Origin of the sequence: Sphingobacterium sp. Lzh-3 (genome assembly GCF_046764375.1) — a bacterium.
Lineage (GTDB): Bacteria > Bacteroidota > Bacteroidia > Sphingobacteriales > Sphingobacteriaceae > Sphingobacterium.
Genome location: NZ_CP177226.1, coordinates 4,380,227 through 4,841,599 on the forward strand (window position 1 = coordinate 4,380,227; position 461,373 = coordinate 4,841,599).

A 461,373-nucleotide genomic window follows, 5' to 3' on the forward strand; every position below is an offset into this window, starting at 1 on the left:
TTATTCCGGGATACAACGGTAATATTTGGGGTATGGGTGGTTATTTGGTATTAGTGGACGGATTTCCGCGTGATGCCAATAACGTTATGCCAACAGAAATCGATCAGGTCAGTGTATTGAAAGGCGCCAATGCCATCGCTCTTTATGGTAGCCGAGCAGCCAAAGGCGTAATTAGCATCACGACAAAACGCGGAAAATCCGGAGGTCAACAGATAAAAATTAGAGCCAATAGCGGTATCAATGCGGCTATGAGCTATCCGCAATATCTTGGCTCCGCAGAATATATGACATTGTATAATGAAGCTCGACAAAATGATGGATTATCACCACTCTATAGTGCCGAAACAATCTACCAACATGCAGCCGGAACAAATCCTTATCGTTATCCCAACGTGGATTACTATTCATCGGACTATATCAAAGATCACTATAATCGCTACGATGCCACCGCTGAAATCTCAGGAGGCAATCAACGTGCACAATATTATACCAACTTTGGATTTTGGTCTGAAGGATCCCTCCTCAATTTTGGACAGGCGAAAAAAAATGGTGGCGCCAATAGATTCAATATGCGCGGTAACATCGATGTGAAAGTCAATGATCTGATCTCCCTGAACGTCGATGCAGCAGCCAGTTTTTATATTTCCAAAGGGGTAAATGCGGACTACTGGGGTGCAGCAGCAACCGTGCGGCCACATCGCTTCTCTCCACTCATTCCTATTGATATGATCGAAGAAGGTGACGTCAACTCGATGGTGTATGTCAACAACAGCAATTTTCTCATCGATGGCAAATATCTCCTTGGGGGAAGTCAGCTGGATCAAACCAATGCCTTTGCAAACGTTTATGCCGGCGGCACAAACCGCTATCTAAATCGGCAGTTTCAATTTAATACGGGTTTAAATTTTGATCTAAAAAACGTCTTGGAAGGTCTGGTTTTCAAAACCAATCTGGCTGTGGATTATCAGTCAAATTACAACCAATCCTATAACAACAATTATGCTGTTTATCAGGCATCGTGGAACAACTATGATGGAAAAGACCTTATCAGTAGCCTCACAAAATATGGTGACGACCGTATTTCAGGCATCCAAAATATCAGTGGCAGTACCTATAGACAGACCATCGGTCTCAATGGGTCCCTAAACTTTAACCGTACCTACGGTAACGACCACCATGTATCGGCAATCCTATTGGCCAATGCGTTCCAGATCGCTGCCTCCGGCAGCTACCACAAAACCAGCAATGCCAACTTAGGGCTGCAGTTGGGCTACAATTATTCAAGCAAATATTATGTTGACTTTAGCAGTGCTTACAGTCATTCCGCCAAATTACCACAAGGGAATAGAAGAGCCCTATCTCCTACTTTAGCGCTCGCCTGGCGTCTATCTAAAGAAAACTTTTTGGTCGACAGCAAAGTCGTCAATGAGTTAAGATTATCCGCCTCGGCCGGTATATTAAACACGGATCTGGATATTAGCGACTATTACCTCTATCAGGGGTATTATACCTATAACGACGCAGCATGGTATAGCTGGCGCGACGGTGACCTCGTCCATACCTTTGACAGACGCAGGGGTGACAACCCCAACATGAAATTCCCGAAACGCAAGGAATTTAATATCAACCTCGAAGGTGGGCTCTACAACAACCTGATCACCTTTAATACGTCCTACTTTGTTAATCGGATGAGCGGGGGGTTGGTACAGGCGGCAACACAGTACCCAATGTATTTTATGACTTACTGGCCCGTTTATTCTGACCTTCCCTATGTCAATTTTAACGACGACGAACGCAGGGGTGTCGACTTTGGCATCAATCTGAACAAACAGATCAACAAAACCTTCGTATCACTGGGTTTCAACGGGATGTACTATACGACCAAGGCGGTAAAAAGGGACGAACTCTATGAATTTGCTTACCAAAACAGAGCCGGAAAACCACTGGATGCCATCTGGGGTTTACAGCATGATGGTTTTTATAACAGTCAAAGTGAAATTGACCAAGCTGCCTTTTCAACATTTGGAGAAGTCAAGCCTGGGGATATCAAGTATAAAGATCAGAATGGTGATGGTACCATCGATACCCGCGACGAAGTATACTTAGGCAAAGGCGGATGGGCCGGTGCCCCACTGACATTAGGTTGCAACCTGACCGTCAAATGGAATAATTTCACATTATTTGCCGCGGCAACGGGACAGTTCGGAGCCAAAGCTATGAAAAACAGTTCTTACTTTTGGGTAGATGCGGAAGATAAATATTCAGTGGTCGTACGTGACCGCTGGACAGAGTCGACCAAGGAGACCGCAACTTATCCGCGCCTTACCACCTTTAACAGTGACAACAACTTTCGAAGCTCAGACTTTTGGCTATACAAGACCGATCGCATCAACCTATCCAAAGTGCAGCTGTCTTACGATTTCCCAAAGCGTATATTCAATGCTAAGTTTATACACGAACTGGGGATTTATGCCACGGGATCCAACCTACTGACCATCGCCAAAGAAAAGGAAACGATGCAATTGAATATTGGACAAGCACCACAAATGCGTTTTTTCAACATCGGACTGAAGGCACTATTTTAATCTTTACTATCTAAGACGAGAATGATGAAAAGAATACTAACCATAGCCATCCTAAGCAGCTTACTATTTTCTTCCTGTGAAGATATGTTTGAGCCGGCTCTTGAAAATAATCTTGAAATTGAAACAGCCAATAGTCGCCCCCTTTATGCACAAGGGCTACTTTTAAATGGATACAACCGGGTTCCGGCTAATAGCTATAGCTTTGATGATGTCGCCACAGACAATGCTGTGAGCAACGATAAAAGCAATACTTACCTTAAAACAGCAACCGGACAATGGACAAGCATCAACAATCCTTTCGACCAATGGCGCAATAGCTATGCAGCCATACAGTACCTCAACAATTTTTTATCCCTAAGTGATAAAGTAGAATGGGCCTTGGATCCCAAGGTCAGTACGATGTTTAACGATCGCATGAAAGGTGAAGCTTATGGTCTCCGGGCACTATTTATGTTTCACCTGTTGCAATCCCATGCCGGAAAGTCGAGTACCGGTGAGATACTTGGTGTGCCTATCCTGCTGACTCCCGAAGATGTCAATTCGGATTTTAACCACAGTCGTGCACCCTTCGAAGCCTGCATGCAGCAACTTTACGATGACATCAAAAAAGCAGAAGACCTGTTGCCTATGGATTATGAAGACATCGGTGCAGACAGTCAAGTTCCGGTCAAATACGCAGGCACAATCAATAAAGACGATTACAACCGTGTATTTGGAGCCTATTTCAAACTCCGCATGACCAAGCGCATCGCGCAGGCAATTCGTGCCCGAGCAGCGTTAATGGCGGCAAGTCCGGCATACAGTGAGGGCAGCAAAACAACCTGGGAGCAAGCCGCCACCTATGCGGGGCAGGTCATCCAGGCCAAAGGTGGACCAAGTGGTATCGATCCGAAAGGATTCACCTGGTACAATAAAGATGTGGTCGATGGCTTAACCTCCGGATCCAATCCGGCCGAAATACTTTGGCGCACCGACAAAGGAAATAGCAACAGCATGGAACAGGACCATTTTCCGCCAACATTATTTGGCAGAGGACGTCTCAATCCAACACAAAATCTGGTCGATGCCTTTCCCATGGAAAATGGCTATCCCATTGACGATGCCAATTCGGCTTACAATAAAACCAATCCTTACGACAAGCGGGATCCCCGATTGAAGACTTACATTATTGTCAATGGTGCCACGGCAGGCGTAAGCAACACAGCTATCAATACCGCTGCCAATAGTCCAACAAACGATGGGTTAAATAAGGTCGAAACATCTACTCGGACGGGCTATTACCTGAAAAAGCTGCTGCGCCAAGATGTAAACCTCAACCCTTCATCTTCTACACAACAAATGCATTTCAATACACGTATACGGATGACAGAAATGTATCTGGCCTATGCCGAAGCCGCAAATGAGGCCTGGGGGCCTACTGGCATGGGTACTTTTACCTTCTCGGCCTACGACATCATCAAGGCTATTCGCAGACGGGCGGGTGTAGGAGCCAACAATGGCGATCCTTACCTAGAACAGGTAAAAAACAACAAAGAGCAAATGCGGCAGCTGATCCGCAATGAGCGGAGACTAGAACTTTGTTTTGAAGGGTTTCGGTTTTGGGACCTGCGTCGCTGGAAGTTGGATATCAACGTTGCTGCAAAAGGAATCAGTATAAGCAACAACAGCTATACCGAGATTCCGGTAGAGAATAGACTTTATGAAAACTTTATGTACTACGGTCCGATCCCGTACAGTGAAGTACTCAAATACAGCAATCTTGTACAGAATACGGGATGGAATTAACATTAATACACGCATAATGAAAAAGATCAATCTTCTTTACGCCATGGCTTTGGTAAGCCTAGCGTCTTGCAAAAATAACGACTGGGAGTTCCCAGATTTCGAATTTCAATCGGTATACTTCGCCTATCAGACACCCGTCAGAACGGTAACCCTAGGCGAAGACATTTTTGACAACAGCCTCGACAACCAGCATAAGGTGAAAGTCATGGCAACCACTGGAGGAGTATACAACAATGGAAAAGACATCCGTATCGATTTTGTTGTCGACAACAGCCTTACGAATGGCCTTAGCTATCCAAACGGGCAGGCAGTTACCGCATTACCCAACAATTACTATCAGCTTGCTAGCAATCAGATCAATATCCCAAGTGGTAGTCTCACAGGCGGTGTTGAAGTACAGCTGACTGACGCATTTTTTGCCGACCCAAAATCCTTGGAAACCTATTACGTACTTCCTCTAAGGATGACAAAAGTGGTTAACGCCGATTCCATCCTCTCCGGTAAAACTTCGCTACAGGCTGCCAATAGGGCTATTGTATCCGATTGGGATGTCGCACCAAAAGATTTTACCTTTTATGCACTCAAATATATCAATCCCTGGCACGGCAATTACCTGCGTCGGGGTACCGACCAAATTGTCGGCAAAGGTGCCAATAACAGCTTGACAAAAAATATCGTCAGACATCAGGCTTATGTAGAAAAAGACGAAGTCAAAAGCGTCACGACAGCAGCGCTAAAGAAATCGATCTTACCCCTTTCTTTTAAAGGAGCTGATGATGTCAATATCAATGTCAATCTGAACTTAACTTTTGATGACGACAACAATTGTAGCATTAGCTCGGCAAGTGCTGGCATCTCCGCTACAGGAACCGGTAAGTTTGTCAAACGGGGCGAAAAAAACAGCTGGGGCAATGCAGACAGAGATGCACTTTATCTTTCCTACACGATCGATATGACACAAATGAGTGTCACCAGCAAGGATACCCTCGTGATGCGGGACAGATCTGTAAAAATGGAAACATTTACACCCATCAAAAAGTAGTATCAATTCTATAACGAACAACGATGAAAAAAATCAATAAAACTATCGTCATCCTACTTTCGCTCGGCACCGCCTGGAGTTCCTGTTCCAAATATCAACCACTGGATTACGCCGTCGATAAATCGGAGAAAGTACTGACGCAGGAAGATATCAACGCTTACAACCCATTAAAAAGTTATCTGGATAAGCAAGGCAACCCCGGATTTAAGCTCGGTGTTGCGCTCAATATGAACGATTATTTTAACAAAGGAGTCCTTTACCGCTTAGCTAACCGAAATTTTGAAGAAATGGTCATGGGCTATGAAATGAAACATGGCTCCATTGTGCAGGCCGACGGAAGTCTCAATCTATCACGGGTCGAACAGCTTATCACAGCCGCACAGGAAAACAACATGGCGCTATATGGCCATACCCTTTGCTGGCACTCGGGACAGAATGCGGCCTATCTCAATAAGTTAATCGCCCCTGTGGTGATACCAGGTTCGGGAGGTCCAGCCCTGGCGGGGCACGCTTTAAAAATGAGTAACCCCTCTGTTGTCAACGCCTGGGAAGCACAGACCGCCTATGATATCAACCCGACGGAAGTGGGTAAAGAATATGTATTGAAAATTGTCGCACGAGGCAATAAAGCGGGCAACATTGGCATCGATCTGCAGACCACCGCCAATTACACCGGCGACAACATGGGCTCATTAGCATTAACGACAAGCTACAAAGAATACGAACTTAAAGTGACTGCAACTGCCGCGCGTAACCGTTTTATTATCAATTTTGGCCAATACGATGGTACCATCTTCATCGACAAGGTTGTGCTTACAAAAACTGGCAGTTCAACAAGCCTCATTGCCAACAGTGATTTTGAAAACAATATTGACGGTTGGTTCGGTTGGGGAAATAATTCATCCAGAGCGCAGTCCGCCAATGGTGAAGGATATGGCAGCCCGGGAGGTAGCACGATTGAGAAAACACCTGCCGAGAAAGAAACCATACTCACCAAAGCGCTGGAGACATTTATTGCTGGTATGCTCGAAAAAACCAAAGGTTATATCAAAGCCTGGGATGTGGTCAACGAGCCCATGTCCGACTGGCCCGACCAATATGCCTTGAAGACCGGAATCGGAAAGACCGATTTGGCGGATGACGAATTCTACTGGCAAGATTATTTAGGGAAAGATTATGCCGTAAAAGCCTTCCAGCTTGCCCGCAAATATGGCAATGCCAATGACCTCCTTTTCATCAATGACTATGGTTTGGAAGGCAGTGGCAACAAATGCAAAGGACTCATCGCCTATGTCAGCTACATCGAAAGCAAAGGCGCCAAGGTGGATGGGATCGGTACCCAGATGCACATCGACATCAACACAAGCAAAGACAATATCGTCAGTATGTTTAACCTATTGGCCGCCACCGGCAAGCTGATCAAAGTGTCTGAGCTCGATATTGGTTTGGGAAATGGCATAAAGACTAGCAATGCAACGACTGAAATGTATCAGCAGCAGGCCGACATGTACAAGTTTGTCGTTGAGAAATACCTCGAGATCATTCCCAAGGATAAACAGTACGGTATCACCCTATGGAGCCCATTGGATAGTCCAGACCAGGAAGGTTCATTCTGGCGACGTGGAGAGCCCATCGGCTTATGGACCGAAGGATTTGTTCGAAAGCCAGCCTATCAGGCGGTTGCTGAGGCATTGTCAGCTAAAAAATAAGATCATTAATCACCCTTTAAATATGTAAATTATGAGAACAAACAACATGTGGTTATTGCTGATCTTTTTATTAGCTATTTTTTCCAGCTGCTCGCGGCTGGAAGAAAAAACCTTGACCAGCGAATCCGAAAGAAGTCTTAAATCCAATGTTTCCGCACAAGCCGTTACAGGTTGGCCACGAACGACACCAACCTTACATGTAGGCGGGAAGTACCTCAAAGATCCCTGCGACAACAATATTGTCCTGCATGGAGTGGCCATTACACCCAGCCCTTGGTTCAATGGCTGCCAGTATGGTGCCAACTCCGGTTACTGCACCTGGGATAATTACAATGTTCAGGGTGCACTCAATTACAATAAAGCAGTCATTGACAAACTCAGCAGCGCAGCCGACGGTTGGTATCTCAATTATATCCGTCTGCACATCGATCCGTATTGGACCAATGATCCGGGCGCTCCTATTCCTGAAGACGACATCTCAAGATTTAACTATAATCGCTTGGTTACCTATACTGATCAGGTCATTATTCCACTAATCAACCATGCCCGCAGCCGGGGCATGTATGTGATCTTGCGTCCTCCTGGCGTATGTCCACACCGTATCGCAGTCAATGATGCCTATCATACCTATCTTAAGACCGTATGGACTTTCCTATCGCAGCACCCATCACTAAAGAATGCAGACAATGTGATGTTTGAATTGGCTAACGAACCCGTTGAGATTCTGGGAACAAATGGCAACTGGGGGACGACCGGCAACGAGCATTTTGCTGCGTTGAAAAATTTCTTTCAGCCCTTGGTCAATATCATTCGTAATAACGGTGCCAACAATGTATGCTGGATACCAGGAACTGGCTGGCAGTCCCATTATCAAGGCTATGTCAATAATCCGATTACGGGTGGCAACATTGGCTATGCAGTACATATCTACCCCGGGTATTGGGGTGGTGTCAATACCTATCAAGCTTTTCAAAATGCCTGGAATACCAATGTTAAACCTATTGCAGACATTGCTCCCATTGCCATTACAGAGACAGACTGGGCTCCACAGGGATATGGCACATTTGGTACGGGATCAACCGGTACCGCTGGCGGAAACGGTTTTGGTGCAAATTTAAAATACATTGTGGATCAATCCGGCAATGTAAGCTGGAACCTTCTCGCCCCCGACGATCTGCTCCACAAAGGGGATCCCAACGCCGGGACAGCTTTTAACAATGATTGGGAAGCCTGTGCTGCTCCCGCTAAACAGTGGTTTCAGCAGTATGCTGCCTCCAATTACCCCATGTCTAACTGTACGGTCACTAGTCTGGTCAATAATGGCATTTACGAAATCGAATTCCAGACCGATGCCAACAAGGTACTTGATTTAAAATCAGGTGAAGATGCCAACGGTGCAGTGCTCAGACCGTGGACCAGAAATGGCGCAAATGCACAGCGCTGGGTCGCTATAGATGCCGGTAACGGATACTGGCGCTTTGTTTCAAAAGCAAGTGCAAGCAATCGCTGCATTGATCTGACGAGTAATAGCAATGCGCTTGGAACTGCCATCCGGCTTTGGCAGAACTATAGCAATGATGCTCAGGCCTGGAAGGTAACTGCTGTAGCCAATGGCTATTACAAAATTACGTCAAAGGTAGATGCCACACGCGGTTGGGATGTACCCAACTGTACCATGGACGGCAATTCCAATCTTCAGCTTTGGGATTACTATGGTACCTCCTGTCAATTATTTAAGTTCAAATTTATTGCCATGAACTAAACACTATCTTTTCGCGGTAAGCCATACTTACCGCGAAATAGGTTAATTTTAAAAACATAAAATGCTTCACGATGCGACAAACACAATTTAAAATGCTGCTACTGATCTTCTTGGTATGTTGTTTTACCGGAACAACAGCTTTTGCCCAAGACAAGAACTTCCATATCTACCTTTGTTTAGGACAATCCAATATGGAGGGACATGGACAATTCGAACCTCAGGATACCATCACCAACAGCCGGTTTCATGTGCTGGCGGCAGTAGATTGCCCCGAATTGGGACGGCAGTACGGTAAGTGGTATCCTGCCCGGGCACCACTCACGCGTTGCCACACAGGCCTTACACCTGCAGATTATTTTGGCAGAACGCTTGTAGAAAAGCTTCCCAAAAATATCGAGATCGGAGTCATCAACGTTTCGGTAGGTGGTTGCCATATTCAATTATTTGATCAAGATAGCACGGCAGGCTATGTCGCAAAGGCCCCCGAATGGATGAAATCCATGCTTGCAGCTTATGACAATAATCCTTATGAAAGGCTTGTCGTCCTGGCCAAGATGGCACAGCATAAAGGTATTATCAAAGGTATTATACTTCACCAGGGGGAATCCAATACCGGCGATCGCGAATGGCCCAATAAAGTAAAAAAAGTCTATGAAAACCTCTTGCACGATTTGCACCTGAACGCCGACGATGTACCCCTACTTGCTGGTGAACTCCTATCGGCCGAAGCAGGGGGTAAATGCGCAAGCATGAACAGTATCATCCAAACATTGCCCGCTACTATCCCGACTGCCCATATCATTTCTTCTGCGGGTTGCCAGGGTATCGGCGATGGACTACACTTCAGTCCTGCCGGATACCGGCAGCTGGGTAAAAATTATGCGGCAAGCATGCTTAAATTGCTGACGAAAATAAAAAAATAAAAAAAGCTAGGGAGTCAATCCCTAGCTTTGAATGACAAGCAGCTAGCCGCCCGAATCACTAAACCGTTCTTTTCTTATAATTTCCTTCGTTATCTTTAAAAGAGATAACAAAACGCTCGATCATTAATTTCCAAAAATTTTGGCCAACTCTTGGTGTAACAGTTCACCTTTTATATTGATAGCGACAATGTTTCCCTTAGGATCCACTAAATAATTTTGTGGTACAGCACGTACGCCATACAATACCGCAGCCTCATTGCTCCAGCCTTTTAGATCTGCGACATGGATCCATGGCAAACCATCATCTTTGATGGCTTTTAACCAGGCATTTTTTCCTTTGGTATCATCTAGCGACACTGCAAGGACCTCCAATCCTTTACTTTTGTATTTGTTATAGGCCTTTAATAAGTTGGGGTTTTCAGCGCGGCAGGGACTACACCAGCTTGCCCAAAAGTCGATAAGCACATACTGGCCTTTAAAATCGGATACTTTGATCATTTTCCCTTCCGTATCCGGCTGGGAAAAATCGGGTGCCTTATTGCCGATTTTTACACTTCTCTCCGCTAGAAAACGCGCTTCCAACTGTCGCGCATTGGTCATTTGACGCACTTCTTTGGACAGCTTCAAAAACAAAGGTTCAATCTCACTGAGCTTTCGTTTGTTGGCCGCATCAATAAGGGCGTCCACCGCGAATATTGAATTGGGATTTTTGGCAGCAAAGGCAAGCTCTTTTACCCGGCGGGCTTCAAAACGCGCCTCAAACTTTTCATGAATAGCCTTATACTGCTCGCTGGCATCGGGAGCATCTTGCTTTACGGCCGCAAAGGCCTTATTCCCCGCATCAATGATATCCATGAAACCACCACCAATTTCATTTAAATAAGCGACATAGGCGTTATGCAATGGCGACCCTTTTATGGCAGCAGTACGCAATGAATCCTTGATGGTCATATTGTAAGTTTCATTGCCTAAATAGAAGTATAAACGGTCGCCAATATTCTGTGCGACTAATTTCCCCTTACTGTCTTGATCAAAAACCATCCTGGAGTAAGACGGCTCCTCTACTGTTCCTTTGAAACTAAATCTGCCGTCCACGATAGCCGATGAATCCGATGCCGGAAATCCATCTCTTATATAATCCAGATACACTTTCTTGCCATTGAAAGCTTTTGGTGCACTTCCCTTGATCTGGAAGCTAGCTTGCTGCGCAAAGGATGTCATAGGCAAAAATGCCAGTGCTAAGGCAACTATTTTTAAATTTTTCATATTTTTTTGTTTGGTTCAATTTTTATATTATTCCTTTCAGTTACGCCAGGTCATATCCACAGGATTTCCGGGAAGACCCTCAATTGTTTTGAGCAACTCGCCATTTTTCCCAACACGGATATCCATATAATACAGCGCTCCTTCTGCCCCAGCAATCAGGGTATTCTCATCGTCCTCTAATTTGAGCATGCTTATATCCGATTTGATGGTTGTTTTCAATAGATCCACTTGCTGATTGAGCGGGTTGTAGCGAAATACCTGATTTTTGTAGGCCACATAAATATATCCATTTCGGGTCGCCACCAACTTTGTTTCCGCATTGATCCATTCTTGTTTTATAAAGATCTTCTTATGTATTGCGGTGATCATAAATGGTCCATTAAAATTTGCATTGAACTTCAATTCATAAATATGACCACTCCCGTCCTTCGTATAAGCATAGGTATCCGTATTATTGATCTGCACCATTTTGATCAGATCCATGCCTACCTGTGTTGGATCAAAAATTTCAGTATTGACGGGACTATACTGGGTACCAAAATACATAGGGCTACCGTAAATATTGATTCGGACAAACTGCTTTTTATTTTTTTCGAAAGCGATTACGCTATAATTATTGTCTACTGTTGTCAATACTACTTCTGGTGCTAACGCGTAGTCCCCATCCGCATAAGTTCCAAACATGCCGTAGGTGTTCGATTGATCCCAGGTGTTTGTAGTTCCCCCATAAAATTTGTCATTGATCACCCCCATCATTACCCCTTGAGGATGGGCGAACAAACTTCCCACAGCAATCGTTGACGGTGCCAAAAAAAAGTTATCGTGCAGGGTACCGGGTTTTACCGCCTCCTTAACAAGATTGTTTACATCTAGCCGCACGCCGGCCTGTTTTGATATAATCCAGTAACCCAAGGGGGTATTTCCCGTAAACTGGTTTTTTAAGTAATGGATATGCATAGGATCCATCGGTAATGGTTCGCCGTTGATCGCCTCATAAATATTGGGCTGTACAGTATTATCGGGCTTTATAAACGAGAGTTTACTAACCCCGTTTTCGACAGATAACACAAGTGACCCACGCGAAAAAGCTGTCGTTCCCTGGATCTTAAAATTATAGAAATATTTCATCCCGTTACCCGTATTGGTCACCGTAAGGCGCGCCGTATATCTTTTGGCCTGAAGCCCAAAAACGATACGCAGCGCGGGACCTTCGTAGTGGTTAGCTTCGGGCACGAGTGCCTCTGGCACATCGATTCGCCAGTTACATTTCACTGAAGCCGCATCGATGCCGGTAATTTTTGGGGTTATAATAAGGCTGTCCCCCACCGATGCTTCATACAAAGTATCTAACCCTGAGATCTGCGGCCCATCAGGCATATCGATGGCATAATTTCCCTTGTCCTTATAACAGCTTTCGAAAGCCATTAGGGTTAAAGACACAATAGCAAAAAATAGTATTGCTCTCAATCTGTTTAAATTTCTTTTCATCTATCTGACTTCCTTTCCTGATTCATCTATAAAATAATACTTACCCGAAGCGCTATTTTTCCTTAATAAGATGCTTCGGTTTGGATTGTCCACATGATAGAATTGGTAGGTCTGTCCATTATCGTTGCTGCTCAGCACGTAATTTTTTTCTGGATGATCCTTGACCCATTTAAATGGATCGTTGAGCATCATGAGCAAGAGATTTGCAAAGTAGAGATTTTTGGGTGCATCGAGCCCGACCGTCGAAAGCGAACGTTGTTCGGTGACAATTAGGAAGAGCTGATGTTTTACCCGCGAATAATTATCAAGCCACATGGTCCACCAGGCAGGCTGTTCCAATTGGGCCGAAATAATAATTCGCGCCCGTATCAGTGTTGGGTTTTCAACCCCAAAGTCATCACTAGCCTTAAGTTTTACGAGCAGTGATACAGATTGACTTTCAAGCGCGCTTATATTATGCACAACGATAGGCATAAAGGCCCGACCGGCATTACTTTCCAATGGATATTCTGATTTCAACGGATCATAGTGCAGGTCTGCACGCGCCGTTGATGAATCTTTTTCCACGAAAGCCTCAAAATGCCGAGTGTGCTGGTCACGGTATCCCATTACTTTGACAGGAACAAAAATGGTATCCTGCGCCTTGGTCATATCGTAGGCAAAAGTATATACAATGCTATCCCGATCAGCGTCGCTCAAATCAAAATAAACATTTGCCGACCTGTCGTAGGTCGCTAAAACTGCCTTTTTGCAAGAACACAACATCAGCAGTGGTAGTAGCAATAGCAGAAGTAATAAAGTATCTTTTTTCATTTTGGTTACGATTTACCGTTGTCCATAGATAATTTCATCATCCGGCAACGGCCATACATAAATTTGTTGACTGGCCGGAATTGTAGTGCCTTGCTGTCCGACAATTGGTTCATTGAGCCGTTTATATGCAAAAAACAATTGTCCTTCGGCAAACATTTCTTTCCGATATTCTTTCAGTAGTTCGGTTCGGAGTTTGGCGTTTGTCGAAATATCCACTTTCTGACCAATGCCTCGATGTTCACGGACCTCGTCAAGCCATGCTGCAGCCTGAGCGGGTGCTGTTTCGTAGCTACATTCGGCGGCGATATAGTAGATTTCACTCAAGCGGATCGCCGGAGCTACCAAATAATGAAGATTGGCGGCAAAACTGTCACCCAACGTATTCCGGCGATATTTGTGAATAGATGATATAAAGGAATTTCCAACGCTTACTGTTCCAAACCATTGTGTATAGCGCATGTCACCGCCACCGGCTCCTGCAACCTCGTAGATGGTTTTTGCCTCATCCTGATCCAAATAGATCGCGCTGTTGTTGTCCTGAAACCAGTCATTGTTATAGGTGTTGTTCATAGCCGGGATATACCAGGCAAACAACAGTTCTTTATAGAAAATCCGATCCTTTTTATCCGCATCGACAGCAAGGAAATCAGTGGCATTGGTCCATGGAAATTTTTTGGCATCAATCACTTCTCGTGCGTTCAGCAACGCCTTTACTTTGTCTCCGCTGTAGAGGTAAGTGCGTGCCAGCAGTCCACACACGGCATAATAGTTAAGCCGGTGCCTTCTATTCTGTAAAAAGAGGCTCTTGTCCTGTAGCTCCGAATTTTTCAACGTGTCACCGACAGTGGGATAACCAACCACATAGGATTTCAGGCGGATGGGGTCAACTTTCAGCAATTCTTTGGCTTCTTCCAGATCTCGGATTACCGAATCCAATAGTTGGGACACTGTGGACAATTTGGTAGACTTATTGGAATAGGTCGTTACATATGGAATGGCTTCGATTTTGTTATTTACAACCGGAGCCGGACCAAATAGGCGCAACGCATCAAAATGAAGGTATGCTCTCAAAGCCAGCGACTCACCTTTGATCAATTGATAATTGCTTCCCGTAAACAATTGTTTTTTACGGTCAATTTCCTCCAGTATCAGATTAGTATTAACAATACCATTGTATAGACCTTTCCAGATATTGTCCTTTCGGCCAATAAAATTACCGTCATTAAATTTAAACAACTTTGTCTGCTGATAACGCAACGGATCATTGCTTGATAATGCATAGTTCTGGACCAATACCTCCGGTGTTCCAATGGTTAGCTCCTTACCATAGAGATCGTCTTTTGCACAACGCGTATATACCCCAATCAGGGCTTCCTTGAAACCATCTTCGGTGGAGAAGAGAACTGATTTGTCAATTTCGCTTTCTGGTTGTATATCGAGCCACTTGGAGCAAGAAAGCGTACTCAAGGCTGTGAACAGTATTAAAACTATAGTTAAATTCTTCATCTGTACATATTTTTTCCATCCTTCGGATGGGATTTACCATCTTTTATAATCCTGCCTGTAGGGTAAAAGTCACACTTCGGGCAAATGGATACGTAATTCCACGTTCCACTTTCACCGAAGACCAACGAAAGATATCATTTGCAACAAGGCCAACACGCAGGCTTGACAGCGCCAATTTTTTCGACAGCGCTTTCCCTGCATCATAAGAAAGATTAAGAGACTGTAGGGCAAATAAGTTGTCCGGCATAATAAAACGCGAGGACACTCTTGTCTGTCCCAGATCCTGAATACTTTTGTAAAAGGTAACATCGCCAGGATTTTTCCATTTTTCCTCCAGAACCCTGCTATCCACATTGTAGCGTGGATCGGCATTTTCGACACGGTCTACCAAGGTTTGGTTATAGGTTTTACCTCCTATCCGCGTTTGGAAATAAGCGACCATCATAAATTGCTTATAACGAAGTGTCCCTCCGAAAAATCCTTCCATTGTTGGTGTAGCTACCCCAACGACATCAATATCCCTTGCATCCCAGTCATACGACAACGTCCCGTCTTTTTTAATAAAAACTTCCTTTCCATTCTCGGGATCGATACCCAAAGAAGGAACAGCATAGATAGCGTCGAGGGATTGCCCTTCTTTATAACGAAGCAAAGGAACAGCCATTAAATCAGTTCCCTGCTGAGCTTCGTCGACACGTTCGTTGTAGCTCTTCAATGCGTTTGAAATACGGACGATTTTATTTCTGTTCCGCACCAAATTCGCCAATAGACTCAGAGTCCAGTTTTCGTTTTTAAGGGCAATCCAATTGGCATTGAGTTCAAATCCTTTATTTTCAAGGTCCCCCAGGTTTTCTTTATAAGCGCTAAATCCGGTAGAAGGTGCCAGGTTAATATCAGCCAAGATATCACGGGTTATCTTATGGTAGTAGCGTGGCGAAAGGGTCAGACGATCGTGCCAAAGGCCTAGATCAAGACCGACATCGGTACTTTGGGTCTTTTGCCAGGTCAGGTTTTCATTGCCATAGTTACGCACGATACTTCCCAGCCCCGATGAGTACCAATTGCTTTTATCGTAACTATAGGTTGTCCGCGACATGTAGGGATCGAACTGCACAGATCCCGTCAGTCCAAGTGTTGCACGCAGCCGAAGCTGGCTGACAACATCGTTGGCGAACCATTTCTCCTTGTGCATATTCCAGCCGATACCAGTCGACCAAAATGGTGCGGTGCGCTTATTTGCCCCAAATTTTGAGGATCCATCGATTCGGACCGTTGCATCCATCAGATAGCGGTTATCATAGGAATAGTTAGCACTTAAAAAAGCTCCAAACAACCTGGAGGCACCCAAACTGCTCGACGGACTTGCATTCTCAGCATATCCCTTGGCAAATCCTACACTTGTAAACCGATCATTCGGAAATCCGATCGCTTGAAATGAACGCTCGTCATAGCTTTCTGTCCGTATATTGGTTCCCCCCACGACATTGAAGCTATGTTTATCAATCGTACGCATCCAATTGAGACGTATGTTTGCATCCCAGTACAATTCATTGTTTGTATAACTGGTATAACTACCCTTTTCGTCTGTTTGTGCCGTAGGATAGAAATAAAAGTCATTGGCTAAGGGCGAGCGGAAATTATCATCGGTATTCAAACGTTTCAACAAACTTACCTGTCCCCGGAGACGCAGCCCATTACTCAGGTCAAAATCCCCCGAAAAATTGTTCAGCAGTTCGGTATAGCCCAATTTATTGAAGCTATTCAATGTCGCATTATAGAGTGGATTCAAGACGTATTCCCGTTGTGCACTACCTGAGTTTGCAACCCTTGTCCATACATCCGCCTCCTGTATAATATTGCCCTGATCATCTGTCATGCGGTAGTAAGGATTCATTCTTACATAATCCGCAAAATTTCCATAGGGCGATTCACGCCCGTCTACCACGGTTACGGCAAGCTCATTCTGAAATCTAAATTTATCCTTTAGGTTATAACTAAAGTTTAGCCCGCCCGAATATTGATTTCTTCCCGATCCCTTCATCACACCGGGTCTGGTCTGATAACGCATGTCTACGCCATAGCGGAAACTTTCCGACCCACCTTCTAGATAGAGACCATGCTTTTGTCCGACCGCGGTCCGTACTGGCTGTGACAGCCAATAGGTGTCAACACCGCCAAGCACATTTGCTAGTTTCTGATAATACAGCTCATCCAATGCATCCTGTGGTTGGCGCTGAATTGTTGCATCATACAGCCCAGCCAGTTTTTCATAGGCCAATTTATCAGCAGCATGCAATACATCGTATCCTGTCAAATCCGGCATATTTATATTGCTCTCATGCGTATAAGTCAATTGCAATTTCCCGTCCCTGGGCATCTTAGTCGTTATTACCATCACACCATTGGCCGCTCTCGAGCCATATATGGCTGTAGCAGCAGCGTCTTTCAAGATCGTGACACTTTCAATACGGGTCATATCCAGATCGAGAACCTTCTGTACACTCACTTCGAAACCGTTTAATATAAAAGCCGGCATATTGATAGTTGTAGTGATATTATCCCTTCGCAGCACTTCGTTCCCGCCAGTAGGCAAAGATGAAGATCCGCGCACATTGATATTCGGCAAGGCATTGGGATTGGATCCAGCAAGATTATTGTCGAGCAATTTAAACGATGGATCGAATACCTGCATGGCTTGGAGGACGTTTTGCGGATTTACCTGTCGCAGCTCGTCGCCACTTTTCGTAATCGCCGTTCCTGTGTAGGAATCTTTTTTTAGCACTTGGTACCCCGTTACAACGACCTGCTCAAGAGCATTCGCTTCCTCTTCCATCACTACACTGTACTCATCCTTGTTTTCGGCCAAAGCGAGCGTGAAGTTTTTATAGCCAACCCTACTGAATGTAAGCGGTTGCATAGTACCGACAAAAGAAAAATGCCCATCTTTATCGACCACTGCGATGGTATTGCCCACCTGTGAAATATTCACATCGGAAAGCGGCTTTCGGTCTTTCCCAAGGACTTGTCCACGAATCTGCTTCTGGGATGGTTTTTCTACCTGGGGGAGGCTTTTGGGCTCGGATTTCCGTGAACTGGCTTTCCTTTCGAGAAAAATTGTCTTTGATTCAATCGTGTAGCCGATTTCCTGCTGACTTAAAATTTTATCAAGAAATAATTTAAGGGGCATTTTGTCCGCTTTAATTGAAATTGACTTTGCCGATTCCAATATCTTTTTGGCTCCGAGCACCTCATAGTTCGTCTGAAGTTTGACCGCCTGCAGCACATCCATCAGTGGAACATTGTGCCCGGAATAGGTAACGGTTTGCGCATTTGCCTTATGGCCCAGCTGGAGTAAGACAGCAAAAACGAGCCATAAAAGGGGTTTGGTCGCTTGTGAAAAACAACTTAATTTCATTAATTCTAGTTAGTTTAGTTAGGTTAGATTGTAGGATCCACTGATTAGATGAAAGGATCCACTGTCCAATTTGTTAATTCATATCGTTTGGTGAAGTATAATTTTTCGTTCTTTATTGCCCTCCTTTCTGTGCTTTAGGATCATTTTTTTCAATAATGAGTTTCCCATTTTCCGTCAAATGATACGACAGATCCTGGTCTTTTAATATTTTAAGGATAGTTGATAACTTGCTCGTTCTGAATGTTCCACCGAAAAAGGAAACATCAGGCACATCGCCCTTATACACGACATCTATGGCATACCATTGGGACAGTTCATCCATCACTTGTCGAAGTGATTTTCCGTCAAAATTAAATTTGCCATATACCCAAGCCATTTCTTGTTGTACGTTTACCGGATGTTTGGTCAACTCTGTACCTGTGTTGACAGACTGATCGCCGGGCAATAAGGTTACTTTTTGACTTCCGAGCAGCGTCGTAACCATTACTTTACCTTCTAACAAAGTGGTCTTTGTAGGTACCGATGTCTGATAGGCATTGATATTGAAGTGCGTTCCAAGTACTTGTACTTGCTGGTTTTTGGTATGAACTATAAAAGGCTGATCCTTCTTTTTTGCAACTTCAAAATAAGCCTCTCCACGGAGCGTTACCTCGCGTTTATCTTTAGCGAATACTGTCGGATAAGAAAGTGTCGTCCCGGCATTTAGTTTAACCAGGGTTCCATCGGGCAGAGTGACTTCGTAGATACCACCCCGTGGGGTTTCGATTCTGGCAGACACCGCAGCATTGACCGGTGCAACTTCATGTCCGTCTTCATAGCGTATGCCGCCGCCATCGATAACAACTTGTTTTTCGCCTTTATTCAAAGCATATTGCCTACCGTCCGAGAGTGTGATAACAGCCTGATGGGAAGCTGGAAGCCGATCATTTACAACCTCCCGCTGCGTTTCAACCAGCCGGTTGCTATCCTTATTCCAGTACCAAACCACAGAAAGAGCCAGCAGCACACTGGCGGCAGCAACGTAAGGCAATAGACGTTTCAGGAGCCCATGTCCTTTCTTTGAAGTATGGAAGGAAATTTTAGCTTTTAATGACTCAAAATTACGTCGCGTTTCAAAATCCTGTAGACGCGTATAAGCATCACGCTGCAGCTTCTCATCAAGACAACGTTGATAGATCTGTTTGTTCCTTTCGGATTCCTGTAGCCAACTCTCCAAAAAAAATCGATCTTCGCCTGTTAGCGTTCCCTGCATTTTTTGGAGAATGAGTGCACTGATACGGATGAGTTTTTCTTCTTCTTTAGGATCCATTTTGAGCTATTTCATCTATAGATACCACACCGATTGAAAAAAGTACCAAAAACAATTAAAAAAAAATTAAATTTTCCCAAAAAGAACGATTAATGACAATAGGTAATTAAAGGAATCTCGTCTCAAATGCTGCCGCAGCAGACCCAGGGCACGTAATTTTTGGTTTTTTACCGTCTGAATATTAATCTGCAGTAGATCAGCAATCTCCTGATTGCTGTTACCTTCTAGGTAGCTCAGCTGTATTATTTCCCGTGCTTTGGGTGGAAGTTGTTGAATGGCATCGTAGAGTTCGGCCATTGTTTCGGCATAGACAAGCTCATGCAAATGGGATTTTTGATCCTGTTCCTGCTGCTCCACATAGCTATCGACCCGATTTATCCTTCGCTGTCGGGCAGTTTGCTTATTGAGTCCTACATGGCGGGTGGCCTGATAGAGTGCCGCTTTCAGATGGGATAAACTTTCAAAACTTCGTTTGCTCTGCCATAACCGTATAAATCCCTCCTCGGCAATGTCTTCCGCTTCTTTGCTTTCCTCTACAAAGCTCGATGCATATAAACAAATACGACTGAAATAACGGTTATATACATAAGCGCAAGCGCGCTCCTCCCCATTTAGGAAATCCTCAAGCAGCTCTTTCTCGCTCGTATACTTCATGGGTAGATTCGTTTCGCTAGCGGTTAATCTTTTCGTGGATAAAGATAACTAAAAAGAATGGATACTTCCTATGATTGGCCTATCCCTAAATTCTTCCTACTATTTTTTCACAATTTTCGCTCCTATACCATAAATTTTTCGGCAAAGCGTCGTAAAAATAAAGAAAAATCAATAATATATTCAGAACTAATCACTTACCCTTGTTTCTTTACTCACAATTAAACTACCTTTGAACCGTGATCTTGAAAAACCAAACCTAATCCAATAAATCAACCTATTCGCAATATGATACCTCTTTCCAAAGAATTCGCTATAAGCACATTTCTCCAATATCTTATTAAGACAATATTATACGTAATTACCTGCTCCACCTACTGCTTTGCGCAGACAGGGCGGTCAGCAGTTCATGAGATACCGAGATCTGTCATTGAACGGGTTCAGACGGCTTCCATAAAGATGTTTGGCATTGACAGTTTGAGCGGACAGCAAAACAGTGCTCCCTTTAGTGGGGTAATTGTCCATTCGGACGGAACAATTCTTACTGTGGCACATGCTACAAGGCCCGGCAATTTCTATCGTGTTATCTTTGCCGATGGCAAGCAAGGAGTTGCCAAGGCTCTCGGAAGGCTGGTCGTTGATCAACAAAGTAACTTGCCCGATATTGCCATGATGAAAATGCAAGGCCAGGGCCCCTGGCCTTATGCTGAAATGGGCTGGTCATCATCCATTACTGAAAACCAGCTTTGCTTTGGGCTATCGTATCCAGAAACATTACCTTTCAACATTCCTTTTCTACGGACGGGACGCATTCTAAAGAAATTGGATAACTTTGGGTTTATTCAAAGCAGCAGCATAATGGAACCCGGTGATTCCGGAGGTCCATTATTTGATGCCCTGGGCCGTGTAATCGGTCTTCACAGCCGTATAGATGGTGCTGAAGGCATCAATTTTGAGGTTCCTATAAACAGTTACCGGAGTTATTGGCAGTCGCTGACCAATCCAGTTGCTATCAGCAGTTATCCTGTCTCAACCGATTCAATCGGTAAAGATCCTCAGCGAAAAAAACTATTTCAATTGGGGATCAAAAAACCTGCGAAACATCCGAAAACAAATTTTCAGCCCATCCAGATCAGCAGTACATTAGATGGCGACAGCATACTGCTATTAGGTACAGTATTTAATTTGGGAAACAATAAACAGGTCATCTTATCCAAAAGTAGTCTTATTGGCGAAGCACCAATCGTCAAAATAGGTAACAGGATTCATGTATTAAGAATTCTGCTCAGAGACGAAAAAAGCGACTTGGTAGCACTCATTAGTGATCATCAATTTCCGTCAGTCGATGTATCGAAGGTAGCCCGGCAAAGTATTTCTGATTCTTTTGTTGGTTTAAACCTGTGGTCGCTTCTTGGAGCCGATCAGCGTAAATTCGGTGTACTGGGCATGTCATCCCAAACCTTCCCACGTTTACCTGTTCCCGGAACTTTCGATGCACAAATGCAGGAAATAGAAGGCCTTCCGACCTTAACCAAAGTAGATAGCACGGGTGCCGCAGCCCGCGCTGGACTTCGTGTCGGCGACCGTATGCTTACACTAAATAATCGCGACGTATCAAGCGCCATCAAAATAAATGCGGCCATGCAGCAATTTTCTGCCGGCGATACGCTGCAGGTTCAATACCGACGTGGAGCCGCAGATCTATACACAAATGTAATTCTTTCTAATTGGTCCGTCAGGGAAAATCCTCACCCTGCAAACAATATTCCAAAAGGAAAATCAGTTCGCAGGGATAATTTTTTGCGTGTATTTCTTCATGACTCACGCATTCATGCCGACGAATGTGGAAGTCCGGTAGTCGATAGCAAAGGTAACTTTATCGGGCTCAATATAGCCCGATTTAGTCATACAGCTTGCCTGGCGATCCCAAGAGATACCATCCTAGCCTTTTTATCCACAGTCGAACACATGCTCTAGCACAAGAAAAGATAAAGTCATTAGGAAATTTTTAGTACCGTTGCGATACTGTTTTGAACAAAACTATCGGGTATGGTGACCACTAGATCATTATCGAGTTGTTGAAACGCTATACGATCGTTAGTTCCGAGTAACTGTACCTGACCAACTTTTCTCGAATTGGGGGCTAAACGCCCCAATGACTTTATTCGGAGCTGCTTTTTGGTCAACGTTCCCATTATAAAAGCGTACATGACATTTCCTTTTGTCGTGAAGCGCACATCATCGCCGGTAAAAGCTTTTCCCTTCCCTTCATTAAAGCCCTGCACATGCAGTGAAGGAGCTTCCTCCTGTGCAGGCCCCTCACCAAAAATATGCCATGGTCTTGTTCCTATGATTGCTTCACTGTGAACTGCCATCCAGCCTCCTATTCCCGTTACGACCTCCCTTGCACGGTCGTCGATGGAACCGTCACCGCGTAATGGTACACTTAACAATAAGTTGCCGTTTTTACTGACGACATCAATCAGCATATGAATTACGGTTTTAGCCGATTTATAGTGATTATTTTCATAAATCCGGCGATCATAGTGCCAAGAACCGATACAGGTACAGGTCTGCCAGGGCTGCGGTTCAATGGTGTTGCTCTGTCCACGTTCAATATCCCATACCAGGCATTTTCGCTGTTGTTCATTCAGGATTTTCCCATTGATGACCACATCAACCTTGCCTTTATTTGCCTGCACGCTTTTATTATAAAAATCGGCTGCGATCTCCAGGCCAACATTGCTTATTGGATAAAGTGGCAGCACCGTATCGTCAAAATAAACGATATCGGGTTTGTAATTGTTGATCAATTCCAGGGTCCGGGCCTTAAAGTTTTCGCAATAGGCCTTTGTTGGCACACTTACCCCTGAATTTACATCCCAATGCCATTGCCGATGAACGGTGTTATCATCCTTACTATCCAAACTAAGCGCATGATCCTGTGCATAAAGCTCCTGCGGATCGTATGCTGCCCACCATTTTCCTGCGCCATCTTTTTTCGTTAGTTTCCCATCATAGGGTATACCGGCAAACTTACCTTCTTTATCACTCCGTTGTGCCGTTTCATACCAGGTCCAGGCATGTGCCGCGTGTACGCTGACACCAAATTTCAGCCCTCTTTTTTTTGCAGCGCTTTCCCAACCCCTTATAATATCTTTCCTGGGGCCAACATTTACACTATTCCATTTATGGTGGCTGCTGCGATAAAGGTCCAGATTATCATGATGATTGGCCAAAGCCATAAAATACTGGGCTCCGGCATTTTGATACAGTTCCATTAACTCTTCCGGATTCCAATTTTCGGCTTTCCACTGATGGATAACATCTTTAAAACCAAACACCGAAGGGTGTCCATATTTTTCGACGTGATAATTATACTGATCGGATCCCTCCTGATACATACCCCGCGCATACCAATCGCCGCGCTCGGGCTGACACTGCGGGCCCCAGTGCGCCCAGATACCAAATTTGGCATCCCTGAACCACTCAGGCACCTGATAATTTTCTAATGAACGCCAGTCGGGGTGAAAAGGAGCTTTCCCCAAATGAGCTTGGGAAAGACTAAATTTACTCAGGAAAAGGGTCGGAATAGTGGCACCGAGACATTTAATTGCTGTTCTTCTATCCATTGTAATCTGAAATTCGATCGGAATGCTTTGAGCCCAAAGTACTGGACAAAATCATTCGGTTTATAATTTGTTATTTTCGCTACTATCAAAAGTAACTGTATAGCCCTAGGAAAGAAACTACATAATCGATCAATACTAGTACAATATCGACACAGGATTCTTTTTGTTCAGTGGAACAAAAAAAAGGTGCCCTAAAAAGGGCACCCCACCTAAAACTAACTATGAATAAATAAAAACATCTATTTTCCCAGATCAATTGTTCATGTCGTTCCCTTTCAAATTTTTGTTATTGTCCAGTTCGGCCTGTGGGAAGGGGTAATACATGGCTTTTGCCGACCAGCCCGCTTTCTTTAAAGGCTCAAGCCAGGTAGGGTCAGCCATGCCCCAGCGCAACAGGTCAAAATACCGCTGATATTCTCCCAAAAATTCGACAAATCGTTCATGCACGATAATACTTTTTATAGTATTCAACGCAACACCGTTTTTTACCAAACCTTTTGCAATCAGTCCATCTACGTCGGGAATTGTCCCGTTGGATTTTTGATACCAGAGATGCGGCTGCTCATCGGGGACGATATTATTGGCGCGCTTACGCACCAGGTTGATGTATTGTTTCGCTCCGGCGATATCGCCACGTTCATTGAGACATTCCGCATAAAGCAGCAGCACATCGCTATAGCGAAAAATACGATCATTGTTGCCATTATCAAAGTCAGCGATCTGAACATCCGGACAATATTTCCGGGTACCAAAGAAATCTTTATTGGTCGCCAGGTTTTTCATCCAGTCCGTATAGGTCGTGACCTTACCGTCCAGCTGCGTAAACTTTGCACCATTCTCGCACCAAAGCGTCATATATTTCCGGGGATCTCCTTCTTCAAATTCATCATGTGCCATTTTATTGGGCGCCAAGTTCCACCAGGCACCACCGGTACCATCGAACATGCCGATCTCCTGCCATCGCCACGAACTCGATATATCGTCCCCAAGCCAGCCAGGCCCATTATACAGCTGTATTTCAAAAACAGATTCCTGGTTATTCTCCTTCGACTCCAAAAAATTGTCCCTATAGGAAGACATCAATTGATACTCCTTGCTATCAATAACGCTTTTCAACTGGATCTCGGCATTTGCAAAATCTGCAGCCTGTCCCTTCGCCAGGATAGGTTTATACAGGTATGTTTTTGCCAAATAGGCCTGCGCGGCACCCTTGGTTGCCCGACCGATCATTTTACTGTCGGCATAAAGTGCGCCCCGTGTAGGCAACAGCTCAGCAGCCTTTTTAAAATCATCCACGATTAGCGCATATACCGCTCCGGCCTGTGAGTTGCCGGGATAATAATCTTCATTTGTTTCAACAGGTTTATTGATCAGCGGAATTGTTTCTCCAAAAAGCATACCGAGGTGCAGATAATTCAAACCTCGCAGAAAAAACGCTTCTCCCAATAACCGATTCCTTCTATTTTGGTCTATTTCGCCCTCAAACTTCTGAATCCGATCGATGGCTAAATTCGCCGCAAAGACCCCATTCCAAAAGTCTTTCCAGGTGAGTGCTGCCATCCCATCACTTGCAGGTGTATTGTACGTGTCCTGATACATGGGTTCCCATTTAAAAGTATGGTTGTAATCGTCCCCGGGTGCCAAGAGCTCGAAATACAAACTACGGGCATATCCGCCCTGTGTACGGCCGATCAGTGCCTGATAGGCAGGTATGACCGAATTTTCCAATTGATCTGCTGTTTTATAATAGGTGTCTGTCGACAATTCCTGCGGATTGGAGAGATCCAGATTTGGCTTACAGCCCGAGAACTGTATCAACAAAGCAGCAGCAGCCAGTTTTATATAGTGTCTGTTCATGGTATCGAAATGAAAATTAAAATGTGAATTGAATACCCATAAAATACTCCCTAGAATTCGGGAAGCTTAGCCCCCATGGTGTCTGTCCGTCAATTCCACGGCTTAGATTGGAGCGTGTATCGCCCGAGCCCACTTCCGGATCATAACCTGAATACTTGGTAAAGGTCAGTAGGTTTTTTGCGCCTACGTAAAACCGCAGTCGGTCGATCTTCCAACGTTCAAGTCTAGGACTTGAAAAACTGTAACCAATGTTGACGACTTTGAGCCGCAAATAAGAACCATCCTCCACAAACCTGTTGGATGCCCTTAAATTTTGATTCGGGTCGCCGAGTACTGCACGTGGAATATTGGTATCTGTATTTTTGGGATAGATGGTCGTTTCACCGGATATGGGATTTTTGAAGACAAGCTCCTCCGCACGATAACGATCCAGCGTCGATGCAAAATTATTGTAGTAATGGTACATTCCCTCGCCCCAATAGCGGCTATTGTTGTAGATGTCGTTTCCTTTACTTCCCTGCCACATCATCGACAGATCAAATGTGCCAATCGAACTGTTGTAGTTTACATCAGCATTGAAGCCGTAACTAAAATCAGGTATTGGGCTTCCCAAAAAATCCTTATCCTGATCATTTAAGACCTTGTCGCCATTTCGGTCATTGAAGCGTATATCGCCCAATGCTGCGTGGGGTGCAAAAGCTTTATCGGCATCCAATTGTGCCTGACTGGTATATAAACCGTTGGTGGTGTAGCCCCAAAATTCCCCTACCGAACGACCAACTGCTGTTCTTGTCACATTTTCACCCCCAGGAGAGATACTTCCCCATAAAATTTCATTATTATTCCCCAGGCTCAGGACGCGGTTATTCACAAAAGAAATATTGGCGCCGATACGATAGCCAAAATTACCGACCTGATCTTTGTAGGAAGCCAGGATATCCCAGCCCCGATTCCGTATGCTACCGGCATTCAGCACGGGAAAGTTGTTACCATAGCCTGCGGTAAACGAAATGGGTACATTGATCAGCATGTCCTCGGTCTTTTTATTATAGTAATCAACTGTCAAAGCCAATTTATGATCAAAAAGCTCCAGATCGAGACCAAGATCAGTTGAATACTGACTTTCCCATTTTACATTCGGATTCGAGGGAGTCTGTGGCAGGGCCCCCGTGACCATCACATTGTTCAGGTAATACCAGACATGGTCGAAACTAACTGTCCGTTGATACTGATATTGTGCAATATCCGAATTACCCAGAAGCCCGTAACTAGCTCGGAGCTTCAATTCGCTGATTGCAGGAAATGCTTTCATGAAAGATTCCTGACTGATCCGCCATCCCGCTGATACCGAAGGGAAATTTCCATAGCGGTATTGATTACTAAAGTTGGCCGATCCATCCCGCCGCATGTTAAAGGTCAACAGGTAACGGTTATCATAATTATAGTTGACACGGCCCAGCATGGAATACATGGCCGACTGTCCCACACCTGACCCCACAAGACGGGAACTCGCCAAGGATGCCGAATTAAGGATCAAAACATCCGGACTCGGCAAACCACGGGCCCCAGCATTGACAGCATTATAACGGGATTCTTCCGAAGTAATCCCCGCCAAAGCCGAAATCGCATGTTTGCCAAAGTTATTTTCATAAGTCAGCGTGTTTTCAAATAACCAGCGGTTATTCTGACTGCTGGAAATATTGAGTTCATCCGGATTATGGTTCTGATATTGTCCGACAGCGTAGTTACCTATATACCCCTCATTCCTCACCCGGCTAAGGTCGATCCCCATATTAAATTTGTAAACCAGGCCTTTTATAATCTCATAAGTAGCCCAGGCATTGCCGTTTACCGAAAAGTTGTCATTGACGTTTTTATTGAGGTATGCATTTGCCAATGCACTCTGAACATCCGTTCCATTGCCAGCTCCGGCAAAACCAGTGCTGCTGTTGGCATCGTAGAGCGGTAATGTCGAGGACCACTTTTGCGCATCGATGATATTTTTGTCGCTCCAGTTGCGGCGGGTGTAACCTAAGGAAAGGGTTTCGCCTATCTTGAGTTTTCCTTTGGTAAAATCAGAGATAAATTGGGCGCCATAATACTTATTTTTATCTTGAATAATAATGGATTTGTCTGTCGCATAGATACCGCTAAGCCGAAAATTGGCGTTTTGAGATCCGCCGGAAACCGAGAGATTATGCCGTTGATAATTGCCCGTCTGCAGCAATTCGTCCATCATATTATACCCCTGCCCGATGTCGGAGGGTTTAGACAGCGCGGCCAGATAATCTTTGCGCGAGGGATCTTTATTGTACATTTCCTCATTAATCAATTCGGCCAGTTGCTGCCCGTTGAGCAGCGGCACATTGTGGGAAATATTTTTGATGCCGGCGAAGGCATTATAATCGAGCTTCACCTCTCCGGCTTTACCCCGTTTTGTGGTGACCAAAATAACGCCATTAGCCCCACGGGAACCATAGATGGCACTTGATGCGGCATCTTTTAAAACCTGAATGCTGGCAATATTATTTTCATCCGGCATAGCTCCGCCGATCATCCCATCCACGACATAGAGCGGGTCGGTTCCGTTAATGGATCCAACGCCACGGATACGGATAGCGCCATTGGTTACCTGCACTCCAGGCACGGCGCTCTGAAGCGTAGCAATTGTACCTCCCGGTACCTTTACAAGGTCTTTGGTGTCAACAACAGCGATGGAAGAGGTCAGATCGACCTTCTTCTGTTTACCATAGCCCACCACCACAACTTCATCCACGGCAATTTCTGCGGCAACAAGTGGAATACTGATTTCCGAAGAATTACCGATTACATATTCTGCCTGATTATAGCCCACATTGGATACAATAAGGACTTCTCCCGGATTGAGTTTGAGTACAAATTCGCCTTTCTCGTTTGTTGAAGTACTGAGGGTTTTATCCTTTACTTTGATCGATGCACCAATAATTGGTTTTCCTTGATCACTGATGATCTTCCCATGAATCATTTTTTCCTGAGCAGACAGTCGTCCAATGCCCATTAACATGGAAGCCATCAACAACCATTTCACTTTCCTATTCCTTTCTTTGGGAAAACAAAAGAAAGAAGACACATAATTTCTGTTCATAATCTTTTTTTGAGATAAATGTCTTTTTGCCCCTTGAGGCGAGTACTTGGTTATTTATTTATACAAATTGGTTATTTATTACTTATATGCTAACTGTAGTATGTGCTCACCGCTATGTGCTATCAGATCACATAATAAGCTCGTTTCAACAGGCGGCATCCCTTAAAAATTCACTATTGCATTTACTCGATCATTTATTTAAAATGAACTGGCTTTTCGCCAATTGGTTACAAAGCAAAGCTATTGCTTTCACCAAAATCGCTTTGCAACGAATATTTAAAAGAAGGGTAAAAATGTTTAAAAGCTGACCAAAACAGAAAACCTATTGGGAGATCATTTTGAGAGATCTATAGAAATGCAGTGATCAGGTCGCCAAGCGAAAACAGTTTAACGCAAAAAAAACAATATTAATTTATAATCTTTTGAAGAAATATTAAAAATATTTCACATCTTTGAATTGATTTATGCAATCGATTGAATTAGCCATTTAACGCATATTTTGGATAGTTTATCCGACCTATTTTTTAAAGAAAAACCAAACTTAATGGAATATTTTTCGCTCTTGAAACACCATTCCGATGACATCATCAAATTCATCGCTAATTGCGGTATATTTTCCTTACTTCTCAAAAATGGTAAGGTGATCCATTTTATACCGGACGACCCAGATCATTTTACCGAATGGCTCCATATGAAAGGCATCAAAAATATTAAAAAACCACAATCTGTCGCTATTGAGGAGGAGATAGCCACTTAATCTCAATCCATTGAATGAATGGCCAGTATTAAACTTCGCATATCCTGCTGAATAGAACGTATGGTCGCCTGCAATTCATTGTGCATATTGGCTAGATCATGTAGTTCCTCGGCTGCAAAAGTTCCACCATTCTTAAAATAAAGCTGCTGCAAGGGACTATCCGGTTCATCGTCCAAACCATATTGCAGCCAGCGCTGCCGCATTGTTTCTATCAATGACGAGTTTTCAGCGTTGCTAAATTTTTTCTCGGATAAAATCCCCCAAACTGAGCTTGGGTAGATCTGCGCCTTATTATTTTGATACCAAATACTTTCAAGCATATTACGTTGCAGCTGCATCTTGACCTTTTTGCCTTTTGGGTTCAGGGTCATAAATCCCAATACCGCCGTACCGACCCCGCCAGCGATGCTCATTCCATTGTTGAGTCCATCATTTTTGACCGTGGTCGCCGTCACCGCTGTCACGGCTCCCAGAAGTATAGAAGCCACCGTCAAACGCGTCTGCGTTTTCGCATTCAGTTCGTCTATATATCCTGCGAGCTTATCGATACGCTCACCGTTACAGTCCAACTCTGCTGCAATGGCATTCAGTTCTGTCTCAAACAGCATGTACCTTTCGGTCATCTTTTGCCTTGCCGCCAATTTCAGTGTAGCATTATTCGCTGTCCCCAAATACTGGATAATGGGTTCTGCCAGATTGAGGTATTTGATCAGCACAAAATCATGGTAAGAAAAAATTTTCCTTATCTGAATACTGTCCGAGGCAGCGATTTCCTGTATTGGAATTGATGTATAGGCCACATTTGGTGCACAGTAGTTTGTTGTTAACGTATGTACCTGAACATTGTTTATCAAGGTCGAACAAGCTGTCAACAGCAATACGGACAAAAAGAGTAAGGATCTTAGCGCTAAAAGAAGTATTTTCATTACCTGAGGTTATGCCTTACTTTTACAACAATAACTATTTCAGAATGTTTTTGCTTCCCCTTATTTTACTTTTTTGTTTTCCAAAAAAGCAGGCTTTTTATTTTTTTGAAAATCGGCACAACAAATAGATCACTTCAATTTTTTTAATATATTTAAAATGAAAACAGGAACCCATTGTAGACAGATACAATGAGGGTGCAAAATATACGAGCCTAGCAACATCAAAAGACCATTTATGAACAAAACCCTTTTTCGAAACCTATTTATTGTATTATCCTTCGTTGTGATACTCTTGCCTATTTACCCATCTATTCGATCGTATTTCAGCAAAACATGTATTATTGAAAAATATGGAGTCAATTACAACGGGCAACGCAAAAAGCTGGGGCTATATCCCCTTCCAGCTAGCTGGGGCAGAAGGAACCTTGATTCCTGCATCATCTGGTATAATCCGAGCGGCAATATAGGGCGTCGCTGGAAAAACATCTATTTTAAAGGCTGCAGCATCAAAAAAGAACTCGATCTTTTTGCTTTCGGATATGATGCCGAAAAAAGACAATATACCAAAGTATTGGAAGTAACGACAGATTATGATTTACAGGAGAAAGTGTTGGATATCCGTTATAAAGTGCTGACCGCATCATACAGTAAACAAATCGAAAAAGCAGAAGCGGACTCATTGATCAGCACTTTAGCGCTAAATGACTCCAAGTAATCCTTCATCAGTAAACTTTCGATAAAAAACGGCATTGAACGTTGTTCAATGCCGTTTTTTATGGACATATCATTTTTACTTCCAGATACGAAGTCTTTCAAATTCGCCATAACCTAACTGGTTGTTACCGGCAATCTGATAAAGTCCGACGCGCAGTCTTTTGCCGTTCAGATCGGCGCGTAGAAACGGTGTTCCAGGAAGATCCTTCCAGTACATGCCATCTCCCGAGCAACGCAAAAAGAAATAATTACCGATCTTCTGAACCTGAAGATAGGGCGAAAAATTTAGGCCCGTTCCTGTATTCTCTTCCTGAAAAATCTGTGGACCGATGCTCCGCGAAAGATTGCCCAGGTTCCATCCCGTCAAAATACAATTGGTGATGTAGGCATCCTTACTATCCGTGCGTTGAATCATGATACCGGCTTCATTTGATGTACGTGCTTTACGGGCCAAGCCTGCCACATCGCTTACCTTAACCTCTAGCGTGAAATCGCCCTCCAGATCTTTATAAACAAAGGGGCCCAGAAGGTCTGCATCACCCCATTTTGTATTTTTGGACTGGATTTTCCAGGTTCCACTCAAGTAGGAAAGCGCTGTCTGTGTACTGTCGGTTCTTTCACTATATTGATAACCATCCCAGAAAGGAATTTTCTGATCCTTGGCCGAATAGCTTTCATTGTGTGCTGGCTGTACCAATTGCGGCCTTTTCGCCGAAACCCTTTCCACTACCGGCTTACTGACATTGCCAAAGGCATCCTTCGCCAGAACTTCGATGGATTTTCCAGGTTCGAACGATTTAAAGAGATGGTAAGGCTGTTGCTTCCAGCCTGAACTTTCGCCCTCAGAACGGAATAGATACCACATTCCCAGCTTTTTTTCGACCTGTACAAATACCTGATCGGCATTGATCAGGCGCGGTGGAGAAAGCACCTGCGGAACATACCCGTCCAGCCCATTGGCCAAGCCTGCTTTCCACTGACTGAACTTTGCGTTTATCTCATCCGACGTTAAGGTGCCAGCATAGGCGCGAAAGAAATGAAATGGATAAGCCAGTTCGATGCTAGTCTTATTTACCCGCAGCAGTTTGTTAGAAAACACCCGCTTTTCAGCCTTCCCATTGCGATAAAAACTCTTTTTTCCTTTATCATACACAAACACAGCATACTGCCAGGTAGCGCCGTCGTACCGGTCAAAACCCAGCGTATACTGCTGCTGCCGGAGAATGTCTGTTAGCGCCGCACTTTCAAAAGCCTTACCTTTCAATGCCAACCTATTTCCAGCTACCATGACCTCAGCATCGTCAAGCGCCACTAAGGTATCCTTTGCTGTTCCCTGGTTCCGCAAGGTGCTGAGCTTTCCTAGGTTTAAATCGTCAGTTTGCAGGGCAAAGAAATCCGATTTCGGGACTTCATTGGCCAAACTGGCCACTTCCTCCTCATCCAAGCTCGTATTATATACCTGCAAACTGGATACATAGCCCGAAAAATGCTGATCCAGCACATCCGAAGCTCCCAGGACAAAAACATCCCCGGGCCTGACAAACAGCATCCTATTTTCACTGCGCTGCAGCTTTCCGTCCACATAAATAGACTCCTGATAACCGTCAAAAGAAAATACAATATGATGCCATACATTTGCGCCCGGAACCGATGTATATCCCAAATCAGGCCAGGAGCCATGCGTGATGGCCCCACGTCCGGAATCTGTACCATAACCAAAAATCGCTTTACTGAGATCCTGCTGACCCGACGACCAGGCAACCAATGGTTCAAACCGGGCGATGTCCGGATTATTGACCCATAGTGCAATACTATAAGAACTATTTGCAGCCAACGACTGGGGCACAGCGAAAGTCGATCGCAATGCGGTAGCTCCATCAAAGAAGAATGCCTTTTTACCCTGATAATTTTTAACGGCCAAGGCATGTTCTGTACTGAACATCCCCCCGAGTAGCCCTTTATTCTGAATACCTTTTACCTGTTGCCCTTCCTGGTAATTGGCCGCATCGATATGGATTAAATTACCCAATGTTATTTCCTTGACGGGCATCGTTTGTGCTGCAGACCACAGCGTCTGTTGCGCAAGCTTTTGTGCATACACTTTCATGTTCCAAACGCCACGAGGAAGTCCATTCACTTGCGTGTTCAATACATGTAATCTAACATATCTTGCCATAGCTTTGCCATGTTCAACAATAGGACTTGCCCAACGGTCATTATTCGAGCGATCTACAAAGCTTTTCCAGGCAAGACCATCCACAGAAGTTTCGAGTCGGTATTGATAGGCATAAGTCGGGTATTCAAACTGAATGGATATGGTCTGTATATCCAGCTTCTTACCCAGGTCAATAGCTACCCAGGCCGGTCCTTGATTATTTTTGGCCCGCCATAGTGTTCCATTGTTGTTGTCGACTAAGAATGCAGGCCTAAAATCTGCATTGTAGTAAGAAGAGGCCTGCACCGTTTTCCCAAAAGCCAAATCGACTGGCCCTGTAACTGTTGGAAGCAAATCTGGCACACCAGCATGTGTGGGCCGCACCGGCTCAATATCGCCGTCAGGCCTAAAGAATAGCTCGTCCATGGCAACCTGACGGTGGAAGCCGCCCCCAGCATGTGGATTATTATGCCTGTGATAGACGATGAAATAACGATTATCCTGTTCAAGAATACTATGATGTCCCGGACCGTGAATACTGCCATCCTCGTTTGTAATCAATATCGGATTGGCCGATGGATATTCAAAAGGTCCCATAGGACCGATTTTACTTTTAACATATTGCACACGATAAGTACCATCTTCACAATGCCCCGAGGAGTACATCAGGTAATAGATGCCCTTACGCTTAAACATATAGGGCGCCTCAAAAAAGTCCTTTGCAACCGTATTTGGAATCAATGCTGTTTTTTCGAACGTTTTCATATCCCTGTTGAGTATCCCCACCCCACATCCATGATCGGGGTAGATTCCCCAGGTTCCCCAAAATAGATAGATGCGGCCATCATCATCCCGAAAGGTTTGCCCGTCCAGGGTAATCACACCTGGAACCATATAGTTCGGGATCATCGATTTGCCACCGGCTACCAAAGGTTCCCAGGGGCCTGTAGGGCTGTCGGCCACTGCCCCAAAAATTTCTACAGGCTGACTATAATAGAGGTAATATCGTCCGTCATATCCCTGCGTCATATCAGGAGCCCAGTACCAGTGTGTATTGGGCCAGTTCATGGGTTGAATGGTCCAGTTCTTAAAATCCCTGGATGTCCATACCTGTGATGGCCCTGCTCCCCAACCATTACCATCGGTGGTCGCATAGATATAATACGTATCTGCAATTTTCTTGATGCTCGGGTCCGCAAAATACCCAGGCAACAGTGGATTCAATACATTGGGCTTTTGGTAGGGTTTCAACGGCTGTGCCACCAGCCCTGTAAGTGACATAACCAGTGTAACCAAAATAACGAAAGAAAAATGATGTTTCATGATAACACAAAGTTTACAGGTACATAAAAAACGATATCGCCATTCAACTGACTTTATAACAACTAAAATCTACGATAAATGTCTATTTAACATTAAATTTATAACTTCGATCATCGCATTACAAATTTTGAGGGCTAATAGGTTAAAAATGGGCTATTGAAGGTTAAAATCTACCCATAAATCGAGGGTACAATCCTTCATCTTTGTAAGAACAATGATCTTCGGCGTATTAAATGAGCAATAACATGTCAAAAATGAATCTTAAAAAAAGCTATTGGATCCTATTTGCGCTCGTATGCACACAGTTGCCAAGCAGCGTATATAGTCAACAGGACGAACACCCCGTATGGAAAGCAGTCAAAGCACAGCAAGCCACTTTAGGTGTAGAAGAGGGTGCCAAAAACTTTACCCTCAAAAACCTCCATGTAGCTATCCTCAATGCATCGCAGACGCTATCTTCTTTTCGCCCCAACAGCGGCGAAAAAGATTTTGACTATACACCTGTTGAGCTCCTGAGCAAAAGAGACCGCAATAAGTTTTTTCATATCGGCGATATCAATATCAGTTTGCGCCGTCAGGGTGATAGCCCCTGGACTTCCTACTCATCGGCAGCAGACCGTAAGCATGTCATCCCAATAAATCCGGCAAAAAACGATCTTGCAAGCGCAGATATCAGCCCTACGCTCAACAATATTCCGTTGAAGGTTGTACGCAGCTGGCGAGATGACGGAGGCGATCTGATCCTGAGTTTTGAGGTTTCAAATCCCAACGATTATCCCATCGAAATCGGCGCGCTGGGTATCCCACTTCCCTTCAACAACAACATGGATTGGAAAAATCTCGATCAGGCGCATGCACAGAATGTCTTTTTCGATCCCTATATCGGCCAAGATGCGGGTTATCTACAGGTCAACCGCCTACATGGCAATGGGCCGAGTCTGTTGGTATTGCCCTATAAAAATGCAGGCTTTGAAGCCTACAATCCGCTCAATACAGACCCTACCCCCCGAAGTATTACCTTTGAGGGATTTCATGAATGGATGATCCACAGTAAGGCCTATGCCGAGACTGATTGGAAAGGCGTAGAACAATGGAATACACCGACTTCTACCCTCTTGAAACCACATGAGTCAAAGACCTTTGCCTTAAAATTTGTCCTCGCGCCAAGTATCCGGCAAATTGAATCGGAGTTATTGAAAAACAATAGGCCTGTCGCTGTTGGACTTCCCGGATATGTTGTCCCCATGGACAATCCCGCCAAACTCTTTGTTAAGCACATCAAAGCGGTCAAAAGTGTCAGTGTCTATCCCGAAGGTGCGTTGACCCTGACAAAAAAAGGAAGCACAGCCCAGCAATGGACCGAATACGAAGTGAAGGGAAACCGTTGGGGACGCGCGCGGCTTACCATCAACTACAGGGATGGCATTACACAGACGATCCACTATAAAGTAATCAAATCCGAAAAAGAAGTTGTACAGGATCTGGGCCATTTCCTCACCACCAAGCAGTGGTATGAAAATGACAAGGATCTCTTTGGCCGTTCGCCATCTGTCATATCCTATGACTATGAAGAACAGCAGCCCATCACCCAAAATAGGAGCGCCTGGTTTGCAGGCCTCAGCGATGAAGCCGGAGCAGCAAGCTGGCTTGCCGCCCTGATGAAACAAGTACTGCAGCCCGATCAACAGGAAATAGCCAAATTGAAACGTTTTGTCAATGAGACACTATACGGTCATATCCAGCATAAAGAAGGCGACAAGAAATATGGTGTTGTCAAAAGCCTTTTTTATTATGAACCAGATTCAATGCCCGCCGGTACCTACCGTTCGGATATCAACTGGAAAACCTGGTCTGCCTGGCCGAAAAAGGAAGCCGATGACATTGGACGATCCTACAATTATCCACATGTTGCGGCAGCACACTGGGTGATGTACAGGCTCGCCCGCAACTACAACAATCTGGTCAATGAGCAAACCTGGGACAAGTACCTCGAACGGGCTTACCAGACCAGTATCGCCATGGTCGAAAAAGCACCTTACTACGCGCAATTCGGTCAAATGGAAGGCAGTATCTTCCTTATCGTCCTCAATGATCTCCGCAAGGAAGGATTAACAACGATGGCCGACAAGCTTGAAGCCGCCATGCGCAAGCGAGCAGAGCATTGGAAAACCCTCAATTATCCATTCGGGAGTGAGATGCCATGGGATTCTACAGGTCAGGAAGAGGTATACCTCTGGTCGCGCTTTTTCGGCTTCGACGAAAAAGCTCAAGTGACGCTCAATGCCATCATTGCTTACATGCCTACCGTGCCGCACTGGGGTTACAATGGCAGTGCACGCCGTTATTGGGATTTTGTCTACGGCGGCAAGCTCTCCCGTATCGAGCGGCAGCTGCATCATTATGGTTCGGCCCTCAATGCCATTCCCGTCCTTACAGCCTACCGCGACCATCCAGACGACTTCTACCTGCTCCGTATCGGACATGCAGGTATGATGGGTGCATTGGCCAATGTCACAGCCGATGGCTTTGGCCCCGGAGCATTCCACTCCTACCCATCCACACTGGCCAATGACGGCATCTCGGGCGATTATGGAACCGGATTTTATGGTTATGCCGTCAATTCGGGGACCTATATTGTCGAACATCCCGAATTTGGCTGGCTGGCTTTCAGCGGTAATCTAAAAACCGAAAAACAACAGGTCAAGGTTGCCCTGACTACAGCTTCCAAAGGACGCGTCTTCCTGGCAAAAGAAAATCTTTGGTTGACCACAGATGCCGGAGAAATTGCCGAATTACATTACGATCAAAAAGACCATAGCGTCACCCTGATCTTCAATAATGAAGCAAAACAAAACAGCACAAATATTCTGCTCAATGTAAATCCCGAAAGCCATTATGAGGTGGAAGGAATAAACCAAGATCCATTGAATCGCTATGTAATACCCCTATCAACAAAAACGGTAAAATTGAAAAAGCTGAAGTAAAAAAGAATCCAGACAATGGCCTACTAAAACATGGCCTATATCTACGCCAGCCTCCATGCTAGAAACACAAGCGATCATAAGACTTCAAAAAGCGGGCTTTCATTTATATGGAAGCCCGCTTTGGTTTCGTAGCAGCAGCGCAGTTCAATTTATTTAAAAAAAATAATCTACTAAATTTATAGACTTTATTTTTTATTCACTATATTTGCTTATCGTATTCAATCAACTAAACTTTTTTAACATTTAAGATCCCTTATGAAAAATCAACTATTCCACATTGCATCCATGCGAATGTGTTGCTAACACAAAACTGCAGTGTTCTGCTGTAGAAACATTCCCCTAGAAATCCTGCAAGTAATCAATTGGCGTTGGCACTTGTTTAATTTTTAACTATTAATCCAAATTTTATGAAAAACATTGGAGTACGGCTGTATTCTATCTATTTTCTATTGTTCTTTTTTTGGGTACAACCCACTTATTCACAGAACAAGCCCAAACCTATCGTAAACGCTACCCTTGAGGGCCATATCATTGACGCTTTTACAAAACAGCCTATAGAAGATGTCACTGTGCAATTGGATGCTGTTACCCACTCTGTGAAAACTGACAGGGAGGGTAGATTTCAATTTGTTACTGGACAGAAGCTACCCTTTAAGGTCAAGCTAACACATCTCAACTACAAGTCACTATCCCTTGTGATCGACAAAAGCCCCATTGTTATTGCGCTCAGCCCAGCGAGCAAAGACCTGGAAGAAGTTGTGGTAACAGGTGTTGCACAAGGTACAAGCCGCAAAAAGCTATCCTTTGCATTGACCAAAGTAGACCAGGAGCTGATCGGCACCGTTCCTGCGCTCGATGCTTCCACGAGTTTACGCGGAAAAGTCGCCGGCCTCCGCATCGACCAGTCGGGTGGCAATGCCGGGGCATCGGTATATCTCCGTGGATCAAAGTCGGTAACCGGAGAAATCGAACCGTTGATCGTTGTGGATGGCTTCGTCACAGCCCTCCGTCTTTCAGATCTTAATCCCAACGATATTGAGAGCATCGAAGTAGTCAAAGGAGCTGCAGCCTCGGCCTTATATGGAACCCGCGGCGAGGGCGGGGTCATTCAGGTGTTGACAAAAAACGGTAAAAAGGAAGGAAAACTGAATATCAGTATAGATAACGAACTTGGCTACTCAAGTCTGTTATTACTTCCACCCCTATCCTATCTGCATCATTTCAAGGTCAATCCAGACGGATCTTTCCTGTTGGTCAATGGAGCCCGGGTGATCGACTACAAGGAAAATGGTTTTTCGGTCAATCTGCATCCCTATAAAGACTATGTGGACAATACCAAAAATCTATTGGGCCGGACCAGCTATTTTACCAATTCCATCTCGGCCGCAGCAAGTGGTGAAAAATACAACATCTATTTATCCGCACAAAACCAACATAAAGGCGGTGTTTCACCAGTGGTCGATGCAGACAAAAGACAGAACATTCTGTTCAATCTTGGTTACCGCGTTTCACCCAAAATTACAGCCGATCTAACCACGCAGTATAGCTTCTTCAATACACCTTCGAGTGCTGTATCCAGCCGTTCGGATGGACTGCTTTATTCGACTTTACTTGTCGAGCCTTTTATCGATCTCAGCGAAAAGAATGAATCGGGAAAATATGTCTACCTACCCAAAGGGAGCAATCTTTCCGGTCAGCAATGGGCCAATCCTTTCTATCGACTGAGCAATGAGGAATACGCCTATCAGACCGAGAATCTGCTGCTGGGTGGAAAACTAAAATATGTAATTACCGAACACCTGAGTGCCGAAGGAGCCCTTTCCTTACAGACCAAACAATATAATACCGAAGAATACTACCCTAAAGGATATCAGACCATTGTTCCGGATGTCAGTCTGAATAATGGGAACTATGCTTTAAGAACCTCCAAAAGCACCAGCAAAAATGGTCAGCTACAATTAAATTACAACCGCAGGACTGGTAATCTGGATTGGGGTCTTACTGCCAAATATGTGTATGAATTTGCATCGCAGACAGGTTTCAATGCTTCCGGTCGAAATCTAACGGCCCCAGTCAAAAGCCTGGATGTGACAGAACCGAGCACGAGGATTATTTCATCCAATTGGGAGAAAACAGTTAACCATGGCTATTTCCTCAACGCCAAGTTTGCCTGGGCAGATAAACTATTTGTCGACGCCCTCGGCCGGCTCGATCAGAGTTCACGGTTTGGCCGCGATGTCGGTACAGCCTTTTTCCCCCGCATTTCTGCCGCATACCGTTTGACGCAGGATATCAAGCTCGATCCATTGACAGAGTTTAAGCTGCGGGTGGCATATGGAAAAGCGGGAAGCCTTCCTCCTTTTGGAGCCAAAGACAGCCGCGTCAGCATCACCAATACAGGGGGTGTCAGCTATACACAAAATGACAATACCGACCTAAAGCGGGCAGTTACCGCTGAAACGGAACTTGGTTTTGATGCCGTTTTATTTAAGCGACTGAATGTACAGTTCAACTATGCTTTTTCAAATAGTACCAACGATTTTATTTCTGTCCCAGCCTTTACACCGATTTCGGGCTCAGCAAGCATCTACGATAACCTAGGCGCTGTAAAATCAAATTCTCTCGAACTGGAGGTCAATGGAAAAGTGCTCGAGCATAAAAAGTTTAATTGGTCATCAGGCCTTACTTTCAGCCGCGTCCGTAGCCGGATTACCTCACTGGGCGATGTTCCCGAGTTTACATACAACGGTTATCGAAAAGCTGTCGGTGCCAGTACCACCGCAATTTATGGGTACAGTATCCACTCGGATCTCGCGCAGTTGCAAACCAATGCCGACGGTTTTGTCATCAATGCCGGTAACGGTACCAAACGGGTTGAAGACTATGTGGTAAATGACTTTGGTGTTGTGGTCGAAAAAGCAGCTTTAGGTACGGCAAATGAAGCGCCCGTATTTTATGTCAATGCTGCAACCGGTAATGCTAAAATTATCGGCGATGCCAATCCAGATTTTTTACTGGGCTTTACAAACACCTTTAATTACGGGCGTTTCTCACTTTACAGCGTGCTGGATTGGCAACAAGGGGGACAGAAATTCAATGAAACCGCGCAATATCTGACCTATGTCTACCGCTCGGAATTTTCAGACCGGAGTGCCGCCGCAGGCAAACCGCTAAACTTTACCACCCAGGTATTCAACGCCTCACAAGTAACAGATTATTGGATCGAAAAAACCACCTATTTGGCCCTTCGCGAACTTTCGTTATCCTATAAACTCCCAACAGAAAAACTAGGTCTTTCCAAGGTTCTGAAAAATGCCAATCTATCCCTTATCGGCAGAAACCTCTTTATCTGGACAAACTATAAGGGAGTCAATGTGGATGGAATCGGACAGGATGGATTTAATTACCCTACCTACCGTATTATTTCAGGAAAACTAACCTTCAATTTTTAACCTAATCAGACAAAGTAAAACATGAAGAAGATATTTTTTGGTTTAGCCGTGCTTTTCTCACTAGGCTCATGCGAATCAATCGGATTCGATGACCCCTCGACATTGACGAATGCCGAAGCCATAGAAAAGATAAAAAGTTTGGGTTATGTACTCACAACAAGCAGTGTGCAAACCGCCTTTAATACCACGACCAATAACGCTGGTGGCTCCCATTTTAGTCTTTGGGCAGACCAGTCAACCAATACCAACGGCAGCCAGTCCTGGTGGGATTTTGCGAACGAACCGCGGTTACGTTTGAACAACAATTCCGCTTACCGCGGTAATGCAGCCGTTCGTGAAGTGTATTCCAATTTCTATCAGTCCAATCTGGATGCCACCAAAGTGATCGACCTGATCGAGAATCAAAAGTTGACAATCTATGATGACAAGGGTGCCGACCGGACCAAAGACTGTCTTATTGGTGCCTACTATGCAAAAGGTGTCTCCCAAGGTTACCTGGGCGCAATATTCGACCGCGGACTGATTGTCGATGATGTCAACCTTAAACTCAAGGAGTTTCCCAATTCCTATAAAGAGCTGATCGAGAATGGCATCAAACATCTTGATAAGACCTTGCAGCTTATTGCCGAAACACCCAACCTGAATTTCGATTTTTTAAAGGGTGTCACCATTTCCAAAGGCGATCTCGTATTGCTGATCAATTCGCTTTCTGCACGGATCCTTTCCTCCGTAGCACGGGATAAGGCCGAAGCCGAAAATCTGGGTTCTCCTTATTGGAACAGAGTTCTTGCCTATGCCAACAAGGGTTTTACCACCGATTACACCATCACCACTACCGTGGGCGGCTATTACAATGCCCTGGTCGATGTACTCGAACGGCCTTACGGAACGGCCTCCTATGTTCCTGCAGATATCAAAATCGCTTATTTGGCGGATAAAACAAAAAAAACGCCCACAGCCTACCCGACAAACAACAGCATTATCTTGGGTCCTATTGAATCTGACGACAAACGTTTCTTCCAATATTTTACTTACACGAGTAACTTCGGTATTTTGCTGGAAGCCAGAGGAAGGGGGCTTTTCAGCAATTACATGCGTTCACGGTGGATGTATCCCAAGTTGTCTACCCTCAATGTTGCGGGCGCTGTCAATCCTTACTTTTTGGCCGAAGAAACACGCTTATTGCGGGCAGAAGCAAAATACTGGTTGAAAGATTACGATGGTGCTGCCGCTGAGCTGAATGCTTCGACAGCCTCCCGCAAACAAAAAGGAGGTCTTCCTGATGTGATAGCCAACGCCAGTGCCCTACGCGATGCCATTCATTATGAATATGCCATAGAAATAGATGGGGCGGGTGGTACTTTTGTACCTTTCACCTTTATGCGGAGAAATGATCTGCTACAGGGTGGCACGCCTACCCAGTTTCCGATACCACAGATCCAACTGGAACTCATCGGAGAACCTGTCTACACCTTTGGTGGGAATGAGTCTGCCGGTGAAAAAGGCAAATTTGGTGAGCTTGGTACAGCCCGCGACAATGGCTGGAAGCCAGCTTCAAAATAATCAAACAGCACACCATTCTGTCGAACTAACCCCGTTTATATATACGCCTTCTGTTTTCCGCGCTGCACACAGCAGCGCGAAAACAAAGGCTATTTTTTACGGTTCTATTTAGCTCAGCAGCTTTTGCTGAAATGCAAAACGGATCAGATCGGCCGTATTTTTGCTTTTGGTTTTGTCCATCAGGTTCTGACGGTGCCCTTCGACAGTCCGTTTGCTCAAAAAGATCTTATCCGCAATTTCCACAGCGGTGAAACCCTGCGCAATGAGTTCCAGTACGGCAAATTCCCTTTCTGTGATTTCATACTGCGACAGCCGTGAAGTAACATCAATATTCGCGCTATTCTCAACATCAAAATTTTCCATAAACCGTAGACCGAAATTGGTCATCAGATATTTATGCCCATGAGATAAACGTAACAATCCAAATAAGATTTCATCATAATCCCCCCCTTTAGATAGATACCCGTCTGCGCCACTCCGAAAAGCTTCGGCTACATCAACCGGATCTTCAATCATGGAAAGCACAGCAAACCTAAGATCAGGATATATTTTTTTGGCCATTCGGATGAAACTTACACCATCCATGCCCTGCATATTCAGATCCGTTAAAACCAGATCCGGCAATGCATTTTGTTCAAGATAGATTAATGCATCCTCTGCACTGTCTACTTCTCCTACCACCGAAAGCTTGTCGTGGGTATCAATGATCAAGCGTATCCCATTTCGCACAAGTCGATGGTCATCAACTAAAAGAATTTTAGTCATTTTTCCTCCAATCCTACCAAGATAATCTATTTTTTTAATTAAGTTATTTTTTTAAATAAGTTCACGTAAAAATCCCCTACAAGTCTACTTTACCTTTCGCCATATCTTTTCATTGCCCACCTGATTATAGCAGTGTGCCAGCGCAGAAAAGCGCAGTGTCTCCTGACTGCCTAAGGCAAGGTAGCCGAATGTTTCGAGGCTTTCATCAAAAAGGGACAATACCCTGGCCTGCAGCTCTGTGTCAAAATAGATCAGCACATTGCGACATAGAATCAGCTGAAAAGCATTAAAAGAAGCATCACTCACCAAGTTGTGAGATGCAAAAACAATACGTTCCCGCAACGTGGAATTGAGTTTTACCCAGTTATAGTTCGCGGTATAGTACGATGAAAAATCAGCTTTACCGCCCGAAAGCTGATAATTTTCAACATAAGATTTTAGATTTGCCATCGGGATGACAGCCTTCTTTGCCTGCTCAAGCACCGAGGGGTTGATATCGGTGCCATAGATCAATGATTTGTGCAATAGATTTTCTTCTTGCAATAAAATTGCCAGCGAGTACGCTTCCTCACCTGTTGCACAGCCCGCTATCCAGATGCGGATAAAGGGCGAAGTACGCAATTTTGGAAGGATTTCATGGCGAAGATTTGCGAAAAAGCTTGGATCACGAAACATTTCGGTTACGTTCACTGTCATCTTTTCGACAAATCGCTGCATGTATTCTGGATCGTGGACAACACGATAACGTAGCTCGGCGAAACTCGCAAAATTATCCAGCAGGCAAAGCTGGTTGATCCGCCGCGATAAGGATGCTTTCGTATAGTGGGTAAAGTCGTAACCATAGAGACGCTCCACATCCTCCATCAGGATCATGACCTGCTCTTGGCTGACAATTTTTTTCCCTGTGGTCATCCTGCTATTTCTCTTATCATCTGCACAAGCAGTTCAATGTCGATCGGTTTCGAGATATAGCCATTTGCCCCTGCAGACAGACATTTTTCACGATCGCCAGTCATAGCCTGTGCCGTCACGGCGATAATAGGCAATTCACTTGCATTCCATGAATCACGGATCAGCCTGGTGGCTTCATAGCCGTCTATCTCGGGCATCATCATATCCATGAGCACAACACCTACACTGGCATGATCCCGTAACTGAGCAAGTCCCTCTTCTGCAGACAGACTGCCTATCGCCTGAAAACCTCTTGACTTCAAGGCCAATTTCAACGCAAATATATTGTTCTGATCATCGTCGATGATCAATATGGTTTTATTTTTATCCATGCTCCTTATTTATTGCGTTATTATTCATACAGCCATACGCGCAAGAGAGACAATAGCTGATCGATATCCACCGGTTTGGATATATAATCAGACGCTCCTGCGGCAATACATTTTTCCCTATCCCCCATCATTGATTTGGCTGTAACAGCAATAATGGGCATGTTTTCGTATCGCTGATCTTTTCGGATCGAAGCAATCGTTTCGTAACCATCCATTTCGGGCATCATCATGTCCATCAGGATCACCGCCACATCCGGATTATCTTCTAGCTGTTTCAGCGCATCTTTTCCGTCCGTTGCCGGCACCACGGTCATCTGATATTTTTCGAGCGCTTTGGTTAGCGAGAAAATATTTCGAATGTCGTCGTCCGCTACAAGTACTTTTTTTCCCTGCAGAACATCCTGCAAAAATCCAAGTCTACCTGGCGATTTGGTAGAAGGACCATTATTTTCCTCTACAAGATGTAGAAATAGACCGACTTCGTCCAAAATACGCTGATAGGAATTAGCCGTTTTTACAATGATAGAATCCGCATACCGTTTTAATTTCATTTCCTCTACCTGCGAAAGGTTCTTACCGGTAAATACAATAATCGGCAAATTTTCAAGGCCTTGGTTTCGTTTTACGGCTTCCAATGTCTCGTAGCCAACACGGTCTGGAACCCCCATATCAAGGATCACACAGTCGGCAGTGTCTGAACTCAGCGCCACAATGCTATCTTCTACATTGCTCTTGATCTCCGAGGCAATGTCAAAACTTTCAAGAAAGAGCGACAGCGCCGCAGCATGTTTGGGATTTTCTTCAACGATCAATACTTTTTTGGGATGCCGCGTGAGGGCATCTTCTATTTTACGGAACATATCGCCCATCTGCTCCAATGCCATCGGTTTATTGATAAAGTCTATGGCGCCCTGAAGCAGGCTTTCTCTTTTAACCTGTAAAGAAGACATAATATGCACAGGTATATGTCGAGTCTTGGGGTTTTCCTTGATCTCTGCCATGACCTGCCAGCCATCTTTAAGTGGAAGCTGAATATCCAATAGGACCGCCAGCGGCATATAACGGGCCACCATCTCCGCAGCGATATCACCACGGACGACGACGATACCTTTGTAGTTTTGCTGACGCGTATATTTGAGTAGGATCTTTGCGAACTCAATATCATCTTCAACAATCAGGATAAAGCGGTCGCCTGCGACGATGCTATCGCGATCATCCGGAATATCGGCTGGAATAGGAATCTCAGGCATCCTGTGCACGGCTTGCACTGCCACTTGTAAATCTTGTTCCACTACAGCGGGCTCCACCGTTTCAACGTCTGTTTCTCCAATCATTGGCCGCTGCAATTCCGCAGCAAATACGGCTGGCATGTTGCCCGAAATCTGCTCCGGAAGGATAAGGCGGAATACACTGCCTTTGTTTTCTTCACTATCCAACAAGATTTCGCCTCCGAGCAGACGCGCCAGTTCCCGACTGATGGAGAGGCCCAGTCCAGTACCGCCAAATTTGCGGCGCGTCGAACCATCAGCCTGTTGAAAAGCTTCAAAAATCAGATGCTGCTTGTCTTTTGGTATTCCTATTCCCGTATCGCGTACTTCAAATACGATACGGTGTCTCTGCGACTGTTCGCGGTCAATATGCAAGGTAACCTTACCCGAAGCTGTAAATTTGATGGCATTCGACAATAGATTACGTAAAATCTGATCCAGGCGCTGCTTGTCTGTTTCGAGCTGCATCGGCAAACCCTTCGCGGCGCTCATTTCCAATCCGAGCTGCTTATCCGCGGCGATTGGTCCGAACATAGCCGTCAGTCCATTCAGTATATCGGCAAAATATACAGGCTGTACATCCAGATCCATTTTTCCGGATTCTATTTTGGAAAGATCCAGAATCTCGTCTATCAAGGTCAGCAGGCTCTTTCCAGAACTTTGGATCACCGCTGCCGATTCCATCTGCTCTTCATTGAGGTTACCATCCGAATTTTCGGCCATCAAGCGGGAAAGTAACAGAATTGAATTGAGCGGTGTGCGCAGTTCATGCGACATATTGGCCAAAAACTCAGACTTATAGCGTGTACTTTGCTCAAGCTCTGCCGCTTTTCTCTGAATTTCCTGATTGCGTTCGGCGATTTCAACATTTTTATCTTCCAACAGTTTTGAGCGCTCCTCCAATTCACGGTTAGATTGCACCAGTTCTTCCTGCTGCACGCGGAGTTCCTCTTCTGACGCCTGCAATTTATGGGTATGCATCTCGAGGCTCGAATTAAGGGATTCCAATTCGGTATGCTGTGCCTGCAGCTCTTCAGTCTGCGCCTGAGTTTCTTCCAATAGATTCTGCACCACAAGTCTGGCCTGTGCCGCCGCAAGTGTAGTACCTACTTTTTGCACTGCATCTCTAAAAAATGCCAGCTGTATGGAAGAAAAAGGCTGTAGTGCCCCTAGCTCCATCACACCGATACATTGGTTACCATCAAAAACAGGCAAGATAAAAAGGTTGTTCACCTGCACCTTTCCGCTGGCAAAACTGATAACATAGCTGGTATTTTCGAGGTTTTCAAATAACTTTTCTTTCCCGTCTTTAAAGACCTGACCGACCATGCCTTCTCCTGGGGCGAAGCGCTTATGGTCGGGATTTTCGAGTCCATAGGATCCCCTTAAGACAAGTTCATCCTGTTCCATCAGGTAAATGGCACCATTGACACAATTGCCATATTTTGTCAGATGGCCGAGCGTAACGGCTGTGAGCTCTTCCTGCTGTTTATTACCCATCAAGAGGTTGCCCAGCTGGGTTAGTCCGGCCTGATGCCAATTGTTATTACTGAGTTCATCAAATGATGTTTTGAGCGACCTGGCCATTTCGTTGAGGGATCCCGTCAAGCTGCCCAGATCATCCTGTTCGGCATCCTGAATCTGCATTTCATAATTGCCGGCAGCAATCTCGCGTGCTATACGCTGGGTAATGCTCAGTCGGCGCTGGATCTCCTCATCTTTTCGTTTCAAGTCATTCTGCAACTCCTCACGCTTAAAGAAATCTGCCCTGAGGCGGAAGTAAAAAAACAGTGTAATCAGCAACGAAACTGCCGCAGCCAATAAAACAAATATGGAGGTGTATCCCGAAGAGCGTGTAAGTTCATCTGAACGTCGATTGAGCAACGATTCTTCTTTATCTATGATTTTGCTGATCAACAAACGGCAACTGTCCATATAGGTTTTGCCTTCTTCGAGCTGGGCAACAGAGACCATACCACCTCGTTTTTTGATGTTCACCAAATTCTCTAATCGATCCAGTCGAGACTGGACAAGTGTTGACAGGGTATCAATCACCTGCTGCTGCGCTGGATTATCAGCCGTGAGATCGTGCGCGCGACTCAGCGATTGAGGCAGGGACTGAAGACCATTTTTGTAGGGATCGAGAAACTTGTCCATCCCCGTCAGCAAGTAGCCACGCTGGCCCGTCTCTGCATTCTGCAAATCCTGCAAAATTTTATTGACACGGCTCATGACACGGCGGCTGTGGTCAACCATCGCACTATTATGGATCTGCTTACGGATACTCACATAAGAAGCCGTTGAGCTCGCTAACAGGATCAAAAGTGAAATTCCAAAACCTACCTGTAGGTTTCTTAAAATAGTTTTAGGCATGCTTTTCAACAATTGAGTTAAGACAATGCCAACTGATGATCTAGATGGCCGCCAAATATAGCAATAGGGAGCTTAAATTAAATCCCGTATCGTACGGCCCCAACCATCTTACCGTATTTTAACAAAAACTTACGTATTTATCCCCCTTCAGCGATCTTGCCGGCAATGATAGCGGAGGTAGCGGCGCAAAAATCTAGACCCGAATAATCCGGATTATAGCCGCCCATATACGGTACAGCCATCATGAAAAGACGTTGACTGGCGTTGCCGCTGTGGTCTACCAGCCGGAAGCTGTCGTCTATCTTTACCCCGGGTACCTGCAAAAAAATGGTGCCATCCGGAGCCACAAACATATGGTCGTTGCCTGCCAGCATTTGTTCTTTGGCCCGTTCCACTGAACGAAATCGCAGGTAAGCTGGACTGACATTACCATTGTCGACTAAACTCCTGAAAGGAAATTCTTCAAAGTCCAAGGGTCGCTGTCCTACACAATCCACAAATGTCTTATAATGGGTTTTTACTTCTATCCCAGATTCATCGGTATAAAAATAGTTAGCGCCGCGGTCGCTCGCAGGTTCAACACGACTGTCCGTACCCACATTGACCACTTCCAGCCGGCCAGCATCGTGCAGTGCGAGGAGCTCACGACTGGAACTCTGCGGCACAAATGCGATAACAATGGAAATCAACGGCATCAGTACTTTTTTTAAACGCAGCATATCTTCGGCAGACATATATTTGGCCGGGTAATTCAGGGTAAAGCTCAAGGCAGAAAGCACTTCTTTCCAATAGATAGACTGGCGCCTTCTGATAGATTTCAGCGCTTGTTCGTGCTCCTGGCGAAATCCCTCGAAGGCATCTTTCTGTTCCCTTAAACTGAGTACTGCTTCTACAAAATCTTCCAGGCTGAGTTTTTCCACAATTGCATAAAAGTCGGGATCCTTTTCCTTAAACTGCGCTTTAAAATTACGATCGAACAAAAAATCCAACGACACGAAACCTTCATTTTCAAGTCTGTTAAGCATAAGTTCCTCTTCGGAGATCAAGAGCTTGTTGGCTAAGAAAGGTTCTTCCTGATGGAATCGGATCGCAGGCAGAAGACCACTGCGCGTATGCATCAATAACTTAAAATTTTCACTTCCCGGGTCGATCTGATACCTTAACTCACCTGTCTCCAGCGCCTCAAAAGACCCATTATGACGTGCTATTGTACGGATAGCATCGATTGCCGTGAGCGAAGCGCCACGTAAGCCTACTGCATGGTCTGTTTTTAAGGCGAGCTTTGACGGCGGATAGGGTGATTCAAAATAATGCTCTACATTGCCCTCATACCTGGTTGGCCATTTATGTCCGGTACAGATGATAACCTTGTCTACGATATAGGTATCGGTGCTGCCGACCATGATTTTAACCTGCGTCTGGTTTTCCAGATCAATGATATCGCTGACCTGGCAGCCGAGATGAATCTGTGTTTCTATCCCCTTTTCATCCGCCATCCGTTTCAATAGCATAAACTGCTCCGATAGGTAGCGGCCAAGGAGCAACCGTGGCACCACCTTGTGGCGATTAAAATCGTCAACATCGATTCCATAGCTTCGAAGCGCGGTTTCCGATAAGGATTGAACATAATCCTCAATCGTGGAGACCAGTGCGGGAATTTCATGATCCGAGACATTAGTTAGATGCTCAGGTGTAGCACCTTCGTAGCTATAAGGCATCCCTGCCCCCAATTGCTTGCGGGACTCGAAAATAGATACTTTGAGACCGGCTATATTCTTTTCGACCAATCTCTTGTACATAAACAGGCCACTGGGTCCACCCCCGATAATGGCTACATGAATGTTTTGTTGCATAGTTTTCGTTGCGCTGCCTAAAGGACAGTATTCGGTTCTAAGAACAAGGGTAAATTGCAGAAAGTTTTAGGCCCATTTATTCCCGGACAATAAAAAACGGGATAAATACGGGCCACGATTTAAATACCTGAATCTCGGATTCTGCAAACGATCATCAGGTACCTGCTGTTTTTCGAATAAACAAAATGATAACAAATAACAATATTATGGAAAACAACATCAACAATCCGGAGATCATCAATGACATTATTAAGATCAACAACGACCGCATCGAGGGTTATAAAAAAGCTATTGATCTGGCGACAAGTCATGGTTTAGATAAACTTATACCAACATTTCAAAAATTTATCGGACAGTCGGAAGAATTTATTGCCGAGTTGACACCTTATGTTGAGCTTGAAGGCAAAGAGGCGACGGATAGCACCATGCTGAGCGGCAAGCTTTTCCGTGCCTGGATGGGGATAAAAGTAAATATTACGGGAGATGACGAAAGAAGTCTGCTCGAAACCTGTGAGCAGGGAGAAGATGCCTTCAAATCAACTTATCAAACAGCTTTGGCTGAAGGATCGGAAGAACTTTCACAAAATGTTCACAGCTTGATCAATACACAACTCAGCAAGCAGCTTGAAGCGCATAATATTATTAAAATGCTGCGCGATAGCAAAACCATCTAAGATTGAAATAGTAATTTTTCTTTTTCACAAAAAATACCGAAGTGCAATCCCTTCGGTATTTTTTTGTGTTTCGACTTCATCATTAACTCATCCTAGCCAGGAATGTAGCACTGCTTTTGCTAATCGCTTCCATTTCTCCCGAACAGAGATTGTTGTCGTAACAATAAGCATGATCAAAAATATCATTTCACTTAAATACATCATCCTAAGATCGCCATGCTTCCATACGGTAACCATAAGCGGAAAAAGGAAATCTGAAAAATCATATGGTATAGCAGCATTGACACCACCGAAAGTTACATATAAGAGTATAAAGACATAAAAAATAATTGCCATACACTGTATGAAAAATCGTTTCACCAGCTGAAAAAATATTAATAGCAGCTGAACCATTAGGATACCCCTCGGAATGTATGTATTGTTAAAATAAGCCCACATCGTAAACAATACACATACAATGAGCCCCATCAAGATCATATTATTAAGAAATTTTGACATCGTCCAATGCTGAATTCGGTAAACGGTTAAAAAAAGTAATATTTTACATGATTTTAAGCCTTTAATACATGGCTTTTTTGGTTAATAATGCGTCTTTTGAGATACAATTTCAAATCAATTATAAAGATAGGTACACGCTGCCATTATTTCATTAAAATATTTTCAGCATTTATGAGACCGGTTTATACGAAAGCACTTTCAAATTTAGGGAACAGGATTTTTGAAATTCGACGAGAAAATTGCGACAAATACCTCTCCGAATATCATTTTCACAGTGAATGCCAGCTTACCTACATCATCAAGGGTAATGGGCAACGCTGCATTGGAGATCATCTGGAAGACTTTGAAAGCGACGAGCTGACATTTACCGGCCCGGGCTTGCCACATGTATGGTATAATGCGCAGGGTGATACCAGCCACGAACCTAGCGCACAGTCTATCACCTTACATTTCGATCCAGAAGCCCTACTGTCTTTTTGCCCCTTATTAGTTGAAACGGCCCCGCTGCATGACTTCCTGGAAAGATCGCGACAGGGGATGTTATTTTATGGACAAACAAAGGATGCACTCAAAAAAATACTACGAAAAATGGTCGGCGCCTCCGATATGCAAAAAACAGCCTATCTATTTGAGTGCTTGGCTACCCTTCTTCACACAGAAGAATATGCTGTACTATCGGATAAGTCTTATAGCAATGGATCACCGCGCAAGGATGGAGAACTTATTTTTAACATCTACAATTATGTTTTTGAAAATTTCAACAATGAAATTTCCTTAGAGGAGGCAGCTAAATTGGCGAACTTGACCAAGCCATCCTTCTGTCGCTTTTTTAAAGCACATACACGAAAAACATTTTCAAAATTCGTCAATGAAGTAAGGATCAATGAAGCTTGCAGGCTGTTGGTTCAGGATGAGAACCCGATCACCAATATTGCCTATGCCTGTGGATTCAACTCCCTGCCCAACTTCAACAAGTTCTTTAAATCGATTAAAGGAATTACGCCTTCCGATTATAAAAGTAAGCTTTTATCAAATAAAGATTAGCGAGCAGTGCCGCCCTTGTAAAAAAGAGCTGTTAACATTGTTCTTTTTTTTAGCCCTTAGGTTCCAATGGGTTAACGGATGTTCCAGCCTGCTCACGCATCTAGTTATTGAAATCCACATCTGATGGTATGTCGAACTTTTTGCGCAGTCTATTTTTACGGACCTGCACCGCCCTGATCGTCACAAAGGTGTATTCCGAAATATTTTTTGTCGAGAAGTTGAGAAAGGCCATGGCACAAAACTCTAATTCTGTACTTCGCAAATTAGCGTCAAATGATTTAAGCGCCTGGATAAACTGTGGATACAATTCGGTAAATAAAATCAAAAATTCAGGGTTGTTGCTTTTGGCCAGGTCTATGAGTGTATTGAATTTATTTTCCCCGATCTGTTCGGTCAGTTCCCTATTGATTGTTTCGGTTTCCTGCAATGCCTCTACTTTCTGTACCAATATCTTCCTGTTGTGCTTCGACCGCCAAACAAAAAACGAAACAGCAACAAGCAGCAACAATAGGGCGTTAAGTGCAATTGTTCCTGCCCTTGACACTTTGGTATTCGATTCCTCATCTTTGAGTTTCAAAATCTGGTTGAGCACCTGATCAACGACCTGTCTATTTTCGCTCTCAAGCGAATCAGTGAGCCGGCTAAAAGCCATTTCATATTGATCGGCTTTAGCTTTATCTAAGTTGGTTGAGCGGTAAAAATCGGCTAGCTCGCGGTAAGAATTTTGCATGCCTATTCTGCTACCAGCTGCCCGCTTTCTTGCTAACCCCTCCTCATAGAACACCGCAGCCTTTTTTAAGTTTCCTCGCTTTTCCTCTAAAATAGCTAAAGCATCATACGTATTCAGCACAACAGGAATGTTATATTTCTTTATTAGTTCAAGTGATTTGTCGAGATATAGTTGCGCTTTGGGCAAATCGCCTTTTTCAGCAAACAATTTTCCGAGGTTTTCATAAACAATCTGATAACGCATAGCGGCATCCTTTTCAGCAAATACCTTTAGGTTATCCAACTGTAGCTCGGTATATTTTTGCATCGAATCCAGTTGCCCCAGACGTTGGAAAACAGTACTTAAGTTTTCATAGTTAAACTGACGGGATTTTACCTGCTTTTCACCAGTCAGCTTTTTAATAAGCTCTTGTTGCAAGTGAAATTCCCGAAGAGCCTGCTGATTTAGCAGGAGACCACCATAAGCCCGTCCCCGTAAGCGACGGACTTCAGATTGCAGGAAAATTTCATTCTTATAATAATCCGTGGTTTCAATACGGTCTAGTTGTTTTAGCCCTTCCTTAAATAAACCTGCTGTCACAAGTCCTTCCGCTACATAAGAGCCGGATTTTGCTTTTCCTTCGTCGTAGTCAGCGGCATTGGCGATATTAAGTGCTTTTATTGCCGTTTCGATATAGGTTACCAAATTCCCTTTCTGTGCAAATTCCATCGATTTTGCTAAAAGTGAATCAACTTCTTGCTTAACGCGATCAGCTGCAATTGCCTGAAACGTGAGTAAACATAAAATGAAAAATAAAAATTGCTTCTTCATGGTAACAATAGGTCATTTTCAGGCATCTCTCCCTTGCCTCTCTTGCTAGATTTTTTTGTATCTTCGAATAGCGTGTGCAAATCTAGCTATTTCGAGAAATTAAACCAACATTAAATTGGTACAAAATAAATTCAAATTCCAATACTGTCACCTTCATATTCTTAAAAGAAAGATAGTTAAGAGTACGGCACGATCACGATACGCATCATATTTGATTAATATGGCGCATTAATAGCAAGCGCATCGGCTAGAGAAATGCGATAAAGATCGTATTGAATTACAATAATTTATTGAAAGCAAAGATAAACAATCGTTAAACACGCCGATTAAACTCAGCTATCACAAAAGTATCACACATAGAATAAATATCCGAACCTAGAAATTACGACTGGATCCCCTCGAATTGCGATAAATGGAAATAAAAATATATGGTTTGCAATTCATTTTAGATCGTTTCAACAGAATGCTCTTGTTTATTAAAAGGGTTTCGGTGAATCTGATCGCGCATCCAATTGTTAAAATCTATATCGGAGGCAATGTTAAGTTTTTTGCGCAATCTATTTTTGCGTATCTGGACAGCCCGCACCGTTACAAAGGTATATTGAGCAATGTTTTTGGTCGAAAAATTCAGAAAGGTCATGGCACAGAATTCCAGTTCGCTGCTGCGGATTTTTGGATTTATTGTTTTTAATGAGGCGATAAACTCGGGATAGATTTCATTGAATAAAGCCAAAAACTCGGCATCATTATTTTTCGCTAGAGCAATTAGATCAGTAAATTTATTCCTTTCCATTGTACGTTTTATTTCTGTAAGTTTTATCCTTGTTTATTCTTGAGATCCTTACCATGAACTCCATAACTTCCAAAAAACAGACTTTTATTTTTCCCTTTAAGGAGAGTAGAGCTATTAAACTCGACGGGGCTCCATCTTCCCCATCGAGTAAATCCAAATATATTATCACGAACCTTCACGCAAATTGGTCCGGGCGATAATTCATTATTGTAATCATCAGGGAACTTTTAACAGCGCATTTTCAGCTATACATTTATCCGCCAATCTCCTTTTCGAAATACCCTCCCTGATTATCTTCACAAATATTTAGATTAAAAGAAAGAAACAAAAAAAACAGCCTTTCACATTGCTATCACACTTAATAAATAACTGATAAACAAAAAGTTAAAACCAATACATCTATATAACCAGTTAACTTCCCGTTCAATCCAGTACGCGCCCAACCGCCGAATTTTCCACCGATGTAAGCCGAGTGTTGGTTTCTCGCTTCATTGGATAAAGTTCCCTTCCAAAAAAAACTCGGCTGAGATCTTTTAAATCCCTGCCGAGTAGTATGTCAAAATAGTTGTTCTGAATCTTTATGCCGAAAATTGCAATTCAACAGCTATTTATCTCAACCTAAAATCTGTCATCTTAGACAGCCCTACCTTACCAATTAATGGTTCGATTATCGTCACCCGCATTGTCCCATGACTCTTGCGGATCGGTACTATGGATCGTATCAGGAGCTGCCGACCCCGCTGCGATACCTTGCTCCAACTCTACTGTCGTTGATTCAACACGTGGACTTATATAAACCTTCTTTTCTGAATTTTTCATGATTTGATCTTTTATTATCGGTACTCCAAAGAATAAATTAAATTTTTAGATTAAGGACAGGCAACTTTTTTTCTGCCGCTACCTGCACCAAGCATAGTTGTTTTACCTTGCACTATCTGAGTAATTTTCACCGTATTTGAAGTCGAACTCCAAGGCACAATATTAAATGTACCAGCTGTTAAAACCAATGGATACAATTCGCCACCATTACTTTTACTACCATACATCCTTACCTGACCATCACGAGCAATGACAACACGAATAATTGGATGAGTTGCTGTACCAACCATGTTATAAATCTGAGGAATATTAGCCCCACCTTCGGCGTTCGCTCCATTATAAATACTTCCGTCCGCAAATTGTACATTTCGGGGTGCAATGGCGATGCCTGCTTCAAACTGAATCTCTTGAGTCGCTAATTTGACTCCATTTACTTCCATATTGAACGAATTATCCAATTGCTGAATATCGAATACAAAACCATAATCTGCCCCTGGTGCCGTCAATGTTCGGGTAACCACTCCCCCATTAGGTACAACGACTCCATCTACGTTCGCACCGTTGTTACCATTATTATTGGCAGCGGGGTAATCCCAATTCAAATTAGCACCACCAGTTACTTCCTGCGTACAGGTTTTGAAGTTCAGGTTCAGGTTATAACGTTGTCCTGGAACAATATTTAAGCCTGCTACCGATACATTATTCTTCGTTTCACCATCGATTGTGATGGATCCGAAATTAAAGACACCATTTGTTGCACTAGGATGGATCAATACTGTCGGCGTACTAGACACAGTACGTAATCCAGCAGCACCCAATGTCGGAAATACAACATTGGCTGTAGCTGTTGATCCATTGTAGGTAATTGTACCATCCGCCAATTTTAAATTGGCACTTGGATGCGTCGGATCAATAGTTGTTGATGTCAGGTTTGTAATGGCACCCGTCATTTCTGTCGCCATGCTCAGTTTGGTCGTTACTTCACTGTATTGATGCTTTAAGACGACATCGAGATTATTATCGCCAGCTTGAACAGTAAGATCCTTCTTAAAGTACATCAGGTCAGCACTGATATTATCCAGACTGGCTGTTGCCAAATCTGTTTGTGCCGTGACCGCAGGTACCGTAGCGGTACTGTTCACCGAATAGGCTACGAAAGTGTAGGCTTGTCCGGCATCCAGCGTGATGTCGCTCGTGTTGTTTACTGTGTTTGTATAGGTCTTTTCAGTCACATAATCACCGCTGCTATTGTAGACAACGATTTTGTATTTGACATTATCGCCAAGTGGAGTACGCTCCTCGGTTACCGCAGCGCGATTTCCGGACGAGGCCCGCAATAGGTTGCCACTTGTTGCGGACGACTCGTTCGTCAACGTTGCTTCAAAAGAACTTGTCTTCGTAAGCGGTACTACAATGGTCTGATTGGATGCTGTCGAGCTACTTCCGTTGCTCGCTTTCTTTGTTGTAACGACAGGATTTTCTACCCCGAGTAAATGAATGCTTACATTCGCTTTGCCACTCTGGGCTACACTGTCTTTACTTTCCTTACATGCGTATAAAGAACCGCAGATAAGTGCCGAAAAGGCTAACGTTTTCCAACCGCTTGTTGTTCGAAATTGTGAAATCATTTTGGAAATGGTTAATTAAATATTAATGTATTTTTTATGATTTTAGAATGAAATACTTCGATTCGATTACATGTCAACAACACCAGGTTCTTCCATGCTTCAAAACGTTGCCACAAAGATTAACATTCGAGCAAAAAAATAAAGAAAAAGCACCTATCACATCGCTATCACACTTTGCTTAACAAACCATAACAAACTAATTATCAATAATATAAATAAAAACAAAACAGATTAACTTAAGGTTATATTCAATACAAAAGAAAAGTTATATTATTAATAAAGGGATAAATATTATCCCTTTATTAATAATATAACTTTTCTTTTCTGGAAGTGTAAGATCAATTGGATATAAAAACAAAAAGGCCATTCCTTTTGGAATGACCTTTTTGTTTTTATTCAATTTATCGTCTTTTGAAGTTTTTCGTTTAGGTTGGTTCGGTTTAGCTATTGGTCGCTACCTATTGTCTGCCTTCAATATAAAATTGATAATGGGACTTGGATCCACCAGGCAATGCGGGTGGTGCCCGACGTCGGGTTTATGGATGATCTCAATACGACCACCTGCGCGACGGATCTCCTCCGCAAATGGCAAGGTATTTTCAGCGATAGGCACGACATCGTCCTTATCGCCGACAACATGGAGCAATGGTATTTTGAAACCTGCAATGATTTTGGCTTTATCAATGGGTGCATCCGCAAATGCCCAAGCCTGTGTTTCGGTCAATCCGTAGTCTTTCTTAAAAGTCTCCCAATCCGGTTTACTTCCTTTTCCTGTAGTTTTGCCACCGGGCCAGCTTTTAAAATCCAATACAGGCGCATCGGCATAGATCGCATTTACCCGATCAGGATAACGTAGGCACCAATTGTAGATATAGACACCACCCCTGCTCATTCCCTCCATAGCCGATTTTTTACTGAGCCCACCTTCCTGTAACTTTCGGTAAAATCCATCCCAGATTGTTAGCGCTTCCTCATTGCCAAAAAGCTCGGCGACATCACAGTATACCACATGGTAGCCGTGCTCGAGCAGACCAATATCGACCTGCGGTTCGTGCCCCCAAAAGCGGGCGCGCCATACCCAGGGATGCCCTACCGCCGTCACTTTTGGCCGAATGATCTTCGCCTCGCGTCCTTGAAACAAAAAACTATAGCCCTCGAATCCGTGGAAATCTAAGTTTGAGGCACCTAATTTCATATTTTCGGCCAGATTAAAATCGTCCACTCCATTTTCCCCTGAAGTGATCCGATCTGAACTCGATTTGCGCTGTCCGATACTTGGCCCAGCAATAGTCAATAATAAAACAAATAAGCCGTAATGTAGGGTACGGTTTAAGTAGCAAATTTTATATTTCACTGCTTTTTTCATGCTTGTTTTAGGTTCCTAAAAAGTTCAATACCATTGATTTCCTAAATTTATAAAAATAAAAGAATCTTCCATTCCCTTATTTATTCAGCGCCTTTTCTATCCAGGATTTGGCAGCCTCAGCCTTGTTCTCGGGGGAGACAGCACGATCGGATAAGTTTCCTGCTTTATCAAAAACCAGATAGCTCGGAATAGCATAGTCAAACTGCTTGATAATTGCTTCAAATTGTTTTTTATAGAGGTAATAATGATCGCCTTCCAACAGATTTGTAAACTCCTGGAATTTTTTGCGATCGGAGCTTTCATCCGTCACATACACAAATACCACATCATCGCGATCGCTATACTGTTTCTTTACCTTTTCCATTTCAGGAAAAGATGCAATGCAGGGACCACACCAGGTCGCCCACAAATCGACCAGTACCACTTTTCCCCGATAGGGTTTGATCAACTCTTCAATAACCTCCTCTTTGTCGACTGCGAAAGGAAACATCGTGACCTTTGAATTGGATTGCTGTTTTAGGAGCACATTTTGTTCATCCTGATAAAGAAGATATTCGCCCAGGTCTTTAATTGTAAAACTATTCGTTATATCGTATTTATCTTGTGGACTTAACAGATAACCCTTGTTCATCTTTTGAACAAAGGCACTTGCTGTTGTCATCTCATAAAACAGGTTGCCCTGCCCTTTAAATATCGGATCAAAACGCTGCTGCAACTGTTTTCTGAAGGCTCTAGGCCCAACCGCTGTAATATCTGGAAGATGTAATAGCGTATCTTGTAGGATAGCAGCCTGAACACTCGAATACACAGAATAATAGAGACTCATCGTATCCTGGTACCTGGGGTTAAGGATATCGCTGTAAAACGAGATATCCCGTGTTGGTACCATTGGAAACTTGGTAGAGTCCAGTCCAGCCTTTTTATTGTGCTCATACACAATAGCTGCATAATTTAAAAGAAAGCTTGGTACCTGAAAACCTTCAACGAGTCGGGTATAGTATTCCCTGAGGAATCCCGAAGTTGTATCTGCGATCAGATTCTTTGTCATCTCTTCCGTCTGGCCCAAAAGATATCTTTTAAAATCATTGGCTGATTTAAATGGTGTTTTTATATTTTTTTTATCGCTTGGATAAGTAAACAAGCCCATCAGCAATTTTTCCTGCTTTGCCGAATTGTCAAAAATCTTCTTAAACGGCCCCTGATAATGCAAACCGCCGTTTTCACCATTCTGAATATCAACGGTTAACGTACCTACCTGTTTTGGTACTAGTATAAAAGCTAGGTATTGCCCATTTAGCCGCATATAGACCGCAGAAGGTCCAAAGGAATAGGCTGATGCCATTAATGTAGAATCATTTACTTGTTTAAAGGGCAATGGTTTATCCTGTTGGAAGGAATTGCTCATGAACGGAATAGGCAGATCGAGATCTTTCACATTCTTATCGCCTCTAACCTTAACGACCAAGGTTACAAAACCACTTGAAAGCGAAGGGCTTTGTGCAAAAGTACAACTCAGTAAAAGGATGCACAAGAAAAAGGCACAGCTCATTTTTTTTAGCATAGCTCAGAATTTATATAGTGTACAGGGTTATTTACCCTCTAATTTAATTAATATTTTAAATTAAAAGCAATCCACCCCAGCTTTATTTTAAACAATTTTACCCCAATCCCGCTCTTAAAATCTGATGTCCAAAATAACAATATGGGTACTCTTAATTCGCTATCCCCTCAAAACAGAAAAGGCCAGATCTTCCCGACCCGGCCCTTAAAAAAATTGTATTATTGCCGCTATGCCTGTTGCCGTAAGGTTTTGATCACTGCCGCAAACTCTTCCTGTCCATAACCTGCAAGCTCGGCCCTTTTCAGCCAGTTTGCTGCAAACTGTGGGAACTCCGTATTGATACCGCTTAAATTTGCTGTCGCCAGAATCCGCTCGGTCGCTTCCACTGAAATGGACAGTGGACTCTGCGAGATGCTAAAATCACCGCTAGCGATCACCTTCCCTTCATGTTTGAGAAATTCGCCCATTCCCGGAGCGATCTCCGCAATGATATTACCGTATTCCTTTACATCAAAATTCTCCGATTCGGCAATAAGTGCGCCGTGCAGAAAACCCGCCGCCGCACCATAGATGTACGAGAGCGTAGCGGTGTCCATGGCCGCTGCAGCCCCGATATGCTCGCCAAGGTATTTGAGATTGCCACCCAAAATCGTCAATCGATGCAACAGTTCCTGATATTTATCGGTATTGCCCGCGAACAAGATGGTGGTATCGGGCTGCGCCATCTGTTCGGGAGCCACCTGTATGGCCCAATCGATATAGGCAGCATTGTTTTCCCGGAACCACGTTTCACTCAAACGCGCTTCCTGCGCTGCGCCCGTGGTCCACTGCACAATGGTTTTGCCCGATAGTACCGCATCATTATCGACCGACGAATTTACCCCGGGCTTCCACTTAAGGTCGAATACAACCTGACCGAATTGGGCAACAGCCTATTGCCTGTCATCGCCGTTATCGACCAATGGGGCATTGAGAACAATCATCTGATCGAAAATTTAGGCGAAGTAACTGTTGGCTGATACCTCAAACAAACGCCATACTATTCGATCAGGTTTCTATATAAATTATTCGTAAACTTTATTTAGAAGGCCTCTCCGATGATAAGTATTATTTAGATTATTCTATTTTATGTACGTGGCATTTTATGGACGTCCAAAATTAACTCATTCGGTTTTACCCATCGTAAAACAGTATATATTTCCTGCAAAATCGGCCACATAAACCTTATTTCCCTGAATTGTAACTTCGGCCAATATCGGCGTGCCCAGGTTTATTTTTTGGACGAGCGTTCCTTCCAAATTCAATACATATAGATAACCATCCGATCCACCAAAAAACAGTTTTCCGGCCGCATAGCGAATACCAGATTCAACAGTACCCACTTTTTTGTGTAGATCCGGTGTTGAGTAGGCAGAAGTATAGATCAGTGCTTCACCCGTCTGGAAATTCCATTTTTCCGTTAAGCTGCTGCGATCAAAAGCCTTTACGCCGTTGGTCGCAGTAGGCATAATCAGCAACTGCTCGGCCAGCAGTGGCGAAGCCATCACTTTAAAATCGTCTTCACTCTGCGTCTTCTTGATTACTGTTCCTGTCTTCTGATCTAACTGAAAAACATTGTTCAGTCCAGCGACATAAAAAGAACTGCTATCGGCACTGGCTCCACCCGTTCTAAAACGCAAACCATCTTCATTTCTTTTCCATATTAGTTTTCCGCTTCTGCGATCATGTACAAATAAGCTATTCCAGTTTGCGCCAGTAATTAAATAATCGTTTGTACTGAGCAGCTCTCCGGGCATGCCCTCACCTCCATTCCAATCCCGGTTTTGCCAGATGATCGTACCGTCATCAGCTTTTAATGCCGACAGATAATTTCCTGCACCGGTATAATAAATGCCATCATCAACAACGCCAGCACTTACATATCCCGGGAGCCTTCCGCCACTCAAATCTTTTTTCCAGACAAGTTTACCGTCCTTTTCGCTAATCGCATAGACTGTGCCACCCATGTCTGTCGCCAGTATCAAGCCATTGCTATAGGCCAACTTCTGCTTAACGGAGTTCTGGGTATGGAAAGTCCAGATGGTTTCACCGGATTGGTCTTTTAAGGCCTGAATTTTACTTTTACCACCAATGGCATCATCGATACTGGCCACATATACCCGCTGTCCCTGTACCAGAGGTGAGCTCTTCCATACATTAGACCCCAAGTTTTTTGACCAGGTCAACTGGAGCAAATTTGGTGAAGCAGGTTCGTTATTCCATCCAAATTTCTTCAAGGCTTGCGTGCCATCCCCATAATTCACTTCCAGCAGGATCGTCTGCTTTTGATTCATCGACGCAGTGCCCATAAGCGTTCCACGCCAGTTCCAGTCACTCGCTTTATTCAACTTGGCCGTTTTTAGGACACAGCCCTGTTCATTTAATAACTTGGCATATACAGAAAGAACAGATTTTTCGGTATGGTATACGCTGGCGCCAATCTCCAGCTTTTGTCCGTTTGAAATCTGCATCAGCCTGCTCTGCGGATAAATCAAAGCGATATGGTCCGACAGATAGGGATATTTGGGGGTGATGTTCCTTACCCCATTTTTATCCATATCAATAACCATAAATTGCGCAACAGAATTGTCTATTCCACCTTTGTTGGGTGCATTTGTCGATATCACCGCTACCCCATCCCTACTGCCAAAACTATAATTGTTGTGCCAATGCCCATACAGGAAAGCTTTCAGGTTATGCTGCTTTAAATCGATAGAATCTGTTTTTCCTTTCATCACGAAATCCTTTCCTACAATCAGGTCATGGTTGATAAAAACCAGCGGTTTATCTTTCGCTTTCAGTGCCAGATCCTTTTTAAGCCAGACGATGACCTGATCCTGATTATAACTCGGTGCATAGTCGCCTCCAGGCATCGGGGTTACGACAAAGTATGCCGGTCCGGCCTCAAAGGAATAATAAACTGGCCCAAACAGATCTTCAAATAACTTCTCGCCATACTCCCCTTTGACCAGGTCGTGGTTACCTACCGTGTAGTAAGTAGGAACGCCCATGAGTGCTGTATTGACCTGTCGGGCATGGAACTGCATACCCGGTTCGTAGCAGATATCGCCTGTATGCAAAATGAGTGCGGCCTCTTGTTGCTGAGAAAACTTACGGATGTTGTCTATCCATTCGCCATACAAAGGTGTTTCGGTATCCGTAATCTGGATAAATCGAAGCTTATCCCCTGTCTGCTTTTCATCTGGAGTTAAACCAAAGTCATAACGTTCTAATTTAGGGTCAATCTTGATGTAATGCGTACCGCTCGCTTTATATCCAGCGGGGATACGTACAAAAAGAAATTTTGCCTTTTCATTCTTGTTCAGGCTAAAGCTACCATCGGCAGCTGTTGGGAAAACTTCATACCCATCCGATATGACAATGCCCTGCATTCCTTTTTCATTGCCATCCATCTTTTTGTTCTTATTGCCGTCCAAAAAGACATGCCCCTGATATTGTGCATACATCGCGTTACTGCATAGCAGTAAGAGCAGAAGTAGCATTTTTTGTACTGGTCGTCTCATGTTAAAAAATTAGCTATTCAAAACTTATTCGCACTATATAAGGAAAGATAGGCTCCTTCCCACCAATCGGAAGGTACCTATCTTTACCTAAACGCTCTAAAAAATAATACATTCAACTACCAGAAATTTGTCTGTACCAATTTGCTGCCATCCAGCACCATTTGGCTATTGGCTACCGGATAATAGTAATATTTGGGTTTTTCAAATGTTTTCTTTTTATCCCGTGCTACCGTAAACATAATATGTCCACTGTTGCCATTTTCAAGATAGATAGACGTATTATTGCCATTGGCATCCTTTAAATAGTAAAGGGAAATACTCTTTTTTTCATCTTCCGTCAGATCTTTGATCGGACCGGTATCTTTTGCAGATTCGAGTATCGCAATATCCACTTTTCCGTCGCCGGTTACGTCCATTGCTCCCAAACCCTTTACATACATACCCTGTTGCTGATCGGCCAGTCTTTCGCCCACTTCCCAGCGAAAGACATCTCTGTAGCGTTGGCCTTCACAAGCCAATTCAATACGTCTTTCTCTACGGATTTCCAGAATAAGCCCGACATTCCCGCCTTTCACATTTGAGTAATAAGCTTGTAATATGGGATCTACATTGGCATTTGCTTCCTCCAGCTGCATGGCCGGCATACCCACACGTGCACGCAGCAGGTTGACAGATTTGTCAAGATCAGCCTGGCTCGTGAGTATACCCAGTTCGGCCTTCGCTTCTGCAAAGATTAAAAGAATTTCAGCGTACCGAAACACAAAAGCATCTGTATAAGCAGCTTCCCAGCTAATCATATCAGCTATTTCAGGGTAAAACTTGATCTGATTATAGCCCCCTAGGGTTGGCTTGAGACGCTGTGGTGTTGATGCATTGACAGCCTGGAAACCCGGTTTCATAAATGTTTGCTCAAAACGCGGATCACGGTTAACGAATACCTGATCAATATTCTTCGTTTTATAGTCGGCCTGTTGCGTAAAACGTTTGCCGTCTTTCATCAGATAACTCTCCATCAGCGTTTGGCTCAATGCCCATTCGTAGTCCAATACGGTATGTGCATTACGTCTTCTTCCCAGATCCTTATCATAATCGATAAATAAGATGGTTTCGGGATTTGCCTGTAGATTTAGGCTGATAAATAGATCCCGATAAGCCCGGTTGACACCCCCTGCATTGCTGATCGAAAATTTAGCCGATTTCATAATCTCTTCTGCCGCGGAAACAGCCCGCTGCAGAAAGGTATTGGCCGATCCACTCAGATTCAAATAGCTGTGGTATTTGCGGAAAGTCCCTTCCTGTAAGGCAAACTGTGCCAATTGTGCCAAGGCTCCCCACTTGGTGACTGTAGATTTGTGCCCGTCCGGTTTAATATTGGCAGCCGCAAATTCCAGATCCGCCATGATCGAATCTACGACAAGAGACCGGCTATCCTGCTTCTTGTTCAAGAGTTCAAGATCTGAGGTTCCCATGGTCTTACCATACCAGGGCACATCACTATACTGATTGACCTTATCGATGTAAAAACGTGCACGAAAGAACCTTGCGATACCGATATAATGGTTTACATCGGTGGCGCTAGCTCCCTTTACACGACCTGCATTTTCCAGGAAGAAATTGATATTTCGCAGGGCAGACCAGCTCCATACCGCCGCATTCTGAGCACTTACCCCACCGCGCATGATTTCATCAATGGTACTTCCAGAATTGTGATGCGCCAGGTTATCTGTCCCAAGGTCCGCTATCGGCGAACTCAAACTGCCATAAAAACCATCGGTATATGTTTTCAGATCGTTTACATTGCTAAAAAACACCTCCGGAGTAACCGATGTGGTGGGATACCGATCCATAAAATCATCGTTACAGCTCATGATGAGGAACAAAACCCCCAGCAGCGCTCCAATCTTGATTAGTTGTCTTTTTATATTTTGCATGATAATAGTCATTTTAGAAATTAAAGTTTAAGCCAAACGAGTAAGTCCTTTGGAAAGGATATGCCGTCCGATCACCAACAATTTCAGGATCGAGATAATCCATTAGTTTTGTAAACTCAAAGAGGTTTTCACCACTGACGAATAGACGTAAACGGTCTATGCCCCATCTATCTGTGATAAGCTTAGGAAGCGTATACCCGAAGGTCACGTTCTTCACCCTTAAATAGCCTGCATTCTGCAAATATTTGGTCTGTGTGGCAGCGAGTTCAATACCGCTTTGCTCGGCCACATAAGATTTTGGTCTTGGTAAGTATGCATTTGGATTTTCAGGTGTCCAATGGTCCAAATTAAATTTGGTCAAACTCGCCCAAGGTTGCGCATAAATACCCCAAAAGTAATGGTCACCACCCGGAGGGTAATAATTTCTTCTTCCAACTCCCTGTAAGAAGACACGCAGATCAATACCGTTCCAGCTTGAATTCAGATCTATTCCATAACTATAACGTTGTCTCGAATTTCCGATAACCTTATAATCGCCATGATTGTCCAAAGTCCAGTCGCCCCGGTTTATTTTACCGTCACCGTTGATATCGGCAAACTTAAGATCGCCCGGTTCTAAGCTTCTGGTACCGGGATACGATGTGACATCATTTTGGTTGGCATGGGCCTTGATCTCTTCTTGTGACTGAAAGAAGCCCAATGTCGTCAGTCCCCACATTTCACCCAATTCCTGTCCGACGTAATAATCGTTTAAGTTATTTTTAGGATTGTTATATTTTGTAATATAAGCCCTGCTATCTGCAAGGTTAAGTCTTGCCGAGAATGAAAATGGTTTACTGGCCACCATAAATTCTTTATTGTAGCCAAGTGTCAGCTCCCATCCGTTTGTTTTTAGGTTGGCTGCATTTTCAAGCGGCACGCCAGTACCCAACACGATCGGCAAGGTACGGCCAGCTGTCAACATATCTTTTGTATCGCGACGATAGATATCAAATGAACCAAAAAACTGATTCTTAAACAGGCCGACATCTACCCCAAAATTGGACTGCGTAATGGTTTCCCAAGTTAAGGTCGACGACACTAAACCCGGACTACCGACGATAGGTACAATCTTGCCATCCAGAATGGCTCCACTTCCTTTGGACATATTCGCAATATAAGGGTAGTAGTTATCCCTTAAATCCTGATTTGCCAATGAGCCATACGACCCCCGCAGTTTAAAATTAGATACGGTCCCTTTAATTGGCTGAAAGAAATTTTCTTGCGAAACTACCCACGCAGCCGATACGGAAGGGTTGAATGCGAATCGGTCCTTTTTAGGAAATCTAGAAGAACCATCGTAGCGTAAATTAGACTCGAGGATATACTTGTCTTTGTAGGTATAGTTCAATCTGGCAAAAGCCCCGCGAACTGACCAAGCATAATCTGAAGCACCAACAGAAGGCGTTTGACCGGTAGCAAGTCCGATCGTTGGCAGCGAATTGGAAATCAACTGATCCCGGGATGCGGAAAATGACTCATAGATCCGTTCCTCCTGGTTGAAACCCAACATCACCGAAAAATAGTGATCTTGGAGTGTGCGTTGGTATTGCGAATAAATGTTGTATACATTATAACGTGTTTCAGAGCTTCCATTGGATGCATAACTGTTAAAGTTTTGCTTATTCATTACATTAGGCCCAGTACTGTAAGTCAGCGGCAACTGAAAGAAATGCGATTTTCCTGAAATCCGTCTAAAGGTTGCGTCCCCATTTAAGGTCCATACATTTTTAATGAAGTCGATTTTTGCACCAAAGCTGGTCTGAAAGTCATTATTTCGACTAATGCTTCGGCCACCTTCAGCCACAGCACCGATCATATTCACTCCAGCTTCGGTATAGGTACCATCCGGATTGTAAACTGTATTTAATGATGGTTGGCGGTTGACATTATGCCAATAAAGATAGCCCTGATCAATGGCCGAAGGCTGATCATATTTGTCGTTTGTAAAAGTGGTATTATTGGACAAGGTAAACCAATCCGTAATTTTATAATCGCCTTTTGCCCTGAAATTATAGCGGTCATAGGTATCCGGGCTAATGCGGAGCATACCATTTTGTCTATAATATTCACCTGAGAGATAAAACGAAGAACGTTCATTCTTTTGCGCAATGCTGATGTTGTTGGTATAAGAAGGCTGGATATCTTTATAAACTTCCTTAAACCAATCTGTAGAACCCAAGTAGATATAAGCATTTGGATTTTGCGGATCTACAATTACACGCGGTAAAGATGGGTTTTCGCTTAACTGTTTTCCATATTCGAGCATTTTCTCATCGTAAAGATTATACCAGGGCGCAGACATAATATTTCGATATTTCATTACCTGGTAAGGATCGTCCTCAATCTTTACCGTACGTGTAATCGCTTTGGCACCAAAAATCGAGTTGGCAGTCACCTTGATATCTTTCGTTGTACCCGATTTGGTGGTCACCAGTACCACACCAAACGCCGCTCGGCTACCATAGATTGCTGCCGATGCAGCATCTTTTAACACCGTGACGCTTGCAATATCCATGGGGTTCATGCGGTTGAGCTCATCGTTGGTTGCCGGCACCCCATCAATCACAATCAGCGGTCCACCACCCGACAGCGATGTATAGCCACGCACATTGATGCCCGGCGAGCTATTTGCACGCCCCGATGTTGGTGTAATGTTCAGATTGGCCATGGCCCCCTGTAAGGCAGAACCGACATTGGTAATCGGCCTGCTTTCCAGAAACTTTTCGCCAATCTGATCCACAGCGCCAGACAGATTGATCTTTTTCTGTGTACCGTAGCCGACCACAATAACCTCGTCGAGGTGAGACTCTGCTGTTTCCATCAATACATCAGCGCTGTTCTTGTCAGAGACATTTACTTCGGCATCTTTATAGCCCATAAAACGAAATAAAAGGATTGCCTTTTCGGGAACGCGTATGCTATAGCGTCCATCTCTATCGGTCCGTGCAGATAATCCCGTTACCCCCAATACAGTGACATTTACGCCAGCCATTGGTCCGGAAGCATCCCTTACAACACCTGAGATCTCACGGTCCGTCTGCTTTTTTTCTTTGATGACAATGGTACTGCCCATGATATCAAAGATCAGATTACGTCCACGCAATGCCTTCGCCAGGGCAGCCCTCACGTCAGATCCGGCCACGGAAATATCCACGCGCGAGGCATTTTCAAATAGCCGTTCATCATAAAAAAGACGTAACCTGGTCTGCGTGGAAATCTCTTTCAGAACAGTTTCAATCGTAGCATTTTTCAAGGATAGATTTACTTCTTGCGCATATCCTGATGCTCTAGCACCAAACGTAAATGCCAGCAGCAGTACACAAATCAACTTCATAGTCAATATGACTTTAATGCTTAGGGTATAAGAATGACTTCTCCGGTCCCCCCATGCTATTAATGGAGAAAAAAATTTCATAACTTTGAATTGTTAAGGGTTTAATAATCTATAGAATTCGTACTTCAATAAATTTGGCTCTTTACAACAGGGGATGCGTCAACATCCCCTTTTCTATTGTATTGGACCTTTGGTTAATTCGTCTGGTTATATCATATTTTATAAATTTTAATTGTTAAAAACTGAATTGTATTAACGAATGAATATCTGCCGTCCATCGATCTCAAACTTTCGATTTGTGGTGTAAGCCAGAATTTTCAATACTTCTGAAAGTCTAGCGTCACGACTAAGTGTTCCACTGAAACGATTATCCAGTGCAATAATCTCTTCTGCATTTACGAAATCCACATTGTACCAACGCGAAACCTGGCTTATAATCTCCTCCAAGCTACTGCCATCAAGCAGAAATTCACCACGCTGCCATGCCGTGTTCTTCTGTATGTCTGCCGGTTGTATACGTATATTATTGGTACTGACGATCGCTTCATTGCCCGGAGAAAGATAAGCTTCGTGCCCTTGGCTTATAATTTTGACTTTCCCTTCGACCAGCGAGGTACTAATTTCTTTGTGGTAGGCATTTACGTTAAAGCTGGTGCCGAGTACTTCAATGACGGAGTTTTCGACTTCGATACGGAAGGGTTTGCTGGCATCTTTGGCAACCTTAAAAAAGGCTTCACCGACCAATTTCACCCTGCGTTCATTGCCAGCGAATTGATCTGGATACTCTAATTTAGAAGCCGCATTTAACCAGACTGTTGTTCCGTCGCTCAATACAAGGCTATAGGTACCCGCCATCGGCACTTCCAACGTAAGGTTTCCTTTAAACTCAGCCGGACTGCTATTTTCATCCTGATTTTCATTTCCCAATAGCTGGGTCTGTCCACTTGCATTGGAAAGCTTCGCAAACCGTCCACCCGGAAGAATATCATTTTTGAACATGCCCGAGGTATCCGCAGTGATTGCGGCAAGCTGTTTCACAGTGGTTGTCGGTTTCTGTTTTAGCAATATTACAGTTGTCGTTAATGCAAAGAGAATTGAAGCCGCGATAGCCATCCGTTTCCAGGTAAATAGCTTCCGGGTAGATTTTGCCGTATTAACTTCGCTTTCAAATTTGTGCAGCAGTGCCTTTTTGGAGCGTCCCAATACGGCCTCTTTTTCTTCCATTGGCAGTATCGGTTCCTCCTCAAATGAAAAGAACCATTCGATCACCATCAGTTCTTCTTCCGGATTGCATTCTCCTTTGAGATATTTCTTTAGCAATTTTTGAGCCTGCTCTCTCTGATTATCTTCTGTCATATATTAATATAACCTCAGATAACTTGGCGTGGTACCGAAAAAAAATGACTTTTATTTTGCCTTAAGCTTTAATCGACTCAGAGCCAGCGAGATATTATTCTTTACCGTCTGTTCAGATATGGATAATCGGAAAGCGATTTCTTTGATGCTCAGACCTTCCACACGACTGAGATTAAATGCCGACTGCATGGTTGTAGGCATTTTGGAAATTTCATTATCCAGCATAAAGGATAGTTCTTTCACCATCAATTTCTCATCGCTGTTACTTGTACCGACAGGTTCATTTTCTAATGGAAGCACAAGACGTTCAAAATACATAATCCGCTTTTGATCGCGCGTCATCCAGTCAATTACCTCATATTTGGCCGCTTTGAAGAGATAGGGATAGATCGAATCCTCAATTTGAATTTTATGTCGCCGGTTCCAGAGAGATGCAAAAACATCCTGAAGGATATCTTCGGCATCTGTAATCGAACCGATACGCTTCAAGATAAAGCTTAATAAAGTATGGCCATAGCGATCAAACAACACGGAAAATGCCTGTGTATTGTTTTCTTTCACAAGATCAAACAGTTCCTTATCAGACAGTTCTTTCATGACGCATTGATTATATTTACGCTTTATGGGATTTCTAGAAGATTTATACAAAGGTATAATTGTGATGTTAATATAACATTAAATTGCGCATCGTGCAAGATCTTGTACAAATTTGACAGACTATCTATCAAAATTGTAACCACTACATCCCCCAAGGAACTTATGGGTAAATGGTTACTCATCAAGCACAAAAAACGAAAAGAAAAACCGATGGCGGAGCTGCTTAAAATCCAAACAAGATTAACTGCGGGCATAATGAAGTCCCACATTAAATACGTGTCCGTATAATGAATACATGTTGGATCACGAGACCGTTAAAGGCATATCAATTACATTGAGTTCATAAATAGAGGGCAGCCCTTTTGCTTTTAATACTTTTAACCGCAGCTTTGCGGACTGATAATGTCGAGGAAACCTGATTACCTTGCAATCTTCCATCGAAGTCGTGCCTAGGTAGATGGTTTTCCACCGGCCCCCTTCCCAAATTTGAATACAATATTCCTCAATCCGGTTGTTACGGATATTAGAAAAGCCATCGTTTAACTCTTTGGTATCTTGATATTCAAAAATCGATATTTTATTAAAACGTTTCGTCGGGTCAAGACTTATTTCGAGAGTCGCTAGGGTGTCTGCAGCAGACCAGCGACTATTTAATTTACCGTCAGTAACAGCCGAAGCTTCATAGCGTCCCCCCGTCTCTTCCAGCGTTGAGCTCGCAGATGCAGGTCTGAGCGCCGAAATAAATTCTCCATTTTGGGGGAGAGATTTATTCTTTTGGATACCTAATCTTTTGCCTAATTCGATCACTGTATTGGCCTCATATTCTCTAATCTGTCCAGTCTGGTCCGGTGGCACATTGATCACCAAACTATTATCATTGTATGTCGACCAATAGAACAGCTCCTCCAATTCGTCGATGTTTCTGACGGGAAGTTCTTTTGATTTTTGAAACCAGTTCCATCTGCTGCTTAAGCAGATTGTATGCTCAAAAGGCAGGTAATAAGACTTATCATTATGCAGGTATTGCTTTTTGTCGTATCTCGTAATCAGTTGAGGATCCCACAACCTGAAGTCCGAGGGAAAATAGTGAAAATAATATTTATTGTCTTCCGTCATTGCAGATGGCAGCGTGAATTTCCTTTTCCCCTCTTCATTAACAATGGTATGATTAACACTGAAAGCGCAATTCGGATTATAACTTTTTACAAGTTTATAGAGCTGGTCAATCCCCCAGTCTTTTGGTTCCCGATCCCATCCACCATCCAACCACAATTCACAGATCTGACCATAATTTGTAAAAAGCTCAGTGAGCTGATTCTTCATATAGTCTATATATTTCTGAGGATCCTTGTCTTTGTACACTGGTGCATGTCGGTCCCACAAGGAATAATAGATTGCAAATTCGAGTCCGTACTTTTTGCAGGCATCAGCAACAGCTTTGACAACATCGGTTTTTACTGCAGTGGAAGCTACATCGTAATCGGTATATTTACTATCCCAGAGACAGAAGCCATCATGATGTTTGGTGATAAGCAGCACATACCTAAAACCTGCATCACGAGCCACCCGCACCCATTGGTCGGGATCAAGATTTGTGGGATTGTATTTTTCTACGGGAATACTTCCATCTGACCATTCCATATCCGTAAATGTATTGACACCAAAATGCACAAACATACCATAGCCACGTTTGATCATCAATTGTTGGGCTTTTGAAGGTTTGGTGGCCGGTAACAGTTCTTGGGCTGTACTTGAGAAACAGCCCATAACAAATAAAAGTGCCCATAGGGTATATGCTTTCATGATGCTAGATTAATTTTATAATGAATGATCAATTCGCTAAAAATAAAAGCTTCCACACACTTTCAATACCTCATTTACCGCATTTATTGAATGTATATTTGCATTTACCAAACAGACGTTGACTAATACCTCAAACAAACGCCATACTATTCAATCAGGTTTCTATATAAATTATTCGGGAACTTGACATAGAACGTGTCGCCATTGTTGAGTATTATTCTTGTCATTCCATTTTTATAATCTTTGATATCTTCAATATCGGTTTTAACAAATTCTTCACCTGTACTCGGCCTATAAAATCTTGTATTGTTATAGATAAGATCTTGGGCACAGAACTTCATCCACGATTTTTTTATTAAAAAAATCACGATAAACTGATTGACTATAAAAATAGCGACACATAGATTTACGGGATACCCTACATTGAAAAATACGATGGGGCACACAATAAATGAAAAAGTCAATTCTGGAACAAAACGATTGCTTAAGATCAGCTTTTTCTTATCCATGTTGAGCTTGAGATCCGTCTGTTGGACAAAATCAACTTCATCCCAATCTTTATCGAATAAAGAACGGTAGTCGCTATGCATTAACTTTACATAATAGGTACGTCCATCCAACAGATTAATTTTGGTAATTTTACCTCTCAGATCATCAATCAACGCAATATCCGTAACTGTAAACCAGGCTGAACTTCCTTCCACATGAAATTGTCCATTTTCGTAACTGAGATCTTCTAGCTTAAATAAGAGAGCCATATTGTTTCTAAAGAAAAGCAAATAGCCAAAACATAAAGCCCATACCAGCGCTATTAAGTTGATCGGATAATCGGCGGCAAAGCCCGCGATTAAAAAGCCGCTCAGTACAACAGCTGCAAAGAGTGGCATACACCGATGTAAAGCTGTAAAATCCGAAGTCAGTTTCATAGGAATGTGATGAATTTAGCAGATCAATATTGCCTACCAATAGATTTATCGTTACAAAAATCGCTGCAAGATATAAAAAGAACAGTAAAATAGGGGTATTAGCGTTAGTTTCGGGCCTAGATTTGGTCTGCTTTATCCACCAGCTCACGCATCCAATTATTGAAATCCACATCCGAAGGGATATCGAATTTCTTTCGCAGCCTATTTTTACGGACCTGTACCGCCCGTATTGTCACAAAGGTATATTCCGAAATATTTTTTGTCGAAAAGTTGAGAAAGGCCATTGCGCAAAACTCCAATTCGGTGCTTCTAAAAATAGTAACCTATGACGCTGCCGGTAATTACAAAGGTGCGTCAGGCCAGCTCAGCTATTCGGCTGGCGCCAGCTGGAATATCAATTTGCCTGCAGGAGCCTATACCTTTGTTGCTGTAGCCGTTGCACAGGGCAAAACTTTCCCTAAGGTGCAATAGGAGGATATTGGGCTACTACGGCCGGTGGTGGAGCCGCAACAACCGCAGTGATCATTACCAATAGTGACATTACGATGCAACCTTATCACCAAAATGGTCAATTGGCCATCCGTTGTGTGAGAGACAAATAAGATCCTACCAGACTATTTACATAAAGATGGAGCAGCGACTAAGTTGCTCCATCTTTATTCTTTTTACGGCTATCAATACTTCGATGTAATTATCCAAGCACGGACCAAGAATAATCCTATTTTGGCCAAGATTAATACGATTATCGGGAGCTCATATAAGTATATATTATTACGGTCAAAACGTTTTAGAATTTACGGTCTGTACAGTTAATACCCCCTCTTTTAAACCTCTGCATTTCGCCTTGATCTGAATCTTTCCCGATTTTTCGCCTGCCTGAACAATCAAGGTAAGCTGTCCATTGAATAAATGCATCTGCGGTTTATGAAAAGCCTCCAGATTGGTTGGATCACCGTTAGCCAAGGCTTTAAATGTACCATCGCCAACTACGTCAAATTGGATCAGTTCTGCGGCCCGTGGGCAGAGGTTCCCCGCTTTGTCCACTGCTTTGACACGGATGTAGGCTAATGCACGGCCATCAGCAGAAATGGAATCATGAACTGCATCCATTTCAATCCTGAAGGGTTTTCCCGCCATACGGATTATTTTTTCGGCCGCTGGTTTTCCAGATTCATCGTAAGCTACGACTTTGACTTCTCCGGGTTCGTATACCGTATTCATCCACATGAGGCGGTAACGCTCCTGTGAAGAAGCCTTACTCTTGCGCTGTATTCCCTGACTTTTCCCATTGATAAAAAGTTCGGCACTTGGATAATCTGTGTACACGAAGACAGGGGTTTCTTTTCCCACACGCTCAGGCCATGTCCAATGTGGAAGTATATGCAGGGTATGCTCATTTCTATTCCATAAACTTCGGTACAGATAATAACGGTCTTTGGGAATGCTCGCCAGATCAATAATACCGAACATGGAACTATGGTTGGGCCAGGCATCTGTATCGTAAGGGGAAGGTTCGCCAAGATAATCAAAGCCTGTCCAGACAAATTGCCCCATGGTCCAATGATGATCTTCCGCCAAGGCAAAATCCTCATCCGGAAGGTTGGACCAAGAGCAATATTCCATATCGTAAGAAGACGACTGATGATCGGAATACAACATATCACCTTTTTTTAGCACCGGAAATTTATAAACGCCCCTTGAGCTCACTGTTGATGCCGTTTCCGAACCCAACACTAGATTTTGGGGTAATCGGGCATACGCCTCTTCGTAACGGTGCGCGCGATAGTTTAATCCCGGAACATCCAACAGACTAGCAAAACCATTTTCCAGCACACAGCTTACCTGATCCATACCGCAGGTCACTGGTCGGGACGGATCCTCACGATGGCATATATCCTGTAAAAACGAAGCTACTTTATAGCCTTCAGCACTGCATTGTGTGGGCACTTCATTTCCAATGCTCCACATCACGACAGCAGGGTTATTTCTAAAATGACGAATCATGTTGACCATATCCCGTTCGGCCCAATCCGCAAAAAATCGATGATATCCATTTTTACATTTCGCAATATCCCATTCGTCAAAAGGTTCAATCATCAGCATAAAGCCCAATTCGTCACATAAGGCAACTAATTCCGGAGCCGGCATATTATGTGCCGTACGAATGGCATCGCAGCCCATATCTTTGAGTAATTCCAATTGATAACGAAGAGCCGAAACATTGATTGCAGCCCCCAATGGTCCAAGATCGTGATGATTACATACACCCTGAAACTTTCGGATTTTTCCATTTAACATAAATCCCCGGTCGGCAATAATACGAACCTCCCGAATCCCAAAACGGGTTTCAAAACTGTCTGTCAATTTGCCGTCTACAAATACTTGCGTGGAGGCCCGATACAGATTTGGATGTTCGGGGCTCCAGAGGGCAGGGTTTAGCACTTCAAGATTTTGCACGAAAGGCTTGCCATAATTTAGTTTTTGTTGGTTTTCCTTCTGCGCAACCACCTGCCCCGCCGCATCCAAAATCGCAGTTACCATTCGTACCAACTTGCCATCGGCATTCTTTAAACTGGTTTCAAGCTTAACTGAGGCTAGACTGTCCGATACAAAAGGCGTCGTGATATACGTGCCCCAAACAGGTACATGGATCTTCTCCGTCACGATTACATGCACATTGCGATAAAGTCCAGCACCGGGATACCAGCGTGATGACTGCGCTTTATTTTCCAACCGCACAGCAACTGTATTATTCATCCCGTCCGGATGTAGCAATTCGGTCACATCACAATAAAAAGCATTGTAACCATAGGGCCAAAAGCAGGCTTCCTTTCCATTGACATAGACCCGGGCTTCACTCATTGCACCATCAAATTTCAGGACCACGCGTTTATTGAAGGGATTGAATTGTGGAATATCAAATTTGGTACGATACCAACCCACCCCCACATAAGGCAAACCGCCAGTACGGCCCGTTTTTACTGTTGCCTTTTTCTCTCCATTCTGTGTCACCGCAACATCCTGCAGATCGTGTGACCGGTCAAAGGGCCCGAAAATAGCCCAATCATGCGGTACAGTGACCTTTTTCCAGGCCTTATCATCCAATGTTACTGATTCTCCATGAACAACCTCACCCTGAAAAAAACGCCAGTTTTTCTCCAACAGGAAGGATTGGCGTGTAGACTGTCCGCACGAATTGCCCGGAACAAGTAGGAATAAAAGAAACAAAAAATAAGTTGTACGCAGTAATAATCTCATCATCAATTCATGTGTTTATAGTCTACAGTTCATTTTTTTCATTGTCATTCAGCGGCTTAAATATACTTTATTTAAAAGCATTCAATGCTTTTGTTGGGCGCCCATTATTGTCAAATGCGCCTAGGGTATAGCCATTCCACCCACCATACGCCAAAGGCTCCCAATAGAATATACCCAGTACTTTCTGATCGGGCACACTATTGACCGCGTTGAAAAGATCCTTTAACCATATTTCAGCACTATCTGCTTCATCCCAGCTCATCCCCACCTCGCAGATCATCACTTCTGAATTGTATCGGGCAACCATATCGTTGATGTTGCTGATGCAGGCCGCATTGCGCTCTTCCCAGTTTTCCGGGGTCGGATAAAGTGACATGCCAATTACATCCCATTTCCCACCGTTGTTTTTCAGACCGTCGAACATCCAACGAAACAAGTTATTGTCAAATCCATTATGCAGATGTACGATCACTTTTGCCGCCGGAAACACCGCTTTTACCGCATCATAGCCGGCATTATTCAATGTGGCATAATTAGCCATACTGACAGAGGCTTTTCCATCTTCCCAAAGCATCCCATTGCCCGTTTCATTACCTACCTGCACCCATTCAGGCGAGATACCACTATCTTTTAGCAATTGAAGAACCTCCGTTGTATGATCACTAACAGCCTTCTTTAACCCATCAAACGATAAGCCCTTCCATGCGGCAGGCTTTATCTGCTGTCCCGGATCCGCCCAGGTGTCACTGTAATGAAAATCCACCATAATACGCATGCCAAGATGATGCGCCCGACGAGCTTTGACCAGTACGTCATTCTTGTTGCACCAGCCTTGTTGGGGATCTACCCAAACACGCAGACGTACCGCATCCATGCCCAGCCCACGCAAGATTTTCAGCCCATCCACTGCGCTGCCTCCTGCATTAAAAAATTGCACACCTGAGGCTTCCATTTCAGTAATCCAGCTCACGTCCGCACCTTTTGCCAAATGTGTTTTAGGTACATCCACCTTAAGATTATCTTTGTCGTTGCAGCCAGACAAGCCCAAACACAAGCCTATCAGGGCCAACATTATTTTTACTTTTTTCATCCGATTATTTCATTTAAGAACCCGTCCCTATCTATTTTATTCCACATGATATTTGAATTGTTTTGGATCGCTTAGATCAAGAATCAATGTATGTGTACCGATCTTATCATAAGCGAAGCCAGTTCCATCGGCCGTATACAAGGCACAGTTTCCATCGCCCTCTGCTGCGCCAAAAAACCAAGTCCAGCTGCCATTGATCAATACCTTAATTCCCCATTGTTCGGCTGCCGTTGTCGTGATGCTTGCTTTCCAAACCTTCGCCGTCTGGTCATATACCATTGGTGTTGCTGTTGCACTCCAACCATTAAAATCGCCCGTTACCGTCATGGATTCTACGGAAGTCTCTTTCCAGGCCAATTTGTTGACATCGGCTGTCAAGTATAAGTATCCACCTTTACTCGTCCAGCAATTCCAGCGATCAGCTCCGCTATACAAGATATATTGGCTACCATCCAGGGGATAAGAACCATAGATGAGCGATGCACTCGCGCTTTCCTCATTGGTTAAATAGAAGTTGTACCATTGGTCGAGACGCACAAAACCATCGTAAAAACCATCTTCCTTTCTCGAACACAATTTCCATGGAAATTGCGTAAACTCTTTATTTGACAGATAGAGATAGGCAGCATCCTCAACGGGCTGGTAAGCGGTAACATTAAGGGCAATCACATTGCTGTAGAGCCAATCTGTATTGGTTCCCAATCGTGAAGCAATACGGACATAAAACACATTCTTTTCATCAGGCAAAAATCCCATTCCCGTGACAAGGTTATTCAATTGTTCATGCGTATAGCTGAGCGAGCTTGCTACCTGTTCGATACTTTTGGAGACAGCAGAAAAAGATGGATCAGCAGCAATTTCTATTTTATTTTTTAAAGCCGACTGAGCCACTGGTTCATCGCTAGCCAAAATCGCCTCATCCCAGACAAGCTGCAGGGCCACCGCCTTGCGGTCAGTAGATTTTAAGACCAGTTCTGTTGTACTGCTGTACAATACCGCAGGTTTTATCCCACTGACAGCCGGTGTCCCACCCTCCTTTTTACAGGCAACGAAAAGCAACACCAGGATATAGAGTGTCAATTGTTTCATATGTATCATTATCTTTAAAAGTCCATATGGGAATACCCGGATACTCTCCGCAGCATATGTGCTCAAATAGCAGGATATCCCCATAGATTTAGTTATTAATGCCAGTCGTCGCTAGTAGCCAGGATTTTGGATCAAATTCGGGTTAGCGCTCATATCAGTGGTTGGAATCGGATACAGATTGAATTTTGCATCCACAGAGCGGCCGTTCATGTCACCGCCTTTCCATTGCCAGAGGTAATTGCTACCGGTAAATTTCCCAAATCGAATCAGGTCTGTGCGACGCGTACACTCCCAAAACAGTTCACGCCCGCGTTCTGCAAGGATAAAATCCAGTGTTAGCTGCGCCTGGTCAATGGCTCCGGCCGAACTGCCATATCCCCGCTGACGGATACTGTTTACCAACCTGATCGCTTCCTGTACACTTCCTCCGCCCCCGCGCAGTACAGCCTCAGCATACATTAGATACACGTCGGCCAGGCGGATCATCGGGAAATCAGTACTCACCAAACCTTCATCTGTGGTATAGGTACCATCATCTTTCAAATTTGTAAACTTAACAAGCCCATATCCCTGACTCGAGGCAGCGGGATCTTCGACATCCAGGGACTGGCCGTTTTTCCAAAAATCACCTCTTTTGTCTTCCGCCTGAAAGAGTGCCACAAATTCGCGAAGTGTACGAAAACTATTCCAGCCGGAAAGCACACCGTAATCCGATGATTTCATGCTTCCAACAATAGGGCCGTTGACAAGATACGTTGTCGCACCCCATGTCGTTGTATGCGCTACATCGGCCTCTATCGGGAAAATAATTTCATTGGTCCGTTTATCATTATCAGCATTAAATACCTGCTTATAGTTCGCATTTAAGGAATATCCAGCATCAATCACTTTTTTCGCATAGTTCAGGCATTCGGCATTACGTGCTGTGCCCGTATAAACTTGAGCATTCAGATAATTTTTGGCCAATAGGGACCAGGCAGCGGCACGGCTTACCCGGCCATACTCATTTTGACGTGCTTCCGGTAAGATCGTTTCGATTTCTGTCAATTCTTTTTCAATAAATGCAAAGAGATCAGCCCGTGTCATCCGTGGTGGAAAAAATGCAGCTACCGGATCCTTTTCAGTCACAAAAGGAACGTTCCCATAAAGGTCCATTGCATGACTATAGGCCAATGCACGCAGAAAACGCGCTTCGGCTGCAAACTCCAAAATTTGTGCCTGCCCGGCCGAATTAAAAGTCGCCAGCTTTTCTGTTGTTGCATTCCGTAGAAATTCATTACAGATAGCTACCGTATAATAGATCCGATAATACATGGCATTGACCCAGGTATCGGAAGCTCCCCAGGTCATATACTGGATATCGGTCATATTGTCGCCTCCTGCCCATGTATAGATCACCTCATCAGTCGGTACCTCCTGTAAGTTAAAATACACCCGAAGGTACCCCCAAGAAGCCGTGCTGCCCGCCATATCCGGATCGGCATCACCACGTCCATTGCCCGCAACGGCAAATGAGGCATACAATTTAGCAAGCACAGCCCTGTAACCATCCACAGAGGTGTATACCGACTCCGAAGTCGTTTCTACAGTAGGATACTGGTTTAAGTCCTTTGTACAGGATTGCAGCAATGCGATTATACCCAACAATCCAAAACAATATCTTTTTATATTTTTCATCGCTATATAAGTTTTCTTTTTTGAGGTAGCCATTAAAAATCCATATTGAGACTCAGGGAGAAAGTTCTTGAGCGTGGGTAGAACGAGCTGTCGAAGCCACTCGGAACCTCAGGGTCCATACCGCTATATTTGCTCACAATAAAAACGTTCTGAGCTACTGCACCCACACGTAGATTGGAAATCTTACCCACCGGACCAAAATTATAGTTCACCGACAGGTTTTCCATCCGAAGGAAGGACGCATTTTCGACATAATAATCCGAATAATATTGTCTGGTCTGGAATTGGGTATTCAAGTAATCCCGATGTAAGTTATTGATCGACGCATCGACATATTGAACTGTCTCCCAAGCACTGAGGTTCATTTTGGTATTATTGAATACGTAGTTACCCAGATTTGCACGTAGTGTCGTTGCTGCTGTCCATTTTTTGTAGGTTAACTGCGTATTGAAACCAAAGAGCCATTTTGCTGCCGGCGATTGATAGCGGTACAAGTCTTTTTCGTTGATCGCTCCATCACCATTCAGATCCGCATATACACCTTCGAGCGGCTTGCCAGCCTCATTGTACAACTGTTTGTAGACATAAAACATGTAAGGCTGATACCCCGTTGTCAGAATCTGGATACCACGACCACTGACATTCGGTCCCACATAAGTTCCCACGGCATTCGCATCCTGCACCAGAGCTATATTGGTCACTTTTGTATGTTGATTAGTCGCATTGAAATTGACTTCCCAGCGCAAATCATCCTTTTGTATAGGTACGGTATTCAGTTGAAATTCGAAGCCACTGCTTTCGACATTACCTACGTTAATAGTCGCATTCTGGTCAAAATTGGTTCCTGCGGCTACAGGCACATTGGCCAATAGATCATGCGTTTTTCTTGTGTAATAGTCAATTGCACCAGACACCCTGTTTTTCCACAAAGCGAAATCCAGGCCGTAGTTAAATGCTTTGGTCGTTTCCCAGCGTAAGTCCCGATTGTAAACCGATGGTCTATACACCAGATGGTACTGATCGCCGAAACGATACTGTGCATAGGCTGTTCCCAAATTGTATACCGGCAAATATTCGTAATTTCCGATTCCCTCCTGCTGCCCTGTAACACCGTAACTCGCACGGAGCTTTAGATCGTCCAGGAAAGAGATTCCTTTCATGAAAGACTCCTGCGAAAGACGCCAGGCCAAGGCGACTGAGGGAAATGTCCCCCAGCGGTTTTCGGGACTGAACCGGGAAGTTCCATCCTTACGGACCGTAGCGGTCAATAAATAACGGCTATCGTAATTGTAATTGATCCGTCCGTACCAGGAAATCAGGGTATGTCTTTCGTCAGATGCAATAGCAGTCGAGCGTATATCACCAGCTTCGTTGTAGTATACTATAGGTGGCCGTCGGGCACTCCAATATTGATAATCGTGACCTGCTGTCACATCAATTGTACTTTTAATTTCCGGGAAGAACTTGTTATAGTTTAGATAGCCTGTAAACAATTTATTTTTAAGCGTCTGTTCATAACGGTCAAAAGCGCCTCCAATCGTAAAATTATTGGCCGCACTTGCCGGAATAAGATTCGATCCATTCCCTTTGGCATAGTCATATCCGAGTGTTACGTGCGCTTTCAATTCAGGCAGCGGATGGAATTTATAATCGAGGTCAAGGTTACCCACGGCTCTATTGACTGTGCTACGGTGTTTTTCCTGCTTGAGCAATCCCAGTGGATTGAGGTTTGCACCTGTTGCCGGAAGGCCCGCATTATCCAAACTCTCGTAATAGCCGCCATACGCATCTGCCCCAGAATAAATCGGTTGCGTTGGATTAAACGCTACAGCAGACCATATCGCATCGGTATTGGCAAAACCGTTGTTGTTATGGGCACCTTTAACATTTAAATTTACGGTCAGGTGTTTATTAAAAAAAGTGGGATTTAACACCAAAGCGCCCGTCACGCGCTCCGTTTTGTCGGTCCGCAAAGTCCCTTGCTGATTATAATAGCCCACCGATGTACGAAAAGGCAAGGTTTTACCGATCTTTCCCTGTAGACTTAAATTATTATCCGTTCCGATGGCATCCTGAAAAACCTCAGACAGCCAATCTGTTGAGGCATTGCCCAGTAAAGCCTTTTGGGCAGTGCTTCCTTTGGTGTTGATCAGCGAGGCAAACTCGTCGCGCGACATCATATCAGCCACTCCCATAGCCTGCTGCATGGACACGATTGAAGAAAAAGAAAGTCGCAAGGCATCTCCTTTACCCTTCTTTGTTGTAATCAATAATACCCCGTTTGACGCTCGGGATCCATATATTGCGGTCGATGATGCATCTTTGAGCACCGTCATGCTTTCGATATCATTCGGATTGATCAGACTGAGAAAATTGCCACTATTGCCGCTAATACCACCAGTCTCTAGCGGTACCCCATCCAATACGATCAATGGATCGTTGCTGGCACTCAAGGAGGCTCCTCCACGGATCCGTATCGTACTCCCGGAAGAAGGTGAACCGCTGTTGGACATCACCTGCACACCAGCTGTTTTTCCATTGATCAGCTGTTCGGGAGAGCCGACAAGTCCACTGTTGAAATCCTTGCTTCCGACCGTATTTACGGCACCGGTTAGATCCTTTTTTGTTGTACTACCATAACCTACGATGACGAGCTCTTCCAGCACATTTCCCGCAGGCACCATGCTGACATCCACGGATGTTCCCCCTACAACCGTCAAGGTTTGGCTACTGTAGCCTACAACAGAGAATAGAAGCTGGGATTTACCCTTGGGCAATGAGATACGGTACGAGCCATCACTCGCTGTTGAAGTGCCCACCGTAGTTCCGGCCACCAATACTGTTACACCTGCCATCACCTGCCCTTGCTCGTTGCGGACCACCCCACGGACATCCTGTTGTTGCATCGACCCGATCCACTTGCTTTCCCCCTTCGTTGCAGCATAAAGCTGCGTTTCCCCAAGACAGGATAGCAAGGACAAGCCCAATAAACTTGTTTTAAATGCAAAACCCTTCATTGTTTAAAATTTAGATGTGTTTATAATTGTTTTCTTTCCCTTTATTATATTGTTTGTACTCCTTATCACTTTGTTAAGCCTTCCCCTAAAAAAACGACGGCGTTTTTTTAGGGGATCACCCTGCTACAAACCTTGATCCTTACAGCCTGACGGATTATTATCCATGCCCTACTAATCGGTGGCATTGAGCAGCTGATCGCTATTCGAGCCATATCGCAGCTATGGATAGTGCCACCCCTTCCATCTTTTCGCCTGAAACGATTAGTTTTTCGATCTCCCTTTTGTCAAATTGAACCGGAATCGTGGGCTTAAAAAAACGTTCAAGAAAAACAGGATAAGGAGCAGGTAGCAAAGCCGTAGGCACAAGCTTTAAGTCGGCTAGATCCATACGGATCAAAGATTCGCCCGATGTCTCAATAGCTATATTATCCACATAGGTATACCCTTTTTTTGTCACAAACCCAGCATTCAGTAGCGGATTCCCGCCCTCATGTTTCAAGAGTATACAGAGCTTTGTGGCAGCAGCGATACCCGCAGGCCGTTCAGCAATTGTCGATTTGATATCTTTTACCCAAAAATACTGTACCCCCGAATCCTTGGCATGAAAGGTATACGTCCAAAAAGGAACTTTACTGAGATCATGATGCTCCCGTTGCGCAGTCATGTAAGCCGTTTCCGGAATAGCGAAAGTTTCCAAAGAAGAGACTTTGGAGAAGGATTCAAAAAGCCCTATAGGCGCACGCTGCTCATATAAGCCCACGGTCCAATAACTATTGACGCGATAATTCCATTCCAGTGGGGCTCCAGTCTGATTGTCTGGGTAAGTAATTTTTTCACCACCCACAAACACAGTAGCTGTATATTTCAATTCATTGCCGACTAATAAGGATGCCGGGATGTCCGCTTCATAGGTACAGTTATCTGTGGAGATCAGCTTGATGTAGGGATTATGATCTTTCCAAAACGAAACCTGATCCGTTTGTAGAATAATGGAATCGGGCTGTTTTTCAAAAACATAACGGAACTGCAATTTGGTAGAGCGCCCTTTTTCCAATACTTCGGGCTGCTGGTGTATCAATAAAGGCTGCTTCAGCGCTTCCGTTTTTGGCGCGTAATATTCGCCCAAATGGCCATTTTTCCAGGGCGAGGAAGCTAGCCAGCTATTTTTCAGCTGGAGATTCTTACGCTTTAACAGATATACGCCAGGCTTAACACTAAAACTTGTTTTAGTGACTGAAATAGCTTCATCGCTGTTGTTTTTCCCTAACAGTGACCGGACGGTAAACAGATCGCCTAGATCAGGAATCCGAATATCGATCATCTGTGATCGATACAGGATATGTACCACCTCCCGATCGAGCGATGGCTTGGCAAAAGGATCAGCGATTTTTTCTGCATCCGGCATAACCTCCAAACGCCATACACCATCTTCCAGTCGATCTAAAAAATAAGCACCAGATCCACCGTACTCCACCACAGGTGATGAGCCATGACCGGCAATATGTTGCAATTTCACTGGATTTAAAGGCCTTACCGTCGTATTATCGGTGTAAAAATACTTATCCTGCGCATTCATGAGGGAGAGATCCTGCTCATAACTAACGCTAAAATCGCCAAATAGGGTGTCTTGAGGGTACTGTTCAAACTTTTTATTTCTCGGTATCGTATAAGCCACCTCTGCAGCAATCATGGTACTCAGTGCTTTTGCCGGTGTATAAGCCAAATTGAGATAATGTGTCTGATATTCGGTATTGTAGGCTGCAATATCCATCGGATCGTAAGCAAACTGAGTGATCCACTGAAATCCCGCCGAACGAAATGTGCGGCTCATCGCGGGATGCATATAGCTGTAGAGATTATCAGCAGGATCATATTCGTAAACTGCTTTCGCTTTGTTGGCGAAGCCTTTCAAGTTTGAAAAAGGGATGTCGTACTGATCAATGTAAGGAAGAAAATTCCCCTGACGTTCCCGTCCAGCAACCAGTCCCACAGGATACCATTGATAAGTTGTGCCTTGTATATCAGCATCAAAATAAGCCTTAACATGTTCCATATTATGACTTACATTGTAGAAAATCGGTTTTTTATTCCCGCTTTTCTTCATGGCATTCACCATTCGACCGATATAGTCCGACGTCGTCTGAATGGCACCTGTATGGCAAGGTTCATTATTTATTTCAAAGCCTATGATGTAAGGGTCCGTCTGATAAGCATTTCCGGTATACGGGTTGACATGATGAAGTAACTGGGTAATGTATTTTTCTTGAGCAGCTATCGCCTGTGGATTAGCATGAACCGCACACTTATCATAATGATACGTAAATGCATCTGTATTTATATTTCTTTCAGGATAACCATTACCAAAATTGGTCATTCCCGTAATCAGGATCCTAATTCCCCTTTCCTGAAGTTTAAAAAGTAGATAATCCAGTAGATCAAGGTGTTCATTGCTGATCAGGTTACCATTTTTATCGGAGATTTCTACATCCCAAATATGGATACGATAAGCGTTATATCCCAAACGGGCGAAGTGATAAACGTCCCGATCAATAGCCCGCTTTCGATCAATGCCTTTATCGTGTAAAGCCCGAAAGGCATGGGCAAAAGGAACGGTATAATTGACGCCATAAAATGAAGCTTCAGCTTTGGAGTCGGACCAGCGCATGACACCTTCACGGTCGACAAAAACTGTAGGAACCTTTTTAATCGCCTTCGATTGAGCGTAAGAATTGACATAGCCCAAGAGAGCAAAGCAGCATAAAATAATTACACGCATGGATTGTATCGATTTATAATTTTTTGGTTATTACTCTTACAAACCTATCAAACGTGATTATTTTTTAAAGCCACATATCGGACAAAGAACAACACAAATTGGACATTCCCAACCACCCAAAACAACAAACAGCACTAACAATCAATTATTTACAAATAACCCTCCATATATACCTTTGGTGACATCCCAAATTCCGATTGAAAACATTTTGAGAAATAAGAAGCATTGGAGAATCCGACCATATACATCACCTCGGAAACGGTAAACTTTTTTTGCTGTAATAACAATGCTGCTTTCTTGATACGAATGCTGCGTATATACTCCACCGGTGTATAGCCTGTTAGTTGCTTAATTTTACGATGGAGTTGTCTGGCGGCGACATCCGTGAGCTCACTGAGCCGCTGCACCGAAAATTCCGAATCGTCTAAATTTTCTTCGATCAGCTGTGTCACATTGGTCAGAAATTTTTCATCCGGTGAATGTACAGCTATTGCTTCTGTGGGTTTACTGATTTCGTCGATACGCAATTGAGCGACAATCTTATCTTTCCTATCCAAGAGCTGCAATAGCTGTATCTGGAGCAAGTCCAGATCAAAAGGTTTCGCCATATAAGCATCTATGCCGACGGCAACCCACTCGCGTCTGATCAGCTCATCGTTTTGTGCTGTCAGCAAAATGATCGGAATGGTTGCCGTCACGATATTTTGTCGTAGTTTTTTCACCATTTCAATCCCCCCCATATTGGGCATCATGGCATCAGTGAGAATAATGTCGGGCACAAAAGTATGTCCGTCGATCAAGCGTAAGCCCTCGCTACCATCACTCACAATGCGGCAATCGTAATGTGGCTGCATGGCATTTCGTAAAAAATCAGCGAGTTCGGCATTATCTTCGACGATCAGTAGTTTTCGTTTAGCCCCTACCGGTATGCTATCGGTCTCATCCTTATCGTTTACATGGTCATGTTTCCAACTAAGCGTTACCGCTGTGCCCTTTTGATCGCTCGCTATATCAACGCTCCAGCCCAACTGCTCACAATAACTTTTGACCAGGTACAGACCAACGCCCGTCCCCTGTACAGCACTCACTTCTTTCAGGGAAGAACGATAGAATTTGCTGAAGACATAAGGCAGGTCTTCGGGTGCTATACCAATTCCTGTATCCCGAACGATAAGCTTGACATCCGGACCAATTACTTTCAGCTGCAGTTCCACGCTACCCTCCGGACGATTATACTTACAGGCATTAGCGATGAGATTGTTGAGAATCGATCCCAGTTTGGCTACATCGGTCTGTATAAAAAAGCTCTCTACATCGGTAACAAAGTCAATATGGACGGTACTGTACTCAGGCACCTGCTGCCAGTCAGCTATAATTTGTCTGCTATAGGCGACCAGATCCATCTGAGAGGTAAGCAGGCCCTGCAAGGGCGTCTGTTGCTGCTCGACCTGATCAAAAGTCATCAATTCCTGGATGAGATGACTGATTTTTAAGGCATTTCGATGAACACCATCCAGCTGCTTCTTTTTGTCACTGTTCTTTGTCTGCCGCATCATTTGGCTGACAGGGGCCAGAATTAGGCTTAACGGGGTTTTCAGCTCATGCGACACAGCTGTCAGGAAGTCCATTTTCATCTTTGTGAGCTCAAGTACCTTTCTCCGTTCGCGTCTTTCCCATTTTAGTGTACTGCGAACCCTGAAAAAATTGACGACCCAAAATAGCAGGAAAATAACAATGAGGACGTAAGCAGCTTTAGCCCAATAGCTTGCATACCATGGATAACGGATCTGAATATGGTAGGTATAAATCTCCGACACAACATGACCGGCGACATCCACTTTAGCCAACTGAAGGTTGTAGTTACCCGAACTTAAGTTGGACAGGAGCACTTTGTTATCACCCCGTTCCATCGGAATCCAGGTTTCATTTTTCCCTTTAAAAGCATAAGCTAGGCGATAGCCCAAATGATTTCCATAATCCAAATCGGAAAATTCAAGCCGGAGGTTATTCTGATCATGCGCCAAAGTGATCTCGTTTTTATACCGTAAGCCATAGTCGTAATTACCGAAACGTTCATTATTGACATACATTGCGGTGAGCACAATCTTTTTGGAACCATCCAGATCCGCTAGCTCATTTTGCGCGGGCAACAGGACCACCTCATCAATTCCTCCCAGCACCACTTGTTCCCGCTCGGCATCGTAGTACATTGAGGATATCCTTTGTCCGTATCTTAACAATTCAGTTTTTAAACTCTGCTTATTAACCTGCCATACCCCAGTACTTGTTGCCAGCCAGATGCTTTCTTTGACCTCGGCCATGGCAGTTACTTCTCCTTTACCAACAGGATCAAAACGAACCAATGTATTTTTCCCGTCTGGAGCAATACGCCTCAATTCGCCATGTTCCCCTACCCACACCGTATGCTGCCCATCCTTCAGCATAAAGGTCGCCTGATCCAATGCATGCCCAGCGCTGTCTTTAAGTTCCGTTATTTTCCCTGTGGCCACATCAATGCTACTGATCCCCTTATTATAGAACAGCGCCAAGATCTTCCCCCTACCATTGTCAACGATCTGATTGGAAAAATCTTCCAGAAGACCGTCAGCTTTACTGAAATTACGGCTTGCTATGACCGGGCCCGTCGCCTCCAATAAACGGCTTCGGCTGACGACAAATATTCCCCCCATATAGGAGGCCACCCAGAGATTATCCTGTCCATCTTGTAAGATGTCGTACGACCATTTCGCATTTCGTCTTCCACTGGCATCGACAATTGTAAAGGTTTTAAACTGTTTCGTATGCGCATCAAACACATTGACGCCGCCGTCTGAGGCTATCCACACCAATCCCGCATGATCCTCAAATATATCCCGGATACGGTTGTGTGCCAGACGATAGGTCTTGGCATCCATACGGTACCAGCTGCTTTCCGTATTTTTGTCGTCCAGCCCACGTACACGGATCAAACCATTATCGCCGCCCAGCCAATACCAGCCATTGCGATCCCTGTTAATTTTATAAAAACGGTTGCCGTCGCTGCTCGCAGTCAATTGATAGATCGGCAGTATTTTTTCCACCTTACGGTTGGACCATAAGGAAAATCCCAGGTCTGTACCCAGCCAGATATTTTCCGACCGATCCTTAAAGATACTCCACACGATGTTATTGGCCAGCGAGTTTCTATTCCGGGAATCATGTTTGATCCGTTTGACCAACTGCTGATCCAGCTGATACGTAAAAAGACCATCATCCGTACCGACAAGCAAGGTGTTGGAATCTTTGGAAGCCATCGCTTTGATGGGATGATTTTGTAATACCGGAGTTTTCTGAAGTGTATGGTTCTTCGTATTATAGCGATACAAGCCATATTCAGTTCCCACATAGGTACTTGCAGATTCCGGAATAGAAAATATAGAATTCACAAATTGATTACTCCCCGGCCTATAATCTGGGAGCGGTAGAGGAACAATATCTTTTTTTGATGGATTTAATTCAAAAAGTCCATTATACGTACCGATTAAGATTCTATCGCCCACCTTTTCCAGTGCATACACGGCCGTTTTCGATTTGTTCTTTGGAAAAGAATTCTGATAATCGATAAGTTTACGTGTCTTGGTATTATAGCAATACAAACCACTTATTGAACCTATCCACAAGGTGTCGCCAACAAGGAGCAAAGACCTGACATCTCCAGGTCCCCCTGTCGGAAAAGATTCAAATCGGTCGTACTGATAGTTATAGAGCAGCACTCCCTGCCCTGTCCCCAATGCGAAATGTTTATTATCGATCAGCGCAATACAGTAAACGAACGTCTGAAAAGGAGATTTGGTCCCCGTGAGCGGCTGTAGTGCATAGCCATCATAATTAAATAACCCATTGTTACTTCCGAGCCAAAGCATCCCCAAGCTATCCTGTGCAAAAGAGTGGACTGTATTTGCATTCGTTCCCAAGGAAATATTGCGAAAAGAGGGATAATCCAGCGATTGCCCGAAAACAGCCGTACCCACGAAGGAACAGACAAGTAACCAATAGAAATAAAGAGATTGCATTTTTTATAAGCGCTATACCACAAACTTAATTATTTCAAATGGAATACCACTTATTCAATCAATCGCCCCAAGCGGAAATAGCATCCTGTAACAGGAGTTGAATAACCGCGCGATGGAAGCAATCGAATTTGGTCGCGCCTCTCCTATCGTCGTCAGCAAATTAATACATGAATTAATATCCCAGTTTTGCCAAACGTGCATACATCTCCACAAAAGCGCATTGATCTAACAGCCACTTGGACTTTTGCTTTTTCTCCAAAGTCCAGTCGACATCAAACAGTCCGTCCTGATCCCTCATCTTATACCATGCACGGTCTAGGTTTTTCGCAAAAATATCAATATAGGTTCTATTTCCGTCCTGTTCCAATAAACTGATATATCCCCTCATCATTACAGCATGGAACCATAAATTACTATTCTTTAACATTGGAAAAGTATCTTGGTCCGTGGTCTGAAAAAAATACGCTAAACAAGCTTTTGCTAGCTCTTGGGCATCGATCAGATATTTTTTTTCCTTGGTAAGCTTGTAAAGCAACGCTGCTGCTTGCAACATCTGTCCGGAATTATAGGAATACTTGGCCTTACCAATATTTCCATTGAGCTGAATATTATCCCAATAGAGTTTATCCGTTGGGTCTTGCAGACCTGCCTTTGTCCAGTCATAGAGTTGTCGTGCTTCATTCAGATAGTCCCCCTCTTTAGTAGCTTCAAAGAGCTTTAGTGCAAATACTGCCGCAGGAGCATTGGAACAGGTATTTTTAGATTCCTTTTTCTGTTCACACCAATAGATTCCACCACCGAGCTTGTCATCCGCGCCGCTTTTTACAAAAGCCCAGATCTCTTTCGCATACTTAAGATAATCGACCTTTTTTGTCTGCAGATAACTATCGGTAAAGTCAATACCCAACCAGACGTTATCATCATAAAACCGGTCTGATGCCGGAGCAGAATTGATATAGGACGCATAACCAACGGGCTCTCTGGAATGATCCCTATATTCCATTAATCCCGGCAGCACGCGTTGGTCTAAGATCTTTTGGTAAAGCGCTTTGTTCTTTGGGAGTTCCATCAATGTGTTTACAGCGGAAAAGCTCCCCGAGAAGGGCCATAGGTAAGCATATTTCTTTTGCCCGGCTGCCTGTTCGGGATTATCAAGATAGTCCGCTTTAAAGGTTTCGTCGAAGGGATATTTCTCAGTCAACAGTTGATTTTTGGTATTTCCATACTTAGCGTAAATAATAGCTAACGTTCTTTGGGCACGTTCGGCAGACTGTCCTTTATTGAATTGCCCATAGCCTGTTAAATAGCATAAACCCGACAGCAGCACAGTCGTCGTTATCTTAGTGATTTGTCTCATCAGCATATGTATTTTAAGAAGCCGTCGAAACCTTTTGGGTCACGAAGGCTTCTTTGTGTTCATTCCATTATTTTAATTTATTTTCATAGCTTGCTAATCCTTCAAAAAGCATCGCAGCACTTGCATAGGCAGTGATTTCACTGTTGCCAATAGGTGGTTGGGCCCAGGACGGACCAAAGAACAGCGTCGGTAGACTTGTTCCCTTGGTCCAGGCAATTTTACCATTATTGACCAAAAATTTCTCAAACTTACTGCGGTAGGCTGCATCAATTCCTTCCTGATTTAAATAGTCTACAAAATATCGTATAAATATCCCTTTAAACAATGCGCCGTCGCCGCTTCCCTCGTCGCGCAAAATATTATTCCCGCCATCGATACAACGTGTGATTGTGTAATAACTAATTTTTTGCGCATCAACCAGATAAAGCTGATCTTTAGTAATCTTAAAAAGCTCCACTGCGGTACCAAGGAACGTCCCTTGATTATAAGTCAGTGTTGTCATATCCACATTACCTGTCTGACCATTAATATTGTCATAAACAGCGCCCGTTGACGGATTGTACAGTGTTGCTTTTTGCCATTCGTAGATCTTCTTGGCCCAGGTCAGATAGTTTTCATCTTTTGTCAAACGATATAGTCTAGCTGCCAGAATACTAGCTGGCCCATTCGAGCAAGCATTTTTGCTATAGCGCATATCTTTCTTCCAAGCCAATCCACCGCCTGCATATTGCTCATCCCATGCGCCAGCAATATCTGTCCATAAAAGCAATACCGTGTCGAGGTATTTTTGATCCTTGGTAATTTCATATAAGCGCAATATGGTCAGTGCATTCCATTCCATGTCATCATAGAATACGTTATAATAGGTATTGCCATTTTTGATCTTCACACCTTCAAACCATTTGCTGAAATAGGTGCTATATCTGCTGTCCTTCGTTCGTAGATAGGCATCGATAACAACATCCATCGCATGTGCATTGGGCCAATATTGAAATCCCAGATCGGATTGATTGATCGCATTGTTAAAATACCCGGACTCATTCCAGAATCCGGCAATCATCTTATCGGAAACCTGCGTTGCAATAGTTGTCCAGCTTTCCTGTACAGTGTCGTCATAGGGGTAGCTGTCCTCAATCTTGGTGCATCCTAAGAGTAGAAACAATAGGGATGACAGTATAATCATTTTATTCATGGGGTCTCCTCCTTTAATTTGGTACGACAGTATGCGTATAGTCTTTGTCGCCTTGTAAAATCATCGATATTTTTGTTGGATGGCCGTCTACTGCATCCGCAAATTTCCATTTATCGTCCCACTGTGAAAGATTGGGCAATATTCGGACGAAATAATAAGAAGGAGCTGATGAACTATTGGGAGGACTGTCCGTCCCGTTTTGAGTTCCCAGCTGTAAGGTCTCAGCCTTTCCGGCCTTGACGGTTTCCATTTGGAACTTATACCGTTGGTCACGGCCCCAACTTTCCTGTTTAAAATTGATGATACCAGTTGCAGACCAAATTCCCTTACCTTGATAAGGTAGATCCAACACCACAGCTCCGGACGGAGAAAAATAAACGCCCATGTTTTTGATCTCTGTGTAAGTAACTGCTGCCACATTGAAATCAATTCGAATACGATATACTGCCGTCTTGGCAATGCTGTTACTTCCGGTTTCACCTTCTTTTATTTTGGTTTGATCTTCCGAATAGAAAACACGCCCCTCAGCAGACTTGCGATCCGTAAAGGTGTATTTTTTTCCGGCTTCCAATTTTGTAAAGATCTCATATTCACCATTACCTACCAATTTAAAAGGTAAAGATGCGGCAACATCTGTTCCACCCTCAGTCGCCTCTCCAGTGATAAATAATTCATCGGGGATCTCCGCAAAGCCTTCCAGTGTTTTGATATTCAACACTTTCTTTGCTTTGCTCAATACCCGTTTCATTCCACGGATAGCATATACGGACCAGATCACATCGCCGCTCTCACCAGGGTTAATCCCAGCTTTCGTTGCTACCTGATTCAATATTTTGTGACTAATATTGGCGCCGTTTGAGTTTCCATTATTATCCGACGTGACTGTATAAAGAGGTTTGCTGAAATCGCCATCAAGCTTATCAAAAACAACTTCATATTGCGCTGCCCCACCGTCGGCCACCAATGCCGACTCCCATTCAAAATAGAGCGCGGCGGAACTGGAGCTTAATAATTTGACAGCTTTTCCATCTGCAGGGGCATATAGGTTCTCAACAGCCGACACCTCTGCGTCGGCGTATTTCATATCGTCTTTTTTACAGGAAACGATGCTCGCAGCCAATGCGACCATTGCTATAACTTTAAAATACCATTTCATGTCTATATCATTAATTTATGGTTCGAAACGTACATTTTTTTAATGCGCCGTTTGCGCTAGTTTTTTAATTAAATTTAGTTTGAGTAGCCCTGATTGTTAGGCAATAAATTTTTATTTAGATCGATCTGGGTTCGTGGTATCGACCAGAGATAATCTCTACTTTCATCAAACCGGCGGATATCCAGTTTGATATTACTATTGTTACCACCATATTTAGCACCCAATACCTGGCCGTCCAAATAGGTTTTACCAGCTTTCCAGCGCATGATATCATAGTAACGCAATCCCTCAAGAGCGAGCTCACTTCGCCGCTCATTTCGGACAATTGTTTTCAGATCCCCGGTAGTCGGAAAGTCCAATGCTTTTGATGCTTCAAAACCAGCCCGCTGACGAATAGGTCTGATCGTCATATCCCATACTGCTGCATTGAGTTGTCCCAGTGCTTCTTTTGCTTCTGCATACATCAATAAGATATCGGCGTACCGAAACATGATGATGTTCAATCCGGCATCGTATTTTACCGTTGCTGTTACATCGTAGTATTTCTTTACGTAATACCCTGTGGCGGAAGCGTTGGCACTTGCGCCCTGATATTCGTCGAGGCGTTCCTTATCTGTTGTACCAGAGCCGGGTTTGATAAAGATCTTGCGTGTTGTACCGTCAAAATCAGTCCATTGTCCACCATGAAAAACGATGGTTGCGGCCATACGTGGATCGCGGTTGACATAGGGATTATTGTCGTTATATTGCGGATCCGTAGCAATGGTATTTCCGCCCAGTGTCAAATAGTTATCGACCAGACTTTGTAATGGTGCATAACCGTTTAAACGTGCTTGTGCAGAGATCGGTGCTGCATCATATAACTTATTCCACGTTTTTAATAAAGGTACATAGGCATAATCCAGAATAACCTCTGAATTATATTCATTGGCTGCAGTAAACAACTCCGGATAACTGCGGAATAAAGCGTAAGTACCAAATTCCGTTTGTTTTTTCATCAGATTTTCACAGTACTCCAATACTTTATTCCAGTTGCTTTCATAGAGGTATGCCCGGGCTTGAAAGGCTGAAGCGGCCCCCTTGGTAATCCGGCCACGGTCGTCTACCGGTAAAGCATCTCTGTTCGGTAGATCGGCCATACATTGATCCAACTCTTGATGAATAAAGGCCATAATAGTCGCTTTTTCTGTCCGAGGAAGAGTTTTAGACTCTTCCAGTGAGATATCTTTCGTGAAGAAAGGCACAGCGCCATAGAAATTAACAAGTCTAAAATAGAGAAATGCACGGATAAAGCGTACCTCGGCGATACGGCGTTTTTTGAGTGCCGCATCCATTCCGGGTACACGCTCTACATTCTCCAGATAGACATGGCAGGTCTTAATACCGCCATAGAGATCGGACCACTCTGCCCCAAAACGGCCCAGTGTTGGATCGGCGGTTCCATTACGAATTGCGCGCTGGTCTGTGTTTGAGCGCCCCTCAAAAATATTATCACTCAGGGCTTCATCATTCCACATACGATCTGCTGAATACAGCTGATTATAGGCCATATTGACCATTTTTTCGGAGTTTTCTGGATAGTCCCAAAAATTTTCATCGGTAAAACGGTCTGTTGGCAGCGTATCCAACTTATTACAGGATGTTAATTGGAGAATTGCTATTAAACTCAAGCCTCCTATAAGTATCTTATATAGTTTCATTACATAAAAGGTTAGAATTGAATATTTAATCCACCGCCATAGTATTTCAACGTCGGATAATTGCGGGCACTATTGGCCGAACCACCCATGTTAGAATCAAATTCGGAGGATTCGGGATCTATCCAGGAGTTTTTGCTCAAAGTCAGCAGGTTTTGGGCATTGATGAAAAAGCGAACACGCTGCAATCCCAATTTCGACACTACTTCTTTGGGTAACGAATAACCTACCTGTATATTTTTCAATCGAGCGTATTTCCCGTTGAAAAGATAGAGATCAGAATCTTTCCCAAAATTGTTGGTCGATGCTGTTGATCCATTTGCAGTCAGTCGGGGCCAGCGTCCATCAATATTGGTCGGCGTCCAGTAATCGAGTTGATGCTGATAAATGGTATAGGAATAATTCTGATGAAACGGTTCGATCAATTCTCCCCGGATCATCATATCGCGCTTGCCTACCCCTTGCCAGAACATACTAAAATCAAAATCTTTATAATTCAGGTTATAGGTAAGACCAAATGTAAACCGGGGGAAACCATTGCCCAACACAAAGCGGTCGCGTGCATCAATAATTCCATCGTTATTGCGGTCGACATACTTTACATCGCCGGGGCGCAGATCTGCTGCCGTAATACCGCTCGGCAAGGCCGAAGTTTCAATATCCGTTATATTTTGAAAGAATCCGGCCATCTTGTACCCATAATAGGAATTATAGGGTAGCCCAACACGCGTCAACTTAGTAATGTTATCGACTGTCGAAATACGGTCATCGCCGGGCATCGCAATAATCTTATTGTGACTATCGCCCATATTCGCATTGATCGTATGGTGGAAATCGCCTGTTGTAGCACGGTAGCTAAGGTTGATTTCCCATCCCTCATTGTTCATTTCACCTAAATTCTGGTTCTTTAGGGAGGTTCCGAAGGTGGAAGGTATTTGTGGCGACATCAAGATATCAACTGTACGCTTTTTAAAATAATCGAAACTGGCCGTTAATTTATCATGAAAGAAGGTGGCGTCCAACCCAACATTGAAATTATAGGTTTTCTCCCAGCGTAGATCCAGGCTGGCATAATTAAATCCCGCAGCAGAAACAGGTTTGTTGTTAAATCCATAGCTGTTCTGATAGGATTCATAGGTAAAATAATACGCATAGTCGTCTACGGCCTGATTGCCAAGAACACCATAGGTAGATCTGATTTTTAGGCTACCGACATGTTGTTTATACCAATTCATAAATACTTCGTCGGATGCCCGCCATCCGAGGGATCCCGAAGGAAAGAAGCCCCAGCGATTAGCTTTCGAGAACTTAGAAGACCCATCGTAGCGAAAGCTAAATTCGGCAAAATACTTACTTGCAAAGTCGTATCCGGCACGACCGAAGATCGAATTGATACTATTTTGCAGTGTCCCATTTGGTGTCACACGGGCACTCACGGGATCAATAACTGTCCCTGTCGTAGGTGTGCCGAGAACAGGATCAGTAAATTTCATTTTCAGTTCGTTTTGTCGGCGTGTATAGGATTCGTTGGATGCTCCAAACAGACCTGATACATGATGACTGCCAAAATTTCGGTCATAATCCAGGAGCAGTTGAAAGTTTAACAACGAAGCTTTTTCGTTAAAATCTTCGGTATTGCGGTCTGAATTGACGTAGACCTGTGCTTGCGTGGCATCTGGACTGGAATATAATGGCACCTGGATTCTACGGATAAAACGGTGATCTGCATAGATGTCCGCTCCGAAGATACCACGCAGTTTTAAACCTTCAAACAGTTTTGCTTCGAGATTCAGGTTGATATTGAAATAGTCGTTATCGTTTTTAATATAGCCGCCCTCATTCAGTTCGGCCAAAGGATTTTGATCTGTCAGTGCATTGTTGACAAGATATTTTCCATTATCAGCCTGCATGCGATAGTAGTAATAAGGCGGAAGTCTGGAAGCATTGATAATGGCACTTCCGGCCGTGTTGCTCATGTTGTTGTTGCGGGTATAGGCTAAGATTGAGGTCAATTTAAAACGTCCGATCTCTGTACTGAGGTTACTCCGCAGATTGTACCGCTTAATACCAAAGTCCTGTCCGACAAAGTTGCTGGGCTGATTGTAAAAGCCGCCGGAAAATAAGTAGGAACTTTTATCTCCACCGCCGGCCACACTGATATTATATTTTTGCTGGAAAGAGTTTTTCATGATTTCCGGCAAGTTCCACCGCTCGATATCCTGATGGGCATATAAGTCTGCAATAGCCTCAGGTGAAAACTGTGGGTCCATTCCTGAGTTGGTCAGTGCAAGATTACGAAGGGTCGCATTTTCATACCCTGCAACAGGTGAAAATAAAATCTTAGGTTCTTGCACACCCCACTGGGTGCCGACAGTCACCGCTGGCCGCTGGTTTTGGCGTCCTCTTTTGGTGGTTACCAAAATAACGCCATTTGCGGACCTCGAACCGTATATAGCCGTAGAACCTGCGTCTTTCAATACCGACACTGTTTCGATGTCATCCGGATTGATCTTATTGAGTGTTCCGCCTTCTGTAATAATTCCATCGATCACCACCAGCGGCGCATTACTGTTTATGGTAGATATCCCACGAATATTGATATTCATCGAATTATCATTGGGGTCCATGCTTTTCTGTTGGATGGTCAAACTGGGGGAGGCTCCTTGAAGGGCTTGCGTTACATTGCCTACAGGTCGGTTTTCGAAAGTCTTCGCACTGATCTGGTCAACAGCCCCGACAACACGCTGACGTGTCGTGGTACCATAGCCGATTACGATAACTTCTTCGAGCTGACTGTTGCTATTTTTCATGATCACATTGAGCTGCCCCGATCCATCGGTCCGCAGGGAAGACAGTTCTCCGCTCAACGCATCATAACCAACAGAGGAAAATACCAAGGTTGCTTTGGGTGAGAGATTTGTGAGGGTAAACATACCATCACTATTGGTGGTAGTACCTATAGATTCATTTCCTTTGACCCGTACAGAGACATTTGCGAGCGGTTCGCCACGTTCATTGGTCACACGTCCCTTTACAGGGACTTGATTTGGGATCATCGTAAACTCCATCGGTACGGACTTTATGGAAGCTTTTGGCTTATCATAAATGACCACAGTCTTATTATCCAACTGGTAAGACAAGGGCTGATCTTTAAAGATCTGGTCCAATACATCCGACAATTGACGATCCCTAACTTTTATGTCAACAGGCTTCGCGTTTACCATCTGCCGTTCCGTGTACAGAAAATTGTATCCCGTCTGAGATTTGAGTTCCCTAAATATTTTCTTAAGGCTCATGTTGGAGTATTCTAATGTTACCTTTTGTGCAAAGGTGGTAGCGCTAACCTGCATAAAAGTAACCAAGATAATTATGGTTGTCAATCGCATAATAAGCCATAGTTTACGGAATAGCAGATACGCTATCTCCTTTTTTCTGATATAATTTTGATACATTTGTAAGGTTTATTTGCAGTGTATTCGCGTCGTCCAAAACAGAAACATACTGCAGATTGGATAGTTAAAATTTAATTGTCCCAAACGGCAACCGAGCTCCTTCAGGATCTTGGTTGCTTTTTTATACCCCACCATCGTGGCTATTCGTTTTGTCGTTTTTTATTCATCGGTTTGTTTATTTAGGTTATTGTGTCATTAATTATTTTTAGGTTATTACGGAAGTACATGTATTTTTTTTCCGTCTATTCTGAAATGAACGGCACCCGTTTTTTCGAGCAGGCTTAAGACCTTTTGAACATCATCAAAACGCGATATTCCGCCACCAAATTTCTCGGTCGTTTTTTTACCCTGATAGATGACCTCCACATTATACCAGCGTGCCACCTTGCGCATGACGCTTTCGATATCATCTCCATCGAACATAAATTCGTTGTTTGTCCAGGCAATAACCGGCGCTGTATCTATTGGGCGGGATTTTAGCACCCCATGAGCTGTAAGGCTCGACTGCTCACCCGGTGCTAATAGCAATTTTTGACTGTGGGAACTGACCTGTACACGACCTTCCAGTAGGGTGGTCTGTACCGCCGTTTCGTCGGCATAACTGTTTACATTGAAATGGGTACCGATCACTTCGACCTGCTGAGCTGCTGCCTGCACAATAAAGGGGTGTTTGGAATCCTTCGCTACTTCAAAATAAGCTTCACCGGTCAGTGTGACAGTTCTGTTTTTTTGATTTGCAAAACGAACCGGATAGCTGAGCGAAGAAGCTGCATTGAGCCATACTTGTGTACCGTCAGGTAGCTTAATCCGATAGGTTTCTCCTTTGGTTGTCGATAAGGTATTTTGCTCGATTTCGCCCTGCGACTTATCGCTGACTTCGTAAATCAATTGGCCATCCGTTGTTTTAGAGATTCTTATACCCGATTCTTCCGCAATCCGACCGTTTTGTGTTTCATGTAGATGAATCTGCTTGCCGTTGGCCAGCGTTAAGGTCGCCGATTGTTTTCCGGGTGATATCACATGTTGTGCAGCTTGCGGAGATACGTTTTTAGTTTCAATGGTAAGAAACCAGCGACCAATAAATAATAGTCCGATAACAGCAGCTGCGCTTGCGCCAATACGTTTCCAAGTCCATAGCGATTTTGTTTTTGGTTTATTGATCTGGAGATGCAATTGGTCCCAGGTATTATCCAGTACGGCCAATAAAGTTGGATCGTCCAACAGATGTTGATCGACAGGATCGTCCAAAACCTCCTGGATGAGTTCTTGAAGTAATATTTTATCCCTGCCTGATTTTACATAGGACAAAAACGCACGGGAATTTTCTTCGCTAAGTTTTCCCTGTATATATCGCCTTAACGTATATCGAAGTGTTTTCTTTTCCACAATTGGTTATCCTCTTTTCAGCTAATACACTTCAGCGGTAAACGTCATCTGCTCTACCTGCAAATTTATTTTACTTTTTTTCTGTGCAATGAAAATTAGATGCGTTAATGCTGTTGGAGAAGTATAAAAGAAATAATGAGCAATGTGGATTTATCCAGGATCCCATGCTTCTCTTTGATATATTTTGTAGCTTTTACGATGTGGTCGTTGATGGTGGATGTCGATATACTCAATAAGTCGCTTACTTCGGCGTAGGTTTTGCCCTCAATTTTACAAAGTTTGTAGATCAATTTGCGTTGTGGCGGCAGCTGGTCAATGGTCTGAGACAACCATTCTTCATATTGCTTTTCATAGAGTTCTTCTTCGACGTGACTGTATAAGGCGGTATTGTGAAGGCTAAGATATGCCTGAACTTGTTTTTCGAGGTTATTTCGCCGGATAAAATTATAGACAGTATATTTGGCGATCTGGAACAGATAAGATCGAAAAGACTGCTCGGGATCAATCAACTCCCGTTTATCCCATACTTTAATAAATACTTCCTGTAATAGTTCGACTGCGTCTTCTTCGGACTTGACCATCTTACGGATGTTGAGATAAATACGCCCGCTATACCTACTGTAGACCTGCCGAAAAGCACGCTGGCAGCCAGAACGCAGGGAGATCAAGACAGACTTCTCTTCAGTATCGTCGTATTTTTGTGCGTACATTGTCACGTTTTACCCTTTCATTACTAGCAAAGATTGCTATTTGTTTATAATATCCGGTTATTGATCTCCAATCTTAACATTTGCTTACAAGCTAATAAGCGTCACAAAAAACAATTACATGATGCAGGAATATTTCATAAGTTGGTCTTTCACGCACTGTGTCTAGTAATTTGTGGATTACTCCCTTAATCTGGTTACGAACAAATATAATAAAACTAAAACGGTTTTGCTTTTTTTAATAAAAATTTAAAACGATTAACAAATTTTGATTTTTCTCTAACATGCATCGCAGGAATTCATCCGGCACATAAAAAGGAGACTACGATTTTACTTCGTGTCTCCTTCATAGCCCAACAGTACCTGTCGAAGCTTTTCCTCAGACCTCCTTCCCACGCTTACCAGGGCAATAGGTGAGATCGGCCCCATCGCCAAAGAAGAAACAGGAGCAAGACGAAGCCCATGATCCAAACCTGCTGGGCAGAGCGCATTTGGCTGCCGCTTTTTTCATGGCTGACCTGCTTTTGTTTTTCCTGTTGCCTTTTTTCAGCCAGCTCCAGTACCTGTTTACTGACCCTTTTGGCCGACTCATGCAATAATAAACCTCCCGACCGGGCAGACAGACCACTATCGGGATAGAAACGAAAAGCACTGTCCGTCCAAAAGTACCAAAGGCGGGAAAGCGTATCCTGATGGTCAGAATATAACGTTCGGAGCTGCTCGGTATACTGCCGGTGCGCATCCGTTTCTTGTTGTTTCTGATATTTTTTACTTTCGTAGACCTTGCAGGAGCCCAGCAAGAATAAGAGTCCCCCATAAAATATCATCTGGCATAGCCTTGTGTTCATCCTTCCTCCTTTCAGTCCAGCCAATTTGAAAAAGCATAAATGGTAGCCAAAGGACGTCGTTTAGACAAAACCCTATTGGCACTGTTCCCTTCCACAGTCACAATCCAGTTGCCTTTCTGTTGGCGTACAAGCCCCACATGGTTTATGCGCCGCAGACTGCTGCTGTAAATCGCAAACAGATCGGCCTGTCGGATGCTCCCCTGCCCGATCTGTGCAGCCGTATACCGACGGGCCATCGGAAAGAGTGCCGGGCACCAGGCATTGCGCGGCAATGGGCGTCCAGCCCGACCATAACACCAGGATACGAAAGCTGCACACCAGGCGTATCCTTTTCCAAGCCCCACGTAGCGCAGATAGGCTTCTACCCGCGGACCATCGTTATTGCCTGTAGCTTCCTGCACGCCAATCTCCCGCACAGCGCTATCGATAATACGTTTACGCAGGTCCGATCCTATGTAGTCATTTATCGCTACAGCGTCACCATGCTCGACCAAAGGATCGGCGCTTCGAAGCTCGGTATAGCCGCTTGGTACATCCTGTTCTCTTATAGCAGCAGTGCCAGCACGGCCAAGAAAGAGAACAGCGACAGAAAGAATACCGAAAAATAGATAATGCATTGTTGCCATGATGTCAATTGATTAAAGTGAGCACTAAATTCCTGACGGAAAAACTTAAAAGGCTGCCAGAGCATTTCCTGAAGCCAAAAGCAGCAATAAACAGCCGCTAGGCCAGCCAGGATGGCAAATAGCAGCACCGAGAGCATACCGATGTCCAATACGCCCGCTGTTGGATCGATGGCCTGCAGCAAGAGGCCTGATGAAATAAAAAATATCAGCAGGCAGGCCAGTATAATGCTAAGCAGCTGCCGCCCCGTTAAAGGCCAATAGGTATCCTCGATATCCTGGGCCAGTTGTTTTTGTATAAATTCCATATTGCATATTTAAATTTTTAAAAGAAAACTGTTTTCTGATCAATGGAAGCTGCTCTTGTTGGAGCAGCTTCCATAATCTGACCAGAACTAGGTCAACACAAATTCACCCAGATACTGACTACTCGATGTAATGTTACCATCCCGATGTATGGTAAATGCCCAGCCAACCACGGTCTTGCCCGAATAACTTGCCGGCAATGCAATTTCCAGGGTACTATCGTTTCTGGTTGCACCTTCATAGGCATAAAAGAGATTCTCAACCGGTTCATGTAGGATTGCGAGTACCTGATCGTCGGAAAAGGCATTGAACTTATTGATCGTAGGATCCCAGCCCAATGTGAGTACACCCGGTGCCGACTCCACAGCCTCTAGGCCCATTAGGATAGCCAAACTACCACTGGCGATTTTTACGGAAGCATAATCAATACTAAAATTAGGATAGTTACCGACAATTGCCTGATCGATAAAATGCTGAAAAGCGACGTTGTAGCCTGTCTTTCCGCGCTGTTTGCTGTCGGAATAGCCCAGCATCAGCACATCTTTGATGGATTTGAGAAAGCTGGTTGTTATTCCAAACTTCGTGCGCTGTGCCAGCTGCTTATCAGAAGCCGGTTTTGAACTTTTCTTGGGCAGGGAGCGGACATAGTCAATTCCGCGCCATGACGAGCCCACAATGTTGCCCACTTTACCTGTGTAGGCACCATGTATACCTTTATTAAATCTTGCCATGTTATTAATTTTTTTAAATGTTTAAAACGATGTGGCGCTGCAGGCAGCCACGGATATCGATATCATGGCACTAAGGTAAATCGGTAACGGGACGAAGGCTGCCAAATGGCGTTATCTGACGTCACTTGTCCGAAAATGCCCGTTTCTACGACATGTATTAAGGAAATAGCAAGGCTTGTGATTGGGCTTAGCAAACTTATGGAAGGCAGCAAAGAGGCTTCTAAAAGACAACTCGTCCGCTTGTAGCAGGCTAATTCGATGTTTTTCTGTGGTCACACGACCAACAAAACAGCAATAAAATAGCAGAGAAACAGCAACGGAATACCAACGAACAGGCAAACAAAGGGTTATGAAAGCCCAAGGCAGTCCCGAAGAAAGAGCAAAGAACAGGCAAACAAAGGGCAACGAATAAGCAGAGAAACAGCAACGGATAAGCAGATAAAGGACAAAGAAAGACCAAAGAACAAGCAGCGAAACAACAGGGACGGCAGCAAAAAGGCAAGCCAATGTATCTGCAGTCCCAAGCGCATACGCCTGAAATCCAGCTTAAACAAAATTTTTTCAAACGAAGCCCCTTAGCAGTTGTTCTTTTTTTAAAAAAGTATATATGGCACATTTAGAAGTAAAACCGAGAAACGGAGCGCCATGGTGGCTATGGCTGCTGCTTTCACTTATCGCGCTGGGATTGGTCCTGTATTTTATAAACCGTACTAACAGTGACGCCAGGTTAGATAAACCTATTCCCGACACAAGCATTAACACAACAGCGCCACAAACAGATACGCTTTAGAACTCCGTTGCATATACGAATTGATCACCCAAAAAATTAAAGACATGGCATTAGAAGAAAAAAAATATAATCATCTGATTGAACTCGGTGGAAGCGATTACGAAATCGTCGATGGCGAACCTGATATCCGGGGCTGGAAAGTAAAGAATGAGGCCGGCCAACTGCTCGGCAAGGTAGATGATCTGCTCTTTGATCCTGAAAGCCAGCAGGTCCGTTATATTATTATCGATCTCCATGACGCCGAATTTGTTATTGACGAAGATAAGAAAGTATTGGCCCCCATTGGACTGGCGTCGCTTTACGATGGTACGCAGATTCAGCCCAGCAATGAAGAAGCTTACCCGACTCCAGCTGTCGAACCGATCGATCATAGCGTGATCCTAACAGTAGACGAAATTCCAACGGAAGAACCTGCAACGGATTATCTGTATAATCCCGCCGATGATGGTGAAGTTGTTGTGATATCCGTCAACGAAGATCAGTTAATCCGCCTGCCTGCTTACCAACAGGATCAGCTCGATCCCGAAACAGAACTAAGTATCCGTCATGTATTTGAAGGCACCGGCGATGTGGGTTTTATCGTGAGCGAGAACAGCTATCATCCGACTGAATTCTATGATCATTATCACTTTAGTGAATATACGTTTTATAGCGATGGGAAAAAGACCGAAAGCCTTCCAGCGGATCAGACTCAGCGGACCCGAAGGGTAGCTGCCCGACATGAGCAAACCACAGGACATGAGCCGGGTACGCTCGACAATAACAGTGAATTATAGCACTATCAGGAATAACGATTACATCAGGCTTGGATAACAGTATTTATCTAAGCCTGTTGTCTATTTATAACTGTTTTATCGGGCCGTATTTCCCGAATTGACTCGTTAAAATACCCAAAACACCAGTATTTTATAACCTATCGCACAAAATAACTACTCAAATCCCTTTAACGTCATATAAACTGCATAAAAATTGCAGGATTTGTAGCAAATCAATACAAATCGGTTATGAAAACAACATATAAAAACATCCACGCAAAGAATAGACAAACCATCAGGAGGTATTATGAAAAATATAGCTGGTATAAACTTGACCGGGAGGAGCTAGCACAAGAATTACTTATCCGTGGGGGCTTTCTGGCAATTCTTACCTGGCTGCTGTGGTAAACTAACCCTACATCGACGGAGATATCAATTCACAATATCCAAACCATTTGCATTTCTGTGTTGTCCTATCTGTAAACTTAAATCAACAACACATTGAACAGATTTGCCCGGATTGCTTTAAAAACAATATTGTGGATTATTGGAGGAATAATTACGCTTTTTATTCTTATCGTTTTCCTGCTTCGCCTACCTTCCATACAGAATTATATTGCTGGTAAAGTGACACATTATGTCGAAGGAAAGATCGGCACCCCCGTCAAAATTGGTTACATCAATATCGATTTTCCTAAAAAATTGATTTTGGAAGATATCTATCTCGAAGATCAAAGTAAAGACACCTTAGTTGCTGGTAAAAGCATTGCGGTTGATATCAATATGCTGAAACTATTAAAGAATACTGTTGAAATCCAAAGCCTGGAGGCCGATGGTATTACCGCCAAAATACGTCGTTCCTTGCCCGACAGCAGCTTTAACTTTGACTATATCGTCAAAGCTTTTGCTTCTGAAAAGGAAAGTGAACCAACCGCCGACACAGCATCAGCCCTTCTTTTTAACCTCGATAAGGTCAAGTTTTCAAAAATACATGTTGTCTATGCCGATGCTGTGATCGGTACCAGTGCCGACGTCTATCTTGGTCGTTTAAATACTAACATAAAGAAATTTGACCTGACCAAAAACATGGCCTTTGAGCTGCCGAAAATCAATATCGACGGACTAAATGCCACGGTCAAACAGTGGAAGCCCGCCGTAGAAGGCGCAGGCCCATCGGTTGAAGATTTTGGTATCACCGATAAAACTGCACAGACCACATCCCTCCTTCCTGATGTAGGCATCCAGGTGGCCGAACTCAGTAATGTGCTGGTTCGTTATGAAGATGAATCGAGTGCACTTAAATCTCAATTTATCCTGAAAAATTTCTATGCCGCTATCAATAAGATCGATCTCAACAATGAATTTGTCGATATCCAAAAGCTCCAACTCGATGGTTCGGATCATAATGTCCTGCTGGGAAAAATTCAAAAATCTTCGGCCGCAGCAGCAAAAACCAGCAAAACTGAAGCCGACAGCAGCGCCGCAAAGATGAACTGGATCGTTTCGGCAAAAGACATCAACATCAATAATACCAGTATCCGTTTTAAGGACGACAACCAGCCCCGCATCAAAGGATTTGACTATTTTAACATCCATATGCCGGGACTCAAAACCCAGCTGACAGATTTATATTATAGCGCCGATTCCATCAGCGGATCACTGAAAGAGCTTGTTGCCGCTGACCACTCCGGCTTTGCGATCAAGCAACTGAAAGCCGATTTTAACTATACCAGTACAGGTGCCGAAATTAAAAATCTATATGCGGAAACTCCCCGTACCCTAATTCGCGATTATATTAAGCTAAGTTACCCTTCCTTGGATATCATTACCAAAAAGCCAGAACTGATACGGGTCAATGCCAGCCTCATAAAGTGTTATATTGATATGCGCGATATTCGTTTTTTTGCCCCTTTTCTGGACACTATGGAAGTGATGAAGCCCCTGCTGGACAAGAAGTTTTATATTGATACCCGTGTGGCTGGCCGTGTAGATGACCTGAATATTCCGAATATCGATTTCCGCACACTTTCCAATACCAGGCTGATTGCAAGTTTACATTTAAAAGGATTACCCGATATGAATAAATTGTCGGTAGACCTCAACCTTAAAAAATTAACCACAGGCCGTTCGGATATCGAAAAGCTGGTTTCCAGGTCGATGCTACCTCAAAATATTGAGCTGCCCAATACCATCGGACTGAGCGGTACTTTTAAAGGTGGAATAGCATCTTTTAACACAAAACTGGCTTTGGTTACCGAAAAAGGGATTGCTAAATTAGATGGAAAGGTTGCTATGGCCAAGCGCGATACCAGCTATGAGGCATCGGTGAGTGTACGCGATCTGGACATCGGCAAAATCATGAAGATGGACAGTACGTTGGGGATTCTTTCTTTTGAAGGAAAAATAAAAGGCAAAGGCACAGATCCCAAAAAAATGATGGCCAGTTTTGATGGCAAAGTGAACCGCATGGACGCCATGGGCTACCGCTATCATGATATCGATATGGATCTCTCGGCAGACAAAGGCGCCATTAAAGCATCCGTCATCAGTCCCGACCCCAATATCAAGCTGCAATTGGATGCCACTGCGCAGATGGATGCGATCTATCCCAAAATAGCCTTTGAAATGAACGTCGACAGCATCAACCTACAAAAGTTAAACCTGGTGAAAGATGCCATCAGCTACCGTGGTAAGCTCAGCGGTAATTTCAGTACTGCTGATCCAAACTTCCTCAACGGTGAAGCGCATATCACCAATTCGTTAATCCGATACAACAGCGATCGATATGCACTGGACACGGTATCCCTCTTGGCAAAAGCTGACAGCAGCCGTAATCAGCTGCAGCTGCGTTCCGATTTTCTGAATGCCCACCTGGTTGGCAAGTACAAAATTTTAGAACTGCAAAGTGCCGTACAGGATCTCCTGCAGCTATATTATACACCCGAAAAGCCTATCAAGATTCCGCCCTACTCGCCGCAGCTCATCGAATTTTCGGCACAGCTGACCCGAAATCGGCTTATTCAGGATTTTCTCCCTGAGCTGACAGAAATGAAAGCCATTACCTTGGATGGTCGCTTCGACAGTGGATCCAAGAATCTCTCAGCCAAACTAGATGCACCCCGGGTTGTATATGGCGGCACAGAAATCAATAATGTTACCCTGGACATCAACAGCCTGGATAGTTCCCTTTACTATTCGGCCCTGATCAATAAAGTTAAAGTCAGCAGTATTGAAATTACCAACACCATTCTGAGCGGAAAGGTCGCACAAAACATCGTTAATCTGGGCCTATGGATCAAGGATAAACAAGATAAAGAACAATATCATCTCGGTGCCGACATGCAGGCCAAGGATGGTCTATTTGTATTCAGTTTGCTTCAGGACGGCTTAATGCTCAACTACGATAAATGGGATGTAGCGCCTAATAATACCCTAAAATTTGGCAGCGCGGGCATACTGGCCGATAATTTCGTGCTGAGCAACAAGGGGCAGGAGCTGCGCATTGCATCGCAAGACAGCATCCTTAACTCACCGGTTGATGTGGATTTTAAAAATTTCCGCATAGAGACCCTGAGCAAGATGGTTATGAACGACAGTCTGGATCTGGGCGGCGGTATCAATGGGCAGACTACACTTTCCCGACTGGAAAGCAGTCCAGTGTTTGTGGCAGATCTGATCGTAGATAAGTTTTACTTCGGAAAAGATACCGTGGGCAATGTCAATATCAAGGTCAACAACGAGCGTGAAAATACCTATAGCGCAAACGTGAGCGTTACTGAAAATGGAAATAATCTGGTTCTCAGCGGCGATTTTATCAACCCGCCACAAGGCGATGCAGCGCTAGACTTCACACTGGATATTGCGCCACTGACGATGAAGACCGTACAGGCTTTCAGCATGGGAAACCTCAAAGATTCCAAGGGCAACCTCGAAGGGCAGTTAAAAATAGTGGGCTCCCCTTCGAAACCACAGATCAGGGGTGATCTCTATTTTAGAGAGGCTGAATTCAATGTGGCGATGCTCAATGCCCTATTCAAAGCAAAGGATGAACAGATCCGCTTTGATCAGAATGGCCTATCGTTCCCCAAATTTGAACTCGAAGACAGCAAAGGCAATATTGCCCAGGTCAGCGGTTCTGTCAATACACAGACCTACACCGATTTTGACTTTGACATCGGCATCGCTATGGAAAATTTTGAAGTCCTGAATTCCACACAGGCAGACAACGACCTCTTTTATGGAAAAATGTTTCTTGGCACCGATCTGCAGATCAGCGGAAATCTAAACAAACCGGTGGTGGACGGTACCATCAAGGTCCTTGACAGCACCGATTTTACCATGGTGATGCCCAACAATGATCCTGGCATGGCCGATCGGAAGGGCGTGGTCGAATTTGTGGATAAACGGGATACAGCTACCACAAATGCGCTTGCCAGATTAGATTCGATGACTGTAACAAAGCTTACAGGAATAGACGTCGATCTGAATCTGCAGACTGATAAAGACGCCAAGTTTAAGATTCTTCTTGACGCCGGTTCGCAGGATGCCCTAAACATTCAGGGCGAGGCGGAATTGAATGCAGGCATGGATGCCAGTGGCAAAATAACGATGTCGGGAACATTTACCGTGGAGCAGGGAAGCTATTCTTTCAGTTTTGGACCTGTGAAAAAAGATTTTACCTTTCAGAAAGGAAGTACGATCACCTGGAATGGAGATCCGTTGGATGCACAGCTCAATATTACCGCAGCCTATACCTTAAAAGCCCCTACCCTGGAACTTGTTGCACCACAGCTCGGCACGCAGAATGCCAACTTATACAAACAGAAGATCCCATTCGATGTGCTGTTAAAAATCACAGATAAGCTATTCCAGCCACAGCTCAATTTTGACATCGACCTGAATGCCAACAATGCCATCGTATCGCAGGATGTTATCAGCAAGGTAGACAATGCGCTCAGCACACTTCGGGATAATCCTTCCGATCTCAACAAACAAGTCTTTTCACTGATTGTACTAGGGCGTTTTATGTCTGCAAATCCATTTGAGAGCCTTTCCGGAGGTGGCGGTACAGAAGCGCTTGTGCGGAATAGCGTCAGTTCGTTTTTAAGCTCGCAGCTGAACAGGCTGGCCTCAGATTTAATTACCGGCGTTGAGCTTGATTTCAACCTGACATCAGAAGATGATTACAGCACCGGAACGGCCCAGACACGTACCGACCTGAATATCGGCGTTTCCAAAATGCTGCTCAACGACCGACTGAAAGTCAATATCGGATCTAACTTTGAAGTAGAAGGGAATTCACGTCCGGGTGAAGCTGCCAATAATATCGCCGGCGACATACAGCTGGATTATCAGCTTTCGCAGGACGGGCGCTACTTTGCACGCTTCTACCGCAAAAACCAATATCAGGTGACTTTACAGGGGCAATTTGTCGAAACCGGAATCGGTTTTATCATCACGATGGATTACAACCGATTTAAGGAAATCTTTATGCGTTCCAAAAAGCTCAAAGAATATTATAATACCGGTAGCAAGAAATTCAGGAAGCGTTTTGACGTAGACCGAATGGAACAAGATTCGGCCTATCGGGACAGTGTGCGTACGGTGATCCGTGATAGCCTGATGCTCCATAGTCCGGAATACAGAAAACAGCTAGAAGATCAGCAAAAAGAACAGCAGCGCCGCCAGCAGGTAGACAGCGCTGCAAACAACGGCCGGAAAAAAAGTATGCCAACACATTCAGATACCATCAGAACCACAGCGATTAAAAATGAAGACGAGGAAAGGAGTTACCATGCAAATTAAATTAAAATCGATTATTGGCCTGCTTGCCCTTGGTGGGCTGATTGCTTCCTGTTCGTCGACTAAAAACCTGCCCGAAGGAGACAGCCTTTATGTAAAGGGAAACGTTAAGATCGCTTCCGATACTATTCCAAAGAAAGACAAGGAAAAGCTGGCTACCTATCTGGCCGAATCGCTTCGGCCCCAGCCCAACAAGCGTGTTTTAGGCATGCCTTACAAGCTTTATTTTAACAATATGGCCGGCGATACGTCAAATAGCAATTTTATCAAGCGTTTTTTCAAAAAGATAGGTGAAGAACCCGTTTTGCTGAGCGATGTAAACCGGGAGTACAATGAGAATCTGCTGCGCAACCGGCTTGAAAATATCGGTTTTTTCAATGCGGAAGTTACTTCGGATACAATCGTCGAAAATAAAAAAGCTACGGTAGACTATACCGCCAAGCCCAATCTGATCTACCGGATCAAATCCGTCACTTTTGACGTAGACAGCAGCACGCAACTGGGACGCGATATCCGCGCAACTTCTGACCGCAGCCTGTTGCAGGTGGGCAAAAATTATAGTCTTGATGTTGTGCTCAATGAACGAGACCGCATCGACAACGTCCTTAAAAATAAGGGCTATTATTATTTCAGCCCAGACTACATCCTGGTACAGGTCGACAGCACTATCGGGAATCATAAAGTCAACCTCTATGTGACCGTAAAAAAGGAAACGCCCGAACAGGCAAGAGCCGCATCCAAAATCAATAAGATTTATATTTTCCCAAACTATACCGAGACCGGAGCTGGCTACCAGCAGTCACCGCGGAATGCCGAACTATTTGATAGCAGTTATTATTTTATTGACCCAAATCATACCTTCCGCAAACCTGTAATCGCCAATCATATTTTTTTCAAGGCGGGCGATCTGTATAACCGCGACGCCCACAACAGGACCATTAGCCACCTGGTGAATCTCAACAGCTGGAAATTTGTCAAAAATAACTTTGTGGACAGCAAGGAAGTACCCAATGCGCTGGATGTATACTATTACCTTACTCCGCTGCCAAAGAAATCTGTCCGTGTAGAACTGCTAGGAAAAATGGCTTCGGTCTATAATGGGACCGAAGTAAATATCAACTGGACCCTTCGGAATGCCTTTAAAGGCGCCGAGAAGCTCAATATCAACGTATTTGGCGGGTATGAAATACAAACGGGTGGCAATGCAGATCTGAACTCCAGCTATTTCCGCTACGGCACCGAGGCAACCTTGACATTTCCGAGGATACTGACACCATTTGGCACCATCAATCCTTCCCGTCAATATATTCCGAATACCTATATCAAGGCACGGTACGAATTCCTTAACCGCCGCAAAGCCTATACGCTCAATTCGATGGCGCTGAGCTACGGTTATACCTGGCAAGAGAACGAAGAGAAGCAGCATGATCTGGCGCTGATGGAAATCACCTATGTACAGCCGAGAGGTATTTCGGAAAGCTACAAGATGCAGATGGATACCATTCCGGCGCTGCGGCATGTAATCGATCCCCAATTCACAATTGGGCCCAATTATAACTTCACCTTTCAGAACACCATGAAAAAGCACCTGCGCAATACGTTTTATTTCAAGGGAAACCTGGATCTGTCGGGAAATATCCTGGGGCTTATCAAAGGTGCAGACTTTAATAAGGGCAAGACTTTTAAACTTTTTGATGCGTACTTCTCGCAGTATGTCAAAGCCAGTGTGGATGGCAGGCATTATTTCAAGCTCAGCGAAAATTCACAGATCGCATCACGGGTGAGTATAGGGATGAGCTACTCCTATGGCAATTCGCGTTCCCTGCCCTATCTTAAGCAATATTATGTGGGCGGACCAAATAGTATCCGTGCCTTTGGCGCCCGTGCGATCGGACCTGGCACGGTAGCGCCAGAAAGACTGGGCAATGGACTTTTCTATGCCGATCAGACAGGCGATATCAAGCTGGAGCTGAACACCGAATACAGGGCAAAAATTGCTGGCCCTGTCCATTGGGCGGCCTTTATCGATGCTGGAAATGTATGGCTGCAGCGGGATGATGAGACCAAACCGGGCGGAAAATTCAGCAAGGATTTCCTGCAGGAACTAGCCGTCGGCGGCGGCTTGGGATTACGGTTTGACTTTACTTTTCTGATCCTGCGTACTGACTTTTCCATCCCGTTCCGTATCCCCTATTTACCGAAGGGCGAGCGCTGGGTATTTAAGGATATCGACTTTGGAAGTTCAAGATGGCGAAAAGATAATCTGATGTTTAATCTCGCGATAGGTTATCCATTTTAGTCTGGACATATCAACATAGTGATCACCTAAAACCGAAGTCCTTATGATTAATGAAAATATTCTGGGTATTATTGCGGGTGTCCTTACATCAATTGCTATGTTGCCGCAGCTGATCAAGGTATTGAAAGAAAAAAATGTGGATGACCTTTCTCCTGTTATGCTGTTAACGTTAATCATAGGGCTTTCCCTATGGGTTTGGTACGGGGTAATTAAAAGTGAGGCGCCCATTATCTATTCAAACAGCTTTGCTGTTCTGGTCAACCTGTGTCTGTTAGGCAGCTATCTAACTTATAGAAAAAAGACCTAAAAAAAGGCGGATAACATTGCTGTTATCCGCCTTTAACATGAAAACACTATTCTACAAACCGTTCAACCAACTATTCACCTCGTCTTGTGTTTTACCTGTTTTCTTTTGAAGTTTACCAACCAACTCATCTTCTTTGCCCTCCGCATATAGTAAATCATCATCTGTAAGATCAGCATATTGCTGTTTTACCTTACCTTTAATTTCGTTCCAACGACCTTTCCATGTTAATTCACTCATACTATTTTTTCCTTTCGTTTTTTTATAAATAGAACAGCCTGCAGCAGGAATCGTTTAAAAAAAAATGTTATCAAATGTTAAAAAACTAGCTAATGGATTCTATGCTGTTTTATCAATAGTCGTTTCCTCTTCATCGAGCGGCGCCGGAGGAATTTCATCGACGTTGCGTTCGATTTCCTGTGTCTCTACATGGACCGCAAATTCAGAAGGCTCGATTGGGATAGCCATTTCTGTTGCATACTCCCGCGTGAAAATAGCTCCAAAATAAAGAATTGCCGCGGTGTAATACACCCAGAGCAAAATAAGCACAAATGAGCCGGCCGCACCGTAAGTATCTTGCGTCGCCGAGCGTTCAAGATATATGCCGATCAGGTAACGGCCGATTACAAATAATATAGCCGTGAATAGCGCGCCCGCCCGAACAGTCTTCCATTGAATATTGACATCGGGTAAGGTTTTAAAGATCACGCTAAAGAGTAGGACGATAACCACAAAGGAGATGACAAAATTGATTAAGTTCATCAGCACGACCGTGATTTCCGGGAAATAGCGCTGCAGCTGCCCGGTAAGTGCAAGAATGATTCCGTTGATAATCAATGTCACCACCAGAAGAAACCCCAATCCAATGACCAGTGATGAAGAGAGCAAGCGGTCCTGGATCATCTTGAGCCAACCTTTTTTGGGCTTTGGGCGCACATGCCAGATCTTATTGATGGAATTCTGCATATCCCCAAAAACCGTCGTTGCACCGATGATCAGGGTTCCCACACTGATTACCAACGCCATATTTGATTTGCCCGATAACTGCAGATTTTGAATAACCTCTTCAATCTGTTTGGCGGCGCTATTGCCTACCAGGCCGTTAAGTTCTGCAAAAACCTTTCCCTGAATGGCATCGGCACCATAAAATATACCGGCCAGCGCGATCATCAAAACCAATATTGGGCCGATCGAAAAAACGGTGTAGTACGATAATGAAGCACTATATTTCATGGAGTCTTCATTCATAAAGCCTGATACGGTATTTTTCAGTATCGTCCAATACGTTTGCAGCTTGCTTTTATTTTCCTTTTTTACATGCATTGTCGTTATTGTTTTTAAGAAAGAAACTCCTTAAAATGACATAAAGTTTGTTTTTTAAGAAAATTGGGCATCTAAGAAACGTATTACCCATGTCCTCAAAATACACCTTCAGTCCAAATAATCAACTCTAAGTATCCTAAAAATCAAGAAGTAAGCTACAGATAATTACCATAAAAGAAACAAAGACAAACTAATGATTAATCTTTCTTGTTCTACCTTAAAAACAGCATTAGAAAATATGAAAAGAAATCAGAACGACCCTAATATTTTAAATGACCTTATTAAAATCAACAATGACCGTATTGAAGGTTATGAGCTAGCGATCGACCTTGCCAATGAACAGGGCGAAGGTGCGCGTGAAGCAGTTTTCAGACAGTTTATAGGGCAGTCGGAAAAATTTATTGCAGAACTCAGTCCCCTTGTTGAGTTTGCCGGCCAGTACGCCACTGACCGGACCAAATTAAGCGGCGAGCTTTTTCGGCTGTGGATGGTCATCAAATCAAAATTATCGGGCGGTAATATGCAAGATTTATTGGAGCATTGTGATCGGGGCGAGACGGCTTTCCGAGAGGTTTACAACAAAGCGCTAGCAGAGGAAAATAAGCTCTCCATAGGGGCCAAAAATCTAATCCAGATTCAGCTGAGCCAGCAGCGTGAAGCCCATGAAAATATTAAAATCCTGCGCGAAATCTAGATTTGCACTTTCTATTAGACTATATATTCGTTTTACAGGGGCACGATATACTCTATTTCTTCGAAGCAAAAAGGCTAATTCCTTTGCGAATCAGCCTTTAAAACAACCTATTAGATCAATCCTTTATTGATGCTGCGCTTGATCGCCTCCTGCAGATCCTGCTCGCGGTAATAATGCTTGTTACCCAGGCAAATCGGTATAAGAATACCCGCTTTTACCCAGCGGTTGTAGGTGCGTTCAGAGATTCCCAGGCGCGACACCACAGCCATGCGGGTCATCAGCTCATCTACCTTCCATCCCCTATCCTTATTTTCTGTTGGCAGCAGGTGATGGCCAGTGCAGGACAGTCTTTCGTTGATCTGCCGAAGCAATTGTACGATTTCATCCAATTTTGTCATATAAAATTTCAATGGTCGACACCATGAAATGCGGGCAGCCATACCCTTTTATCTGTTGTTCTGTCTGTACACTTCAAAGCGATGGTTAAAATTTGCCCGATATGCCCGCGTAATCGAAATAGCCATTCCATTTCGCGGTTTTATGAGATAGAGCTCGTTTGGACGCACCAAGTACACTTTGGCCAAATTGACCAGTGTATTGAGGCGCGGTCGGGCAAAGTTTTGTACAGACAGCTTTGACTGCAGTTGGTGCAGTTTCGTATTAAATCGATGGCTCTCCGCTTCCAAAACGATCTGTAGCTCGCCCAGTTCCACACTGGCGTAATAGATGTCCCCGACCTCGATCAGGACGATTTCATTTTGCAGGGTTTTCATCGTAAGGCTCTGTATATCCCGGCTCTGCTGTTCTGCTTTGCGGTCGACAATGCCCACAACTTCCTCCATGATGGTCTTTAAAATTTTAAAACTTGTTATCTTGCTCAGATAAGCACATATGCCTGCCTCATTGGCCTCAAATACGTAGCTGGGATAGGCCGAGCAGGCCACCATCACCGGCGGGTTGGCAATCATCCCGGCTAGCTGGATCCCGTTTACGCCAGCCTGACCAAGGTCCATGTCGAGCATCAGAATATCCACTTCGTTCTCTTTCAGATAGGTCATTGCCTGCTCGGGACTGCTGACAATGCCGATATCTTCGTGGATAAAGGGCAGGTCGTGTAACTGCATCAGGATGTATAACAGCGAATCCGGATCGTCGTCGACAATCAATAAGCGGTAATTGAGTTTGTTCATTTTCGGTTGGTAAAATCAAGGTTAATATGTACAGTAAAAATATCGTCACGCAGCAGTTTTTTCACCGTGGACTTATAATCTACCTGCTTCAGTTTGGCATCGAGCAGGGCAAAACCAGTTTCTGAATTGATATCACTTTTCTTAGGCGACCAGTGATTTTGGCAGCGGAGACTGATGCCCGATTCAACCGCTGTAAGCTGCATCTCGACCGGGTTCTTTGCATCAATTTTTGCATGTTTGAGGCAATTTTCGAGCGGAAAGAACAGCATACCGGCAGGGATATCCGGATAGTGACAATCTTGCATCCGTTCCCTGTACCGAATGGAACGTTCCTTATAGTGGTAGCGCAGCAATCGGATAAAACAATGAAGTTCATCCAGTTCGGCAGCGAAAGGCTGCGCCTTCCCTAAATTTTCAATCCGCAACAGGTAAGCCAAAAACTGCATTATATCACGTTTGGTGTGACGGTCTTGGGGTACCTCGCTGAGCATCATCTTACCAAAGCTTGTCACAAATACCGATTGCAAAAAGTGCGAAGTGTATTTCATATCTTGCGCTCTTTCCCTAAAAGTAGCCAGTTCACTGTTCAGTACAATGTTTTCTTTCTCCGTTCGGTAAGCATGCTGCCGCCAGAAGGTAAACCCGCCTATCAGGTTGGTCACAAAATAACGAACGCCCATATGGAAGTTAAACAGGTGCAGCTGCAGCGGCTGGGTGCGCCGCGAAAAATGGATCCCCATGAGTGGTAGCAGCACATAGATCAATTTGCGCATAAAAAAGAATACCGTCAGCGTGATAAAGAGATAGATGCCTATAGCCAGTAGTTTCTGAACAACGGTGCCATACCAATAGAAGAGGATCAGCCTAAAGATCACATAACTGTACAGCGTATACAGACATGCCGCTGTAACGATCTGCACTGGAGCAATGGGCACGCTGTTCCATAACAGGTTGGCAGACCAGATGACAAGCAACATAAAGATATATACAAAAAGATGCCAGTAGGTTAAATCCAAGATCCGTTTCATTATAAATTAATTGGTATTACTTTATATTTAAATTTAAAAATATTCTCACACAAACAGACAACAAAAATATTCCCTATTAAACACTCCTTTTCTACCCTCCAGCACAATGCTGATATTGCCTTCCGACGCTAGGTCGAATTCGGCCTGCTGAAATGCTTCAATCTGATAGCAGTTGAGTTTATGCAGATAGCCCCAACATTCCCAACGCCATGGCTCATTGCGGATCTGGTCAGCCAGAAAATCGTACAGCAACTGCATGCTGCGCTGGATATAGATTTCTCGCTTTTCATTGGGCAGCTGCTCAATTGCCGTGCCCAGCAACAGCTGCTGTTTCCCTGCTACGGTGCGGTGCGATATCGGCAGGATGGACGTGCCGAGCAGGGCACTTAGCAATGCTATTCCCTTACGGACAAAGAGATCGTTTGCCAGAAAGCTGATCTTAACTTTTTTGTCGATCTGGTCGGAAGTACCGCTGTTGCCATCGGCAAATATGAGCAGGTGGCGGCCCGCCTTTATGGCCGAGCGTGCTTTGAGCAGCACCTGCGGATCGTCGCTCATCAAAAAACGGAAGCAGGCTCCCTGCTCCTGCCGCTCTTGCTGCAACGCCGCAAAAAGCGTCTGATGCCGGGCAAAAACCTTCCGGTCGAGCAGAAGGTCGAACTGAATACCCGCTTCGGCCAGCACCTGCGGCAAAAAGGCATGCATGCCGAGGTGAAACAGAACCAAAATCCGGGGTGGCCCCGATTGTAAGCTCCCAAGCAAGGAAGTATCCCAGTGCAGTGTCGCATGAAAAGGTTGCGGCTGGTGATACGCTTTCCAGCGTTGATAAAGTGTTGAATGTTCTGCCCAAGGCAATGCCGGGAGGTAACGGTGTATATGCGCAGAAAATAGCGCATACGTCCAGCTGTGTTTATTGTCGGTATACATCATATCGATTCGGTTTTAAAAGAGGGAGGGCAAGGACCTGCTTGGTCCTTCCCTACCTCAAGGGTATTTGGCTGCAAAAATTAGAAAGCTAAGATGGGGCAGCTGTCTGCATCATCTTCGTCATCTGAGATAAATGGCAGCAGCGCTGTCCATTGGAGCATCGTTTGCTCCGCCAGCACCTGATCCAAGCCATTGAATTCCTGTTCTTTCAAGATTTTCATTTCATAGCATCTAAAATTAATAATCGGCCCTCGCGCAGGCTGTACCTTCCCGCGGTCGAGCACATGAATACTCCAATTGGTTCCAATAAAAACAAATATGTTTGAACAGCTAAATAATTCCAAAAAAAAATTGCAGATAACAGGCACGTTGTCGATTGGCTTACAGTCAGGACGATCAGCTGTCGGTTAGTCGACAGAAAATACTGATTTCGACCAAAAGCTGTCGGTTGGCCCCAAAAACAGGTTGATTAGCATTTTATTTGGTGTTCTTCCCTTAAACTTCATAAAATCATCTTTTAGCTAATTATAAATTATAGATGATAAAACCCTATACTTTCAACCTGGGGAGCGACTATAAGATAGTTTCTTGCCCCACACAAGCAATCACTTTCCCTATACGTCATGCCCAGCAGCAGCATTGGGAATCCCCTCGCAACCGGGTGAGCGAACAGACTTTTGACGGCCGTTTTGCCTATCTCTATTCCTATGAATACTGGATCGAAGAGGCCATGGACATCGCTATCGAGATCAGACTGGAAGACTTGCATCTGATCTATCCCCTATTCAGCCAGCAGACCATCTTTGCCAAACAGGCCGCCGCGGATTTTGTGGTTGAAATTTTGCCCAGCTATGGCAGCTATTTTTACCTACCGCCGGGACAATACAACCTTCATCTGCCTGTGGGGCATCATATTTTGATAGGCTTTGTTATCGATGCGGGCATGTTCAGGCCACCGGCACTGCAGCATTTCAGATTCCTCGTTCCCCTTCTCCGGGCCCGAAAGGAACGTTCGCCTTTTCCTGTCCAAAGCATCCGATTTCGCGTGGGCAGCATTACGATCAAATACCTGCAGCTTATCTTCAGCCGTCTCAATCCCTATATCCTCGACAATGAGTGCATCCTGCTCAAACATCTTATTTTTTTGGTCAACCTGAGCCGCTTCAAACTGCTGGAGCAGAACTCCGACATCCCGCTTCCGGAGCAGGCAAGGCAGCTGCTCGAGCTGTTCATTGTGCAGGAAGGAGCACATGCCCGACTAAAGGATATTGCGAAAGCACTGCGCATAGCGCATGCTACCCTGAGCCGAAAATACCATGTCTACCATGGCGTTAGCATGCGCGCAGACCGCAACAGACTGCTGCTGCAGCTTATCGGCCAATTGCTCATCGAAAATGAGAGACAGGCGGCCACCGCAGAACTGGCCGGATTCGGTGGGGTCAGCGAGATGAACCGCTTTATTTGCCGAATGAGCGGCATGACCACCGCCGAGTATAAAAAGCACATCGAAACACAACAGCACAAATAGCTTATCCTCTAATCCGATAAAAAAGAACATGAAATTTTACAACAACCCAAAGCTTGATCGCGACTGCCTCTACAATATCCTGCAGGACTGCTACGACATCTTGCCCCGACTGATGAACCTCATTACGCCCGAGGGCTGGGAAAACGGATATACACACCAGGAACTAATGGTCCATCGGCAGGAACTCTATGATACCTTTCTCGACGATATTGAACCCGAAGATTATCTCAGTTTTGACGACTATTTCAGCTTTAGCTTTCCGCCGGAGCACAACAGCCAGCTTGAGCTTTTTTACCTCCTGGCCGTTATCCTGACCGAGATCACCTGTGCTTCGACCATCTATCGGCCGGGCGAACCGGAGGCCTATTATTTTGACCCTCAGGATATGCAAGATATGATGCTGAAAACAGCCGCCCAGCGCCGGCAACTCGATGGGAACTGTCATCGCGACTGTTATAATCTACTTCCGCCCTGCCCCGAGCCATTGCTTGAGGAAATGGATCTACATCACTGCATCGAAGCTCTGTTTACCATCCTGAGGAGCTATGGCTTTAAACTCGATTATTGGGATGTGGAGCTGCTCGAGATCGCCGAACTGCAGGATGCGCACAACGAGGTCTTTTACAGCTGTCTCGATCCCGAAGAAAAAGAAAAAAAGCAGATAGAGCTCAAACAGGAGATTATAGAGATAATGGATAGCTATACTACTGCTGTAGAAGATCCCTTTGATATGCCCGCCATTGTGAGGCTGTTCAATCAGCGCAAAGTATGCCCCATTGTGCTGGCCTATCTGCACAGCTATGATGAGTTCCCGAAGGGCTACCCCTATCGGCTGGAAGATTACTGTGAGTAGAGGGATGTTTGCCCTGACTAGCCGGATATTGCGATAGCAAAAGCTGCCTATCACTAGGTCATCTTCGGCCTAACGCTGGGGCTGTCGGAGATTGTAATTTAGCCTTACAAAAGTTAGTAAACGGTTAACAAAAAAGACTATGGAACGAAGCGAAAAATATATACAGTATGATGGGGCTGCAGCAGCGGATACAGTTCAAGGTGTGAGGTCACGTAGCTGGTTAGGGCGCAAATTCACTGGGGTGGTTTCGTACATCAGGAAGCATCCCCAGGAATTTTTCCTGCAAGTATTGACTTTTGTCTTTATCTGCCTGTGGATCTTTGTCGGATCGAAAAAAGTATTCACCTTCGCCGAATTTCGCGCATCCATGATCAGGCAACCTTTTGCCGATCAATATGGCATTGTACTGTCGTATATCCTGCCAGCCGTGGAATTGGCCACAGGCATCCTCTTTATTTTTGAAGGGACAAAAAGATTGGGATTTTGGGCAACGCTTATACTGATGCTTGTTTTTTCAAGCTATGTAATTCTTGCCCTACGCGATACATGGGGTAGTATACCATGTGATTGTATTCTTGAATTTCCGATCAGCTGGAAAGCGCATCTTTGGGTCAATGGCCTGATCTCGATAGCATGTATTATAGGCTTACTACTTGATTGGAAAATAAGAAAATCTATTAAAACAACACGAAAACCCATATTAGGTTTATAAAGAAATTAGCAATAGCTGTTACAGCGGAAGCTGAACCCTAGGCTGGTTCGGCAGAAGGGCGCGTCTGCCAAAAGACTAAGGGCTTCTCGTCCTAGATCGGTCTTAACTACCTGTCAGAAAGAGAAAAAACACAATTATAAATTATAGAAATACGCTAAACGTATGAAAAAAATGAAATTTAATGCAAAAGCCGCAGTAGCTGTGGCCGTTGCAATGGCATCCTTTATCGGATTGAATAGTTTTAAAAACGCTGAGAAAAAAACATCATCGTCTTGGTATCAGATTACAACAAATGCATCCAATCCAAGCGATGATGTATTAGGAAGTGCTATTACAGATCCAACCTTATCGGGCCAATGTAACACAACTCCCGATGACATGCGCTGTGCACGGTTTATTGAAAACCCCGATAATCACGACCTATCAGGGTTAACAGTAGATGAAGCATCACAATTGTCGAACGTTCAGATTACAAGTGATCTGACCTACAAACCAGAACAATAGATACATCATAATTTTGTTTATCATGGTTTGATTATTGGCTCCATCAAATTTATGATGGAGCCTATTTTTTACCTTTCAAATTGCAGCACATCAGATTTTATAACGACTTCATCAGGAGCAGGAAAGGTGTATCTGCGATCCCTTGCTTGAAGATAATACTCTGTTCCATTCACCGTCCGCTTTAGATCCGCCTTAAGATGATCTTCCCGATTGAGCCTTCTTAGATCGTACCAGCGATGTCCTCTTAAATACAATTCTTTCCGCCGTTCCAACAGCACGAGTTTCAATGCCATCTCCTGCGTCATATCTTTATATTCGGGTGCTGTACCTGGTTTATATCGGTATTTAAGCAACTCGCCAAGGGCCTTTAATCCATCATTGTTTTTACCCAAACGCACTAAGCACTCTGCCTTGATCAGATAAGCTTCGTCAAGCGCTATCCCCGTAAAGAGTGCAGCCGAACCGAGGTAGGATCCCTTGTACTGATACAGGTTTCCAACCTTAGTAAAGAAATAGCTTTTGCGCAGATCATTACCATCGAACAAATCCACAAACGAGGTCGGAACGGTCAATTTGGTTTTGAAAAAATATTCAACTAAGTTCGCAGTTTCAAAAAACAGAAACTCCCTGTTGCCTATTCCATTTGCGGGGAAAGTATAACTAGCTCCGGGTGTAATACTATTATAGTCCATTAATGAATACCCCTCGTTTAACGCCATGTTGGCGTAGGTCAAGGCTTTCTCAAAATCACTTTTGACCAGATATAGGCGAGCAAGCATGATCATGGCACATGCCCGACTGGGCAGATACAATACGGGCACCTGTTTGGGCAATTGATCCAGCGCTTGCAACAAATCACGTTCAATCTGTGCATAAGTCTGCGTTACGGTCGCCCTTTTAGAAATTAAAGTCGGATCATAATCCAATCGCAAAGGAATTCCAAATGTTTCATTGTCGATATCGCCCCAAGGAACAGCAAAATGCATTGCCAAAGTGAAAAATGATTTCGCTCTAAAAAACAGGGCGTAGCCTTCGAGTTTAAGTCGTGTGCTTTCATCCTGCTCTTTGCCTTTCAATTTTTGCAATCCATCGAGTACGAGATTAGCATATAAAACCGTCTGATATGGATTGTTCCAATCGGGCACATCCTCACCTTCAAAAAGATCCTTGCTCCAGACATAGGCATTTTTATCCTGTAGCTTTTTCAGTGCCAGCCAAATATTATCATCCACAGCGATTTCATCACCACTGGCAATACCGAGACCATTTCCCGTGGATGTATTCATAACCGTGTACTTATTGAGCAGCATTTCGAAATCGGTCAAAGTCGATGGTACTAGCTGCGATTTGTTGTTCTTTACATCCAAAAAACTGGGGTTACATCCCCATAAAAATAATAGACAAAGTAAACTCAAAAGTCTTTTCATGATTTAATAATTTAAGTGAATACCTATCGAATATGCATTGGGAATCGGATAACTTGAATTGACCGCATCGGGGTCAATGCCAAATTTATTGGAACGGTATAGGATCAACCCACCATTGTACTGCGCAAATACCCCCATATTGGCACCCCTCACGCTTTTGAATGCGAAGTTATAGTCCAGACGAATATCAGAGAGCTTGATAAAGTCGCCCTTGACTACCAATGGACTTACATTTGCATAATAGCTATCCCGGTTGGCGTTTACATCGATCGGTAAAGCCGGTACTATCGTTGTGTTTTCATCCCCCGGTTTTTGCCAACGTTCAAGGTAGTCGATATTGCCAATGCTATTTTGAAAAAGCTTCGCATAGTCAATGGATTTCCTTCTAAAATAGAAGCCATTTTTCCATTGGACCAAAAAGCTCAGACCAAAGCTTTTATATGCAAATGTATTGCGTATACTTCCCTGATATGGCGGAAAACTACGCCCAATTAAAATAAGGTCGTCTATCGAGATGCTATTAAAATACCCCGTATAATCCTTGTCTCCACGCGGTGTAAGTAACATTCCAGTAGCCGGGTCCAGTCCGCCAAAAGGGTACGCATATATTTCATCCAACGAATGTCTCTCCCGCGGTCTCGGAGAAGATACAAAGCTGCTCGTTTTGACGGCACTGTTTGCCATGTAGCTGGTCACCTTGTTGTTCGTATAGCTCCACAATAGGTTAGCATCCCATCTAAAATTGCCCTGCAGGATGTTTGCGCTCAGATTCAGATCTAGTCCATTGGTAATCATATTGGCATAGTTGATCCGGTTGTCAACATTTGACACTCCATTTAAAGTAAAGATGCCCGTCGTTGGATCCAAAAAAGATTCGCCGATCAGATCATTTCCATCTTTGGAATAAAAATCAATCGTTCCACGAATTCTTCCGTTCAGCACAGCAAAGTCGAGTCCCAGATTAAGGATATTGATTCGCTCCCACTTTAAACTGGGATTTCCAGCACTGGATAAAGTAGCACTCGGCAATGAATTCGGGAATACGAAAGTCGCCACATAAGCTGTAGGCAAAGCACTGATTTTGTTAACCACATTTCCTGTCACCCCATAACTAGCCCGCAGGTTGAGCCTAGAGATCCAGTTTGGCGTTAACTTTAGGGAATTTTTGAGGTCTTCATTGACGCCGATAGACCACAGCGGTACACCTTTTTGGTTTGTTTTAACTCCAAATAAATTGGAAGCATCCCATCGGGTACTAAGGCTAAGGGTGTGCATCTTATCAAATACATAATTCAGATTGCCGTAGTAAGAGATATATCGGTTTGTTAATTCCAGTGTTGTAGCTGTATTGGTTGGAATCAAGCCGCTGCCCTCTGGGCGGACAGGATAGTATTTTGTATAATCGAAGCTTGTCTGATAGCTCAGGTTGTCGCTGTTATAACCATAGAGACGGCTTCCAGCTTCGGCAATGGTCTTATTCTCAGACAGCTCTGCTCCTGCCAATGCGTTGATCTGATGTCTTTTCAGAAAATTACGGCTATAATTTAGCTGGCCACGCCAGTTGTACGACTGGTCGCTCCCATTGTTCTGATCCAATATGGCACCCAGAGGAATGACATAAGTACCATCCGCTTGTGTGAATCTATTTACCAGATCGCGTACCAAGTAACTATCCTTGTTGTAGAGGTTACGAGTTGTGTTGATTCCTTGCTGAAATTGATATTTGAGCGATAAGTTCAATCCCGAGATAATCTCATAAGAAAGGCCTGTCCCTAACAATAGATTCCGGTTTGTCGAATTCAGATCCTGTTGGTTTCGATCTTTTATAGGACTAAAAGACCAGTCGAGCAAGCCATTCTTCTCGGCACTTTCAACATAGGAAGATAGGTAGCGGTAATTAATAGGAATCGCTGCGCCATCGCCATCCACAAAGGCCGTATAACTGTCTAGATTGCGGGTATAGTTTAAGTCGCTCAGCGAGTAACCATTATGAACAGACTCGTTCATATTCAACCGGATATTGGTATTGAGCACCAGTTTTTTGAGCAGGTTATATTCCGTATTCAATGATAAGGTATAGCGTCTGTCCCGATCCCCTACGATATTAAGATTGTTTTGATCGAAGCCCGCAGAAAGCAGATAATTGAAATTTGATCCACCAGCCTTGAGTTGGAGGTTATAGCGCTGCAGCCAGGACATCCGGTAAAGGTGTTCTTGAGCTTGCTCGCGTACATCCCTATTTCGCAGGATCTCTTTCTGTTGTTCCAATGTGGTCAGATCAATCAGACCATCCTTATATTTAAAATTGAGGGCGGCTACACCAGGCAGTAAAGTCGGATTAGCCCGGTTGTAAAAACCCCGATCAAAGAGCGTTTGTTCAAGATCAACACGATCCGCGGAGGGGATATAGTTTCTATTGTAAAATAAATCAGGCCTATCCTTTAAGATACTGCTTGCCGAAAAGGTTAGCTTCAAAGGTGTATTATTAATACCCTTTTTGGATCTCAGTATGATCACCCCATTACCAGCTTTAGCTCCCCAGATTGCTGCCGCAGAAGCATCTTTGAGTACCGTTATACTTTCGATATCATCGGGGTTGATCTGGTTTAGATCCCCTGTATAGGGAAAATTATCCAAAATAATCAAGGGCTCCGAACTAGATTCAATTGAGACTACACCCCGCAGTCGCAGTGACGGCTTATTGGTGTTCTCATTAAAATTTGTCCTTCGGTCAAATTGAAGCCCACTGGTAATACCCTCCAGCCGCTCTATAATGTTTGGAGAGGGATTGCGCTGCAGCAACTTTTGATCGATCTGTACAAAGGAGCCCGGCAAATTTCTTTTATCCGTACGATAATATCCTGTGTTGACGATGGCTTCATCTAGCTGCACCGACGTGGCTTTCAGGCGAATCACAGTAATTGCGGGATCTGACAGCAGGGAGACCATTTGCCTACTATATCCAATTGCAGAGGCTTCAATCTGCTTTTGCCCGTCCTGTACAAAAGAAAAATAACCCAGGTCATCAGTTTTTAACATCTTATTTTGTGGAATTAACCGAATATTGACATTTGGGATAGGCCTATCGTTGCTGTCGATTACCCTAATCTTTCGCGTTTGCTGTGCACTAGCTAGCAATGGAAGCAATAGCAGTATAAAAAAATAGAAAATAGCTTTCATTAGTTTTAAAGGTTAATTGGTTTATTTTTCAACTTCTTTGAGCAGAAGCACCGGAACTTTCTCATAACCGACTTTAAGAGTTAGGTTGTACCGTTTCAGTTCCCTTTGTACATAATCCATCGATCCTTTACCGATAAGGTCCATCGGGAATTGCATATGGACAAGCAGCCCTTTCGGCAAATTAGTTTGATCGACTATGCGATTATCATCAAACAGTTCATTGGGAAGTTTTGGCAATCCCGTTCTTACAAAGTCTAACCATTTAAGCTCTCTATATCGGCCACTGAAATAACGATAACCAGGTTCAGAAGACTTCGCTTTCTTTGTTAGCAGTCCTATTGTCTCCTTCGGCTTACCGATACATTTTAACACTGGGACTTTATATTGTTTTGATTGATCAATACTGATCTCGAGCTGATGTTCAGCTAGCACATAATCAGCTAGGTACTGCCGGAACAGATTTAAACCTTCTTTCTCTCCTATCCCCTGTGGCGCGCGAAATTCAACAGTTCTACTGTTTTTTCTCAGCCAGTCACCATAGATCGAATCTTTAGCAAAGTCATTATTATACATTTTGGGGCGTCCGATTTTAAGCTTACTTTTCAGATCAGGTCCAACCTCATATTTTATTGCTTTTAATAGATCCATTCTGTCAGTCAGCAGATCCTGATAGACAAATACAAGCAATTGATCGATGGGAATATTGATACCATAGTAGAGCCAACCATTAGGCGTTTTTACTCTTTTAAAAGTTACCTGCGCATAGCCCTCGGCGTAGCCACCGACTTTAAAGCTATCCTTTTGATAGCGCACAACCGCTGGAGCGTTATGCTCCTGAAAGAAAGGCTGATTAGGATCTATTACCTTGATATCAGACTCGTTATAGACGGAAGGCATTTTTCCAGCAAGCAACATATTGATATTTTCCAACGTGGCGTAATTTGCTCGCGGCATTGCTATTACCTTTCCCTTATAGATCCAGATCATATGTGGGATAGCTTGGTGTGGAAAGTAACGGGACAAGATCGAATCGTTGATCACAGACTGATGTTTCCAAGCAAAACGGTTAAGGACAGCTTGAATTTCGGCAGTTCCCTCATAGGTGACGGGTATGATGGCAACCTTCGCAGTATCTATCTTGCCGAGCAGCTGCTCATTCATATTTTTTAAGGAACCAAGGCATGGCACACACCAGTGTGCCCAAAAATCCAGTATAATAAGTTTGTTTCTATCCTTATCTAAGGATCTGTTATAGGTATTTCCGGTAGACCAATCGATCATCTGGTGTACCTCACTGTAAAAGGCTTCTGGAACCTTGTCATTGATATAAAGTCCATCGGCCCCGCTGTCTTTGCGAGGCGTCTGAGCTGATAAATTAAACATAGAAACTAGAAGGTATAAGATCACAAGTACCGTAATCTTTAGTATTTGAATACATAGCAACGCACTGCTATTGGATTGTAGTTTTAATTTTTTCATCATTTTAGGAATTGGTATTGGATGGGGATACGCGATTAAAGAAATCGGAGATCGCTTTAGAAGTATCTATAATTTCCTTGTTTACCTCTACTGAAATAGATACCTTACCAAGATCCAATTGAGTCATGTGGATCATAAAATAAGCTATCAGGACGCGGAGAAGTTCTACGGAAAATTCAGACAATTGCGGATTATCTCTCATTTTTCCGTTATCAACCTTGTCAGGATGTAAAACAACGATATAGTCTTTAATTGTACTTAGAGGATACTTATCCCAAAAGTCTTGAACATTTTTCACAGGATCATATCCTGATCTATGAGTTTCATAAATTACCAAATCCAGTAGAATTAGGTGAGCGTAATTAGATCTCATTCATTAGATTTTTGATGGCGAGTTTAGAGCATACCTATTCCAGTCCGACTGAATCGGTTACTTTTTAGGCCGTAAACCGCCCGTAATAAAATTGATTAATTGGGGGAGCTAGAATTCTTCTGAATGAGTATCACTAGGTAAATAATTGGGCGTCTCGAATTCCGTAGCTGATGTGGCCAGATCATTGCTGGCTGAATCGCACCGAGCTACTCGGGTGATTTGAAAATGTTTTTTGTGGATTGTTTTTTTTTCATAATTCTATTGTTTATTTCTTTGAGGAGAAACTGGCAGAAACAACAGAGTTATACTAGATCACCCTATTGCTTGCTCTGCCGAGAAGGCGTAGGACAGCCACCGTCTTTCGACGGCCGAACACAGAGCAAGCAGGGTGACCAAGTCTTATGACTATGCAAAGATAGCATAAGACAAAGGTCTTTCCTACTCCTTGTGTTCGAATGTCCTACTTTTCTCCACAAGATCTTCGGATAAAACATCCTTATCTTTTCACATCGTTTCCAAAAGGGAAACTAATTATTACAAATTTATACATTATGTATCAATAATAAAACAAAATGTATAAAAAATAATTGTAGAAATATTTTTGAGATAAACCAATATCTCTCAAAATGCAAAAAAACATTAAACAGAAAAAGCAATTAACACCATTCGGAGAATATCTTGCAAAACGCTCTGTAAATAAATCTGAAGTATGTAGAAAGGTTGGAATAAGTATCACTAGACTAAATCGACTCTGTTATAACAGTAATAATTTCTTAAGATGTTATGAATTACAGCTCATTTCGTTAGCTATCAATGAAGATGCCTGCAAAATGCAACAAGAACTATATGGCCAGCTTCAATTACAGGAGAAGTTTACCTATTCTGAACAGCTAATCAGCAATATATCAAAGCTACTAAGCGAAAACAACCTGATAAATAAAAATAAGATTACAGATAAGGATATTGAACGAATAGCATTGATTCTTCCTTTTTGCATCGATGAAAAAAATGAATCTGAAATCCTAGAACTATTAGGCCTTAAACGTAGAAGTTCTAGGTTAATTACCTCTTTAAAAGTATGCATTGAACTTGGTTTATTGACATTACACAAGAAAAATTTTGAAGGAAACATTGCTTCTGAATATGTTTTAACAGAATTAGGGAAACACGTGATTGAGGTTGGGCAGAATTAAAACAAGTTTTATTTACTTATGAACCTTACTCCATTCCATAAAATTGTTTAATTTCATAATGAAAAACTTTAATAATAAAGCACTTCTAATCATCGGTATGATTATCAGCTTTTTTTCGGGAATTGATTTCGTAAATAATTAGCTCATTCTAAATAAAGGGTACCCAAATATCGGACTTTTTAAAATCCCTTTCGAGGCTTCAATATGGGGTACTGTAAGCGACTGGGCGATACTTTTTGTTACTGCATTTACTGCAATATATCTGGTTAAAACTTTTAGAGAGCAAAGGGTAATTACACAATTAGAACAAAGGAGATTTCTAGACAGTTATCTCCCGATATTGGAGGTAAGCAATATTATTTATACTAATTCAAAATTACATAGCGAAACAAAGTTCGATATAATCATTAAATCTAATGCCCTACAAAATTTAGAGATTAATCATAATTTTCCAGATTATATTGACATTGAAATTCCTTACATCGTAAAAAATGTAATGCTTGCAAAGGGAAAAAAACTATCATTTTGTATTGTTATGGAGCTAAGCTCGGTATTTATGGAAATAACAGAGTATTCTGGAAACACTATAATTTTTCAATATGAGGATTATCTAGGTCACAAGTATAAACAGTACTTATTTTTTCTTGGCTCAGACAATGTATACATGCAACCTGCATTCAGAATTGATAATTAACAGTTGAATTTAGTTTATATTCATATTTGAGGGTACGATTATCAATTTTGATAACAATCTCCATTTCATCCCTTGTTCAATTATCCGATAGAACCAAAATATCGTAATCACTTATTTAAGAATAAGCCGTTCCTTCATTGACATACCCATCTTCCACCGACTTGCCCTTAGCGAGATTTCTAGGCAAAATCACCTTAGACGGAATTGTTATCTCACAGATGATTCTGACAATTTCGATTAATTCGTCATGTATGTGTCGTGGTAAATGAGACAGTTGGTTCATAGGGTAAATTTACGAAAATTATGACAAAATTGCTCCCGATGGAATAAGGAACATTCCTATAAGCGTAATAATCAAACAGATCACTAGTAGTATGTTTAAAAACACGTATTGAATCCCACCATTCTTATAAGAAAGTGCCAAAGTCTGAAGAGCTGCAATAGCTAAACTTAAGAGCATGAACCAATTCCATAATGTTATAATAGCGGATGCTAAACCAGCATTATCAACGGCAGCATAGATTATATTTGTTCTAACCGTAATTGTTAAAAGAAACGAAGATATCCCAAAAATTAGGTTACACTTGTAAAATGTGTTCGGTTTTCCAGTCATGTTTGGCATTGCCTTAAGTACTGACTTATTTTTATACATCAGGGTATGATTGTAAATAATTAATCGTAAAAAAAGGTAAGTCTACCTGTGTTGTTTATAATTGTTAAATTTTAATTCTATTCCTCTGCTACTTTTTTATAACAATTTTGATTTGGGATATCAGCAGAAAAATGACCAATACAAAATTCTATCCTACCGCTATTTCCACCTATATATCCAATTCCATTGCTTATAGTATCGTTTAAATGTTCAGGAAATTTTACTAAATCTCTATCCAAATTCCAAAAATAAGGCGGTTCAAACACTATTAAATCGTGATCTACTTTCCACTTTCCTTTAGTTTTCAACACTAATTTTTTATTCCTATCATACATCCGGAGATAATATATATTATCAGTCGCTAGCTGAATTGTATCATAGGTGTTTGTATAGTCAGCAGGGCTATAAGTTCCTATCATTTCACCAGTATAGTAATTACAAGAGACCGGTACGATAGTAAAAAAAGAAAAATTGCCGCTTTCATGTTTAATGATTTACCAATGAGGTCATAAATAAAAACCTGATAAATGAATTTAGTAAAATGCATTATGGAAAAGAAAACATTTTGACATCTTCTTTTAAATCAGTTTTTTTATTTTATGAAAGTATACTTCCTAGCTCCATTTCTATTTCTTCTAGTAGCTTGTCGAAACACTGCCAAAGAAAAACCTAAAGCAAAAACGCCAGAAAAAACTTTTAATTATTCTGCTTTTGAAAAAGACTATGCGGAAATACTGGAAGCAATACTCACCCATGACACTTATATCAATCGATTGATCATAACTGAAAAGCCTGAGACTTACATTGAAAACAAATTTACCAAAGATCTGATACATACGTCTTACAAGGGGGATTATCCTCCGGGAGATGCTATTGGAATCAGGGAATTGTTTAGCCACCTTGGTTATAACGTGCAGGATTCCATCGGTTTTCTCAATCAGACAAGAGCCAGGGATACGGTTCATATTCCCCAAGCAATCGTTCATAAGTATATGGTTAAAGACGGCAATAGATTGACTATGGAAGAACGTTTTTTAACAAAGTTGATCTTCCACTTACCTATTCTGACACATGATGGTCAAAAAGCCTTTGTATCCGTGGATCATATCTGCGGTGGATTGTGTGGCCAGGGCTGGTATTTTATTCTTGAAAAAATAAAAGGCAAATGGAAGGTTGTTAAATATGAGGATACTTGGATAGCTTAAGACCAATAGCAACATTGGATGATCGCTAACACGGCTTGAATAGATTATCGGATTATTAAATGAAAACAGTACAATTGCGTATTAAAAAAAATACTAAATGTTATTCTTACAGCAAATTTGTATTTTGTAACCAATTGGTAAGAGCAATATGATGGCAGATGACGAACTAGAAAATGTAGATCCAGACGATATTAGCGATTTACTTGTTAAAGTTGAAAAGTCATTTAACATGAAGTTTGAGAGCACCGAACTCATGCACATTTTCACTTTTGGTGAACTATGTGATCATATCTCCAATAAAATTCAACTGGCACAATCGAACGACTGCACAAGCCAACAGGCTTTTTATAAACTGCGTGATGCAATGGCATCGATACTTCAAATAGACTACAAAACAATCACGACCAGCTCTGCTCTCCTCGACCTTCTGCCAAAACAAAGCAGACGTTCTCTGGTAAAAAAATTGGAAGTGCACTTGGGATTTAAACTTCATATCCTACGACCACCCTACTGGATATCCGTTACACTTGCAGTTTTACTAGTAACATCTTGCGCTGCACTACTCTTTAATTGGCAGATCGGACTTGCAGGACTTGCATTTTCTAATGCCGGACTTTGGTTTGCAAAAAAATTCGGCAACATACTTAACCTGCAAACAGTTGGGCAATTAGCAAAAAAAATGACACGTGAAAGTTATTTCAAATCTAGACGCAACCCGAGCACTTTTAATAAAAGCGAAATTGAAAAAATACTAGTTGATTTATTCAGTAATGATTTAGGGATAGACAAAAGTAAACTAACAAGAGAGGCAAAACTCAGCTAAATTCCTATAGAGGGTACAATATTTCCAACGCAATTACTGAATAACAGACAAATTTAAAATAAGGCTATTCTCCTTGTATGGCCTCTAGGTGCACAAAATTTTCTTTAAATTAGCTTTGTGGCCAGAACAACAATTAAAAAAAACCTAAATTCAACCTTTGGAAATCTCTTAGTTTAAAAAGATGAGCCTGACGATAACTATCTTTCATCTAAAGTCTTACAATAATTATAACAGAACTGCTGCCGTAGGAAAATCTCCGTTTAATCATTAATAATAAATAATAGATGATGTATATTAGCCAAATCCAACGACTAAAAAGGGAGATATCAATGGTTACTATGAGCTTAAGGGTACCCAGGCAAGCGCTCCATTTAACGTCACCGCCGGTGGATCTGTTTCAGGTCTGCATAAAATTACTATTAAACAGTTAAGTACAATAATTTATAGCCCAATATTAATTCACCTGCGGGAGTACAATTCAGTACTCCCCTAAATATCACTCGATATGAAATTAAAATCATCCGTACTATTTTTAGCATTGCTCGTAGCGGGCAGTGCATTTGCGCAAGGCAGGAAAGAAAGTTCTGCACCGAAATATAAGATCGCATCCAATCAAAAAATCAATGCAAGCTTATACCAATTAGCTTTCAATACAGCTAATGACCAAATTTACGTCCTAGGTCCTAAGGGAGGATTTAAGGCTGAAAGTGACCAATATGTGTATGTATTATCAGGTCAGAATCTCGCTGTTGTCGATTCGATCAACAGCGGTAAAAATACACCCTTTGGACTTGCCATCAACAATACGACACATACCCTGTATGTAGGTCATAGCCTTCAGCAAAGTATCGGTGCCATTGATCTAAAAACAAAGAAACAAACGCTAATTCCAAGCGGCCGCGAGAAATCTAAGATCAGAGAGATCCCTGTTGATGAGAAAAACAATATGGTGTATGTTTTAGATCATGGCGTTCCATCAATTTGGGTTGTCGATGGTGCGACCAACACCTATAAAAAAACCATTACAGCACCAGGCACCTCTCTTCTGGGCCTAAATGTAGATCAACAACGTGGCAGGCTTTACAGTAGTGACAGCCAAACAATGGAAGGCAATATATTGGTATATGATACAAAAGATCATAAACTTGTTGGTAAATGGAAAACCTGGTCTTACTGTCCCTTGAATATCGCCGTGGACAAATCCAATAATCGTCTCTTTGTAAGCCAGTCTAATGACAACAACATTACCGTACTAGATGGCAAGACAGGCAATATTATCAATAAGATCTATCTTGGCTATGATGCCTCCCCTATCGGTTTAGTCTACAACAGCAAAAATGACCTGGTTTATGTTGCTAATAGGAATAAAAAAGAAGTAGCTATTGTCAACATGAAAGATTATCAAGTAATTGAGCGCGTTGCAACAAAAGGCTTACCGAATACACTCGTTATAAATGAAAAGGATGGCAGTGTCTATGTGACCAATAAAAGCTCTCGCAAAGCCGAAGAAGGTCTAGAAAATGGCGACACGGTTCAAAAAATCACAAAAATCTAATTTGTACGCCTAGTTATGCTTTCGCAAAAATTACTATTTTGAGAAAGCATATGCTATTATGCAAGCCTCTACCTAAATATAAGAACCTATAAAAATACAATCAATAAGATCAATAAACAATCCGTCAAATTTCACCGTTTTCGCTTTTTACCCCATTTACGATTATACCAAATAACACATCCAGTAATGGGTAATGAAGCTCCCACTAAAGAGGCAAAAGAAGCCAAAACTTTCGTCGGCATTCCACCGATAGTACCTACATGGATATCAAAATTGGCCCGATAAATTTTTTGCCCCAATGACATTTTTGCATATTTAGATTCTCCCACAATTGCCAGACTGTTTTGATCCATTTCATACCATGTCGTCAAATCATTATGCCCTGTTGTCGGGTTAATATAAACAGTATATACATCTTTTGCTTCTTTGGGGTATTTAATTCTCACATTTTGGTGCTGTATGAATCTTCGCCAAATTTCATCGTCAGGATAGCGAAAGGATGTACTGAGCAATGTGGTGTCGGAAATTCCTTTCTCAGGGTGGTGCAATCTAGTCTCTCCACCTGTAATCAACCAATGATAACCGTCGTCAAACCATCGAAAAGTAAATACAACTCCAGTTACGGTTAGAATAACAGTTATAATTAGGGTGTAAAATCCCAATACATTATGAAGATCAATATTAACACGTTTCCAATTGGCTTTCCATTTGATTTTAAAACTCTTATCTCTGGTAGACTTAGTCCATTTAGTAGGATACCACCAAATAAAACCAGTAATCAAAGTAATAAGAAATAGCAGGCAGTTGGTCCCTACGAAATAGCTTCCAAAGGGTCTTGGCAGCCAAAAGAAGCGATGTCCGGCACGAAGGAAATCATTAAATTTGGTTATTTTATCCTCATTTAGCCGATGATAAAGAAGTTGACCGTTGTAAGGATTAAGGTATAGATCGTGGTAATTGCCATCTGGGTCGGGTCCGTAAGTCAGTAAACAACTTTTATCCTTATCCCTGTAATCCAGAGAATAGAGTTTTCCCAGACCTTTTGGAGCAATCTCTTTCTCAAATTTCCCCACGGCTCGTTTTAATTCAGATGGCTGCAAAAACACATTGTCCATCTTTTCAACTTTTTGTCCCGGCGTAAAAACAAGTACAATTTCATCCCTAAAGGTCCATATTGCTGCAGTAAGACAAACCACAAAAACGACGATTCCCGAAATAAGCCCTAGCCAAAGATGAAGCCAATTGCTGATCCTTCTGAATAGAGACTTCTTAGATTGTGCCATAATTTTCATAAAATAGTCGCTATACCACCATTTGGTTTCATAGCGACTATATGCTATTTATTTTGTTCTAAAAAGACCATTTACACCATCAACGTCATTCACTTTGATTCCTCTTTCCAGCTTTCCTGTTGCGCTATCGTAGCTATAGATATAAAAATTCCCATCGATATCTTTTGTATTTACAGGAAAATAAACCTTACCATCATCCGCTAAAATATTGGGAGCTGTAGGCTGGCTTTTTGCCAAAGGTAAATCCAATTTGCTTAGTGTTCCCGTAGCCATATCTAGCACATGAAATTCCTGTACATTACCAAATCCATAGGAACCCCAAGTCAGCGCCTTATCCATACGTATTCTACGGATCAAGAGTTTTCCATTTCCGGCATAGGCTCCACCTAATACTGGATCACCATTTAATTTTTCAGATAGATTAAAGAAATAATTCGGATCTACCACAGCTGTTGCCTTTTTTATCCGATAGATACCATGAGGCTTGTCCCAATTTTGGGCAACCATTTCAAAAGGAGATGTAAGAATATACAAATCATCATTGTATCGAAATGTCTTCAATACGCCATTTCGATCATTTCCTGGACTCGTCGATCGATTATCTTCGCTATATACAGGATTATTCATCGCAGGGTAGTCAAATACTGCAAAATAGGCTGTGCCTGTCGCATAATTGGTTTTGCCTGGCTTCACAGCAACCGGATATTTCTCGTCACCATACCAGTACCCCACATGCATTTTGCCATCTTTAACTTCAGCAAATCCAACGATAGGACCAGTTAATCCAGCTTTTGTTGGAAGATCGAACTTACCTTCTTTGGTCACTGTCATACTTTCGACATTAAGAATTTTATAAGCCCCCTGATAACCATATACCAACAACTTTGTATTGTCAATCCATTGATGGTTATAGCGGTATCCTTCCGCTAAAACAAAAGGAATTACTTTCACGGTCTCCAATTTCTGATTGGTATACTTGTATTTACTCAACGTATTTTCGGCAGATTTATAGGAATAATAGTAACCGTCTTTTGCCATGAAGGCCAAGAATCCGGGCTCCTGACTAGTTACATTTGCACCCTTTCCCAAAAAAGAGATTTCCCCCGTAGAAAGTGTACTATTTTGAAAAAGATAAGTTCCGTCCGGATCCATCACAAGCCCACCTACAGCAAATGTTTTTTCGGTTTCGGGTTCAGGATCAGGATTGTCTGTGGTGTTACTTTTTTTACAAGATTGGACTGAAGTACCTATAAAAAGCGCAGCTAGCGCCAGTATAGTAAATTTGGTCATGTTCATATGTGATAATTAATTATGTTAAATGTGAATATTATTGGATAAAATAGCGTAGCTTGAGATTGAAAGAGCGCCCCGGTTTTTGCAGGCGAAAATTATCATAGGCGAGTTCATTCCCGAGATTTCTGCATTCGCCAGAAATATTATAACGGCCATCTCTTAAAGAATAAGTAATACCAGCATGATGCAGCAGCTGTGTTGGAATTACATTTAAGGATTGCGTACTGCCCCAAGCTTCCCATGTCAAATAGAAACTATGGTAATATTGGCTTGACCAGTCAAACTGTAACCTTGTACCTTTTCCCAACCAATCACTTTTGCCTACAGACAAATAGAGATTACCATATAGCCAAGGCTGGTTGGGGATCATATTACCATAGTTGGCTCTAGGCGTTTGTGTTCCATAGACATACCTTTGATTCTGCTTAGACTTTTGATAACTGGCGTTTAATGTAAATTCTAAAATCCGCGCATATTTATATTGTAGCTCCGCCTCTCCTCCAAACACAACCACCTTACCTTCATTTAGAAATTGGGAGGTGTTATTACCGGCCGGAATTGTATAAATAAAATCTTTGGCATTACGGAAAAAACCACCGATATCGACACTGTAGAAATGCGCCCCTTTTGTGAAGATATAGTCAGTACTAAGATTTAGATTATGGCTACTTTCGGGCTTAATATCTGGATTAGCAATAATATTTACACCGTCCCCCAGTACTTCGACGAGCTCAGGCAGTCGGTAGGCATGCTCATAAGAAAACTTTAATCCTGTATTTTTATCAATACGGTAGCGACTTGCCAAACCATACCCAAAATTATCATAGCCCCGTTTCTGTGCCTCCCTTGGATTTTTTCCCCCGGTCACCTCGCCCAATTCTACTCTAAAATGAAAAAGTTTTGCAAAAACAGTAGTATGTAGTGCATTTCCAAGAGCTTTATTCTGCCACGATAGCCCCGATACCGATTTGGATTGGCCAGAGGGGCTAAACACCTTTTGGCTCAGCTCTTCATCGGATTTCTGTCTGGCGTCGTTGTAATTTTGATTGAATACAAGCTGATTATTGTCATCGAAACGATAATTCAGATTTAGGCGGGTCAATAAAAATGAATTTTGATAATTTGTATACGATCTGTTAATGGAGGCTCCAAACTCGCCATAATTATTTTGGCTGCTACGTACCGAACCGTCCCACCAATAGGTTGTTCTAGAGGTATCCACGACAGTATATTTATCTACGGCATAGCTTGCAAAAGCAGATACATTTAAGCCCTTTAAAAACAAATTATCTTTTTTATAACGTAGGGTAGGCATAAAATAGTCACCATGACGATTGACTTTACCATAAACAATATTTTGGCTCTGACCGGTCTGAAACTCCTTGTAATGGTTATTATATAACATACCGAGAACAAATGCATCAGCCCATTTGCGGTTTACATAGCCAACCTCTCCCTGTAACATAGCCGACTTATACTGATCATGAAAACGTCTAACGCTCTTTTCAACAAAACTATCGGGTCCATCGGGTACCAAGATTGCTGCATCATACTTTGAATTGCTGTGCATCCAATAGTTATTGTCCGAATAATTGTAGAATCCGGTCAACTTAAGCAATAACCCGGTTGTATCGTTGACGGACTGTGCATTCAACGAAAGACGATGTGTATTGAAAGATCCCAGGCTATAACTCGCATCTAGATAACTCTTCGCGCCCTTATTGGTGACCATATTAATACCACCTCCCAGCGCATCGGAACCTAATTCAATAGGTACTACACCTTTGTACACTTCGAGTCTATCAGCCAGATTAACGGGAATATTGTTAAAATTCATTCCGATACCAAAGTTTTCCATAGGAATTCCATCGATAAAAAAACGTATTGCCTTACCGGAGAGACCATTCAGTGAAAAGTTAAAATCGGATCCTAGTCCTCCATACTCCCTAATTCGGACCCCGGTCGTGGTATTAAGAATCTGATTGACATCACGCGTGCTGTTATTGAATTTACTAACTTCAATCGCATTGACATTAAATCCTGTTTCTTTGACCGCCTGACTAGCAGTCTTTGCAGCAACATCGACCTGTTCCAGTATTTGTTGATCGGGCTGCAATTCTAGATTAATAAGCATCGGAGACGATTCTTTCAAAAAAAATGAGCGGTAAATCGCCTTATAGCCTACATTACTGACACGCAGAACATAGTCCTGATCTACCAAAACAGAGAGACTATACTGTCCATGATGATCTGTGGTAGTATTCATTGTTCCTAGCGAAACCGATACACCTGCAAGTGGCCCCTCAGCTGAAATTATTCGTCCATAAACTCGTTGTTTCTTTTCACTTGACAAACCAATAAAGACTTGATTACCGTTCTGTTTTAACTTGAGTTTCTTACCTGAAAATAAATCTGTAAGTAGGCGATCCAACTTTTCATGTCTATACTTTTTTGAGATCCTGCGATCAGTATTCAAAAGCTGAGGGCTGTATACAAATGTGCATTGTATATGTTCCTCAATCTGCTGAAGTGCCTGGGATATTTTTACATCATCAAAATCAATAGTCACTTTTTTCTCTAGAAGCGAACTTTGTTGGCCTAATGTAAAGGTTGGTAAACATAATGTATACAGTAGTGCACAGGAAATTATGCGCAACAAAAAAGCATAAGGTTGCTGCGCTAAAAATATTTTCATATTTTGCAAAAATTATGGATAAATACTGTTAGGATTTTTCATAGTCCGGTATGTAGTTTTGGTCGACAGCATACCGGTTTTTTTTATTTATTTTTTACTTCCTCATCTATTTTCTAATTGTGATTGTTTTATTTTTCATCGAATAATTTATTCCGGTACTAAAGGCCAGACTATGCAAGATTTCTTCAAGCTCAGCATTTTTGAATGTCCCTGTCACCGTTAGCGAACGTAAGGATTGAGATTCAATATTGACCTTTACAGCATAACGTCTTTCTAAACGTTTAGCGACGTTGGCCAATGGCTCATTCTTTATCACAAATGAGTCTTCTGTCCAGTCTATGGCGTCCTCAGGCAGTACCTGATTACTTCGTACTGCCTTGTGAAAGTCCATAATTCCTTGCATACCTTTTGTAAGTACGACCTGATCTCTTTGATCATATCGACCAAAACGTACCTTCCCTCTTTCTACCGTCATCACAACTTGCTCGTCATCGGCATAAGCCTTTAAATTAAATCGCGTTCCAAGTACCTGGGTGAAAGAGGAATCCGTGTTAACAATAAATGGTTTACTTTCGTCATGTGCAATATTAAAATATCCTTCTCCTCGCAATTTCACCAATCGTTGCCGACCATCAAATTTTTCTGGATACTCAAGTTCACTCACCCCGTTCAGTACAATAATCGAACCGTCAGATAGTGTTACTGTCAAACGTTGTCCCGCCTCTGTATGTACCTTTTTTAACACCGCATTTTTCAAGCTCGGAACCGGAGTTACATATTGGTAGGCCAGCCAGCCTAAACCAATAAGCATAACAAGACTTGCTGCAATCGCTCCAATAGAAGACAATAATTTGGAGTTAACTCTTCTAATAGGAGTATCGACAAGTTTTACCTCCTGTATTATGTTAGTTGAAAGCCTATTCCAAGCTGACTGCAGTTGCTCCGCTTCTCCGGGTGCTGGCTCAGCCATTTGGTCATTCTCTTTTAACCAAGTATCAACGCGTCTTCTTTCCTCCAAAGAGGAATGACCGCTTGCATACCTTTTTATTTCTTCTTCCGTAATTTTCATTATGATTACCTAAGAGCAACCTTATACCAATTTATTCAGTCTAAATAAGGTACTCTATAATAACAGTTCCTTAACGCAGATAAAAGTACAGGTGCTTTCTATAAAAAAAACACAACAAACTGTATATCAATAAAAAAAAGATTATTCAGAATCTATATCATTCAAATTGGCGCGAAGGAAAGAGAGGGCATTACCAATATGCTGCTTAACGGCACTGAGGGAGATACCTAGTTGAAAAGCGATTTGCGAATTATCCAGTCCCTGCTGATCCCGCATCATATAAACCCGGCGGCATTGTGGTGGCAGCTTATTGATAAGCGTTTTTATTCGATCGGAGAGATCGTTGTAGTATATTTCATGTTGTGTGCTATAATCGGCCTCGTTATAGCCAAGTAAAGAACTTTGAAGATGCTGCTTTTGGTTGGCGGCATCTCTAAAGTTCTTAATAATTTGGAGTTTCGTTGCGTGGGTAAGAAAATGCTCGGGCTTTTCTATAATCAATGTGTCACGCCTCTCCCAAATAGAAAGAAAAACATTATGAACTATATTTCCAGCAATATCTTGATCATTTACCTGGCTGTAAGCTATGCGATACATTTTGGGAGCATATGTTTTATACAGTTCTTCAAAACTGGATTCATCCAGTCTAAGAATTGATATGTTTTTTTTGCTCACCATCGTCTCTTTGTTTTCAGTCTTCAAAGATAACGCTATTTAGAATGAATTCAAATAATTGAAAAAATATGTATGAATAACTTGTACATTGGATTTTTGGGCTTAGATTAAAATCCGACACTTTAGATATATCTGGGTAAGGTGGCACCAAGATAAAAAATGGAGATGAAAATTATAATTAACGAGCTATCTATTTTGTCTTTTTATATCCTGTTTTGTAAATTCAAAAACCAGTAAAGCCATATCATGAAGCTAGTTGTGAAAATATTTCAGATCTGTATTGTTATTTTGTTGGGATATCAAAACGGGGCATTCGCAAAAGCTATTGCAACACCATTGGCAACAGATTCATTAATCGTATTGCATTTTCAGACAAATGACTCGCTGGTATACATTCGGGAGGATTTTGACACGATCTTAAGTAATCATCCCGAATTTCTATTTGAAGAGACATTTGCCCCCACATTGTGCTATCACCTCCAACGCGATATGGAGTTTAGTAGTGAGGCTGGACAGGATAATTATTGTATGCTCTATTCCTACTTCTTAATGAAGGTAAATGGTGAGCAAAAATATGCCGCACAGCGTAAAAGGTTATTTCAGCTATTTTCAAAAATAAATGAATTATTTGCATTAATTGAACAAGGAGGTACGTACTTTGGACATCAGCATAAAAGGCTCCTGGCGGAAGTAGAATATGCGATTTACCTAATGCCAAAAGATAAGAGCGAGCTTCGAAAAACATATGCTATCGATAAACAAAAACAACTGTATATTCAGGGGCTAAGACAGCTTGTAGCTGATGAGACAGCAAATAATAACGGTATTGAACCTCAGTGGAAATTAAGTCAAATCAAACGGCTTAACAAAGTAATAGACAGCATACATCAGCTCATTACGGATAATTTCTCTCTCAGGAGGGCGCAATATTTTCAAAGCAATTATTATGAATATTACTAAACGACAGATAACTGTCGCCTGTTAACTATCGGATAGATTTTGTCAATGGAAAATAAACTAATTAAAATAGCACTGATTAAATATGGATCATTTAGAACCTATGCCATTATGGACATTGGTAGCTAACATCAAACAAGAAATTAGCTATGGTCAAGGAAAACTGCAAACCCGCTATGGCACGAAACAGTTTAGCCCGGGCACCAAAGTGTATATTATCGATTGGTATGCTGGGATGTGCCAAGCTATTACCGTAATCGGCTTGTCTAGAGATACGAAAAGATTAATTACCATTGTTATACGGCCCGAATGGGTCGAAAACTTCCGGCTCAAATTATGCTACAATCCTAAAGTCTGTTCAAAAATAAAGACCTACTTTGATAAGGAGGAAACTGGAATGCAGCGATATACAGAAAAATTTGTGAATGATATGTTTATCGGTATACCCCAATGGATTGAACCTCTCGGTTAGTTGACGGCAGATTAGAAATGTAGCGTGCACTCTCTCGACGAAACAATAACGCTATAAAAAGCTTGAATAATCAGGTTTTATAAATCTCTAGTAACAATACTTAGCTATAGAATTTAATTAGCTTGCCCATGTTCTGAATTAAGTCAGTTTGATGAAGGTAAGCTGTTCCTTTATCAAAAAGTTCAAAATTAAAATCAGCAGATAATTCTTCTAATCTTTTTCTGCTGGCTTTAACTTCTCCTTCAAAACAGTTGTCCCAGGCCAGTAGGATTATTTCGCCATCTTTACTAAATTGATAAAGATCAAAATCTATTCCTTTATCAAACATCTTTTCATCATATTCAAAATCTAATCTCCACTTATTTTGTTGTAGAAATTTCACAATTGAATAAAATATACTGGTATCAATTCCTGTTGCTATATAATCCATAACTGAAGGGTTGTTGTCTTCTCTATTTGTTAGACGTGTTATCTTATTTTGATATAAATTATAAAATTACATCACACGTTTCGACTTTAATCCCCCCTTCTGTCGGTGTCATCTCTGACCATAGCCAGTTAAAATACTGAATCACTTGCCGAGCTGGGATCATGGGACGATCGGCGGTGGTGTGTCCATCAGCAACCACGGTAATAGAATAGTCTCTCGTCAAGGCTGATTTTATAGTGGCATCCACACAGAAATCTGTAGCACATCCGGTCACGATCAGTTCCTTCACTCCCCTACTCCTCAATATCGTCTGCAGATCAGTTTTATAAAATGAATCATTCGCTGTCTTAGAGACAAACATCTCTGCGGGCCCTCTGATCAGCTCTGGTAATAACGACCAATCTTCTGTCCCCGGCAGAAAACAGTTTTCCTTTGTCCCATCATGCTGTATAAAAATGACCGGCTCTTCGTTCTTTCTAAACACCTCGGAAAGTATGTTTATCCGATCAATTACAGCAAAGGTATCATGCCTCAGCTCATAGGGTCTAAAACTCCCCAGTTGCATATCTATGATTAGTAAGGCTCTCATTTGTGAACTAGCTTCTGTATTTGATAAATATAACGAATGTTCATTATTCAACACCAATTATTCGATATCAGGTAACCAATAAACAAACATGTGCCGTTTTGATGTATTCAACATCCTGTAATAAACAGCCGAAAAGTCAGAGATTTTAAGGTTTTCTTAAAGTTTTTATTCTAAATCTTTATATACGCCGGTTTATAAAATGCTATTTTTTTTAGTATATTTACCCACGTAAAATAAAAACTGTAATAGCCAGTTATTCCGTCTAGTTTTCTCAAACTGACAAAGAATAATTTATCAAATCTAAATGTATGGCAAAGAATAAAAAAATTAATGTACAGGGAAAGGAAATAACAATCATCCTCGACAATGGTAACGAGTTTATTTCACTTACTGATATGCTAAAAGCTAAAGATGGAGACTTTTTCATTTCTGATTGGCTTCGAAATAGAAACACAGTTGAATATCTGGGTATTTGGGAAAGCATTTATAACCCTCTTTTTAATTATGGCGAATTCGCCATAATTAAAAGTCAGGCCGGACTTAACAGTTATAAAATCAGTGTTAAAGATTGGGTTGAGAAGACAAATGCTATCGGCTTAAAAGCAACCGCAGGAAGATATGGGGGGACATATGCGCATCCTGATATAGCTTTTGAATTCGGTATGTGGATTAGCCCCCATTTTAAAATTTACTTAATCAAAGAATTTCAGCGTCTAAAAGATGAAGAAAATGATCGTTTGAAATTGAACTGGGACTTACAAAGGACACTAGCCAAAGTAAATTATCACATTCACACTGATGCTATAAAGGAAAACCTCATTCCTTCAGAAATTACCAAGCAGCAAGCGAATTCCGTTTATGCAAGCGAAGCTGATATACTGAATGTCGCACTATTTGGAATGACAGCCAAACAATGGAGAGATACTAATCCCGACAAAAAGGGCAATATTCGAGACTACGCGATTATAGAACAGTTGGTCGTGCTAAGCAACATGGAAAGTATAAATGCGTTGCTGATCCAACAAGGCCTACCACAAAATGAAAGACTTATACAACTGAACAAAGTAGCGGTAACCCAAATGAAGTCACTCGTAGAAAATAAGGCTGTTAATAAATTGAAATAGAAAGGTTTCTTATTTATCCATCCCTCTAACTGGAAATATGACGAGTTTTAAATAAATCTTATCATCAATGCGTTAGATAAGCAATTCTATTTCTTATCCTATGCAAAGTCGATCGAAGAACAAATCTGTTAGATTTGTAAGACTGCAAATGATCAAAATCCAGTTAGAATAGATAAATGTTCCTAATATGAAATCAATATTTGAGAAAAACATAAGAGAAGCGGTCATCGAAAGAATTAATTTATTACACGAGGACAGCAATGCTCTTTGGGGAAAAATGACAGTAACGCAAATGGTCAGGCATTGTATATTATGTGAACAATATTACCAAGGATCCATAAAGGTTAAGCGTTCATTTTTAGGGCGAATGTTTGGTCAAAATGCGATAAAGGGGATATTGAAAGATGAAACAACAAGTTTTGGCAAAAACGCACCCACATCCGCTGTATTTATCGTAAATGAAGACATACATGATTTAGAAATGGAGAAACGAAATTGGAAATTATTGATCGAGCAGTATGAAACATTTGAAAAAGATGCATTTGTACATTGGTTCTTTGGTAGAATGTCCAGAGCCCAATTAGGTCAGTTCATATACAAACATTGCAACCACCATTTAAAGCAGTTTGGAGCGTAACCCAAAAAGCCACGAAACCGCTACATGGGTCAGACGTTATAACGGGTTCGTTCTATAGCAGGTATCTGAAAGTGAAATAAAGCTTCTGCCATCCTCTTCTATGAAAATTCAATAAAATCCGACACTTTAGATATATCTGGGTAAGGTGGCACCAAGATAAAAAATGGAGATGAAAATTATAATTAACGAGCTATCTATTTTGTCTTTTTATATCCTGTTTTGTAAATTCAAAAACCAGTAAAGCCATATCATGAAGCTAGTTGTGAAAATATTTCAGGTCTGTATTAATTATTATGAATATTACTAAACGACAGATAATTGTCGCCTGTTAGCTATCGGATAGACTTTGTCAAAGGAAATAAACTAATTAAATGGAATGAACAGCTCAGTTAGTTGAAGGCGGGTCATTGAATAATCCCCCCTTCTGTTGGCGTCATCTCTGACCATAGCCAGTTAAAATACTGAATCACTTGCCGAGCTGGGATCATGGGCCTATCGGCGGTGCTGTGTCCATCAGCAACCACACTACCTCTAATTTTAAACCCGTCGAATTCGAAGGGTTTAATCAAACACGGTTTAAACTGTGCCTATTTTTGAGCAGGCATTTTCAAAATATCCGTCATCCAATGCCTCTTGAATAGCTTTACGGATAGTCGAATGAGATAAATCCGGCACGATAATCATATCGGAAGCCCAGGAATAGGAAGCATCCTCACATCACATCAACATGTCAATGTTTTTAACGTAAACAAAGTAGCAACATATACGTCGTCATTACTCAGTATAATATTAATATCTATATAGAACTTGGATAAATATAGAAAGTAGAGATATAACCAAAATTTTACATTTTAAACTATAGCTTAGCGAATATTTTTTTCGTCTATTTATATGAATTTTATAAACTACACCAGTAATATTAATAATGAGGAGAAAACTAACTATTTTACTTTTTAGCGTCTTGTTTTTAATAGTTGCATCTTGCAGCCGTAATGAACCATTTGATCCAAAACCTCAACCAGAACCGGAACCCCTTATAGAATACGCTTGTCCAAAGGCAGACGATATTTATAAAATCTATCCGGACACTTTATTTGTGAATCCAACAGGCTTATACATCATATACGAGAAAAGGCCAATAAAGTTGACATACACGGATGAATTTAGCACTACATTTGCATTATTTACCTGTGAAGGAAAGCTTGATAGCCGCAATAAGACTGTGAATAACTCACTATCGTGGAAGATTAAAACAGATGATAAAGAAAACCGGGATGTAGTTTATGCCAATCAAGGGGTTATCCAAATCAAGCAGGTACTCTTACCGAAAGACATCGATCGGATCTTGACGTTTAAGGAAGGAGAAAAAATGGAATATAGTGTTTCTCTATTAAATTTCAAGGAGGATACGATCCAAACAAGTAAAATTACTTTTATATATAAAAAGGATTTATAGCTACACTAATTAATGTAGTTTTTATTATTGATGTAAGTGTAACGACGGCAGTCCTACCTATCAAAATCTACGGCTTTATTTCTTTGTATATCGGCTGGAATTCGCGATGCCATTTCTCCAGTTTATTATTTTTAAACCTAAATAAATAGAATTCATCATCAAAAGGAAAATTCCTGTAGGAGATAACTTCGATGGTATCCGTAGCGTTTGCTTCCTTTTGCGCAATTGAATAGGATGATCCGAGAATATCAACAACTTGCAATTTGGACATCCCCAGTTCAAGCTGCTCCATTTTCGATTTTCTCATTGTGGCAATCCGTGTACCGGAACAAGAAGATAACACCACAGTTAAAAGACTTAAAATAGCTATTAAGTTATTCTTCATATATCTAATTTAAGAAATAATTTCATTAAATTAGATCAAGGGACTGCTTAAAATCTAATTATTATGATGAAGAATATAGTTTTATTAATGGTATTCCAGCTATTTGCCACGACCTTCTGCAGTGCGCAGATTGACTCTACTCTTTCAAACAAATTAATTACAATGGCGAGGTTAGATCAAGAAATCATGCAATCTCCGCCAAAGAACGTCAAACCTGCGAGTGAACAGCATATGGCTCTTATCGACAGTATGGCAACGGTAAATTACAACGAAGCAAAAATAATTTTTGAAAAATATGGATTTCCTGGTTTTGATATGGTTGGAGAGGAAGGAAGCAAGAGTTTTTGGCTCATCGTACAACATTGTGATAAATGGCCAAAATTTCAAGAGAAAGTTTTGAAAAAAATGGAAGCTCAGGTAAAAAAGAAAAATGCCCATTCGACCTATTATGCCTATCTCGTGGACAGGATAAAAATCCGTGCGGGTAAAAAACAAATCTACGGTACACAAGTGTCCTATCATACAGATACTTGTCAAGCCTATGTTGCAGATGTAGAAGATATGAACAACATCAATAAAAGAAGAAGCGCTGTTGGTCTAAATACTATTGAAGAATATCTCAATACAGTTAGTAAAAACCATTTTTTAAGAAATGAAGAAAGCTTTAGAAAAAAAGGTATTACCGGCCCTACATTATATCCTATTGAGCAAAAAATATAGGTCTTCTAACTAGTTGGATCTGCCAGGCCTGGTCCATTTAACAGCTATAGATTAGATGGAAGCCCGTATCCTTTGCTTGGAATAGAAACATTTGAAAAAGATACATTTATACATTGGTTCTTTGGTAGAATGTCCAGAGCCCAATTAGGTCAGTTCATATACAAACATTGCAACCGCCATTTAAAGCAGTTTGGAGCGTAACCCAAAAAGCCACGAAACTGCTACATGGGTGAGACTTTATAACGGTTTAGTTCTATGGGAGGTATTTTGAAATTCGAAGGTGGAGGTCAGTTAATTAGAAAAGTCCAATCTCAGTTGTCGGAAAAATGGATACTTACATAACCTTACTTAGTTGAAAAGAATCTAAACGCCCTGCTCCTTGAAACTTGGCTCTTATACCGACAATATTCCCAATCCCTTTAAAATCTACCCCCTCATAAGCTAGCTTTCCATTTAATTTAATTTTAATTTTCCCAGAACGTGCATCACATTCAACTTTAACAGGTGTTGCGTAATCAACTCCGAATGCAGACAGATCGTGGAACCTTCCATCCAAAAGTTGTTCACCTATTCTTAGCTTATTTTCCCCAACACAGCCAGCTTTAGAAAGAGGAATAATTATCGCCCCTTCTGTACCAAGAAGTGTGAGATCAGTATGCTTGCATGGAGCAGCCGGATGAGCAAATGTATTTTGTACATTAACTGATAAAGAAAAGGAGCGGCTGTCTACAGTAATATCTCGATTGACATAAGTTAATAAGAATGAAGGGATCAAGCCGTCTGTTGGTAGATATTGATTTTTTTCTTCGGATGAGATACCATACCAGCTGTTATGACGATAACTGTCTTTCTGTAAGTAAAAAGGTATAGAATCTTTATATAATACACCTATCCAATCCTCTGTTTCTATAAATATGTCGTGTTCTTTAACTATGGAATCATTCAGTATTAACTTGGCACGGTAATACCCGGGTAAGTAATAGACGCTGGTATGTTGATGGTGAGACTTGTCGACTCTGACCCTTCTCTTTTCGTCCCAATTCTGCTGGATAAATACACTGTCGGCATTGGATTGCATCGCATCGTATTCAAATACAACTGTATTGGGAACGCCAACAGAAACTGCTCTGCTATTAAATTTAACGTTATCGATCTGTAGTGTATTAATAGCTTTCTTCTGCAGCAAGAAGCCAACTAAAGAAAATGAAGAAGGGAGAACCAATATTGCTACCAAATATATAAATATCTTTTTTTTCACCATAGGCTCTAAAGATGACACAACGCCTTGTGGCTTCGTTGTATCTACACAATATTTGACAAAATCCCTCCAATTTTGGAAATCGATAAACTTTGATAATGTATCCAGGGTTGATAGATTGGGTTTGCTTTGATATTTCACTTTTCCCCAAATTCTCTTCAAGGTGCTCGCGCTAATCAACGTTTTTGTTTCAATCAAAATCTGTTCACTGAGATTTTCAAAATCTTGGGCCTGCCAATTAGCACTATTTCCCCAGCCAAGTTTTTCTTCAATTAAGGCTTTGCAGTGATCGATATAGTATTGGTTTTCAGACATGATTATTCCAAATATGAACTTGAACTTTTTTGAACAGCGAATGAATTTATAAAAAGTTAGCGATATACTAGATTTAAATCAGCAAATGAAAACGAAAAAATATAAATCAATCTTAATACTATGTTCAAGATCAAAATTACAATTAGTTTGTTAGTTCTGCTTTTTTCATCTATTAAACTGCTAGGACAACAAGTTCACATGCCGGCACTAAATGAGGAAGCACTGGAAGCTATGAACAGAAAATTCTCAATTTCTTCAACGAATACTGATTCGCAATTTTTACATGTCGAAGGAAAGCCCAACGCTGGTATAGTGTGGATTAAAAATTTTTTGTTCGAAAGTGGCACAATTGAATTCAATGTCAAAGGTAAGGATGTGCTTCAGGAAAGTTTTGTCGGTTTAGCTTTTCATGGAACTGATGATAGTACATATCAAGCAATTTACTTTCGGCCGTTCAATTTCCGGTCAAACGACCCGATCAGGAGAAAACATGCGTTGCAATATATAGCACTTCCGGAAAATGACTGGCCGTACCTTAGAAAAGAATTTCCAGATAAGTACGAAGCCCCTCTGCTCCATGATGTAGATCCGAACGATTGGTTCCATGTCAAAATTGATGTTTCGGCCGAAAATATTAAAACTTACATCAATAAGGACAAAAATCCGGTGCTAATCGTTAAGCCACTGCTCCAGGCCTCTCCGGGAAAAATCGGTTTTTGGACAGGCCATGATTCGGATGGTGATTTCTCAGGTTTAAGAATCATTCGCAAAAAATAGGAATAAACTATGACGAACTCATATCTCGATTTGCCTAATTTACGATTAGTTCTATCAAAGCTTTTCGCGTGGAAAGTGAAGATATGTTAGACACCTTTCATATTTGAGGTTACAAGACTCATAAAACCTGGATGCAATCCGATTTTCTGGATATCGCCTAGCCACTACTTTACAGGTTTACCCGGTTTCAGCCTTGTTCTGATTTGATCGTCTTTTCAATCCTGTATCATAAATAAAAACTTGATGCATGAATTCAATAAATTCTATTATGGAAAAGAAAACACTCTTGCATCATCTTTTAAACCGCTTGTATTATGAAAGTATATCTCTTAGTCTCAAATGGCTTCAAACCTAAATCCGTAACCATACGATCGGCTACTTATATGACCGAAGCATCCATTGCTGACAGTATAAATCAACCAAATGATCTATCTTAATAGTATTGTAATTCTTTCGTTTTATTTTATTATTTTCGCATTGAAAAGTATTAGCCTCAATTTCATGAAAAGTTATATTCAATTCTCTTGCTTATTCCTATTTATATTTTTCTTTAGTTGTAAAAAAGAGAAGCAAGAAATTCAACCTCCAAGTATTCCACAGATTGCACAAATCGAACTCCTGGAACCGAATTATCCGACCGATGGAGGACTCAATCTGGGGTTAAAGATTAATAGTGTTCCCGAACCGTTGTCGAACATAGGAATTCTGATCGCCCGTGACTCAACATTTAAAGATATCGTCTTAAATAAAAATTTTGAATTACCCCTTGAAGTTAAGACTTATAACCTAAATATAAAATCGGGATTAGAGTTAAACAGTTCTTACTATTATACTTATTTCATCAACAATAAAATAAGCTTAGCTAAATCTGATCTATTAAAATTTACCTTCGGAAAAGAATCCAAACTGAAAATTGACTCCATATCAATGGCCACACGATCTATAGGTGACACCTTAAGACTTTATGGAGACTTTGAGGGATTTCAGTTAAAAGAGGCTGGTATCGGAAATGTAAAATTGCAAGCTTACAAAAAGTCAGACAAAGTCATTTACATGCCTTTAACTGATCAAACTCCAGTTGGCGAACAGGAAATATATTTACATTCTACTTATCAGAAGACTGTCTTTAAGGATAAATTCAGCCTGTCAACAGCACAGATCATCGATTTCCCAAAAGAAGTTAAGATCGGAGAAGAAGTAAAAATAACTGGAAACAATTTTTCAAAATACAGAAATGCCAATAAACTATTCATAAATGACGAGGAAGTTGCGATCAAATCATTCGGCATAAATTTTATTCAATTTGTAATTCCAAACACCCTAAAAAGTGCAACGCTCCATGTTAATTTGAAATGCAATAATCAAAACATTGTTCCAAAAGACAATGCACCGATGCGTATCAAAAGGCCTGAAGTAGTGGAACTACCAGGTGAGATCGCCATCGGTGATTTCTTATCAGTCACATTAAAGGATCTTCCCAAAACAGCAGTGCAGTTTTTCATTGATGGCTATGAAACAGAGTTTATCCATAGATCGGATGATGACCGCGAAAATACGTCTCAAATTTCATGGAGCACTTTTATCAATAACTACACAAATAAATCCGTTCAGCTCGAAGTGAGATACTTAGATGAGAAAATAAAACTCTCTCCTTCAATTAAAATAAAAGACCCGTGGTTTATAGGGAGTAACGAAATCCCTTTTAACTCAATTGACATGACCAATCCAGCAGTCGTGGTCAATAACACGGCATATATACTCGCAAATAACGGAAGTGCAAACGGCGGACTCAGTTTTTGGAAGTTCAACAAAACTTCGGGAAACTTCACAGAAACAAAAGTGCCTTTTGCGTGCGAAAACCCAAAGATGACTGCTTCCAAAAATAAAATATATCTATATACAGGGAATCAAAATGGCCAATTCTACGAACTAGACCCTTCAAACAACACATTTAAGGAGTTGGAAAAATATCCTGGAATAGTACGTACTCATGGAACTATAAACTGGGTCAATAACAAGCTCTATATGGTCACAGGACATAACCCAAGCCCCTATCCGTTCGGAAGAACCGAAGGGGATAGGACAATGTATTCCTATGATATTGCAAATAACAAATGGGAAAAAAGTGTAGATTTTCCCGAAAACGAAATAATCGGTGTTTACGATAGAATGAGAACATCCTCATTCGTTATAGGAAGCCGACTATTTGTGATCGGGGGCTCAATGCATACGGGACAGGTGCAAACTTATGCCTTTGACACCGATACCAAAAGATGGGAAACAAAAACCGATCTACCCTATTCTTTTAGTGATAAAAGCTCGCTGGGAATAGCAGATTATGGCTTTGCCTTTCTAGGCCCGCTATACCGTTACACCGCCACCAGAAATATTTGGGAACAAATACCACACATCATTCCCTATGGTCACGACGCGTCTAATTCAATTGCTTTTGTAGTGGACGATCAACTTTATTACAGTATCAACAGATACAACAAGTTACTCCGAGTTTCCGTAAATGAATTAAAAAAATAACCATGCAAAAATTATATTTTCTCTTTCTTGTGTTGGCCATGTTCATGTCTTGTAAAAAAGAAGAAGTCGTCCAAACTAACGACAAATATGCGACGCTAAAATTACAAGTGTGGGATGAATTCAAGACTAACGCGCTGGATTCAGTCAAAGTAGTGTTTCCGGAACTGAACAAAAGTTATACGTTGACAAAAGGCAAACCCTATATCAGCGATCTTCCAAAACAGGACCTTAAGGCTGAGATAAGTAAATCAGGATACATAGATGTAAGCAAACGGTTCGATTTTAGCAAAAGGGATACCATTAATGATAATATCATTATGCCCTACGACGATATGATCCTTACTGTTCCAACAGACAGTTTATATGCTTCCCATCAGAGTAAATCGTTTTCATTTACAGCGCGGAGAAATAAGGGTTTTAACATCATCGCTCCTGATTGGATACGGGTGGATACTCTATCGGAAAAAGCATTTGAAATTAAGATTAATATTCGCTTTTTACAGAATAAAACCAATGAAAACCGAACTGCAAATATTATTCTAAAAAATGGGGAAAGTAAACGGACTATTCCGCTATTCCAATTTCGCAAAAATAGAATTGAATCGGTTTATGTAGAACTTGGTGATATTTCCAAATGGGAAGCTAACATGATTGACCCTTTAGACAATATAGGCTATATAAGATCGACCTCCGACTACTGCCTCTCCGAAATTACCGGAAAATCACTTAAAAATAAAACTGTAAGTTTTGCCTCTGGATGTGCACGCATAGGATTGGGCATGACGTACGAATTTGTAACCCAAAATAGAGGTGGATTGGATACGGTCCGTTTCAAATTTAATGGTTACGACAAAAAAATAGATATGCATAAATACCATAGTGGGATATGGAACTTATATCCTCTTGGATCAAACGACTATATTTTCTTTACCAACGATGCTGGAAAACGGATCGGGACAATTGATCTGGAACGTTTTGAAATTATCAACGACCCGAGAGTTAGTTTCGACACCCGAAATTTGCTATTTAACAATTACAACGGTAGTTTTTATCTCACTTCCACAGATGATAAATTGCGCCGAATAGATGTGAGGAATGGTCAGGTATTAGAGGAGATTCAATTCAGCCCGCAGCCAAATGATCATCCGCAATCCCCTTATGTTATTCCGGAAGAGGTTGTCTTCAACAAAAATGGAATGGCTTTTCTGACACTTTTGGGTAATAATATTACCGGTAGGAACGTCGCAACACTTGATATTGCAAATAAAAATAAATTTGAGCTTATAACAGGTTATTTGTACGCTTATTATTATTCGGGGTTAACAGTAATGCCGAACGGCGTAGATTTTGGAATGAAAGAAAACTATCGTGGCCTCTTTACCTGGGATCCTATAAAGAAGGTTTCCGAATTTGTGTATGATGAAATTACCATCCTACCTTTTCAAGATCTAGCATTCCATGAAAAACAGTTAATCAACTATAAAACAAAAGCGGCAATAGGTCAACCCATCCAAGGTAACTATTGGCAATCTGATACGAAAAACAAGTTGATATATGCGTTTATATGGGACCAACAATATACGACTTGGATCGTTTGTTATGACCTCAATGCAAAAGAACTGTATCGAAGACCTTTCTTCTATGACACAGGTGGTTCAAGCTATGTGAAGTTAGCTGGAAATGGAAAATATATCGTTTATTACAATGGATATTCGGAAGAACTATTTCGGTTTTCAATAGACTTTTTCAAAGGCAAAACGAAGTTGGAGAACTGGGAATTATAAGTCAGCAAAACGAAAAAATAACTGAAAATGATATCAAGCGAAGAAATACTTAGTCAAACTTAACCAAGAGGCTAAGATCTATTGTTTAAGTTTCCTAAATAGCTGTGTTGCGGTTACCAAATCGAGTGCCTCCATGTCCACAAGTTTTAATGCTTTGACCATATAGAGCGTACCTGTCTTGTACTTTTGAAAGTGTTCGGTTTTCAAATGGGACTGATAGGCTTTTTGATCTTTGTACATTTCCAGTATTCTAACCTGTGTTGGGTTATCCTTTTGGAACATGGGGAAGATGGCAATTACGCCCGGTTCAAGCCTTACGGATGCTTCCGCTTCTTCTTTCAGTATAGTCTTGTAGTGTTCTACATGCTGGGGATGTATCTCGATTTCTGAAATGCGTACCATTATGTCCTGCTGTTGAGCCTGGGCAATATGGATCATGCAAAATAACATTGCTGTTGCCAGTATAACCTGTAACGAACGTCTTACCCAAACACCGTACTCAAACATATTTTTATCCATATCATTTAAATGTTTAATAGTGCTTACTTTTCTATTATAGAAATAACGGTTCTTGCAGCTTTTGCATCTACATTTGGATGTAGAGGCAAAGCTGCTACACAGAACGGTAATCGACCCTAGCATTGTCAAAAAGCATATTCTCATATCTTTTAATTTAAATATTCCCTAAAGAATGTTTCCAACTTGCCGAAAGGAATTACGTCAGTCCTGTCGTATAGATCTACGTGGACTGCATTCGGAATAATAAGGAGTTCCTTTGGTTCTGATGCCGCTTTAAAAGCATCTTCACTAAAATAACGGGAGTGTGCTTTTTCCCCTGCAATGATCAAAAGCGGCCTTGGCGATATCTCTTTGATGTAGGTTAATATAGGCATATTCATAAACGATAATGCATTCGTTGCATTCCATGCTCCGGTTGAATTAAGTGAACGTTCATGAAACCCTCTTGCTGTGCGATAGTAATCGTAATAATCTTTCACAAACTGTGGCTCATCGCCTTTCAATTTTTCGGGATTTAATAGTGGCCCGGAGTGAAATCTTCCTGCTTCCGCATCTTTCCAGCGTTGCTCGCCCAATCGTTCTAATATTTTTGTCCGATCTTCTAATGTAACAGCATCATTATAACCTTTCGATATAACTCTTGTCATATCGTACATACTGGTCGTCGCGACGGCTTTTACCCTTTTGTCGATTGCAGTCGCATTTAACGCGAAGCCGCCAAAGCCACAGATACCAATGACCCCGATTTTGCTTCGGTCAATATTTTTCTGTATCCCAAGAAAATCTACTGCAGCACTGAAATCTTCCGTGTTGATATCGGGCGAAGCAACGGCGCGGGGCTCCCCGCCACTCTCTCCCGTATAAGAGGGGTCAAATGCCAAGGCTGCAAAACCACGTTCTGCCATTTGGTTGGCATAAAATCCTGAAGACTGCTCTTTTACCGCTCCGAATGGGCCACTAATGGCAAGTGCGGCCAATGGCTCAATGCCCTGTTTTTTGGGAAGGTAAAGATCTCCGCTCAATACAATCCCGTAACGGTTTTTAAAACTCACTTTCTTACGGACCGCTTTATTACTTAACTCAAAGGTATAGTGTTCTGTTGCTTTGTTCATTTTGCTCAATTTATTAACTGATTTGGTCTGGCTAAATGCCTGCGTAAAAATGACCAGGATCAAGAGTATGGATAGGGCTCTCTGTTTCATTTATTTTAGATAGATTTAATAATTTTTGCTGGTACTCCACCCACAATTGTATCATCAGGAACATCTTTTGTTACGACCGCTCCTGCTGCCACTATCGAATTTGCGCCAATAGTGACGCCCGGCAGAATACTGGCATTTGCACCGATCCATGCATTCTTTTTGATATGGACACGCCCAGGGACAAGAGACTGCCGATCCGCTACGGCTATGGGGTGCCCTTCTGATAATATACTGACTTTCGGGGCAATGAGTACATTATCTTCAATTGTAATGCCTCCTAAATCCAATAAGGTGCAGTCAAAATTGATAAACACGTTTTTTCCTATACGGGTATTTTTACCATAATTGATGTAAAGCGGAGTAAAAACAGTAACGCTCTCATCGATCTTGCTACCTGTTATCTGGCTTAGAAAGCTTCTAACTTCTGTAGGATCAACACTGTTGTTCATCTGAACGAGGAGTTCTTTTGTCGCGTGTGCGGCCTCAAGCATCTTATATGCTTGCGGATCATTGGACGATATAATCTCTCCATTTCGTAACCGCTGAAAAATGTCTGTCTCCGGCCGCCCTAATCTTTTATTTGGCAATTCATTGATCAGTTTATTCATCGCATCGGGTTCCCTTTCGAACATTTCCTTAACCATTGGCGTGCATCCGCCAAAATTACCTGCGCACCTGCTTCCGCAAATGATTTGGCAGAGGCCAGACCTATGCCTTGTGCAGCACCGGTAATCAATACAACTTTGTCTTTCATTGAACGCATATTTTCCATTTTAAAAATCACTAAAAAATACCATCATATTAAAGTGGAGCTTATCTCCTAGATAGTTACACAAATTTCTTATTTTAATTAGGTTGATCTTTTATACAGGATACAGATTTATTTACCAGTTTTACAGATTATGTCCGATCATTGGAAAAACAGATTCAGGTTTAGTAGATTTGAATTCAAATTTGTTATGTAATGGAGCAGGTCGAAAGATACGATACGGTCAAGCAGTACAATGACAGCATGGGGGTAGACACCTTACATCCCTTAGTCAGCGTAGTCAATTTCAATGAAATACCAACTGTTCAAAATTTCCGGCGTTATATGGGCATTTATGCTATATTTCTGAAAAATATTAAATGTGGCGATATGCGCTACGGATCTCAGCCTTATGACTATGAGGATGGAACATTGGTATTCGTATCGCCCGGACAGATTTATGGAATTGACAGTAATGGTATGGCCATAAAACCCTCCGGGTATGGACTTGTCTTTCATCCCGACTTTATAAAAGGAACCAATCTGGGAAAGCATATAAAAGACTATACCTTTCTTTCCTATGAGGTGAACGAAGCACTGCATTTATCCAAAAAGGAGCGCAAAACCATTGTGCATTGCTTTGAAAAAATAGCAGAAGAAATCGATCAGAATATTGACAAGCATAGCAAAACATTGATCGTTTCCAATATTGAGCTTTTGTTAAATTATTGCCAGCGTTTTTATGACCGGCAGTTTATAACAAGAAGCAATGTCAATAGTGATATTCTGGTACGGTTTGAGAAGCTGTTGAATGACTATTTCAAATCAGACAAAACACTTTTACTGGGACTTCCATCGGTGAGTTATTGCGCAGATCAACTACATCTTTCTCCGAATTACTTCGGAGACCTTATAAAAAAGGAAACAGGAAGCACAGCATTGGATTACATACAAGGTAAATTGATAGATGAAGCAAAAGAAAGAATCTTTGACCATTCCAAAAGCATCAACGAAATCGCCAGTGAACTGGGCTTTAAATATCAGCAGCATTTTACCCGCATTTTTAAACAAAAAACGGGTGTTACACCGAATGAGTATAGGAATTTAAATTAAAATTGATTAATCTTACAGTACACGCGCAGCATAGGGAAACGATTGTGACTATATTCCCCTATTTATCAACGAGCGTAACTGTAATAAAAGTAATTTCTTTTCCATTTGCTTTCAATTGTTTCCGATCAACATCTAATCGTATAGTTTATAGCTTCCCCGCAGTCTTTACATTGCTCTTGCAGCTATTTCCCCTAAAGAATCATAGGCAACTATCGTAACCGTATGTATGCGATTCCTGGTTCCAATGGCTACGATAAAGATAATATCGATCTTTAGGAATACCGGCAAGATCTACAATACCGAACACTGAAATCCTGATGTACTATTCAAATATTCCTCTTTCATTGAAATAGAGTCCCAGCTGTTCTATTTGCGGGTTTAGACGAGATTGTAAAATGTTGATTCTTATCTTCTGGGCATTAACTGTAGGAAAGGTCAATAACCGTTTGTTACCGATAGTAGTACCTTTCGACACTTCTTTCCAGACTCCATCTTGCCATACTTCCAAATTAAATCGCTCCACACGCTGGCCTAAAGCAATGCTTTCCTGTAGGGAGAGAACGTTGAACGCGGTTGCCTTAGGCAGGATATATTCAAAAGTTGCTGTGCTGGTTTTTTGATCTTTCGTCGTCCAGAATGGCATTTTTTTCCATTTTTTTAGAACGAGGTCGGTAGTCTGGAGTTTGGCTTTGCTTAAAATGTTATTCGAAAACAATGCTGTGCGCCAGTCGTTCCACTTTTTTAAATTTGCAGCATCTACCGAATGAATCAATCCGGCTGCTGTTGGTGGAATATTAAGCAACAAGACACCATTTTTTCCCACCGAATTAAAATAAATATCCATCAACTTCCCCGGGCTTTTAACTTTGTTATTCTCTTCCTCGTGATAGAACCATCCCGGGCGTATAGAAACATCGGTTTCCGCTGGGTACCAGACCAGCCCTTTTGCTTCTTTGATCCTTTCCCGGCTCCCAAGATCTTTGTTACGCATATCTCCCGCCGGTTTAATATTCATCTGCTGTTGCGATCCAGCAGCTATATGATTTTGCGCTAGGTTACTAGCAGGTACAACTGACCATTCTGTGTCCCGACCATAGCCCGTTTCTGTACCGACCCATCTTACATCGGGTCCCATTACTGCGATAACGGCCTCAGGTTGTTTTTCACGTATAACCTGATAATAACGATTCCAATCGTATTCCTGCTTTTTACCATTCGGTCCCTCTCCGTTAGCACCATCAAACCAAACTTCATCAATCTGACCATATCGGGTCAGTAATTCGCTCAATTGGGCAACAAAAAAATCATTATAAGCTTCTGACCCATAAGAAGCCTCATGTCGATCCCAAGGGGAAAGATATACCCCTAACTTCATATCATATTTTTTACAGGCCGCAGCTAGTTCGCCAAAAACATCTCCTTTCCCCTTTTTGTAAGGAGAATTTTTAACCGAATAGTCTGTTGTATTCGTTTGCCAGAGACAGAAGCCATCGTGATGCTTCGCGGTAAGAATCAAAAGTTTAATTCCACCTTCTTTTGCTGTCCAAACCCATTGTTCTGCATCTAATTGTGTCGGGTTAAATAATTTTGGATCGTCTTTCCCTTCACCCCATTCCTTATTTGTGAAGGTATTGATCCCGAAATGGAGAAATCCGGTCACTTCCAGCTTTTGCCAATCAAGCTGTCTTTGGGTCGGTATCACGTTGGCTGCCTTGGTTACAATAGCAGATTCTGATTCTCCGGGTTGTAAGGCAATCATATTTTGAGCCGCAGCATCAAATACCGCTGCCAATAATAGTAAAGTAATGATATTAATTTTCTTCATTTTATATCTATAGGACAAAAATAAGATAGCCGGAAAAATCTCCGAACTATCTTATCTTCAAAATTTTCGTAAAGGTTCCGACCAATTATTGATTGGCCCCCTGATTGGCAACTAAAGGCCAATTCGGGTTTTGATAGATAATTGAACCAGCTGGACTACCATCTGTCGAAGTTATGCTCAAATGACTTATGGCTATGGGAGACAAATAATGCGCACTGGTCCAACTATAGCCATTTAGAACAAGATTGTTAGCCGAAAGATTAATCCGATAGGGTCTTAAATATTGACTTTCCTGGGGTGAAGACACATTTGCTGTTTTTCCTGCTGTGCCCGGTACGATTAAAGTAGAGACGCCCTTATCTTTGTACCAGTCCTGCATAGGCCCCCACAGCCTCATCCCTTCAATAATGTATGGATTGTTTGCTAGCTGATCAAGCGCCCGCCAACGCCTAAGATCATTAAATCTAAATCCCTCGGCAATAAGTTCCAAACGGCGTTCTCTTCTAATATTATAAAGAATTTTATCGGAAAGTAACTGTCCGGCTGAATATGCAGCGAAGTCACCTTGAGCTTCCTTTTGCATTTCGGTCGCGTTTACGGTTGCCATAAAATCTGTATTTACGCCTGCTCTTTCTCTTATTTTCGTCCAGTAACTGTTGGCTTTTGCATCGATTACTCCCTTTGCAAGATAACTTGCTTCAATATAGTTTAAATAAGCCTCAACAGCACGAAATATAATTGAGCCTGTAGTACCAGTCTGCCCCTCAGCTTGGGCAAAAAGGTAACTCATTCCTTTTTTCAAAGCGTAACCTGTCACGTACCGTGTCTCTGCCAAACCAATAATATCGGGTCTAGGCTCTGTCTGTACAGCACCGGTTGAAGAAGTCTGGTTGGTATAACTCAATTCCCCAGGTGCCTTCATGAATAGCTGTAATCGGTTATCCCGATTTTTTTTGACAAGGCTGATGGAATCGTCGCCTGCATAACCCGAGTTTGAAGCATAAATAGGTAGTCCGTTTTTCATGGTAAAATTTTCCACAAGACCTCTTGAATATCCGGAATTTCCGCCATTTCGATTCATGTAATGATTTACGGCATGGGTAATTCCCAAGGGTGTGGAATAACTCCGCCATAAAAGCACTTCACTGTAGCCATTTAAATTCTCGTCGCCAAACATTTTGAAATAGGGGTTCGAAGATGAATTATAACCATCGTCCTTTGTATTTCCGACAAGTTCGACTGCATCGGCTACCTGAGCGGCGGCTGTCATAGACTGTTCTAAGAAATAATTGATCTCATTATCGATATTGATCGAAAAATTTGGGTGCGATTTTGCACCGGGCCAGCCAGTTCCACCAGGGACGAAAGCAGTTCCTTTATGGTATTTTAGCCAAGAGCCTTCAAATAACCCTACACGAGATTTAAAAAGTAAAGCGGCCTTTTTTGAAATACGGTTCTTCCCGTCAGGAGCTACATCGTTCAATAATGTAATTGCCGAATCCAAATCAGAAAGAATAAATCGAACCACCATATTTCTAGGTTGTCGAATGGAAGCAGCCGTCAGCTCTTCCATATTATCTTTAAGTGTATTTCGAACAATCGGAAAATCACCAAGCGCCTGCACTTTATTAAAATATTCATACGCTCTCAAAAAATAGGCTTCACCCACATAATGAGTTATATTTGCTGAATTGCCCGTTAACTTACCGTTCTTCCATTTTGGGAGTACCTGTTCAAGAAAATAGTTCAACTGCCTAATCTGAGTAAAATCCCAATCACCGCCCGAACTCGGCACACGCCATTCTCCAGGTACCCAACGTGTCGAATAACTTGAAGTCACCTGGTTGTCTGTACCGTTATCGTTAGCAAATGTACCAAGGCCCCAGCCAGAATGGGATGGAAAGGCATAACGGCCAACCGTGTATGCGGCCAAATCTGCTTCGGTATTTAAATATTCCTGCGGTGTTACATTGGATAAGGGTTCTCTATCCAAATACTTATTGCAGGAATGCAATGTGAACAACACGGTCATCGATAACAACCAAGAAATTGTGGAAAAATAATATGTCGTTTTCATATATATCGGTTTAAAAATTCAAGTTAAGGCCAAAAGAATAAGTCGTCGAAAATGGATATGTTTTTCCATCATTCCACCCTCCAAGTCCAACGGTTTCCGGATCAAAAACCTTAGCCATTTTGGTAAAAGTCAACAAATTCTCACCTGATGCATAAATACGAATTTTGGAAAATCCTATCTTGCCCAATAGTTGTGGAGAAAACGTATATCCAAATTGAGCATTCTTTAAACGTAAATAAGCAGCATTCTGTAAATATTTAGTTTGTGTTTGCTGATTTTTTGAAGTGTTAAAATAAGGTCTCGGTAAATAGGAATCTTTATTAACACCTAAAACACCGTTCTGTACCATCGTGGAATTCTCATCGCGGTAGAAGTCCATATTCTCAACAAAACCAGCGGATTGCCACATCCCGCCATTCGCCCCCCAAAAATATGGCCCATTGGGCATATAATCGCGTTTTCCAACACCTTGCAAGAAAATCCCTAAATCGAATCCGCTATAATTGAAATTTAAATCAAAACTATAACGATAGCGTGGGGCCGAATTCCCTATAATGGTCAGATCACCTGGGTTCGCCAAGGTATTGGCTCCATTATTAACCTGACCGTCTCCGTTGAGATCAGCATACATAATGTCCCCAGCTTGCCAGTTTGTCCCGAAAGACTGTTTGGTTTTAGCGAGGTGGGCAGCCATTTCTTCTCCGCTCTGTGCTATTCCTAAAGTTTGATATCCCCAGATCTCTCCATTCTTGCGACCATCGTACCAGGTACTCAGCGTACCTGTAGGATTAGGATATTTGGTGACTGTCTGACGATCATCGGAAAGGACAGCTCTAGCGCTGTAATTCAATTTACCAATATGATCTTTCCAATTTACCTCAATTTCGAAGCCTTTGGAATTCATCTCGGCATTGTTTAAACGCGGCACAGCTGTGCCCAAAATAACAGGAAGCTCTGGTGCTGGTCCTATCATATCGAATGTATTCCGACGATAGACTTCAAGAGATAAACCTAAACGATTGGAAAGTGCCCGCAGATCTAATCCCACATTCCAGCTTGAGACACGTTCCCAGGTCAAGGTAGAGGCAATAAGCCCAGGGGCACTGGCCGTATTTGTTTTTTGTCCATTCAAAAGCCAGGTACCATTAGCTATACTAACGGGCATTGTTGCATAAAAAGGATACCAATTGTCCGTATATTGGTTTCCCAGCTCGCCGTAGGAACCACGCAATTTAAACATGGAAACATGCTCCTTAATAGGCCAAAATGACTCATTCGCTATATTCCATCCAGCGGAAACTGAGGGGAAGAGATTCCAGCGCAAGTCTCTTGGAAAACGTGACGAACCGTCGTATCGTCCGTTAGCCTCAAAAAGATACCTATCTTTGTAGCTATAGTTTAATCGTCCAAAAAAACCAGCAGTAGCCCAATGTTGATAGCCCCCAGAAGCCCTGGGATTGGTGGTGGCAGTATTCAATGTCGGAACATTATCTGTGATCAGATCGCTCATGCTTCCATTAAGATCTCTATACTTATTGAGCTCTGAATTGAAACCAGCCAAAATTTTGAAATGATGATCAGCGTTGATGTCAAAGGAATAATCTGAAAAGAAATTTGTACTGAAATATTCGTCTTTGCGATTGTATTCCGAAACATTGGTATATCCAGCAGCATTGTACCCTACCGCAACAGGAAATGGATTTCCTTTTGCATCATTTGAATAAGCTCTCAAAATTTCGGCATGGTCATTTTGACTTGTAATACGATAATTGACATTTCCTGTTATATTCCAATTTTTGATTGGCTGATAATGCAATTGTAGCTGCTGATAAAGAAAATCTTTCTGAAATTTAGAACGTCCTCCTTGCTGGAGCTGCAATATTTCACTTGGTTCGGAATAATTTCCATTTGGGTCGTACAAAGGTATCGTAGGCCATCTTCTCGCTATATTATGATAATATAAATCATTCATATGGCTTGCTTTTTCGTAGTCTTCACGTACAAAACGCGTATTGTACATGAGGTCTACCTTATCGCTAATCTTTGCATTGATTTTTGTAGCTATCGAATATCGTTGAAAATTGTCATTAGCAAACCTGTTCAAGCCATTTTGATCCATGTAATTTGCTGAACTATAAAAATTTAGCTTTTCAGTACCGCCATTCAAACTGAGCGTGTGTTCATGGGAAGTTGTAAAATCCCTGTAAAACTCTTTAAACCAGTTTGTATTCCCATTAGACCCTGTATAGTATTGAAATCTGTCACTCGTATTTGGGGTAGTCGTCGTTTCTATTTCTCCTCTTTGATAAGCTTCAATTCGTTCCAATACTTCCTGAGAAAATTTTGCACCTTCACCATCGTTTGCTGCCACTTCGTTGAAATAATACGCAAATGTTTTGGAATCTAACATCGTGGGTAGCCCCCTTGGCTTACCCAATCTTATATTATTGTTATAATTTGCTGTTATCTTACCCGATTTTCCAGATTTTGTTGTAATGAGGATAACTCCAAAAGGTGCCCTTGACCCGTAAATAGCAGAAGCTGCTGCATCTTTAAGTACGGTGATATTTTCAATATCCTGAGGATTTAGCGCATTCATATTGCCTTCCATCCCATCAATTAAAACCAAAACTGATGAACTCGACCCTACGCCTATCGTCCCCGCACCACGGATATTGACGCTTAGATTTTGATTTAGTTCACCCCCCAGTCCGGTTGTCTGCAAATTCAGCCCAGGGATCATGCCTTGCAGGGCCTGTCCAACATTCTGCACAGGTCTTGACTCTAACTCTTTACCGTCAAGAGACGAAACCGCACCAGTCAAATTTGCCTTCTTTTGTGTTCCGTACCCTACTACAACGACTTCTTCCAACGCCCTATCCTGACTGGACATTGTCAACATCATTGGGTTGCGACTCGCATTTTCGCTTAAAGAAGCATACCCCACATAGGAAAAATCCAAAATGGATTTTTCATTTGCTACTTTTAAAGTAAATGTTCCGTCTTCTGCTGTCAATACAGTATTTGACGTACCTCTTTCTGTCACGGTCACACCCGCAATTGGTTTTCCCGATGCATTTAAAACTGTACCTTTAATCTCTATCTTTTCTGATTTCCGATCTGGGATATTTTTAAAACTAGCCCTTTCCTGCGGTTTAACAATAATAGTCTTGCCTTCAATCACAAAATCTAGATCCTGCTCCGTGAGCGCTTTTTTCAACACTAACCTCAAATCCAATTTGGAACCAGAATAAGAGATTAATTTTTTGTTTTGCAAAATATCAGAATCATAAATAATCTGATATCCCGTTTGTTTACGTATCTCTTTTAGTACTTCTGTTAAGGTGGCATTTTTTAGATTAAGGTTTAATTCTTGTGCCTTGGCTAAGGAAAGGCTTTGGAGAGCTATCAAACCGAGGATAGTTCCTATTTTTGACGATCGCTTTAAAAAAGTTAAAGCAGATTTGTCCCGAACAAACCCAAATTTGTTTTTTCTCAGGTGAAATTTTTTATTCATATTTTTAGGCTTTATTGTAAAAGGGGCATTATTCCCATTCTTACAATAAAGAGTCTCCCAAACGCGATTACCCTAAAAACTTTTTTTAAAAAATTAATTCATGACCTTTTAACGTGATGTTCAATTTGCCTGATTTTTTTATGAGATCCAAAATCTCAGAAAACGAGCGATCTCTTTTAAGAAAAAGTGTAAAATTCCGATTGGGAACTTTATTGGGATCAAAATGAATTGGATAGATATTAGCAAGATCTGAGAGAATATAGCGCAAGCTTTTATTTTCATAATACAAATTACCATCTTTCCACGACGTATAATCTTCGGTTATAGCAGTTGTTTTATCAATAGATCCATGATCATCCAGCATGGCCATCTCTCCAGGAACAAGCAACTTGTTTTTTCCTGATTTAATACTTTTTAAAGCTATACTTCCTTCTGTTAATACAGTCTGCTCGGCTCCTTCACGAGACAAAACATTAAACTTTGTACCTAATACAGCTATCCGCTGTTTATCTGTCAGAACAATAAACTCCTGTTTAATATCAGCCTGCTGTTTCTTAGCAACCTCAAAAAAGGCTTCCCCTTTTAAAGTTAAAATCCGATTTTTTAAAAAATCGCCTTTGTAACTCAGCTCAGAATTAGAATTGAGAAATACTATAGTTCCATCTTTTAACAAAACCTTATACAATCCACCGACCCCAACGCGCAGAACAACATCATCAAATTCGGAGGTTGATGATTCGGTCGGTTCAATAATCAACATATCTTTCTTTTTACTGACTTTGAAAGGTTTGTTTTTATTATTCTCCCATTCAGCAAGGGACATGGGCCTTGATCCTGAAATTGTGATATCTCCAGCTGAAATATCCGCATAAATATGCTCGGCTTTTTTGGAGGACAGATCAAAGGAACGAGAATAAAAAATATATAAGCTAACAGAACAAATAGATAAAACAAAAAATAGGATAGCACCATTCAACAAACGCTTTTTACGTTTCTTTCTACTAATCGTTGTTAGAATACGATCAAAAGTATGTTTTTTTATATCTTCTCTATCGTTTATGGGCATATGCTTATAATACGGTTGAACTTGAAAGATTTTAATTTGTTAATATGACAAAATAACGAAAAGGTAAATATTATTATAAGGCTTTTCGTAATTTATTCAAGACCTTAGATATATGATATTCGACAGATTTGATACTAAGGTTCATTTTTTTTGCAATTTGTCTGTAGGATAAATCATCTTCGCGACTCATGATAAAAATTGCCCTTGTTTTGACAGGAAGTCTCTCTAGTAAGCCATCAAGCTGATCAGAAAGTTCTTTATACGAAAGCTCATCATGCTCAATCGCTATATCTAACAACAGGTGTTCCTCTACTTCATTTAACCGACGTAATTTCCCCAGCAGCTTAAAACATCTATTTTTTGTACAAATGAATAAATAGTCTTTTAACGATGACTCGATGTTTAATCTTTTATGACGGGCCCACAACTCAGTAAAGACATCATGTAAAACATCTTGTGCTAGTGATTCTTCCTTCATCAATCGTAAAGCAAAGGTATAGAGGCCATCCCAGTAAAAATTATATACTAAGGAAAATGCTTGCATATCTCCGTCTTTTAGACAGCGCAAAATTTTGTGCTCTATTTGACTTTCCACTTGATTCGATTCCATATCGGTAATTAAATTGTTCTTCAATGGTTAGCAGATGTTTAAGACTAATTGGTTAGATTATGAAAAATGCCAACAATATTATGTATTACATAAGTACAATATTAACATTTTTTTATAAATGTATAAAATGATCTATAAAATTTTTAAATAAAAACCAATCCGAATTTTGCTTTAGCATCATAGTGATATGCCATTTACAAGGAATCGCAGAACAAGACCTGTTCTTAGGGTGCTATTGGATGCAGGGATTTTAAGCGTTGAACATCTCTGCAATTAAAATAAATTACTGGCTGAGAATTTAGGGATTGTTTTATCTTCCCTAATCTTCCAAAACTAATTCAAATAGACCGGGATAGCTCTTTACAATGCCTTTCTGGTCGACTGTGATCGACGAGGAAAATACGGTATCAAGATTATCGTACAGATATTCATCCTTCTTTTTTCTGCTATAAAGCTGTTTGACTGGCTTTATTTCATTTTCAAGAATGTTGATGTATATGACATCAATAGACTTTGATTGCCCTATATCCAGTAACAGATTATTGATTGGCAATGTATTTGTAAAAGGAGTAACTGAGATATCGATAAAGAGAAATTCATTGAACTCCGGTCTAGGAATTCCATTGATCGACCATAAACCTGCAGCGTTTGTCCCGATAATTAAATTTTTGTGCCCTCCAATTTCTGTTTTTATTTCAAATTCCTGTATGCACCAATTTCTGTCTATTTTTAAAACATAATCTACATTATAAATACGGTTCAAATAGTTGCCAATGATAGACGATTTTACATAATAGGCATCATTTTTCAGTTCTATCGTGCAATCTTCCCAGGATTTATAAACCAAGCCTCTCCAGATAATCTTTCTCATTTCGATCTATGAATTACAGTTTGCGGTCTTATTTCTGAACATTTCTTTGAATGATTTTTTTTAAGATTGATTCCCTTTCCCAATACCGTTGCGAACCGGTTCTAAAAGTCATTTATGTAATTAAGCAGTTATTGTACCAGTTATTTCCCAAATCTAAATAAAAGGTGAATGTTATATAAATACCGGCCTTCATCGGTATCCCATCAATCGTCATCCAACTCCTTTAGCGAATCATCGTTTAAAGTTAAGTTCGATTAATCTTCAAGAGAGGGACCTAGCAACCTATTTATATTAATGCAATTTAGCCTATAATGACATGATTTATATACGAATAACAAATTTTGTTCTTCACTGCAATCCAACTTTTCGATTTCATCGTAAGTGATCATATAAAGCTTTTAAATAACAGATAAAAAATAAAGATCATGAAAATTAAATCAATCTTATGGGCGGCTGCCACTGCAGCAACATTATTGGGAAGCACCTACATGGGTCAGGCTCAAACAAAGGAAAAAACTGTTATGGTAGGTGGTGCACCGATGTATCCTTCCAAAAACATTATTGAGAATGCAGTCAATTCCAAGGATCACACTACGTTGGTTGCTGCAGTAAAAGCTGCTGGCCTTGTAGAAACCTTACAGGGGCCTGGTCCCTTTACTGTTTTAGCCCCTACAAATAACGCCTTTTCTAAAGTACCCAAAGAGGCCCTAAATAACTTAATGCTTCCAGAAAACAAGGCCCAATTAACATCAATATTGACCTACCACGTGATTCCTGGAAAATGGAGTGCCGCACAGATCACCAAAGCGATTAAGGATGGTAAAGGAACCTATGTAACCAAATCAGTCCAAGGTGGAAACCTTACTTTTTGGATGAAAGGGAACGATGTATATGTAAAAGACGCAAAAGGTAATAGCGCAAAAGTAACAGTTGCGGACGTCAATCAATCCAATGGGGTTATTCATGTGATAGATGCTGTATTGATGCCCTAAATATTGTTGCCATAAAATCAACTATCTATTGGCAGCATACATTCAATGATGTTTTCTTATTACATCAAAGTGGTGTCGATAATGATAAAACGGGCAATATTAACATTGCTCGTTTTATTTTTTCCATCCATCCAATCCGTTTACAATAAGTAATTTGTTCATTAAACTTAGTATACTTTATTTTTCTCCAGCCAAAATAACGCTTTTTAATTTTGATTGGAATACCAATATATGTTTTGAAGGCTGTTTTTAGATGTTTTCGAAAAGTGAAATTCTGTTTGTGCCGTTTTCAGAAATTTCTTCAGATTACTGCCCTTAATGTCATCATATTTGTTTTTATATTCGACATCGTTTAAATAAATATCTTTCCCAACTGTCAAACAGAACCTGAAATATATCTTTGAGGTTTTTAAGGTAGCTGATTCGGTTTCATAATTGTAAGCATAAAATCCATAAATATTATTTTTTAAGAACCTCTTCTGAGCTCCATTTCCTTTTTGTACATACATAAAATCTCCATCAAACCAAATTGTCATACGCACGGAGAGCGCTTTTAAAATAATATAACATGTACCAAAGTAGATGAGCATGAAAAACATCATGAGCGAAAGATGGAATATTGCCTTAAAAAAAATATAGTATAAAATACTATAGCATATCAAGCAGGGAATAATAATGAAAAGGCTCCAACTTGTGGGATAAGGTATAACCCGGTTGAACGTAAATAAATTATTTTTAGCCATCATTAAAGATACAATATATTTTTTTCCATTTATCTGCATCTAGAAGCAACCTATTTTTCAGGAAAAATAAACATCATAATAATCACTAGCTTTTAATAACTGACTTACTGGAATTCTCCAGCGATCTTGCAATGGTATCATAATTAAATTTAAATCCCTTATTTCTAATTTTTTCGGCACTTATACGAGAACCATTTAATAGCATAGCAGCCATATCACCATACAATAGTTTAATAACGAAACCAGGTATATTTGGCAAAACGCTACTCCTACCAAATGACCTAAGCAATACATACGCAAAATCGTTCATTGTGATATGTTGAGGAGCAACGGCATTATACACACCCCGAATATCCGTCCGATCAAGAATAAATTCGTACATGCGCACGACATCATGTATGTCTATCCATGGGATATATTGCTTTCCATCACCTAAAGAAACATTGATACCAAGTTTTGCCAAAGGAGCAAGCTTGGCGTACATCCCGCCATTTCTACCTAAAATAATACCTTTTCGTAAAATAACGGTTTTGACACCCAAGCTTTCAAACTGCCATGCGGCCTTTTCCCATACCTCACAAGTATGAGCCAAAAAGTCATTTCCACTAATAGAATCTTCAGAAAGGATGGTATCTGAAGTATATGCTCCATAATAACCTACTGCAGATGATGAAATGATTTTATCAATATTAAGCTCGTGGCGTTTGACGTATTCAAATAGTAAATTCAATGATAATACACGACTTTCGATAAGCTCAAGGCGACGTGAGGAAGTCCATCGACCTGCACTTATATTTTCACCAGTGAGGTTAATAATGGTATCGACTCCATCGAAGGCATTGATATCTATGAAGCTTTTTTTCAGATCCCACTCAAAATATTTTACGCCACTTGCAGATTGGTCTTTAAGTGTCCGCGTAAGGAGGTGTAACTCATAACCAATTTTCTTAAGGTGTACAGCAAGATACCCACCTACAAAACCAGTCCCCCCGGCAATTAAAATCTTTTTCATATATAAGCTTTCTTAATCTTTTCTACAACATCGTGAAGCGGAATGCTGCGCTGTTTTATAAATAAGCAATTTTGTAACGCAAATAGCTCTTTAGGGCAACAAGCGCTTTATGGGTGTTCGGTATGCGAATCCTATGTTCTAAAATTTCTTTTGAAGATTTTTTACGGATCTTCGCGAAAAGTGAAAGGTAATATTTGTAGGCAAGATAAACCCCAAACTTTGCTGAAGCTGGGAGTTTTTTGATTCCCAAAAGCGCCTCCTTAAATTCTGTATGAATTTCATTTTCGATCTGACTTTTGACCGTATTATCAAAGACTGTCATATCCAGATTGGGGAAGTAGGTTCTTCCAAGCGTATGGTAATCCTGTTTGAGATCCCGTAAAAAATTTATTTTCTGAAACGCTGATCCCAATTTCATTGCAAAAGGCTTGAGCTCCTCGTACAGCTTTCGATCTCCCTCTGTAAATACTTGTAAGCACATAAGTCCTACCACCTCTGCTGAACCATAAATATATTCCTTATAACTTTCGGAATTGTAGTCAACCTTATTCAGATCCATCTCCATGCTATGAAGAAACTGGCTGATCAGCTCGACGTCGATCTTATACCTGTGCACAGTTTCTTGGAAGGACTGCAAAATTGGATTTAAAGAAATCCTTTCTTCTAAAGCACAGTTGGTATCTAGATACAATTGTCCCAAAAGACGCTTTCTATCATATCCATGGAAGCTATCAACAATTTCATCAGCAAGTCGCACATAGCCATAAATTGCATAGATACTATTACGAATACAGGGTTTTAGCGCCAAAATACCGAGCGAAAAACTTGTGCTATATTTTTCGGTCGTTCTTTTGCTTACTTCATATGCTAGTTCATCAAATAGTCTCTTCATAGGCCTATAGATTATCTTCCGATTCTACGTTTATTTCATTTTACTTAGCTCCCTCTGTATGTTGCATATCCGAATGGGCTAACAGTGATCGGAACATGATAATGCTTATCGTCTTTGATTTCAAAAACGACTTCGATAAATGGGTAAAATGTTTCGATTTTTTGATTAAGAAAATAGCTTTCCGTATAAAACTTGAGTTTATATACTCCTTTATTGTCTACTTTACCAGTTTCCAGGAAAGTACCGATGCGACCACTGTTATCCGTTTTTTCACTTGCCACAGTAACCCATTGCTTGTTTGGCATCAATTTCTCCAAATCAACTTTAACATCCGGAGCAGGATATCCCTTTGAAATATCCAGAATGTGACTTGATAATTGATATTTACTTTTCTGGCTATATGCCGTCAATCCAAACAGCATACATAACAACATGATCATGTACTTTTTTTTACTCATCATCGCTATATTCATCTTTGTTTCGTTATATAATTCATTTAATTATGATCAGCTTTTTTCAATTTTTTCTGCTTTATTCATTAGCTTGATCACTGGCAACACTATAATTTTCTCCTCAAATTAGTTTTTCAAATGCACACTTATGATGGTCTAAAAGATAAAAAAGTATATATTTATACCATTAATATCCTAAATTTGTTTTTAATACACCTGATTTTTAGTATAAAATTAAACCAAATAATATATATATCCAAGTCCGTCTCATTCTAATTTCTCCATATATTCCTGCGTTTTAAACAAATATGTCCCTGAAGATGCTACTGAAAAATAGCCTAAGGCCCCATTAGATATATTTGAGCTTGGATTTCCGGGCGCTGCCCCACCGGGATTTGCTGCCTGAAACTCATTCCAGAATTTATAAACGCTGGCATCAACGCAATACCGAATTACCTTAACTTCGTCATTCAACTCCAAATCTATTGTACGGTCAGAGATTTTATGGGTAACATATTTTCCATCGTTGAACTTATCGTTATATGTTGAAGAAAACCGCGTAGGAGAATTGTTGATAGCGATTTCGTACAGATAATAATTGTCTGTTTGAGCCGGATCATAAAATTTAAAGGTTGGATAGTATCGTTCTTTTGTGAAGATCTTTTCTTTTGTGACACCCAAAGAATCAATAGCTACATAGGGAGGCATAGTAACCGAAGACCGATAATATTCTCCTTCTAATTCTATTTCAAGGCTATATTTTATTCCTGGACGCACGTGGAAGTTTTGGGCACGATAATAACCATCACGCTCATAAACAAAAGTTATTTCCTCATTCACAGAAGACCGCACCAGCACCGATGCACCGGAAATGGGGTCGCCCTTTCTATCTGTACCGAAAGCGACTGTTTTAGTAACCCTAATAAGCTGATCTACATTTAAATCATTTAAATTGGCTTCAATCACAATGCGCGCTTCGCTATTTTCCAGGTCTAGATCGATCACCTTTTCACAGGCGGAAAATAAAACAGTCAGAAGCGCCAATATTGTAAGTAGGTTTCTTTTCATAATATTAAAACTTAAAATTCCAGGTAACGGATGGTATAATACCAAATAATGCAATCTGATAGGCTTCTGTTATATTGGGATTATTTTCATTCTCCCTAAAATCCACAATATAGGCATTGCGTCGGTTGTAGGCATTATTTAGTCCAAATGTCCAGCTGGAGGTAAAACGTTTGTTTGATTTTTGAGGTTCATACGTTGCAGACAGATCCAAACGATGGTAAATTGGGGACCTATGGCTATTTCGCTGGGTATAATAAAATAATGTGGTATTGTTTAAGTCATATTTCCCTGCTGGATAAGTAACTGCATGACCACTGTTGAAAATAAAATTTGTACCCAAAGACCATTTATCCGATAACTTATACATGGTCACCAAGGAAAGATCATGGGTACGATCCTGCCGGGCATTAAACCAGGCTCCTTGGTTAATTCCATTAAACTTTCGCTCACTCTTGGACAAAGTGTAACCTATCCATCCACTTAGTTTACCGCTATTTTTCCGTAGCAATAATTCAAGACCATATGCACGGCCCTTACCAAAAAGAAGTTCACCTTCAAGGAATTCGTTAGCCTGGAGATCAGCACCGGTCCGAAAGTCGATCTGATTGGCCATGGCCTTATAATAGGACTCCACTGAAAATTCATAAGCGCTACCGTTGAAATTTCGAAAGTATCCGAAAGCAATCTGATCAGCGAGCTGCGGTTTGATATTCAAGCTGCTCAGCACATACTGATCTGTAGGAAGTGCCGAAGTGGAATTGGTTAATTGATGCAGATTCTGCGCCATCCGATTATAGGAAAGTTTGATACTGCTCAGGGAGTTTAAAAGTAGGCTTGCAGATAGCCTAGGTTCCAGATTGATGTAATGCTTCGCCACCGTTCCTTTTCCAAAATACTGTTCGCCAGTAACATCTCTATCGTCATCAAAACGATAGAAAGTACCTGGCCCCATCACCATAAAATCTGACAATCGGAAACCATACAGTAAGGAAAGGCGATCGTTGGCTTTCCATTCATGAGAAAAATAAGCGCTTAAATCCCAGCCTTTACGCTTTTCAATACGAATCGAATTGACATTGGCATCTTCGTTAGCATCTAAACTGGCAGGTCGGATATTTTGGTTCAGCGCATTTGCGCCAAAGCGGATTGTGGACCTATTGGATGGGTAAAAAGAAAAATCCTGTTTGAGATTCCAATTCCCAATTTTGGAAGCGATATCAAAGTCACCGCTATTACCATTGACGCCAACATTGTAATTAAAATCACTGTAAATTAAGGAGGTATTACTAAACAAGCGATCATTGAAAATATGATTCCACCGCACAGTAGCTGTTGTATTTCCCCAGTTAAAACCAAATTTATCTGAAAAACCCAGTTCATCCTTTCCAAAGTAACCCGAAAGGAAGACTTTATTTCGTTCGTCAATCTTATAGTTTAGTTTAGCATTTAAATCATAAAAATATAATTTACTCTGCTTCACATCCTGATCATTTGAAAGTTTGAGAAAAAGGTCCGCATATGTACGCCGGCCACTGAGCATGAATGAACCGCGATCATCAGGCAAAGGTGCCGATACCTTTAGGCGCGATGCAATAAGACCAACACCGCCTTCAGCAGAAAACTCTTTCTGATTTCCATCCACCATCGTAATATCCAAAACGGAAGATATTCGTCCGCCATATTGGCTTGGTATCCCACCTTTGTACAGCTGCACGTCTTTAACCGCATCAGAATTGAAGGTGGAAAAAAAACCTAAAAGATGAGCGGCATTATAAACAATTGCTTCATCCAACAAAATCAGATTCTGATCTCCCCCTCCACCACGAACAAAAAAATTTGTGCTTCCCTCGCCTCCACTCTGAACACCGGGCAGCAGCTGTATCGTCTTGAGCAGATCTTTCTCGCCAAATAGTACAGGTACGTTTTTTATCTCTTCCACACTAAATTTGAATGATCCCATCTGTGGACTACGCACATTTTTATTGCGTTGAACGCCCGATACAACAACCTCTTGCAATGCATTCTGGTTAGGTATGAGTTCGATATCATTCTTCATTGATTCATTTAAGGAGATTGTTTTTGTCTGAGTTTCGTACCCCACATAACTGAAAGTCACAATCCGCTCTCCTGCTTCGAGTACTAGGGAATAGAACCCATAATTGTTTGTTGACGTTGCTCGCTCTGTATCCTTTTCTGAAACAACTGCGCCGATTAGAGTCTCACCTGTATTTGCATCTTTCACAATGCCGGAGAGTACTTTCTTTTGGGCTAAACCAGAAAAAGCACTTAGCATAATGAGTGTCGTTAAAATGAAATTTTTGTCAAACATACGGCTACCTTTAAGAATTCAAAATCAAATATAGTTTATTTAAACTCTAATTTAGTATTAAATAACACTACTTTTTTAAAAAATAATAAAGACATGACCGAATTGTAGTACAAAAACGACGAAATATTTTCTATGCACGCTATTTCATATCAAAATCATACAATTGATATTCAGCATTATAGATAAATGAATAAAGAATAATTTTTAAAATAGAGATAGGTTAAACTTATCTCAATCCTTTTTGAGATATTGTTCAAGATGGGTCACATCTTTCATATCAATCAGGGTATGGTGATGGTGATCGAGCTTAGCAAGTAATATTATTAATAAATCGCGTTCTTCGTTTGAAAGGTTGCCGATCAGGATATTACCTACCGTTTTCATGTTAGGCAGCACCTTAAACAGTTCAGCACGGCCAGCATTGGAAATACAGATTGGTTTGGCTCTTTTATCGGAGACTTTGGGTGCTTCTTCGATTAAACCAAGTCGCATTAATCGACGGATGACTTCTGTACCAGAAGCTTTTTCGACAGCATTTTTCCTAATCAGTTCTGTCTGAAGTAGCTTATCATAAGAGAACAACACCATTAGAAAGGTAAAATCTTCCGGAGTCTGCAGATGGGTTCCTTCGAATGCTAACTTTATGTAATGTTTCGCATAACGATTCATCATCAAAAGAAGTTTACCCAAATCTTCTGCCGGGACATCTCTTTCTGTGACAATAGCATGCTCTCCCCCAACTTTACGTGTCTGGGTCATCCCAATTGAATTTTTGAGATACATGTATTTTAAAAAATCAGTGAGCGTACCATTCACCGATTCATTGGTACAGTAATCCTCTAGCTCTTCAGCTATTTCGATCAAAAGATCTTTTCTTATCATCACAACTTTCTCTGCTATACAAATGAAAGATTTTTATTGCGAAAAAAAAAGTAAAAGGTTTTTGTATCAGTTTCTATTTGAACGACTGATTATTAAAATTGATCACTTTGATCTTATAAACAGCCTAAAATTTTGAAGGCGTTTCTATATATATCATTATTGTTACTTATCATCCACTTTCTTTTCGCCAATCACTACATCACCGAGAATGGATCTTAAATACCCTTCAAAAGCTATACTCAATCCTTCAATAATAATTTTATCGTGTGAATTGATATCGCCAATTATTTTCTTATCATCATAAGCATCACCAACAATTGCCAAAACACAACGCCCGCTGTGTTTTGAAAAAAGCCCAACTCCTATTATTTCTTCACCAAATTTCACAAACCAGGTTTCTTCCTTATGGTCTTCCGTCGTATTTGGTATGTGTATAGCCTGCTGCAGGTCTTCACACTTTATGATATCAAAATTCATTTGCTTTTTTTATGTTCCATTTATTGGACAGCGTCCAATAGCATATTGTTTTTAGAAATAATGCCTGAAAAAAGAAAGGTTATATAAGCGGTATTCGGGAGTTACCGAAAAATCGGTGATCAGTTTACAATCCAAAAGATTTGTGTATCTGCGCAAAGATACATTTTGTCTTTGTACCATAAAATGATGCCCATGATGTCGTTGAAACAAAAACTTGGTTGACTGTAAAAATATTATCTTCCATTTTTTCCTGTACATAAAAAACAACTTCATCTGGATAGAAATAGTTAGTATTCCCGCTCTTGCAATCCTCTTTTTATTCCTTTTCTAATATGGAAATTTACAAGATATTTAATAACTGTTTTCTATTCCTTTTTATACGGAGCGATGGCCTACTATATTGGGATGTAGCTCCAAGATGACGGCATTTCAGCACTGGTTATAAACTATGCGGAAATAGAATATGCTATTTACCTAATGCCAAAAGACGAGAACGAGCTACGAAAAACATATGCTATCGATAAACAAAAGCAGCTGTATATTCAGGGGCTAAGACAACTTGTAGCTGATGATACAGCGAATAATAACGGGATTGAACCTCAGTGGAAATTAAGTCAAATCAAACGGCCTAACAAAGTAATAGATAGCATACATCAGCTCATTACGGATAATTTCTCTCTCAGGAGGGCGCAATATTTTCAAAGCAATTATTATGAATATTACTAAACGACAGATAACTGTCGCCTCTTAACTATCGGATAGATTTTGTCAATGGAAATAAACTAATTAAAATAGAACTGAATCGAGATGGATCATTTAGAACCTATACCATTATGAACATTGGTAGCTAACATCAAACAGGAAATTAGCTATGGTCAAGGGAAACTGCAAACCCGTTATGGCACGAAACAGTTTAGCCCGGGCACCAAAGTGTATATTATCGATTGGTATGCTGGGATGTGCCAAGCTATCACCGTAATCGGCTTGTCCAGAGATACAAAAAGATTAATAACCACTGTTATACGGGCCGAATGGATCGAAAACTTCCGTGTCAGTTTATGCTACAATCCTAAAGTATGCTCAAAAATAAAAACCTACTTTGATAAAGAGGAAACTGGAATGCAGCGGTATACAGAAAAATTTGTAAATGATATGTTTATCGGTATACCTCAATGGAATGAACAGCTCAGTTAGTTGACGATGGAGCAAAAAGGTAGACAATGACGAAATAGATATTTCGGACATTGAGACCATACGGTTTCGAAGCAGATTTAGATATTTTTGATGAAATGTTAAATGATAGTGAAAACTACGCAAATGAATAGCTCCCAAATATGAATAATATCCATATTATTACTAAAGTCGTTTTGTTTATCATTTAAATAAATTCAACCAAGCGCCCTAGTTTAATTAGGGCGCTTTATTGTTTTAGAAAAGCTATTCTATAACTCAACTTCTAATGCCTTTGCAAATACTTTTAATTCTAACCCGCTATAAAAACTGATATAGTACAACGATCTCCCTGAACCATCAAACTCAGCCAGCTTATCACCATTTTCAAACCGACCTCGATACAACAAGTCTATAGTCCTAAATTTATCAGAAACATCTTCGTCAAAAACAAATAGGCAAGTATCTATAACAGCATCGATAAACACTACATCAACTTGATTATAGTTAACATCAGTTTCTAGAGTGACACGTTTAAAAGTAAGGCGAAATTCGTTATATGTTCGGTTGTATACCAATCTAATGCACTCATAGTCGTTATGTAGATCAAGATGAGCATCATCCAAATCTAGCGTTATATTATTTTTAAATAATTCAGCTTGTGTTAAACTAATCTTTCCCTTTATTATTTTGCTAGCCATTTACTTAATTAAAAAGGATAATGAAACCTATCTTAACTCCAATCCCAAAGATACAAATTAGGTTTTCCATCATAGTGATCTCTGATACGTTTCGCTACATACATCGCATTCCAAGTCGCCAATCTTTCAAGCCCAAAACAGTCAATTTTAGAAACTTGAATTCTTTTACCATCATAATTGATCCAACATAAATCATCTTTGCCTATTTCCTGCACGAAAAAAGGAGTTGCAATTTTGAATCTCACAATTTTTTCAAGACTTTATTTAATTCAATTACGTTTTCTCGATATCTTGGATATTTTCGAATATTTCGAACACTATGATTTTGATTATTTACGGTACCCACTTCATCGATTTCAAAAAAGAGCTCGTCAATTAAAAGTCCGTTTAATATACAACTAGAAATATATTCTGCATTTTGTTCAAACTTTGGTATTGTTTTTAAATGGTCATGTATAATCTGCTTCGCATTGTCTCTTTGATGTTGTTCAATTGCTGTCATTGGTAACATAAGCAGAAATAAATGTTCAAACTGCTGAAATGATAAAAGTTCATCCCAAGTTAGAAACCATGCTTCAAAATGTCCTCCCAAATTTCCAAAGTAAATGTCGTTAAGAAAAAATACAATTTCATGATCTTGAAATTCAATTAAGAAAGTTATATCTTCCACTAAATTTCCTCCGATAAATTTTAAAGATTCTCCACTTTTATCTATCGAAAAAAATTGTTCTTCCCATTCAGCTAATTTTTCTTTGTCAATTCCGATAACTTCTAGTGCTTCGTCAATATTGATCTCGTTGATGTCATCGTACCCATTGAACCATTTAATATACGTATACCAAAAGAACGCATTGTCTTCTAAGTTGTTTAGTGTAATTTGTCTATTCATATTTAGCTACTGCTATTTAAAATTGGTCCGACAAGCCAATTTATTATACTACCTCCCCTTCAGCTAATATAGTGGAAATATCTTTTGGTTAAACCACCATAAATTTTATTATTTTATCCATCAAACTTGAGGTACTTCTCGCAGTTGGATCCCGGGCGAAAAATCCGCTTTCAAAATATCTTGTTCGAAAAATTATCCTGCCTATCAGACTATCAACGCGATGCAATGCGTTAGGTATGCAGTTCTATTTCTTACCCTATGCCAAGTCGATCGAAGAACAAATCTGTTAGATTTGTAAGACTGCAAATGATCAAAATCCAGATATAATGGAATAGCGGATTATCAAATGTAGTCTATACTGATAAAGAAAAAAATAATTAAAAATATAAAGCTATGCAAAAGATTATTCCAAACCTTTGGTTTGACAGTAATGCACAGGAAGCCGCGGAATACTACCTTTCGGTTTTCAAAAATGGAAAAATAATCAATATTACGTATTACCCCAATTCGGAAGCCGAAGGCCTAGCTGATTTCCAGAAAGATTTCGCTGGGAAAGTGCTTACCGTTGAGTTTGAGATTCTGGGAATGCGTTTCATCGGGATCAATGCCGGACCGATATTCAAATTTAACGAGGCTATTTCGCTGATGATCCCCTGCAAAGATCAGACTGAAATAGACTACTATTGGGAAGCACTTACATCGGATGGAGGACAGGAGAGCGTTTGCGGGTGGCTGAAAGACAAATTCGGATTAAGCTGGCAGGTTTGCCCTGAAAATTGGGCGGAACTCAACAAAAGACCGGGCGCATTCAAAAAAATGATGGGCATGAAAAAGATCATTATTGCCGATTTCTAAAACTAGGTAACGACAAAGTCCATATTCAAACACTGGTGTAAACTCGAAAAAATAAATGTGCCGGCAACGCAGCAATGGCCGCTAGGTTTCAATCATAGACCGAGGCCTTCTTAAAAATTTGAAAATGCGTCTCTGATTATTGCGCAAGCCGTTATCTTTCAAAGGGAGATTGGTCTAGGTGATTTTCAAATATCGAAAATCCGATAGCGGTGACATCCAATGCAGCATTGGACAGAATAACAATTGCTTTTTGAGATTTATCATCAAATGCCACAAAAGACCTAAATCCACCTGTACCTCCAGAATGATGAAATATCGCCTTACTCCCAGCTTTTTTAACACGCCACCCTAATGCCATCACCTGATCTTTATCCGCAAAAGTCAGCTGATGAGTTAAATGAATAGCCTTTGTCAGTTTATTTTTGAAGCCTAACTGTGCCTTCATAAAAATAATCATGTCGTCCAATGTAGATCTTATGGCACCAGATCCCGCCAAAGATTCCAAGTGCCAATACGACGTTGGCCTTCCTTTTTCATCGTATCCTTGTACCACGTCGGTATCCCCTAGCGATGTATTTTTCATTCCCAAGGGCAAACAAATATTATCAATGACCAATTGTCCAAAACTTTTGTTACTATGACGTTCTAATGCTACACCTAAAACCCCAGCGCCTAAATTTGAATAAGAAAATCTGGCTCCGGTCTGAGACGAAACATGATAATTTTTAAGGAAATGAAAGAGTGAATCAACCTTATAATGACTATAAGGATCTGCCGGAACGGCATTAGTCGTAAAAATATTATCTGGGAGCCGAGGAAATCCAGCGGTATGATTTGATAATTGCACAAGTGTGATGGGATGACCATGCCATGCTAAACGAGGAATGGAATCGGGCAGGTATTTACTGATCGGATCCTCTAATTGCATATTGCCATCAACGACTTCTTTTGCCAATAAAAGTGAGGTGAAAATTTTTGTAACTGACCCAATCTCAAAAATACTTTTGGAAGCATCTGGAAGTTGTTTACTTGTCCTAGCAATAGCTCCATAACTATATTTTCTTTGTCGCTTTCCATCAATTACCGCTAACATAATACCTGTGGCAGCACCCTTTTGAATATAAGGCCTGACGATTTTTTCCACCAGCAAATCTATGGAGTCTTTTAACGGATTATTACTTTCTGCTTTGAAATTCTTATCTTCTATGAAAAATGGCAGTTCCTTAAAATTCATCCTTAGAACCTGTTTCTCATTATCAAGCAGCACAGAAAATAATTGTTCGGAGTTTTCAAATTGAATGGTATAATTATACCCGTTTTTAGTAGAATCAATAAGAGAAAAATATTGCATCATGCCCACATTTGCCACAAACTTCCGCATTCCCAACGAAAACTTTTCTTTTGAAATTTTAGATTGATAAGTGGCGGACGATTGCCCGTAAATCACGTCTGATTTTTTTTCATTAAAAAGTCTTTGAAACTCCTCCATAAAATAATTGTAATCGGCACGAGTAGTCTGGGCAGGTAAGTACCGTACCGAGAACAGCAATAAAACCAGGAGACTGTAAAATCTATAATTTGGTTTAATTTTCATTTTTGTGTATTTCGGGTATGTTTAACAAATTTAATATATCCAATTGAAGAATCTTTACTATTTTCATTAATAAGATTTTATCTACATTGTCAAGAATATGCACCAATTATTGAATTTTTAAAATATAAAATTTGGAAGATAATCGATTACATCATTTAATTAAAATTATTAGGCAGTTGTTCCCTTTGAATGATAAGGAGGTTCTACTCTTGACGGATAGTATCAGCATTTTTTCCGCAGAAAAGGAAAATAACCTGATCAGACCGCTGCATGTTGCCGATCGGCTTTTTTTCCTAGAAAAGGGAACTGTTAGAAGTTTTTATCAGAAAGATTATAAAGAAATCAATACCGAATTCTTTTTTGAAAATGATTTTTTTACTGCGTTTACAAGTTTTCTTACCCAGGAAAAAACGAACTTGCATTTTCAATGCATTGAACATTGTGATTTAATAAGCATACCAAAGGATCTCATAGATAAATTGCTCCGGAAGGATACCAAATGGAATATTTTATTGAATAATATTTTAGCCAATGAATATATCAAAAAATGCCGCAGGGAAAGTTCCTTTCTGCTTTTGGATGCCAATGAACGATATCACTATTTTCTAAAACAATTCCCTGATGCAGATAATCGGATACCGCTTTTCCATATTGCTTCATACCTTGGGATGAGTCCTGAAACACTCAGTAGGATCAGGAGTAAAAAAATCAACCAAATTGATCTAAATCAAGTAAACAATATTTAGATTTCCACACTTTTGTCATAGTAAAATTGAAATCATTTATGGAAAAAAGAGTAAAATTTGACTTCGAGATATTCTTTACGAACGGCGGTAGTATCAAAGGGGAAGATTTCAGATTAGATATATCTGGAGACGATATCATTGACAGTGCCCTGGCGGACTACATCGTTGAAGATATGCAGTTGCTCATGGTAGGAAAAGTTAATATCCTTAACAAAGAAATCCTCATTGAGCCCCATAAACGTAAACCAATTGATGAAAGTGTGGCGGAAGATTTCTTAATAGATTTAAGTCATACAATAGAGGATGGCCTGATTACTTACAAGGGGCTACCCGCACCGATTATTTGCGACTATCTCTCCAGGGAACAATCAAAACAGAACTATGATAGCGATACATCTTTTCAGATTGGAAAAATAGAGATGGTCACTAACACCGGAACTTATATCGATTGTCCATTTCATAGATTTGCGGATGGCAAAGACACAGCTCAAACAGTATTAAAAGATTTTGCGCAGCTGGATGCTGTGATGATCCATATACCATTTACAGAAACCCTGAAAATTACAGAAGATCATCTTAAAAATAGAGAAATCAGGAATAAGGCTGTATTAATACAGACCGGCTGGGATAAACATTGGAATACGGAGCTATATTATCAAAACCATCCGTTTCTTACCGAACAGGCGGCAATGTATCTCCGGGACTGTAAAGTTAAACTTGTAGGTATTGATTCCCATAATATAGATGACACGGATGGCAGAACAAGACCTGTCCATACGGTGCTATTGGGTGCCGGGATTTTAATCGTTGAACATCTCTGCAATTTGAATAAATTACCTGCTGAGAATTTTACGTTTACAGCCGCTCCACCAAAATTTAAAGGTGTGGGGACTTTTCCGGTCAGGGCATTTGCTTCTATTGAAAAGAAATAATTAAATTCAAATACGAAATCACCTTTAACAAGAAACACAATTACATGAAAAATAACGTAGGATTAACAAAAGATGCAGGTTGGCAGTTCGGAATCAGAAAAACTTTGCCAGCAAACCTGGAAACACTGTGGAATGTCTTTTTTTCAGACAGGGGATTAAGTTATTGGTCTGAAGGTGTAGACCAGGGTTTTTCAACTTTTAATAAATATTCCCATATCCGGACAAAGTGGAGGCACAAAGATTTCACAGAAGAAGCCAATTTACAGATCAGATTTATTCCTTCGAAAAATCAAGATAAAACAACAATTTCATTTCATGTTGATAAATTAAAGAATGAAAGCCAACGTGAAGTGACGAGAGCATATTGGTCAAAAGTGATTGAAGATCTGAAGCTATTACTTGACTCTTAAATCCCATATGAATAGGGATTGTTTTATCTTCCCTAATCTTCCAAAACTAATTCAAATAGACCGGGATAGCTCTTTACAATGCCTTTCTGATCGACTGTGATCGACGAGGAAAATACGGTATCAAGATTATCGTACAGATATTCATCCTTCTTTTTTCTGCAATAAAGCTGTTTGACTGGCTTTATTTCATTTTCAAGAATGTTGATGTATATGACATCAATAGACTTTGATTGCCCTATATCCAGTAACAGATTATTGATTGGCAATGTATTTGTAAAAGGTGTAACCGAAATATCGATAAAGAGAAATTCATTGAACTCCGGTCTAGGAATTCCATTGATCGACCATAAACCTGCAGCGTTTGTCCCGATAATTAAATTTTTGTGCCCTTCAATTTCTGTTTTTATTTCAAATTCCTGTATGCACCAATTTCTGTCTATTTTTAAAACATAATCTACATTATAAATACGGTTCAAATAGTTGCCAATGATAGACGATTTTACATAATAGGCATCATTTTTCAGTTCTATCGTGCAATCTTCCCAGGATTTATAAACCAAGCCTCTCCAGATAATCTTTCTCATTTCGATCTATGAATTACAGTTTGCGGTCTTATTTCTGAACATTTCTTTGAATGATTTTTTGAGATTGATTCCCTTTCCCAATACCGTTGCGAACCGGTTCTAAAAGTCATTTATGTAATTAAGCAGTTATTGTACCAGTTATTTCTCAAATCTAAATAAAAGGTGAATGTTATATAAATACCGGCCTTTAAGATAAAATTTACTTTTATTTAATTATATATCCATTCGTATTGTCATGATTGCGACTGAAGATCCGATGCCCATATTTGCCATTATCTTCTTGATTCCTGCCCCGCATTCATCTGAAAAGTTAATGAAATCTATTGATCGTTAGATCGAACTAACCTCTTATTCTCGTTACCGTCATTTGGGGAAGCGTTCTCCCATTTCATTTCCTTCGTATTCAATTTTTTTATCAGATACTGTTCTGTATATATCTTGCGTTCATCGTAGAGCGTCACCAAAGTCTTATCATTACTTAATACATAGGTTCTGTAAATAGTGGTATCTCGATTTGAAAGCGCATCGTAGATATTCTTAATACAGGTCATATCTGAGTTGAATTTGTATGTAACGGAACCATCTACGGCAATTTTAGAATCATCATTTGCCACGGTCCATTTACCGATAAGGTTATCAATGGCTATCTTTTCATCTTTTTTGCAAGAGCTAAGAACGACAATAATGATGGCTGGAAATAAGATTCTGTAATTTCTTTTCATAACTTCTTGGTTATTTATTATTGATACATCAACAATACGAGTGAATTTGATAATCTGCTACAGTAGTACTTAAAATCTTGATCTTGTCCATGTAAATACATTTTACAAGACAACTTGATCCTAATCAATACATATCCCATCATCAAAAGCAGGTCTATAATTTCATTTGGTCATTTTTTTTAGTGATAACGAATAGTAGGTTTGTCTTCTGCGACATTGTTGTAGAGACAGGCGTTTAAAAAAAGCGTCTCGACTCGGCCTTAGCACTAGTTTATTTTTTCACCTGAGATACCCATTTCGGAGCACGATCAATAGTCTGTCTAAGGTATAAATTCAATTGTGCAACATGATGCTGAATATGCCGCATATTATACAATAGAATCTCAAGGAGAGAAAAGTTTTTAGATTCGTTGATCCAACGGGCATTCATTCTGCTCGGTGTGAGTTCTTCTATATGCTTTCTAGCTTTCTGTCTACAGTGCTCCAAATACGCAAGAATTTCCGACCTGGTATATGTCCGGTCCGGTTTTTTGCCCGTCGGATCAAATTCTGAAAAAGTAAACGGTTTTGGTGGCTCAAATTTATTGGGTTCTACCGATAAATAATAATCTGTCCAAAAGAGACTGTGGAAAGACAGGTACCAAAAATCTAATGCGGTGTCCCAATGTTCATCGGGACACATATGGATTGCGTTTTCGAGCATGTCTAAACTAGCTCCAAACTGGCTCCAAAGCGCGTCTTTTATCATCATTGAATCTTGCATATTTGACTTTTTACTCGGTGCCGCGATTGTTTCTTGGAGAATTATTGTAATTCTCTATATCAGTATAGGCCTTACCTAAATGCTGTCCTAAGCGTTTTTTTAAATCAGGATTTTCGGAAAAATCCAATTTACGCAAAAAACTTAGATAAATGGCATTTTGAACCCGTTTATCAACTAAAGGCAAATTCTTGGTTAAAAAATCCACCATAACATCAAACTTATCCCCGTCATTTTTAGCTATCGCTTGCTGTATAAATCGTTTAAATCGGCCCATTTGAAAGGTAATAGAAGCCCTGCAATCTTCGTCTAAAAACTCTTCTTTCAAACTCGGAAACAATTGAATCAACTCTTTAATAAACAAATCTTGGTCTTTCATCATTATTAAAATGGCATATTTATAATCTTTATTCTAAGCCTGCTCCCCACTAGCGCGATAAGACATTCGGCAAGTTAAAGATAATTGGTAAAATGTGAGTTAAATGTGTATATTTAATTATGAAGACATATAGGATGGTTACAATATTACGCCATTTAGCAAAACTATTATGAAAAATGTCCTTTTCGCTTCCACACTGGCTCTGTCTATCCTTTCCTGCCAAGAAAATAAGCAACAAAATTTACCTCTTGTAGAAAATGCGGTGGACAATGCTGAATCTGCTGTTTCAGGTTCTTTTAAAAGTTATCGTGGAAATAACATAACTGTAAACAATATCTATTCCGAATTAATTAAAGATGATAAAAATCTTACAGCACTCAATTCCAGGATTGTGAAGACATTGGAGGAAACAGAAGAAGTTTTAGCGGTATATAACAATGTACTGAACACCACTAAATCTTATTACCAGGATGCCGATGATCAAACGAAGGCCATTACAGATTCACTTGTAAAACAACAGGTACAAAAAGAAATTAGCGCCAGTGCTGATCGATACGATCTTAAAGTAAAAAATATAACAGATCATATCAGTCAAATAACTAAAAATACTGAAAAGCTGGTTAGCATGTACACTGCTTTTAAGATCAGAAAAACGCTACCTGAAATTGAAAAGTATCAAAATGCACATCCCCTAAAAATGGATAGCCTGAATACTTTCATTACCAGGCAGAATAAATTGCTGGAAGAATTAAGGAAATTTAAATAAATGAAATCAAGAGAACAAATTCTTAGTCTATTTGATCGTTTAATGAGAAGCTTCAAGCATGAATATTCGGATCATATTTGGCCAACTAGTACCGAAATCTCACTTAGCATCACATCAGATTTACCGACATTCTTAGAACTGGATGAATGATGTCATCCTGATTTAGCTGACAACCAACTACCCAGATGGGATATTTCTAGCTATTCACATTATACAGTCCTCATAAGAGGTGTTATCCTGAAAATATCCGTTTGATTACGCAGTGACCAATAATTTATCAACCCCACAAAGTGTATTCTATCCTTTGCTAACATCGCCTTAATGATAACCCATCTGTAATCTATCTCTACATTATTCTCATTTAGAAAATCATCATAAGATGCAATGATCAGAGACATTAATGCCACTTTTTCCTCAAAAGGTAATTCATATTGATGATACCACTCGATAAATTCATTGATGCGATTGGAGTCTGCCATCTCAATATCCCAGTCCTGCTCCGTACCTGTATAAGGCAACGATAACTTCTTACTGAGTGTTGCGATTGTTTCTTTTTTTGGTATCATTTATATATTTCAAGTGCATACTTCAATTATTGAGTTGTAGCGAGAGCATCAAAATTTATTCACGAAGTTCTTTATCTTTTTTAATTCAATAATTAACGAAAGATATTTCATATGACGGCAATCGAAAGTCTGAATTTTCTTTCTTACTACGAACAAATTAACATAATGGCAATTATACCTCCCATAAAGCTAACAAGCAATAAGGCAAGCAGGCAATAAAGGATGCAAGAAAAGCAATACTTAAAAAAACTGGACTTACCCATTAACACTTGTAGGATTCCTCTTTTCATAAAATCTCATAGAAGCTAACTTAACAAAAAAAACAGTCATTTTCACTTCATATATCTGCTATATGTATGCTTCTGCACAGTATGGGACCTTATTGTTATGTTGTAAAAAAAACCTAGTCTTCTATAACAAAATCGATCGATTTATTAAATTCTTCCTTTTCTGATCCTGACAGTTGATCACGCATGGCACGGATCGTATAACCTCCTCGTAATACTCCCTTCTCTAAATACATCCAATCTGATATTTTTTGGTTATCAATCACTACGGTATCGCCAAGAGCGACCTCTTTCGTAGAGACCGGACTGTTAGAGACAATGCCAGTGAATTGACCATTTTGATAGGTGATATCGCCGACCCAAATATGCTCGAAACTTTTATCAGGAGTATCATATGCAATTTTAAGTGCAAATGCTTCATACCCTTCTTGCGGTTTTTCAACAGCCTGTAAAAACAGATTGAGTGAGTTTTTCGCCTTTACTATGGCTGCGTTCATTGCCTCATCATCAGAGCGGAAACCAATAACATCATCATTTTCAATTTTATCTTTTATGGACGGTGACTGGCATGCCAGCAACAGCGTACTACTGACAACAACAAATAAAATAGGTCTAAAAATTTTTGATCTCATCTTTTAATATTTTGCATACACAATTTTTACTCGGCCATTTAAATAAGGAAATATAAACAAATCGATCCATTCTAAAAAATACGGTACAGGAAACATTATTTTAATTTGCATTTTTACTAATTAGATCATTCATACCAATAGTCTAATTGAAAAAACTAATCAAATTGATGTGTTTTAAATGGATTAAATTCATTGGGTATGTCTTCAGAAATGATAGAATATAATTTCCAAAAATTCGAACTATATACCTTAGTATCATAACACAAAGAGTCACCGAGAAATATTTGGGTTCGACTGTAACCATTCCCGCCTTCAACTACAGGATTATTAATTTTTCTCAACCTACTTATAAATTCACCACCAGCTTTAACAGTAAACTTTGTGCTATCTAAAATACGATCTATGACAATGCTATTATCACCCTTTTCAATTAACCGTCCGGATTGAGCGGTAGCGTGGCCTGAATGATCAATATAAAGTCGAATAAAACTATTTCCTATTCTATAGTCAATTCGTGATTTGTCAAGGGCAGGCTTTTGAAAGCAACCGCTAAGAAAAAATATCAGTATGATAAACAAAAGAATCTTTTTCATCGTCCTGTTTGATAATATAGGTTGTCTAAAAATTCGGAAAATGAATGTCCGCGAAAATCAATCTAATCACTTCTATTATCTTGCTTCAAAATCGAGATATAATACTTCTATTAAAATCTATTCTATAATTCAACTACTAATGCTTTCGCAAATACCTCTAATTCTAGCCCGCTATAAAAACTTATATAGTACAAAGATCGTCCAGAACCATCAAACTCAGCTAGCTCATTGCCATTTTCAAACCGACCTCGATACAACAGATCAATTGTGCTAAATTCCCCAGAAACATCTTCGTCAAAAACAAATATGCAAGTATCCATAAGAGCATCAATAAACACTACATCGACTAGAGTAGATGAATAATTTCGCGCTGACGAGCGGTCATCTGTTGCAGCTCTTGATCGAGTCTATCCCGAATCTTCATAGCACGTTCCCGACGGATTATAGTAAGATCATGTGGAAGCTCAATGGTAAATGGCAAATAATCAACGGAAGAATTGGTCACTTCTGTCCGCCGAAGTGATTGCTCGATTTTCTTTACCAACGTACGACGGAAAGCCTTATATAGGTAGTTTTTGACCGCAACATCTGTACTTAAGTTCTCTCTGTTGCACCATAATTTAACAAATAACTCTTGAATACTATCCTCGATAATCACCTCATCTTGTGTAAACTTAAACCCATAATTGAACAACAGTTGGTTGTATCGTTCAAAAAGTATTTTGAACGACGGTTCATGCCCAACTTGAAACATTTGCCAAATCTGTTGATCGGAGTTCATCGATTAATGCGCGACTTTTTGCTTTTCAGTTTAAGTAGATAAAATTTACATTCAAATCTACCATTTTTTTTCTATGAACAGAAGATCGAATAATTCTACTGCCGAAAAGCGAATATTCCTGGCCCCAATGCGATTCTAAGCATGAAAATAAAGCCTTTTCCAGCTGCTTTAAAGTAATAATTACAGCTGCAATTCCATCCCTGGCAAGGCGTAAAAGAAAAAAATCAACTAAAAATCAGCCTGGAATTTGATTCGCTAACAAGATATAGCTTTCCTTATTCAGGAAGTTGTGGCATAGCAATCCGACGTTGTGTCGGTGTACTTATAGCCTGTAAAAAAGCTATGACCGCATCGACTTCCTGTCTCGATAAATTCAATCTCTTTAACAGCGGTGAATGTATAGGTCTTGTCTTTTCATCAATTTTTACATGCTTTTGTATTGGTGCTGGATTACCAAGATTATAGAGTTCGACCACATCACGCAAGGTTGGAAAGTTGCCGTGATGCATCCAGGGACCTGTCAGACCTGTATTTCGAAGCGATGGTGTACGGAATGCGCCAATATCTTTCTGATCTCCGGTGAGCTGGTAGTGGCCAAAATCCTGCTGTTTGGTTCCGTACAGTGTCTGTCCATCATTATGAAATAGATTGTCAGAGAACAAAGGTGTATTGTGGCAATTTATACAACGTGCTTTGGTGCGAAACAAATGTAGCCCGGTGAGTTCCTCATCGTTCAATGCATCGGCCTGCCCCTGTACAAATCGATCAAATTTTGTTGGATAGCTCACAATACCACGTTCAAAGGTAGCGAGCGCCTGTTGTATTCGAAGCAAGGTAATCTGTTTATCCCCAAAAGCTTGTTCGAAGTATTTCGCATAGCCGCGCACAGCTTTTACATGTGCTATTAAAGTATCCAACGGTGTATTCATTTCCAAATGGTCTTGTGTCGGTAGCAAGACCTGATCTTCCAGGCTCTTAGCACGGCCGTCCCACATTAAAGACTTATAAAATGCGACATTGTACAACGTCATCGCATTTCTTTTTCCCTCACGCCTTCCATGTCCGTGCGCGAGGCTTTTTCCATCTCCAAATCCCAATTGCGGATCATGACAGCTTGCGCAAGAGATTTGCTTTGATGCTGAAAGTCTGGGGTCAAAAAACAACAACTTTCCGAGCAGCGATTTTTCCTTGCTATATGGATTATCCACCGGATAGCTTACCTGGGGCAATACACCGATATCCATAAAACCAGGTCTCACAGCTGAGTCAATATGTGGCTGTGGCCATAGTTCCTGACGTCCACTACTGTAGCGTTCGCGCAGTTCCTGTAGATCTACCTGCTCGTCGGCACGATTTGCAAATGCCGAAATCAACAAAGGTGCAATAAAGATTGCGATAACAATCAGTGTATTCTTCTTCATCAAAGTCCACTTCCTAAAATCCATATGCTATCATTAAATTCACTTGTTTCCGGGTGGTCCCTATAGGGGCAAGATTCTCGCGATTCAGATCAGATAAACATGCCGCTTTTTGATAATTATAGTCTGCAATCAAATGAATGAAATTTCCCTTTTTTAAGCGCTGTTTGAAACCCAATTTTACTTTACCCCCATATAAATTTGCACGATTATAAAGGACATCATGATAAAAGACATATTGATGGAATACGTTTTCATTGATTAGCGGTAGCGACCAGGATGTTCCTATATTTTGGCGAAGAGAACCTGTGAGACCAAATTCTATTTCTTGATTCGCAGCGGTGATATAGGTCCACGCTCCATTGAGTTGATAGTTTAAATGCTCATAGTCCAGACTTGTGCCAGTGCCGCCATCCCTTCTGATTTCATTCAATAAACCAATTTTACCCCCGTAATAGTGTCGCCACTTTTTCTTCGCTAGCATATAAGCTAAATTCAATGCTCCATTATCATTCTGATAAACATAATTCTGTGCATTTCCACTTTCTGTTACCTGGTCCTTTCCACGTGTACTGGACCAATCAAGTGATGCCATATAAGTCTGATTTCCTGATGACAGCTGCCACACCAAATTGTAATCTAGTCGGTTTAAATTATACTGACTGAGTTCATTGATGCGAGACTCGTTACGCAGCGTTTGTCGATATTTCTGTTCCTCACGTAGATAAGCTACATTGCCATAAAAATCCCCTATTGAAGAATTCAATGAGGAGTAAAATTTACCACCAAAGCGCTTCATGTCGTTCTGATAGAACATCTTCTGCTCCAGTAGCCAGTCACTCACCTTCCATCCGTATCCTCTGATAATATAGTTCATGTAGGGCGATTCCACAGCGCTTGTGGCCGAATTTCCATTTTTATAAGCGATTTCAAAGTCCTCCTGCCCATAACCATACTTCCCTTCGAGACCAATATCGACGTTTTTGACGATACGCATACTACCGCCGAGCGTACCGTTAAGTTGCGCTACGCGTATGCTACCTCTCGGATCATTATTGCTAAAATGATTTGCTACCTGGTAATCGAATCCACCAAAGACAGCATATTTTCTATCTGCAAAATAACGCTGTCCCCGTGTCTGGATACGATAGGTCGTTCGTTCATAATGATTGTAGCCATAGGAGCCAAAATACCAGGGGGAAGAGGTGTTTTCTCTGGTCTGATGGGCAAACCTCGTACTATCTTCGACAGATCTCGTATAATTGAAACGCCCCCACAAGCGTACATCTTTAATAGTAACAGCTCCCTCCGAACTAAAATTCAGCATATTTACCCGCTGTGCGTCCTGGGCACGGTGATAATCGCCCGAGGTGGAATTGTATCCCATACTAATCAAACTGTAACGCTGCGGCACCTTCTTTTCCAGCCACATCGGGTTATCGATAGCAAACTGCCGTAAGCGCAATTGCATGCTATCTTGATCAATATATTGAATATAGGATATGGTATCTTGTCGTGCTATCGCTTTGGCCGGAAGCTGGGACAACACCCCAACAAATAGGCATAAGGTAACTTGAATATAATTTTTCATTTCTCTTCGCTTAATCAATAAATCCCTTTGGATTTGCCTTCATTGACACAAAATCATCACTTGAGTTATTAGAATCTTCCAATATTCTTCTTCCATTGATGATCTCTTTTGTTTTCCGAATAACTGAATTTGAGGAACGCGCACCTCCGTCTACAGCGATAGATCCAGCATCGATTTTTGCCGTAAATCGTTTCGGATATTGTGTTGAGGTTGAGGACTGAATTTCCACGCCATCCAAAATATTAGCTACTGGAATCTGAAGGTAATCTGTTCCCAAATTTTCCCTTCCATCGGCATATGGCGGCATATAGCCCTTCCAATTGATTACTGGCCCCATGTTCTGATCACGGAAAATGATCCAGCTGCGTTGACCCGCTTGGTTCATAATCATGTCAGCACCATTCCCCCGGTTGATCAGGCGTATATTGGGGACATTTGGATTATCGATGTCAGATGCCAGAGGTTTAGTACTTCCAAGATAGGGCACATAGTAAGCTTCAAAGTCTGCCTTGCTGAGATCAATCGTGAGGCCCGGATTCTTTACAGAGATTGCTACCCCGTCGGCTCCTACATAGGGCGACTGATGATTGGCTGCTGTTGAGGCAACAACAATACTCTCGCCCGGCAGAATCGGATAGTCTTTTCCTCTGCCCGGAAGCTGGATAATCAGATGAGCGTAGACATAATCACTGTTGGCATCAATATCCTGTGGCATACGATAAGACTTACTCCAATCATACTGTCCACTATTGGGTTGGTATACATAGGTCGTACTCGCATTTGTCGCACCAAAAGCTTCAGCTATATAGAGACTGTCTGCATAGCGAATCTCATCGGAATTATTATAGATTTCGATAAATTGATCCCTAAAACTAGCGCCTTGATTGGCGTCTGAACCTGCGTAATAAATCTGCTTGATAACCAAGCCTTCCTGATTACTATTACCTGTCAGGAGAGAGAGATCCCAATGTGTTGCCGCCGCCCCTTTTACGACCTCGATCTGGCGTATCACAGAACTAAAAGTAACCTCATTGTCTTCACGCTGCCCCGTTAGCTGATTAAATTCTGCCGCACTGAATTTTTTCACGACCTGAACATTATACCTATTTGGAGCCAGATCTAGAAACTTAACGACACCATTTTCATCAGATTTCACCGTCATCAGCAGTTTGCCTTTCAGGGTATAGAGATTTAGCGTAATATCATTCAAAGGCAATTTGCTGGCATAGGTTTCACTTTCGTAAAACGTACTCAATGAGATATCTACGGAACCGTTATCGGCAAAGATATCTTTTTGACACCCGCTAATAAGATAGCTAAAACCAAAGATCAGAAGTATAAGTTTAATGATGATTTTCATGGCGTTATAGTTTAAGTCTGAGTTGCGCACCATAGGTAGGTTTACCATTTGGAATGATCATGGAATTATCAGAGCGTTTATACTGTGGACGATAGTTAAATACATTATAGACATGGAAAGCCAAGCTTAGCCGTTTGCTGATTTCCTTCGATACATTTAAGTGAAAATTTGTATAGACAGCCGGCTGATTCTGATTGTTGATTTCCTCTATAGGCCTTAGGGTATGGGCATAATCGACGTTATCGCGATCAAAATTGGCTAGGGCATGATAAGTTCCATCCTGCGTATAATAGCCAATAGGTATACCGTCCGACGCATCGGTATTGGTTTTATTCATGAGATTAAGTTCGGTTGTGAAATTGATCAACAGTTTAGCTTTGGGTATATGTGTACTTGAAGTAATTGCAGCGTTGCTCACCGTAGTCGTCCTTCGCTGTGTTGGATATATTGCAGATTCTGCACGATTGGGATTGCCCGTGTTGTTGGTAAATGTCGCCATGTTTTGCAAGGGTCTATAGGTTGATTTGGTCAATCCCGCCCTTATATTAAATGAGGTAGCGATCGCCGTCCATTTTGGGGTAGATAGCATGAATTCGATCCCCTGAGTTCTTTTGTCGCCAGCATTCATAAATTCAAAGCGCGATAGCCTATATTGTTTTGTCCCCTCAATAATATAAGGAACTTCCGCATTGGGATCTGGATTATCGTCGTATTTGTCCAGCAGGATTTTCTCAAAACTGTTAACGGTAACGACATCTCTATAATTCTTTTTATGATAAACGTTCACCCCCCATTTAAAATCTTTATATTCATAGGTGGCTGAAAATTCAAGCTGCTCGGACAACGAAGGCTTAAGCTTGCTATTATCCGGTGTAAATTTATCTACATACATCAGGTAAAGGCTATTTGCCTCATCGACACTTCCTCCATTAAAGGCAGTATGCTGATATAAGGGAATCTCATAAAATACCGGTCCTGGATACAATTGCGCCAATGCGGGCGCCTTACTTGCCCAGCCATACGCAATCCCCACGGTCAGCGCTGGAGAAACTGCATAGTTAATATTCGTCCGCGGTGAAAATGTAACATACTTTTCAAATTTGTCCAACCGCGTCCCAATACGGACGTTCAGGTCTCGATGCGCTATTTTCGCCGTAAATATATCCTCCGCATAAAACCCCAGCTGACGTTGTCCATGAATACGAGAGACGTCATAATAGCGTTCTTTCCGAATATCAGCATTTGTCGCGATGGTATTATTACGGGGTCTGGATGGATCGACAATCTGTCCTTTTCCAATATTTTTTGAGTAATTTAAAAATGAGCCAAAATTCACTTGATGCAGCAGTTCGCCCGTCTGAAATGTGCCCGTGAGATCCAGACGTGCTGTTAAATCGATGGGTTTCCCTTCAATATTGGTTACGGCCTGATAGATTCCGCTTGCATATTGGCCTTGATGAACTCCCGTTTCTGTGGCATCTGAGTAGTTAATATAAGTACCGTTGACGTCCTGTTCTTTGTACGTATTCTGATAAGTTTCGCTATAACGGATGTTCAACCCGATATTAGAAAGAAAACCTCGATCAATCCGGTAATTGGCGCGGCTTCCGATAGCGAAATTATATGATTTGAAACGCATGACCGCAGCCGTTGGATCATCGCTATCACGCCGGACTTTATCCATGTTGCGACCATAATCTATGGATAACGTATTGGTAAAAGCTTTTTCTTTTCCTGCGAAGGTACTCCACATGATATTTCCGCCTAGACGGTCGTAGGATTTCAACTTATCTCTGTTGTCTTCAAAGGAGCGCGTGAAATTTCCACCAACAGTGAAGGCCCCAAACTTTCGGGTATCAAAACCTTTACTAATTCCGTAAACGGTTGCATTGTCGCGGAGTTGAACATTAAAATTGAGTGGTGTTTTGCCTGCAATACGGTTGATGATAATAGCACCATTTGTCATATCCCCATACTTTACAGAAGGTACACCAGCAGCAATTTCTATGCTTTCGATATTGTCTGTGGCAATCTGTCGGAGATCGGTACCGCCAAACGTATAATCACCTGTATAGTTATCTATACTGGCGTCACTCCCACTCAGTCCGGATATTTTGCCATTGACATAAGAATTTCCCATACCATAGATTCCCACATTTAAGGTTTGCATATTGGCGTTGTTAGACAATGCGATACCATCCATGATCAGTGCTACACCAAAAGAATTATTGAGTGCAAATGGATCTTTGTTGGAAAAAGAGTTTGTGCCCAATGTTGCGCTTCTTAAATTGGCTTGCTGGACCTGTTGTAAGGAGGGTGCCGCGATCTTTTGTCCAGGAATAAGGCTTAATAAATCATTAATACTTAATGCGCCCGACTGTTCGATCACTTCGCGGTTGATATAAAGTGAACTATTGCTTTCCAGCCGCCTGTTTGTTCGGGGAGTGACAGCTATTTCTTCTAGCCCTACACTCAACGTCGGTAATGTAATGTCGGCAATGGCATTATTTGTCCCATTTAAAATAGTTGTAATGGAAGTCCCTTGCCTTCCAATCATGGAAAACTGCAAGTTTGCTGACTTTAGCCGATGGGCCGGAAACTGGAATCTAAACGTCCCTTTATTATCCGTGAAATAATACTGGTTAAGTTCTTTAAGATGCACGGTTACCAATGGTATTCCTTTTCCTGCTTCATCGACAACCTTACCTGATAAAACACCCAGAGAAGCTTTACTGATCAAAATATTCTTACCCGAGATCTGTAATTTAAGATAAGTCAACTGTTCCAGTTGATTTAAAACCTGTGGAAGCGCTCCATTTACCTCGATATTGATGCGGCGATCCATATTGATCTGAGACTCGTCGTAGAGAAAACTGTAACCCGATTTTTCTTCGATCTGCTTCAAAATAGACTTTAGTGGTTGATTTTTACTTTCAATCTTCAGTTGTTGTGCATCGACAGCTAACACCTGGAAAGAAAGAATTACACCAAGAAGCAGGGCGCTTCTATTGATGGATTTAGAAAACATAGATATATGATGTTATTTTTTACGAACGATAAGTGTATTGGATTCGATACTGAACTGATAGCCTGTTGTCAAGGAAAGCTTTTCAAGCACCATTTCCAACGGCTCATGCCCTATGGTCCCCGAATACATCAATTCGATATCCGGTCGGTCCTGCACAATGATTCCATATTTTCGGTTCAGCTGTTTGGCTATTTCGCTGAAAGTGGCCTTCTCAAAATGCAAAACACCCGTCATATTTTCCTTCTCTTTGGCTATATCAAAGGATTCTACTGCAAAGGTTGCTTTGTCCTTATGATAAACAATAGCCTGCCCCGGACTTAGCAGTAGCCTCTTTGTTCCTTTTGATACCTCTACTTTTCCAGTGAACAATGCTATTTTTGACAGCTCATCATTTTCAAAAGCGTGTACATTAAAAGAAGTTCCCAAAACTTTGATTTCAAGATCAGGGGTTTGGATGATAAAAGGTTTATGGATGTTATGAGTGACTTCAAAATAGCCTTCACCATTGAGGCTAACGATTCGCTTATCTCCATTGAAATGCTTTGGATATCGCAGTGTAGACCTTGGGCCGAGCTTCACTTTGGTACTATCGCTTAAAATTACATTCATATACTTACCGGTCGGTACAAGTTGGCTAACAAGTTCAGTTTGAGTGGCATTTTCCGCTATCGGCAACTGTCTTTTTAAGAATAGAAAACCCATAGATACCAACAAGAGGCTAGCTGCTGTATAGCCAATCCATCTGTAGTTTCGTAAACGATGCACTGGAGTAACATTTTTATTGATAAAGGCCTGAAGTCTGACACGCTCTTCTGCTACCTGGGCCTGACTTGGAACCATCTGCATCAGTTGGACTAATCCTTTCGCATCTTCCACAAGCTGCCGATGCTGCGGATTTGCCTCAACCCATTGTTTCCAATATTCCATATCCTCAAGCCTCGCTTGCAGACAATAATTGATAAAGGATTCATTACAGATCAGTTTTTCCAAAGTAGGTTGTTCCATTCCTCGATATTGTGTTTACACAGTAGTGCACAAAAACTCATTTTTTTACCTGTTTTTATTTGGAAAAATTTAAAATAAGGAACACAACCACTGATAATGAACTCTTTAATTTTTTTATTGCCTCATAAACAACGTTATAAACTGTTCTCAGTGCTGCATTTTCCATTTCTGCGATTTCCTCATAACTCTTATTATGGAAAAATTTTAGCTCAATATAACGCTGCTGTTTTTTTGTCAGGTTAGCCATCGCTTTGCGTAGAGCCTGATCTCGTTCCAATGTTTCTTCAATTGCTATTTTTTGCGATTCGATCGAATCTTCTATCGGTGTGTGCAACAGTTCTTCCAGTGGTATATTTTGGTTAGCCCCTTGTTTATAGATCAGACGTTTTAGCCATACAAAGAGATAATATTTTGGATCCGTAGTTAGTATGGGTAAATTTCCCCGCTTTTCCCATAGGTCACAAAACAAGATATGGATTGATTCTTTTACAACTTCACGGTCGGCATTAATTTTCAATCCGTAACGGAACAGCGCTGTATACAACGAGTCGTATAAAGCCAAGAAACTGTCGCTATCGCCAGTTTTAATCTCGTTCCATGTTTGTAGTGCATCCAAGTGCGCAAAATAAATAATTATTTAGATTTATTCCAAATAATATTAAGCAATTAACAGCACTACACATTCTCAATGAAAATGTGTAGTGCTGTTAAACTAATATTTGAAACGTCTTGTTTTAGTGAAAAGCCCGACAGCATTTTTACTAGTGTTGAAAATTAATTAGCGTCCCATCCCATTTGGATAAGTAACAAGAAATACGAACTGTTCAGTAAGGCAATAATTGACTTCCAAAAAATTAAATTGTATTTCAGAAACAATTTATCTAAGTTTGGCCAAATGAAAAAAATGCTCCTATACTTCTTGACAATTTCCTTGCTCGTCCAAGCTAGCTGGGGGTATGTTGTCATAGGTGCATTTTATGTCAACAAAGATTACATTGCGAAGTATCTTTGTGAAAACCGCGATAAACCACAATTGCACTGTAACGGAAATTGTGTGTTAATGAAAAAAATCAGGAAGGCACAGGAGAAAGAAAAGCAGAATCCAACAGCGAAGCTTAAGGCTGAAGTGTATGATTTCATTAATTCGTATTCACTATTTTCCTTCACTCCAGCTTCGGTTGAAATAAAATCGATTCAACTGGGACCGGTTTTTACAAAATATCACAGTATAGACTCAAATCGTTTATTTCGCCCCCCTATTGCTGCCTAATTACTTTTCCTACAATGGCACTATCGGCCATTGCATTATTCTTAGAAAAAAATCATCAAAGGCAACATAAATTCATGAAATACTCATTTTCCGTATTGCTTGCATTGTCAGGCAGTATCGTATATGCACAACATTCTTCACCCGATACATCAGCTAGGCTACGCGATAGCATCAGACTTAACGAAGCTCTTGTCACTTCCAAATATTACAGAAAATACAAATTGGATGCTGCATCCAACACTTTAAAGCTACAGATTCCCCTACTCCAGCTTCCACAAAATATTCAAGAAATAGACCATAGTATCATCACCGACCAGCAGGCAATTAATATCAATGAAGCCGTGAGCAGGAATGTCAGTGGTGTCATGCGCAACAACACCGCCGATTTTTATGGTCCCTTTCTATTTATGCGCGGGGCTGGGATCAATACCTTACGCAATGGTATTGACATGTCCATGATCTATTATGGGCCTATGCCTGAAGATGCCAATATGATCGATCGATTGGAATTTATCAAGGGCCCTTCGGGCTTTATGAATGCAATCGGTGATCCTGCCGGATCTTTTAACCTTGTCACCAAGAAACCAACAGGTATCACATCCAACCAAGTTTTCTTTCAGACAGGAAGCTGGGATCTCTACCGTCTGGGCACTGACCTGGACGGCAGTTTTGATAAGGATAAAAGATGGCGCTATAGATTAAATGCGTTAGGGCAAAAATCGCGTTCTTTTCAACGCTTTGCATTTAATGACAAAGTCGTGGTCAATCCGAGCCTGACATACAGCATAGACTCCACATCCGCCCTAACGGCGGAGTATAGTTTTCAAAAACAATCTTTCCTTCAATATCTACTCACGGTATTCTCTCCCTATGGATTCGCATCGCTCCCACGTGATTTCAGTATTGCTGACCCAACGAAGGATCCTGTACAGGCCGCCGAACACAGCGCATTTTTAACGTATACAAAAAAACTAAGCAGCAACTGGAACCTGACAGCAAAAACTGCTTACGCCAATAGCCATATGGATGGCAACTATTTTTTTGTATCTGCCTATGATAAAAACCGGCCATCCGAAATCAAAAGACGTGTTACTTACGAAAGATTTACGACCGATGTTGCCTCCATTCAGGTCTTTGTGAACGGTCTGTTCAAAACAGGTGAGCTCGATCATCACATTTTGGCCAGCTTGGACGGAAATCGAAAGTCGTTACTTGGCTACTCAGGATATAATGACAAAAGTGCCAACCAAACGCTATACCCGCTAGATGTTAATAACCCCGTGTATGGTACACCATTCGATGACAACAAAAAGTCAGGTTCACTCGAAAGCATTGCAACAAATAAACAGCAGATAAAATATTTAGCTTTCTACCTACAGGATGAACTTGGTTTCTTACAGAATCAACTACATCTAACCTTGGCGGCGCGCTTAACACGATCGAAAAGCGATATTGATATCCCTGCAAAATCCAGTGTTTCGGATCTCGTCCTCACACCTCGTCTCGGTGTAAACTATGCACTCAGCACAAACGCCTCGATTTATGCATTATATGACCATACCTTTACGCCACAAAGTGGCTTAAGTGCGGAAGGGAAAACATTCGATCCGCTACGCGGGAAAAATTATGAAATTGGTATAAAAAAAGACTGGTGGAATGGCAAATGGAACAGTACCCTATCCCTTTATCATATTACCCGCGACAATATTTTGGTGACCGACCCTTCGACAAACCTGCAATCACAAATTGGGCAGACCAAGTCCAAAGGAATTGAGTTTGACCTCAAAGGTGAAATTGTCAAGGGATTGAATGCCGTCATTAATTATGCGTATACCGATAGTTATATTTCCGCCGATGCCAATCCAGCACTGGTAGGTAAGGCTACCCCCTATCGCGTAAGGCATATACAAAACACTTGGCTAAATTATCGGCTTCCTTTTGAGAAACTGACGGGACTGAGTATTTCCACAGGCTACCAATATCAAGCTGGTAGAGCTGGCCGATATCCGCAGGATGAAATTCCATCCATTGCAGCGCTCTTTCGCCTGGATGCTGGTCTAGGTTGGACAAATGGCAAAATAACAATCAATAGTCTTATCAATAACCTGACAAACCGATTCAATTATGGGAGTGCCTGGACAAGGCCAATAGGTCTCTACGCCTATGTGCCCTATGCCCCGCGTGAGTTCCGGTTGAATGTATCTTATAATTTCTAGCCATGAAGACGATAACCAAGTGGGCATTCCGCTGGCATGGATGGCTGGGACTAAGTTCGGGGCTATGCTTTCTAATTTTGGGGATTACAGGGTCATTGTTGCTATTCCGACACAATCTTGACAGAGCATTCAACCCAGACATCTATCATAGGCCCGACAGCGGGCTTATGATCTCTGCTGACAGCGCCTATAGGGTTGTCGCAGAAGTTTTTCCGGATTTGGAAAAAATTGTCCTACACGACTTTCCGCTATCATCGGAAGAACCCTACGAATTTATGCTTTATCGAAAGACCAAAAGCCCTTACGATAATCATTTGAGTTTTGCTTTTGTAGACTCACATCGGGGTATAATTCTGCGCCAAGGCAACTACGAGGACCTTAGTGGTTCATTTTTTAGATGGATATATGCCATGCATTACAGCTTTTTACTCGGTCGCATCGGACAAGGTATCTGCGCCATTGTCGGCATACTTCTCTTAATGACGATTATTTCGGGCCTGGTTGTCTATAGGAAATACATCAAGAAAGTTATTTTATTTCAGGTACCGCTATACAAGGGAGGGCGGCGACTATACTCCTCCTTGCATCGGGTGGTAGGAGTTTGGTCAGCCTTGATCAATATCGTCCTGCTGGTCACAGGTGTATGGATGAATATTCCCGTTTTTCAGAACCTTTTTTCTGACCACAAAACCATCGCGCAGCAACAGGGTGCCTTCGCGGAAAAACCAAATTTAGATAAACTACTGGACTACTGCGAAGTAGCTGCTCCGGGATTTGAACCCATTGCGATAAATATTCCAAAAGATAATAAATCCCCTATTTTGGTCCGCGGTCACCTGCCAGGTACCACATTCTTTTTGTTTGGTGGAAAGGCGAGCAATTTTGCTTTCGATCCTGTTCATGCAACCTTTATGGGGCAACTGGATATTGAAAAAGCAGATTTTTCGAAAAGAATTTCATGGGCAATTTATCAATTGCATATTGGCGGATTTGGCGGTTACATCGTAAAGTTTATCTATGCTTTAATCGGGTTGACACCAGCATTACTTGCTTTGACTGGTACCTATCTATGGTATAAGCGTAATTGGTAAATTAAGCTTTATTAATAAAGTAATAAGATTTACTGGCCAAATTCCCCCTCTTGGATTCGAAGGGGGGGAAGCAAGCCTTTACAGGTATTGACCTAAGATTATAAGGTCGACGAAAAGTCGAAGGATTCTGACTCCTTGATATAATTGATACGCACTCATCTAACGAACTGGTGGGAGAAATTACCTCGTAGAAATTTGGAAGAAACATCTTCATTCAGAAATCTTAGTGTCTTCACAGCCTAAAAATTAATCAAAAGTATCATAAACAAATCTGCGGATATAGTTTTCCAAATCGATAAGATCAAAAGGTTTCGCTAAAAAACCGTCTGCTCCGCATTCCTTTGAAATAGTCCGTCCATCGGTATGACCTGAAATCATTATCACAGGTAGCCTATTATGTTTAGGTAAACTCCGTAAATCCTGTAGTATCAACTCTCCGTTTCGTGCGTACATATGAATGTCCAGAAAGAGTATATCGGCATCTATACAATTCAGTACATCTATCAGAATTAAACTGTTCGAAACAGTTATAACCATTGTATCTTGATCCTCCAATACAACGGAAAATGCATTCAGTATTCCCTTGTCGTCATCACATACCACTATTTTCTTTTTCATCTTGAGTCTTTTTTTGTTATTATTGATCAGAGACATGCAACGCTTAATTGCATAAAAACATGAAATCTATTTAAAACCACTCTAAACATCTGTACATCATGAAGATGCAGCTTATTGTAGTCAAATTCAGTTTTATTAAAAAAAGCGAGCAAAAGCCTGGTCTAATAATCCAGCCTTTGTACCCGCTCCTAATTAATCTGCCTTTGTGCAAGAGCAAACAATAAGCTATCTTTTCAATTGCCTATTTCTTTTTTTTACGGAAAACATTATCTGTTAAGTCTTTAGAGACAGAATCTTTTTCTTTTTGATAAGAAGATTGCGTTTTCTCTTTTGTGCTTTTTTCCTTTTTAGTGTCTTTACTCATGATATATGGATTTTATAGTGCGTATTATCCTTTTCCCTTTTCAATGTTTATACTTGATCGGGAAGAATAAATGTAAACTAAAACGTCTTCTCTCTTTGAGGTACGCTAGCAGCTATTTGTTAAACTAAAAATTTCCGGAAAATATATTGTGGAGAATTTAAAGATAAAACAAGTTTGTTTATCATATTGGATCTACAAAATGGGGTTATGTGAAATAGTAGATCATAGTATTAAATATACAAATAATAATTGACAATGAAGCACCTATTTTTCTATTGCCATAGGTCATGTAAGATTTATACCATTACAAATCTGTAGAGCTCATGTTCAAACATGGCTACCAAACGATCTGCCAAGACTTCTATGATATTCTACTAATTTCCAACAAAATATTCATATATTTATTATTGAAGGCTATGGTTTTTTATTAGAAATTCCCCTTACTCAACTTACGATGAAAAGCTATCAATTTCGTTTTAATAACCGCAGTAAAACCTCAGCCATTCTTGTTTGGTTTTTTACGGTTTTATTGGCCATTACACTAACAACTACCCTTTTTCTTGTACGCCCTGCACATGATCTCTCGAGCTGGCTGTTACTGATATTATTTCCGTTCCTCTTAATAGCTATTTATAGATTATTTAAGACGGCCTCCGAACGACAATCGACAGAAATACTAACGCTGAATAGGGACGGAATTGCAAAAGAAAAGTTTTTAGATTCGTTGATCCAATGGGCATTCATTCTGCTCGGAGTGAACTCTCCTATATGTTTTTTAGCTTTCTGTCTACAGTGCTCCAAATACGTAAGAATTTCTGACCTGGTATATGTCCGGTCCTATTCCAATCGGAATAACGATGTTTGGAAGTGTTAATGAAGGGCTTTTAAGAAATTACAACATCAAATCGTATGGATAAAGCAAAGGAACCTATGTTTATAGTATCCTTAAGGAAGAGTGGAAAAGCAAATAAACCAAAATAATAGCCATAACTGATCGATTTAAAACGAATTGCATTGGACAGAACAACACATATAATCACTATTAAGTCAATTGACCAAATTCCGACATTAGATGAAATTAAATCCATTCCAAGAGAGATGGCCTTAAAGCTTATTTTTAAAGGAAAGATGAATAAACAACGAGAACGAGTCGGAGAATATCTCGAACATGCACTTTCAGGTTTCCAAGTTTTGACCCATACGGTCGAACCTGAACTAAACATTGTAAAGCTTATTACGGATCAAGAGATTGAAGACCATCAGGACTTTTTTGAACAATGTGCGAAAGATTACAGGAAACTTGGTGAGCAATTAGTATTTATATTGATCGACAAACTTGATCTAAACTTAAACAAGGATTTTCCACTAGATACGTTCAACGAATTAAAACGAGACGATCGACAGTTAGGAATAGTTGATGAATGGAAGTATTTCGTCCATGGTTTTCACTGTGGTTTTCACCATTTGACAACGGGACAATGTATTGAGGTTCCTCTAGCATTCGGACTCGAATTTGGAGATTTAGATCCATATTTTTTCATGAAGTTTATTCTGTCCTCACCAGACTATAGGACTCTGCCAATTCCCTTATTTGGCGAATATGCCGACGGGTTAAGAATAATAAAAAAAATGACCGCATTAGGGAAATTTGAAGAAATCCCTTCGAATGTCCCTGGCCACACTGGTGTTGTTGTCACAGATAGAGAAAAAATTGAGATTAAATCCGACATGGATTTAGAGAAAATATTCGGAAAGCATATTGAGGAAATTAAGAAGAAAGCCAAGTTCAACCTTTGGGAATTTCTTGGAATAAAAAGATGAGCCTGGCAACAAGACTATTGAGAAGATTCTCCATAAAGAATGTGTAAAGGCTATCCCTAGAAGTATTCCGCTTTAGGTTTACCTGATGCCGCCAAAATGCTAGGAGTGTCTCCACATTGCCAAAGTCACAGCCCGATCACCGCATTAGCATTATTTTCTAGATTATCTTTCTAAGCGGTATAAGGGAGATATTGAAAAGTCGGGAATTTTAACCTCCTCGAATTCGAGGGGGGTAGAAAACAAGCCGGTCTCGAGGTTATACTAAGCAACATAGAAATTATAAACGCGTTATTTAACTTACGGCTCACGAATGTTCAATATTTTCTAGTAATACCGAACGGAGTAGATGCCGAAATTCAAGAAGACTATCGAGGCCTGTTTACTTTGGATCCTTATATTTTCTTGAACTCAAGAACCAAGTCTCCATCTTTCAACAACAGGAGCTGTTCACCGGGTATAAATTCCAAGATGCTACCTTCATCATCATACACAAATGTATGTTCTGACTTATAGAGATAAGGGACATACATCTGTCCATTATCTGATAACTGACCAATCAAATTTGTGCCATCTGAAGAAATCGTCATTGTTTGACTTCCATCCTTATACCGGTAGGTCCCTGCTATTTGGCGAAACTGTTCCTCAGTCAGGTCTTTTGTTTTATTGAAATCGGGTAAGATGGGATCTCTACCATAAACATATTGGATGAGTGTATTTTGAACCTGGCTTAAGTCGATATTAACGGCATTACACAAAGTTACGATCCCTAGCTTTTCCGCTGGAAAATACCAATAATCCGAGAAATAGTTTTCAATTCTACCACCATGAATATATCCTGTTGGATTCTTAAATCGTGCTTTTTCAATTCCCATTCCATATTCCCCCTTATTCTCGGGTAACATTAACACGAGGCTCTCCTTTGAAATTAACTTACCCTCAAACAGGCCTGAAAGAAATCGATTAAGTTCCACAGCCGTGGTTGCTATACCACCGCTACCAGGGTGATTCGAAAAATTTACCTTTGAATTTTCAATATACCTATTTTGAATATTATACGATATCGCTTCATGTTTATTTGGATCTGTCTCCGGAGAGAAATATGTATTGCTCAATTTAAGTGGTTTGCATATCTTTTCCTGTAATAGCACAGCATAAGACTTGTGATATACTTTCTCCAATATAAATCCCAATAACGCATAATTCGTATTACTGTATTCGTAGGCAGTATTTGGTTCAAAATTGCTTTTTTCATTTTTAATATGGTTGATAAATTCCGCTTCTGTATGAAATTCCTGATCCCATATTTCCTGCCCCTCGACCTCAGTAAAGTTAAATATACCACTACGATGTTTCAACAATTGTTCTATGGTAATCTTTTCGGCATTTTTTACTTGGGGATAAAATATCGAAAGATGAGTATCCAAACTTAGCTTTTGTTCTTCCACAGCTTTAAGAATTAAAACGGCTGTATACGTTTTTGTATTAGAGGCAATGCGAAATTTTGTATTGCTATCATTTTTTCTTTTGGAACCAACATCAGCATAGCCTATTGAAGTTGTATAAAATAGGCTATCGTTGTGCAATACCGCTACAGTTCCCATCATTTTATTATTTTGGAAAAGATGGGCAAAATAGGCATCTAACTTTTCTTGCGCCACTAATGTACTATTGCCGAGAAAAGCAAATAATACAATAAGGGCAGAGATATTCTTACTATTTTTTAGAAAACACATATAAGGGATTTATATAACAATCGATTTCTCTGTTTTCAATTTTCCAACAGCCACCATTTGATTTCTCTAATTTAGACAACTATTTGATTTATTTTAACAAAAGTGTATAATAACAAATTTAAACTTAAAAACAATTTGGAAATGCGATTTGAGTTTAAACTCAGATCCCTTAACATATCTTACAATATTAGCTTGATATTATTTGAAGCTTCGTTATAGCAAGCCTAGGGCTCGGCGTCTATTGTCGCTGGTATATATGTTAATTTAGAACTTATATTCCTCTTGAATGTGCTTTATCAGCTTTTTTGCATCATCATCGGAAATTGATTTTTCGGGAATATTCTCGATATTTTCATTGGTATTTTCTTCCATAAAAAGTAGGATCTTTTTATAAATATTGGCTATTAAGTTACAATATACAATTTTTTATTCTCATTTTTCGCTAAGACCAATAAGTGTGTCAACTACTACACCTTTGTTAATATGGGTATTAGAATAGATTTAAATTTCAATACATTGCGCAATGCTTCAAAGGAATATGTAGCTTTGATTACGCTATATGAAGCAATTCATGACTACCTCAATACGAAAGTTTTTTTAACCAATACATACAACAACTGTCGCACAGCATGACATTATATGGTCAAGCAAAGTGTAAAAAGTATTACTGTCAAAATTTAGAAAAATGAAGTTTTTAAAATACAATATCCTTTTGGGCACATGGTTACTGTTGTCTTGTACCACATTGAAAGTCGCGGATAACAGTGGAAAATACCAAAGAAGTGAGGTAGAGGATAGTAGAATTGCTAAAGATAAAGTTGGTATAAATATTCAGCTTTTTGACATCGAAAATGGCAAAGAAGTTTCAATAGATAATGTTAAAAACATGCCAGGTAATGTAATCGATAGCAGCAGCAATGCCAAGCTCCTCATATTTGATAAAAATCATGTACCCAAAGGTATATTTGTTATTAAACCAACAAAAACACCATTTTTACTACGCCCTGGGAGGTATAAAAAGAATCTTATAAACTTTAAATATACCTAACTCCTGACACTAGAGGTGAAATTTAATTACTTAGAGACGATCAACTCGTTTTCTAAAACTAATTTTTAAATAATTGATTAAGTATATTAAAAAATGTATGAAACGATTGGATAAAAACAGCACATATCTTGTATCGAAAACAGAAAGCTTCAATAATCAGAAGATCCTAAGGTCTGACTTTGAAAAGCTCTCTCACACCATTACTTTCACAAGCCAAAATCTGCACTCAACATCTACATGATACTCAAATCGAGATTTAAAAATGCTTTTAGTCTTTTAGAATTACAAATTGCTCTTTCGAAATTGACAAATAAAAGAACAGAACCAGAATTTGCTCTGCAAGCGGAGGTAGACAATATGAGAACTACTTACAGTAAGATATTGAATGAAACCGAAAAGTTTCTGGAACATTGTCAAGACTATAGGATCTGGATTTCGAGCTACATACCATTAGACTGCCCCACGACTAAATATTTCATTTGGTATGAAGATACAGATGAAAACGATAAGCTGCTAATCTCTAATGATGGAAAAGTGTTTCTTTCCCCTTCAATAGATAACTTGATTCATTTACTGATTAGTAATAACGATACCTTCAAGGCACCTGCTAATTTAGAAGCATGGTTGTCTGGTATGGAAAACTTACCTCCTACTAAATCGATCACTTATTCTCCCCGGGAAATTATCGATGGTTTTCGATCAGATGCTGTTTCGGTTGATACTCTTGCTGATTTTGTATATTTTTACAATTTGGTCGGTGACCTAAGCTACCAAGATGAAAGATTTGGAGACCTGCTCAAATCTCGCGAAGCGGGAGAACTTACGAAAGTCTGGGACTACTTTTGTAATAACCATCTTTTCAAGGCTAAAAGACATAAGGAGGTGTCTTTTGATAAGACCAAGTTTATTGCTGATTTTAAGGAGTTAGTGGGGAGGTTTGAAATATATATATATTAACATCCCCCTTAAACATATCCTATTGTTAGAGCATTCTTCAAAAATAAAGAAAACTTACTGCGCTAGTGACTGAATAATAATAGCTGAATACCAATTTCCATTGCAATTCCTAAAATCTTCAACTTCGTAATACTTAGAAAGATCCTGTTCCCTTATATTTTCAAGAAATCCCAAATAGTAAACATGCGTATTTAAGTAACCTTCATTTTGCCCAACCTTAAATAGCATATTATCTGAGTTAAAAAAAAGAATTTCTTCTATAGATAATTGATTAAAGTGATTTTTCAAACTGTTGAAATCGCTTTCACTTAATCTCTTTTTAAAATCATCATCTTTAGTTGCATACTGATCCTTGTATATATTTGTAAAATAGGACTTTGGCATATCCGAATTATTAAAGAATTGTTTCGGATTATTAACTATAATTCTTTGAACAGATTCAATTGACTTACTATTTTGATAAAAACCACACTGTTGTTTTGTGCAGCTCGTTATCATAATAACTAACATAATATAAATAATATTTAATTTCATCTTTTCTTCACTTTTTGGCTTTTTCATCGATATGTGGTGCCAAGATAAAAAATGGAGATGGAAATTATAATTAATGAGCTATTTATTTTGATCTGAAATTATATAAATTTTCTAAAAATTCGGAAAATGAATTTCCGCAAAAATCAATGTAATCAGTTTTAAAATTCGACATTAAACCAAATGAGTGAAATGTCATTTTTACTTTGTGGAATGCATAACTGGTATCTGTGGCATTCATCCCGAATAAAAAATAGTCTAGAATTTGCCCCATTAGTAAGATATAGCTTTCATCTATTTCTTGAAGCTCCTCTAAAGGAAACAGTCTTAATCAGCTATTGTATCCTACCTCACCCTCACTCACATTGAATTCTTTCAACATAGAAATATAATCATCTGGAAGATTAAAACCGAGATCCTTCTGTACCCGATTGATCAAATCGGCAGATACTGCTAATCCTTTGATGAAATCACCAAAATACAAAGCTATTAGACTATCCATAACGATTTATTTCCCACAAATTTAAACATTTACACATCAAATTAGAGGTTATGTCGCATTAGAATATGTATATCGATGACATTATGGTTAGCACAGCGAATTTTTGCTTAGTTTCGAAATAAATATATTGCGCAAATACCCTGCGCACCTTTGGAATATATTTGTTTAGTTTTTACTGTTTTATAGCCAACAGCGAAAACGTGTAACAATTGTAAAAGTATTAGCAATTATCATATATGACACTTGAAGAATTAACACTTGAAATTTATGCGGAAAGGGCATTGACGTATTTTGAGAGTAAACACCTGGTTACCTGGGCCATCAATGTGTTAACCCTGGGGTATGAGAGTGAAAACCTCTATATATTAGGTGGTTTGGATAACGCATCTACGGAAGAACGCGAAATCTATTTTTGGAAATCAATTGCTGATCTAAAATTAAATATAGAGAAAAGTGAAGCGGATTTAATGGAAAACTATGCCCTAACAATGGCAAAAAAAGCAATCAGCGAAGAGATCAGTATAGAATATGCCTTCAGTCAAATGCGAAAAATTGTGTCTGCAAGCGGATACAATTACAGGTATATCGCCTTTTATGAAATTGACGAGGATATGGACTATTTGAACTATAACAACTCGCCCCTTTACAATCCAGGGCTTACGCTTAAAATTCAAAGGAATTTATCTTGGAGGAAATGAAAATCTTCGTCGAAATGGAAGGCTTAAATATCTCCCGCGAACAACGTCATAAATACTATTGCGAGACTTGTAAAAACCTTACTGGCCCAATAACGAAAAATAAATTTCAACTTAAAAAACCATTTAGATATACAGTTATGGCTTGTGGGATATGTGGTTCAGAAAAGCTTAAATACAACAGTAATCATGATGTTAAGCGGAAAATAATAGAACAGTCAAAAAACAATAACTAAAATTGATCATTGGATGTGGAAATTTCTTTTGGCAAATGATTTCCCGATTGGTTTTAGATAACCTTCGAAAATAAAAATTTTCAGGTCAAGTTGATCGACTGTTTTACAGAAAAATTAGCCCAATCCTTTTATAAAAGATTGGGCTAATTTAATATGAAAAGATTTTGATTTATTGAACCTTTTTAATCAAAGGGAAAATAGTGCTTTCAACATGTGCTTTTTCGATCAGACGACGTAATTCCATGACCTTTTTTGGATTATCGGCAGCAATATTATTTTGCTCTTTTGGATCTTGCTTAAGATTAAACAATTCCGTTGTTGGAGCACCGCTCATCACTTTCTGTAAAATAAGTTTCCAATTCCCTTTACGGACAGCCTGACGTCCTCCGTCCTCATGGAATTCCCAATAAAGATAACCATGCTGCTTTTGCTTTTTACTTTCACCCAACAATGTCGGAACAATAGAAATTCCATCGGTATATCTTGGCTTATCGGCTTTGGCTAATTCGACCATCGTTGGCATAATATCCCAAAAAGCGCCTAAATAATTTGATGTTTTTCCAGCTGCAATTTTACCTCGCCAGTAAGCAATAAACGGCGTCTTTATGCCGCCCTCATACAGATCGCGTTTTGTACCTCGTAATCCGCCTGAACTATTGAAAAAAATAGGATCTGCTCCCCCTTCTTTATGTGCCCCATTATCACTGGTGAATATAATAATTGTATTATCAAGCAGATTATTTTGACGTAATCTTTCAACAATTTGTCCTACATACGCATCCATCCGACTTACCATACTGGCGTACATTGCATGCGGCTTTTCGACACTGTTGTACCCCGGAACTGTTGCTTTAGGACCATAATCGTTGCCTCGGTAAGGCTTCTCATCAAACTTATCGGCATATTGCTTATAATACTCGTCTGCTGGTCCTGCAAGTTCAGCGTGGGGTAGCACCGTGGGGACAAAAAGAAAGAAGGGTTTATCTTTGTTGGCATCGATAAAAGCAAGGGTTCTTTCCTGAATCAATGCCGGTGCATACTGGCCCTCTGCCATCAACCCATTGCCATCAAGTTCAATACGCTGCTTATTATGCCAAAGATGGGTAGGATAATAACGATGTGATTGACGCTGACAATTGTACCCATAAAACTCGTCAAATCCCTTCTGGTCAGGTGCACCCGTTGTACCTACCATGCCTAACCCCCACTTACCAAAGGCACCGGTGGTATAACCGGCCTTTTGCAGCAACATCGCGATGGTCTGCACTGAATCGGCCAATGGCTCTTGCCCCTCTGGTTCAATTTCCTTATTACCTCTGACGTAAGTGTGTCCTGTATGCTGTCCTGTCATCAAGGATGAACGCGATGGTGCACATACGGAAGTGCCTGCATAAAAGTTATCAAACTTCATTCCCAATTGGGCCAATAAGTCGATATGTTTGGTTTCAATCTTAACTTGACCATAAGCCCCCAAATCGCCGTAACCAAGATCATCGGCCATAATAAATACAATATTCGGTCTTTTGCTTCCACTTTGCGCGAAAAGACTGCTTGTAAACGTCGCGATTAAGACAACTAGGAACGTTTTCTTTAGCGTTATCAATGTTAATATTTTCATGTGTTATAAATTATTTTACCAGCCTTCATTCTGTTTTAAGTTTTTATTCTGTACCAGTTCTGCAGCAGGTATCGGATATAAATAATAGTATTCAGGAAAAGGAGATGGTGCTTTACCTTCGTAGGCAATATAACCTTTTGTCTGTCCATTTTCAACTGGAATAGGCGTATTAGAAGGTATATCTACTCCCTTGGTTATATATCGTCCTAATTTTTGGGTAATGGCATAATCCATTTTTTTCCATCGTCTGAGATCGTCAAAACGAAACCCTTCACCCATTAGTTCAACAGCACGCTCGCGACGTATTTCCCACAGCACGGGGCTTATTGTCTCATCGCGCTTGGGATCGGGTGGAATTGTCGTCAACTCCAGAGAAGCCACGCCAGCGCGTGACCTTAATTTATTTATCGTTTGATCGATAATCTGCTGGTTGATCTCTCCCAATTCATATTTTGCTTCAGCATATCCAACCAACAATTCCCCAAGCCTAAATATAGGAGCATCGTTGATATCAACATTCTGGATCCTATTGATCTTGTTACTGAATTTGTAAAACCGATACCCGGTGTAGCTTACACTATAAGGCTGTCCATTGGTGAAATCTACATAATGTGGTTCCTCTTTCAATATGAGACCTTCCCAGTTCATCCAGGGTAAAGTTTTATGTTTGTCGTCTGATAGTGTGGCCATCAAATCGATATACTCCCGGTCCTTCGGATCATCCGAATACTCCCAAAGCATATTTGTCTTCCCCATTTTAACTTTATAGGGAGGTGGAATAGTAAAGTATAGACGGGTATCACGGTTTCGGAATTCAGTATATGCACTTTCATCACCAGCAAATGTTGGACTCACCCAACGAGTTTTCCCATCTTTCATCAGATACATATCCACAGCTTTCTTGGTGAGATCCCATCTACCTGAGGAATTACGCGCCAGCGATGCTAGACCATGTGTAATCTGATTTAACTCATACTGCTTATAAAGAAAAACCTCAGCGACATTTGCCAATGATTCACTGTTAAACAGCAGGTCATAATTGCTCAATAGAGGTATCGTACTGGATAGGATTTTTTCTGCTGCTGCAGTTGACAATTTCAGGTATTTTTCAGCGTCTTTAAGTTGATGATATTTCCTCCATGTCCCCTCCCTCAGGCCAAAACGGGCTGTCAGTGCCAAGACAACCTTACGATTGATGGTATTTGGCCCATCCCCATTTTCTTTGATATTTTCTCCGGCATAGCTGAGCATTTCTACGATATGTGCCGCAATTTCATCTCGAGTTCCGGGGGTACCGTAGAGAACATCGGTATCGCCATCGTCAATCGTACGCTCTACCCAGATTGCCTGACCAAATTTGTTGAGGAGATCCATATATTGGTAAGCCTTGAAAAAGTAACCGATGCTACGGATATGCTTCTTCTCCGGTTCAGATAGCTGGCTTGCCTGCTCAATATTATCCAAAAGAACGTTGATGGATCGTATCTGCACAAATGGATTACTGTAATCGCTACTTGTTGATGGGACGACCATTCGCTGCCAAATCCAATCAGAAGTGGCGTTTGCCTGCGCTTTGGCAAATAGATCGCCGTTGACCTCAGCGTCAGGGACAGTATTGCTGTAGCCAGGAAACGTGCCATAGAATTGCCAAGCATAGGAAATAAAATTGTTATAGTTTGTGAAAGTACTTTGCTCTGTCAATGTACCTTCTGGATCGAGATCAAGTAAATTGCTGCAGCTTGTTAACGATGTGGCTAGCCCCAAGCAAAGGATATAGTGGATAAATTTCTTTTTCATGATATTCTGCGGTTTTTGAAGATTTAAAACGTGACATTAACGCCAAAACTATACTTTTTCAGGAATGGATAAATACCTCCCGACCCGATGTTTTCACCATCGGCCTCCATCCCTTTGGGCATACGATCAGCTTTAAATAAATTTTCACCCGAAACAAATACCTTGATATTGTCGATCACTTTGCTCCGTAAAGTCTTTCTGTCGATGGTATAACCAAGTGTAATATTTCGCACCCGAAGATAGGAGCCATCCGAAAGGTATTTGGTCTGTGTTCTTCGATTCGCTGATGTATTTAAACCTGCATTTGCATAGACACGCGCATAGGTGGCATCAGTATTGTTCGGCGTCCAATAATCTAGATTACCCTTATAGAGGGTACCGAATTCGTTATTATAAGGCCACATCAAGAAATTGCTCAACCAAAGATCCCGCTTTCCTACACCCTGTATAAACACGCTCAAATCAATATTCTTGTAAGAGAAATTACTATTCAGACCGAATTGAAACCGTCTATTATTATTGCCAATAACCTTCATGTCACCAGGATCGGATACAGTACCTGTACCACTGAAGATGATACCATCACCATTTAAATCAGCATATTTAACATCTCCGGGATTCTGAGCAACACCTTTGAAATACGGGATTCCATCTTTTAACTTTCCATTTACCAAACTGGCATTTAAACTATTTTCCTGAAAATCATCTACCGTATAATAACGCTCTGTAACATACCCCCATATTTCACCGAGTTCTTTTCCTTTGTAGAAGCCATCGATCAAGCCAGCACTGTTGTTGATTTTGGTAATAAAACCTCGATTATCTGAAAGATTGAATGTAAATGAATATTTAAAATCTTTAATCTTGTCTTTCCAGGAAAGTTCCAGCTCCCATCCCTTTGATTCTAGATCCGTAATATTCTGGAATGGAGGTTGTGCGCCCAAAACTGCCGGTAGGTCGGCCCCCTGATAAAGCATGCCTATTGTCTGCCGTCTAAACCAGTCAAAACTTCCGTTCAATTTGCTATTGAACAAAGCAATGTCGACACCGAAATTTAAAGTACGCGCCTTCTCCCAGGAAAAAGTTGAACTGATTAAATTTGGTGGATTTATCGTCAGGTAGCGAATGCCAGTATTTGGATCAATCCAATTTGCATTGCCTGTCCCCATCTGAGGTATTGCAGGAAAATAAACTTGATTTTTATTGGTATCAAATACGACCTGGTTACCGATTTCCCCATAAGAAGCCCTGAACTTCAACATTGGGATACTATTTTTTAATCCCGTCATAAATTGTTCCTCAGCAACATTCCAACCGGCAGAAACGGATGGAAAAAATCCAAACCTGCTACCTTTGAGGAAACGGGAGGAACCGTCTAGTCGACCGTTCAGTTCCAATAGATAACGATTCTTATAATCATAATTAATTCTGCCAAAATAACCGAGGATAGCATACTGACTAAAACTGTCGGATGTATTTTGTGTCCCTGTGCTTGTCCCCAATGAAGGTGAATCAGGACTTAAAATCCCATATCTGGTTGCTGAAAATGATTCGGTATAACTTTTCTCATAATTTGTTCCCACCAAAACTTTCACATTATGGTCATCCAATGCACGACTGTAGCTCGTATAGAGATTTAAAGCATTATAGTCCGTCAGGGAATTAGAACGGGTATAAAAATCTTGATTGAACAGGTATTCCGTATTAAAATTATTCGGATTCATATACCTATTTCTGTTCTGCGCATTTTTATTGTTCAGATTGTTTTTACTAAAGGTGTATTCAGCAGTAATATTCCATCCTGGTAAAGGGTTATACTCCAGTTTACCAAACAATCTAAGATTTTCTTCATATCTGCGCGAAGGATCTTCATATTTTAGATAATTGTTGGGCGTACCGTAAGGTATGGCTTTCCCATCACTGTCTATCGTCTCGCCAGGATTAAGATATGACCCGAATGTCAGAGCCCGATAAAACATCTCACCCATATTGGCTGGGGTAAGGCGATTATCCTTTTTATAAAACACATTGACACTCGCATTAAAATTTTTGAACAATTCGGCGTTTACATAAGCATTGAAATTATATCTACTATAGCTATCTTTTTTGGTAATCATAATACCATCTTCGTTGCTATACATACCAGAAAGCCTATACGCAATCTTTTCCGAACCACCTCTGATAGAAAGATTATGCAGGTGTTCAAATCCGGTCTGGAATACCTCATCGTATAAATCGTATTCTTTTAGGGGATATTTTGTGTTATTTACCTCGGCTATTCCATCAGGAAATTTTGTTGGATCTGTTTGATAATTTTTTAATAAATCAAGCCAGGTATCGACATTTTGTCCTGCCCAATTCGAAGTATTTCCAAAGTCTTTTAACGCCTGCACAAATTCAAGTGGAGTCGCTTTCTCAGGGAGCGTTGAAGGGCGGCTCCAAGTCAGATTACTCGAGTAATTGATGCTGGTCGGCTGATTTCTGGATCCTTTCTTTGTGGTGATTAGAATGACCCCAAAGGCTGCTCTAGCACCATAAATAGAAGAAGCGGCAGCATCTTTCAAGACGGTGACATTTAAGATATCTTTGGGATTTATATCGTCCATATTCATAGGGACGTTGTCGACCAATACTAAGGGGCTACCACCGTTTATGGAAGTAACGCCCCGAATATTTAGTTCTGTCGATGTTCCGGGACGTCCTCCACCAAAAGTAACCTGTAAACCAGGTAAAGCCCCCTGTAATGCTTGAGAGCTACTGCTTACAGGTCTATCTCCCAACACTTTTTCCATATCAACTGAGGCTACAGCCCCTGTAAGATTTGCTTTCCGTTGTGTACCGTAACCAACAACAACAACTTCTTCCAAGGAGGTCAGATCTTCTTGGAGGACAACATTCATAAATGACTGGCTAACCGGAATCTCCTGACTGATAAAGCCTACATTACTGACAAGTAAAATGGCATTTGGCCCACTTACTTTTAGATTAAATTCGCCTTTATCGTTTGTACTTGTACCGCGATCCTTATCCTTTTCGACTACGGTGACGCCCGATAAAGGTAAGCCCTGCCGATCCAAAACCTTTCCTTTGATATCAAGCCCTTGGGCTTCTTTATTGTTGACAGTGATCACATAGGTGTTTCCATTCATATTTTCCATCCGGAGCTGAAATTTATTCAGCAATGGCGCTAAAGCGTTGGTCCAATTTTGGTTCTCGACAGAAATAAGGGGAAGGCTTTTATTGGCGATCACGTTGTCAAAATATATAAATTTGACTTTAGTCTGCTTTTCAATGGTTTTTAAAACAGTCTTAAGATCGGTATTTTTTATTTTTAGGGATACCTTTTCCTGTGCTTTGGTACCTATTCCGAAGACCTTTACGGTAAATGCAAAAGTGAGCGCTAATGTTAATTTTGTCATTAATGCATATTTAATGGTGCTAGATTTTCGTGCAAAAAATACCTGACCATGTAAATTTTTTTTCATAGTTTTAAATTGATTATGGAACCATAGAGTGCTTTATCTTTCTCAGGGACTACGCACTCTTATTTCATGAACATGAAGGATACATCATTGGGTGTATCCTTTTTTTGAAACTTTATGTATAATCTCTCATTATCGTTTATTTAGGGTTAATATAAAATAATTGATTCGTTTTCTTCTTTGATATGTAGCTTCGGATTGGCCAATAAAATAGTCTTTAAAACCATCTCTAGGCTATAATTCTCCATCGTCCCGGTAAAGGTGGTTTTCTCCAGTTCGGTATTGTCGATTACGATATTCCTGTTATACCATTTGCCTATTTTGGACGCAACAATATCCATCGGGTCAGCATCAAAGGAAAGTTTATTCTCAAGCCACAATGCTTCGGAGGGCATTTTTTCTCCATCCTGAACAATAAGCGCTGTCCGTTTTACCCCATTTGTGCTGCTCTCATCACTAGGTTTGGATCCTATCGATATGTGGGCTATGGTTAACTTTTCTCCGGGTACCATCTTATAGGTTTTGTCACTATTTTGACTTTTCAATTCGATAGCACCCTCCACAAGTGAAGTCTGTGTTTTATTCTCGTCCTGATACGCCCTGATATTGAATTTTGTTCCCAATACTTTTACCTCGGAATCCTTACATGAGACAATAAATGGGTGTTTTTTATCTTTGGCAACAGCAAAAAAGCCCTCCCCCACCAATTTTACCCGACGTTCCTTTTTATTGAAATCTGTAGCCAGATAGAGTTTGCTGTCGCCATTTAACCAAACGGTACTCCCATCAGGCAGGCTAATTATCCGTTTCTCGCCCTTACTGCTGCTATAACTCATTCTATACTCAACAACTTCTTGTTGAGATAAATACCGCCACATACCAACAAAAAAGAAGATTGCAATACTAGCCGCTACTAGATAAAAGAGGTTGCGTTTTTTTACCCGACTCCTTACTGGAATGCTTTCGGGGGTACTGTCTTCCAATTTCTTCCATAGCTGATCAAATGCCATTTCAGTTTTTTCGATGGTTGATGACGGCGTTCGTTGCTGATTTTTAATAAAATGATAAAGGACTTGGTGATCTGGATTGTCAATAAGCAACTTTTCAAACAGTAACTTCTCCTCAGGTGTTAGTTTCCCCTGAATTTCTTTGTTCAATAATGCTAGAAGTTGATCCTGATCCATCTTACGCTTGAGTCTTTAATATAAGAGCCAATTACAGACGAATCTCACCAATAGAAATTTAAAATAATTTTAAAACACTAATTTCTAGCTATTTATTTTTCTACAAGTAATAGAATCTCTTAAACGACGGAGCGCCAGTTGGATGTGTCGGTCAACGGTATTCGTAGAAATTTCCATAATGGCAGCCGTTTCATGATAGGTAAAGCCAAGTTCCTTGACTAAAGTAAAAGCCATTTTACACTTGGAAGGCAATTCGTCTATGATCTGCTGTATAATTTTCAGGTTTTCGCTTGAAATATATTCTTGCTCCACACTTGGATATTGATAGTTAAAGTCAATAATTTCTGAAATATCCACATGGGTATGCTGTCTTTCAAGGTATTTTATGGCATTATTTCTTACAGACCTAAAAAGATAAGTTTTGATGTTTTCAATTTCCATTAACTTATCTTCCAATAGCCACAATTTCATAAAAATTTCTGAAATAATATCTTCAACCGGAACTGGTGACTTAATAATTGCATGACCAAAGTCATATAAATCGGGGTAAAATTTTTTAAATAACGTTTTAAATGCAAACTGGTCTCGATCGAATACAATTGCATACCGCAATTCAGTCCATAAAAAGGGATCTTGATTCAACTTTTGCATTTAAATAAAAATATGAAATGGTCTATGGGAAATAAAGATATCAATTTTTGCAAGAATATAAGAATTTTAAAAGAAGCATTATCGGCTCAACATTTACTAATCACGATATTATTCACTGATCGACCAACTGCTGTACTAATTGGATTATAAGCGGGATAGAAACTGCGCCAATACGTAATCGGACCAGAATCCCACCTTTAGATTATTATTGGAATCCTATCTATATAATCTTTATGCTAATATCTATCTGGCTCAAGGTGATATTGAGAAGGCTCCAGTAGCGGGACAGCAAGCGCTCCAGCTATTGCCCCAATTTGATCCTGTCCATCACACTGGCTTATAGCGTTGTATTATTAACGTCAGTCGTTACAGGACTGCGACACAACAGGATGCTCGGCAGGGACTGAAACAATCTTGGGCTTACATTTCACACTTTTTTGGCAATAGTAAATTAATCTATCTACTTCCTGATGGACTTGAAGACTATTAGAATAAATATGGAAAGGAGTCATGGGCAGCCTGCTGCATTTTTCTATATTTGAAGTAAATGGAACTCATATCTTATCTACTTAGGCACATAAAATTGAACAACGCCGAATGCGAAGCTATCGACAAAGCCTTTAGTAAACAAACTTTTGCGAAAGGTATTATTCTGGCACATCCAGATAATCACCACCAAAATGTTTATTTTATTGAAAAAGGATTATTACGCGCTTTTTATAACTTAGATGGAAAAGATATCACCCATTATTTTTTCGACGAGAATAATTTCCTGGTATCTTTTGAAAGTATTTTTTTTAACCGTCCTCACCCCTATGGCAAACAAGTATTGGAAGAAGCAAGTCTGCGTATTATCCCGTATAGCAAACTTGATGAACTCTGTAACAGCATACCCGCTTTTAAAGACTTCCGGCTGCAAGTATCGTTACAAGTGATTAGTATGTTATCCGATAAAACTCTTGCATTACAATTTCAGACTGCCGAGCAGCGCTATAAAAATATGGTCGACAAATTTCCTGGCATATTGCTACGAACCTCCCTGGGACATATTGCTTCCTATCTGGGTATTACCCAACAAACACTAAGCGTGATACGTGCGAGCAGGTAACTGATTTCATTTTTTAAGATATCTTAAAAACACTGTAGATTTTTATAATTTGCTTTGCAGTATGAAATCATTAAATATGAAAAAAATACTATCATCCCTTACTATCGTTTCCATGGCAATAATGAGTGTTGCACAATCCTCTAACGATAATTTTGCAGGTAAATGGAAAACTGAAGAGGGCTTCATTATCACCATCTCTTATAGCCACGGAAAATTTTCTGGTCTCGATCCCAAAGGCCGTCCAACACTCTATAATGTGCGTTTTGAAAAAAATGAGTGGAAAGGGACTGTGGAAAACCACGACACTGGACAAAAGGGCAATTGCGAAATGTACCTGCAGGGAAAAAAGTTAAAAATAGTAGCTCATAAAGGCATTTTTTCAAAGACTTTTTATTGGGTAAAGCAATAGACAACGCTGGTTATCGTTCAAACGCTGTTTAGGATGCACCAATACTGGTATTCATAGCTGGAGCTATTTTAAATGAAATATAATATCGTGTTTTATTTAAGCTGAAAATACCGATAATATATAAATTTAAGCCTAAATATCATTCGGGGAGCCGATAAAGACATCCATAATATCGCTCCCCAATCATTGGCCTATAGCGCGATTAAGTAGCTATCCTTACCCAAAGATCCATTTTGACGCCCGCGGGATTATTTTATAAAAAGTAGCCACAAAGCCCCAGGAAATTAGGAAAACAAGGGCTGCAGTCATAGGTATTTTTAGTGATATTGGAATTGAAAGAACATTGGCCAACCAATAGCCAAGCCCTACAACAAAATAATGTACTAAATAGATGCCAAAGCCACATTTTGTAATATTTGAAAAAATGCTTCTCATCTTTACCGACGTCAACTTTACAGTACGTACTAACAAGAAAATGGCTAAAGTCATCATGAATACTTGAGGAGAACAATATAAAAAGAACAGCTCGATCTGTTCTTCACTGGCAGCCGGATTGGAAGCCATCCATTTAAAGCCGGTATGTGTAATTGTATAGCCGATTATAAATAAAGGTACACTCACTAAAAATGTCTTGGGAAAAGACCAGGTTTTTAGGTGATGAGTCAATACATACCCAAGTAATAAATACCCATTAAAACCCGCAAAATAATAAAATGTACCAAAAGTATTCCAGGCACTAAGGCCAAATAGCTCTTTTGAGAAAAATGAATAGGCATAAGGCAAAACCAGTGTACATAACCAAATTCCCAAAAATACCTTCTGCTGCCCCGAGGTCGACTTTTCAACCCATGCGGAAAAGAAAGGCATGTAAAGATATAAACCGATCAACATATAAATATACCACATGGGTACGGTATAAACATTGAATTTAATTGGAATTAAAGAAATTTGAACAAGTGCGCTTGCTAACGACTGTGATGAATCTTTGGCAGCATAGGCAAATACATTTGAAATGATCGTTGGCGGAAGTCCCAATAGTCCTGTTATCCAAGGGAAAAGGTTGTAAAGTACCGACCACAATAAAAACGGAACAGTAATACGCAACAGACGCTTTTTATAAAACTCACCCATACTCATTTTCACAGGTAGCAACAGTAATCCGGTAATCATCACAAAAATAGGTACACAGGCCCTTAGCACCGACCCGTAGATGGAGCCCCAATAGTTAAAATCCGTATTAGACCTTGCTTCGGCCGATACATTGAATGGATCTGAACAATGAATGGCGATTACCATGAATATTGCGATAAAACGCAATACATCTACCCAGGCAATTCGTTGCTGATCAACATGTGCATTAGAAATTTGCATACTCAATATAGTTGGTTAAGATGCAAAAATAAACAATCCACCCTGGAGTAATTTTTAAGTAGTTAAAGAAATAGCGCTATTTTCGAAGTGCACATAACGTCACATGTGATATGCCAAGAAAAGACGCTATGTATCCCAAATTTACCCGCTGAGCCAATTTTGCATGGTTAACCATAAAATCTTCATATCTTTTCTCGGCCGAAAGATATAAGCGGTTGATTAACCGACGTTCCATCTCGACAAAAGCTTTCTGATGGACGTATCGCATCCAGTTAGCAATATCGATATAATCACGGGAAAGCATTTCCAGTTGATCTATTGTCATATAATATAAAAGTGAATCTTCGAGAACCTGTACTGTTTCAGTCTCATACCCTGACACAAATCCGTGAAAACTATTTGTTGAATAAAGTAAATCTCCCTCCTTGCTAAACCAGGAGGTTACCTCTTTTCCATCGCGTATGGTGTAGGCGCGGGCAATACCTTTTTCGACAAAATAAATGTTCTTATCGCTTCTATCTGGCTGTATTAGTTTTGTCTTTTTAGGAACGCTTAGCATGGTTAAATTGCTTAACAATATTTCCAAAGGCTCTTTTTTTATATCGAAATGAGCTCGTATAGCTGCGATGATGTGATCCATTAAATGTTATTCTCAATTGTTGGATGAGTGACAAAACTAATGAAATCAAATGTATAAAAGAATAAAAATTGCCTAACGAAATGATAACGCTCAAAAAAGTGGAGTAAATTATCTAAGCTTTATTTCAACAGGCAATTCGCAATGTCGTAAGAAAAAACGGCTTCTGAACTAGTATTTTCTGAAGCTATTTTTGACTAAGTTTCCATTTTTTTAGACAGTACAGTGAATCTGAATTCCTTCTTTATATATTGGGTTTCTTAGGCCTGCTTTGAAATTTTTTAAAAAAGTAAAGAACCCACAAAAACTGGATGTATCCGTACACCGCATCTTCAACCGGAATCGTAAGCACCCTGATCCCCATAAATTCCATGGGATTGTAGTTTACTATCGGAGAATCCAACCCTGTTCCGGTGAGTATACCATTGACAGGTAAAAAACCCAACATTAGCAAGGTGAAGACTACAGAGGCCTGCGTAATCCATTGTATCCGAAATGCAAAGTGAAAAAGCAGTAATGTCACGATAGTCACCGTAGCGGTAACAACTGTGTAGATTCTGTCGGCATATCGAAGTGCCACCACAGCACATATAATGACACTCACAAAGACTACGATATTATTAAAGGCAGATAGCGATTGTAATCTAAAAAATTTATCGATACAGAAATAAGTAAATATACAGGAAAAAGGGATAAATATAAAGAATAACCATTCTTCCAATGGTAAACCTGCTATAACCAGGCCTAGGGTGTACCTTGTGTCAAACCACCATACTCCCTTACTGGTAAACCAGACATCCCAAGCGATAAAAAATACAGCAACAAGTGCCGCTGACTTTAAAAATGGGACAAACTCACGATCGAATCGAAGCCGCTTGTCGAAGGATGCGACAAAACAGATTACGACCGTAAAAAATAAGATAAGCGAGTAAGTATATGGCATCATATTTTTTCATTGTTAGTATACATTTTAAAGTATTTCATCGGAACATATAAAAAGCCAAAACATTCGCCCTCCTCTTTACCCAAATGTTTATGATGTTGTTTATGGGCACGACGAAGCGCCAAAAAGTAACGGTTATTTGTTTTACTCAACCATTTGAAACGTTGATGGATAAATATATCATGTACAAAGAAATATGCCATACCATAAAGCATAATCCCTAATCCAATATAAAACAGATAATTGTATCCCCTTAACGAACCAAAATACATCAACGCGATTGTAGGAAGAGCAAAAATGATAAAAAAGTAATCATTCTTTTCCAAAAAGCCCGAATTGCTATGATCATGATGATCGCGATGTAATACCCAGAGAAAGCCGTGCATAATATACTTATGGATAAGCCAGGTTGCGCCCTCCATAGCAATAAAAGTGACCAATACAGTAATAAAATTCATAGCTTTATTTTATAAGTAAGCAGCTTTGTAACGCAGATAACTTTTTAAAGCAACATAGGCTTTTTGTACATTTGGTATCCTCACCCTGCTTTCCAAAATCTCCTTTGAGGATTTTTTTCGAATCTTCGAAAACAGGGAAAGATAATATTTGTAAGCCAGATAAACGCCAAATTTTGCCGATGCAGGCAATTTTTTAATTCCCAAAAGCGCTTCCTTAAATTCGCTGTGTATCTCATCCTCAATCTGGCTTTTGAGTGCATTATCAAAGACAGCCATATCCAAATTCGGAAAATAAGTACGCCCAAGAACATGGTAATCGTCTTTAAGATCCCGCAAGAAGTTTATTTTCTGAAATGCGGAGCCTAGTTTCATAGCGTAAGGTTTTAACTCCTCATAGCGCTGTCTATTACCTTCTGTAAAAACCTGTAAACACATCAATCCCACCACTTCAGCCGAGCCATAAATATATTCTTTATAGCGTTCAGAATTATAGTCCACTTTATTCAGGTCCATTTCCATGCTGTGTAGAAATTGGCGGATTAGCTCGACGTCGATAGCATACTTATGTACCGTCTCCTGAAAAGATTGTAATATCGGATTTAATGAGATACCTTCCTCTAAAGCACAGTTTGTCTCGAGATATAACCGCGCCAACAGCCGCTTCTTATCATATCCATGAAAACTGTCCACGATTTCATCAGCCAATCGTACATAGCCATAAATCGCATATATACTAGCCCTAATGGAGGGCTTGAGCGCCAAAATACCGAGCGAGAAACTTGTACTATATTTTTCAGTTGTTTTTTTGCTTACTTCATAAGCGAGTTCATCAAATAGCTTTTTCATGGTCTTATGTTTTACGATATAATTCAATGGCTTCTTTGGCAACAATTTTCCCTGATAAAATGGAGGGAGGCACACCGGGACCAGGAACCGTTAGCTGACCTGAATAAAAAAGATTATGGACTTTCTTATTTCTGATCTTGGGTTTCCATACTGCTGTCTGTTTCAATGTATTTGCTAGTCCATAAGCATTTCCCCCGTAAGCATTATAATCGCTGATAAAGTCGCTCACACAGTAACTCCTCTTGTATGCAATCTGTTCATATAGGTTTTTTGTACCGGTATGCTTTTCCAAACGCTTCAACATCTTAATTAGATATTTTTCACGTGTTTCATCATCATCCGAGATAGCAGTTGCCAAGGGCATTAATAAGAAGAGATTCTCACTGTCTGCAGGAGCAACATGCGGATCCGTTTTGGATGGACAACATACATAGAACAGCGGATTTTGAGGCCATTTTTTTTCACCATAAATACAGTCGATATGATCATCCAACGGGTGCTCAAAGAACAGTGTGTGATGCGTTAGATTTGGAATGGACGATTTCATCCCTAGGTAATAGATCAAACTTGAGGGGGCAAAGGTCCTGCTCTTCCAATAATCATCATCGTAGTTTCTCAACTCCTTGGCAAGTAGTGTTTCGATATGGTGATAATCGGCCGATGCAACCACGAGATCAAATGGATGATTCACACCATTAACAACTAATGATGTGATCTTATTCTTTTCAATATTTAACGTATCAACATTATGATCAAAATGGAAAGTGACACCTTGTCTCTCCGCTACTTGCTGCATCGCCAGTACTAACTGAAAAAAGCCCCCTTTGGGATAATGGGTTCCAAGCGCATAACCGCCGTAGTTCATCAGGCTATATAATGCCGGAATATCCTTGGGTGAAGCGCCCAAAAATATAACGGGGAATTCCATCAATGTCCGCAATCTTTGGTCCTTAAAATATTTGGCAACATAGGATCTAAAATTAGAAAGCAAATCTAGCTTAAAAGCACTAAGTGCAATTTTTGGAGAGAGAAATTCGCCCCAATTGTGACAGGGTTTATTCACAAAATCCCGCATGCCCACTTCATACTTAAATTTTGCAGCTTCCATAAATCTATCCAACTGCGTACCAGCCCCAGGTTCGATCTGTTCAAATAATTGTTTTAACTCCTGATAGGATTCAGGTACACGAATCTGTCCAGAGTTAAATATCATTTCAAATTGTGGATTGAGTGATACAAGTTCAAAAAAATCAGCAGTACAACACCCAAAATCTAAAAAAAATGATTCAATGATGTCAGGCATCCAGTACCAGCTCGGTCCCATATCAAATCTAAATCCTTCTGTCGTACTAAACTGTCTCGCCCTTCCACCGGGCTGCGTATGTTTCTCAAAAACATGCACATCGTATCCTGCCTGCGCAAGATAGGCCGCCGCTGAAAGACCCGAAAAACCTGCACCAATAACTGCTACTTTCTTTTTCATTTTTGTTTATTTTAACTCCCTATGCGAGGGTAACATCCAGATGGACCTTCCATTACCGCAATGGACAATGTGTGCATTAAAGTATCTTATTATATCCATAATTTGATCTGCCTATTAATCATCAGATTTCGGAGGCGACTTTTTCAAAAAGTGTAAAAGACAACAAAAAGCCAGCTATTCCTATTACACTTCGGACTGAATTATAACTTCACTTGTTCCAGCAATTTATCAGGTGCAATATTTCTATCATAGATTAATTGATGAAATTTGCTCAATTTATCCAATAGACTTATCAGTGTTATTTTTTCACTGTAGGTCAAATCACCTGAAACAATCTGGGTAGCATGACGTATTTTTCCCATTTGTCGATCCAACGCCGATAAGCCATTTTCTGTGATATAAAGCACCTTACTTCGTCGGTCTTGCTCTGAATCTTGCTGACCGATCCATCCTTGTTTGATCAAACGATTTATAATCGCCATGCCGGCGGGCTTTTCATGAATATTCCGCCTGATCAATTCCATTTTTGTCATCTCGCCAAACGACCTTAAGGTTATAAGGTATATAAACTCCTCTTGTGTAGAAAAATCAGATTCCCAAATAGCTGCCTTTGAATAACTTTTTGCAAACCTATTCATATGCACTATTAATGTGCTGATCACACTCTCTGGACTACGACCATTTTCCTTACCGTCCCATTCAGGTTCGACCAGAACATCGGTTTCTTTTGCCACTACCCAACGTTTAAATCCATCCGCGTCGGTACTGTAGATTCCATCTACGTTCTCCTGTTCAAATTCCTCTACTAATACAATGATTTCTTTTAAAAGCTGATATTTCATACACTTTATTTAGAACATAAATATACTATATTTGTTTTGTTTTTTTTAATAAAGATTTTTTTTAGAATAAATATAAACCATAAATCTTATCTACTCTTAATTTTGACCAACTGCAACTCATATCGGGTAGAGACTTGCTTTTACTTATAAAAAGACTTTTGTGCCAATTGGTAATCGCTTTTATTATTAATCGTGCAACATTTTTTTCCTGAGCTCGACTAACCTATAGTCACTAACTGCAAACAATGGTCATCAAACTTTGCACAAGAACCTTAATTAAATGAAAGTCTTAAAAAAAATTGCCCTAGTCTTCCCATGCCTGCTTCTTTTCGCCATAGCTCATGGTTCATCTAATAGAATTATCCTTTCGCGCATCGATTCAACCTTTACTGTTACGGGCAAAGTAGTCGATTCGCTTACAAAAGAACCCGTTCATTTAGTTTCAATATACCTGATGGATCATCAAAGTAGCAGCACCCCTATCAAAACAGTGGTGACAAATGAAAGCGGAGACTTCCAATTAAGCTATAGTCAGCGCTCATTTTACCTAAAAATCAACCACCTTGGCTTTCAGCCTCAAATAAAAAGAATCGAAACGCCGAACGGTAGCGATATAGATATCGGTACTATAGAACTTCATAAGATTGACAATAAACTTGAGGAGGTTACAGTTTCCTCCAAGAGACCTACCTTGGAGCTAATTACCGGTGGGTATAGATTTAATGCGGAAAACAATATATTAGGCAATAGTACAAATATAGCAGAACTGCTCAAGCAGGTACCGGGATTGACCGTTGATGAAATAGAAGGTAAATTACAGTTGCTTGGAAAGGGAGCTACTGTATTGATAAATGGGCGGAAAGTCAATTTGGGTGGTCAGGATCTATTGAACTACCTGAAATCTCTACCGAGCAACGAGGTCTTGTCTGTTAATGTACTTACCAGTCCGGGTGCGGCCTATGACTCCGCCGGAGATGGAGGTATCCTCGATATCAGACTTAAGAAAAATTCCAATTTGGGCTTCTTTGGGTCGGCAAGTACAGCTGTTTCTACCCTTTGGGGAACGGACCAATCGCTCAATTTAAATCTTAAAAAAAGTAAGTTTGAAATTTCATTAGGTTATAATTTTTCATACGGTGAAAACCTGCATAAACGAAACGATCTAATAAAAAACTATTACTTACCTGATTCCAGTTATAGCTATAGACAAGAACAGGTTAGCGAAAGGTCCCAAAGGACACATTCCATGAAAACCAATACCCTCTATAATATTGATTCGACGAGTACGCTCTCTTTTAATTATTGGTACGCCAGCTTTAATGGTAAATTTCCAAATGAACGAGACGCCACGATCTATAATCGGAAGGATGAATTCCAAAGGCAGCTTAAACAGCTGGACCTCATGTTTTTGGATAATAATTTCCATATCGTCGATTTGATTTATGATAAAGATTTCAAAAAGAAAAGCAAGCTTTCAATCGGCCTGAATTACGCGAAATACTCGAATGAAAATAACACTTCATTCTGGAGAAAGGCATATGATTTTTCTAACATAGCAATAAATTCTTCAGAAAATGGTAGCAGAAATTTTATTATTACCAGACCATATGAAATCTGGACCTTCAATACAGACTACAAAACTAACATCGGAAAGGGTACTGATCTAAAATTCGGCGCAAAATATGCCCGTGCAAATACAGAAAGTTTCTTTGAGAATCTAGCCACAGATGGAAATACCGTCGGAGGAGAAGTAAATAGCGAAAATAAGGTTCAATATAACGAAAATATACTTGCTGCTTATTCTTCTCTTAATGGTAAATATAAACATTTCTCCTTTGATGTAGGCTTGCGACTAGAATCATTCGATTATAAATTACTATCCGTTTTAACTGACGAACAGATTAAAAACAACTATCTTAATTTATTTCCCAACTTTAATATACGTTATGATTTCGAGGACCTTAAAAACAGCATTGCTTTATCGGGGAACAGAAGAATCGAACGCCCAGGTTATAACATGCTCAATCCATTTGCGGTGACCAATAATCCTATCTATTTTACCAACGGTAACACACATTTGAAGCCATATTTTGCAAATAGGCTAGATCTGCAATATTCGCACAAGTGGAATAGCAACCACTCACTGATATTTTCTTTATATGGAAACTCCTCGAAGAATATGTTTACCTATATCTCAAGATATAATGCGGAGGTTGGAAGTCCAGAGTTTAACTACTATAATGATTATAATCTAAACCAGATTGGAGCTTATGTCATGTCGCAAAACAAATTTGGAAGCAGCGTGAATGTCAGTACATATTTATCGGCCCAACGACCGACTTTCAGATCGAATAATACAGCAGATATTTTGTTACCTGGGATTGTCAACTTTAGTGGGTCGATCAACACCTTTATTAATATTCTGCCAAAGACTACTGTTCAAATACTCGGCTTTTATGCTTCGAAAAGAAATAGTTTTCAAATGCAATATGGGGCAACAGGATATATTACGACGGGTTTACAACAAAAAGTGCTTCGGGACAAGTTAAATATATCCCTGACGATTGAGGATATTTTCAACTTACAAAAAGCACCTATTTCCAGTTTAGGCAATGTGATTAGCATTGAAACAGTGAATAAATTGAAGTCTCGCTATGCAAAATTGAGTTTCAGTTACAATTTCGGAAAAACCTTCTCCGCAAAACAGACCAAAAAGCTGGAAAAAGATTCGAGGATAGATTAACCCATCAATACGTTAATCGTCAAAGATGATTCGTGAAGCATAGTGCTGGATTTACTTGAGTTTAGAAAATAGCTTAAATACAGATAGACGTCAAGATACTGCGAATTTAAAACGATTCCACACGAATTGAAATTCGCATGAAAATTTAAAAAGCGTTGTTTTTAACTTAGTCAGATAAAGATGTGAAAGAGAACATTAATTATGAACGAGACTATCATAGAATTCGATAACAAAAAACGTCTGAAATTGGCGCTATTTGGCTTACTGTTGACGATAGCGGCTTTGGCATTTGCTTACTATATTTTCTTTGTCGCTGAAAAAATAAGAATTTTCCCTGGAGCATTGATGTTGACCTTAGGGGGCTTAGGATGTTATTGTCTAATTGGCGGAGTAAAAAGCCTATTTGTTAAAGATCGGACTGGCCTAATATTGAACGCAAATGGCGTTCGATATCATGGTACGCCAGTAGGAATAAAGGCTGGGACTGTAAAATGGACTGCTATTCAATCTGTCTCGACAGGAATGGCCCATGGTGTCCATTTTGTTTTTTTGAAGCTACACCATCCCGAAAATTATATGCAGCAGTTCTCTCCACAAGTACAACAACATGTACTCGAAAATGGAATAGCCGTTTCGGCAGATCAATTGTCGCTTGATTTTAATACACTCAAAAAATTGATAGATGAGTATTATGAGCGGTATACGCGATAATAAGTAAGAGGGAAAAGACTCGCCATAAACATGCCCCTATAAAAATCTTACAGAGATTTGTTTCTATTAATCGTATCAAATTGTTGTATTACAAATCCAGTTGGATACCTAAATTCGCTATTGTTCCGCTTCCTTTTACATAATAACGGCCTTCATTTGTAGCTCCCCTCACCTCCGCGTGCAGTGGAAAGTAATCATTATTAAGGATATTATTAACTGAAAAAATGAACGCCAGATTCTTTAATTTGTAGCGTGTTTGGACATCCATCAGACCATAGCCCGAAATCGGATATTTGCCATAATTATATTCAGAAGGTTGAAACACATCGCGTTTCCCTAAATGTAAATACTGCAGATAGACATTCCACCGATCTGTCAATTTGAAATCTGCATTGATATTTATTTTAAAAGGTGAAATAATGGAATTATCCAATTTATCCTTATATTTTCCCTCATTTTTCAAATCTTGTCTACCATCCATATACCCGAGTATAGTACCAAACTTCAACCAGTCAACAGGGGTTACATCGACAACCAATTCCAAACCATAAATACGTTGAGGCACTTGAATCAACTCATAATTACCTGGCGTTGAAGTCTCTGCGAAAGCACTCCCCTTTTTGGAAGAGCTATAGTATCCTGTCAATTGGTAACTTAACATAGCATAGGTTCCATTTAGCCCCAACTCAAAATTATTGACCACTACAGGCTTCGGATCAATTTGACTCAAAGGTACTCCATTCCGTAATACAAGTCCCACATCGCCGATAGAATACCCTTGTGAAAATGATACAAAGGGCTGCAGGTATTTTAATTTATTATACCTTCCTGCCAAGTTGAATACAAATGCGTTTGAGTTGCTCTTATCTCCAGGAGTGACTTTCCCTGCTTTTGTTAGATCTCCAACCTTGAAATCCAAGTTTTCGTATCGCACCCCACCTTTCACTATCCAGTAATCGGCGAGATTAAATTTACTTTGAAGGTATAAGGCACCACTTTTCATGTTCATATCGGGTGTCACTAATCCATCGCTCAACGTTTTTTGAACCGTGTGATCCTTTAAAAGATCTACTCCATAAATTAAAGTTACCTTATTGCTGTTGGATAGATCAAAGGGCGTACTAAAATTTAGTCTGGCTCCCTTATGATCAGAATATGTTTGGTTGTAGCTTTCAAATACCGTGTTCATATCTTCATAATACAGACTCATATTTGCTGAGGTTCTACCAAAGTTACCATCATACTTTACATGAAAAGCTTTATTGTAAGGTGTCCCACCGTTAATCACTGTATCTGAAGGTATCCCTATAGCAGGTTTACTGCCAAACTCCCCCTTAGTGCCAACATATTTACTATCCTGAACACTTCTATAATAGTTCCCCATAAGTTCAATACGATGATTATCGTTAATCTGATAACCAATCTTCGCTAAGGCATTATAACTTTTTGTCTCGCCCAGGCCATAAAATGGACTTACAATGGTACCATCGGAGCTACGTACCACACCTGTTCGCGCAATCTTTCCTTGCACAACATAATCAAACTTGTCTTTCGATCCCGAAAATACTTGTGCCAAATTATACCCGTATGTTTCATCTGGTCTGACCAAGCTTAGGGAATTATTTAAAGAGGTTGAAGAATGAAAACTCCTGTCTGTCTTCGGCTTCTTAGTAATGTAATTAATTATACCACCTGCGGCGCCATTTCCATACATGGATGAAGCCCCATTAATAACTTCAATATGGTCTATTGCACTAGCATCAATCGTCTTCATATCTCTTCCACCATTTCTTAATGGAGTCGATTGAGGAATTCCATCAATAAGTACCAAAAAATTCCGACCACGTATTTTAGCAATAAAATTGTTTTGGCTTTCCTCACTGGGAGAGATACTGGGTACTTTCTGCATTAAAATATTGGGTAGGTTGTCATTTATCAGACGTTGATCTTCTAAGGTCTTACCGCCGATATAGGTAATTGATGATGGCACTTCGTCAATACTTTCAGCCAGTCGGCTCGCCGTTACGACAACTTCATTCAAATGATTACTTGTTTGCTCCATGACAAAGTCTGGGAGCTCGAGGGTTTCCCGTTCCAGTGCGATCTGCGATTTGATTTCTTGAAAACCAATATGCTTTACGGTCATGGAGTGAATGCCTTTAGGAATCTTTGAAAAAATAAAATTCCCTTCATGATCAGTCTTGGCGCTATTTATCCCATCAATATTGATATACACATTGGACAAACCTTTCCCTTCTGAATTTTTCACCTTGCCCTTAATTGTCCCCGATTCTTGATCATTACCATTTTTCTTGACAGCAATCGGTCTTTCCCTTGAAAAACTTATTGCTGGAATTATGGAAAAACTTAAAACCAAAAGACTGCTCGCCAATGTTGTTTTTTGGGTAATAAACCAAGATCTTGTTGTTGTTTTCACGTGTTGAAGGTATTTAAAAAATCACTCGTCCTGTCCGCATATTGATATCTGTCTATTTCCAAACCTTTCTATCTGGGAAAGCCTGATCTGAAAAAGATATAATTACTATTTAGACTAATTATTATTAATGGCAAATATAGTAAAGTTAGGAAATACTTAAAGCTAAAAATTTAGAATATGAATCCATTATCGATACAAGTAACAATTTCTCGATTACAGTTGGCAGGCGTTATCCCCATTACGACAACAGCCGTAAATAGCGAAATATTAAAAAGTTGGAAACATACTGACGCTGCGAAATATGCACATGCGAATGCACTTTCCTTGGTGATGCCTAATTATCAAGCTTTAATAGAAAGCTATTATAAAGCATAGGAAGTCGCAGTAGAAAGCAAATAAGTAAAAATAACGCCCCTTTTCTTAATGATTATTATTTCGTTGAAAAACAAAATATATCATAATTCCACTCATGCAAATTAAAATGGATCCCAGAAAAAATGGCACTCCCGAAAATTGAAATAGCGCTTTATCCTGTGTAAAATAATAAAATGAGTTTGTCATTACTGGAGGTCCAATAATAGATGTTGCACTTACCAAACTTGCCAACGCTCCCTGAAGTTCACCTTGTTCATTTGAAGGAATACTCTTGCTAATAATAGATTGCAGTGCGGGTCCACAAATTCCGCCTAAGGAATATGGGATAAGGAAAACAAACATCATCCATCCTTCACTAGCGAATGCGAATAGCATAAGACCGACCGCATAAAAGAATAATCCAAAATATACGCTTTTCTCGTCGCCTAATTTAGGCGTTACCCATCTTATTAGAAACCCCTGTACTAATCCAAGCAATAATCCGAGCAACCCAAGTGATAAGCCAACCGTCCGTTCTGTCCAACTAAACTTATACATGGTAAAGAAATGCCAATTACTCTGCACGGCGTGAAGAGCGATATAGACCAAAATCAAGGCAACAACAAGGCGCGCTATTTTCGATTGTTTTTTCAGAAAATTAAATGTTCCAATAGGATTCGCACGTTTCCAATCAAATGGTCGTCGTTTATCCTTATCTAAACTTTCCGGCAGGAAAAACCACCCATAGAGAAAATTTACTAGGCATAATAAAGCGGCTGCATAAAAGGGTACTCGAGCGCCGTAATATCCAAGTAAACCACCGATTACCGGGCCCAAGATAAACCCCATACCAAAAGCTGCGCCTATTAAACCAAAATTTTTGGTTCTATCTTCATCCGTGGATATATCAGCGATGTATGCACTAGCAGTTGAAATACTAGCCCCAGTCAGCCCAGCAATGATTCTTCCCAAAAAGAGCCAACTGATAGATGGCGCCAATGCTAATAATATATAGTCGATGGCAAATCCAAAAAGAGAAATTAAGATAATTGGGCGTCTACCATATTTATCACTGAGATTGCCCACTATAGGCGCACATATAAATTGTGTAATAGCATAAGCAAAGCCGAGCCATCCTCCATATTTTGCTGCTTCACTAAGGTCTCCACGAATAAGTTCTGCAATGAGTTTAGGAACAACTGGAAGTATAATGCCCCAACCTGTAATATCAATCAACAGGGTAATAAATATAAACCCGATAGCTGCTTTTTTTCCTGTATTTTTCATGCCGTAAAATTAAACAGACGGGAAAAGGAGCTATTGACAATTTAATGGTGTTTACGTACCATTTGAAAGCTAATTCTACTTGAAAATCTGTAAATGCCTTCGATAGTTAAACGAATACCATCTATCACACATTTCGATAAGTTGTTGGTGACAAACCAACAATTCGTTTGAAGTATCTGCAAAAGACGCTTGTTTCTTCAAAATGAAGTTCATTACTGATTTCTTTGATTGATAAATTAGAAGATTTTAATAATGTTTTAGCATGTAGAATTGTGATATGATCAATCCATTGTAATGCAGATCTTCCAGTTTTCTGTTTGAGGAAAGTTGAAAGATATTGAGGTGTTAAATGTAGTTTTTCAGCGTAAAATACAACACTTCTTTGTTGCCCGGCATACGTTGAAACAAGCAGATAAAATTCATCGATAATCTCATGCGTACGGCTTTTCACCAAATTTTTGTTATTTGGTAATTTAGAATAGACTTCAGAAATCATACTAACTAGCACCATGACGAGATGCCGTAGCATTTGTGTCTTATTGGGACTTGCTTTTTTATGGTAGAAGTTTTGTATAAGGGTCAATAATTCATTTTGGAGTTTAATTTCTTCCGATTGAAGTCTAATAATTGGCTGCCATCTTATTTGATTGTTCATTACAAACTCCCGTAGAACAGGAAATTCTGTAATGAAATCCAATGAAAGACCGATTGTTATAATTTCAGCATCTTCACTCAATGATTTTGTGTCGATCATCACTTGTGGCTGCAAAATAGCAATGTCCCCTTTATTTACGTCATATTCTAAGAAATGAATTTGAGATTTCATAGATCCCTGTACCATAAAACCTAATAATAAACCATCAAATATGCGGCTATGACTTGTATACTTCTTCCCAGGGCCATGTCGTTGACTAAGTATAACTATTCCTTCCGTCTTTTTTGAAAGGTCAAGATTATACAATTGATAGACATTATCCAAAGTTATTAATAGAGCCATGTTCAAATGTCGTTAAAAAAAAACAGCATAACATGTGTTTTTCATTACTTTTACCATTTTCCTAAGGGAATCAACGTCCTAAGTCGCAGAAATTGAATAAAAAGCCGTTATACTAATGTAAAACGGCTTTTTTTATAAGTTTTCTTATCAAGTTACAAAATTACGAAACGATTCTATTTAGATATTGTTCTTCAATAAAGAATAATATTATATGGAAGACCTATTATATTCGGTAGCTATTAGCGTAATGATTGTTTGGGCGGTTACTTTTGTGGGCGGATTCATAACAGAAGATTTTATTCATATTCTATTAATTATTGCAGCTATAGCATTTATATTTCGCGCAATAAAGGGTATTAGTACTTCTAAGGTGCACCAACCTCAACAGTAAGTCAAAGCTATTCGTAAACAAATAGACCGGCAATAAAAATGACAATCCCAAACCAATTAAATCAAAATCAATGGTACGATAGGTATACGAAGAAGAGCGACTTCGACTCCTGTCAAAGAATTTTGGAGGCTTTATGTGGCCACACGAAAATGAGGTATGGCATGATACGTAGGAAAATTGGCCGTAAATGGGGGAATTGGTGCGTTTATGACTATCACTCTCAGAAGATCGTCAATAAAAACAGTGAAAACTACGTTAAAATATATCAGGAAATAAGGAAAGGTTTCTCACCTATTTACATTGACGATAGCGAGCAATGTTCTGTCGACGAATGGACACAAGTTCTTCATGAATTCGGTTTAAAAAGCTATATCTCTTATCCAATTATTAACAAAAATAATTCTATTGTTGGACACTTGAGTTTCATGAATGCGGAACCCGTACACTTCGACCCAATTAAATTGGAGACGTTGCTCCCTGTTTGCAGTGATTTGATTGCAATAGATTTTAAAACTGTCATTGAACGTAGAAATACGAGAAGAAAATTAGAACAGGAACTTAGGTATTCCAAAAACAGAGAACTGGTCTTATCGTCCTTGGCCCATGACTTAAATAATCCTGTCAGCATCTTAAAAGTGATTTCGCAATATCTTGGCGCAAACATTAAAGATGAAAGTCAAAAAAAATTAATAAAGAAAATAGAAGAGGCTTCATTACGGGTGAAAGGAGTGATAGATGATATTTTAGATTTCAGTACGATCCGTCTTCAAGGCAGACTAATTAGAATTAATGATCATTACCGTATGGATTCATTGATTAAGCAAATCTTATCGGAATTTGAAGTATTACATAATAGAACGTTAATCGTCAACATCGACCTTCCGGTTGATGTGCCTTGTGATCATCAGAAAATGGGGCGGGCTTTCGCTAATTTAATTGGAAATGCTATAAAACATGGTAATCCTCATCAAAATATCGAAATAAATGCATGCATTAAAAAAGAAAATTTTGTTTTTAGTGTTACAAATGAGGTCACCTATCCGCAATATTCAGATCTTAAAGATCTATTTAAGCCTTTCGTAAAAGGAGTCAATAGTAATGGACTCGGATTAGGATTATTTATTGTGAGTGAAATAGTTAAAATTCATAAAGGAAAGATAGTCGTAAGTTTAAAAGACAATAAAATTACGTTTAACCTGAGGATCCCCATAGATTTAACTAACGTTGTTCAATTATAGAGAATAAACAAATATTTCAGCGAGCATTAGTTGTCGCTGAGATGCTTTATTCAACAGAAAAGGGTGCGCTATTCACACCCTTAGTCTTATCAGGTATGTTGGATATTGGGTACCGGTGCGTGTTCTTCAATAAGTTTATCATGTTTCAACTCTTTCCAAAAGTCGGCGGGAATCTTTGCCTCAAAGGAATGTGCATTTTGCACGGCCTGTTCAGCGGTATGTGCTCCGGGTATAACACCAGACACTGCGTCGGGAGCGGCTGCAAATTGCAATGCTGCTGTACGAAGATCTACAGCGTGATTTTTCGCGACCTGTTGCAAAGCATTTAGCTTTTCTTTAACACCGGCAGGAAACTTCCCATCATAGAGATAACGATCTTTACCCGATAAAAATCCAGCACATAATGGCGCTCCTACAATAATGGAAATATCTCTTTCAGCAACTTTCGGGAAAATCTGATTCAGTTCATCGTCATGTTTAATCAATGAATACTGGCAGGCTGAGAGAAAAATATCTGGATCAGCAACTTCCAATGTCTGTAAGATAGGCGCAATGGTATTAACTCCCAGTCCCCAACCTTTAATAACACCTTCTTCTCTCATCTTAGTCAATTCGGGCATTGCTCCGTGAATAGCTTGCTCAAAATAATGTGTATAGCTGTCTTTCATATCTCCATTGTCAGGTGAAAGATCATGAATAAATACCACATCAATGGAAGATAATCCCAAGCGCTGTAGACTATCTTCGATACTTCTTCTCACTCCTGAAGCGCTATAATCATATTGGTAAGCAAAATTTAATTTTCCTTTCCATAACGATTGCTCCATTTTAAAATCCTCCCGTGGCAACATTAATCGGCCTACTTTTGTTGATAGCGTAAAACTTTCTCGAGGCTGATCTTTTAAAAATAAGCCCATCCTACGTTCGCTGATACCCAAACCATACCATGGCGAGGTGTCAAACAATCGTATCCCTGCATTCCAGGCGGCTTCGACTGCCTTTAAGCATTCGACATCTGAGTTGTGCTGAAATCCATTTCCCAATGCCACTCCGCCAAATCCAGCTTTGTTGGCGGGACGGAATCTTTTCTTTTGTATTAAATTTTCGGTTGTTACCATCTTATAGTATTTTATTACTCGCTATTATTTATGTTCGCTTGTCTGCCTGGCCGCAAGTTCATCATGTGCAGTTAGGTCAAGACGTAAGGGGGTAATAGAAACCAAATTGTGTTCTACTGCCCAGCGATCAGTACCCTTTTCAGCAGGTTCTAATGGCACTACTGTGATCCAATAGTTTTTCCTTCCCATAGGATCCTCTCCAGGCACCACACGGCCATCATATAAACGTACTGATTGTCTTGTCCAGGAAAGCCCTTGAGGTTTAGGCGGAAAATTCACATTATAAAGAGCAGGGCCCTTATTTTTCAGTAATATCTTGAGCACGTCGATTGTCCACCGAGATAGCCCTTCAAAATCAGGTTCTGTCTTTCCAACAGGTGTACTCAATGCAATACCCGTAATCCCGAGCAATGTTGCCTGCTTTGCCGCAGCCAATGTTCCTGAGTGCCACATTGAATTGCCTAGGTTTGGTCCCATATTAATACCTGAAAGCACAACCTGCGTATCTGGAAACATATGTAAACCCAAGGCCACACAATCTGCCGGCGTTCCATTGACCCTAAAGGCATCAATATCTGCAAAAGTAACAGGCGCACGCCGATAGCTTAAGGGCCGGGAATGCGTTATAGCGTGACCCATTGACGACTGCTCAACATCGGGTGCCACAATCTTTACCGTTCCAAACTCTCTCGCCGTCTGTGCCAGTGCCGCAATCCCCGGTGAATAGATACCATCGTCATTGGTGATAAGTATATTCATAACTGTCCTTTTCTATGAAAACCAATCTCAAGCATGCTTTGTTCTGCTGTTATGAAAGAACAGGGCAAAAATATCAGGTTAGTACACAATCCTGCTGCTGGAGATGACTCGAATGGAGACAAAGACCAACTATGTCAATTGATTGAAGATCTTGGCCACAATTGCACCGTAGTAACAAAAAAAGATGCTGTCAAAAAGATCGACCCACAGACGGATATCATCGCCTTGGCCGGCGGTGATGGCACCATAAGAATGACCATTATGGGGCTATTGGAAAAAAAACTAAGATTTAAGAGGCCGATCGCCATATTACCACAAGGCACTGCAAACAATATTGCTATTTCTCTCGGTATTCCTCTCGACTGTGAAAAAGCTATTGGTCTTTGGAGAAACGCTCTACTTAAAAAATTCGATGTAGGGATGGTCATAGGATTAGAAAAAAAACCTCTATATTTTATTGAATCTATCGGTTTTGGGGTATTTCCTACACTAATAAAAAAAATGGATAAAAAAAAAACGGAAGATCTTAGTGCAGAAGATGAAATCAAAACTGCACTAAGACAGCTCCGCAAACTGGTGGAAACATTTCCCGCTACCACACTGAGACTTACAGTAGCTGGAAATAACTATGAAAAAGAGTGCATACTGGTTGAGATCATGAATATACCAAGCATCGGACCAAGGCTAGTGCTTGCTGCTGATGCTGATCCTGGTGATGGACAGTTTGATATCATCATTGTCACTGTCGATCAACGTCAGGAACTTATAAACTATATCGATGGACTATTGAATGGAACAAACGTCGAATTTAAAATAATACCTATCCGGACGAGTCGATTAGCAATGGAATGGGAAGGCAAAGAAATACACATCGATGATGAGCGCAAGAGTTACTTTGGCCAACAATTGAAGCTTACCTTGCTGCATGGTATAGTTGAAATTATCACAGGCAATAAATAAGATACGATTTCAGCCAACGATAATGGTTCGAAAAATGTTCTCTTTTAAAAAACGCGTTAAAATGAACAGATCAAAAAACATAAATAATAAACTAGGTATGGTGGTTCTTCCCATGACTGCTATCCCAAATCCGGATCCACGTGAGCCAAGCCCAGACTTGTCCGAGTCAGAGGAAGAGGAGGCCTCTAAAGAGGAAGAAGAGGCCCCTAACACCGACCTATCTGGCCTCAAAGACGATCGCACCCATAACAAGGAGGAAGCACAGGCCGAACAGAAAGAAAAAGATGACAAAGATAAACCCGACCTTTCTGGTGACATCAACGTTTAGATCATAGCAAAATGACCCTATATTTTTACGTGGGGCGTTTCCGTGGGGGCATATACCTCTCGGCATCAAAACATCGTAGTCAAGATAATATTTATCCCTTAACCTTTTCGAGGTGGGAAGAAAAACAGTTTTGGATTTATTTTAAAATAGATCCAAACAGCCTTTCCCATTTTAATCAATTCTTTCGACGATAAATTTCGCGACCGGAAGGCTAACATCAAGGATAGCGAAAAGCTGACCATAAAATTAAAGAACCCTATAATTCCAATTCCTAGAATGCCCCAAACCCATATGTCGGTAGAGAGCTCCATCCCATGACCAAATAAGCCCAGGGCCAAATTTCCACTGGCAAATGTAATATGCCTAATGTCAAGATTTAAACCTAAAAAAAGTCCGATGGAAGCTGTTGAACCCATAAAGATCCCGAACCACACGTTAGACACGATTCCTGCCCATTTTTTTTCATAAAACGAAGCTATCTTGTTTGTTTTTGCTTGTCCAAATATTTTTTTCAACATGGGGTGTTCCTGAATACGATAATATACCGAGTTATGCTTGTCCCGATTTGAAATACTGCCGGCAATAATTCCAGAAAGAAATAAAAAAACACCTGCAATAGAGGCATGCAAGACCAAGGGCGTCTTTATCGGATTGAGGTCATTGACCAGATGCAACCACTTGGCACTCGCAATATTGACCTGAAACAATTGTTGAATTGCCCAAATAAGAAAAAGACTCATCGGAAAAGCCATCAAAACGTTACCAACAAAAGCAATAAACTGAGACCGAAATAATCGTGCAAATAATTCGGCAAATATCCAATACCGATGCTTGCTGGTCCCCTGTTCGGCAATCCCCTGCTCAATTGCGTTGACCAATGCTGAAGCTGTCATTGCAGGTTGTTTGGTGGCTAAGGTAGCACCAAAGAGATAAATTAACGTAAAGCCAACAGCATAATTCAGGCTATATAAAAATGCATGACCAAACTCACTGCTGTGTACCTTACCTAATAATAATTTAACGATGCACATTACGCCCACAATGAGGCCGCCACCGCAGGCAGAACGGAACATTTTCCAATATTCCTGCCGACCTGAAGTAATATAATGTTCTCCAGTCTGTGCAGTATGATGAGTAATCTCGTAGGCTAAAAGCTGTGTACTCTGCCCAACCAATTTGCGAATATTACTTTTTCGGGAATTGTATCCAATAAGGGTCATTGCCAGTGCAATCGTCTTTTCCTTTTTTTCTTCCGGATGATCAATCACTAAAAAAAGCAAGATTTCTCGGATCCTTTCAAGTTGTTGCCGCATGCGCAAAAGTGATTGATTAACCTTTATGGAAATTCCGAAACGATGTGAATTATCGAAGGCAGTTTCAATATACGATTCGCATTGCTTATGAAGTACCAAAATTTGTTTATAAGTCAGATCATCCGAAGAGATAAACTTATTGTCCGACTGCAAAATACGATCATTCAATTCGGTGAATTCCCGCATAATGGCTATAAATGGACTATCAAAATTTTGAAACTCAGGTACCATCTTATTTACATCCGTTTCCATTGCACGCCCCGTAATGCGTTGAACCAACAGTTCCAACCCATACAATATTTCGATCATTCCAAAACCAGTTTCATCATCATAAATTGTTTCGAATCCACATAAACGAAAGAGTTCATCGACCTGCTCTTGCGAAACCGTAGCAATCCAATCGGCATCACCAGGTTTATAAAAAACCTGATTTAATATATATTGCAAAGTAGACTTAGGTGGCTGAAAAGGTAAGTATCGCTCGGTGATCCTTTTTTTAAGCTCGTAAAAAAAATCCGCATAGCTGATAATTCCTGTATCTGAAATCAATTGATCAAAATCTTTACTAGCCAGAATTCTTTTTAAATAAAGCTGAAAGCTTTCCAGCTCTTCAGGTGCGGCATGGAGATAGTCCAGCAAAAATTGAATATCGATCTTATAGAGCAGATTGGTATGCTTGGGACGAATGATATCCACGAGTAGAACCAAAAAATCGACGCTTACATAAGACGAGTCTTCCAATTGAGTTTTATATCGTATAAACAAACTGCTTACCTGCTGCTCTTTATCCTGTTCTTTTTTCATAAATCATAAAATCCCTGATTTAGATACCAAATTTAGGTACATTTTGTTTTTTTAAACTGAAAGAATAACACGCTACATTGTGTCAAATAGCCACTTGATTAGATGATTTTGATCATTTTGCTGCCCTTTTCATTTTCATAATTTTATAGCTAAGAAATTATAAATCAAAAGTTAAGCCCAACGTAAAAAAAACAAAAATGAAAAACTACGATAAAGTAAAGTCCGCAAAATTATGTTACGAACATATCGGCGGAAAACTCGGCCAGCTCTTATTGGAGGCGTTAATAGCAAAAGGCTGGCTAGCAAAAAAAGATCCCATCGATAAAGACCTCTATATTACCGAACTCGGAGAATCCCAATTGACAGCATTTGGTGTTGACTTATCACAAATTAAAGCGTAACCATCATGAACTTACTCTTAGATTACGACAATTTCTTTCTACCAGCACAGGACCTGGATAGCGCCAAGGAATTTTATGGAAATCAACTTGGTCTTGAAACTAAATTCGATTTTTCGGATAAGGGAATGATTGCGTTCAAAATAGGCAAAAATGAACCTGCAATCATTCTTAGTACAGTACAACATACCAAACCGACTATTTGGTTTACTGTTGACAATGTGAAAACTACATGTGAATATTTAAAGGAAAAGGGAGTCGTATTTTTAAGCGAGCCATTTGAGATCATGACGGGTTTAGCGGTTGAATTTAATGATCCATTCGGAAACAAACTTGGAATAACAGATTATTCCAAATCAAATAAAGTTTGATGAGTACCGTTTAAATTGTCTTATTATGATCTAGCCAGCGCTTAAGGGCAATGAGCTACGGCTGTCCACGATATTTCTTAGACTGTAAAGTTTAATGGAATATATCGTATCTTGCTATCCAATTTTAAACCAAATATCACTTCAATGCGAAGAATTATCTATTCAATAGTAGCTACCGGTCTTATTTTTACAGGATGCGCAGGAATGAAAGGTCAGGGCGATAATAATGGCTGGAAATCCTTATTTGACGGAAAGGACATCAATGATTGGTTTGTCAAAATTCATCATCATGATGTTGGTGTGAACTACGGAAATACGTTTAGAGTTGAAGATGGAATGATTAAGGTCAGATATGATCAGTATGATGATTTTAATGATCAATTTGGCCATTTATATTATAAAACACCCTTTTCATATTATCATTTAAAATTTGAATATCGATTTGTAGGCGAGCTTCATAAAGGTGCCCCCTCCTATACACTTCGTAATAGCGGCGTTATGTTTCATTCGCAGGATCCCAGAACAATGTTGAAAGAACAGGATTGGCCCATTTCTGTCGAAATGCAACTTTTGGGAGGACTGAGCGATGGCCAGCCCCGCCCTACAGGCAATATGTGTTCTCCTGGAACCAATGTGGTCTATCAGGGCAAAATAGCTTCCTCTCATTGTTTAAATTCTACTTCGAAGACCTATGATGGTGATCAATGGGTTAAAGGGGAATTGATTGTATTAGGAGATTCGTTAATCAAACATATCATTAACGGAGATACCGTATTAGAATATTCAAGACCTCAGATTGGAGGTGGAACAGCCAATGGGTATGACCCCAAAATTAAGATCGATGGTAAGTTGCTCAGCAGTGGATTTATTGCATTACAGAGTGAAGGTCAACCTGTAGATTTTAAGAATATATGGATTAAGGAACTACCTAAACCAAAGAAGTAATTAATTTTTCCAACAGAGGCAACATATTGATTTTAAACTTAGCCGTTTAACAAGGTCAACTCCATTTTTATAGTTATACAAAATTCTTGATTTAGATAAACCTTAAATAGTTGCACACTGTCTTATAGTCAGCCAACTAATATCTAGATTTATACATAAAAAATCACAATATGGATAAAATCACGATAAAAGAAATTGCAGAAGTAGAGAACCAACTTTTCTTGGCGCAGCTAGCCAGTAATGTAGACGGTCTTAATCTCCTCCTATATGACGACCTAGTTGCTGTAGCACCTGATGGTCAAATGTTAACCAAAGAAATGGATCTAAATGCACACCGATCAAAGGCTATGATTATTGAAAATGCTTCAACAGAAATTGATGAGATCAGAATAATTGGGGATACCGCGCTTTCCGTTACTACGATGACGGCAAAAGGCAAGGTAATGGGAGCACCATTAGAAGGAAAATTTAGATATTTTAGGGTATGGAAACGCATTGACAACACACTAAAAGTCATTGGTGCCAGTTTTATGCAATTGCCTTAATAAGGGAACGGAAAACTGAAAATTCGGTTTTCTAATTTTGTCGTTGTAAATTTATACAGATGGGTATAATAAATAATAAATCTAGGATTATATGCAATGCAAAAATGAAAAAATACACTTTTTTTCTGGCTTGTATTTTACTTTGCTTTTTTATTTCTTGTCGAAATATTGGCAAACCTGTTGATAAACAAAAATCCGGTTCTTACTTCATCGATTCAAAAGGGCAGATAGCTTATTGTCAGAATGGAAATTGGTTTAGCTTGGGCATTTCACAAATGCAGGCTGATGCAAAATCATTTGAGGTTTTGTCAGAAGATATAGCTAAAGACAAAAATGCGGTATATTTTCGTGGCACGACTCAAAAACTCGTGGACAAGAATTCCTTTTATGTCGACAATCAGATTCCAAAAGATCGTTTTCATGTCTATTATATCGATCAGGCCTTAGGCTTTAATATCATCCAGGGAGCAGATCCAAAAACATATGAGCTCGTAAAGGATCATATAAACTGGGCACGCGACAAGGACCACTACTTCTACAGTAATGACATGATAAAGGCAGATCGGAAAACCTTTTCGTTCGTCAATGACTATTTTTTAATGGATAAAGATTCAGTTTATGTCTCTCCGAATATAGGTACCTTTAAAGCAGTTGCTGCTAACGCTGGAAACATTGAAGCCATAAACAAATATTACATAAGAATTGGCAATACAATTTATTACCCACCATTTCAGCAGGGATCAGATGTCATAACAAGGTCCTTTAAGACCATTGATAAAATTCGTGTACTTGATCAGGATCATATTAGTGTTGACAACAAAACGATCCTATTCAGGGGGAAAAGCTTCAGGTATGAACAGGTAGATGCTCCTTCCTTTGCGTTATTCCCGATTGATGAAAAGAATGATGTGTATGGAAGCAACTCCTATTCAAAAGACAAGAATAATGTGTATTATAATCAGGAAATAATTCCGGGTGCCGATATGAAAACGTTTATACCTTTAGGTCACGATTTCGGAAAAGATGCAAAAAATGTCTTTTATCAAAAACAGCTACTTGAAGGAGTAGATGCAAATAGTTTTAAGAAGGACGGTGATTTTTATAAAGACAATCGGGGCAATAAATTCAGCGCCCTTACAGGAAATAAAATCTAATGCCCCTCTTTTGAATACTAAAACTTACTTTTTGTATTCAAAAAAAGCTTGTCAAGGGGAACTTATCGATTGAAATTTCCACCTCGCAAACTATTTTAATACAGCTAGTCAGATTTTAGGCGCAATACATCAAACATGCGTTGATATTCAGGTGTCTCGAGATTATACTTTTTAGACTCACGAATAACGTAAGCTGTCAAAGATGCCAACTCTGTTTTCGGTCGTTTATTAAGATAATCCGTATGCATGGATGAAGTCGCATCGTAAGGCATTTGCTCCATTTTGTCCAAGGTCATATGTACAATATGATCAGCAATAACGACTCCTTTTTCCTGAGCTAATGTTGCAACCTCCTGAATAAGTTTAATAACCGCATCTTTCTTCTTTGGATCTTCCATTATCTGACCAATAGAACAATCAAAATAAGAAGTAGCTGTGGCCATAGCGGAAATAAAAATAAATTTATCCCATATTATTTTCTCAATTTCATCGGAATAATTCACATGGATATCAGCCTGTTGCACAAGATGATATAACCTATCCAGTCTCTCATCATGTTCTCCATTCAATCCGAAACTCATTGTACCCCATTTTCCTGTCACTTCAATTACTCCGGCAGCCTTTAACCGGGACACAATATAGGCGCAACCATCCACCACCAAATTATTCGGATAATATCTGTTGATACGTTCTTTACTGTCCACTCCATTCTGTAAGGGTATGAATACTGTATCTGCGCTCACACACGGTCCTAATAAGGCCATCGTATCTTCAAGATCATAAGATTTAGTACAGAGAAAAATGTAATCCATTTTTGTAAAATTTTCAGCCTCACTGGAAGCCTTATAAGGCTTCGCTATAAAGGTTCCTTTTTCCAATAACAGCTTTAAACCATGTTGGTTAATCTCCTCAAGATGATTACCTCGCGCCAAAAAATTGATATGAATATCTGTGTTTTCATACTTACGCGCTAACATACCACCAAAATATCCGCCCACTCCCCCCAGGCCCACAATTAATATATGCTGTTCCATTAATTTATTTAATTCGTATTCCTTATCTGTATTCAACCTTAAAATAAATCTAAAGTGAATATAAAGGAACTTTTGACAACACACAACTTATCAATGTCAGGCGGAGATCAATTATTCAGGAACAACTTTTCTTTTACCATTACTTACAAATTTGTTAGTAACACACAAATAGCTGCTTTACAACCAGAAGCAAGTATTTGCCTTTACATTTGCTCGTATAATTAATCACGTACAGCAAGTTTTTATTTATGAAAAAATACGCATACATCGGAGCTTTGGGTTTTCTCGCAGTAATCACAACCGAGTTTGGCATTATTGGCATCTTGCCCCAAATAGCCGATCATTATCATATCAGTATCGACAAAGCAGGTTATTTATTAAGTGCTTTTGCCTTGGTCATTGCCATAACTGGGCCATTTATGACATTGTTGGCTTCGGGATTCGACCGCAAGAAAGTCATGTTAACTGCCATCGCTATTTTCTTAGTCACGGCGATTGTCTCTTCATTATCTCCTCCTTTTTGGTTATTACTTACTGTAAGAATTCTTCCCGCCTTTCTCCAACCTGTCTATATTGCGACAGCATTATCTGTCGCCATTTTAAAAGGGGGGAAGCAAAATGAAAATGAACTTATGAGCATTGTTTTTAGCGGTGTTGCAATTGCTATGGTGACAACAGTGCCCTTCGCCACCTACATTGCCAGTCTCTACTCCTGGACATATTCTTTCACGATACAGGCTATTGTCAGTATTATAGCACTGCTGGCAATCTATTTCGCTATTCCTCCTTTGCCTGTAAAAGAAAAAAAATCCTACGGCAGCCAGATGAAAATATTAACCAAACCCATTTTTATGGTCAGTACCGCAATGAATTTCTTTATGGTATCAGCTTGGTTTTCTACTTATAGTTACTTCGCCGAATATTTAAACAAAGCAAAGAATATGGATAGTACCATGGTTAGTTATATGCTATTTGTATTTGGTATTATCGGAGTCATTGCTAACTGGGTGGCAGGGAAAATGCTCAACCGAAATATTACGGTTACCACCGCATTTTTCTTATCGGGTACACTGATTGTTCCACTATTGCTACATTTTTCTGATGGCAACACTTTAGCTACAGTCTGTACGATTGCCTTATGGGGATTTCTGTATTCTCCCAGCTTCTTAAACGCATCTACTTATATGATTTCTTCCGCCCCCGAGGCGCTAGAATTTGCCAATAGTCTAGCGACTTCATTTGGCAATCTCGGGGTGACTGTGGGAACTACCGTAAGTGGCTGGATTATCGTTTCAAGAGGTGTGGAGTTTTCGCCCTGGCTAACGATGGGCTTTGGTTTTCTAGCCTTTTTGATGATCGCCTTACGGCAGCTTTTAGAAAGACGCAACGCCATAAATCAAATCACCGTGGTACAGTGTACACAGCAATAATATATTTTGCCGGTATTATAAATAGCCAATGCACGACAATTTAGATCTAGTTAGCTTGGATAATCATTCCAGCGCGAACTAGATCTAACGCTTTCTCCTTAAAGACCATCAATAAGATACCAACTCAGAATAATACCTATGACAAAAATTAATACGGCCACAATTGTGATGCTATTTGAAGTTTGAGTAAAGTTTTCTTCTTCGATTTGTTTGTTCGTTTTACGATATTTAAAGAAAGCGACAATAACCGTCAATGCACCAATGACCACAATGGAAACGCCAACAGCACCAGAATGTTCATGCTGGGAGCCTGCAACTACATCTTTTTTTAGAATGAGCTCAATCTGACGAATAAATAGTGAAAACTTAACAACCACAAAACCGAATCCCATAATCCCTAGGCTTGTCCGTATCCAAGCAAGGAAAGTTCGTTCATTAGCAAGATGGTCATTTATCTTCTGTGGCACAGTATTATTAGACATTTGAAATAAATTTTGATCAACAAAAAGTTAAAAGAATTTAAAAACGTATTTCATAGCCTTAAACAATATTTTATCCCCGTGAATATGCTTCAGCGCATTTATTCCACGCTTCAGTGAAAGTATTAAGATTAAGAAATACTGTTGTTTGTTCACCTATAAACGTCGCAAAACTTTGAAAAGTTTGAAAAATAATTCAAATCTTCTTTATTTCAAATATTTTTTAGCAATGGGATACCGAAACCCGCAGACGAGGAAGGAATAAGTTTCCCATCTTTGACCAGATATCCCGACAAATCCACATCATCAGATGTACTTGTAACCCCTTCAATGGTTACGGTATTTCCGAGCCCTCCGGCTAAATGCGCTGTATAGTAGCTCTTGAGAAGCGATCCCCAGGCATGTGGAGATGATTGGGCTCCGAGTTGTATTAACTTTGGCATTAAGTTTCTCCAATTCGTAAATCCAAGGCCTTCAATATCCGTAAGGTGAACATCCAGCAGTTTCTTTTCAAATAAGGTTCTCAGCAAGTTCTGATCAGGATCTGCTTCACCATCCGCCAGCAAGGTATTTATGCCTTCCGATTTTAAAAAGTCCCTTAGCTTTTGATAATCCATCACCGTTTCATGAAAAGGTTCTTCAATCCAAAAGAGATTTACCATTGGGATACCTTTTAAATATTGAATAAATTGGTCTGATGTAAAACCGTTATTTCCATCAACTAAAATTCTGCAGTCAGGAAATGCGTCTGCCACTGCTTTTGTAACCTCTATATCCCGTTGAAGTCCTTTGGAAAAAGGCATCCATTTATGCCCCCTTCCAATCTTTAACTTGAATTGCCTGTAACCCACTCCATAATCATATTGGCATTCCTCAAGAATACGGTCAATGCCTGAAGGCTTATCCGCTGGTTCTAAGTCATCGAAATAGATCATACCACTATAATAATCCGTTATGATCGGATCTTTTCGACCAAGTATTTCATAAACAGGTTTATTTAAAATGACTCCGGCAAGGTCATGAAAGGCCATATCAAAGGGAATATGTGTCTGCAGCAGCGTACCGACTTTGGGAGAAAAAAGAGCTGACATTTTCTTGCCTATCAATTCTCCCGAAATTTGTTCAGCTTCACGTCTTGAGCCACGGAGTGAGGCCCAGCCCATTGCTCCCTGGTCTGTCCTTATAACACAAATTTCCACATCGGGTCCATAACCATGTAGGTCGAGACGGGCATTTTTGCCCACAAGCCTCGGATAATTCATCTTTACGGTAGAAAATCTGATATCTTTTATCTTGTGATAGGACAGTACCTTGTTTCCTGGTTCAGCATCAGAGGAAAATAAAATTTCATTTGCGTAACCTTTATACAACGTAGCTGAGGCAATGCCAAAATTCAGCGCCTGAATAAATGTTCTTCTTTTCATAGTTGATTTATTTCAATTATCCGAAACCGTCAGGATAGACTTGTTTCTAGTTTTTTTCTTTACACCTGCATAGGCATAACCAGCGACCTAACCAAAGCTTTATAATTAGTTTATAAATATCCATATGAAAGATACTACATACGCATTTGTATTTATTGACAAGGCGTATCAATTGCTGTACAATTTGTATCACTTTTTCTCTACATGTCCCTGTCGTGTACAATTACTGTGTGATCGTCTTTACTGGTTCGGCTGACCTATTACCTTATGTCAATACCATATAAAAAAATCTGCATATAAATACCTATATCTTAAATTTTCCTTTATTTTGTATACATGCGCATATTGGTAACAGGATCTTCGGGAAAATTGGGAAGTGTAACAGTTCAGAATCTACGTCGGGCTGGACATGATGTTACGGGAGTTGATTTATTGGAAAGCGATACCACTGACCAATTATTAGATATAAAACGAGCCGAGTCAGTTACTGAATTCACAAGTGGTTATGAAGCCATTATCCATGCTGCAGCGCTGCATGGTAGACATATGGATTTGAATTATAGCCGGCAAAGTTTTATAGATACCAATATAACAGGCACATTAAATCTGTTAAATGCCTGTGTAAAGAACGGAATAAAGCGTTTTCTTTTTACCTCTACAACCTCCATATACGGCAATGCACTTGTTGATGCGGAAAAGGCGGTGTGGGTTACAGAGGAACTTATAGTCCAACCCCGTGATATTTATGATATTACAAAACAGGCTTGTGAAGAATTATGCAGAGACTTTTTCGAAAAAGAACAGCTAATGACCAGCGTCTATCGCGTTGGCCGATTTCTTCCAGAGCCCGATAACCTGATGCTAAATCATCGTTTGTATCGGGGATTGGACGAAAGAGATGGAGCGGAGGCTCTTAGATTGGGCGTCGAATCCAACGTCACGTCGTTTCAGATTTTTAATATTTCTAGCGGTTCGCCTTTTGAAATGGAGGATTTAATTGAACTAAAATCTAACCCTTCCCATATCATCGCTAAGCGTATCCCAAATGCCATTGAAATATACCGACTGAAAGGCTGGAGTTTTCCAACATCGATAGATAGAGTCTACCGAAGTGATAAAGCAAAGCAATTACTTGGTTACACTCCGCAGTATACTTTCGAATTTCTTCTCAATCAACTTCCATAAAACAGCAAGACGGCACTTTAGTTATTGATCTACACCGATAAAAACGCCTTCATTTTATTTATTGCTTGCAAGGAAATAGCTAAATCTTTGTTGAGCACGATTTGTCCACTTGATTTTTCCCGAATAATTAAATTAGCATATTGTGTTCTAAATAATGAAAAAAGTGGCCTTTCCTTTAGCGGTAGATACTCTTCAACAATAGAAACTGCGTAACTATCGAAAACATATTCTTTTTTTCCAATGCTTATCCGGTCACTGAATAGCGTACAACGGTTTTGCCGATAGGTGGAAACAAGTAAGGCGGGTAAAAAAACAATCCAAAGAGAGCAAAGGCCCCAAAAGAAATAACCGTACTTGTACCTGAGATAATTCCCAAAAGATTATAGAGTGATCCGAAAATAATAAAGGGCGCCAAGACACCATAAAAAATGAGTGTACGCTGTGATAGATTGATTTTCATACTAATCATAAAAAATTGATTTAATACACCAAAATAGTTAAAAGCAAAAGGAATCTCCCACATAATATAATTATCGCTTTGATCTCCTTAATATTCGTCCACTATCAATAAATAAGGGTAATACTTTTGCCATATTTAGTCGGCTGTTTTTCTATCGCCAGATTCTTGTCTGAGCTTACAAAGCATATGAAACAAGTCTCAAAAAACAACAAAATCTATATAAGTTTTCCAAATTTCCCAGTATAGATTAGGATAAGGGTAATCATATCGAATAGCGCATGTGAAATGATTGAAACCCAAAGATTATTATTCCTTTTTTTATATAAAATACCCCAGTACAATCCTCCCAAACAAGCAGCTATAACAGCAAATATATCTTGCTGCAGATGATAGAGACCGAAAAGAATACTGGTTATCACGATAGGCATCCAACGTCCCATTCCTCTAAACAATCTTTTTTCGAGTATATTCTGGATATAGCCCCGAAACACAACTTCTTCATAAAATCCACCAATAATCCAAGCTGCAACAATTGTCATGATCAATCTTGCCATACTACTCCGGATAAAATTATACTCCGTATAATCGGGAACATTAAATAAATGTTTGATAACTGGAATATATATTATCTGCATAAATATTACCCAGGCTAATGCAGAGAGAATTCCTAAAAGAATAGCACGCGAAGAAAGGTTTTTCATATCTATTCCCAAATCCCTCAATGTCTTGCCTTTTCTTCTTAAAACAAGAAAAATTGCTGGAAAACAAATCACGGCATAGGAATAAAAAGGTAATGGCACAGCATGTGGAAATACGACAAGAAATAGGATGAACCCGATATCCTGAATTATTGAAAATGCTTTCCTTTTCATAGGTTCAGTTATGAAGTGTGTTTTATTTTCTGAAATTTAAGCAACCGTAACGCCGAAAATATGTCCTATTAACGCGGTCACCCCCATTGCTATTGTTCCCCAGAAACATATTCTGCCTACTGCAACTCCGATACTCGAGCCACCAGTCTTGGCCGCAATCGCTCCAAGAACCATTAAAAAAATAATCGTAAAACCATACTGCAGATAGACCATCTGCTTAATTGGAGCAAGCAAAGAAACGCCAAATGGCAGTAGCGCTCCAAGCGCAAATGAGCCTAGAGATGCCATTGCCGCTTGTAGGGGTCTAGCTTGGGTAATCTCATTTATACCCAATTCATCATGTGCATGGGCGCCCAATGCATCATGTGCCGTTAGTTCACGTGCAACCTGTAAGGCGGTTTCTTGACTGACGCCTCTTCTTTCATAAACTTTGGCTAATTCCTGTAGCTCGATTTCAGGCATTTCTTCAAGTTCCTTTTTCTCACGTAGGAGATCGGCCTTTTCGGTATCTTCCTGTGAGCTTACGGAAACATATTCTCCTGCTGCCATAGACATTGCTCCCGCAATCATGCCCGCTAATGCTGCCAAGACAATGGTATTGCGTTCAGGGCTTGCCGCTGCAACTCCAATTACAATACTCGTCGTCGATAACAAGCCATCGTTGGCACCTAACACAGCAGCGCGAAGCCACCCAACCCGGTTGACATAGTGTTTTTCTAATGGATGGTGCATATCAGTATGTATTTGTGAAAGATGCTTAAATTTAGCAATTATATTTATTTAAAGCTACTCTGATCTCACTGTAAGTCAACAACCTATCAAATTATCTACAGTGCCATCCTGATTTTTTCCCGATTGTGGGTATCCCTTTTAACCATTACCTTTCAACATTTCGCAAACTTTATTCCACTCAAGCACTTAAAGAGAAGGTGTAAAGAATCTTGCTTAATTAATAGCTATTATATTCGGAGATTGTTCGGTGCTTCTTCGGTGCTTGTTCGGAACTTCTTCGGTACTTCTTCGGTTGGGAGCGAATAAATAGCGACTAAGCTCCGAGGAAAAAGCGTCGATTGTATGAGTGAATATCGAAGACTATATGAGATTAAACTTACCGCGTATGGGAGTTGGTTTCCTTAATGTATATTTCCAAATAGCCTGATGCATCTTAAGGATATGTTAAACTTTTTGTATTAACACTTTTTAACGATGTTAAATGGTAGCTTTAGCAAATATTATAATTTACATCAACCACAAATGCCCTTTTTAGACCATGTTCTGCAAGTTCCTACCTACGGATGGAAAGACAACGATGGAAACCTCGTAAAGCCAAGCAAAAAAGAAATTTTCAAAGAATTCTTCAGACGCCTCAATATTTTTAAAGATAAACGAAATTGGTTACCCTTTTTTAGCTGGCTAAAAGTAGCTTGCCTCATCCCCTTTTTTATCATCTTTTTGGTGTACCACTTCAGTTGGTGGACTGTCTTGGCAGCATTTATCTACAGTATGATTGTTATGGGGACCCATGGTACGATATGGCACCATCGATTTGCAACACACGGCGCATTTAAATTCCGGAACGGATTCTGGCGTTTTTTCACACAGAATCTAACGATTAATGTAATTCCAGAAGAAATATATGTGATTTCACATCATGTTCATCACGCAAAATCTGACACCCCCGGTGATCCTTATAATGCACAGGCTGGTTTTCTATACTGTTTTTTAGCCGATGTAAATCATCAGCCTATTGCCAAGGACCTAACTGAAAATTCATATAACCGTGTCAAATTACTGATGCGACATACAGGTGTAACCGCCAATAGTTATGCACAATATCGAAAATGGGGGTCGTACGTAAATCCTTCTCATGCTATTGGATCCTGGATACTAAACTGGGCTTTTTGGTATGCCATTTTCTATTTGATCGGTGGCCACGCACTTGCCTGTACACTCTTTGGCGCGGCCGGTTTCTGGGCAATCGGTGTACGGACATTCAACTATGAAGGCCATGCAAAAGGTGAAGACAAGCAACGTGAAGGTATTGATTTCAATGAAAAAGACAAATCAATAAATCAGTTATGGCCCGGCATTGTAGCCGGTGAATGGCACAACAACCATCATTTATATCCTAAGAGTGCGCGGAGTGGTTTTAAACCTTATCAGATTGACCTCGCTTGGTGTTATATCAAAATGATGCATAAACTCGGCGCAGTCAGCAGTTATCGGGATGATAAGAAAAGATTTGACGAACAATATCGTATCCCCTACCTAAAATCTAAGGAATAGTAATCAATGTCATCAATCATATACTCCAGGGTTCTTTTGACGCACTATTTTATATTTTAATTCTTTTGACAATTTTCTAGCGTTACTATTTCTACGGAGAAAGCGAAGATTGTTAAATATCTATGGTAAATAGTGATTTTTCTTTGAACTTAAGCAAAGTGTTCGGCGTTTCTTATCACCATAAAGAACGCCGAACAATACATAGACCTTTATTTTTCCGCATAATAGAGATCAGCAAATATTTTTGACAGATTCGCAGGTTCCTCTCGCCATGCGGCATACATACCTTGTCCCATTTCATCCGGGACGATATCAAGTTTTCCGGCAGCTACACTTTCTAAAATCTTTATAGCTATACTATCTGGGTCTGGCATGTCCCAGTCACTTCCCTTATTCATATCGGTAGCAATCGCCCCGGGGTTGACAGCGAAAACCTTCACATCATTTTTAGCCAGTTCGATCCGAACAGATTGCGTAGCGGAATAAAGAGCTGCTTTGGAAGCGGCATACCCAGCAATCGAAGGTAATGGAGAATAGGCTGCTATCGAAACAATGTTAATCATCATAGATGGTCTATTCTGTATAAGAATTGGCGCAAATGCACGCATCATCTTTATTGTTCCAAAATAATTTACCTCCAGATCTTTTTCCATCCCTGATGGCTCTCCTTGTAAAATATTCCCTGGGCTTAAGGTTCCTGCGTTATTGATCAGAATTTCAGTATCTGATGCAGCGACTGCAATCCTTGCTACTTGTTTAATATCTGTGATGTCTAGCTGTAAAGGTACTATCCGATCATCAGCAAATACTGGCATCTTTTTTAAATCCCTACAGCTTGCATATATCTTCCCTGCTCCGTTGTTGAGCAATGCAGTTACCAGTGATTTGCCTATCCCTCTATTGGCTCCTGTAACCAAAATGACTTTGTCTTTAAAAATTTGCATCGTGTTTTTTCATTATTTAACACAAAGCTATACTGAAAGATAATCTTATAAAATCCGAAACTTGCGATAATGTTAACATGCCTTCTTGAATTCAAAATGATTGAAACATTGCGCTATCTAGAAATAATATAGCAGGTTTATATAGGGATAACTTTAGACCAGGACAATAAATTCGGAAATATCGATCCATAAACCAATTGATTAGCTCAAACTAAGAAGTAGTCACCTTTATCAAGGCAGTGTACAGGTCTTCCGGTTTAACAGGTTTGATTAACCAATAACTTATAGCTAGAGAATGACAAAGCGGTTCTATATCTTGCTCGTCAGCACTAAAAATGGGAATGATGTTGTGCTCAATATTGTTATTAAATTTTTTTTCGCGAATATTCTTTATTGTTTCGATACCACTGATAATAGGCAATTGATTGTCGATCAAGATAGCATCAAAACAGCGTCCTCCTTTTAACATCTGCAATACTTCAAATCCAGTTTTTGCCTGTACGCTATCAATATTCTTTAAGGATAACATCCGAGACAAAGCATTTCGTTCAGATTCTTCTTCTGCAACAACGAGTACATTCTTTATTTTTTTTAATTCCTCCCACTCATTTATTTCCCAGATAGAACGCACCTGAATATTGAAAAAGAAGCGGCTGCCAACACCTAAAGTGCTTTCCAATTTCAATTCACTATCCATCATTTTAAGCAGTTTATTGGATATCGTCAATCCTAATCCAGTTCCGCCATAACGTTTAGTCATCGAGTTATCTTCTTGCGTAAACGCATCAAATATCCGCTCCAATTTATCCGCTTTGATACCTATGCCTGTATCTTTGACACTAAAGCACAGAACAGCCTGGTCAGCATCATGTGATTCTACTGTAATGCTTAGTTCAATGGTTCCTTTCTCGGTAAATTTTGTGGCATTACTTAATAAATTCATCAATACTTGCTTGATGCGAAGAGCGTCAACCCAGATGTAATGTGGTACATCGGCCGCGATATTCAGATAAAACGCTAGATTTTTGGTTTTGATCTGCAGATTAAGAAAGTTCGTCAACTGAATAACCAGGTCGTGGAGATCGGTCTGTTCAATTTCCAGTTCTAACTTTCCGGCTTCAATTTTAGAGAAGTCTAGAATGTCGTTTACGATCCCAAGCAATAAATTAGCGGATTGATCAACGATCGTAAGGTATTCCCGTTGCGTATCCTCCAATGCTGTTCCAAGCAATAGATCGGTAAAGCCAACAATGCCATTCAGCGGTGTACGAAGTTCGTGGCTCATATTTGCCAAAAATTGTGATTTTGCTGCATTTGCCTGCTCGGCTATTAATTTTGCCTTTTCCAGCTCCTCGCGTTGATGAATAATCCGACTAATATCTGTCGCAATCGCAAGATAACCAATGATATTGTCGTTAATATCCCTAATATGAGTAACTGCTAAGGAAACATATAATTGAGATCCATCTTTTCGACAATAGGTCCACTCGCGCTGCTCAGCACCGTGCAGCTCTGCCATATCTACAAAGAGCCGAAGTTTATCTACTGAATGTCCCAATTCGACCTCCAGTTCTTTCGCCCTCAAAACAAGTTCCTCTTCTAGGTGAAAGTGTGCAATACCAAATTTACCAATCACTTCTTCACTACGGTATCCCAAGAGGTTTTCGGCCCCTGTGTTAAACAATGTAATTACACCAGCATTGTCGGTCGCAATAATACCGACAGCAGAGGTTGCTTCCAACACTTCTGCAAGTAATTTTTTTGAATTGGAAGACTCTGCTTCGATACGTTTACGCTTATCAATATCCTGAAAAGTACCATATAAACGGACACAATGACCATTTTCAAAATCGGCATTTCCCAAGGCACGTATCCATAGTTCATGACCAGCGAAGGTGACAATCTCAAGTTCTAAATCCCAAGCTTCTCCCGTAGCGAGTGCGTGTTCAATTGCAGTCTGTATTTTTTTTCTACTTGACCCCTCTTTATAGAACTGTAATGCAGTTGTCAGATCTGGTTCATAGTCTTCAGGTGCTTCATGAATCTCTCTCGTAATTTCGGACCATACTATCTTCCCATCAGCAGGTGTATATTCCCAGCCGCCAATTCTAGCTACCCTGCCGGTCCGTATCAATGTGGCCTGTGCATGCTTAAGTTTCTTTTCTAGAAAATGTTCTTCTGTAATATCGACTGCATTACCAATCACATAAGGTATTTTTTTTTCACTGGCCTGGAGAATATTGTTAAACATCCAGATACGCATGTCACCCGAACGAGTCATGGTACGCATTTCTCCTTTGATTGTTCCATGCCGAACAATCGCATCCAGGTAGTTTTGTAAATTTTTGTGCCCCTCCGATGGAACAATATCAAAAAGTGATAATACCTGAATCTCATCTCTCGTATAGCCTAAGATCCTGGCTCCAGCATCATTGACGGTGATGAAATTTCCTTTCAGATCGTGGGTACACATAAGCCCTTGAGAATTATCGAAAAATGCTTTCAGCTTTTGTTCACTTTCCTTGTATTTTTCTTTCTCCTTTCTGTTGACAATAAGCGCAACAACTTCATCCCGGAGAAGAGTTAGAATTTCTTTCTGATGCTGGTCGAGTTGCCTTGGAACACGATCGATAACACATAGCGCACCTAAGGCATAGCCATTGGGATCGATTAATGGTAAACCAGCATAATAACGGATATTTGGTTCTCGGGTAACAAGCTCATTGGATTTAAAACGTTCGTCTTTTTCAGCATCTTCAACTTCCATCAGTTGATCTTCTTCCAGGGTATACTGGCAGAAAGATACATCCCGTCTGGTTTCTTCAGTCTCCAAACCAACGCGCGACTTAAACCACTGCCTGTCTTTATCCACCAAAGAAATCAATGAAATAGGTGTACCACATACAAGCGATGCGATTTTCGTAATTCGGTCAAACTCTTCCTCGGTTGCGGTATTTAAAATTTCGTATTCGTGCAATATGCGAATCCGATCTGATTCATTCTTTGGGGATAATTTAGCAGTCATTCAAAAGCTTCTATTGTTATTAATGTTATCTTCGAATTCCTTATTGGTCCTCATGTATAGCTTGCTCTAGCGTACAAATGATTTTACACTATTTTTAAACATTGATTTGAATCATTCCCACGCCCATCTAAAATAGATTTTGTATTAACTCTTCTGGTTCTATGGTAAAACATCGAAAACCAGCGCTAATAGCATGATAAATATAATCATGAACACCGCTACGTTAAAATAGTTTTAAATAAAAAAACAAACTATTAGGTTAAAAGTCTACCAACAATAAGTACTTCACTCCCACCTACCATTTGCGCTTAAAATTATCCAAAGCCAACTGTTATCCTTTCCTAATAACACGCGACCTGAAACGAACATGCAATAAATGTAACGAATAATATATACCTGTGTCGATTGAAAATAGAAATCATCAAAATCTTTTAGAACTGTTCTGTCTTTGGCGCCCATAAAGGAGAAGATTATATCAGTTTTTCAATGCGAAAAAAATATTTTAAAAAAAATTGAACTTGTGAAATCCAAGCTTTCCAAAAAGTCGTAAATGGGTATAAGTACAGAGAAAAAATTATAAACTAAAAGACTTTTGTTATGGAAAAGATAACCTCCCACAACGAAACACTATTGAACTCCAATAGTGACATGGACAAAAGAGATCTCAGACGAAGAGACTTTTTAAAATATGCAGGAGCCAGCGCAGCGACATTAGCCATACTCGGTATGTCGAGCTGTAAAAAAGACCACGACGATGGTATGGATAACGGCGGCAAGGGCATGTATTTTGGCAGCGGCGACATTGCTATCCTAAATTATGCCTATGCACTTGAACAACTTGAAGCCGCATTCTACATCCAGTTAGTCAATAATCCCTATAGCGGTATGACGGATATGGAAAAAACTTTTTTTACCGATATCCGTGATCATGAAATCGCTCACCGTGAGTTCTTCAAAGTGGCCTTGGGTGCCAAAGCCATTTCAAGTCTCGAATTTAATCTAGCTGGCGTCAATTTCAATAGCCGTGAAACAGTACTGGCAACAGCAAAAACATTTGAAGACCTTGGTGTTTCGGCTTACAATGGTGCTGGTTGGCTAATCAAAGATGTCAATTATTTACTATTGGCAGGTAAGATTGTTTCTGTTGAAGCACGACATGCCGCTTGGGTCAGAGATATGATCGACAACGGCAGTTTTGCCAATCAAGAAGTAGTGGATTCAAATGGTCTTGATCTCGCAAAGAGTCCAAGCGTGGTGCTTAGTGCCGCTGCACCATTTATTAAGTCCAAGATTGATGTTAGTGATCTACCAACCTATTAATTCATCCAAAATCTGATTATCATGAATCTCTTAAACGTTTTTGAACAAATAAATGCTGTAGATCCTGAATTCAGCGATCGCATCAGCCCTCGCCGTGAAGCAATCAAAAGTTTGGCTTCCATGAGTAAAAAAGTAACCTTGGCTGCCCTGCCCTTTATGATAGGTGAACTCTTTAAAAAAGCCTACGGTGCCACTGCGCCCACAGATGTAAATGGTGTACTCAACTATGCCTTGACATTGGAATATCTCGAAGCAGAATATTACACAATGGGTGTTGCCAAGGCAGGTCTTATCCCCACAGGTAAACCACTAGGTGCGATAACCACCATTCGTGACCATGAAGTTGCACATGTGAATTTTCTGAAACAGGTATTGGGCAGTAAAGCTGTTTCAAAACCAACCTTTGATTTTACTGCTGGTGGCACTTTTGGCAATGTTTTCAGTGACTATGATACATTTTTAGCTGTCGCACAAGCATTTGAAGATACTGGTGTAAGAGCTTATAAAGGCCAGGCGGGAATTTTACTTGGCAATCGCGTTGTACTGACCGCCGCACTGCAGATCCATTCGGTTGAGGCAAGACATGCCTCCCATATCCGTCAAATGCGCCGTGCCCGCGGAGGTGGAGCCGCCAATCAAAAGCCTTGGATTACCGGAAACAATGACAGTGGTATAGGAGCAGTTGTCGATCCGGTTTATGCAGGCGAAAATAATGTGACACAAGCGGGAGTGGATATTACGACTTTGTCAGGCGCCTCGGGGAAAATTTCGACCAATGCAGCCACTCAGTCATTCGACGAACCTCTAACTGCAGAAGCTGTACTTAATATTGCAGGTTTATTTATAAAATCCTAACAAAAGACGTAGTTTACCTGTTTTAGCGTGTCCTGATCGGTTTATCCCATCAGGGCATTTTTTTATATATTATATACTCCCCATTACACATAATGCGCTGAGCGTTGGAGCATCTTTCCCGCCTTCATCTTCCAGCGTAATGGCAAAAGCCTGTGCTTTGGGAATATCGAGCATCTTACTTGCCGTGTCTTCTTTAGAGTCCAATGGAAAAACGCCTGCATTAACAGGTTTACCGTCAACCATTGCCCACAGCTGATATTGCTTTCCTTTAGGTGCAACTGGCATGTGCTCAATACTCAGATAAACTGCCTTTGATTCCTGATCCCAAAATACCAAGGCACGGTAATCGGGTTTACTTTCTACGCCCTTAAGAGGGATCGTTTTGATCGCTGGGTTTTGAACGAGTGCCCATTTGTTCTGTAATGTCGCTACTTTTTCTTGTTCAGCATCAAGTAAGGACGTCGTCTGATTTAACTTATTTACTGTATCCTGTTTGCGTTGATATAAGAAAATATTGGCACCAATACTAACAGCTAACAATAGACTCGCTGCAACCGTCCACGTATAAGACCGAGCACCGAGCGTTTTCTTGTCGGCACCGATAGCAATTACTTCGCTATGGCCTGTCGATGTCGGTTGGAGTACTTCGTTGACTTCCTGATCTTCGCTCGGCACAAGATTTTCCGCTATAAGTTTATTCCATATCTCTTGTTTGAGCTGCATAGGCATCTCCATCGCTTGGCTATCAGCCAACTCTTCGAGTGCAGTTTCCGCTTCGATGATGGCCTGTTCCACTTCGACATTATTTTTTCGAATACAATTCAAGATGCTCACTTCCTCTTCAGAAGCCAGCCCCAAAACGTACGATTCAATAATCCCCGACGATATGTATGCTCTAATATCCAAAATTAACGATACTCCTTTAGTAATTGTTGTAACTGTATAAATGCCGCTCTGGTACGAGTTTTTACCGTTCCCAGCGGGACATCAAGTTGTTCAGCTATTTCTTGTTGTGTATATCCTTCATAGTAGGCCATCTCAATCAAGATACGCCATTCAGGCTTCAATTTATCTAAAATATTTCTGAATCCAATAAAATCTGCTTTCGTATGTAGTTCGTCCTGACTTTGATCTTGTTCTTCCTCCCTATTTACGATATTTGAAAGCGGTTGGTTTTTCTGTTCGTTTACGATCGCTTTTGATTTTCGATGATCGAGGGCTGTATTACGGGCAATGTTGATCATCCAGGTATAAAGACGGCCTTTTTCGGCATCGAAAACATCGATGTGTCGCCAAATTTTGACAAATACGTCTTGTATGACTTCTTCCGCATGCTCAGTTGAAGCCACTATACGACAAACCACCCCAAAGAGCGCATTGGCATAGTGATCGTAAAGATAACTAAAAGCCTGCTGATTCTTCTTTTTCAACAAAAGAATCAATGTTTCTTCAGAAAGGTTGTGTAATGGACTCAAATTTCACGTTTATAATGATCTAAAGATGGAGATTAAAAATCAGAAAAAAAAGCAACTAAAATAAAATAAGTTAAAGTACCTATAAAACAGGTTAAAATACCTAATACCTTAGCCAGCATTTCTTTTATCAGCAATCAATAACATATCACATGTTGCTAGATAAAATTCATCAATTAATTGGATAATAAAATCATTTCTTTCGTTATTTACAGCGAGTCCCACCCAATTTTTGGAGGGAAGATATTTACTTCGGGTCCATTGAACAGGCTGTTCCATCTGTTTTTCTGAGCGTAACCACTCTAATCCACTATCGTTGAAATATATCTTTTCATTTGACAAATCCATCACGATGAAAGGTCTTTTCTTAAAATAAAAAATACTCATATCAAGATCAGCAATTATATTCATTCGAATATGTTTTTTGACCTGCATATATGCATTTATACGGGTTAGTGTTGACATTTATTTATCTTTATTGGCTATTAAATCTTCATAAATTTCCATGAACATTCAAAACGGGTTAACTGTTCATTAGACAAGATCAAAGCTATTCGAATTAGCGGGACAAGTGGGGGTATAATTTGTTCTAATAGGTGGAAAAAATGTAAATTTAAATAGAAAACGTAACGTATAGGGCCGCTAATTTAGCCAAATAAACCGATGGCTCGCCTTTTTGCACCCTTACTAGATTTCGGCGAATCGTAAAATGCCTGCACGGATTGTAAATACCACCATTGAACCAATGTTGGAATGGTTTAAATTTGATAAACAACAAAAGATATGCGAAAAGACAGTAAAAGCAGGTCATTTATTAAAAAAATTCTAGGCTTAATTAGTCTTATCCTTATGGTGACAAATGGTAAAGCACAGCAAATCACGCACTACTTTCCAAGCGGAAAAGATAAGGCAAAGACAATCAGTGGACAGTATGGTGATAATAGCGGAATTTGTCTTTTTGAAGATGGCAAATTTCTGTTATATGGTTATGCTACATCTGTTTTTGGGTCCTATATTTTTGAAAAAGATTACCTGCTTTTCTATCCGGATGAAGCCCCTTTATTTCAACTGTATGGGCGTTACAATGCCAACTTCAAAGACAGTACTCGTTTCAATTTGGCAGGTTTTGAAGGCGGGAAAACTTATGTACAATTTGATAATGACAGCACACATCGGGTTTTCAATGACAAGGCAAACTGTTTCAGCCCCCCTTTTGTTCATCAGGAATCCAAACCGGTTCAATCGCTTAAGTTTATTGTACAAAGTCAGTATATGGAAGATGATAGCACTTATCAAGTCTTTCAGTATACCAATGCAGGAAAATTCAATGATTTTATAGCTGCTTATAACAAACCCCAACGTGCGCGTCAAAATTTTAGTGCTTATCTATATTTAGCTGAAGGTAATAAATTAGCGATCAGGCTTTCCAATTATGGTGGAGAAAAAGGTTTTTTAAGAGAAAATCAAGACGGTTCAAATCAAGAGCATTGGAACGAAATATTAGCCATGAAGAAGGATTATGATCAGTCAAACTATACCGACCCCACAGAAATATTTAGCAATGCACATTACACAATATTTTACCCTGACCTCGAACAGTACATTTTAGATCCTGTCACCAAAAGATATATCAGCAAGTTTGCATCAGACAATGAAGCATTTTTTGCGGGAAATCCTGAGCAAGACGATCGGTATTTAAATAAGTACATCCGGCAGGGTCTGTCCTTTCTTCAAGATGAAAGATTCGATAAATCAAAACTAGCTGAGACCAGCTTATTCTTTACGAGCTGTGACGAACCTGAAAAATCATATCATCATGAAAATGGATCACAGCAATAATCGCTCAAAAGCCACAGCAATGATTCAAATAGGATTTTAGCACCAATAAGAGTTACAAACAGTGGCATAAACGGCGATTATTACGAGCGGGACCTCTTAAATATGGCTTAATTTTGGTAGTAATAACTGGATAACATATACACTAGTTTTATTTCGGCAAAGATGATGAATTATAAAACGATTATTATTGGACTGGGAATTTGCTCACTGGCAAGTTGTGCAACTCAAAAGGAAAGTATTGCAAATAGAAAAGAGACAGAAAGTGTATCCTTAGCTGAGGGACAAAGTATATCATTGCGAGAATATCCGATCAAGATCAAATTTAAAGGTATTTCAGAAGATAGCCGTTGCCCTGAAGGCGTCAACTGTATTTGGTCTGGAGTTGCGGTAGCAGAAATTGAGATCGCAGAAAAAGCAACCGAACCCACGATTATAAAGCTCGCTACAATAGATTTACAGGATAGAGGCTATCAAAGAACTGCCAATACCAACGGATATATCATTTCATTACAAGATATCGCCCCTTATCCGAACAAGGAACAAGGGACACAAACGCTACGGGGTAACTACAAAATCTCTGTTATCGTACAAAAAACTGTAAAATAAGCCCTTAGCAGTTTGCTAGCAATCGTCCTATGGCAATAGTCATTGAAGAATGACCCAATTCTATTGAAGAATGACTCAATTCTTAAAAATACCAATACATATATTTTAATTATACGCATGGATACTTATTGGTTCATTCCTTGAAAAATAATACCTTTGCCAAAACCTCATTTATGAAAAAGTTTTTTAAATTTATTAAGATCACATTTTTTGCTATACTGGCCATTATTGGGCTATTATTCCTCTATTTTTTCATTTCCAATCGGATATTTATAGGAAATACCAATGCGGAAAATATAGCGTATCTCAAACTCCATAAAACGGAAATGAAGGATAGTATTGTAGATTCTCTATTCGACAATAGCTTTTATGATTCGGATATTTTTTTACTTGGGGAAATTCATGGCTACGCAGACAATCAAAAGTTGGACAAAGAGCTGCTATTCTTTTTGAACAAAAAACTCGGTGTTAAATATTACATTGCTGAGATGGATAGTACAAATGCCAATAAACTAAACAGCTTTTTATCCAAGCCCCTAAAAGATAACGCCCTACTGAAAGATGTGGTTAGCTCTATTCGCAAACGTATTCCGCAACAGTCTAGTTTAGAGTTATATCAAAAATGGGGTGAAATTTATGATTATAACCGCAACCTTGCTGATACGGCAAAAATCACTGTTATTGGCCTAGATAAAAGCTTTACAGCAGATAAGTCTGACGTATCCAGGGATTCAGCTATGCTATTAAATTTGGAAAATTATATGAAAGAACACCATATTAAAGGTAAAAAACTATATGGGCTATTTGGTTTCTTTCATGTTTTACAAAAAGGAAAGGATGCAACCAACGATCCTTTTGCTGCACGCCTGAAAAATAAAGGATATAAGGTATCTAGCTTTGTTAGTTATACCATTGCTAGTGAAATGTATCTCCCAAAGAATCCTCAATTTCCAACCCCTGCAGATGAAAAAGTAGATTGGGTAAATGCAGATGGCCCACTTATGCTCGTGAAAGGCATTCAGGATCTAAAAGAATTAAGTCGACCAAATAGTATATCATTGTTTAAACTCAATGCTGCACATTCACCCTATGCTACTTCCCAAAATTTAATAACTGTAAAATCACGGCTTTTTGGCGAGAATATCATACCCGCTGAGAAGACTCATACAACTGATTTTTTTCAATATGTATTTTTGTTGCGAAATTCAAAGGCCTTAACAAAACTTGATTAGGACAGCAAGCATTTCATCGAAAAATCGGGTAAACAGGCCGTCTGTAGATCATGTGATCAAAGAGACAAGTATCCTAATGAAAAATATTCCATTCATAAACAGGATGATCCGTATTTAAAAGAAGGAATCTAGCTTATCGACTTGCAAGATATCACTTTGGTTTATATATTTGCGACATCATAAGAAATCCTAATGCGGAAGTGGCGTAATTGGTAGCCGCACCAGACTTAGGATCTGGCGCCGCAAGGCGTGGGGGTTCGAGTCCCTTCTTCCGCACAAAAAAACTCCCGAGCTCATAAGTTCGGGAGTTTCTTTTAGAAATTAGTTCTTAACTACACGATTTAAACCGACCAGTCAAATGGTTTTGTACAAGGATCACATTCAAATTTTAAAACCTTGCCTAGACTTTTGGCTTTTTTCCCTTTTTTCACAAATACATACGCTAAATCTACATATTCTTCCACTTCCACTCCGCTTTCGTCTCTACCTTTTACGATAACAGAATAATATTTCCCGTCAGGATATTGCTTGTAAAATACTTCGTTTACAGTAATCTTTTTTGGCGTTTGATTGTCGCAGCAGCTACACCACAAAATAACAATGGGCTCTTTCTTAAGATATGCTACTGCGGTTTCCGCTTGTTTTTGTGTTAGGGCCTGTAGTTGGTCGGCTTTTGAGAATAAGGCTGTGCATAGCAACAAAAGAAGAAAAACGGTCTTTTTCATACAAATAGTTTTAAGTTTAAAAGAATTCATCAGCAAAGACTATGCCTTTAGATACACGAAAAATAACAACAGCTTTCCTTAGGTATGAAATAGTCGGTTATTTCTTTGCCAATTCTGGGCAGCGTATTGGATTTACCCTAACAGAAAGACCTTACAAATTTATAAATTAACAACTTAAAAAAAACTGTTCTCAAGATACAAACGGTATCCCTAATAAATTGTGTTAGCATCTTGAGAACAAATTAATAGTTTATTTTTCCCAAACCAATGCACTTGCGCCAAGAATAGCAGCATCAGCTTCTTCCAATTCACTAAAGACAAGTTTCACTTTATTCCTAAACAAAGGAAAAAGATTTCTTTCCATATGCAGCTTCGCAGGTTTTAAGATAAAATCACCTGCTTTAATTACCCCACCAAATAGGAGAATTGCTTCAGGAGATGAAAACATCACAAAATTGGCCAAGGCTTCACCCAGCTTCTGCCCCGTATATCTAAATACTTCGATGGCAATTGCATCCCCTTTCAAGGCACATTCATGAACAGTCTTCGAATTTATAGCATCTTCTGGATACTGATTTAGCATCGACTCAGGAAACTCAGCTCTCATTTTCTTTGCCGTGATCGTTATTCCTGTCGCTGACGCATAGGCTTCTAAACTTCCTTCAGAACCTGTGCTCCAATGCTTCCTCCCTCCAGGTTTAACAATGGTATGACCTAATTCTCCAGCAAATCCGTCATGACCATAGATAAGCTTTCCGCCGGCGACGATACCGCTGCCGACACCTGTCCCTAGGGTAATCATAATAAAATCTTTCATTCCCCGCGCTGCACCAAAAAGCATTTCACCATAGGCTGCAGCATTAGCATCGTTGGTTATGGTACAGGGGATATTAAACTTTGCGGTCATTAAGTCACTGAATCGAATGACACCCTTCCAAGGAAGATTGGGCGCATGGTCTATGGTTCCAGTATAATAATTCGCATCCGGAGCACCAACGCCAATTCCATCAAAGCTATCTTTACCGCCAAAATTTTCAATTAAAGGAGATGCTTTTTCATACAACGCATCGATAAACTCCTCTACTGTCTCATAATCATCTGTTTTTATGCTTCCCTTTTCAAGTACTTCACCGCGATGATTGACCACCCCAAATTTCGTATTGGTCCCTCCGATATCTATTCCCAACGCTACGCGTCTTGATAAATCTATTAACGACATTTCTATTTCTTGTTTCTTAGTTCTAAAATTACTAAAAGATAATATTTTATGAGCAGTCGACAAAATCTTCTTGCCATTTTATATCTGTAGGGAACGCTATTTATGATCACAAGCAATCCGAACAAAGTTGGATCCATCCGGCATCGCTACTTTATTTTATCGCCTAGGCAAACCAAATTACCAAAGGCGGCATAGTTTTAGCACGTTAAGAATAGTTTAGGCCCTATATTTATATTTTTTAGCACAACAATAAATTTATGAATAAAATATTACGATTTTTTGATCTACACCAAGGTGAAGAAAAAAAGGAAGCTGTTCTGGAAAATGTTGTCAGTAATATTTCTTTTCGCGGAGCTAATGCCTGGATTCTTGCCTGCGCGATTGTAGTGGCGTCTGTTGGATTGAACGTAAATTCTACTGCCGTCATTATAGGAGCCATGCTGATATCTCCGTTAATGGGGCCAATAGTAGGAGCTGGATTTGCCTTAGGGACTTTTGACTTTCCGTTATTAAAAAAATCGCTAAAAAATCTACTGATCGCCACATTGATCAGCTTAGTCGTGTCGTTTATCTATTTTCTTTTAAGCCCCTTCAAAGAGGCACAATCTGAGTTACTAGCACGCACATCACCCAATATTTACGATGTCATGATTGCAATCTTCGGTGGTCTGGTCGGAGTCATTGCCATTACAAGAGTGGATAAGGGCAATCCAATTCCTGGAGTAGCAATTGCAACAGCCCTGATGCCTCCGCTCTGTACCGCGGGCTATGGACTCGCAATAGGCAATTTCAGCTTTTTCGCCGGCGCATTATTCCTCTATATAATAAACTGTGTTTTTATCTGCATTTCTACCTTTGTGATTGTCAAATATTTACGGTACCCCAAAACACATTATGTCGATCAACAACGGGAAAAAAGAATTACGCAAAGTATTACCATCATCACAATTATACTTGTATTGCCGAGCGTATATTTTGCCTACAATCTACTGCAAGAAAAAAAATACACAAACAAAGTAAATCAGTTCGTTCAACAGGAATTGAGCAATAAAGGTTATACGGTTATTTATGAAAAACTGGAGATGAATGGCAATCCAAAGAAATTAGAACTGGCTTTCTTATCAAAAAAATTCAGCAAAAAAGAAGTTGAGTCTCTACAACAAAGCATGGAAACATTTGGGATTACCAATACCTCGCTGGTTATTCATCAGGACAGTTTAGACCTAAAATCGAGTATTCTTAGCGAAATCGATAAGCGTACCGCTGCTGTAAGTGAAAAAGACCTTACCATAAGAGCGCTCAATAATGAACTTACCAAATACCAATTGGCCAATCCACAGCTCGATCGGGATATCTTGGTATTGTTTCCCGAGCTAAGCTCCTATAGCATTGGTATACAACAACATTACAGCAAAAAGGATAGCTTAGCCAACCTTGTCGCATTTATTTATTCTACCAAAACTCCGCTACCTCAAACACAACAGGAAAAGCTACAACAATGGCTACAAAATCATTTCCCGAAAGATAGTGTGGAAATTATATGTAAATAGACTTGAGTCAGCTCGTTCTATGCCGACGATCCGTCGGTTTAAACAAGCGTAAGCGCTATGTTCCATCAGCAAAGAACGAATAGCGAAATACTCACATCCAAATAGAGAGCTTGATCAGCAAACCATAGGATGCGAGCCGATAGTCAGGACAAATTATCTGCAGCTTTTAGTTGTTTAAGAAAAATGCAGCACAACAGCGGAAAACCGATATAATAACTAACGAGAACGAGCAAAGGCAAAATCCCCTCGGGTTTGACAGGATCTACTGCATACGTTTTTATCAGGAGCTGCAGACCGATATTTTTTTCTTTCGAAAAAAGAATCATCGTTGCAAAATTATAACCAAAATGCAAAACGATCGGATACACTATTTTACTGGTTTTAATATAAATCCGCGCGAATAAATACCCCACTATACCGGTCGATACAAGGACTTCCAGCATCTTAAAAACCTGCCCCACGATACCGTACGAAAACCAGTGATAAATGCCAAAAGCCAGCGCCGTGATCAATGCAGCTTTCCCATGACCATAGCGTCTCATTAGAATATATAATACGGCTCCCCTAAAGATCAATTCCTCAAATACTACGGCTTTTGATACATAATAAAGACTGCCAAAAAAATCAGATACCGTATAATTCGGATTTAGTTGATACGGATTTCCAACTAAATAAGCAATACTCAAATAGAGCGCAGTAACGTATATTATGGGACCAAACAGACAAAAGAGGAAAGATCCGACCTTTGAGGAAAACCCCAGAACCTGGAGGTTCCGCTTGCAAAAATAACCCAGCAAAAACTGGGAGACGACCAATTCAAGAGCAATAGCGATCATGATTTTTTTACACAAAGCTATAGCCTTAAATCATTTAATTTCACGACATTTGAATACGCCGCAAAATGTCATAAAATGACCAATAAATCCAGCAAAGAGAAAATAGCGCTTTTGATCAAAAATGCCCGTATCAGTAAAGGATATTCCCAACAGCAACTTGCTGATCTTGTCAAACTGAATCTTCGGTCTGTGCAACGCATCGAAAAAGCTGAAGTTCTACCAAGGGCTTATACCCTCAATTTAATGGCAGTGCAGCTTGATCTCGATATTGCACTATTGAAGGAAACCGAACCTGTACATGAGATCCTCGAGAAGAAAGTAGCACACCAAACAAACCCCGCGTTAAACAAAGCTCAGAAATTCATTGTGAGCATAACCGCTGGCCTACTGGGCATTTTATTAGTATCTGCTTTTCTTTCGCAATCGACGAATTTTCCGGAGACAAGTTTCGAGCTATTTTTATTGCTCGCGGCCGCTGTGTTTATCTATGGAATCATTCTTTGGTGGACCTGGCGTAGTCGTTAGCTTTTGATAATCCCTACTGTTTTAGAAGAGCTGCATCTCTTATAAAGATTTCAACCCTGCTCCGATCTTTCTCATTTAATTTGACATAGCCTTTTACAATAACAGGATTCTCTTTTAACCACACTTTATTGTTGTCGCTCAGCGTAACCTCCACCATCGGTGGAATACCATTTTGGCCACAAAACATACATTGCTGCACTGGCAAGACTGACAAAAGGAACCTATTATGGCGAAGGCCGGCCCTTAACGGTACCATATAGCCTTGCAACTCGACCCTTGTTCCATCCAGTTTCGCAAGCTTACTCGGAAAATAAGGGGTGTAAACCGTCTTGCCATTAACCTTGCTCACTTTATAGAGCATGGTGTCAAAAGTTTTCCAAACCTCATTCATCATAGGCTTATGATCGACCAAATGTTGTGATTCCGTTACCCCTTGAGAAAAGACCGGACTAGTTTTACTCCCTACGACAACGCACAAAAAGACTAGAATAAATTGCTTAAACATAACGCATTAAATATTAATCTATCAAATATAGTCAAACAACACAAAAGCAACTGTATTGCATTTACCACTTTTTTTAACTATATTTATAACACAAATAGCGCTATGAAATGGCAACTCCATTTGACACTAAACAAGAGGTAAATTCAGTACGATTTGATAAAAATTAGTTTATGAACACATCATTAAAAAAAGATGCAGCATCCAATCCGGAAGATTTAGGAGACCACCACATGATGACTTCAATGGATACTCCCCTGCGACCTGATGCATTTGATCGAACAGACGAAGAAAAAATCAGCAAGATATCTCAACTTTTTAAGGACATTATGTATGAGCTTGGCCTCGACCTTCAAGATGACAGTCTGAGCGGAACGCCCCATCGTGTAGCAAAAATGTATATCAACGAATTGTTCTATGGCCTTAACCCAGTTAACAAGCCCAAGCTGTCCACCTTCGAAAATCGCTATGGCTACAATAAGCTATTGATAGAAAAATACATACGGGTAAATTCAGCCTGTGAACATCATTTTTTACCAATTGTGGGACGGGCACATATAGGCTATATCCCCAAAGACCGCGTAATAGGGCTGTCAAAAATAAACCGTATTGTAGACTATTATGCGCATCGACCACAGGTGCAAGAACGCCTTACTTTACAGATTTACAATGAACTCAGATCTACCTTAGCAACAGATGATATCATTGTTGTGATTGATGCAGATCATCTGTGTGTTTCCGCAAGGGGTGTCAAAGATACCAGCAGCAGTACAACAACACTGGAATACAGCGGTATATTCTTATCAGAAAGTAAACGAAACGAATTTTTCAATTTATTGAAATAAGGTCTGCCTTTCCCCGACTTTCGTTCGGGAGATACCAAAAGCAGATTAAATGTATAATCATCGCAAATGAATACAGCCCATGCTCGCCCAGTAACCATTTTAACTGGCTTTTTAGGTGCAGGAAAGACGACTTTTCTAAATGCGCTAATGAAATCCTATCCGAAAAAACGCTTTGCTATCATTGAAAATGAGATAGGACAACTAAATATAGATAGCTCCTTGCTCAATGAAAATTATGAACAACTCGTAGCACTCCAAGAGGGATGTCTCTGTTGTACGCTGAACGATGAACTTTACACCGCACTCGAATCGCTCTATCAAAAAAAGGACAGCTTTGATGAGCTCGTTATTGAATGTACAGGTCTTGCTATACCCGATGCTATAACAGAACCTTTTACAAGGCATCCAATGTTTAAGAATTACTTCCCATTGAAAAAAATTATATGCTTGGTTGATGCTGCACTTATTGAAGATCAGATCAAGGAAAGGGATGAAGTATTACGGCAAATCACGGCCGCCGACGTCATTATCATCAACAAAACCGAAGCGGTACATTCAGCATATTTGAGCTATTTAAGCAACTACTTAGCACATGTAAACCCACTTGCGAAAACTCTCCAATCAACAGTAACGGAGGGGTTTCCTTTTGAAATAATCGCGGAAATAAAGTACACAAAAAAAACAGAAGCTTTTTCTTTTCTGAAGAACGTTAATCTAAGCAGTTCACTGATACTTGGCAAATCAAGTCTGGCAAAACAACATCTGAGCGATATTGCAACGCGCGTCTATACTTTTGCTGAAGAATTTAATTTCGTAAACCTATTTCTCGGTTTGAGCAAACTCGTCGGCAAGTATCCAAACAAAATTTACCGAATGAAGGGAATTGGTTATAAAAAAGATGAAAACAAAAAAATCATTATACAGACCGTCGGTTCACGTGTCGATATGGACTACGGTAACCATTGGAAAAAGGATGAAAGAAAAATGAATACACTGGTATTTATTGGAAAAGAGCTTGATAGTCTCTTCATACAAGATCTCCTGATACGTATGTTGACCATCAAAGAGAAGTAATAAACGATTTATAGAAACGATTGTCTACGTAAAAAGAGCTCTCGGATTTGTGTCCGAGAGCTCTTTCCATGACTAATTACGCTTACTTTGTATTTTATTTAATAAGCCAAATAATGTCATTTTGGGTATCTGATCCATTAAACTGACGTTGCAAAGCTTCTTTCAAGTAAGTTTCGTTGGTACTGTATTCGGTCTTAGGGTATGCCCACCGTTTCGGTATCTGGTTATTATTGGCATTCGAAGGTCCTATATCAAAAACTGGTACTCCTGTCCGGCGCTGCTCAAAAAATGCCTGTTTTCCTGAGTTTTCAAAAAATGCCACATACTTTTGTGTTAAGATCTGCTTTAACCCTTCCGCATTGTTCCCTTTGTAAGGATTTGCCTGTAAGAACAAATTGATCTTGTCTTGAGAAACTCCATAGAACAGCATCGACTGACTTATCCCCAACTGAAATCTTACCGCAGCATCTCCGCTAGCCCAACCGCGATTGATACCTTCTGCCAGAGCAAATTGGACCTCGAAGGCACCAAGTTGAATAGATGGAACCCCAGACGGCGAAGCGAGCCAATAATCGAAATTGATCATAGATAGCTGTCCATCCGCCGCTTGTTTTAGCAAGGTACTCTGTAGGTCGCCTGTTTTCCCGCCATTGTATGCGTCGAAAGGGCGCGTAGGATCAGAAGACATCGCCGAAGCCGGCAGTGCCTGAATCAACAATCTTGGATCCTGTAAAGTCTTTAAAATATTCAGGTAGGTTGCTCCCAATGTGTTTCGCACATCCTTTTTTATAATCACACCGTCTGTTGGCCACAGCGGATAGGTGTTAATATTATTGTAAAGGAGTTGAAAATTATCCCGATTTTCAAGAATCAGCGGGTATTTGGTTGGATTCGCTAAAACTTCAGCAAAGCGTTCCTTCACCCGCAATGCGGGACTATCATCGGCACGTTTGCTGAGGCTAATTAAAACACGTAGCTTAAATGAATTGACCAGTTTCTGCCACTGCTCAGGCTTGCCATTGTAAAAGAAATCGCCATCTAATATATTGCCTTTTTCTTTGAGATTTGCCAGTTCATTATTCGCCTCCTCAAGCCAGCTAAGCACTTGCTGGTATACCTCCAACTGGGTATTGTATTTGGGGGCAAAATTGCCAGCCGATTCACCCTGCAGAGCCTCTGCCAATGGAATATCACCAAACATTTCAGTCGTTCGGGCAAAGAAATAAGCCTTGAAAAATTTGGCCATGGTCATATAAGCAGCACTCAATTCAGGAGTTTTTGCAGCTTCGATTTCCATACGGTACACATCACGCAATATACCATAGGGCGTTTCAAAAGAGCCTGTAGTCCATCCATAAGGCTGCCCCGCATAATAGGCTTCATTTTGTGTCATATACTGATTATGTCGATGATCTTCACTCCATGGCGCATCATAAGAACGCATGAGTATTCCCGTAAACAAAAGTTTTGGAGCAGGATTATATACAGCCGCAGGGTCTTTTTGTAGATCCGTTATCTTTTTACAGGAACTGAAAGAGCACCCGAACAGGAGAAGAATGAGAGTGGATTTAAAGTACTTCATTTTTAAAAATTTTGACTAAGTTTTTAGAAGGTTGCGTTAAGATTTAGACCAAAGCTCTTTACTGATGGTGTCTGGTAGTCTGAGCTAGCACTGGTGAATTGGTCCAAATCCATATTTTGGGTACCTTTTCCAGTGAAATACAGCAAATTCCTACCAACGACTGAAACACTTGCACTGCGGAAGAATCTGGAATTTTTCAACAAGTTGGCAGGTACATTATAACTGAAGACGATCTCCCGTAATTTGACAAAGGTTCGGCTTTTGGCCGTAATTGGTCCCGACTGATAGTAATTAGTGGCCCAATTTTGCCACAACACAGCAATGTCATTTGGGGCAAATTCTCTTGTATCGGAGATTACCTTACCATCCTGATCTGTATTGAGCTGCCCCTTGACTATTTTTAACCCATTGGTCATGACAGTTCCTTTATAATCTTTGACATCCCTATTTTCCCAGTCCTTTAGACGATATTCATTTGCTGATTCGGGATGTGTTCCCGATCCCCACTGTTTGGCATCCTGCACATTTTTTATTAAACCGCCAAAGCGGCCATCGACAAGAAAACTAAAACTGAAATCACGGTATCGGAAACTATTGCTGATACTGGCCGTAAATTTATTATCGCTATAACCTATTCTGCTCACATAAGGATTGTAAGCTGGTAAACCGTTTGTACCCACAATTGGCATTCCTTTTTCATCACGCTGAAAATCATTCACGTAATATCCGTCCCATCGTTCACCAACACGAACATTCCCCGAACGCGTTTGATGCCCATCGATGTCATGTAGCCAGGCATGATTTGTTGATGCATTGACCATTACATTCCAGCTAAAATCTTTCTGTTGAATCAAAGTCCCATCAATACTCAGCTCGATACCTTTACGCAATAAAGTCAACCCATTGGTTTGTCTCGCTCTTACACCTGAAGTAACCGACGTAGCCAATTCGATAATCCTGGGACCTTCCAGGTTTCTAAAAAAAGCAAAATCGAAACCCAGACGGTTGTTAAATAAACGAGTTTCCAAACCTATTTCCGCCGTTTTCACACGCTCTGCCACAAGATCCGGGTTAGGTAATACATCAGTATATGTTACGCCGGTCATTGCATTGGCCCAACGTCCATAGTTACTGTATGCCGGCAAAAGTTTATAAATATCGTACTGGGCCGATTCATTGACGAAATCACTCGCAACGTTAGCATATGCCCCACGGATTTTTAATGCGGAAATAACCTTGGGCAAAGTGACCATCTGTGAAATCACAGCGCTTAGTGAAGCCGATGGGTAGAAGTAGGTGTTATTCTTTACCGGCATAGTCGAAGATTTATCAAATCGCCCCGTTAGATTTAAGAATAACATACTTTTATAGTCTACATCCATGAATCCATAAACGCTTCCAACCTGACGCAGGGCGCGATCGTTAGTAGACACCGTGGGCATGATCGAATTACTTAAGTCATAAACACCGGGCACAGTTAATCCACGATCTGTACGTGCAAACAGCGATTTGACACTGACGGTTCTTAAATTACCAAATACTGAGCCTGAGAAGCCTAGGTCCTCGGCGATACGATTTTGGTATTTTAAGGAAACTTCTGTATTATTTTCCCAAAAAGTATCATAGGTTTCCTGATAACCTCCAACACGGCTTCCACCGATATTATAATTATATAGGTTAGCAGAAATTGGAATTTTAATCGTTCTATTCCTATTCCAGGTACTAGCACTGGTACGTGCATTTAATGACAATTTATCATTAAACTTGTAATTAGCCGACACGTAACCGTAGATATCATCCTTATCATAAGTCCTCAAATTTTCATAAGCCGTCATCCAAGGATTGTCATAAATGGTGTATTCACGATTGTACTGCTGTACATTTTCTTTCCCAGGCTGCCAATAGTTGCGAAGATCATCAATATCATAATCTGCCGCTCCCCATAATGTAAGAATGTAAATAGGACTATTTGGTCCGTAAGCAATATTTGGATAATTTGGTGAATACTGCTTATTGTAGTTTATACTCGCATCGAAACGGAGCTTACTCCCAGCGTTGATGCCTCCGGTAAGATTTATATTGGTGCTTCCCAATTTCGTGTTAGGCGTAGTTCCCCGTTGAAACATCTGAGAAGCAGATAAGCGTAGATCACCATGATCATTTTTGGTCGATATAGCAATATTGTTTGTACTCAAAAGACCATTCTGAAGAAATTTCTTCAAATTATCTTTTCCTCTGGCCTCCCAAGGTAAGGGAATAAGCTGTCCTGTTTTTGGATCTATCGGGCTGTTATATTGCGGAATAAGCTGTCCTTCAAATCGGGGTCCCCAAATGTTGTAATCGTTGTCATTGATTCCACCACCACGACCATCTTTAAAAGCATATTGATAATTTGAACCAGGGCCATATTCGGTTTGAATTTTTGGTATCGCATTATACCCCGTCTGCAATTGTGTACTTGAGTTAAATTCAACCTGGAAACCCTTATCCTGTGATTTTGCTCGTTTTGTCGTTATCACAATCGCTCCATTTTGACCTCTGTTCCCATATAATGCCGCAGCATTTGCCCCTTTTAAAACAGAATAGGATTCGATATCATCCGGGCTAAGATTCCATGAGTCGGTATTAATCGGCATGCCATCGACCACAATAAGAATATTGCTCCGACCACGTAACGTGATACCCGGGTCTCCAAATAAGTTTGTACTCGGTGTAATTGTTAAGCCAGACACGCGTCCAGCTAAACCAGAAATAGCATTTGGCTCCCGAGCTTTAACTATGTCTTTGCCTTTTATTTCCTGCACTGAATAGCCAATAGCCTGCTTTTCTTTTTTTATACCAAGCGCAGTTACAACCACCTCATTGAGGGATTGTTGGTTCGGTATAAGCGAAATAACGGATGAAGGTTGATTACCAACAATGAAAACCTTGGGAAGATACCCTATGTAGCCAATTCTTAGCGTATCACCGATATGTGCGTCGATCACAAACTTACCGGAATGATCCGATGAAACAAGCTTAGCTAAATGAGAATTACGAATTGTTGCGCCATGAATAGCGCCTTGACTCAATGAATCGACCAGTCTCCCCTGGAACGATCGGGTCTGGCTAAACCCCTGTACAGCCAGCATGGCCAATGACAACGTTAGGCCAGTAACTTTAGGTGAAATTGAATAGGATAGTTTGAACATAATCGCTTACTTATAGATGAAAATGTAAGCAATATTAAACATCGTTTATTAATACTAAACTAAATTCATATTAAGTTTAGTATTTCCAATTAAGTTTAGTATTTCTTCTTGTCCTATAACATCTAGCTAAGTCAGATAGCGGAGCGTTCACCGACACATCAAAGGATGTACTTTAAAAAGTATATCCATGTTATTCGTTAGCAAACGAATAACATGCTACTTTACCCGGTTAGTTTAATAAAATGACAGATAATGATCAAATTTACTTGTTGCTGAATTAGAATTTTCCGTCATTTGTGTTAATGATTTTTTTAGCTTAAAAAAAATCACAGCTAATTATTATTGACATGGCTGATACAAATCGAATTACCCGGAGCAAATAACATAAACTATTTTATCCGTAATTTGTGCGTACTCCCAGATTGAATTATTGAAAATCATACAACATTAAAACAACAATGAAAAAATTAACACTTGCCCTAATTTTCTTGGCTGGAGTCTACACACAGCATGCGGAAGCACAGACAGCAGGTACAGGACCCGACAAAGGACTTGATCTGAGCTTAATGGACAAATCTGTACGTCCACAGGATGACTTTTACAACTACGTAAGCGGAACCTGGATGAAAACGGCTAAAATTCCTTCCGACAAACCCACTTGGGGAAGCTTCAATAAATTGGCAGAAGATACGGACAACAATTCGATGAAAATTCTTAACTCACTTTTAAAAGATAAATTTCCTGAAGGAAGCGAGGGCAAAAAAATACAGGACCTGTATGCTTCTTACATGAACTTACAGAAAAGAAATGCAGACGGTATTAAACCGATCCAGGGAAATTTAAACAGAATCGACGCGATTAAAAACCTAAAAGATCTTCAGAATTATTTAACTTCCGTAACGAAAGAAGGTGAGAATAATTTCTATGGCTGGGGGGTCTACGCTGATTTAAAAGATTCAAAAATGAACGCGGTCTACTTAGGAGATGCCTCATTAGGACTAGGAAGAGATTATTATCAAAAAGAAAATGAAAAAAATACCGAAGCCATTGCCGAATATCAAAAATATGTAGCTTCCATGTTAACAGAATTAGGCTATAAAAATGCCGATGCTGCCGCAAAAGGAATCGTTGACTACGAAAAAAGCATTGCGAAGACCTACTTGACCAATGAACAAAGCCGTGATAATACGTTACAGTACAATCCACAGACCATGGCAGAGTTAACCGCCTTGGTTAAAAATGTAAATCTACCTGAGTACCTTAAAAAAGTAGGTGTCAATACAGAAAAAGTAATCATTGGGGAATTAGGTTATTACAAGAACTTCGATAAATTGGTCAGTGCACAAAACCTTCCTGTTATTAAAGATTACTTAAAATTCCATATGATCAACGGTAGTGCCTCTTATTTAAGCGAAAAATTAGGAGACATGCGATTTGCTTTTTATGGTAAGTATTTAAGAGGTCAACAAGAACAAAGAGCGTTAAATAAAAGAGGTTTTGAACTGATCAATTCTACATTAGGCGAAGCTTTCGGAAAATTATATGTCGAAAAATATTTTCCAGCTGAGGCTAAAGCACAAATGGTCGAATTGATCGACTATTTAAAGAAAAGTTTTGCAGTCCATATCAACGATTTGAGCTGGATGTCTTCGGCTACAAAAGGAAAAGCGCTTGAAAAATTAAACAAATTCACTGTAAAAGTTGCCTATCCGGACAAATGGAAAGATTATTCCAAATTGAATATTCTATCTGAAAATAAAGGCGGGAATCTGTATGCTAACCTCCAAAATATCACCACATGGCGATATGAAAAGGATCTAGCTAAAATTGGCAAGGCTGTAGACAAATCAGAATGGGGAATGACTCCACAAACAGTAAATGCCTATTACAATCCCGTAAACAATGAGATCGTGTTTCCGGCGGCTATTCTTCAACCGCCATTTTTCAACCCGCAAGCCGACGCAGCTGTCAATTTCGGTGGTATAGGTGCCGTAATTGGCCACGAAATGAGCCACGGATTTGACGATTCAGGTGCACAATTTGATGCGGACGGAAACTTGGTAGACTGGTGGACACCAGAAGATAAGGCCAATTTTGAAAAAGCAACAAAAACACTCGCAGCTCAATACGATAAATATGAACCTGTAAAGGGCACTTTCGTTAACGGCACATTTACAAACGGCGAAAATATCGCGGATTTAGGCGGTGTAAACATTGCATACGACGCACTTCAAATGTATCTGAAAGATAAGGGAAACCCAGGTGAAATAAGTGGATACACACAAGACCAACGTTTTTTCCTAAGCTGGGCAACTGTGTGGAGAACCCTATCCAGTGAAAAATATATGGTCAACCAAGTTAAAACGGATCCACACTCTCCAGGATATTTTAGAAGTTTTGGTCCATTGATCAATGTTGATGCTTTTTACAAAGCTTTTGATGTTAAACAAGGAGACAAACTGTACAAGTCACCGGAAGAAAGAATCAAAATTTGGTAATAAGCAAAACTACAGGAGCTGTCTCAACAAAGCAGCTCCTGTAGTTTTGTTTAACCCAGTCTCTATTTCTTTTGTGAACCAACCAACCAACCAACCAACCAACCAACCAACCAACCAACCAACCAACCAACCAACCAACCAACCAACCAACCAACCAACCAACCAACCAACCAACCAACCAACCAACCAACCAACCAACCAACCAACCAACCAACCAACCAACCAACCAACCAACCAACCAACCAACCAACCAACCAACCAACCAACCAACCAACCAACCAACCAACCAACGAAGCCAAATATCGAAGCCAAATATCGAAAGCCGCACTAGTAACATTTCGTTTATAATTCACTAAATCATTTTAGTATACTTATATTCATATTCTGAAAAACCAAGAAGTATACCATGATAAAAACCAAAACCTCAATTTTTGTACTGGCACTATCGTTCTTCTGTTGGCTTAATGCTTTGGCACAACAGCCACAGCTTTCAACCCCATGGACAGCAATAGCCAAGCAAACAGAAATTCCACTCTCCGAATATCCACGTCCCCAAATGGAAAGGAATGAATGGCTATGTCTCAACGGCAAATGGGATTATATAGGTGGAAAGGATGCTCCCAATGCACTGAACCCTGCTGTCCCCATTTCCTTTGACCACAGTCGAGAAAGCATTCTTGTCCCCTATTGTCCAGAGTCCTATTTATCCGGAATCCAACGCAAACAAGAAATTAATCTGTGGTATCGTAAAAATTTCGAGCTACCTAATCATTGGAAAGGGAAAGATATTATACTCCATTTTGGTGCAGTGGATCACGATGCGACCATATTTGTAAATGGAAGAAAAGCTGGTACTCATTCAGGTGGCTACGACTCCTTCTGGATCAAAATCACTGAGTTTTTAAAGGCCGGTCCAAATAACATTGTCGTTGCAGCGCATGACAAGAACGACGGTAAGTATCCTTCGGGCAAAAATGGACCTCGAGGCGACTATACATTTTCTTCTGGCATATGGCAAACTGTGTGGATGGAACCAGTAAGCAAAAACCATATACAGGGAATCAAATTGTTGCCTCAAGTAGCAGAAAAACAACTAAAAATACAGGTCACTAGCACAGCGAAGGCAAAAGTTACGGCCATCGTTTCTTCGGAGGGAAAAGAAATTTCAAAAACGGTAATTCAGTCGGGTATGGAATTTAATATCCCGGTAGAAAATCCAAAACTTTGGTCTCCTGACTCCCCTTTTTTATACGATTTAAAATTAAGTATACATGGGAAAAAAGGAGAAATCATCGACGAGGTGAAGAGCTATTTTGGTATGCGTGATGTTAAACTTGGTAAGGTAAACGGAATTGTAAGGCCGCTATTGAATGACAAATTTGTGATGCAGCTGGGTCTCCTGGATCAGGGGTACTGGCCCGATGGTATTCTAACAGCACCTACGGAAGAAGCGCTCAAATATGATATCGAGTTTACCAAAAAAGCTGGTTATAACCTTATTCGTAAGCATATGAAAACCGAACCCCAACGGTTCTATTATTGGGCAGATAAAATGGGACTGCTCGTGTGGCAAGATATGCCCTGCCTTTGGTATCCCGATGAAGATACTACGATTTATCGAAAAGCATTTCGTGATGAATACAAGGCCATCATTGACGACCACTACAACTCGCCATCCATTATCGCCTGGGTTCCTTTTAACGAAAATTGGGGCGCTTTCGATGTACGCAATATTACGGACTGGACCAAACAATATGACCCTTCACGTTTAGTGAACGGTAATTCGGGATTTAACAACAATCCATCTTACCAAAAAGCTTATGGTGATCCCGGAAATGGAGATTTTGTCGACACCCATATCTATGTTGGCCCCACAGGTGCCTCAGAACCTGATTCGAAACGGGCAGCTTCCCTTGGAGAGTTTGGTGGCGTAGGCTTATTTGTCCGCGGTCACATGTGGCCTGTCGAAAACAATGCCTATGCCTACGAACCCACTATAGAGGCACTCACAGACCGTTATATATTCCTAATGGATAATGTCGAACAATTGCTCAGATACAAAGGACTGAGTGTTGCTATTTATACGCAAACTACCGACGTGGAACACGAAGTCAATGGACTATTGACGTACGACCGTAAAATACAAAAAATGGTTCTTGAAAGAATAAAAACCGTCAACCAAGCCGTTATTAAAGCTGGCAGCGAATTGAATTAGCAGATAAAAATGCGCCTTATTTCGCGCTGAAAAAATTTTCAAACGATTCAACTGAAACAGCTGTTCTTTTTGCAGAAGTGTTTAATAACAGATCAAGATGTAACACTATTATGGCAAAATATTCAGAAAAAGCATCTGAGAAAGTTGAAAAGACGATGCACGAAATGAAAGCGGGAAAATTAAAATCTGGTAGCGGAAAAAAGGTAACATCACGAAAACAGGCAATTGCCATTGGCCTCTCCGAAGCCAAAAAAGAAGGTGCCAAAGTACCAAAAAAGAAATCCTAGCAAGTAAACTTGCTAGGATTTTCTCTTTAGCCCAAATTATGCTTTTTCATGCGGCAATCTACAGTAGGGATTTTTTCTTTTCTGTACTATCATAAGGATCTGACAAAACATTTTGACTGTCCTCTACATCTATAAAATTTTGATTTACATCTACCGGTGTATAAATATGAACACTGCTTCCATTTCTTTTTTTGAGATAATATTGAATCTTTGTTGTATCAATATTGGTCACATCTGAAGCTGTCCATATCATTTTATGGCCTGCACCATCAATTGTTATTACTGTATCATTGCCACGAGCGATGATGCGCTGTAGTCCCAATTCCCCTTTTCGATCACCTTCTCTCGTCAACAAATGTGTGTTCCCATCTTTATCAATCATCCTGATCTGTTGATTATTGTTGCATCCAACTAAAAGGATGAAACTAAACAGAAGAAATGGAAGAGTCTTTCGTATTATTTTCATATCGTTCGTGGTATAACTCAATATAGTTTAACGACGAGACACAAAGATGCTGCCAAAATACAGATAATACTAATTTTTCAAACAGGATATGGGAATAGTTCATGTTATTAAGCTAAAATATGAATTTAACCGAACCTATTCATCCGCCCTTAAGCTTCGCTTCAAATGATAAAACTTAAGTAGAATATGGTCATACCATAAGGCAAACAAAAGCATAGTAGCGGGTAACAATAATGTTTTCAATTTAAAATATTGAAACATAAAACCACCTATAATTCCCCCGATAAAAAAGCCTCCAATAATCATCAACTTAAGAAAAATACTTTTGTGTAATTTCACTTTCTCAGCAATTTCTCTATAAAAAAGTAACTGCGAGATTTCAATACCAAGATCAGTAAACAATCCGGTCAAATGCGTCGTTCTGACAACTGATTGTGACACCTTCGTTACCAGGGCATTTTGAAGTCCCATAGCAAAAAGCAGGGCAAATGAAATTATTGTTGGCAACGTTGGCCCTGCTTTAACGAAAGCTGGGAGCAGTACTACATTAATTAAGATAATAGACTCGATACAAATTGGAATGATATAGGCGTTATGTGATTTATTTTTTGAGGCTAATTCTACGATAAAACCTGAAACGGATGCTCCCATTAAAAAGAAAGCAATGTATAACAAATAAATCAAAGCCATCTTGTAATTCATTAAAATCAACTGTTCTGAAAAAAATGCGAAGTGACCTGTGACATTTGTTGTTAAAGTGTTAACGGCAAGAACACCTGTAATATTGACCAAACCCGCAACACAAGATAAAATAGAGGCTAACTTTAAATTATGAATATAATTCCTTCCTCTCCCTTGATGCCTAAACATTTGAATTAATCTTTATAAATTAGAGAAAATAAGATTCATTTAAGGTTTCAGTAAATCATATACCCTGACATAATCCACTTCCATCTCTGTAGGAAATGCGCTGGCATCGACGCCTTGCACACCACCCCAATCTCCACCAACAGCTAGATTCAATAGTAAATGAAATCTTTTATCAAATGGCCAAACGCCATTCCCTTTTCCTTCATTCGGAAAACTATAGATCTGAACATCATCCACAAAACCCCGGATATACTCGGGGGTCCAGTCAATCCGATAATCATGAAACTCCGATGTTGCCTGATCAATTCGCTTCATCACTCCTTTTTGAGTTCCAATGGAATGATTATAGTCCTTTGTATGAACGGTAATATGTATTGCATTCTCGTCATAACCGACATGCTCCATGATATCTATTTCTCCCGAATGTGGCCATCCTCCATAAACCCAGTCTGTCGGTAACATCCAAGCGGCTGCCCACGTACCTTTCCCTTTCGGTACCTTGGCTCGGACCACAAATCGACCATACAGAAAATCGCCCTTGTTCTTACTGACCAGCCTAGCAGAAGTATAATCCAACCCCTCATACTGTTCTTTTATTGCAGTAATACGTAAAACACCATTTGCCACACTTGCATTTTTCCTATTTGCATCTGTATAGTATTGAAGTTCATGATTTCCCCAGCCATTATGCAAGGAGCCTACATCATACCCCCATTTTTTTGCGTCCGGCAGACCATTGTAATCAAACTCATCACTCCAACTGGGCGTTTCGGCAAACTTATATTCTCCTGCATGCGTACTATCGGGACTTGCGGAAAGTATTGTGATCAAAGGAAGTATCCAAAGGCTCATTATGTTTATATTTTATACAACTATGTATAAAGCTAATGAAAAATACGAATACATTACTTCATATCGGAGAGGCGATTTAAATTTCAGTTAGCAATCATAAAATCACGGCTATTAACTTTAGTGCAATCATTTTCTACTTACTAAACCGTGTACACTTAACCAATGGATAGTAATAACAAGGAGGAGATTACCGACAATTAATATAAATTACGCTTAAAAAAAGTAGGAACCGTCAGATTACGATAAATTGCTTTCGTAAGATTTCTGGAAAATATACTTTTGAAAAAACTTTTAGGACTGTACGACACAAGTAAAAGATCAATAGCTTCGATTTCTACCATATAGTCGATGCAACGCGGTATAGGCATATTGTAATCTAAGCGATTGACCGCGTTTTTTTCCACATAATCAATTTTATTAAACGAAAATTGGGTGGATAGCTTTTGTTTCCAGTCTTCAATATCTTCTCGTTTTGGAGAGATATACTTTTGCGTTACGTGCAAGAGACTGAGATTGAATTTCTCCGGTACACGTAAGATGAAACTGTCGAGTAGATCATATTCGGACGCTTTAAAATTGCTCAGTAATCCGATATTTTGTAACCTAAATTTTTGGAACGTGATGGGTACTGCCAAGACACCGATCGGACTCTTTTTTATCAGGGCAAAGGTATTACTTCCCAATACCGCTTTTTGTATCATACCTTTACCCTTAGCTCCCATAACGATAAAGCGGTATTCCTTTTCTTGTAGTAAGTTTAGTACCGTTTTTTCCAGGTTGCCGAGCAAACTTACGGTTTTACAGCTGAGATCAGGAAATTCATCGTCGATACGTGTCTGCCAGTCCTTGAGCATGCCTTCAGCCTCTTCCTTCTGAGGCGTCAAAAATATATTCTCCATTTTAGCATGGACACTGTCTTTTATTGGGATAGTATAAGTATGCAGAAGCTCTACTGTCCAGTTAAATCTTTTAGCCAGATTCGCCGCATAGCGGATAGCGGTCCATGAATTTTCAGAAAAATCGGTGAGTACGAGAATTGTTTTGTCCATAAATATTTTGCAGATAAATCAGCGCGGATTATTAGTATTACAACAGTAAAGAAGGCAGAAGGTTTTTAATAATCAATCAAAAGAGAGAGTTTAAAAAAAAGGTTTTCAAACGGGGAGAATGAAAACCTTAAATAACCAATTATAAACCTAAATTATGATACAACAAAGATAAGCATCAAAAAGATAAAAACCAAAATAAACTACTAAAAAGATAGACTTTTTTTTCCTAAGGAATCAGTACAGCCCTTCCTTTGATCTTACCGTTGCGCATTCGATCATAAACTTCGTTGGCCTGATCAAGCTTAAACTGCTCAATTTCAATATGAATCTTCCTTTGCCTAGCCAAGCCGACAACTTCCATGAGTTCAACCCGCGAGCCCCAATATGGGTTTGTCATACACACGCCAAAAGGAAGCCCCGACATACTGTACTGGTAGTTTCCTCCGCCCAATCCAACAATTGTCAGGTCACCATCCAAACCCACAACCTTTGTTCCTAGATCTATAGTCGATGTTGCGCCTACAAAATCAATCACTACTTTAGCTTTTTTAATGCCCGTAATCTTATTGATTTGTTCGGCTGCATTTGCATCCTTCGAATTGACCACATAGGCTGCGCCCAGTTCTTTAGCAAAGGCTAGTTTTTCTTCGGTGACATCACAGGCGATAATTGAACTCGCGCTTACTTCATTTAGTATTTGCAAGGCAACATGGCCCAAACCTCCAACTCCGATCACAACCACATACTCATCTGCTGTCAATTTACCGATCGAACGTTTTATTGCCGAATAAGGAGTGAGTGCTGCATCCGTTAAGGGCGCTGCAATAACTGGATCTAAGTCATAAATTGGGACCAGTAAACGCGAAGAAGGAACAAGCATATATTCCGCCATCCCGCCATCTAGGCCTAGCCCACCACCATAAGCCATTTCAGACTGGTGATCACAATAATTTTCTTTTGATTGCTGACAGGGTTTACAGTGCCCACAGCCCCAAGGACCATAGACCAATACCTCATCACCTTTTTTATAGTCTTTTACATCAGATCCAACTTCTTCAATCCAGCCCGCATTTTCGTGTCCCAAGGTAAACACCGTACCTACAACGGTCCCCTCATCTATAATGTGGAGATCAGAATGACAAACACCTGCACCACCAATTTTTAGTAATACTTCGTCACCCTTAGGAACGGGCTTCACCATATCATTTACAACGCGGACATCTTTATGCCCAAAAAAACGTATTGCTTTCATATTGAAAATTTTTATTGACTAATAGAAAAACAAATAAGAACAATATATGTTTCAACGCATAGGAAGACAGCGGCAACTTGTAAGTCTTATTTCAAGCAAAAGTACTGCAATCCACTGATCGTATTACCTTACGGGCAAGTCAAAAGTATTCATACAATAAAGGCCGGCAACTCGAGGATATTTATGTATTTTTATAGGGAATCAAATGATAAAATACTTGCTAAAAAAAGGTGAACATATTGAAGGCGTCCCTATGGAACTCCAACAATTGTTGGATATGGACGAAAAAGCCAATGCTTTTTTTGAAACACTTTCCAAATCATACAAACAAGGCTATTGTGATTGGGTTGGATCAGCAAAACAGGAACAAACCCGAAAGACAAGGGCTGAAAAAGCAATACAAATGCTACGAAATAATCAGAAAACCCTTAAAACGGTCTAGAACAAGCCAATTGGGCATTACGGTTGCTACCTACTTATCAAAAAGTACCGTAAGCCATTTTGCCCAATTGTAAGAATATGTATTAGGGCCGCCTCAATAAACTAGATCAAGCGACAGCAAAGTACCCTATAAAAGAACAAGTCACTTTTCAATCAAGCAAACTTTTTAAAAAACTCATTCACAACAGCATAAAAGCAGGACAAACGATTTCACCTATTAGAGAATGAAAAAAGTCAAATTTGCCCTTCCCCAACTCATTCAAAAGAACATCAAACTAAAAAAAAAAAAACGAAAATCAACCCGAAAAACACCTAAAAACATAACCCTTTAAAGAAAACCAAAGCTATTTAGGTCATATTTTTTAAAAATATCACCTAAACGCAATTTCAAAAACGGAATTTGAGCAATTTTTACACAAATAATCACTAAAACACCATCAGTTTAAATACTTTGTAACAATATTACATAAACTTTAAAATTTCCATACCGAAATCACTTGTATCATTTTTAAAGTTTAATTACATTTGCTTTCAAGGATGCAAGGAAAATTCCATCAATATCTGTTCGGCGTAGTTTGCGCAATGCTTATCAGTTTTGGCTGGTATCATGTGCCAACACCAAATAATATCCCCTCCCGCAATCTTCATGCTGTCAATCACTTCAACAAGGAAGTAAAAAGCGAAGGTTATGAGACCAAAGTTATTCGCAAAACTAAACGTCATCGGCATGAAAAACTAAGGGCTTATTTTTCAGAAAATGATAACGAAAATGACGACACGGGAAGTGACTCCAATAGCCCTAACTTATTCGCACTTAGCGGAAATGATTTTGGAAATCTAGCCGCCTATATCCATCCTCAATTTCACAATACTCGCACAGCAGTTTCGCTTGCAAATTCCAACCAGCTTACTTCACGAAAAAACGCCCTATACATCCATTACAGTGTATTCAGGCTGTGATTTTTTAATAATTTCTTAAAAAAACATCAAAATAGCTTTCAAAATCATCTGGAAGCATGTCACACTATTGTTCAATTTTTCGAAAAAAATTAAAAAACTATTATCATGGTCATGAGAAGCTTTATGTATATAAGCCTGTGCCTTATTATTCTATCTACAAGCTGTCAGTCAGAAAAAAAAGACAAAAAAGAAGCTGCAGTTTTCAACGTCACTACTCCTTTGGTCAAAGATACAATTGTCAATAAAGACTATGTCGCCCAAATCCGTTCGATCAACCATATTGAATTGCGCGCGCAGGAAAAAGGCTACATTCAATCGATATTTGTCGATGAAGGTCAATTTGTACAAAAAGGACAACCCCTCTTTAAAATCATGCCCAACCTCTATGAGTCCGATGTTAATCGTGCCAAAGCTGAGGTAAAATATGCTGAAATCGAATATCAGAATACCAAAAATCTTTCCGAAAAAGATATTGTAGCTCCGCAGGAAACTGAAATGGCAAAAGCAAAATATGAAAAAGCCAAAGCTGAGTTAGCCGCTATGAATACGCATCTCAAATTTACCGACATCGTAGCACCGTTTTCAGGAATCGTTGGTAAGCTTCATGTCCGTAAAGGAAGTCTTGTCGATGAAGGCGAGTTGATCACAGAACTGTCCGATAACAGTAAAATGTGGGTTTACTTCAATGTCCCCGAAGTCGAATACCTCAATCAAATGGACGCAAAAAAAGACAATAGCCCGCTGCATGTACGGTTAAACATGGCCAATGGAAAAGAATTCGGTCATGAGGGTATTGTTGAAACAATTGAATCAGACTTCAATAATGAAACTGGAAATATTGCCTACAGAGCGACTTTTCCAAATCCAAAGGGATTATTGCGTTATGGCGAGACAGGTAATATAGTCATTACATCGCCCTATAATAACGCGCTTATGATACCGCAGAAAGCTACATTCGAGGAGCTTGAAAAAAAATATGTTTACGTTATTACAAAAGATAATAAAGTAAAAGCAAGAGAAATAAAAATTGCTGCCGAACTGCCACATATCTATGTTGTTTCTTCCGGATTGGGCAAGGACGAAAAGATTCTACTGAATGGACTTCGCATGGTACAGGAAAACCAGACTATTGAATCCAAATATCAGACTCCGGAGAAAGTCATGTCAAACTTAGATTTATATGCAGAGTAATTAAAAAAGCAGCATTATGTTTAAAAAAGTAATACATCGACCGGTATTTGCTATTGTCATATCGGTGGTAATCCTATTTATCGGAGGTTTGGCCATAAAGCAACTTCCTACAGAGCAATTTCCAAAAATCGCACCGACAACTGTGGCGGTCTCCATTGCCTATCCTGGTGCAAGTGCTGATGTACTTGTAAAATCCTCACTGATTACACTGGAGAATGCAATCAATGGTGTACAGGGAATGCGCTATATCGCAACCGATGCGACCAGTGCCGGTGAAGCAACCGTAAACGTCGTATTTGATCCTGGAACAGACCCCAACGATGCCGTAGTACTGGTGAAAACCCGGGTGGATCAGGTTATGCCACTCTTGCCTGAACTTGTTCAAAAGGAAGGAGTCGTCGTCAATCCAATTCAGCCCAGTATGCTGATGTACGTGAATCTTTACAGTACCAATAAAAGCATGGATGAAAAGTTCTTGTACAACTATGCAACTGTAAACATCATTCCTGAAATCAATCGTATCCACGGAATCGCCAAATCGCAAATCTTAGGTAGCCGTAGATATGCCATGCGCGTCTGGTTAAATCCCGATCGTATGCGAGCTTACAGCTTGTCAGTTGACGAAGTGATGAAAGCGATAGGAGAACAAAGTATCATCGGCCGTCCAGGTCGACTGGGACAAAGCTCAGGTATTGCTGCGCAATCCCTCGAATATGTCCTAACCTATAAAGGGCAATACAATACACCTGAACAATATGACAATATTATCGTTCGCGCAAACGGCGACGGTGAAAACATCAAGTTAAAAGACGTGGCTAAAGTCGAACTGGGAAGTGAATTCTTTGACATCTATTCCAATTTAGACGGGCATCCCTCGGCTTCGATTGTGTTGAAACAGAATTATGGTAGTAATGCCAATGACGTTATCAAAGATGTGAAGGCAAAACTTGCGGAGATGAAAGGTAACTTTCCTCCAGGAATAGACTATAAAATCAGTTATGATGTATCCCAATTCCTGGATGCTTCTATCGAACAGGTGATGCATACCCTACGCGATGCTTTTATTTTAGTTGCCATTGTCGTCTTTATTTTCCTGGGCGATTGGCGTTCGACTTTGATTCCGATCATCGCCGTGCCCGTTTCGTTGATAGGTACATTCTTCGTCATCCAATGGTTCGGCATGTCGATCAACTTAGTGACCTTGTTTGCGTTGGTGCTTGCCATTGGGATTGTCGTAGACAACGCCATTGTGGTCATTGAAGCCGTACATGCCAAAATGGAAGAAAGTGCCATATCGCCGTACAGTGCTGTAAAAGAAGTCATGGCCGAAATCGCAGGTGCTATTATCGCTATTACAGCTGTTATGGTTGCCGTTTTTATCCCCATTTCATTTATGACAGGTCCTGTCGGAACATTTTACCGTCAATTTTCAATTACCATGGCCAGTTCCATCGTGATATCTGCAGTAGTCGCATTAACCCTTACTCCTGTGCTGGCTGCGATGCTCCTGAAAAATAACCATGGTAAACCAAAAAAATCAAACGTATTCACTAAATCGCTCGACCTTTTTAACCGTACTTTTGATAAAATAACGGGCAAGTATGCCTCCTTACTTCGTAAAATTGCCAGCCGAAGAGTGATTACATGGGGTATCTTAATAGCATTCTGTGTCGGAATTTTCGTCATTAACAAAACGCTTCCAGGAGGTTTTATACCGAGTGAGGACCAAGGCACAATATATGCCATTATTCAGACTCCTCCAGGATCAACATTGGAACAGACCAATAAGCTTTCCAGAGAGCTCCAGAAGATCTGTCAAGGGGTAGATGGCGTAGAATCTGTCTCATCACTGGCAGGTTATGAAATCATGACCGAAGGTCGTGGATCGAATGCCGGAACCTGTCTTATCAACCTCAAAACCTGGGGTGAACGTGAACACTCCGTTAAAGAGATCATGGAAGAACTCGAAGAAAAATCAAAAAATCTAGGTGCAACGGTTGAATTCTTCGAACCTCCCGCTGTTCCTGGGTTTGGTTCTTCTGGAGGTTTCTCCATGCGCCTGCTGGACCTCAATAGAACCACCGATTACCAAGATTTCGATAAAGTAAATAAAGCGTTTATCGCTAATTTAAAGAAACGTAAGGAACTGACCGGGGTCTTTACATTCTTTGCCGCTAACTACCCACAATACGAATTGGTATTTGACAATAACGCCGCCATGCAAAAAGGCGTTTCCATTGGTAAAGCCATGGACAACCTCAATATCCTTATCGGTAGTACCTATGAGCAGGGTTTTATCCGTTTCGGTCAATTCTTCAAAGTCTATGTACAATCTTCACCAGAATTTAGAAGGCTACCTTCCGATATCATGAACCTTTACGTCAAAAACGATCATGACCAGATGGTTCCTTATTCGGCCTTTATGACCTTAAAAAAAACACAGGGACCAAACGAAATCACGCGCTACAACATGTACAATTCGGCCGCCATCCGTGGACTTCCGGCAAATGGATATACAACGGCCGACGCTATTCAGGCAATCAACGAAACTGCACTTCAAACATTACCACATGGCTATAAAGTTGCCTGGGAGGGCTTGTCCTATGATGAGGCTCAACGTGGAAACGAAGCCGTTTATGTCTTTTTAGTTGTCTTAGTCTTCGTATATCTTGTACTTGCTGCGCAGTACGAAAGCTTTATCATTCCGTTTGCGGTATTGTTGTCGCTACCAGTTGGTGTCTTTGGATCATTCTTCCTATTAAAAGCTATGGGACTTGAAAATGACATCTATGCGCAGGTCGGGTTGATCATGATTATTGGTTTATTGGGTAAAAATGCGGTGCTTATCGTAGAATTTGCCGTGAAAAGGCGCCAAGCTGGCGATAGCATATTGGAAGCAGCTATTGAGGGTTCACGAGCACGTTTCAGACCGATCCTCATGACCTCATTTGCATTTATCGCTGGACTTGTACCACTTGTCTTTGCCAGTGGTGCCGGAGCTATTGGTAACCATACCATAGGTGCCTCAGCGCTGGGAGGTATGCTCGTCGGAACAATCTTTGGCGTTATTGTCATTCCCGGACTCTACTACATTTTTGCAAAATTGGCTGACGGAAGAAAAATGATCCAAGCCGAAGACGAATCACCATTAAGCGAAGACATGATACATTATGAATAAGAACAGATTATATCACTATACAGGTTTCGCACTTTTCTTGCTTAGTCTTGCAGCCTGCAAACCACTGGAAATAAAACAACGTGCCGAAAATAGAACCGTTCCCGGAAAATATGGGGATGCTGACAGCGACACCGTGAATACAGGAAAAATCAAATGGAACAGCTATTTCAGCGATCCCAATCTACAAGGACTGATCGGTCAGGCACTAGCAAACAACCAGGAGTTACATATTATGCTTCAGGAAATTGAAATAGCCAAAAATGAGGTAAGCGCCAAAAAAGGTGAATATCTACCTTCCGTAGGCGTAAAAGTTGGCGCTGGGGTCGACAAAGTTAGTCGCTACACAAACATTGGAGCGATGGAAAAGAATACAGAAATCGAACCCGGACGCGAAATGCCTGAACCGCTATTTGATTTTGGAGTTGGTGTACAGGCACAATGGGAAACAGATATCTGGGGTAAACTCCACAATGCGACCAAAGCGCAGCTGCAACGGTACTTTGCCAGCGTGGAAGGCAAAAACTTTATGGTAACTCACCTGATCGCTGAAATTGCAGATTCTTACTATGAACTCCTAGCGCTCGACAATGAACTTATGGTTATCAATGAGAATGTAAAGATTCAAAACGATGCACTGGTCGTGGTAAATGATTTGAAGAAAAATGCGCGATCCAATAAACTTGCCGTCAAAAGATTTGAAGCCCAGATATTGAAAACCCAAGGTATGCAATATGATATCAAGCAGAAAATCACAGAAACAGAAAATAGAATAAACTACCTTGTTGGAAGATTCCCGCAGCCGGTTCAAAGGGATCAACAATCATTTGATAAGCTTGTTCCGCAAACCGTTTATGCCGGCATCCCGGCCGACCTCCTGGAAAACAGACCTGATATAAAACAGGCTGAATATGAACTTGCAGCGTCCAAACTGGATATCAAATCGGCCAAAGCCCGCTTTTACCCTTCATTGGACATTGCGGCAGGAGTAGGTTTTCAAGCTTTTGACCCGACTTATCTCATCAAACCGGAAGCCTTTCTTTCTTCCCTCGTTGGTGAACTCACCGCCCCTTTGATCAACAAACGGGCAATTAAAGCCGCATATTATAATGCAAATGCGCGACAGGTTCAGGCTGTTTACCATTATGAGCAGACCATATTAGCGGCTTATATTGAAGTTGCAAACCAGCTCTCCAAAATTAAAAATCTGGAGAATGGCTTACAAATTAAGACCAAGGAAGTCGATGCATTAAATGAGTCTATCGGTATTTCCAACGACCTCTTTAAATACGCCCGCGCAGATTATATGGAGGTTCTGCTGACACAACGCGATGCCCTGGAATCCAAATTTGAGCTCGTTGAGAAAAAGGTCAACCAACTCAAAGCAAGCGTAGCCATATACAGATCCTTAGGTGGTGGATGGGATCATCAATAGCACAATTTAATTTTAGTTTTTATATGTTGGGGACTTATCATGTGATAAGTCCCTTTTTTTTGTAAAAGCATATTTACTCCACCACGATTTCTTTCATTTTCTCGTTTCCATAGTATGTCGGGAAATACATTAATTCAGCCTTCGCGGGATTGACAGTATAAGTCCCGGTATAACGAGGTAAAAGTTCGATCTCAAAGGTATGCGTACCTTTCCCCAGTTTGTTGCAAAAAATGACAACACGATCTTTGAAATGCTCCCGGTGCGCCTCGATTCTATAGTATCCATTGGTTTTGGTTTCATAAGAACATCCCGCCGGTATAGGAACTTCGATCTGCACATACTCAGCTTCACCAGTTAACGTTACGCTTGCTTCAAGTTTTACCGGCTTCCCTTCCTTGAGCGCCGCTACCGTAGCACCATTGTCCTTAAAACGCGTTGCCACGGCAAGGCCCTTTTCTTTTTCTATGACAGGATCTGGATTCCAAAAATTTTGATAGGCTGTCACAAAAGCCGGCCCCGTCCCTTCTTTCCGCACTTTAATCTGTTCATCCGACTTAAAGCTTTGCGTATACGGAAATGTAGTGACGCGTTTGCCATTGATGACCATAACCGGTGCCTGGAAAGACTCACCCTCTTTCAGTAAATCAGGAAGAATACTTCGTATGATACGCGAAGATTCGTAGATATTATACCATTGGTTTTGCTGCCGCTGCGCGAAAAAGTAATTACGGATATTTTCTAAATCCGAATCATGACCGCCAATTGATCTTAAGACACCATAAGCCAACAGTGTATTCTCGGTATTGGTTTCCGTCGGTCGCATAAAAAATCCGCCTTTCTGATCTGTTCTAGCTCCAGAAGTCCAATATAGCCCCCCTAAGACAGCCTTTGATGCGTATTTAAGAACGGTATCTGCAGCATGTGAATCTTTAATACCCAGTTTTGAAATCAATAGATATTTCAACAGTTTATCCTTGATGGTTTTACTTTTCAGTTTTGTATCAATTTCGAAGAAATAGTTTTTGTAATCGGTTTTAGGATCCAACCGGAGCAGATATAGCAGGGAGCTAAACAAATTCTCTTTGGCTCCGTGAAGGTGATCTTTATCCAATAGAAGATCCAGCGAAGCCAAGCTGCTTTTCAACATGGCCTTTTCACGTTCTGCATAGATCTCCGTATCGATCTCAACCTGGTATCCTGCTTCTCGGGCATCCAACAGTACCCCGATCACATAGTTGCTGATCCAGGTCACAGTTTCACTCTTGTTCCACCAGCCCCAGCCCTGATTGGAATTTTTGTTTTTCTGTAACTCTTTCAGGAGATCCCTTATTTTCTTATCGTCTGTAAAGGGTTTTCCGATCAATTTTGTAAGCTCTTTTTTAGAAAGCAATGCGCTCAATTTGGAAGCCATCTGTTCATTACATAGAAATTTGTAACGATCGATCGATTCGATTTCCCGTTGTAAAAATTCCAGCGAATTTGCTTCGGCATGCAAGGTGATTTCGCCTAGCGCCGGAGAAGTTTTTAGCAAATACTCTTCGGTACTGTTGAGCACTTTAAAATCTCCTTCATGTTGTTCAAGCCCCTTTTCAAAAATCGGAATGCTACGTTTTTCACCATCAAAATATCCATTTGACAATCCGATCGAATAAGCAAGTTGGATGCTGTCCCCCTGATCGGCAATAACCGATATAGGATCCCGATAGGACTTTGCAATTTTTAACTTTGCCTCCTGCGTTGTTAGTCCATTGTTGATGGTACGCAAGAGCTGTAAGCTGTCGCTAAGATAATTGACAACCCGTCCCATGGCTGTAAACTGATCACCTCTGATGGCAAATCGGGGAGTCGCCAAATGTGCCGAAACAGCTTTAAAAGATTTGATATTTAGCTCTTTTATGTCGGCAAAATTTTTACTTCCTTTAGCAATAAAGAATGTTCGCCAATTGGTAATATCATCCGGATAGGTCGCTTCAAAATTAGCTTTTCCCTGAGCATCGGTAGTTAGCTTTGGCTGCCAGAATGCATCATCGCGGAAGTTCACGCGCATCGTATTTCCAGATTCCAAATAGGGCATATCCACAGCACCTGTCGATGCCGCAGATGCTCCAGCTTTCATCTGAACCATCACTACGCCGTTGGCGGCCCGAGCACCATACAATCCAAGCATAGATTGATCTTTAATCACATTCAATGACGCGATAGTCGATGGATCAAGACTTGAAATATCACCTTCAAAGGGAACTCCGTCTACTAAAATCAATGGTTTTTCATTGGGGGCCGGACTAGCAGCGCCACGAATGCGAACCCCTGCTACGACTCCCTGTAACATACCAGTAGTCACCCCATCCATCCTAGCATTGATCGATTTCACTGCCGCAGTCAATGATTGCCTTTTTTGGACGCCATACCCCACAACAACCACTTCATCCAATTGATTTTCGCTTGGCTTTAACTCCACGAAATAATCTTTGCCACTGGAGACTTTGACTGTAGCTGTATTGTACCCTAAAGCAGCAATCTCAAGAACAGTATTTTTGTCATCAGAGAGCTCAAGTTCCAAACTACCGTCAAAGCTTGTGAAATATCGTTTTTTGGTATCCGAAACACTCACCTTAGCCCCAATTAATGGCGTATCACCATCGTAAACCAAAATCCTTGCGACCTTATTATTCTTTCTTTTCGCTCTAAAATCTTCCCGGTCTATTTTTAAGAGCCGCGGATCAATCTCTTGCCCATGTCTTATAGAATCCTGCAATGGATTTTCCACGGTACGTACAATAATTTCATCGCGTACAAGTTTGTAAGCCAATCTCGCCGCTTGGGATGCATTGCTCCATTGAATAGAATCCAGTCTGAGATAATTCATCCCATTGGCTTTGAGTTTGATTGGCAAACTAAAAGAAGTTGAATCATCCTTTACTATATGCAAAGTAACATCGCCGACCGGAAGATCTCCAAAAGTTCGATGCCCACCGTAAAACAGTCGAAAATACATTCTCTCCTCTACATTTGTCGGTTCAATAAAGATCAATGTAGGTCGAATGCCTTTTTGTGCAACATCATTGCCCAAAATTAAATTCAATTTAAAAATAGCCTCATTTTTTCCTTTCTTCACCGTAGCAAATTGTGCAGGTCCCGTGCTATTTTGCATGGTCTCTTCGAAAGTACGTTCTACGTTTGCCTTGATATCATCCAATGTCCATACCCTCGCCTGAAAGTCTAAATTTGGCGTAAAATCATACAGATCAATCCGCATAGGATTGCCATCCCAACTTTTTTGCTTTTGATAATTTTTATAGATACTATATTGATAGCCCCCTTCAATTTCAAAACGTCCAATTTTCGCTGTGTCAACCAGGAGCGTACCTATTTTGGACACACCATTATACATTTCTGTCCTTGGAAATGGTCCCACGAGCAGGGGTACGGGAACCTGTGTACGCAACCGGTTATCGTAAACAGTTTTTCTTACGGGATTGAGGTAGTAGAGATCTCCCGCTGTCTGGATATATGCCGGCATCTCAATCAATGCATTATTATTGGGTAATTGCCAGGCTCCAAAATTGTTGGTTACTGTAATCAACTGGCGCTTCAATTCAGTCAATTCGCTTTTGTACAACTTACCGACATCTTCTTTAGGTAAGCGATAAACTAGAATCTGGCCTTTGCTGAATGCCTTATTGGGATAGGTAAAACCAATCGTATCTTGTGAGGCATTAAAGGAAACAATGATCTTTTTTCCCTTGTCAACATAAAAGCCACTTACACGAATATCGCGATCCTTGGTCCTAAATCTAAAATCATGCTGCCCCGGAGAAACTTCAAAAATAGCATTGTTATTTTGTTGTTCTTGTTTAGCATAAGTCAGCACGCCGTCTATCCAAACTAGATGTACCCCTTGCACCGCACCATTTACTATGACATAAGGGGAAATCTGGCTCTTGACAGCATCTAGAGGAAGAGACTCCTGATAATAATCTTTGGGATATAAAAACCGATAAAAAGCCATTGTATCCAACTGCATATCTTTAGACCATTTTGCCCAATTTTGAAGAGCTCCCTGATGAGCCTTCTCATCATCATCCAAACTAAAATTAAGATTTTGTGAGACGCTTGCCCTTCGCATCAGACCACCAATAGTAATATTTGGAGTGGTTGCAGACCTAAATTTTGAGGTAAAACCATAGGCCGTAATATCGACATCTTTCAAAGGTTTTCCATTCTTATCGGTAACAGAAAGTTCGACGTCGGCCTTCTGCCCCGGATAAACTGTCGTCGCCGTGTTGACGGCCAAATTTAAATTTTTCTCCACATAGGGTAATTCTTCCCGGATAACTTTTGATTTTCCTCCAAAAAGATAGGTGATTTCCATGCTATATCCGTCTTTTCCACGGGCTAAAAATGTACTATTTAGTTCGGTATCATAACCCGAAGCAATCGTACGACCAGCACGATGGACACGATACCAAAATGGAATCATAGCGGGATTATTGACATGCAAAATCACCGAATCCGCAGTTCGATAAAACCGATAATTCAGTTGTGCCTGCTCCTGATCCTCCAGATATACACTTTTACTGAATCCATTCGACTTGACAACAATTTCTTCGGCCTGCCAAGGTATAGAAACCAAATTAGGTAAACTCAAATTTTCAGTCTTCAGCACTTCACGATGTTCACCTAATATCATTAGCTGAGCAGTTGCTGGCATCGCAACACCCTTTTCAAAATACTGGATCTCTGCATGCCCGTCTTTTACAGCAATACGAATTTCTTTTTCGCTGTTGAGTATATTAAGGTCAAGACTTCGCTCAATTCTTTCATTATCCGAACTCAGGTAGGTGCCAATAACCCGAAATGTAAGACCTATGTCAGCCGGAAAGATTGAATCAGGCAATACAATCTCCTTTTCCGCGACATCTGCGAGCGAAACGCTCGTTTGCCATAATGTATCTGGAATAAAATTGACCTTATTGGGTTTAACATCAAGCTTATAAAGTGGACTTGTCACAACACGCAAATCTACTTTCCCATCATATATGGGCATTTCATTTTCATTTAAAGCTTTTAGTTTCAGTCGCACACTGTCTCCTTTGGCATATTTCGTCTTTTCGGACGTCATAGTAAAGCTTAGGCTTTTTAACTCATAGTCTTCATATCGGAAAGACTGATGCTGCAAGACGTCTTTGGCTTTTGTAGATTCTAAAGAAATCCCATAATCTTTATCAAGGATAAGGCCAAGCCCCTTCAAATCAAATGCAAAGTTGTACATTCCTGGACGATAGGGAGCAAGTCGGGCCAAAACGGTATCTTTGGCATATTCATACCCACCTGTCAGACGTACGGCAATAGAATCACGGTAAGGTTTCCATTTTTCTTCCTCAAGATAAGCTTTAAATTTAACCTGCTCATTTGGCTTATACATTGGCTTGTTAAAAACCATAAAGCTTTCTGTCCGTTCAGTTTTTTGTTTATGAAAGAACCTCTTAATCTTAAACTTTGTTCTAAGCCAGCTATTTTTGATTCCTCTCCATAATGGAACCTTTTCTTTGTAAGGCCAACTCCGTTCTACACTCAGGTAATGATAGACACCCTTATGTTCAATACTGACGATATCGTCACTATTTGCATTGGCAGCTTTATAATAATGAAACTTCTTATCGAATGACATGCGACGTCCCTTCACTTTTACCTGCGCATCTTTTATAATCGTTCCCAGCGAATCGTATAGACAAATCGCAAAAATTTCTGCCGGAATAATCTTGACATATAAGTTATCACTAATCAACTCCTGATAAATGAGATCAGCTCCACTGGCGCGGACCTGAACATAATTACCTGGGGGCAAAGTCGGCTGTGGACTTCCGGCCTTATACTTAAGAAAAAAATCGCTGAGCATAGCTTCATCGAATTTCTTTTCTCCCAGGTGAATTTTTCTTAAAACTTCTGGGCTCAGTTTATAAATATAATAGTCAGCAGATCCACGCGGGCTATTGAATAAGTTCGATTGCCCACAAAGGACCACAGAATACAGAACAGCTAAAAAGCAGACAACAATTGATTTCCATTTCATGTTTAAGATACTGGCTAAATTCTTTTAAAAATAGATAAATTTACCTAAAGCCAAGTACTAGATTCTTTCGTCCGGCACTTCAACTTTCGTGCATGGATGCGAAGAATATCCAAATTCCATAAATGGAGAAAAAAATTACAATTTCAACCTACCTTTGATTGAATCTATAACTTCAGTGTCCGAGGGAAAGTCACCTGCTCCCGAACCGGAGGAACGATTGACCAAAGGCGGCTCCTCACCATATAGGGTATCGCGGGCGATGACTACCTTCTTGTCGAGATCTACATAGCTGATAATATAATTGCGCTGATAAGCTTTATCTTTTTGACCGATCTTATTGACGTACTCTCCTTTTTCCTGCATGTCCATCGCTATCATAACAATGCCTTTGACAGCATCACCGGGATAATTATCTACTGTTCCCAATGCCTCATTCCATTTTTCCTTATAAGTTATTCCCAAATCACCGGCACCGCCATTTTCAAGAATTAGACAGCTCTTCCCCCAGTCTACTGCGGACAATTGTACCGGATATTTATAAATAGCGGTATGATCGCCAAAACCAGCTAAAATTCGGGAAGATATTTGTTCTGTTTTTTCCTGATCCGCCTCCATATTTCCCAAAAGACGGTAAGCCCATATACCAATACCAATTACTGCAACCAATACCAGGCCTACAAAAGTGAATATTGCTTTCTTATTTCCCATAGTTCTATTTTATTTAATTAATTACCAATCAAATATACTTAGACTATATACTCATTTTCACCCTTTTTACAATTCGCTTGACCTGCTTTATTATTTGCAGCGCTTGCTTAAATAAACGTTATAAAAAACAACTATTCGAGTCTTTGCAGCCCTAGTTTTCAACAACATGGAATAACGGGAGCTGCCACTATTTTATTTTATCATAAATTGATGATTCATCCAATTCATGCTGACACATAGCTGTCACACAGTGGTTATATCTTTGTTTAACCTTGGCAGGAAAAGAAATACTAAACGAGAAAACAATTCCAGATCAAAGGCTATTAGTAGGATATCTAATCGAATTTTAAATTATTACAGTAAAAAACATGGAAACATTACCACAATTAAAAGAAGAATTAGCGAATGAATATCAAATTACAAAAAACTTTATTGCACTTTTCCCTGAAGGCAAGAATGAATATGTCCCACATGAAAAAAGCATGAAAATGATGCGTCTGGCAACCCACTTAGTCGAAGTGTTCGAATGGCCTAGTACCATTTTAAAGACTTCAGAACTTGACTTTGCCAAAAGTGCTTATGTGCCCACAAGTCTATTGACTCGGGATGATCTCTTAAAAAAATTGGACGAAGATTACGAAGCCGGAAAAAATGCTTTAGAAACAGCTAAGGAAGAAGACTTGATTCCAAGCTGGACCATTAAAAATGATGGCCATGAACTGGCAAGCTGGAGCAAATACGGTGCTATTCGTCACTCGTTAAACCAAATTACACATCATAGAGCACAATTAGGTGTTTATTATAGACTCAATGACATCCCGTTGCCAGCAAGTTATGGACCTTCTGCAGATTCGCAAAATTTTTAAGCCCTTAATTGAATATACAAGATAAAGAATATCATAACATTTCTTCATGATATTCTTTATCTCGTATCAAGACAGCTGGCCTATTTTACAGCTCTTATAGTTTTTTTACACTGGACAATAGCTATGTGCAACCACGCCCCCAGGAAAAACTTGAACATTCACAAGCTTTAGATCGAGAAATCTAGAAAGACCGTCGAATATAGGCAGCCCAGTTCCCAATGCGACCGGATGTGTAACTAGATGATATTCGTCAATTAATTCGGTTTCAATTAAACTTCGCATAAAATCAGCACCTCCGTGTGCCAAGATCGGGCTTCCGTCCTCTGCTTTAAGCGCTTTTATTCCTGCTATTAAATCTCCATCAAAAACCCGAGCATTTGCCCAGGAAGAAATTGCTTCCATATTTTCCTCATTCACCACATCTTTACCTTGCTGCGCTTGTTTAAAAAAAACTTTCCCGGCAGAGAAAGCTTCTGTTTTCGGATCATAACTGTTATTAGTGAATAAAGCTTTAGGAATTCTATTCATTGCTGCTGCAAAAGAATTTGTGGCAGTAGGCCAGTATGACGCCATTACCTCAAAGGTTTTTCGACCCATGATATGAATACCTGCTGTCTCACAAATATGCAAGACCCAAGCTCTTGACTGATCATCTCCATTTTTAAACATCCAGTCAGTTTCACCATTGATGCCTGCAACAAAACCATCAATAGAAATAGACATCTTAATAATTAATTTTCTCATGACAAAAAGTTTAGTTCTTACTAAAACAATTCCAATTGTAAATCGGATCACTATACATCAAATTTAAACTATCGTCGTGAGTGTAGCCTAGGGACAAACCGTCAATCTAAGTGGTCAATTGCGACAGAACGCTGCCCTTGTCTTTATTTTCTTCAAGCGTCAGCATAAAATTCAAATAACACCTTTTCTTAGCAAAATGATGATCATCGAGTAATTTCTTATACGTTGAAATAGCATTAAACATGATTTGGAGATTCTCTTCGTTATAATGATCTACATGAAAATAAACGAGCTCGCTGCTAATATAATTATCCAAAGAGCTGATTAGTTGCTCTTCCATATCAAGTTTGCTTTCAGGAAGCTCGAGCAGTACAGCAAGTTCTTTTTTAAATTCCTCTTCCCTTTTTTTAAGATCGCTCAATCTAGCTTCAATATCCACAAAAGGGAGCGTCTGAAATACAAACGTTGTGTTCTCCACCATTTCATTATAGCGGGTCTGTCCCGCTTCATAATTTTTATTAAACAAAGCAAAGTCCTTATATTTATGTTCAAATTCTGGGTGTTTCCCCTGAACTTCCGCAAGTTGTTCAAAATAAAAGTGAATATCCTGGTTATAACCTGCTATTTTTTTCGCCGTGATAGCAATGTCTTCCGCAATTTTTTGGAGTAATCCGGTTGCATCTGCTGGCCGATATTTCGTACCATCGTAATCAAAAGTCTTTAACTTTATCTCGCCTTTGCTAATTGCTTCAACAACATATTTATCATTTTCCAAACTATTGAGCTCATAAAGTGCTTCAACCTTACTATCGGCGAATAATTCTTCAAACGATTGTTGGGCTGGCTTTTTTCCCATGAGCGTATCCCCTTTCAAGATAGGATGATTATAATCATAGAAATCATTGAATCTTTGATCGATCGCATACATCGCTATTCTCTTTTCAAAATCCTCCGCAAAAGATGTAATCTCTAGGGCTGAAGGCATCTGCTGATACTGTATCCCCGAAAATAATTTATCAGAAATTTGATTGGCTATTGCAGCTCCATTGGAAAGTAAGGCAATAGCAGGATCATTGACGGTTTCCTGCTTAACAATATTAAGCTTCTGTAGTGCTATTACCCGGTCTTCATCCGAGGGATGTGATGACCACTGGTTTTCAAGATTTAACTTTGATTTATCATACTTTTTTAAAGTTGCCAATTCGATCTGTGGCAGGCCATTCCGCATCTGATATCTATTCCGCTCAGCAAACATCAACATAACACACCTATGTTCGGGATAAATGTTACTACTCCGTATATTTTCAGAAAATTTGCTATCATAAAAGCTAAGTACATTCGTGAGTGCATGATTGGCAAAGCTCAATCGCAATAGTGAATCGGCCAAAGCTTGGGAACCTGCAACATGCGCTGCAATTTCATCCGCATGGAACTCCATTTCGCGCGATAGCGCGAGATAATTGAGATTTACATACTCATAAAGATGTTTCAAAACATGCTGGATCTGCTGAATAATAAAAATGGATAGACTGATGAAAATAGCCGAATAACCACCGATATTTCCCCATTTCTCAAACATTTTATCAAGTGATTCGTTTTTATACAACATGTTGTAGATAATTTGATTGACATGGTATACATAACTACCTACCTTCATGCTCTTTTGTGAGAAGTGTCCAAATTCATGGGCGAGAATAGCCTTTAATTCCTGCTGTGTTACCGAATTTACCAGTCCAACACCAATCTGTAGGTTTTTTTGAATTGGAAGAAACATGCTCCAGAAATTCGAGTCGTAAAACACCGATGCATTGACATCGTGAGAAAGAAATACTTTCTTTGGAAAACTTGTATCCACCTCTTTCGCTACTTCATGGATAAGTGCGAATAGCTGCGGCTCGTCACCTTCATATATGCGGGTAAGATGACCTGTATCAACTTTTGTCGAGGTAAAGACAAATTTTAATAAAAAGAATAGAATGGTAAGTCCCGAACCGAATAACCCCAAACACAATACCGCGGTTAAAAACATAGGCTTGCTTGCGAAAATCACTATTCCCAATAGCGTAAAACCAACCGTGATACCTATTGCCAAGAGAAGAAGTAAGATATATGTGATTACAAAAACAACAATAGACAGAATTGTTTTACGTGCATGTTTCTTAAAATTTGCGGAGACTTGTACTTTCATAAAACTATTAATAAAGCAAGGATAATTGACTATATAAATCTAAAAAAATAAACTCGTTTACCTATAAGTTTATAAAAAATCAACAACAAAAAAATATGCTCAATTCATATCTTAGATTACCTGATCTTTATCTCCTTTAAGGAATATTATCATTAATACCCTTTTTTTAAAGAAACCTCATTCAGTAAAGCCTGCCCCTGAATCATTCGTTTATAATTATCCACTACCTGTTGGACCGACGAACTGATATTGGTCCTACTCGCTATATGTGGTGTTATAAAAATAGAAGAACAGGACCAAAATGGATGTTCTTTTGGCAACGGTTCCTGATGAAATACATCAAGGTAAGCCTCGGCAATCTGCCCCTTGTCAATCGCTTCCAGCAGCTCATTTTCAACGAGATGTTCGCCTCTACCAACGTTAATAAGAATCGTTCCACGCGTACACAAATTAAAAAGATTACGATCCAGAATCCCTCTAGTAATATCGGTCAAAGGTAGAATGTTAACAACAAAATCACTATTTTCCACAGCTGATCCCAGCCCCTCCTGCCCCGTAAAAGAAACTACCCCAGAAAGCTCTTTAGGGGAACTGGACCAACCTTTAACTTGAAATCCCAATTGGACCAACCTTTCAGCAACATAAGCTCCAATCTCACCTAAACCTAAAATGGTCACGCTGGTTTCACCATTGGATTTATATACTAGCGGTTGCCAATGCTGTTGTTTCTTTCCTGCAGTATACGCTGAAAAATTCTTCATTGCATACATCAAACAGGTCAAAATATGCTCAAACATATCGCTTTTCAGCATTGGATCTATAATCCTGCAAACGTGGAGCTGCGCAGGAATCTTGTTTGGAAATAAATGATCTATACCCGCCCCTCCGGACTGAATAACTTTTAAATTAGGAAAATGAGTATAGTAATTAACATCAGGTTTCCAACAAAGCGCAAATTCTATTGCCTCATAATTTTCTATTTCGGGATATATCTCCACCTTTACTTCAGGCAAATGTTTAGCAATCTCGGCCTTCCACTCTTCTGCCCGAGCACTATTCAATAGCAAAGCTATACTCATAATCTTTTTTTACGAAAATAACATTTATAAAAAAAAAAGACAATGGACTTATTCAAGAATAAGCCCATTGTCCGATAATCTGTTGATTCGCCTAAAATATAGCATCCATATTCAAGACGAAAAATTCTATTTATAGCCTGGATTTTGTTTTAGGTTATCTCCGTCTTTATTATTCAGCTGAATTTCAGTTAGTGGAATCGGCAATAAGACATTGTAATCCTGAAAACCTGTCGTTATCTTATTTGCTGGACCGGAATCACCATTAAGTAAAATACGTTCCTTCAATTTATTCATTCTAACTAACGTCATTCGACGATTTTCTTCCGAAATCAGTTCACGGGCTCTTTCGTCCAGAATAAAATCAATCGTTAATTGACTGGCTGCGACTTTTCCCAATTGATTATTACTGGACTCCACGCGTGCTGCTTTGAACGAGCGGTCTCGCAGTTTATTGATATCCTCTGCGGCACCTGCTGTATTTCCCTGACGCAAACGAGCTTCTGCTCGCAACAAATAGGTTTCGCCAAATCTCATGACAGGCCAATCTTTTACCAATGCATAGCCAAAATCATCTAATGGATCATACCCCCCCCATTTCGTTGGAAAAGGATACCAAACTTCCAAACTATCGGTTCGGAAAGGGATAACTTTATCCCCTGTCTTGATGACAACATTTTTGATTCCGGTACCTTTTGCTACCCGAAATCCATCCGCGTCAACACCAATTTCTGCAATAAAGTTTGGACGATTGTAATTCGTTGTACGTCGAATATTGAAATTACTATTTCTTATATCTCCCTTTAGACCTTGCCAGACCTTATATTTCATAAAATTGCTAAGCCTTAACCTGCCATTTCCTCTTCCCCCCAGCGAATCGGCATTAATCATCCCATCCCATTTATGGTAAGCCGGCTGCCATACCCGGCGTTGTTGGGGGTTATCAATAGTACCACCGTTTACTTCTCGATTAAGTTCTACTTCAAAGGTCCAGATTGCCTCGGTATTTCCCTGTCCTCGACGCATATTACCCTGCCGAAACATATCTCTAAAATAATCACCCCCTTCGGACAGATATTTTCCGTAGCGTGCTTCGATCAGTTTATAATTACCGCCATCGATAATAGCCGTTGCCATTGCTTCTGCCTGTCCCAAATAGCTCGCGTCCCGCATACCTATTCTTAAAAACGCTTCTGCAGCAAGCTGTCTTGCCATATCTTTGTTAATGCGGCTAGGCGCACTGGCTTTTCCAAGATCTGGGAGCTCTTTAATAGCATAATCCAGATCTGCGGCTATAACTTTGTCAATTTCTGCAACTGAGGTCCGTGTATAATTAAATGAAGGTACTTTGATCGAACTTGTCAGCAGAGGCACGTCACCCCAAAGGGTAACAAGTATATTATAGGCATAGGCGCGAAAAAATTTTGCCTCGGCAGAAGCTTTCGCATTGCTATCTCCCACCCCATCTATCACAAGGTTCGCATTGTTAATAAATGCGTAACATTTTTCCCATAAAAAGCTTACGCCTCCATTTTCGGAGTTCAGATCGGCATACTGATAAAAAGGATTTTCGACTCCCTCCGTTGATCCAGCATTTGTAATATCTGTGCCAATCTGCCAACAGGAAAGAAATCCCTGTCTGCCACTATACCCCCAGAGCTGCGCAAAATTGTAATGTAAGCCTAACAATCTGTTCTCAACTGTAGTCGGATCAACATTGGTAGCATCATAACTTGAATAGGGTTTTTCGTCCAAATAACCTTTACCACAAGAACTTGCTCCTACGGACAACAAAGCCAGCATGGAAAATAAAGTTGTATAATTGTTTATCGTCTTTTTCATGTGTATATAATTGATTTTGAAAAATGATGCGGTATCGTTAAAAACTAAGGTTAATCCCTAAAACATAAGTCCTCACCATCGGATAGTTAATTGCATCGTTCGTGGATCCACGTGTAATATCACGTGCCTCAGGATCCCAGCCCAACCAGTTGGTCCATGTATACAAATTGCGCCCACTTGCATATACCGTCAGGCCCTGCACACCAATTTTTTCGACAAGCTGTTGCGGCATTGTATAGCTTAAGGTCACGTCTTTCAATCGGGTAAAACTCGCATTTGAAGGAAAACCATAACCATGAATATTGGAGTGATTCCCCAAAGAACGCCATTCGTTGCTTTTGTTTTCCGGTGTCCAATATCCCAGTGCCGCTGGTGTACTGCGACGTCCCATCTCATCCGACGCCCCGCCAATCTGCGGATTATTACGTAATGCCCCTTGTACTGTATTTATAAAAACATTAAGCGTAAACGCCTTATATGTAAACGAATTTGTCAAACCTGCAGTCCACTTCGGCGCAGTCTGTCCCAGAACAGATCGATCACCATCATCAACTTTTCCATCAGCATTTAAATCGGCTAATTTAAGATCTCCCGCTTGCGCAGCATCATCCCAACCTTTATTCGCGCCAGATGCAATCTCATCCTCCTGCCAGATACCAACTTTCGTGTAATCATAAATTACGCCTACGGGCTGACCAATAAACCATCTATTGCCCAAATCCTCCTTACCATTGCCATACACTTCAGTAATTTTATTTTTATTACGGGAGAATACCAATGTACTTGACCAGTTAAAATGATCCTTCACAATATTTTTTGTATTCAAGGTCAAGTCTAAACCAGTATTCTGCAATTTACCCATATTGGAATATACATTCACAAAACCAGTTAATTTTGGCAAAAGTTGCTGCAATAGCATATCATAAGTACTGGATTTATAGACATCAATACTACCTGAGATCCGATTATTAAATAGTCCAAAGTCGACGCCAGTATTTAAACCTTTCGTTTTTTCCCACTGCAGATTATCATTGCCCATCAACGTACGAATATTTAAAGCAGTCGTCGATAAACCGTTCATTGCCATAGGATTGGAATTCATTAAGAATTGGGTCTGATAAATACCGATCGCCTCATTTCCAGAAAGTCCATAAGAAATACGCCATTTTAAATTGCTGACAATGTGTTTTGTATTCTGCATGAAAGATTCATTATGAATATTCCATGCCGCTGCTGCCGATGGAAATGCACCATATTTATTGTTTCTTCCGAAAACAGATGCACCATCCCGGCGGACAGTCAAGGTCAACATATAGCGGCTATCATAAGCATAATTTAAGCGACCCATTTGTGAAATAGAACGGTATAAATCTGCAGTAGACGAAACTTTTTGCGTTGAAGCAGCCCCCAAATTTCCCCATCCTAATGCATCGTTAGGAAATACCTCTCCTGTTGCAATTGCTTGTTGCCAATATTTGCTCTTTGCGGCATATAACCCCGTGAAGTCAATATGGTGCTTACCAAAGTCTTTGGTATAAGTCAATATATTCTCTACGGTATAGGACTGTGTTTCACTATTGGTAATACGTCCGAGCCCAGCAAAATTATACACAGACTCCCCTTCATATTCATTGTTCCTGACAGGTATATAGGAATAACCTGCATTCAATTTGTACTTTAATCCAGCTAATGGCTTGTATAATTCACCAAAATTTAATTCTGCATAGCCATTCAATGAAATATTAAATTGTCGGCGTTGCGGATCCAAGGTAGTCGGCAATAATGGATTAGACCATAATTGCTCCGAATACATGGGATACTGTGTTAACGAACCGTCCTCGTTATACATTCTAGCGTAAGGACTCATTGCCGCAGCCTGCAAAAGATTTGCCCGTCCACCATCCCTATTATGCGCGACGATAAATGAAGATGTACCTACTGAAAGATACTTTGTAGCCTTAAAATCGGTATTTGTCCGAAAAGAGTATCGTTTGTAATTGTATCCCAATAGCACCCCTTTTTCGTTTAGATAGTCTCCCGAAACAAAATACTTTGCATTTTCGCTTCCGCCAGACAAACTCACATTATGATTTTGTACAACGCCAGTCTGCATAACCGCATCCAACCAGTCTGTTGTCACACCATTTGCATAATTGTCATATTCATATTGATTACGTACCGGACCACCGTTGTATAAACTTGTATTAGTAATCCGTGCGTACTCGGCATAACGCTTTAAAAGCTCTTCACCTGAAACTGGTTCGAGGATATGTGCAACATTTTCCACACCGCCGTAACCACTATATCGAATCGAAGGTTTTCCTGAAACCCCTCTTTTTGTTGTAATCAGAATGACACCATTAGAACCATTCACGCCATAAATCGCTACCGCAGATGGATCTTTAAGTACTTCGACAGACTCTATATCATTGGGATTGATATCGTTAATTGACCCATCTGTACGCGACAATGGAATTCCATCTACTACGATGTAAGGTTCAGAATTTGCATTGATTGAATTTCTACCACGCACCTGTGCAGAAGGAGCATCTCCCGGAATCGATGATGCCTGTGAGACTGTCACATTGGATACCGCTCCCTGAATAGCTTGCATCACATTGTTTACAGGAATTTTTGAAAGACGGTCTTTGGGAACCGAAGCCACTGATCCCGTTATGTCTGATCTCTTCTGGCTACCATAACCTACCACAACAAGCTCTTCCAGCACATTTTCTGAAGGCAGAAGCGCTATATCCAAATTGGCCTGTTGCCCAACCGTAATCTGCTTCTCCTGAAATCCAACTGACCTGATGATTAAGGTACTTCCAGCGGATACTTGAATCACAAAATTCCCCTGAGCATTTGTCTGTACTGTTTCTGTACCACCTTTGACACGAATTGTAACACCTGCAATGCCCTTTCCTGAGGTGTCTTTAATGATCCCTTTCACATTTGTGCTCTGCCCATAACTGGACATAGCGATCAAAAAGAGACTATTCAATAAGAGCCCCCTTTTTGTGTATCTGTTATAGTAATGATTTAACATAGTTTGTTTAATAATTGATTTGGTTAGCATATTATTCTCTAAGTGCTTCTGGGATCAACCTAGCAATGCCAGAATTTCCAATGGATATTCTTTCAATTTGAATTCATAGACTGTTGTTTATAATTGGTGTTCTTGTTACCTAATGAAAATAGCGCGCATATTTTCCCGGATAAACAAGCAAATAATCTCGTCAAACAGTATCGTTAGACTTAAGACAAAAGTAGCTGTGAAGTGAAATCAGTGTGTTTGATTTTAGTTCAATTGAGTTGAAATTTGCTTCAAAACACCGAAAAAAGCCATCATTGAACATGTATAAACTGATTCCGTCAGACTATTAGAACCTCATTTGTATGGAGCTAAGACAAGAACCTCAAAAAGATCTTATCAGAAAAGCAGAGCCAAGCTCAATGCAATTTGATTTGAGGTTTCGGTTTCATAGTTGAAAACCGGTCTATTCGGAAAGAAGCTGTTGGCAATTAAAATTGAACATACGTGTACCAAGTAGTATCTAACACCAAAGTTTAACCAATATTTAGACAATAATCAGTCAGTAGCTAGTCAGTCTATACTGAATCATCACTGAACAAGCACTGAACGATCACTGAACGATCACTGAACAAACAATGACTAAAGAGCAAATTTGACCCTCATCTGATAGACATTTATTGCGGTGGCTTTCTTTTTATCCTCTTGTTTTTGCACAGGCTATGGGAGAATCTCAAATACGTGTCTTTCTCCATTTTGCCACCGGATCTCCACTTTTTTATCCGTCGCTTTCAATTGCGGGAACAACTCGTCATTCGCCCATTTTTCCCCCGACCTTTTCCACAGCTGCAAAGTAACATACCATTTTTCTCGTGGTCTCCCTTCCTGTACAAAACAATTCAACACGGCACTCTCCTCGGCTACAGGATGAAGCCCATGACAGCTTATGCTTTCTATTCCCTGCCAGCCCATTAGCCTCACCATAGCCAATTGGTACTCGCCATTATCTAAAATCATCGCCTCCTGCCCTTTATACTGAAGTTTATGCGTTTGAATAGGCTTATCTTTCCATTTTGGAAGGGCATAATGCCCTAAACGAAAGATCAAAGGTTTGTTCGAAAGTACTTGATCACATCTCAAAAATCCATTTTCCAATGTCATCTCCGATAAAGCCACATGCACAGTCGTGTCCGAGGCTAAGGTTGCGAAACGACGATATATTCCCTGCTCATAACCTTTAAATTGATAGATACGAAGTGATTCCCATTTCTTCGAACTGTTTTGAAAACTGTAATTCATTGAAATTTCTCCGTTCTTTCCATCAGCCTGCCAAGGAAATGCACTGCTATACGATAGCTTATTATAATTTTCTGTTCCTTGGTAATAGCCCACTTTCTCGCTTGAGTTCCAAGAACGAATTTCAGAAGCGCCAATTTTATCATAATCAGTGATAAGGATTTCAGCACCTTTAACATAGGTATTTAATACCTTTGCTCCAGGAATTTTATTATCCCAATCACCTAAATTTTCCGGTGACGTCCAAAACCCACTATCTTCAGGAACTAAAAGACCTAGAAAAAACTTTCCTAACCAGTATGCACTTCCCCGGCAGCTATACTCCTGCACTGCGGGATCAAAAGGACCATAAAAACCAAGATTTGGAACACCATCTGAAAGAAAATCGGGGTTTTCTAGAAACTGTAACAGCGTACCTGATGCAATTCGCCGCATCCAACCATAGTTAATGGACGGATCATCCAATACCCCCAATAGTGGAAAAGGGACAGCGGCCCCCATACGATAAGAAATACTACGTCCCCACATAATCATTTCACCATTACGACTAAATAAATAAGGATAGCTTTTAACAACGTCCCGTAGGTTCGCCTTAAATCGAGCCGCAAGTTCAGGATACATTCTATCGCCATAGTTATTTGCCCATAGTGTCCCATAGAGCTGAAAAGCCCACATGCTGTAGTAATCATAATATGGACTGTCATTATACCATCCATCGCCACGATAGTCTTTTAAGCATTTTTCCAAAAGATCCCTGATATAATCCTCTCGGACGGCATAGCCTCTACTTTTAAAAAAACTTAGGATCATGATATTGAAAAAGCGCCAATTCATCTGTATCGTTGGCCCATTGCCATAACTTAGCATGGTCTGGGCGAGCACATTTTTTGTATGTGCTGTCAAAGGATCCCACAGCACTTCTGGAGCAGCCATCAGTGCAACAGCTAAACCGCCAAATTCCACCAGCTTTTGACTTGGCCCTCCATCTTTGGGAAGTGGAGCAATATAACTTTCAGAATTCTCGTCCAATAGCTGTTCCAATTGATGCCGATAATAATCCGCCACACGAATATCTCGAATCCTATAGTCAGCATTTTCCTTTAAAAGTGGGATAGCTATGAAAAGCGTGCGGCACAGCCCCTCTAATCGTTCCGTTTCGTTGTGCACCCCATCTCTGGGATAGCTACGTCCAGGCTGTTTAGCAAATAACATGGGACTATTAAGATCTTGAACCTCTGAAAAAGCCCCTTCTAACAAATAGGACGCTGCATCCAACCAATGCTGGCGTGTCAGGCCAGTATATGGGCTTCTTTTAAAGTCTGGATTTTTAAGCTCAAAAACCGCTTTTGTCTGCGCCTGTACAATCGCTCCGAAGCCAACAAAAAAACAAACTATCTTCAAAATTCGAGATATCTGCTGTTTTATTTTCATATTTTTAATCTCCTTATTTTTTTTTGGTTTTATCGCGCCACTCCAGCACTTTGACGGTTGTCGGAGCATTTTCCGCTAACCCCTCACCATCTTTTTGGACCGTAGCCTGTACGAATAATGCTATCTTGCGTTTTTTTCGCCACAGCTCAGTATCATATGTAGGTTCCCAAGATCCTACAGATTCATCACAAAGATCAACAGGATCATTCGCTTCTCGCTGCATCCCCTGTAAGGTCAAAATCGAAGGCCGATATCCCCTTTCCTGGTCTCGAAAAATCAGCGTTAAGGCAATTCTATCATCTTTACCCCGGACCAAGAGCTGCGGTCTAGCGATAGGAATCTCTTTTGTTCCACCACCACTTAAGCTAAATGAGGTCCTTCTAAAATCAAAAGAGCGGACTTTCCATTCGCCGTCCTGCAAATAAATAACTTTATATTGTGGAATCCGAGAACCTGGATTACGCCAATAACTGGCTATAAAAGGATTTCCCTTGTCGTCAGCAGCGATTGATGTCTGATTAATCAGTTCGTGCTGCTGCGGTATACGGGCAGCATATTCTACGGTAGATGCTTTCATCGGCAGATTATATCTCGTTCCATTGCTGCGCTCCCAGGTTAATCCGCCATCTTTTGAACAGGCATACGCCATATCATGATTACTTGCCACATTTGGGCTTTCACGCCAGACCCAAGATAGATGTATCGTTCCCTGATTATCAACATAACTTTGCCAATACGCATTTCTCTTTCCTTCACCATCAATCAAGTTGCTATGAATACGTTTCCATTGCTGCTGTTTCACGTCATAGCTATTCACCACGAGATTGCCATTGCCCGATCCCCCATCCCGATATAGAAATAGCAGCTGGCCATTAGGCAGTTTTAAAAATTCGGGGTAAGTCACCTGTGTTTCATTTCGACCTACCATAACCTGCTCATAACCAAGCACGAGGCTATTAGGATGAAGAGAACGTGCATACCTCAATCGACTGTCATGCTGATCCCAGCATACGTGAAGATATCCAGCCTTGTCCACCATAATGCTGATAACATTGTGTGCATCTTCGGCATGGCCAGTATAAGCGGTACGCCGCAACTGCCAAGTCTTTCCCGATAGCAGACGTCGGCCTAAAACGACATATCCCTCGTCGTCATAATAAGATATATACTGATACTTACGGTCACTTGCTAAGGAATTTTTGCGAAATACAGCCGTATTAACCGTATTCTTTGCCCATCCGCTCCCCGCTATTGTTTCCTTAATTTTTTGTCCCTGCACCTGACAGAGAAATAATTGGGATACAAAACAGAGCATCCCTATTCTTAAAATTTGACTAAGATATCTTTTCATTCATTTTCTTAATTGAGCCTTTAATGCTCGTTTCATAGGTACTGTATTAGCGAATGCCCTTGCTATGATCTGTATTCCAATCCTGTCCTGACCAGACACGTTTGGCACTCCAATCTGTAACTTCACTTGTCCAGAAAGGATCATCATCCGGCAGCCCCAAAGGCAAAAAAATCACCGAACAGAGGTAAGGACTTCCTTGATTATTGTAAGAATCGGCGAGACCAGGTTGACTACCATACATGCCCAACGTCAACCAGCCATTTTGATAAGTACTTGGATTCTCTGTTGTTTTTTTTAATACAGCAGACAGCGCTCCACGGACCTGCCCGTTTGTCAGTTCTCTTGGGAGTCGCTTCTTAAACGCCATGTCTGCCAAGTGATGAAAGGCCGCGGCCCTATAAATTACGGATCTTCCTGTTGGCGGAAAACTACCGTCTGCATTGATCAGCCGCTCTTGGATAATAGCATAGCGTTCGTTTCGAAGCCTGATTTTCGCAAACATGTTATCATAGTTCGGGGTTTTCAATTGGATCACATCCATGATACCCCCCAAAAAAGGATGAATCACATAACTATTATAGTAATCGAAAGCATACTGTGGGCCATCCATATACATACCATCACCAACATACCATTGTTCCAGTTGCTGCAAAGCATAGTCGACACGCATGACATCCCAATCCTCCGAATATTTGGCTAAGAACGCTTCATTCATCGCCGAGAAAAGCAACCAATTTGAATATGCTGGACGAAATTGCCGCGTAATCTTTATCGATGCAATTAAATTCTTTTTGGTTTGATGATCAAGGTGATCCCACAGCCATGGACTTCGCATAAAACCTAAAGCAATAAAGGAGGCATCTACAAGTTGTTGCCCCCCAAGATCAAAACGCATAAAATCCCGTGCGTTACTATCCAATGCATTTTTAAGTGCTTGAATCGTCCAAATTCTATATTGATCACGTAGCTGTCTTTCAGCGACAGAACCACCATCCAATGAAAGCCAAGGGGTTATACCAGACAATACTCGTCCCAGTACCTCAACATATTGCACTTTGATACGATGTTCTCTGTTATCCACATGATTTGATGTTGTCTGCGGCATGTTTAATCGTAGGCTATCATGGGCCAAGCTCCGCAAAACAGGACGTAGCATACGATCCATTTCTTGAAGCCAAAAAGTTCTCCCTGTTTCCTCATTACCTGTAGATTTCTGCTTTACAATTTGGCCCTTGACAAACTGAACTGCCAACAGCAACAGAAAAAAAGGTAAAACTCGCATCTTAATTTTCATAGCTTATATTATTTTTTATCGAGATAACGGTACATTTCTGTACCGGCCAATAAGAATGCACCTACACCAAATGGAGCCGTAGAGTTCGCGTCGACCACTTGGCCGGGGATAGCTTTCTCACCGATAGGCTGCACATATCCGATTCTTCCGTCATCCTGCAGAGCAATTTGACTCAGGTAGTGCCAACCTTTAAGGGCGGCCTGAGAAAACTTCGGATTCAAGAGTACGCCTTGGTTAATTCCCCAGAGTAGACCATACGTAAAGAATGCAGTACCGCTAGTTTCCCTCCCCGGCGCATGATCCGGATCCAACATGCTCCGCGTCCAAAACCCTTCATCCTGTTGGCAGCTTATGATCGCAACCGCCATTTCTTTGAATCTTCGTTGATAATAATCGTAATGTTTATCCTGCTTGGGTAGATCCTGTAAAACTTTCGCTAAGGCCGCGAACACCCAACCGTCACCTCGCGCCCAAAAATCCTTTTTGCCATGGAGGCTTCTGTGTTTTGGATAAACATATTTTGCGTCACGATAGTATAACTTATCCGTCCTATCGAACATAATACTATCCGCATAGGAGAAATAGGTATACATTTTATCCAGATAAAGTGGATCTTGGGTCAATTTGTACATTTTGGTCATGACTGGCATAACCATGTAAAGACCATCTGCCCACCACCAATAATCAGTATTGGGTGAATGGATCTGATAGTCCATAACTTCTTTCGCCCGAGCTATCTTTTCTGGACTTGGCGATAAATTATAAAGATCAATATAGGTCTGGAAACAAATCTGCCAATCTCCAAAAAGAACATAATCATCCGTTTCACCATAGCTATATTTCCAATCTTGCCTGTTGGTTGATTTAGCACCTTTCCAACCATTGAACCTTGCCCAATCTTCAGCGTATTTCAGATCGCTTTTTGAGCCTGAAATCTTATAGAATTCCATATTTCCAGTATGGTAGGCCGCCTGGTCCCAAAATGCCCAAACCTCTGGCTTGTGATGCGATTGCCAATACCGGTTTGCACTTTTAAGCTGAGAAAGGACAACTTCTTTTTTTAGTTTCTGTCCAAAAGAGAAATTTCCGATAAACAATAGGCATAAAATAAAATTGATACGCATGTCTTAAGATTTATAAGTTTTGATTCCCAAACCGGGATAAACAAAACTACTTCAAATCGCTGTGTAAGATGTTTGAATAGAGACTAATCATGACCCAAAATGGGATCAATTTACGTCTAAAAGGCCAATCTATCGTATTTAAGAGCTCTATTTTAAATAAACGTACAATATACACTTATTTAAAAAACATTTGTATCTTTAATCCATATAAACCTAAAAATATTCAGTTGGACTCTTTCTTTTCACGGTACGATAGGGATGTTATTGAAGCACAATTACACCTTCTCAGATTTAAGCCCTAAAAAATTGAGCACAGAAACTGTTACTGCGATAAGAAGTTTACCTACACTGGATTGGACTGGTGAAATAAAAAACTATTAAGATGAATGCAAGTATTAAGCAGATTATCACATTTTTGTATCTATCTCTATCCCTAATAACTATTGTATATAGTCAACAAATGGGACTCAACCCTGTGACAAAAAATTATGAGCTTCCCTCTCTAACGATCAACCAGACTATTCAAGATCAAGAAGGATATATTTGGTTTGCATCCACACAAGGATTAAGTCGTTATGATGCGTATAACATACTCAATTTTAAACTTAGAAACACGGAAGGCAAAGTAACCACCCAACAATCTATTACGACGCTGATAGAGTTGGGTAACAAGCTAATTTTAGGCAGTGAGAGTGGGGTTTATGTTCTCGATAAACATAATTATTGGGTATTTCCACTACAGGATTCACGCGTCAATACAGTTCGCGTCAATACGATGATGGTAGATCGTCAAAAGAGGCTCTGGATTGGAACAGACAATGGCATCTTTATTTATAATAAAGACTTAACCCCTTTGACGGAAGCTCAAAGTTCGCAGCTACTCAATAATCTAATGCGCGGTAAAACAGTTAATATGATCTTTCAAGACAGCCAGACCAACATCTGGATCGGTGTGTGGGGATCGGGCTTGTTTAAACTGAATCCCGACAGCAGCACACTGCGCTCTTACCCTAGACTCGGTCAGCGCAACAACCCATTCAAAATCATGGAAGATGATCGGGAGCAGCTATGGATATGCACGTGGGGAGATGGAATTTATCTATTCAACCCACAAGATCCAAATAATCCATATAAGGAAATTGAAATCAAAAATAAACGACGTAATGTCGGCAAAGAAGATCTATTTTACAACATTATCCAGGATCGAAGTCGCCAATACATTTGGGTACTTTCTTTTTCGGGGATATCTACACTGCAATATCACAATGGACTAGTGCAGGAAATTGATCTATCTAGTTATTTCGACAATACGACAAATATCTTCAACGATATCTATCAAGATAGACACGGGACATTATGGCTCGCTATTGGAGGAAAAGGGGTCTCCATGTTTAGTTTCGATAAACCTCTTATAAAAAACTATAGTTTCAAACAGATCAAAACTTTATACAGCATTGCTCCAAACCTAAATATGCTCTATCGGGATAATACAGGTATTCTGTGGTTTAACCTTGAAAGATTTGGTTTTGGGAGCCTATCGCCTAAAACAAATCAGTTAAATACCTATAGTAATTCCAATTTTAGGGATTTGATCTCGATACGTGCCGTAACTTGTGCGATGGATTTCGGACAGGAACTGTGGGTAGGATCCGCCTATGAATCTTCAATCAATATATTCCAGAAAACTAACAATAATATCAAATTCTTACAAAAAATAGATCTAGCAGGTCAGGTCGCCCACGGGGGAATACCTTCATTTTTCTTCACGGACAAACAAAAACGACTTTGGATTGCCACAACAAAAGGCTTGCTCCTGAAAAGATCGGAATCAGAAAATATAGCAGTCATCCATACAATAAAAGATCAACCAGTAGCCATTGCCCAAGATAATCAAAACCATATATGGATTGCAACCAAAGAAAATGGGATCTATTGCATAGATAATCGAGATTTAAGGTCTTTACCCATGCATATCGGTAAAGAAACCTCAGGGTTAAAAAGCGACCAGATCGAAACCATGGATGTGGATAAGGATGGGAATCTATGGATTGGTACCAAGGATAATAGGTTGATTAGCTATCAACCTACAACTAAGAAGGTAACGGAAATTGCCAATACGACATTATTTGAAAAAAACCAGCTGCTTGACATCGTTTGTCTTGATCATTATACCTGGTTGTCTACGACCCGAAACATATACAAAATTAACCGCCTAAGCAAAGATATCAGTGAATTTTCAGCATCAGATAGTCTTCAGGTCAACATGTTTTCAAAACGGGCTTTCGCAGTAGATAAAACCAGTAATACCGTTTATTTCGGTGGTTACAATGGAATTGTGCAACTCAACGATTATAGCATTGTGCCCAATTTCAAAGAAAAAGTTCTTATTTCAGACATAAAAATTAATAATAAGTCGATTATTCTAGAATCAAAACAGGGAATATTCAGCGATTCCCCCGCTAAATTGACCTTGAATCCCCAAGATCAAAACATTGAAATATCCTTCTCGACCCTACCTTTTACGCAGGAAGGAAAAATCCGTTATGCTTATAAATTGGAAGGCGTAGACAAAGAATGGATCTATGCTCCTCGAGATCGGATCTTTGCAACATATAACAATTTAAGTAAAGGGAACTATCGATTTTTAGTCAAATCAACCGACTTGTACAATAAGTGGAGTACAACTTTTACTCAAATTGAAATAATAAAAAAGCCTTCATTCTACGAAAGCAATTTAGCTTATTTTTTATACACATGTATTTTCGCTGGGGTTGTCTTCTTTTTTATTAATTATTCTTTCAAGCGTTTAAAATTGAGTGGTGATCTAAAAATTGCCCAAATTGAAAAAGAAAAGACTAAGGAGCTCGCGCAGTCCAAACTCAGTTATTTTACCAATATTTCACACGACTTGCTTACGCCGCTAACTATTATATCCTGTTTAGTTGATGACGTTCAGATGACTACGAAAAATAGTTTGGAACAATTTGATAAAATGCGCCTTAATCTAAGCCGGCTAAAACGGTTGCTCCAGCAAATCTTAGATTTCAGAAGGATGGAAAACAATGGCATGAAGCTACAAATCAGTGCATCTAACTTCCCCTCTTTTGTTACTCAATTGGGAGCCATGCATTTTGGTCCAATTGCCAAAAAGAAAAATATCGATTTTGAAATTCAACATGGAGACTGTCCCGAAATCCTTTTCTACGATGTCGACAAAATCGATAAAGTTCTTTTCAATCTCTTATCAAATGCATTTAAATATACCGAACAAGGTGGAAAGATTACACTTTCTTATCATGTGGAGGAAGGAATAGATTCCAGTAGACTCTTTATTTATGTTCGTGATAATGGCGTAGGAATATACCCCGAGGACGTCGATAAAATTTTTACCGCTTTTTACACCAATAATTCTACAAAGCATCTTGAAAGTAATGGTATTGGACTTTCGGTAACCAAACAACTGATAGAAGCTCATCATGGTGCAATCCATGTGGAGAGTCAAAGAAGTATTGGAAGTATGTTTCAGATCACGATTCCGATCGATAAACAATATTACTGCAAGAAAGGAATAGAGGTGATGGAACAACCATTTGTCGAAGAAATTAAAACGACCATTATTGAATCTAATACCGACGACCAGCGATTATCAAAAAATATACTACAGCCCAGGCTTAACCTGCTGTTAGTGGAAGATAATGAAGAGCTTCGTTCAACCATGGCTAGAATTTTAGCACACAATTATCAGGTCCATATCGCACATAACGGTCTTCAGGGATTGGAAGTCCTCGAAAATACAGAAATTGATATTATTGTAAGTGATATTATGATGCCCGAACTCGATGGACTCAATTTTTGTAGGATCTTAAAATCAAACGCAGAGCTAAACCATATTCCAATTTTGCTCTTAACGGCCAAAAATAGCATTGAAGATCGTATTGAATGCTATCAAGCAGGCGCCGATGGTTATATCAGCAAACCTTTTGAGATTAAAGTTTTAGAAGCCAAAATCCAAAGCTTCATCATCAATAAGCGTTGCCGACAACGCGTTTTTCAAACGAATACACAGATTAATATAGCAACACTTGATCACACGCCTTTAGACGAAAAGTTTGTGCATAAGATGATTCAGGTTATCCAGCAACATCTTTCGGACGACCAGTTTGATGTAATCAAACTTGGGGATATACTAGGCTTATCCAAATCGACTCTGTATCGAAAGACAAAAGTTTTATTGAATGTATCTCCTAGCGAGTTTATTAAAAACATACGACTAAAACATGCTTGTCAAATCATGAAAAAAGATCGGTCCATTTCAGTGAGTGAAGTGGCTTTTGAGACTGGTTTTTCAGATCCGCGTTATTTCGCAACCTGCTTTAAAGCGGCATTTGGCGTAACTCCAAGTGAGTTCCAAAAAAACACAGTGGAAAACACCTTTGTTCCCTCATAATTTTGAATTATAAGATCCTGTTTAAAATTCATTTCGTATTTTAAACAGGATCTTTTTGCCGATGACTGTCTTTTGTTTCCCGTTTTCATTGTATTTTTATCGTAAATTGTATCTTGATATCCCTAAACAAAAATTAAGATGGCACTTAAACATCGATTTATCTTAATTGGTCTCATCCTGTTAAAATTCATCATTCAATATCAGTTGATTAGTCCGATTTACGAATTGCAGCGTGACGAATTTCTACATCTCGATCAGGCGAATCATCTGGCTTGGGGCTATCTCTCTGTTCCGCCCCTCACCTCTTGGACCTCCTATCTGATCAAAATAATGGGAAATTCCGAATTCTGGATCAAATTTTTCCCCGCATTGTACGGAGCTTTGACGATTTTAGTGGTCTGGAAAACAATAGAAGCGCTGAAAGGAAACCTCTTTGCACTTATATTTGGCAGTTGCAGTATTATGTTTTCCGTTCTCTTTCGTCTGAATGGGTTATATCAGCCAAATTCTCTGGATGTATTGTGCTGGACTTCCATATACTATCTCATCATACGATATTTGAACAACCAACAATCGAAATGGCTGTTTTATATTGCCTTTGTATTTGCTATTGGCTTTTTGAATAAATATAATATCATGTTTCTGATCTTGGGTTTAGTTCCTGCTCTTGCACTCGCGCCCGAACGGAAGGTATTTACGGAACGAAAATTATATGGTAGTTTACTCATCGCCATACTTATCATCTTGCCGAATTTAATATGGCAGTATCAAAATAATTTTCCGGTATTCTCTCATTTTAAAGAGCTTCAGGCAACGCAACTCGTCCACGTCAATCGGTGGAGCTTTGTCCGTTCTCAGTTTTTGTTTTTCTTCGGGACTTTTCCTGTTATAATTTTCGGTTTATATGCCTTGTTGAAATATCCCCCATTTAAACCTTATCGCCTATTCTTCTGGTCATTTTTTATTACCATTGGTATTTTCCTATTTTTAAGAGCCAAAGATTATTATGCGATAGGTATTTATCCCATTTATTTTGCCTTCGGAGCGGTTTATATTGCATCACTACTGGAAAACAAAACTGGTAAAATTCTTAAGCCAATCTTCATCGTTTTAACAGGCATCTTGTTTCTACCGATCTACAACATTGCCTTTCCCAATCGCAATCCATCGTACTTTGTAGAACATCCTGAAAAATACCGTAAATACGGCATGTTAACCTGGGAAGATGGTGAAGAACACCCACTTCCACAAGACTTTGCCGATATGTTAGGTTGGAAAGAACTTGCCCACAAAGTAGATAGCGTTTATCGTCAGATTCCCCAACCTCAAAATACACTCGTTCTTTGCGACAATTATGGACAGGCAGGTGCTATAAACTACTATTCCAAACTTGGGATTAGGGCTGTTTCTTTCAATGCCGATTATATCAATTGGTTTGATCTGAGTAAAAAATACCGCAATTTGATCCGGGTCAAGAACCGTTGGGAGCGTGAAACTGAACTAAAAACAACCAGTCCCTTCTTTACACAGTCAATGGTAGCAGACTCCATTACAAATAGCTATGCCCGGGAACATGGAACAATGATCTTCTCTTTTATCAACGCTAAAATTAATATCAATGAACGGGTTTCAAATGAAGTAGAATCAGAAAAAAAGGAAAAGAATCTTCCTTTATGAATTAGCGACTTTTAAGCCTTTAAGGTTAACTGAGCGCTTTTTTTATCTGAAATATTTATTATCTTTAATATACTTAGCCAAAGCTTCCCACCTAGTCATGCTCGCCGTAATACCGCCAGCACCGTAGCGACTACTGGGGCTTAATACCATATTAATAGGATATTTATGCGATTTTTGAATTTTTTGAAGGGACAGGGTAATCTGAAGCAAATTGATGTTAGCGAAGATGATGATTTTGTGGATTTACAATTGACAGTAACAAAATATTGGAAGGACGACGACGAACATCATATCGTTCAGGCAAAGGGGCTTTGGGGTAGAGAGACAGTAGGCCTGGCAATAGCCTTTCGACCCGATATGAAATTAGGAATTGTAGACACTGAGGTTGATAAAAAAAGATTTTACCGTGAAGGAGTTAACTTCTATTCGATAGGTAAACTGAGCGACAATTTTACCAGGGCCTTACATAGCTTATTTCAAATAGATGGTACGCTTGGTAATATGCAAGATAGCGTCGGTTCCACCGCATTTATTGTCAGCGGACGACCAGAGCATTTTGATGAAGATTATATTAAAGCGAAAGTTTTCTTCGACGGTGCAAATGAAAAGAACCTTTACGCCGAATGGTATGTCAATGTGGATTTAAAAAACAAGATCCTGGAACTCCGGGAAAAAGATCCCGAATACAGAAAAAACATACTCGCTATCTTGACAAATGTTTAAATTTGACCGTGCTTTCCCATCAACTAACCAGCGTTGAAACACAGGAAGCTTTTTGACAACAATGATCACTTAACAAGGACCATCCTTTTTGAGACATGCAGTTGTTGGATCATCCAGTACATATCGATCATTAAGAAAAATGCAGCAAAAAAGTCACACTATACCACTAAATTCATTTCCGAATGATTTTAATTTAGGAATATTGATAAAAAAGAATGCTGTTAGAAATTTAGAACTAGCCCAAATAAGTCAGGCACATCGCGATGATTTCTACCTGTTTTTTATACTCGAGGAGGGAAATGGCATCTTCGAAATAGATTTTCAGCAACACCAACTGGGTCCTTCTTCTGTCATGATCATTCAGCCCTATCAAGTGCATCGTGGCATCGCAATGGACTACAGTGTGTTTAGTGTCCTAATGATCAGTGTAGAAAACCTGAATTCGGATTACATCAATGCATTGAAAGATATTGATACGATTGCTCCAATCAACATTGACCAAGAAACATGCACTATCTTATCGAAAACGGTAGATATCTGTTTAAAGCTCAACGAAAGAAAACACGAAAAACTGTATCCTACGTTCATGAAAGACAGCTGCAATACGATCGCAGCCCTAATTATTTCACAGTATTTAGTACAATCAAAAAAAAGTGACGCACAGTCCAGAGCAGAGCATATTACAAAACAGTTCAATGCATTGTTGGATAAAGATTTTATCATCAATAAACAGCCAAAAATATATGCCGAGAAATTGAAAATATCAACAGCTTATCTCAATGAATGTATCAAAAAAGCAACTGGAAAGCCCGTCACCTATCATATTCAACAACGTATCGTATTGGAAGCAAAACGGCTGCTATACCATTCAAGTAAATCCGTCAAGGAGATTGCTGCCGCACTTGGCTACGATGATTATCCTTATTTTTCACGCTTATTTTCAAAAGTAACAGGCATGACTGCCCTTACATTTCGAAACAAAAACCTCGAATAGTCCAATACTTACCACCTTTTATCTCTTTTAAACCCCACTGGATTAATATTTCTTTGTAATATAAAATACAGTGAACCCCATTCCTTAATTCATCAATATCAAAAGGTATAAAATCCTTTTTGAGGAATTGCAGATTTTCGCTGGAATAAAACTACTGTAATCAACGGAATTCAAAAAGGTAAAGCAAATAAAAGAGAAAGCTAATGAGATATTTCATCGCCGAGCCTGTCGGGCAAGTTAAAAACGATTTATTTTTTGAAGTCGCCAATTTTCTTTGGGATAGTGGAAATGAGGTTTCCCTTGGCGAAAATATTATCTGCAATTGCCAAAAGATGCAACATGCAGATTACGACTATACCATCTCCCTCGTTCCGAACAATGAAGCTGTAGAATCACTATTTAATACACATTATAAAATCATCAGCAAATATTTTGACCAAATTGACAGCGATGGCCCTATGCTTGTTTTAGCGAATACAGGCATCTATACCAATGCTCTGCCTTATCCGCATAAGATTTACAATTTTGAAAAATTAGATACACAGGCTTTGTCCAGCTTCTTTGACTGGTGCAAAAGATTTAATTTATTTGTTAGAAAAAAATAAATTAAATCGAATTCTAAATATCGGAATATGCCGTAGGAAACAGTAGCACCTTTATACTTTTAGATACGTTATTCTGGTATTGCGGTAAATCCTGCATTGGTTTGTATAAAGGTCCAAAATCTTTCCAATGTATATTCCTGTCTTCCATATTTTCGAAAGCCGTTAAATACATCAGGTTGGGCATCGTACTACCGGCAATTACTTGTCCATAGAATACAGCATTAAAATTTAACTTATTAAAAATATCGATTTCACCGTTGTTGAACATGTCTATCTTATTCATTGACAGTTTCTCGGTTGCAGCCTCATAACTGCGTAGTTCATAAATGCGTTTATTTTTTTCAGCAGATAATTTAGGAAGCGCTGATTTGGGCATTCCTTCAAATGCTTTCATCCATATTGTCTCCAACCTTTTGAAAGGAGGATTACTATAACCTGCCCCAATATAAATCTTTCCAGCCTCCAGGTATTTTTGATCTTTGGCCAGCCGCTGATCCAAATTAACCAGCAAACTGAGATCAGCAGCACTGATGAACACGTAAACCAATCTATCTTGGCCAACTGCATTTTCTAAGGGTTTAAATACGCCGATTTCTTTAAATCCCAATTTATGCAATGCCGGTAAATAAGCCGACTCAAGATACTGGTCAATGACTTTCTCCTGCTCATCAGTCTCATAATGATATACTTTCAACTGAAAATAGTTCTGATTTACTTTTTCAAATGCAGCGGCATAACTTCCCACAGCGACAAGCAATAAAACTAAGATGAAAGGTCTATATAGGTTAAAGGCATTCTTTTTCATGAGCAATAAGATGAATTGGTTATTGATTATACCATAAAGATAATATTAATTTTGAAAGTTCAAACTCGGAAGATTCGTCTCATCACAAAACTATCTTCCATTAAGCCTAAAAATGGGGATTTCTACTTATTAGAATCGGTATTTTACCCATGCTTCCCCTAAGGCTTTTTAGTTAATTTAGCTCCACCTTTTTTTAAAACGAAAACATGCCAAATAAAACAATACTGATGTTGGACGATGATAAACATGTCCTTGAAATATGCACAATAATCCTTGAAACAAACGGCTATAATATGGCCGTTTCAGAAACCTCTCACGATATCATCGAAAAGGTTGAAGAGGTACGTCCAGATTTAATCTTGATGGACAATTGGATTCCAAAAATAGGTGGTGTAGAAGCCACTCGTCTGCTCAAAAAACATCCTTTATATCGAGACATCCCTGTTATCTACCTCTCCGCAAATACCGATATTGAAACACTAGCCCAACAAGCTGGAGCAGACAGCTATCTCGCCAAGCCTTTTGATCTAGAAGATTTAGAAAATAGAATAGCTGAACTACTGTAGTTCTATTCTTATATTTCAGCACCATTACGGAAATGCTACTCGCGAAACTTATATTTTCATACCCTACTTGCGCATAAGGCCACATTGAAACGAATAGGATCATGTGTTGCTTTAATACAATTGTGGCTTACTCAATTGCAGGCATGTATTGTCATAGTTGTCGCGGCATAGTCATCGGGAATCAGCAATTTGGAATGAATGCAATACCACATTTGAAGTATAAATAATAATACATACTTTCGCATTGTAGTATTAGAAATAATCGTTAAGACAGCATTAATTACGCTATGTCAGAGTCCGTTTTAGCATTTCAATCAGGTTCATTCCATATCCGTCAGCTGACAGAGAGCGAATCCCCACTTTATAAAGCGATGCGTATCGAGTCAATTCAAACCGAACCTACACTTTTTCGACAGAGCACTCCTCCTGAAATAGAACTATCTGATAAGGATTGGGCAGAACGCATAAGATACCCGCGTATTGTTTTTGGTCTTTTCGAAAATGAAAAAATGATTGGGATAACCAGTATGCTGTTGCTGAATAAAGAAGAAGCCTACTTTGGTCAGTCTTTCATACAGCCACAGTATAGAAAATTAGGTCTATCGAGTCTTTTGTATAAAATAAGAATGGTGTGGGCCATCGAGAATCAATTAAGAAAACTGACGATAAGCCATCGTGAAATAAATATGATTTCAAAAGCCGCTATCCGAAAAGCCGGTTTTCACTATAGCCATAAAGAACTTGTACAATGGCTCGACGGAACAAGTGGTTACTCTATGTATTATAGTCTACTCCTATAATCAGTAAGGCGAACTAACTGGACTGTTAATCAATCCCGAGAAACCAAGATAGGGTAAAATAATCGCTTTTCCATCTTGAATGCGTATATTGAATCGATTTATGTTTCATTTAATGCTGTGTTAATACCGGATGAAAAAACTAATCTTGAGCATATTCTTTTTAGCTAGTTTAGCTTTGTATGGCCAGCAAAAGGCAACAAAAGACAGTTTTACAGCAAAAATTCAAGAACTAGAAGGCGATATAAATCATGATGGTTATCCGGATAAAATTGTTCTTGCCATGGACACTTCAAATACGGCAACACCAATTAAAACGCAGGTATTTCTGTCCAAACCCAAGGGAAAGCTACAGTTGGCCCTCTCCTCAACGACGATGATCGAACCCCATTTTCCGCTGCCCAACTTCGCTATCGAAAATGGTCAGCTTCATATATTAGCCGATATCACAGATGGGCATACCAACTATACATTTCGTTGCAGAAATGGAAATTTTGAATTGATCTACCTAGAAAAAGGAACCTGGGATGGCAAAAACACAACGACTGAAACCCAATTCAACTTATTAACTGGGATAAAAACGGAACAGGTAAAAGCGCTAGGGTCCGAAGAGAATCTACAAGAAAGAAAAACTACGATAAGAATTAATCCCTTACCGTTACTGCAAGAGCTCAATCAATTTGATACCCCCTCATTTAGGCTCAATAAAACTCCTTAGCCCAGCATAAACAATCGATAGGATTCTAAAAGAGATACCCACCGGCCATTTTATTGGCTTTCGAGACTTTCCATAAATGCAATGATGTCTTTCTTTTCCTTTTCGGTCAGATGCAAATTTCTATCTGACAATGTCTGATTGGGTAATTTGATCCCCAATCCTGCCCCACCCCCATTATTATAAAATTCCATGACCTCATCCAAGGACTGATAGATCCCATTGTGCATATAGGGAGCAGTTTTCTTTACATTCCGGACAGAAGGTATCTTAAAGGCATATTTATACGAATCAACACCAATGATATCATAGTACCCTAAATCGGAATCCAGCACAGAATCTTTCAGGGATTTTGGTACGCCCAGGACTTCGACTTCGCTCTGAATAAATTTAGGCGGTGTAACACCGTTGAATAAAGGCAGGAAATGACAGGTCGCACATTTTCCCTTGCCCATAAATAAATTAAACCCATCCACTTCCGGTTTGGATAATGCGTTCTTATCCCCACGCATATAATCATCAAAACGGCTATTGATTTTGGTCAGGCCACGAATATAAGAAGCAAGTGCATTGCTTACCTGCTCAGCTGAGATCGGTCCATCCGCTGTATTGAACGCTTTATTAAATAATGATCGATAGATTTTATCCGAAGAAACGTATTGAACGATATCAGTTACCGAGCCGTCCATTTCCTGCTTATTACCAATGACTTCGTGTATCTGATCTTCCAGCGTCAACGAACGCATATCATAGAAATAGTTGGACTGTAAGGCCGCATTGAGCAATGTAGGCGTATTGCGTTTGAGCAAACGTCCCGAACCATGAATGTCCACTTGCAAGTTTAACCCATCAGTAAATGCGCGATCAGGATGATGGCATGAAGCGCAACTTCTCGTATGTGTCCCCGACAAAGCAACATCATAAAACAATTTCTCGCCCAATACAGCCTTTTCATTGCTGAAATGGAATTTCGGCCCTGGGCTAAAGGCATCTACATTAAATGCATTCAGGTCAAACATCGTATTGACGTCTTGCCGAAGCATCCGATTGTATCTGATTTTAGGGCCTGGAAGATTACGTTGCAACTGTGCTATCTCCGTGCTGATATTGTTGGCAAATTGGGTAATGAATTGCGCCCTATCGAACGATTCAAATTCCGCATGTTGTTGCAAATATTTGATCGCCCCTGTAAGCATTAAAGGTAGTGTTTCTTTTCTACCTGCATATTGCAAAAGAATTTGCTGTAGACTGCCTAATGCAATGGAGGACTCGATCATACTATTTCGAGAAAGTGCATTATCAAATCCGGTAATTCCTAAGGAAATAATCCGAAACACCTCCAATTTTGTTGCATCCAAAATACGCCAGTCTTCCAATTGATGATCTTCAAAATAGGAAATCAAATAATCCGTATTGGTTATCAAATGTTCGATTTCACGAATTAGCTTTTGCCTATTGTTATTAGCGTAAGTGGGATAGATAAGCTCTTCAATCACCTGCAATCCAATAGGCTCCACTCCCCTGGCCAAAGAGGGATCCAACAAATCTGCATTTTCAACTTCCTCCACCGGAGGACCATTTAATCTTCTGGATAGATCTGCTGTAAAATATTCGGACGCCCATTCAAACTTTTTAAAAAGAAGCCTTGTCTTCAAAAAAGCTCTTCTCAGCCCAAGTGTATCCACTTTACCTTTCCGTACTTCGGCATTCAGTGTATCCTTGATATAAGTCTTAAAAGAAAGCATCTGACCCAGTACTTCTTTCTGAATCAGATGCTCACGGGCATTGCCCACTTTTTGTTTTGTATAAACAGGCTGCCCTGTAGTAAATCCGAGGGTAAATACTATTGCAACCAATACGATAAAAACAACAACCTTTTTACACATCGCTCAATTTCCTATCTCTCGATATAAAAACCGTTTATTTGAAAACGAGCGCATTTCTAAACGGATTTGCTTTTCTATCCCTTTCAGCAAGAGGCTCTATTCCCCAGCGTTTTTCTATAAATGAAAGGATGCTCACTGTTTCATATGGCGTATGATCCACTACACCACGTTTAGCAAATGGTCCAATGACAATTGCCGGGATACGGCTACCAGGTCCCCAACGGTCAACGACGGGTGGGTTAACGTGATCAAAAAAGCCACCAAATTCATCGTAGGTCAAAATCACCAACGCGTCTTTTGCATTCGGTCCCTCCAATACAGCATTGATTAAGTCAACCGCAAGTTGCTCGGAGGAATAGACCGCCGAACTTCCGGGATGCTCATCATTGCCGCCACCCGGTTTAACAAAAGACACACTTGGAAGCGTCCCTTCTTTTGCGGCTTTAATAAAATCGTTTTGATCCTTCATGTGTTTTCGCCCTTCCTTACCATCCTCATAATTCGCGAAGTATAAAAAGGGCTCATGATTGTAGGCAAAATTATTTTTACGTTCGGCAACAGCGTCATCCCAGCCTTCTGAATACCAAGCCCAACTTACATTTTTCGCTGTTAGGCGATCGCCAATGGTCGGCATAGTCTGAGAAGGTAATAATTTGGAAGTATCCGATTTCGCGGGATAAGGTTTGTTGCGAGAAAGCACGTGATTGATCGCATAACCGTCTGGCGTAACTACACCATCCTTAATCATCTTGCCATTTGCATCAAGTTTAGCAACCATTGAGCTTGGTGCATCAGGCCAAACAGGAATAGCTGCGGAAATCAAATAAATATGATTTAAATAGGATCCGCCAAATACACTCTGAAAGAAATTATCACACAATGTATACGCTTTGGCAAACGGATACAAAGGTAGCTTCTCCGTATTGTAATAGCCCATTGCTAAACCTTTGGAATCATTATAGAGGGCAAATTTATCCATTTTCCCTCCATTGATCTGCAATTGATTATGATAAAAACGGTGTGTAACATCGGGCGTCGCCTTATCCGAAGGTACATATTGGTCTATATTAAAAAATTGATTGGGTAGATTGGTTGGAAAGGAATTATTACGTGGAATTTCGGGGAGGTATTGGTAGGCTTTACCGTGCTCGTCTACCTGTAAAAAATCCCCCTTCTTGACATTCGCTATGCCATTGGCTCCCTTGAATTCGCCATACAGATTGTCAAAACTATGGTTTTCCATATAAACAACAACCACATGGTTAATTTTTTTGATCCCTTCATCGAAGGGAATCTCTTGGTGTCGGGCGTTTTTGGTAAGTCCGCAACTGCTGATACTCAAAACTCCAAGAGACAAATAAAATAAGTGTTGTAACCGCATCCTGTCTTCTTTTAGTAGGTTAGACTGTAATTTCTAGAACAAACTTACAATTATTATCGTTTTCGTAACCTATAATCAAAAGGATTTGCGACCTACGTATCAGGTTCTTTACAGGCAGCTTTCCTCTTATCACTAAAAACAAAGACCTGTTTACCTATTAGCTTGTAGCTTCCACTTCCTCATTCTTGGTATAAAGTTTACTCCGGTAGGTTATACCCCATTTAGTAATCTCATCGATGATTGGACCCAAAGTTTTTCCGCACTCGGTCAATTCATACTCTACCGTCAGGGGTTTGGTATTTAATACTGTTCTTCTGATCAGCTGGTTCATTTCTAAATCCTGCAGTTCTTTAGACAACATCTTCGCACCTATCCCTTCAACTTCGCGCAGCAGTTCCATAAAACGTAATTTCTCGACCAACAATAGGGTACCTATAATATGAAATTTCCATTTTCCGGCTAAAATCTCCATGGTATCGTTAATGGCCAACACACGTGTTTTACATGCACCCGACGACGTTAAAGTTGCTTCCTTTTTCATTTCACTTTTTTTTATTCATGCATTACCCGCCTTCCTAGAGCATCCTATTTCCCTAAACGATCAGCGATAGATGAATACACAAGCAAAGCTTGGCTCCATTGGCATGATTTCTTTATTCTTACAAAAATACGCATTTATAAAGTTTCAGACCACTATCTTTTTGGAAAGTAGTTTCCTTAAGGAAACTGATACCTAAAATAAACTATCTATCATCTACCTTTGTATTGGCAACATCAGAAGGAATAAATTGGCACAGTTGATGCTGCAAAATGAAAAGTGCAAATAACATATAAAAAATAAAACGATTAAAAATGAAAAAGCAATTAATCTCGGGTTTAGCCCTTATGCTATTGTTAGCTTCTTGTCAGAACACAAACGGCGACAAAGCAACAACAACAACTGCTCAGGAAGTAACTGAACAAAAAGGACAGACTTACACTGTTGAAGCAGATAAAAGCTCATTAAAATGGACTGGTTACCATAAAGGCGGTTTAAACCCAAGATATGGTGTTTTGAAAAGCGAAGGAACACTTTCAGCTGAAAATAATACAGTTACTGGTGGTACTTTCACCATTGATGTCAATTCTATTCTGACAGATACAGCTTCTGTAGATCCTGCAACATCCGGTGGCAAAAAATCATCAGATTTGGATGCACATTTAAAAAGTGCTGATTTCTTTGACGTAGCAAAATATCCAACTGCAAAATTCGAAATCACCAAAGTTGGTCCATTCGATGCAGCGCAAGGAAAAAGTGTTGTTGCTGATGCGACAAATACGGTCAGCGGTAACTTAACCATCAAAGATAAAACGGTGAATGTAACTTTCCCTGCAAAAATTACGTTCAATGGTGACGAAGTAACATTCTACTCTAAATTTACGATCCAAAGACAAGATTGGGGTCTTACTTACGGTACAGAAGGTAATCCACAAGATTGGATGATTGCACAAAACGTTGACATTGAACTTAATGTCACTGCAAAAAATGCGAAATAGTTTTCAATAGCGTTTAGTCGCTTATAGTAAATAGATTAATCGGGTAGGTTCTACTTGATTAATCTATTTGATTTAAATAACCTCCCAATAAGAGGTCGTCTTCATTCAGGACCTGGGTCAAGTGTGAATCTTTCAAGAGGTATATGCGGTCACTGATTTCCATTACCTGCCTAAAATAATGATCTGATATCAATATTCCTTTTCGATATTTTACTAACTGAATCTGTTCTTTAATAAGCTCAATATAAATAGGACTAAGACCGACAAAGGGTTCATCAAGTAAAGCGATGGATGCTTTGGTATAAACGATCAATAGCGTTTCAAACAAACGAATCATTCCCAATGATAGGCTACTCAATCGCCTATTCAAATTCTCTTGAACCAATGGAAGCTCCAGTAAATTAACATCATCAATTTGAAAAAATTGAAGGGCTTCAGAAAGCAGCAAATTTCTAGGCAAAAAACCTTCCTGAGGGAGATAGGTAATCTCTCCTGTCTGGTAGCCTTTTTCAAATTTAACACCTTTGCAACGCATGAAAGCAAAATCCGCTTTAATACGTCCAAATATAACGTTCATCAGGGTAGATTTCCCACTACCATTTCTGCCCAAAATCCCGACCACTTCTTGCTGCGCACATGTCAAATAAAGCCCCGAAAGAATGCTCCTGCCACCACGACTAAACGATAAACTATCTATGTATAGCAGCTCGTTAGATAAATTTTCAGACTCCAACATAAAATTACAAATAACAAAAAGTCTATTACACTAAGCCTTATCAGCAGACTTATGGGAGATAGATGCAAATTTTTCAGAAACACTTCTTTCTTAGGAAGATGAAAAATATATTCGGCAATAAAAGAAATAATAGAACCAATGACTTTAAACCAAAAAATGAACATATAGAACGACGCTGTTCCAACGGAATTCAGCATAAAACGTGGTGACTGTAAAAGAATACCTCCTGTCACAAATAAATTAAAGAGAATAATGAATCTAAAAAATTTTAAACTCAACCGTATCGTCTTAATGGAATTCAATTAGAAATGTATTAGCTACTTATAATCGGCGTTATCATAATAAAAAGGTTTTAAACGCTGAAATGAATATAGCCAAAAGAAATGACCGAACATTATTTTTAACATTCCTTAACTTCAGCGGATGCACCTGATAGCACCTCTATATCCTTACTTTTCGGTTTGTTCTAATTTTTTCTTCAATCGCTGTTTTGCCTTACGAACCGCTTCCACCGAAACACACAGCAATTCGCTCATACTTGCATTACTTAAATCCAATTTGAGCAGCGCTAATATCTTGAGGTCATTCTCGGTAATCTTTGGATAAGTTTGCCGCATTTGTGTCAGATAAGCTGGATATACCTTATTAAAAACATGTTTGAATTTTTGCCACCGCTCATCGGTCATAATATGCTGCTGCAAAAGCGCGTTCAGATTATCCGTAACTTGTGTCAGGTATGCCGGATCAGATTCAGAAATCTTTACTACTTCCTGCCTAAGTTGCTGGATGACGACATCGTTTTGCCGGATAGTGTCTGTAAACTCGGTCAAGGAGTTGCGTAAAATCATTAGCTCCTGATCTAACAATTGTTTTTCATAGGCAAGCGCAAGTTGGTCTTTTTCCAGTAAAGTATTCCGCATCTTAATTTTAATTTTCGACTTATTGACTAACAGAACAACTATCGCAAAAATCAACATAAGGACAATGCCTATAAACTGATACATCCGTTTTGTCCGAATCCGTTTTTCTTCCGTGGCTTGGATAGTCCGGTTGTATTTTTCAGATTCCCTTTGCCAGAGCATTTTCTGTATCTCCTTGTCATTCGTTCTCTTTTCCAACGAATCTTTCAGCATTAGATACAAATGCAATTGCTTAAGCTCCTCCCCTTCACGTCCTAAGCCCCGCATAATGTTGGACTTGGATTTTGCTAGTTCCATTTTATATTTCAAAAAATAGGGTTTGTCTTCCATCAAATGCTCACAGGCCATCGTATATTGCTCGGCCAACTTCCATTCTTTCAATTCGATATACCAATTGGCTAGATTGAGATTTGCCCGCATTGCATCTGTACGTTCATTGTAACGCATGGAGAGCGCTATATTTTTCTTAACCAATGCAATAGCTTTTTCCCTTTCACCTTTTCGCCATGCATGATCCGCCAGATTACCCGAAATAATACCGATCCACACGGAATCCTTCGCCAATTTAGCCTCATCCATGGCACGATTCAAATAAGAAAAGGCTTGGTGATTGAGCGAGTCCTTTGCCAGATATACAGCAATAGAGTTGATCAGATCGACACGTTCTCGTGAAGCCGGCTTTGTAAAGGGTAAAGCCTCTTCCAAATAAACAACAGCATTTGCCTGATCACCAATATAACTGTAGAAGCTCGCCATAAATTGGTAATGCTTCACCACCAAGGGGATTTTTTTGATATTGACTTTAGATTTTAAATCATTCGCTCGTAGAAAGAACGGAAATGCTTCTTTTACCCGTCTATAGACGAAGTTGTAATACCCTTCACGGGCACAACCTAACATTTCTAATTCAGCATCAGGATGAACACGTAGCAGCTGCTCAGCCAAACGATAATAGCGCTCAGATGACGAATTTATACGATCAAAAGCTATAGAGAAACCATCGGCCATGCGCATATAATAGGCCCATTTTAAAGCAATATTCCTTTTTTTGTCTGCCAATTCAAAAACCGGAGCCAAGGCATTTCTCAACTTGATCGTATCACCGTCAAATCTGATGGGCAACAGTAGGACAGCTTCCAGTTGGACAACAGGATTCTCAATAGCAGATATTTCTGCTACAGATTGCCCATAGACATGATTAAGGTTGCCTGACAATACCAAAGAAACGAGTACAAAAGAATAAAATAAAATGGTTTTCATGCTTAAAAAAGGTCAATTTCAGCGCGCTGTCTCCCTATTGGTATAACCAATAAAATAATTTTCAATAATTCTTTAAAATTAACACGCAAAATCCTTAAAGAAAATGGTTAATACAGACATATTGCTCGCAAATCAATGCGCCCAAATCCGGTTATAAATATAATATTTATAACTTTAACATAATTATACGTTTTTATTAAAATTTCGCCTTCTTTCAACACTATTACACTCCATTAAATTTGACAGATCAGGTCTTTTATTTAACACTTTTCCAAAAAAATGAACAAAATTCAAACAAAAACAACAGGATTAACTCTCCGAAAAGGAATATTGAAAGATCTGCAGGAAATATTAATCCTATTTTCCGGAACGATTGAGACTGTATGCGCAAATGATTATAATAACGAGCAAATTGTAGCATGGATATCATCCGTCAATAACACTGGCCGTTGGCATCGGCTAATCGAAGATCAGTATTTTATTGTAGCTGTGCTGAATCAGAAGATTGTTGGTTTTGCCTCCTTAGCTCATGGAGATTATATCGACGTCTTGTATGTGCATAAAGATTTTCAACGACAAGGGATTGCACAACAGCTTTATAATGCACTGGAAACCGAAGCTACCACACATAAAAACACTATTTTAACCGCAGACGTAAGCAAAACAGCAAAACCTTTTTTTGAAGCTAATGGCTTCAAAGTTATCGCGGAGCAGATTCAAATACGAACTGAAGTCGAAATACCAAACTATAACATGAAAAAAGATCTTTAGGTTCTCTTCCGAATTTTAGAAATGCTCTCCATAGTCGATTACTTCAGTTTGCAAAAGCAGCTTACTTTCAGTATTATTCTTTAATGTCGCTGTTGCTATTTTAGTCTTTGTATCAACACTGAACTCCAGCACAGCCCCAATGTCCTTTTTATCATTAAAAAATGAAGCAAAGTTTTTAAATGTCTCAGTTTCATCAAACAAAAACCGCGCAGCACATCGGTTATTATGCTGATCATACCATTTGATATAAACATCTTTGGGAATACCTCGAGATGCCATGTCCATATCCCGAAGACGCTCATCAAAGACAAAACGTTCGGAATTATAAAATTCAAAGTCTGCGTCGAATGTTTTAATGTCGGCAGACATAACAAATTTTGGCTGTAAAGAATACCGCGTGCGCAATTTATCCCAATAGCCATAGGGAATCGGTTTATTTGCAATAGCTTCTTGAACATCCGAAGGAATAATCGATGTATCGGACAATACCTGTTCGCGCCATTCTTGATTAAAGATATTACCATACGTTCCATTTTCCTTGGATGTATCCGTAGCATGGAGCACTACTTTTTCTGCTTGATAACGACCAATTTCGACCTGACGACGTCCTGTTCCAGTGGCCCATATCACAAGTACGCCCCCCGGAGCAAAGCCCAAAATAACCTTATTATAATGTTCATCAACAGTTTTCGTCGCCCCTTTTTCTTGGTATGGTGTACTGAACAACGTGCGCAATTTATCATAATCAATCGCACCGTTCATACGATAAAAAACATCTTCAGCAAATGAATACCACGTAATGTCCAATGCCTTAGGCAATGACATCACCTGCTCATATGTACCACCCCCAGCCTGTCCCCAAACGGCGTTATAGTTCACGATATTGCCCTCACTAAATGTAAACTCATAATCCTCATCTTTCGGAAAGATAAAGCGGCCTTTATACAGCTGGACGGGATAAGCTGTAGGATTACTCATCGCACAGAACCATTTATAGCGTCCTTCCTTGATATTATCTTCTTGCGTGAGGCGTTCTTCCCTGAGGTCATTAAACTCACGTATTGTCGTTGAGAACGCAAATATAATCGGTAGCAAAATAAGATATCCAAGCAAAGTCGGAACCAAATATTTCCAGGATTTTACAGCCCATGTTATAATCACGCTACTAAAGAATGTCAGGAAAATACTGAGTGTTAAAATCAAGGGAAACATTTCCTTGATCACTCCGCCCAGATCCGCATAAAGTCGATGCTCGTATTCATCACCCAAGGTTGATAAAAAAAGAAGTACCGGAAGCAATAAAGAAAATAAGCAATAAAAAAGAAAACCATAGCCAAGTTCAAAAGCGAATTTTGGTTTCTCTAAGACCTTTAATTTCTTTCGAAAGAAATTAAAATGGAAATAAACCAAGGCGATAACAATAAAATAAGGCGAACAGCAAAATGCAGCATAAACTAAATTTAAATCTGCATTCTGTACAAGTAGGGTCGCGATTAGGCTGATGATGGCAACCAAAAAAGCAGAAACCGTAGCTCTTAAAATCATTGTAATTTGTTTTTAATCCAAAAAAATCTGTTGATTTCGCCTAACCGACAACAACACACTTCAAAAATAACAAGAAATGTTTTAGGAATATAAAGCGATCGATATTCAAGTACATTGATCAAATATTCGACCCAAAGTAGACAATATATTCTTTTAACAAGAATGTATATAATTAACTTTTATCGGTTTTCGCCAGGATCGATATCCTGAGCCATTTCAAACACAGTCAGTAAAGTTCCAGCTTTCCCCCCTCTCCAGCAAGAGATCGCTCGTTATCGTAAATTTTCTTCGAAAACACTCCAATCAAAGGTCCCCTAAGGAAAGTCGATCAAGTTTACTAACTTCGTTTTTATTCTTCAAATCATGGATATACATAATAAAATTAGAAAAGCCAAAGAGAGTGATTCGCATGTTGTACCTGAAATTATGCTCCAGGCGATGGGAGACATTATATTTCGTTTTATTCAAAAAGAAGATCCAACTGAGGCCGTACTTTTTCTAACCCAGCTTTTTAGGCAAAAAGGTAATCTCTATAGTTATGAGAACACATTTGTCGCAATTGACGATAATGAACGTATTGTAGGCTCTTTAACTGGCTACGATGCTGATCAGTTTGTTGAATTAAGACAGCCTATTTTGGATCACATGAAGGAGCAGTACAACAATAATTTGATTCCGGAAGCCGAAACAGCTGGTGACGAATTTTATATCGATTCAATTGCTGTTGCTCCCATTGCACGAGGTAAAGGTATCGGAACACAACTTTTACAGTATGCGATTACACATGCCAAGCAACATGGTTTTAAACAAGTTGGTCTGCTCGTTGACCTAAAGAATCCCAATGCGCAAAAGCTCTATGAAAGGATTGGTTTTAAGCTTGGTAAAAAAACACCTTTCGCAGGCGGTGAATATTACCACATGTACATTTCCCTTGATTAAATACAGTGTTTATCTTATTTATCGCCATTCAGGCCTTATCCCGCTAATCAGTACCGTTTAAGAAGAAATCCAAGCAGCTTTGGCGGACATAACCAATTAGATCAGAAATAACCATTGATCAATTGGCAAGGATTTTGTATTCCAGATACCAACTATGAAAATTTGGGAATAATGAAAAAGCTACTTTCTATTGCGGTAGGCTGTTTAAGCCTAGTTCTGGCAACGCCAGCTTTAACACAAGCACAACACAGAGGACATGACGACCATGGCTGGCATGGCAGCAAAGATCGAGAAAAATATATCAGAAAACGAGAAAAGGAGTACGATAAATATGTCCGTGAACGCGAAAAGCAAGATCGCAAATACTGGAAACATGAATATGAACATGATCATGGCCGTCCCAGATGGGCTAGCGCACATCACTACGATATGAGACATCATGTGTACTTTAGCGATTATAAAACATTCTATGATCCCTATCGGGGCGGATATGTCTATATGACCAATGGTCGATGGAACTTTTCTGTGAATGTCCCTTCTTTCCTCATGAATGTCAACTTAGGAAATGCAGCAATCCGTGTGATCAAGGACGTACCTATTGACAGAAGACCTGAAGAGTATTACGCTGATAATGAAGATTGGGACGATTAAAGACACGATCGAACTTTTTACGTTTATTTAGAATAATTACTGATAATACTGTATTTTTGCGCTGTTCATCCTATTGACAGCGCATCTATGACAAATAAAAGAGCTAAACAAAATATTCTAAAAAATATACTTAGAAAACTCCATCTTTATTTGGGCTTATTATTTGCTGTAATCTTTTTTACTGTTTGCGTTACAGGAATGTTATTGAGTTTTGAAAAAGAGCTTACCCCACTTTTATGGCCGAAAGAACAGAAGGTAACCGTACAAACCAATCGTCTTTCCCTTGCACATATTTCCCAAAAAGCCGAAGCCATATTTCCGGACAAAAAGTTGTTTCGCATCGAAATTCCAGCAGATCCTTCCCGCAGTGTCCGCATACAGTATGGACAGAAAAAGACTGGATACTGGTATGCATATATGAATCCTTATACTGGAGAACTATTATCCAAAGGTCGGCAGAGTGACCGTTTTTTTCAAAAGACTTTAGATATCCATCGTTTTCTTCTCGTCGAAAAAATCGGAAGTACCCTAACAGGAATCTCAGCTCTAGCAGCTCTCTTTCTTGCCCTAAGTGGTATTTACCTTTGGTGGCCCAAAAATAAATCCATATTCAGACAACGTGTAACGATGAAAAAGGCAGCCTCTCTCAAAAGAAAGGTCTGGGATTTTCACGCAGTCGGCGGTTTCTACGCATCTTTGTTTTTAATTATTTTTACCTTAACAGGATTGACCTGGAGTTTCGATTGGTACAATAAACAATTCTATAAAGTATTGGGTTCAACCCAAAAATCAACAAAAGAGAAGATCAGCAACACCAACAAACTGGCTTTTTCAGATTACCTTGTGCTGGATACGATCTATCAGCAGCTAAACCGCCTATACCCTACCTCGGGAAATATAATTGTCACATTTCCTGAAAAGAAGGATCTAGCTTTTGCGCTAACCAAGGAAAACTTTTCAAATACAACTTTACAGATCAACCAGGCATTCTTTGACAGCAAATCCGGACAGTTACTTAAAAATAACCCTTTAGCAAAGTTACCATTGGCACAGCAGGTTCAACGGATGATGAAATCCATCCATATGGGATCGATATTTGGACTACCCTCTAAAATTATTGCATGCTTAGCCGTTACACTAGCGGCGTCTCTCCCCATCACAGGGATATGGATATGGCTAAACAAAAGAAAGAAGAAGAAACCGTCAAAAAGCCAAAAGAAGAAATCAATTCAACTTCAAACCATAGCATAGCATGCATGGTTACTTTTCTCAAACACACAATTAGGCGACAATAGAAGAGACAGATTTCATTATTTTAATGTACTTTTGCCCGGTTAATTTTTCGCTCTGAACAAGGGTCAAAAGCTTTGTAACTGCCCTGAATCTATAAAAATAGGACATTCCTTAGGCATCATGTCGATGGACTTTGCTCACTTAAATATCCTGATATCCAGCATAGAAAACGGGAATAGCTTGTTATAAATTCTACAAATATCAAGATAATATTTGCAAAGCTTAGCGTCCTTGATCGATCTATATTTGCAAATAAAATGAGACATCATCTTCACAGACAACTACGGATCTATAGGTATGTGATCTATAGAGAAACGTTAGTCGATCCCAGGGAACATTTTTGGTCATTTATTGGTGCCTTTGTTGGGATATTTATTATCGCCTATATCCAATCACTTCATTTACCTTCGCTGGAAAATATCTTTTTAATAGGTTCTTTCGGCGCTTCCTCGGTTTTGGTTTATGGTGCTATACAAAGTCCACTTGCACAACCCCGCAACCTTATCGGCGGGCATGTTGTCTCTGCTATTGCGGGGGTTACAGTCGCGCAGCTCCTTCCCGACATTATCTGGCTGACTGCGCCATTTGCTGTAGCCTTGTCGATCGTTTGTATGCAATATACCCGAACTTTACATCCTCCCGGTGGTGCAACAGCACTCATTGCCGTTAGCAGCGGGACAAAAATTTCAGCTATGGGATATTGGTACGTATTAAGCCCTGTGCTATCTGGCTGTATCATTTTATTCCTGGTGGCCTTAATCTTTAACAATATCACCAAAAATAGACATTATCCTGTTAAAAAATCACGTCTGCGCCGTTCAAGAAGACAGCATTTAAAGGCGCGTTTTAATAGCACCAAAAGCCCGTCACACTTATAACGTGCTGGAATCCCTCATTCTATCCAAATCTATCGGATAGAATGGGTACTTGATTCATACCCAAGCAAAATTCGCCAAAGAAGAAGCTAGAATGATCTATTTTGAGAATAGCAAACCACTATAATCTATAAAATTACTTTTCCTTTAAATTAAGTAAATTCTCAAAATTAATTTGCATAAATTTTAACAATTACCTAATTTCACCGATAAAACACATATTAATACACAAAAGTATTTCTATAAGAACAATTATTTAACAAATAACCACTTAAATTAAAACCATTATTTAAAAAACACGTTAACTACTTTATTAATTACATTTAATTATATACTAACAACGTCAACCAATCATGACCAGATTTACGCAAACAGTACTGTTGATTCTGTTAATCTTCACAAGTCAACTTGTCGTTAATTGTTCCTCGGATAAGGATCCAATCGATGATATTGAAAATTCGACCAGTTGGATGGACGACCTCGAAAAATCTTTAGGAACAGGCACCAAAGCCAAATTAAACAATTGGATAGCAAAAGGTTTGGACCAAACCAAACTCAAAGAGGCATTTTCTAAGTCCAAGGATAAGGCTGCTCTGCTGAAAAACCTAGAAACAGCACAAAGTATTTATCATCAAAGAGTATATATTGAAGACTGGAACAATATCCCTGGAATAGAAAAATCTGATTATGTACCGAATGGCTTAGCCAATGGAAAGAACAGCCCATGGAATAACCCCGATTTAGATTTACCTGCTGTTGAAGCAGCCAACTTTGTGGACGCTACAGCGACAGAACTACCCGCAGGCACCAAAATATATCGTGTCACTGGCGGAAATCCTGCTGGCGGCTACTGGACCAAAGAGATTCCAAAATCCGTTGGCGACGTAATCGGCAGTACTGCCGTTCAACCGGCATGGAACAACTTCAGTAAATTCTACCGCTATGAAGTGCCACAAGCCAAAACACTAAAAGTATGGCAGGGGACCACCGCAAGACAACCCATTGCCGCAGGTATAATCAACCCCCATCTGCCTGGCAAAGCAATTCAGCTATTTATCCCTGCAGCTGTCAGAGATGATGCCTTTAAACAACTAGTACAAGAAATTCCTTTACCATGGTAACTATTGAATACATCAAAGCGCATTATCTGCAACTTCTGACGCTATTGCAACAGGAAGTTTCACTCAATCAGTCAGCTCAACCGTTTTTAGACTATGTTCTTCTTTATGAGAATAAATTTTCAGGCACATCAACTACAGCGGATGTACAACAGCTTCGGGAGTTTTTGAGAGGAGCAAACCGATTTGCAGATGAGTTTTCATTTTCCGATCGGCATGGCAGCCAAATACGGGCCTTGATCAAAAGTCTCTATGACCTATTGGATACCGCTATTTCATAGCTTATACAGGAGCGTTTTTGACTAGTAAGCCAAAAACGCTCTTTTACAAATTATCCTTCACATCCGCTAAAACGGTTATCATGGCCCGATAGATTCCATACAATAAGAAGAGTAGACTTGTAATTGTAAGCCCCAGATACTCCACCACCCATGCAATAAGTATAGCTACGAGGTGAATTTTACCATTCTCCGGTTTAAATGCTGCTCCCGAATAAACGTAGTAAGCGATGGAACCAAATAACACCAACCATATCATCGCATAAACATAATGAAGCGGATTTTTGCTGAGCTTTTTATTTTTAAACATGTGTCAAGTTTTATGATTTGTTAGCCATCCGTTTATCTAAACAGCAAACGGATATGTTGTCAAATGTAATCCCTAGCCCAGCTTTTCGCAAGGCACAACTATAATTCGCATCCGATGGTTTAATATTCGTGGCAACGCTAAAAAAAATCGGCAGCAGCAATCATCGGCATACAGCTACTTCGCTACTTTAACAACAAAAGAAAAAGTCCCTTACATGACTGCAAGGGACTTTACGATAACCGATTATTCCGATATGATCTCTATGCCGCTGGAAATTTGCTCATATCCATATAAAATATCTCCCAGGTATGACCGTCAAAATCTTCAATACTTCGCTGTTGCATAAAACCGTAGTCTTTCATTGGCGTTGGTTCAATGCCTCCGGCTTTCAATCCATTATCAACAATTTCGTTCACACGATCCAAACCAGAAACAGAAAGTGAAAGTAGTGCTGCAATCTGTTTTTTTGTATCTGCAAGCGGTTTTTCTGTAAATGTTTTAAATTTATCCGGAGATAAAAGCATCACAAAAATATGCTCACTCCAAACCATACATTTGCCTTGTTCGTCGGAAAACTGAGGATTATTCGTAAAGCCCAATTGTGTATAAAAATCCATTGACTTATTCACATCGGCTACGACGAGATTAATAAATATCTGTTTCATCATTTTAAAGTTTAATTGCTATTGATCATGCAAAGTTGAAAATTTTCATCCAAAAAAAACTTGACCTATGCGAAGATTTTTATGCAGCATCAATGAACAAGCAACGGAATGACCATACCTTATATGGATAGCTCATTATATGGATCGCTTGTTACTTAGCGAGCTCATTCAATTCGGCCTGTGAAAAGACATGCTCGCCTTTAAGATAACTATTTGCTTCTTTTAAATACGTATAGATCACCTCTCGCCCCTTTGGATTGGGCAATTTATATAAATTGCGCACCAAATATTCCTTGTCCCGCAATCGATCTTTACTATAGCTTAAAAAAGAGGGCGCATGTGTCTGCACACTCCAACGAATAAAACGTAAATCGATATTATCGGGATATTTCATGATCATTTCCTCCAGAAGCTTTTTCCCTTTCTTGAATTGACCTAATTTTGTAAACGGATTGCCCATATGTTTCGCCCATAATATTTCATAAGCAGCGAGGTATCCCTTCTCCGTTGCTGAATTGGCAGCTCTTTCCAGTAGTTTCAGATTCGCTTCACAGAGTTTCTTGTTTTTAACAGCAGTAGCGTACTCGGCTCGCATTTTATCAACATCAACTTGACCAAAACAACATATCGCACATAATACCAAAGAGACACAGACAAAAAATCGTATAACCATTTTCAATTCAATTAAAGTAAAAAATAGAACGCTGTTCTAGTCATATAACAACATCGACAAGCTTTGAGTTTTCTTATTTTTTAATCCGTTGAGAACGCTGTCTGTTTTGCCATTTGCCCAAAACAATCAATAATGCACCAATGACGACAAAAACCAAGGTTACTCCAAAGCTGTTCAAAATAACCCTGTCCATCCCCAATTCGGAAACATTGACAAAAGGATACGGATAAAATCCAGAAAACGAACCATGCCACAACGTATAAAAAAGATAGGCTAATGGGAAGATTAACCAATAAAAAAGATGACTCCAACGGATTGTTTCCTTGCACAAAAAACGCCACCAAAAAAGGAAAAAACTCAAAGGAGTGAACACATGTAATAACTCGTCAACCACCATTGACAAACCCTGTGGATGCGACAGAAAGCGGAGTAGGGTATTATAGATAATGCCGACAATAAGAATGTATAATGTTACGGCAGTAATTGTTTCGGGTTTAGTAAAAAATAAGCCCATTCGACTTTTTGACCAGCAAACTGAAAAAAAACAGCATAGCAGAACCATTACATTACTCAGAATTGTAAAATAACTAAAAAACTGAACTATATAGTCCACGCGACCGAGCTTTGAGACAAGAGCACTCAATACAAACTGCCCAACGACTGCAAACAAGGTAATCAAACCAATGCTACCAGCAAAAACAGATTTTAATGACTTTTGAGCTTCCATATTACGAGTGGTCTATACAATACTAAATATAAAAATTTCAACTGCTATTTGGAATTTTAAATGATCAAATCCAATGCACCCCCACCCGAACCTGGAATCCAGATTGTAAATAATTGCAACGAATTGTAAATGGATTCAGTTTCCTTACTTACAATTATTATTTTTATAGACTATAAAGTATTGATAAATGATTAGAGTAGCCATTATCGAGGATGAACCCGCCGTACGCAAAGAAATCAGCTATTTGGTCCAACAGGAAACTGACGTTGAACTTGTTGGCTGGAGCGATACGGTGACAAATGCTGTAAAATTGATTGAAGAGAAACAACCAGACGTTATACTCATGGATATTCAGCTCCGTGATGGTACAGCATTTGACATCCTAAAAAAGCTAACCGTTATTCCACAGAATATTATTTTCATTACGGCCTACAATCATTTTGCAATCAAAGCCATCAAATACGGTGCTTTGGATTATCTCTTGAAACCGGTCGATCAAACCGAACTAAACGAAGCCTTAGAACGTTACCGGCGTAAAAGCGAAAACAATCCCCAATGGATGCAACGTTTATCAATGGCACAAGAAGCTTTACATGCCAGCGAACTTCCCGAAAGCATTGCTTTGTCTTCCATACAGCATGTACGTATCGTCCCTGTTCACAACATCGTGTACTGCAAAGGAGACGGTCCCTATACTTTTTTCTTTTTAAATGATGGTACCAAAGAGTTAATCTCTAAACCCCTCAAATATTATGAAGAATTATTGCCACAGCCTTATTTCTTACGCACCCATCAATCGTATCTTGTCAACAGGTCACATATTTCTGGTGTCAATCGTTCCGAGTATATTGTCTTAAAGAACAAAGAGGAAATTCCAATTTCATCACGCAGAAAAAATTCGATCTTAAATCAGCTTTTCCCAGAAAAATGAGCGCACTGAACCGCATTTTCACTTGGCTACTACTGCCTTTGTTTTTTATCGCTTGCGCTCGAAAGAAAGACGGATTATTGCCCGACCATGATGCTATTGCTGCACAGATTAAAACGCTCGAAGACCAAAAATTAACTGCAGCAAATGGAGATTCCATCAAACAGGCCTGGTTAACGTTAGACCAAAATTCCACCGTAAAAAAAGACACGGTACTCGCTGCCCGTGTAAAATATTACCTGGCACGACTCTATGCTATGAGCGGTCAAGATTCGGCTCTTTTTTTTGTTCAACAGGCGCTTGAACTCATTGAACCCACCACTGGAAACGCAAAATACAAAGCACTTATTTACAATGGCATAGGAAACATCCGTAGCATAGAAGCAAAACAACGCGAAGCGGGCTATTATTATAACAAAGCCGCCACGATTGTTTTGTCGGATACCGCTGCAGGACTGTCAACCGAAGCAAAATCAGCAATATTATTGTCCGCTGCCCAAAATAACTTGAGCTCCTTCCAATATAACCTTGCAGAAAAAATGAATCGTTCGGTACTCCCGCTAATTGATTCACTGCCAGAAGGACATATTAACCGGCAACGCGTATTGGTACAAATGATACAGACGCTGAACACCTTACAAAGGCCAGCAGAAGATATTTCCCCCTTCCTTAATCAACTCGAAGAATTACACGCTAAAAATCCAGACAAATACAACATTAGTTTTCTTTACGATTCGAAGATCCAATACTATGAAACGGCTAAGAAACCGGATTCCATTTTACATTATGAATTGCTAAAAATAGCAATAGATGAACGTTTGCACCAACAGACAGCATCCTCTATACTGATGAACAATTTATTTGTAGATTACAGTAATGTAGCCGCAATCTATGTTTCATTAAATAAACCGGCATTGGGAGAAAAATTCATCCAAAAAGCCAGCAAACTTAAAGCGCAGTTTCCCAAATTAATCTTTCCCAACAACGAAATTACATTTCAAAACAGTCTCGCAGCCGTCTATCGCCTGCAAGGAAAAGATAAAGCAGCTATAGACGTACTAAATCACCTTGTGCAATTACAAAGGGGCATTTACCAATCGGAGAATACACAAGCGATCGCAGAAATGAATGCCCTATATCAACTCCAGGCGAAAGATCAGTCTATTCGTATACTGAACGAAAATATCAAGATCAATAAACTTCAGCTACAAAAAAATCGTTTAGGACTGATCATTTCCTCCCTGGCGGTTATTTTATTGATCATCATACTTTTCTTCCTATATTACAGTTTTCGCCAGCGACGCTCCAGGCAAGAGAAAGAAAAGGTTTTATTGCAGCAGCAGTTGTTGCGCACACAGATGGAACCGCACTTTATTTTCAATACCCTTTCCGCAGTACAGAGCTTCATGCGCCTGGATAAAAAAGAAAATGCCATCAAATATTTGCACCGTTTCAGTCGACTATTACGTAGCAATCTCGAATTAAGCCGTGAAAACCTCGTTCCATTAAATGAGGAACTTGAAACCCTAGAAAACTATTTGATCTTACAGCAAATGCGTTTTGAAGATGCTTTTCATTACCACATCACACAACCTGAAGATCAAGATTTAAGTGCAGTCATGCTACCACCAATGCTGATACAACCCTATGTTGAAAATGCAATTCTGCACGGTATAAACCTCGAAACGGGCGATGGTAGTATTGACATCCAGTTTGCGTTATCTGCAGATATCCTAAGGGTGACGATTAAAGATAGCGGTAAAGTCAATCCAGACATTCCTGAAATTACACATCGTTCACTCTCTGGAACAATCAGTCGTGAACGTATGCAATTGTTAGGAAAAAAAGCGAGTGTTCAGACCACCAAAGACCCCATTGCTGGCACTACGGTCACACTTCTTATTCCAATTACCTATTAACGATTTATATTATTTAAACAAACTGCAGCGCATTCAACTTGTCATCTAATATCAGGATAGGATATAAATTGTAGCGCAATTTCATTCGTTATCCATGGAAAATCAATTAAATTAATTAAATTCGTTTATAAACCAACGAAATAGCGTTTTGAACACAATTTTCAAATTTATAGTCGCATAATTTAGCCTCACAAACCACAGGCTAATTATTCTTTTATTCGGGTAACTCCTATCCGAACAGGTTTTCATTTCACCCTATTATTCTCGGTATTGTTAGCTCAGGAGAGTATTTTATGCTATTTCAGTATTTAAAATACCGTATCCCATCCTTTCCAATATCGTCGATAATATCAAAAATCAAATAAAGAATATTAAGCGCGACTACAACTCATGCGAAAAGAATATATCTGGGAGATCAAAGCACACAACACTCCCCTTCTCAAAAGATCCTGCAGCCATTGCGATAGTGATAGGTTCTACTGCAGTGAAAAGTTCAGAATGAATGCACAGAAAAAAAATATCGACGTTTGGTTGATTTATAGATGTATCAAATGTGATAACACCTACAATATGACCATTATTTCCCGTGCCAGCCCCGAATCCATCAATAAGGAACTGTTTCATAGATTTCAGGAAAACAACAGGGAGCTAGCATGGCAATACGCTTTTTCAACAGAAATCAGAAAAAAGAACAATGTTGAAGCAGATTTCGATACCATCAAATATGAAATACAGTATGAACAGCGGTTCATGGAAAATTTGCACAGCACAAACGAAGACACCTTATCCTTCAAAGTCGTCTATGCATTCAGCTTTCAGCTCAAACTAGCCACCGTCATTCGTAACTGTTTAAAACTATCATCCAGGCAGCTTGACCGATTCATCACTATGCAGGCAATTACTGTACATGGAAAATTTCTAGAAAAAAAACATCGCATCAAACATGAGGATATTGTGAAAATATCATGCGAAGCATTGAAACGCATAACCCGATAAACAAACGGCGAGCAATCCTATAATTGCCCGCCGTCTTATTAACTAAACACAAACTAAATTTCATTTCAGGTTCTCCCCCTGCTCATTGACATTATTTATTTTTGTTTCATTATATCCGCTAAAAGTTTCATGTAAAAACCTCCAACAACACTACGCGCCTTAAAGTTTTCACGGATCCCCGTAGTCGAATCATAAAAATCATTTAATGGGACACGGGATTCCGTTTGAATCGCATGATTATAGACTGGTTTCACCAAAGCTTCAAATGCTTCTTTTGACGGAGCAAATGATGCTGTCCAAAGAATCCAGTCATTTTTGGTGTAGGCCTTACGGCTATCCAATGGTATGCCGAATCTATTTTGCTTGGTCAGGTAATACTTAATTTCCGTATCATACACTTTTTGCGGAAACAGATTCAATCCCAACACTTTGTCCCAGATCAAATTATATTTTTGACTCCAGGTATTTTTATCGTCAAATGTCAGCGCGTAATGGTCGCCCGCATCTGCCATTTCCATCCATTTCGGAACCATTTCCTCCGCAATTGCACGGTATTTTTTTGCGATTGCAGTTTCACCAATGGCCTCCGCTAGCTGCGCATAACAGGCAATACCCACAATAGCTTTAACAGATAAATTGGCATTTCGTGCAAGATGACCAGCAAAATCGTCTGTACAGAGCTGCGTTTTAGGGTCAAAGCCATCTTTAACGAGATAATCTACCCAAGTTGTCAATGTTTTCCAATGCTTCCTCGCATAGTCCCCATTCCCTTGCACTTTAGCGATTGCCGCAGTTAAAATAATCATATTGCCCGATTCCTCCACAGGCATAGGCTCGCCATAGGTTTGACCATTGGCCAATGGATACGTACCCAAATCGTGAGCCGCCCAAGGATAGGGGTATTTACCGCTTTCGCTAAAATAAAATATTCCAGTTAACATCCCTTTCAACAGCTCCGGATTATAGATCAAATACAATGGTGCTGAAGGATAAGTGACATCCACCGTATTGATAAAACCACCACTATTATTTTCTTTGGAAAGCCATAGCAGTTCATTTTGTGGACTTTTCACCAAGGTATGTGCTGCTATACTTTGGCGATAAGCTAGCACACTAAGATGTGCATATTCTTTTCCACCCGATTTTAATGCATCTGCATATACAGCTTTGTCGAATGCTACGCACTTATCGAGCACATTACGATACTCATCTGCAGCCAAAGTCAGCTGATTTTCCATTGTTTCTTTACCAGAATTGTTCCACCATGGTCGCAGGTTATTTTTGAAATACTGAATCGCATAAATTTCATCGTATCCTACCTCAACAAAACGCTCCTCCGCTTTCGCACCCACATTGCCAAATGGAATGACCGTGTTCAGCGCAAGTGAGGTACCCTTAACAGTTTTTGCAGCGGTCGTTGTTCCCTTTCTAAAGGCGTCGACGGCTCCGCCCCTCGGACTAATAAACTGTTGCGTTTTATCCCGCTTTGGTGAAGCAACATAAAAATACCCCCAGTCTATCCGCATATCATCGGCACCTTTCTGCAAAATAGGCTGTTCGACCGTTCCCGCTTTTAGTACCGACAATTTTGCCGTTTCATATTTATCGGCGGTTACTTCCTGTGAAGGCTTATACACCGCAATATTTGTGGATGCACTTAGAAAAACTTTAATAGCATGTTGCTTGCCATCGTTTGCTTTTACGTTATACGTGATATAGCTTACCGGTCGAGCCAATAAATTCAGATCATCCATAAGCAAAGGCGACGTAAAGCTTAGTTTCAGATCCACCTTACCTGCCTGAAAATTATAGACCGTACGCGTCGCTGTTATTTCCACATCTTTTTGCAAGGCTTCCTGAATTTTCGGTCCACGCTCTTTAAGCCTGTCGACCAAGCCAAAATCCAGGTAACGACCGCCAGCACTATTCTTCAAATGGATGGCAATATGATTTTGCCCGGCCTTCAAATTCGCCTTGTCAATCGGTAAATATTGAAAGCTGTTAGTCCAACCTACCTTTTCGTAAACCTTCTTCCCATTCAAAAATACGTCTATATTATCATCATGATTGAGTTTTAAAAACAGCTCATTGATGCCCTTCGGATCCGTTACGGAAAACTCACGTCTCACCCAGATATCGTCCGATTTCCAAAGCGTCTTTACCTGTTGCGCATCATCACCGATGGGTGCAAGTCCTGATTTCCACGTATTCGTATTATAAGCGGAAGACTCCCAGCTGCCTTGAGGTTTTGATTCAGTATATTGTACCGTATAAGATTTATCTTCCGAAGTCGGTAGAATAACCGCATAACTAGGCTCTTCTTTGCCAAGAAAACGATAAATATTACCATCAACATCAATTAAGCCCAACAGCGAGTGATCAGCGTCTGTCCAGTGTTTCGTTGTCGACGCATGAAGCTGATCCGTCATGGACCATATACTAAAATTGGGGTTGTGCGTAATCAATGGATAAGCCGGAGCTTTACGTTCTTGGCCGTGTCCATCTAAAACAGTGGAAACACAGGCCACAATAACACAGAGACCTATCTTCCCAAGTTTGTTCATTGCATGAATAGATTTTTGAAAAGGTTTAATCATATTTTTTGGATAAATTAGCTACATAGTTTTCCGCATTGGACTTATGCCCAATCGTTTTAACAAAGAAAGTTGGAATAATTTAAATTCAGCTGTCGCATCGTATCATTTTACCTTCAATTTATATCATATTTGACATGCTGCCATCTAATCAAGATAATTATTATCTTTGAGAACCCGTCCGATCGTTATGTGCAAAATGACCTAATAAACATCGGCATTCAATTTTACCAACAACACAATGAGAAGTATTTACGTTTATTTCTTAATGACCATATCTTGTCTTTTTTCAGCGAGCACACAGCTTTATGCACAAGAAACAGATTCGGTCAATAAAAAAGAATTGGATCTGAGTTCCTTACTGAACGGAATTAGACAACAGCAAATTAATGATTCTCTTGAACGGGTAAAACTTCAGCATGAAATTGCCGATCTTAAAAGTCAAAATAGCCCCAAAAAGGAAAATTTAAAACAGCAGCTGAATGAGTTTGACGAAGAAAATAACCTTCGGAAGCAGCAGCTGAAAGTTAAAGTAGACTCCATCAAAAAAAACACCAAAAGATATGCGGTCGCGCCATTTCAGAATACGCTATTCTATATCTATAATAAACTTGGATCATCATTGGCCAAAGATCGTGCTTACAATGTGGTCAGCAGAATCCATAATCTATACGAAGATGATTTTGTGAAAGTAGATTCGTTTAAAATCGAAAACAACGAAATCAGTGCCGACATCGTATATAAAGATCTCGTCATAACTTCCGTCACTGAACTCGACGCACTACTTGAAGGAAAAAGCAAAGAAGAGATTGCGGCAAACTACCTAAAAAGAATTCAGGATTCAATCACAACGGAACGTGCAGATAACAGCATTACAAAACTTCTTACCCGTATTGGACTTGTATTGCTCATTCTCCTTGTCTTTTCGATATTGGTTCTACTGATAAACAAGTTGAAAAAATATGGTACGCAACGAATTTTGAAGGAAAGAACACAGCGGATAAAAGACATTAAGATCAAAAATTATGTCCTTGTCACTTCGGTACAAAAAACACGGATGTTTATTCATGCAATAAATATCTTACGCTGGGGCCTGATCGTCCTCATTGCCTTTATCATGCTGCCGATTGTCTTCAGTGTTTTTCCATTTACACAGAGTTGGGCATCCAATCTTATTGGACTTTTCACAAAACCCCTGAAGACCGCAGTTTTGGCCATTTGGGATTATATCCCCAATCTGATTACCGTATTTGTCATACTCGTTGTCATGCGTTATGCCGTTCGATTCATAAAGTATATTTTTAGCGAAATTGACAAAGGCAAATTGGAAATTAATGGCTTCCATCGCGATTTTGCCATGCCTACCTTTACTATTGTTCGCTTTCTGCTCCAAGCCTTCACACTGGTGCTCATATTCCCGTATTTACCCGGTGCAAATTCAGATATCTTTAAAGGAATATCCGTATTTATAGGTGTCCTATTTTCTTTAGGATCATCTTCTGCAATTTCCAATATCATAGCGGGACTCGTGATCACTTATATGCGTCCTTTCCGTATCGGAGACCGTATCACTATCGCCGACAAAACAGGCGTTGTTATCGAAAAATCACCACTGGTAACAAGGCTTCGAACGATAAAAAATGAAGAAATTACCATCCCCAATTCGTCGGTACTTTCTGGAAATACCGTCAATTATTCTACCTTCTCAGAAGATGGAATCTGCTTTCAGGTGGAATTGACAGTCGGTTATGAAGAACCTTGGCAACGTATACACGAATTGTTACTGAACATTCCACCCCGAATAAAAAGAGTCAACCTTAACCCCGCGCCATTCGTCTTACAAAAAAAATTAGACGATTTCTATGTCCTCTATGAACTGAATGTGTACATTGCTAAATCAGCGGAAATTGAACTGGCAAAGTCTGAAATTTTTCAATCGATCTTAGATGACTTTCTAGCTGCAGGAATTGAAATGAATGGCCCGCACATATTTGCTAAAGTTGACCATGTACAACAATATAATCCAAAAATGCCCAACAGCTCGTACAATAACTGATCTGAAAGCACAATTTTTAGTTGATTACTGCAAAGAATATATGATGCGTTTTGACCCGGTATGCATATTCTGTTGAATTCATCCACCGTTGTGAGCTTGTTTACTAAAGATGTAAAACATAGATTAGCTCTTCGGCTTCGACTCCGTCAGGCCAAACGACATCCCTGGATTGCGTGTATTTAAAATGAAATGACTGATTCGCTGCTTTCGACGCATCGTTCCCCACCCGATGGGATACCGTAATCTGGCCACACCCACGCTCACGTGCCCATGCGATACGCGCTTCATAAAACAAACGGGATAAACCCTGGCCTCTATGACTTTCCTGAATGAAAGAAGCGATCAAAATCGCGTTTGACTCATCTGCCCTATCCAATACAACACCAGTCAGCCCGACCAATATTCCCTGGTTATACAAGCCGAACATCGCACATTTGGGATTATCCAGCATGGCCATCCATTCTGCATCACTGTACCCTGCTTCTTTTTGATAGTTGCTACCAAAAACCTCAGGGGTAGAAAATAAGGCCTCCAGTCTAATTTTTTTATATTCCTGCCATTCTCCTATTTCTAAACGTCTTAGTTCATATTTTTCCATTTCTGGCACCTTTCTTTGCTTATCTTTCAGCGTAAATATACTTAAGCAAGCGCAATAAATGAACACTGGACCAGCGACATTATTCAAATTGGACTAGCTCATTTGCACCCATTGGCCGTAATTTTGAATTAAATTAAGAAATAGCTATTTCAATGCATTTACAACAAGGGGGCCAATTATATAAAATAAGCCTACATCGAAAAAAATGGATCGATAAGTAATGAAAAAAAATGAACACACACACTGACATAGCAATCACACAGGTAAAACTAACAGATATTGACCTGCTGCAGCAAATAGGAAAAGCAACATTTATTCAGACCTTTTCAGACACGAACACCGAAGAAAATATGAAGACCTATCTGGCCGAAGGTTTTTCAAAGGAAAAATTATTGTCCGAGCTCTGCGATAACGAATCTGAATTTTACTTCGCTGTCTTAAAAAATGATGTTATTGGCTACCTAAAAGTAAATACCGGCCAGGCCCAGACCGAACAACAGTGCCCCCAGGCATTAGAAATTGAACGCATCTATGTATTACAGGAATTTCAGGGTAGAAAAGTGGGGCAGTTATTGTTTGAAAAAGCACTAGCCTTAGCCCAAATAAAAGCAGCTTCATTTATCTGGCTTGGTGTTTGGGAAAAAAACTTGCGGGCAATCAATTTTTATCAGAAAAATGGTTTTGTCGCATTCGACCAGCATATTTTTCAACTGGGTGAGGATAAACAAATAGATATCATGATGAAAAAAACAATACCACCGCACCATGCATGAGTTTATAGCAGAAAATATACAGGTCATACAACAACGCATAGACGAAGCCTGCAAAGCAAACCGTCGCGATCCCCGCGAAGTAAAATTATTGCTGGCCACTAAAACCGTACCTGCCGAACGTATCGAAATCGCACTACAAACTGGTCAAACTTTAATTGCTGAAAATAAAGTGCAGGAACTGAAAGACAAATTTGAGTATTTAAACGCTGTTCCCCATGTCAATCATTTTATTGGTCATCTTCAAACCAATAAGATCAAGGATCTGCTCAAATGCAACGTATCCTGCATCCATTCGATCGATCGTATAGATCTCGCCGAAAAATTGCATCAGCGACTTTTAAAAGAAGATAAAACCATGGAAGTGCTCATCCAGGTAAATACTTCCTTCGAAGAGAGCAAGTACGGCGCTGCGCCAGGGGAAGTGATCGGCCTGGTTCAGCAAATAGCAACATTAAGCACACTAAAGATTAAAGGACTGATGACTATCGGTATATTGAGTGCCGAGGCCGAACAGGTACGTGCCTGTTTTAAATTACTCAAACAAATTCAACAACAGCTTATAGCCCTAGCTATCCCCGGTGTATCGATGCAAGAATTGTCGATGGGCATGAGCGGAGATTTAGAGATAGCGATAGCGGAAGGCGCTACGATTGTCAGGGTAGGCACAGCAATTTTTGGACAACGCCCAACACCAGATAGTTATTACTGGAATGAGAACCTATAACATAAAAACCAATGCAGATACATTTTATACAACACGAAGTCTTTGAAGCACCCGGGGCCTATTTAACCTGGGCGGAAAAACAACGGCATTCAGTTACTTTCTCCCATGTTTATCAACAGGATCTCCTTCCAAAAGAAATAGATTCCATCGATGTGTTGATCATTATGGGCGGACCTCAAAGCCCAGATTCATCCCCGTCCGAATACCCTTATTTTGACGCTAAGGCCGAAATTGCTTTCATCCGCCGATGTATTGATGCCGGCAAGGCGGTTGTTGGTATATGTCTGGGCGCACAATTGATTGGCGAAGCGCTGTCGGCAACGTACAGACATAGTCCGCAAAAGGAAATTGGAGTTTTCCCCATCACGCTCACAGAGGAAGGAATAAACGACAGCAAAATAGCACATTTTGGCAGCCCATTGCCGGTCGGACATTGGCACAACGATATGCCTGGACTTACCCCAGAAAGTAAAATCTTAGCAAGCAGCGTCGGCTGCCCTCGACAAATTGTTCGCTATACAAATCTCGTCTACGGATTTCAATGCCATATGGAACTTACTACTGAAGTCGTCCGGCTTTTGATAGCTGCAGAAGAAGATCTCTTTCTTCAAAGCCAATCGCTCCAGTTTGTGCAATCACCTGACGAAATTCAGGCTTATGATTACCGCGAAATGAACAGCAAACTTCATACATTTCTAGATTTACTTGAATGTGCATACACGAGAAGTCTAATAAGTAAATGAAGGGTATCTGTCTAAACGGGAGCGTAAAAATTTACAAAGGTAATTCATTCGTTGGATAAAAAATAGTAGATTTGGTGTAACACAAAAAAACTATTGATGAACCTAAGACGCAGTCAACTTTTAAAAATGGGCTATCTAGCCCTTCTGGCAATTCTCCTACACGCCTGTGTTTCCCAAAAAGAAAACAAAAATCTGACTTGGTATCAACATCAGGTTATCGAGCAGCTTGTCCCGGAAACTGATTCCAGTTATAGAGTTCAAATTGGTATTATGGCTGCTACCTTCTGGCTAGACAATCAGGATGGTCAACTGGCCAAAAAATTGAACCTCCTGCAACAGAGCTACACGCAACGAAATAAAGTCGATGTCGCTGTTCAGCAAGGTACCAACAAAATCATTCGCGTCACTAAATCAGAATAAGACTAGCTTATTCAAGGCAACACAAATGATTTTGGTACCCACCAATACTTCAATTATAGTTAATATCTTCCGCCTATACACATCATCCACTACATGATATTCTTTGCTATCTTTTCAATACGGTCCTTACAGGCCACATTGTAAATTAAGCGATTTTATTCATTAATATAATTTGAGGCGCTTCCTGCAATTTTTCACCGGCAACTTTTCCGAATGCGACAATATAAGGTTGTTGATTATGCGCATCCAAGCCCGCCTGATCTTCCCAGATTTCATAAAATATAAACTGGTTTTCATCACTGTTTACCTGATGCAGATCGTACTGTATACAAGCTGCTTCCTTTCTACTTGCTTCGACCATTTCTAACAATAATGCCAATACTTCTTCCCGATGTGCGGGAACTGCCTTTAAAATTGCGGTTAAATATACCTTCATGTTATTGATTTTTATTTTGGTAATTTACTCTTTTCATCGCAATAACGCCATGGATAAAGCGATTTATCGATCAATAAATTTTTAGTTTAACGTAGTTTCCAAATGGAAAACCTCTTCCAAATATTGTTTATATTCCTTTTCGTAATTGTCGACACGTTCTTGAGACGCACCCTTCTCCATATCATGAAAATGGAAGCTTCCCAGATGTTCCAATCCTGCAAACTGATTCATCTTGTGAAAACCGAATAAAACACCGGCATCAACGGAATGCTGATCAAAAAACTCATTTTCCATTGTAAAGGCTGTATCAGGAGCATTCCAGCTCGAAGTCACCATGTATTTTTTACCATGCATCAAACCTCCGGTACCATAATTAATAGCCGGATTCTTACGTGAACGACCATCATTTTTATAGATACCGTTGTTGTGACCCGCCGTAAAAACCTCATCGATATAGAGCTTCAGACGGTTCGGAACCTGAAACCACCATACAGGAAAATGGTAAACGATAATGTCTGCCCATTTAAAATTTTCAACTTCAACCATTGGATCAAAATCATCGTTGATATTGGTTACCCTTGTTTCAAGTCCATTTTCAGCCAATGTTTCAACCGTCCAATTTGTTATTGTGGTATTGAAAGAACCACCCGAGTGTGCGAATTTCTGTCCGCCGTTGATAATAAATATTTTCATTTCTATAATTTTTATTATTGATAACACAAATTTCTATCATATTTTTAAATCATACAAATAATTTAAATTGTATATTTGTATCATAAAAATAATAACTATGAAATGGAACTTAGAATGGCTTCGTACATTTAAGGCAATCTATGAAACCGGAACATTATCTGCAGCGGCACAGGAATTGTTTATTTCTCAACCTGGTGTCAGCCTACATCTGAATTCCCTGGAAGCCTTTACCGGGCACAAGCTTTTTGATCGATCTGCGCGGAGAATGGTGCCGACCGAAAAGGGGAAAATCTTGTACAACTATGTTATTGACCCACTTAAAAAACTAGAAACCGGTGAACAGCATTTTCACAAACGTGCATTGGACGAACGTGTCACAATCAGTATCGGAATGTGTTTTGAGACCTTTCAATACACATTGGAAGAACATATTGCACAGCTCCCCTTTAATTTAATTATCAAATTTGGAGAATATCCTCAGATGCAGCAGGATCTTGATAATGGTTTATTGGATCTTATTATTACACCTCAAAAAGGAAACCAGCAGAATCTACAATACGAAGCTTTCTCAAAAGAGCGCATTGTCTTGATTGCAGGGTGTCAGACCGACACATCCACACTCGAGTCACTACTGAGCGACAATAAAATTAAGGAAGCAGCCCAGCTTCTAAAAAAACAATTGTGGTATAGCACGGCTGCCGATATGGATCATTTAAAAAACTATTGGTCGACACACTTTGGCGAACATCCGGACTTCAGCCCCAATTATATCGTTCCAAATATCAGTTCAATTATACGCTGCTTGAGCAACAATACTGGCTTTTCCATTGTTCCCGACTTCCTTTGTGCCGAAGCACTTGCATCCGGAAAAATAAAACTAATCTGGGAAGGGACTTCTCCCGTGGAGAATATACTTTACTTTGGAACAAGAAAGAAAACCATGTATCAGGAAGAAATCGGTCAATTGGAAACGCTGTTAAAAGAGAAATGGTAGATCACCGTGCAATTTCTTGCCGATAGCCCGATTTCCGCTACTGATGCAGCATTTTGCTTAAAAATTCGGGCGTAACGCCGATATATGCGGCAACTTGTTTCTGCGGAAGACAGTCGATCAATGTAGGATAACGTGTACAGAACTTTTCGTAACGTTCTTTGGCAGCTAGACGGAGATTCTCCATCGATCGACTTTGATAATAAACCAATGCATTTTCGGCAAGTATCCGAAAATAGACATTCAGTTTCGGAATCTCCTGATAGAGCCGATGCAGATCTACTTTGGAAATCATCCATACCTCAGATTCAAATACCGCATCAATGTATAGGTTGCCCGGTTTTCCGGTTACCAAACTATACATATCGCCGATCCACCAGCCTTCGGGAGCAAACTGTTGAATATACTGAAAGCCGTTTTCATCCACGCAATAACTTCTTAGACAACCCGAAGCGACAAAAATAGTGTACCTGCTCAGATCGCCCTCCAACAGCAAATATTGTTTCTTCTTCACTTTTTTGGATATCACAACAGCCAATAGGCGTACGATTTCATCTTCCGTGAGGTCGATCTCTTTCTGAATACTCTTCAACAATAGCTGTTTGTCCATAAAAACAAAGGATGATACACAACAAACATAGATAAATTGATGTTTGTATCCAAAAAAATAGACAAGCAGCGCCTTTTCTACGAAGGGAATACACTTAGCTCTTCTAAAAGAAATACATTTTGTTCTTCATCGAAAAGGCGCATAGGATACTTATATATTTACGGATGGCCGTCCCGAAGCAATGGTATGCGCTTCCTTCAAGACCTCCGAATAAGTAGGATGTGCATAAGACACCCTTGCCATGCTATCGGCGGTGATTTCATATTCCAAGCCCAAAACACCTTGGGCAATCAGATCGGCCGCACGTGCTCCAATGATATGAACTCCCAAAAGTTCACCATATTTAGGATCGGCCAACACCTTTACAAAACCTTGCGTATCCATCCCCGCGCGAGCACGGGCATTTGCGGAAAATGGGAATTTCCCAATCGTATACGCTATACCCTTTGCTTTGAGCTCCTCTTCTGTTGCGCCAACAGAAGCCACTTCAGGCCAGGTATAAACCACGCTAGGGATCCGATCGTAATGTACCTTTGGTTTTTGGCCGTCGATATGTTCGACAACAAAGATTGCTTCTTCTTCAGCTTTATGAGCCAGCATAGCTCCGCCGATCACATCACCAATAGCATAAATGTGAGGAACGGCCGTCTGTAACTGCTCGTTAGTAACGATCATCCCTCTTGCATCCAATTGAACAGCTGTATTCTCCAGTCCAAGCCCCGCTGTAAATGCTTTCCGTCCGACAGCGACCAAAATATAATCCGCCTGTAACTGTTGCTCGTTACCAGCTCGATCCCTAAAGAAAACGTTTGCCGCAGCGCCTACATTTTCTGTTTTGTAAACAGCCTGTTCAAGCAAAATTTTAATGCCATCATGCAGCAGTATCTTTTTCAATGCATCTCCCAATTCATGATCCATATTGGCAAGGAGACGATCGGCATATTCGATAATCGTGACCTCACAACCCAATCTATTGAATATGGATGCCATCTCAACCCCAATTACACCGCCGCCGATAATAACGATTTTATCTGGCTTCTCTTGCAAAGACAACGCCTCTGTTGAGCTGATTATACGTTTTTTATCTATGGTTACTCCCGGAACAGTCGCTGGTTTGGAACCCGTAGCGATGATAAATTTCTTTGCTCCAAGGGACAGCCGTTCCCCCGCTGATGTAGCAATCTCCACCGTTGAATTATTGACAAAAGAAGCCGTTCCATGGATCACTGTTACCTTATTCTTTTTCATCAGGAAATCCAACCCCTGCGTATTTTGCAACACCACTTTATCTTTACGCGCATACAATCGATCAAAGTCCACCGATAGCCCCGCTACCTGAATCCCGTGTGCAGCAAAATGATGCTGTGCTTCATGATAATGATGCGTACTATCCAAAATTGCCTTTGTGGGAATACAGCCCACATTGGTACAGGTACCACCCAATGTATCATATTTCTCTACAAGTGCGGTTTTATACCCCAATTGGGCACTGCGAATCGCCGCAAAATAGCCGCCTGGGCCAGACCCAATGACAACCAAATCATATTGTTCCATATACGAACTATTTTTAGTTAACAGAATTATTCACGACCAAAAAAGGTCTTACAAGTACGCCCCGTATAGTTGCCACCATCCAAAAGGCTACGATAAAAATTTCAATACATACGCCAATCATAACATAAAATAAAATACCAAAAGGTATATTTAAAAACAACAGAAAACACAGTACTATACATAAATATTGTATTTAATTAAAATCAGTACAAACCTACAAATAAAATACCAATCAGTATATTATAAATAAAAAAAATAGATCAAAAAAAATAATATGAAAGTCAATTCTACGCCGAAGAGATTGTGCTTATGTTTAGAATAAAGGGATATTCTTTAACTTGCTTCCAGATTAGCACCAACAGCGTCAAACGATTATTTTCAAATGAAACAGCATAATTACATCGCCACAATTACGTGGACAGGAAATCGCGGCAGCGGAACCGATCATTATAAAAACTACGAAAGAAGCCATCGCATTAGCATTGACGGCAAAGCTGAGATTGAAGGTTCTTCGGATCCAGCGTTCCTGGGAGACCCCAGCAAACACAATCCCGAAGAACTATTGCTTGCCTCCCTGTCCTCCTGCCATATGTTATGGTACCTGCATTTCTGCTCGGTCAATAAAATTATTGTAGAAGAATATGTAGACCATGCAACAGCGATCATGCTTGAAGAAGAAAGTGGAAAAGGCCGTTTTAAAGAAGTTACGCTAAATCCTTCGGTCCGGGTAAAAGATGCAACGATGATTGCACAGGCCATTGAATTACATCAAAAAGCAAGTGAATATTGTTTTATTGCCAATTCAGTAAACTTTCCGGTCTTGCACACCCCCAACGTCAGCATCAGCACTTGCAGCTAAATGAGAGAACTTTCTTCTTCACATGATATGCTGCGAAATAATATGCTACGACATGATATACTGTGAATTGACAAGAACGGCGATACCTGATCCAACGGCTTCATAGCTTAGCACTATTTATTGGCTAGCCGCTCCTGTAACTCCCGACGGAAAGTAATACCGACCGGTAGGGACGTATTATTGATCTGTACCATTCCATGCTCATATTTGATCACCTTATTGATCGAAGCAATGTAAGATTTGTGGATACGGATAAACTTTGATGCCGGCACCTGTGTGAGAATTTGCTGGGTGGTGCTTGCGGTCAAAAATGTCTGACTAGGAGTGACAATTTTCACGTAATTGCCAAAGCTCTGGATAAAATCGATCTGCGATAATTTAACGTCAATAATACGGCCATCCATGCGTATACTAATTGATTTGGGTTCTTCTTCCTGGGGTGACACAGCCGTGTTATAGGATAAAAAACGTTGAACAGCTTTAAAAAAACGAGGAAATGAAATAGGTTTTAACAGATAATCAACAACGCCATAATCATAACTCTCCAAGGCGTATTCGGAATATGCTGTTGTCAAAATCGTTTTGGGCGGGTTATCCAGCATCTTCAGAAACTCCATCCCATTAATTTCGGGCATTTCAATATCCAGGAAGATTAAATCTACTTTGTTCTCCCGAAGAAACTCCAATGCCTCAAAAGCATTATAACACTGAGCGACCAACTGCAGATCAGTACTTCTTTCAATATAATTTACCAGTACATAATGCGCCGCAGGTTCGTCATCAACCACAATACAGCTATTTTTATTCATTGTTTAAAGATTTATAACCAATGACACCTCATACTCCTCTTTTTTGGAATTTGTCGTTAATGTATACCGATTAGGATACAAAAGCTTTAATCGCGCTATTGTATTTTCCAGACCTATTTTCGCCGAAAAAACATTCCTTTTCTTCACGGGAACAGAATTCCGTACATGCAAATATAAGTTCCCTTTTTCAATCTTGATCGAAATATGTACAAAACAATCTTCAATACTGCAGGTTCCGTGTTTAAAAGCATTTTCTACGAAAGTAATCAATAGCATCGGCGCTATCTGATAATTGATATCTTCTTCTTTTTGATAATCAAATTCAATTTTCGTGCGATAACCTAACCGTTCGCGCTCCAGCTCGATATAACTTGAGATAAAATCGATCTCATCATCCATACCGACAAATTCCCGATCGCTGCATTCCATCTGATAACGGAGAAGCTGGGAAACTTTAATGATCAATTCGGAGGTACGTTCCGGATACTTTAAATTAATACCATAAATGGTATTCAATGTATTGAATAAAAAATGTGGATTGAGCTGTTTTTTTAAGTGGGACAATTGCGTTTGATTGGAAAGCAGTTCACGTCGGGTCTTCACCCGTTGGAAGCGATAAAACTCTATAAATTGGATACTGCCCAATATACAGATCAACGAACCCAATAATACACCAAATTGATAATGGAACGTTTTCTGAACAAGATTCTTGTAAAGAAAACAATTCTTGTAGATCACATTATCCGTTAGCTCTTTTAATATGAGTGCAAAAACCAGTAGTGTTGCCACCGACGCCAAAATATACAACAGCGGTTTATTCTTCTTAAGTAGCAATGGCAACAGGAAAAAGCGATTCAATTGCGCATGCGCATAAAGGATCAAGAAATAGAACACGCCCATCAAAAATCCCTTCCAGCTCAGGATCAATATCCAATCGTTCAAAGTAAAGAGGATAAACGAAAAGATCAATAGCACGATCTCCTGTATCACCTTGTTCTCCAAAACTTTTCTCATAATCCTTTTTTTGTTAAAAATCTGTTACAAAGTAAAAGTTTTAAGTTTATAACAGTAGAAAAATAAATGACGAATTAAATTGGTCACTTTTAAACGCTATAGATCATTTTAAAGGGACATCGCAATTCATCTCATCGCTATCTTCGTGTCCATAAAATGATAGATAACCTATGCTGAAATTGAATTTAGTGCTGTCATTGGCTGTATCACTTGCGACCTCCTCTTCCTTCGCTCAGAAGCTTACGCTTCGCGATGCCGTAGAACAGGGTATTGCAAATTATGGAAATATCAAGGCAAAGGAATATTATCTCCAGTCCTCCCTGCAGACCAATGAACAAGTCAAACGCGACTTTTGGCCCAATCTGAACATCGTAGCCCAACAGGACTTTGGAACAGTCAACGGACAAAATGGTCCACTGTATGGATTTGGTGGGCTGGGTGTAGCTTCTTCGGGAGCCGCTCTTCCAGAACAAAATTGGAATGCCGCATTTGGTGCGCTTTACTTAGCCAATGTCAATTGGGACATTTACACCTTTGGACGAAAAAAAGAACGTATCGAATTGGCCAAATCCGATACCAAACGACTACAGGCCGATCTCGGTCAGGAACAGTTCCAGCATAAAATCAAGATTGCTGCGGCTTACCTCAATTTATTGGCTAGTCAACGATTGGAAAAAAATCAACAGATGAATCTGGATCGTGCACTGGTATTTTTAAATATTGCTGCCACCAAAGTAAAAAATGGAATATTGCCCGGAGTGGATTCAACGCTTGCTTCAGCGGAAGTATCGCGCGCTAAAATCAGCCTCAATCAGGCCCGTGAAAATGTTAAGGAGCAAAACAACAAATTGACAGTATTGATGGGAATACCAGCAAAAGACCTGCAAATAGACACCTTGCTCGTCCAGAAAACACCCGTCGAGCTAACTCCCCTTTCAGGCAACTTGATTGAAAGTAACCCTATTCTGCAATTTTATAAAAGTAAAATTGAACTTGGCGAACAACAGTTGAAACTATCAACCAAAGAGTATCTTCCCACTGTAAGTGCCTTTGGAGTCTTTCAGACCAGAGGATCTGGCTTTAAAAGTGACTACATCACGGATTTACAAGCCTATAGCACAAATTATTGGCAAGGAGTTCGTCCCAGTAGGCAAAATTATCTCTTGGGATTGGGCATAAACTGGAACCTGACTTCGATTGCGCGTATCAATAAAAAAATCAGTGCACAGCGCTTTACGAACGATGCCCTAAGGGAAGAATACCAAACTGCCGAAGCCCAATTGACAGCGCAGCTGGATGCCGCTGATGTGAAAATCCAATTGGCCCGAAAAAGTGATCTAGAAGCTCCCCGACAAGTGTCTGCAGCTCAGCAAGCTTACAATCAAAAAATGACGATGTATAAAAACGGTCTAGCGACACTTGTCGATGTGACGCAGACCCTTTATACACTAAATAGAGCCGAAACCGATCGCGAGATCGTCCACATCAATCTTTGGCAGTCGCTTTTACTAAAAGCCGCAGCTGCGGGAGATTTTGATATTTTCAACAAAGAACTATAAATAACATTACATGAATTTAATACGTTTTGCCTTACGCAAGCCGATATCTATCCTCGTACTCGTATTGGGACTTATTGTCTTTGGCATAGGTGCCGTTCGATCGATCAAGGTGGATATCCTGCCAAAAATGAACCTTCCGGTTATTTATATTGCCCATCCATTTGGTGGCTATTCGCCGGATCAAATGGAATCTTACTTTGCCAAAAACTACGTCAATATCCTTCTTTTTGCCAATGGGGTCAAGTCTATTGAGACCAAGAATATTCAAGGGCTGACCTTAATGAAAGTATCGTATTACGAAGACACCAACATGGCACAGGCTGCAGCCGAGCTAAGTGCCCTGGCCAATCGGATCCAGGCCTCCTTTCCTCCAGGCTCACAACCGCCGTTCATCATTCGTTTTGATGCCTCCTCCCTTCCTGTAGGCCAGCTGGTATTGAGTAGTAGCAAACGGTCCAATAATGAACTACAAGATCTGGCCAACGTCTATGTCCGGGCATCGTTTACGTCAATCCCCGGTCTACTGTCGCCCCCTCCTTTTGGGGGAAGTCCACGTACAATTGAGGTCAACGTTGATCCCGATTTAATGCGGAGCCACAATATGACACCCGATCAGGTCGTGGAAGCGCTAAGACTGAACAATCAAACCGCTCCGGCAGGAAACGTACGTATTCAGGACAAAAACTACATTACACCAACGAACAATACCATCAAGGATGTCAAAGATTTTGAAAAAATCCCGCTATTTAAAGGTGGAGTACAAAATCTTTACCTTGGCGATATTGCTACCGTAAAAGATGGTGCCGACGTTACCGCAGGCTATGCTTTGGTCAACGGCAAACGTTCCGTATACGTCAGTATCGCCAAAGCCGGCGATGCTTCAACCTGGGAGGTTGTCCAAAACTTAAAAGCAGCCTTACCAAAAATTCAGGAAAATTTACCCGACGACGTCAAACTATCCTATGAATTTGACCAATCCGTCTATGTCATCAATTCCGTAAAGAGTTTGATTACCGAAGGTGCAATCGGCGCTATCCTTACCGGACTAATGGTCCTCCTATTTTTAGGTGATCGAAGAGCTGCGCTGATCGTTATCCTAACCATTCCGATATCCGTGATCTCCGGCGTGCTCTTTCTAAAGCTCTTCGGGCAGACCATCAACCTCATGTCCCTCAGCGGACTAGCCTTGGCTATTGGTATCCTGGTCGACGAAAGTACGGTAACGATAGAAAATATACACCAGCATCTGGATATGGGCAAACCCAAAGCCTTGGCTATCTGGGATGCCTGTAAAGAAATCGCCTTACCCAAATTATTGATCCTGCTCTGTATACTAGCCGTATTTGCGCCGGCATTTACCATGACAGGCATCCCGGGTTCGTTATTTCTTCCCCTGGCTTTGTCCATTGGATTTTCAATGATCATATCCTTTCTCCTCTCGCAGACATTTGTTCCTATCATGGCCAACTGGCTTATGAAAGATCATGCGCATAAAGCGCCACATGCGGTCCAACCTACGGGTTTAAATACAGATGAAGCTCAATTTGCAGCAACTGGACTGAGTGTAGAATCAGAGCAGGATACCCTAAATCAGAAGAAACTATTGGTGGAACGGAAAGACTTTAACAACGATGGAAAGATCAGTATTTTTGAACGGTTCAGAAACAGATTCATGAAAATGATCGACCGTTTGTTCAAAAGGAAGAAAACCATTACCGTAGTTTATCTGCTGGGAGCAATAAGTCTCGTTGTCATTTTACTTTCCACAATTGGACAGGATGTATTTCCGAAAGTTAACTCCAGTCAGTTCCAAATGCGCCTCCGTGCGGCTGAAGGCACGCGTATCGAACGCACCGAAGAAAAAGCAAAACTAGCGCTGGCGGAACTGGAAAAACTGGTTGGGAAAGAACATATCAGCATATCCTCTGTCTATATCGGTCAACACCCCGGGCAGTTTTCAGTATCACCGATCTATCTTTTCATGGCTGGTCCACATGAAGCTGTTTTCCAGATTGCACTGAAAGACTACCATCACGATATGGATAGTTTCCGTGATGAATACCGAAAACGCCTGAAAGCGGCAGTTCCCGATGTACAGGTATCCTTTGAACCGATCGAACTTACAGATAAAGTATTAAGTCAGGGATCGCCCACTCCCATTGAAGTTCGGATAGCAGGAAAAAACAAAAAGAACAACGAGAAGTACGCTGGTAAATTGATTGAGGAACTAAAAGCCATCCCTTATTTTAGAGATGTGCAGTTAGCACAATCCATTAAATACCCTTCTTACGATATTAAGATAGATCGCATCCGGGCTGCGCAACTGGGTATCGATCTCAGCGAAGTAACACGATCGCTGATCGCTTCCACTTCTTCCTCGCGTTATACCGAAAAAAACACCTGGATCGATGAAAAAGCTGGACTTTCATACAACGTCCAAGTTCAGGTTCCCATCGATAAAATGAAAGATGAGAAAGAAATCGGTGAAATCCCTTTATTGAAAAATTCAGCGCGACCAATACTGAGCGACGTTGCAACGATCACACCGTCCTTCACCTATGGCGAAAACGACAATTTAGGTGCAATGCCTTATGTATCAGTTACAGCAAATATTGATCATACCGATTTAAAAACAGCCTCCAAGGATGTACAGCGCAGTATTAAAGCCCTTGGTGAACTTCCTCGTGGTTTATCGATGGAGCAAATTGGACTTGGAAAAGTATTGTCAGAGACCATGAGCAGCCTCGAATCGGGTTTGGCCGTAGCCATTATCGTTATATTCCTGATGCTATCGGCTAACTTTCAGTCGTTCAAAGTTTCTCTGGTTGTGCTCACCACAGTGCCTGCGGTTGTGCTGGGCTCATTGCTTCTGCTGTTGTTAACCGGATCTACCCTCAACTTACAATCCTACATGGGGATTATCATGTCGGTGGGTGTATCCATTGCGAACGCTGTTTTGCTCATCACCAATGCCGAACATATCCGTCGGCATCATGGCGATGCCCTAGCTGCAGCGCGTGAGGCAGCATCCTTACGACTTCGGCCTATTATCATGACCAGTTTGGCCATGATTGTCGGTATGCTCCCGATGGCCATTGGCCATGGTGAAGGTGGCGAACAGGTTTCACCGCTCGGTAGAGCCGTAATTGGAGGATTACTATTTTCGACATTTGCCGTACTCGTCATCTTACCGCTTATATTTGCTTGGGCGCAAGAAAAAAGCAGTACACAATCGATCTCATTAGATCCTGAAGACAAAGAGAGTAAACACTATATTGCGGCATTAAAACCTTTATCGTAAAAGCAGTATAATCTATAAAACATGAAAAATAATTTGTTCAAAATATTAGCTATCGCCGGTCTGATCGCATCCTTAACAGGATGCCATTCGGCTGCCGAGGAAAATGCAAAAAAAGAAAGTCCCGAAGCTGCAGCTCCGGCAATGGAGACATTTGTACCCACCAAACAGAAATTAACAAATAAAATGCAGATCCCCGGGGAAATCACGGGATTCCAGCAGGTCGAGATTTACGCCAAGGTCAGCAGTTACGTCAAAAGTCTTAACGTGGACATCGGAAGTAAAGTGCATGCCGGTCAACTATTGGCTGTATTGGAGGCTCCCGAATTGAGTTCACAGCTTTCAGCAGCCAAATCGCGGCTCAAATCGCAAGAAGCGGTCTATATGGCTACAAAAAGCACTTACGACAGACTCTTCGAAACCAGCAAAGTAGAGGGAACGGTGGCTAGACTGGATCTTGAGGTTGCTGAGTCAAAAAAGAATGCTGATTTTGCGCAGTACCAAGCCGCTAAATCGGCCTACGCAGAGGTACAAAACCTGTTGAACTATCTGGAAATCAGAGCACCCTTCGACGGTGTAATCGCAACAAGAAATGTCAATCAGGGTGCCTATGTTGGTCCTGCTGGCCGTGGCTCGGAAATGCCCATCATGACCATTCAACAGCAACGTAAACTGAGGTTAGCCGTTGCTGTTCCTGAACAATATTCGGGTTTCCTGACCGAAAACCAGCCCTTACAATTTACTGTCAAATCATTGCCTGGGCAAACCTTCTCGGGTAAGATCGCACGTAAATCGGGTGCCCTGGACAGCCGATTAAGATCCGAACGGGTAGAAATTGACATTAACAATACCGACAACAAGTTATTGCCGGGAATGGTTGCAGAGGTCGAATTGCCTTTAACATCGCAGGATAGTACTTTTGTTGTACCGAAATCAGCCGTATTTACTTCGGGCGAAGGAAGTTTTGTGATTGCTGTTGTTTCGAACAAAACACAACGTATTCCTGTACAGAAAGGACGCAGCATCGATGGTCAGATCGAAATATTTGGTGACTTAAAACAAGACACCAAATTGGTCAGCAAAGCGGATGAAGAGATTATAGACGGTACATCAGTCAAATAGGACTTCTCCTAATTCCTAAACAAAAGAAAGACCGACCCCAGTTGTAATGGGGTCGGTCTTTCTAATTTATTCGGTCTTTCTAATTTAAATGCCCCTAAATTTAAAGGGTTGGACAGCCTTTAACAGCGTATTTGAATTGCCTTTTTGACAAGCATTATTCAGCCGCTTTTGGGTCTATCGCTGCTGCCGCCGCAGTTAACGCCAAGGCACCTCCTACAAGCATTGCCCCCTGCCCCTTTTTTTCCTTAACAGCCAGCACGTCTCCGCGCTTATTATACAGTTCAATAATATTATTAAGGGCTACTGAACCGGTCTGCCAGAGCTGTGCCGCATAAAATTTTTGTTCCGTAGTTTTAACAATAGCTTTACCATCTTCTAAAATCGAATAACTTAAATAACTACGTAAACTGTAAGGTGAGTCAGCGCCTTCAAATCGAGCAAGTTTTACCGCAAAACTCTCGCCACTCATATCATACATATACACTTTTTCTTTTTGGGATGATCGTACAATGGATTTAACATCGTTTTTAAAATCAAAATAATGCCCATCTACATAGGCGTGTGGTGGGATAAGTACCACATCTTTAGGCAAACTTACCGATCCTGTGATAGAACCGTTCACCCAAGCATCATTGAATATAGTGGATTTACTAGCGTTTATATCGGAAACCGAAGCATTCATCTTTCCATTAAAAGCAGCTTGTTCAGCAGAATAGCCTTGCGTTTTACCATTAATAACCATGGCCGAATTTTTAAGATCCCATAAGATCGGTTTATCGATTTTATTTTCTATTCGAAGGTAAATTCGACCATCTCTGTCGGCAAAGGAATAATCAATTTGTACTGTATCATTATTAAATGAAAACGTTCCCTTGTCTTCATCTTTTTTTACATTCTCCCCATTGAATGTCATGAGATAGTTGGAAGAACAGGCTGAAAGAAAAACAGCACAATACATTAGCATGTGAATTTTGAATACTTTTCGCATAATATCAGGATATCTTAGTGTAATTGCAACGGCACAAATACTATTGATAACAATATAAAAAACTATTATTAAAAAAACAGGAAACGACCTGAAATAATTTTCTAATTAGCGTATTAATCGCAAAGTATGGCTGTTTCTATCAAAATAGTACATAATCGTCATAAAGCAGTAAATGGCCGTCTTTTATCGCCCGATACAGGTTTGAAATTGTTTTATATCAGGTTCCCTAATAACAGAGATATTACAGGGGGTTAACAGGGGGATAACAGGGGGTTAGCAGGGGTAGCTCCCCAGTTAACCCCCTGTTAATACCTTGTAAAAAGACTACGATATCCTTCTTAATGGAGAATAGGATATTCGACTGATAGTAACCATAAACAAATCAAGGAATATACTCAACTGTTGGTCTGATTAGCGTAACAACAACGGTTAACGAATAGAAGTTTTTTTAACCGGAAAGCAAAAGCTATATTTACAGTCAACTAAACCCAATCCAATGAAAGAGAAATTTATCGACAGAAAAGATCAACAGGCCAATAAGATATTTGAAAGAAGAACATTATCCTCCGATTATAGAACGATTATTCCCTTACTGTCTCCTGGCATGGAAATCTTGGACGTAGGCTGTGGTACTGGAACGCTCACCAATGAGGTAGCAAGCTATATCGGCGACGGAACGATAACCGGGCTCGATAATACACCGTCTTTTATCAACAGTGGCAATGAGCTTTATGGTAGCACCCAAAATCTGAACCTGGTCTGCAGCAATATTTTTGATTATCAGCCTCCACATCCGTTCGACCTGATTATAACAGCGCGCACCATGCAATGGTTAAGTGATATTCCCCGGGCATTGGGCTTATTTAAATCCTGGTTAAAACCCGGAGGACAAATCTCAATTTTAGACTACAATCACACGGCCATTGAATGGAACCCCGCCCCTCCGGAAAGCATGCTCACATTTTACCATACTTTCCTGAAATGGAGAGCAGATGCAGGTATGAACAATCGTGTTGCTGATGAGGTCGCTGCACTGCTCCAAGAAGCAGGCTTCCATTCGGTTCAGGTTATCCATGCCGATCAGACCTACAAAAAAGGAGAAGCAAACTTTGATACCAATCTGGCCATCTGGAACAAAGTCGCCCAATCGCGACAAATGGTTACGGAAGGGTATATCTCCGACGAACTTCGCTTACAGGCTATCGCCGAATACAGCCAATGGATCGAGACAGAAGCGACAAGCATGACACTTAAAATGAACGATGTACGGGCTAAAGTATAATCTCCTTTTATCCGTTTTCCTCCTACTGACACTCCCCGGGCTGGCCGTAAAAGCACAGCTCAGGGATACCATGATCAATGTAGGCAACCATAGCCTTCATTTTACTGTAATGGAAGGAAAAGGTATCCCCATTGTCTTTGAATCTGGAGCGGGAAATGATGGTTCCGTTTGGAGAAAGTTATTGGAACCGCTATCGAGCAAATTGGGTGCACCTTTAATTACCTATGATAGGGCTGGCTTTGGAAAAAGTGAAATAGACACCGTTAACATTAGCTTGACAAATGAAGTAAAGGATCTTAAAACTGCCTTACAGCAATTGGGCTATCGTGATCGGTACTTTTTTGTTGCCCATTCCTTCGGTGGTAACTATACGATGAAATTTATAACGACCAATCCCGGTCAGGTTGTCGGCACAGTAATGATCGATATTGTATCCCCATATCTTATGACCATGGAACGATCCAAATCGTTGAAGAAAGAATATGCCAGTGAGCTTGATAACATCAAAAAAGAAAGCTTAGGGTTCTATCATCTCGTTTTAAACTACGAAGCATCAACGGCTGTTTTACACGAGGTTGCAGGAAAAATCAATGTCCCCATGACTGTCATTGGTTCAGGAAAATCGCCTTTTGAAGAACCCGATCGCAGTTTATTTATTGCTGCCCTTAAAAAATTTGCAGATCAAAAAAACAATAGACGTTATCTTTTGGCTCAAAATGCGGAGCATCATGTCTTTTATGACGAACCGGATCTGGTCATTGATGAAATCGTCAAACTATATCAAAAAACCGCATTTAAGTAAGCAAAAAGTCTATCCGTACAACCGATTTTATTTGTAGCTTAGCAAGGCTGTACAACACACAACAACTTATCTTATGGATCATCAGGCCCAAAATGTCATCGATACACCGAGCAACAATACGGTGTTTATGGTATGGAATTTCCACGAAAATGTGGTCATTAAGGATGTCTTCCAACGCTTATGCGCATTGGTTGTCAATCTCAATAATTCGGCACAGGTACGTTCAAATCTTGTAAAAGCCAGCGTGGTATTGGGCATAAGCCACCATGCCTGGAAAAAGCTGGAACTCAACGAACCTATGCCAAAGGAATTGGTTCCGTTCGAACCTATCATCGGTCAAAAACATATTGCTGTAGCTACCCCCGGAGATTTACATTTCCATATTCGCGCTTATGAGAAAAGCTATTGCATTGACATGGCCACCGAAATTGCAGCCTTATTACGTCCCGTTGCCGATTGCAAAGAGGAAGTTCATGGGTTCAGATATTGGGACGGCCGAAGTATCTTGGGCTTTGTCGACGGAACAGAAAATCCCCTCGGTGAGGATCGTGCTTTCTTTGGTATCGTTGGTGATGAGGATGCAGCCTATAAGGGCGGAAGCTATTTATTTGTACAAAAATATATTCATGACATGAATGCCTGGCGCTCCCTACCTGTTGCTGAGCAGGAGAAGGTCATCGGCAGAAGCAAAGCAAACGATATTGAGATGGGCGACGATGAAAAACCGACTAATTCACATTCGGCCCTAGCCAATGTCGGTGACGATCTGAAAATTGTTCGCGACAATATGCCTTTTGGGCAAATCGCAACAAATGAAATGGGAACCTATTTTATCGCTTACGCCAGCACATTCAGTACCGTACAATTGATGCTGAAAAGAATGTTTATTGGTGAACCTGAGGGAAATTACGATAGAATACTGGACTTTAGTACGGCCCATACCGGCTCCCTGTTCTTCTGTCCAACAATTAATATGCTGAAAGAATTTGCAGGTTAAAAGCTGTATACCCACTATCTCGGATCATTTCCAACAGGATATCCCAACGTAGAGCACTGGATCATGGAATATGGTCCCACAAATTTATTTTTAAAACTACACAACAAAAAAAATGGAAATCACTATTATTCAATTAGGTGACGAAAACATTGCTGAAGTTAAAGGTTCGGGCGTCTTTATTCATAATCTCGACGATGGTCTACAGATTATGGTCGACTCTCGCGCGCAAGAAGCATACAAAGCAATTCTTTATCAAGAGAACATCACAGACGATTTCTTCGAACTTAAAACAAAACTTGCCGGTGAAATTCTTCAAAAATATACGCAGTATGGCTTTGACATTGCGATCGTTGGCGATTTCTCCAAATACAACAGCAAAAGTTTAAACGATTTTATCTACGAAAGCAATAAATCAAAAAGAATCAATTTTGTAGGTACGCGCGAAGAAGCGATAACTAGATTTTCAAAACGTTAAGTCATGCATATTGAATCAGAAAGATTAGCGATTCGGCCCATTATGGCGGAAGACAGTCAGGCCGTATTCGGTTACCGCTCGGATAAAGAAACCAATAAATACCAGGGCTGGATTCCAGAATCCTTGGCAGAAGTCGATGCATTTATTGCGAAAAATCCGGGCACATTCAATGAACAAGAGTCCTGGTTTCAGCTCGTTATGACCGACAAAATAACAAACGCTGTAATCGGCGATATTGGCGTTCATTTTTTTGGTACTGAACACCTGCAGGTGGAATTGGGCTGTACCATAAAAAAAGAATTCCAGCAACAGGGTTATGCCAAAGAAGCACTGAAAACAGTTATAGAAGCCCTGTTCCGTCAGTATCATAAACATCGGATCACGGCCTCGGTAGCCCCAGAAAACAAGGCATCCATGCAGCTTTTAACAAGTTTGGGATTCCGAAAGGAAGCTCATTTTGTAAAAAGCTATTTCCATAACGGTCAATGGGAAGATGATGTGGTCTTTGCAATCCTTGCCGAAGAATGGAATTCAACACAATAAGTCGCGAAGAGACGACTTATTGTGTTGTACGATCGATCCAATCGGCGTAAGACAGCACGCCTAGTTCGGGCCTACCCTCTCCTTCCAAAACTGCGATAAACTCCAATTGGTTGCCATCCGGATCATTAAAGTAAATGGCCAATGCCGGCATCCATGCAAAGACCATCGGTGTTTCGATCCCATCTTTTAAAAAATTATAAGGTGTCAGGTCACGTGTTTTCAGATAGTCCACGGCGTAATTCAGTATATCTTCTTTATCCGCTCTAAAAGCAAAATGTCTCGGTTGAAAGTTTGTTTCTTCCTGCCATAGCCCCAACATATAGTCTTTGCCGGTTCCGATCCATAAAAAAACAATAGGACGTGTCGGATCGCGATGTGCCACACGTAATCCCAATACCTCTGTATAAAATGCGACCGATTTGGCCAAATCACGCACCTGAATATGCGTTTCGTATAAACCTTGTATCATGAGTTATTTCATTTTATTACTATTATTTCAATCCATTGATAGCGCTCTCGTGATGTAAATGCAAGATCGGATAGGATTTGCCCATACCATCTACAGCTGAGCGTCCGATAAGCTGATATCCTTTTTTCAGATAAAAATCAACAGCCTGCTGATTTTGCTCATTGACATCAACTTTATACACCTGCAACTTATCCAGTACATGCTGCATTGCCACAGTCCCAACACCTTTTCCCCTGTAGGCTGAATCCACGAAAACATTCTTATAAAAGCTTCCCTTCCGCTTTACAGAAAGGCAATGTAAGTTAAATTGGAGAACTAAAATCATGAAAAAGTTAAATAAGACAGAAAGATGATGATTTAGGTTCCGATAATTTGATTTCAGAGAAAACAACCTTATCTTGTAAATAAACACATTAGCCATGTACAATACACTTCTATTCAAAAAATATCTCCCTGAAGATTTTGACGCTTTCCACGACTTGGTTAAAGCGGATGATGTCATGAAATACATTACCGGCAAAGGATTGTCCGAAGAGCAGGCCCGGAAAAAGTTCGATTCGATTTTAGCAATTAACCAGGATCCTGATTTAGGCTATTTTAAAGTAATCGAAGCGGATACACTAAAGCTTTTAGGCGACTGTAAGCTTGTTAATTACAAAAAAGATCCAAGTGTATTCGAAATTGGTTATTTGCTGCGCAAAGAACATTGGGGAAAGGGGCTGGGAACACAGATTTGCGAGTCGATGCTAGCCCTTGCCACAACATTAAATCCAGGTAAAGATGTGATTGGTATCATTGATCCCGATAACACCGCATCGAGACGACTACTGAACAAATTCGGATTCAAAAGTTTCTTCGTCGGGATAGAAGACGATATTGCCACAGAAAAACTCATGCACAAACGGACAGCATCCGAATAAACAAAACCCATTCGAATATTTAAAACAATAGGAACTGTATATGCCCAAGCCGAACAAAAAGTCAATGAAGTTTAAGGTAAAAACAACTTATCACGCACACGAAAGTCTTCAGGATACCTTATCATTCTTTGGCGTAAATTGCCACCGCCCCTATTATATTTCTTCTGGAAATCCGATTTTTGAATACCCAAGCAATGCTTTTCGTATTGATTATTATGCCATTTGTATCTGTACGGCGGGCGATATCAATATTCAGGTAGACAATCAGGAATACCATATCTCGACAAATCACATCCTCGTATCCGCCCCAACAACAATTTTCCGGTTTTCGCAGGTCAGCCCCGACTTTAGAATGAAGCTGCTCTTTTTTGATAAAGCATTCCTGCTTAAACATATTGTCAATCCATTCTTTATCGAACAACTGGGGCTTTTCAAAAATTCAACCTTTACCATAGTCATTTCCCAAGACAAACAAATTGACAAGCTCTTAAAATTAATAGACTACCTCAAAGAAGTTACTTTAAGAACAACACATTTTACAGCAGATATCATCCGCACGGTTATTTTCAATCTCCTGTTAGAAATCGCCGACGAACTGGCATCTAAAGACCAAGATACAATGGAGAGTGTACAGGAGACCAACAACTTGTTCTATAAGTTTATAGACCTGGTTCAGCGACATAGCAACCAATACAAAGAGGTACAATATTACGCCGACCAGTTATTTATTTCAAACAAATACCTCATTCAGGTTGTTAAAAGAGCATCAGGTAAAACGCCACATGAAATTATTGATGAGCATGTACTTAAAGAAGCCTATGTGCTACTCGGGAATCCCGAAAAGACAATCTCAGAAATTTCTTATGAAATCGGATTTAATTCCATCTCCGCATTTGGTCGTTTTTTCAAAAAATACGCCACCTTATCACCTTCTGAATACAGAAAGCGACAAAATATGTAGATAGAGGAAATTCGGTAGAACAATAGCGAATTTGAGGGCACAAATGATTAAGGTGGTCTTAGTAACTTTACTCAAGAATTAAAAAACATAAGAATCATGAAAGAAATCACCTCAAAATTCGACAAAGTATTAAATACATCTGCTGAATATGGAAATGTAAATCATGAACCTGATTCAAGCAAAGAACAACAACGTAACACACCGAAAAAATCGATGCCCTTTTCTGATCAGATCGGAAATTATCAACGCAATAAAGGTATTCCACCAAAATCATATAAAGACAGTAAAATCTACATCGTCGGAAGTGGTATAGCAGGGATGTCTGCGGCCTACTATTTTATCCGCGATGGCCATGTTCCTGCTGAAAACATCACATTCCTTGAACAGCTCCATGTGGAAGGCGGCTCGCTAGATGGCGCCGGTAATGCAACCGACGGCTATGTCATCCGCGGTGGTAGGGAAATGGATATGACCTACGAAAATCTTTGGGATATGTTTCAGGACATTCCTGCATTGGAAATGCCTGCCCCTTACAGTGTTCTGGACGAGTACCGCTTGATCAATGACAACGACTCCAACTACTCCAAAGCAAGGCTTATTCATAAACTTGGTGAGATAAAAGATTTCAGCAAGTTTGGCTTGGGTAAATTGGATCAGCTGGCCATCATTCGATTGCTCCTCAAAAATAAAGAAGATCTAGATGACTTAACCATCGAAGACTACTTCAGCGAGTCATTTTTATCCAGCAATTTCTGGACCTTCTGGCGTACCATGTTCGCTTTCGAAAACTGGCATAGTTTACTTGAGCTGAAATTGTACATGCACCGCTTTTTACATGCGATAGACGGATTGAATGATCTTTCATCACTTGTATTTCCGAAATACAATCAATACGACACCTTTGTGACCCCTTTGCGTAAAGTACTTCAAAGCAAAGGTGTAAACATTCGATTCAATGTATTGGTCAAAGACCTGGATATCCAAAGCAATACCGATGGAAAAGTTGTGGAGGCCCTGATTACAGAACAAGACGGTAAAGAGGTAAAAATTCCAATCGGAAAAGACGACTTCGTCATTGTGACAACCGGATCAATGACAGAAGATACCTTCTACGGGGACAACAAAAATGCACCGATCATCGCTATCGACAACAGCAGCAGCGGTCAAAGTGCAGGCTGGAAACTCTGGAAAAATCTGGCTGCCAAATCCGCCATCTTTGGTAAACCCGAAAAGTTCTGCAGTAACATCGAAAAATCAGCATGGGAGTCTGCGACCCTGACATGTAAACCTTCGGCTTTAGTCGAAAAACTAAAAGAATATTCCGTCAACGACCCTTATTCCGGCAAAACTGTTACTGGCGGTATTATTACCATTACCGATTCCAACTGGTTGATGAGTTTCACCTGTAATAGACAGCCACACTTCCCTGGCCAACCGGATGATGTTCTTGTGTTGTGGGTATATGCCTTATTTATGGATAAAGAAGGAAATTACATCAAAAAGCCAATGCCACAATGTACCGGAGATGAAATTCTAGCCGAACTATGTCACCATTTGGGCATTATCGATCAACTGGACGATGTCATCAAAAATACGATTGTGCGTACGACATTCATGCCATACATCACCTCGATGTTTATGCCAAGAGCAAAAGGTGACCGTCCGAGAGTCGTACCTGAAGGATGTAAAAACCTGGGCTTGATCGGTCAGTTTGTCGAAACCAACAACGACGTTGTCTTTACCATGGAAAGCTCGGTACGTACCGCACGTATTGCAGTATATGAATTGCTGAACTTAAACAAGCAGGTTCCGGATATCAATCCCCTACAATACGACATCCGCCATCTTTTGAAAGCAGCCAAAACATTAAATGATGACAAACCATTTGTGGGCGAAGGCTTACTACGTAAAATGCTAAAAGGCACTTATTTTGAACATATCCTGCCTATCGGTTCTGAGGAACAAGAAGAACATGAATCTTTCCTGACAGAGCAGATCACCAAATTCAAAGATTGGTTAAAAGGAATTAAAGGATAAGGATCACAACCTGCGCCATGGTTCCGTGGCGCAGATTTTTACGAATTGAAAAAACAATAACATCATGGACTTTAAAAATATAACGATAGCTGGCAGTGGGGTTTTAGGCTATCAAATCGCTTTCCAAACAGCATTTCATGGCTATCATGTCACTGTATACGACATCAACGACGATGTACTAAAAAAAGCTGCAGCAAAATTTGATATTTTGGCGCAGGCATTCGAGAAAGATCTTCATGCGAGTAAAGAACAACTGGCTTCAACCTTTGACAGGCTCAGCTATAGTTCAGATCTTGCCGCGGCGGTAGCAAACGCAGATCTTCTTATCGAAGCTGTTCCCGAAAACCCTGCTATTAAAATTGGTTTCTATCAGGAGTTAGCGAAAGTCGCTCCGGAGAAAACCATTTTTGCCACAAACTCCTCAACCTTGCTACCAAGTCAATTTGCCCAAGAAACCGGTCGTCCCGAGAAGTTCCTGGCACTACATTTTGCCAATGAAATCTGGAAGCACAATACAGCAGAAATTATGGGCCATCCGGGTACAGACAAAACGGTATTTGAGCAGGTTGTAAACTTTGCAAAATCCATTGGTATGGTTGCCCTCCCACTGCATAAGGAGCAGCCTGGCTATATTGTAAACTCCTTACTTGTCCCGTTACTTTCGGCAGCGACGGATCTTTTGGTCAACGAAGTGGCGGATGCCCAAACGATCGACAAAACCTGGATGGTTGCCACTGGAGCGCCAACAGGCCCCTTCGGCATACTCGATATCGTTGGCATTACAACAGCTTATAATATCAATAAAATGAGCGCCGATGCAACAAATGATCCCTTAAAGATCAAAACAGTGGCCTATCTCAAAGAGCATTTTATAGACAAAAACAAATTGGGCGTCGCTACTGGGGAAGGATTCTATACCTATCCCAATCCGGCCTATCAATCGCCCGACTTTTTAAAGTAGGTCTCTTCATAAACAACAAATCGTCGCAGGTGGAGCTGTGACGATTTGTTGTTTATGCTTATTTCAATCCGCGTGCCTCTTTCACTCATTCGCATATACTCCGTTCAACCATGCAAAAGTTGAGCGATGCTGCCCATTCAATACCGGTTTACTGATACCCATTGTTTTAAGGATGGCATCAAAGGCTTCACCGATCATAAAATCGTCACGATTGCTAAAAAGTGAAACCACAAGGTCTTTCTGTACATCGATATATACGATATGATGAAACCCGGTAGATTCACCCGAATGAAACAAGATTTTATGACCTGCATTTTTTTGAATAAACCAGCCGAAATGATACGCTATTCCATCCTTTACCGGGTAGGCCATTTGACCGAACAATTGCTCCAGTCCCGGCTGTATTAACCGATCTTTTACCAAAAAATTGGCCCATGTATGATATTCCTCGGCAGATAGATAAACACCCCCATCCCCCTGTGTCGCACTTGTCACACTCTGATCGGCAAACAGGTAGGAACCTTCCGTCGGATGATAACCGTAGACTCGTTCATCAACCCTCTTGCCCGATTCATAGACCATTCCCTTGCTAATGCCCAGGGGTTCAAACAATTGACTTTTGACAAAGGAAGCAAAGGATTTTTTTGCAACATGCTCGACAATCAGCGATAAAAGACAATATCCTGTATTGCTATAACGGAACTGACTCCCCGAAGGGAAATATAAACGATCGGTCTGCCGAATATACTTCAGCACATCCTTATCCGATACCTGATCTTTCCGCTCTTTCGGAATAAGCTCTTCATAGTCCCAGATTCCGGATGTATGTTGCAGAAGCTGAGCAACAGTAATATCCTTCAGCGCGACTGGCAGATCTTTAAAAAAAAGAGCCAATGGGTCCTCTAATTTTAAACGCCTTTGAATCACTAAGGTATATATCGCCTGTGCAGTCACCTGTTTGCTTACCGATGCCAGGCGAAAACGTGAGCTGGATGTGATTGCACGTTTTTCCTTCAAATCTGCAAGCCCAATTGCATAACGATAAATAAGACGACCATTTTGGCTAACTGCACAGCTAATCCCCGGCGCTGTCGGGTCCTTGTAATAGCCTGCAATGGTGCTATCCAATTTTGATTTATCCATTTTTTGCCCCATAACAACACTTGTTACACAGATCAAAATAAAACTCAGTTTTAGGTTTATCATATTTTATACCGTACATTTCGGTTTATAGTCTCAGAAGCATGAACGAAACAGCCTATTAAATCCATTTGATCTTATTGCTTTTGAAAAATGTACCCTTCAAAAATCGAAATTTTCTTGCAATGCCCAGATGTTTTTATTGAATTTTATTTATTTCTTTTAATTTTGCTTTCATGCTTCATTTCTCATGAAGTCGAATTGGTCGGAATCCTTCCCCCAGTTCTTCATTAAAAAATCACGACAGACTATGTTTTTTATTTTCAGTATCTACGACTTTGTATTAGCAGAAAAAACGGTAACAGCAACCTTAAAAAAAGAAAACGCGCCAAGAAATTTCACCTTGCAGATTATTACACCGGCCCGTCGGTTTATAGGCCTACCTTTTGGCGGTGGATTTGTCAAACTTTCCAGACTTTACGACGAACAGGGCAAATTGATTCACGCACGGAATTATTCAGATGAATTAAAAGCAGAGATCAAAGCGTTCAAAAGTCAATATAGTATCCCCTATTTTCAGTTATGGAAAGGATTTCTTATTGTCACTGCGGCAATCCTTATCTGGGCAGTCATTTATGGCGTTAAGAATAAATTGGGAAATCAACAACAGGAAAAAGCAGTGGGTCAGATGATCGATAATTTGAAGCAACTAAAGGCAGGCCAGCTTTATGGTGCTACTTTTTTTACCGATCAGGATGGTAACAGCATTGATGGACTTCCCGCAGGTTGGATAAAAATAGATAAAATCGTGGGTGACACTATTTTTATACATCGTTCAAAGCAGCTCGACACAAATTCCGCACTTTTTGACATGAAGAATATCGCTTCGTTCAAGCCTCAATCGACCGATGAATGGCAGGAAAAAACAGAAAAAATGGATTTAAATCTATTGAAAAAACAGCTCGAGGATGCTGCGACAAAAAAAGTCGATCTGCTTTATATTGGTAAAGACCACGAGAAATATTCAGGTGTTATATTGACGATAAAAGGTAGCGAGTAAGCCTTATTTCTAGGTATAACCAACATATTGACTTTTTAGCGCAGACAGATCATGCGACCAGGTTCATACTTAAAAAACTCAAGATCGGACGTTTTAAGCAGCGGCCGATCTTGAGTTTCTATTTTTAGTACTCGATTTTTTCTTTTAGTACTGAATTTTTTCGTCAATATCGTATTTCATGCCCGGATAGTGCAGCAACCTTCGCATCAAGGCAATCTGACCGGCCAGATAATCCTCCCGTCCGATACACATCCCGATGAAATTTAGCTTATCCTCCTCAATAAAAGGGATATTCATATTAATTTTAAATAGTTCAGCCAGCTGCGTATCGTCCACTTGCAGCAAAGCAGCATAGACTTTCGGAGATATCGATTTAAAATTTTCTTTTAATTCCAGCACACTGGGATAGTGATAACCTTCATCGAGTGTCTTTCCCATAAAAAATAGCTCATGGTAAGGATCATTTTCCTGAAGCCCAAGAACATGTGCCATAGCATATCGCACATTTACAAAATTACCCGCCATCCATACGATATGGTTGGTCTGTCCATCAATTCGTTTTAAAGCATCTTCTTCCGAAACGCCATCCAACGCGTTCAGAAAAATTTGACTGTGCATACGATAAGCAGGAATGATGATTTCTAATTTTAATGATTTCGGTTTATCCATTTCGTCTTGATTTTTTTAAATACTAAATAACTGATTTATACTAAAATTACACGTTTCAATAGCGACTACACTTGTCGTAGGACAAGAAATAAAAATGAACAAAATTGATAGATCATTGCGGAATAAATTCTAAATTTCTACTAAATTGAAATTCTATCTTTACCACATGAAGATTTTGATCATAGAAGACGAATTGGAGCTGGCCAAAAGCATCGCAACATACCTTAGCGAGCAACAGTATTTATGCGAATTTGCGCCAACTTTGAAGGATGCTCTAGACAAAATTCAGTTATATCAGTACGACTGTATCTTACTGGACATCGGTCTACCAGATGGAAATGGTCTAAAACTACTCGAAGAGTTGAAGACGCAGCGAAAGCAGGACGGTGTGATCATCATTTCCGCAAAAAATGCATTGGACGACAAAATTCATGGACTACAACTGGGGGCCGACGATTATCTGACCAAACCTTTCCATTTATCTGAACTCACAGCACGAATCTATTCCCTGATCCGTCGCAAACAATTCAACAGCTCAAATATTGTTGTGCAAAATGAAATACAGATTGATCTACTTGCAAAAACAGTTATTGTCAATGATCTTCCTATTGTATTGACCAAAAAAGAGTTCGATCTGCTGATGTTTTTTATTGGCAACAAAAATAAAGTGATTTCAAAAAGCACCTTAGCGGAACACTTGTCTGGCGACATTGCTGATATGCTCGACAACCATGACTTTGTCTATGCTCATGTCAAAAATTTAAAAAAGAAACTACAGGACGCCGGAAGTCAATCTTATATCAAAACGGTATACGGTACGGGCTACAAATGGGAAAATTAAAATAGTGAGATGAAACCCCTACTGAGCAAAATAACGACCCCATTTCTACTCTATGTATTGATCGTACTAGGTGTCAGTATTCCTGTTTATTATTTTGTAATGGACGGGATATGGAAAAGTGAATTAGACGAACATAACGAAATTATCGTCAAAAAAACAACCTACGAACTGAACAGTTTAAAACTCTCCGAAGACAGCCTCCAAGCCAGCATCGCTTTATGGAATACCATACAACCTGAAACCAATATACATCGCGTAAAACCGGGCGATTTATTGCAAGATAGCGTGTATACCATCGAAAAACCGCAGCGTTTTGTTGAGCCAAAGACAATTGACCGATTTAGATGCCTATCATCTGTCATTCAGATCAACGGTGCGCCTTATCGTTTTACCGTACAAACAAATATTGAAGAATCTGTAGAAACCATCGCTGCCATCGCCGCAACAACACTGTTTTTCTTTGTTATCTTGGTCATTGGTCTACTTATTATCTCCAGAAAAATATCACTTAGGCTCTGGAAACCATTTCGAGATACCGTTAATAAATTGAAGGCATTTAATCTCAATAGTCAACAACAGGTTGATTTCCAGCAAACGGACACCATAGAGTTCCATGAGCTTAATCAATCCTTATCCAAGCTTCTCGAAAAAAACCTGGCCGTATACCGATCACAAAAGGAATTCACTGAAAATGCTTCCCATGAATTGCAAACACCCTTGGCAATCCTAAAAAATAAGCTAGATATCTTATTACAGTATCCTGATCTAAGCGATGAGCAGTACCAGCTCTTTGAAGATATGCATAAAGCGCTTTCACGTAGCACGCGAATCAACCGCAACCTGCTGCTGCTCGCCAAGATTGACAACAGTCAATTCGATCATTCCGAAAAAATCAGTATGGACTCGCTTGTTACACAAAGTATTGAAGTCATGCAAGAACATCTGGAGCTAAAACAGCTACGACTGCAACAGGAGATCCAACCGTCGGTGCTGCTGACAGGAAACAGCAGTCTGACCGAAATCCTGATCAACAACCTACTCCTGAACGCCATACGTTACAGCAATGCCAACGATACAATTGCTGTACATCTCAATCAAACTTCTTTAACGGTATATAACCCCGGTTCAATGCCCTTAGATAAAATACTTTTATTCAAACGGTTTTCCAAACTTTCGAAAAACAGCCAAGGCAGCGGTTTAGGATTGGCAATTATTACCGAAATCGCCCGGTATCAAGGCTGGACTGTTGATTATCAATTTGAAAATAATCAACATATTTTTTCCATTCATTTTTAAAATTCCAAAAGTATTCTAATTTGGATGACAGTTTTGCTTTATGATCCACATGAAGCAAAACCAGACAGCACACTTATTTGCATTTCAGCTACTGATAAGTGTATTATTTCTTTTGGATGTCAGCATGGCCAAAAGTCAGACTATCATCACAAGGGAAGTGCCGACAAACATCACTCAACCTAAGCGAAATAATACGACATTTTATACAAACTTAACGGATACCAGGCCAACCGAAGGCATAGCGGCCAGCGGACTGTTACTGGCAACAGACAGCACAGCACTGTCTCCAATAATCCATCCTCCGAGCAAGAAAACAAAATTAAACCGTTTCTTCCAAACAGCAATGGATGAAACGCCTTACAAACCACATTTAACGAGCTTTATTGTACCGACAGCCTTTATTGGTTTCGGGGTAGCGAGTTTAAGCATCAATGGTTTAAAAAATCTCAATTTATCCACCAAAGACGAGATCAGCGAACATCAGTTAAAGCACAGCAACCTCGACAATTACAGTCAATATGTCCCTGCAGTTATGGTATATGGACTAAATGCTTTGGGCGTGCAGGGCAAACACAATTTTAAGGACAGAACGGTCATTTATTTAACGTCACAGCTGATCTCAGGAGCCATGGTGCTTCCATTGAAACATATCGTCAAAGAAGTCCGCCCAGATAGTTCCAATAATCTTTCCTTTCCTTCAGGTCACACCGCTACAGCTTTCTCTTCTGCACAATTTATGTTTCATGAATATCATGACAGCAATTTTTGGTTAAGCATTTCGGGCTATCCAATTGCGATTTTTACAGGTACCTACCGCGCCATCAATAATAAACATTGGGTCGGCGATATCGTTGCCGGGGCTGGATTCGGCATTCTGGCAACAGAACTAGCCTATTGGGTGCATCCGCGGATCAATCATCTATTATTCAACGACAACAAAACAACTTCTGCAACGCTAATGCCCTTCTATCAGCACAAACAATTTGGTTTGAGTTATGCCAAGCAATTTTAACCAGCCCAATTTTTTCAAAGTCTATGCATGCAGAAATTATCAAAAATATTTTTTGATCTCGAATAATCTTCCATTACCAAGCATGCACTTGCGCAATCAGTTTGGTTTTCAGTTTATCCGTATGTGCTGCCTGATGAAATCCAGAAAGTTTTATTTGCATATCCGTGTAAATTTAGCTTAGTTTGATACATTTGTAGGGACAATGCATGGATAGCCCATGATTTGGTATCATAGATAAACTTCGATGAATCGAAGTTTTTAACGTTTTTCTTTATATGAAGATTCTCCTAGTCGAAGATGACGTACGTGTCGCAGGATTGATCAAACGCGGACTTGATGAAAATGAATTTCAAACAGCTATTGCCTACGACGGCATATCTGGAAAGAAAATGGCCTTACAACACGACTTTGATCTTATCATAACCGATATCGTACTCCCTAAGATGGATGGATTGGATCTCTGCAAAGAAATTCGTCATATCAAACCCGATGTTCCCATTATCATGTTAACAGCATTAGGAACTACAGACGATAAAATTGAGGGTTTTGACGCCGGAGCGGATGACTATCTGGTCAAACCTTTTGAAATGCGCGAACTCCTAGCCCGCATCAGAGTCCTGCTCAAAAGATATCAAAAACAAGATACACTCACGGGAACAATTTTGCGTTATGGAGACCTGGAAATGAACCTCCATACCAAAAGCGTCAAAAGGAATACTGTCGAAATCCATTTGACCCCCAAAGAGTTCAAGTTACTCCATTATTTATTACAAAATCCCGAGCGTGTCCTTTCCAGAATGGAAATTGCTGAAAAAGTGTGGGAAACGCATTTCGACACCGGAACCAACTTCATTGATGTTTACATCAACTATCTACGTAAAAAAATCGACAAAGATTTTGCAACCAGATATATCCATACCAAATCCGGAATGGGCTTTATTCTAAAACAAGACTAATGCGAATCAGGATACGAATCTCCATATTGTTCACGCTGATTACAGCCACCATATTGCTGGTATTTGCCTGTAAAGTATATTTTTCAGCGGTGGAGAATCGGGAAAGAGAATTTTACGCCCTATTGAAAAAAGAAGCTTACACCAAAGCAAACCTTTTTTTGAATGCAAAAGTCGACAAAAAGACCTTAGAAGATATCTACCACAACAACCGAAAAATCCTCAACGAAGTCGAGGTGGCAATTTACGACACCCGTTTTGATCTCTTGTATCATGATGCCGTAGATATCGACTTTGTCAAAGAGACAGCAGCCATGCTGCAGGATATTCTCAAAAATAAAGAAATACGATTTTATCAGGAAAAATGGCAGGTCATCGGCATAACCTTTCCATATAAAGACAAAACTTACATCATCACAGCCGCAGCCTATGATCAATACGGCTACAATAAACTCAATAGTCTGTTATCTACGATTCTTTTGGTTTTCATTTTGTCTATATTTCTGATCTATGCAGCAGGAATATTCTTTTCCAAAAAGGTCTTTCAACCTATCCTGGAAATGACACAACGTGTAAAAACCATTTCTGCGACAAGTTTGGATGCCAGGCTTACGAGTAGCGGAAATAAAGACGAGCTTTCCGAATTGGCGAGTACATTCAATGCGATGCTCGACCGCCTCGAGAACTCCTTTGATGCCCAAAAGCATTTTGTCTCCAATATCTCGCATGAGCTAAGAACGCCCTTGGCCGCCATGATTGCAGAACTCGAGATTTCTGCCAATAAGGACCGTAGCATAGTGGAGTATAAAACTGTCATCGACAATACGCTCAATGATGCACAGAAACTGAAGAAGTTATTTAATAGCTTACTTGATTTTGCCAAAGCAAGTTACGACAGTTCAGAAATCGCGTTTAAAACCTTACGTATAGACGAAATACTAATTGATGCATGCCAGCAGGTTCTCCAGTCAAGTCCAAATTATAAACTCGACATTTTTGTCGATCCGGCGATTGAAGATGAAAAACTTCTATCCATCAATGCCAATGAGTATCTGTTGCAGGTCGCCTTTGTCAACCTCATTGAAAATGCCTGTAAATTTTCACCCAATCAAAAATGCCTAATCGCTATCAAGGCGGATGAAAATAGGATTCAGCTGGAATTTAAAGATGACGGAATAGGCATTGACCCGGTCGATCTGCCCAATATATTCACGCCATTCTATCGTGGAAACAACAAAGATTATAGCGAGGGAAATGGTATCGGTTTATCGCTTACCCGAAAAATCGTGCTTCTCCATCAAGGCGAGATCAGCGTCCGCTCGGCAAAAGGCGTTGGAAGTGTTTTTAGCATTGATATCCCCCATCGTTCATTATTCTAATAAAATTCTAATTTTTTTCTAAGGCCCCTCTAACCGGCTTATCGGGAGCAGGTGGATAGTTTTGCGGTATGATTAACCGTACAATCAACTATTCGAACCAATCCTTGAGGTACATGAATTGGATCCCTGTACTGCTGTTGCTGCAAGCTTGCAACAGCCAGTCTCACGAAAGCCCCAACCAATCTCCGGCCATCAGCGCAGTTGGAGACACCGTGACCGTCAGTGAAAACACGTCCCTGTTATCGAAACTCAAATTTGTTACGACGACCCATGCACAACATGCACTGAAACTAAATGCAGCTGCTACAGTGAAGATTATTCCCAGCAGTTATGTGGAGATTCCGGTCCCTTTTGCTGGACGAATTGTCAAATCCCACGTGAAACTGGGCCAAAAAGTTGCCATCAACACGCCTTTATTTTCAATTAGTTCATCCGACTATTTTGAGGCACAAAGGGCTTACCTTGACGCCAAACAAGCATTTATGTTTGCCGAGAATATGTTAAAACGCCAAAAAGATCTGATCGCGCATGGTGTTGGCTCTAAAAAAGAACTCGAAGAAGCAGAAACAAATTTTGCGACGAGCAATGCTGCGCTTGGAAATGCCACTGCCGCCTTAAAAATATTCGACAGCAACCCGCCCCATAGTGTTCTCGGTGAGCCTCTCCTTGTTCGTTCACCTATTCAAGGCGAAATTTTGAGTAGTTCGATTGTACTGGGGCAGTACACGAAAGAAGACGCTCCGGCATTACTCCGCATTGCCGAATTGTCAAACGTGTGGGTTTCGGCCTACATCAAAGAAAAGGACTTGCCGGCAATCGATCAACTTGCGCGTGTTGAAGTGAGCGTAGATGCGCTCCCTACTAAAAAAATACCCGGAAAAATTATCCATATCAACCAATTTGTCGACGAAGCAAGCCGGAATATTGAGGTCCTCATTGCCTGTGAAAATGCTAATCGTGCTTTAAAACCAGGGATGTATGTCAACGCCGAATTCGAACGGCAGATGACTCCGACACTTTTCATTCCGGCAAAAGCTGTATTTCAATTTAACGATAAGAGTTTTGTTTGGGTCAAAACATCGTCCAATACCTTCGTCAAGCGCTATGTTACTACTGGCGTAACAGAAGGTGATGCGATCCAGATTTTAACAGGCCTGGTTCCGCAGGAACAGATTGTTGCTGAAGGTGCCTTTTATTTAACACCCGGCTTATGATGGGCTCAGGCTTTCAACTTTTAAAATAGAAACACATGAATATTAAACAATTGATTGGCCATATCATTGCAAAGAGATGGGTAATCGCCGCATCTTTTCTATTGATCGGCTTTTTCGGTTACTATGCCTGGCGACAACTTTCGGTTGAGGCATACCCTGATATCGCTGATGTATCGTCACAGGTCGTAACCCAGGTACCGGGCTTAGCTGCCGAAGAAATGGAACAGCAGATCACCATCCCGATCGAACAGGCCATCAATGGATTGCCGGGGATGGAAGTAATGCGCAGTAAAACCACTTTTGGCTTATCCATGGTCACGATTGTCTTCAAAGATGGTGTTGAAGATTATTGGGCGAGAGCCCGTATACAGGAGCGTCTAGCTGATTTATCCCTGCCCTATGGTGCCAGTCCGGGATTAGATCCGCTGACTTCCCCCACAGGTGAGATCTTCCGTTATATTCTTGAAAGTAAAACCCACAATTTACGCCAGTTGACGGATCTTCAAAATTTTGTTATTATTCCCAAAATCAAGCAGGTTTCGGGCGTTGCAGATGTAACTAATTTTGGGGGAATCACCACACAGTTCCAAGTGGAACTGGATCCGAAAAAGCTTGACCAATATGAAATTTCGCTTGCCGAAGTTGTCGCCAAGATCGAAAGCAATAATGCCAATGCCGGCGGCAGTGTGATGAACCGTGGAGATCAGTCGTACGTCATCCGTGGCATCGGTCTGGTCAAGACATTGGATGATTTGGGCAACATCGTCGTAAAATCCACCAACGGAAATCGGATATATATGCGTGACCTCGGTCAGATCAAACTTGGAAATCTAGCACGGAAAGGGGCTTTAGGATATTCGGATAAACGCGGGGCCAATTATTCGGACAATATCGAAGGTATTGTCCTGCTATTAAAAAATGAGAATCCTTCTGATGTTTTGGCAGGTGTAAATGCAACGGTCCAGGAACTAAACGAAAAGATTCTTCCGGAAGACGTAAAAATACATGTCGTGCTCGATAGAACCAGTTTGGTCGACAATACCCTACATACCGTTTCCAAAACCCTTCTCGAAGGTATGATCTTGGTTATTTTTGTCCTTATTATTTTCCTGGGCAGCTGGCGTGGCGCACTCTTGGTGGCCATTACCATTCCATTGTCCTTGTTGATTGCCTTTATTCTGATGCATTTCACCCATATTCCCGCCAACTTGCTTTCCTTAGGGGCAATTGATTTTGGGATTATTGTAGACGGAGCCATCGTTGTACTGGAAACCATTCTTAAAAAAAGAGAAGATGAACCAGAAGGTCTCCTGCAGGAAAAAACTGTTGCGCAGAAAATTGCTGAAGTCGCCAAACCCATATTCTTTGCGACACTGATCATTATTACAGCCTATCTTCCCCTGTTCGCATTTGAGCGCGTCGAGAAAAAACTTTTTACGCCGATGGCCTATACCGTGGGTTATGCCCTTTTCGGTGCCTTGGCTGTCGCTCTTGTGCTTATACCCGGGATGGCCTATTTGATCTATCGCAAACCCCAAAAAATCTTTCACAGCAAATGGTTGGCAAAATTGACTACGGCTTATCAGTCGGCGATAGAAAAGGTTATGCAGGCTCCCAAACAAGTTTTTATTCCATTGGCAATTGTATTGCTTGCCACAGGTTTGCTCACGGCCTCCGTTGGCAAGGACTTTCTTCCGTCGTTGGATGAAGGCTCGATCTGGCTTCAAGTGTCACTTCCCCCGGGCATCACAGTAGAAAAGTCAAAAGAAATGAGTGATACCCTACGTGCCCGCACACTTAAACACGATGAGATCTCCTATGTCATGGTTCAGGCGGGGCGTAACGACGATGGTACCGACGCCTGGACACCCTCCCATTTCGAAGTTAGTGTGGGATTAAAACCTTACAAAACATGGAAATGGGGGAAAACCAAGGAAGATCTGATTAATGAGCTTGCAGCAGAATATGCGAAAATGCCGGGCTTCAATGTTGCTTTTTCCCAACCCATGATCGACGGGGTCATGGATAAAATCGCTGGCGCCCATAGTGAGCTCGTTGTCAAAATATTCGGCGATGATTTAAAAGAAACCCGACGGGTCGCCGAGGAACTGATCACAACACTCCAACAAGTGAAGGGAGCTGTCGATCTGGCCATTGATCAGGAGCCACCACTCCCGCAATTGCAGATTATCGCCGATCGCGATAAAATAGCGCAATACGGATTGAACATCGCTGACGTGACTGACCTGATCCAGATCGCTATCGGGGGAAAAGCCGTTGCACAGGTTTATCAAGGAATCAAAGTGTATGATATTACCTGTCAATATCAGGAGGAAAACAGGAATTCGCCCGAAAAAATCGGCAATTTAATGCTGTATCCCGAAAATGGAAACCGTATTCCACTAGCCCAGGTCGCCACTATTAAACTCAATACCGGAGAAAGTATGATTTCACGCGAACGTAACAACCGACAGTTGACGGTCCGTCTAAATGTTCGCGGTCGCGATCTAGGGACATTCCTCACTGAAGCACAGCAGGCCATTGCCAAAAATATACACTATGACCAACATAAAATTACGTTAAAATGGGGCGGACAATTTGAAAATCAACAACGTGCCTATACGCGTCTTGCCATTATCGTCCCATTGACATTAGCCATTATATTTATCTTATTGTATGGCACATTTGGTTCATTTAGACAAGCAGGTCTATTGATGGGCATCGTACCCTTGGCACTTTTTGGCGGAATGCTCGCACTCCATGTTCGCGGCATGACGCTAAACGTTTCCTCAGCAGTCGGTTTTATTGCCTTATTCGGTGTCGCTATACAAAACGGTGTCTTGATGCTTTCACAGATGAATGTACTGCGTAAAAATGGGCTGCCGTTGCTTAAAGCGGTAACACAGGGAGCATTTAATCGTTTTCGTCCCGTTTTGATGACCGCTACGGTAGCTATTCTTGGTTTGCTTCCGGCTTCACTAGCAACAGGGATTGGATCGGATGTGCAACGCCCTTTGGCAACGGTAATCGTTTATGGTCTACTATTTTCGACTATCCTGACACTATTTGTGCTCCCCCCACTCTATTATCTTTTAGAACGTAACAGCACCACACAAAAAGACCCCGTAGAATAAATACAAATTCATCCATTTGAAACAGCTTGCTTTCTGCTGTTTCGAATGGATACAACCTGAACATGGAATGGATTCAACCTGAACATGGAGTGGATACAACCTGAACATGGAGTGGATTCCACCTGAACATGGAAAAGCCTTTAGCCAAACCTGCACAGCTATCACATCTGCTGAAGGTTTGCTCAAACCAGGAAGCAGGGGATCCAAACGGAATGGGCTTACGAATAGCCCGGGCGACTTATTTCAGGTGTCAAGAGCGCCCTGGTACTTTTATAAAAGAATCACTAAAACAGAACATTCAGAACAAGTCGATGATCATGAACAAACAACCTATTTTAACAAAGAAAAGCTTTACCTGTATTCTTTTTATACTCGCGCTATACCATACAGCAATCGCTCAGGATAGGAATAGCAGCGTGTCAGAAGCGACAGGGCAGCAACTTGATTATTCAAAATTTATACATACAGTCGCTAAAAATAATCTGGGCTACGCCGCCGAAAAATTCAACCTCAGCATTGCTGAAGCCAATATTATTAGCGCCAGGGTATTTCCTGACCCTGAATTTAGTATGGGCATTTTTGATAATAGTGAACGTACAAAACAACTGGGGCGGGGCTATAATGCAGGAATTGCATGGACCCTGGAATTGGGGGCTAAACGAAAAGCCCGGATAAACCTGGCCAAAGATGAAGCCGAGGTAACCCGTTTATTGCTAGCAGATTATTTCCGAAATTTACGTGCCGACGCTACACTTGCATTTTTAACAGCAAAACAGCAGGCATTATTGGTGAAAATAAACCAAAATTCCTATCAGCAACTGAGGCAATTGGCCACATCGGATAGTATCCGCTATAAATTGGGGAGCATCCCTGAAATAGATTTCCGCCAATCTAAATTGGAGGCCGCCAATATGCACAATACGTTGCTGGCAACAGAAGCATCCTGGAAATCCGCCCTTGTAAACCTTTCCCTATTAATGGCAGACAACTCCCTTACGACAACGGGGGTACCCCCAGATGCTTTCGATCATTTGGACCGGGCATACCGCTTAGATGAACTGGTCAGAGTAGCCCAAAATGACCGCAGCGATCTAAAAGTTGCCCTACAAAACAAACAGCTGTCACAGCGTCTGCTCCAATTGGCGCAGGCCAACCGGGCTATAGACCTCGGACTTTCATTTGGCGTTACCTATAATGGAGAAGCACGAAATGAAACTGCCCCAACGCCTCAGTTTACGGCTATAAATGCAGGTATTTCAATTCCTTTAAAGTTCTCAAATTTTAAAACGGGCGATCTTAAAGCCGCAAAATTTAAGATCGATCAGGACGAGGTTGCCTATCAAGATGTACTCCTACGCATTCAGATCGAAGTTACGCAAGCGTTCCTAACCTACCAGGCCGCTCAAAAACAGGTACAGCTATTTGACAGCGCTATGCTATCGGAAGCAAAAGCAATTTTGGAAGGAAAGGTTTACAGCTATAAAAGAGGCGAAACATCCCTACTGGAAGTTTTAAATGCTCAACGGACCTACAATGATACCCAGCTTAGCTATTATGAAGCCCGTTACAATTATGCCGTAGCATTGGTTGAACTCCAACGCACAGCCGGGATATGGGATATTCAGGAGATCTAAGCTGGGGAGATTCTGTTTTTTCTCAACTTCTTATACATACTTTTCAAGGAAGGCGAAATCAGTATCAGCAAAAGTACGCTGATACTGATCATGGACATGATCTCATAATAATCCATGGCATAGCGCACAAAGGATTGGATCTTGACCCGCTCAGCAACGAGCTTTAAGGCGGCTGTATGTTCCTTATACTGTAATCCATGGTTTAAAACGCCGGCGGATTCCTGCTGCAGGTACTCCCGAAACAAGGGGTTGCCCACTTCCGTTTGATCCCGAAACACCTGTTGGTGCTGGGCAGATTCAAACAATTTGAAAAAATTCTGCAAACCGATACTGCTCGTGTAGCCCAGGTAGCGGATAGCAAGACAGACCGCAGCAGCAGAAGCCCCCAATTGAGGGCTGAAACTGGTAATGCAAAATAAGATGGTGGGCACCATAATAAGCCCTACTCCGAGTCCGTGTAAAACCAAAGGTATCCAAAAATGCGCATCATTACCCTGCCCCTCAAAGGAGAAAAACATCCATTGGTGAAACAGCAGCAAGCAACAATAGCCCGAAATCCAGATCCATTTTACCAGCCTTTGCCCAAGCATCCAATACAATGAGCCCAGAACACCGGCCACGATACCAGCAATATTAAACCACTGGATATAGGACAAATGAATAGGATCAAGTTGAATAACCTGTACGAGATATTGATTTGAGATGGTCAAGGAGAAGCGCTCGATATACATCATATACAAAATCAATAAGCCCAAGAGAAAGTTCCTATTTTTAAAAATCGCCAAATGAACATACACACGCCGGAGCACCATTTGCCGAACAATAAAAAGAATAAGCAACGCTAGACCTACCCCGAATATGATCAGCATGTGCCGATCGTTAAACCAATAAACTTCTTGTCCATACACCATTAAATAGCCAAAACTGACGATCACAAGGCTATAGAAAATACAGCTTGCCCAGTCTAACGAAAACAAAGGGTAAGGGCGTATATGCCTTATAGAGCGCATCGACAGCATAATCAACAATAAACCGGGTACAAATGATAAGGCAGCGTATAGATAGAGCTGATCAAAATTGAATGAATCGATAAATTCAGCCGTGACGAAAGTATTAAATGGGGAGCTGCAGAGTAACATGCCGAAAAAGACAGCATAACTTACTTCCTTAGCCCGATCGCTTTTCAACCGTGAGAATATCATGGAGATCGATAAGTTTACGGCAGAAGCAAACAACATCCCTTGGAAAAAGCGCAGGCCATATACCCAGCTGATATCGGTGATTCTGTACATCAAAAAGCAATTCAAGAGCTGGAGAAGATTAAAAATAATGTAGTACTGCTTGATGGGAAAGTATAAAAAAAAGCGTCGTTCTAAAACGTAGAATCCAACAAAACCAGCATAAAACAAAATGATCAGGAACTGGACATCACTGGGTTGGGCGCCGTAAAATCCAGCGGTGACATTTGTATTTGCACCGGGCAGGAAAAATAAGACCATACTCGGCATCAAGCTGCTAAACAGGATAAGCTTGATCAACCACTCCGGCACCCATTCTTTGAAAATTCCTTTCACTAGTTCTGATTTTTTGATACCAACACATTCACATTCATTCCTGAAAGAAGCTGTTGGGCTCCCCTTTGCTTATCCAGCTCAATGCGCACAGGTACGCGTTGTACAATCTTCACAAAGTTGCCCGTTGCATTATCTGGCGGCAAAAGGGAGAATGCAGAACCCGTAGCCGGGGAGATGGAAATAATTTTCCCATAGAATTTTTGATCCGGATACGCATCAGCAACCACCTCAACCCTATTGCCAAGATGCAAATAACGCAGTTGTGTTTCCTTAAAATTAGCCGTTACCCAGGTTGGGGTTTCTCTATTGACGATAAAGCCCAAAACTTCGCCAGCACTTATCATTTGACCTTTTTCAATTGTGCGTTTGCCAATCTGCCCATCGTAAGGTGCGCGAATAACGGTATACCCAACATCAAGCCTTTTACGGCCGACAGCTGCCGTCAAACGAACACGTTCGGCATCCACCACACCTTTTTTCATATCCACATCATGCACGCGTTCTTGTGACGCCTGTAATTTATGCTTTAACGAAGCCAGCTCACTCTTATACACATCCAACGTCGCTTTTACATCCTCCAGTTGCTGTGCCGTTGCAGACTTTTCCTGAAACAAATAATTATAGCGATCATACTCCAACTGTTGCTTGGTTACCCGAGCCTCCCCGGCAGCAATTGAGGTCCGTAAAGACTCATGTTCCGCCTGGAGAATTTCCTTTTGACTATGAAGAACATTGATCTCTGCAGCTTCCTTATTCACAGATGCCGCTACCTGATCAGCCTCATATTTATATTCCTTATTATCTATAAGCAACAAGGTATCACCCCGTTTAACCAATTGATGATCGTGATAATGCACAGAAACCACATATCCGCCCACCCGAGAAACAATGGGATTGATATACTGTGTTACCTGTGCATCATTTGTATAGGTATACCGCAAGCGCATCCATAATGCTTGAGCGCCCCATAACAGCAAGGCCAACAAGACAATTCCAGCCAACCAGTTGGTGATTCGAGTGAGTTGTGCCTCCACAACTGTTCTTCGTGATTTAGGTTTCATTAGATAGTACCCTTCAAAAATTCGATAAAATAATAATGTTTCTGTAGCGCAATATGTGCGGTTTCAAGATCAAAAAGTGTTTTTAGGTATTGCATATCAGCATCTAAGAGATCTGTAATCAAAGCCGATGATTTAAAATACCTGTTTTTTATAATTCGTGCATTTTCCTGCGCCAAAGCCTTATTGTTTTGACAGACGTCCTGCTGCTTAATAGCCAATTGATAATCCAACAGGGCCTGTAATAGTTGATTTTCCAGAATCTCCTCTTCATGATGGTGTTTTACCTCTTGTCGATCCAAGGCGATCTGTGCTCCGCGCACCACGTTTTTATTGAGATAAATTGCCGAGATCGGTATGGTTAATTTGAGCCCTGTGATACTCAGATTATACCAGCTGGGGTTATAGGGATACAAGAAAACCTGTGGATTGGCAAAAGTGAATGTACTGGTCAAGCCCAACTCAGGAAGATAATTTGATCGCGCCTGTTTGACCGACAACTTTTTCATAACCACTTCCTGTTCGGATTTTAGGAGGGAAAAAGCATGGCTTCGCGCTTCGGCAACAAGCGCTTCATAGCTGGGGTTTTCCACCTGAAACTGCTCGGGCAGGGGCACAATCTCCGCAGTAATACCACCAATTAGCTGCAGCTTCTGATTTGCAGCCTGAATATCATGACCGATCTGCACGAGCAACAGTTCCCGCTTCGAAAGCTCCAACGAAATACGCAAGACGTCACTGTGCAATACAACACCCGCCTTATACAGATGCTCAATCTCCTTGAGCTGTGCCCGTTGATCAGCAATATCCTGCTCGATTAAAGATCGGTTACTATACGACAGTTCCAAATCCAAAAAAAGATTGCAAACCTCCAATTTCGTCTGCGCCGCGGCATTCTTCCAATCGATTCTAGCCAGCTCATTTTCCAATTTTTTGGACTCAATTTTCATCAGGTCCCGATGCCCGTTGTAGAGGTTCAGATAAAAATCCAGGCCGCTATCGTACAAGTAATGAATGATATCATGCTGGGCGGGTTTATTTAAAAGCCCCTGATCATACACAGGCATATTACTCGCATAACTAGCAGAAGCTCGGGCGGAAATCTTGGGCAGCAACTCCATGCGTTGCTGCTGTACCGCCACCTCAGTTTCTTTGAGCTGCAAATAAGACTGCTCAATGTATTTACTGTTCTGTAGTGCTTTGTCGATCATGTCTTTCAGGGACATGCGCAAAGAATCGAGGGCGAAGGTGTCCGAAATAGCGCATACTAACAATCCTATGGTTAGTATGCCTTTTGCCCAATAGGGAGGAAAAAAGTTCACGTGTGCTATGTAATTTTTTTGCGTTGCAAACTTAGACACTTATTGGAACTTGGATTTCTTCACAAACGCCAATATGTTATGGAAAAAAGACATTTTTTCATCAATTCAATCAAAAAGACCAATATCTGCCAAGAAGATCTTACCATATCCTTTTTTAAAGCACAAAAAAAAGCCTCTCAAACGTTGATTTGAAAGGCCTTTCCGGATGGTATAAAACCAAACTATCCGTATAAGGAATCTTCTATTGCATTCCACAACTGTATTCTCTTTTGTAGCGCAACTTTACTAATCTCCTTCATTTCCGTCCATTTAACCTCATCGTCCTTCGCGAGATCTGTGATCATCTGCATCGCCAAAGGTCCATGCTCATCGCCGTCCAGATCAATATGACGTTGAAAATAATAGATAAAGCTGTCCAGATTGGCTGTAGGGAAATTTGTTTTAATTTCTTCCAAAATAGAGGTAAACATTCCCGGGATAAGATCTTCGCGTCCAAATGTAAATGCTGCAGCTATTTTATGCACTTCGCCCTCAGCAATCACTTCGAATGTAAAATTCAAAAAGTCCTTGATCCGCTTGTCCAATGTGGTCGTTGCAATGACATCGAATATGTTGCTCGATTTTTTGGCGTGAGCAATAAATTTATTGACCAGATGAAGATCGGCACCCATAGCATCCATGGCATCCAGATACATCTCAAAGTGGCTCAAACGACGACCATCAATGTATTCATCCGATTCCTCAGCCAATACAATTTCGTTGATTAGATAGCGTGTTGATGGATGCTCACTCGCAAACCAAGGTAAAGTCGTACAGGTCAATTTAATCTGTAAAGCTTTTAGTAAAGACATAAAATCCCATACAGCGTACACATGCCCTTCTGTAAAAGAACGTAGATTCTTGATCGTTTTGATCTTACGATACAAGGGGTGTTGCAATAATACCTCGCGTTCGGTAGCAATGTATTCGTTAATTTCCGCAATTCTATTCATGGCGCAAAAGTATTGTCTTATCTCTATTTTTAAAAGTATTTTCGATGAGATTACAGTAACATGATAAATTTTTCGCCCAGCTATCCGCTTCATAACCAAATCACAGCCAACAATGCGCCTCGCTTTTGACCGCCCTATTCCTGTTGCTAAAGTTCATTTACCCTTAAAAACAAAAATATTTTTTATTATAAAAAATAATCTACTATATTTGTAGAGTATTCAGAATTGCATGATGCAATACCAACCGAGTGCAGGCACCGCGGTGGTAAATTAATACGGGTTTCGACCAAAATAAACGTCACAGAACGATTATTTTCCCCAACAAGATCTGGATACAGTTTATGGTTTAATCTTTTAAATTTTTAAATTGTATGGCTACTACAACAAATCTTTACCAACACTTACTGGAAAAATTCAGTTATTACTCAACAGATGAACTGATCCAGCTCAACAATGACACCATTTTGGGACAAGGCTGGGGTTCAGCCAAGGCAACCTTTAGAACAGCTTTGATCAGTACGTTCTCCAAAAGAGGACTGGATCTTTCCAACATCATTTCCAAGGAAGACGGTTTTACCTCGGTGAAGCATGTCCCTGTACGCTTGGAACAGAATGTCCTGATTCCTTTACAATAATCTTTATCGGCAAAAAAAAGCGCGCATCGAAAGGACTTCGTGCGCGCTGCTGTGGTTGGTTTAGTAAATTGCCGATTTAAAAGAAGGCAATAATCTTATTATTTATAGTTTGGATTCTGAATTAACACACCTGCGCTTTTCTCAATTTCTGTTTGTGGTAATGGCCAGCGGTAAAATTTGTCTTCAAAATGATAGGGCACTTTACTGTCTTTGACCGCATTGAGTACTTCGCCTGCGATATGCCAACGAATCAAGTCGTAATGCCGCAGTCCTTCGAAAGCAAGTTCAACCCTTCTTTCGTGGCGGATACGATCGCGCATTTTTTCCTTGGTATAACCGGCAGGGAACCCGGGCATCTGAACGCGGCTCCTCAATGTATTCATAGCATCGTAAACCGATTGATCTGGTCCGGCGATTTCATTTTGTGCTTCGGCATACATCAATAACACCTCTCCAAACCGCAGTACAACAGCATCCTGTTGGCTCAATGTTGAAAAGCCAAAAGGTAAGTTGGCCGGATCCAAAAATTTCAGCACCCCATAACCTGTAGGCCGCGGATTGGACGGTGTATGGATCTTACCGCCGCCAAAGTCGGGATGATCCACGAAAATTGTTTTGCTCAAGCGCGGATCCCTATCTTTGAAGGGATTGGCTCGGTCAGTCAAAGGTGATTCACCATAAGGCAGACCATCTTTGCATTCATAGGTATCCACGAGGTTTTGCAACGGTGAAGCTGCTATCCAATCGCCGAGGTACATGTCCCAGGGGGCTGTATTATTCGGTGCCAGAAAATTGACCGAAAAGATAATCTCAGTATTATTCTTCTGTGTTGCATCGCGAAAGACATTTTCAAAAGCCGTACTCAGGGTATACTCTTTCATGACATCGGTGCATAAATCTTTTACCTCTTTCAGAATTGCTAAATCGGGCACCCCTTTGTCACCATAAGCCGCAAACAGTAAAACCCGTGCTTTCAAGGCTTTTGCAGAACTTGCGGTCGCATGCCCCCCATTGTTGAAATAAGGTTTAGCCGCTAAGTTGGCGATCCCGAAATCCAGATCGGCCCGAATCTGTTTTAGAATATTCTCCGCAGTTTCCTTTGGCTGACGTTGATTCTCCAAACTGAGGGGAGTCAGTACAAGTGGCACTTCACCATAGATACTGTACAATTGGAAATACACAAAAGCACGAATAAAGCGGGCTTCGGCTTCCATATTTTTTTTCTCCCCATCGTTCATATCGGCGCCATTGTAGCCATGAAGCTTTTCGATCAGGCGATTGGCACGTCCTATACCTACATAAGCATCGTTATAAATACCGGTTTCGTAGCCCCCGGTGGTCGGATTTAAGTTCCCACCGACGATTTCATTGACGCTACCCGAATTGAACTGATTGTAGCCATTGTCGGTCAGACAATCCCGGAAAGGCATCCCAAAAGAAAAGGCTTCACTCTGCAACGAGGCATATACACCGGCCAAAGCATTATCAAAATCCGATTTTTTGCTAAAATAATTGTCCGAAGCAATCTGATCCAAAGGGTTGAGGTCCAAGGCACTGTTACAGGAAGCTAAAAATAGGCCGGATAGCATCAACGCTGTTATAAATTTCTTTTTCATAGCACTTAAAAGTTAACTTGTACACCAAATGAATAAATCTTGTTTTGTGGATACTGTACCAGATCACCATTTCCATAGCGTTCAGGGTCCAAGCCCTTAAATTTGGTCGCAGTAAGCAGGTTATCACCCGAAAAATAAACCCTTAGGCGGTCAATTTTATATTTTTTCAAGAGCCCTTCAGGTAAAGTGTATCCGAACACAAGATTTTTCAACCTGAAGTATGAGGCATCCTGAATAAAATAGCTGGAAGCACGGCTGAATTTCTCCGGAGCACTCCAACCCCAATAAATACGGGGCATCGTTGTCGAAGGATTTTCAGGAGTCCAACGGTCTAACCAGTCTTTTGTCGGCGGGCTACCCTGTACAAATGGGGTTACACCCCAGCCCGAAACATAGGATTTGACGCCATATACCCCTTGTAATAGGGCCGAAAAGTCAAAACCTTTAAAACTAGCACTTAGATTAAAACTATAGTTCAGCTTTGGATCCACACCGGCTATCATTGTTCTGTCGTTGGCATCTATTTTTCCGTCCCCATTGACGTCCCGATACTTCAGATCGCCGGGCAGTGTATTATCATTAAACTGCTTAGGCGAACCTGTTACTTCTGCTTCTGACTGGAATATGCCAATGACTTCGTAGGTATAAAAGCTGTCCATTGCATAGCCATTTTTTTTGATCGTATAGCCTCCGATTTCAGGTTCTCCAAATTTGACCAGCTTGTTTTTGAAACGATCGAGGTTTGCCCCTAGCTGATAGCGTAAACCTTCCAATGCGCCCGTGGTAAGCTGATTGCGATAGGTAATTCCTAATTCAACACCTTTATTTTCAACGATACCGTCATTGATATTTGGGGCGCCCAATCCTACGATTGCCGTGATCTGCGAAGGGCGTAAGATGTCGGTTGTCCGTTTCTTATACCAATCGAAAGTAATATCCAAATTTTTGAACAGGCTTAAATCTACCCCAACATCTGTCATGGTTGTTGTTTCCCATTTGATCAGTGGGTTGGTCAGTCTTTGCTGTGCCACCCCCGATTGCAGACTATTGTTATCAAATGAATAATTACCTGTAAGTCCCAATACAGGCTGGTATGGATAATTTAAGGAATAGCCATTCACATCCACCACATTCTGGTTTCCAAGTTGCCCCCAAGATCCACGGATCTTCAAATTATCCAACCAACCGGAAGCGAATTCCTTGACAAACGATTCTTCCGATACACGCCAGCCTGCAGAGAAAGAAGGAAAGGCTGCCCAACGGTTTTTACCGTAAAACTTGGAACTACCGTCGTAACGCATATTGGCTTCCAAGAGGTATTTCCCTTGATAATCATAGTTCAACCGGCCGAAATACGAGATCAGCGCCCATTGGTTGGCGGTTCCGTTTGCCCGTTGAATATCCGATCCCCCCGCATTTAATTCTGTTAGTGTATCGTCGACAAAATTCTGTCTGAAGCCCTGAAGGTAGGTATACTTACTTTTTTCAATGCTATATCCGGCCTGCGCTTTGAGGTGGTGTGCGCCAAACGCGCGATCATAGTTCAGGTAAGTAAATAAATTGGTGTATATTGTTTGTTGATCCTGATCCGTAAGGCCCTTTCCAAGATCCAATGTTGTTCCGAGCGTGCCCGTATGGTAATAATATTCATCCAACGTTGATTTATAATCCTTGTACTTGTCCATATTGAAATTATAGGCCCCTTTGGTGTACCAGGAAAGCCCCTTAAACAGCTGTACCTCCATCCAGGCTTGTAAATTAGCCGCATAGTCGTCGGTATTGTACGTGAATTTCCGATCCAATACGGCCATAGGATTTTTATTGTTGTACTCCCAGTCGTAAGCTTTGTACGTGTAACGTCCGCTACCATCCGGCAAAAATGGGCCATAAGTTGGTGCCTGCGACATGGCCGACAGGAAGAGGTCTTTGGATCCGCCCGGGATAGATTCGGTATGCCCTGTTTTGAGCAAGATATTTGTTCCGAATTTAATACCTTCCGAGATTTTGGTCGTCAGATTGAGGCGGGCGGAATAACGGTCATAGTTAAAACCTTTGATCATTCCATCCTGATTGACGTAGCCCAAACCAACGTTAAAGGTTGTCTTCTCGTTTCCGCCCTGGATACCGAGATTATGGGTATACGTCGGTTTTGTTTGGAAAATAAGCCCCAGCCAGTCCGTATTTGGATATTTTACAGGATCGTTGCTGTTGCGATAGGCAGCGATCACATCGGCGGGATATAGGCCATCGTTGAGATTGGAATTCTTACGCGCTTCGTTATATAATTCCATATACTGCGCCGAATTGGTGATCAGATCAAACATTTTCGTAGGCTTATAGATACCCACATTTCCGTCATACTGAACGGTTGTCTTTCCCGATTTCCCTTGTTTCGTCGTGATCAGAATAACGCCATTGGCTGCACGCGAGCCGTAGATTGCTGCGGAGGCGGCATCTTTCAGCACACTGACATTTTCGATATCATTGGGATTGACGTCGGAGAATTTTCCCTGCACACCATCAATGAGCACCAGGGGATCCGACCCGGCGCCGCTAAAGGTACCCTTACCACGAATGCGGATGGAAACGCCTTCATTGCCCGGTTCTCCTGACCCTTGATTGATCTGAACACCCGGCACTGCCCCCTGCAGCATGGAAGCTGTATTGACAACGGGCCGTTTGATCATATCTTTGCCACTCACTGTAGCCACGGCACCGGTTAGATTAACTTTCTTTTGTGTACCGTAACCGACCACAACAACCTCTTCCAAACTCGACGAAGCGTCGTTCAGCTGCACATTCACGGTTCCCTCATTGGCAGCAACAGCCATTTCCCTGGTTTCAAATCCCAAAGAAGAGAACGTCAGTACGGCAGTTCCGCCTGTCAGGCTGAGTTCGAATTGCCCCTGCGGATCCGTTTGCGTTTCCTGCGTTGCATTTTTGACCCGTACTGTCACGCCGGGTAGCGGGCGCCCTGTATTATCCAGCACTTTTCCTTTTATTGTGCGCTGTTGACCTATCCCATCGAGGACGGCAGAAAGGCCTTTTTCTGTTGGGGCAAAACGACGGTCTGTCGTTCTTAGAGATGCAGCGGAGCCCGTGTAGGGTACAGCTATCGAAAGACAGAGTGCCATTATACTGGCCTCAGGACCGAAGGACAGGCCCTTGATCAAAGGCCATTGTCTTGTCTTTTCTGTTTTCATATTTACTTTTTTTGTTTATAAGGTGCTTTTATTTTGAAATTTTTGGCACAAAGCATCCCCTATCATGCAAAAAATTGCATGTTCCAATTCGGTTGAGGACGCTATGTTTTGTTATTTTTCTTTTGTACGATAGGCGATCCAGTTATGATCTATACATACGTTAAGTTGTTGTGATTTGGGTGAATAAATCTGATAGTTCAGTATCTTACCATCTTTCCATTCCATATCTAGCGTGTGATTTCCCTTGATGCGCATGCCCCTCACCCGGCCTTCTTTCCTCCAGGCTTGAGGCACCGCCGGTAGAAGATACACCGTATCCTGATGGGACTGCACCAGCATCTCGGCAATACCAGCTGCTCCACCAAAATTACCATCGATCTGAAATGGGGGGCCTGCTGTTAACAAATTGGCGTAAACACCACCACCGGCGCCATAATTGATATGTGTATCGACACGTGGGGTCATGAGTTGCCGAAATAATTTATAAGCCCGCTCACCTTCATGTAATCTGGTCCAAAAGAGTAGTTTATGGGCAATGGCCCAACTCGGTCCATCATCCCCCCGCACATCTAGGCTTTTTTTAGCGGCAAGCTGCCAGTCTGGATGTTCATCATAACGAATCAGATAACCGGGATACAAACCGTACAGATGTGAGATATGCCGATGCTGCGGATCCACCTCTTCATAATCTTCAATCCATTCCATGATGCGGCCATCTTTGGCAATCTGTACCGCCGGAGCTAAGCGTTTAAGCTGCGCTTCAACCTTCGTTAAAAAAGGATCGGATTGTTTGCCCAATAATCCCGCTGCATGGATGATATTTCCAAATAATTCACGTACGATCTGACTATCTATCGTTGGTCCCATCGTGACGTTTGCCTGCTGCCCATTGGGGAGCTTGAAGGAATTTTCGGGAGATACAGAGGGCGAAGTCAATAGCCAGCCCTTGGTTGGGTGTTCGGTCAGGGCACTGGAGTAAAACTGTGCTGCTCCGTAGAGAATCGGGTATATGCGTCGTAGATAGGCTATATCTTCGGTATAGAGGTAATGTTCCCAAAGGTTATTGCAGAGCCAGCCCGAGCCCGCATTGGCAATTCCCCAGGAAGCAGACTCTCCGGGTTCGGTATAGCCCCATACATTGGTGATCACATGGGCTACCCAGCCCGGTGCATTATAGTATGCTTTCGCGGTCTTTGCCCCCGGGGCCATAAGACCTTCCACAAGACCTACCAAGGGTTCATTGAGCTCGCCCAAATTGGCCGCCCCGAGGTGCCAATGGTTCATCTGCACATTGATATCCAGGTGGTAGTCCCCATTCCAGGGTGTCTGAATCTGATTTGCCCATAAGCCCTGTAAGTTTGGTGGTAGCAAGCCTAAGCGCGTACTGCTGATACTAAGGTAACGACCATACTGATAGAATAGCGCTGCCAGCCCTGGATCCTGATCCGGTTCTTTACCAAAGGCCACCAAACGCTCATCGGTCGGTAGGTCATCTTTCGACTGCCCCAATCGGAGCGACAAACGGTTGAACATGGCCAAATAGTTTCGCAGATGTTCGGCATACTGCTGGCTATAGGATTTTTTCAACGCCTTTGTTAGCGTTTCAGCTGTGGTACGCTCAAAATCCTTACCTTTAAAATCAGTATCTGTTGCCACGTAAATCAGCACTTCGTCAGCCTGTTGAATAACAATAGATTGTCCTTTTAAAAGCTGTTTCCCGCCTTTTATCTGCGCGCGGACACGTGTTTTAAACTGCATTCCTTTACCGTCCACACCGTTGTCCAATTGTCCTACCAAAACAAGCTCGCCATCCTCGGTCTTGGCCGTAGCCCTTTCGGGACGGTCAATCTTGATTTCCAGGCTTAGCTGGCCTTTTTTGCTGCTCTGTAAACGAATAACGCCCAGGTCATCAGCAAAGCTTGTCCAATATTCGCGGCTATACCTGACGCCTTTGAGCTCATAGCTTGTTTTTACCATCGCCTTATCGAGATCCAGTTCCCGGCGATAGTTCTGCACTGCGTTGAGATCCGTTTGTCCGTCAAAGGCAAGCATCAGATTGCCGAGCACTTGATAACAGCCCCATTGCTTACCGCCCGATCCGGGGCCTTTGCAGATAAAATGCTGGTCGATCAGACGCTGAGCAAGGTCGTTTTTCCCACTTTTGATCAGATTTCGAATACTATCCAAATACCTGCTGGCCTCATAATTATTGGCATCCTGAGGGCTTCCTGACCATAGGGTGATATCATTGAGCACAATATGGTCATTCTTCAATCCACCGTCAGGCATCATGCCAATTTTTCCATTGCCCAGGGGCAGGGTCTCCTCCCATTGTTTTGCCGGCTGCCGGTACCAAAGTTTGCCGCCCTGCACCTGCCCAAATAAGTTGCCCGAAAGAAAGAAAACCACAAGCGTGCAGAGTAACTGACCTTTCCGATTGTTTATTTTTGATGATCTACTCATGTGGTTTTAGTTTTTTGTCCAGTCATCGGTTCGGAAGGGAGATCCGGGTATCCCGGCTTCGTTGTATAAAGTCAGGTCCGGGTTATCGGCCCAGCCGTAGCGCACTGCGACGGGCGACGGTACTTCTTTGGCAGATACGATCAGCTTATTTCCGACCTGTTTGACTTCTGCAGGATAAAAGACCTGATCGGCACCAGCAATTGTGAAACTACTGTTGCGGTTATCCGCTCCTTTCAGCACCAGCTTTTTGCCCATGGGGTTAAAGCTAAGTTCCATTTCTGCTGCTTTTGTCGTCCAACGCTGAAGAACAGGGCCCGAATAAGGGATCTTCTTGCCATAGAGCTGCGCTGTTGCGATCCAGCCAAGTCTTCTACCGACATCCTGCTTGTTTTTCGGATGAATATCCTGTGCATCGCCGATATCCGTTATAACAGCCATACCTGTATAAGGCAATTTGAGTGTTTGGCGCTGCGCTTCCCGTAATCTCGCCCAGGAAGAAGGCTGCGGTGTTACACTTTTCGCTTTAAAGTTGGCCAGTTGAACAAAATAAAAAGGCATCTTTTCATTGTTCCACTGCTGGCGCCAGTCCTGAATCAGTGCGGGCAGCAGTTGCTGATAAGGAGCGTCTTTTGAATCTGCGTTACTTTCACCCTGGTACCAAATGGTGCCTTTTATCTTAAAATCCACAAAAGGCTTAACCATGGCATTGTAAAGCACAGTAGGCCTGTTGGGCCCCTCCATCGCATTAGGTTTTGCGGGCAGCTTCGCCAGATCATAACCAACTTTGCATTTCCAGTCTCCAACGAGAGATAGCTGTTCGCCATTTGGCCCTTCCAGTCGTGGCTGTTCTGTACCGCCATATATTCCACCATCGCCGGCTCCGTCAAATACGCGAACGGCGATATGCAATAGGCTGCCGTTGTTGGCCGTTGCAGGAACAGTATAGTTCCGAATCTGGTCGTAACCGACAGTTTCACCCACTTTTGTACCATTGACATAAGTGATATCGTTGTCATCAATCGCTCCCAAAATCAACTTAAGAGGTTTACCTTGCCAATGTGCCGGTAGTTCAACGTCTTTGCCAAAATAAACGACACCATCCATTCCCGGAAATAGGTTCTTGTCAAAAAAGCTCGGAATAGTAATCGTAGACCAGCTGCTTTTATCCAATTGTGGCGCAAACCACTCGCCTTGCGTTGCTTTCTTCACCTGATCCTGCTGTTCGGCGACGCGATTCCATTCGGCCAGATCTTTCGCATAGATTTCCTGTGCATCCGGACGTTGAATTTTTTCAATGGCCGCCGTATAGGTTGAAAAAGGTGAAAGTGCCTCCCGGCTCATCCAGGCTTCAATAATTGTTCCACCCCAGGAGGAATGGATTAGGCCAATGGGAATGCCTGTTTTCTCGTAGATCTCGCGCGCAAAAAAATAGGCTGTCGCCGAAAACTCCGGAATACTTTGTGGCGTCACTGGATTCCATCCTCCGGACTCCACCTTCACTGCTGTGGTAGGTTGATTGGCCGTTGCTTTTGGAATCTGCAAAATACGAATATTGGGAAAGTTGGCTGCTTTGATTTCCTGCTCAAAGTTATTGATCTTACCCCAACCCGCCAGAGGCATTTCCATATTTGACTGTCCTGAACAAAACCAGACTTCACCGATCAGAATATTTTTTAGGATCAATTGATCACCATCGTTGATGGTAATTTGGTAGGGCCCACCGTATTTCGGTGTCTCCAGATAGACTTGCCAGCCTCCCTGCTGATCGACCTCAACCTGATAGCTCTTATTGTTCCAGCTGGTGTTTACGCTAAGTTCCTTGCCGACTGCGGTACTGGTTCCCCAGATCTTGACCTTTTCTTTCTGCTGCAGCACCATATTGTCGCCAATAAAGGCCGGCAGCTGTACTTTGGCCTGTAGGGTAGAAAATCCACTGGCAACGCTGAGTAGCAACGCCAGCAAAGTCCGTTTATACTGTTTAGGTTTTATCATGATTTTTGAGTTTTTTGCTCAATTGGGTTTATACATTTGGCGCATCCGAAGTCCGGGCTGTTAGCGTCGGAGCTTCGGATGTACCACAGTTATTTTTTAAAGTGCCGATATTTTTAGTAAAACACTGGGACGGTTGCTATTCAGGTCTGGATTTACGCCAACTTTCATCAGGTAGTCGCCCGAATAGGTTTGTCCCTGGCCTAAGCTCGACTTGGTTCCCGGATACAGATTGATCTCCTCCACCCGGTATTGCTTTTGGGCATCCAGTCCTTTTAAACGGACAGGATCGGTTGTACCGACACCATAGCGGTTATTGACCAGGTAGTTGAAGATGACAGCCTCGGTTTTTTGGTTATTCACGTAGCTGAGGGCGGCGAAGTCACCTTCACGTGGATCGGCCAGACGATACTGCTCCCCGTGCCATATTGTTCCTTTAAGCGCGTCGTAATTCTTTACCGCCTGCTGGCAGAATAACAGATCCTGTTCTTTCAGGTGGCTCACCACAATATCAAAACCCAGTTTACCCATCATGGCTACATCCGTACGGAATTTGAGGGACTGTTTTCCCCAGTCTGTCACATGGTTGGAGGTGCTGATTTCCGGGAAAAAGTACGAATACTCGTACTGCATAAAAATACGCTCCAGAGGGTCTGTATTGTCCGAAGGCCAAAATTCGGTAAAGTACCGTAGTGCCGCATAGTCCACACGACCACCACCGCCCGAACACAACATCATCGGCACTTTCGGATACTTCGAACGAATGCGCTCCAGCACTTTATAAAGGCCTTCCACATAAGAAACATAGAAAGCACCCTGGTCTTTTAGAAATGCGGAATGCGCATTGTAAATGACCGCATTACAATCCCATTTGATATAGGCCAATGCCGGATTTTTAGTAAACAGGTCGTCCAGAATCTGGAAAACAAAATCCTGCACCTTGGGATTTGTCAGATCCAGGATCAACTGATTACGGAAATAATGTTCTTCACGTTGTGGCTGTTTGACAACCCAATCCGGATGTTGCTCGTAGAGTTCGGATTTGGGGCTAACCATTTCGGGTTCTACCCAGATACCGAATTTAACGCCCTGCTTAGTCGCTTCTTCGACAAGTGTTGCGATACCATTGGGTAGTTTTGTCCGGTTCGGTTGCCAATCTCCTAGACTGGAGTGATCGCTGTTACGCGGATATTTATTTCCAAACCAGCCGTCATCCAATAAAAATAGATCTACGCCTAGTTTTTTGGTATCCTGAAGCAAACCTTTTAATTTTTGTTCATTAAAATCAAAGTAGGTCGCCTCCCAATTGTTGAGTAAAGTCAGACGTTCGCCATTTCCATCCAGCAGCTGATATTTTCGGGCCCAATTGTGCAGATTTCGGGAGGCGGTGCCTTTTCCCTTTGTCGACAAGGTATAAATCAATTTGGGTGTTGTAAACTCCTGGTTGCTGGCTAATTTTACATTGGAAGCATAGTTATTTATTCCGGCAATGATACGCAGGTTATTGAGGTAATCCACTTCAAAATCCACCTTAAAATTTCCACTATACCCGAGGCTTGCCATCAGTACTGTTCCTTCATCTTCGGATGCCGCCTTGCCCAGAGACACCATAAAGGAAGGTGGCTGGAATAAATTCGCGCGTGTTCCGAGCTTACTGTCCAGCACTTTGATGCCATGTGTTAACGGAGCCTCGTCCACCTGCATTTCTTTTGCCCAGTCGCCATGGTACTGCCGTAGCCAATACGCGTTGGAGCGTAGGGTCAGATTGGCCGAAGCAAATTTTTCCAGCGTGACGACTTTCTTTTCCTTATTCTGGATCGTTGCCCACTGCTCAATGATATCCTCATTCAAAAACGATTTGTAGTGTAAAACGACATAAATATCGTATACCGGATCTTTTAGGGTGATATCAAGCTGTTTGACATTGGCATCCAGGTTTTTCACCGCATGCTTTTCATAGCGCAGGTCCAGGGAACGGTTACCATCGGCATGAACGACACTGATGGCTGGTTCCAATAGGTTTTTTGAACCTGAGGGGGTATACGCCGCATTGGAGAGGCCACTATAATCTGTCAATTGCCTATAACCGCTTGCAATGGTCGAGTACTCTTTAGAATCACTCAATTTTTCACCGTAATAAAGCATTTTCAGTGTTTTCGTGGAATCGTACTCCAACACTAAGGCATTCGATCTGGTTTCAATAGGAATCTGTTTGGACTGCGCCTGTGCCTCCAGATGGACAAGCCCCTGGGTCATCAAAAGCCCGAGTACAACATGTTTAAAATGATGGGTTGGCATATATAAATAGATTTAGGATTTGTTAACGAACTTGACTGTTTTGTTTGCTTTTAATTGAATCTTATAAAGGTATTTACCATTGATTTCCTGCTGTGGGCTTAGACCTGCCAATGGCGAAGGACTTAACACCTGAATCGTTTGATCTTGCGGCGATGAAAGAATAAGCTGTCTAATGCTGCTGTTGCTCCATTCCATCTTGTCGATGTGTACATTGCCCCGGGCTTTGAGTCCTTTCACTGTTCCGGCCGACCAGCGATGAGGCAGTGCAGGAAGTAATTCCAGCACATCCGTTTGCGACTGCAGCAACATTTCACTCACCGCAGCCACATAACCCAGGTTGCCATCAATCTGAAAAGGTGGATGCGCGCAGAGCAAGTTGGCGTAAACGCCACCGCCATTGTTGTAATCAATACCATCGCCGCCAACGAGGTTAATGAAATTAGTTAGGATTTTATAGGCGTGATTCCCATCCTGCAAGCGGGCCCAAAAAGCCACCTTCCAGGCCATGGACCAACCGGTGGATTCGTCGCCTCGCGCGGTGAGGGTAACTCGTGCAGCTTTGGCCAGTTCCGGTGTTTTTAAAACAGAGAACTGGTTACCGGGGTACAGGCCAAACAGATGCGAGACATGGCGATGCTTGTCCTGTGGATCATCACGATCCGTTTCCCACTCCTGCAACTGTCCCCATTTACCGATTTTGGGTTTGAGCAGCGCATCGCGAAGAGCCGCGATATGCTTACGGTAATCGGCGTCCATATTTAAAACTGTGCTCGCCTGGATGTAGTTGTTAAAAAGATCGTAAATAATCTGGTGGTCATAGCTCACGGCATCCTCTGTGGGGCCATGTTCCGGCGACCAGCCCTTTGGCGCCACCACAGTTCCATCCGGTCTTCGAACCAGACGATCATCCCAAAACTCACTTATTTCTTTTAAAATCGGATACGCAAATTCGCGCAGGTATTTCTCGTCCTTGTTAAAGGCATAATGCTCCCAGAGCGCCTGAGCATACCAGGCACTTCCGGGGGTGTTCCAAAGGAAGCTCTCCCCACCGAAGATATTATTTTCGGTCTTTACGGTCCAGCCCCTTACGCCCGGAAATTCCTTTTGTGTATTTATTTTTTTCACCTCACGCATGCTATTGATATAATCGAGGTAAGGCCAGGCCGATTCACCCAGATTAGCGACTTCTGCAGGCCAATAGTTCATCTGTACATTGATATTGGAATGGTAATCTGAGCGCCATGGTGGATTGTTACTGTTATTCCAAAGCCCTTGCAAATTTGCAGGCAAACCGCCTTTCCGTGAGGAACTGATCAGCAGATAACGTCCATATTGATATACTAATGCTTCCAGAGCCGGGATCGGCTGTTTTTTATAGGCTTCCAACAGCGCTTTTGTTGTTTGCTTAGCGTCCAGCTGGCTATGGTCGAGATCAAGCGCCACGCGGTTAAACAGCGCTGTATAATCTGCAACGTGCCGTGCCAGGAGCTTATTTACGCCATATTTTTCCGCTTGCTGCAGATAACGTTCATTGACCTGCATCGGTTCTTCGGCCGACTTCCAGTTGGTAGCCCGTGTATTGGCATAATCTGTTGCGGCACTCAGCAGCAGAATAAGTCGATCGGCAGATTTTACGGTAAGGACAGCCTGTCCTTTTTCATCTGTCGTTTTGGAAAGTGAACCACCGACGACCTGTACGCGTACCTGTGCGGCATACCGCATGCCATTGTCGAGCGTTCCCTGAAACCACAGGTGAGCATCTTCTGCCTGCACCACCTGCCCATGTGCATCCCGAAGTGCGATCTGGGCATTGAGTTTCCCTTTTTTACTATTTGCATAGTCAAATACCATGACCTGATCGGGCTGACTTGCAAAATACCGGCGGTTGATTTGCTGTCCATCCTGCTGATAGGCTATTTCATGTAAGCCCTTATCCAAATTCAATTTCCGGCTATAGGCGGTAAAGGATTTATTACTATCGGAGTCAAAACGAACAAAAAGATCACCAAAAGCCTGATAGGCACCTGTCTCCTGTTCATCACCTGTCCAGAGGCTATTTTCATTAAATTGGATATGTTCCTGATTTACGCCCGCAAAGATCATGGCTCCTATTCGTCCATTTCCGATCGGGTATGCTTCGGTCATCCAATCTTTGGCAGGTCGATCATCCCAGAGATAATACCGTTGGGCCTGGGAAGTGCCAAAACAAATGATCAAGAGTGTTAAGAGAACGTATTTCATTTTTGTGTGCATCAACATAGTGGTTTATACAATTTTATTGGGCAATGCCCAAGGGTGAAAAAACAAGGTAGATGACAATCATCAAAAGGATGAGAAAAGCGCCAATCCGGTACCTTCCCTTCCAATAAGCTTCTTTGTCCTGGCCCGAAAACTCAAACTGATACGCCGAGAGATAGTTTGGCTGGCTCAGTTTACTTCCCCCCCAGATGACCAGTGCTACAGCGATAAACAATAGTGCGAACAAGTGCAGATAGTGTAGCTCTGTCTTCCAGACAAACACCAGAACGAAGTAGCTGACCATGTACAGGAACAGGCCGATTTGTGCCATCCTTGGCGTAACGCGACGCGATAGAATTCCCAAGATCATAATGGTGAAAATGGGCATATTGAACAGCCCCGATACGGTTTGGAGGTACGTATAAAATCCGTCATGGGCAAAGAGGATAAAAGGTGCAATAAACATGGCCGAGATAGAGATGATCAATTCGAACAGTTTTCCTTTTTTGACCAGCTCCCTTTCACTGAGCGTTCTGTTTCTACGTTCCAGGTAAGGTTTATAAATATTAAAAACAAATAAGCTGCCACAGCTCTGAAGGCCAGCAGTATAGGTAGTCATTGCCGCACCAAAGACCAGTGCCAAGGAAAATCCAATCAATACATCCGGAAAAATTAGGACAATGAGTTTCGGAAAAACAGAAGCTGTAGGCTGCACATGCGGCAATAAGTGTACCGCCAGAAGGCCAGGTAAATTGATCAATAATGGCATCAGAAGTTTGCCTCCCGCAGCCAAAGTCATTCCTTTTTGTGCTTCCTTTAGATTTTTGGCGCTCAATGCCTGTTGTGCGATATAGGGTTCCATCCCCCAATAGTAAAAATTGATCAGCAGCATGCCGGTAAATAAAGTCGAAAATGGAACCGCATCATGCTTTCCACCGACGGCATTGAGATGTTCTTTTTTATCGTGAAATAACTGGAGTACCCCCGTCCAGATGTCACCATTCCCCAAATACCAAAAGGCAAAAATCGGAATCAATAGTGCGAGCAAAAACAGACAGAGGCCCAAACCGAGGTCAGACAGGGAGATCAACTTCAATCCGCCCAAAATGCTGTATAAGCTCCCGATGATACCGAGGGCCCAGACCAGTATCCAGATACTCTGCCAATAACTGATGTGCAGCAGTCCGGGCACATCAAACATTGTAGCTAGGCTTAGTGCACCACCGTATAATACCGGTGGCAATAAGTTGACGATGTATCCGATCAGAATCAGGATAGACACCAACATTTTAGTTTTCGGATCAAACCGCAGTGCAAGGAAGTCCGGCACCGTCCGAAAACCATGTTTAAAATAGATAGGCAGCAGAAATTCCGAAACCAGGAGCATCGCGACCACCGAGCTCACCCCCCAGCCGATGACCGACAGGTTGTTGATATAGACCGATTCATTTTCACCGATAAACTGGTTGGCGCTCAGGTTGGTTAATAGCAAAGCCGAGCCTACCATCCAAAAACTATTGCTCTTTCCGGCAAGGAAAAAGCCATTTAAGGTATTGGAATAGTTGGTTTTAAACTTCCATAAGGATCCCAAAGCGACCAAACCGGTAAAAAGACAAAAACTAAAAACTATCATTTTATAAACTTCCCTATTTTAGACAGAGCCGCGATCTGCCAATGTTGTCGGCACCACTTCCCGAATTAATGTTCTTTCGAGCACAAACTTGGCTGCTTCCGATCCGATACGTGCAAAACTTGTCGAAAACGTGGTAATACCACCGCTGATAATCTCTTTGATGACATCATCATTATGCGATAAAATCCCCAGATCCTCGCCCAAGGTCCAGCCCTTTTGCAGCACCTCTTTTAACATCTGATAGAGTTCCGGATTATGAATGGTAAAATACAGTTTCCCCTTTTTTAGATCACCTACATGATACTGCTTTTCGATACGTCCTTTTATCTTATGGTCTTTCAGAAAGCGTAAGAAAGCATTTTTGATTTCATTGGGTTCGGCTGTATTTTCCCTAAAATAGAAGATCACTTCTTTATACTTTTTGATCTTTGGTTGTAGTTGCTGGAATACAGCATAGGTGGCTGCTTCAAATTCCTGAGAAACATAAGAATATTCCGCACCCAAATCCATCAGCCGGTCGATAATCAATAGTTTTGACACAGGAATATTTCGCAATAAACGCTCAGAATCGGCATTTTCAATCGGAGCAACAATATATACCGTATAGCGTCCCTGAATCCGATTGAAAATATCCTCAAAGGTTTCCATATTGTTGTGATGGAAAAAAAGATCGACCGTCACTTCCTCCGGAAGATTGGCCCGCAATTCGGATACCAAGGTATCCTGAAAAGTATCGTAAGCATATAACAAGACGGCAACTTTCTGTTTCAACTGCGTGTTATTACTGACTACAAAATATCCTTTTCTATTTTTGGATTCCACCACACCATGAGCAATCAGGTCACGGTAAGCTTTGGCAAAGGTTTCGCGTGCATAGCCCAGGTATTGGATCAAGTTATTGACAGAAGGCAAACTGGCGTGCACCTCCAGTTCATTGGCATCAATGGCATCCAACACGCCCTGTACGATACATTCATGTTTCGAAAGCCCATTTAAAGCTTCCAATCGTTTGATCCGATCGATCAACGCCTTAAACTGTTCTTCTTTGGTTATCTTCATATAATATTATTAACTAAAGAGCAATCTTAAGCAATTTTGCTCCTGCTTGCTCAAAGGCAATGGGATTTTTAGCAGTAAATTCCTGCGCTGTTTTTTCAAACAGTTCCACCGCCTTATAGGTTGTATTTGGCTCCAGCCCAATCTGTTTAAAATCTATGTTTATTGTTGCCGGGGCTGTATTGTAATTAAATACGGCCACATACAGCGTTGTTCCAATTTTTTTGTAATAATACGTATTTGCTGCTTTTCCTTCTACAAATCCGGCCGGACGGAAGCTTTTACCGTCGGCTATAATTTTTAGAATTTCGGGATCCTGCAGATATTGATTCATCTTTGGCTGCCAGTTTTCTTTTTTCGACAGGTCGTCGCCAAGAATAATGGTCCCTGTTACCACACCGGAAAGCAATCTTGCCTTATTGACTTCAGGGCTTTCATCGTGAAAGACCAGGTGGTCGGCATCGATAAAATCGTAGAGATAGGTTTGCCACCAGCCGTAACTAACGCTGTTTAGCGTATATTGAGTTTGATCGATCGTCTTCCAGGCGTCGCAGGCTATTCTGCGCATGTGTGCAAATTGGGCAGTTGCCAAAGACGGCGAAATTGCGGCATAGATCAACATTTTACCCTGCAGCACGTCGACGAGATGTTTCATCCCCACAGCATACGCCTGCATACCTGTCTGAATTTTTTTATCGTAAAAACCTGTGGATTCGATTGCCGCATGAGAGAGGAAATCGACCTTGATCATTTGGAAGCCACAGTCGACCAATTTGCCTAAGATCACATCCATACGGGCCAACGTACCGGGATGTGTCGGGTCAAGAGCCCGACCACCATCTAAATTGTGGTAGCCTTTCTGGGTTTTGGTCCAAAGCTGACCAAAGGTAAACTGACTTCCCTCCGCCTTGCGGTCGGGGCCACTTCCATGCCCCCAGTCTGTAAAAGGAGCCCAATAGACGCCGGGCTTGAGGCCCAAAGAATCACAATAGCGAACAAATTGCTTCAGCTGCGTGTAGTCACCTGACATACCTCCGGGCGTCATATTATCCCAAAAAGAGTCAAGATCTATAAATGCCTCGCCATCTGCGTTGCGGAAATAAGGAATATCTTTTGCGAAATAGTCTGCTGTACCTGTGGCATTCTGAAAATTAAGTTTTTCCTGTATCACGCCCCAGCTGTTCCAGCCGACAGGTGTGGCACCTTGCCAAGATTTCACATAGGCCGGCGATAGTTTCCGGTGGATTTTAGCATAGTTTTCGAGCCCAATGCGCCAATCCTTGCCGTAAGACACGAGGTATTTTGGGGAACGAATGACATCCCCCTTCACCGTCCCGTGCGCCATGGAATCACGTGTGATAGTTACATCCGTAAATCCGGCCTGCGCTGCCAGGTGGGTATATTGCCCCTGATCTCCTTCGATCGCGATACCCGATTTCCAGACGGATTGATCCAATGAACCAATCAACAGCCCTTTTCCGCTGTCCTTATCGTATACAACACCGACTTCGGCGCTGCGCTTACTATTCCTTGCAAGGACATTGTTTTCATACGAAATAAACGTGTCGTTATCAAAAGGAACAGCCAGTTGGTACAAGGATTTTCCCAGGCCGGCAACCGACGCATTTGACCAGATCGGCACAAGTTCATTGCTGGCTATATTTTTACCCCTAACTTCCAGTTCAAGGATGACACCATCTATTGTGTCGTAGCAATAAAAATGCTGCAGCAATGTGATGCCCTGTTGGGTTTTAACCGAAATGGTATACTGTATGCCTTTGCCCAAATTGTCCTGAATAGGCTTTTCTGTGACGCTGCGGGTTCCTTTCAGTTTATCAGTACTAATTTTTTGTCCATTAGCAAGTGCCAGATAGGCACTTGCTTGTTGGATATAGGCGACTTGATCTTTACTTAGTGAATATGTTCCATCGTGTTTGTTATAGGTCAACGTTAGGCCATTTTTCTTGACCTGAAAAGGCTGTGCGCATAACATGAAGGTACATAGCATAAAACTTAGCGCGAAAATAACTGTCTTCATTCTGCTTGATATTATTGTAAATTGATTTGAAAAGCGTTGATCTTCATGTAATGGTCAGGTTGAAAATTGACCAGCATTCCCATATTGACCGTAACCTTTTCTTTGATTTCAAAATAAACGCCATCTGATTTAACATCAGCATGGGCCATTGCCTGTTGAATCTGCTCAAGATCTGGAATTCCACTGTTTGCTTTGCTAACAACCAGTTTTGCTGGCGGTTGATCATAATTTGTCCAGGATAAGTTACAAAAAAAACGATACTTACCGGGTAATAAGGTTACTTTTTGCTCTATTTTACCATTTACGATAGCCGGAGCTCCCCAGCCTGCTTCTATGTTGACCACGCCGCCATCGTCCGATCCAAAACCACCGTAACCGTTATGGTTTTTCATGGCGGCGTTTGTCATCCAGTTGTCCAAAACTCCCCAGCGATTACCGTCATAGACCGTCGCTGTAAATGGTGTTTTGTAATTCTGGAGGTACCAAGGTGTAATGTTGTCTTTTTTCACAGCCAATTTGGTCGATTTGACCATAAAGGTATCGATGGCCGAACTATCGGGTCTGAACACGGTACGATACGAAACTTCGGCACCAGGAAGATAGCGTTGAAGGCCAATCTTTTCATCCTGATTTTTAGTACGCACCACGGTATCTGTGGTACCACCATCCCAATTTCTATACGCGATACGCAGTCCATCAAAGCCCATGGTTTCCGATACATTTTGCAAACCCAATTGCAGTTGCTGTCCAGCAATAAAATTCTGTTCGAGTACCACACGTTGGTAAAGTCCTTCGCGATAACGATCGCCATATACGTTCCCCACCACATAGGTCGGAACGGAAAAGCGCCCTGCGGCATCCACACTACGAATTTCTAAATTTATGGGCCCTTCAGGGAGTTTGTCGATTAAATAACGTACGGTATCCACCTTACCCGTCAGTTTGACCGGTATTTTCATCGAATCCTGCTTACTGTTCCAATAGATACGCAGCTCAGAAACACCCGAGGAGGCTCTATAGACGCCTTCTACTTGTATACGGTATTTTCCCGAACGAACTCTAATCGAATCGAGCTTTGCCGGGTAGATAATTGCTTTCCCGTCGGTATGCTCGGTAAACTCGTCCATTTTGGAACAAGCCGCCAACAGCGCCACGATAAACAAGGACAGCAATACGATATATCTTTTCATAACTTTGCTTTTTAAATTGATTAATAAACGCCCCATACCTGAATCTGGTTAATCTGCATAAAATAACTACCCCGCCAATTGCGCAGATTGCGAATGCGCAGGTATTTGTATTTCGGAGCATCTTCCGGTAGATCGAATGACCAGCCAGAGGTACCATACACTTCATCTGCATTGGTATTTGTTCCCGACGGTGTTCCCGATGGTTTACGTACCGTGCAGGTAGCCAATTTGGTCCAGGACTCCCAAGAGCCATCCAAATTCGGCGTATTGCTTCCCCAGATCTCAAAATCGCGTAAATTGCCCTTATCGTAGAAGCCGTTTTCCCGTCTCGGAAAGATCACCACGCGGCTTAGTTTTGCTTCTCTACCGATCGAGAAAGTGACCGATTGCGGCACACCGGCATTCTCCACAGTATAGAAACTTGGCCATTTAGACGTATTGAGATTACCATCCCATAGATTGTCCATGGAGCCATAGAGAATTTGCGCGTCCCCTGGCAAGCGTAAGGGTGTAAACAATTGCCGGTTAAACAGATTTTCCTCCAATGGCGTAATCGAAGTGTACAGCGTATCAGACTTATTTAACCAGCGATCGCGGACATAAAATGCGAACTTCATTTCTTTGGATTTCAATCCACGGACATTATATAAGATGATGGAATCCTGTCCATAGTAGTTATCTAAGGGTAGGTATTCGCCATTGTTGAGCGAGTCTACCATCGGTACGATGACCACATTACCTTTTTCCTTATTGGTTGAGGTAATGCGGATACCACCAAAGGCAGCTGTTACTTTCATTTCTCCAAACACCAAATTAAAGATCGGCGTCTTGGGTTCAACAATGACATCTACGGGATCCGACACAACCTCAGCTTTGCTTACCGCATACAGTTTAACAGTTTGCGGTCTGGTATCGGGGAATCCATCAATTAAGATCTCATTGGTGTAAGTCGATGATTTGACAACACGGGTGGCGCCGCTCGCCATCACGTATTCGGCTTTGACATAGAGTATGTTGTCATTCTCCGGAAGGCTGTAATGTATGGTTGCCTGTCCATAGCCATTTACGACGGAGGGATGCTGTACCACTCCCGGTTTGGTCTGGTCGTCTTCCATTAAGGTCCAGCCTTTTTCCTCTTTACAGCCGAGCAGTAAAAACAGCAGGCCAGCCATGACATAGATACTATTGCGATATATTCGTTTTTTCATGATTTTCTTCAATTTAATACGCTAATTACCAACCCGGATTTTGTACCAAATTAGGGTTGACCAATAGATCACTTTCTTTAATCGGCCAAAAATAGTCTCTTGGTGCCACGAATCGTTGTTGATAGAAGGTCTGTTCCTGGTAAAAAAGCTCCGGATGGTCTTTATCCTGATTGCGATCCCAGCCCGTGATATTTTTGTTGAGTTCCTGCGCGGCAAGCTTCCAGCGTCTCAAATCCCAAAAGCGGGAACCTTCAAAGCTCATCTCAATATTACGTTCGCGTTGTATGATAGCACGGAGTCCTTCTTTTGTCGTCGGTTTGGCGCTATTGAAAGCATACTTTGACCAGGACTCTTTCACCCCTTCCAGACCGGCGCGCTTGCGAATCTTATCGAGATAGAGGAATACATCGGCTGTCGGTCCTTCACTTTCGTTCAGCGCTTCGGCATACATCAGATACAGGTCGGCAAGCCGTAGCATAGGCCAAGGATATTCTTCGATATGCGAGCTGTTTCCATCCTTAAAGGCAAATTTCCAATTGACCAGCTTCTTTGGGTAATAGGTTGTGATCGGCACGGAAACACCACTGCCAAATAAGCCTAAACGAAGTTGTGTTGTCCAGGTATTTTCGTCCGTCTGACTAGGGCTATTTTCCATGTACCAAACCCCACCGTCAAAGCCCACATTGGCGTAAAAACGATTTTCACGGTCAAAATGCAAACGCGCTGTTCGGTAATTTTCGATGTTGTTGAAGCGTTCCTCATGCGTTCCGGCACGTAATTGATTTTTATTGCTAAAATCAAGGGTTTTGTCTTCATCCATCGGCACCCCGTTTTTCGTATAAAACTGTTCAATGATTTTGATTGTCGGGGCCAAGGTACCGTTGACGCTGTTATTGCCGGCATTATTCGGATCGATGTGCGCCATGGACGAGTACTGCAACTGCCATGTCCGCGAATTTGAATTCCCCCAGATGATCTCGCGGTTCCATTTTTCCGTCACAGCGTTACGAATGCTCATCTGAATCATTGTGGTATTGGACAGTGGGCGTACCGGTGTTGGAAATTCGTATAGATTCATGCCCAGCTCCTCGCAGGCAGCAATTGCTTCTTTTGCAGCCTGTGCTGCTTTACGCCATTTCTCGGCTTGGAAGCTCTGATTAAAAAATAAGGTGTCGTCCACATTTTTGAAGGTTGCATAATCCGTATTACCATTGAATAATGGGCTTGCAGCATATAATAGGACTTTTGCCTTGATACCTAAAGCAATTGGTTTTGTGATATGCCCCAGATCAGTTACTGGCGACTGCACCGCACTTGGCAGCTTACTTGCGGCCTCATCGAGTACCTTCACGATATAATCAACCACTTGGTCTATCGGCTGACGCTTTACCTGCGTCTCCTCAATTGGTGCTGTGACAGGAACGTTGACATCCATAATGGGAATAGGGCCATAATGACGCATCAGCATAAAATGATAATAGGCTTTTAAGAACAATACCTCACCCTCCCAGGTGGTACGTTCGTCTTGCGTCATATCACGTACCTTTTCGGGATTTTGAATATTTTCCAAAAAGATATTACAGTCGCGAATGGCATTGAACATATATCCGTCCCAATAATTAACATAAGGATTAGTGACACTTTGATTGCCACGGGCGATGTTCCAGTTTGTCCCGTTGATACTCCGCGTTGGGTAATCCAGCCAGAACTCATCTCCTGCCATAAAAGCGGGATTTATTGTCGGTTCGCCATCATTGGGCAAATAAGAATAGCAGGTTGCCAAATATTTAATGGCTTCACTGCGCATGGTAAAGGCATTATCTATTGTGGGGGCATTGTCGGGTACGACATCCAAATAGTTGCAGGATTGAAAAAACAATAGACCTGATACCACAATCGATTTAAATACAGTTAACTTTTTCATGATACATTGTTTTTTATAATCCTACATTGATTCCGATATTATATACCGCCTGAACCGGGTAACCCAAACCATCACCACCCATTTCAGGATCCCACATTTTAAATTTGCTCCATACCGCAAGATTCAGGGCATTGGTATAAATGCGGATATTGGACATCTTCCAGCGATCCAGGATCTTCTTTGGTACCGTATAGCCCAATTCAACAGATTTTAGGCGAAGGAAGGCACCATTACGCATCCACCAGGTCGAGAATTGATTATTGTTATTGTTGAATCCGTCGGTCAATCGTGGCCAAAATGCACGGATATCCTGATTATCTTCCGACCAGTGACTATCGGCCACCTGTTTTAACAGCCCGTTTTGATAGGGACCATTGATGGCGAAAGGCGTGATATTTCCGGGATTGATAAAAAACGATGAACGTGCAGAGCCCTGTAGGAAAGCACTGACATCAAATCCTTTGAAACCAACGGTGAACCCCATACCGTAGATAATTTCAGGATCCGTTGGAAAACCGATGGGCACCTTGTCCAGATCAGTTATTTTGCCATCACCGTTAATGTCACGGTATTTGATATCACCGCCCATTGTTTTCAGTGCACCACCAAAATTTTGCAGTGGCGAGTTATCGGCTTCAATATCATCGACAAATAAGCGTTCGGCGATCAAACCATATTGTTGTTTAATCGGATACCTTAAATGTGTCAGGTAAGATAAATTTGCCGGATAGTTTGGCTCTTCGTTGGTCAGCAAGCGATTGGTCGCATAGGTCATATTACCGCGCAACTGCGTCCACCAGGTATTTGCAAAAGATTTGTTGTAATCCAAAGCCAGGTCAAATCCCTTACTCTCCGCTTTGCCCATATTGGATTGAATATCGGCCTGAAAACCTGCTGTCGTCGGAATCGTTGAGCGTACCATTAAGATATCACTTCGCTTGGAGTTGTAGTAGTCGAAGACAACACCCAATCCATTTTTAAGATTCAGATCAAAACCTGCATCAAATGTTTTGGCACGTTCCCAGGTAATATTGGGATTGGCATAACGCGAGATGGAATAACCCGGGCGGGTATAATCCCAAAGATTTCCCCAGGAAAATCCTTTTCCATTATCATTTGGATTAACCTGTGATAAATAGAAAAAGCGGTCGCGGTCGTTACCGATCTGGTCGTTACCCACCAAACCATAGGTTGCCCGTAGTTTTAAACGAGATACCACCGGTGTCATAAACTCAAACATCGGCTCTTCCTGGAGGTTCCAGCCTACTCCAAAAGAGGGGAAAAAGCCAAATCGTTTATCTTTAGAAAAGCGCTCGGAACCGTTGTAACCAAAGTTTGCTTCAAAAAGGTATTTATTTTTATACGCATACGTTGCGCGTCCAGATACACCGATATTACGTGCTGGCAGAGAGGCCTGTAAATTGCCTCCATTTGCTGTCTGATAATTGCGCATGATACCGATGAGCATACCCGTAATGTCGTGATCCTTTCCAATGGTCCGGTTATAATTGACCGCAAATTCGCCATAGGTCGTTGTATTCTGTATCCTATCGCCTTGACTGTAGTCCAGGTATTCCGTTCCCTGATTTTCATTCAGCAAGCTCAATACCGTATTGTTTGTACCCGGTATTTTCAGCAGATTATAGTAGAAAGGTTCAAAGCTTCTGCGTACCGAAAAATACGAGTACCGTTGTGTATAAGCCATCAAACGGGCCGACAAACCTTTTGTGATAAAATCAAAGTTCTGTTTCAGCTCCAATTGTACATTGACTGTGGAACTATTGTATTCCTGAAAACCGTTGACCATTTTGGCATAAGGGTTATTGTACAAGGTCTTTGTCGTCGGTATAAAGTTATTTCCGAAGAGCGGATGGGTTGTAAACGGTGCGTAAGAAGCTGGATAAACTGCCGGGAACATCACCGGATTGGACCAGATGGCCTCTTTGAATACCCGTTGCCCCCCATTGATCAAATTACCCCAATCATCATAACCACCGATGGGCCCCTTATAATCGTCAAACTGAGCCGAAGTACGGATAATTCCTATGGTTGTCGGGGTTACATTTAAAGTGATATTGGAACGTATCGAATAATTTTTGAGGTTAATGTTATTGTCAAAATTATTGCCACTTTCCGATTTCAAAATTCCCCTGTCATTGTTGAAAGTACCCGCGACATAATATTGCGCCAGGTTTCCCCCGCCAGTTACGTTGAAATTGAAACGCTGGTTGTTGGTATAATCTTTAATCAATTGATCGATCCAGTTATTATTTGGATAAAGCAGCGGATCGTCGCCCCTTGCGGTATGATCGATTTTATTTTGGTCATAAGGCAAAGCCCCTTTGGGATTGCGCGTCAATACCGCCTCATTTGCCAGGTTCATGTAGGTAATGTTATCGGCAAATTGGAAATTTCGGGTATTGGTAGAAATGGAGTTTTCGAAACGCGCATTAAATTTTGCCTTTCCTACGATACCACTTTTGGTATTCACCAGAACCACACCATTTGCACCTCTGGCACCATATAATGCAGAGGCGGCCGCATCTTTCAGCACCGAAAAACCAGCAATATCATCGGGCTGTAGCCGCGCTAAAGCCGTTGTATTCGATTCCATCCCATCGATGAGAATCAAGGGGTCTTTTTTTCCAGCACCAAAGGTCCCGACACCACGAATAAAGAACGAGGCATTATCATTTCCGGGTTCACCACTGCGCTGATACGCAATTAAACCCGCTACCCGACCTGCCAGCATGGTGGTCAGATTGGAGGTAGGGCCTTTAATTTCTTTCGGATTAATGGAGGTGATCGAAGCGACCATACTCGTTTTCTTCTGTGTGCCATAAGCGACAACAGTCACTTCATCGAGGTTTGAACTTGATGAAGACAGAAAGATGGTCATCCGGTTGGTACTGGTGACCTGAACAGTTTTTCGGTCGAATCCGACCGAAGTCAGGACAAGCTGATCGTTGAGGTGTACATCTTTGATCAGGAACTGCCCCTGTGCATCCGTTGATACAACTGCATTCTTTCCCACGAAGGCAATTGTAACATTGGAAATGGGTAAATGTCCGACACTATCTAATACAACACCTCTTAATTCAAATGATTTGGACTGTGCACTTGCAAAGCCAGTTATCAAAAGAAAGAGGAAGACAAGACTACATCGCTGCCATTTACAGATTCGGTAATACATGTGGTAGATCATAAATTGGTCTTCTTATAGATTGGTTATTAGTTTATAGTATAGCGGCTAGTAATCTATACTATTCTATACTACTTTACAATAGTAAAAACATTTTCTGACATGGGCAAATATTTTTTTCAATAATAGGTTCAGGTTGTGTGTCATAACTAGGCTAGCGAGCCACTGTCTACTGCGGAGAAATAAAAAAAAATAAAGCGGGATGTACAATCATGGCTGATTATACATCCCGCTTAATAAATAATTTAAAAAATTTTGATCACAAAAAAAGGTAGGCCTAGCCTACCCTTTTGTCAATGAGTGATGATATTTTAACGTATGATTGAGTGAATGTGCTGTCTGCCGGGCATCGTCCTGATAGGACGATAAATCTTGGCAGGCTCTGATATCTGCTACATCCACCTTGTTTCTTACTTTGCTGATGACCTGATTTAATTCCGATTTCCAGTTGCCCGGATCGCCAAAATCGTCCATCCAATTTTTATTGATAAACCTTTTGTAGTTCAAAAGCAAAATATACAATTCCTCACCACTACCGGCGCGATTGATTGACGTGCGCCAGTTCTCTAATTTTTCTTTAAAACTCATAACCAGCAATATACAAAAAATATATTACTTTTTCAAATTAAGGAGCATATATAGCCTTTCATTGACCTGAATATGACATGGCCTCTGTTTTTTGACTGGCAGCATTTGCATTACAGGGATCGGACCTCAATTCCCTGTCAAGCGATATTAAGAAAAACTATTATATTTACTGCGCCAGGGTTTAGCACCTATGCGTTGCCTACAGGGTTAAAGACATTATTATGCGTTATTTTGATTTTGACGACAGCAAATACGGCTTTCCCTTAGCGATGATTATTCCCTGTTTACCACGATCCAGGATTCCAGCTACTCTTTTCCAGAAATACACTTACAGCCGACCAAATAAGTGCCAACTATGCAACCTTGCGTCCAGCCTTTCGCTGTTAGGCAGGTTAGCTTACCCATAGCCCCTGTTTTTGCGATCGCATTAGCCTTCTCTAGGGTGATTGGTCGTATTCGCATAAGGTATGCTAGGGACTTACTGGCCCCCTTGCTTGCTTATTCTTTGCCTATTCTGTGCCTATTCTGTGCCGATTGGTTGCTATTTAATTACCATTTTAGCAGAGAAACGGCGAAAAAACACCAAAGAAACACCAAAGAAACGGCAAACGAATAGCAAACCATTCTCGAAGCAGATACGAAGAAGACCCGAAGAATAAGCAAAGAAACGGCAAAGAAATGGTAATCAAACAGCAGAGGAACAGCAAAGAATCAGCAGACCTATCTCGGAACAAGGGCAAGATAGCGTCCAAAAAAAATTTAATTAATGACTAAACTTTACGAGTATTACCGGGTCTCATTAACAAGAGTACAACAAGATTATTTGCTTTCAAATTTAACCCGATGCCCTATATGATGACAAAAGTCCCATTTAAAACCATGCTCGTTCTTCTTTTGTTGACTACTGCCACACAGGCTATTTTTGCAAACATTGCGCAAAATAACCATATTGCTCTTTTCTTACAGGACCATCTGGGCGATGGTTACCGCAAAATCGGATCACGCGTTTATTATCGCGGTAAAGAAATTCCGAACGCCAATGCCGGTTCATTTCAATTTTTAGGTTCGGGTTATGCAAAGGATACCTGGAAGGTTTATTTTCGAGGAGCAATAATAGTTGATGCAAGTCCATCTACTTTCCAATTCCTGGGAGAGGGTTATGCTAGCGATGCCTGGAGGGTTTATTTTTATGGCAAGCCACTGTCAAATGCAACAGCGTCTTCTTTCAAGATACTGGGAAATGGTTACAGCAAAGACCCCTGGAAAGCTTATTATTTAGGCAAGGAAATTAATGGAGCCAATGCTTCAAGCTTTGAAAATCTCGGCCGGGGTTATGCAAAAGATAATTGGTCGAGCTATTATAGGGGGGAAAAGAATGATAAATTTGCTGGTCCTAACACACAGCCCCTTGGCGGTCAATACGCTAAGGACAATTGGTCTGTTTTTTATAAAAATCAGAAAGTGGAAGAGGCTTCTGCTTCAACCTTTGCATACCTTGATGATGGCTATGCCAAAGACGCCTGGAATCTTTTTTACCGCGGAGTCAAAGTCGAGGGCGGCAGCCCCAACTCGTTCAAATTAATCGGAAACGGCTATGCGGCAGATCCCTGGACAGTTTATTATCAGGGGGTAAAAGTTAAGGGTGCATCGCCATCTACATTTAAAGCGCTTGGAGGAGGTTATGCAAAAGACTCCTGGGCAGTTTTCTATCGCGGCCAGGAGTTAAATGGAGCCGGTGCTAGCACGTTTGAGTACTTAGACAATGGCTATGCAAGGGATGCATATACGAAGTTTTATCGGGGCGAAAAATTGGATTAATTTATTCTATAATAATGTTAATACCGACCATTTTGGCCTTGTATTTAATTTTTTCGATAAGTCCATAGTAGCTCCAATTGCGCAACAGGAATTCATCTCCTTTTGCGATTTCTTCCTTATTGGATTGGTTGACCAATAAGAGTGTACCCGCTTGTGCTTTTACACAAAGTTCAATTAACCGGCGGCTATAGAGGTGGAGCTTGGCGTCTACGTAATTTTTCTCCTTTTCGTTGTAGTGTTCCAAGCTTTTCATTTTCCGTTTACGTCCACGTCCACCTTTATCAAATGCGGCGGCTTTTTGTAAGCGATGCCGTGCTGCTTGAATGGCCATACGGCGGTAAGTAAACTCTTCCTTGTTGCCGATCTGAAAGGACTCCTTACCGATGGTTACTGCTATAGGGTGTTCGATAGAAAGCGACGCTTCGGCGATAATGTTATCTTTCAATTCTTGGATCTTTTTGGGAAGTTCCAGGGCCAGCAGAAGAAAGATCTTGCCTTTAACAATTTTGATTGCGCTGCTGCAGACTTTGATTTGTCCGACCAATGCACGTTGGAGCAATACCCTTTTATCCGATCGGTCTTTACCGAGGTAGGTCCGAAAAGGTATTTTGAATAGTGTGAATTTAAAATCTCTATTATTCTCATCTTTACTCAAGTTAATTCTTCTACCAGGAAAGGGAATGGGCATATCCTTTTTGTAATTGCGAAGTGATTTTTCACCCTTCCAGTATGAGAGACGATCTGCCTGAAAATATTTGATTAAAGCCGTGTTTATCTGGGATAGAATATCTGTGGGAATCCGTCCCTTAAAATAACTGGACAGCAGGCGATAAGTTGTATTCATCCTTGAAGTATTCAATACACCTTCCGGGTCTTTTGCCTGATCGGCCAGTTTGATTTTCACATCTTCTTGCAGATAAATCAGATCTTTCAGATTTTCCTGTACATATTGATGGGTGATGACCATATTGGCCCCGCGGAAAACAAGATCCTGCCATTCAAAGAGTTGTTTAAAATATTCCGATCGTTTTTCTTTATCGTCACAATCCACAAAAACCTGTATTTTGCGGGTCAATACCATTGTATCAGCTGCCATATCTTTTTATGTTTTTTATGCTGTTTTCTTAGCAGATTTAATTTTTGCATGTGCATTAATAAATAAAGTGCGCACCTGTCCCCCATCCAATTGTAAAGCTTCTGAAATCTTGTCAAAGGAATACTGCAATTCATAGCGCATGCGGAAGACCTCAGCTTCTTCTTCGGTCATTTCGCCATTCAATTTAAATTCAACAGGTTTGGCCATTAGCTGCATTTTCTCTTCACTATGAATGATGGAACGCAGGTATTCGATTGTTTTCTCTATTTGTAGGCTAACCTGATAATCAGAGATATTCCCCATATAGTAAGCGATACGTTCATAGTTAAAACTATATTTGAGGCACAGGCGTATAAAGAGCTGTTGATCGTTGTTGAGGTTAGGCATAATGGCATTAAGCTGATCCATTTTCTTTTTCTTCTCCAGTTCCAGTTGCTCGATATATAGGACATCTTCTTCGCTTTCCTCTTCCAGTTCGTAACCCAGCATAAATTCCTGATAGTCCTCAATGCTGTCGAGGCGGAGTAAGCTTCGGTGAAATCTATTGCGCGATTTTTGATAAAAAGCGTGAATGGCGGACTTCACCTGGCCTTTCAGAAAGTCGAATACCTCGGTTTCGGAATGTACATTTTCTCGGAACAGCCAAAGACGGAGAAAGGCCTCTTGGGCGATACTTTCGCCAGTACATTCATCATCGGTAGCACGGCGGGCGCGAAAAAGGAAGTGTTCATAGAATTTTTGGTAGAAAAATTTAAGCCCCTTTTCATGACCATTGTGCAGGTGTTCAATGGCAGTTTTAATGTTCTTGTTTAGTAAAATTGGTTTCATAATTCGTTTTTATGGTTAGCACACGAAAATCACTTACCACAGCTTCGGCGGAAATTGACGATCTTATGGAAACCGAAGCCGGGTAAGCGTAAATCGTTGTTTTGTTATAAAAACTTATTGGTATTGAGTTGGCGGTATTGGCGTTACGCGTTCCAGTTGTGTATACCCTATACATTTTGAGATGATCAACATCAGAAGGATAAAACAATCCACTATCGAGCCATTATGTATACCCTTCATTTCTAAATAGTTAACATCATTTTAAGCATTACTTCGTATGGATTCGCGTTGTTACTAACCAACATTTTGAGACCATTAACATCAAGTCTCGTAAGAGCAATTTTATTAATTAGTTGTTACTAACTGACATTTTGAGATTATCAACATCCCTTTTCATTCGATGAATCAAAGGTCGCCAGTTACATATACCCCACATTTTGATATCGCATATGCTTTTGTTGTTTAAAATAAAATGCTACTTTGTTGTAAACATCCTACATTTTGAGATTATTAACATTAGTCTCAATAGACATTTTGACTCAGCCATCGTTGTGTATACACTACATTCTGTGACATCAACATTCTACCTCCTAGTACCGCAATAATAATTAAGAACATAGCGCAGGATGCAACCCAAGATTTTATTAAAAAAGGGTATTTAGTGAGTCACCTTTACGCTCACCCTACGGCATAACAAGATGCCTCCATATATAATTTTGAAAATTTTCTTACTTTTCAAGTACTACGCAACGGAATTAATTACGGTAGCAACTCATACGCTAATTGCATATAATCAACATTAAATTTCTCACGTTTCACAAACAAGACTCAGTTGTGTATACCCAACTTTTTGAGATCATCGACATCTAGAAATTTATCTTCAACGAAAAGTTTCCCGTTATATATACCCTTCATTTCTACATCGTTAACATCATTTTAAGCATTACTTCGTATGGATTCGCGTTGTACTAACCGACATTTTGAGACCATTAACATCAGAATAATGTTGCATATTCTATACTTTTAGGTTGTTACTAACCGACATTTTGAGACCATTAACATCCCACCACCTATTATCTTAATAACAATCAAGAACATAGCGCAGGATGTAACCCAACATTTTCTTAAAAAGGGTATTTAGTGAGTCGCCATTGCGCTCACCCTACGGCATAACAAGATGCCTCCATATATAATTTTGAAAATTCTAATATCACGTAAAAAGCAGTAGTAGCATACGAGCTAGTCGTGTATCATCTACATTCTGAGATCATTAACACGACGTTGTTATTGATGAGAAGGACCGCGTATGTTGTATATACCCTACTTTTTGAGATCACCAATATTTTTATCTTTTTTTAAATTCGATTAAGGTTGTTTATACCTACTTTTTGAAACCAATAATATCTTTTACGCCAAATAATCGTATCTTATTTGTTATACCCTACATTTCGCTATCATTAGCATCTAGTCAATAGTTATTTAATATAGTTCGGCAGTTGTGTATTCCCTTCATTTCGATATTTGGTTATAAAACGAGTTGTGAATACCCTTGATAATAAGATTATCTACATCTACTAATCACAAACATAAATTGTCAATACCTCACTTTTTAAGGTCATAAATCAACCAATGCTGCATATACTTAACATTTTTCGAAAAAAGGATATTCAGTGAGTCGCCATGGCGCTCACCCTACGGAATCTCAAGATGCCTCCATATATAATTTTAAAATTCTAGTATCAAGTAAAAAACAGTAATAGCCCACGAGCTAGTTGCGTATATCACCTACATTCTAAGATCATTAACATCTCAGAAGACTTACAAAAGGTCCGCCCTACATTATATACACCCTAAATGATGAAATCATGAACTTCTCATAACCCATTATTTGTTAACGAGTCTCTAATTGTGTATACGCTATATTCTGAGATAATCAACTTCAAGAAATAAGAAAAGTCCGAAAAGCGCCTATTGTATATACCCTTCATTTTGAGATCATCAAAATCGAAATTTACTGAAATCACCAATCTCCTCAGGCTGTGTATACCTCACAATTTAAGATCATTAACACCAGCATCTGCTCTCTTCCTATACAAAGATAGTTGTGTATACCTCACAATTAAGATCATTAAACATCTTACCTCCTAGTATCCCAATAATAATCAAGAACATAGCGTAGAATGTTACCCAACATTTTATTAAAAAGGGGTATTTAGTGAGTCGCCATTGCGCTCACCCTACGGCATCACAAGATGCCTCCTATTCTAATCAAACCGATCAGCAAAACATCCGATCAGCCTAAATTTTTATATTCTCCCTTTCAATACCAATAAGTCAAAGAACATCCTTAACGCAAAATAATTACTTCATTTTTGCGCAAAAACAGCTTTTAAATAAACTCAATACCGAGTCTATTTCAACGATTCAAATAATTTTATTTTTTATTCATCCTATGCTTTGAATGGCAGTTACAAGTCAATAATAGGGGTTATCAACATAGGATGCTAGATATAAGTCTATAAAATCGAAATCAATTTTATTCCGGTGACTTTGCGATGTTTTTTATTCTTAATTTTCTCATTATTTAGCTTTTAGTCGTACTTCAACAGATTAACACCTCGTCTCCCGCCCTGTTGTTATAACTTAAGTTTAGTTATCGGCTTTCGTTGAAACAAATATAAAAACAAATATTTATTTGCGCAAATAAATTACAAATATTATTATTCTAAAAATGCGCAAATAAGTTTTCCATTTGTATATGGGATATACCAATGAGAATATACTGGAGGAAGTCGGCGAGCAATTGCGCGTTCAACGTGAAAAAATATACTACACCTTGAAAGATGTAGCCAATATGACCGGATTAACCACCAATACAATCGCGGCCATTGAACGCGGAAAAGGTGCCTCATTGAATAACTTTATCCTGATCTGCCGTGCGTTAAAAATTCAACCGCACACCATATTCAAAAAACAGATTGATTTAACGCCGCTCTACAATATTCCCCCGGAGTCAAAACGCCGTATTGAGCTGACGAAAGAACTGGATGATCTTGTTTATAATTCCAATTTTTTCGAGATACCCCGCCGTGTTTCTGAAATAATCCAACAGCTGAATGCCAACAAAGAGCAAAGCAATAAATTTTCTGTTTATCTCAGCAGTTACTGTGCGGAAGGTACGCTGGAATACGAAAAACATGGAAATTATAAAGAATACCGAAAAAAGCATTCTCCAAAACCTGTCAAAAAGTACAAATGAAAATTGCCAAACTTACCACCTGTGAGTGCAAAAACTTTATAACCTTTCCAATCATTAAATAAAACAACGACCTGTCTGGTGATCAGGCCTTGGGTTCTTTTGATAGGAGTCCCGGCTATTCTTGTTCACACGTGTAACTTTTCCCTTTTTTCAGAATAATTTTTAGCTGCAGCAAATCAGGATCAGATAGTGGTCAAGTTTGATTTTTTTACAGTGCTTGTTCAGTGCTCGTTCAGTGCTTATTCAGTGCTTGCTCAGTGACGACTGAATAAACACTGACTGATTACTGTCTAAATACTGATTTAAAATTGTTTTTAGGTATAATTTGGTAGTAGTCTGTTGTTGCCCTTGATCTCAAAATTATATGCGGTAAATACAAGCATTGTTTACCGCAAAAAAAGCGGGGAATAAAAAATTTATTCCCCGCATAAAATAATGTTTAGTTTTTTTTAAGGATTAATGACCAAACTATTCCCCAGTCCGGTCATAAATACAGGACCTATATTTTGGGCTTTTAGCAGATCGCGGTGTTTTGTATCCAGTTTAGGCGCTCCAGCATCTGCTGCTGCCGCAAAAGGATAATTCCCCACAAAGGCACCCAACACCGGGCTGCTACTCGTAGGCTCATAGATGCCATCTGTTGTTAGTGTGTACTGTGGATTAACTCGGGTAAATCCAGCCGGAAGCTGTTGACTTGTCGGTACATCGAAAACAATATTTCCCTGATACACAAAATTGACCGGTTGATCGGTAAAGGTCAACATGGTAGACTGGGCAGATTGAGAAACCACGTTATTTGCGATATGCCCATCCGTTGGCGGCAATGTTCGGCTATTGCCACCTTTGCCTGAACCTATATCAAATGACTGCTTACACTTGATCATGGTATTGGCAACAACTTTTACGCGTTTTACCTGAAAGTAACCGCTTAAAGGTGAATTTGGTACACCGTCCATAATGGCCAACGCAGCCTTTTGTCCCGTGCCGGCCATATTCTGGAAGTAATTGTTGTAGACAAGATGATCTTCACCGATGATACGAATACCACCAGCGGCGCTATTGCCATTGCCAACAAAATAGTTGCCATAAACGGCAGATCCATTGCCATGCCGCAGACATAAAGTTCCTTGGCTTTCATAGAAATAGTTGTTACGGATCGTATCGGCCCCCATCTTATTGGATATAATTTCCGTTTCACCGTTACAGCGCTGGAAAATATTATCTTCAATGGTTGTCAGTGCATTTGTCATCGACCAGTCGCTGGTTCCGACACGGATGGTTTCCCCACCATTGTCCGGTACCGCAGCACGCTCACCAAAGAAGTTGTGATCGATCCGGTGTTTCATTGGTTTACTGGTCCCCCATACGACCATGGTCGGTCCCTGATGGGTCTTTCCTTTTAAAAAGCAGTGGTCAATGCGATGATAGGAACCATTGATGGAAACCCAACGGTAGTCGGTCGTTGCTGCCGGCGGATTATAGTCCACAATCGACGTATTGGTAAGGCGGCAGTTTGAAGAGGAAGAAGTAAAATCCACCACATTTTTGCCTGTCGTATACCCTTCCTGAAATACGAGTCCATCCACAACTAACCATTGTCCCGTGATACTAACAGAAGAAGTACCTTTCATGATAACTGCCCCCCGCTGCTCTGCCATCAATACAATAGGCTGCTGCTTTGTCCCCTGAGCACTGAAGGTTAGTTCCTGATTGGTCCATTGGCCGGACTTCATGATGACCGTGTCTCCGGGCTGTAAGCTCAGTGCCTGAAGATCCGCTGCCGACTGAATGGTGTGGCATTGCACACAGGCAATACTGTTTAAAGTGAGTTTTTCGGCTGGCGATTTCTCACAGCTAGTTCCTACCGCCAATAGCAGCAGAAGTGAAGCAATAACTGAATTCTTTTTGATCATATTTAAATTTGTTTAAAAGGTTCTTTCGTTAAAGTGCTCCCGAAAAAGGATAAACTGTTGTATTACCCTTGCTTCCAAAGACATGAACCACGCCATTGGTCACAATATAGCCCCCGGATCGATTGGTTGTTTTATTGTTAATCTGAATGGGCGCCAAATCACTGTTATTGACCAGCCGTAACGCCATCAGTCCTTCCTGATCAAAACCTTTGCCTTCATTCATGTATCCCAATAAAGAGCTTTTGCTGGCAGCCGTATTAGCTGGAAGCATCGTTTTGGCTTTTGTATTTTCAATGGTCAGCTTATCGAAGTTGTAATTCCCTTGCAGCATCAGGTAAAGAAAATAGTTACGGACATCATCTTTGTTGTATTCTTCCCATTTTGTTGCCGGTCTTGTAATCGGTTTGCCTGTTCCGTCCACTCCGGTCACAATTGGAAAGTCAAAAAACAGGCCTGCGGTCACCTTCTTCGTTTTAGTATCCCAGGTCTTTATGGCTTCATTATGTAAGAAAATAAAGGTGCGATCGGTTTTTTCAAATTCTTCCAAAGGAATTCCTGCATATTCTAAACCCTTCCGCATCCATTTGAAAACTGTATCCGTTGGGTTTTCTACCGTCTCATACGATCGGTTCTCCAAAAATTTCCGTGCGCTTATCCCGATATTGGGATCTAAAGTTTTATGTTGGTAATCATAATCTTTTTGCAGTTCCAAATCGAAAAGTGAACAACTTGTCATTAATAGACTTGCTACGATGATAGCGATATATGTCCATTTGGTCTTAAACATTCTTTTCATGACTCTCTGATTTAAATTCTTCTGTTAATCTGTATATCCTGGATTTTGAACCAATGATTTATTGGAGTTTAAAACATTCCGGTGAATAGGCCAATACACTCTATTTGTTGGATCTAGAAATCCAGGTTTATCTAAATTACCCGCTTCTTCCTGTCTACGTTTCAAGATTGGATCCATCACGTCCTTCACACGTCCGGTGCGCACCAGATCAAACCACCTTTTGCCTTCACCAAAAAGTTCCAGACGACGTTCATCCAAAATCGCCGTTTCCAACTGGTAGCTTGTGGCAATAGATGCATCATTCGCATCATACTGTGGCAGGCGTGCACGCTTGCGGACAAAGTTTAAATATTTCAGGGCATTGGTACGGTCCCCGAGGCCATTCAACGCCTCAGCGTATAAGAGATACATGTCACTCAGCCGGTACATGGTCAAATAAACCGGTAGGGCCTGATTTGTCACTGGCCATGGATCCGCTTTGGTTGGGTTGGCATCGGTTGGATACCACTTGATAAAGCGATCTCTCTTGTTGCTTGGCAATCCAAAATAGACATCCAATGTTTGTTGTGGTCTAATATCAGGGCTTGGCGAGGTTGTCGTTTGTGGCTGAAACCAGGTTGCCCACACTCCTTCATCGACTATGATCTGCTTATTATTGGGAGACCACGACGTTTGCATACAGGCACAGCCATTTTTTAAGTAGTCCCAATGGATACTCCAAATTGTTTCTTTACTGGAAGTTGGATTGACAAAAATGGTCTTCCAGCTTGCGCCATCCTGCAAATAGGTTTCATTGGTTCCGGCATAGCTCACTCCTGTAGGAGACTTTGTCAAAAACAGGCGTGTGATCCATTTTGTTGCATTTTGATAGTCCTTTTTCCACATATACACATCAGACATGATCGCACATATTCCTGCCCCGCCGATTGTCCATAGGGCGTTTTTCGCATCTTTATCGACCAAAGAATAGGCTTTTTCCAGATCTGGAATAATGACCTCGTTCAATATCTTATCTTTCGGTTCACGTGCGCTGGCAGCGGGCTGCTGTACATCCTCATAAGGTTCAAGCCATATCGGAGCATCACCCCAAACACGGACGAGATAGAAATAACACATCGCTCGAAGCGCATAACACTGCGCGAGATAATCCTTAAGCATCTCCGGGGTAATACGGCTATCCAATTCCGCTGCCTTTGGAATATACTTGATATTGTTATTGATACGCCCGATGGCGGTATAGAGCCCGCTCCAGTCTGAAAACTGGTTGGTTGGCGTAAGGCTATTTAATACGATCTCGTCCACATAGTCTTTGGTGTAACTAATTGCACGGTCAAAATTATCGGCACGATACTCGCCCCAATACAGGTATTTTTCGAGATAATTGTCTTTATTGTCCTGATAATTTCCCTTACCGACCATTTCAAGCTGAAAGGCGCTATACATTCCGGCTATTGCGGCCTGCACATCGTATAAGTTTTTATAATGCTGGTCCAGCGCAACTTCGGCCAGCGGTTTCTCTTCCAAAAATTTGTTACAGCCTCCCAATGTAGCTGACAGCAGTAACAATGCTAAGATCTTTGTTTTCATGTCAAAAATATTTTATCTGTCCCATCCTTCAGACGGAACTTACCCTAATCGATAAATGCTAAAAATTGATATTTACGCCAAATCCAAACTCCCGTCTCCTCGGGTAACGGCCATCGTCCTCTCCCGGTGTCAGCGGATTGTTTGTACTGAATTCGGGATCGTAGCCCCTATAATTGGTCCATGTCAACAGGTTGCTTCCATAAACAAAAGCTGTAAGCCCTTTCATTTTTAATCTGTTGATCAACTGCGGATCGAAGGTATAGGCCAGGCGTGCACTTGACAAACGAATAAATGTTGCATCTTCGATATAAAGGCTATTCTGGTTAGTTTTTAGGTTTCCGCGGTTGTTTCTCTCCACATAATTTGGATATTTGGCCACATCGCCTGGTTTGCGCCATACATTATAGACCATATCCGGAGAGCCTGCTCCTGTGTTGGTCGGATAATTTTGACGTTGCAGCAGCGCATTGTAGACTTCACCGCCAAAGGAACCATTAAAGAGTACATTTAGGGTAAATCGTTTGTATCTAAAGGTCTGCATAAAACCAAAATAGAAATCAGGTGTTGCATTGCCGAGGATCATGCGGTCTTCGTCATTGATCAAACTATCTTTCTTATTGTTAAGCCATTCAGCATCTCCACCTTTCAGTTTACCGTCGGGCGCATATAGCTGATGTACTGTACCCTGGTAATCACTACCATTGAAGGTATAGACTGCTTTTCCATCACGATACATCGGTTTACCCTGATCGTCAAGTACGAGTGTCAATTTCTCCCAATTGTCATTGTAGGCGTTTGACTCGTCCCAGGCATACACCCCCAAATTGCGCCAGCCGTAGAAATTTCCGATACGGCCGCCTTCTTCCGCGTACCATTTATTGCCCGGGAAAAATGGGATTCCATCGGCCAGCTTCACAATCTTACCGCGTTCAAAAGAAATATTACCATTCACTTCCCAGCTGAAATCACGTGTTACGATTGGTTTTCCACTAATTACAAACTCCATTCCGCGGTTGCGAATTGTTCCCAGGTTGACATTCACTTTTGCGTAACCAGTTTCCTTTGCCAGCTCTCGCGGATACAATAAATCTGTTGTAGTCTTGACATAGTAATCTGCCGTAAATCCTAATCGGCCATTTAAGAAAGTCAGGTCTAAGCCCACATTGTTCTGGGTGGTTGTTTCCCATTTGATCCGATTATTTCCAAATGTACTGGTCAATGCAGCTCCGCCGACACCATTATAAGACCCGCCAAAGGCTACTTTTGTATACGATTCATAATCGCCTACTTTATCGTTTCCAAGCTGTCCAATGCTATATCTTAATTTAGCATCTACCAATGCCGGTTTCGCCCATTTCATAAAATTCTCGTCCGAAAAACGCCAGGCAGCAGATGCTGAGAGAAAGTTCCCCCATTTATTTGCTGCGCCGAACCGCGATGAACCATCCCTTCTGTAGGATCCCTGAACGAGATAACGTCCTTTGTAATTGTAGCCAACCCGGCTAAAAATAGAGGCAGAAGCGTTGGCCGTTGCTGTGGTATAGGTTTTTGACGGCGTGAGGTAATCCGGAAAAGTCACCAGAACTTCCTCATTTACGCTATTCATATATTCTGAATGAAAACGATCATAGCGTCTACGATCCGAACTGAACCCCAATAAGGCCGTCACATTATGGTCCTGTGCAAAAGTCTTATTATAATTCAGATAGGATTGAAACTCCCAGGTGAACGTTTTATTAAACTCGTTTGTTCCGCTATTCTGATCCTTGTTTGCCGATAAAAAACGAGGTGAGAATTGGGTATTCTGTAAATTGTCCAACCGCACATTAAACAAGGTCGTAAATTTCAGGTCGTCCCGAATTTGATAATCCAACTGATTGTTCAATTGTCCGGAATAGGTTTCATCGATATTTTTTTCAAACAAGGCGTTGGCGACAGGATTTCGCTTCGAACCGATGTAGCTTGTTAAAGAGCCATCAGGATAGTAAATCAAGGAATATGCCGGACGGTCCATCACGACACGGATCGTATTGCCGATGGGAATGGTATTGCCTTTTTGCCAGGAAAAAGAAATATTGTTGGAATACCTCAATTTGGATGAAAACTGATATTCAACATTGATACGTGACTGTAAACGCTTGGCATAACTATTCAAGATGATCGATTTATCATCCAGGTAATTCAAACTGCTGTAGTAACGGAGATTTTTCTGACCACCTGATACACTCATCTTGATTTCCTTCTTTTGAGCAAGATTTCCCAACAAGAGTCTTTGTAAATCGTTATCCGAATTGAAACTTGGGTTGATGGAATCCGTATTGGTATTGAGGCCTTGAATATATCGGAAAGCCCTTACTTCAGCAGAGTTACTTACTGGGATATAATGAGCTAGACGCCCGAAAAGATGATTGTAATTGACATTAACCATGGGTCTTCCCTCTGATCCGCGCTTGGTTGTGATGAGGATTACGCCATTGGCTGCACGCGATCCATAAATAGATGCCGAAGCAGCATCTTTGAGGACCTCGATATTCTCGATATCTGTTGGATTTATGGTGGCACCATCGGGGTTAATTACTCCATCGACCAAATATAAAGGACCATTTCCCCCATTCAACGTGGAGGTACCCCGCACCTGAATAGATCCTGTCGCCCCAGGTGCCCCGCCGCCATCATTGACAATAAGGACCCCGGCAGCCTGCCCCTGTAAGGCATCAAAAAGGTTAATGGGCTGACGTTCTTCGATTTTCTTTGCGTTGACGGAAGAGATAGCGCCTGTAAGGTCACGTTTCTTTGCAACCCCACCATAACCCGTAACAACAATCTCATCCAGCGCATTGTCACTATCTTCCAAGGTGACATCAAGTTGCCGCTGGTTACCGACAGTACGCTCCTGCTCTTTCATGCCCACTTGACTAAAGACAACGGTACTGGATGATACAACATCAAGCTGATACTTCCCCGTGTCATCTGTGCTTGTCCCCTGGCTTTTCCCTTTGATACGAACAGTGACTCCCTGCAATGCCTCTCCTTTTTTGTTGGTCACCTTTCCTGAAAGCCGAATGTTTTGTTGGGCAAAGACCGGTAAGCCTATACTCCCCAAGGCTAGAAATAGGAAGAGTACAAAGCACCCCATTTTTGTGATACTTTTTATCATAATAAATCAGTTTTTATGGCGATTGTCTATCATGAGAAGATGATCGATAACCCAGCCATGCATTTAATAAATTGGTTATTTTTTATAATCAGTTACCTCAAATATCAGTCAATCCGCGAGGTTAAACAGTGTATTTTTTGGTCTTTTTAGCGGTAAAAAATGGTTTTTAGGGGCTTAAAACATAGCTTATTGCTCGAAACAATATCATTGCCCCATAAATTCAAACTTTACTGTACCTATCGTATTCGGTTTATTTTTGGCTGGTGCCGAGATATCGCCTTCCAGTTTCCCAGACGCATTTCTTTTCAGGACAATCCTACGCCAAGAATAGGCCCCTTTCTCATAATCGAAACTCAGACCATCATCGTCATACAGATTATACATCCCCTCCTTCTCCCCATAATGTCGGATAATCAGGTTTACTTTTTCTCCTGCTGCAGGCGCATGAAGCCGTGCTGTCGTCATTGGAATGATGCCACCATCTTTTACATAGACGGGTATCCGATCGTCTTCGGGTTTGGCAACGATTTCCTCGCCATTACCGACATAACGGCCCGAATAGAAATCGTACCAGTTACCCTTAGGCAAAAGCACTTTTCTAGTCGACTCGCCTGTAAATAAAGGTGCAACCAACAGATATTCACCACACATGTACTGATCTTTTACCTCCTTGTTTACCGCTTCCAGATAAGGATTTGTTTCCAGATCCTGATTGTTCAGGCTTGCGTTTGTTTGCCCCTGAAATCCCTCTTCCAGCACCATGGCCCGAAAGGGAGGTGCTCCTTCAAAATGGTATTTTGCAAATTCAGAATAGAGGTAAGGCATCAATTCCATCCGCAACTGCGCATAGTACTTCACTTTTTCGGCCACTTCAGGAAAAGACCAGGGTTTTGTTCCGCTCGACCAAGCATTGATCATGGCCATTGGTGAGAATACAACAGTCTGAAAACGGCGCAACCATTCCTCGCCTGTTTTGGAGCCCCTTACCTCCGGTGTCCACAATACGCCGCAAAACCCGCTATTGACCAGTGCAGTGATGAAGTCCTGATGACTATAATAGTCGTTATAGATCACATAGGGCATGTTGTTGGCTCCGGCGTTCGATGCACGCACCAGCCCAAACGTTCGTTTATTCTGCTGGCGATATAGGCTGTCGGTCAATTTTTGTGCAAGTACACCATAAGTTTGACGCATTTGTATCCCACTGATACCTGAGGGAAATTTGGCCATATCAGGCCATAGGTAGTAGTCGTAACCATCGACCTCGTCAATCTTATATCCGCTGATGCCAATATCGATCTGCGAACGGCTCAGTTGGCCTGCAAGGATACGTTTTGCGTCTGGATGATTCAGGTCAGGAACGGTCCCATTCCATACCGTATGCGAACCGGTAAATGGCTCAATAGATTTACTAATGGGAGCGTCGGGTGAGACATACGGATTAGTCCAGAGGTTCAGGCGCACACCTTTATCGGCCAGTTTATTCACCAAGGCTTCCGGATTTGGAAAACGTCCCTTATCCCATTCAAATGAGCAAGGGTAAGCCTTGGACTGCCAGCCGGGTTCGAGACCGATAAAATCAAGCGGGAAGCCATGTTCCTCAAATTCCGCCACCTCCTTGATCACCTCATCTGCCGTATAAAGCTTTTGTACGCGTTGCGTAAAACCAAGCCCCCATTTCGGCGGCAGGGCACCACCGCCACAAAAGAGATTATAGCGTTTTATGGCATCGAGCGGATTGATGCCTGCAAATACATAAACTTCGGCCCCTTCTGTAGGGACGTATACTTCCACCGCATCGGAGTAAGGCCGGGAGTTCCAACTTTTATCGGTATTGCGATCTTTTACTTCTGCAGGAACTTTAGCATCTTTCCGTACGCCTGTTCCCACATAATACTTTAAATATTGTGCTGAGTTGACCAATACACCATATCCTCTGGAAGAGACGTAGAACGGAACAGGGGCATGGGTGCGCCCATTATCTTTGCCACCGTAATGATCGACATGCAGGTTAAGGATCTTCCCCCGCTGATGTACCGTCTGAAAATTAAGTCCCAGTCCATAGATCTGTTCGTTTTTTTGCAGCGGGAACCGCAGGTATGTTTTACCATCGATCAGTTCGGCATGCACCTCCATTTTGGGCAATGGAAAATCGACAGACTGCAACCGTTCGAGGGTCGCAGCCTGAGGTTTCGCTCCTGCTGCAGACAGCAGTGTATAATTATCGGGTTTGCCAAATGTTCCTTTCCAAACACCGGGGTATTGTTCCTGCCAACGAATAGGTTGTGCCGATGCTGCTGTCGCCAACAAAAGCAGCAAAATTGTCCATAATCTCATCATAGCTGGTTATTTTTTTAATAAAGCGTACACACACCATAGTATGGGCGCCTGGCCGTGCATATCCCCTGTTTTCTGTTTTCGATCGAGGTAGTACTGGTAATCATTTTTTCGGTTGGTACCCTCGCAGACGTTGCTGATATCGCCATCTTTGTTGATGTAGCCCGTCAGAGCAATCCATGCCTTGCGTGCGATCGGCGTATATTCCTCCACATTGAGCCATCCCTGTCTTATGCCCATAATAATGGCATAAGTGAACATGGCAGAACCCGAAGTTTCCACCCAGGATTCCGGTTTATCAATCAATTGCCCCCAAAGGCCGTCCGGCCGCTGATACTTCTTTAGGCTTGTGATCATTTTGCGGTAAGCAGCCAATATTTTGGGTCTATTGGGGTTGTCTTTCTTTAATGAAGACAGCAATTCACTCATTCCCGCAGCCATCCAGCCATTCCCGCGGCCCCAAAAGAAAGGCGCATCCGGTGCATGATAAAAAAGACCATTTTCTTTTTGAATGGTATCAAGGTAGACTACCATTTCATGGGCTGCGCGATCAATATAGTGCTGATCTCCCGTTACCTGAAAGGCTTTTGATTGAATCATGGTAATCATATACATATCGTCAATCCAGTAGCGGGTCTGCCAGGTAAGTCCTTTATCGAGAAATTTCTGATAACTATCTTTTACAACCTGAGGGGAGTCAATCGGAATAGTCCATTGCGCATTTGCAAAACGCATTCCCATGGTAAAGCATTTCTTGTTTTTCGTTTGCAGATAGATTTCCAGCGGAACCGTTCCAAAGACGGAAAAGTCCACATGCCAAGGTCGCGGAACAAGGTGTTTTTCCGTATCAAACAAGGGCATAAAGCGTTGTGTCAATTGCGTCAATAAGGTCTTATTGTTTCTCACTTCGGCATACTTCAATGCCCCATACCAGGCACATACTTCGGGATAAGTAATGTTTTTTGGTGGAGCTGGCGGTTTAAAACTATTATGCGGACTTGCCACAAAACGTTGAGCCACGAGATCACCTATTAATCTGGGGTCAGCCTGCGCTGGCCAATTAACCAGGTCTGTGCTTTGCGCAAATGCACAAAGAGACATGCAGACGCCAATACCCAGGAGTATGGACATACAGAACTGCTTCATCATCAGTTGGGTTTATAATTAAGTTATAAGCCAAATATCAGCAAGCCAGTCTGTTTTAAGGGGGTAGTTTTTGTTCGTTTAGGTGGAGAAATTGGTAATGGATACTATCCGCATGGCGTCACTTTGCTTGTACAGTGTATCCCGAAAGTTAGCAGGGTTCGTTTCGGCAGTTTAGTTGTACGGAATAAGTACTCCTATTGTACTTTTCTCTTTTGCCAACAGACTTACGCAACGTTTGCGTAAAGAGTGCTATTACTGTGCTATATCTGTGCTTAGGGAGTGCTTTATCCGTGCTTCATCCATACAGGGGGATAGGACCGGAAAATCCTATAAACTCCTTTGCATTGAGAACTCTATGGATATAAAAAAAGAGGTCGCCATATTAGTTACAGCGACCTCTTCTCTTAAATGGGTTATTCAGACTAGTTGAAGATATAACGAATTCCCACTTGTGCAGACCATCTTGAATATATGTCTTGCACATAATAAGGTACATTATTATTTATATTCGACAACCTGTAAGTAGGTTTCTTTGTAGTTCCTTCATATCCCGCAAATGTAACAGGTATAAAACTATTGTCCCAGAAACTTCCTGCCCCAGTATATTGTTTACCCCAATTGCCATTTAATAAGTTACCAACGTTCATGATATCAACCGAAAGCTGAAGTTTGTTTTTAGTGTTTCCGATGTTGGTAAACAAATCTTGCACAATTTTCAAATCAAACTTATGAGAAAATGGTGTTCTAGCGCCATTTCTTTCTGCATATTGACCTCTTCTGGATTTTAAATAATCATTTGATTCGATAAATCCATTCAAAGCTTCCCATTGTTGCTGTGGAGTCTGATCTCCATTTTGAACAAAAGTAATTTCAGACTGATCCCTAGGAATGTACATTAAGTTGTACTGATTGCTAGATGAAGTTGCATAGCCAGTTAAGTTACCTCCAGCTAAATAAGAAAATCTTGCACCAGATTGGCCTGTATAAACAAGAGATATTGATGTACCTAAATGTTTAAGGTATTCTTTCGAGAAAGATAAAAATCCGATAACTCGACTTCCTGTACTAAATGGGTTATTCGCAAGGGTTACGTTGTTTGAACCATTAACAGAAGCTACTCTATACCAATTTGACTGATTTTGGGACGATGTACCAGAGATTAAATCTTTTGCAGCAGTATAAGTATATGCTACTGATGCATCCAAGCCAAATAAGAAACTTTTTGCCAAAGAAGCCGTTGTGGACCATGAATAACCTTTATTTACATTATTTACATAAATAACTTCCGTATAATTATCCAATACACGGCGGTTATTATTATTCGCATCATAAACTAAACGATTATCAGCTCCTTCTAAGGTTCCGATCGGACGTTCTAAGTTTAAATCTCTAAAGTTAAATGCACTCAAATTTTTCGAGTAAATGAACTCTAAAGTACCCTTAATTCCATACGGTAATACTTGATCAACTCCTCCTGAGAAACGCGCGATTTGAGGCAATTTCAAATTCTTATCAAGTACTGTAATATTTCCGGATGGTGTTACAGCTCCACTATATTTAGGCAACTTGTTAACGTCACTGATAAATGGAACATTTGCATCTGTACCATTACCAAGACTATTACCACCCAATAATGCACCACTTTGGGTAAATGCACCTGCCGCCCAAACAAAAGGAACCCTAGAAGTAAATATTCCCATTCCCCCACGTACAATGGTTGAACGATCTCTATTCACATCCCAGTTGAATCCAATTCGAGGTGAGAACATCAACGCTGGGCTTGGCATACGATTGGTTTGTACATTATATTGCTTTGCCAAAATCGAATTGTTAAAGTCAGTATTTTCCATCGGTTTATCCAAATAAATTGGAATATCCACACGAACCCCTGCAGTAATTTTCAAATTATCCTGCATTTGAAATTCATCTTGAGCATAAAAACCTAACTGTACAGCATTAAACTTGGCGCCTTGACGTGGATCATCCGTGTTGCTATAACCATATTGCATACTATTAGCCATTCCACGCTCAAAGTTTTCGATCGCTGTATATGCTTTTCCGGTAGCTGGATTTATATCAGCTGCTTTGGAATCACTAAATACAAATGCGCCATTTGAATTCCCTGTATATGCATTGTACATTTTATAGAACTCATTGTGCGTACCGAAGGTTAATGTATGTAATCCCTTATACCAAGTTAAGTTATTGGACAAAGTATAAACATCTTGATCCAATTGATTAATATTAGTGAATGGGTCAACACCTAAGTAGTAGGTTCCCGTCACAGTCGTTAATTTTCCATTGACCTCCACTTGTCTAGGAACATTTATACGAACATTTGGAAATAACTGACCTTTATAGTTTCGTGCATCTCTTACGCGACTATATCCTGCAATAAAGCTATTAGCCAATGAATTATTTATACGGCTGCTTAATTCTAAAGTAAGAGTATTTGACTTAAAATCCTTTAATATAGCACCATTACCAAAAGTCAAAGAAGATTGTGTTCTAGTATTGCTTACATCAACGCCATCCACATAATTGTATCTCAAAGAAAGTTTATTTTTTTCATTGATATTCCAATCCAAACGCGTCATTACTTTATTAGATGTATTTTCATCTGCTAAGTCTGTATATGAACCAGCATCGTAATTATATTTACTTAATGCAATATCATAAATACGTTTAGCATCAGCATCTAACAGATTAGAACTTGAGGATCCTACAGGATAATTTTCTGGCGTATTATTTTTCGTATGTTCGTAATTTACAAAGAAAAATAACTTATCCTTAACAATAGGTCCTCCTAACCGCACACCGTATGTTTTTTCAGAAAAGTTTGCCAATTTAGTTCTCTCTTCACCATCTTTAACCAAAGATTTTGGGGTTTTTCCAGTAAAATCTTGATTTCTAAAATAATGATAAACCGAGCCCTGAAATTGATTTGTACCTGATTTTGTTACCGCGGAAATACCACCTCCAGCAAATCCACTAGAGCGAACATCGAACGGTGCAACTTGAACGGACATCTGTTCGATAGCATCTAACGATATTGGATTTGTACCACTACCACCACCGTTCAAACCATTTGCGTTAAGACCAAACACATCATTAGTAACAGCTCCATCAATAGTGAACTGATTGAATCTATTATTCATACCGCCAATTGAAACAGACTGTCCTTTCACATCTGCTTGCGGAGTCAATCTAGTAAAATCTTCAATTGAACGAGAAACAGTTGGTAAATTTTCCATCTGTTTTCTTGAAATAGAGGTTTCAGCACCAGTCTTCAAGTTTTTAGAACCGCCTGTTCTAGTTACTGTGACCTCATCTAAAACTGTCTCATTACTTCCAAAAGTACTATTTAAGACATAAGGCTGGCCTAATTGTATATAAACATCATTATAAACAATAGGATTTTGTCCAACGTAGGTTACTTCAATTTTGTAAGGTCCACCGACACGCATCGCTGGTAGGTTAAAACGACCTGCAGCATTCGAGGATCCAGAATAAACCGTTCCTGATGGCACGTGCGTTGCCTTAATTGTTGCTCCCGAAGTTACACTGCCGTTTGCTTCTTTTACAATACCTGTAACGCTACTTGTCGTAACCTGAGCTTGTACAGCACCATAGCTGGCCATAACAAGAGCGAAAAAGAGTAAAGATCTTTTCATATAATGTGATTTGTTAAAAAATGTTAAGCAAAATTACTAAGAGATTTCAAATTACAAAGGACTTAATATAAACTTAACACACTAAACCACACATACTTCATGAAATACAGACAAATTTTACTATATTAACATACAATTTATTCGCAAAAAAAACGTTGTAACATGTTTTAAACCAGCATTCCACTCCGAACCGACCCACCAAAAATAATTTTCCACATCAAATCCCCGAAAATCTTTTGTAACAACATTCTTCCATTCGGAATTTAACTTTTTAAAAATTTTTAACTAATTTCCTGTCAATCGAGACTTTTATTAAACAACTCAGTTTCTTGTCGAATTTGAGCCACTGTAACCTATTCCGATCGAAAAAATCTAAACGATTGTATAGACGTGATGGTTTATATAAAAAATGTTTCAAAAACCGAGAACTTTTCAGAAATTCGCACACCTAATAATTTATGCTTCATGGAAGACGGTATTCAAAATTCTTCTTTTCAAGAACCTGTAGATATTAAACTATCTCCTGCAGGGCTCTCCTTCTTGGCTTCAGCTGCCAAATGGGCCAATTTTTTGGCCATTGTCTGTTTTATTTTCATCGGCATTTCTGCCATAACCATGGTCAGTCTAATCTTCGGAGCCAGTGCATTATCACTCGGAGCCGACGAATATGTAACAGCAGGGGCCTTATCCACATTCGGCGTACTTTATCTCTTATTTCTTGCTTTCTTCTGCCTTCCCATCTATTTCCTGTATAATTTCGGATCAAAAGCGAAAAAAGCAATCGAGAACCGCGATAACATCCAACTCGAATTGTGCTTAGATGCACTCAAAAAACATTACAAATTTATTGGCATCATAGTCATCATCACCATCGCCTTTAATTTTATGGGGCTAGTCGTTGGTGTCGTACTCGGCATTAGTGATGCTTTTGCCGGCGTATAATATAGCCATAAATAACAATAAAAAAAGCGGAGTATGCACCTAGCATACTCCGCTTTTTTTATTGTGTTGATTCTTTATTTTTTATAATATTTCATCGCGTTTGGAATCAATTTCTGAATATCCGCAATCCGTCGCTCATCACTCGGGTGCGTACTCAAAAACTCTGGCTGCCCTTTTTGACTACCCGAAGCCATACGTTTCCAGAAATCTACAGCCTCATTTGGATTGTAACCTGCCAAAGCCATAATAATCAAACCTGCTGCATCCGCATCCGATTCATCGCTTCTCGAAAATTTCAATTGCGCCAGATTACCACCTAAACCATACAAATTGTTAAAAACACCGAGTGTACTGTTTCCAGACACCCCTGCTGCTGATCCTAAAATCTGTCCACCTAATTGTAAAGCAATCTGATTCGAAGCCTGAGCTACCGAATGCTCCTCAATAGCATGGGCGATCTCGTGCCCCATAACTGTTGCCAACCCTGCTTCTGTACGTGTTACCGGCAATATTCCGGTATATACCGCAACTTTACCCCCAGGCATACACCATGCATTCACATCATCGCTCTTCACCAGATTAAACTCCCAGTTGAAGTTAAATTGATTTGCGCGGCCCGTACTTTGCAAATATTGGTTAACCGCCGTCGCTAGCTTGTTACCAACGCGTTTCACCATAGCTGCATCTGCAGTTCCGGTTACTACTTTCGCGCTATTTTTCGATAAGAAATCTTTATAAGCCAATGCAGCTTGTTGGTTCACTTGATCTGCACTGACCAATTTCAAATATTTTTTTCCTGTAACTGCTGAAGTTGCGCAACCTGACAACCCCGATGCCAGTGTTACACATGCTAATACCATAGCCGAATATTTAAACACTCCGTTCATATGTATATATTTTCTTTCAATGGCCATATGGAATATCCGTGCGCTGGCGATCGGCTTTAAGCTTTTCCAACATGGATACTTCACAATAAATTATTAAATACGTTATAGCGGATGCAATTATTGTGCCTATTCTTTTTCCTTCGACTTTTTCTTAAAGAGATAAATCTTGGATTCATGTCCCTTTAATAGGCGCTCTATATTCTTTTGGTGGGTAATTAACAACAAGATACAGATGGCTATCCCATAAAGCAGCACAGAAGGTATCGTTGTTTTAAAAATAAAGGCCAAACTAAAAGGAAATGCAAAACCTGCTGAAATGGATCCCAACGAAACATAATGTGTTGTCAGCAGGATGATGATAAACACAGAAACACAGACCAAAGCGGCAGGTGTATGTATTGCGAGGATCATACCACACAGTGTGGCCACCCCTTTTCCACCTCTAAATCCCGCAAACACAGGAAACAAGTGCCCCAATACCGCAATAACGCCAAGTGCCAACTGAAAGTTGACAAATTGGACATCGCTCGTATTTTGCCCCAGTTCTATTAAATAAGCCAGGTTTGTTGCTGTCCAGCCTTTAAATATATCTACAAACATCACGATCGATCCCGCTTTAGGGCCCAATACGCGAAAGGTGTTAGTCGCCCCAGCATTACCGCTACCATACTCACGAACATCTACCCCATAAAATGCCTGTCCCAACCAAACTGCTGTAGGTATGGACCCAAACAAATAAGCTAGTAATACTGCAGTTACTAAATAAATCGATATCATTAATTAAATCAGTTCTTATATTAATTTGGCCTTCAGACTAAGATCCAGGCTCTTTACACTGTGTGTCAAAGCACCTACTGAAATATAATCTACCCCAGCCTCCGCATACGATCGGATCGTGTCGAAAGTTATTCCCCCAGAGGCCTCTGTCTTGAATCGATGGTCAATAATCTGAACAGCTTTGGCTACATCCTGCGGCGAAAAATTATCTAACATGATCCGGTCCACTTCGCCAAAGTTAAGAACTTCATCAAGCTCCGCAAAATTTCGGACTTCAATTTCTATTTCTATTGGTTTATTTAGGTTCTTTCTGTAATCATTTGCACGTTTTAGCGCCGGCACAATACCACCACTATAGTCCACATGATTGTCCTTAATTAAAATCATATCAAAAAGACCAAAACGATGATTGGTTCCACCTCCTATACGAACGGCCTCTTTCTCCAATACACGCAATAAGGGTGTGGTTTTCCGTGTATCCAAAACTTTCGTATCTGTACCTTTTAGAAGGTCTACATATTTTCGGGTAGTTGTCGCAATGCCGCTCATACGCTGCATGACATTCAGTACCAAACGCTCTGCCAGCAAAATACTTTGGATATTTCCCCTCACATAAAAAGCAATATCACCTACTTTAACCTGACTTCCATCCTGGATAAACACCTCACAGGCCAACGTATCGTCAATATAAGCAATAATCGCCTGTGCGACTTCAACCCCTGCTAAAATACCATTATCCTTAACAATCAATTTGGCTTCACCTTGCGCCCCAGCCTCAATCGTAGAAAGTGAGGTATGATCACCATCGCCCAAATCCTCCGCGACAGCCTGTTTTACAAACTGGGCCAGATAGTCCTTGATTTCCTTCTCCATAAATACTATTTATTGGGCTAAGATGTGGAATAATTTTTTAATCGAAAAATAGATTTATAAAAAAAGCATCGCTAGCTTTAATTTTTGTCGATTCTTAGCTCTTCAACAGAATGGTTATTATTTCCTACACCTATCTTTATAAAGACACGATAGTTGGCTTGTTCTGTGGCTAATGAAAATGTAAAATATTGATAGCCATTGTTCGCATTGCTGGCTTGGGTCAATTTAACAGTCTTGGGTTTATGCTGATTAAAAAATGCCGCCAACATAATTTCCGATTGGTATTTTGTATAAACACCATTCTCTCCCAAAATTGATAAGGTTAAGTTAGAACCGAAATACTTGGCCATATTTTTTGCATTACCTTCTTTCAAATACGATTTCAGTTCCTCCGAAATACTTCCTAAAGAATCATCATCACCCGGCAAAGCTACCTTTACCCCTGTATTTACTTCTCTTAAATAATGCCCAAAGGCCGCAGTGTGTACAAAAAGACTATTAATAAGTATAAATGCGCAATAGCTTAAAAATTTCATATAGCTCAACATATTATAGAACAGCTTCTATCATCCATATCAATCATTAGGTAGTTCTGCTTTTTAACCAAACATAAATTATGCCACAAACCTATAAAATTATTAGGGATTAACAAGGGAACTTTTTAAGATGCGTTGATAGATTCTAAAATTAAGATTATCTTTGTTATAAGATGAATAAGAAAAAAGTTGCACTCATGATCCTAGACGGACTAGGATATGGAAAACATGATAAATCAAATGCAGTTGAAGCTGCAAACACCCCATTTTTAGATCATTTATTAGAAGCTTATCCAAACTCAAGCTTAGAGGCTTCGGGTGAAGCTGTAGGCTTACCTGCTGGACAGATGGGTAACTCGGAGGTTGGCCACATGAATCTTGGTGCCGGAAGAATCGTCTACCAAGAATTGGGTCGTATTCACAAGGCTGTCAACGACGGTGTATTCAATTCGGATCCTATTATTCAAGACGCATTTAAATATGCATTAGAAAATAACAAAAAGGTACACTTTATCGGATTACTTTCCGATGGTGGTGTACACGCACATACAAAGCACTTAAAAGGCTTATGTGATGCTGCAAAACAGGCCGGCTTGACAAGCGACCAAGTTTTTATACATGCATTTTTAGATGGCCGTGATACGGATCCAAACTCCGGCATTGGTTATGTTAAAGACTTACAAGACTATTTAAAGACGACAACAGGTACTTTTGCCTCTGCAATCGGTCGATATTATGCAATGGACCGCGACAACAGATGGGAACGCGTAAAATTAGCATACGATCTTTTGGTAAAAGCGGAAGGTGAAAAATCCAATGACCTTGTTGCATCGATCCAGAAATCATACGACGAAGGTGTAACCGATGAATTTGTGAAACCAATTGCATTGGTAGATGCAAACGGCGCGCCAGTGGCAACAATCCAAGAAGGTGATGTTGTATTCTGTTACAACTTCAGAACAGATCGTGGCCGCGAGATTACAATTGCGTTGACACAAAAGGCATTTCCAGAATATGATCTACAACCATTAGATCTATATTATGTGACAATGACCTCTTACGATGAAACATTCCAAAATGTCAGAGTGGTATTCCAAAAAGATAACTTGACCAATACCTTGGGTGAAGTGTTGGAAGCAAACCATAAAACACAAACGCGTATTGCCGAAACAGAGAAATATCCGCACGTGACATTTTTCTTTTCAGGAGGTCGTGAACAACAGTTTGAAGGTGAAAACCGCTTGCTAGTTCCATCACCAAAAGTAGCGACTTACGATCTTCAACCAGAGATGTCTGCTAAAGGAATTACAGAAGCTATCGTCAACGACATGGAGACCCTTCAACCAGATTTTATCTGTCTGAATTTTGCAAACCCAGACATGGTAGGTCACACCGGTGTTTTTGAAGCTGTCATAAAAGCAGTAGAAACTGTTGATCAATGTACAAAAACGGTTGTTGAAACAGGCCTTAAAAATGGTTATTCCTTTATTATTTTGGCCGATCACGGTAACTCCGAGTTTATGGTCAATGAAGATGGATCGCCAAATACGGCACACACCACCAATTTGGTTCCGTGTATCTTAATTGACGATCAGTATAAGAAAATAGCAGATGGTAAATTAGGTGATATTGCCCCGACCGTCTTACAGCTTTTAGGCGTCAATATCCCCGTTGAAATGACAGGAAATGTATTGGTATCAGAATAATAATTTACTTAAAAATAGCAGCAGAGCACTTTCCCTTCTTATGGGCAGTGCTCTGCTTTTTTGGAGCTGTGGATCGCCATCCGCAACAAAAAAAACACAAAAATCTACAGCTATATTTTCTGTCGATTCGTTTTTTAATGCCGAAGTCAATCGCTTGCAGCAGCTCAATCCCGCAGTTCTGAAATCTGTCAGCAAAGACGGTGAGAAAGAACAACGCGAACTAAAAATTGGCAGCTGGAAAAATGAACTCTCCGCTTTTCAAGCTGCCGATATCAGCAAAAACTTCGATCCATCACTGTATGAAGTCAAAGCTGTAGACTGTGTGACAGAATTTACCGCTAAAAAGAAAGAACTGCAGATACAGAAACTGCGCATCGAGTTTGACAAAAACGAAAAGGTAAAACACATCCATATCGATAAAAAGATAACAAATACCTTATACGATAGTCAAGAAAAATTAGACTATTACAGCGACTCGCTGTATCGAATTGTCAAACTGCAGGATGTCCAAGGTTTGGATGCCAATCAATATGAAATTGAAGGCAAGTTTATTCCTTCCAAAAAATAGACCGCCTGATCAGTACCATACACAGCGCCCTCAAGAATAGCATCCATTTTTGAGGGCTTTTTCGTAAATTCAGTTTATCTTTTAAGCGGACATTTATACAATGTCACAACAATAATAAATGCAACACAATTGCTTTATATTTTATTTTCCTTATCTTTGACCAGATTAACAAAATTACTCAACGGATAAATGGGTTTAAACGTAGTGATTTCAGCGTGAAAGATATCTCATTGAACAAATTCGCAGCATTAATGCTCTTAATGACCTTCTTAATTGGTCAGTTCATTGTGTATACCCATGCGCATCCGCAAACTGCACTCAGTATCGTAGACAGTCCTGCAAAAAAACACCATGCAGACCATCCGAAGTGTTCCATCTGTGATCAAAATTCACATCCACAAATTGTTTTTCATTTTACGCTAAGCGAATTAATACTCCCGACACGCCAGGTCGAATTTGGCCTGTTTATCACGGGAGATCAAATTATTCGATCACTGCTTTCTGGCAATCGTGGTCCCCCCATCTGTTAGTTTTTACATAAGTCCAATAATGTTATTCATATACTCTTCTCATTATTGCGACAAACAACTTCATAAAAGTTTTTAGAACTTGACAGTCTCAAGAATTCATACGATGAGTTATTGGGCTGCTGTTATCCTTGATGTTATATATACGTAAAAATTATTCGTACAGATGAAACTTAAAATTATAGGCTGCATTTTTATGCTTGTCTCCTATTTCTCCATATTTCCGGCCCTTGCTGCTTCAATAAGTGGTAAAGTAACGGACGCCAAAACTAATCTTCCTATTGCTGGTGCAACAATATCACTGCAACAGCTTCGTTCGAGCACCGCATCTGACCAACAGGGTCATTATAGCTTCAAATCACTTCCTTCAAGTGGACGCTACTTGGTTGAGGTCCGTTTCTTGGGTTATCAGTCCGTTGTCAAGACCGTCGATCTAACTTCGGAAAATCTTTCCCTTGATTTCGCCCTAACCGAAAGTATTATTGAAACCAATGAAGTCGTCGTTACAGGTACACTGGTCACTTCGCAGAGCCGTCGCAACAGTACCTCGGTTGCTGTAATCTCCAAAGATGAACTACAGGGAAATGCAACAAATCTTATTGACGCGCTGGCCCGACAAGTTCCCGGACTAAGCCAGATCACAACAGGACAGGGCATTTCAAAACCCGTTATACGGGGCCTTGGTTATAACCGTGTCGTCACGGTGAGCGATGGTGTCAAACAGATGGGACAGCAATGGGGTGACGAACATGGTATTGAAATCGACCAAAATCAACCGGATCGTGTGGAGGTCCTACGTGGTGCAGCCTCTTTGATGTACGGATCTGATGCTATTGGCGGTGTAATCAATGTGCTTGAACCAAATGTTCCTACAGCTGGGCAAATTAAAGGTGAAGTATTGAGCAGCTACTCCACCAACAACGGACTAACCAATAGTTCGGTTATGCTTACCGGTAATGAAAATGGTTTCGTATGGCGTGGGCGTGGTTCTTATCAAAATGCCTATTCTTATAATACGCCGGCAGGCCGATATGGCAATAGTGGTTTTAATACCAGTAATTTCAGCGGTATGCTCGGGCTAAACAAGCAATGGGGCTACTCTCATCTGAATTTTTCGTACCTAAAAAATAATATCGGCTTTTACGATGCCGAACCTGGTGACCCGCTTTACATAAACTCAAAAAGCCGGACCTTAGATTTCCCCAAGCAGGACATCCGCCATTACAAACTGGCCCTCAACAATAACTTTATCATCGGTTCCGGTAGTTTAAAACTTGATCTGGGCT

At 40.9% G+C, this 461,373-nt stretch carries 366 protein-coding genes, 1 tRNA gene and 1 riboswitch (2 of these 368 only partly in view); of the genes, 147 read left to right on the forward strand and 220 right to left on the reverse strand.

Annotation, left to right across the window (positions count from 1 at the left end; translation table 11 throughout):
* From ACLCDV_RS18520 to ACLCDV_RS18545, 6 genes are all read left to right on the forward strand, one after another.
* Positions 1-2,585 carry the 3' portion of a SusC/RagA family TonB-linked outer membrane protein gene (locus tag ACLCDV_RS18520; RefSeq protein WP_411971905.1) on the forward strand. 295 nt of this gene lie to the left of the window's left edge, so 2,585 of the gene's 2,880 nt are visible here — the last part of the coding sequence; the start codon falls outside the window, past its left edge; its stop codon occupies positions 2,583-2,585.
* Between the two features lie 21 nt (positions 2,586-2,606).
* Positions 2,607-4,370 carry a RagB/SusD family nutrient uptake outer membrane protein gene (locus ACLCDV_RS18525; protein ID WP_411971906.1) on the forward strand — a complete coding sequence of 588 codons (1,764 nt, stop codon included), beginning with the start codon at positions 2,607-2,609 and terminating at the stop codon, positions 4,368-4,370.
* 16 nt (positions 4,371-4,386) lie between these two features.
* Complete coding sequence (locus ACLCDV_RS18530; protein WP_411971907.1) at positions 4,387-5,412, forward strand: DUF5627 domain-containing protein; 1,026 nt, start codon at positions 4,387-4,389, stop codon at positions 5,410-5,412.
* Between the two features lie 23 nt (positions 5,413-5,435).
* A complete protein-coding gene (locus tag ACLCDV_RS18535; protein ID WP_411971908.1) occupies positions 5,436-7,121 on the forward strand; it encodes an endo-1,4-beta-xylanase in 1,686 nt (561 codons plus the stop codon).
* A 31-nt stretch (positions 7,122-7,152) separates the two neighbouring features.
* Complete coding sequence (locus ACLCDV_RS18540) at positions 7,153-8,883, forward strand: RICIN domain-containing protein (RefSeq protein ID WP_411971909.1); 1,731 nt, start codon at positions 7,153-7,155, stop codon at positions 8,881-8,883.
* A 71-nt stretch (positions 8,884-8,954) separates the two neighbouring features.
* On the forward strand, positions 8,955-9,806 hold the full coding sequence (locus tag ACLCDV_RS18545; RefSeq protein ID WP_411971910.1) for a sialate O-acetylesterase: 852 nt from the start codon (positions 8,955-8,957) through the stop codon (positions 9,804-9,806).
* Between the two features lie 123 nt (positions 9,807-9,929).
* Here ACLCDV_RS18545 and ACLCDV_RS18550 read toward each other — a convergent pair whose 3' ends face one another.
* From ACLCDV_RS18550 to ACLCDV_RS18580, 7 genes are all read right to left on the reverse strand, one after another.
* On the reverse strand, positions 9,930-11,072 hold the full coding sequence (locus ACLCDV_RS18550; protein ID WP_317665018.1) for a TlpA disulfide reductase family protein: 1,143 nt from the start codon (positions 11,070-11,072) through the stop codon (positions 9,930-9,932).
* Between the two features lie 36 nt (positions 11,073-11,108).
* On the reverse strand, positions 11,109-12,560 hold the full coding sequence (locus tag ACLCDV_RS18555) for a PKD-like family lipoprotein (protein WP_411971911.1): 1,452 nt from the start codon (positions 12,558-12,560) through the stop codon (positions 11,109-11,111).
* Positions 12,561-13,373 carry a DUF4843 domain-containing protein gene (locus ACLCDV_RS18560; RefSeq protein WP_201667630.1) on the reverse strand — a complete coding sequence of 271 codons (813 nt, stop codon included), beginning with the start codon at positions 13,371-13,373 and terminating at the stop codon, positions 12,561-12,563.
* Between the two features lie 12 nt (positions 13,374-13,385).
* Positions 13,386-14,879 (reverse strand): RagB/SusD family nutrient uptake outer membrane protein, encoded by a 1,494-nt coding sequence (locus tag ACLCDV_RS18565; protein ID WP_120332417.1) that lies wholly within the window; start codon positions 14,877-14,879, stop codon positions 13,386-13,388.
* A gap of 43 nt (positions 14,880-14,922) precedes the next feature.
* Positions 14,923-18,294, reverse strand: a complete 3,372-nt coding sequence (locus ACLCDV_RS18570; protein WP_411971912.1) for a SusC/RagA family TonB-linked outer membrane protein — start codon at positions 18,292-18,294, stop codon at positions 14,923-14,925.
* A gap of 112 nt (positions 18,295-18,406) precedes the next feature.
* Complete coding sequence (locus ACLCDV_RS18575; protein WP_411971913.1) at positions 18,407-19,603, reverse strand: FecR family protein; 1,197 nt, start codon at positions 19,601-19,603, stop codon at positions 18,407-18,409.
* A 66-nt stretch (positions 19,604-19,669) separates the two neighbouring features.
* Positions 19,670-20,257 (reverse strand): RNA polymerase sigma factor, encoded by a 588-nt coding sequence (locus ACLCDV_RS18580; protein WP_120332415.1) that lies wholly within the window; start codon positions 20,255-20,257, stop codon positions 19,670-19,672.
* Between the two features lie 285 nt (positions 20,258-20,542).
* On the opposite strand from ACLCDV_RS18580, the gene ACLCDV_RS18585 reads away from it, so the two are divergent.
* The gene (locus ACLCDV_RS18585; protein WP_411971914.1) at positions 20,543-22,231 is read left to right on the forward strand and encodes a trypsin-like peptidase domain-containing protein; all 1,689 of its coding nucleotides are present in this window, start codon (positions 20,543-20,545) and stop codon (positions 22,229-22,231) included.
* Between the two features lie 20 nt (positions 22,232-22,251).
* Here ACLCDV_RS18585 and ACLCDV_RS18590 read toward each other — a convergent pair whose 3' ends face one another.
* From ACLCDV_RS18590 to ACLCDV_RS18600, 3 genes are all read right to left on the reverse strand, one after another.
* Positions 22,252-23,886 (reverse strand): alpha-L-fucosidase, encoded by a 1,635-nt coding sequence (locus ACLCDV_RS18590; RefSeq protein WP_411971915.1) that lies wholly within the window; start codon positions 23,884-23,886, stop codon positions 22,252-22,254.
* 252 nt (positions 23,887-24,138) lie between these two features.
* Positions 24,139-25,743, reverse strand: coding sequence for a RagB/SusD family nutrient uptake outer membrane protein (locus ACLCDV_RS18595; RefSeq protein WP_411971916.1), 1,605 nt, complete (start codon positions 25,741-25,743; stop codon positions 24,139-24,141).
* A gap of 16 nt (positions 25,744-25,759) precedes the next feature.
* Positions 25,760-28,867: a SusC/RagA family TonB-linked outer membrane protein gene (locus ACLCDV_RS18600; protein ID WP_411971917.1), complete on the reverse strand. Its 3,108-nt coding sequence runs from the start codon at positions 28,865-28,867 to the stop codon at positions 25,760-25,762.
* A 544-nt stretch (positions 28,868-29,411) separates the two neighbouring features.
* On the opposite strand from ACLCDV_RS18600, the gene ACLCDV_RS18605 reads away from it, so the two are divergent.
* On the forward strand, positions 29,412-29,624 hold the full coding sequence (locus tag ACLCDV_RS18605; RefSeq protein ID WP_411971918.1) for a hypothetical protein: 213 nt from the start codon (positions 29,412-29,414) through the stop codon (positions 29,622-29,624).
* 2 nt (positions 29,625-29,626) lie between these two features.
* Here the strand turns inward: ACLCDV_RS18605 and ACLCDV_RS18610 are convergent, their stop codons facing one another.
* Positions 29,627-30,550 (reverse strand): hypothetical protein, encoded by a 924-nt coding sequence (locus ACLCDV_RS18610; protein ID WP_411971919.1) that lies wholly within the window; start codon positions 30,548-30,550, stop codon positions 29,627-29,629.
* A gap of 235 nt (positions 30,551-30,785) precedes the next feature.
* Here ACLCDV_RS18610 and ACLCDV_RS18615 point away from each other — a divergent pair, with 235 nt between their 5' ends.
* Positions 30,786-31,265 carry a hypothetical protein gene (locus tag ACLCDV_RS18615; RefSeq protein WP_343567759.1) on the forward strand — a complete coding sequence of 160 codons (480 nt, stop codon included), beginning with the start codon at positions 30,786-30,788 and terminating at the stop codon, positions 31,263-31,265.
* Positions 31,266-31,340: 75 nt separating this feature from the next.
* Here the strand turns inward: ACLCDV_RS18615 and ACLCDV_RS18620 are convergent, their stop codons facing one another.
* Entirely contained in the window at positions 31,341-34,742 is a 3,402-nt protein-coding gene (locus ACLCDV_RS18620; RefSeq protein ID WP_411971920.1) for a family 43 glycosylhydrolase, read from the reverse strand.
* Between the two features lie 254 nt (positions 34,743-34,996).
* On the opposite strand from ACLCDV_RS18620, the gene ACLCDV_RS18625 reads away from it, so the two are divergent.
* The 3 genes from ACLCDV_RS18625 (at position 34,997) to ACLCDV_RS18635 (ending at position 42,741) form a co-directional block, all read left to right on the forward strand.
* A complete protein-coding gene (locus tag ACLCDV_RS18625; RefSeq protein WP_411971921.1) occupies positions 34,997-37,726 on the forward strand; it encodes a DUF5695 domain-containing protein in 2,730 nt (909 codons plus the stop codon).
* A 407-nt stretch (positions 37,727-38,133) separates the two neighbouring features.
* Positions 38,134-41,178, forward strand: coding sequence for a SusC/RagA family TonB-linked outer membrane protein (locus tag ACLCDV_RS18630; protein WP_411971922.1), 3,045 nt, complete (start codon positions 38,134-38,136; stop codon positions 41,176-41,178).
* 21 nt (positions 41,179-41,199) lie between these two features.
* Positions 41,200-42,741, forward strand: coding sequence for a hypothetical protein (locus ACLCDV_RS18635; RefSeq protein ID WP_411971923.1), 1,542 nt, complete (start codon positions 41,200-41,202; stop codon positions 42,739-42,741).
* A 108-nt stretch (positions 42,742-42,849) separates the two neighbouring features.
* Here the strand turns inward: ACLCDV_RS18635 and ACLCDV_RS18640 are convergent, their stop codons facing one another.
* The 5 genes from ACLCDV_RS18640 to ACLCDV_RS18660 all read right to left on the reverse strand — a co-directional run bounded on the left by ACLCDV_RS18640 (position 42,850) and on the right by ACLCDV_RS18660 (position 50,283).
* Complete coding sequence (locus ACLCDV_RS18640) at positions 42,850-43,506, reverse strand: response regulator transcription factor (protein WP_333624792.1); 657 nt, start codon at positions 43,504-43,506, stop codon at positions 42,850-42,852.
* An 84-nt stretch (positions 43,507-43,590) separates the two neighbouring features.
* Entirely contained in the window at positions 43,591-44,418 is an 828-nt protein-coding gene (locus ACLCDV_RS18645) for a CheR family methyltransferase (RefSeq protein ID WP_411971924.1), read from the reverse strand.
* Positions 44,415-44,789, reverse strand: coding sequence for a response regulator (locus tag ACLCDV_RS18650; protein WP_317664986.1), 375 nt, complete (start codon positions 44,787-44,789; stop codon positions 44,415-44,417). The genes ACLCDV_RS18645 and ACLCDV_RS18650 overlap by 4 nt, the downstream gene beginning before the upstream one ends.
* Before the next feature lie 20 nt (positions 44,790-44,809).
* Positions 44,810-48,430, reverse strand: a complete 3,621-nt coding sequence (locus ACLCDV_RS18655; RefSeq protein WP_411971925.1) for a response regulator — start codon at positions 48,428-48,430, stop codon at positions 44,810-44,812.
* Between the two features lie 137 nt (positions 48,431-48,567).
* The gene (locus tag ACLCDV_RS18660; RefSeq protein ID WP_411971926.1) at positions 48,568-50,283 is read right to left on the reverse strand and encodes an FAD/NAD(P)-binding protein; all 1,716 of its coding nucleotides are present in this window, start codon (positions 50,281-50,283) and stop codon (positions 48,568-48,570) included.
* A gap of 206 nt (positions 50,284-50,489) precedes the next feature.
* Between ACLCDV_RS18660 and ACLCDV_RS18665 the strand changes: the two genes are divergently transcribed.
* Positions 50,490-50,957, forward strand: a complete 468-nt coding sequence (locus ACLCDV_RS18665; RefSeq protein WP_183043821.1) for a PA2169 family four-helix-bundle protein — start codon at positions 50,490-50,492, stop codon at positions 50,955-50,957.
* Positions 50,958-51,044: 87 nt separating this feature from the next.
* On the opposite strand, the gene ACLCDV_RS18670 is transcribed toward ACLCDV_RS18665, so the two are convergent.
* Positions 51,045-51,455, reverse strand: coding sequence for a hypothetical protein (locus ACLCDV_RS18670; protein WP_411971927.1), 411 nt, complete (start codon positions 51,453-51,455; stop codon positions 51,045-51,047).
* A gap of 171 nt (positions 51,456-51,626) precedes the next feature.
* Here ACLCDV_RS18670 and ACLCDV_RS18675 point away from each other — a divergent pair, with 171 nt between their 5' ends.
* Complete coding sequence (locus tag ACLCDV_RS18675) at positions 51,627-52,499, forward strand: AraC family transcriptional regulator (protein ID WP_343570359.1); 873 nt, start codon at positions 51,627-51,629, stop codon at positions 52,497-52,499.
* 100 nt (positions 52,500-52,599) lie between these two features.
* Here ACLCDV_RS18675 and ACLCDV_RS18680 read toward each other — a convergent pair whose 3' ends face one another.
* From ACLCDV_RS18680 to ACLCDV_RS18710, 7 genes are all read right to left on the reverse strand, one after another.
* On the reverse strand, positions 52,600-54,039 hold the full coding sequence (locus ACLCDV_RS18680; protein ID WP_411971928.1) for a tetratricopeptide repeat protein: 1,440 nt from the start codon (positions 54,037-54,039) through the stop codon (positions 52,600-52,602).
* Positions 54,040-54,484: 445 nt separating this feature from the next.
* Positions 54,485-54,832 carry a hypothetical protein gene (locus ACLCDV_RS18685; RefSeq protein ID WP_317664979.1) on the reverse strand — a complete coding sequence of 116 codons (348 nt, stop codon included), beginning with the start codon at positions 54,830-54,832 and terminating at the stop codon, positions 54,485-54,487.
* A 648-nt stretch (positions 54,833-55,480) separates the two neighbouring features.
* Entirely contained in the window at positions 55,481-55,651 is a 171-nt protein-coding gene (locus ACLCDV_RS18690; protein WP_411971929.1) for a hypothetical protein, read from the reverse strand.
* Positions 55,652-55,701: 50 nt separating this feature from the next.
* On the reverse strand, positions 55,702-57,279 hold the full coding sequence (locus ACLCDV_RS18695; protein ID WP_411971930.1) for a hypothetical protein: 1,578 nt from the start codon (positions 57,277-57,279) through the stop codon (positions 55,702-55,704).
* A 454-nt stretch (positions 57,280-57,733) separates the two neighbouring features.
* Positions 57,734-58,645, reverse strand: coding sequence for an alpha/beta hydrolase family protein (locus tag ACLCDV_RS18700; protein WP_333574562.1), 912 nt, complete (start codon positions 58,643-58,645; stop codon positions 57,734-57,736).
* 76 nt (positions 58,646-58,721) lie between these two features.
* Complete coding sequence (locus ACLCDV_RS18705; RefSeq protein WP_411971931.1) at positions 58,722-60,206, reverse strand: TlpA family protein disulfide reductase; 1,485 nt, start codon at positions 60,204-60,206, stop codon at positions 58,722-58,724.
* A gap of 227 nt (positions 60,207-60,433) precedes the next feature.
* The gene (locus tag ACLCDV_RS18710) at positions 60,434-61,039 is read right to left on the reverse strand and encodes a hypothetical protein (RefSeq protein ID WP_411971932.1); all 606 of its coding nucleotides are present in this window, start codon (positions 61,037-61,039) and stop codon (positions 60,434-60,436) included.
* A gap of 30 nt (positions 61,040-61,069) precedes the next feature.
* On the opposite strand from ACLCDV_RS18710, the gene ACLCDV_RS18715 reads away from it, so the two are divergent.
* On the forward strand, positions 61,070-61,225 hold the full coding sequence (locus tag ACLCDV_RS18715) for a winged helix-turn-helix transcriptional regulator (RefSeq protein ID WP_411973953.1): 156 nt from the start codon (positions 61,070-61,072) through the stop codon (positions 61,223-61,225).
* 144 nt (positions 61,226-61,369) lie between these two features.
* Here ACLCDV_RS18715 and ACLCDV_RS18720 read toward each other — a convergent pair whose 3' ends face one another.
* The 8 genes from ACLCDV_RS18720 to ACLCDV_RS18755 all read right to left on the reverse strand — a co-directional run bounded on the left by ACLCDV_RS18720 (position 61,370) and on the right by ACLCDV_RS18755 (position 74,042).
* On the reverse strand, positions 61,370-63,769 hold the full coding sequence (locus tag ACLCDV_RS18720) for a PQQ-binding-like beta-propeller repeat protein (protein ID WP_411971933.1): 2,400 nt from the start codon (positions 63,767-63,769) through the stop codon (positions 61,370-61,372).
* A gap of 116 nt (positions 63,770-63,885) precedes the next feature.
* On the reverse strand, positions 63,886-65,700 hold the full coding sequence (locus ACLCDV_RS18725) for a RagB/SusD family nutrient uptake outer membrane protein (RefSeq protein ID WP_317664964.1): 1,815 nt from the start codon (positions 65,698-65,700) through the stop codon (positions 63,886-63,888).
* 13 nt (positions 65,701-65,713) lie between these two features.
* Positions 65,714-69,076, reverse strand: a complete 3,363-nt coding sequence (locus ACLCDV_RS18730; protein WP_333886078.1) for a TonB-dependent receptor — start codon at positions 69,074-69,076, stop codon at positions 65,714-65,716.
* 252 nt (positions 69,077-69,328) lie between these two features.
* The gene (locus ACLCDV_RS18735; RefSeq protein ID WP_411971934.1) at positions 69,329-70,432 is read right to left on the reverse strand and encodes a FecR family protein; all 1,104 of its coding nucleotides are present in this window, start codon (positions 70,430-70,432) and stop codon (positions 69,329-69,331) included.
* 51 nt (positions 70,433-70,483) lie between these two features.
* Complete coding sequence (locus ACLCDV_RS18740; RefSeq protein ID WP_333886081.1) at positions 70,484-71,029, reverse strand: RNA polymerase sigma factor; 546 nt, start codon at positions 71,027-71,029, stop codon at positions 70,484-70,486.
* 303 nt (positions 71,030-71,332) lie between these two features.
* Positions 71,333-72,832, reverse strand: a complete 1,500-nt coding sequence (locus ACLCDV_RS18745; RefSeq protein ID WP_411971935.1) for an alpha-L-fucosidase — start codon at positions 72,830-72,832, stop codon at positions 71,333-71,335.
* Positions 72,833-72,978: 146 nt separating this feature from the next.
* Positions 72,979-73,758: a hypothetical protein gene (locus tag ACLCDV_RS18750; RefSeq protein ID WP_411971936.1), complete on the reverse strand. Its 780-nt coding sequence runs from the start codon at positions 73,756-73,758 to the stop codon at positions 72,979-72,981.
* Between the two features lie 116 nt (positions 73,759-73,874).
* On the reverse strand, positions 73,875-74,042 hold the full coding sequence (locus ACLCDV_RS18755) for a hypothetical protein (RefSeq protein WP_411971937.1): 168 nt from the start codon (positions 74,040-74,042) through the stop codon (positions 73,875-73,877).
* Positions 74,043-74,061: 19 nt separating this feature from the next.
* Here ACLCDV_RS18755 and ACLCDV_RS18760 point away from each other — a divergent pair, with 19 nt between their 5' ends.
* Positions 74,062-74,229 (forward strand): hypothetical protein, encoded by a 168-nt coding sequence (locus ACLCDV_RS18760; RefSeq protein WP_411971938.1) that lies wholly within the window; start codon positions 74,062-74,064, stop codon positions 74,227-74,229.
* Positions 74,230-74,535: 306 nt separating this feature from the next.
* Here ACLCDV_RS18760 and ACLCDV_RS18765 read toward each other — a convergent pair whose 3' ends face one another.
* From ACLCDV_RS18765 to ACLCDV_RS18850, 18 genes are all read right to left on the reverse strand, one after another.
* Complete coding sequence (locus tag ACLCDV_RS18765; protein ID WP_411971939.1) at positions 74,536-77,019, reverse strand: DUF4982 domain-containing protein; 2,484 nt, start codon at positions 77,017-77,019, stop codon at positions 74,536-74,538.
* Positions 77,020-77,083: 64 nt separating this feature from the next.
* A complete protein-coding gene (locus ACLCDV_RS18770; protein WP_411971940.1) occupies positions 77,084-78,106 on the reverse strand; it encodes an arabinogalactan endo-beta-1,4-galactanase in 1,023 nt (340 codons plus the stop codon).
* Between the two features lie 36 nt (positions 78,107-78,142).
* On the reverse strand, positions 78,143-79,195 hold the full coding sequence (locus ACLCDV_RS18775) for a DUF5111 domain-containing protein (protein ID WP_411971941.1): 1,053 nt from the start codon (positions 79,193-79,195) through the stop codon (positions 78,143-78,145).
* Between the two features lie 111 nt (positions 79,196-79,306).
* Positions 79,307-80,872 carry a RagB/SusD family nutrient uptake outer membrane protein gene (locus ACLCDV_RS18780; protein WP_317664946.1) on the reverse strand — a complete coding sequence of 522 codons (1,566 nt, stop codon included), beginning with the start codon at positions 80,870-80,872 and terminating at the stop codon, positions 79,307-79,309.
* A 32-nt stretch (positions 80,873-80,904) separates the two neighbouring features.
* Positions 80,905-83,889 (reverse strand): SusC/RagA family TonB-linked outer membrane protein, encoded by a 2,985-nt coding sequence (locus tag ACLCDV_RS18785; protein ID WP_411971942.1) that lies wholly within the window; start codon positions 83,887-83,889, stop codon positions 80,905-80,907.
* A 199-nt stretch (positions 83,890-84,088) separates the two neighbouring features.
* Complete coding sequence (locus ACLCDV_RS18790) at positions 84,089-86,665, reverse strand: hypothetical protein (protein ID WP_411971943.1); 2,577 nt, start codon at positions 86,663-86,665, stop codon at positions 84,089-84,091.
* A 149-nt stretch (positions 86,666-86,814) separates the two neighbouring features.
* Positions 86,815-90,717, reverse strand: a complete 3,903-nt coding sequence (locus tag ACLCDV_RS18795; RefSeq protein ID WP_317664940.1) for an ATP-binding protein — start codon at positions 90,715-90,717, stop codon at positions 86,815-86,817.
* Positions 90,718-90,889: 172 nt separating this feature from the next.
* The gene (locus ACLCDV_RS18800) at positions 90,890-92,074 is read right to left on the reverse strand and encodes a glycoside hydrolase family 76 protein (RefSeq protein ID WP_411971944.1); all 1,185 of its coding nucleotides are present in this window, start codon (positions 92,072-92,074) and stop codon (positions 90,890-90,892) included.
* A gap of 67 nt (positions 92,075-92,141) precedes the next feature.
* Entirely contained in the window at positions 92,142-93,266 is a 1,125-nt protein-coding gene (locus ACLCDV_RS18805; protein ID WP_411971945.1) for a glycoside hydrolase family 76 protein, read from the reverse strand.
* Positions 93,267-93,279: 13 nt separating this feature from the next.
* The gene (locus tag ACLCDV_RS18810; protein ID WP_075993610.1) at positions 93,280-94,422 is read right to left on the reverse strand and encodes a SusE domain-containing protein; all 1,143 of its coding nucleotides are present in this window, start codon (positions 94,420-94,422) and stop codon (positions 93,280-93,282) included.
* 74 nt (positions 94,423-94,496) lie between these two features.
* Positions 94,497-96,122, reverse strand: coding sequence for a RagB/SusD family nutrient uptake outer membrane protein (locus ACLCDV_RS18815; RefSeq protein ID WP_411971946.1), 1,626 nt, complete (start codon positions 96,120-96,122; stop codon positions 94,497-94,499).
* An 11-nt stretch (positions 96,123-96,133) separates the two neighbouring features.
* A complete protein-coding gene (locus tag ACLCDV_RS18820; RefSeq protein ID WP_411971947.1) occupies positions 96,134-99,571 on the reverse strand; it encodes a TonB-dependent receptor in 3,438 nt (1,145 codons plus the stop codon).
* Between the two features lie 213 nt (positions 99,572-99,784).
* Positions 99,785-100,957, reverse strand: a complete 1,173-nt coding sequence (locus ACLCDV_RS18825; RefSeq protein WP_411971948.1) for a FecR family protein — start codon at positions 100,955-100,957, stop codon at positions 99,785-99,787.
* A gap of 104 nt (positions 100,958-101,061) precedes the next feature.
* Positions 101,062-101,667: an RNA polymerase sigma factor gene (locus tag ACLCDV_RS18830; protein WP_159333192.1), complete on the reverse strand. Its 606-nt coding sequence runs from the start codon at positions 101,665-101,667 to the stop codon at positions 101,062-101,064.
* Positions 101,668-102,062: 395 nt separating this feature from the next.
* On the reverse strand, positions 102,063-102,512 hold the full coding sequence (locus tag ACLCDV_RS18835; protein ID WP_411971949.1) for a hypothetical protein: 450 nt from the start codon (positions 102,510-102,512) through the stop codon (positions 102,063-102,065).
* An 11-nt stretch (positions 102,513-102,523) separates the two neighbouring features.
* Positions 102,524-103,138 (reverse strand): CHAP domain-containing protein, encoded by a 615-nt coding sequence (locus tag ACLCDV_RS18840; protein WP_411971950.1) that lies wholly within the window; start codon positions 103,136-103,138, stop codon positions 102,524-102,526.
* Complete coding sequence (locus tag ACLCDV_RS18845) at positions 103,057-103,443, reverse strand: hypothetical protein (RefSeq protein WP_317664921.1); 387 nt, start codon at positions 103,441-103,443, stop codon at positions 103,057-103,059. The genes ACLCDV_RS18840 and ACLCDV_RS18845 overlap by 82 nt, the downstream gene beginning before the upstream one ends.
* An 87-nt stretch (positions 103,444-103,530) precedes the next feature.
* Positions 103,531-104,172, reverse strand: a complete 642-nt coding sequence (locus ACLCDV_RS18850) for a DUF6266 family protein (RefSeq protein WP_317664919.1) — start codon at positions 104,170-104,172, stop codon at positions 103,531-103,533.
* Between the two features lie 607 nt (positions 104,173-104,779).
* Here ACLCDV_RS18850 and ACLCDV_RS18855 point away from each other — a divergent pair.
* The 6 genes from ACLCDV_RS18855 (at position 104,780) to ACLCDV_RS18880 (ending at position 114,125) form a co-directional block, all read left to right on the forward strand.
* Positions 104,780-104,962 (forward strand): hypothetical protein, encoded by a 183-nt coding sequence (locus ACLCDV_RS18855; protein ID WP_145329788.1) that lies wholly within the window; start codon positions 104,780-104,782, stop codon positions 104,960-104,962.
* Between the two features lie 44 nt (positions 104,963-105,006).
* Positions 105,007-105,738 (forward strand): PRC-barrel domain-containing protein, encoded by a 732-nt coding sequence (locus tag ACLCDV_RS18860; protein ID WP_411971951.1) that lies wholly within the window; start codon positions 105,007-105,009, stop codon positions 105,736-105,738.
* Between the two features lie 228 nt (positions 105,739-105,966).
* Entirely contained in the window at positions 105,967-106,125 is a 159-nt protein-coding gene (locus ACLCDV_RS18865) for a hypothetical protein (RefSeq protein WP_317664914.1), read from the forward strand.
* A gap of 93 nt (positions 106,126-106,218) precedes the next feature.
* Complete coding sequence (locus ACLCDV_RS18870) at positions 106,219-111,522, forward strand: translocation/assembly module TamB domain-containing protein (RefSeq protein WP_411971952.1); 5,304 nt, start codon at positions 106,219-106,221, stop codon at positions 111,520-111,522.
* Positions 111,488-113,818, forward strand: coding sequence for a BamA/TamA family outer membrane protein (locus ACLCDV_RS18875; protein WP_411971953.1), 2,331 nt, complete (start codon positions 111,488-111,490; stop codon positions 113,816-113,818). Before ACLCDV_RS18870 ends, ACLCDV_RS18875 begins: the two co-directional genes overlap by 35 nt.
* Before the next feature lie 43 nt (positions 113,819-113,861).
* Complete coding sequence (locus tag ACLCDV_RS18880) at positions 113,862-114,125, forward strand: SemiSWEET transporter (RefSeq protein ID WP_411971954.1); 264 nt, start codon at positions 113,862-113,864, stop codon at positions 114,123-114,125.
* Between the two features lie 51 nt (positions 114,126-114,176).
* Here the strand turns inward: ACLCDV_RS18880 and ACLCDV_RS18885 are convergent, their stop codons facing one another.
* Both ACLCDV_RS18885 and ACLCDV_RS18890 read right to left on the reverse strand, forming a co-directional pair.
* Positions 114,177-114,362, reverse strand: a complete 186-nt coding sequence (locus ACLCDV_RS18885) for a CsbD family protein (protein ID WP_046675215.1) — start codon at positions 114,360-114,362, stop codon at positions 114,177-114,179.
* A 99-nt stretch (positions 114,363-114,461) separates the two neighbouring features.
* Complete coding sequence (locus ACLCDV_RS18890) at positions 114,462-115,445, reverse strand: YihY/virulence factor BrkB family protein (protein ID WP_411971955.1); 984 nt, start codon at positions 115,443-115,445, stop codon at positions 114,462-114,464.
* Between the two features lie 238 nt (positions 115,446-115,683).
* On the opposite strand from ACLCDV_RS18890, the gene ACLCDV_RS18895 reads away from it, so the two are divergent.
* Positions 115,684-116,139, forward strand: coding sequence for a PA2169 family four-helix-bundle protein (locus ACLCDV_RS18895; RefSeq protein ID WP_317664900.1), 456 nt, complete (start codon positions 115,684-115,686; stop codon positions 116,137-116,139).
* Positions 116,140-116,249: 110 nt separating this feature from the next.
* Here the strand turns inward: ACLCDV_RS18895 and ACLCDV_RS18900 are convergent, their stop codons facing one another.
* From ACLCDV_RS18900 to ACLCDV_RS18920, 5 genes are all read right to left on the reverse strand, one after another.
* Complete coding sequence (locus ACLCDV_RS18900) at positions 116,250-116,579, reverse strand: helix-turn-helix domain-containing protein (protein ID WP_317664898.1); 330 nt, start codon at positions 116,577-116,579, stop codon at positions 116,250-116,252.
* Positions 116,580-116,585: 6 nt separating this feature from the next.
* Positions 116,586-117,329: a LytR/AlgR family response regulator transcription factor gene (locus ACLCDV_RS18905; protein WP_411971956.1), complete on the reverse strand. Its 744-nt coding sequence runs from the start codon at positions 117,327-117,329 to the stop codon at positions 116,586-116,588.
* Positions 117,326-118,357, reverse strand: a complete 1,032-nt coding sequence (locus ACLCDV_RS18910) for a hypothetical protein (RefSeq protein WP_317664894.1) — start codon at positions 118,355-118,357, stop codon at positions 117,326-117,328. The genes ACLCDV_RS18905 and ACLCDV_RS18910 overlap by 4 nt, the downstream gene beginning before the upstream one ends.
* 45 nt (positions 118,358-118,402) lie before the next feature.
* Positions 118,403-119,287: a hypothetical protein gene (locus tag ACLCDV_RS18915; protein WP_411971957.1), complete on the reverse strand. Its 885-nt coding sequence runs from the start codon at positions 119,285-119,287 to the stop codon at positions 118,403-118,405.
* 77 nt (positions 119,288-119,364) lie between these two features.
* Positions 119,365-119,505: a hypothetical protein gene (locus ACLCDV_RS18920; protein WP_317664890.1), complete on the reverse strand. Its 141-nt coding sequence runs from the start codon at positions 119,503-119,505 to the stop codon at positions 119,365-119,367.
* 317 nt (positions 119,506-119,822) lie between these two features.
* On the opposite strand from ACLCDV_RS18920, the gene ACLCDV_RS18925 reads away from it, so the two are divergent.
* The 4 genes from ACLCDV_RS18925 (at position 119,823) to ACLCDV_RS18940 (ending at position 122,881) form a co-directional block, all read left to right on the forward strand.
* Complete coding sequence (locus ACLCDV_RS18925; protein WP_411971958.1) at positions 119,823-120,812, forward strand: hypothetical protein; 990 nt, start codon at positions 119,823-119,825, stop codon at positions 120,810-120,812.
* A gap of 28 nt (positions 120,813-120,840) precedes the next feature.
* Positions 120,841-121,665, forward strand: coding sequence for a hypothetical protein (locus tag ACLCDV_RS18930; RefSeq protein WP_411971959.1), 825 nt, complete (start codon positions 120,841-120,843; stop codon positions 121,663-121,665).
* 139 nt (positions 121,666-121,804) lie between these two features.
* Complete coding sequence (locus ACLCDV_RS18935) at positions 121,805-122,377, forward strand: MauE/DoxX family redox-associated membrane protein (RefSeq protein WP_411971960.1); 573 nt, start codon at positions 121,805-121,807, stop codon at positions 122,375-122,377.
* Between the two features lie 162 nt (positions 122,378-122,539).
* Positions 122,540-122,881, forward strand: coding sequence for a hypothetical protein (locus tag ACLCDV_RS18940; protein ID WP_343570303.1), 342 nt, complete (start codon positions 122,540-122,542; stop codon positions 122,879-122,881).
* Between the two features lie 68 nt (positions 122,882-122,949).
* On the opposite strand, the gene ACLCDV_RS18945 is transcribed toward ACLCDV_RS18940, so the two are convergent.
* From ACLCDV_RS18945 to ACLCDV_RS18960, 4 genes are read right to left on the reverse strand one after another with little or no spacing between them, the layout of a single operon-like run.
* The gene (locus tag ACLCDV_RS18945; RefSeq protein ID WP_411971961.1) at positions 122,950-124,308 is read right to left on the reverse strand and encodes a RagB/SusD family nutrient uptake outer membrane protein; all 1,359 of its coding nucleotides are present in this window, start codon (positions 124,306-124,308) and stop codon (positions 122,950-122,952) included.
* A gap of 3 nt (positions 124,309-124,311) precedes the next feature.
* Entirely contained in the window at positions 124,312-127,488 is a 3,177-nt protein-coding gene (locus ACLCDV_RS18950; RefSeq protein ID WP_411971962.1) for a SusC/RagA family TonB-linked outer membrane protein, read from the reverse strand.
* 21 nt (positions 127,489-127,509) lie between these two features.
* Entirely contained in the window at positions 127,510-128,970 is a 1,461-nt protein-coding gene (locus tag ACLCDV_RS18955) for a TlpA family protein disulfide reductase (protein ID WP_411971963.1), read from the reverse strand.
* Position 128,971: 1 nt separating this feature from the next.
* The gene (locus ACLCDV_RS18960) at positions 128,972-129,340 is read right to left on the reverse strand and encodes a hypothetical protein (protein ID WP_411971964.1); all 369 of its coding nucleotides are present in this window, start codon (positions 129,338-129,340) and stop codon (positions 128,972-128,974) included.
* A gap of 626 nt (positions 129,341-129,966) precedes the next feature.
* Here ACLCDV_RS18960 and ACLCDV_RS18965 point away from each other — a divergent pair.
* Positions 129,967-130,533, forward strand: a complete 567-nt coding sequence (locus ACLCDV_RS18965) for a hypothetical protein (RefSeq protein WP_411971965.1) — start codon at positions 129,967-129,969, stop codon at positions 130,531-130,533.
* A 1,423-nt stretch (positions 130,534-131,956) separates the two neighbouring features.
* Here ACLCDV_RS18965 and ACLCDV_RS18970 read toward each other — a convergent pair.
* A complete protein-coding gene (locus ACLCDV_RS18970; RefSeq protein ID WP_411971966.1) occupies positions 131,957-132,298 on the reverse strand; it encodes a hypothetical protein in 342 nt (113 codons plus the stop codon).
* Positions 132,299-132,478: 180 nt separating this feature from the next.
* On the opposite strand from ACLCDV_RS18970, the gene ACLCDV_RS18975 reads away from it, so the two are divergent.
* From ACLCDV_RS18975 to ACLCDV_RS18985, 3 genes are all read left to right on the forward strand, one after another.
* Complete coding sequence (locus ACLCDV_RS18975) at positions 132,479-133,084, forward strand: hypothetical protein (RefSeq protein WP_411971967.1); 606 nt, start codon at positions 132,479-132,481, stop codon at positions 133,082-133,084.
* Between the two features lie 148 nt (positions 133,085-133,232).
* Positions 133,233-133,907, forward strand: a complete 675-nt coding sequence (locus ACLCDV_RS18980) for a hypothetical protein (protein ID WP_411971968.1) — start codon at positions 133,233-133,235, stop codon at positions 133,905-133,907.
* Between the two features lie 505 nt (positions 133,908-134,412).
* A complete protein-coding gene (locus ACLCDV_RS18985; protein WP_411971969.1) occupies positions 134,413-135,462 on the forward strand; it encodes a YncE family protein in 1,050 nt (349 codons plus the stop codon).
* Positions 135,463-135,593: 131 nt separating this feature from the next.
* On the opposite strand, the gene ACLCDV_RS18990 is transcribed toward ACLCDV_RS18985, so the two are convergent.
* The 5 genes from ACLCDV_RS18990 to ACLCDV_RS19010 all read right to left on the reverse strand — a co-directional run bounded on the left by ACLCDV_RS18990 (position 135,594) and on the right by ACLCDV_RS19010 (position 142,513).
* Positions 135,594-136,754 carry a PepSY-associated TM helix domain-containing protein gene (locus ACLCDV_RS18990; protein WP_411971970.1) on the reverse strand — a complete coding sequence of 387 codons (1,161 nt, stop codon included), beginning with the start codon at positions 136,752-136,754 and terminating at the stop codon, positions 135,594-135,596.
* A 48-nt stretch (positions 136,755-136,802) separates the two neighbouring features.
* Entirely contained in the window at positions 136,803-138,044 is a 1,242-nt protein-coding gene (locus ACLCDV_RS18995; protein WP_411971971.1) for a DUF4374 domain-containing protein, read from the reverse strand.
* A gap of 37 nt (positions 138,045-138,081) precedes the next feature.
* A complete protein-coding gene (locus tag ACLCDV_RS19000; RefSeq protein ID WP_411971972.1) occupies positions 138,082-140,742 on the reverse strand; it encodes a TonB-dependent receptor plug domain-containing protein in 2,661 nt (886 codons plus the stop codon).
* A 106-nt stretch (positions 140,743-140,848) separates the two neighbouring features.
* Entirely contained in the window at positions 140,849-141,811 is a 963-nt protein-coding gene (locus ACLCDV_RS19005; RefSeq protein ID WP_411971973.1) for a FecR domain-containing protein, read from the reverse strand.
* Between the two features lie 141 nt (positions 141,812-141,952).
* The gene (locus ACLCDV_RS19010; protein ID WP_411971974.1) at positions 141,953-142,513 is read right to left on the reverse strand and encodes an RNA polymerase sigma factor; all 561 of its coding nucleotides are present in this window, start codon (positions 142,511-142,513) and stop codon (positions 141,953-141,955) included.
* Positions 142,514-142,732: 219 nt separating this feature from the next.
* Here ACLCDV_RS19010 and ACLCDV_RS19015 point away from each other — a divergent pair, with 219 nt between their 5' ends.
* Both ACLCDV_RS19015 and ACLCDV_RS19020 read left to right on the forward strand, forming a co-directional pair.
* The gene (locus ACLCDV_RS19015; protein WP_411971975.1) at positions 142,733-143,446 is read left to right on the forward strand and encodes a hypothetical protein; all 714 of its coding nucleotides are present in this window, start codon (positions 142,733-142,735) and stop codon (positions 143,444-143,446) included.
* An 82-nt stretch (positions 143,447-143,528) separates the two neighbouring features.
* Positions 143,529-143,915, forward strand: coding sequence for a hypothetical protein (locus ACLCDV_RS19020; protein WP_411971976.1), 387 nt, complete (start codon positions 143,529-143,531; stop codon positions 143,913-143,915).
* Positions 143,916-144,015: 100 nt separating this feature from the next.
* On the opposite strand, the gene ACLCDV_RS19025 is transcribed toward ACLCDV_RS19020, so the two are convergent.
* Both ACLCDV_RS19025 and ACLCDV_RS19030 read right to left on the reverse strand, forming a co-directional pair.
* On the reverse strand, positions 144,016-144,345 hold the full coding sequence (locus ACLCDV_RS19025; protein WP_411971977.1) for a hypothetical protein: 330 nt from the start codon (positions 144,343-144,345) through the stop codon (positions 144,016-144,018).
* Between the two features lie 58 nt (positions 144,346-144,403).
* On the reverse strand, positions 144,404-144,934 hold the full coding sequence (locus ACLCDV_RS19030; protein WP_411971978.1) for a cysteine hydrolase family protein: 531 nt from the start codon (positions 144,932-144,934) through the stop codon (positions 144,404-144,406).
* A 308-nt stretch (positions 144,935-145,242) separates the two neighbouring features.
* On the opposite strand from ACLCDV_RS19030, the gene ACLCDV_RS19035 reads away from it, so the two are divergent.
* From ACLCDV_RS19035 to ACLCDV_RS19045, 3 genes are all read left to right on the forward strand, one after another.
* On the forward strand, positions 145,243-146,058 hold the full coding sequence (locus ACLCDV_RS19035) for a KilA-N domain-containing protein (protein ID WP_411971979.1): 816 nt from the start codon (positions 145,243-145,245) through the stop codon (positions 146,056-146,058).
* Between the two features lie 187 nt (positions 146,059-146,245).
* A complete protein-coding gene (locus ACLCDV_RS19040; protein ID WP_411971980.1) occupies positions 146,246-146,695 on the forward strand; it encodes a DUF1569 domain-containing protein in 450 nt (149 codons plus the stop codon).
* Positions 146,696-147,620: 925 nt separating this feature from the next.
* Positions 147,621-148,151: a hypothetical protein gene (locus ACLCDV_RS19045; RefSeq protein WP_411971981.1), complete on the forward strand. Its 531-nt coding sequence runs from the start codon at positions 147,621-147,623 to the stop codon at positions 148,149-148,151.
* A gap of 67 nt (positions 148,152-148,218) precedes the next feature.
* Here the strand turns inward: ACLCDV_RS19045 and ACLCDV_RS19050 are convergent, their stop codons facing one another.
* Positions 148,219-148,536 (reverse strand): hypothetical protein, encoded by a 318-nt coding sequence (locus tag ACLCDV_RS19050; protein WP_336834525.1) that lies wholly within the window; start codon positions 148,534-148,536, stop codon positions 148,219-148,221.
* A gap of 63 nt (positions 148,537-148,599) precedes the next feature.
* On the opposite strand from ACLCDV_RS19050, the gene ACLCDV_RS19055 reads away from it, so the two are divergent.
* On the forward strand, positions 148,600-149,256 hold the full coding sequence (locus tag ACLCDV_RS19055; protein WP_411971982.1) for a DUF6624 domain-containing protein: 657 nt from the start codon (positions 148,600-148,602) through the stop codon (positions 149,254-149,256).
* Positions 149,257-149,590: 334 nt separating this feature from the next.
* Here ACLCDV_RS19055 and ACLCDV_RS19060 read toward each other — a convergent pair whose 3' ends face one another.
* Positions 149,591-150,829, reverse strand: coding sequence for a hypothetical protein (locus tag ACLCDV_RS19060; protein ID WP_411971983.1), 1,239 nt, complete (start codon positions 150,827-150,829; stop codon positions 149,591-149,593).
* Between the two features lie 198 nt (positions 150,830-151,027).
* Between ACLCDV_RS19060 and ACLCDV_RS19065 the strand changes: the two genes are divergently transcribed.
* From ACLCDV_RS19065 to ACLCDV_RS19080, 4 genes are all read left to right on the forward strand, one after another.
* Positions 151,028-151,606, forward strand: a complete 579-nt coding sequence (locus ACLCDV_RS19065) for a hypothetical protein (RefSeq protein WP_411971984.1) — start codon at positions 151,028-151,030, stop codon at positions 151,604-151,606.
* A gap of 314 nt (positions 151,607-151,920) precedes the next feature.
* Positions 151,921-152,043 (forward strand): hypothetical protein, encoded by a 123-nt coding sequence (locus tag ACLCDV_RS19070; protein WP_411971985.1) that lies wholly within the window; start codon positions 151,921-151,923, stop codon positions 152,041-152,043.
* A 64-nt stretch (positions 152,044-152,107) separates the two neighbouring features.
* Complete coding sequence (locus ACLCDV_RS19075; protein ID WP_411971986.1) at positions 152,108-154,138, forward strand: IPT/TIG domain-containing protein; 2,031 nt, start codon at positions 152,108-152,110, stop codon at positions 154,136-154,138.
* 2 nt (positions 154,139-154,140) lie between these two features.
* Positions 154,141-155,922, forward strand: coding sequence for a BACON domain-containing protein (locus tag ACLCDV_RS19080; protein ID WP_411971987.1), 1,782 nt, complete (start codon positions 154,141-154,143; stop codon positions 155,920-155,922).
* A 78-nt stretch (positions 155,923-156,000) separates the two neighbouring features.
* Here the strand turns inward: ACLCDV_RS19080 and ACLCDV_RS19085 are convergent, their stop codons facing one another.
* The 4 genes from ACLCDV_RS19085 to ACLCDV_RS19100 form a co-directional block, all read right to left on the reverse strand.
* Positions 156,001-156,441: a putative quinol monooxygenase gene (locus ACLCDV_RS19085; RefSeq protein WP_411971988.1), complete on the reverse strand. Its 441-nt coding sequence runs from the start codon at positions 156,439-156,441 to the stop codon at positions 156,001-156,003.
* Positions 156,442-156,590: 149 nt separating this feature from the next.
* Positions 156,591-157,643 (reverse strand): alpha/beta hydrolase, encoded by a 1,053-nt coding sequence (locus ACLCDV_RS19090; RefSeq protein WP_411971989.1) that lies wholly within the window; start codon positions 157,641-157,643, stop codon positions 156,591-156,593.
* Positions 157,644-157,648: 5 nt separating this feature from the next.
* On the reverse strand, positions 157,649-158,275 hold the full coding sequence (locus tag ACLCDV_RS19095; RefSeq protein WP_411971990.1) for a sugar O-acetyltransferase: 627 nt from the start codon (positions 158,273-158,275) through the stop codon (positions 157,649-157,651).
* A complete protein-coding gene (locus tag ACLCDV_RS19100; protein WP_411971991.1) occupies positions 158,248-158,397 on the reverse strand; it encodes an SDR family NAD(P)-dependent oxidoreductase in 150 nt (49 codons plus the stop codon). The genes ACLCDV_RS19095 and ACLCDV_RS19100 overlap by 28 nt, the downstream gene beginning before the upstream one ends.
* Before the next feature lie 210 nt (positions 158,398-158,607).
* On the opposite strand from ACLCDV_RS19100, the gene ACLCDV_RS19105 reads away from it, so the two are divergent.
* Positions 158,608-159,504 (forward strand): helix-turn-helix domain-containing protein, encoded by an 897-nt coding sequence (locus ACLCDV_RS19105; RefSeq protein ID WP_411971992.1) that lies wholly within the window; start codon positions 158,608-158,610, stop codon positions 159,502-159,504.
* 322 nt (positions 159,505-159,826) lie between these two features.
* On the opposite strand, the gene ACLCDV_RS19110 is transcribed toward ACLCDV_RS19105, so the two are convergent.
* The 6 genes from ACLCDV_RS19110 to ACLCDV_RS19135 form a co-directional block, all read right to left on the reverse strand.
* On the reverse strand, positions 159,827-161,329 hold the full coding sequence (locus ACLCDV_RS19110; protein ID WP_411971993.1) for an alpha-L-fucosidase: 1,503 nt from the start codon (positions 161,327-161,329) through the stop codon (positions 159,827-159,829).
* 85 nt (positions 161,330-161,414) lie between these two features.
* The gene (locus tag ACLCDV_RS19115) at positions 161,415-163,406 is read right to left on the reverse strand and encodes a RagB/SusD family nutrient uptake outer membrane protein (RefSeq protein ID WP_317664848.1); all 1,992 of its coding nucleotides are present in this window, start codon (positions 163,404-163,406) and stop codon (positions 161,415-161,417) included.
* A 10-nt stretch (positions 163,407-163,416) separates the two neighbouring features.
* The gene (locus ACLCDV_RS19120) at positions 163,417-166,923 is read right to left on the reverse strand and encodes a TonB-dependent receptor (RefSeq protein WP_411971994.1); all 3,507 of its coding nucleotides are present in this window, start codon (positions 166,921-166,923) and stop codon (positions 163,417-163,419) included.
* Between the two features lie 85 nt (positions 166,924-167,008).
* Positions 167,009-167,989: a FecR family protein gene (locus ACLCDV_RS19125; protein WP_317664844.1), complete on the reverse strand. Its 981-nt coding sequence runs from the start codon at positions 167,987-167,989 to the stop codon at positions 167,009-167,011.
* Between the two features lie 73 nt (positions 167,990-168,062).
* Positions 168,063-168,623, reverse strand: coding sequence for an RNA polymerase sigma-70 factor (locus ACLCDV_RS19130; protein ID WP_317664842.1), 561 nt, complete (start codon positions 168,621-168,623; stop codon positions 168,063-168,065).
* A 295-nt stretch (positions 168,624-168,918) separates the two neighbouring features.
* The gene (locus ACLCDV_RS19135; protein WP_317664840.1) at positions 168,919-169,470 is read right to left on the reverse strand and encodes a putative glycolipid-binding domain-containing protein; all 552 of its coding nucleotides are present in this window, start codon (positions 169,468-169,470) and stop codon (positions 168,919-168,921) included.
* A 425-nt stretch (positions 169,471-169,895) separates the two neighbouring features.
* Here ACLCDV_RS19135 and ACLCDV_RS19140 point away from each other — a divergent pair, with 425 nt between their 5' ends.
* Positions 169,896-170,462 (forward strand): fasciclin domain-containing protein, encoded by a 567-nt coding sequence (locus ACLCDV_RS19140; RefSeq protein ID WP_411567673.1) that lies wholly within the window; start codon positions 169,896-169,898, stop codon positions 170,460-170,462.
* Between the two features lie 828 nt (positions 170,463-171,290).
* Here the strand turns inward: ACLCDV_RS19140 and ACLCDV_RS19145 are convergent.
* The 7 genes from ACLCDV_RS19145 to ACLCDV_RS19175 all read right to left on the reverse strand — a co-directional run bounded on the left by ACLCDV_RS19145 (position 171,291) and on the right by ACLCDV_RS19175 (position 178,317).
* Positions 171,291-172,217 (reverse strand): TIGR01777 family oxidoreductase, encoded by a 927-nt coding sequence (locus ACLCDV_RS19145; RefSeq protein WP_317664838.1) that lies wholly within the window; start codon positions 172,215-172,217, stop codon positions 171,291-171,293.
* 55 nt (positions 172,218-172,272) lie between these two features.
* On the reverse strand, positions 172,273-173,109 hold the full coding sequence (locus tag ACLCDV_RS19150) for a phytoene/squalene synthase family protein (protein ID WP_075993670.1): 837 nt from the start codon (positions 173,107-173,109) through the stop codon (positions 172,273-172,275).
* Positions 173,110-173,153: 44 nt separating this feature from the next.
* Entirely contained in the window at positions 173,154-173,570 is a 417-nt protein-coding gene (gene uraH, locus ACLCDV_RS19155; RefSeq protein WP_317664836.1) for a hydroxyisourate hydrolase, read from the reverse strand.
* Positions 173,571-173,828: 258 nt separating this feature from the next.
* A complete protein-coding gene (locus ACLCDV_RS19160; RefSeq protein ID WP_317664835.1) occupies positions 173,829-174,629 on the reverse strand; it encodes a DUF4249 domain-containing protein in 801 nt (266 codons plus the stop codon).
* A gap of 4 nt (positions 174,630-174,633) precedes the next feature.
* On the reverse strand, positions 174,634-176,958 hold the full coding sequence (locus ACLCDV_RS19165) for a TonB-dependent receptor (RefSeq protein WP_317664833.1): 2,325 nt from the start codon (positions 176,956-176,958) through the stop codon (positions 174,634-174,636).
* 231 nt (positions 176,959-177,189) lie between these two features.
* On the reverse strand, positions 177,190-177,840 hold the full coding sequence (locus ACLCDV_RS19170; protein WP_075993673.1) for a MarR family winged helix-turn-helix transcriptional regulator: 651 nt from the start codon (positions 177,838-177,840) through the stop codon (positions 177,190-177,192).
* A gap of 162 nt (positions 177,841-178,002) precedes the next feature.
* Positions 178,003-178,317: a hypothetical protein gene (locus tag ACLCDV_RS19175; RefSeq protein ID WP_120336459.1), complete on the reverse strand. Its 315-nt coding sequence runs from the start codon at positions 178,315-178,317 to the stop codon at positions 178,003-178,005.
* A gap of 840 nt (positions 178,318-179,157) precedes the next feature.
* On the opposite strand from ACLCDV_RS19175, the gene ACLCDV_RS19180 reads away from it, so the two are divergent.
* Positions 179,158-179,511: a hypothetical protein gene (locus ACLCDV_RS19180; protein WP_317664832.1), complete on the forward strand. Its 354-nt coding sequence runs from the start codon at positions 179,158-179,160 to the stop codon at positions 179,509-179,511.
* 248 nt (positions 179,512-179,759) lie between these two features.
* On the opposite strand, the gene ACLCDV_RS19185 is transcribed toward ACLCDV_RS19180, so the two are convergent.
* Genes ACLCDV_RS19185 through ACLCDV_RS19195 form a run of 3 tightly spaced genes read right to left on the reverse strand, consistent with a single transcriptional unit; the run spans position 179,760 to position 181,077 of the window.
* Positions 179,760-180,188: a hypothetical protein gene (locus ACLCDV_RS19185; protein WP_317664830.1), complete on the reverse strand. Its 429-nt coding sequence runs from the start codon at positions 180,186-180,188 to the stop codon at positions 179,760-179,762.
* 32 nt (positions 180,189-180,220) lie between these two features.
* A complete protein-coding gene (locus tag ACLCDV_RS19190; RefSeq protein ID WP_317664828.1) occupies positions 180,221-180,433 on the reverse strand; it encodes a hypothetical protein in 213 nt (70 codons plus the stop codon).
* Positions 180,430-181,077, reverse strand: coding sequence for an Imm19 family immunity protein (locus ACLCDV_RS19195; RefSeq protein WP_317664826.1), 648 nt, complete (start codon positions 181,075-181,077; stop codon positions 180,430-180,432). The genes ACLCDV_RS19190 and ACLCDV_RS19195 overlap by 4 nt, the downstream gene beginning before the upstream one ends.
* Positions 181,078-181,470: 393 nt before the next feature.
* Between ACLCDV_RS19195 and ACLCDV_RS19200 the strand changes: the two genes are divergently transcribed.
* Positions 181,471-181,932, forward strand: a complete 462-nt coding sequence (locus ACLCDV_RS19200) for a VOC family protein (protein WP_317664825.1) — start codon at positions 181,471-181,473, stop codon at positions 181,930-181,932.
* 151 nt (positions 181,933-182,083) lie between these two features.
* Here the strand turns inward: ACLCDV_RS19200 and ACLCDV_RS19205 are convergent, their stop codons facing one another.
* Entirely contained in the window at positions 182,084-183,526 is a 1,443-nt protein-coding gene (locus ACLCDV_RS19205; RefSeq protein ID WP_411971995.1) for a serine hydrolase domain-containing protein, read from the reverse strand.
* A 131-nt stretch (positions 183,527-183,657) separates the two neighbouring features.
* Between ACLCDV_RS19205 and ACLCDV_RS19210 the strand changes: the two genes are divergently transcribed.
* The 3 genes from ACLCDV_RS19210 to ACLCDV_RS19220 are packed head-to-tail and all read left to right on the forward strand — an operon-like array spanning position 183,658 to position 185,614.
* Positions 183,658-184,272, forward strand: coding sequence for a Crp/Fnr family transcriptional regulator (locus ACLCDV_RS19210; protein WP_317664822.1), 615 nt, complete (start codon positions 183,658-183,660; stop codon positions 184,270-184,272).
* Positions 184,273-184,310: 38 nt separating this feature from the next.
* On the forward strand, positions 184,311-185,204 hold the full coding sequence (locus tag ACLCDV_RS19215) for a cyclase family protein (protein ID WP_333574498.1): 894 nt from the start codon (positions 184,311-184,313) through the stop codon (positions 185,202-185,204).
* Positions 185,205-185,248: 44 nt separating this feature from the next.
* Complete coding sequence (locus ACLCDV_RS19220; RefSeq protein ID WP_317664819.1) at positions 185,249-185,614, forward strand: SRPBCC domain-containing protein; 366 nt, start codon at positions 185,249-185,251, stop codon at positions 185,612-185,614.
* Positions 185,615-185,646: 32 nt separating this feature from the next.
* Here ACLCDV_RS19220 and ACLCDV_RS19225 read toward each other — a convergent pair whose 3' ends face one another.
* From ACLCDV_RS19225 to ACLCDV_RS19240, 4 genes are all read right to left on the reverse strand, one after another.
* The gene (locus ACLCDV_RS19225) at positions 185,647-186,198 is read right to left on the reverse strand and encodes a putative glycolipid-binding domain-containing protein (protein WP_317664817.1); all 552 of its coding nucleotides are present in this window, start codon (positions 186,196-186,198) and stop codon (positions 185,647-185,649) included.
* Between the two features lie 320 nt (positions 186,199-186,518).
* Entirely contained in the window at positions 186,519-186,920 is a 402-nt protein-coding gene (locus ACLCDV_RS19230; RefSeq protein ID WP_411971996.1) for a hypothetical protein, read from the reverse strand.
* 271 nt (positions 186,921-187,191) lie between these two features.
* A complete protein-coding gene (locus ACLCDV_RS19235) occupies positions 187,192-187,671 on the reverse strand; it encodes a DinB family protein (RefSeq protein WP_333574495.1) in 480 nt (159 codons plus the stop codon).
* Between the two features lie 22 nt (positions 187,672-187,693).
* Positions 187,694-188,062, reverse strand: a complete 369-nt coding sequence (locus tag ACLCDV_RS19240; RefSeq protein WP_317664811.1) for a hypothetical protein — start codon at positions 188,060-188,062, stop codon at positions 187,694-187,696.
* A 166-nt stretch (positions 188,063-188,228) separates the two neighbouring features.
* On the opposite strand from ACLCDV_RS19240, the gene ACLCDV_RS19245 reads away from it, so the two are divergent.
* Positions 188,229-188,825, forward strand: a complete 597-nt coding sequence (locus tag ACLCDV_RS19245; RefSeq protein WP_317664809.1) for a hypothetical protein — start codon at positions 188,229-188,231, stop codon at positions 188,823-188,825.
* 209 nt (positions 188,826-189,034) lie between these two features.
* On the opposite strand, the gene ACLCDV_RS19250 is transcribed toward ACLCDV_RS19245, so the two are convergent.
* The 11 genes from ACLCDV_RS19250 to ACLCDV_RS19300 all read right to left on the reverse strand — a co-directional run bounded on the left by ACLCDV_RS19250 (position 189,035) and on the right by ACLCDV_RS19300 (position 200,702).
* Entirely contained in the window at positions 189,035-189,391 is a 357-nt protein-coding gene (locus tag ACLCDV_RS19250; protein WP_317664807.1) for a hypothetical protein, read from the reverse strand.
* A 403-nt stretch (positions 189,392-189,794) separates the two neighbouring features.
* Positions 189,795-190,310 (reverse strand): YegJ family protein, encoded by a 516-nt coding sequence (locus ACLCDV_RS19255; protein WP_317664805.1) that lies wholly within the window; start codon positions 190,308-190,310, stop codon positions 189,795-189,797.
* A 155-nt stretch (positions 190,311-190,465) separates the two neighbouring features.
* Entirely contained in the window at positions 190,466-190,903 is a 438-nt protein-coding gene (locus ACLCDV_RS19260; protein WP_317664803.1) for a hypothetical protein, read from the reverse strand.
* 122 nt (positions 190,904-191,025) lie between these two features.
* A complete protein-coding gene (locus tag ACLCDV_RS19265; protein WP_317664801.1) occupies positions 191,026-191,223 on the reverse strand; it encodes a hypothetical protein in 198 nt (65 codons plus the stop codon).
* Positions 191,224-191,249: 26 nt separating this feature from the next.
* The gene (locus tag ACLCDV_RS19270; RefSeq protein ID WP_411971997.1) at positions 191,250-191,684 is read right to left on the reverse strand and encodes an RNA polymerase sigma factor; all 435 of its coding nucleotides are present in this window, start codon (positions 191,682-191,684) and stop codon (positions 191,250-191,252) included.
* Positions 191,685-191,959: 275 nt separating this feature from the next.
* Positions 191,960-193,129 carry a cytochrome-c peroxidase gene (locus ACLCDV_RS19275; protein WP_317664798.1) on the reverse strand — a complete coding sequence of 390 codons (1,170 nt, stop codon included), beginning with the start codon at positions 193,127-193,129 and terminating at the stop codon, positions 191,960-191,962.
* Positions 193,119-194,693 carry a DUF6850 family outer membrane beta-barrel protein gene (locus tag ACLCDV_RS19280; protein WP_317664796.1) on the reverse strand — a complete coding sequence of 525 codons (1,575 nt, stop codon included), beginning with the start codon at positions 194,691-194,693 and terminating at the stop codon, positions 193,119-193,121. Before ACLCDV_RS19280 ends, ACLCDV_RS19275 begins: the two co-directional genes overlap by 11 nt.
* Positions 194,694-194,703: 10 nt before the next feature.
* Positions 194,704-196,053, reverse strand: coding sequence for a DUF4876 domain-containing protein (locus ACLCDV_RS19285; RefSeq protein ID WP_317664794.1), 1,350 nt, complete (start codon positions 196,051-196,053; stop codon positions 194,704-194,706).
* A gap of 4 nt (positions 196,054-196,057) precedes the next feature.
* On the reverse strand, positions 196,058-199,081 hold the full coding sequence (locus tag ACLCDV_RS19290) for a TonB-dependent receptor domain-containing protein (RefSeq protein WP_411971998.1): 3,024 nt from the start codon (positions 199,079-199,081) through the stop codon (positions 196,058-196,060).
* 12 nt (positions 199,082-199,093) lie between these two features.
* Positions 199,094-200,086, reverse strand: a complete 993-nt coding sequence (locus ACLCDV_RS19295) for a FecR family protein (RefSeq protein WP_333574494.1) — start codon at positions 200,084-200,086, stop codon at positions 199,094-199,096.
* A 55-nt stretch (positions 200,087-200,141) separates the two neighbouring features.
* The gene (locus ACLCDV_RS19300) at positions 200,142-200,702 is read right to left on the reverse strand and encodes a sigma-70 family RNA polymerase sigma factor (protein WP_317664790.1); all 561 of its coding nucleotides are present in this window, start codon (positions 200,700-200,702) and stop codon (positions 200,142-200,144) included.
* 279 nt (positions 200,703-200,981) lie between these two features.
* Here ACLCDV_RS19300 and ACLCDV_RS19305 point away from each other — a divergent pair, with 279 nt between their 5' ends.
* From ACLCDV_RS19305 to ACLCDV_RS19315, 3 genes are all read left to right on the forward strand, one after another.
* Positions 200,982-201,356, forward strand: coding sequence for a hypothetical protein (locus ACLCDV_RS19305; RefSeq protein ID WP_317664789.1), 375 nt, complete (start codon positions 200,982-200,984; stop codon positions 201,354-201,356).
* 74 nt (positions 201,357-201,430) lie between these two features.
* Complete coding sequence (locus ACLCDV_RS19310) at positions 201,431-203,572, forward strand: TonB-dependent receptor (RefSeq protein WP_317664788.1); 2,142 nt, start codon at positions 201,431-201,433, stop codon at positions 203,570-203,572.
* Positions 203,573-203,574: 2 nt separating this feature from the next.
* Positions 203,575-204,663, forward strand: coding sequence for a PepSY-associated TM helix domain-containing protein (locus tag ACLCDV_RS19315; RefSeq protein WP_317664786.1), 1,089 nt, complete (start codon positions 203,575-203,577; stop codon positions 204,661-204,663).
* A gap of 246 nt (positions 204,664-204,909) precedes the next feature.
* On the opposite strand, the gene ACLCDV_RS19320 is transcribed toward ACLCDV_RS19315, so the two are convergent.
* On the reverse strand, positions 204,910-205,281 hold the full coding sequence (locus ACLCDV_RS19320) for a two-component system response regulator (RefSeq protein ID WP_317664784.1): 372 nt from the start codon (positions 205,279-205,281) through the stop codon (positions 204,910-204,912).
* Between the two features lie 241 nt (positions 205,282-205,522).
* Entirely contained in the window at positions 205,523-205,645 is a 123-nt protein-coding gene (locus tag ACLCDV_RS19325; protein ID WP_317664782.1) for a hypothetical protein, read from the reverse strand.
* Between the two features lie 1,014 nt (positions 205,646-206,659).
* Here ACLCDV_RS19325 and ACLCDV_RS19330 point away from each other — a divergent pair.
* Positions 206,660-207,466, forward strand: coding sequence for a DUF6896 domain-containing protein (locus ACLCDV_RS19330; protein ID WP_317664780.1), 807 nt, complete (start codon positions 206,660-206,662; stop codon positions 207,464-207,466).
* Positions 207,467-207,858: 392 nt separating this feature from the next.
* Here ACLCDV_RS19330 and ACLCDV_RS19335 read toward each other — a convergent pair whose 3' ends face one another.
* Positions 207,859-209,199, reverse strand: coding sequence for a serine hydrolase domain-containing protein (locus ACLCDV_RS19335; RefSeq protein ID WP_317664779.1), 1,341 nt, complete (start codon positions 209,197-209,199; stop codon positions 207,859-207,861).
* Positions 209,200-209,884: 685 nt separating this feature from the next.
* Between ACLCDV_RS19335 and ACLCDV_RS19340 the strand changes: the two genes are divergently transcribed.
* Together ACLCDV_RS19340 and ACLCDV_RS19345 are read left to right on the forward strand one after the other, a co-directional pair.
* Positions 209,885-210,247, forward strand: coding sequence for a hypothetical protein (locus tag ACLCDV_RS19340; RefSeq protein ID WP_411971999.1), 363 nt, complete (start codon positions 209,885-209,887; stop codon positions 210,245-210,247).
* Between the two features lie 237 nt (positions 210,248-210,484).
* Positions 210,485-211,204, forward strand: coding sequence for a hypothetical protein (locus ACLCDV_RS19345; protein ID WP_411972000.1), 720 nt, complete (start codon positions 210,485-210,487; stop codon positions 211,202-211,204).
* A 54-nt stretch (positions 211,205-211,258) separates the two neighbouring features.
* On the opposite strand, the gene ACLCDV_RS19350 is transcribed toward ACLCDV_RS19345, so the two are convergent.
* A complete protein-coding gene (locus tag ACLCDV_RS19350) occupies positions 211,259-211,765 on the reverse strand; it encodes a hypothetical protein (RefSeq protein WP_317664773.1) in 507 nt (168 codons plus the stop codon).
* A 301-nt stretch (positions 211,766-212,066) separates the two neighbouring features.
* Positions 212,067-212,237 (reverse strand): SMI1/KNR4 family protein, encoded by a 171-nt coding sequence (locus ACLCDV_RS19355; protein ID WP_317664771.1) that lies wholly within the window; start codon positions 212,235-212,237, stop codon positions 212,067-212,069.
* A 236-nt stretch (positions 212,238-212,473) separates the two neighbouring features.
* On the opposite strand from ACLCDV_RS19355, the gene ACLCDV_RS19360 reads away from it, so the two are divergent.
* The gene (locus ACLCDV_RS19360) at positions 212,474-212,935 is read left to right on the forward strand and encodes a hypothetical protein (protein ID WP_411972001.1); all 462 of its coding nucleotides are present in this window, start codon (positions 212,474-212,476) and stop codon (positions 212,933-212,935) included.
* 402 nt (positions 212,936-213,337) lie between these two features.
* Here ACLCDV_RS19360 and ACLCDV_RS19365 read toward each other — a convergent pair whose 3' ends face one another.
* The 5 genes from ACLCDV_RS19365 to ACLCDV_RS19385 form a co-directional block, all read right to left on the reverse strand.
* Positions 213,338-214,786 (reverse strand): arylsulfatase, encoded by a 1,449-nt coding sequence (locus ACLCDV_RS19365; RefSeq protein WP_411972002.1) that lies wholly within the window; start codon positions 214,784-214,786, stop codon positions 213,338-213,340.
* Positions 214,787-214,801: 15 nt separating this feature from the next.
* On the reverse strand, positions 214,802-216,583 hold the full coding sequence (locus ACLCDV_RS19370; RefSeq protein WP_411972003.1) for a RagB/SusD family nutrient uptake outer membrane protein: 1,782 nt from the start codon (positions 216,581-216,583) through the stop codon (positions 214,802-214,804).
* 23 nt (positions 216,584-216,606) lie between these two features.
* Entirely contained in the window at positions 216,607-220,068 is a 3,462-nt protein-coding gene (locus ACLCDV_RS19375; RefSeq protein ID WP_411972004.1) for a SusC/RagA family TonB-linked outer membrane protein, read from the reverse strand.
* Positions 220,069-220,214: 146 nt separating this feature from the next.
* Positions 220,215-221,249 carry a FecR family protein gene (locus ACLCDV_RS19380; protein ID WP_317664759.1) on the reverse strand — a complete coding sequence of 345 codons (1,035 nt, stop codon included), beginning with the start codon at positions 221,247-221,249 and terminating at the stop codon, positions 220,215-220,217.
* An 84-nt stretch (positions 221,250-221,333) separates the two neighbouring features.
* Positions 221,334-221,900, reverse strand: coding sequence for an RNA polymerase sigma-70 factor (locus tag ACLCDV_RS19385; RefSeq protein WP_317664757.1), 567 nt, complete (start codon positions 221,898-221,900; stop codon positions 221,334-221,336).
* A gap of 583 nt (positions 221,901-222,483) precedes the next feature.
* Here ACLCDV_RS19385 and ACLCDV_RS19390 point away from each other — a divergent pair.
* On the forward strand, positions 222,484-223,008 hold the full coding sequence (locus tag ACLCDV_RS19390) for a Crp/Fnr family transcriptional regulator (protein ID WP_411972005.1): 525 nt from the start codon (positions 222,484-222,486) through the stop codon (positions 223,006-223,008).
* 76 nt (positions 223,009-223,084) lie between these two features.
* The gene (locus ACLCDV_RS19395; RefSeq protein ID WP_411972006.1) at positions 223,085-223,417 is read left to right on the forward strand and encodes a hypothetical protein; all 333 of its coding nucleotides are present in this window, start codon (positions 223,085-223,087) and stop codon (positions 223,415-223,417) included.
* A 216-nt stretch (positions 223,418-223,633) separates the two neighbouring features.
* On the opposite strand, the gene ACLCDV_RS19400 is transcribed toward ACLCDV_RS19395, so the two are convergent.
* The 7 genes from ACLCDV_RS19400 to ACLCDV_RS19430 all read right to left on the reverse strand — a co-directional run bounded on the left by ACLCDV_RS19400 (position 223,634) and on the right by ACLCDV_RS19430 (position 229,997).
* A complete protein-coding gene (locus ACLCDV_RS19400) occupies positions 223,634-224,788 on the reverse strand; it encodes an acyltransferase (protein WP_317664753.1) in 1,155 nt (384 codons plus the stop codon).
* Positions 224,789-224,864: 76 nt separating this feature from the next.
* Positions 224,865-225,374 (reverse strand): Crp/Fnr family transcriptional regulator, encoded by a 510-nt coding sequence (locus ACLCDV_RS19405; protein WP_236582780.1) that lies wholly within the window; start codon positions 225,372-225,374, stop codon positions 224,865-224,867.
* Between the two features lie 295 nt (positions 225,375-225,669).
* Positions 225,670-226,371: a lycopene cyclase domain-containing protein gene (locus ACLCDV_RS19410; RefSeq protein ID WP_411972007.1), complete on the reverse strand. Its 702-nt coding sequence runs from the start codon at positions 226,369-226,371 to the stop codon at positions 225,670-225,672.
* Positions 226,368-226,826: a sterol desaturase family protein gene (locus ACLCDV_RS19415; RefSeq protein ID WP_317664751.1), complete on the reverse strand. Its 459-nt coding sequence runs from the start codon at positions 226,824-226,826 to the stop codon at positions 226,368-226,370. The genes ACLCDV_RS19410 and ACLCDV_RS19415 overlap by 4 nt, the downstream gene beginning before the upstream one ends.
* 9 nt (positions 226,827-226,835) lie before the next feature.
* Complete coding sequence (locus ACLCDV_RS19420) at positions 226,836-227,672, reverse strand: phytoene/squalene synthase family protein (RefSeq protein WP_317664750.1); 837 nt, start codon at positions 227,670-227,672, stop codon at positions 226,836-226,838.
* Positions 227,673-227,676: 4 nt separating this feature from the next.
* On the reverse strand, positions 227,677-229,155 hold the full coding sequence (locus tag ACLCDV_RS19425) for a phytoene desaturase family protein (RefSeq protein WP_317664749.1): 1,479 nt from the start codon (positions 229,153-229,155) through the stop codon (positions 227,677-227,679).
* Positions 229,156-229,355: 200 nt separating this feature from the next.
* Positions 229,356-229,997, reverse strand: coding sequence for a MarR family transcriptional regulator (locus tag ACLCDV_RS19430; protein WP_317664748.1), 642 nt, complete (start codon positions 229,995-229,997; stop codon positions 229,356-229,358).
* A 280-nt stretch (positions 229,998-230,277) separates the two neighbouring features.
* On the opposite strand from ACLCDV_RS19430, the gene ACLCDV_RS19435 reads away from it, so the two are divergent.
* On the forward strand, positions 230,278-232,740 hold the full coding sequence (locus ACLCDV_RS19435) for an outer membrane beta-barrel protein (RefSeq protein WP_411972008.1): 2,463 nt from the start codon (positions 230,278-230,280) through the stop codon (positions 232,738-232,740).
* Between the two features lie 201 nt (positions 232,741-232,941).
* Entirely contained in the window at positions 232,942-233,451 is a 510-nt protein-coding gene (locus tag ACLCDV_RS19440; RefSeq protein ID WP_411972009.1) for an STM3941 family protein, read from the forward strand.
* A gap of 88 nt (positions 233,452-233,539) precedes the next feature.
* On the opposite strand, the gene ACLCDV_RS19445 is transcribed toward ACLCDV_RS19440, so the two are convergent.
* Positions 233,540-235,888 (reverse strand): TonB-dependent receptor, encoded by a 2,349-nt coding sequence (locus ACLCDV_RS19445; RefSeq protein ID WP_411972010.1) that lies wholly within the window; start codon positions 235,886-235,888, stop codon positions 233,540-233,542.
* Positions 235,889-236,065: 177 nt separating this feature from the next.
* Between ACLCDV_RS19445 and ACLCDV_RS19450 the strand changes: the two genes are divergently transcribed.
* Entirely contained in the window at positions 236,066-236,263 is a 198-nt protein-coding gene (locus ACLCDV_RS19450; RefSeq protein WP_411972011.1) for a hypothetical protein, read from the forward strand.
* A gap of 45 nt (positions 236,264-236,308) precedes the next feature.
* Here ACLCDV_RS19450 and ACLCDV_RS19455 read toward each other — a convergent pair whose 3' ends face one another.
* On the reverse strand, positions 236,309-237,529 hold the full coding sequence (locus tag ACLCDV_RS19455) for a TCR/Tet family MFS transporter (protein WP_343570170.1): 1,221 nt from the start codon (positions 237,527-237,529) through the stop codon (positions 236,309-236,311).
* Positions 237,530-237,653: 124 nt separating this feature from the next.
* Positions 237,654-238,526 carry a helix-turn-helix domain-containing protein gene (locus ACLCDV_RS19460; protein WP_343570168.1) on the reverse strand — a complete coding sequence of 291 codons (873 nt, stop codon included), beginning with the start codon at positions 238,524-238,526 and terminating at the stop codon, positions 237,654-237,656.
* A gap of 211 nt (positions 238,527-238,737) precedes the next feature.
* Between ACLCDV_RS19460 and ACLCDV_RS19465 the strand changes: the two genes are divergently transcribed.
* Positions 238,738-238,917 (forward strand): lmo0937 family membrane protein, encoded by a 180-nt coding sequence (locus tag ACLCDV_RS19465; protein WP_088162479.1) that lies wholly within the window; start codon positions 238,738-238,740, stop codon positions 238,915-238,917.
* Positions 238,918-238,955: 38 nt separating this feature from the next.
* Positions 238,956-240,155, forward strand: coding sequence for an ATP-binding protein (locus ACLCDV_RS19470; protein WP_411972012.1), 1,200 nt, complete (start codon positions 238,956-238,958; stop codon positions 240,153-240,155).
* A gap of 89 nt (positions 240,156-240,244) precedes the next feature.
* On the opposite strand, the gene ACLCDV_RS19475 is transcribed toward ACLCDV_RS19470, so the two are convergent.
* Positions 240,245-241,273, reverse strand: a complete 1,029-nt coding sequence (locus ACLCDV_RS19475) for an aldo/keto reductase (RefSeq protein WP_411972013.1) — start codon at positions 241,271-241,273, stop codon at positions 240,245-240,247.
* A gap of 24 nt (positions 241,274-241,297) precedes the next feature.
* Positions 241,298-242,032: a 5'/3'-nucleotidase SurE gene (gene surE / locus ACLCDV_RS19480; protein ID WP_317664729.1), complete on the reverse strand. Its 735-nt coding sequence runs from the start codon at positions 242,030-242,032 to the stop codon at positions 241,298-241,300.
* A gap of 51 nt (positions 242,033-242,083) precedes the next feature.
* Here surE and ACLCDV_RS19485 point away from each other — a divergent pair, with 51 nt between their 5' ends.
* Entirely contained in the window at positions 242,084-242,992 is a 909-nt protein-coding gene (locus tag ACLCDV_RS19485; RefSeq protein WP_411972014.1) for a diacylglycerol/lipid kinase family protein, read from the forward strand.
* A gap of 61 nt (positions 242,993-243,053) precedes the next feature.
* Complete coding sequence (locus tag ACLCDV_RS19490; RefSeq protein WP_411972015.1) at positions 243,054-243,320, forward strand: hypothetical protein; 267 nt, start codon at positions 243,054-243,056, stop codon at positions 243,318-243,320.
* Between the two features lie 98 nt (positions 243,321-243,418).
* Here ACLCDV_RS19490 and ACLCDV_RS19495 read toward each other — a convergent pair whose 3' ends face one another.
* A complete protein-coding gene (locus tag ACLCDV_RS19495) occupies positions 243,419-245,437 on the reverse strand; it encodes a hypothetical protein (RefSeq protein WP_411972016.1) in 2,019 nt (672 codons plus the stop codon).
* A 197-nt stretch (positions 245,438-245,634) separates the two neighbouring features.
* Between ACLCDV_RS19495 and ACLCDV_RS19500 the strand changes: the two genes are divergently transcribed.
* The 5 genes from ACLCDV_RS19500 to ACLCDV_RS19520 all read left to right on the forward strand — a co-directional run bounded on the left by ACLCDV_RS19500 (position 245,635) and on the right by ACLCDV_RS19520 (position 248,850).
* Positions 245,635-245,838 carry a hypothetical protein gene (locus ACLCDV_RS19500; RefSeq protein ID WP_333574482.1) on the forward strand — a complete coding sequence of 68 codons (204 nt, stop codon included), beginning with the start codon at positions 245,635-245,637 and terminating at the stop codon, positions 245,836-245,838.
* Positions 245,839-245,843: 5 nt separating this feature from the next.
* On the forward strand, positions 245,844-246,206 hold the full coding sequence (locus ACLCDV_RS19505; protein ID WP_411972017.1) for a VOC family protein: 363 nt from the start codon (positions 245,844-245,846) through the stop codon (positions 246,204-246,206).
* Positions 246,207-246,350: 144 nt separating this feature from the next.
* On the forward strand, positions 246,351-247,151 hold the full coding sequence (locus tag ACLCDV_RS19510; RefSeq protein ID WP_411972018.1) for a DUF1080 domain-containing protein: 801 nt from the start codon (positions 246,351-246,353) through the stop codon (positions 247,149-247,151).
* 170 nt (positions 247,152-247,321) lie between these two features.
* Positions 247,322-247,696, forward strand: coding sequence for a nuclear transport factor 2 family protein (locus tag ACLCDV_RS19515; protein WP_411972019.1), 375 nt, complete (start codon positions 247,322-247,324; stop codon positions 247,694-247,696).
* Positions 247,697-247,755: 59 nt separating this feature from the next.
* Complete coding sequence (locus ACLCDV_RS19520; protein WP_411972020.1) at positions 247,756-248,850, forward strand: DKNYY domain-containing protein; 1,095 nt, start codon at positions 247,756-247,758, stop codon at positions 248,848-248,850.
* A gap of 104 nt (positions 248,851-248,954) precedes the next feature.
* Here the strand turns inward: ACLCDV_RS19520 and ACLCDV_RS19525 are convergent, their stop codons facing one another.
* A complete protein-coding gene (locus ACLCDV_RS19525; RefSeq protein WP_411972021.1) occupies positions 248,955-249,884 on the reverse strand; it encodes a ketopantoate reductase family protein in 930 nt (309 codons plus the stop codon).
* A 248-nt stretch (positions 249,885-250,132) separates the two neighbouring features.
* Between ACLCDV_RS19525 and ACLCDV_RS19530 the strand changes: the two genes are divergently transcribed.
* Positions 250,133-251,314: an MFS transporter gene (locus ACLCDV_RS19530; protein ID WP_411972022.1), complete on the forward strand. Its 1,182-nt coding sequence runs from the start codon at positions 250,133-250,135 to the stop codon at positions 251,312-251,314.
* 98 nt (positions 251,315-251,412) lie between these two features.
* On the opposite strand, the gene ACLCDV_RS19535 is transcribed toward ACLCDV_RS19530, so the two are convergent.
* The gene (locus ACLCDV_RS19535; RefSeq protein WP_205400685.1) at positions 251,413-251,796 is read right to left on the reverse strand and encodes a YidH family protein; all 384 of its coding nucleotides are present in this window, start codon (positions 251,794-251,796) and stop codon (positions 251,413-251,415) included.
* 209 nt (positions 251,797-252,005) lie between these two features.
* Positions 252,006-253,217: an enolase C-terminal domain-like protein gene (locus ACLCDV_RS19540; protein ID WP_411972023.1), complete on the reverse strand. Its 1,212-nt coding sequence runs from the start codon at positions 253,215-253,217 to the stop codon at positions 252,006-252,008.
* Between the two features lie 336 nt (positions 253,218-253,553).
* Here ACLCDV_RS19540 and ACLCDV_RS19545 point away from each other — a divergent pair, with 336 nt between their 5' ends.
* Complete coding sequence (locus tag ACLCDV_RS19545; RefSeq protein WP_317664705.1) at positions 253,554-254,402, forward strand: NAD(P)-dependent oxidoreductase; 849 nt, start codon at positions 253,554-253,556, stop codon at positions 254,400-254,402.
* Positions 254,403-254,646: 244 nt separating this feature from the next.
* Here the strand turns inward: ACLCDV_RS19545 and ACLCDV_RS19550 are convergent, their stop codons facing one another.
* The 3 genes from ACLCDV_RS19550 to ACLCDV_RS19560 form a co-directional block, all read right to left on the reverse strand.
* On the reverse strand, positions 254,647-254,871 hold the full coding sequence (locus ACLCDV_RS19550; RefSeq protein ID WP_411972024.1) for a hypothetical protein: 225 nt from the start codon (positions 254,869-254,871) through the stop codon (positions 254,647-254,649).
* 206 nt (positions 254,872-255,077) lie between these two features.
* Positions 255,078-255,734, reverse strand: a complete 657-nt coding sequence (locus tag ACLCDV_RS19555) for a lysostaphin resistance A-like protein (RefSeq protein WP_411972025.1) — start codon at positions 255,732-255,734, stop codon at positions 255,078-255,080.
* Positions 255,735-255,770: 36 nt separating this feature from the next.
* Positions 255,771-256,466 carry a VIT1/CCC1 transporter family protein gene (locus tag ACLCDV_RS19560; RefSeq protein ID WP_411972026.1) on the reverse strand — a complete coding sequence of 232 codons (696 nt, stop codon included), beginning with the start codon at positions 256,464-256,466 and terminating at the stop codon, positions 255,771-255,773.
* A 474-nt stretch (positions 256,467-256,940) separates the two neighbouring features.
* On the opposite strand from ACLCDV_RS19560, the gene ACLCDV_RS19565 reads away from it, so the two are divergent.
* A complete protein-coding gene (locus ACLCDV_RS19565; RefSeq protein WP_411972027.1) occupies positions 256,941-258,020 on the forward strand; it encodes a fatty acid desaturase in 1,080 nt (359 codons plus the stop codon).
* A 209-nt stretch (positions 258,021-258,229) separates the two neighbouring features.
* Here the strand turns inward: ACLCDV_RS19565 and ACLCDV_RS19570 are convergent, their stop codons facing one another.
* Both ACLCDV_RS19570 and ACLCDV_RS19575 read right to left on the reverse strand, forming a co-directional pair.
* Complete coding sequence (locus tag ACLCDV_RS19570) at positions 258,230-258,964, reverse strand: SDR family NAD(P)-dependent oxidoreductase (protein ID WP_333574471.1); 735 nt, start codon at positions 258,962-258,964, stop codon at positions 258,230-258,232.
* Between the two features lie 211 nt (positions 258,965-259,175).
* Positions 259,176-261,989, reverse strand: a complete 2,814-nt coding sequence (locus ACLCDV_RS19575) for a PAS domain S-box protein (RefSeq protein WP_411972028.1) — start codon at positions 261,987-261,989, stop codon at positions 259,176-259,178.
* Positions 261,990-262,586: 597 nt separating this feature from the next.
* Here ACLCDV_RS19575 and ACLCDV_RS19580 point away from each other — a divergent pair.
* Positions 262,587-263,309, forward strand: coding sequence for a ferritin-like domain-containing protein (locus ACLCDV_RS19580; RefSeq protein ID WP_317664693.1), 723 nt, complete (start codon positions 262,587-262,589; stop codon positions 263,307-263,309).
* Positions 263,310-263,330: 21 nt separating this feature from the next.
* On the forward strand, positions 263,331-264,164 hold the full coding sequence (locus ACLCDV_RS19585) for a ferritin-like domain-containing protein (protein WP_333574469.1): 834 nt from the start codon (positions 263,331-263,333) through the stop codon (positions 264,162-264,164).
* Positions 264,165-264,233: 69 nt separating this feature from the next.
* On the opposite strand, the gene ACLCDV_RS19590 is transcribed toward ACLCDV_RS19585, so the two are convergent.
* The 3 genes from ACLCDV_RS19590 to ACLCDV_RS19600 form a co-directional block, all read right to left on the reverse strand.
* The gene (locus ACLCDV_RS19590; RefSeq protein ID WP_411972029.1) at positions 264,234-265,070 is read right to left on the reverse strand and encodes an anti-sigma factor domain-containing protein; all 837 of its coding nucleotides are present in this window, start codon (positions 265,068-265,070) and stop codon (positions 264,234-264,236) included.
* Positions 265,071-265,072: 2 nt separating this feature from the next.
* Positions 265,073-265,639, reverse strand: coding sequence for an RNA polymerase sigma factor (locus ACLCDV_RS19595; RefSeq protein ID WP_075993773.1), 567 nt, complete (start codon positions 265,637-265,639; stop codon positions 265,073-265,075).
* Positions 265,640-265,747: 108 nt separating this feature from the next.
* A complete protein-coding gene (locus ACLCDV_RS19600) occupies positions 265,748-266,047 on the reverse strand; it encodes a hypothetical protein (RefSeq protein WP_317664685.1) in 300 nt (99 codons plus the stop codon).
* A gap of 372 nt (positions 266,048-266,419) precedes the next feature.
* Between ACLCDV_RS19600 and ACLCDV_RS19605 the strand changes: the two genes are divergently transcribed.
* The 4 genes from ACLCDV_RS19605 to ACLCDV_RS19620 all read left to right on the forward strand — a co-directional run bounded on the left by ACLCDV_RS19605 (position 266,420) and on the right by ACLCDV_RS19620 (position 269,589).
* Positions 266,420-267,475, forward strand: a complete 1,056-nt coding sequence (locus ACLCDV_RS19605; protein WP_411972030.1) for a hypothetical protein — start codon at positions 266,420-266,422, stop codon at positions 267,473-267,475.
* A gap of 162 nt (positions 267,476-267,637) precedes the next feature.
* Positions 267,638-268,081, forward strand: a complete 444-nt coding sequence (locus ACLCDV_RS19610) for a hypothetical protein (RefSeq protein WP_411972031.1) — start codon at positions 267,638-267,640, stop codon at positions 268,079-268,081.
* A gap of 173 nt (positions 268,082-268,254) precedes the next feature.
* Complete coding sequence (locus ACLCDV_RS19615) at positions 268,255-269,313, forward strand: hypothetical protein (RefSeq protein ID WP_411972032.1); 1,059 nt, start codon at positions 268,255-268,257, stop codon at positions 269,311-269,313.
* A gap of 194 nt (positions 269,314-269,507) precedes the next feature.
* Positions 269,508-269,589, forward strand: a tRNA-Leu gene (locus ACLCDV_RS19620).
* A 65-nt stretch (positions 269,590-269,654) separates the two neighbouring features.
* Here ACLCDV_RS19620 and ACLCDV_RS19625 read toward each other — a convergent pair.
* The gene (locus ACLCDV_RS19625; RefSeq protein ID WP_075993777.1) at positions 269,655-270,038 is read right to left on the reverse strand and encodes a hypothetical protein; all 384 of its coding nucleotides are present in this window, start codon (positions 270,036-270,038) and stop codon (positions 269,655-269,657) included.
* Positions 270,039-270,288: 250 nt separating this feature from the next.
* Positions 270,289-271,257, reverse strand: coding sequence for an ROK family protein (locus ACLCDV_RS19630; RefSeq protein ID WP_088162509.1), 969 nt, complete (start codon positions 271,255-271,257; stop codon positions 270,289-270,291).
* A 257-nt stretch (positions 271,258-271,514) separates the two neighbouring features.
* Between ACLCDV_RS19630 and ACLCDV_RS19635 the strand changes: the two genes are divergently transcribed.
* Complete coding sequence (locus tag ACLCDV_RS19635; protein ID WP_411972033.1) at positions 271,515-272,807, forward strand: TIGR00341 family protein; 1,293 nt, start codon at positions 271,515-271,517, stop codon at positions 272,805-272,807.
* 143 nt (positions 272,808-272,950) lie between these two features.
* On the opposite strand, the gene ACLCDV_RS19640 is transcribed toward ACLCDV_RS19635, so the two are convergent.
* Positions 272,951-273,643 carry a CPBP family intramembrane glutamic endopeptidase gene (locus ACLCDV_RS19640; protein ID WP_317664674.1) on the reverse strand — a complete coding sequence of 231 codons (693 nt, stop codon included), beginning with the start codon at positions 273,641-273,643 and terminating at the stop codon, positions 272,951-272,953.
* Positions 273,644-273,718: 75 nt separating this feature from the next.
* On the opposite strand from ACLCDV_RS19640, the gene ACLCDV_RS19645 reads away from it, so the two are divergent.
* The gene (locus tag ACLCDV_RS19645; protein WP_201669416.1) at positions 273,719-274,168 is read left to right on the forward strand and encodes a helix-turn-helix domain-containing protein; all 450 of its coding nucleotides are present in this window, start codon (positions 273,719-273,721) and stop codon (positions 274,166-274,168) included.
* Positions 274,169-274,181: 13 nt separating this feature from the next.
* On the opposite strand, the gene ACLCDV_RS19650 is transcribed toward ACLCDV_RS19645, so the two are convergent.
* The gene (locus ACLCDV_RS19650; protein ID WP_411972034.1) at positions 274,182-274,673 is read right to left on the reverse strand and encodes a hypothetical protein; all 492 of its coding nucleotides are present in this window, start codon (positions 274,671-274,673) and stop codon (positions 274,182-274,184) included.
* A 170-nt stretch (positions 274,674-274,843) separates the two neighbouring features.
* On the opposite strand from ACLCDV_RS19650, the gene folE reads away from it, so the two are divergent.
* Both folE and ACLCDV_RS19660 read left to right on the forward strand, forming a co-directional pair.
* Complete coding sequence (gene folE, locus ACLCDV_RS19655) at positions 274,844-275,515, forward strand: GTP cyclohydrolase I FolE (RefSeq protein ID WP_411972035.1); 672 nt, start codon at positions 274,844-274,846, stop codon at positions 275,513-275,515.
* Between the two features lie 66 nt (positions 275,516-275,581).
* Positions 275,582-276,589 (forward strand): GTP-binding protein, encoded by a 1,008-nt coding sequence (locus ACLCDV_RS19660; RefSeq protein ID WP_317664667.1) that lies wholly within the window; start codon positions 275,582-275,584, stop codon positions 276,587-276,589.
* A gap of 94 nt (positions 276,590-276,683) precedes the next feature.
* On the opposite strand, the gene ACLCDV_RS19665 is transcribed toward ACLCDV_RS19660, so the two are convergent.
* Positions 276,684-278,171, reverse strand: a complete 1,488-nt coding sequence (locus tag ACLCDV_RS19665; protein ID WP_411972036.1) for a SusD/RagB family nutrient-binding outer membrane lipoprotein — start codon at positions 278,169-278,171, stop codon at positions 276,684-276,686.
* Between the two features lie 23 nt (positions 278,172-278,194).
* Complete coding sequence (locus ACLCDV_RS19670) at positions 278,195-281,362, reverse strand: SusC/RagA family TonB-linked outer membrane protein (protein WP_411972037.1); 3,168 nt, start codon at positions 281,360-281,362, stop codon at positions 278,195-278,197.
* Between the two features lie 458 nt (positions 281,363-281,820).
* Here ACLCDV_RS19670 and ACLCDV_RS19675 point away from each other — a divergent pair, with 458 nt between their 5' ends.
* Positions 281,821-283,860, forward strand: a complete 2,040-nt coding sequence (locus ACLCDV_RS19675) for a M13 family metallopeptidase (RefSeq protein ID WP_112375862.1) — start codon at positions 281,821-281,823, stop codon at positions 283,858-283,860.
* Between the two features lie 9 nt (positions 283,861-283,869).
* Here the strand turns inward: ACLCDV_RS19675 and ACLCDV_RS19680 are convergent, their stop codons facing one another.
* The gene (locus ACLCDV_RS19680) at positions 283,870-284,172 is read right to left on the reverse strand and encodes a hypothetical protein (protein ID WP_411972038.1); all 303 of its coding nucleotides are present in this window, start codon (positions 284,170-284,172) and stop codon (positions 283,870-283,872) included.
* Positions 284,173-284,266: 94 nt separating this feature from the next.
* On the opposite strand from ACLCDV_RS19680, the gene ACLCDV_RS19685 reads away from it, so the two are divergent.
* Together ACLCDV_RS19685 and ACLCDV_RS19690 are read left to right on the forward strand one after the other, a co-directional pair.
* Complete coding sequence (locus ACLCDV_RS19685; RefSeq protein WP_411972039.1) at positions 284,267-286,075, forward strand: glycoside hydrolase family 2 protein; 1,809 nt, start codon at positions 284,267-284,269, stop codon at positions 286,073-286,075.
* A 110-nt stretch (positions 286,076-286,185) separates the two neighbouring features.
* Positions 286,186-286,362: a DUF6496 domain-containing protein gene (locus ACLCDV_RS19690; protein WP_182330916.1), complete on the forward strand. Its 177-nt coding sequence runs from the start codon at positions 286,186-286,188 to the stop codon at positions 286,360-286,362.
* 58 nt (positions 286,363-286,420) lie between these two features.
* Here ACLCDV_RS19690 and ACLCDV_RS19695 read toward each other — a convergent pair whose 3' ends face one another.
* The 5 genes from ACLCDV_RS19695 to ACLCDV_RS19715 all read right to left on the reverse strand — a co-directional run bounded on the left by ACLCDV_RS19695 (position 286,421) and on the right by ACLCDV_RS19715 (position 290,851).
* Positions 286,421-286,828 carry a hypothetical protein gene (locus ACLCDV_RS19695; RefSeq protein ID WP_411972040.1) on the reverse strand — a complete coding sequence of 136 codons (408 nt, stop codon included), beginning with the start codon at positions 286,826-286,828 and terminating at the stop codon, positions 286,421-286,423.
* 135 nt (positions 286,829-286,963) lie between these two features.
* Positions 286,964-287,698 (reverse strand): YoaK family protein, encoded by a 735-nt coding sequence (locus ACLCDV_RS19700; RefSeq protein WP_411972041.1) that lies wholly within the window; start codon positions 287,696-287,698, stop codon positions 286,964-286,966.
* Between the two features lie 39 nt (positions 287,699-287,737).
* Positions 287,738-288,550, reverse strand: coding sequence for a glycoside hydrolase family 16 protein (locus tag ACLCDV_RS19705; RefSeq protein ID WP_317664653.1), 813 nt, complete (start codon positions 288,548-288,550; stop codon positions 287,738-287,740).
* A 197-nt stretch (positions 288,551-288,747) separates the two neighbouring features.
* A complete protein-coding gene (locus ACLCDV_RS19710; protein WP_317664651.1) occupies positions 288,748-289,599 on the reverse strand; it encodes a universal stress protein in 852 nt (283 codons plus the stop codon).
* 226 nt (positions 289,600-289,825) lie between these two features.
* Positions 289,826-290,851, reverse strand: coding sequence for an NAD(P)-dependent alcohol dehydrogenase (locus ACLCDV_RS19715; RefSeq protein WP_411972042.1), 1,026 nt, complete (start codon positions 290,849-290,851; stop codon positions 289,826-289,828).
* Between the two features lie 205 nt (positions 290,852-291,056).
* Between ACLCDV_RS19715 and ACLCDV_RS19720 the strand changes: the two genes are divergently transcribed.
* The 5 genes from ACLCDV_RS19720 (at position 291,057) to ACLCDV_RS19740 (ending at position 298,053) form a co-directional block, all read left to right on the forward strand.
* The gene (locus tag ACLCDV_RS19720) at positions 291,057-291,293 is read left to right on the forward strand and encodes a YdeI/OmpD-associated family protein (protein WP_411972043.1); all 237 of its coding nucleotides are present in this window, start codon (positions 291,057-291,059) and stop codon (positions 291,291-291,293) included.
* A 536-nt stretch (positions 291,294-291,829) separates the two neighbouring features.
* On the forward strand, positions 291,830-292,252 hold the full coding sequence (locus ACLCDV_RS19725) for a hypothetical protein (RefSeq protein WP_317664647.1): 423 nt from the start codon (positions 291,830-291,832) through the stop codon (positions 292,250-292,252).
* Between the two features lie 111 nt (positions 292,253-292,363).
* Positions 292,364-293,443 (forward strand): efflux RND transporter periplasmic adaptor subunit, encoded by a 1,080-nt coding sequence (locus ACLCDV_RS19730; protein ID WP_411972044.1) that lies wholly within the window; start codon positions 292,364-292,366, stop codon positions 293,441-293,443.
* A gap of 16 nt (positions 293,444-293,459) precedes the next feature.
* Positions 293,460-296,621, forward strand: a complete 3,162-nt coding sequence (locus ACLCDV_RS19735; protein WP_317664644.1) for an efflux RND transporter permease subunit — start codon at positions 293,460-293,462, stop codon at positions 296,619-296,621.
* A complete protein-coding gene (locus tag ACLCDV_RS19740) occupies positions 296,614-298,053 on the forward strand; it encodes an efflux transporter outer membrane subunit (RefSeq protein ID WP_317664642.1) in 1,440 nt (479 codons plus the stop codon). Before ACLCDV_RS19735 ends, ACLCDV_RS19740 begins: the two co-directional genes overlap by 8 nt.
* Before the next feature lie 73 nt (positions 298,054-298,126).
* Here ACLCDV_RS19740 and ACLCDV_RS19745 read toward each other — a convergent pair whose 3' ends face one another.
* Both ACLCDV_RS19745 and ACLCDV_RS19750 read right to left on the reverse strand, forming a co-directional pair.
* Positions 298,127-304,126, reverse strand: coding sequence for an alpha-2-macroglobulin family protein (locus ACLCDV_RS19745; RefSeq protein ID WP_411972045.1), 6,000 nt, complete (start codon positions 304,124-304,126; stop codon positions 298,127-298,129).
* A 135-nt stretch (positions 304,127-304,261) separates the two neighbouring features.
* Complete coding sequence (locus ACLCDV_RS19750) at positions 304,262-304,834, reverse strand: hypothetical protein (protein ID WP_411972046.1); 573 nt, start codon at positions 304,832-304,834, stop codon at positions 304,262-304,264.
* Positions 304,835-305,202: 368 nt separating this feature from the next.
* Here ACLCDV_RS19750 and ACLCDV_RS19755 point away from each other — a divergent pair, with 368 nt between their 5' ends.
* Entirely contained in the window at positions 305,203-305,700 is a 498-nt protein-coding gene (locus tag ACLCDV_RS19755) for a DinB family protein (protein ID WP_075993798.1), read from the forward strand.
* 105 nt (positions 305,701-305,805) lie between these two features.
* On the opposite strand, the gene ACLCDV_RS19760 is transcribed toward ACLCDV_RS19755, so the two are convergent.
* From ACLCDV_RS19760 to ACLCDV_RS19800, 9 genes are all read right to left on the reverse strand, one after another.
* Positions 305,806-306,444, reverse strand: a complete 639-nt coding sequence (locus ACLCDV_RS19760; protein ID WP_411972047.1) for a dihydrofolate reductase family protein — start codon at positions 306,442-306,444, stop codon at positions 305,806-305,808.
* A gap of 106 nt (positions 306,445-306,550) precedes the next feature.
* Positions 306,551-308,632: a M48 family metallopeptidase gene (locus tag ACLCDV_RS19765; protein ID WP_317664635.1), complete on the reverse strand. Its 2,082-nt coding sequence runs from the start codon at positions 308,630-308,632 to the stop codon at positions 306,551-306,553.
* Positions 308,633-308,784: 152 nt separating this feature from the next.
* The gene (locus ACLCDV_RS19770) at positions 308,785-309,711 is read right to left on the reverse strand and encodes a glyoxylate/hydroxypyruvate reductase A (protein ID WP_317664633.1); all 927 of its coding nucleotides are present in this window, start codon (positions 309,709-309,711) and stop codon (positions 308,785-308,787) included.
* A gap of 126 nt (positions 309,712-309,837) precedes the next feature.
* The gene (locus tag ACLCDV_RS19775; protein WP_411972048.1) at positions 309,838-311,550 is read right to left on the reverse strand and encodes a RagB/SusD family nutrient uptake outer membrane protein; all 1,713 of its coding nucleotides are present in this window, start codon (positions 311,548-311,550) and stop codon (positions 309,838-309,840) included.
* A gap of 37 nt (positions 311,551-311,587) precedes the next feature.
* On the reverse strand, positions 311,588-314,596 hold the full coding sequence (locus tag ACLCDV_RS19780) for a SusC/RagA family TonB-linked outer membrane protein (RefSeq protein ID WP_411972049.1): 3,009 nt from the start codon (positions 314,594-314,596) through the stop codon (positions 311,588-311,590).
* A 705-nt stretch (positions 314,597-315,301) separates the two neighbouring features.
* The gene (locus tag ACLCDV_RS19785) at positions 315,302-317,308 is read right to left on the reverse strand and encodes a DUF2264 domain-containing protein (RefSeq protein WP_411972050.1); all 2,007 of its coding nucleotides are present in this window, start codon (positions 317,306-317,308) and stop codon (positions 315,302-315,304) included.
* Between the two features lie 13 nt (positions 317,309-317,321).
* Positions 317,322-318,659 carry a BNR repeat-containing protein gene (locus ACLCDV_RS19790; protein ID WP_411972051.1) on the reverse strand — a complete coding sequence of 446 codons (1,338 nt, stop codon included), beginning with the start codon at positions 318,657-318,659 and terminating at the stop codon, positions 317,322-317,324.
* A gap of 46 nt (positions 318,660-318,705) precedes the next feature.
* The gene (locus ACLCDV_RS19795; protein ID WP_317664624.1) at positions 318,706-319,953 is read right to left on the reverse strand and encodes a DUF2264 domain-containing protein; all 1,248 of its coding nucleotides are present in this window, start codon (positions 319,951-319,953) and stop codon (positions 318,706-318,708) included.
* Between the two features lie 8 nt (positions 319,954-319,961).
* Positions 319,962-321,077, reverse strand: coding sequence for a glycoside hydrolase family 88 protein (locus ACLCDV_RS19800; RefSeq protein ID WP_317664623.1), 1,116 nt, complete (start codon positions 321,075-321,077; stop codon positions 319,962-319,964).
* A gap of 382 nt (positions 321,078-321,459) precedes the next feature.
* Between ACLCDV_RS19800 and ACLCDV_RS19805 the strand changes: the two genes are divergently transcribed.
* The 5 genes from ACLCDV_RS19805 to ACLCDV_RS19825 all read left to right on the forward strand — a co-directional run bounded on the left by ACLCDV_RS19805 (position 321,460) and on the right by ACLCDV_RS19825 (position 329,523).
* The gene (locus tag ACLCDV_RS19805) at positions 321,460-325,524 is read left to right on the forward strand and encodes a response regulator (RefSeq protein ID WP_411972052.1); all 4,065 of its coding nucleotides are present in this window, start codon (positions 321,460-321,462) and stop codon (positions 325,522-325,524) included.
* Positions 325,525-325,662: 138 nt separating this feature from the next.
* Positions 325,663-327,201, forward strand: coding sequence for an ArnT family glycosyltransferase (locus tag ACLCDV_RS19810; RefSeq protein WP_411972053.1), 1,539 nt, complete (start codon positions 325,663-325,665; stop codon positions 327,199-327,201).
* A 165-nt stretch (positions 327,202-327,366) separates the two neighbouring features.
* On the forward strand, positions 327,367-327,924 hold the full coding sequence (locus ACLCDV_RS19815) for a hypothetical protein (RefSeq protein ID WP_411972054.1): 558 nt from the start codon (positions 327,367-327,369) through the stop codon (positions 327,922-327,924).
* A gap of 139 nt (positions 327,925-328,063) precedes the next feature.
* A complete protein-coding gene (locus ACLCDV_RS19820) occupies positions 328,064-328,918 on the forward strand; it encodes an AraC family transcriptional regulator (RefSeq protein WP_411972055.1) in 855 nt (284 codons plus the stop codon).
* Between the two features lie 203 nt (positions 328,919-329,121).
* Positions 329,122-329,523 carry a hypothetical protein gene (locus ACLCDV_RS19825; protein WP_145330776.1) on the forward strand — a complete coding sequence of 134 codons (402 nt, stop codon included), beginning with the start codon at positions 329,122-329,124 and terminating at the stop codon, positions 329,521-329,523.
* A gap of 13 nt (positions 329,524-329,536) precedes the next feature.
* Here the strand turns inward: ACLCDV_RS19825 and ACLCDV_RS19830 are convergent, their stop codons facing one another.
* A complete protein-coding gene (locus tag ACLCDV_RS19830) occupies positions 329,537-330,328 on the reverse strand; it encodes an NIPSNAP family protein (protein WP_411972056.1) in 792 nt (263 codons plus the stop codon).
* 206 nt (positions 330,329-330,534) lie between these two features.
* On the opposite strand from ACLCDV_RS19830, the gene ACLCDV_RS19835 reads away from it, so the two are divergent.
* From ACLCDV_RS19835 to ACLCDV_RS19845, 3 genes are all read left to right on the forward strand, one after another.
* Positions 330,535-330,894, forward strand: a complete 360-nt coding sequence (locus ACLCDV_RS19835) for a response regulator (protein ID WP_088162542.1) — start codon at positions 330,535-330,537, stop codon at positions 330,892-330,894.
* 287 nt (positions 330,895-331,181) lie between these two features.
* Positions 331,182-331,694, forward strand: a complete 513-nt coding sequence (locus tag ACLCDV_RS19840) for a GNAT family N-acetyltransferase (RefSeq protein WP_411972057.1) — start codon at positions 331,182-331,184, stop codon at positions 331,692-331,694.
* A gap of 130 nt (positions 331,695-331,824) precedes the next feature.
* Entirely contained in the window at positions 331,825-332,409 is a 585-nt protein-coding gene (locus ACLCDV_RS19845) for a hypothetical protein (protein ID WP_411972058.1), read from the forward strand.
* Between the two features lie 50 nt (positions 332,410-332,459).
* On the opposite strand, the gene ACLCDV_RS19850 is transcribed toward ACLCDV_RS19845, so the two are convergent.
* The 3 genes from ACLCDV_RS19850 to ACLCDV_RS19860 form a co-directional block, all read right to left on the reverse strand.
* Positions 332,460-334,292 carry a cytochrome-c peroxidase gene (locus ACLCDV_RS19850; protein ID WP_411972059.1) on the reverse strand — a complete coding sequence of 611 codons (1,833 nt, stop codon included), beginning with the start codon at positions 334,290-334,292 and terminating at the stop codon, positions 332,460-332,462.
* Between the two features lie 34 nt (positions 334,293-334,326).
* Complete coding sequence (gene acpA / locus ACLCDV_RS19855; protein ID WP_411972060.1) at positions 334,327-335,673, reverse strand: acid phosphatase; 1,347 nt, start codon at positions 335,671-335,673, stop codon at positions 334,327-334,329.
* Between the two features lie 157 nt (positions 335,674-335,830).
* Entirely contained in the window at positions 335,831-336,214 is a 384-nt protein-coding gene (locus ACLCDV_RS19860) for a winged helix-turn-helix transcriptional regulator (RefSeq protein ID WP_075993811.1), read from the reverse strand.
* A gap of 311 nt (positions 336,215-336,525) precedes the next feature.
* Here ACLCDV_RS19860 and ACLCDV_RS19865 point away from each other — a divergent pair, with 311 nt between their 5' ends.
* Positions 336,526-337,209, forward strand: a complete 684-nt coding sequence (locus ACLCDV_RS19865; protein WP_075993812.1) for a YceI family protein — start codon at positions 336,526-336,528, stop codon at positions 337,207-337,209.
* Positions 337,210-337,267: 58 nt separating this feature from the next.
* On the opposite strand, the gene ACLCDV_RS19870 is transcribed toward ACLCDV_RS19865, so the two are convergent.
* On the reverse strand, positions 337,268-337,945 hold the full coding sequence (locus tag ACLCDV_RS19870; RefSeq protein ID WP_411972061.1) for an ATP-binding cassette domain-containing protein: 678 nt from the start codon (positions 337,943-337,945) through the stop codon (positions 337,268-337,270).
* A gap of 449 nt (positions 337,946-338,394) precedes the next feature.
* Positions 338,395-340,125, reverse strand: a complete 1,731-nt coding sequence (locus tag ACLCDV_RS19875) for a hypothetical protein (RefSeq protein ID WP_343569917.1) — start codon at positions 340,123-340,125, stop codon at positions 338,395-338,397.
* A gap of 279 nt (positions 340,126-340,404) precedes the next feature.
* On the opposite strand from ACLCDV_RS19875, the gene ACLCDV_RS19880 reads away from it, so the two are divergent.
* Positions 340,405-340,896 (forward strand): GNAT family N-acetyltransferase, encoded by a 492-nt coding sequence (locus tag ACLCDV_RS19880; RefSeq protein WP_336835581.1) that lies wholly within the window; start codon positions 340,405-340,407, stop codon positions 340,894-340,896.
* 15 nt (positions 340,897-340,911) lie between these two features.
* Here the strand turns inward: ACLCDV_RS19880 and ACLCDV_RS19885 are convergent, their stop codons facing one another.
* Entirely contained in the window at positions 340,912-342,441 is a 1,530-nt protein-coding gene (locus ACLCDV_RS19885; protein WP_411972062.1) for a DUF2931 family protein, read from the reverse strand.
* Positions 342,442-342,804: 363 nt separating this feature from the next.
* On the opposite strand from ACLCDV_RS19885, the gene ACLCDV_RS19890 reads away from it, so the two are divergent.
* From ACLCDV_RS19890 to ACLCDV_RS19915, 6 genes are all read left to right on the forward strand, one after another.
* Positions 342,805-343,380 (forward strand): GNAT family N-acetyltransferase, encoded by a 576-nt coding sequence (locus ACLCDV_RS19890; RefSeq protein ID WP_317664599.1) that lies wholly within the window; start codon positions 342,805-342,807, stop codon positions 343,378-343,380.
* 171 nt (positions 343,381-343,551) lie between these two features.
* Positions 343,552-344,031 carry a hypothetical protein gene (locus ACLCDV_RS19895; RefSeq protein ID WP_411972063.1) on the forward strand — a complete coding sequence of 160 codons (480 nt, stop codon included), beginning with the start codon at positions 343,552-343,554 and terminating at the stop codon, positions 344,029-344,031.
* Positions 344,032-344,118: 87 nt separating this feature from the next.
* The gene (locus tag ACLCDV_RS19900) at positions 344,119-345,282 is read left to right on the forward strand and encodes a PepSY-associated TM helix domain-containing protein (protein WP_411972064.1); all 1,164 of its coding nucleotides are present in this window, start codon (positions 344,119-344,121) and stop codon (positions 345,280-345,282) included.
* A 299-nt stretch (positions 345,283-345,581) separates the two neighbouring features.
* On the forward strand, positions 345,582-346,202 hold the full coding sequence (locus ACLCDV_RS19905; protein WP_317664593.1) for an HPP family protein: 621 nt from the start codon (positions 345,582-345,584) through the stop codon (positions 346,200-346,202).
* 350 nt (positions 346,203-346,552) lie between these two features.
* Entirely contained in the window at positions 346,553-347,320 is a 768-nt protein-coding gene (locus ACLCDV_RS19910) for a hypothetical protein (RefSeq protein ID WP_317664591.1), read from the forward strand.
* Positions 347,314-347,598 carry a hypothetical protein gene (locus tag ACLCDV_RS19915; protein ID WP_075993823.1) on the forward strand — a complete coding sequence of 95 codons (285 nt, stop codon included), beginning with the start codon at positions 347,314-347,316 and terminating at the stop codon, positions 347,596-347,598. The genes ACLCDV_RS19910 and ACLCDV_RS19915 overlap by 7 nt, the downstream gene beginning before the upstream one ends.
* A gap of 43 nt (positions 347,599-347,641) precedes the next feature.
* On the opposite strand, the gene ACLCDV_RS19920 is transcribed toward ACLCDV_RS19915, so the two are convergent.
* The 4 genes from ACLCDV_RS19920 to ACLCDV_RS19935 all read right to left on the reverse strand — a co-directional run bounded on the left by ACLCDV_RS19920 (position 347,642) and on the right by ACLCDV_RS19935 (position 349,970).
* A complete protein-coding gene (locus ACLCDV_RS19920) occupies positions 347,642-347,905 on the reverse strand; it encodes a hypothetical protein (protein ID WP_317664588.1) in 264 nt (87 codons plus the stop codon).
* Positions 347,906-348,165: 260 nt separating this feature from the next.
* Positions 348,166-348,573: a VOC family protein gene (locus ACLCDV_RS19925; RefSeq protein WP_075993825.1), complete on the reverse strand. Its 408-nt coding sequence runs from the start codon at positions 348,571-348,573 to the stop codon at positions 348,166-348,168.
* 148 nt (positions 348,574-348,721) lie between these two features.
* Positions 348,722-349,243 (reverse strand): hypothetical protein, encoded by a 522-nt coding sequence (locus tag ACLCDV_RS19930; RefSeq protein WP_317664586.1) that lies wholly within the window; start codon positions 349,241-349,243, stop codon positions 348,722-348,724.
* Between the two features lie 73 nt (positions 349,244-349,316).
* Entirely contained in the window at positions 349,317-349,970 is a 654-nt protein-coding gene (locus ACLCDV_RS19935) for a Pr6Pr family membrane protein (protein WP_317664584.1), read from the reverse strand.
* A 187-nt stretch (positions 349,971-350,157) separates the two neighbouring features.
* Between ACLCDV_RS19935 and ACLCDV_RS19940 the strand changes: the two genes are divergently transcribed.
* The 3 genes from ACLCDV_RS19940 (at position 350,158) to ACLCDV_RS19950 (ending at position 353,813) form a co-directional block, all read left to right on the forward strand.
* Entirely contained in the window at positions 350,158-350,901 is a 744-nt protein-coding gene (locus ACLCDV_RS19940) for a LytTR family DNA-binding domain-containing protein (protein ID WP_317664582.1), read from the forward strand.
* The gene (locus tag ACLCDV_RS19945; protein ID WP_411972065.1) at positions 350,898-352,817 is read left to right on the forward strand and encodes a sensor histidine kinase; all 1,920 of its coding nucleotides are present in this window, start codon (positions 350,898-350,900) and stop codon (positions 352,815-352,817) included. The genes ACLCDV_RS19940 and ACLCDV_RS19945 overlap by 4 nt, the downstream gene beginning before the upstream one ends.
* A gap of 498 nt (positions 352,818-353,315) precedes the next feature.
* A complete protein-coding gene (locus ACLCDV_RS19950; protein ID WP_411972066.1) occupies positions 353,316-353,813 on the forward strand; it encodes a DUF1062 domain-containing protein in 498 nt (165 codons plus the stop codon).
* 95 nt (positions 353,814-353,908) lie between these two features.
* Here the strand turns inward: ACLCDV_RS19950 and ACLCDV_RS19955 are convergent, their stop codons facing one another.
* Positions 353,909-356,377, reverse strand: coding sequence for a glutaminase domain-containing protein (locus ACLCDV_RS19955; RefSeq protein ID WP_411973954.1), 2,469 nt, complete (start codon positions 356,375-356,377; stop codon positions 353,909-353,911).
* 271 nt (positions 356,378-356,648) lie between these two features.
* Between ACLCDV_RS19955 and ACLCDV_RS19960 the strand changes: the two genes are divergently transcribed.
* Positions 356,649-358,463, forward strand: a complete 1,815-nt coding sequence (locus tag ACLCDV_RS19960) for a mechanosensitive ion channel family protein (protein WP_317664577.1) — start codon at positions 356,649-356,651, stop codon at positions 358,461-358,463.
* Between the two features lie 103 nt (positions 358,464-358,566).
* Here ACLCDV_RS19960 and ACLCDV_RS19965 read toward each other — a convergent pair whose 3' ends face one another.
* Positions 358,567-359,061, reverse strand: a complete 495-nt coding sequence (locus tag ACLCDV_RS19965) for a GNAT family N-acetyltransferase (protein WP_333574434.1) — start codon at positions 359,059-359,061, stop codon at positions 358,567-358,569.
* Positions 359,062-359,291: 230 nt separating this feature from the next.
* Here ACLCDV_RS19965 and ACLCDV_RS19970 point away from each other — a divergent pair, with 230 nt between their 5' ends.
* The 4 genes from ACLCDV_RS19970 to ACLCDV_RS19985 all read left to right on the forward strand — a co-directional run bounded on the left by ACLCDV_RS19970 (position 359,292) and on the right by ACLCDV_RS19985 (position 361,721).
* Positions 359,292-359,834: a GNAT family N-acetyltransferase gene (locus ACLCDV_RS19970; RefSeq protein ID WP_411972067.1), complete on the forward strand. Its 543-nt coding sequence runs from the start codon at positions 359,292-359,294 to the stop codon at positions 359,832-359,834.
* Positions 359,827-360,558: a YggS family pyridoxal phosphate-dependent enzyme gene (locus ACLCDV_RS19975; protein ID WP_333574432.1), complete on the forward strand. Its 732-nt coding sequence runs from the start codon at positions 359,827-359,829 to the stop codon at positions 360,556-360,558. Before ACLCDV_RS19970 ends, ACLCDV_RS19975 begins: the two co-directional genes overlap by 8 nt.
* Before the next feature lie 11 nt (positions 360,559-360,569).
* Positions 360,570-361,301, forward strand: coding sequence for a type 1 glutamine amidotransferase (locus ACLCDV_RS19980; RefSeq protein WP_333574431.1), 732 nt, complete (start codon positions 360,570-360,572; stop codon positions 361,299-361,301).
* 96 nt (positions 361,302-361,397) lie between these two features.
* Positions 361,398-361,721, forward strand: coding sequence for a hypothetical protein (locus tag ACLCDV_RS19985; RefSeq protein ID WP_313180982.1), 324 nt, complete (start codon positions 361,398-361,400; stop codon positions 361,719-361,721).
* A gap of 145 nt (positions 361,722-361,866) precedes the next feature.
* Here ACLCDV_RS19985 and ACLCDV_RS19990 read toward each other — a convergent pair whose 3' ends face one another.
* Together ACLCDV_RS19990 and ACLCDV_RS19995 are read right to left on the reverse strand one after the other, a co-directional pair.
* Positions 361,867-362,157, reverse strand: a complete 291-nt coding sequence (locus ACLCDV_RS19990) for a putative quinol monooxygenase (RefSeq protein WP_075993834.1) — start codon at positions 362,155-362,157, stop codon at positions 361,867-361,869.
* Positions 362,158-362,238: 81 nt separating this feature from the next.
* Positions 362,239-362,850, reverse strand: coding sequence for an NAD(P)H-dependent oxidoreductase (locus tag ACLCDV_RS19995; RefSeq protein WP_248932406.1), 612 nt, complete (start codon positions 362,848-362,850; stop codon positions 362,239-362,241).
* Between the two features lie 97 nt (positions 362,851-362,947).
* Here ACLCDV_RS19995 and ACLCDV_RS20000 point away from each other — a divergent pair, with 97 nt between their 5' ends.
* Positions 362,948-363,844, forward strand: a complete 897-nt coding sequence (locus tag ACLCDV_RS20000) for a LysR family transcriptional regulator (protein ID WP_075993836.1) — start codon at positions 362,948-362,950, stop codon at positions 363,842-363,844.
* 37 nt (positions 363,845-363,881) lie between these two features.
* Here ACLCDV_RS20000 and ACLCDV_RS20005 read toward each other — a convergent pair whose 3' ends face one another.
* The gene (locus ACLCDV_RS20005; protein ID WP_333574429.1) at positions 363,882-364,451 is read right to left on the reverse strand and encodes a Crp/Fnr family transcriptional regulator; all 570 of its coding nucleotides are present in this window, start codon (positions 364,449-364,451) and stop codon (positions 363,882-363,884) included.
* Between the two features lie 150 nt (positions 364,452-364,601).
* On the reverse strand, positions 364,602-366,005 hold the full coding sequence (gene lpdA / locus ACLCDV_RS20010; protein ID WP_411972068.1) for a dihydrolipoyl dehydrogenase: 1,404 nt from the start codon (positions 366,003-366,005) through the stop codon (positions 364,602-364,604).
* 382 nt (positions 366,006-366,387) lie between these two features.
* On the opposite strand from lpdA, the gene ACLCDV_RS20015 reads away from it, so the two are divergent.
* The gene (locus tag ACLCDV_RS20015; protein ID WP_201667453.1) at positions 366,388-366,864 is read left to right on the forward strand and encodes an OsmC family protein; all 477 of its coding nucleotides are present in this window, start codon (positions 366,388-366,390) and stop codon (positions 366,862-366,864) included.
* Positions 366,865-366,977: 113 nt separating this feature from the next.
* On the opposite strand, the gene ACLCDV_RS20020 is transcribed toward ACLCDV_RS20015, so the two are convergent.
* Positions 366,978-367,673, reverse strand: a complete 696-nt coding sequence (locus tag ACLCDV_RS20020; protein ID WP_201667452.1) for a LytR/AlgR family response regulator transcription factor — start codon at positions 367,671-367,673, stop codon at positions 366,978-366,980.
* A gap of 3 nt (positions 367,674-367,676) precedes the next feature.
* Positions 367,677-368,687 (reverse strand): sensor histidine kinase, encoded by a 1,011-nt coding sequence (locus tag ACLCDV_RS20025; protein WP_317664557.1) that lies wholly within the window; start codon positions 368,685-368,687, stop codon positions 367,677-367,679.
* Positions 368,688-368,857: 170 nt separating this feature from the next.
* Between ACLCDV_RS20025 and ACLCDV_RS20030 the strand changes: the two genes are divergently transcribed.
* The 3 genes from ACLCDV_RS20030 to ACLCDV_RS20040 are packed head-to-tail and all read left to right on the forward strand — an operon-like array spanning position 368,858 to position 374,666.
* Positions 368,858-370,246, forward strand: coding sequence for a TolC family protein (locus ACLCDV_RS20030; protein ID WP_411972069.1), 1,389 nt, complete (start codon positions 368,858-368,860; stop codon positions 370,244-370,246).
* A 10-nt stretch (positions 370,247-370,256) separates the two neighbouring features.
* Positions 370,257-373,547, forward strand: coding sequence for an efflux RND transporter permease subunit (locus tag ACLCDV_RS20035; protein ID WP_333574426.1), 3,291 nt, complete (start codon positions 370,257-370,259; stop codon positions 373,545-373,547).
* A gap of 21 nt (positions 373,548-373,568) precedes the next feature.
* Positions 373,569-374,666 carry an efflux RND transporter periplasmic adaptor subunit gene (locus ACLCDV_RS20040; RefSeq protein WP_115050029.1) on the forward strand — a complete coding sequence of 366 codons (1,098 nt, stop codon included), beginning with the start codon at positions 373,569-373,571 and terminating at the stop codon, positions 374,664-374,666.
* Between the two features lie 154 nt (positions 374,667-374,820).
* Here ACLCDV_RS20040 and ACLCDV_RS20045 read toward each other — a convergent pair whose 3' ends face one another.
* On the reverse strand, positions 374,821-375,654 hold the full coding sequence (locus tag ACLCDV_RS20045) for a hypothetical protein (protein WP_333574425.1): 834 nt from the start codon (positions 375,652-375,654) through the stop codon (positions 374,821-374,823).
* Positions 375,655-376,150: 496 nt separating this feature from the next.
* On the opposite strand from ACLCDV_RS20045, the gene ACLCDV_RS20050 reads away from it, so the two are divergent.
* The 5 genes from ACLCDV_RS20050 to ACLCDV_RS20070 all read left to right on the forward strand — a co-directional run bounded on the left by ACLCDV_RS20050 (position 376,151) and on the right by ACLCDV_RS20070 (position 379,753).
* Positions 376,151-376,936: a class I SAM-dependent methyltransferase gene (locus tag ACLCDV_RS20050; protein ID WP_411972070.1), complete on the forward strand. Its 786-nt coding sequence runs from the start codon at positions 376,151-376,153 to the stop codon at positions 376,934-376,936.
* On the forward strand, positions 376,917-377,738 hold the full coding sequence (locus ACLCDV_RS20055; protein ID WP_411972071.1) for an alpha/beta fold hydrolase: 822 nt from the start codon (positions 376,917-376,919) through the stop codon (positions 377,736-377,738). Before ACLCDV_RS20050 ends, ACLCDV_RS20055 begins: the two co-directional genes overlap by 20 nt.
* Before the next feature lie 73 nt (positions 377,739-377,811).
* The gene (locus ACLCDV_RS20060) at positions 377,812-378,735 is read left to right on the forward strand and encodes a Dyp-type peroxidase (protein ID WP_317664548.1); all 924 of its coding nucleotides are present in this window, start codon (positions 377,812-377,814) and stop codon (positions 378,733-378,735) included.
* Positions 378,736-378,847: 112 nt separating this feature from the next.
* Positions 378,848-379,210 carry a DUF4180 domain-containing protein gene (locus tag ACLCDV_RS20065; protein ID WP_317664547.1) on the forward strand — a complete coding sequence of 121 codons (363 nt, stop codon included), beginning with the start codon at positions 378,848-378,850 and terminating at the stop codon, positions 379,208-379,210.
* A gap of 3 nt (positions 379,211-379,213) precedes the next feature.
* Entirely contained in the window at positions 379,214-379,753 is a 540-nt protein-coding gene (locus ACLCDV_RS20070) for a GNAT family N-acetyltransferase (RefSeq protein WP_411972072.1), read from the forward strand.
* Positions 379,754-379,769: 16 nt separating this feature from the next.
* Here ACLCDV_RS20070 and ACLCDV_RS20075 read toward each other — a convergent pair whose 3' ends face one another.
* Positions 379,770-380,222 (reverse strand): VOC family protein, encoded by a 453-nt coding sequence (locus ACLCDV_RS20075; RefSeq protein ID WP_411972073.1) that lies wholly within the window; start codon positions 380,220-380,222, stop codon positions 379,770-379,772.
* 22 nt (positions 380,223-380,244) lie between these two features.
* The gene (locus ACLCDV_RS20080) at positions 380,245-380,547 is read right to left on the reverse strand and encodes a GNAT family N-acetyltransferase (RefSeq protein WP_411972074.1); all 303 of its coding nucleotides are present in this window, start codon (positions 380,545-380,547) and stop codon (positions 380,245-380,247) included.
* Between the two features lie 94 nt (positions 380,548-380,641).
* On the opposite strand from ACLCDV_RS20080, the gene ACLCDV_RS20085 reads away from it, so the two are divergent.
* From ACLCDV_RS20085 to ACLCDV_RS20100, 4 genes are all read left to right on the forward strand, one after another.
* Positions 380,642-381,142 carry a GNAT family N-acetyltransferase gene (locus ACLCDV_RS20085; protein ID WP_411972075.1) on the forward strand — a complete coding sequence of 167 codons (501 nt, stop codon included), beginning with the start codon at positions 380,642-380,644 and terminating at the stop codon, positions 381,140-381,142.
* 64 nt (positions 381,143-381,206) lie between these two features.
* Positions 381,207-382,103 (forward strand): helix-turn-helix domain-containing protein, encoded by an 897-nt coding sequence (locus ACLCDV_RS20090; RefSeq protein WP_411972076.1) that lies wholly within the window; start codon positions 381,207-381,209, stop codon positions 382,101-382,103.
* 96 nt (positions 382,104-382,199) lie between these two features.
* Positions 382,200-384,140, forward strand: coding sequence for an oleate hydratase (locus ACLCDV_RS20095; RefSeq protein WP_411972077.1), 1,941 nt, complete (start codon positions 382,200-382,202; stop codon positions 384,138-384,140).
* Between the two features lie 64 nt (positions 384,141-384,204).
* A complete protein-coding gene (locus ACLCDV_RS20100) occupies positions 384,205-385,101 on the forward strand; it encodes a 3-hydroxyacyl-CoA dehydrogenase (protein ID WP_115050007.1) in 897 nt (298 codons plus the stop codon).
* 81 nt (positions 385,102-385,182) lie between these two features.
* On the opposite strand, the gene ACLCDV_RS20105 is transcribed toward ACLCDV_RS20100, so the two are convergent.
* Positions 385,183-386,307, reverse strand: a complete 1,125-nt coding sequence (locus ACLCDV_RS20105; RefSeq protein ID WP_411972078.1) for a serine hydrolase domain-containing protein — start codon at positions 386,305-386,307, stop codon at positions 385,183-385,185.
* Between the two features lie 244 nt (positions 386,308-386,551).
* Here ACLCDV_RS20105 and ACLCDV_RS20110 point away from each other — a divergent pair, with 244 nt between their 5' ends.
* On the forward strand, positions 386,552-387,301 hold the full coding sequence (locus tag ACLCDV_RS20110; protein WP_201667439.1) for a hypothetical protein: 750 nt from the start codon (positions 386,552-386,554) through the stop codon (positions 387,299-387,301).
* Between the two features lie 144 nt (positions 387,302-387,445).
* Here the strand turns inward: ACLCDV_RS20110 and ACLCDV_RS20115 are convergent, their stop codons facing one another.
* Positions 387,446-387,970: a DinB family protein gene (locus tag ACLCDV_RS20115; RefSeq protein ID WP_333574417.1), complete on the reverse strand. Its 525-nt coding sequence runs from the start codon at positions 387,968-387,970 to the stop codon at positions 387,446-387,448.
* A 166-nt stretch (positions 387,971-388,136) separates the two neighbouring features.
* On the opposite strand from ACLCDV_RS20115, the gene ACLCDV_RS20120 reads away from it, so the two are divergent.
* The 8 genes from ACLCDV_RS20120 to ACLCDV_RS20155 all read left to right on the forward strand — a co-directional run bounded on the left by ACLCDV_RS20120 (position 388,137) and on the right by ACLCDV_RS20155 (position 399,433).
* Complete coding sequence (locus tag ACLCDV_RS20120) at positions 388,137-388,811, forward strand: response regulator transcription factor (RefSeq protein WP_333574416.1); 675 nt, start codon at positions 388,137-388,139, stop codon at positions 388,809-388,811.
* 9 nt (positions 388,812-388,820) lie between these two features.
* Positions 388,821-390,107: a sensor histidine kinase gene (locus ACLCDV_RS20125; protein ID WP_411972079.1), complete on the forward strand. Its 1,287-nt coding sequence runs from the start codon at positions 388,821-388,823 to the stop codon at positions 390,105-390,107.
* Between the two features lie 49 nt (positions 390,108-390,156).
* Complete coding sequence (locus ACLCDV_RS20130) at positions 390,157-391,119, forward strand: phosphatase PAP2 family protein (protein ID WP_411972080.1); 963 nt, start codon at positions 390,157-390,159, stop codon at positions 391,117-391,119.
* A gap of 275 nt (positions 391,120-391,394) precedes the next feature.
* The gene (locus tag ACLCDV_RS20135; protein ID WP_120336283.1) at positions 391,395-392,075 is read left to right on the forward strand and encodes a response regulator transcription factor; all 681 of its coding nucleotides are present in this window, start codon (positions 391,395-391,397) and stop codon (positions 392,073-392,075) included.
* Positions 392,075-393,451, forward strand: coding sequence for an ATP-binding protein (locus tag ACLCDV_RS20140; RefSeq protein ID WP_411972081.1), 1,377 nt, complete (start codon positions 392,075-392,077; stop codon positions 393,449-393,451). The genes ACLCDV_RS20135 and ACLCDV_RS20140 overlap by 1 nt, the downstream gene beginning before the upstream one ends.
* Positions 393,452-393,564: 113 nt before the next feature.
* On the forward strand, positions 393,565-394,665 hold the full coding sequence (locus ACLCDV_RS20145; protein ID WP_411972082.1) for an efflux RND transporter periplasmic adaptor subunit: 1,101 nt from the start codon (positions 393,565-393,567) through the stop codon (positions 394,663-394,665).
* A gap of 35 nt (positions 394,666-394,700) precedes the next feature.
* Positions 394,701-397,799: an efflux RND transporter permease subunit gene (locus ACLCDV_RS20150; protein ID WP_411972083.1), complete on the forward strand. Its 3,099-nt coding sequence runs from the start codon at positions 394,701-394,703 to the stop codon at positions 397,797-397,799.
* Between the two features lie 128 nt (positions 397,800-397,927).
* Complete coding sequence (locus tag ACLCDV_RS20155) at positions 397,928-399,433, forward strand: TolC family protein (protein ID WP_411972084.1); 1,506 nt, start codon at positions 397,928-397,930, stop codon at positions 399,431-399,433.
* Here ACLCDV_RS20155 and ACLCDV_RS20160 read toward each other — a convergent pair.
* The 4 genes from ACLCDV_RS20160 to ACLCDV_RS20175 form a co-directional block, all read right to left on the reverse strand.
* A complete protein-coding gene (locus tag ACLCDV_RS20160) occupies positions 399,430-401,007 on the reverse strand; it encodes a hypothetical protein (RefSeq protein WP_411972085.1) in 1,578 nt (525 codons plus the stop codon). The genes ACLCDV_RS20155 and ACLCDV_RS20160 overlap by 4 nt on opposite strands.
* On the reverse strand, positions 401,007-402,068 hold the full coding sequence (locus tag ACLCDV_RS20165) for an HlyD family secretion protein (protein ID WP_317664518.1): 1,062 nt from the start codon (positions 402,066-402,068) through the stop codon (positions 401,007-401,009). The genes ACLCDV_RS20160 and ACLCDV_RS20165 overlap by 1 nt, the downstream gene beginning before the upstream one ends.
* Positions 402,068-403,387, reverse strand: coding sequence for a TolC family protein (locus tag ACLCDV_RS20170; RefSeq protein ID WP_411972086.1), 1,320 nt, complete (start codon positions 403,385-403,387; stop codon positions 402,068-402,070). Before ACLCDV_RS20170 ends, ACLCDV_RS20165 begins: the two co-directional genes overlap by 1 nt.
* A 221-nt stretch (positions 403,388-403,608) precedes the next feature.
* The gene (locus ACLCDV_RS20175; protein ID WP_333574406.1) at positions 403,609-404,379 is read right to left on the reverse strand and encodes a DUF3050 domain-containing protein; all 771 of its coding nucleotides are present in this window, start codon (positions 404,377-404,379) and stop codon (positions 403,609-403,611) included.
* 210 nt (positions 404,380-404,589) lie between these two features.
* A riboswitch (SAM-I-IV-variant riboswitch) is annotated at positions 404,590-404,683 on the forward strand.
* Between the two features lie 67 nt (positions 404,684-404,750).
* Between ACLCDV_RS20175 and ACLCDV_RS20180 the strand changes: the two genes are divergently transcribed.
* Positions 404,751-405,014 (forward strand): 5-oxoprolinase, encoded by a 264-nt coding sequence (locus ACLCDV_RS20180; protein WP_070567048.1) that lies wholly within the window; start codon positions 404,751-404,753, stop codon positions 405,012-405,014.
* Between the two features lie 98 nt (positions 405,015-405,112).
* On the opposite strand, the gene ACLCDV_RS20185 is transcribed toward ACLCDV_RS20180, so the two are convergent.
* The 14 genes from ACLCDV_RS20185 to ACLCDV_RS20250 form a co-directional block, all read right to left on the reverse strand.
* Positions 405,113-406,630 (reverse strand): RagB/SusD family nutrient uptake outer membrane protein, encoded by a 1,518-nt coding sequence (locus ACLCDV_RS20185; RefSeq protein WP_411972087.1) that lies wholly within the window; start codon positions 406,628-406,630, stop codon positions 405,113-405,115.
* A 5-nt stretch (positions 406,631-406,635) separates the two neighbouring features.
* On the reverse strand, positions 406,636-409,833 hold the full coding sequence (locus tag ACLCDV_RS20190) for a SusC/RagA family TonB-linked outer membrane protein (protein WP_411972088.1): 3,198 nt from the start codon (positions 409,831-409,833) through the stop codon (positions 406,636-406,638).
* 111 nt (positions 409,834-409,944) lie between these two features.
* Positions 409,945-412,296, reverse strand: coding sequence for a glycosyl hydrolase family 95 catalytic domain-containing protein (locus tag ACLCDV_RS20195; RefSeq protein ID WP_411972089.1), 2,352 nt, complete (start codon positions 412,294-412,296; stop codon positions 409,945-409,947).
* Between the two features lie 6 nt (positions 412,297-412,302).
* On the reverse strand, positions 412,303-414,288 hold the full coding sequence (locus ACLCDV_RS20200; protein WP_411972090.1) for a sialate O-acetylesterase: 1,986 nt from the start codon (positions 414,286-414,288) through the stop codon (positions 412,303-412,305).
* Positions 414,289-414,384: 96 nt separating this feature from the next.
* A complete protein-coding gene (locus ACLCDV_RS20205; RefSeq protein ID WP_411972091.1) occupies positions 414,385-416,583 on the reverse strand; it encodes an alpha-galactosidase in 2,199 nt (732 codons plus the stop codon).
* A gap of 12 nt (positions 416,584-416,595) precedes the next feature.
* Positions 416,596-418,824 carry a glycosyl hydrolase family 95 catalytic domain-containing protein gene (locus tag ACLCDV_RS20210; RefSeq protein WP_411972092.1) on the reverse strand — a complete coding sequence of 743 codons (2,229 nt, stop codon included), beginning with the start codon at positions 418,822-418,824 and terminating at the stop codon, positions 416,596-416,598.
* A 34-nt stretch (positions 418,825-418,858) separates the two neighbouring features.
* Positions 418,859-420,454 (reverse strand): solute:sodium symporter family transporter, encoded by a 1,596-nt coding sequence (locus ACLCDV_RS20215; protein ID WP_333574399.1) that lies wholly within the window; start codon positions 420,452-420,454, stop codon positions 418,859-418,861.
* An 18-nt stretch (positions 420,455-420,472) separates the two neighbouring features.
* A complete protein-coding gene (locus ACLCDV_RS20220) occupies positions 420,473-421,513 on the reverse strand; it encodes a GntR family transcriptional regulator (protein ID WP_411972093.1) in 1,041 nt (346 codons plus the stop codon).
* A gap of 13 nt (positions 421,514-421,526) precedes the next feature.
* Complete coding sequence (locus ACLCDV_RS20225; RefSeq protein WP_411972094.1) at positions 421,527-423,548, reverse strand: alpha-galactosidase; 2,022 nt, start codon at positions 423,546-423,548, stop codon at positions 421,527-421,529.
* An 11-nt stretch (positions 423,549-423,559) separates the two neighbouring features.
* The gene (locus tag ACLCDV_RS20230) at positions 423,560-424,738 is read right to left on the reverse strand and encodes a DUF4998 domain-containing protein (protein ID WP_336835526.1); all 1,179 of its coding nucleotides are present in this window, start codon (positions 424,736-424,738) and stop codon (positions 423,560-423,562) included.
* Positions 424,739-424,758: 20 nt separating this feature from the next.
* On the reverse strand, positions 424,759-425,946 hold the full coding sequence (locus tag ACLCDV_RS20235) for a DUF5000 domain-containing lipoprotein (protein WP_411972095.1): 1,188 nt from the start codon (positions 425,944-425,946) through the stop codon (positions 424,759-424,761).
* Positions 425,947-425,971: 25 nt separating this feature from the next.
* Positions 425,972-427,870 carry a RagB/SusD family nutrient uptake outer membrane protein gene (locus tag ACLCDV_RS20240; RefSeq protein WP_411972096.1) on the reverse strand — a complete coding sequence of 633 codons (1,899 nt, stop codon included), beginning with the start codon at positions 427,868-427,870 and terminating at the stop codon, positions 425,972-425,974.
* 13 nt (positions 427,871-427,883) lie between these two features.
* Positions 427,884-431,075 (reverse strand): SusC/RagA family TonB-linked outer membrane protein, encoded by a 3,192-nt coding sequence (locus ACLCDV_RS20245; RefSeq protein WP_411972097.1) that lies wholly within the window; start codon positions 431,073-431,075, stop codon positions 427,884-427,886.
* A 279-nt stretch (positions 431,076-431,354) separates the two neighbouring features.
* Positions 431,355-431,660, reverse strand: a complete 306-nt coding sequence (locus tag ACLCDV_RS20250) for a hypothetical protein (protein ID WP_317664487.1) — start codon at positions 431,658-431,660, stop codon at positions 431,355-431,357.
* A gap of 852 nt (positions 431,661-432,512) precedes the next feature.
* Between ACLCDV_RS20250 and ACLCDV_RS20255 the strand changes: the two genes are divergently transcribed.
* Positions 432,513-433,478, forward strand: coding sequence for a DKNYY domain-containing protein (locus ACLCDV_RS20255; protein ID WP_411972098.1), 966 nt, complete (start codon positions 432,513-432,515; stop codon positions 433,476-433,478).
* 1 nt (position 433,479) lies between these two features.
* Here ACLCDV_RS20255 and ACLCDV_RS20260 read toward each other — a convergent pair whose 3' ends face one another.
* Entirely contained in the window at positions 433,480-434,574 is a 1,095-nt protein-coding gene (locus ACLCDV_RS20260) for a hypothetical protein (RefSeq protein WP_288067140.1), read from the reverse strand.
* 15 nt (positions 434,575-434,589) lie between these two features.
* On the reverse strand, positions 434,590-435,402 hold the full coding sequence (locus tag ACLCDV_RS20265) for a hypothetical protein (RefSeq protein ID WP_411972099.1): 813 nt from the start codon (positions 435,400-435,402) through the stop codon (positions 434,590-434,592).
* A 2,758-nt stretch (positions 435,403-438,160) separates the two neighbouring features.
* Between ACLCDV_RS20265 and ACLCDV_RS20270 the strand changes: the two genes are divergently transcribed.
* Positions 438,161-438,661, forward strand: coding sequence for a helix-turn-helix transcriptional regulator (locus ACLCDV_RS20270; protein ID WP_333574388.1), 501 nt, complete (start codon positions 438,161-438,163; stop codon positions 438,659-438,661).
* 449 nt (positions 438,662-439,110) lie between these two features.
* On the opposite strand, the gene ACLCDV_RS20275 is transcribed toward ACLCDV_RS20270, so the two are convergent.
* The 7 genes from ACLCDV_RS20275 to ACLCDV_RS20305 form a co-directional block, all read right to left on the reverse strand.
* Entirely contained in the window at positions 439,111-440,574 is a 1,464-nt protein-coding gene (locus tag ACLCDV_RS20275) for a polysaccharide lyase 6 family protein (RefSeq protein ID WP_411972100.1), read from the reverse strand.
* A 28-nt stretch (positions 440,575-440,602) separates the two neighbouring features.
* Positions 440,603-441,370, reverse strand: coding sequence for a hypothetical protein (locus ACLCDV_RS20280; protein ID WP_411972101.1), 768 nt, complete (start codon positions 441,368-441,370; stop codon positions 440,603-440,605).
* A gap of 24 nt (positions 441,371-441,394) precedes the next feature.
* Positions 441,395-442,957 (reverse strand): RagB/SusD family nutrient uptake outer membrane protein, encoded by a 1,563-nt coding sequence (locus ACLCDV_RS20285; RefSeq protein WP_411972102.1) that lies wholly within the window; start codon positions 442,955-442,957, stop codon positions 441,395-441,397.
* Positions 442,958-443,015: 58 nt separating this feature from the next.
* Positions 443,016-446,114: a SusC/RagA family TonB-linked outer membrane protein gene (locus tag ACLCDV_RS20290; protein ID WP_411972103.1), complete on the reverse strand. Its 3,099-nt coding sequence runs from the start codon at positions 446,112-446,114 to the stop codon at positions 443,016-443,018.
* 204 nt (positions 446,115-446,318) lie between these two features.
* Positions 446,319-448,454 (reverse strand): TIM-barrel domain-containing protein, encoded by a 2,136-nt coding sequence (locus ACLCDV_RS20295; RefSeq protein ID WP_411972104.1) that lies wholly within the window; start codon positions 448,452-448,454, stop codon positions 446,319-446,321.
* A gap of 6 nt (positions 448,455-448,460) precedes the next feature.
* Positions 448,461-449,600: a glycoside hydrolase family 105 protein gene (locus ACLCDV_RS20300; protein ID WP_411972105.1), complete on the reverse strand. Its 1,140-nt coding sequence runs from the start codon at positions 449,598-449,600 to the stop codon at positions 448,461-448,463.
* A 419-nt stretch (positions 449,601-450,019) separates the two neighbouring features.
* The gene (locus ACLCDV_RS20305) at positions 450,020-453,271 is read right to left on the reverse strand and encodes a carboxypeptidase regulatory-like domain-containing protein (protein ID WP_411972106.1); all 3,252 of its coding nucleotides are present in this window, start codon (positions 453,269-453,271) and stop codon (positions 450,020-450,022) included.
* 465 nt (positions 453,272-453,736) lie between these two features.
* Between ACLCDV_RS20305 and ACLCDV_RS20310 the strand changes: the two genes are divergently transcribed.
* Complete coding sequence (locus ACLCDV_RS20310; protein WP_411972107.1) at positions 453,737-454,213, forward strand: hypothetical protein; 477 nt, start codon at positions 453,737-453,739, stop codon at positions 454,211-454,213.
* A gap of 74 nt (positions 454,214-454,287) precedes the next feature.
* Here ACLCDV_RS20310 and ACLCDV_RS20315 read toward each other — a convergent pair whose 3' ends face one another.
* The 4 genes from ACLCDV_RS20315 to ACLCDV_RS20330 form a co-directional block, all read right to left on the reverse strand.
* On the reverse strand, positions 454,288-455,100 hold the full coding sequence (locus ACLCDV_RS20315; protein ID WP_145329742.1) for a M48 family metallopeptidase: 813 nt from the start codon (positions 455,098-455,100) through the stop codon (positions 454,288-454,290).
* Positions 455,101-455,226: 126 nt separating this feature from the next.
* Positions 455,227-455,877 (reverse strand): glycerol-3-phosphate 1-O-acyltransferase PlsY, encoded by a 651-nt coding sequence (gene plsY, locus ACLCDV_RS20320; RefSeq protein WP_145329740.1) that lies wholly within the window; start codon positions 455,875-455,877, stop codon positions 455,227-455,229.
* Between the two features lie 15 nt (positions 455,878-455,892).
* Complete coding sequence (gene nadC / locus ACLCDV_RS20325) at positions 455,893-456,750, reverse strand: carboxylating nicotinate-nucleotide diphosphorylase (protein WP_411972108.1); 858 nt, start codon at positions 456,748-456,750, stop codon at positions 455,893-455,895.
* 77 nt (positions 456,751-456,827) lie between these two features.
* A complete protein-coding gene (locus ACLCDV_RS20330) occupies positions 456,828-457,286 on the reverse strand; it encodes a DUF4783 domain-containing protein (RefSeq protein ID WP_411972109.1) in 459 nt (152 codons plus the stop codon).
* Between the two features lie 173 nt (positions 457,287-457,459).
* On the opposite strand from ACLCDV_RS20330, the gene gpmI reads away from it, so the two are divergent.
* The 4 genes from gpmI to ACLCDV_RS20350 all read left to right on the forward strand — a co-directional run.
* Positions 457,460-458,992, forward strand: a complete 1,533-nt coding sequence (gene gpmI / locus ACLCDV_RS20335; RefSeq protein WP_411972110.1) for a 2,3-bisphosphoglycerate-independent phosphoglycerate mutase — start codon at positions 457,460-457,462, stop codon at positions 458,990-458,992.
* Positions 458,973-459,560 carry a hypothetical protein gene (locus ACLCDV_RS20340; protein ID WP_153845176.1) on the forward strand — a complete coding sequence of 196 codons (588 nt, stop codon included), beginning with the start codon at positions 458,973-458,975 and terminating at the stop codon, positions 459,558-459,560. Before gpmI ends, ACLCDV_RS20340 begins: the two co-directional genes overlap by 20 nt.
* A 215-nt stretch (positions 459,561-459,775) precedes the next feature.
* Positions 459,776-460,090, forward strand: a complete 315-nt coding sequence (locus tag ACLCDV_RS20345; protein ID WP_317664448.1) for a hypothetical protein — start codon at positions 459,776-459,778, stop codon at positions 460,088-460,090.
* A 163-nt stretch (positions 460,091-460,253) separates the two neighbouring features.
* A protein-coding gene (locus tag ACLCDV_RS20350; protein ID WP_411972111.1) for a TonB-dependent receptor crosses the window boundary here: on the forward strand, positions 460,254-461,373 show its 5' portion. The gene runs 1,175 nt beyond the window's last position; the window shows 1,120 of its 2,295 coding nt (coding positions 1-1,120); the start codon lies at positions 460,254-460,256; the stop codon falls past the right edge of the window.

What these genes read in the sequence shown, in the direction of transcription:
- ACLCDV_RS18930 (WP_411971959.1), top strand. Translation starts at nt 120,841, where the DNA reads ATGAAATTTTACAACAACCCAAAGCTTGATCGCGACTGCCTCTACAAT.
- ACLCDV_RS20165 (WP_317664518.1), bottom strand. Translation starts at nt 402,068, where the DNA reads ATGAAACCTAAATCACGAAGAACAGTTGTGGAGGCACAACTCACTCGA.
- ACLCDV_RS20205 (WP_411972091.1), bottom strand. Translation starts at nt 416,583, where the DNA reads ATGCCAACCCATCATTTTAAACATGTTGTACTCGGGCTTTTGATGACC.
- ACLCDV_RS19280 (WP_317664796.1), bottom strand. Translation starts at nt 194,693, where the DNA reads ATGAAAAATTATATTCAAGTTACCTTATGCCTATTTGTTGGGGTGTTG.
- ACLCDV_RS18920 (WP_317664890.1), bottom strand. Translation starts at nt 119,505, where the DNA reads ATGAAAATCTTGAAAGAACAGGAATTCAATGGCTTGGATCAGGTGCTG.
- ACLCDV_RS20235 (WP_411972095.1), bottom strand. Translation starts at nt 425,946, where the DNA reads ATGAAAAAACGAATATATCGCAATAGTATCTATGTCATGGCTGGCCTG.
- ACLCDV_RS19850 (WP_411972059.1), bottom strand. Translation starts at nt 334,292, where the DNA reads ATGTGTAAAAAGGTTGTTGTTTTTATCGTATTGGTTGCAATAGTATTT.
- ACLCDV_RS19430 (WP_317664748.1), bottom strand. Translation starts at nt 229,997, where the DNA reads ATGAAATATCAGCTTTTAAAAGAAATCATTGTATTAGTAGAGGAATTT.
- ACLCDV_RS18795 (WP_317664940.1), bottom strand. Translation starts at nt 90,717, where the DNA reads ATGCAATCTCTTTATTTCTATTGGTTACTTGTCTGTTCCTTCGTGGGT.
- ACLCDV_RS18840 (WP_411971950.1), bottom strand. Translation starts at nt 103,138, where the DNA reads ATGGCAACAATGCATTATCTATTTTTCGGTATTCTTTCTGTCGCTGTT.
- ACLCDV_RS19805 (WP_411972052.1), top strand. Translation starts at nt 321,460, where the DNA reads ATGAATGCAAGTATTAAGCAGATTATCACATTTTTGTATCTATCTCTA.
- ACLCDV_RS19475 (WP_411972013.1), bottom strand. Translation starts at nt 241,273, where the DNA reads ATGGTAACAACCGAAAATTTAATACAAAAGAAAAGATTCCGTCCCGCC.
- ACLCDV_RS19440 (WP_411972009.1), top strand. Translation starts at nt 232,942, where the DNA reads ATGAACGAGACTATCATAGAATTCGATAACAAAAAACGTCTGAAATTG.
- ACLCDV_RS19025 (WP_411971977.1), bottom strand. Translation starts at nt 144,345, where the DNA reads ATGGATTATATAGCAACAGGAATTGATACCAGTATATTTTATTCAATT.
- gpmI (WP_411972110.1), top strand. Translation starts at nt 457,460, where the DNA reads ATGAATAAGAAAAAAGTTGCACTCATGATCCTAGACGGACTAGGATAT.
- ACLCDV_RS18550 (WP_317665018.1), bottom strand. Translation starts at nt 11,072, where the DNA reads ATGAAAAATTTAAAAATAGTTGCCTTAGCACTGGCATTTTTGCCTATG.
- ACLCDV_RS19250 (WP_317664807.1), bottom strand. Translation starts at nt 189,391, where the DNA reads ATGATACCAAAAAAAGAAACAATCGCAACACTCAGTAAGAAGTTATCG.
- ACLCDV_RS20065 (WP_317664547.1), top strand. Translation starts at nt 378,848, where the DNA reads ATGGAAATCACTATTATTCAATTAGGTGACGAAAACATTGCTGAAGTT.
- ACLCDV_RS20295 (WP_411972104.1), bottom strand. Translation starts at nt 448,454, where the DNA reads ATGATGAGATTATGGACAATTTTGCTGCTTTTGTTGGCGACAGCAGCA.
- ACLCDV_RS19885 (WP_411972062.1), bottom strand. Translation starts at nt 342,441, where the DNA reads ATGATTTTAAGAGCTACGGTTTCTGCTTTTTTGGTTGCCATCATCAGC.
- ACLCDV_RS19910 (WP_317664591.1), top strand. Translation starts at nt 346,553, where the DNA reads ATGACCAGATTTACGCAAACAGTACTGTTGATTCTGTTAATCTTCACA.
- ACLCDV_RS20110 (WP_201667439.1), top strand. Translation starts at nt 386,552, where the DNA reads ATGTTTTTTATTTTCAGTATCTACGACTTTGTATTAGCAGAAAAAACG.
- ACLCDV_RS18540 (WP_411971909.1), top strand. Translation starts at nt 7,153, where the DNA reads ATGAGAACAAACAACATGTGGTTATTGCTGATCTTTTTATTAGCTATT.
- ACLCDV_RS19825 (WP_145330776.1), top strand. Translation starts at nt 329,122, where the DNA reads ATGAGATATTTCATCGCCGAGCCTGTCGGGCAAGTTAAAAACGATTTA.
- ACLCDV_RS20120 (WP_333574416.1), top strand. Translation starts at nt 388,137, where the DNA reads ATGAAGATTTTGATCATAGAAGACGAATTGGAGCTGGCCAAAAGCATC.
- ACLCDV_RS18585 (WP_411971914.1), top strand. Translation starts at nt 20,543, where the DNA reads ATGATACCTCTTTCCAAAGAATTCGCTATAAGCACATTTCTCCAATAT.
- ACLCDV_RS19700 (WP_411972041.1), bottom strand. Translation starts at nt 287,698, where the DNA reads ATGTTTAGGCATCAAGGGAGAGGAAGGAATTATATTCATAATTTAAAG.
- ACLCDV_RS18755 (WP_411971937.1), bottom strand. Translation starts at nt 74,042, where the DNA reads ATGGCCTTTCTCAACTTTTCGACAAAAAATATTTCGGAATATACCTTT.
- ACLCDV_RS19720 (WP_411972043.1), top strand. Translation starts at nt 291,057, where the DNA reads ATGATAAAATACTTGCTAAAAAAAGGTGAACATATTGAAGGCGTCCCT.
- ACLCDV_RS19355 (WP_317664771.1), bottom strand. Translation starts at nt 212,237, where the DNA reads ATGGATAGTCTAATAGCTTTGTATTTTGGTGATTTCATCAAAGGATTA.
- ACLCDV_RS19860 (WP_075993811.1), bottom strand. Translation starts at nt 336,214, where the DNA reads ATGAAAAAGGAAGCAACTTTAACGTCGTCGGGTGCATGTAAAACACGT.
- ACLCDV_RS19560 (WP_411972026.1), bottom strand. Translation starts at nt 256,466, where the DNA reads ATGCACCATCCATTAGAAAAACACTATGTCAACCGGGTTGGGTGGCTT.
- ACLCDV_RS18885 (WP_046675215.1), bottom strand. Translation starts at nt 114,362, where the DNA reads ATGAGTGAATTAACATGGAAAGGTCGTTGGAACGAAATTAAAGGTAAG.
- ACLCDV_RS19335 (WP_317664779.1), bottom strand. Translation starts at nt 209,199, where the DNA reads ATGTGTTTTCTAAAAAATAGTAAGAATATCTCTGCCCTTATTGTATTA.
- ACLCDV_RS19880 (WP_336835581.1), top strand. Translation starts at nt 340,405, where the DNA reads ATGAACAAAATTCAAACAAAAACAACAGGATTAACTCTCCGAAAAGGA.
- ACLCDV_RS19675 (WP_112375862.1), top strand. Translation starts at nt 281,821, where the DNA reads ATGAAAAAATTAACACTTGCCCTAATTTTCTTGGCTGGAGTCTACACA.
- ACLCDV_RS18980 (WP_411971968.1), top strand. Translation starts at nt 133,233, where the DNA reads ATGATGGCAGATGACGAACTAGAAAATGTAGATCCAGACGATATTAGC.
- ACLCDV_RS18925 (WP_411971958.1), top strand. Translation starts at nt 119,823, where the DNA reads ATGATAAAACCCTATACTTTCAACCTGGGGAGCGACTATAAGATAGTT.
- ACLCDV_RS18915 (WP_411971957.1), bottom strand. Translation starts at nt 119,287, where the DNA reads ATGATGTATACCGACAATAAACACAGCTGGACGTATGCGCTATTTTCT.
- ACLCDV_RS19075 (WP_411971986.1), top strand. Translation starts at nt 152,108, where the DNA reads ATGAAAAGTTATATTCAATTCTCTTGCTTATTCCTATTTATATTTTTC.
- ACLCDV_RS19955 (WP_411973954.1), bottom strand. Translation starts at nt 356,377, where the DNA reads ATGAACAAACTTGGGAAGATAGGTCTCTGTGTTATTGTGGCCTGTGTT.
- ACLCDV_RS18685 (WP_317664979.1), bottom strand. Translation starts at nt 54,832, where the DNA reads ATGGAAAGGAATAAATTTACTGATCTAATTGCTCTAGCGAAAAATAAT.
- ACLCDV_RS18805 (WP_411971945.1), bottom strand. Translation starts at nt 93,266, where the DNA reads ATGAATAAAATGATTATACTGTCATCCCTATTGTTTCTACTCTTAGGA.
- ACLCDV_RS20195 (WP_411972089.1), bottom strand. Translation starts at nt 412,296, where the DNA reads ATGAGTAGATCATCAAAAATAAACAATCGGAAAGGTCAGTTACTCTGC.
- ACLCDV_RS19565 (WP_411972027.1), top strand. Translation starts at nt 256,941, where the DNA reads ATGTTAAATGGTAGCTTTAGCAAATATTATAATTTACATCAACCACAA.
- ACLCDV_RS19000 (WP_411971972.1), bottom strand. Translation starts at nt 140,742, where the DNA reads ATGAAAATATTTTTAGCGCAGCAACCTTATGCTTTTTTGTTGCGCATA.
- ACLCDV_RS18525 (WP_411971906.1), top strand. Translation starts at nt 2,607, where the DNA reads ATGATGAAAAGAATACTAACCATAGCCATCCTAAGCAGCTTACTATTT.
- ACLCDV_RS18995 (WP_411971971.1), bottom strand. Translation starts at nt 138,044, where the DNA reads ATGACCAAATTTACTATACTGGCGCTAGCTGCGCTTTTTATAGGTACT.
- ACLCDV_RS19735 (WP_317664644.1), top strand. Translation starts at nt 293,460, where the DNA reads ATGTTTAAAAAAGTAATACATCGACCGGTATTTGCTATTGTCATATCG.
- ACLCDV_RS19660 (WP_317664667.1), top strand. Translation starts at nt 275,582, where the DNA reads ATGAATACAGCCCATGCTCGCCCAGTAACCATTTTAACTGGCTTTTTA.
- ACLCDV_RS19535 (WP_205400685.1), bottom strand. Translation starts at nt 251,796, where the DNA reads ATGTCTAATAATACTGTGCCACAGAAGATAAATGACCATCTTGCTAAT.
- ACLCDV_RS19585 (WP_333574469.1), top strand. Translation starts at nt 263,331, where the DNA reads ATGAATCTCTTAAACGTTTTTGAACAAATAAATGCTGTAGATCCTGAA.
- ACLCDV_RS18680 (WP_411971928.1), bottom strand. Translation starts at nt 54,039, where the DNA reads ATGAAGAAGCAATTTTTATTTTTCATTTTATGTTTACTCACGTTTCAG.
- ACLCDV_RS20300 (WP_411972105.1), bottom strand. Translation starts at nt 449,600, where the DNA reads ATGATGAAGCAGTTCTGTATGTCCATACTCCTGGGTATTGGCGTCTGC.
- ACLCDV_RS18605 (WP_411971918.1), top strand. Translation starts at nt 29,412, where the DNA reads ATGGAATATTTTTCGCTCTTGAAACACCATTCCGATGACATCATCAAA.
- ACLCDV_RS19515 (WP_411972019.1), top strand. Translation starts at nt 247,322, where the DNA reads ATGGATAAAATCACGATAAAAGAAATTGCAGAAGTAGAGAACCAACTT.
- ACLCDV_RS18900 (WP_317664898.1), bottom strand. Translation starts at nt 116,579, where the DNA reads ATGGCTGCCCGCATTTCATGGTGTCGACCATTGAAATTTTATATGACA.
- ACLCDV_RS20115 (WP_333574417.1), bottom strand. Translation starts at nt 387,970, where the DNA reads ATGGATAAACCGAAATCATTAAAATTAGAAATCATCATTCCTGCTTAT.
- ACLCDV_RS18595 (WP_411971916.1), bottom strand. Translation starts at nt 25,743, where the DNA reads ATGAACAGACACTATATAAAACTGGCTGCTGCTGCTTTGTTGATACAG.
- ACLCDV_RS19505 (WP_411972017.1), top strand. Translation starts at nt 245,844, where the DNA reads ATGAACTTACTCTTAGATTACGACAATTTCTTTCTACCAGCACAGGAC.
- ACLCDV_RS19750 (WP_411972046.1), bottom strand. Translation starts at nt 304,834, where the DNA reads ATGGGAAATAAGAAAGCAATATTCACTTTTGTAGGCCTGGTATTGGTT.
- ACLCDV_RS18775 (WP_411971941.1), bottom strand. Translation starts at nt 79,195, where the DNA reads ATGAAACAATTGACACTCTATATCCTGGTGTTGCTTTTCGTTGCCTGT.
- ACLCDV_RS19520 (WP_411972020.1), top strand. Translation starts at nt 247,756, where the DNA reads ATGGGTATAATAAATAATAAATCTAGGATTATATGCAATGCAAAAATG.
- ACLCDV_RS19275 (WP_317664798.1), bottom strand. Translation starts at nt 193,129, where the DNA reads ATGGATTTTAGGAAGTGGACTTTGATGAAGAAGAATACACTGATTGTT.
- ACLCDV_RS19005 (WP_411971973.1), bottom strand. Translation starts at nt 141,811, where the DNA reads ATGAAAATTACGGAAGAAGAAATAAAAAGGTATGCAAGCGGTCATTCC.
- ACLCDV_RS19055 (WP_411971982.1), top strand. Translation starts at nt 148,600, where the DNA reads ATGATGAAGAATATAGTTTTATTAATGGTATTCCAGCTATTTGCCACG.
- ACLCDV_RS18645 (WP_411971924.1), bottom strand. Translation starts at nt 44,418, where the DNA reads ATGACCACAGGGAAAAAAATTGTCAGCCAAGAGCAGGTCATGATCCTG.
- ACLCDV_RS19260 (WP_317664803.1), bottom strand. Translation starts at nt 190,903, where the DNA reads ATGAAAAAGATTCTTTTGTTTATCATACTGATATTTTTTCTTAGCGGT.
- ACLCDV_RS18855 (WP_145329788.1), top strand. Translation starts at nt 104,780, where the DNA reads ATGGCACATTTAGAAGTAAAACCGAGAAACGGAGCGCCATGGTGGCTA.
- ACLCDV_RS19800 (WP_317664623.1), bottom strand. Translation starts at nt 321,077, where the DNA reads ATGCGTATCAATTTTATTTTATGCCTATTGTTTATCGGAAATTTCTCT.
- ACLCDV_RS18935 (WP_411971960.1), top strand. Translation starts at nt 121,805, where the DNA reads ATGGAACGAAGCGAAAAATATATACAGTATGATGGGGCTGCAGCAGCG.
- ACLCDV_RS19350 (WP_317664773.1), bottom strand. Translation starts at nt 211,765, where the DNA reads ATGAAAAAGCCAAAAAGTGAAGAAAAGATGAAATTAAATATTATTTAT.
- ACLCDV_RS20250 (WP_317664487.1), bottom strand. Translation starts at nt 431,660, where the DNA reads ATGAGTTTTAAAGAAAAATTAGAGAACTGGCGCACGTCAATCAATCGC.
- ACLCDV_RS19605 (WP_411972030.1), top strand. Translation starts at nt 266,420, where the DNA reads ATGCGAAAAGACAGTAAAAGCAGGTCATTTATTAAAAAAATTCTAGGC.
- ACLCDV_RS18910 (WP_317664894.1), bottom strand. Translation starts at nt 118,357, where the DNA reads ATGAAACGGATCTTGGATTTAACCTACTGGCATCTTTTTGTATATATC.
- ACLCDV_RS19420 (WP_317664750.1), bottom strand. Translation starts at nt 227,672, where the DNA reads ATGAAAAAGCTATTTGATGAACTCGCTTATGAAGTAAGCAAAAAAACA.
- ACLCDV_RS19995 (WP_248932406.1), bottom strand. Translation starts at nt 362,850, where the DNA reads ATGAAAATATTTATTATCAACGGCGGACAGAAATTCGCACACTCGGGT.
- ACLCDV_RS18810 (WP_075993610.1), bottom strand. Translation starts at nt 94,422, where the DNA reads ATGAAATGGTATTTTAAAGTTATAGCAATGGTCGCATTGGCTGCGAGC.
- ACLCDV_RS19630 (WP_088162509.1), bottom strand. Translation starts at nt 271,257, where the DNA reads ATGTCGTTAATAGATTTATCAAGACGCGTAGCGTTGGGAATAGATATC.
- ACLCDV_RS18975 (WP_411971967.1), top strand. Translation starts at nt 132,479, where the DNA reads ATGAAAGTATACTTCCTAGCTCCATTTCTATTTCTTCTAGTAGCTTGT.
- ACLCDV_RS20130 (WP_411972080.1), top strand. Translation starts at nt 390,157, where the DNA reads ATGAAGCAAAACCAGACAGCACACTTATTTGCATTTCAGCTACTGATA.
- ACLCDV_RS18835 (WP_411971949.1), bottom strand. Translation starts at nt 102,512, where the DNA reads ATGAACACAAGGCTATGCCAGATGATATTTTATGGGGGACTCTTATTC.
- ACLCDV_RS19840 (WP_411972057.1), top strand. Translation starts at nt 331,182, where the DNA reads ATGTCAGAGTCCGTTTTAGCATTTCAATCAGGTTCATTCCATATCCGT.
- ACLCDV_RS19920 (WP_317664588.1), bottom strand. Translation starts at nt 347,905, where the DNA reads ATGTTTAAAAATAAAAAGCTCAGCAAAAATCCGCTTCATTATGTTTAT.
- ACLCDV_RS20310 (WP_411972107.1), top strand. Translation starts at nt 453,737, where the DNA reads ATGGAAGACGGTATTCAAAATTCTTCTTTTCAAGAACCTGTAGATATT.
- ACLCDV_RS18800 (WP_411971944.1), bottom strand. Translation starts at nt 92,074, where the DNA reads ATGAGACAAATCACTAAGATAACGACGACTGTGCTGCTGTCGGGTTTA.
- ACLCDV_RS20140 (WP_411972081.1), top strand. Translation starts at nt 392,075, where the DNA reads ATGCGAATCAGGATACGAATCTCCATATTGTTCACGCTGATTACAGCC.
- ACLCDV_RS19225 (WP_317664817.1), bottom strand. Translation starts at nt 186,198, where the DNA reads ATGAGAAAGATTATCTGGAGAGGCTTGGTTTATAAATCCTGGGAAGAT.
- ACLCDV_RS19125 (WP_317664844.1), bottom strand. Translation starts at nt 167,989, where the DNA reads ATGCCCATAAACGATAGAGAAGATATAAAAAAACATACTTTTGATCGT.
- ACLCDV_RS19770 (WP_317664633.1), bottom strand. Translation starts at nt 309,711, where the DNA reads ATGAGTATAGCTTTGCTATTGAATAGTGCTCGGGCAGAAGAGTGGAAG.
- lpdA (WP_411972068.1), bottom strand. Translation starts at nt 366,005, where the DNA reads ATGGAACAATATGATTTGGTTGTCATTGGGTCTGGCCCAGGCGGCTAT.
- ACLCDV_RS19715 (WP_411972042.1), bottom strand. Translation starts at nt 290,851, where the DNA reads ATGAAAGCAATACGTTTTTTTGGGCATAAAGATGTCCGCGTTGTAAAT.
- ACLCDV_RS18640 (WP_333624792.1), bottom strand. Translation starts at nt 43,506, where the DNA reads ATGACTAAAATTCTTTTAGTTGATGACCATCGACTTGTGCGAAATGGG.
- ACLCDV_RS20260 (WP_288067140.1), bottom strand. Translation starts at nt 434,574, where the DNA reads ATGGCAGCTGATACAATGGTATTGACCCGCAAAATACAGGTTTTTGTG.
- ACLCDV_RS19135 (WP_317664840.1), bottom strand. Translation starts at nt 169,470, where the DNA reads ATGAGAAAGATTATCTGGAGAGGCTTGGTTTATAAATCCTGGGAAGAT.
- ACLCDV_RS18745 (WP_411971935.1), bottom strand. Translation starts at nt 72,832, where the DNA reads ATGAAAGCATATACCCTATGGGCACTTTTATTTGTTATGGGCTGTTTC.
- ACLCDV_RS20135 (WP_120336283.1), top strand. Translation starts at nt 391,395, where the DNA reads ATGAAGATTCTCCTAGTCGAAGATGACGTACGTGTCGCAGGATTGATC.
- ACLCDV_RS19070 (WP_411971985.1), top strand. Translation starts at nt 151,921, where the DNA reads ATGAAAGTATATCTCTTAGTCTCAAATGGCTTCAAACCTAAATCCGTA.
- ACLCDV_RS19460 (WP_343570168.1), bottom strand. Translation starts at nt 238,526, where the DNA reads ATGGCTCTATTAATAACTTTGGATAATGTCTATCAATTGTATAATCTT.
- ACLCDV_RS20270 (WP_333574388.1), top strand. Translation starts at nt 438,161, where the DNA reads ATGGGATATACCAATGAGAATATACTGGAGGAAGTCGGCGAGCAATTG.
- ACLCDV_RS19465 (WP_088162479.1), top strand. Translation starts at nt 238,738, where the DNA reads ATGGAAGACCTATTATATTCGGTAGCTATTAGCGTAATGATTGTTTGG.
- ACLCDV_RS19710 (WP_317664651.1), bottom strand. Translation starts at nt 289,599, where the DNA reads ATGGACAAAACAATTCTCGTACTCACCGATTTTTCTGAAAATTCATGG.
- ACLCDV_RS19540 (WP_411972023.1), bottom strand. Translation starts at nt 253,217, where the DNA reads ATGAAAAGAAGAACATTTATTCAGGCGCTGAATTTTGGCATTGCCTCA.
- ACLCDV_RS19870 (WP_411972061.1), bottom strand. Translation starts at nt 337,945, where the DNA reads ATGTTGGAGTCTGAAAATTTATCTAACGAGCTGCTATACATAGATAGT.
- ACLCDV_RS20090 (WP_411972076.1), top strand. Translation starts at nt 381,207, where the DNA reads ATGAAGTTTAAGGTAAAAACAACTTATCACGCACACGAAAGTCTTCAG.
- ACLCDV_RS19895 (WP_411972063.1), top strand. Translation starts at nt 343,552, where the DNA reads ATGAAAAAGCTACTTTCTATTGCGGTAGGCTGTTTAAGCCTAGTTCTG.
- ACLCDV_RS19525 (WP_411972021.1), bottom strand. Translation starts at nt 249,884, where the DNA reads ATGGAACAGCATATATTAATTGTGGGCCTGGGGGGAGTGGGCGGATAT.
- ACLCDV_RS18695 (WP_411971930.1), bottom strand. Translation starts at nt 57,279, where the DNA reads ATGATTTCACAATTTCGAACAACAAGCGGTTGGAAAACGTTAGCCTTT.
- ACLCDV_RS19640 (WP_317664674.1), bottom strand. Translation starts at nt 273,643, where the DNA reads ATGATCGCTATTGCTCTTGAATTGGTCGTCTCCCAGTTTTTGCTGGGT.
- ACLCDV_RS18620 (WP_411971920.1), bottom strand. Translation starts at nt 34,742, where the DNA reads ATGAAACATCATTTTTCTTTCGTTATTTTGGTTACACTGGTTATGTCA.
- ACLCDV_RS19040 (WP_411971980.1), top strand. Translation starts at nt 146,246, where the DNA reads ATGAAATCAATATTTGAGAAAAACATAAGAGAAGCGGTCATCGAAAGA.
- ACLCDV_RS18845 (WP_317664921.1), bottom strand. Translation starts at nt 103,443, where the DNA reads ATGGAATTTATACAAAAACAACTGGCCCAGGATATCGAGGATACCTAT.
- ACLCDV_RS18905 (WP_411971956.1), bottom strand. Translation starts at nt 117,329, where the DNA reads ATGAACAAACTCAATTACCGCTTATTGATTGTCGACGACGATCCGGAT.
- ACLCDV_RS19305 (WP_317664789.1), top strand. Translation starts at nt 200,982, where the DNA reads ATGAAAAAAATGCTCCTATACTTCTTGACAATTTCCTTGCTCGTCCAA.
- ACLCDV_RS19035 (WP_411971979.1), top strand. Translation starts at nt 145,243, where the DNA reads ATGGCAAAGAATAAAAAAATTAATGTACAGGGAAAGGAAATAACAATC.
- ACLCDV_RS19045 (WP_411971981.1), top strand. Translation starts at nt 147,621, where the DNA reads ATGAGGAGAAAACTAACTATTTTACTTTTTAGCGTCTTGTTTTTAATA.
- ACLCDV_RS19875 (WP_343569917.1), bottom strand. Translation starts at nt 340,125, where the DNA reads ATGAAAACCATTTTATTTTATTCTTTTGTACTCGTTTCTTTGGTATTG.
- uraH (WP_317664836.1), bottom strand. Translation starts at nt 173,570, where the DNA reads ATGATGAGTAAAAAAAAGTACATGATCATGTTGTTATGTATGCTGTTT.
- ACLCDV_RS18960 (WP_411971964.1), bottom strand. Translation starts at nt 129,340, where the DNA reads ATGAGATCTAATTACGCTCACCTAATTCTACTGGATTTGGTAATTTAT.
- ACLCDV_RS18610 (WP_411971919.1), bottom strand. Translation starts at nt 30,550, where the DNA reads ATGAAAATACTTCTTTTAGCGCTAAGATCCTTACTCTTTTTGTCCGTA.
- ACLCDV_RS19165 (WP_317664833.1), bottom strand. Translation starts at nt 176,958, where the DNA reads ATGTTTGACAAAAATTTCATTTTAACGACACTCATTATGCTAAGTGCT.
- ACLCDV_RS19160 (WP_317664835.1), bottom strand. Translation starts at nt 174,629, where the DNA reads ATGAAAAGAAACCTACTTACAATATTGGCGCTTCTGACTGTTTTATTT.
- ACLCDV_RS19495 (WP_411972016.1), bottom strand. Translation starts at nt 245,437, where the DNA reads ATGAAAAAAGAACAGGATAAAGAGCAGCAGGTAAGCAGTTTGTTTATA.
- ACLCDV_RS19925 (WP_075993825.1), bottom strand. Translation starts at nt 348,573, where the DNA reads ATGATGAAACAGATATTTATTAATCTCGTCGTAGCCGATGTGAATAAG.
- ACLCDV_RS19090 (WP_411971989.1), bottom strand. Translation starts at nt 157,643, where the DNA reads ATGAAACAGAGAGCCCTATCCATACTCTTGATCCTGGTCATTTTTACG.
- ACLCDV_RS19950 (WP_411972066.1), top strand. Translation starts at nt 353,316, where the DNA reads ATGAATGCACAGAAAAAAAATATCGACGTTTGGTTGATTTATAGATGT.
- ACLCDV_RS19575 (WP_411972028.1), bottom strand. Translation starts at nt 261,989, where the DNA reads ATGACTGCTAAATTATCCCCAAAGAATGAATCAGATCGGATTCGCATA.
- ACLCDV_RS19270 (WP_411971997.1), bottom strand. Translation starts at nt 191,684, where the DNA reads ATGAACTCCGATCAACAGATTTGGCAAATGTTTCAAGTTGGGCATGAA.
- ACLCDV_RS19975 (WP_333574432.1), top strand. Translation starts at nt 359,827, where the DNA reads ATGCATGAGTTTATAGCAGAAAATATACAGGTCATACAACAACGCATA.
- ACLCDV_RS20230 (WP_336835526.1), bottom strand. Translation starts at nt 424,738, where the DNA reads ATGAAAAGATATATCGTATTGCTGTCCTTGTTTATCGTGGCGCTGTTG.
- ACLCDV_RS20225 (WP_411972094.1), bottom strand. Translation starts at nt 423,548, where the DNA reads ATGAAGACAGTTATTTTCGCGCTAAGTTTTATGCTATGTACCTTCATG.
- ACLCDV_RS18730 (WP_333886078.1), bottom strand. Translation starts at nt 69,076, where the DNA reads ATGAAGTTGATTTGTGTACTGCTGCTGGCATTTACGTTTGGTGCTAGA.
- ACLCDV_RS19545 (WP_317664705.1), top strand. Translation starts at nt 253,554, where the DNA reads ATGCGCATATTGGTAACAGGATCTTCGGGAAAATTGGGAAGTGTAACA.
- ACLCDV_RS18650 (WP_317664986.1), bottom strand. Translation starts at nt 44,789, where the DNA reads ATGGATAAAAATAAAACCATATTGATCATCGACGATGATCAGAACAAT.
- ACLCDV_RS19380 (WP_317664759.1), bottom strand. Translation starts at nt 221,249, where the DNA reads ATGGATCAGGATCAACTTCTAGCATTATTGAACAAAGAAATTCAGGGG.
- ACLCDV_RS19345 (WP_411972000.1), top strand. Translation starts at nt 210,485, where the DNA reads ATGATACTCAAATCGAGATTTAAAAATGCTTTTAGTCTTTTAGAATTA.
- ACLCDV_RS19685 (WP_411972039.1), top strand. Translation starts at nt 284,267, where the DNA reads ATGATAAAAACCAAAACCTCAATTTTTGTACTGGCACTATCGTTCTTC.
- ACLCDV_RS19990 (WP_075993834.1), bottom strand. Translation starts at nt 362,157, where the DNA reads ATGAAGGTATATTTAACCGCAATTTTAAAGGCAGTTCCCGCACATCGG.
- ACLCDV_RS19105 (WP_411971992.1), top strand. Translation starts at nt 158,608, where the DNA reads ATGGAGCAGGTCGAAAGATACGATACGGTCAAGCAGTACAATGACAGC.
- ACLCDV_RS20340 (WP_153845176.1), top strand. Translation starts at nt 458,973, where the DNA reads ATGTATTGGTATCAGAATAATAATTTACTTAAAAATAGCAGCAGAGCA.
- nadC (WP_411972108.1), bottom strand. Translation starts at nt 456,750, where the DNA reads ATGGAGAAGGAAATCAAGGACTATCTGGCCCAGTTTGTAAAACAGGCT.
- ACLCDV_RS20145 (WP_411972082.1), top strand. Translation starts at nt 393,565, where the DNA reads ATGAATTGGATCCCTGTACTGCTGTTGCTGCAAGCTTGCAACAGCCAG.
- ACLCDV_RS19490 (WP_411972015.1), top strand. Translation starts at nt 243,054, where the DNA reads ATGAACAGATCAAAAAACATAAATAATAAACTAGGTATGGTGGTTCTT.
- ACLCDV_RS19815 (WP_411972054.1), top strand. Translation starts at nt 327,367, where the DNA reads ATGCGATTTTTGAATTTTTTGAAGGGACAGGGTAATCTGAAGCAAATT.
- ACLCDV_RS20330 (WP_411972109.1), bottom strand. Translation starts at nt 457,286, where the DNA reads ATGAAATTTTTAAGCTATTGCGCATTTATACTTATTAATAGTCTTTTT.
- ACLCDV_RS19960 (WP_317664577.1), top strand. Translation starts at nt 356,649, where the DNA reads ATGAGAAGTATTTACGTTTATTTCTTAATGACCATATCTTGTCTTTTT.
- ACLCDV_RS19690 (WP_182330916.1), top strand. Translation starts at nt 286,186, where the DNA reads ATGGCAAAATATTCAGAAAAAGCATCTGAGAAAGTTGAAAAGACGATG.
- ACLCDV_RS20150 (WP_411972083.1), top strand. Translation starts at nt 394,701, where the DNA reads ATGAATATTAAACAATTGATTGGCCATATCATTGCAAAGAGATGGGTA.
- ACLCDV_RS19205 (WP_411971995.1), bottom strand. Translation starts at nt 183,526, where the DNA reads ATGAAAATTAAACCAAATTATAGATTTTACAGTCTCCTGGTTTTATTG.
- ACLCDV_RS20040 (WP_115050029.1), top strand. Translation starts at nt 373,569, where the DNA reads ATGAAAAATAATTTGTTCAAAATATTAGCTATCGCCGGTCTGATCGCA.
- ACLCDV_RS19625 (WP_075993777.1), bottom strand. Translation starts at nt 270,038, where the DNA reads ATGAAAAAGACCGTTTTTCTTCTTTTGTTGCTATGCACAGCCTTATTC.
- ACLCDV_RS18545 (WP_411971910.1), top strand. Translation starts at nt 8,955, where the DNA reads ATGCGACAAACACAATTTAAAATGCTGCTACTGATCTTCTTGGTATGT.
- ACLCDV_RS19315 (WP_317664786.1), top strand. Translation starts at nt 203,575, where the DNA reads ATGAAGACGATAACCAAGTGGGCATTCCGCTGGCATGGATGGCTGGGA.
- ACLCDV_RS19095 (WP_411971990.1), bottom strand. Translation starts at nt 158,275, where the DNA reads ATGTTCGAAAGGGAACCCGATGCGATGAATAAACTGATCAATGAATTG.
- ACLCDV_RS19410 (WP_411972007.1), bottom strand. Translation starts at nt 226,371, where the DNA reads ATGATGCCATATACTTACTCGCTTATCTTATTTTTTACGGTCGTAATC.
- ACLCDV_RS18655 (WP_411971925.1), bottom strand. Translation starts at nt 48,430, where the DNA reads ATGCCTAAAACTATTTTAAGAAACCTACAGGTAGGTTTTGGAATTTCA.
- ACLCDV_RS19730 (WP_411972044.1), top strand. Translation starts at nt 292,364, where the DNA reads ATGAGAAGCTTTATGTATATAAGCCTGTGCCTTATTATTCTATCTACA.
- ACLCDV_RS19415 (WP_317664751.1), bottom strand. Translation starts at nt 226,826, where the DNA reads ATGAATTTTATTACTGTATTGGTCACTTTTATTGCTATGGAGGGCGCA.
- ACLCDV_RS19610 (WP_411972031.1), top strand. Translation starts at nt 267,638, where the DNA reads ATGATGAATTATAAAACGATTATTATTGGACTGGGAATTTGCTCACTG.
- ACLCDV_RS19320 (WP_317664784.1), bottom strand. Translation starts at nt 205,281, where the DNA reads ATGAAAAAGAAAATAGTGGTATGTGATGACGACAAGGGAATACTGAAT.
- ACLCDV_RS19705 (WP_317664653.1), bottom strand. Translation starts at nt 288,550, where the DNA reads ATGAGCCTTTGGATACTTCCTTTGATCACAATACTTTCCGCAAGTCCC.
- ACLCDV_RS20095 (WP_411972077.1), top strand. Translation starts at nt 382,200, where the DNA reads ATGAAAGAAATCACCTCAAAATTCGACAAAGTATTAAATACATCTGCT.
- ACLCDV_RS19550 (WP_411972024.1), bottom strand. Translation starts at nt 254,871, where the DNA reads ATGATTAGTATGAAAATCAATCTATCACAGCGTACACTCATTTTTTAT.
- ACLCDV_RS19255 (WP_317664805.1), bottom strand. Translation starts at nt 190,310, where the DNA reads ATGAGATCAAAAATTTTTAGACCTATTTTATTTGTTGTTGTCAGTAGT.
- ACLCDV_RS18555 (WP_411971911.1), bottom strand. Translation starts at nt 12,560, where the DNA reads ATGAAAAGAAATTTAAACAGATTGAGAGCAATACTATTTTTTGCTATT.
- ACLCDV_RS20305 (WP_411972106.1), bottom strand. Translation starts at nt 453,271, where the DNA reads ATGAAAAGATCTTTACTCTTTTTCGCTCTTGTTATGGCCAGCTATGGT.
- ACLCDV_RS19745 (WP_411972045.1), bottom strand. Translation starts at nt 304,126, where the DNA reads ATGAAATGGAAATCAATTGTTGTCTGCTTTTTAGCTGTTCTGTATTCT.
- ACLCDV_RS18955 (WP_411971963.1), bottom strand. Translation starts at nt 128,970, where the DNA reads ATGATGAAAAAATTAAAACTACAATCCAATAGCAGTGCGTTGCTATGT.
- ACLCDV_RS19765 (WP_317664635.1), bottom strand. Translation starts at nt 308,632, where the DNA reads ATGAAAGTACAAGTCTCCGCAAATTTTAAGAAACATGCACGTAAAACA.
- ACLCDV_RS18660 (WP_411971926.1), bottom strand. Translation starts at nt 50,283, where the DNA reads ATGCAACAAAACATTCATGTAGCCATTATCGGGGGTGGACCCAGTGGC.
- ACLCDV_RS19375 (WP_411972004.1), bottom strand. Translation starts at nt 220,068, where the DNA reads ATGAAAAAAAATTTACATGGTCAGGTATTTTTTGCACGAAAATCTAGC.
- ACLCDV_RS18830 (WP_159333192.1), bottom strand. Translation starts at nt 101,667, where the DNA reads ATGTACGCACAAAAATACGACGATACTGAAGAGAAGTCTGTCTTGATC.
- ACLCDV_RS18790 (WP_411971943.1), bottom strand. Translation starts at nt 86,665, where the DNA reads ATGCGTGTAATTATTTTATGCTGCTTTGCTCTCTTGGGCTATGTCAAT.
- ACLCDV_RS20245 (WP_411972097.1), bottom strand. Translation starts at nt 431,075, where the DNA reads ATGATCTACCACATGTATTACCGAATCTGTAAATGGCAGCGATGTAGT.
- ACLCDV_RS19060 (WP_411971983.1), bottom strand. Translation starts at nt 150,829, where the DNA reads ATGTCTGAAAACCAATACTATATCGATCACTGCAAAGCCTTAATTGAA.
- ACLCDV_RS18705 (WP_411971931.1), bottom strand. Translation starts at nt 60,206, where the DNA reads ATGCTAAAAAAAATGAGCTGTGCCTTTTTCTTGTGCATCCTTTTACTG.
- ACLCDV_RS19340 (WP_411971999.1), top strand. Translation starts at nt 209,885, where the DNA reads ATGAAGTTTTTAAAATACAATATCCTTTTGGGCACATGGTTACTGTTG.
- ACLCDV_RS19935 (WP_317664584.1), bottom strand. Translation starts at nt 349,970, where the DNA reads ATGGAAGCTCAAAAGTCATTAAAATCTGTTTTTGCTGGTAGCATTGGT.
- ACLCDV_RS18675 (WP_343570359.1), top strand. Translation starts at nt 51,627, where the DNA reads ATGAGACCGGTTTATACGAAAGCACTTTCAAATTTAGGGAACAGGATT.
- ACLCDV_RS20070 (WP_411972072.1), top strand. Translation starts at nt 379,214, where the DNA reads ATGCATATTGAATCAGAAAGATTAGCGATTCGGCCCATTATGGCGGAA.
- ACLCDV_RS19835 (WP_088162542.1), top strand. Translation starts at nt 330,535, where the DNA reads ATGCCAAATAAAACAATACTGATGTTGGACGATGATAAACATGTCCTT.
- ACLCDV_RS19195 (WP_317664826.1), bottom strand. Translation starts at nt 181,077, where the DNA reads ATGAATAGACAAATTACACTAAACAACTTAGAAGACAATGCGTTCTTT.
- ACLCDV_RS19485 (WP_411972014.1), top strand. Translation starts at nt 242,084, where the DNA reads ATGAAAGAACAGGGCAAAAATATCAGGTTAGTACACAATCCTGCTGCT.
- ACLCDV_RS20210 (WP_411972092.1), bottom strand. Translation starts at nt 418,824, where the DNA reads ATGAAATACGTTCTCTTAACACTCTTGATCATTTGTTTTGGCACTTCC.
- ACLCDV_RS20030 (WP_411972069.1), top strand. Translation starts at nt 368,858, where the DNA reads ATGCTGAAATTGAATTTAGTGCTGTCATTGGCTGTATCACTTGCGACC.
- ACLCDV_RS18720 (WP_411971933.1), bottom strand. Translation starts at nt 63,769, where the DNA reads ATGAGACGACCAGTACAAAAAATGCTACTTCTGCTCTTACTGCTATGC.
- ACLCDV_RS19030 (WP_411971978.1), bottom strand. Translation starts at nt 144,934, where the DNA reads ATGAGAGCCTTACTAATCATAGATATGCAACTGGGGAGTTTTAGACCC.
- ACLCDV_RS18575 (WP_411971913.1), bottom strand. Translation starts at nt 19,603, where the DNA reads ATGGATCCTAAAGAAGAAGAAAAACTCATCCGTATCAGTGCACTCATT.
- ACLCDV_RS19810 (WP_411972053.1), top strand. Translation starts at nt 325,663, where the DNA reads ATGGCACTTAAACATCGATTTATCTTAATTGGTCTCATCCTGTTAAAA.
- ACLCDV_RS19670 (WP_411972037.1), bottom strand. Translation starts at nt 281,362, where the DNA reads ATGTTCAAACTATCCTATTCAATTTCACCTAAAGTTACTGGCCTAACG.
- ACLCDV_RS19980 (WP_333574431.1), top strand. Translation starts at nt 360,570, where the DNA reads ATGCAGATACATTTTATACAACACGAAGTCTTTGAAGCACCCGGGGCC.
- ACLCDV_RS20180 (WP_070567048.1), top strand. Translation starts at nt 404,751, where the DNA reads ATGGCTACTACAACAAATCTTTACCAACACTTACTGGAAAAATTCAGT.
- ACLCDV_RS19115 (WP_317664848.1), bottom strand. Translation starts at nt 163,406, where the DNA reads ATGAAAACGACATATTATTTTTCCACAATTTCTTGGTTGTTATCGATG.
- ACLCDV_RS20005 (WP_333574429.1), bottom strand. Translation starts at nt 364,451, where the DNA reads ATGGACAAACAGCTATTGTTGAAGAGTATTCAGAAAGAGATCGACCTC.
- ACLCDV_RS19785 (WP_411972050.1), bottom strand. Translation starts at nt 317,308, where the DNA reads ATGAAAATAAAACAGCAGATATCTCGAATTTTGAAGATAGTTTGTTTT.
- ACLCDV_RS19865 (WP_075993812.1), top strand. Translation starts at nt 336,526, where the DNA reads ATGAAAAAGCAATTAATCTCGGGTTTAGCCCTTATGCTATTGTTAGCT.
- ACLCDV_RS19725 (WP_317664647.1), top strand. Translation starts at nt 291,830, where the DNA reads ATGCAAGGAAAATTCCATCAATATCTGTTCGGCGTAGTTTGCGCAATG.
- ACLCDV_RS19175 (WP_120336459.1), bottom strand. Translation starts at nt 178,317, where the DNA reads ATGAATTTTGATATCATAAAGTGTGAAGACCTGCAGCAGGCTATACAC.
- ACLCDV_RS20020 (WP_201667452.1), bottom strand. Translation starts at nt 367,673, where the DNA reads ATGAATAAAAATAGCTGTATTGTGGTTGATGACGAACCTGCGGCGCAT.
- ACLCDV_RS18895 (WP_317664900.1), top strand. Translation starts at nt 115,684, where the DNA reads ATGAAAAGAAATCAGAACGACCCTAATATTTTAAATGACCTTATTAAA.
- ACLCDV_RS20060 (WP_317664548.1), top strand. Translation starts at nt 377,812, where the DNA reads ATGGATCATCAGGCCCAAAATGTCATCGATACACCGAGCAACAATACG.
- ACLCDV_RS19795 (WP_317664624.1), bottom strand. Translation starts at nt 319,953, where the DNA reads ATGAAAATTAAGATGCGAGTTTTACCTTTTTTTCTGTTGCTGTTGGCA.
- ACLCDV_RS19510 (WP_411972018.1), top strand. Translation starts at nt 246,351, where the DNA reads ATGCGAAGAATTATCTATTCAATAGTAGCTACCGGTCTTATTTTTACA.
- ACLCDV_RS19820 (WP_411972055.1), top strand. Translation starts at nt 328,064, where the DNA reads ATGCAGCAAAAAAGTCACACTATACCACTAAATTCATTTCCGAATGAT.
- ACLCDV_RS19580 (WP_317664693.1), top strand. Translation starts at nt 262,587, where the DNA reads ATGGAAAAGATAACCTCCCACAACGAAACACTATTGAACTCCAATAGT.
- ACLCDV_RS19400 (WP_317664753.1), bottom strand. Translation starts at nt 224,788, where the DNA reads ATGCAAATTTCTAATGCACATGTTGATCAGCAACGAATTGCCTGGGTA.
- ACLCDV_RS19455 (WP_343570170.1), bottom strand. Translation starts at nt 237,529, where the DNA reads ATGAAAAATACAGGAAAAAAAGCAGCTATCGGGTTTATATTTATTACC.
- ACLCDV_RS18590 (WP_411971915.1), bottom strand. Translation starts at nt 23,886, where the DNA reads ATGGATAGAAGAACAGCAATTAAATGTCTCGGTGCCACTATTCCGACC.
- ACLCDV_RS20155 (WP_411972084.1), top strand. Translation starts at nt 397,928, where the DNA reads ATGGAAAAGCCTTTAGCCAAACCTGCACAGCTATCACATCTGCTGAAG.
- ACLCDV_RS20185 (WP_411972087.1), bottom strand. Translation starts at nt 406,630, where the DNA reads ATGAAAAAGAAATTTATAACAGCGTTGATGCTATCCGGCCTATTTTTA.
- ACLCDV_RS19285 (WP_317664794.1), bottom strand. Translation starts at nt 196,053, where the DNA reads ATGAAAATCATCATTAAACTTATACTTCTGATCTTTGGTTTTAGCTAT.
- ACLCDV_RS20315 (WP_145329742.1), bottom strand. Translation starts at nt 455,100, where the DNA reads ATGAACGGAGTGTTTAAATATTCGGCTATGGTATTAGCATGTGTAACA.
- ACLCDV_RS18600 (WP_411971917.1), bottom strand. Translation starts at nt 28,867, where the DNA reads ATGAACAGAAATTATGTGTCTTCTTTCTTTTGTTTTCCCAAAGAAAGG.
- ACLCDV_RS19940 (WP_317664582.1), top strand. Translation starts at nt 350,158, where the DNA reads ATGATTAGAGTAGCCATTATCGAGGATGAACCCGCCGTACGCAAAGAA.
- ACLCDV_RS20075 (WP_411972073.1), bottom strand. Translation starts at nt 380,222, where the DNA reads ATGATACAAGGTTTATACGAAACGCATATTCAGGTGCGTGATTTGGCC.
- ACLCDV_RS18965 (WP_411971965.1), top strand. Translation starts at nt 129,967, where the DNA reads ATGCAAAAAAACATTAAACAGAAAAAGCAATTAACACCATTCGGAGAA.
- ACLCDV_RS18875 (WP_411971953.1), top strand. Translation starts at nt 111,488, where the DNA reads ATGAAGACGAGGAAAGGAGTTACCATGCAAATTAAATTAAAATCGATT.
- ACLCDV_RS19065 (WP_411971984.1), top strand. Translation starts at nt 151,028, where the DNA reads ATGCCGGCACTAAATGAGGAAGCACTGGAAGCTATGAACAGAAAATTC.
- ACLCDV_RS19790 (WP_411972051.1), bottom strand. Translation starts at nt 318,659, where the DNA reads ATGAAAAGATATCTTAGTCAAATTTTAAGAATAGGGATGCTCTGTTTT.
- ACLCDV_RS19385 (WP_317664757.1), bottom strand. Translation starts at nt 221,900, where the DNA reads ATGCAAAAGTTGAATCAAGATCCCTTTTTATGGACTGAATTGCGGTAT.
- ACLCDV_RS19905 (WP_317664593.1), top strand. Translation starts at nt 345,582, where the DNA reads ATGAGACATCATCTTCACAGACAACTACGGATCTATAGGTATGTGATC.
- ACLCDV_RS19215 (WP_333574498.1), top strand. Translation starts at nt 184,311, where the DNA reads ATGGAAAAAAGAGTAAAATTTGACTTCGAGATATTCTTTACGAACGGC.
- ACLCDV_RS20175 (WP_333574406.1), bottom strand. Translation starts at nt 404,379, where the DNA reads ATGAATAGAATTGCGGAAATTAACGAATACATTGCTACCGAACGCGAG.
- ACLCDV_RS18990 (WP_411971970.1), bottom strand. Translation starts at nt 136,754, where the DNA reads ATGAAAATTATGGCACAATCTAAGAAGTCTCTATTCAGAAGGATCAGC.
- ACLCDV_RS20035 (WP_333574426.1), top strand. Translation starts at nt 370,257, where the DNA reads ATGAATTTAATACGTTTTGCCTTACGCAAGCCGATATCTATCCTCGTA.
- ACLCDV_RS18700 (WP_333574562.1), bottom strand. Translation starts at nt 58,645, where the DNA reads ATGAAAAAAGCAGTGAAATATAAAATTTGCTACTTAAACCGTACCCTA.
- ACLCDV_RS20290 (WP_411972103.1), bottom strand. Translation starts at nt 446,114, where the DNA reads ATGATAAAAAGTATCACAAAAATGGGGTGCTTTGTACTCTTCCTATTT.
- ACLCDV_RS18535 (WP_411971908.1), top strand. Translation starts at nt 5,436, where the DNA reads ATGAAAAAAATCAATAAAACTATCGTCATCCTACTTTCGCTCGGCACC.
- ACLCDV_RS18670 (WP_411971927.1), bottom strand. Translation starts at nt 51,455, where the DNA reads ATGTCAAAATTTCTTAATAATATGATCTTGATGGGGCTCATTGTATGT.
- ACLCDV_RS20220 (WP_411972093.1), bottom strand. Translation starts at nt 421,513, where the DNA reads ATGAAGATAACCAAAGAAGAACAGTTTAAGGCGTTGATCGATCGGATC.
- ACLCDV_RS19985 (WP_313180982.1), top strand. Translation starts at nt 361,398, where the DNA reads ATGAACCTAAGACGCAGTCAACTTTTAAAAATGGGCTATCTAGCCCTT.
- ACLCDV_RS18945 (WP_411971961.1), bottom strand. Translation starts at nt 124,308, where the DNA reads ATGAAAAGACTTTTGAGTTTACTTTGTCTATTATTTTTATGGGGATGT.
- ACLCDV_RS18770 (WP_411971940.1), bottom strand. Translation starts at nt 78,106, where the DNA reads ATGAAAAAAGTAAAAATAATGTTGGCCCTGATAGGCTTGTGTTTGGGC.
- ACLCDV_RS19530 (WP_411972022.1), top strand. Translation starts at nt 250,133, where the DNA reads ATGAAAAAATACGCATACATCGGAGCTTTGGGTTTTCTCGCAGTAATC.
- ACLCDV_RS20025 (WP_317664557.1), bottom strand. Translation starts at nt 368,687, where the DNA reads ATGAGAAAAGTTTTGGAGAACAAGGTGATACAGGAGATCGTGCTATTG.
- ACLCDV_RS19435 (WP_411972008.1), top strand. Translation starts at nt 230,278, where the DNA reads ATGAAAGTCTTAAAAAAAATTGCCCTAGTCTTCCCATGCCTGCTTCTT.
- ACLCDV_RS19500 (WP_333574482.1), top strand. Translation starts at nt 245,635, where the DNA reads ATGAAAAACTACGATAAAGTAAAGTCCGCAAAATTATGTTACGAACAT.
- ACLCDV_RS18665 (WP_183043821.1), top strand. Translation starts at nt 50,490, where the DNA reads ATGGAAAACAACATCAACAATCCGGAGATCATCAATGACATTATTAAG.
- ACLCDV_RS19050 (WP_336834525.1), bottom strand. Translation starts at nt 148,536, where the DNA reads ATGAAGAATAACTTAATAGCTATTTTAAGTCTTTTAACTGTGGTGTTA.
- ACLCDV_RS19290 (WP_411971998.1), bottom strand. Translation starts at nt 199,081, where the DNA reads ATGTTTTCTAAATCCATCAATAGAAGCGCCCTGCTTCTTGGTGTAATT.
- ACLCDV_RS19395 (WP_411972006.1), top strand. Translation starts at nt 223,085, where the DNA reads ATGAAAAAAATACTATCATCCCTTACTATCGTTTCCATGGCAATAATG.
- ACLCDV_RS20280 (WP_411972101.1), bottom strand. Translation starts at nt 441,370, where the DNA reads ATGAAAAGAATGTTTAAGACCAAATGGACATATATCGCTATCATCGTA.
- ACLCDV_RS20275 (WP_411972100.1), bottom strand. Translation starts at nt 440,574, where the DNA reads ATGATCAAAAAGAATTCAGTTATTGCTTCACTTCTGCTGCTATTGGCG.
- ACLCDV_RS18735 (WP_411971934.1), bottom strand. Translation starts at nt 70,432, where the DNA reads ATGACAGAAGATAATCAGAGAGAGCAGGCTCAAAAATTGCTAAAGAAA.
- ACLCDV_RS19635 (WP_411972033.1), top strand. Translation starts at nt 271,515, where the DNA reads ATGAATAAAATATTACGATTTTTTGATCTACACCAAGGTGAAGAAAAA.
- ACLCDV_RS19775 (WP_411972048.1), bottom strand. Translation starts at nt 311,550, where the DNA reads ATGAAAAAGACGATAAACAATTATACAACTTTATTTTCCATGCTGGCT.
- ACLCDV_RS18580 (WP_120332415.1), bottom strand. Translation starts at nt 20,257, where the DNA reads ATGAAGTATACGAGCGAGAAAGAGCTGCTTGAGGATTTCCTAAATGGG.
- ACLCDV_RS18630 (WP_411971922.1), top strand. Translation starts at nt 38,134, where the DNA reads ATGAAAAACATTGGAGTACGGCTGTATTCTATCTATTTTCTATTGTTC.
- acpA (WP_411972060.1), bottom strand. Translation starts at nt 335,673, where the DNA reads ATGCGGTTACAACACTTATTTTATTTGTCTCTTGGAGTTTTGAGTATC.
- ACLCDV_RS19650 (WP_411972034.1), bottom strand. Translation starts at nt 274,673, where the DNA reads ATGTTTAAGCAATTTATTCTAGTCTTTTTGTGCGTTGTCGTAGGGAGT.
- ACLCDV_RS19365 (WP_411972002.1), bottom strand. Translation starts at nt 214,786, where the DNA reads ATGAAAATATTAACATTGATAACGCTAAAGAAAACGTTCCTAGTTGTC.
- ACLCDV_RS19325 (WP_317664782.1), bottom strand. Translation starts at nt 205,645, where the DNA reads ATGAGTAAAGACACTAAAAAGGAAAAAAGCACAAAAGAGAAAACGCAA.
- ACLCDV_RS20125 (WP_411972079.1), top strand. Translation starts at nt 388,821, where the DNA reads ATGAAACCCCTACTGAGCAAAATAACGACCCCATTTCTACTCTATGTA.
- ACLCDV_RS20190 (WP_411972088.1), bottom strand. Translation starts at nt 409,833, where the DNA reads ATGAAAACAGAAAAGACAAGACAATGGCCTTTGATCAAGGGCCTGTCC.
- ACLCDV_RS18625 (WP_411971921.1), top strand. Translation starts at nt 34,997, where the DNA reads ATGAATCTTAAAAAAAGCTATTGGATCCTATTTGCGCTCGTATGCACA.
- ACLCDV_RS20050 (WP_411972070.1), top strand. Translation starts at nt 376,151, where the DNA reads ATGAAAGAGAAATTTATCGACAGAAAAGATCAACAGGCCAATAAGATA.
- ACLCDV_RS19360 (WP_411972001.1), top strand. Translation starts at nt 212,474, where the DNA reads ATGACACTTGAAGAATTAACACTTGAAATTTATGCGGAAAGGGCATTG.
- ACLCDV_RS18560 (WP_201667630.1), bottom strand. Translation starts at nt 13,373, where the DNA reads ATGAAAAAAGATACTTTATTACTTCTGCTATTGCTACTACCACTGCTG.
- ACLCDV_RS20045 (WP_333574425.1), bottom strand. Translation starts at nt 375,654, where the DNA reads ATGCGAAAAGTATTCAAAATTCACATGCTAATGTATTGTGCTGTTTTT.
- ACLCDV_RS19020 (WP_411971976.1), top strand. Translation starts at nt 143,529, where the DNA reads ATGGATCATTTAGAACCTATGCCATTATGGACATTGGTAGCTAACATC.
- ACLCDV_RS19915 (WP_075993823.1), top strand. Translation starts at nt 347,314, where the DNA reads ATGGTAACTATTGAATACATCAAAGCGCATTATCTGCAACTTCTGACG.
- ACLCDV_RS20015 (WP_201667453.1), top strand. Translation starts at nt 366,388, where the DNA reads ATGAAACAGCATAATTACATCGCCACAATTACGTGGACAGGAAATCGC.
- ACLCDV_RS20085 (WP_411972075.1), top strand. Translation starts at nt 380,642, where the DNA reads ATGTACAATACACTTCTATTCAAAAAATATCTCCCTGAAGATTTTGAC.
- ACLCDV_RS19110 (WP_411971993.1), bottom strand. Translation starts at nt 161,329, where the DNA reads ATGAAGAAAATTAATATCATTACTTTACTATTATTGGCAGCGGTATTT.
- ACLCDV_RS20055 (WP_411972071.1), top strand. Translation starts at nt 376,917, where the DNA reads ATGTACGGGCTAAAGTATAATCTCCTTTTATCCGTTTTCCTCCTACTG.
- ACLCDV_RS20240 (WP_411972096.1), bottom strand. Translation starts at nt 427,870, where the DNA reads ATGAAAAAGTTAACTGTATTTAAATCGATTGTGGTATCAGGTCTATTG.
- ACLCDV_RS18985 (WP_411971969.1), top strand. Translation starts at nt 134,413, where the DNA reads ATGAAATTAAAATCATCCGTACTATTTTTAGCATTGCTCGTAGCGGGC.
- ACLCDV_RS19240 (WP_317664811.1), bottom strand. Translation starts at nt 188,062, where the DNA reads ATGATGAAAGACCAAGATTTGTTTATTAAAGAGTTGATTCAATTGTTT.
- ACLCDV_RS18530 (WP_411971907.1), top strand. Translation starts at nt 4,387, where the DNA reads ATGAAAAAGATCAATCTTCTTTACGCCATGGCTTTGGTAAGCCTAGCG.
- ACLCDV_RS19695 (WP_411972040.1), bottom strand. Translation starts at nt 286,828, where the DNA reads ATGAAAATAATACGAAAGACTCTTCCATTTCTTCTGTTTAGTTTCATC.
- ACLCDV_RS18820 (WP_411971947.1), bottom strand. Translation starts at nt 99,571, where the DNA reads ATGTATCAAAATTATATCAGAAAAAAGGAGATAGCGTATCTGCTATTC.
- plsY (WP_145329740.1), bottom strand. Translation starts at nt 455,877, where the DNA reads ATGATATCGATTTATTTAGTAACTGCAGTATTACTAGCTTATTTGTTT.
- ACLCDV_RS19230 (WP_411971996.1), bottom strand. Translation starts at nt 186,920, where the DNA reads ATGAAAAGAAATTACAGAATCTTATTTCCAGCCATCATTATTGTCGTT.
- ACLCDV_RS19140 (WP_411567673.1), top strand. Translation starts at nt 169,896, where the DNA reads ATGAAAATTAAATCAATCTTATGGGCGGCTGCCACTGCAGCAACATTA.
- ACLCDV_RS19295 (WP_333574494.1), bottom strand. Translation starts at nt 200,086, where the DNA reads ATGGAACAACCTACTTTGGAAAAACTGATCTGTAATGAATCCTTTATC.
- ACLCDV_RS19265 (WP_317664801.1), bottom strand. Translation starts at nt 191,223, where the DNA reads ATGGATACTTGCATATTTGTTTTTGACGAAGATGTTTCTGGGGAATTT.
- ACLCDV_RS19370 (WP_411972003.1), bottom strand. Translation starts at nt 216,583, where the DNA reads ATGAAAAAGAAATTTATCCACTATATCCTTTGCTTGGGGCTAGCCACA.
- ACLCDV_RS18740 (WP_333886081.1), bottom strand. Translation starts at nt 71,029, where the DNA reads ATGAAAGAACTGTCTGATAAGGAACTGTTTGATCTTGTGAAAGAAAAC.
- ACLCDV_RS18615 (WP_343567759.1), top strand. Translation starts at nt 30,786, where the DNA reads ATGAACAAAACCCTTTTTCGAAACCTATTTATTGTATTATCCTTCGTT.
- ACLCDV_RS19200 (WP_317664825.1), top strand. Translation starts at nt 181,471, where the DNA reads ATGCAAAAGATTATTCCAAACCTTTGGTTTGACAGTAATGCACAGGAA.
- ACLCDV_RS20285 (WP_411972102.1), bottom strand. Translation starts at nt 442,957, where the DNA reads ATGAAAACAAAGATCTTAGCATTGTTACTGCTGTCAGCTACATTGGGA.
- ACLCDV_RS18890 (WP_411971955.1), bottom strand. Translation starts at nt 115,445, where the DNA reads ATGCATGTAAAAAAGGAAAATAAAAGCAAGCTGCAAACGTATTGGACG.
- ACLCDV_RS19570 (WP_333574471.1), bottom strand. Translation starts at nt 258,964, where the DNA reads ATGCAAATTTTTAAAGACAAAGTCATTTTGGTTACAGGAGCCAATAGA.
- ACLCDV_RS18750 (WP_411971936.1), bottom strand. Translation starts at nt 73,758, where the DNA reads ATGAAACTGACTTCGGATTTTACAGCTTTACATCGGTGTATGCCACTC.
- ACLCDV_RS19740 (WP_317664642.1), top strand. Translation starts at nt 296,614, where the DNA reads ATGAATAAGAACAGATTATATCACTATACAGGTTTCGCACTTTTCTTG.
- ACLCDV_RS19100 (WP_411971991.1), bottom strand. Translation starts at nt 158,397, where the DNA reads ATGAAAGACAAAGTTGTATTGATTACCGGTGCTGCACAAGGCATAGGT.
- ACLCDV_RS20215 (WP_333574399.1), bottom strand. Translation starts at nt 420,454, where the DNA reads ATGATAGTTTTTAGTTTTTGTCTTTTTACCGGTTTGGTCGCTTTGGGA.
- ACLCDV_RS19760 (WP_411972047.1), bottom strand. Translation starts at nt 306,444, where the DNA reads ATGAGAAAATTAATTATTAAGATGTCTATTTCTATTGATGGTTTTGTT.
- ACLCDV_RS19970 (WP_411972067.1), top strand. Translation starts at nt 359,292, where the DNA reads ATGAACACACACACTGACATAGCAATCACACAGGTAAAACTAACAGAT.
- ACLCDV_RS19780 (WP_411972049.1), bottom strand. Translation starts at nt 314,596, where the DNA reads ATGTTAAATCATTACTATAACAGATACACAAAAAGGGGGCTCTTATTG.
- ACLCDV_RS18565 (WP_120332417.1), bottom strand. Translation starts at nt 14,879, where the DNA reads ATGAAGAATTTAACTATAGTTTTAATACTGTTCACAGCCTTGAGTACG.
- ACLCDV_RS19470 (WP_411972012.1), top strand. Translation starts at nt 238,956, where the DNA reads ATGACAATCCCAAACCAATTAAATCAAAATCAATGGTACGATAGGTAT.
- ACLCDV_RS19310 (WP_317664788.1), top strand. Translation starts at nt 201,431, where the DNA reads ATGAAATACTCATTTTCCGTATTGCTTGCATTGTCAGGCAGTATCGTA.
- ACLCDV_RS20105 (WP_411972078.1), bottom strand. Translation starts at nt 386,307, where the DNA reads ATGATAAACCTAAAACTGAGTTTTATTTTGATCTGTGTAACAAGTGTT.
- ACLCDV_RS18635 (WP_411971923.1), top strand. Translation starts at nt 41,200, where the DNA reads ATGAAGAAGATATTTTTTGGTTTAGCCGTGCTTTTCTCACTAGGCTCA.
- ACLCDV_RS19245 (WP_317664809.1), top strand. Translation starts at nt 188,229, where the DNA reads ATGAAAAATGTCCTTTTCGCTTCCACACTGGCTCTGTCTATCCTTTCC.
- ACLCDV_RS20100 (WP_115050007.1), top strand. Translation starts at nt 384,205, where the DNA reads ATGGACTTTAAAAATATAACGATAGCTGGCAGTGGGGTTTTAGGCTAT.
- ACLCDV_RS20200 (WP_411972090.1), bottom strand. Translation starts at nt 414,288, where the DNA reads ATGATAAAACCTAAACAGTATAAACGGACTTTGCTGGCGTTGCTACTC.
- ACLCDV_RS19015 (WP_411971975.1), top strand. Translation starts at nt 142,733, where the DNA reads ATGAAGCTAGTTGTGAAAATATTTCAGATCTGTATTGTTATTTTGTTG.
- ACLCDV_RS19185 (WP_317664830.1), bottom strand. Translation starts at nt 180,188, where the DNA reads ATGGCTAGCAAAATAATAAAGGGAAAGATTAGTTTAACACAAGCTGAA.
- ACLCDV_RS19220 (WP_317664819.1), top strand. Translation starts at nt 185,249, where the DNA reads ATGAAAAATAACGTAGGATTAACAAAAGATGCAGGTTGGCAGTTCGGA.
- ACLCDV_RS20265 (WP_411972099.1), bottom strand. Translation starts at nt 435,402, where the DNA reads ATGAAACCAATTTTACTAAACAAGAACATTAAAACTGCCATTGAACAC.
- ACLCDV_RS19085 (WP_411971988.1), bottom strand. Translation starts at nt 156,441, where the DNA reads ATGGATAAAAATATGTTTGAGTACGGTGTTTGGGTAAGACGTTCGTTA.
- surE (WP_317664729.1), bottom strand. Translation starts at nt 242,032, where the DNA reads ATGAATATACTTATCACCAATGACGATGGTATCTATTCACCGGGGATT.
- ACLCDV_RS19425 (WP_317664749.1), bottom strand. Translation starts at nt 229,155, where the DNA reads ATGAAAAAGAAAGTAGCAGTTATTGGTGCAGGTTTTTCGGGTCTTTCA.
- ACLCDV_RS18860 (WP_411971951.1), top strand. Translation starts at nt 105,007, where the DNA reads ATGGCATTAGAAGAAAAAAAATATAATCATCTGATTGAACTCGGTGGA.
- ACLCDV_RS19080 (WP_411971987.1), top strand. Translation starts at nt 154,141, where the DNA reads ATGCAAAAATTATATTTTCTCTTTCTTGTGTTGGCCATGTTCATGTCT.
- ACLCDV_RS19600 (WP_317664685.1), bottom strand. Translation starts at nt 266,047, where the DNA reads ATGAATATAATTGCTGATCTTGATATGAGTATTTTTTATTTTAAGAAA.
- ACLCDV_RS19150 (WP_075993670.1), bottom strand. Translation starts at nt 173,109, where the DNA reads ATGAAGAGACTATTTGATGAACTAGCATATGAAGTAAGCAAAAGAACG.
- ACLCDV_RS19900 (WP_411972064.1), top strand. Translation starts at nt 344,119, where the DNA reads ATGACAAATAAAAGAGCTAAACAAAATATTCTAAAAAATATACTTAGA.
- ACLCDV_RS19615 (WP_411972032.1), top strand. Translation starts at nt 268,255, where the DNA reads ATGAAAAAGTTTTTTAAATTTATTAAGATCACATTTTTTGCTATACTG.
- ACLCDV_RS18765 (WP_411971939.1), bottom strand. Translation starts at nt 77,019, where the DNA reads ATGATGAGATTATTACTGCGTACAACTTATTTTTTGTTTCTTTTATTC.
- ACLCDV_RS19120 (WP_411971994.1), bottom strand. Translation starts at nt 166,923, where the DNA reads ATGAATAAAAAATTTCACCTGAGAAAAAACAAATTTGGGTTTGTTCGG.
- ACLCDV_RS19555 (WP_411972025.1), bottom strand. Translation starts at nt 255,734, where the DNA reads ATGAAAAGGAAAGCATTTTCAATAATTCAGGATATCGGGTTCATCCTA.
- ACLCDV_RS19965 (WP_333574434.1), bottom strand. Translation starts at nt 359,061, where the DNA reads ATGGAAAAATATGAACTAAGACGTTTAGAAATAGGAGAATGGCAGGAA.
- ACLCDV_RS19890 (WP_317664599.1), top strand. Translation starts at nt 342,805, where the DNA reads ATGGATATACATAATAAAATTAGAAAAGCCAAAGAGAGTGATTCGCAT.
- ACLCDV_RS20255 (WP_411972098.1), top strand. Translation starts at nt 432,513, where the DNA reads ATGATGACAAAAGTCCCATTTAAAACCATGCTCGTTCTTCTTTTGTTG.
- ACLCDV_RS20000 (WP_075993836.1), top strand. Translation starts at nt 362,948, where the DNA reads ATGAAATGGAACTTAGAATGGCTTCGTACATTTAAGGCAATCTATGAA.
- ACLCDV_RS18780 (WP_317664946.1), bottom strand. Translation starts at nt 80,872, where the DNA reads ATGAAAAATATAAAAAGATATTGTTTTGGATTGTTGGGTATAATCGCA.
- ACLCDV_RS19945 (WP_411972065.1), top strand. Translation starts at nt 350,898, where the DNA reads ATGAGCGCACTGAACCGCATTTTCACTTGGCTACTACTGCCTTTGTTT.
- ACLCDV_RS20080 (WP_411972074.1), bottom strand. Translation starts at nt 380,547, where the DNA reads ATGATTTTAGTTCTCCAATTTAACTTACATTGCCTTTCTGTAAAGCGG.
- ACLCDV_RS18850 (WP_317664919.1), bottom strand. Translation starts at nt 104,172, where the DNA reads ATGGCAAGATTTAATAAAGGTATACATGGTGCCTACACAGGTAAAGTG.
- ACLCDV_RS19755 (WP_075993798.1), top strand. Translation starts at nt 305,203, where the DNA reads ATGGAAACATTACCACAATTAAAAGAAGAATTAGCGAATGAATATCAA.
- ACLCDV_RS18940 (WP_343570303.1), top strand. Translation starts at nt 122,540, where the DNA reads ATGAAAAAAATGAAATTTAATGCAAAAGCCGCAGTAGCTGTGGCCGTT.
- ACLCDV_RS19450 (WP_411972011.1), top strand. Translation starts at nt 236,066, where the DNA reads ATGAATCCATTATCGATACAAGTAACAATTTCTCGATTACAGTTGGCA.
- ACLCDV_RS18815 (WP_411971946.1), bottom strand. Translation starts at nt 96,122, where the DNA reads ATGAAACTATATAAGATACTTATAGGAGGCTTGAGTTTAATAGCAATT.
- ACLCDV_RS19665 (WP_411972036.1), bottom strand. Translation starts at nt 278,171, where the DNA reads ATGAAGTACTTTAAATCCACTCTCATTCTTCTCCTGTTCGGGTGCTCT.
- folE (WP_411972035.1), top strand. Translation starts at nt 274,844, where the DNA reads ATGAACACATCATTAAAAAAAGATGCAGCATCCAATCCGGAAGATTTA.
- ACLCDV_RS18950 (WP_411971962.1), bottom strand. Translation starts at nt 127,488, where the DNA reads ATGAAAGCTATTTTCTATTTTTTTATACTGCTATTGCTTCCATTGCTA.
- ACLCDV_RS19830 (WP_411972056.1), bottom strand. Translation starts at nt 330,328, where the DNA reads ATGAAAAAGAATGCCTTTAACCTATATAGACCTTTCATCTTAGTTTTA.
- ACLCDV_RS18725 (WP_317664964.1), bottom strand. Translation starts at nt 65,700, where the DNA reads ATGCAAAATATAAAAAGACAACTAATCAAGATTGGAGCGCTGCTGGGG.
- ACLCDV_RS18880 (WP_411971954.1), top strand. Translation starts at nt 113,862, where the DNA reads ATGATTAATGAAAATATTCTGGGTATTATTGCGGGTGTCCTTACATCA.
- ACLCDV_RS19145 (WP_317664838.1), bottom strand. Translation starts at nt 172,217, where the DNA reads ATGAAAAAGATTTTAATTGCCGGGGGGACTGGTTTTGTAGGTGGGTAT.
- ACLCDV_RS18570 (WP_411971912.1), bottom strand. Translation starts at nt 18,294, where the DNA reads ATGAAATTAAGTTGTTTTTCACAAGCGACCAAACCCCTTTTATGGCTC.
- ACLCDV_RS18970 (WP_411971966.1), bottom strand. Translation starts at nt 132,298, where the DNA reads ATGATAGGAACTTATAGCCCTGCTGACTATACAAACACCTATGATACA.
- ACLCDV_RS19170 (WP_075993673.1), bottom strand. Translation starts at nt 177,840, where the DNA reads ATGATAAGAAAAGATCTTTTGATCGAAATAGCTGAAGAGCTAGAGGAT.
- ACLCDV_RS19845 (WP_411972058.1), top strand. Translation starts at nt 331,825, where the DNA reads ATGAAAAAACTAATCTTGAGCATATTCTTTTTAGCTAGTTTAGCTTTG.
- ACLCDV_RS19930 (WP_317664586.1), bottom strand. Translation starts at nt 349,243, where the DNA reads ATGGTTATACGATTTTTTGTCTGTGTCTCTTTGGTATTATGTGCGATA.
- ACLCDV_RS18785 (WP_411971942.1), bottom strand. Translation starts at nt 83,889, where the DNA reads ATGAAGGGTTTTGCATTTAAAACAAGTTTATTGGGCTTGTCCTTGCTA.
- ACLCDV_RS18690 (WP_411971929.1), bottom strand. Translation starts at nt 55,651, where the DNA reads ATGAAAAATTCAGAAAAGAAGGTTTATATAAGTCCACGTGTTGAATCA.
- ACLCDV_RS18865 (WP_317664914.1), top strand. Translation starts at nt 105,967, where the DNA reads ATGAAAACAACATATAAAAACATCCACGCAAAGAATAGACAAACCATC.
- ACLCDV_RS19645 (WP_201669416.1), top strand. Translation starts at nt 273,719, where the DNA reads ATGACCAATAAATCCAGCAAAGAGAAAATAGCGCTTTTGATCAAAAAT.
- ACLCDV_RS19235 (WP_333574495.1), bottom strand. Translation starts at nt 187,671, where the DNA reads ATGATGATAAAAGACGCGCTTTGGAGCCAGTTTGGAGCTAGTTTAGAC.